425 protein-coding genes, 3 pseudogenes and 4 riboswitches (1 of these 432 cut by a window edge) are annotated in these 444,484 nt (G+C 64.5%); of the genes and pseudogenes, 204 read left to right on the forward strand and 224 right to left on the reverse strand.

Going from position 1 to position 444,484, the window contains the following annotated elements; all coding sequences use genetic code 11:
- Positions 1 to 662, reverse strand: a pseudogene (locus ACZ7GB_RS00005) (IS5 family transposase); the annotation flags it as partial.
- A gap of 139 nt (positions 663 to 801) precedes the next feature.
- Between ACZ7GB_RS00005 and ACZ7GB_RS00010 the strand changes: the two are divergent.
- From ACZ7GB_RS00010 to ACZ7GB_RS00045, 8 genes are all read left to right on the forward strand, one after another.
- Positions 802 to 1,143, forward strand: coding sequence for a cupredoxin domain-containing protein (locus tag ACZ7GB_RS00010; protein ID WP_078547144.1), 342 nt, complete (start codon positions 802 to 804; stop codon positions 1,141 to 1,143).
- A 27-nt stretch (positions 1,144 to 1,170) separates the two neighbouring features.
- Positions 1,171 to 2,001 carry an FTR1 family iron permease gene (locus ACZ7GB_RS00015; RefSeq protein WP_078547142.1) on the forward strand — a complete coding sequence of 277 codons (831 nt, stop codon included), beginning with the start codon at positions 1,171 to 1,173 and terminating at the stop codon, positions 1,999 to 2,001.
- 101 nt (positions 2,002 to 2,102) lie between these two features.
- Entirely contained in the window at positions 2,103 to 2,474 is a 372-nt protein-coding gene (locus ACZ7GB_RS00020) for a COG4315 family predicted lipoprotein (protein WP_078547140.1), read from the forward strand.
- Between the two features lie 56 nt (positions 2,475 to 2,530).
- Positions 2,531 to 3,055 carry an RNA polymerase sigma factor gene (locus ACZ7GB_RS00025; RefSeq protein ID WP_472157026.1) on the forward strand — a complete coding sequence of 175 codons (525 nt, stop codon included), beginning with the start codon at positions 2,531 to 2,533 and terminating at the stop codon, positions 3,053 to 3,055.
- Complete coding sequence (locus ACZ7GB_RS00030; RefSeq protein ID WP_472157028.1) at positions 3,052 to 3,828, forward strand: anti-sigma factor family protein; 777 nt, start codon at positions 3,052 to 3,054, stop codon at positions 3,826 to 3,828. The genes ACZ7GB_RS00025 and ACZ7GB_RS00030 overlap by 4 nt, the downstream gene beginning before the upstream one ends.
- A gap of 104 nt (positions 3,829 to 3,932) precedes the next feature.
- The gene (locus tag ACZ7GB_RS00035; protein ID WP_078519137.1) at positions 3,933 to 4,256 is read left to right on the forward strand and encodes an SHOCT domain-containing protein; all 324 of its coding nucleotides are present in this window, start codon (positions 3,933 to 3,935) and stop codon (positions 4,254 to 4,256) included.
- A 168-nt stretch (positions 4,257 to 4,424) separates the two neighbouring features.
- Positions 4,425 to 5,744, forward strand: coding sequence for an MFS transporter (locus tag ACZ7GB_RS00040; protein ID WP_472157030.1), 1,320 nt, complete (start codon positions 4,425 to 4,427; stop codon positions 5,742 to 5,744).
- A gap of 474 nt (positions 5,745 to 6,218) precedes the next feature.
- Positions 6,219 to 7,139 (forward strand): endonuclease/exonuclease/phosphatase family protein, encoded by a 921-nt coding sequence (locus ACZ7GB_RS00045; RefSeq protein WP_472157032.1) that lies wholly within the window; start codon positions 6,219 to 6,221, stop codon positions 7,137 to 7,139.
- A 7-nt stretch (positions 7,140 to 7,146) separates the two neighbouring features.
- Here the strand turns inward: ACZ7GB_RS00045 and ACZ7GB_RS00050 are convergent, their stop codons facing one another.
- The 9 genes from ACZ7GB_RS00050 to ACZ7GB_RS00090 all read right to left on the reverse strand — a co-directional run bounded on the left by ACZ7GB_RS00050 (position 7,147) and on the right by ACZ7GB_RS00090 (position 15,336).
- Complete coding sequence (locus ACZ7GB_RS00050) at positions 7,147 to 8,526, reverse strand: MBL fold metallo-hydrolase RNA specificity domain-containing protein (RefSeq protein ID WP_472157034.1); 1,380 nt, start codon at positions 8,524 to 8,526, stop codon at positions 7,147 to 7,149.
- Positions 8,495 to 9,493 carry an LOG family protein gene (locus ACZ7GB_RS00055; RefSeq protein WP_472157036.1) on the reverse strand — a complete coding sequence of 333 codons (999 nt, stop codon included), beginning with the start codon at positions 9,491 to 9,493 and terminating at the stop codon, positions 8,495 to 8,497. The genes ACZ7GB_RS00050 and ACZ7GB_RS00055 overlap by 32 nt, the downstream gene beginning before the upstream one ends.
- A 380-nt stretch (positions 9,494 to 9,873) precedes the next feature.
- Positions 9,874 to 10,425: a fused DSP-PTPase phosphatase/NAD kinase-like protein gene (locus ACZ7GB_RS00060; RefSeq protein WP_472157038.1), complete on the reverse strand. Its 552-nt coding sequence runs from the start codon at positions 10,423 to 10,425 to the stop codon at positions 9,874 to 9,876.
- Positions 10,426 to 10,483: 58 nt separating this feature from the next.
- The gene (locus ACZ7GB_RS00065) at positions 10,484 to 11,095 is read right to left on the reverse strand and encodes a hypothetical protein (protein WP_472157040.1); all 612 of its coding nucleotides are present in this window, start codon (positions 11,093 to 11,095) and stop codon (positions 10,484 to 10,486) included.
- A gap of 2 nt (positions 11,096 to 11,097) precedes the next feature.
- A complete protein-coding gene (locus ACZ7GB_RS00070) occupies positions 11,098 to 12,081 on the reverse strand; it encodes an ABC transporter permease (protein WP_472157042.1) in 984 nt (327 codons plus the stop codon).
- Positions 12,074 to 13,006, reverse strand: a complete 933-nt coding sequence (locus ACZ7GB_RS00075) for an ABC transporter permease (RefSeq protein WP_472157044.1) — start codon at positions 13,004 to 13,006, stop codon at positions 12,074 to 12,076. Before ACZ7GB_RS00075 ends, ACZ7GB_RS00070 begins: the two co-directional genes overlap by 8 nt.
- Positions 13,003 to 13,749, reverse strand: coding sequence for an ABC transporter ATP-binding protein (locus ACZ7GB_RS00080; protein WP_472157046.1), 747 nt, complete (start codon positions 13,747 to 13,749; stop codon positions 13,003 to 13,005). The genes ACZ7GB_RS00075 and ACZ7GB_RS00080 overlap by 4 nt, the downstream gene beginning before the upstream one ends.
- A 175-nt stretch (positions 13,750 to 13,924) precedes the next feature.
- A complete protein-coding gene (locus ACZ7GB_RS00085; protein WP_078570485.1) occupies positions 13,925 to 14,704 on the reverse strand; it encodes a COG4705 family protein in 780 nt (259 codons plus the stop codon).
- 8 nt (positions 14,705 to 14,712) lie between these two features.
- Complete coding sequence (locus ACZ7GB_RS00090) at positions 14,713 to 15,336, reverse strand: hypothetical protein (RefSeq protein ID WP_472157048.1); 624 nt, start codon at positions 15,334 to 15,336, stop codon at positions 14,713 to 14,715.
- Positions 15,337 to 15,495: 159 nt separating this feature from the next.
- Between ACZ7GB_RS00090 and ACZ7GB_RS00095 the strand changes: the two genes are divergently transcribed.
- The 3 genes from ACZ7GB_RS00095 (at position 15,496) to ACZ7GB_RS00105 (ending at position 18,402) form a co-directional block, all read left to right on the forward strand.
- Positions 15,496 to 16,170 (forward strand): response regulator transcription factor, encoded by a 675-nt coding sequence (locus ACZ7GB_RS00095; protein ID WP_075776632.1) that lies wholly within the window; start codon positions 15,496 to 15,498, stop codon positions 16,168 to 16,170.
- Positions 16,170 to 17,528: a sensor histidine kinase gene (locus tag ACZ7GB_RS00100; RefSeq protein ID WP_472157050.1), complete on the forward strand. Its 1,359-nt coding sequence runs from the start codon at positions 16,170 to 16,172 to the stop codon at positions 17,526 to 17,528. Before ACZ7GB_RS00095 ends, ACZ7GB_RS00100 begins: the two co-directional genes overlap by 1 nt.
- Positions 17,529 to 17,775: 247 nt before the next feature.
- Positions 17,776 to 18,402 carry a DedA family protein gene (locus ACZ7GB_RS00105; RefSeq protein ID WP_472157052.1) on the forward strand — a complete coding sequence of 209 codons (627 nt, stop codon included), beginning with the start codon at positions 17,776 to 17,778 and terminating at the stop codon, positions 18,400 to 18,402.
- Positions 18,403 to 18,599: 197 nt separating this feature from the next.
- On the opposite strand, the gene ACZ7GB_RS00110 is transcribed toward ACZ7GB_RS00105, so the two are convergent.
- The 3 genes from ACZ7GB_RS00110 to ACZ7GB_RS00120 form a co-directional block, all read right to left on the reverse strand.
- Entirely contained in the window at positions 18,600 to 19,616 is a 1,017-nt protein-coding gene (locus ACZ7GB_RS00110) for a LuxR C-terminal-related transcriptional regulator (protein ID WP_472157054.1), read from the reverse strand.
- Positions 19,617 to 19,894: 278 nt separating this feature from the next.
- The gene (locus ACZ7GB_RS00115) at positions 19,895 to 21,115 is read right to left on the reverse strand and encodes a surface lipoprotein assembly modifier (RefSeq protein ID WP_472157056.1); all 1,221 of its coding nucleotides are present in this window, start codon (positions 21,113 to 21,115) and stop codon (positions 19,895 to 19,897) included.
- A 79-nt stretch (positions 21,116 to 21,194) separates the two neighbouring features.
- Positions 21,195 to 21,779, reverse strand: a complete 585-nt coding sequence (locus ACZ7GB_RS00120) for a hypothetical protein (RefSeq protein ID WP_472157058.1) — start codon at positions 21,777 to 21,779, stop codon at positions 21,195 to 21,197.
- Between the two features lie 621 nt (positions 21,780 to 22,400).
- Here ACZ7GB_RS00120 and ACZ7GB_RS00125 point away from each other — a divergent pair.
- Complete coding sequence (locus ACZ7GB_RS00125) at positions 22,401 to 23,972, forward strand: oleate hydratase (RefSeq protein WP_472157060.1); 1,572 nt, start codon at positions 22,401 to 22,403, stop codon at positions 23,970 to 23,972.
- A gap of 85 nt (positions 23,973 to 24,057) precedes the next feature.
- Here ACZ7GB_RS00125 and ACZ7GB_RS00130 read toward each other — a convergent pair whose 3' ends face one another.
- The gene (locus ACZ7GB_RS00130) at positions 24,058 to 24,747 is read right to left on the reverse strand and encodes a winged helix-turn-helix transcriptional regulator (RefSeq protein ID WP_472157062.1); all 690 of its coding nucleotides are present in this window, start codon (positions 24,745 to 24,747) and stop codon (positions 24,058 to 24,060) included.
- 220 nt (positions 24,748 to 24,967) lie between these two features.
- Here ACZ7GB_RS00130 and ACZ7GB_RS00135 point away from each other — a divergent pair, with 220 nt between their 5' ends.
- A complete protein-coding gene (locus ACZ7GB_RS00135; RefSeq protein ID WP_472157064.1) occupies positions 24,968 to 26,413 on the forward strand; it encodes an FAD-binding oxidoreductase in 1,446 nt (481 codons plus the stop codon).
- Positions 26,414 to 26,490: 77 nt separating this feature from the next.
- Positions 26,491 to 26,865, forward strand: coding sequence for a group I truncated hemoglobin (locus ACZ7GB_RS00140; protein WP_078539282.1), 375 nt, complete (start codon positions 26,491 to 26,493; stop codon positions 26,863 to 26,865).
- Positions 26,866 to 27,428: 563 nt separating this feature from the next.
- Here the strand turns inward: ACZ7GB_RS00140 and ACZ7GB_RS00145 are convergent.
- The 6 genes from ACZ7GB_RS00145 to ACZ7GB_RS00170 form a co-directional block, all read right to left on the reverse strand.
- The gene (locus ACZ7GB_RS00145) at positions 27,429 to 27,863 is read right to left on the reverse strand and encodes a c-type cytochrome (protein ID WP_078519149.1); all 435 of its coding nucleotides are present in this window, start codon (positions 27,861 to 27,863) and stop codon (positions 27,429 to 27,431) included.
- 6 nt (positions 27,864 to 27,869) lie between these two features.
- Complete coding sequence (locus tag ACZ7GB_RS00150) at positions 27,870 to 28,307, reverse strand: c-type cytochrome (RefSeq protein ID WP_274961642.1); 438 nt, start codon at positions 28,305 to 28,307, stop codon at positions 27,870 to 27,872.
- 22 nt (positions 28,308 to 28,329) lie between these two features.
- The gene (locus ACZ7GB_RS00155) at positions 28,330 to 29,700 is read right to left on the reverse strand and encodes a multicopper oxidase family protein (RefSeq protein ID WP_472157067.1); all 1,371 of its coding nucleotides are present in this window, start codon (positions 29,698 to 29,700) and stop codon (positions 28,330 to 28,332) included.
- A 1-nt stretch (position 29,701) separates the two neighbouring features.
- Positions 29,702 to 30,136 carry a c-type cytochrome gene (locus tag ACZ7GB_RS00160; RefSeq protein ID WP_472157069.1) on the reverse strand — a complete coding sequence of 145 codons (435 nt, stop codon included), beginning with the start codon at positions 30,134 to 30,136 and terminating at the stop codon, positions 29,702 to 29,704.
- 80 nt (positions 30,137 to 30,216) lie between these two features.
- A complete protein-coding gene (locus tag ACZ7GB_RS00165) occupies positions 30,217 to 30,558 on the reverse strand; it encodes a hypothetical protein (RefSeq protein WP_472157071.1) in 342 nt (113 codons plus the stop codon).
- Positions 30,559 to 30,608: 50 nt separating this feature from the next.
- A complete protein-coding gene (locus ACZ7GB_RS00170) occupies positions 30,609 to 31,004 on the reverse strand; it encodes a MerR family transcriptional regulator (protein WP_472157073.1) in 396 nt (131 codons plus the stop codon).
- A 187-nt stretch (positions 31,005 to 31,191) separates the two neighbouring features.
- On the opposite strand from ACZ7GB_RS00170, the gene ACZ7GB_RS00175 reads away from it, so the two are divergent.
- The gene (locus ACZ7GB_RS00175; RefSeq protein ID WP_472157075.1) at positions 31,192 to 33,657 is read left to right on the forward strand and encodes a heavy metal translocating P-type ATPase; all 2,466 of its coding nucleotides are present in this window, start codon (positions 31,192 to 31,194) and stop codon (positions 33,655 to 33,657) included.
- Positions 33,658 to 33,704: 47 nt separating this feature from the next.
- Entirely contained in the window at positions 33,705 to 34,424 is a 720-nt protein-coding gene (locus ACZ7GB_RS00180; protein WP_472157077.1) for a hypothetical protein, read from the forward strand.
- 116 nt (positions 34,425 to 34,540) lie between these two features.
- Here the strand turns inward: ACZ7GB_RS00180 and cobA (ACZ7GB_RS00185) are convergent, their stop codons facing one another.
- From cobA (ACZ7GB_RS00185) to ACZ7GB_RS00240, 12 genes are all read right to left on the reverse strand, one after another.
- Positions 34,541 to 35,500, reverse strand: a complete 960-nt coding sequence (gene cobA / locus ACZ7GB_RS00185) for a uroporphyrinogen-III C-methyltransferase (protein ID WP_472157079.1) — start codon at positions 35,498 to 35,500, stop codon at positions 34,541 to 34,543.
- A gap of 13 nt (positions 35,501 to 35,513) precedes the next feature.
- The gene (locus tag ACZ7GB_RS00190; protein ID WP_472157081.1) at positions 35,514 to 36,485 is read right to left on the reverse strand and encodes a glycosyl transferase family protein; all 972 of its coding nucleotides are present in this window, start codon (positions 36,483 to 36,485) and stop codon (positions 35,514 to 35,516) included.
- On the reverse strand, positions 36,482 to 39,118 hold the full coding sequence (locus tag ACZ7GB_RS00195) for a molybdopterin-dependent oxidoreductase (protein WP_472157083.1): 2,637 nt from the start codon (positions 39,116 to 39,118) through the stop codon (positions 36,482 to 36,484). Before ACZ7GB_RS00195 ends, ACZ7GB_RS00190 begins: the two co-directional genes overlap by 4 nt.
- 13 nt (positions 39,119 to 39,131) lie before the next feature.
- Positions 39,132 to 39,464 carry a nitrite reductase small subunit NirD gene (gene nirD, locus ACZ7GB_RS00200; protein WP_078547080.1) on the reverse strand — a complete coding sequence of 111 codons (333 nt, stop codon included), beginning with the start codon at positions 39,462 to 39,464 and terminating at the stop codon, positions 39,132 to 39,134.
- A complete protein-coding gene (gene nirB, locus ACZ7GB_RS00205; protein WP_472157085.1) occupies positions 39,461 to 41,899 on the reverse strand; it encodes a nitrite reductase large subunit NirB in 2,439 nt (812 codons plus the stop codon). The genes nirD and nirB overlap by 4 nt, the downstream gene beginning before the upstream one ends.
- A 12-nt stretch (positions 41,900 to 41,911) precedes the next feature.
- The gene (locus tag ACZ7GB_RS00210; protein ID WP_472157087.1) at positions 41,912 to 42,847 is read right to left on the reverse strand and encodes a GAF domain-containing protein; all 936 of its coding nucleotides are present in this window, start codon (positions 42,845 to 42,847) and stop codon (positions 41,912 to 41,914) included.
- Positions 42,847 to 44,511: an ABC transporter ATP-binding protein gene (locus ACZ7GB_RS00215; protein ID WP_472157089.1), complete on the reverse strand. Its 1,665-nt coding sequence runs from the start codon at positions 44,509 to 44,511 to the stop codon at positions 42,847 to 42,849. The genes ACZ7GB_RS00210 and ACZ7GB_RS00215 overlap by 1 nt, the downstream gene beginning before the upstream one ends.
- Positions 44,512 to 44,516: 5 nt before the next feature.
- A complete protein-coding gene (locus ACZ7GB_RS00220) occupies positions 44,517 to 45,602 on the reverse strand; it encodes an ABC transporter permease (RefSeq protein ID WP_472157091.1) in 1,086 nt (361 codons plus the stop codon).
- A 77-nt stretch (positions 45,603 to 45,679) separates the two neighbouring features.
- Positions 45,680 to 47,041, reverse strand: coding sequence for a CmpA/NrtA family ABC transporter substrate-binding protein (locus ACZ7GB_RS00225; protein WP_472157093.1), 1,362 nt, complete (start codon positions 47,039 to 47,041; stop codon positions 45,680 to 45,682).
- Between the two features lie 283 nt (positions 47,042 to 47,324).
- Positions 47,325 to 48,503 carry an ABC transporter substrate-binding protein gene (locus tag ACZ7GB_RS00230; protein ID WP_472157095.1) on the reverse strand — a complete coding sequence of 393 codons (1,179 nt, stop codon included), beginning with the start codon at positions 48,501 to 48,503 and terminating at the stop codon, positions 47,325 to 47,327.
- Entirely contained in the window at positions 48,500 to 49,084 is a 585-nt protein-coding gene (locus ACZ7GB_RS00235; protein ID WP_274961627.1) for an ANTAR domain-containing response regulator, read from the reverse strand. Before ACZ7GB_RS00235 ends, ACZ7GB_RS00230 begins: the two co-directional genes overlap by 4 nt.
- A gap of 498 nt (positions 49,085 to 49,582) precedes the next feature.
- Positions 49,583 to 49,744 (reverse strand): hypothetical protein, encoded by a 162-nt coding sequence (locus tag ACZ7GB_RS00240; protein ID WP_472157097.1) that lies wholly within the window; start codon positions 49,742 to 49,744, stop codon positions 49,583 to 49,585.
- A gap of 49 nt (positions 49,745 to 49,793) precedes the next feature.
- On the opposite strand from ACZ7GB_RS00240, the gene ACZ7GB_RS00245 reads away from it, so the two are divergent.
- From ACZ7GB_RS00245 to ACZ7GB_RS00265, 5 genes are all read left to right on the forward strand, one after another.
- Positions 49,794 to 49,994: a hypothetical protein gene (locus tag ACZ7GB_RS00245; RefSeq protein WP_472157099.1), complete on the forward strand. Its 201-nt coding sequence runs from the start codon at positions 49,794 to 49,796 to the stop codon at positions 49,992 to 49,994.
- Positions 49,995 to 50,814: 820 nt separating this feature from the next.
- Entirely contained in the window at positions 50,815 to 51,084 is a 270-nt protein-coding gene (locus ACZ7GB_RS00250) for a DUF982 domain-containing protein (RefSeq protein ID WP_472157101.1), read from the forward strand.
- Between the two features lie 124 nt (positions 51,085 to 51,208).
- On the forward strand, positions 51,209 to 51,874 hold the full coding sequence (locus ACZ7GB_RS00255) for a lysophospholipid acyltransferase family protein (protein WP_472157103.1): 666 nt from the start codon (positions 51,209 to 51,211) through the stop codon (positions 51,872 to 51,874).
- A gap of 218 nt (positions 51,875 to 52,092) precedes the next feature.
- Positions 52,093 to 52,998 (forward strand): 23S rRNA (adenine(1618)-N(6))-methyltransferase RlmF, encoded by a 906-nt coding sequence (gene rlmF, locus ACZ7GB_RS00260; RefSeq protein WP_472157105.1) that lies wholly within the window; start codon positions 52,093 to 52,095, stop codon positions 52,996 to 52,998.
- Between the two features lie 69 nt (positions 52,999 to 53,067).
- Positions 53,068 to 53,307 carry an SIP domain-containing protein gene (locus ACZ7GB_RS00265; RefSeq protein WP_472157895.1) on the forward strand — a complete coding sequence of 80 codons (240 nt, stop codon included), beginning with the start codon at positions 53,068 to 53,070 and terminating at the stop codon, positions 53,305 to 53,307.
- A 76-nt stretch (positions 53,308 to 53,383) separates the two neighbouring features.
- Here the strand turns inward: ACZ7GB_RS00265 and tenA are convergent, their stop codons facing one another.
- Genes tenA through thiM form a run of 4 tightly spaced genes read right to left on the reverse strand, consistent with a single transcriptional unit; the run spans position 53,384 to position 56,248 of the window.
- Positions 53,384 to 54,055 carry a thiaminase II gene (gene tenA / locus ACZ7GB_RS00270; protein ID WP_472157107.1) on the reverse strand — a complete coding sequence of 224 codons (672 nt, stop codon included), beginning with the start codon at positions 54,053 to 54,055 and terminating at the stop codon, positions 53,384 to 53,386.
- The gene (gene thiD, locus ACZ7GB_RS00275; RefSeq protein WP_472157109.1) at positions 54,052 to 54,855 is read right to left on the reverse strand and encodes a bifunctional hydroxymethylpyrimidine kinase/phosphomethylpyrimidine kinase; all 804 of its coding nucleotides are present in this window, start codon (positions 54,853 to 54,855) and stop codon (positions 54,052 to 54,054) included. The genes tenA and thiD overlap by 4 nt, the downstream gene beginning before the upstream one ends.
- Positions 54,852 to 55,463 carry a thiamine phosphate synthase gene (gene thiE / locus ACZ7GB_RS00280; RefSeq protein WP_472157111.1) on the reverse strand — a complete coding sequence of 204 codons (612 nt, stop codon included), beginning with the start codon at positions 55,461 to 55,463 and terminating at the stop codon, positions 54,852 to 54,854. Before thiE ends, thiD begins: the two co-directional genes overlap by 4 nt.
- Positions 55,460 to 56,248, reverse strand: a complete 789-nt coding sequence (gene thiM, locus ACZ7GB_RS00285; protein ID WP_472157113.1) for a hydroxyethylthiazole kinase — start codon at positions 56,246 to 56,248, stop codon at positions 55,460 to 55,462. Before thiM ends, thiE begins: the two co-directional genes overlap by 4 nt.
- Positions 56,249 to 56,310: 62 nt before the next feature.
- A riboswitch (TPP riboswitch) is annotated at positions 56,311 to 56,405 on the reverse strand.
- 210 nt (positions 56,406 to 56,615) lie between these two features.
- Here thiM and queC point away from each other — a divergent pair.
- From queC to queE, 3 genes are read left to right on the forward strand one after another with little or no spacing between them, the layout of a single operon-like run.
- Complete coding sequence (gene queC, locus ACZ7GB_RS00290) at positions 56,616 to 57,317, forward strand: 7-cyano-7-deazaguanine synthase QueC (RefSeq protein ID WP_472157115.1); 702 nt, start codon at positions 56,616 to 56,618, stop codon at positions 57,315 to 57,317.
- Entirely contained in the window at positions 57,317 to 57,670 is a 354-nt protein-coding gene (queD, locus tag ACZ7GB_RS00295; protein WP_472157117.1) for a 6-carboxytetrahydropterin synthase QueD, read from the forward strand. Before queC ends, queD begins: the two co-directional genes overlap by 1 nt.
- The gene (queE, locus tag ACZ7GB_RS00300; protein WP_472157119.1) at positions 57,667 to 58,377 is read left to right on the forward strand and encodes a 7-carboxy-7-deazaguanine synthase QueE; all 711 of its coding nucleotides are present in this window, start codon (positions 57,667 to 57,669) and stop codon (positions 58,375 to 58,377) included. Before queD ends, queE begins: the two co-directional genes overlap by 4 nt.
- Before the next feature lie 48 nt (positions 58,378 to 58,425).
- Here queE and ACZ7GB_RS00305 read toward each other — a convergent pair whose 3' ends face one another.
- Positions 58,426 to 60,495, reverse strand: coding sequence for an ATP-binding protein (locus tag ACZ7GB_RS00305; protein ID WP_472157121.1), 2,070 nt, complete (start codon positions 60,493 to 60,495; stop codon positions 58,426 to 58,428).
- 131 nt (positions 60,496 to 60,626) lie between these two features.
- Here ACZ7GB_RS00305 and ACZ7GB_RS00310 point away from each other — a divergent pair, with 131 nt between their 5' ends.
- The 3 genes from ACZ7GB_RS00310 to bioB all read left to right on the forward strand — a co-directional run bounded on the left by ACZ7GB_RS00310 (position 60,627) and on the right by bioB (position 62,923).
- Positions 60,627 to 61,295, forward strand: coding sequence for a GntR family transcriptional regulator (locus ACZ7GB_RS00310; protein WP_472157123.1), 669 nt, complete (start codon positions 60,627 to 60,629; stop codon positions 61,293 to 61,295).
- Positions 61,296 to 61,379: 84 nt separating this feature from the next.
- A complete protein-coding gene (locus ACZ7GB_RS00315; RefSeq protein WP_472157125.1) occupies positions 61,380 to 61,934 on the forward strand; it encodes a biotin transporter BioY in 555 nt (184 codons plus the stop codon).
- Between the two features lie 2 nt (positions 61,935 to 61,936).
- The gene (gene bioB / locus ACZ7GB_RS00320; RefSeq protein ID WP_472157127.1) at positions 61,937 to 62,923 is read left to right on the forward strand and encodes a biotin synthase BioB; all 987 of its coding nucleotides are present in this window, start codon (positions 61,937 to 61,939) and stop codon (positions 62,921 to 62,923) included.
- A 74-nt stretch (positions 62,924 to 62,997) separates the two neighbouring features.
- Here bioB and ppsA read toward each other — a convergent pair whose 3' ends face one another.
- Positions 62,998 to 65,379: a phosphoenolpyruvate synthase gene (gene ppsA, locus ACZ7GB_RS00325; protein WP_472157129.1), complete on the reverse strand. Its 2,382-nt coding sequence runs from the start codon at positions 65,377 to 65,379 to the stop codon at positions 62,998 to 63,000.
- A gap of 128 nt (positions 65,380 to 65,507) precedes the next feature.
- Positions 65,508 to 65,710: riboswitch (cobalamin riboswitch) on the forward strand.
- A gap of 125 nt (positions 65,711 to 65,835) precedes the next feature.
- On the opposite strand from ppsA, the gene ACZ7GB_RS00330 reads away from it, so the two are divergent.
- The 6 genes from ACZ7GB_RS00330 (at position 65,836) to nrdF (ending at position 71,486) form a co-directional block, all read left to right on the forward strand.
- Positions 65,836 to 66,141: a hypothetical protein gene (locus tag ACZ7GB_RS00330; RefSeq protein ID WP_078570446.1), complete on the forward strand. Its 306-nt coding sequence runs from the start codon at positions 65,836 to 65,838 to the stop codon at positions 66,139 to 66,141.
- A gap of 129 nt (positions 66,142 to 66,270) precedes the next feature.
- Complete coding sequence (locus ACZ7GB_RS00335) at positions 66,271 to 67,320, forward strand: homocysteine S-methyltransferase family protein (RefSeq protein WP_472157131.1); 1,050 nt, start codon at positions 66,271 to 66,273, stop codon at positions 67,318 to 67,320.
- A 77-nt stretch (positions 67,321 to 67,397) separates the two neighbouring features.
- Positions 67,398 to 67,592: riboswitch (cobalamin riboswitch) on the forward strand.
- Between the two features lie 95 nt (positions 67,593 to 67,687).
- Positions 67,688 to 67,909, forward strand: coding sequence for a glutaredoxin-like protein NrdH (gene nrdH, locus ACZ7GB_RS00340; protein ID WP_472157133.1), 222 nt, complete (start codon positions 67,688 to 67,690; stop codon positions 67,907 to 67,909).
- A 15-nt stretch (positions 67,910 to 67,924) separates the two neighbouring features.
- Complete coding sequence (nrdI, locus tag ACZ7GB_RS00345; RefSeq protein ID WP_472157134.1) at positions 67,925 to 68,347, forward strand: class Ib ribonucleoside-diphosphate reductase assembly flavoprotein NrdI; 423 nt, start codon at positions 67,925 to 67,927, stop codon at positions 68,345 to 68,347.
- Positions 68,329 to 70,488, forward strand: a complete 2,160-nt coding sequence (gene nrdE / locus ACZ7GB_RS00350; protein WP_472157136.1) for a class 1b ribonucleoside-diphosphate reductase subunit alpha — start codon at positions 68,329 to 68,331, stop codon at positions 70,486 to 70,488. The genes nrdI and nrdE overlap by 19 nt, the downstream gene beginning before the upstream one ends.
- An 8-nt stretch (positions 70,489 to 70,496) precedes the next feature.
- Positions 70,497 to 71,486, forward strand: coding sequence for a class 1b ribonucleoside-diphosphate reductase subunit beta (gene nrdF, locus ACZ7GB_RS00355; protein WP_472157138.1), 990 nt, complete (start codon positions 70,497 to 70,499; stop codon positions 71,484 to 71,486).
- Between the two features lie 22 nt (positions 71,487 to 71,508).
- Here nrdF and ACZ7GB_RS00360 read toward each other — a convergent pair whose 3' ends face one another.
- The 7 genes from ACZ7GB_RS00360 to osmF all read right to left on the reverse strand — a co-directional run bounded on the left by ACZ7GB_RS00360 (position 71,509) and on the right by osmF (position 77,883).
- On the reverse strand, positions 71,509 to 72,294 hold the full coding sequence (locus tag ACZ7GB_RS00360; RefSeq protein WP_078603635.1) for an amino acid ABC transporter ATP-binding protein: 786 nt from the start codon (positions 72,292 to 72,294) through the stop codon (positions 71,509 to 71,511).
- Entirely contained in the window at positions 72,291 to 72,971 is a 681-nt protein-coding gene (locus tag ACZ7GB_RS00365; RefSeq protein ID WP_075774679.1) for an amino acid ABC transporter permease, read from the reverse strand. Before ACZ7GB_RS00365 ends, ACZ7GB_RS00360 begins: the two co-directional genes overlap by 4 nt.
- Positions 72,972 to 73,044: 73 nt before the next feature.
- Positions 73,045 to 73,815 carry an amino acid ABC transporter substrate-binding protein gene (locus tag ACZ7GB_RS00370; protein WP_472157140.1) on the reverse strand — a complete coding sequence of 257 codons (771 nt, stop codon included), beginning with the start codon at positions 73,813 to 73,815 and terminating at the stop codon, positions 73,045 to 73,047.
- A gap of 285 nt (positions 73,816 to 74,100) precedes the next feature.
- Positions 74,101 to 74,856: an ABC transporter permease gene (locus ACZ7GB_RS00375; protein WP_472157142.1), complete on the reverse strand. Its 756-nt coding sequence runs from the start codon at positions 74,854 to 74,856 to the stop codon at positions 74,101 to 74,103.
- Entirely contained in the window at positions 74,853 to 75,788 is a 936-nt protein-coding gene (locus ACZ7GB_RS00380) for an ABC transporter ATP-binding protein (RefSeq protein ID WP_078570438.1), read from the reverse strand. The genes ACZ7GB_RS00375 and ACZ7GB_RS00380 overlap by 4 nt, the downstream gene beginning before the upstream one ends.
- Positions 75,785 to 76,939: an ABC transporter permease gene (locus ACZ7GB_RS00385; RefSeq protein WP_472157144.1), complete on the reverse strand. Its 1,155-nt coding sequence runs from the start codon at positions 76,937 to 76,939 to the stop codon at positions 75,785 to 75,787. The genes ACZ7GB_RS00380 and ACZ7GB_RS00385 overlap by 4 nt, the downstream gene beginning before the upstream one ends.
- Positions 76,940 to 76,977: 38 nt before the next feature.
- Positions 76,978 to 77,883 (reverse strand): glycine betaine ABC transporter substrate-binding protein OsmF, encoded by a 906-nt coding sequence (gene osmF, locus ACZ7GB_RS00390; protein WP_472157145.1) that lies wholly within the window; start codon positions 77,881 to 77,883, stop codon positions 76,978 to 76,980.
- A 221-nt stretch (positions 77,884 to 78,104) separates the two neighbouring features.
- Between osmF and ACZ7GB_RS00395 the strand changes: the two genes are divergently transcribed.
- The 3 genes from ACZ7GB_RS00395 to ACZ7GB_RS00405 all read left to right on the forward strand — a co-directional run bounded on the left by ACZ7GB_RS00395 (position 78,105) and on the right by ACZ7GB_RS00405 (position 84,297).
- The gene (locus ACZ7GB_RS00395; RefSeq protein WP_472157147.1) at positions 78,105 to 79,496 is read left to right on the forward strand and encodes an efflux RND transporter periplasmic adaptor subunit; all 1,392 of its coding nucleotides are present in this window, start codon (positions 78,105 to 78,107) and stop codon (positions 79,494 to 79,496) included.
- Positions 79,493 to 82,636, forward strand: a complete 3,144-nt coding sequence (locus ACZ7GB_RS00400; protein WP_472157148.1) for an efflux RND transporter permease subunit — start codon at positions 79,493 to 79,495, stop codon at positions 82,634 to 82,636. The genes ACZ7GB_RS00395 and ACZ7GB_RS00400 overlap by 4 nt, the downstream gene beginning before the upstream one ends.
- Before the next feature lie 212 nt (positions 82,637 to 82,848).
- Positions 82,849 to 84,297, forward strand: a complete 1,449-nt coding sequence (locus tag ACZ7GB_RS00405; protein WP_472157150.1) for an aldehyde dehydrogenase — start codon at positions 82,849 to 82,851, stop codon at positions 84,295 to 84,297.
- A 90-nt stretch (positions 84,298 to 84,387) separates the two neighbouring features.
- On the opposite strand, the gene ACZ7GB_RS00410 is transcribed toward ACZ7GB_RS00405, so the two are convergent.
- On the reverse strand, positions 84,388 to 85,071 hold the full coding sequence (locus ACZ7GB_RS00410) for an SDR family oxidoreductase (RefSeq protein WP_472157152.1): 684 nt from the start codon (positions 85,069 to 85,071) through the stop codon (positions 84,388 to 84,390).
- Between the two features lie 64 nt (positions 85,072 to 85,135).
- Entirely contained in the window at positions 85,136 to 85,819 is a 684-nt protein-coding gene (locus ACZ7GB_RS00415; protein WP_472157154.1) for a type 1 glutamine amidotransferase domain-containing protein, read from the reverse strand.
- 143 nt (positions 85,820 to 85,962) lie between these two features.
- On the opposite strand from ACZ7GB_RS00415, the gene ACZ7GB_RS00420 reads away from it, so the two are divergent.
- Complete coding sequence (locus ACZ7GB_RS00420) at positions 85,963 to 86,871, forward strand: LysR family transcriptional regulator (protein ID WP_472157155.1); 909 nt, start codon at positions 85,963 to 85,965, stop codon at positions 86,869 to 86,871.
- Positions 86,872 to 86,892: 21 nt separating this feature from the next.
- Here ACZ7GB_RS00420 and kynU read toward each other — a convergent pair whose 3' ends face one another.
- The gene (gene kynU, locus ACZ7GB_RS00425; protein WP_472157157.1) at positions 86,893 to 88,083 is read right to left on the reverse strand and encodes a kynureninase; all 1,191 of its coding nucleotides are present in this window, start codon (positions 88,081 to 88,083) and stop codon (positions 86,893 to 86,895) included.
- Between the two features lie 174 nt (positions 88,084 to 88,257).
- Here kynU and ACZ7GB_RS00430 point away from each other — a divergent pair, with 174 nt between their 5' ends.
- The 4 genes from ACZ7GB_RS00430 to ACZ7GB_RS00445 all read left to right on the forward strand — a co-directional run bounded on the left by ACZ7GB_RS00430 (position 88,258) and on the right by ACZ7GB_RS00445 (position 94,027).
- On the forward strand, positions 88,258 to 89,070 hold the full coding sequence (locus ACZ7GB_RS00430) for an alpha/beta hydrolase (RefSeq protein WP_472157159.1): 813 nt from the start codon (positions 88,258 to 88,260) through the stop codon (positions 89,068 to 89,070).
- Positions 89,071 to 89,220: 150 nt separating this feature from the next.
- On the forward strand, positions 89,221 to 90,366 hold the full coding sequence (locus tag ACZ7GB_RS00435) for an alpha/beta fold hydrolase (protein WP_472157161.1): 1,146 nt from the start codon (positions 89,221 to 89,223) through the stop codon (positions 90,364 to 90,366).
- Complete coding sequence (locus ACZ7GB_RS00440; protein WP_472157163.1) at positions 90,347 to 92,755, forward strand: plasma-membrane proton-efflux P-type ATPase; 2,409 nt, start codon at positions 90,347 to 90,349, stop codon at positions 92,753 to 92,755. The genes ACZ7GB_RS00435 and ACZ7GB_RS00440 overlap by 20 nt, the downstream gene beginning before the upstream one ends.
- Before the next feature lie 27 nt (positions 92,756 to 92,782).
- Entirely contained in the window at positions 92,783 to 94,027 is a 1,245-nt protein-coding gene (locus ACZ7GB_RS00445) for an MFS transporter (RefSeq protein ID WP_472157165.1), read from the forward strand.
- A gap of 54 nt (positions 94,028 to 94,081) precedes the next feature.
- On the opposite strand, the gene ACZ7GB_RS00450 is transcribed toward ACZ7GB_RS00445, so the two are convergent.
- On the reverse strand, positions 94,082 to 95,815 hold the full coding sequence (locus ACZ7GB_RS00450; protein WP_472157167.1) for an AMP-binding protein: 1,734 nt from the start codon (positions 95,813 to 95,815) through the stop codon (positions 94,082 to 94,084).
- Positions 95,816 to 96,056: 241 nt separating this feature from the next.
- Between ACZ7GB_RS00450 and ACZ7GB_RS00455 the strand changes: the two genes are divergently transcribed.
- The 7 genes from ACZ7GB_RS00455 to ACZ7GB_RS00485 all read left to right on the forward strand — a co-directional run bounded on the left by ACZ7GB_RS00455 (position 96,057) and on the right by ACZ7GB_RS00485 (position 102,589).
- Positions 96,057 to 96,362 carry a hypothetical protein gene (locus ACZ7GB_RS00455; RefSeq protein WP_078539324.1) on the forward strand — a complete coding sequence of 102 codons (306 nt, stop codon included), beginning with the start codon at positions 96,057 to 96,059 and terminating at the stop codon, positions 96,360 to 96,362.
- A 188-nt stretch (positions 96,363 to 96,550) separates the two neighbouring features.
- A complete protein-coding gene (locus tag ACZ7GB_RS00460; protein ID WP_472157169.1) occupies positions 96,551 to 97,474 on the forward strand; it encodes a histone deacetylase family protein in 924 nt (307 codons plus the stop codon).
- 62 nt (positions 97,475 to 97,536) lie between these two features.
- On the forward strand, positions 97,537 to 98,526 hold the full coding sequence (locus ACZ7GB_RS00465) for an MBL fold metallo-hydrolase (protein WP_472157170.1): 990 nt from the start codon (positions 97,537 to 97,539) through the stop codon (positions 98,524 to 98,526).
- Positions 98,527 to 98,663: 137 nt separating this feature from the next.
- Positions 98,664 to 99,302, forward strand: coding sequence for a TetR/AcrR family transcriptional regulator (locus tag ACZ7GB_RS00470; RefSeq protein ID WP_472157172.1), 639 nt, complete (start codon positions 98,664 to 98,666; stop codon positions 99,300 to 99,302).
- Complete coding sequence (locus tag ACZ7GB_RS00475) at positions 99,299 to 100,603, forward strand: phenylacetate--CoA ligase family protein (protein WP_472157173.1); 1,305 nt, start codon at positions 99,299 to 99,301, stop codon at positions 100,601 to 100,603. Before ACZ7GB_RS00470 ends, ACZ7GB_RS00475 begins: the two co-directional genes overlap by 4 nt.
- Positions 100,600 to 101,361, forward strand: a complete 762-nt coding sequence (locus ACZ7GB_RS00480; protein WP_472157175.1) for an enoyl-CoA hydratase/isomerase family protein — start codon at positions 100,600 to 100,602, stop codon at positions 101,359 to 101,361. The genes ACZ7GB_RS00475 and ACZ7GB_RS00480 overlap by 4 nt, the downstream gene beginning before the upstream one ends.
- Before the next feature lie 151 nt (positions 101,362 to 101,512).
- Entirely contained in the window at positions 101,513 to 102,589 is a 1,077-nt protein-coding gene (locus ACZ7GB_RS00485; RefSeq protein WP_472157177.1) for a site-2 protease family protein, read from the forward strand.
- Between the two features lie 21 nt (positions 102,590 to 102,610).
- Here ACZ7GB_RS00485 and ACZ7GB_RS00490 read toward each other — a convergent pair whose 3' ends face one another.
- Positions 102,611 to 103,351 carry a sulfite exporter TauE/SafE family protein gene (locus ACZ7GB_RS00490; protein WP_472157179.1) on the reverse strand — a complete coding sequence of 247 codons (741 nt, stop codon included), beginning with the start codon at positions 103,349 to 103,351 and terminating at the stop codon, positions 102,611 to 102,613.
- 4 nt (positions 103,352 to 103,355) lie between these two features.
- A complete protein-coding gene (locus ACZ7GB_RS00495; protein ID WP_472157181.1) occupies positions 103,356 to 104,021 on the reverse strand; it encodes a TetR/AcrR family transcriptional regulator in 666 nt (221 codons plus the stop codon).
- A gap of 64 nt (positions 104,022 to 104,085) precedes the next feature.
- On the opposite strand from ACZ7GB_RS00495, the gene ACZ7GB_RS00500 reads away from it, so the two are divergent.
- From ACZ7GB_RS00500 to ACZ7GB_RS00530, 7 genes are all read left to right on the forward strand, one after another.
- Complete coding sequence (locus tag ACZ7GB_RS00500) at positions 104,086 to 105,405, forward strand: flavin-containing monooxygenase (protein WP_472157183.1); 1,320 nt, start codon at positions 104,086 to 104,088, stop codon at positions 105,403 to 105,405.
- The gene (locus tag ACZ7GB_RS00505) at positions 105,402 to 106,304 is read left to right on the forward strand and encodes a bile acid:sodium symporter family protein (RefSeq protein ID WP_472157185.1); all 903 of its coding nucleotides are present in this window, start codon (positions 105,402 to 105,404) and stop codon (positions 106,302 to 106,304) included. Before ACZ7GB_RS00500 ends, ACZ7GB_RS00505 begins: the two co-directional genes overlap by 4 nt.
- Positions 106,301 to 107,239: an SDR family oxidoreductase gene (locus ACZ7GB_RS00510; protein WP_472157187.1), complete on the forward strand. Its 939-nt coding sequence runs from the start codon at positions 106,301 to 106,303 to the stop codon at positions 107,237 to 107,239. Before ACZ7GB_RS00505 ends, ACZ7GB_RS00510 begins: the two co-directional genes overlap by 4 nt.
- Positions 107,236 to 108,006 carry an SDR family NAD(P)-dependent oxidoreductase gene (locus ACZ7GB_RS00515; RefSeq protein ID WP_472157188.1) on the forward strand — a complete coding sequence of 257 codons (771 nt, stop codon included), beginning with the start codon at positions 107,236 to 107,238 and terminating at the stop codon, positions 108,004 to 108,006. Before ACZ7GB_RS00510 ends, ACZ7GB_RS00515 begins: the two co-directional genes overlap by 4 nt.
- 251 nt (positions 108,007 to 108,257) lie before the next feature.
- A complete protein-coding gene (locus tag ACZ7GB_RS00520; RefSeq protein WP_472157190.1) occupies positions 108,258 to 108,548 on the forward strand; it encodes an ArsR/SmtB family transcription factor in 291 nt (96 codons plus the stop codon).
- Positions 108,545 to 109,606 (forward strand): permease, encoded by a 1,062-nt coding sequence (locus ACZ7GB_RS00525; RefSeq protein WP_198453270.1) that lies wholly within the window; start codon positions 108,545 to 108,547, stop codon positions 109,604 to 109,606. The genes ACZ7GB_RS00520 and ACZ7GB_RS00525 overlap by 4 nt, the downstream gene beginning before the upstream one ends.
- Positions 109,607 to 109,617: 11 nt before the next feature.
- Complete coding sequence (locus ACZ7GB_RS00530) at positions 109,618 to 109,854, forward strand: thioredoxin family protein (RefSeq protein ID WP_472157191.1); 237 nt, start codon at positions 109,618 to 109,620, stop codon at positions 109,852 to 109,854.
- A gap of 73 nt (positions 109,855 to 109,927) precedes the next feature.
- On the opposite strand, the gene ACZ7GB_RS00535 is transcribed toward ACZ7GB_RS00530, so the two are convergent.
- Entirely contained in the window at positions 109,928 to 110,818 is an 891-nt protein-coding gene (locus ACZ7GB_RS00535; RefSeq protein ID WP_472157192.1) for an aldo/keto reductase, read from the reverse strand.
- Positions 110,818 to 111,050, reverse strand: a pseudogene (locus tag ACZ7GB_RS00540) (LLM class flavin-dependent oxidoreductase); the annotation flags it as partial. The gene ACZ7GB_RS00535 and the pseudogene ACZ7GB_RS00540, both read right to left, overlap by 1 nt.
- 348 nt (positions 111,051 to 111,398) lie before the next feature.
- Between ACZ7GB_RS00540 and ACZ7GB_RS00545 the strand changes: the two are divergent.
- From ACZ7GB_RS00545 to ACZ7GB_RS00580, 8 genes are all read left to right on the forward strand, one after another.
- Entirely contained in the window at positions 111,399 to 111,914 is a 516-nt protein-coding gene (locus ACZ7GB_RS00545; RefSeq protein WP_472157194.1) for a DUF2946 family protein, read from the forward strand.
- Positions 111,915 to 112,025: 111 nt separating this feature from the next.
- Complete coding sequence (locus ACZ7GB_RS00550) at positions 112,026 to 112,640, forward strand: nitrous oxide reductase accessory protein NosL (protein WP_472157196.1); 615 nt, start codon at positions 112,026 to 112,028, stop codon at positions 112,638 to 112,640.
- A gap of 134 nt (positions 112,641 to 112,774) precedes the next feature.
- Positions 112,775 to 113,278 carry a nitrous oxide reductase accessory protein NosL gene (locus ACZ7GB_RS00555; protein WP_078547326.1) on the forward strand — a complete coding sequence of 168 codons (504 nt, stop codon included), beginning with the start codon at positions 112,775 to 112,777 and terminating at the stop codon, positions 113,276 to 113,278.
- Positions 113,278 to 113,601 carry a hypothetical protein gene (locus tag ACZ7GB_RS00560; protein ID WP_078546958.1) on the forward strand — a complete coding sequence of 108 codons (324 nt, stop codon included), beginning with the start codon at positions 113,278 to 113,280 and terminating at the stop codon, positions 113,599 to 113,601. The genes ACZ7GB_RS00555 and ACZ7GB_RS00560 overlap by 1 nt, the downstream gene beginning before the upstream one ends.
- Complete coding sequence (locus tag ACZ7GB_RS00565) at positions 113,598 to 114,740, forward strand: ABC transporter permease (protein WP_472157198.1); 1,143 nt, start codon at positions 113,598 to 113,600, stop codon at positions 114,738 to 114,740. Before ACZ7GB_RS00560 ends, ACZ7GB_RS00565 begins: the two co-directional genes overlap by 4 nt.
- A 10-nt stretch (positions 114,741 to 114,750) precedes the next feature.
- The gene (locus tag ACZ7GB_RS00570) at positions 114,751 to 115,449 is read left to right on the forward strand and encodes an ABC transporter ATP-binding protein (RefSeq protein WP_347429545.1); all 699 of its coding nucleotides are present in this window, start codon (positions 114,751 to 114,753) and stop codon (positions 115,447 to 115,449) included.
- Positions 115,446 to 116,444, forward strand: a complete 999-nt coding sequence (locus ACZ7GB_RS00575) for a hypothetical protein (protein ID WP_472157200.1) — start codon at positions 115,446 to 115,448, stop codon at positions 116,442 to 116,444. Before ACZ7GB_RS00570 ends, ACZ7GB_RS00575 begins: the two co-directional genes overlap by 4 nt.
- Before the next feature lie 99 nt (positions 116,445 to 116,543).
- On the forward strand, positions 116,544 to 117,239 hold the full coding sequence (locus ACZ7GB_RS00580) for an SDR family NAD(P)-dependent oxidoreductase (RefSeq protein ID WP_472157202.1): 696 nt from the start codon (positions 116,544 to 116,546) through the stop codon (positions 117,237 to 117,239).
- 12 nt (positions 117,240 to 117,251) lie between these two features.
- Here the strand turns inward: ACZ7GB_RS00580 and ACZ7GB_RS00585 are convergent, their stop codons facing one another.
- Positions 117,252 to 118,928 (reverse strand): thiamine pyrophosphate-binding protein, encoded by a 1,677-nt coding sequence (locus ACZ7GB_RS00585; RefSeq protein ID WP_472157203.1) that lies wholly within the window; start codon positions 118,926 to 118,928, stop codon positions 117,252 to 117,254.
- Positions 118,929 to 119,037: 109 nt separating this feature from the next.
- Positions 119,038 to 119,952, reverse strand: coding sequence for a YghX family hydrolase (gene yghX / locus ACZ7GB_RS00590; protein ID WP_472157205.1), 915 nt, complete (start codon positions 119,950 to 119,952; stop codon positions 119,038 to 119,040).
- 223 nt (positions 119,953 to 120,175) lie between these two features.
- Here yghX and ACZ7GB_RS00595 point away from each other — a divergent pair, with 223 nt between their 5' ends.
- Complete coding sequence (locus ACZ7GB_RS00595; RefSeq protein ID WP_472157206.1) at positions 120,176 to 121,309, forward strand: HlyD family secretion protein; 1,134 nt, start codon at positions 120,176 to 120,178, stop codon at positions 121,307 to 121,309.
- A 12-nt stretch (positions 121,310 to 121,321) separates the two neighbouring features.
- A complete protein-coding gene (locus ACZ7GB_RS00600) occupies positions 121,322 to 123,310 on the forward strand; it encodes a glycosyltransferase family 2 protein (RefSeq protein WP_472157208.1) in 1,989 nt (662 codons plus the stop codon).
- A 17-nt stretch (positions 123,311 to 123,327) separates the two neighbouring features.
- Here the strand turns inward: ACZ7GB_RS00600 and ACZ7GB_RS00605 are convergent, their stop codons facing one another.
- Positions 123,328 to 123,906 carry a hypothetical protein gene (locus tag ACZ7GB_RS00605; protein WP_472157210.1) on the reverse strand — a complete coding sequence of 193 codons (579 nt, stop codon included), beginning with the start codon at positions 123,904 to 123,906 and terminating at the stop codon, positions 123,328 to 123,330.
- 280 nt (positions 123,907 to 124,186) lie between these two features.
- Between ACZ7GB_RS00605 and ACZ7GB_RS00610 the strand changes: the two genes are divergently transcribed.
- A complete protein-coding gene (locus ACZ7GB_RS00610; protein WP_472157212.1) occupies positions 124,187 to 125,320 on the forward strand; it encodes a cache domain-containing protein in 1,134 nt (377 codons plus the stop codon).
- Between the two features lie 68 nt (positions 125,321 to 125,388).
- On the opposite strand, the gene ACZ7GB_RS00615 is transcribed toward ACZ7GB_RS00610, so the two are convergent.
- Positions 125,389 to 125,955 carry a PAS and helix-turn-helix domain-containing protein gene (locus ACZ7GB_RS00615; RefSeq protein WP_232621740.1) on the reverse strand — a complete coding sequence of 189 codons (567 nt, stop codon included), beginning with the start codon at positions 125,953 to 125,955 and terminating at the stop codon, positions 125,389 to 125,391.
- A gap of 94 nt (positions 125,956 to 126,049) precedes the next feature.
- Here ACZ7GB_RS00615 and ACZ7GB_RS00620 point away from each other — a divergent pair, with 94 nt between their 5' ends.
- From ACZ7GB_RS00620 to ACZ7GB_RS00630, 3 genes are read left to right on the forward strand one after another with little or no spacing between them, the layout of a single operon-like run.
- On the forward strand, positions 126,050 to 127,216 hold the full coding sequence (locus ACZ7GB_RS00620; protein ID WP_078603675.1) for an acetyl-CoA acetyltransferase: 1,167 nt from the start codon (positions 126,050 to 126,052) through the stop codon (positions 127,214 to 127,216).
- Positions 127,213 to 128,715, forward strand: coding sequence for a class I adenylate-forming enzyme family protein (locus ACZ7GB_RS00625; RefSeq protein ID WP_472157215.1), 1,503 nt, complete (start codon positions 127,213 to 127,215; stop codon positions 128,713 to 128,715). Before ACZ7GB_RS00620 ends, ACZ7GB_RS00625 begins: the two co-directional genes overlap by 4 nt.
- Complete coding sequence (locus ACZ7GB_RS00630) at positions 128,715 to 129,518, forward strand: 3-hydroxybutyrate dehydrogenase (RefSeq protein ID WP_472157217.1); 804 nt, start codon at positions 128,715 to 128,717, stop codon at positions 129,516 to 129,518. The genes ACZ7GB_RS00625 and ACZ7GB_RS00630 overlap by 1 nt, the downstream gene beginning before the upstream one ends.
- Before the next feature lie 107 nt (positions 129,519 to 129,625).
- On the opposite strand, the gene ACZ7GB_RS00635 is transcribed toward ACZ7GB_RS00630, so the two are convergent.
- The 3 genes from ACZ7GB_RS00635 to ACZ7GB_RS00645 form a co-directional block, all read right to left on the reverse strand.
- On the reverse strand, positions 129,626 to 131,164 hold the full coding sequence (locus ACZ7GB_RS00635) for a tripartite tricarboxylate transporter permease (protein ID WP_472157896.1): 1,539 nt from the start codon (positions 131,162 to 131,164) through the stop codon (positions 129,626 to 129,628).
- A gap of 9 nt (positions 131,165 to 131,173) precedes the next feature.
- Complete coding sequence (locus ACZ7GB_RS00640) at positions 131,174 to 131,605, reverse strand: tripartite tricarboxylate transporter TctB family protein (protein WP_078599173.1); 432 nt, start codon at positions 131,603 to 131,605, stop codon at positions 131,174 to 131,176.
- Positions 131,606 to 131,672: 67 nt separating this feature from the next.
- On the reverse strand, positions 131,673 to 132,638 hold the full coding sequence (locus tag ACZ7GB_RS00645) for a Bug family tripartite tricarboxylate transporter substrate binding protein (protein WP_472157219.1): 966 nt from the start codon (positions 132,636 to 132,638) through the stop codon (positions 131,673 to 131,675).
- Between the two features lie 114 nt (positions 132,639 to 132,752).
- On the opposite strand from ACZ7GB_RS00645, the gene ACZ7GB_RS00650 reads away from it, so the two are divergent.
- From ACZ7GB_RS00650 to ACZ7GB_RS00660, 3 genes are read left to right on the forward strand one after another with little or no spacing between them, the layout of a single operon-like run.
- Entirely contained in the window at positions 132,753 to 133,433 is a 681-nt protein-coding gene (locus ACZ7GB_RS00650; protein ID WP_472157221.1) for a response regulator transcription factor, read from the forward strand.
- Positions 133,426 to 134,838 carry a sensor histidine kinase gene (locus ACZ7GB_RS00655; protein ID WP_472157223.1) on the forward strand — a complete coding sequence of 471 codons (1,413 nt, stop codon included), beginning with the start codon at positions 133,426 to 133,428 and terminating at the stop codon, positions 134,836 to 134,838. The genes ACZ7GB_RS00650 and ACZ7GB_RS00655 overlap by 8 nt, the downstream gene beginning before the upstream one ends.
- Positions 134,835 to 135,887: an ABC transporter substrate-binding protein gene (locus ACZ7GB_RS00660; protein ID WP_347429529.1), complete on the forward strand. Its 1,053-nt coding sequence runs from the start codon at positions 134,835 to 134,837 to the stop codon at positions 135,885 to 135,887. The genes ACZ7GB_RS00655 and ACZ7GB_RS00660 overlap by 4 nt, the downstream gene beginning before the upstream one ends.
- A gap of 7 nt (positions 135,888 to 135,894) precedes the next feature.
- On the opposite strand, the gene ACZ7GB_RS00665 is transcribed toward ACZ7GB_RS00660, so the two are convergent.
- Genes ACZ7GB_RS00665 through ACZ7GB_RS00675 form a run of 3 tightly spaced genes read right to left on the reverse strand, consistent with a single transcriptional unit; the run spans position 135,895 to position 138,610 of the window.
- Positions 135,895 to 136,368: a flavin reductase family protein gene (locus ACZ7GB_RS00665; protein ID WP_078519234.1), complete on the reverse strand. Its 474-nt coding sequence runs from the start codon at positions 136,366 to 136,368 to the stop codon at positions 135,895 to 135,897.
- Positions 136,355 to 136,984, reverse strand: coding sequence for an FAD synthetase (locus ACZ7GB_RS00670; RefSeq protein WP_472157225.1), 630 nt, complete (start codon positions 136,982 to 136,984; stop codon positions 136,355 to 136,357). The genes ACZ7GB_RS00665 and ACZ7GB_RS00670 overlap by 14 nt, the downstream gene beginning before the upstream one ends.
- A 60-nt stretch (positions 136,985 to 137,044) precedes the next feature.
- Positions 137,045 to 138,610, reverse strand: coding sequence for a 4-hydroxyphenylacetate 3-hydroxylase N-terminal domain-containing protein (locus tag ACZ7GB_RS00675; RefSeq protein ID WP_078519236.1), 1,566 nt, complete (start codon positions 138,608 to 138,610; stop codon positions 137,045 to 137,047).
- Positions 138,611 to 138,769: 159 nt separating this feature from the next.
- On the opposite strand from ACZ7GB_RS00675, the gene ACZ7GB_RS00680 reads away from it, so the two are divergent.
- The 4 genes from ACZ7GB_RS00680 (at position 138,770) to ACZ7GB_RS00695 (ending at position 142,425) form a co-directional block, all read left to right on the forward strand.
- Entirely contained in the window at positions 138,770 to 139,516 is a 747-nt protein-coding gene (locus ACZ7GB_RS00680) for an IclR family transcriptional regulator (RefSeq protein WP_472157227.1), read from the forward strand.
- A 129-nt stretch (positions 139,517 to 139,645) separates the two neighbouring features.
- Positions 139,646 to 140,515 carry a dioxygenase family protein gene (locus ACZ7GB_RS00685; protein ID WP_472157229.1) on the forward strand — a complete coding sequence of 290 codons (870 nt, stop codon included), beginning with the start codon at positions 139,646 to 139,648 and terminating at the stop codon, positions 140,513 to 140,515.
- Between the two features lie 88 nt (positions 140,516 to 140,603).
- Positions 140,604 to 141,785 (forward strand): muconate/chloromuconate family cycloisomerase, encoded by a 1,182-nt coding sequence (locus ACZ7GB_RS00690; RefSeq protein ID WP_472157230.1) that lies wholly within the window; start codon positions 140,604 to 140,606, stop codon positions 141,783 to 141,785.
- Positions 141,786 to 141,789: 4 nt separating this feature from the next.
- Positions 141,790 to 142,425, forward strand: coding sequence for a glutathione S-transferase family protein (locus ACZ7GB_RS00695; RefSeq protein ID WP_472157232.1), 636 nt, complete (start codon positions 141,790 to 141,792; stop codon positions 142,423 to 142,425).
- A 27-nt stretch (positions 142,426 to 142,452) separates the two neighbouring features.
- Here ACZ7GB_RS00695 and ACZ7GB_RS00700 read toward each other — a convergent pair whose 3' ends face one another.
- The 6 genes from ACZ7GB_RS00700 to ACZ7GB_RS00725 all read right to left on the reverse strand — a co-directional run bounded on the left by ACZ7GB_RS00700 (position 142,453) and on the right by ACZ7GB_RS00725 (position 148,058).
- Positions 142,453 to 143,340: a LysR family transcriptional regulator gene (locus tag ACZ7GB_RS00700; RefSeq protein ID WP_078519240.1), complete on the reverse strand. Its 888-nt coding sequence runs from the start codon at positions 143,338 to 143,340 to the stop codon at positions 142,453 to 142,455.
- Between the two features lie 115 nt (positions 143,341 to 143,455).
- Complete coding sequence (locus tag ACZ7GB_RS00705) at positions 143,456 to 144,325, reverse strand: transporter (RefSeq protein WP_472157234.1); 870 nt, start codon at positions 144,323 to 144,325, stop codon at positions 143,456 to 143,458.
- A 116-nt stretch (positions 144,326 to 144,441) separates the two neighbouring features.
- Complete coding sequence (dmpG, locus tag ACZ7GB_RS00710) at positions 144,442 to 145,518, reverse strand: 4-hydroxy-2-oxovalerate aldolase (RefSeq protein WP_472157236.1); 1,077 nt, start codon at positions 145,516 to 145,518, stop codon at positions 144,442 to 144,444.
- Positions 145,515 to 146,432: an acetaldehyde dehydrogenase (acetylating) gene (locus tag ACZ7GB_RS00715; protein WP_472157238.1), complete on the reverse strand. Its 918-nt coding sequence runs from the start codon at positions 146,430 to 146,432 to the stop codon at positions 145,515 to 145,517. The genes dmpG and ACZ7GB_RS00715 overlap by 4 nt, the downstream gene beginning before the upstream one ends.
- A gap of 22 nt (positions 146,433 to 146,454) precedes the next feature.
- Positions 146,455 to 147,261, reverse strand: a complete 807-nt coding sequence (dmpH, locus tag ACZ7GB_RS00720) for a 2-oxo-3-hexenedioate decarboxylase (protein WP_472157240.1) — start codon at positions 147,259 to 147,261, stop codon at positions 146,455 to 146,457.
- Entirely contained in the window at positions 147,258 to 148,058 is an 801-nt protein-coding gene (locus ACZ7GB_RS00725) for a fumarylacetoacetate hydrolase family protein (RefSeq protein WP_472157242.1), read from the reverse strand. The genes dmpH and ACZ7GB_RS00725 overlap by 4 nt, the downstream gene beginning before the upstream one ends.
- A gap of 249 nt (positions 148,059 to 148,307) precedes the next feature.
- Between ACZ7GB_RS00725 and ACZ7GB_RS00730 the strand changes: the two genes are divergently transcribed.
- The 5 genes from ACZ7GB_RS00730 (at position 148,308) to pcaD (ending at position 153,411) form a co-directional block, all read left to right on the forward strand.
- On the forward strand, positions 148,308 to 149,774 hold the full coding sequence (locus tag ACZ7GB_RS00730; RefSeq protein ID WP_472157244.1) for a 2-hydroxymuconic semialdehyde dehydrogenase: 1,467 nt from the start codon (positions 148,308 to 148,310) through the stop codon (positions 149,772 to 149,774).
- Positions 149,775 to 149,863: 89 nt separating this feature from the next.
- Positions 149,864 to 150,751, forward strand: a complete 888-nt coding sequence (locus tag ACZ7GB_RS00735) for a LysR family transcriptional regulator (protein ID WP_078519246.1) — start codon at positions 149,864 to 149,866, stop codon at positions 150,749 to 150,751.
- 132 nt (positions 150,752 to 150,883) lie between these two features.
- Positions 150,884 to 151,243 carry a 2-hydroxymuconate tautomerase gene (locus tag ACZ7GB_RS00740; protein WP_472157246.1) on the forward strand — a complete coding sequence of 120 codons (360 nt, stop codon included), beginning with the start codon at positions 150,884 to 150,886 and terminating at the stop codon, positions 151,241 to 151,243.
- Between the two features lie 35 nt (positions 151,244 to 151,278).
- Positions 151,279 to 152,292, forward strand: a complete 1,014-nt coding sequence (locus tag ACZ7GB_RS00745; protein ID WP_472157248.1) for a VOC family protein — start codon at positions 151,279 to 151,281, stop codon at positions 152,290 to 152,292.
- Between the two features lie 336 nt (positions 152,293 to 152,628).
- Complete coding sequence (gene pcaD, locus ACZ7GB_RS00750) at positions 152,629 to 153,411, forward strand: 3-oxoadipate enol-lactonase (protein ID WP_472157250.1); 783 nt, start codon at positions 152,629 to 152,631, stop codon at positions 153,409 to 153,411.
- A 176-nt stretch (positions 153,412 to 153,587) separates the two neighbouring features.
- Here the strand turns inward: pcaD and pcaF are convergent, their stop codons facing one another.
- From pcaF to ACZ7GB_RS00765, 3 genes are read right to left on the reverse strand one after another with little or no spacing between them, the layout of a single operon-like run.
- Positions 153,588 to 154,793, reverse strand: a complete 1,206-nt coding sequence (gene pcaF, locus ACZ7GB_RS00755; RefSeq protein ID WP_472157252.1) for a 3-oxoadipyl-CoA thiolase — start codon at positions 154,791 to 154,793, stop codon at positions 153,588 to 153,590.
- A complete protein-coding gene (locus ACZ7GB_RS00760; RefSeq protein WP_472157253.1) occupies positions 154,786 to 155,469 on the reverse strand; it encodes a CoA transferase subunit B in 684 nt (227 codons plus the stop codon). Before ACZ7GB_RS00760 ends, pcaF begins: the two co-directional genes overlap by 8 nt.
- On the reverse strand, positions 155,466 to 156,188 hold the full coding sequence (locus ACZ7GB_RS00765) for a 3-oxoacid CoA-transferase subunit A (protein ID WP_078519252.1): 723 nt from the start codon (positions 156,186 to 156,188) through the stop codon (positions 155,466 to 155,468). Before ACZ7GB_RS00765 ends, ACZ7GB_RS00760 begins: the two co-directional genes overlap by 4 nt.
- Positions 156,189 to 156,292: 104 nt before the next feature.
- Between ACZ7GB_RS00765 and ACZ7GB_RS00770 the strand changes: the two genes are divergently transcribed.
- Positions 156,293 to 157,054: an IclR family transcriptional regulator domain-containing protein gene (locus ACZ7GB_RS00770; protein WP_472157255.1), complete on the forward strand. Its 762-nt coding sequence runs from the start codon at positions 156,293 to 156,295 to the stop codon at positions 157,052 to 157,054.
- Between the two features lie 3 nt (positions 157,055 to 157,057).
- Here the strand turns inward: ACZ7GB_RS00770 and ACZ7GB_RS00775 are convergent, their stop codons facing one another.
- From ACZ7GB_RS00775 to ACZ7GB_RS00795, 5 genes are all read right to left on the reverse strand, one after another.
- Positions 157,058 to 157,819: a DeoR/GlpR family DNA-binding transcription regulator gene (locus ACZ7GB_RS00775; RefSeq protein ID WP_472157257.1), complete on the reverse strand. Its 762-nt coding sequence runs from the start codon at positions 157,817 to 157,819 to the stop codon at positions 157,058 to 157,060.
- 97 nt (positions 157,820 to 157,916) lie between these two features.
- A complete protein-coding gene (locus ACZ7GB_RS00780) occupies positions 157,917 to 158,564 on the reverse strand; it encodes a DUF3047 domain-containing protein (RefSeq protein WP_472157258.1) in 648 nt (215 codons plus the stop codon).
- Between the two features lie 91 nt (positions 158,565 to 158,655).
- Complete coding sequence (locus ACZ7GB_RS00785; protein WP_078519256.1) at positions 158,656 to 158,910, reverse strand: hypothetical protein; 255 nt, start codon at positions 158,908 to 158,910, stop codon at positions 158,656 to 158,658.
- Between the two features lie 114 nt (positions 158,911 to 159,024).
- Positions 159,025 to 161,598, reverse strand: coding sequence for an HWE histidine kinase domain-containing protein (locus tag ACZ7GB_RS00790; protein ID WP_472157259.1), 2,574 nt, complete (start codon positions 161,596 to 161,598; stop codon positions 159,025 to 159,027).
- Positions 161,595 to 162,272 carry a heme oxygenase-like domain-containing protein gene (locus ACZ7GB_RS00795; RefSeq protein ID WP_472157261.1) on the reverse strand — a complete coding sequence of 226 codons (678 nt, stop codon included), beginning with the start codon at positions 162,270 to 162,272 and terminating at the stop codon, positions 161,595 to 161,597. Before ACZ7GB_RS00795 ends, ACZ7GB_RS00790 begins: the two co-directional genes overlap by 4 nt.
- A gap of 303 nt (positions 162,273 to 162,575) precedes the next feature.
- Between ACZ7GB_RS00795 and ACZ7GB_RS00800 the strand changes: the two genes are divergently transcribed.
- From ACZ7GB_RS00800 to ACZ7GB_RS00850, 11 genes are all read left to right on the forward strand, one after another.
- On the forward strand, positions 162,576 to 163,817 hold the full coding sequence (locus ACZ7GB_RS00800; protein WP_472157263.1) for a glycosyltransferase family 4 protein: 1,242 nt from the start codon (positions 162,576 to 162,578) through the stop codon (positions 163,815 to 163,817).
- Positions 163,807 to 164,988: a glycosyltransferase gene (locus tag ACZ7GB_RS00805; protein ID WP_472157265.1), complete on the forward strand. Its 1,182-nt coding sequence runs from the start codon at positions 163,807 to 163,809 to the stop codon at positions 164,986 to 164,988. Before ACZ7GB_RS00800 ends, ACZ7GB_RS00805 begins: the two co-directional genes overlap by 11 nt.
- Positions 164,985 to 166,301: an O-antigen ligase family protein gene (locus ACZ7GB_RS00810; RefSeq protein ID WP_472157267.1), complete on the forward strand. Its 1,317-nt coding sequence runs from the start codon at positions 164,985 to 164,987 to the stop codon at positions 166,299 to 166,301. The genes ACZ7GB_RS00805 and ACZ7GB_RS00810 overlap by 4 nt, the downstream gene beginning before the upstream one ends.
- Complete coding sequence (locus ACZ7GB_RS00815) at positions 166,294 to 166,911, forward strand: LbetaH domain-containing protein (RefSeq protein ID WP_472157268.1); 618 nt, start codon at positions 166,294 to 166,296, stop codon at positions 166,909 to 166,911. The genes ACZ7GB_RS00810 and ACZ7GB_RS00815 overlap by 8 nt, the downstream gene beginning before the upstream one ends.
- A gap of 65 nt (positions 166,912 to 166,976) precedes the next feature.
- Positions 166,977 to 168,473 carry a lipopolysaccharide biosynthesis protein gene (locus ACZ7GB_RS00820; protein ID WP_472157270.1) on the forward strand — a complete coding sequence of 499 codons (1,497 nt, stop codon included), beginning with the start codon at positions 166,977 to 166,979 and terminating at the stop codon, positions 168,471 to 168,473.
- Positions 168,470 to 169,621: a glycosyltransferase gene (locus ACZ7GB_RS00825; protein WP_472157272.1), complete on the forward strand. Its 1,152-nt coding sequence runs from the start codon at positions 168,470 to 168,472 to the stop codon at positions 169,619 to 169,621. The genes ACZ7GB_RS00820 and ACZ7GB_RS00825 overlap by 4 nt, the downstream gene beginning before the upstream one ends.
- Complete coding sequence (locus ACZ7GB_RS00830) at positions 169,602 to 170,819, forward strand: glycosyltransferase (RefSeq protein WP_472157273.1); 1,218 nt, start codon at positions 169,602 to 169,604, stop codon at positions 170,817 to 170,819. Before ACZ7GB_RS00825 ends, ACZ7GB_RS00830 begins: the two co-directional genes overlap by 20 nt.
- Entirely contained in the window at positions 170,816 to 171,706 is an 891-nt protein-coding gene (locus ACZ7GB_RS00835) for a polysaccharide pyruvyl transferase family protein (protein WP_472157274.1), read from the forward strand. Before ACZ7GB_RS00830 ends, ACZ7GB_RS00835 begins: the two co-directional genes overlap by 4 nt.
- Positions 171,703 to 172,710, forward strand: coding sequence for a glycosyltransferase family 2 protein (locus ACZ7GB_RS00840; RefSeq protein WP_472157275.1), 1,008 nt, complete (start codon positions 171,703 to 171,705; stop codon positions 172,708 to 172,710). Before ACZ7GB_RS00835 ends, ACZ7GB_RS00840 begins: the two co-directional genes overlap by 4 nt.
- The gene (locus ACZ7GB_RS00845) at positions 172,707 to 174,719 is read left to right on the forward strand and encodes an HAD-IIIC family phosphatase (protein ID WP_472157277.1); all 2,013 of its coding nucleotides are present in this window, start codon (positions 172,707 to 172,709) and stop codon (positions 174,717 to 174,719) included. The genes ACZ7GB_RS00840 and ACZ7GB_RS00845 overlap by 4 nt, the downstream gene beginning before the upstream one ends.
- Entirely contained in the window at positions 174,716 to 176,689 is a 1,974-nt protein-coding gene (locus ACZ7GB_RS00850; RefSeq protein ID WP_472157279.1) for an acyltransferase family protein, read from the forward strand. Before ACZ7GB_RS00845 ends, ACZ7GB_RS00850 begins: the two co-directional genes overlap by 4 nt.
- A 49-nt stretch (positions 176,690 to 176,738) precedes the next feature.
- Here the strand turns inward: ACZ7GB_RS00850 and lipA are convergent, their stop codons facing one another.
- Complete coding sequence (lipA, locus tag ACZ7GB_RS00855; RefSeq protein ID WP_078546861.1) at positions 176,739 to 177,689, reverse strand: lipoyl synthase; 951 nt, start codon at positions 177,687 to 177,689, stop codon at positions 176,739 to 176,741.
- Positions 177,690 to 177,986: 297 nt separating this feature from the next.
- Here lipA and ACZ7GB_RS00860 point away from each other — a divergent pair, with 297 nt between their 5' ends.
- Positions 177,987 to 178,535, forward strand: a complete 549-nt coding sequence (locus ACZ7GB_RS00860; RefSeq protein ID WP_472157281.1) for a redoxin family protein — start codon at positions 177,987 to 177,989, stop codon at positions 178,533 to 178,535.
- Between the two features lie 55 nt (positions 178,536 to 178,590).
- Here ACZ7GB_RS00860 and ACZ7GB_RS00865 read toward each other — a convergent pair whose 3' ends face one another.
- Entirely contained in the window at positions 178,591 to 179,484 is an 894-nt protein-coding gene (locus ACZ7GB_RS00865) for a LysR substrate-binding domain-containing protein (RefSeq protein ID WP_472157283.1), read from the reverse strand.
- Positions 179,485 to 179,771: 287 nt separating this feature from the next.
- Positions 179,772 to 180,896: a DUF6456 domain-containing protein gene (locus tag ACZ7GB_RS00870; RefSeq protein WP_472157284.1), complete on the reverse strand. Its 1,125-nt coding sequence runs from the start codon at positions 180,894 to 180,896 to the stop codon at positions 179,772 to 179,774.
- Positions 180,897 to 181,111: 215 nt separating this feature from the next.
- On the opposite strand from ACZ7GB_RS00870, the gene ACZ7GB_RS00875 reads away from it, so the two are divergent.
- Positions 181,112 to 181,528, forward strand: a complete 417-nt coding sequence (locus ACZ7GB_RS00875; RefSeq protein WP_472157285.1) for a DUF6477 family protein — start codon at positions 181,112 to 181,114, stop codon at positions 181,526 to 181,528.
- On the opposite strand, the gene ACZ7GB_RS00880 is transcribed toward ACZ7GB_RS00875, so the two are convergent.
- Complete coding sequence (locus tag ACZ7GB_RS00880; protein ID WP_472157287.1) at positions 181,515 to 183,095, reverse strand: helicase HerA-like domain-containing protein; 1,581 nt, start codon at positions 183,093 to 183,095, stop codon at positions 181,515 to 181,517. The genes ACZ7GB_RS00875 and ACZ7GB_RS00880 overlap by 14 nt on opposite strands.
- Positions 183,096 to 183,656: 561 nt before the next feature.
- Between ACZ7GB_RS00880 and ACZ7GB_RS00885 the strand changes: the two genes are divergently transcribed.
- Positions 183,657 to 184,400, forward strand: a complete 744-nt coding sequence (locus ACZ7GB_RS00885; RefSeq protein ID WP_146673482.1) for an invasion associated locus B family protein — start codon at positions 183,657 to 183,659, stop codon at positions 184,398 to 184,400.
- Positions 184,401 to 184,472: 72 nt separating this feature from the next.
- On the opposite strand, the gene ACZ7GB_RS00890 is transcribed toward ACZ7GB_RS00885, so the two are convergent.
- The 4 genes from ACZ7GB_RS00890 to ACZ7GB_RS00905 are packed head-to-tail and all read right to left on the reverse strand — an operon-like array spanning position 184,473 to position 188,766.
- Positions 184,473 to 185,678 (reverse strand): beta-ketoacyl-[acyl-carrier-protein] synthase family protein, encoded by a 1,206-nt coding sequence (locus tag ACZ7GB_RS00890; protein WP_472157289.1) that lies wholly within the window; start codon positions 185,676 to 185,678, stop codon positions 184,473 to 184,475.
- Positions 185,678 to 185,959, reverse strand: a complete 282-nt coding sequence (locus ACZ7GB_RS00895; protein WP_078546851.1) for an acyl carrier protein — start codon at positions 185,957 to 185,959, stop codon at positions 185,678 to 185,680. Before ACZ7GB_RS00895 ends, ACZ7GB_RS00890 begins: the two co-directional genes overlap by 1 nt.
- An 8-nt stretch (positions 185,960 to 185,967) precedes the next feature.
- Complete coding sequence (locus tag ACZ7GB_RS00900) at positions 185,968 to 187,068, reverse strand: UDP-3-O-(3-hydroxymyristoyl)glucosamine N-acyltransferase (protein ID WP_472157291.1); 1,101 nt, start codon at positions 187,066 to 187,068, stop codon at positions 185,968 to 185,970.
- A 57-nt stretch (positions 187,069 to 187,125) separates the two neighbouring features.
- Positions 187,126 to 188,766, reverse strand: a complete 1,641-nt coding sequence (locus ACZ7GB_RS00905; RefSeq protein WP_472157293.1) for a L,D-transpeptidase family protein — start codon at positions 188,764 to 188,766, stop codon at positions 187,126 to 187,128.
- 367 nt (positions 188,767 to 189,133) lie between these two features.
- Here ACZ7GB_RS00905 and mepK point away from each other — a divergent pair, with 367 nt between their 5' ends.
- Complete coding sequence (mepK, locus tag ACZ7GB_RS00910; protein WP_078546845.1) at positions 189,134 to 189,688, forward strand: peptidoglycan L,D-endopeptidase MepK; 555 nt, start codon at positions 189,134 to 189,136, stop codon at positions 189,686 to 189,688.
- 146 nt (positions 189,689 to 189,834) lie between these two features.
- On the opposite strand, the gene ACZ7GB_RS00915 is transcribed toward mepK, so the two are convergent.
- Positions 189,835 to 190,485: a cytochrome b/b6 domain-containing protein gene (locus ACZ7GB_RS00915; protein WP_472157295.1), complete on the reverse strand. Its 651-nt coding sequence runs from the start codon at positions 190,483 to 190,485 to the stop codon at positions 189,835 to 189,837.
- A complete protein-coding gene (locus ACZ7GB_RS00920; protein ID WP_472157297.1) occupies positions 190,478 to 192,199 on the reverse strand; it encodes a tetrathionate reductase family octaheme c-type cytochrome in 1,722 nt (573 codons plus the stop codon). Before ACZ7GB_RS00920 ends, ACZ7GB_RS00915 begins: the two co-directional genes overlap by 8 nt.
- A gap of 262 nt (positions 192,200 to 192,461) precedes the next feature.
- On the opposite strand from ACZ7GB_RS00920, the gene ACZ7GB_RS00925 reads away from it, so the two are divergent.
- Positions 192,462 to 193,037: a DsrE family protein gene (locus tag ACZ7GB_RS00925; protein ID WP_472157299.1), complete on the forward strand. Its 576-nt coding sequence runs from the start codon at positions 192,462 to 192,464 to the stop codon at positions 193,035 to 193,037.
- 100 nt (positions 193,038 to 193,137) lie between these two features.
- Here the strand turns inward: ACZ7GB_RS00925 and ACZ7GB_RS00930 are convergent, their stop codons facing one another.
- The 6 genes from ACZ7GB_RS00930 to ACZ7GB_RS00955 form a co-directional block, all read right to left on the reverse strand.
- Positions 193,138 to 193,491 carry a cytochrome o ubiquinol oxidase subunit IV gene (locus tag ACZ7GB_RS00930; RefSeq protein ID WP_078519282.1) on the reverse strand — a complete coding sequence of 118 codons (354 nt, stop codon included), beginning with the start codon at positions 193,489 to 193,491 and terminating at the stop codon, positions 193,138 to 193,140.
- Entirely contained in the window at positions 193,491 to 194,105 is a 615-nt protein-coding gene (locus tag ACZ7GB_RS00935; protein ID WP_165756923.1) for a cytochrome c oxidase subunit 3, read from the reverse strand. The genes ACZ7GB_RS00930 and ACZ7GB_RS00935 overlap by 1 nt, the downstream gene beginning before the upstream one ends.
- 8 nt (positions 194,106 to 194,113) lie before the next feature.
- Positions 194,114 to 196,177, reverse strand: a complete 2,064-nt coding sequence (locus ACZ7GB_RS00940; RefSeq protein ID WP_078539403.1) for a cbb3-type cytochrome c oxidase subunit I — start codon at positions 196,175 to 196,177, stop codon at positions 194,114 to 194,116.
- Complete coding sequence (locus tag ACZ7GB_RS00945; protein ID WP_472157302.1) at positions 196,174 to 197,031, reverse strand: cytochrome c oxidase subunit II; 858 nt, start codon at positions 197,029 to 197,031, stop codon at positions 196,174 to 196,176. Before ACZ7GB_RS00945 ends, ACZ7GB_RS00940 begins: the two co-directional genes overlap by 4 nt.
- A 602-nt stretch (positions 197,032 to 197,633) precedes the next feature.
- Entirely contained in the window at positions 197,634 to 198,281 is a 648-nt protein-coding gene (locus ACZ7GB_RS00950; RefSeq protein WP_158522062.1) for a Crp/Fnr family transcriptional regulator, read from the reverse strand.
- A 213-nt stretch (positions 198,282 to 198,494) separates the two neighbouring features.
- Positions 198,495 to 199,223: a Crp/Fnr family transcriptional regulator gene (locus tag ACZ7GB_RS00955; protein WP_472157304.1), complete on the reverse strand. Its 729-nt coding sequence runs from the start codon at positions 199,221 to 199,223 to the stop codon at positions 198,495 to 198,497.
- Positions 199,224 to 199,644: 421 nt separating this feature from the next.
- Here ACZ7GB_RS00955 and ACZ7GB_RS00960 point away from each other — a divergent pair, with 421 nt between their 5' ends.
- Both ACZ7GB_RS00960 and ACZ7GB_RS00965 read left to right on the forward strand, forming a co-directional pair.
- Positions 199,645 to 200,031, forward strand: a complete 387-nt coding sequence (locus ACZ7GB_RS00960) for a response regulator (protein WP_083075284.1) — start codon at positions 199,645 to 199,647, stop codon at positions 200,029 to 200,031.
- Between the two features lie 205 nt (positions 200,032 to 200,236).
- Positions 200,237 to 201,754: an acetyl-CoA hydrolase/transferase family protein gene (locus ACZ7GB_RS00965; RefSeq protein WP_078519289.1), complete on the forward strand. Its 1,518-nt coding sequence runs from the start codon at positions 200,237 to 200,239 to the stop codon at positions 201,752 to 201,754.
- Positions 201,755 to 202,026: 272 nt separating this feature from the next.
- Here ACZ7GB_RS00965 and ACZ7GB_RS00970 read toward each other — a convergent pair whose 3' ends face one another.
- On the reverse strand, positions 202,027 to 202,947 hold the full coding sequence (locus tag ACZ7GB_RS00970; protein WP_472157306.1) for a manganese-dependent inorganic pyrophosphatase: 921 nt from the start codon (positions 202,945 to 202,947) through the stop codon (positions 202,027 to 202,029).
- 141 nt (positions 202,948 to 203,088) lie between these two features.
- Positions 203,089 to 204,090 (reverse strand): TraB/GumN family protein, encoded by a 1,002-nt coding sequence (locus ACZ7GB_RS00975; RefSeq protein WP_472157308.1) that lies wholly within the window; start codon positions 204,088 to 204,090, stop codon positions 203,089 to 203,091.
- A gap of 198 nt (positions 204,091 to 204,288) precedes the next feature.
- Between ACZ7GB_RS00975 and groES the strand changes: the two genes are divergently transcribed.
- The 18 genes from groES (at position 204,289) to ACZ7GB_RS01065 (ending at position 221,037) form a co-directional block, all read left to right on the forward strand.
- On the forward strand, positions 204,289 to 204,576 hold the full coding sequence (gene groES, locus ACZ7GB_RS00980) for a co-chaperone GroES (protein ID WP_075774612.1): 288 nt from the start codon (positions 204,289 to 204,291) through the stop codon (positions 204,574 to 204,576).
- Between the two features lie 65 nt (positions 204,577 to 204,641).
- Positions 204,642 to 206,285 carry a chaperonin GroEL gene (gene groL / locus ACZ7GB_RS00985; RefSeq protein ID WP_078519292.1) on the forward strand — a complete coding sequence of 548 codons (1,644 nt, stop codon included), beginning with the start codon at positions 204,642 to 204,644 and terminating at the stop codon, positions 206,283 to 206,285.
- Between the two features lie 170 nt (positions 206,286 to 206,455).
- Entirely contained in the window at positions 206,456 to 207,595 is a 1,140-nt protein-coding gene (locus tag ACZ7GB_RS00990) for a DUF8173 domain-containing protein (RefSeq protein WP_472157310.1), read from the forward strand.
- A 71-nt stretch (positions 207,596 to 207,666) separates the two neighbouring features.
- Positions 207,667 to 208,335 (forward strand): HAD family hydrolase, encoded by a 669-nt coding sequence (locus ACZ7GB_RS00995; RefSeq protein WP_078546820.1) that lies wholly within the window; start codon positions 207,667 to 207,669, stop codon positions 208,333 to 208,335.
- 5 nt (positions 208,336 to 208,340) lie between these two features.
- Positions 208,341 to 209,288, forward strand: coding sequence for a sugar-binding transcriptional regulator (locus ACZ7GB_RS01000; protein ID WP_078570347.1), 948 nt, complete (start codon positions 208,341 to 208,343; stop codon positions 209,286 to 209,288).
- A 137-nt stretch (positions 209,289 to 209,425) separates the two neighbouring features.
- Complete coding sequence (locus ACZ7GB_RS01005; protein ID WP_472157312.1) at positions 209,426 to 210,745, forward strand: ABC transporter substrate-binding protein; 1,320 nt, start codon at positions 209,426 to 209,428, stop codon at positions 210,743 to 210,745.
- 88 nt (positions 210,746 to 210,833) lie between these two features.
- Positions 210,834 to 211,706, forward strand: coding sequence for a carbohydrate ABC transporter permease (locus ACZ7GB_RS01010; protein ID WP_078546814.1), 873 nt, complete (start codon positions 210,834 to 210,836; stop codon positions 211,704 to 211,706).
- Positions 211,707 to 211,710: 4 nt separating this feature from the next.
- Positions 211,711 to 212,541 carry a carbohydrate ABC transporter permease gene (locus ACZ7GB_RS01015; protein ID WP_078546811.1) on the forward strand — a complete coding sequence of 277 codons (831 nt, stop codon included), beginning with the start codon at positions 211,711 to 211,713 and terminating at the stop codon, positions 212,539 to 212,541.
- Positions 212,542 to 212,553: 12 nt separating this feature from the next.
- Positions 212,554 to 213,549 carry an ABC transporter ATP-binding protein gene (locus ACZ7GB_RS01020; RefSeq protein ID WP_472157314.1) on the forward strand — a complete coding sequence of 332 codons (996 nt, stop codon included), beginning with the start codon at positions 212,554 to 212,556 and terminating at the stop codon, positions 213,547 to 213,549.
- Positions 213,546 to 214,310, forward strand: a complete 765-nt coding sequence (locus ACZ7GB_RS01025; protein ID WP_472157897.1) for an L-iditol 2-dehydrogenase — start codon at positions 213,546 to 213,548, stop codon at positions 214,308 to 214,310. The genes ACZ7GB_RS01020 and ACZ7GB_RS01025 overlap by 4 nt, the downstream gene beginning before the upstream one ends.
- Before the next feature lies 1 nt (position 214,311).
- Positions 214,312 to 215,778, forward strand: a complete 1,467-nt coding sequence (locus ACZ7GB_RS01030; RefSeq protein WP_472157315.1) for a mannitol dehydrogenase family protein — start codon at positions 214,312 to 214,314, stop codon at positions 215,776 to 215,778.
- A gap of 127 nt (positions 215,779 to 215,905) precedes the next feature.
- Positions 215,906 to 217,051 carry an acyl-CoA dehydrogenase family protein gene (locus ACZ7GB_RS01035; protein ID WP_078570342.1) on the forward strand — a complete coding sequence of 382 codons (1,146 nt, stop codon included), beginning with the start codon at positions 215,906 to 215,908 and terminating at the stop codon, positions 217,049 to 217,051.
- Positions 217,048 to 218,094, forward strand: coding sequence for an enoyl-CoA hydratase/isomerase family protein (locus ACZ7GB_RS01040; protein ID WP_472157316.1), 1,047 nt, complete (start codon positions 217,048 to 217,050; stop codon positions 218,092 to 218,094). Before ACZ7GB_RS01035 ends, ACZ7GB_RS01040 begins: the two co-directional genes overlap by 4 nt.
- Entirely contained in the window at positions 218,091 to 218,963 is an 873-nt protein-coding gene (mmsB, locus tag ACZ7GB_RS01045) for a 3-hydroxyisobutyrate dehydrogenase (protein ID WP_078546801.1), read from the forward strand. The genes ACZ7GB_RS01040 and mmsB overlap by 4 nt, the downstream gene beginning before the upstream one ends.
- Before the next feature lie 101 nt (positions 218,964 to 219,064).
- Positions 219,065 to 219,262: a YgaP family membrane protein gene (locus ACZ7GB_RS01050; protein ID WP_078539421.1), complete on the forward strand. Its 198-nt coding sequence runs from the start codon at positions 219,065 to 219,067 to the stop codon at positions 219,260 to 219,262.
- A gap of 176 nt (positions 219,263 to 219,438) precedes the next feature.
- The gene (locus ACZ7GB_RS01055; protein ID WP_472157318.1) at positions 219,439 to 219,864 is read left to right on the forward strand and encodes an excinuclease ABC subunit A; all 426 of its coding nucleotides are present in this window, start codon (positions 219,439 to 219,441) and stop codon (positions 219,862 to 219,864) included.
- A gap of 244 nt (positions 219,865 to 220,108) precedes the next feature.
- Positions 220,109 to 220,456 carry a hypothetical protein gene (locus tag ACZ7GB_RS01060; protein ID WP_078519307.1) on the forward strand — a complete coding sequence of 116 codons (348 nt, stop codon included), beginning with the start codon at positions 220,109 to 220,111 and terminating at the stop codon, positions 220,454 to 220,456.
- Between the two features lie 149 nt (positions 220,457 to 220,605).
- Complete coding sequence (locus ACZ7GB_RS01065) at positions 220,606 to 221,037, forward strand: hypothetical protein (protein ID WP_472157320.1); 432 nt, start codon at positions 220,606 to 220,608, stop codon at positions 221,035 to 221,037.
- A 36-nt stretch (positions 221,038 to 221,073) separates the two neighbouring features.
- On the opposite strand, the gene uvrA is transcribed toward ACZ7GB_RS01065, so the two are convergent.
- On the reverse strand, positions 221,074 to 223,935 hold the full coding sequence (uvrA, locus tag ACZ7GB_RS01070; protein WP_472157322.1) for an excinuclease ABC subunit UvrA: 2,862 nt from the start codon (positions 223,933 to 223,935) through the stop codon (positions 221,074 to 221,076).
- A gap of 288 nt (positions 223,936 to 224,223) precedes the next feature.
- Here uvrA and ACZ7GB_RS01075 point away from each other — a divergent pair, with 288 nt between their 5' ends.
- Both ACZ7GB_RS01075 and htpX read left to right on the forward strand, forming a co-directional pair.
- Entirely contained in the window at positions 224,224 to 224,592 is a 369-nt protein-coding gene (locus ACZ7GB_RS01075; protein ID WP_078546795.1) for a rhodanese-like domain-containing protein, read from the forward strand.
- Between the two features lie 131 nt (positions 224,593 to 224,723).
- Positions 224,724 to 225,665, forward strand: a complete 942-nt coding sequence (htpX, locus tag ACZ7GB_RS01080; RefSeq protein WP_472157898.1) for a zinc metalloprotease HtpX — start codon at positions 224,724 to 224,726, stop codon at positions 225,663 to 225,665.
- A gap of 218 nt (positions 225,666 to 225,883) precedes the next feature.
- Here the strand turns inward: htpX and lpdA are convergent, their stop codons facing one another.
- The 5 genes from lpdA to ACZ7GB_RS01105 form a co-directional block, all read right to left on the reverse strand.
- Positions 225,884 to 227,278 carry a dihydrolipoyl dehydrogenase gene (gene lpdA / locus ACZ7GB_RS01085; protein ID WP_078603735.1) on the reverse strand — a complete coding sequence of 465 codons (1,395 nt, stop codon included), beginning with the start codon at positions 227,276 to 227,278 and terminating at the stop codon, positions 225,884 to 225,886.
- Positions 227,279 to 227,314: 36 nt separating this feature from the next.
- Positions 227,315 to 227,899 carry a DUF924 family protein gene (locus ACZ7GB_RS01090; RefSeq protein WP_152844062.1) on the reverse strand — a complete coding sequence of 195 codons (585 nt, stop codon included), beginning with the start codon at positions 227,897 to 227,899 and terminating at the stop codon, positions 227,315 to 227,317.
- Between the two features lie 87 nt (positions 227,900 to 227,986).
- Positions 227,987 to 229,300 (reverse strand): MFS transporter, encoded by a 1,314-nt coding sequence (locus tag ACZ7GB_RS01095; RefSeq protein WP_472157324.1) that lies wholly within the window; start codon positions 229,298 to 229,300, stop codon positions 227,987 to 227,989.
- Positions 229,301 to 229,388: 88 nt separating this feature from the next.
- A complete protein-coding gene (gene queA / locus ACZ7GB_RS01100; protein WP_078603738.1) occupies positions 229,389 to 230,450 on the reverse strand; it encodes a tRNA preQ1(34) S-adenosylmethionine ribosyltransferase-isomerase QueA in 1,062 nt (353 codons plus the stop codon).
- Positions 230,451 to 230,458: 8 nt separating this feature from the next.
- Positions 230,459 to 233,788 carry a YhdP family protein gene (locus ACZ7GB_RS01105; protein ID WP_472157325.1) on the reverse strand — a complete coding sequence of 1,110 codons (3,330 nt, stop codon included), beginning with the start codon at positions 233,786 to 233,788 and terminating at the stop codon, positions 230,459 to 230,461.
- A 245-nt stretch (positions 233,789 to 234,033) separates the two neighbouring features.
- Here ACZ7GB_RS01105 and ACZ7GB_RS01110 point away from each other — a divergent pair, with 245 nt between their 5' ends.
- The 3 genes from ACZ7GB_RS01110 to ACZ7GB_RS01120 all read left to right on the forward strand — a co-directional run bounded on the left by ACZ7GB_RS01110 (position 234,034) and on the right by ACZ7GB_RS01120 (position 236,753).
- Complete coding sequence (locus ACZ7GB_RS01110) at positions 234,034 to 234,537, forward strand: peroxiredoxin (protein WP_472157327.1); 504 nt, start codon at positions 234,034 to 234,036, stop codon at positions 234,535 to 234,537.
- A gap of 364 nt (positions 234,538 to 234,901) precedes the next feature.
- Complete coding sequence (locus tag ACZ7GB_RS01115; RefSeq protein WP_078570329.1) at positions 234,902 to 236,218, forward strand: M23 family metallopeptidase; 1,317 nt, start codon at positions 234,902 to 234,904, stop codon at positions 236,216 to 236,218.
- Positions 236,208 to 236,753: a bactofilin family protein gene (locus tag ACZ7GB_RS01120; protein WP_078570328.1), complete on the forward strand. Its 546-nt coding sequence runs from the start codon at positions 236,208 to 236,210 to the stop codon at positions 236,751 to 236,753. Before ACZ7GB_RS01115 ends, ACZ7GB_RS01120 begins: the two co-directional genes overlap by 11 nt.
- A 319-nt stretch (positions 236,754 to 237,072) precedes the next feature.
- On the opposite strand, the gene ACZ7GB_RS01125 is transcribed toward ACZ7GB_RS01120, so the two are convergent.
- The 5 genes from ACZ7GB_RS01125 to ACZ7GB_RS01145 form a co-directional block, all read right to left on the reverse strand.
- The gene (locus ACZ7GB_RS01125) at positions 237,073 to 238,461 is read right to left on the reverse strand and encodes a TRAP transporter large permease (protein WP_472157329.1); all 1,389 of its coding nucleotides are present in this window, start codon (positions 238,459 to 238,461) and stop codon (positions 237,073 to 237,075) included.
- 3 nt (positions 238,462 to 238,464) lie between these two features.
- Positions 238,465 to 239,148: a TRAP transporter small permease gene (locus ACZ7GB_RS01130; RefSeq protein ID WP_472157331.1), complete on the reverse strand. Its 684-nt coding sequence runs from the start codon at positions 239,146 to 239,148 to the stop codon at positions 238,465 to 238,467.
- Between the two features lie 114 nt (positions 239,149 to 239,262).
- On the reverse strand, positions 239,263 to 240,273 hold the full coding sequence (locus ACZ7GB_RS01135; protein WP_472157333.1) for a TRAP transporter substrate-binding protein: 1,011 nt from the start codon (positions 240,271 to 240,273) through the stop codon (positions 239,263 to 239,265).
- A 219-nt stretch (positions 240,274 to 240,492) separates the two neighbouring features.
- On the reverse strand, positions 240,493 to 241,719 hold the full coding sequence (locus tag ACZ7GB_RS01140) for a sigma-54-dependent transcriptional regulator (protein WP_078546775.1): 1,227 nt from the start codon (positions 241,717 to 241,719) through the stop codon (positions 240,493 to 240,495).
- Entirely contained in the window at positions 241,716 to 243,464 is a 1,749-nt protein-coding gene (locus ACZ7GB_RS01145) for an ATP-binding protein (RefSeq protein WP_472157335.1), read from the reverse strand. Before ACZ7GB_RS01145 ends, ACZ7GB_RS01140 begins: the two co-directional genes overlap by 4 nt.
- Positions 243,465 to 243,584: 120 nt before the next feature.
- Here ACZ7GB_RS01145 and ACZ7GB_RS01150 point away from each other — a divergent pair, with 120 nt between their 5' ends.
- The gene (locus tag ACZ7GB_RS01150; RefSeq protein WP_472157336.1) at positions 243,585 to 244,775 is read left to right on the forward strand and encodes a cytochrome P450; all 1,191 of its coding nucleotides are present in this window, start codon (positions 243,585 to 243,587) and stop codon (positions 244,773 to 244,775) included.
- Between the two features lie 4 nt (positions 244,776 to 244,779).
- Here ACZ7GB_RS01150 and ACZ7GB_RS01155 read toward each other — a convergent pair whose 3' ends face one another.
- Positions 244,780 to 245,241, reverse strand: a complete 462-nt coding sequence (locus tag ACZ7GB_RS01155; protein WP_078519325.1) for an Lrp/AsnC family transcriptional regulator — start codon at positions 245,239 to 245,241, stop codon at positions 244,780 to 244,782.
- Between the two features lie 141 nt (positions 245,242 to 245,382).
- On the opposite strand from ACZ7GB_RS01155, the gene cobA (ACZ7GB_RS01160) reads away from it, so the two are divergent.
- The 6 genes from cobA (ACZ7GB_RS01160) to ACZ7GB_RS01185 all read left to right on the forward strand — a co-directional run bounded on the left by cobA (ACZ7GB_RS01160) (position 245,383) and on the right by ACZ7GB_RS01185 (position 250,178).
- A complete protein-coding gene (cobA, locus tag ACZ7GB_RS01160; RefSeq protein ID WP_274963803.1) occupies positions 245,383 to 246,135 on the forward strand; it encodes a uroporphyrinogen-III C-methyltransferase in 753 nt (250 codons plus the stop codon).
- A complete protein-coding gene (locus ACZ7GB_RS01165; protein ID WP_078519327.1) occupies positions 246,132 to 246,419 on the forward strand; it encodes a DUF2849 domain-containing protein in 288 nt (95 codons plus the stop codon). Before cobA (ACZ7GB_RS01160) ends, ACZ7GB_RS01165 begins: the two co-directional genes overlap by 4 nt.
- 3 nt (positions 246,420 to 246,422) lie before the next feature.
- Complete coding sequence (locus ACZ7GB_RS01170) at positions 246,423 to 248,090, forward strand: nitrite/sulfite reductase (protein WP_472157338.1); 1,668 nt, start codon at positions 246,423 to 246,425, stop codon at positions 248,088 to 248,090.
- Positions 248,059 to 248,847, forward strand: a complete 789-nt coding sequence (locus ACZ7GB_RS01175) for a phosphoadenylyl-sulfate reductase (RefSeq protein ID WP_414717962.1) — start codon at positions 248,059 to 248,061, stop codon at positions 248,845 to 248,847. Before ACZ7GB_RS01170 ends, ACZ7GB_RS01175 begins: the two co-directional genes overlap by 32 nt.
- Complete coding sequence (locus tag ACZ7GB_RS01180) at positions 248,844 to 249,215, forward strand: DUF934 domain-containing protein (protein WP_078546761.1); 372 nt, start codon at positions 248,844 to 248,846, stop codon at positions 249,213 to 249,215. Before ACZ7GB_RS01175 ends, ACZ7GB_RS01180 begins: the two co-directional genes overlap by 4 nt.
- Positions 249,216 to 249,359: 144 nt before the next feature.
- On the forward strand, positions 249,360 to 250,178 hold the full coding sequence (locus ACZ7GB_RS01185; protein WP_078603746.1) for a ferredoxin--NADP reductase: 819 nt from the start codon (positions 249,360 to 249,362) through the stop codon (positions 250,176 to 250,178).
- 229 nt (positions 250,179 to 250,407) lie between these two features.
- Here the strand turns inward: ACZ7GB_RS01185 and ACZ7GB_RS01190 are convergent, their stop codons facing one another.
- The 4 genes and pseudogenes from ACZ7GB_RS01190 to ACZ7GB_RS01205 form a co-directional block, all read right to left on the reverse strand.
- Positions 250,408 to 250,704, reverse strand: coding sequence for a hypothetical protein (locus ACZ7GB_RS01190; protein WP_472157340.1), 297 nt, complete (start codon positions 250,702 to 250,704; stop codon positions 250,408 to 250,410).
- Positions 250,705 to 250,788: 84 nt separating this feature from the next.
- Entirely contained in the window at positions 250,789 to 252,114 is a 1,326-nt protein-coding gene (locus ACZ7GB_RS01195) for a plasmid recombination protein (protein WP_472157342.1), read from the reverse strand.
- Positions 252,115 to 252,489: 375 nt separating this feature from the next.
- Positions 252,490 to 252,942, reverse strand: a complete 453-nt coding sequence (locus ACZ7GB_RS01200; RefSeq protein WP_472157343.1) for a hypothetical protein — start codon at positions 252,940 to 252,942, stop codon at positions 252,490 to 252,492.
- Positions 252,943 to 253,173: 231 nt separating this feature from the next.
- Positions 253,174 to 253,897, reverse strand: a pseudogene (locus ACZ7GB_RS01205) (IS5 family transposase).
- Between the two features lie 690 nt (positions 253,898 to 254,587).
- Here ACZ7GB_RS01205 and ACZ7GB_RS01210 point away from each other — a divergent pair.
- The 4 genes from ACZ7GB_RS01210 (at position 254,588) to ACZ7GB_RS01225 (ending at position 258,245) form a co-directional block, all read left to right on the forward strand.
- On the forward strand, positions 254,588 to 255,076 hold the full coding sequence (locus tag ACZ7GB_RS01210; RefSeq protein WP_472157344.1) for a hypothetical protein: 489 nt from the start codon (positions 254,588 to 254,590) through the stop codon (positions 255,074 to 255,076).
- A 102-nt stretch (positions 255,077 to 255,178) separates the two neighbouring features.
- Complete coding sequence (locus ACZ7GB_RS01215) at positions 255,179 to 255,619, forward strand: DUF6634 family protein (protein WP_472157346.1); 441 nt, start codon at positions 255,179 to 255,181, stop codon at positions 255,617 to 255,619.
- Positions 255,620 to 255,783: 164 nt separating this feature from the next.
- Positions 255,784 to 256,137, forward strand: coding sequence for a hypothetical protein (locus ACZ7GB_RS01220; protein WP_472157348.1), 354 nt, complete (start codon positions 255,784 to 255,786; stop codon positions 256,135 to 256,137).
- Between the two features lie 410 nt (positions 256,138 to 256,547).
- A complete protein-coding gene (locus ACZ7GB_RS01225; protein WP_472157349.1) occupies positions 256,548 to 258,245 on the forward strand; it encodes an ATP-dependent nuclease in 1,698 nt (565 codons plus the stop codon).
- 145 nt (positions 258,246 to 258,390) lie between these two features.
- Here ACZ7GB_RS01225 and ACZ7GB_RS01230 read toward each other — a convergent pair whose 3' ends face one another.
- Positions 258,391 to 259,128: a hypothetical protein gene (locus ACZ7GB_RS01230; RefSeq protein ID WP_472157351.1), complete on the reverse strand. Its 738-nt coding sequence runs from the start codon at positions 259,126 to 259,128 to the stop codon at positions 258,391 to 258,393.
- 668 nt (positions 259,129 to 259,796) lie between these two features.
- On the opposite strand from ACZ7GB_RS01230, the gene ACZ7GB_RS01235 reads away from it, so the two are divergent.
- Positions 259,797 to 260,534 (forward strand): competence protein CoiA, encoded by a 738-nt coding sequence (locus ACZ7GB_RS01235; protein ID WP_472157352.1) that lies wholly within the window; start codon positions 259,797 to 259,799, stop codon positions 260,532 to 260,534.
- A gap of 239 nt (positions 260,535 to 260,773) precedes the next feature.
- Positions 260,774 to 261,709, forward strand: a complete 936-nt coding sequence (locus ACZ7GB_RS01240) for a hypothetical protein (RefSeq protein ID WP_472157353.1) — start codon at positions 260,774 to 260,776, stop codon at positions 261,707 to 261,709.
- Positions 261,710 to 261,942: 233 nt separating this feature from the next.
- Here the strand turns inward: ACZ7GB_RS01240 and ACZ7GB_RS01245 are convergent, their stop codons facing one another.
- Positions 261,943 to 262,686: a hypothetical protein gene (locus ACZ7GB_RS01245; RefSeq protein ID WP_472157355.1), complete on the reverse strand. Its 744-nt coding sequence runs from the start codon at positions 262,684 to 262,686 to the stop codon at positions 261,943 to 261,945.
- Positions 262,687 to 264,006, reverse strand: a complete 1,320-nt coding sequence (locus ACZ7GB_RS01250) for an AAA family ATPase (RefSeq protein ID WP_472157356.1) — start codon at positions 264,004 to 264,006, stop codon at positions 262,687 to 262,689. It lies immediately after the preceding gene.
- Positions 264,007 to 265,032: 1,026 nt separating this feature from the next.
- On the opposite strand from ACZ7GB_RS01250, the gene ACZ7GB_RS01255 reads away from it, so the two are divergent.
- From ACZ7GB_RS01255 to trhA, 5 genes are all read left to right on the forward strand, one after another.
- Entirely contained in the window at positions 265,033 to 265,560 is a 528-nt protein-coding gene (locus tag ACZ7GB_RS01255; RefSeq protein WP_472157358.1) for a hypothetical protein, read from the forward strand.
- Entirely contained in the window at positions 265,557 to 265,976 is a 420-nt protein-coding gene (locus ACZ7GB_RS01260; RefSeq protein ID WP_472157359.1) for a hypothetical protein, read from the forward strand. Before ACZ7GB_RS01255 ends, ACZ7GB_RS01260 begins: the two co-directional genes overlap by 4 nt.
- Before the next feature lie 189 nt (positions 265,977 to 266,165).
- Positions 266,166 to 266,339, forward strand: coding sequence for a hypothetical protein (locus ACZ7GB_RS01265; RefSeq protein WP_472157361.1), 174 nt, complete (start codon positions 266,166 to 266,168; stop codon positions 266,337 to 266,339).
- On the forward strand, positions 266,336 to 267,943 hold the full coding sequence (locus ACZ7GB_RS01270; RefSeq protein WP_472157362.1) for a recombinase family protein: 1,608 nt from the start codon (positions 266,336 to 266,338) through the stop codon (positions 267,941 to 267,943). Before ACZ7GB_RS01265 ends, ACZ7GB_RS01270 begins: the two co-directional genes overlap by 4 nt.
- 277 nt (positions 267,944 to 268,220) lie before the next feature.
- Entirely contained in the window at positions 268,221 to 268,883 is a 663-nt protein-coding gene (gene trhA, locus ACZ7GB_RS01275; RefSeq protein ID WP_472157363.1) for a PAQR family membrane homeostasis protein TrhA, read from the forward strand.
- Positions 268,884 to 268,890: 7 nt separating this feature from the next.
- Here the strand turns inward: trhA and tgt are convergent, their stop codons facing one another.
- Positions 268,891 to 270,018 (reverse strand): tRNA guanosine(34) transglycosylase Tgt, encoded by a 1,128-nt coding sequence (tgt, locus tag ACZ7GB_RS01280; RefSeq protein WP_472157364.1) that lies wholly within the window; start codon positions 270,016 to 270,018, stop codon positions 268,891 to 268,893.
- Between the two features lie 124 nt (positions 270,019 to 270,142).
- On the opposite strand from tgt, the gene ACZ7GB_RS01285 reads away from it, so the two are divergent.
- Entirely contained in the window at positions 270,143 to 270,958 is an 816-nt protein-coding gene (locus tag ACZ7GB_RS01285) for an MBL fold metallo-hydrolase (protein WP_078539444.1), read from the forward strand.
- Positions 270,959 to 270,965: 7 nt separating this feature from the next.
- On the opposite strand, the gene ACZ7GB_RS01290 is transcribed toward ACZ7GB_RS01285, so the two are convergent.
- Together ACZ7GB_RS01290 and ACZ7GB_RS01295 are read right to left on the reverse strand one after the other, a co-directional pair.
- A complete protein-coding gene (locus ACZ7GB_RS01290; RefSeq protein ID WP_472157365.1) occupies positions 270,966 to 271,424 on the reverse strand; it encodes a DNA polymerase III subunit chi in 459 nt (152 codons plus the stop codon).
- A gap of 1 nt (position 271,425) precedes the next feature.
- A complete protein-coding gene (locus tag ACZ7GB_RS01295; protein ID WP_472157367.1) occupies positions 271,426 to 272,895 on the reverse strand; it encodes a leucyl aminopeptidase in 1,470 nt (489 codons plus the stop codon).
- Between the two features lie 180 nt (positions 272,896 to 273,075).
- Between ACZ7GB_RS01295 and lptF the strand changes: the two genes are divergently transcribed.
- From lptF to ACZ7GB_RS01330, 7 genes are all read left to right on the forward strand, one after another.
- Complete coding sequence (gene lptF, locus ACZ7GB_RS01300) at positions 273,076 to 274,221, forward strand: LPS export ABC transporter permease LptF (protein ID WP_472157369.1); 1,146 nt, start codon at positions 273,076 to 273,078, stop codon at positions 274,219 to 274,221.
- Complete coding sequence (gene lptG, locus ACZ7GB_RS01305) at positions 274,218 to 275,336, forward strand: LPS export ABC transporter permease LptG (protein ID WP_472157370.1); 1,119 nt, start codon at positions 274,218 to 274,220, stop codon at positions 275,334 to 275,336. Before lptF ends, lptG begins: the two co-directional genes overlap by 4 nt.
- Positions 275,336 to 277,561, forward strand: a complete 2,226-nt coding sequence (locus tag ACZ7GB_RS01310; RefSeq protein ID WP_078519337.1) for an LPS-assembly protein LptD — start codon at positions 275,336 to 275,338, stop codon at positions 277,559 to 277,561. The genes lptG and ACZ7GB_RS01310 overlap by 1 nt, the downstream gene beginning before the upstream one ends.
- Before the next feature lie 92 nt (positions 277,562 to 277,653).
- Positions 277,654 to 278,883: a peptidylprolyl isomerase gene (locus ACZ7GB_RS01315; protein WP_472157371.1), complete on the forward strand. Its 1,230-nt coding sequence runs from the start codon at positions 277,654 to 277,656 to the stop codon at positions 278,881 to 278,883.
- A complete protein-coding gene (gene pdxA, locus ACZ7GB_RS01320) occupies positions 278,880 to 279,902 on the forward strand; it encodes a 4-hydroxythreonine-4-phosphate dehydrogenase PdxA (protein WP_078539451.1) in 1,023 nt (340 codons plus the stop codon). Before ACZ7GB_RS01315 ends, pdxA begins: the two co-directional genes overlap by 4 nt.
- A gap of 9 nt (positions 279,903 to 279,911) precedes the next feature.
- On the forward strand, positions 279,912 to 280,757 hold the full coding sequence (rsmA, locus tag ACZ7GB_RS01325; protein WP_472157373.1) for a 16S rRNA (adenine(1518)-N(6)/adenine(1519)-N(6))-dimethyltransferase RsmA: 846 nt from the start codon (positions 279,912 to 279,914) through the stop codon (positions 280,755 to 280,757).
- Entirely contained in the window at positions 280,754 to 281,203 is a 450-nt protein-coding gene (locus ACZ7GB_RS01330) for a GNAT family N-acetyltransferase (RefSeq protein ID WP_472157374.1), read from the forward strand. Before rsmA ends, ACZ7GB_RS01330 begins: the two co-directional genes overlap by 4 nt.
- 73 nt (positions 281,204 to 281,276) lie before the next feature.
- Here ACZ7GB_RS01330 and ACZ7GB_RS01335 read toward each other — a convergent pair whose 3' ends face one another.
- The 3 genes from ACZ7GB_RS01335 to prfA all read right to left on the reverse strand — a co-directional run bounded on the left by ACZ7GB_RS01335 (position 281,277) and on the right by prfA (position 284,224).
- A complete protein-coding gene (locus ACZ7GB_RS01335) occupies positions 281,277 to 282,044 on the reverse strand; it encodes a DUF4167 domain-containing protein (RefSeq protein WP_472157375.1) in 768 nt (255 codons plus the stop codon).
- Between the two features lie 270 nt (positions 282,045 to 282,314).
- On the reverse strand, positions 282,315 to 283,172 hold the full coding sequence (prmC, locus tag ACZ7GB_RS01340; protein ID WP_078599246.1) for a peptide chain release factor N(5)-glutamine methyltransferase: 858 nt from the start codon (positions 283,170 to 283,172) through the stop codon (positions 282,315 to 282,317).
- A complete protein-coding gene (gene prfA, locus ACZ7GB_RS01345; RefSeq protein ID WP_472157376.1) occupies positions 283,169 to 284,224 on the reverse strand; it encodes a peptide chain release factor 1 in 1,056 nt (351 codons plus the stop codon). Before prfA ends, prmC begins: the two co-directional genes overlap by 4 nt.
- 393 nt (positions 284,225 to 284,617) lie before the next feature.
- On the opposite strand from prfA, the gene ACZ7GB_RS01350 reads away from it, so the two are divergent.
- The 12 genes from ACZ7GB_RS01350 (at position 284,618) to ACZ7GB_RS01405 (ending at position 295,162) form a co-directional block, all read left to right on the forward strand.
- Positions 284,618 to 284,983, forward strand: a complete 366-nt coding sequence (locus tag ACZ7GB_RS01350) for a DUF59 domain-containing protein (RefSeq protein WP_472157378.1) — start codon at positions 284,618 to 284,620, stop codon at positions 284,981 to 284,983.
- Positions 284,984 to 285,190: 207 nt separating this feature from the next.
- The gene (locus ACZ7GB_RS01355; RefSeq protein ID WP_472157899.1) at positions 285,191 to 286,264 is read left to right on the forward strand and encodes an alkene reductase; all 1,074 of its coding nucleotides are present in this window, start codon (positions 285,191 to 285,193) and stop codon (positions 286,262 to 286,264) included.
- Positions 286,265 to 286,345: 81 nt separating this feature from the next.
- Positions 286,346 to 286,951 (forward strand): MarR family transcriptional regulator, encoded by a 606-nt coding sequence (locus tag ACZ7GB_RS01360; protein ID WP_472157379.1) that lies wholly within the window; start codon positions 286,346 to 286,348, stop codon positions 286,949 to 286,951.
- Entirely contained in the window at positions 286,948 to 287,691 is a 744-nt protein-coding gene (locus ACZ7GB_RS01365) for a DUF3307 domain-containing protein (protein WP_472157381.1), read from the forward strand. Before ACZ7GB_RS01360 ends, ACZ7GB_RS01365 begins: the two co-directional genes overlap by 4 nt.
- 24 nt (positions 287,692 to 287,715) lie before the next feature.
- Complete coding sequence (locus ACZ7GB_RS01370) at positions 287,716 to 288,087, forward strand: HesB/IscA family protein (protein WP_078519348.1); 372 nt, start codon at positions 287,716 to 287,718, stop codon at positions 288,085 to 288,087.
- A gap of 88 nt (positions 288,088 to 288,175) precedes the next feature.
- Complete coding sequence (gene tpiA / locus ACZ7GB_RS01375; RefSeq protein WP_078603758.1) at positions 288,176 to 288,919, forward strand: triose-phosphate isomerase; 744 nt, start codon at positions 288,176 to 288,178, stop codon at positions 288,917 to 288,919.
- Between the two features lie 150 nt (positions 288,920 to 289,069).
- Complete coding sequence (gene prfB / locus ACZ7GB_RS01380) at positions 289,070 to 290,194, forward strand: peptide chain release factor 2 (protein WP_078539462.1); 1,125 nt, start codon at positions 289,070 to 289,072, stop codon at positions 290,192 to 290,194.
- A 6-nt stretch (positions 290,195 to 290,200) separates the two neighbouring features.
- A complete protein-coding gene (locus ACZ7GB_RS01385; RefSeq protein WP_472157384.1) occupies positions 290,201 to 290,746 on the forward strand; it encodes an AAA family ATPase in 546 nt (181 codons plus the stop codon).
- Positions 290,747 to 290,782: 36 nt separating this feature from the next.
- Entirely contained in the window at positions 290,783 to 291,529 is a 747-nt protein-coding gene (locus ACZ7GB_RS01390; protein ID WP_472157386.1) for an SDR family NAD(P)-dependent oxidoreductase, read from the forward strand.
- Between the two features lie 106 nt (positions 291,530 to 291,635).
- Positions 291,636 to 292,409 (forward strand): DUF2189 domain-containing protein, encoded by a 774-nt coding sequence (locus ACZ7GB_RS01395; RefSeq protein WP_472157387.1) that lies wholly within the window; start codon positions 291,636 to 291,638, stop codon positions 292,407 to 292,409.
- Positions 292,410 to 292,502: 93 nt separating this feature from the next.
- Positions 292,503 to 293,738: a putative DNA modification/repair radical SAM protein gene (locus ACZ7GB_RS01400; protein ID WP_472157388.1), complete on the forward strand. Its 1,236-nt coding sequence runs from the start codon at positions 292,503 to 292,505 to the stop codon at positions 293,736 to 293,738.
- Complete coding sequence (locus ACZ7GB_RS01405; RefSeq protein WP_472157390.1) at positions 293,738 to 295,162, forward strand: UdgX family uracil-DNA binding protein; 1,425 nt, start codon at positions 293,738 to 293,740, stop codon at positions 295,160 to 295,162. The genes ACZ7GB_RS01400 and ACZ7GB_RS01405 overlap by 1 nt, the downstream gene beginning before the upstream one ends.
- Before the next feature lie 4 nt (positions 295,163 to 295,166).
- Here ACZ7GB_RS01405 and ACZ7GB_RS01410 read toward each other — a convergent pair whose 3' ends face one another.
- On the reverse strand, positions 295,167 to 295,910 hold the full coding sequence (locus ACZ7GB_RS01410; RefSeq protein ID WP_078599256.1) for a cytochrome c biogenesis CcdA family protein: 744 nt from the start codon (positions 295,908 to 295,910) through the stop codon (positions 295,167 to 295,169).
- 94 nt (positions 295,911 to 296,004) lie between these two features.
- Here ACZ7GB_RS01410 and ACZ7GB_RS01415 point away from each other — a divergent pair, with 94 nt between their 5' ends.
- Both ACZ7GB_RS01415 and ACZ7GB_RS01420 read left to right on the forward strand, forming a co-directional pair.
- The gene (locus ACZ7GB_RS01415; protein WP_083075169.1) at positions 296,005 to 296,232 is read left to right on the forward strand and encodes a sulfurtransferase TusA family protein; all 228 of its coding nucleotides are present in this window, start codon (positions 296,005 to 296,007) and stop codon (positions 296,230 to 296,232) included.
- Positions 296,233 to 296,297: 65 nt separating this feature from the next.
- Positions 296,298 to 296,444: riboswitch (FMN riboswitch) on the forward strand.
- A gap of 81 nt (positions 296,445 to 296,525) precedes the next feature.
- Positions 296,526 to 296,960, forward strand: coding sequence for a 6,7-dimethyl-8-ribityllumazine synthase (locus tag ACZ7GB_RS01420; RefSeq protein ID WP_347429447.1), 435 nt, complete (start codon positions 296,526 to 296,528; stop codon positions 296,958 to 296,960).
- 72 nt (positions 296,961 to 297,032) lie between these two features.
- Here the strand turns inward: ACZ7GB_RS01420 and ACZ7GB_RS01425 are convergent, their stop codons facing one another.
- The 6 genes from ACZ7GB_RS01425 to purC form a co-directional block, all read right to left on the reverse strand.
- Positions 297,033 to 299,984 carry an Rne/Rng family ribonuclease gene (locus tag ACZ7GB_RS01425; protein WP_472157393.1) on the reverse strand — a complete coding sequence of 984 codons (2,952 nt, stop codon included), beginning with the start codon at positions 299,982 to 299,984 and terminating at the stop codon, positions 297,033 to 297,035.
- Positions 299,985 to 300,581: 597 nt separating this feature from the next.
- Entirely contained in the window at positions 300,582 to 301,913 is a 1,332-nt protein-coding gene (locus tag ACZ7GB_RS01430) for a sigma-54-dependent transcriptional regulator (RefSeq protein WP_078539470.1), read from the reverse strand.
- Between the two features lie 3 nt (positions 301,914 to 301,916).
- Positions 301,917 to 303,659 (reverse strand): sensor histidine kinase, encoded by a 1,743-nt coding sequence (locus tag ACZ7GB_RS01435; protein WP_078539471.1) that lies wholly within the window; start codon positions 303,657 to 303,659, stop codon positions 301,917 to 301,919.
- 117 nt (positions 303,660 to 303,776) lie between these two features.
- Complete coding sequence (gene purQ, locus ACZ7GB_RS01440) at positions 303,777 to 304,445, reverse strand: phosphoribosylformylglycinamidine synthase subunit PurQ (protein ID WP_078519362.1); 669 nt, start codon at positions 304,443 to 304,445, stop codon at positions 303,777 to 303,779.
- 130 nt (positions 304,446 to 304,575) lie between these two features.
- Positions 304,576 to 304,815, reverse strand: coding sequence for a phosphoribosylformylglycinamidine synthase subunit PurS (purS, locus tag ACZ7GB_RS01445; RefSeq protein ID WP_078539473.1), 240 nt, complete (start codon positions 304,813 to 304,815; stop codon positions 304,576 to 304,578).
- Positions 304,816 to 304,829: 14 nt separating this feature from the next.
- Positions 304,830 to 305,591, reverse strand: a complete 762-nt coding sequence (purC, locus tag ACZ7GB_RS01450; protein ID WP_078539474.1) for a phosphoribosylaminoimidazolesuccinocarboxamide synthase — start codon at positions 305,589 to 305,591, stop codon at positions 304,830 to 304,832.
- Between the two features lie 270 nt (positions 305,592 to 305,861).
- Between purC and ACZ7GB_RS01455 the strand changes: the two genes are divergently transcribed.
- Both ACZ7GB_RS01455 and bmt read left to right on the forward strand, forming a co-directional pair.
- Entirely contained in the window at positions 305,862 to 306,179 is a 318-nt protein-coding gene (locus ACZ7GB_RS01455; protein WP_078519365.1) for a DUF1476 domain-containing protein, read from the forward strand.
- Between the two features lie 187 nt (positions 306,180 to 306,366).
- A complete protein-coding gene (bmt, locus tag ACZ7GB_RS01460; RefSeq protein ID WP_078519366.1) occupies positions 306,367 to 307,389 on the forward strand; it encodes a betaine--homocysteine S-methyltransferase in 1,023 nt (340 codons plus the stop codon).
- A gap of 119 nt (positions 307,390 to 307,508) precedes the next feature.
- Here bmt and ACZ7GB_RS01465 read toward each other — a convergent pair whose 3' ends face one another.
- Entirely contained in the window at positions 307,509 to 308,603 is a 1,095-nt protein-coding gene (locus tag ACZ7GB_RS01465) for a PA0069 family radical SAM protein (protein ID WP_472157396.1), read from the reverse strand.
- Between the two features lie 169 nt (positions 308,604 to 308,772).
- Here ACZ7GB_RS01465 and ACZ7GB_RS01470 point away from each other — a divergent pair, with 169 nt between their 5' ends.
- From ACZ7GB_RS01470 to ACZ7GB_RS01485, 4 genes are all read left to right on the forward strand, one after another.
- Entirely contained in the window at positions 308,773 to 309,474 is a 702-nt protein-coding gene (locus ACZ7GB_RS01470) for a corrinoid protein (protein ID WP_078599260.1), read from the forward strand.
- 117 nt (positions 309,475 to 309,591) lie between these two features.
- A complete protein-coding gene (locus ACZ7GB_RS01475) occupies positions 309,592 to 309,750 on the forward strand; it encodes a hypothetical protein (RefSeq protein WP_165756922.1) in 159 nt (52 codons plus the stop codon).
- Positions 309,747 to 310,424, forward strand: coding sequence for a DUF1638 domain-containing protein (locus tag ACZ7GB_RS01480; RefSeq protein ID WP_472157398.1), 678 nt, complete (start codon positions 309,747 to 309,749; stop codon positions 310,422 to 310,424). Before ACZ7GB_RS01475 ends, ACZ7GB_RS01480 begins: the two co-directional genes overlap by 4 nt.
- 139 nt (positions 310,425 to 310,563) lie before the next feature.
- A complete protein-coding gene (locus ACZ7GB_RS01485) occupies positions 310,564 to 312,042 on the forward strand; it encodes a SulP family inorganic anion transporter (RefSeq protein WP_078546703.1) in 1,479 nt (492 codons plus the stop codon).
- Positions 312,043 to 312,143: 101 nt separating this feature from the next.
- Here ACZ7GB_RS01485 and ACZ7GB_RS01490 read toward each other — a convergent pair whose 3' ends face one another.
- The 3 genes from ACZ7GB_RS01490 to ACZ7GB_RS01500 form a co-directional block, all read right to left on the reverse strand.
- Positions 312,144 to 312,743, reverse strand: a complete 600-nt coding sequence (locus ACZ7GB_RS01490; protein ID WP_078519371.1) for an HNH endonuclease — start codon at positions 312,741 to 312,743, stop codon at positions 312,144 to 312,146.
- 220 nt (positions 312,744 to 312,963) lie between these two features.
- Positions 312,964 to 313,626 (reverse strand): alpha/beta hydrolase, encoded by a 663-nt coding sequence (locus ACZ7GB_RS01495; protein WP_347429439.1) that lies wholly within the window; start codon positions 313,624 to 313,626, stop codon positions 312,964 to 312,966.
- Positions 313,623 to 314,255 carry a DNA-3-methyladenine glycosylase family protein gene (locus tag ACZ7GB_RS01500; RefSeq protein WP_472157401.1) on the reverse strand — a complete coding sequence of 211 codons (633 nt, stop codon included), beginning with the start codon at positions 314,253 to 314,255 and terminating at the stop codon, positions 313,623 to 313,625. Before ACZ7GB_RS01500 ends, ACZ7GB_RS01495 begins: the two co-directional genes overlap by 4 nt.
- A gap of 65 nt (positions 314,256 to 314,320) precedes the next feature.
- On the opposite strand from ACZ7GB_RS01500, the gene ACZ7GB_RS01505 reads away from it, so the two are divergent.
- Positions 314,321 to 315,544: an MFS transporter gene (locus tag ACZ7GB_RS01505; protein WP_472157403.1), complete on the forward strand. Its 1,224-nt coding sequence runs from the start codon at positions 314,321 to 314,323 to the stop codon at positions 315,542 to 315,544.
- Between the two features lie 112 nt (positions 315,545 to 315,656).
- On the opposite strand, the gene ACZ7GB_RS01510 is transcribed toward ACZ7GB_RS01505, so the two are convergent.
- A complete protein-coding gene (locus ACZ7GB_RS01510; protein WP_078519374.1) occupies positions 315,657 to 316,157 on the reverse strand; it encodes an Lrp/AsnC family transcriptional regulator in 501 nt (166 codons plus the stop codon).
- A 168-nt stretch (positions 316,158 to 316,325) separates the two neighbouring features.
- Here ACZ7GB_RS01510 and trxB point away from each other — a divergent pair, with 168 nt between their 5' ends.
- From trxB to ACZ7GB_RS01525, 3 genes are read left to right on the forward strand one after another with little or no spacing between them, the layout of a single operon-like run.
- Positions 316,326 to 317,276 (forward strand): thioredoxin-disulfide reductase, encoded by a 951-nt coding sequence (gene trxB / locus ACZ7GB_RS01515; protein ID WP_472157405.1) that lies wholly within the window; start codon positions 316,326 to 316,328, stop codon positions 317,274 to 317,276.
- Positions 317,273 to 317,752: an RES family NAD+ phosphorylase gene (locus ACZ7GB_RS01520; protein WP_472157406.1), complete on the forward strand. Its 480-nt coding sequence runs from the start codon at positions 317,273 to 317,275 to the stop codon at positions 317,750 to 317,752. The genes trxB and ACZ7GB_RS01520 overlap by 4 nt, the downstream gene beginning before the upstream one ends.
- 60 nt (positions 317,753 to 317,812) lie before the next feature.
- Positions 317,813 to 318,358: a VOC family protein gene (locus ACZ7GB_RS01525; RefSeq protein WP_472157408.1), complete on the forward strand. Its 546-nt coding sequence runs from the start codon at positions 317,813 to 317,815 to the stop codon at positions 318,356 to 318,358.
- 13 nt (positions 318,359 to 318,371) lie between these two features.
- On the opposite strand, the gene ACZ7GB_RS01530 is transcribed toward ACZ7GB_RS01525, so the two are convergent.
- The 8 genes from ACZ7GB_RS01530 to ACZ7GB_RS01565 form a co-directional block, all read right to left on the reverse strand.
- On the reverse strand, positions 318,372 to 319,421 hold the full coding sequence (locus ACZ7GB_RS01530; protein ID WP_078546692.1) for a threonine aldolase family protein: 1,050 nt from the start codon (positions 319,419 to 319,421) through the stop codon (positions 318,372 to 318,374).
- Positions 319,418 to 319,867: a YcgN family cysteine cluster protein gene (locus tag ACZ7GB_RS01535; protein WP_078599267.1), complete on the reverse strand. Its 450-nt coding sequence runs from the start codon at positions 319,865 to 319,867 to the stop codon at positions 319,418 to 319,420. The genes ACZ7GB_RS01530 and ACZ7GB_RS01535 overlap by 4 nt, the downstream gene beginning before the upstream one ends.
- Positions 319,868 to 320,125: 258 nt before the next feature.
- Entirely contained in the window at positions 320,126 to 321,064 is a 939-nt protein-coding gene (locus ACZ7GB_RS01540; protein WP_078539488.1) for a bifunctional riboflavin kinase/FAD synthetase, read from the reverse strand.
- A 29-nt stretch (positions 321,065 to 321,093) separates the two neighbouring features.
- Complete coding sequence (locus tag ACZ7GB_RS01545; protein WP_075774735.1) at positions 321,094 to 321,537, reverse strand: MaoC family dehydratase; 444 nt, start codon at positions 321,535 to 321,537, stop codon at positions 321,094 to 321,096.
- Between the two features lie 141 nt (positions 321,538 to 321,678).
- Positions 321,679 to 322,557, reverse strand: coding sequence for a TIGR01459 family HAD-type hydrolase (locus tag ACZ7GB_RS01550; protein ID WP_472157411.1), 879 nt, complete (start codon positions 322,555 to 322,557; stop codon positions 321,679 to 321,681).
- 113 nt (positions 322,558 to 322,670) lie between these two features.
- Positions 322,671 to 323,522 (reverse strand): CpsD/CapB family tyrosine-protein kinase, encoded by an 852-nt coding sequence (locus ACZ7GB_RS01555; RefSeq protein WP_472157413.1) that lies wholly within the window; start codon positions 323,520 to 323,522, stop codon positions 322,671 to 322,673.
- 16 nt (positions 323,523 to 323,538) lie between these two features.
- Complete coding sequence (locus tag ACZ7GB_RS01560; protein WP_472157415.1) at positions 323,539 to 325,047, reverse strand: GumC domain-containing protein; 1,509 nt, start codon at positions 325,045 to 325,047, stop codon at positions 323,539 to 323,541.
- The gene (locus ACZ7GB_RS01565) at positions 325,047 to 325,967 is read right to left on the reverse strand and encodes an ExeA family protein (protein WP_472157417.1); all 921 of its coding nucleotides are present in this window, start codon (positions 325,965 to 325,967) and stop codon (positions 325,047 to 325,049) included. Before ACZ7GB_RS01565 ends, ACZ7GB_RS01560 begins: the two co-directional genes overlap by 1 nt.
- Before the next feature lie 249 nt (positions 325,968 to 326,216).
- On the opposite strand from ACZ7GB_RS01565, the gene ACZ7GB_RS01570 reads away from it, so the two are divergent.
- Together ACZ7GB_RS01570 and xrtD are read left to right on the forward strand one after the other, a co-directional pair.
- Positions 326,217 to 328,733, forward strand: coding sequence for a tetratricopeptide repeat protein (locus tag ACZ7GB_RS01570; RefSeq protein WP_472157418.1), 2,517 nt, complete (start codon positions 326,217 to 326,219; stop codon positions 328,731 to 328,733).
- Positions 328,734 to 328,813: 80 nt separating this feature from the next.
- Positions 328,814 to 330,394, forward strand: coding sequence for a VPLPA-CTERM-specific exosortase XrtD (xrtD, locus tag ACZ7GB_RS01575; RefSeq protein ID WP_472157420.1), 1,581 nt, complete (start codon positions 328,814 to 328,816; stop codon positions 330,392 to 330,394).
- 6 nt (positions 330,395 to 330,400) lie between these two features.
- Here the strand turns inward: xrtD and ACZ7GB_RS01580 are convergent, their stop codons facing one another.
- The gene (locus ACZ7GB_RS01580; RefSeq protein WP_472157422.1) at positions 330,401 to 330,670 is read right to left on the reverse strand and encodes a hypothetical protein; all 270 of its coding nucleotides are present in this window, start codon (positions 330,668 to 330,670) and stop codon (positions 330,401 to 330,403) included.
- Positions 330,671 to 330,853: 183 nt separating this feature from the next.
- Positions 330,854 to 332,050 (reverse strand): glycosyltransferase family 4 protein, encoded by a 1,197-nt coding sequence (locus tag ACZ7GB_RS01585; protein ID WP_472157424.1) that lies wholly within the window; start codon positions 332,048 to 332,050, stop codon positions 330,854 to 330,856.
- A 226-nt stretch (positions 332,051 to 332,276) separates the two neighbouring features.
- Between ACZ7GB_RS01585 and ACZ7GB_RS01590 the strand changes: the two genes are divergently transcribed.
- Complete coding sequence (locus ACZ7GB_RS01590; protein WP_244176531.1) at positions 332,277 to 332,966, forward strand: metallophosphoesterase; 690 nt, start codon at positions 332,277 to 332,279, stop codon at positions 332,964 to 332,966.
- 75 nt (positions 332,967 to 333,041) lie between these two features.
- Here ACZ7GB_RS01590 and ACZ7GB_RS01595 read toward each other — a convergent pair whose 3' ends face one another.
- Positions 333,042 to 333,725, reverse strand: coding sequence for a sugar transferase (locus ACZ7GB_RS01595; protein ID WP_472157426.1), 684 nt, complete (start codon positions 333,723 to 333,725; stop codon positions 333,042 to 333,044).
- A gap of 398 nt (positions 333,726 to 334,123) precedes the next feature.
- Here ACZ7GB_RS01595 and ACZ7GB_RS01600 point away from each other — a divergent pair, with 398 nt between their 5' ends.
- Entirely contained in the window at positions 334,124 to 334,438 is a 315-nt protein-coding gene (locus ACZ7GB_RS01600; RefSeq protein WP_134332082.1) for a TM2 domain-containing protein, read from the forward strand.
- Here ACZ7GB_RS01600 and ACZ7GB_RS01605 read toward each other — a convergent pair.
- Complete coding sequence (locus ACZ7GB_RS01605) at positions 334,435 to 335,238, reverse strand: heme-dependent oxidative N-demethylase family protein (protein ID WP_472157428.1); 804 nt, start codon at positions 335,236 to 335,238, stop codon at positions 334,435 to 334,437. The genes ACZ7GB_RS01600 and ACZ7GB_RS01605 overlap by 4 nt on opposite strands.
- Positions 335,239 to 335,296: 58 nt before the next feature.
- On the reverse strand, positions 335,297 to 335,713 hold the full coding sequence (locus ACZ7GB_RS01610) for a DUF6314 family protein (RefSeq protein ID WP_472157430.1): 417 nt from the start codon (positions 335,711 to 335,713) through the stop codon (positions 335,297 to 335,299).
- A gap of 71 nt (positions 335,714 to 335,784) precedes the next feature.
- On the opposite strand from ACZ7GB_RS01610, the gene purB reads away from it, so the two are divergent.
- The 7 genes from purB (at position 335,785) to ACZ7GB_RS01645 (ending at position 342,023) form a co-directional block, all read left to right on the forward strand.
- Positions 335,785 to 337,089, forward strand: coding sequence for an adenylosuccinate lyase (gene purB, locus ACZ7GB_RS01615; RefSeq protein WP_078539499.1), 1,305 nt, complete (start codon positions 335,785 to 335,787; stop codon positions 337,087 to 337,089).
- A gap of 100 nt (positions 337,090 to 337,189) precedes the next feature.
- Positions 337,190 to 337,342, forward strand: coding sequence for a chitin-binding domain-containing protein (locus tag ACZ7GB_RS01620; protein WP_098410593.1), 153 nt, complete (start codon positions 337,190 to 337,192; stop codon positions 337,340 to 337,342).
- A gap of 135 nt (positions 337,343 to 337,477) precedes the next feature.
- The gene (locus ACZ7GB_RS01625; RefSeq protein WP_472157900.1) at positions 337,478 to 338,515 is read left to right on the forward strand and encodes a flagellar motor switch protein FliG; all 1,038 of its coding nucleotides are present in this window, start codon (positions 337,478 to 337,480) and stop codon (positions 338,513 to 338,515) included.
- 178 nt (positions 338,516 to 338,693) lie between these two features.
- Positions 338,694 to 339,695 (forward strand): type I glyceraldehyde-3-phosphate dehydrogenase, encoded by a 1,002-nt coding sequence (gene gap / locus ACZ7GB_RS01630; protein ID WP_078519392.1) that lies wholly within the window; start codon positions 338,694 to 338,696, stop codon positions 339,693 to 339,695.
- Positions 339,696 to 339,726: 31 nt separating this feature from the next.
- Entirely contained in the window at positions 339,727 to 339,870 is a 144-nt protein-coding gene (locus ACZ7GB_RS01635; RefSeq protein ID WP_078546665.1) for a glyceraldehyde-3-phosphate dehydrogenase, read from the forward strand.
- A 107-nt stretch (positions 339,871 to 339,977) separates the two neighbouring features.
- Complete coding sequence (gene gap, locus ACZ7GB_RS01640) at positions 339,978 to 340,979, forward strand: type I glyceraldehyde-3-phosphate dehydrogenase (RefSeq protein WP_078519393.1); 1,002 nt, start codon at positions 339,978 to 339,980, stop codon at positions 340,977 to 340,979.
- A 243-nt stretch (positions 340,980 to 341,222) separates the two neighbouring features.
- The gene (locus tag ACZ7GB_RS01645) at positions 341,223 to 342,023 is read left to right on the forward strand and encodes a YfdX family protein (RefSeq protein WP_168173946.1); all 801 of its coding nucleotides are present in this window, start codon (positions 341,223 to 341,225) and stop codon (positions 342,021 to 342,023) included.
- Here ACZ7GB_RS01645 and coaD read toward each other — a convergent pair whose 3' ends face one another.
- The 3 genes from coaD to ACZ7GB_RS01660 all read right to left on the reverse strand — a co-directional run bounded on the left by coaD (position 342,024) and on the right by ACZ7GB_RS01660 (position 344,036).
- Positions 342,024 to 342,521 (reverse strand): pantetheine-phosphate adenylyltransferase, encoded by a 498-nt coding sequence (coaD, locus tag ACZ7GB_RS01650; RefSeq protein WP_078519395.1) that lies wholly within the window; start codon positions 342,519 to 342,521, stop codon positions 342,024 to 342,026.
- 90 nt (positions 342,522 to 342,611) lie between these two features.
- Positions 342,612 to 343,046, reverse strand: coding sequence for a CBS domain-containing protein (locus ACZ7GB_RS01655; RefSeq protein WP_078539502.1), 435 nt, complete (start codon positions 343,044 to 343,046; stop codon positions 342,612 to 342,614).
- A 90-nt stretch (positions 343,047 to 343,136) separates the two neighbouring features.
- Positions 343,137 to 344,036, reverse strand: a complete 900-nt coding sequence (locus ACZ7GB_RS01660; protein ID WP_472157432.1) for a LysR family transcriptional regulator — start codon at positions 344,034 to 344,036, stop codon at positions 343,137 to 343,139.
- Between the two features lie 115 nt (positions 344,037 to 344,151).
- Between ACZ7GB_RS01660 and ACZ7GB_RS01665 the strand changes: the two genes are divergently transcribed.
- Positions 344,152 to 345,654 (forward strand): CoA-acylating methylmalonate-semialdehyde dehydrogenase, encoded by a 1,503-nt coding sequence (locus ACZ7GB_RS01665; RefSeq protein ID WP_078519398.1) that lies wholly within the window; start codon positions 344,152 to 344,154, stop codon positions 345,652 to 345,654.
- A 100-nt stretch (positions 345,655 to 345,754) separates the two neighbouring features.
- Here the strand turns inward: ACZ7GB_RS01665 and ACZ7GB_RS01670 are convergent, their stop codons facing one another.
- From ACZ7GB_RS01670 to ACZ7GB_RS01700, 7 genes are all read right to left on the reverse strand, one after another.
- Positions 345,755 to 346,105, reverse strand: coding sequence for an H-type lectin domain-containing protein (locus ACZ7GB_RS01670; RefSeq protein WP_078546656.1), 351 nt, complete (start codon positions 346,103 to 346,105; stop codon positions 345,755 to 345,757).
- A 106-nt stretch (positions 346,106 to 346,211) separates the two neighbouring features.
- The gene (locus tag ACZ7GB_RS01675) at positions 346,212 to 346,613 is read right to left on the reverse strand and encodes a F0F1 ATP synthase subunit epsilon (protein ID WP_078519400.1); all 402 of its coding nucleotides are present in this window, start codon (positions 346,611 to 346,613) and stop codon (positions 346,212 to 346,214) included.
- Between the two features lie 9 nt (positions 346,614 to 346,622).
- Positions 346,623 to 348,041 (reverse strand): F0F1 ATP synthase subunit beta, encoded by a 1,419-nt coding sequence (gene atpD / locus ACZ7GB_RS01680; protein WP_078546654.1) that lies wholly within the window; start codon positions 348,039 to 348,041, stop codon positions 346,623 to 346,625.
- 21 nt (positions 348,042 to 348,062) lie between these two features.
- Positions 348,063 to 348,941, reverse strand: coding sequence for a F0F1 ATP synthase subunit gamma (locus ACZ7GB_RS01685; RefSeq protein ID WP_078519402.1), 879 nt, complete (start codon positions 348,939 to 348,941; stop codon positions 348,063 to 348,065).
- A 21-nt stretch (positions 348,942 to 348,962) separates the two neighbouring features.
- Positions 348,963 to 350,492 (reverse strand): F0F1 ATP synthase subunit alpha, encoded by a 1,530-nt coding sequence (gene atpA / locus ACZ7GB_RS01690; protein WP_078539506.1) that lies wholly within the window; start codon positions 350,490 to 350,492, stop codon positions 348,963 to 348,965.
- The gene (locus ACZ7GB_RS01695) at positions 350,493 to 351,053 is read right to left on the reverse strand and encodes a F0F1 ATP synthase subunit delta (protein ID WP_078519403.1); all 561 of its coding nucleotides are present in this window, start codon (positions 351,051 to 351,053) and stop codon (positions 350,493 to 350,495) included. It lies immediately after the preceding gene.
- A gap of 401 nt (positions 351,054 to 351,454) precedes the next feature.
- Positions 351,455 to 352,213 (reverse strand): class I SAM-dependent methyltransferase, encoded by a 759-nt coding sequence (locus ACZ7GB_RS01700; protein ID WP_078519404.1) that lies wholly within the window; start codon positions 352,211 to 352,213, stop codon positions 351,455 to 351,457.
- A gap of 62 nt (positions 352,214 to 352,275) precedes the next feature.
- On the opposite strand from ACZ7GB_RS01700, the gene gloB reads away from it, so the two are divergent.
- Positions 352,276 to 353,046 (forward strand): hydroxyacylglutathione hydrolase, encoded by a 771-nt coding sequence (gloB, locus tag ACZ7GB_RS01705; protein WP_472157435.1) that lies wholly within the window; start codon positions 352,276 to 352,278, stop codon positions 353,044 to 353,046.
- 3 nt (positions 353,047 to 353,049) lie between these two features.
- On the opposite strand, the gene ACZ7GB_RS01710 is transcribed toward gloB, so the two are convergent.
- The 3 genes from ACZ7GB_RS01710 to ACZ7GB_RS01720 all read right to left on the reverse strand — a co-directional run bounded on the left by ACZ7GB_RS01710 (position 353,050) and on the right by ACZ7GB_RS01720 (position 357,475).
- On the reverse strand, positions 353,050 to 353,682 hold the full coding sequence (locus ACZ7GB_RS01710; RefSeq protein WP_472157436.1) for a LysE family translocator: 633 nt from the start codon (positions 353,680 to 353,682) through the stop codon (positions 353,050 to 353,052).
- A 63-nt stretch (positions 353,683 to 353,745) separates the two neighbouring features.
- Positions 353,746 to 355,545, reverse strand: a complete 1,800-nt coding sequence (locus ACZ7GB_RS01715; RefSeq protein ID WP_472157438.1) for a tetratricopeptide repeat-containing sulfotransferase family protein — start codon at positions 355,543 to 355,545, stop codon at positions 353,746 to 353,748.
- Between the two features lie 133 nt (positions 355,546 to 355,678).
- The gene (locus ACZ7GB_RS01720) at positions 355,679 to 357,475 is read right to left on the reverse strand and encodes a sulfotransferase (RefSeq protein WP_472157440.1); all 1,797 of its coding nucleotides are present in this window, start codon (positions 357,473 to 357,475) and stop codon (positions 355,679 to 355,681) included.
- 208 nt (positions 357,476 to 357,683) lie between these two features.
- Between ACZ7GB_RS01720 and ACZ7GB_RS01725 the strand changes: the two genes are divergently transcribed.
- From ACZ7GB_RS01725 to ACZ7GB_RS01735, 3 genes are all read left to right on the forward strand, one after another.
- Positions 357,684 to 359,051, forward strand: a complete 1,368-nt coding sequence (locus tag ACZ7GB_RS01725; RefSeq protein ID WP_472157441.1) for an HPP family protein — start codon at positions 357,684 to 357,686, stop codon at positions 359,049 to 359,051.
- Positions 359,052 to 359,312: 261 nt separating this feature from the next.
- Positions 359,313 to 361,631, forward strand: a complete 2,319-nt coding sequence (gene clpA / locus ACZ7GB_RS01730) for an ATP-dependent Clp protease ATP-binding subunit ClpA (protein WP_078519409.1) — start codon at positions 359,313 to 359,315, stop codon at positions 361,629 to 361,631.
- Positions 361,632 to 361,687: 56 nt separating this feature from the next.
- A complete protein-coding gene (locus ACZ7GB_RS01735; RefSeq protein WP_472157443.1) occupies positions 361,688 to 362,611 on the forward strand; it encodes a M23 family metallopeptidase in 924 nt (307 codons plus the stop codon).
- Between the two features lie 3 nt (positions 362,612 to 362,614).
- Here the strand turns inward: ACZ7GB_RS01735 and ACZ7GB_RS01740 are convergent, their stop codons facing one another.
- Positions 362,615 to 364,495 (reverse strand): cation:proton antiporter, encoded by a 1,881-nt coding sequence (locus ACZ7GB_RS01740; protein ID WP_472157445.1) that lies wholly within the window; start codon positions 364,493 to 364,495, stop codon positions 362,615 to 362,617.
- 284 nt (positions 364,496 to 364,779) lie between these two features.
- On the opposite strand from ACZ7GB_RS01740, the gene ACZ7GB_RS01745 reads away from it, so the two are divergent.
- Positions 364,780 to 366,363 carry a DEAD/DEAH box helicase gene (locus ACZ7GB_RS01745; protein ID WP_472157447.1) on the forward strand — a complete coding sequence of 528 codons (1,584 nt, stop codon included), beginning with the start codon at positions 364,780 to 364,782 and terminating at the stop codon, positions 366,361 to 366,363.
- A 134-nt stretch (positions 366,364 to 366,497) separates the two neighbouring features.
- Here the strand turns inward: ACZ7GB_RS01745 and ACZ7GB_RS01750 are convergent, their stop codons facing one another.
- The 33 genes from ACZ7GB_RS01750 to ACZ7GB_RS01910 form a co-directional block, all read right to left on the reverse strand.
- The gene (locus ACZ7GB_RS01750; protein WP_472157901.1) at positions 366,498 to 368,120 is read right to left on the reverse strand and encodes a ribonuclease J; all 1,623 of its coding nucleotides are present in this window, start codon (positions 368,118 to 368,120) and stop codon (positions 366,498 to 366,500) included.
- Positions 368,121 to 368,167: 47 nt separating this feature from the next.
- Complete coding sequence (locus ACZ7GB_RS01755; protein WP_078599292.1) at positions 368,168 to 368,944, reverse strand: type III pantothenate kinase; 777 nt, start codon at positions 368,942 to 368,944, stop codon at positions 368,168 to 368,170.
- A gap of 16 nt (positions 368,945 to 368,960) precedes the next feature.
- Complete coding sequence (locus tag ACZ7GB_RS01760) at positions 368,961 to 369,713, reverse strand: biotin--[acetyl-CoA-carboxylase] ligase (protein ID WP_281480088.1); 753 nt, start codon at positions 369,711 to 369,713, stop codon at positions 368,961 to 368,963.
- Complete coding sequence (gene nuoN / locus ACZ7GB_RS01765) at positions 369,703 to 371,142, reverse strand: NADH-quinone oxidoreductase subunit NuoN (protein WP_078519416.1); 1,440 nt, start codon at positions 371,140 to 371,142, stop codon at positions 369,703 to 369,705. The genes ACZ7GB_RS01760 and nuoN overlap by 11 nt, the downstream gene beginning before the upstream one ends.
- A gap of 11 nt (positions 371,143 to 371,153) precedes the next feature.
- Positions 371,154 to 372,692 carry an NADH-quinone oxidoreductase subunit M gene (locus tag ACZ7GB_RS01770; protein WP_472157449.1) on the reverse strand — a complete coding sequence of 513 codons (1,539 nt, stop codon included), beginning with the start codon at positions 372,690 to 372,692 and terminating at the stop codon, positions 371,154 to 371,156.
- Positions 372,692 to 374,881 carry an NADH-quinone oxidoreductase subunit L gene (nuoL, locus tag ACZ7GB_RS01775; protein WP_078546626.1) on the reverse strand — a complete coding sequence of 730 codons (2,190 nt, stop codon included), beginning with the start codon at positions 374,879 to 374,881 and terminating at the stop codon, positions 372,692 to 372,694. The genes ACZ7GB_RS01770 and nuoL overlap by 1 nt, the downstream gene beginning before the upstream one ends.
- Before the next feature lie 6 nt (positions 374,882 to 374,887).
- On the reverse strand, positions 374,888 to 375,193 hold the full coding sequence (gene nuoK, locus ACZ7GB_RS01780) for an NADH-quinone oxidoreductase subunit NuoK (RefSeq protein WP_075774485.1): 306 nt from the start codon (positions 375,191 to 375,193) through the stop codon (positions 374,888 to 374,890).
- 49 nt (positions 375,194 to 375,242) lie between these two features.
- Positions 375,243 to 375,851 carry an NADH-quinone oxidoreductase subunit J gene (locus ACZ7GB_RS01785; RefSeq protein ID WP_078519419.1) on the reverse strand — a complete coding sequence of 203 codons (609 nt, stop codon included), beginning with the start codon at positions 375,849 to 375,851 and terminating at the stop codon, positions 375,243 to 375,245.
- Positions 375,848 to 376,258: a carboxymuconolactone decarboxylase family protein gene (locus ACZ7GB_RS01790; protein ID WP_078519420.1), complete on the reverse strand. Its 411-nt coding sequence runs from the start codon at positions 376,256 to 376,258 to the stop codon at positions 375,848 to 375,850. Before ACZ7GB_RS01790 ends, ACZ7GB_RS01785 begins: the two co-directional genes overlap by 4 nt.
- The gene (gene nuoI, locus ACZ7GB_RS01795) at positions 376,255 to 376,746 is read right to left on the reverse strand and encodes an NADH-quinone oxidoreductase subunit NuoI (protein ID WP_075774482.1); all 492 of its coding nucleotides are present in this window, start codon (positions 376,744 to 376,746) and stop codon (positions 376,255 to 376,257) included. The genes ACZ7GB_RS01790 and nuoI overlap by 4 nt, the downstream gene beginning before the upstream one ends.
- Before the next feature lie 3 nt (positions 376,747 to 376,749).
- Positions 376,750 to 377,787: an NADH-quinone oxidoreductase subunit NuoH gene (gene nuoH / locus ACZ7GB_RS01800; protein WP_078599295.1), complete on the reverse strand. Its 1,038-nt coding sequence runs from the start codon at positions 377,785 to 377,787 to the stop codon at positions 376,750 to 376,752.
- Positions 377,788 to 377,802: 15 nt separating this feature from the next.
- Positions 377,803 to 378,213: a hypothetical protein gene (locus ACZ7GB_RS01805; protein WP_172976187.1), complete on the reverse strand. Its 411-nt coding sequence runs from the start codon at positions 378,211 to 378,213 to the stop codon at positions 377,803 to 377,805.
- A 14-nt stretch (positions 378,214 to 378,227) separates the two neighbouring features.
- A complete protein-coding gene (gene nuoG, locus ACZ7GB_RS01810; protein WP_472157452.1) occupies positions 378,228 to 380,261 on the reverse strand; it encodes an NADH-quinone oxidoreductase subunit NuoG in 2,034 nt (677 codons plus the stop codon).
- A gap of 53 nt (positions 380,262 to 380,314) precedes the next feature.
- A complete protein-coding gene (locus tag ACZ7GB_RS01815; protein WP_472157454.1) occupies positions 380,315 to 380,599 on the reverse strand; it encodes a hypothetical protein in 285 nt (94 codons plus the stop codon).
- A gap of 51 nt (positions 380,600 to 380,650) precedes the next feature.
- Complete coding sequence (locus tag ACZ7GB_RS01820; RefSeq protein ID WP_472157456.1) at positions 380,651 to 381,148, reverse strand: DUF5333 family protein; 498 nt, start codon at positions 381,146 to 381,148, stop codon at positions 380,651 to 380,653.
- On the reverse strand, positions 381,145 to 381,648 hold the full coding sequence (locus tag ACZ7GB_RS01825; RefSeq protein WP_472157458.1) for a DUF3291 domain-containing protein: 504 nt from the start codon (positions 381,646 to 381,648) through the stop codon (positions 381,145 to 381,147). The genes ACZ7GB_RS01820 and ACZ7GB_RS01825 overlap by 4 nt, the downstream gene beginning before the upstream one ends.
- Complete coding sequence (nuoF, locus tag ACZ7GB_RS01830; protein ID WP_078539526.1) at positions 381,645 to 382,940, reverse strand: NADH-quinone oxidoreductase subunit NuoF; 1,296 nt, start codon at positions 382,938 to 382,940, stop codon at positions 381,645 to 381,647. The genes ACZ7GB_RS01825 and nuoF overlap by 4 nt, the downstream gene beginning before the upstream one ends.
- A gap of 10 nt (positions 382,941 to 382,950) precedes the next feature.
- The gene (locus tag ACZ7GB_RS01835; protein ID WP_078570253.1) at positions 382,951 to 383,166 is read right to left on the reverse strand and encodes a DUF5337 family protein; all 216 of its coding nucleotides are present in this window, start codon (positions 383,164 to 383,166) and stop codon (positions 382,951 to 382,953) included.
- Positions 383,167 to 383,176: 10 nt separating this feature from the next.
- The gene (locus ACZ7GB_RS01840) at positions 383,177 to 384,085 is read right to left on the reverse strand and encodes a hypothetical protein (RefSeq protein ID WP_472157460.1); all 909 of its coding nucleotides are present in this window, start codon (positions 384,083 to 384,085) and stop codon (positions 383,177 to 383,179) included.
- Positions 384,086 to 384,135: 50 nt separating this feature from the next.
- The gene (locus tag ACZ7GB_RS01845; RefSeq protein ID WP_472157462.1) at positions 384,136 to 385,374 is read right to left on the reverse strand and encodes an NADH-quinone oxidoreductase subunit E; all 1,239 of its coding nucleotides are present in this window, start codon (positions 385,372 to 385,374) and stop codon (positions 384,136 to 384,138) included.
- On the reverse strand, positions 385,374 to 386,618 hold the full coding sequence (locus ACZ7GB_RS01850; protein WP_472157464.1) for an NADH-quinone oxidoreductase subunit D: 1,245 nt from the start codon (positions 386,616 to 386,618) through the stop codon (positions 385,374 to 385,376). Before ACZ7GB_RS01850 ends, ACZ7GB_RS01845 begins: the two co-directional genes overlap by 1 nt.
- Positions 386,615 to 387,226, reverse strand: coding sequence for an NADH-quinone oxidoreductase subunit C (locus tag ACZ7GB_RS01855; RefSeq protein ID WP_078519431.1), 612 nt, complete (start codon positions 387,224 to 387,226; stop codon positions 386,615 to 386,617). The genes ACZ7GB_RS01850 and ACZ7GB_RS01855 overlap by 4 nt, the downstream gene beginning before the upstream one ends.
- Positions 387,227 to 387,238: 12 nt before the next feature.
- Entirely contained in the window at positions 387,239 to 387,763 is a 525-nt protein-coding gene (locus ACZ7GB_RS01860; RefSeq protein WP_075774728.1) for a NuoB/complex I 20 kDa subunit family protein, read from the reverse strand.
- Positions 387,763 to 388,128 (reverse strand): NADH-quinone oxidoreductase subunit A, encoded by a 366-nt coding sequence (locus tag ACZ7GB_RS01865; RefSeq protein WP_078519432.1) that lies wholly within the window; start codon positions 388,126 to 388,128, stop codon positions 387,763 to 387,765. The genes ACZ7GB_RS01860 and ACZ7GB_RS01865 overlap by 1 nt, the downstream gene beginning before the upstream one ends.
- A 297-nt stretch (positions 388,129 to 388,425) precedes the next feature.
- Complete coding sequence (locus ACZ7GB_RS01870) at positions 388,426 to 389,208, reverse strand: crotonase/enoyl-CoA hydratase family protein (RefSeq protein WP_078539532.1); 783 nt, start codon at positions 389,206 to 389,208, stop codon at positions 388,426 to 388,428.
- Positions 389,201 to 390,064: a hydroxymethylglutaryl-CoA lyase gene (locus tag ACZ7GB_RS01875; RefSeq protein WP_472157465.1), complete on the reverse strand. Its 864-nt coding sequence runs from the start codon at positions 390,062 to 390,064 to the stop codon at positions 389,201 to 389,203. Before ACZ7GB_RS01875 ends, ACZ7GB_RS01870 begins: the two co-directional genes overlap by 8 nt.
- Positions 390,057 to 390,725 carry a glutathione S-transferase family protein gene (locus ACZ7GB_RS01880; RefSeq protein WP_472157466.1) on the reverse strand — a complete coding sequence of 223 codons (669 nt, stop codon included), beginning with the start codon at positions 390,723 to 390,725 and terminating at the stop codon, positions 390,057 to 390,059. Before ACZ7GB_RS01880 ends, ACZ7GB_RS01875 begins: the two co-directional genes overlap by 8 nt.
- Positions 390,722 to 392,638: an acetyl/propionyl/methylcrotonyl-CoA carboxylase subunit alpha gene (locus ACZ7GB_RS01885; protein WP_472157468.1), complete on the reverse strand. Its 1,917-nt coding sequence runs from the start codon at positions 392,636 to 392,638 to the stop codon at positions 390,722 to 390,724. The genes ACZ7GB_RS01880 and ACZ7GB_RS01885 overlap by 4 nt, the downstream gene beginning before the upstream one ends.
- Positions 392,639 to 392,768: 130 nt before the next feature.
- The gene (locus ACZ7GB_RS01890) at positions 392,769 to 394,373 is read right to left on the reverse strand and encodes a carboxyl transferase domain-containing protein (protein WP_472157470.1); all 1,605 of its coding nucleotides are present in this window, start codon (positions 394,371 to 394,373) and stop codon (positions 392,769 to 392,771) included.
- Positions 394,370 to 394,834 carry a lysozyme inhibitor LprI family protein gene (locus ACZ7GB_RS01895; RefSeq protein ID WP_078546598.1) on the reverse strand — a complete coding sequence of 155 codons (465 nt, stop codon included), beginning with the start codon at positions 394,832 to 394,834 and terminating at the stop codon, positions 394,370 to 394,372. The genes ACZ7GB_RS01890 and ACZ7GB_RS01895 overlap by 4 nt, the downstream gene beginning before the upstream one ends.
- Positions 394,831 to 395,358 carry a lysozyme inhibitor LprI family protein gene (locus tag ACZ7GB_RS01900; RefSeq protein WP_472157472.1) on the reverse strand — a complete coding sequence of 176 codons (528 nt, stop codon included), beginning with the start codon at positions 395,356 to 395,358 and terminating at the stop codon, positions 394,831 to 394,833. The genes ACZ7GB_RS01895 and ACZ7GB_RS01900 overlap by 4 nt, the downstream gene beginning before the upstream one ends.
- Positions 395,355 to 395,870: a lysozyme inhibitor LprI family protein gene (locus ACZ7GB_RS01905; RefSeq protein ID WP_472157473.1), complete on the reverse strand. Its 516-nt coding sequence runs from the start codon at positions 395,868 to 395,870 to the stop codon at positions 395,355 to 395,357. Before ACZ7GB_RS01905 ends, ACZ7GB_RS01900 begins: the two co-directional genes overlap by 4 nt.
- Positions 395,870 to 397,030, reverse strand: coding sequence for an isovaleryl-CoA dehydrogenase (locus tag ACZ7GB_RS01910; RefSeq protein WP_083075061.1), 1,161 nt, complete (start codon positions 397,028 to 397,030; stop codon positions 395,870 to 395,872). Before ACZ7GB_RS01910 ends, ACZ7GB_RS01905 begins: the two co-directional genes overlap by 1 nt.
- A 187-nt stretch (positions 397,031 to 397,217) precedes the next feature.
- Here ACZ7GB_RS01910 and ACZ7GB_RS01915 point away from each other — a divergent pair, with 187 nt between their 5' ends.
- Positions 397,218 to 398,459 (forward strand): FAD-dependent oxidoreductase, encoded by a 1,242-nt coding sequence (locus ACZ7GB_RS01915; protein ID WP_472157475.1) that lies wholly within the window; start codon positions 397,218 to 397,220, stop codon positions 398,457 to 398,459.
- A 25-nt stretch (positions 398,460 to 398,484) separates the two neighbouring features.
- Positions 398,485 to 399,408, forward strand: a complete 924-nt coding sequence (locus ACZ7GB_RS01920) for an ornithine cyclodeaminase family protein (RefSeq protein ID WP_472157477.1) — start codon at positions 398,485 to 398,487, stop codon at positions 399,406 to 399,408.
- 19 nt (positions 399,409 to 399,427) lie between these two features.
- On the opposite strand, the gene ACZ7GB_RS01925 is transcribed toward ACZ7GB_RS01920, so the two are convergent.
- Genes ACZ7GB_RS01925 through ACZ7GB_RS01935 form a run of 3 tightly spaced genes read right to left on the reverse strand, consistent with a single transcriptional unit; the run spans position 399,428 to position 402,560 of the window.
- The gene (locus ACZ7GB_RS01925) at positions 399,428 to 400,606 is read right to left on the reverse strand and encodes a DegT/DnrJ/EryC1/StrS family aminotransferase (RefSeq protein WP_472157478.1); all 1,179 of its coding nucleotides are present in this window, start codon (positions 400,604 to 400,606) and stop codon (positions 399,428 to 399,430) included.
- Positions 400,607 to 400,609: 3 nt separating this feature from the next.
- Positions 400,610 to 401,830 carry a TCR/Tet family MFS transporter gene (locus ACZ7GB_RS01930; RefSeq protein ID WP_078603812.1) on the reverse strand — a complete coding sequence of 407 codons (1,221 nt, stop codon included), beginning with the start codon at positions 401,828 to 401,830 and terminating at the stop codon, positions 400,610 to 400,612.
- Positions 401,831 to 401,888: 58 nt separating this feature from the next.
- Entirely contained in the window at positions 401,889 to 402,560 is a 672-nt protein-coding gene (locus ACZ7GB_RS01935) for an HAD-IA family hydrolase (RefSeq protein WP_083075051.1), read from the reverse strand.
- A gap of 107 nt (positions 402,561 to 402,667) precedes the next feature.
- Between ACZ7GB_RS01935 and glmU the strand changes: the two genes are divergently transcribed.
- Genes glmU through ACZ7GB_RS01950 form a run of 3 tightly spaced genes read left to right on the forward strand, consistent with a single transcriptional unit; the run spans position 402,668 to position 406,680 of the window.
- Entirely contained in the window at positions 402,668 to 404,014 is a 1,347-nt protein-coding gene (gene glmU / locus ACZ7GB_RS01940; protein WP_472157481.1) for a bifunctional UDP-N-acetylglucosamine diphosphorylase/glucosamine-1-phosphate N-acetyltransferase GlmU, read from the forward strand.
- A 3-nt stretch (positions 404,015 to 404,017) separates the two neighbouring features.
- Positions 404,018 to 405,832 (forward strand): glutamine--fructose-6-phosphate transaminase (isomerizing), encoded by a 1,815-nt coding sequence (gene glmS / locus ACZ7GB_RS01945; protein ID WP_472157482.1) that lies wholly within the window; start codon positions 404,018 to 404,020, stop codon positions 405,830 to 405,832.
- Positions 405,829 to 406,680 carry a DNA alkylation repair protein gene (locus ACZ7GB_RS01950; RefSeq protein WP_472157484.1) on the forward strand — a complete coding sequence of 284 codons (852 nt, stop codon included), beginning with the start codon at positions 405,829 to 405,831 and terminating at the stop codon, positions 406,678 to 406,680. The genes glmS and ACZ7GB_RS01950 overlap by 4 nt, the downstream gene beginning before the upstream one ends.
- Here the strand turns inward: ACZ7GB_RS01950 and ACZ7GB_RS01955 are convergent.
- The 3 genes from ACZ7GB_RS01955 to ACZ7GB_RS01965 form a co-directional block, all read right to left on the reverse strand.
- On the reverse strand, positions 406,675 to 407,364 hold the full coding sequence (locus ACZ7GB_RS01955; protein ID WP_472157486.1) for a D-lyxose/D-mannose family sugar isomerase: 690 nt from the start codon (positions 407,362 to 407,364) through the stop codon (positions 406,675 to 406,677). The two genes, ACZ7GB_RS01950 and ACZ7GB_RS01955, sit on opposite strands and share 6 nt — an antisense overlap.
- 26 nt (positions 407,365 to 407,390) lie before the next feature.
- Positions 407,391 to 408,164 carry a gamma-glutamyl-gamma-aminobutyrate hydrolase family protein gene (locus tag ACZ7GB_RS01960; RefSeq protein WP_078546578.1) on the reverse strand — a complete coding sequence of 258 codons (774 nt, stop codon included), beginning with the start codon at positions 408,162 to 408,164 and terminating at the stop codon, positions 407,391 to 407,393.
- 123 nt (positions 408,165 to 408,287) lie between these two features.
- On the reverse strand, positions 408,288 to 409,349 hold the full coding sequence (locus tag ACZ7GB_RS01965) for a Hint domain-containing protein (RefSeq protein ID WP_472157488.1): 1,062 nt from the start codon (positions 409,347 to 409,349) through the stop codon (positions 408,288 to 408,290).
- Positions 409,350 to 409,554: 205 nt separating this feature from the next.
- Between ACZ7GB_RS01965 and ACZ7GB_RS01970 the strand changes: the two genes are divergently transcribed.
- Both ACZ7GB_RS01970 and ACZ7GB_RS01975 read left to right on the forward strand, forming a co-directional pair.
- Positions 409,555 to 409,794 carry a hypothetical protein gene (locus tag ACZ7GB_RS01970; protein WP_472157489.1) on the forward strand — a complete coding sequence of 80 codons (240 nt, stop codon included), beginning with the start codon at positions 409,555 to 409,557 and terminating at the stop codon, positions 409,792 to 409,794.
- 11 nt (positions 409,795 to 409,805) lie between these two features.
- On the forward strand, positions 409,806 to 410,156 hold the full coding sequence (locus tag ACZ7GB_RS01975) for a hypothetical protein (protein ID WP_472157491.1): 351 nt from the start codon (positions 409,806 to 409,808) through the stop codon (positions 410,154 to 410,156).
- Positions 410,157 to 410,499: 343 nt separating this feature from the next.
- Here the strand turns inward: ACZ7GB_RS01975 and ACZ7GB_RS01980 are convergent, their stop codons facing one another.
- The 24 genes from ACZ7GB_RS01980 to ACZ7GB_RS02095 all read right to left on the reverse strand — a co-directional run bounded on the left by ACZ7GB_RS01980 (position 410,500) and on the right by ACZ7GB_RS02095 (position 436,324).
- Entirely contained in the window at positions 410,500 to 411,738 is a 1,239-nt protein-coding gene (locus ACZ7GB_RS01980; protein ID WP_472157492.1) for an aminopeptidase, read from the reverse strand.
- An 80-nt stretch (positions 411,739 to 411,818) separates the two neighbouring features.
- Positions 411,819 to 412,790, reverse strand: a complete 972-nt coding sequence (gene galE, locus ACZ7GB_RS01985; protein ID WP_472157494.1) for a UDP-glucose 4-epimerase GalE — start codon at positions 412,788 to 412,790, stop codon at positions 411,819 to 411,821.
- Positions 412,791 to 414,095 carry a tetratricopeptide repeat protein gene (locus ACZ7GB_RS01990; protein WP_472157496.1) on the reverse strand — a complete coding sequence of 435 codons (1,305 nt, stop codon included), beginning with the start codon at positions 414,093 to 414,095 and terminating at the stop codon, positions 412,791 to 412,793. It abuts the gene before it with no gap.
- A gap of 20 nt (positions 414,096 to 414,115) precedes the next feature.
- The gene (locus ACZ7GB_RS01995) at positions 414,116 to 414,595 is read right to left on the reverse strand and encodes an A24 family peptidase (RefSeq protein ID WP_472157498.1); all 480 of its coding nucleotides are present in this window, start codon (positions 414,593 to 414,595) and stop codon (positions 414,116 to 414,118) included.
- The gene (locus tag ACZ7GB_RS02000) at positions 414,592 to 415,317 is read right to left on the reverse strand and encodes a helix-turn-helix transcriptional regulator (RefSeq protein WP_168173942.1); all 726 of its coding nucleotides are present in this window, start codon (positions 415,315 to 415,317) and stop codon (positions 414,592 to 414,594) included. Before ACZ7GB_RS02000 ends, ACZ7GB_RS01995 begins: the two co-directional genes overlap by 4 nt.
- 378 nt (positions 415,318 to 415,695) lie before the next feature.
- On the reverse strand, positions 415,696 to 416,697 hold the full coding sequence (locus ACZ7GB_RS02005) for a type II secretion system F family protein (RefSeq protein WP_108722303.1): 1,002 nt from the start codon (positions 416,695 to 416,697) through the stop codon (positions 415,696 to 415,698).
- Between the two features lie 16 nt (positions 416,698 to 416,713).
- Positions 416,714 to 417,685 carry a type II secretion system F family protein gene (locus ACZ7GB_RS02010; RefSeq protein WP_472157500.1) on the reverse strand — a complete coding sequence of 324 codons (972 nt, stop codon included), beginning with the start codon at positions 417,683 to 417,685 and terminating at the stop codon, positions 416,714 to 416,716.
- 3 nt (positions 417,686 to 417,688) lie between these two features.
- A complete protein-coding gene (locus ACZ7GB_RS02015) occupies positions 417,689 to 419,119 on the reverse strand; it encodes a CpaF family protein (RefSeq protein ID WP_274963689.1) in 1,431 nt (476 codons plus the stop codon).
- Between the two features lie 13 nt (positions 419,120 to 419,132).
- Positions 419,133 to 420,032, reverse strand: coding sequence for an AAA family ATPase (locus ACZ7GB_RS02020; protein ID WP_472157501.1), 900 nt, complete (start codon positions 420,030 to 420,032; stop codon positions 419,133 to 419,135).
- A gap of 18 nt (positions 420,033 to 420,050) precedes the next feature.
- Positions 420,051 to 420,701, reverse strand: a complete 651-nt coding sequence (locus ACZ7GB_RS02025; protein WP_472157502.1) for a TadE/TadG family type IV pilus assembly protein — start codon at positions 420,699 to 420,701, stop codon at positions 420,051 to 420,053.
- Entirely contained in the window at positions 420,698 to 421,207 is a 510-nt protein-coding gene (locus tag ACZ7GB_RS02030) for a TadE/TadG family type IV pilus assembly protein (protein ID WP_472157503.1), read from the reverse strand. The genes ACZ7GB_RS02025 and ACZ7GB_RS02030 overlap by 4 nt, the downstream gene beginning before the upstream one ends.
- A gap of 5 nt (positions 421,208 to 421,212) precedes the next feature.
- A complete protein-coding gene (locus ACZ7GB_RS02035) occupies positions 421,213 to 422,742 on the reverse strand; it encodes a pilus assembly protein TadG-related protein (RefSeq protein WP_472157504.1) in 1,530 nt (509 codons plus the stop codon).
- Between the two features lie 12 nt (positions 422,743 to 422,754).
- Positions 422,755 to 423,561: a Flp pilus assembly protein CpaB gene (gene cpaB, locus ACZ7GB_RS02040; protein WP_472157505.1), complete on the reverse strand. Its 807-nt coding sequence runs from the start codon at positions 423,559 to 423,561 to the stop codon at positions 422,755 to 422,757.
- A gap of 70 nt (positions 423,562 to 423,631) precedes the next feature.
- Positions 423,632 to 423,814: a Flp family type IVb pilin gene (locus ACZ7GB_RS02045; RefSeq protein WP_078599334.1), complete on the reverse strand. Its 183-nt coding sequence runs from the start codon at positions 423,812 to 423,814 to the stop codon at positions 423,632 to 423,634.
- 431 nt (positions 423,815 to 424,245) lie between these two features.
- Entirely contained in the window at positions 424,246 to 425,643 is a 1,398-nt protein-coding gene (murD, locus tag ACZ7GB_RS02050) for a UDP-N-acetylmuramoyl-L-alanine--D-glutamate ligase (RefSeq protein ID WP_078570219.1), read from the reverse strand.
- Positions 425,644 to 425,872: 229 nt separating this feature from the next.
- Complete coding sequence (locus ACZ7GB_RS02055) at positions 425,873 to 426,463, reverse strand: hypothetical protein (RefSeq protein WP_472157506.1); 591 nt, start codon at positions 426,461 to 426,463, stop codon at positions 425,873 to 425,875.
- A gap of 191 nt (positions 426,464 to 426,654) precedes the next feature.
- The gene (gene mraY, locus ACZ7GB_RS02060) at positions 426,655 to 427,737 is read right to left on the reverse strand and encodes a phospho-N-acetylmuramoyl-pentapeptide-transferase (protein ID WP_078519467.1); all 1,083 of its coding nucleotides are present in this window, start codon (positions 427,735 to 427,737) and stop codon (positions 426,655 to 426,657) included.
- On the reverse strand, positions 427,737 to 429,185 hold the full coding sequence (locus ACZ7GB_RS02065; RefSeq protein ID WP_472157507.1) for a UDP-N-acetylmuramoyl-tripeptide--D-alanyl-D-alanine ligase: 1,449 nt from the start codon (positions 429,183 to 429,185) through the stop codon (positions 427,737 to 427,739). Before ACZ7GB_RS02065 ends, mraY begins: the two co-directional genes overlap by 1 nt.
- Positions 429,185 to 430,666 carry a UDP-N-acetylmuramoyl-L-alanyl-D-glutamate--2,6-diaminopimelate ligase gene (locus tag ACZ7GB_RS02070; RefSeq protein ID WP_078546540.1) on the reverse strand — a complete coding sequence of 494 codons (1,482 nt, stop codon included), beginning with the start codon at positions 430,664 to 430,666 and terminating at the stop codon, positions 429,185 to 429,187. Before ACZ7GB_RS02070 ends, ACZ7GB_RS02065 begins: the two co-directional genes overlap by 1 nt.
- Before the next feature lie 134 nt (positions 430,667 to 430,800).
- Positions 430,801 to 432,615 carry a peptidoglycan D,D-transpeptidase FtsI family protein gene (locus ACZ7GB_RS02075; protein WP_472157508.1) on the reverse strand — a complete coding sequence of 605 codons (1,815 nt, stop codon included), beginning with the start codon at positions 432,613 to 432,615 and terminating at the stop codon, positions 430,801 to 430,803.
- Complete coding sequence (gene ftsL / locus ACZ7GB_RS02080) at positions 432,615 to 432,992, reverse strand: cell division protein FtsL (RefSeq protein ID WP_078519471.1); 378 nt, start codon at positions 432,990 to 432,992, stop codon at positions 432,615 to 432,617. The genes ACZ7GB_RS02075 and ftsL overlap by 1 nt, the downstream gene beginning before the upstream one ends.
- Positions 432,989 to 433,996 carry a 16S rRNA (cytosine(1402)-N(4))-methyltransferase RsmH gene (gene rsmH / locus ACZ7GB_RS02085; RefSeq protein WP_472157509.1) on the reverse strand — a complete coding sequence of 336 codons (1,008 nt, stop codon included), beginning with the start codon at positions 433,994 to 433,996 and terminating at the stop codon, positions 432,989 to 432,991. The genes ftsL and rsmH overlap by 4 nt, the downstream gene beginning before the upstream one ends.
- A gap of 3 nt (positions 433,997 to 433,999) precedes the next feature.
- The gene (gene mraZ, locus ACZ7GB_RS02090; protein ID WP_078520010.1) at positions 434,000 to 434,485 is read right to left on the reverse strand and encodes a division/cell wall cluster transcriptional repressor MraZ; all 486 of its coding nucleotides are present in this window, start codon (positions 434,483 to 434,485) and stop codon (positions 434,000 to 434,002) included.
- 750 nt (positions 434,486 to 435,235) lie between these two features.
- On the reverse strand, positions 435,236 to 436,324 hold the full coding sequence (locus ACZ7GB_RS02095) for an Mrp/NBP35 family ATP-binding protein (RefSeq protein WP_472157510.1): 1,089 nt from the start codon (positions 436,322 to 436,324) through the stop codon (positions 435,236 to 435,238).
- A 339-nt stretch (positions 436,325 to 436,663) separates the two neighbouring features.
- On the opposite strand from ACZ7GB_RS02095, the gene ACZ7GB_RS02100 reads away from it, so the two are divergent.
- Together ACZ7GB_RS02100 and ACZ7GB_RS02105 are read left to right on the forward strand one after the other, a co-directional pair.
- Positions 436,664 to 436,867 (forward strand): DUF1127 domain-containing protein, encoded by a 204-nt coding sequence (locus ACZ7GB_RS02100; protein ID WP_472157511.1) that lies wholly within the window; start codon positions 436,664 to 436,666, stop codon positions 436,865 to 436,867.
- A gap of 685 nt (positions 436,868 to 437,552) precedes the next feature.
- Positions 437,553 to 438,335: a 23S rRNA (adenine(2030)-N(6))-methyltransferase RlmJ gene (locus ACZ7GB_RS02105; RefSeq protein ID WP_472157512.1), complete on the forward strand. Its 783-nt coding sequence runs from the start codon at positions 437,553 to 437,555 to the stop codon at positions 438,333 to 438,335.
- Here the strand turns inward: ACZ7GB_RS02105 and mntR are convergent.
- Positions 438,318 to 438,743: a manganese-binding transcriptional regulator MntR gene (mntR, locus tag ACZ7GB_RS02110; protein ID WP_098410516.1), complete on the reverse strand. Its 426-nt coding sequence runs from the start codon at positions 438,741 to 438,743 to the stop codon at positions 438,318 to 438,320. The two genes, ACZ7GB_RS02105 and mntR, sit on opposite strands and share 18 nt — an antisense overlap.
- Positions 438,744 to 438,945: 202 nt before the next feature.
- Between mntR and ACZ7GB_RS02115 the strand changes: the two genes are divergently transcribed.
- From ACZ7GB_RS02115 to ACZ7GB_RS02130, 4 genes are all read left to right on the forward strand, one after another.
- Complete coding sequence (locus ACZ7GB_RS02115) at positions 438,946 to 440,247, forward strand: Nramp family divalent metal transporter (RefSeq protein ID WP_472157513.1); 1,302 nt, start codon at positions 438,946 to 438,948, stop codon at positions 440,245 to 440,247.
- A 90-nt stretch (positions 440,248 to 440,337) separates the two neighbouring features.
- Positions 440,338 to 441,933, forward strand: coding sequence for a peptide chain release factor 3 (locus tag ACZ7GB_RS02120; protein WP_152844171.1), 1,596 nt, complete (start codon positions 440,338 to 440,340; stop codon positions 441,931 to 441,933).
- Positions 441,930 to 442,397 (forward strand): DUF6869 domain-containing protein, encoded by a 468-nt coding sequence (locus ACZ7GB_RS02125; protein WP_472157514.1) that lies wholly within the window; start codon positions 441,930 to 441,932, stop codon positions 442,395 to 442,397. Before ACZ7GB_RS02120 ends, ACZ7GB_RS02125 begins: the two co-directional genes overlap by 4 nt.
- Before the next feature lie 98 nt (positions 442,398 to 442,495).
- Positions 442,496 to 443,212, forward strand: a complete 717-nt coding sequence (locus tag ACZ7GB_RS02130; protein WP_347430513.1) for a C40 family peptidase — start codon at positions 442,496 to 442,498, stop codon at positions 443,210 to 443,212.
- An 88-nt stretch (positions 443,213 to 443,300) separates the two neighbouring features.
- Here ACZ7GB_RS02130 and ACZ7GB_RS02135 read toward each other — a convergent pair whose 3' ends face one another.
- A complete protein-coding gene (locus ACZ7GB_RS02135) occupies positions 443,301 to 443,630 on the reverse strand; it encodes a HesB/IscA family protein (protein WP_472157515.1) in 330 nt (109 codons plus the stop codon).
- A 93-nt stretch (positions 443,631 to 443,723) separates the two neighbouring features.
- Between ACZ7GB_RS02135 and ACZ7GB_RS02140 the strand changes: the two genes are divergently transcribed.
- On the forward strand, positions 443,724 to 444,484 hold the 5' portion of the coding sequence (locus ACZ7GB_RS02140) for a deoxyguanosinetriphosphate triphosphohydrolase (RefSeq protein WP_075774417.1). It continues 451 nt past the right edge of the window; the window shows 761 of its 1,212 coding nt (coding positions 1-761); the start codon lies at positions 443,724 to 443,726; its stop codon lies off the right edge, out of view.

Consider the following 444,484-nt stretch of genomic DNA (forward strand, 5'->3'; position numbering starts at 1 on the left):
GGGCTTGCCTCGGGACTTCCGGCCCGGGATGAAGGGCTTGATGCCCTTGTCCGGCAAGCCTTCACGATACCAGTCGGCGTCATAGCCCCGATCGGCCAACAGCCATTCGGCCTCGGGCAGGCTTGCTCAGCAGGGCCGCCGCACCGGTGTAGTCGCTGACCTGGCCGGCTGTCATGAAGAACTTGATCGGGCGGCCGTTCGCGTCCATGACGGCATGCAACTTGGTGTTCATGCCACCTGTTCTCCGGAAAACGATCCCCCGGATCGTTTTCTGATCTTCGAACTCCGCCCAATCAGCCGGCCACGCCCCCCTTATTCAACCGCAGGCTCGAAGCCGTGCGGTGCGCCTTGAGATACTTGCGCAGGCTCACTCGAACGCATGGCGTTCGCTTGCTCACATCGATCATCACTGTCTTCCGGTCGGCGGCCTCGGAAGCAAGCCCCTCCATCATCCGGGCGAAAATACCCCGTTCGTGGCTTTGGCTTCTCTCGGACCAGTGGCGTTCAGCCACTCACCTCCAGCGCTTCCATCGGTTTTAGAGGGTCTTCTGTGGACCATACTCTGGCGGCGCATCGGACCAACGCAAGCCATTACGATTGATGAAGATTATTCCGCTCACGACCCGCCGGTCATCGATCCGCGGTTTGCCATGGCTCTTTGGAAGTCAGGAAGGTCAGACTCGGCCCGTTCAGCGTCGAGCGCCTATTTGCGGGCGAAACAGCTTAGCATTTTTATCGGGAATTATTGACCCAAGTGTTTTTGTCGGTTATTCGACGGACGAACAGACAAGCAGGAACATCATGACCCGTATTTCACGCATCATTCCCGCGTTCATCGTGCTGGCCTGTGCGCCGGCCCTTGCCGTGGCAGATGAGGCCGTTCCCACGATCACCCTGACAGACGGGGTCATCGCTCCGCAAACGATCGACCTGCCAGCAGACACCGGGGTGACGCTCACCGTTTCCAATACCGGCAAGACAGCCGCCGAGTTCGAAAGCAAGCGCCTGCGTATCGAGAAGATCATCGCGCCGGGCCAGACCGAGACGATCGACCTTCCGGCGCTACCTGCTGGCAACTACCCCTTCGTCGAGGAATTCCATGAGGATCTCGACACCGCCAAGGGCACGATCGTCGTCAAGTAATCCATCTTCCACCCGCAGGAGAATGTCATGGACGGACAGATCATCTTCATCCTGTGGCGCGAGAGCGTCGAGGCGCTGCTCGTCATCGGCATTCTCGCGGGCTGGCTCGCGCATGAAGGCGCCGGACGTCGGGCGGCGCGCTTCCTTTGGGGGGGCGTGCTGACGGGCCTCGCGCTGGCGCTAACCTTCGCACTAACGCTGTTGGGCTTCTCGAAGCTTTTGTCGGCAGATGTCCGGCAGGACCTGATGACGGTGATGGTCTTCGTTGCGGCCGGGCTGATCGTGCAGATGGTGGTCTGGATGCGCGGCCATGGCCGCACGCTGAAACGCGACCTCGAGGCCGGGCTGAAAGCTGCCGCGATACGCCAAAGCTGGTGGGCGGTCTTCATCCTCGCGATGGCGGCGGTGGCGCGCGAAGGCTCGGAAACGGTGGTCTTCCTCTACGGCTCGCTCGCGGCTGCGAAGCAGAGCGAGATGGCGGGGGTTCTGGCCTCGATCGCCGTGGGCGTGGCAGCCGCTGGGGCAAGCTATGCGGCGCTGCGGGCCGGGGCGCGTTTCATGCCGTGGCGCGGCTTCTTCCGGGTGTCCGAGGTCATGCTGCTGCTTCTGGGCGCGGCGCTTTTCACCACCGGTGTGGATGATCTCGTCTCGGCAGGTATCCTGCCCTTCGGCGCGCCGCTCTGGGATATGAGCGCGGTGCTCGATGACGGCGGCCGTATTGGCGGGCTGATCTCGGCGCTGACCGGCTATCGCGCCGCGCCGGACGCCGCGACGCTGGGCGGCTGGATCGTCTACTGGGCAACGGTCGCAGGTATCCTGCGCTGGCAGAGCCGCAGCCTGCAGGCCCGTCTGGCCTGAGGCCCCTCCTTACAATTCAAATTTTTTTGCCCCGGCCGGGATTATTCCCGCGCCGGGGTCGTCTTCTTCCCTACAGGACCCAATTCCGAGAGGAGAGGAAGATGAAACGATTTCTGCTAACCACTGCCGTTTTGCTGGCCGCGAGCATTGCGCAAGCCGATCCCGCCAGTGTCACCGACACCGCCAAGGGGCCAACGCTGGTCGATTCCGCGGGCATGACGCTCTACACTTTCGCGAAGGACAGCGAGGGCATGTCCGCTTGCAACGGTCCTTGCGCCACCAACTGGCCGCCGCTGATGGCCACCGCCGAAGATCAGGCGATGGGCGACTGGAGCGTAATCACCCGCGACGACGGCACGAAGCAATGGGCATATAAGGGCCAACCGCTGTATACTTGGAAGAACGACATGAAACCGGGCGACGTGACCGGCGATGGCGTCGCCAATGGCGCCTGGAAGGTCGCCCAGCCCTGACGCAATCTCCGGGCGGCGTCCCATCGAGGCCGCCCGGTCGAACAAGGCCCGCCCATGTGACCCTTCGCACCCGCCATCTGATCGAGGCGCAGATCCCCGCGCTGCGCCGCTTCGCCTTCGCGCTGACCCGCGAGCGCGATGCGGCGGATGATCTGGTGCAGGACTGCCTCGCGCGGGCGCTGACGCGCTGGCACCTGCTGCGCTCGGAGGACAAGCTGCGGGCCTGGTTGTTTCGCATTTTGCGCAACCTCTACCACGACGCGCATCGTCATCGCGCGCGGCGCCCCGAGGCGGGCGCCGTCGATCCCGACGATCTCGCCGGGACGACGGCCGATGCCGAGACGGTCGTGTTTCTCGGCGATGTGCTGGGGGCCCTGGCGCGCCTCCCGATCGAGCAGCAGGAGGTATTGCTTTTGGTCGGTGTCGAGGATTTCAGCTATGAGGCAGTCGCCCGGATCCTCGGTCTGCCCAAGGGCACGGTGATGTCACGTCTTGCCCGAGGCCGAGAGGCGCTGCGCGAGATGACCGGCCATGACCGCCCCGACCGCCCGCGCCGTCTCCATCTGCGGAGGCTCAAATGACAGATCCCCATGCGGAAACCAACATGCTGAACGAGGCGGAGCTGCACGCCTATCTCGATGATCGGCTCCCGCCCGAGGCCCGCGCCCGGGTGCAGTCGAAGCTCGCGGCGGACCCCGCGCTGGCGCAGCGGCTCTCCGCGATGCGCGCCGATCGCGACGCCCTGCGCGCGGCCCTCTCCCCGATCCACGCTGCGCCTGTCCCGGCGCGGCTGCGTGTCGCCCCGCCGACCCGACCGGGCTGGACACGGATGGCGGCCGCTTTTGCGCTCTTTGCCGCAGGGCTTGGCGCCGGTTGGGGGCTGGCTCGTCAGGATGGGAGCGCCCCACCGACCGCCCCACTGAGAGAACTCGCCCGCGAGGCACAGGTCGCCCATGCGGTCTACACGGTGGAGGTCGTCCATCCGGTCGAAGTCGCCGCACGGGAGCGCGATCACCTGATGGCCTGGCTGACGAAGCGGCTCGACCGCAAGCTCGTCGCCCCGGACCTCTCGGCGCAGGGCTACAGCCTCGTGGGCGGGCGCCTGCTGCCCGCCGATCAAGGCCCCGCCGCGCAGCTGATGTATGAAACCCAAGCGGGGGCGCGGCTGACGCTCTATGTCACGGCGCTGTCCACCGGAGAGACCGCGTTTCGCCTGACCGAAGGGGCGGATGGAGTGGCGAGTCTGATCTGGGTTGATCGGGGCTACGGCTTCGCCCTGTCCGCACCTTTGAGCGGCACCGCGCTCTGGCCGATGGCCGAGGCGGCCTACCGGCAACTCGCCTTCAGCCAATGATTTTCCTACGCTGTGGCGTCCTTCGGAGCGCGCCGTTGATCTGGCTCAATGTCCGGCACTCATCAAAGGTGTATCGACGCCAAAACAAACGCGTGGAGGCGACTATGACCAAACTTTCTCTTTTCACTGCATGTCTCGCACCCCTCGCCCCGGCAGTCGCTTTCGCCGATGCTCCGGGCGGCTACGCAGAGGGCTATTACGGGCATCCGATGATGTGGGGCGAAGGCTACGGCTTCTTCGGTGTCGGCATGATGGTTGTGTTCTGGGGCGTGCTCATCGTCCTCGCCGTGCTTGCCGTACGCTGGTTGATGGAGCGCGGACCGGGACGGAGCCAGAGCACCGCCCTCGACATTCTCAAGGAACGCCTTGCGAAGGGAGAAATCGATCCCGAGGAATATCAGGCCCGCCGAAAAGCGCTCGAAGAATGATCGGGCTGCGCTCGGAGATCAGACTCGGGGAACATTCGAGAGCCGTCGGGCGCGATCTCCCGAGCGCCAAGCTGGCCCGGTCCCATGACCACTTGGGTGAGGGCCGCGACCCTAAGACCGAGATGGGTCGCTTGGACCGCAAGGCCATTTCAAGCTATTCATGAGCCCATGCTCGCCATCCTCGCAGACAGAACCTATCGCCATCTCTTCGCCGCGCAGATCGTAGCGCTCCTCGGCACCGGGCTCGCCACGGTGGCGCTCGGGCTGCTGGCCTATGATCTGGCGGGGGACAATGCGGGGATGGTGCTGGGCACGGTCTTCACGATCAAGATGGTCGCCTATGTCGGCATCGCGCCGGTGGCAGGCGCCTTCGCCGACCGGGTGAACCGGCGGGCGCTGCTCGTTACGCTCGACCTCGTCCGGGCCTGCGCAGCACTGGCGCTGCCTTTCGTAACCGAGGTCTGGCAAGTCTATGTGCTGATCTTCGTGCTGCAATCGGCCTCCGCCGCCTTCACCCCGACATTTCAGGCGACGCTGCCGGATGTGCTGCCGGAAGAAGAGCGCTACACCCGCGCGCTTTCCCTGTCCCGACTGGCCTATGACCTTGAGAATATCGTCAGTCCCACGCTCGCGGCGCTGCTGCTCGCGGTGATGAGCTATAACAGCCTGTTTCTCGGCACGGTCGCGGGGTTTGCGGGCTCGGCCATGCTTGTGGTGTCGGTGATCCTACCCAATCCGCAGATGGCAACCCGGCGCGGCATTTACGACCGGACCACGCGCGGTATCCGGATTTACCTCGCGACCCCCCGACTGCGGGGACTTCTGGCGGTGAACCTCGCCGCGGCGGCTGCAGGCGCGATGGTGCTGGTGAATTCGGTCGTGCTGGTGCGCGGCGGGCTCAACCTCTCGGACAGCGATCTGGCCTGGACGATGTTCGCCTTTGGGGCGGGGTCGATGCTGGCGGCGCTCGGCCTGCCGCGCCTCCTTGATCGTGTGGCGGATCGCCCTGTGATGCTGTCCGGCGCAGGAGTGATGATCGGCGCCCTGCTCGGCCTTGCCGTGGCGATCTCGGCGGTCGGGCTCAGCTGGCCTATGCTGCTCGCGGCATGGCTGACGACGGGCTTGGGGTATTCGGCAGTGCTGACACCGTCGGGTCGCTTGCTGCGACGGTCCTCGCATTCGGAGGATCGACCGGCCCTCTTCGCCGCGCAATTTGCCCTGAGCCATGCCTGCTGGCTGATAGCCTATCCACTCTCCGGCTGGCTGATGACTGAGTTTGGCGCGGTCACTGCGCTTCTCGGGCTCGCAGGGGTGGCGACGTTCGGCCTGATCGTGGCGCTGCGAGTCTGGCCCTCCGGCGATCCGGTCACGCTGGAACATAGCCACGACAACCTTTCGCCTGATCATCCGCATCTTCAGGGCCAACGCACGCATCGCCATCCGCTGGTGGTCGACGATCTTCACCCGTATTGGGGCACCCGCTTCTGAGGCTCAGGCGGTCGCGAGCGGCAGTCGCACGAGACCGCACCGACGACCAGACAGAGTCTTCGCGGCAGATCGAAAATTTCAGGGTAACATTTTCACCGTGCAGCAATCGGTCTTCTGCCGCAGGAATTATTAACGGCCACTTTGGGCCGTTCGCAGCACCTGAAGGGAAGGACGGAAAGCTGACATTCGCTGCGCTTCTGCCGAATGTCGGTTTTCTGCTGTTCAGCGACATCTCGTTCTTCTGGCTGCGACGCGGTCAAGCACCTCAACTTGCCGCGTGATCGGGGCGTGCGCGGCCCCACTGGGGCCACGGTCCCCTCACACCGTGACACTCTCTTCCGACTTGTGTCGCCTCGCAGCCATTCTGATCCTCCGTTTTCCTAAACATAACGGCGGATCCCTTGGTTGGGGGAGGATCGAAGGACGCATTCGCGCTGTTCCAAACCGCCCCGCCCATGCGATGCTGACGCCGAGATGCGGATCGCGAGCCTCAATACCCAGAACATGCGCCTGCTGCCGAACCGGGAGCTGGGGCGGCTGCATGGGGCTTGGGACAGCGACGACCCCGAGGACCCGCGCCTCGATCCGATCGACCGGCGGCTGACGGCGGAACTGCTCGCCGGGATCGACGCCGATCTGGTCGCGCTGCAGGAGGTGTTCGACCTCGCGACGCTGGAGCACTTTCACGCGCGCTACCTGCTGCCCACCGGCACACGGCCTTACCCCGAGCGGGTCTGCCTGCCGGGCAATGACGGGCGCGGGCTAGATTTGGCGGTGCTGTCGCGCCGCGCGCTGAGAGCGGTGCGCAGCCATGCCGCGCTGAGGCCGGGCGATCTGGGGCTGGAGTTGCCCGAGGGCGTCGATCCCGAGATGCCGGTCTTCCGGCGCGATTGCCTGATGGTCGAAGTGGGCGCGCTGACGATGTTCATCACGCATTTCAAATCGCCCTACCCCGACGAGGCCGCCGCCTGGCGCACCCGGCGCCTTGAGGCGCTGGCGACACGGGCGCTGATCGAGCGGCACTTCGACGTTCCGGCCGAAGCGCTCTGGCTGATCCTTGGCGATCTGAACGAGCCCGACGACCCCGAGCTACCCCTACCCCGCGCGACCGCGCCGCTTGAACACGGGTTCAGCGTGGATCTGATGGCGCGGATGCCGCGGCCCGAGCGCTGGACCTATTACGATCCGCATTCGGGGCGCTACCATTGCCCCGATGTGCTGCTCGCCTCGCCCGCGCTCGCCGCGCGTTACCCCGATGCGGCGCCGCGTATCCTGCACAAGGGCTTGGGCACCGAGGCCTCCCGCTATCAAGGCGAGCACCTGCCCGGCGTCGGCCGCCACCGCCCCCATGCAAGCGATCACGCGGCCGTCGCGATCGACCTGCCGGGGCTGTGAAGCGCGGCTAGAGCTCGAAGCTCTGGTGCAGCTCGGGCATCACGACCTTCGCCGGGTCGAGCCCTTTCGCGAAGGCCTCCATCGATTTTTTCTCGCCATGCACGAGGAAGATCTTCTGCGGGTGGCGGGTGCGGGCCAGCCAGCGTTTCAGATCGCTCTGGTCGGCATGGGCGGAGAAGCCGTTGATCGTGTGGATCTGCGCACGCACCGGGATCTCCTCGCCGAAAAGCTTAACATGTTTCGCCCCGTCCACGATGATCCGCGCGAGCGTCCCTTCGGCGGCATAGCCCACGAAGATCACTGCACTTTCGCTCCGCGCGAGGTGGTGGCGCAGGTGATGGCGCACCCGCCCGCCCGTGCACATCCCCGAGCCCGCCATGATGACCGCGCCCGAGCGGATCTCGTTGAGTGCGATCGAGTCCTGCGTCTCGCGGGTGAAATGCAGCTCGGGCAGCTGGAACGGGTCGCGCCCCTTGCGAATGATCTCGGCCAGTTCCGGGCGCAGCGCCTCGTCATGGCGCGCGAAGATCCGGGTCGCGGAGATTGCCATCGGGGAGTCGAGGAACACCAGCAGCGATTTCTCGATCTCGTCCGAGGCCATCCCCTCGCGCAGGAACCACAGCAGCTCCTGCGCGCGCTCCAGCGCGAAGGTCGGAATGATGACATTGCCGCCCCGCCCCGTGGTCGCGCGGATCGCGGCGAGAAATTCCGAGATTGAGGCCTCGAGCCCGCGATGGTCGCGCTCGCCATAAGTGGTTTCCATAACCACGACATCTGCATCCTCTGGCGGGTCGGCATCGTTGAGAAGCGGGCGATTGTCGGGGCCCAGATCGCCCGAGAACAGAACCTTTCGGGTGCGGCCATACTCGGTCAGGTCAAGCCGGATCGAAGCCGAGCCGAGGATATGACCCGCGTCGAAGAAAGTCGCCTCGATCCCGTCGAATAGCGAAAGCGTCTTGCGATAGGTGGCGTTGCGCCCGAACCGATCGACCGCGTCGAGCGCGTCCATCGTGTCGTAAAGCGCCTCACGCGACCCGCCGCGCCGCCCATGGCGGTGATGATGGCGCGCCTCTTCCTCTTGCAGATGGGCCGCGTCGAGCATCACCAGCCGCGCCAGATCGCGCGTGGCCGAGGTCGTGATGATCTCGCCCTTGAAGCCACGCTTGACCAGAAGCGGCAGCCGCCCGCAGTGATCGAGATGGGCATGGGTCAGCAGCACCATGTCGATCTCGGAGGGCTCGAAGCCGAATTTCGCGGCATTGTCCTCGGTCAGTTCCGAGCGCCCCTGGAACATGCCGCAATCGATCAGGATCTTGCGCCCCGCGCATTCGACGAGATGGCAGGACCCCGTCACCTCATGCGCGGCACCGTGAAATGAAATCTTCATCCTCTCCTCCCATTGGTTCGTCGATATTGCGACCGAACTGCGCATACCAACGCCCGATATCCTCCCAGATCTCGTCGGCGGTTTCGGCATACCAGAACAGGTCGCGGTCCTCGGGGTCGATCACCCCTTCCTCAACAAGGAAATCCGGATCGAAGACCCGGCTCCAATAGTCGCGCCCGACAAGGATCACCGGCAACGGGCGGATTTTGCGGGTCTGGATCAGCGTGAGCGTCTCGAACAACTCATCGAGCGTGCCATAGCCGCCCGGGAACACCACCAGCGCCCGCGCGCGCATCAGGAAATGCAGCTTGCGCAGGGCGAAATAGCGGAAGCGGAAGCACAGGCCCGGCGTGATATAGGGGTTGGGGAATTGCTCGTGCGGGAGCGTGATATTGAGCCCCACCGTGCGCGCACCCGCATCATGCGCACCGCGATTGGCGGCCTCCATCATCCCTGGCCCGCCCCCCGTGACGATCACCAGCCGGTTGCCATGCGCGCCCTCGCGCGCGCCCACGATCCGGCCGAAAGCGCGGGCGACCTCGTAATAGCGACTTTTCGCGACGATGCGCCTGGCGATCTCGACGCGGCGGGTCAGATCGTCATTGCTCGGATCGGCCGCGCTGCGGGCCTCCATATCGGCCAGCTTCTCGCGCGCGGCTTCCGGTTCGGGGATGCGGGTGCCGCCGAAGACCACGATGGAATGGGCGATGCCCTGTTCGCGCAGTAGCGTCTCGGCCTTCTGGTAATCGAGCTGCAGGCGCGGGCCGCGCATCTCGTCGCGGTTGAGGAAATCGACATCCTCATCGGCCTGCAGGTAGTTCGGATGCGCCATGATCTCGCGGATCAGATCGGGGGCGCGGACATCCTCGTGGCCGGGCTTGGGCTGGCACCACGGCAGATCGACCTCGCGCGCCACGTCATCGGCGGGCCGGGGCTTGGCACGCCCCTCTTCCATTGTCTCCGACATCGGCTCCTCCTCGATTACCGAACCGGCAGGCTTGCGGTGGCAAGCTTGACGATCTCCTCGGCGCAGGCAAGTCGAACCTTGCGAAACAAGTCCACGGTGAAAATCCTCGCACCCTCCGTGTCGCCAGAAAGTGGCAAAAGTGGACGGCTTCTACGCCGCCCGCGGCCGGAGCATCCCGCCGCTACCGTGGCCGACTATTGCTCCGCCGTTCTCACGCAGCGTTCTCACAAAAACAGATGTCAGCTTAGGGCCGACCGCTACCCGCTCGGTGGCCTGGGCGGAGAGCCGCCCTTCGCTGCGCGTCTCTCGAAAGTCCGCTCACGAGAAAAACGAGACTTTCCCACCATCATAAGACCTGCGACCAAGACGTTGAACATTCGTCAACCGTTCGCCGCGATCCATGTCTCGTCCATCGGCCAAGCTCTGGAAAGCCGGGGCAAAGCGATATGGCCGTAAAGCAGCGACAACTGCCAGCCTGCCTCGGACGGCGAGCGCTTTTTCTGATGCGCAAGATAAAGGGCCGCGGCCAATCCTGTGCGATCTGCGCCGGCTTTGCAGTGGACCAGCAAGGGTTTCGGCGCGTCGGCCATGGCGGCTTCTAACGCGGCGATGCGCGCGGGGCTCAGGACCTCGTGATCGGACATTTTAAAGTCGATCAGCGTCAGCCCCAGCCGCTGCGCCGCGGCCTTCTCTTCGTCATACCACGCCTGTCCCGGATGAGCTCCGCGCAGGTTGAGAACCGACCGGATGCCGTCCTTTTTCTTGTAGGATTTCAGCCGCTCGGCCGTTGGCTGGTTCGACCGATAGAACTCGCCAGCCACCACGGTGTGGAAATTTCCAGTCACCTGAAGATACCCGAAATAGAGCACCAGCGCCGCGAGCGTGCCGAGCAATACGGTGCCTACGATCTGCGCGATTTTACGGAGTTTCATTGCCTCTGCCTCCCTCTGCGACCCCGCGAAGCGGGGCCGCGATCCGATCGTGTCGGGATCAATCCGCCTGTTCGGCGCCGCCTGCGTCTTTCTTGACGCCCTGCGTCACCGCGGCAGAGCCCGGAAGCTGCAGGCTCACCTCGACCTGTTTCGCGGATTGCGCGGTGGTGTAGATCGAGTTCGGGTTCGCGCGCAGATGCCCCGGCTTGCCGCTGTCATCGACATGGATGCGGGCCGAGCCATTGGCGGGAACGGTCACGTCGGGGTGCAGGATATAGGCCTCCTTCGCGCCGCTATCGGCATCGGTGATCGTGTAGAAGAGGGTGAAGCCCTTCAGCGGTTTGGCGCTGTCATTGACCAGCTGAATCTCGAGGTGATCGGGCGCGTCCGTATGGGTCGCGGGGTCGACATTGTTCTCGACCAGCAGTTCTCCGATATGGAACGACGCCGCAGTGCCCCCGGGCTGGATCGGGCTTTGCGCCACCACCGGGTCCTTGTCGGCCAGATCGTTCTGCCCGTCGCCGTCGGTGTCGGGGTTCTGCGGATCGGTGTGCAGCAGCGGCTCTGCCATATCGGGCACACCATCCTTGTCGGTATCGGTCTGCGCGGCTTGGGCGCCGCCAGCGGCGAGCATCAGCAGCACGGTGAGGGTGGAAAGGGTCTTGTTCATCGTCAGGTCTCCTTGGTCAGACGATCGGCACGGATCGGACGCAGCAGGACGAGCCCGCCGAGGCCGAGGGTGAAGAGAATGAGGAACCAGGCATCGCCCTTCTTGTCGGCCCAGATCGGCCCGAGCACTTTACCGGTGTAGATGTCCTTGATTCCGAGCACCGCGAAGGTGAAGCGCTCGTAATGCTTGGTCACGGACGAGACCTCGATCCCGTTGCGGATGGTCTCGTAGGTAGCGAAGCCCTGCTTGATCTTGGTCTGCTCGGCCTTCGGGATCGAAAGCTGCGCAAAGACACCGCCCGCGACCTGATTGTCGGGGTCCATCGTGTCGCCGATTTGCGGCGCGACGAGCACCACCAGCAGCCACAGCGCGAAGGCGTAGAGCAGCCCGCTCGCAGGGCTTTTGAGCCAGAGACTGAGGCCGAAGCCCACCGCGAAGATCGCGCTGAGATAGAGCGTCGAGGCCCCCCAGGTGATCGCGAGGCGCATCAGGTCATTCGCCCCGATGCCGATGCCCGATCCAAGCGCGAGCACCACGGCGCAAAGCGCGAAGACGAAGGCCAGCGCGGTCGCCATCAGCCCCGCCCCGCCCAGCAGCTTCGCGGCGAGGAACTGCCAGTTTGAAAGCGGGCGCGTCAGGATCAGCGCCAGCGTCTGGCGCCCGCGCTCTTCGACGGCGGCGCGGTAGCCCGCGATCAGGGCGATCACAGCGCCCATGATCTCGATCTGCTCGATCGTGCCGCGCATCAGCTTGAGCGGGTAGAATTCGGGGGCCGCGATCGAACCGAGGCTTTTTCCAAGCGCCAGAAGCTGCTGTTTCGCGGCCATGTAGGTGGCGACATCGGTGCGCATCGCGACCGTCCCGGTGATCAGCGAGATCAGCGCGGCGGCGACGAGCGCCAGGGTCGCGGCGAGCAGGAAACGGTCGCGCAGCGCGATCCGCGCGTCCTTGAGCGCGATGGTGGGAATAGCGGACAGATCAGGCATTGGGGCCTCCCTTCGTCATGTCGAGCTTGAGGCAGCCGCGCAGCGCATAGAGGCCGGAGCCCGCTGCGAAGAGCATCATCACGACCAGCGGGGGAACGGGGCCGCGCGGCGGCAGGCCGCCGGGCAGATAGCCCATCAGCTCCGCGCCGAGATACTTGTAGGCTTCAGCCAGAGAGAACGGCCCGAGCAGCATCGCGGAGAGGTCGAAGATCGCGGATTGCGGCGCGGGTGCGAGCGCCGAGATCGGGTTGATCGCAGCGGTGGGCAGGATGTTCCCGGTCAGCGCAGGCCAGACGAAGGTCAGCACCAGCCACACGACCGTCGGAACCATCAGCCCCACGGTTTCGCTGCGCGCCCGCGCCGAAGCGCCGATCGCGATCAGCCCGAAGATCATCATGTAGAGCCAGCCCAGAGAGAAGAACGCAGCGAGCCGCGCCCAATCCCCGGGGCCGAGATGCACCGAAGGCAGGATGGCGAGGGTCGCAGCCCCCACCACACCCGCAAGCGCCGCGAGACCGCCGACGGCCAGGGCGAGTGCCGAGACCTTGCCCCGCGCGTAATCGAGCCGCTCCAGCGGACGTGCACCGATCAGCGGCAGCACCCCGGCCCGGCGGTCGGTCTCGACCATGCGGTAGCCGATCACGATGGCCGAGAAGGCGCCGATCAGGCTGATATAGATCGTGAGATTGCGCAGCAGCGCCAGCGGCGAACCCTGCGTGACCGGGTTCGGCGGCACCGGCTTGCCATTGGCTTCGAACCAATGCGTGGCGCTGGCATAGATCGCGTCGACCGTCGAGGTCGCGGACCAGCCCAGATAGGCCGAGACCAGCACCAGCGCGGCGAACAAAGCGGCCACCAGCGCGATCGTCCGCTCGCGCGCAAGCGCGGCGAGCGCGTGGCGGCGTAAGATCGTGGAGGGTGTCATGCCGCGACCTCGCGATCCGGCACCACCGAGAGGTAAAGCTCCTCGAGTGCCTCCTCCGAGCCGTAGCGCGCGTTTACCGTCTCGATCGTGTCGTGGAAGACCAGCTGGCCGTGCGAAAGGACGCCGATGGAGGAACAGGACCGCGCCACCTCGCTCAGCAGGTGGGTGTTCATGAAGATCGTCATGCCCTGCCCGTTCAACCGCTCGAGCACCTCGCGCAGTTGGCGTACCCCCATCGGATCGAGCCCCGAGGTCGGCTCGTCGAGGAACAGGACCTGCGGACGGTGGACGATGGCCTGCGCGAGCCCGACCCGCTGGCGCATCCCCTTGGAGAAGGTCGCGATCCGGCGGTCGGCGAGGTCCGTGATGCCGAGGAACTCCATCACCTCCTCGACGCGGTCGCGGGCGTCCTCGATCCGCGAGAGAGCCGCAAAGAAGCGCAGGTTCTCGCGCGTGGTGAGCGTATCGTAGAGGCGGACGTTCTCGGGCAGGTAGCCGATGGCGCGGCGCAGCGCGATGCGGTTATGCGCGAGGTCGCACCCGGCGACGCTCGCCGTGCCGCCGCTGGGCTCCATGAGCGTCGTCAAAAGCCGGATTGTCGTCGTCTTGCCCGCACCGTTATGGCCGAGAAATCCGAAGATCTCGCCACGGCCGATGTCGAGGTCGAGCGGCTGGAGCGCGGTAAAATCGCCATAGCGCAGGGTAAGCCCCCGCGTGCTGACGGCTGGTGTGTCTGTTTGCATCTCTGAGCACCTCCTTTTGATGTTGAAAGGAGCTTGCCCGCCGCGATCCGGATCGAATTCGCCCGTTTCTTACAAATCCGTGAGAAGCCGGGTTTCTGGCTTGGCCGGAACGAAAAACCCTCCGCCCCGGACGGTCGGGACGGAGGGCCACGCGGCGTACGATCTGGAAAGGGAGTCAGACGCGCCTGCGTTTCACAGTCATCGCGGCGACGGTGATCGCGATGACGGCAAGGAAACCGAGGCTGGTGGGAATGGTGCCGAAGCCAAGCCCGCCATACTCGGTGGGTTGCGAGAGAAGATCGCCGAAGGACGCGCCCAGCGGGCGGGTGAAGATATAGCACAGCCAGAACGCCCAGAGCCCGTCGAGCTTGAGCGCGGCATATCCCGAAGCGAGCGACGCGATGATCAGCCCGAAGAGGATGCCGGTCGCGAGATAGCCGATGCCGAACTGCTCCGAGATCAGATCGCCCACCGCCGTACCGAGCGCGAAGGTGAACAGGATCGCGAGCCAGTAGAACCCTTCGCGCCGGGCCGTGTAGACCTCGTGGATCGAAAGCGTGCGCTCGGAGGCGAACCACGCCGCGAAAGTCGCGCCCAGCAGGATCGTGAACCCGATCGTCGAGTCGATCAGCGGAATCCCGAGATTGTCGGTCATGTTGTCGGTGATCAGCGTCCCCACGATCGAGATCAGCACCACAGCCGACCAGTAGACCGCAGGCACGTAGCGGCGCTGCGCGAATTGCCAGCGGATCACGAGGGCGAGGATCGCGGTCATCAGGATTGTCGTCGCGGTCAGGCCGAGGCCCAGATTGACAGCCAGAAAGTCGGCTGCCGTCTCGCCCATCGTCACCGCCATCAGTTTGATGAGCCAGAAGCCCGGCGTGACCTCGGGAACGCGGCTGACCGGATTGGTCAACTCTTCGTCGGGGTAGATGAAAGTCTGTTGGTAACTCATGATGCGCCTCAGTTGTTCAGCATTGCCAGCGCCTGCGCCGAGAAGGCATCGGCGCGGGTGTCGTCATCCGCGTTGCAGCGCTCTAGCGCTTTCGCCTGAAGATCGGAGACCGCTTGCGGCGCGGTTTTGCCGCCGAGCGTATCTCGCACTTGCCCGATCATCGCCTCGCAGGGCAGCGCGTGGCCGGTCTTGTCGGTCACCGCGATGCCCGCGACTTTCTGCACGGCCCCGACTTCCGAGGGCACCGGATCGGCAAGCGCCGTCTGCAGCCCGTCAAGGCTCTGCATCACGCTCTTCGCGTCCGGCGACTTCGTTCGCAGGGCGGCGAAAGCCTTGTCCGCCGCCCCGTCGATCACGCCCCAGGCCGAAGGATCGGCCTTGCGCAGCTTGGCCGCGTTCTTGTCCCAAAGGGTCTCCAGATCAGTGATGCGTTTCTCTGCGGCGGTGAACTCGCCTTTCTTGGCAAGCGTCTGGGTATCGCTCACGATCGTCTCGTAAGGGCTCATATCGCCGAGGCTTGCAGCTTGCGGCGCGGAAGCGCCCGGCGCTCCCGTACTCATGGCCATTTCGACCATTGAAAATGACGCGACCGGCACCGCGATCAGCGCGGCGGAGAGAAGCAGGTTTCGCATAAGGTCCTCATTGCTTGCGATGCATCCACATCGATGCCGCCAGCAATCCCCTGCAGAAGGACGAAGCGTTTTGCTCCCGTCTTACGAATTTGTAAGAAATCGCACAGACCTTGCGGAGCCGTCCGTGACAATCCCGGTCCGTTATCGAAGGATGGTGCGATGAAAATCCTGATTGCCGAAGACGATGCCGAAACCGGAGACTACCTTCGCAAGGGGCTGACCGGCGAAGGTCATGCCGTCGACCTGCTCCGCGACGGGCGCGAAGCGCTGACCCAAGCGACCGCGCAGAGCTACGATCTGTTCATCTTCGACCGGATGATGCCGGGGCTCGACGGGCTGGCCCTGCTCAAGGCGTTGCGCGCGGCGCAGATCGCCACGCCCGCCATTCTGCTGACCGCGATGGGCAGCGTCGAGGATCGCGTCGCCGGGCTGCGTGCGGGGGCCGACGACTACATGGTCAAGCCCTTCGCCTTCGTGGAACTGCTCGCGCGGATCGACACGATCGCGCGCCGCCCTGCCCTCAAGGCCGAGGTGACCGAACTGGTGCAGGGCGACCTGCGGCTCGACCTTCTCGCCCGCGAGGCGTGGCGCGAAGGCCAGTGCATCGAATTGCAGCCGCGTGAATTCATGCTTCTGAAGCACTTCATGGAACGTCCCGGCCGGGTGCAGACCAAGACGATCCTGCTGGAAGCGATCTGGGACATCCATTTCGACCCGAAAAGCAGCGTCGTCGAGACCCATATCAGCCGTCTGCGCGGCAAGATCGACAAGCCTTTCGCCACCCCCTACCTGACCACGCTGCACGGGATCGGCTACGTGTTCGAGGCCTCGTGATGCGTGCATTCACTTGGTCGATGCGCTTCGCCATCGCGATTTCCACGGTCTTCGCGTTCGCGGCACTTGTCGCGGGCGGCGTGTCCTACGCTCTGCAATCCAAGGAAATGAGCCTCCGCCTCGAGGGCGAGGTGCGCGCCGATACCGAGGCGCTCGCCCTCTCCGCCCGTGGCGCCGACATGCAGGACCTGAGCGAGCAGATCACAGCGCGGATGACGACGAGTCGCGACGGCGCGAATATCGTGACCTTCGTGCCAGCCGATGGCTCTGACGCACTTGGCAATGTCCGCGTCGCCGCCACGTTCGAAGGTACGCGACACCTCGAACCGGGGTCCGGCCTGACACTGCTCGACCCACCCAGTGCGAATGTCCCCGAAGGTTACGTCACCTTCGGGATGCAGCTTCCGTCAGGCTGGCTGATGACGGGGCGCGACGATGCGTGGCTGCGCGAACAGGGCGAAATCCTCGCCACAAGCTTCGGCTGGGGGCTCGGGCTCGCGCTTCTGCTGTCGATCAGTTTTGCGGTCTTCATCGCGCGGCGAAACGAGGCGCGCATCGACCGGATGGAGCAGGTCCTCCACGCGGTGGGCGAAGGCCGCCACGGGTTGCGCATCCGCGACGAAGGCGATGACGACGTGGCGCGTCTGGCGCAAAGCGTGGATGAGGCGCTCGACCAACTGGAGGCGGGGATCGCGTCGATCCGGCAGGTCTCGACCGATGTCGCCCATGACCTGCGTGCGCCGCTCGCCCGACTGCGGCTGCGGCTCGAACCGGTGGCATTGGATGCGTCCCTGCCGTTGGCGCAGCGCGGCGAGATCGGGAAAGCGCTGAACGATCTCGATCAGGTCTCGGAGACCTTCGACGCGATCCTGCGCCTGTCCCGCATGCAGGCCGGAATGGTCGAGATCACGCGCGTGCCCGTCAATCTCACGCAGCTCTGCCAGGATGTTGCGGAGATGCTCGGCGCGGGGGCGGAGGATGCAGGGCAGGAATTGGCGCTCGATCTGCCGGAGGACATTTCTATCGAGGGCGACCGCGAGCTTCTGTTTCAGGCGCTCGTGAACCTCGTGGACAACGCGCTTCGCTACAGCCCGTCCCCGGCGCGGGTCTCGATAGGCGTGCATGTGGAAAGCCAGCATGTCGTGCTGAGCGTGACAGATAACGGCCCCGGTATCCCGGACCGCGATCTGGCGCGGGTGCGCGAACGTTTCGTCCGCCTCGACCAGAGCCGCAACACCCAAGGCAGCGGTTTGGGCCTGAGCCTCGTCGACGCCATCGCGCAGATACACGGGGGCGAGCTGCGCCTGCAAAACCTCGAACGCGGCCTGCGGGTGGAGATGCGCTTTCCGACGTTGTGATGGGTGAAATGTGCCACGCAAATGAGGCTCTACCAGCGTAGGGACAAACGCGGGTGTCATGCACGCATTCACGCGTTTCACGGTGAGTCCGCCCGACCCATGACTTGTGCGGCTGGGACACGGTTTCGCGAGCTTTCTTTCCCGCCTTCATCGCCGCCACACCTTCAGATTGCCCCACGACCGCAAGGCTGTGTCTTTGCCGGAAACCTCAGGGGAAGCACAGGGCCAGATGCGGGAGGAATGAGACATGATTTCAGGACTGATGGGAGCCATCGCGGGCTTTATAACCCATGCGATCAGTTCCATGGGCTATGCCGGGATCGCTGCGCTGATGGCGATTGAGTCCGCCTGTATCCCGCTCCCATCGGAAGTGATCATGCCCTTCTCGGGCTATCTCGCCTCGAAAGGTCAGTTCTCGCTGTTACTCGTCGCCACCGTTGGCGCAATCGGCTGCAATATCGGGTCGACCCTCGCCTATTTCGTTGGTGCTTACGGCGGTCGACGCGCCGTCGAACGTTGGGGGCGATACATTTTGCTCAGCCAATCGGATCTGGACCGGGCCGATCGCTGGTTCTCCCGCTATGGCAGCGCCGCGGTCTTCGTCTCGAGGCTCTTGCCGCTGGTGCGGACCTTCATCTCCCTCCCGGCCGGCATCGCTCGGATGCCGTTCTGGAAGTTCCAGATTTACACGTTCATCAGATCTTGGCCCTGGTGCCTCGTCCTCGCCTATGTCGGCCTCAAGCTCGGCCAAGCGTGGGACAAAAGCCCGGCCCTGCGCAACACGATGCACGCCCTGAATGGCGTGGTGCTCGTTGCGGTCCTGATCGGGGTCGGCTTCTACGTCCGACGCTTTTTCAAAAGTCGTGAGGCGTAACTGTTCGGTGCAGCCGCGTAGTCCAGCGAACTGACGCGATGCCCGCAGGACCGACCGAGGGTGTCGCAGCCACAGTTATCGTAGCCTTCTGAACCTGTCCTCCAGCGCCAATCATGCCGAACCCCATGGGCGGCATTTGACCCGGATCGTCCATTGAATTGTCGCCCTTGTCCCAGAGCGACACCTTCACGCAGGACCTACATCAGTCCAAACTGCAAGGCGATGGCAACGGCCTCCGCGATGGTCCGTGCCCCGAGTTTGCGGCGAAGATTGGCACTGTGCAGATCGACTGTCGGAATGGCGATTTCGAGATCATTGGCGAGTTGGTCCCGCCTGCGGCCCCGGATAATTCCCTGAAGAACGTCCCGCTCGCGTGGCGTGAGCCGCATCTTCTCACGTGGGGCCGCGACCAGATCTCGTATTCCATCCTCTTCCTCGCTCGTCGCGATAACCCAGACCTTCCGGCCCCCGTCAGTTCGCGGCAGGAGGTTCAGCCTCAGTTTCGGTATAATTCGCCCGTCAGTCGCGCGCATTTGAGGTAGGTCGAGCGCGCCTGCCTGGCTCTTCACCGCATCTGTCGACCGTCCGATGGCTTGGCGCAAAACCCCGTGCATCGGCCCGCGTGACCGTAATTTCCGTTCGAAGTCGAGCACCAACAGCGGATGAAGATCGAGCAGCAGCTCGGCTTTCCCGTTCATCCGCACGAGCCGTCCTTCGTGGTCGAGCTCGAAGATCGGGGCGTCATCAAGCAGGCTGCGGTCGGGCGCGGTGACCTGCTGGATACTGGCGCGATGCAGCTCCCGACGGATCTTGTGCAGCCGTCCCAGATCCTGAACATGCAAACCGAGAGTCTCCACCTCGGGATCGGTGAAATCGCCCCCGCGCTTGCCCTTGTGGAAGGCCGTGGCGACCAGACCGTCGCGGGTGCTCTGCATCATCGCGAGACACCAGTAGCGATCGACACCGTTCTTCACGATGAAATCGTTATACATTTCGCTGCGCTCGAACTCCTGAGCGCTCACGTGGTTCGACAAACGAAACAGGCCTGTGCCGCACTTCTCCGGCGTACCGTGGGCCAACCACGGATCGTGACCTTCGAAAGAATTGTAATCGAGATTGGCATCCGCCTGCGTTCCGGCGGTAACTTCCCGATAATCGCCGGGATGGAGCCAGATGAAGACAGCGGACGGGATGCCGATCACCTGCGCGAGCATGTTTGGCAGCGCGGTGAACAGCTCATCATCGAGCGCGGCATCATAAATTTCGTGATGCGATATGAAACGTGGCATCGTGTCAGGTCAGCCGGCGCGGTCGGGTCAAATCTAAAATTGCGTGCGTTTCTCGGAAAACGACGCACCGCGGATCGAAACTCGGCATGCCCCCCCCAAAACTCTTCAAATCAAAGCCAACCGGACCGCCGAGCAATGCGCCGAAAAAACACCGAAGCTAAAATGCTCACCGATTAACATGCGACATAGATGCCGAATTTCGCTCAAAAATCAAGCTTTAGGGACAAAGCGCAATCAACGGAGTTCGTCGTGTAGAGCGCGACATTCGACCGGGTGCGCCGCGCGCTGCAGGTGATCCGGGGCGTTTGACCAAGGATTTTCGCTCGATTCAATTCGAGGCTCAGCCCGAGGCTCGCGGTCCGGTCCCGACGGTGCACCCCGACGATCGGAAAGGCGGCGTCATAGCGGCGCTCTCCGTAACTGAGCGACAGCCCCCCACGAACTCCGTCGAAAAGCGGTCGGTCGAAGCCCACGCGCAACTCAGCGCCGGAATAGCGGTGGTAATCCTTTCGCGGCAAGGCGCGTTCCAGCCGCAGGCCATAGCTCAGGGCACTACGTTGCCCCAATCTCGTTCGGCGCGCGAGGTCCACGAAATATCTCGGGCCCGTCAGGTAGGGCTTCTCGCTGTAGCTGGCATACTCCCCGTCCAGCCGGAAAACCGTGCGCCCGCCCCCTACGGACCGCCACGCTTTCGCGAACCGCACTCCGCGCGTGAGGTTGTCCGACGTGATATCCTGCGACCCGCCGCCATAGTGCCTGTCGCGCAAAAACGCCTCGACCGACCAAGGCGCACCCCCGCCGAGATGCTCGTAGCGCAGGGCGAGCCCGGGCTCCGAATAGCGCAAAATCGCGGTGTGATACCACGCCCCCGCATAGGAGGCGCGCAACCGGATGCGATGGCCCGGGCGCGGCTGAACGAACCAGTCGAGGTTCGCGCCATAGCCGAGCCCGACCCCGGAAGTCTCGTTGCCGCCATCATTTATCAGAAACGTGCCGAAATCGGTCACCAGATACCGTTCGGAGGCGACGTGATCGATATTGCTGCTCGGCAGGATCGAGGCCGTGGCGGAAAAGCGAAACGGGTGGGCTCGATCCAACGCCCGCCATGCCGCGAGAAGCGCCGCTTCGTGCTTTGGATCCTTGACGAGCGCGTAACGCAGGAACGCTTCGTTGCGGCGAACGGAGCCAAGCTTGGTGAAGCTCTGCTCCAACCCGGTCTGCGCCGGGGTAAATTCCGGATGGCGCGCCGCGATTTCTCCGAAAATCAGAAGCGCCCGCCCCGGTTTGCCCTGCGCGAGCTGCGCATTCGCCACGCCGAGCCAATCCGAAACCGTCTGTTCCGCAAAGCTGCGTGACGGTGAGAGCAGACAGACGACAAGCGCGAAGGCGAGCCAGATCAGGAGGAAGAAAGAACGGTATCGCATCGCGCTTGTCGTTTGCCTCTCGGCGAGACGGAAAGAGACCGGGCGCAGAACGCCCGGCCTGTGCAGGAAAAGCCCCGCCTCAATTCTCGGTAGCGTAATAATTGCCGTCGACGTTCTGGACGTCAGAGCCGTCGGTCATCGTCCCGGAGATATCGCCCACCGCAGTCAGCGTGCCCGCGTCGTCATAGAAACTGCCGGTCATATCCAGAGCGAAGTCGGCGCCCGCAGAGGAGCCATCCGACATCGTACCGGTCGCGGTCGCGGTCATGTCCGAGCTCGATACCGTGCCCGCAACGTCGAGCGAGCCTGTCACGTCTGCTTCCTTGGTCAGGACGTCGCCGCTATAGATGCCGAAATTGGACCCTTTGCCGGTCAGCGTCCCCGCGTCGAAATCGACATCCATCGCCAGTTCCCCCATCACGGTCGTGGTCGGGTCGTCGGGATTGACGTTGCTCACGCCCATATAGCCCGACATCGACGCCTGCCCCGTCGGCACGGTCGTTGTCAGGTCGCCCGTACCGATCCTGTCCGCGTAGTCGGAATAGGTTGCTTCGACGTTTTGCGCCTCTGCCGAGGTCAGCGCCGCAGAGGACCCGTTGCTGCTGTTACATGCGGCCAACGCAAGACAGGCGGCTGACGCCGCGAGCGCGAATTTCAATGTCATGAGAATACCCCGATTTATTGGTGTTTTGTCACGGCCCAAACACACGAACCGATCACGCGCATTTCACGTCACAGCCCCCCGCGCGCGCAATCTATGAGAAACTATAGGGTTCAGCGCGATCTTGGCTTGGCCGCCGCGAAATCGTTCAACGTAATGCAGCAAGCTGCGCCAATGCTTCAGGAACAGACAAACGCGAAAGAGCCTTTTGACAGCCTCAATCTCCGCAATAGTCATGCAGTGATCCAACTGTTAATGGGACCGAAGCATCATCCAAAGTCGACGAGAACATCCGGAAGCCGAACCGAGATAGACAATTCGAAGCTGACCTTCGCCGCTCAGGCCATAGATGTCCGCTAAGGGCCGAGATTTCCCCTCTCGCCAAAGGGGGAGCATGGATATTAGCTGCACCCGGCGCAAATGGCCGGTTCCATGCTCAGACGGTCTGGGCAGTCCGCCGCATGACGTGCCTTCCCTGATCACCATGCAAGCAGGGCGGAACAGGCGCAAACTCGGAGAGCAATCTTCTTCGTCCGTTTCTCATAAAATGCTAGAATTCGCCGTGCCACCAAGGATTTCGGCGGCGGCGAGGAACGTCTGGACTGCAGAGAGCGAGGCTCGGCGATGGAAGCGACAACGGAACGGCATCACATCGTCGGCGGCGGCATCGCGGGTCTTGCCACGGCGGTCTTTCTACTACGCGACGCGGGCGTGGATGGCGCGGCGATCAATGTCTACGAACAACTCGGCACGGCGGGCGGTTCGCTGGACGGATCGGGCGATGGCGAGGACGGGTATCTCGTCCGCGGCGGCCGGATGTTCGAGGAGCATTTCGCCTGCACGTTCGATCTGCTCGGCTCGATCCCCTCGGCGGATGATCCCGCCACCTCGGCAGCACAGGACATCTTCGCCTTCAACCGCATGGTGCCCGGCTCGGCCAATTGCCGCATCGTGCGCGACGGTAAACCGGCAGAGGACCGCTTTGACCTAACGCTCACGGCGCAGGACATCGTCGATATCAACCGCCTGATCCTGCATCGCGAAAGCACGCTCGGAGCTCAGACGATCGAGGACTGGTTCCAGCCGACCTTTCTGGACAGCAACTTCTGGCTGATGTGGTCGACGATGTTCTCCTTCCAACCATGGCATTCCGTGGTCGAGATGCGGCGCTACCTGCGACGGTTCATCCATCTCTTTCCCGGTTTCACCCGGATCGCCGGCATCCTGCGCACCCGCTACAATCAGTATGACTCCCTGATCGCGCCAATCGTGAGCTGGCTGCGCGACCGAGGCGTGCAAATCGTCACCGGCAGGCAGGTCGTCGACGTGCGGATCGAGGGCACGCGGCAGGACCGCCGCGTCAGCGCGCTGGCCTTTGCCAGCGGCGAGGAGATACCGGTCGCCGAGACCGACAAGGTCTATCTCACGCTCGGCTCGATGACCGATGGCTCGGTGACGGGGGCGAACGATCGCGCGCCCAGCCGCGATGACCACGAGGGCGGTGCCTGGATGCTGTGGCGAAAGCTGGCGGCGGAACATGAGGGCTTCGGCCGCCCGGAGGCGTTCTGCGGCGAGACTGACAAAACCGCGTGGCATTCCTTCACGGTCACGCTCGACGGCCCCGATTTCTTCGAGTTCATGGAGGATTTCACCGGCAACCGCACGGGCACAGGCGGGCTGGTGACCTTCGCGGATTCGGGCTGGACGCTCTCGATCGTACTCTTCCACCAACCCCATTTCCGCGGCCAGAAACACGGCACCTATGTCTTCTGGGGATATGGCCTGCGCGGAGATCGTCCCGGCGATTTCACCACAAAACCGATGTGGGAGGCGACCGGCGACGAGATCTTAACCGAGCTGTTCGGCCATATGGGCCTGACGCCCAAACAGCAGGGCTGGTTCAAGACCGCCCGCGTGATCCCCTGCCGGATGCCATTCATCACCAGCCAGTTCATGCCGCGTCAGCCCGGGGATCGCCCCGACACCCGACCCAGCGGCGCCAGCAACTTCGCGATCATCGGGCAATTCTGCGAACTCCCGCGCGACTGCGTCTTCACGGTGGAATATTCCGTCCGCTCGGCCCGGGCCGCGGTGGCGAGCCTGACGGGACGGATCACACCTCCCCCGCCGGTTGCACGCACGGACCTCGACCCCAAAGTGCTCTTCAACGCCGCGCGGGTGCTGATGGGCATGTAGCCCTTCAGAACGTGCGGCCTGTGGCCGATGCCGGCTCGGTCTGCCACAGCCTTCGACGACGCGCGGACCGGGACGGCGACGCGGCTCAGGAGGCCAGCTTTTTCTCGGCAGCGAAGGGGCTGAGGCCCAGCCATTTCTGCATCGAGTCCACCACGTCTCGGGACCCGATAAGGTCGAGCTTGCGGGCGGCCTTCGACACGGTCGTGAGGCCCATCCAGATCTCTGTCATCGTGCGCAAATCCGTCGTGACAAAGAGGTCGACATCGAACCCCGGATCGACCTGACACAGATCGACATCGCCGCTCGCCTCCACGATCAGCCACCACGAGGATTTTGACGCCGCGAGTTCAGGGAAGTGGAAATTCAGGACCGTCCGGCCCGGAGGAAGCGGGGAAGGATCGAAATTGCGGCGCATGTCCCACATCAGCAGCGACACATCGAGCCGCTCCAGAGACGGCTCGGATTCCACCCATTTCTGCCCCCAGATCCCGAAGGCCTCGACGAGCGGCAGCAGGTCCTTTCCCGCATCGGTGAGAAGGTAATCGACGGCTTGCGTGCCCTCGACCGGGTGTCTCTCGACGATCCCGGCCGCCTCCAGCTCCCGCAGGCGCTGCGCAAGCAGTGTGCGCGACATACGCGGGACACCTCGCCTGATATCGTTGAAGCGGGTCGATCCGGCCACGAGTTCGCGCACGAGGACCATCGTCCACCGGGTGCAGAGGATTTCGGCGGCCATCGCGACCGGACAGAACTGGAAATAGCTGGCGTTGGACATCGGAGATCTCCTCCATGGCTTTTCCCAGCATAGCGCAAATTGCGCTTCTTGTATCCAACTCCGTGCCCACACCCTGTGCCCGTGCAGGCCGGTCCAGTTTCGCCACTGGTTTGAGACCCGCGGCGCGCTCATCCTTTCAGAACCGCAAACAATCGAACGCGGCAGACGCGCGAGGGGTGGATCGCGTCGCTGTGCGCCATGATCTCACAGGGAGGAAGACATGTCGGATATCATTGAAATGAACGGGCTGGACGGCACGCGCAAGAAGATCACCGGCGCGGACCGGGAGGCCCTTGGAGCCGCTCTGCGCGGCAAGGCCCTGATCGAGGGAGATGAGGGCTATGACACCGCGCGATCGATCTGGAACGGGATGATCGATCGCAAACCGGGGCTCGTCGTGCATGCGATGGGAGCCAGCGACATTCAGGCTGCGGTCGCCTTTGCCAAGGATAAAGGGCTTCGGATGGCCGTTCGGTCCGGCGGCCACCAGATTGCCGGTCTCGCAGTCGAGGACGGCTCGCTGATGCTGGACCTGTCGGGCATGCGCTCGGTTCACGTCGATCCTGAGGCCGGAACCGTCCGGGCCGAGCCGGGCGCGACACTGGGCGATGTCGATCGCGAGTCGCAGGTGCATGGGCTTGCCGTGCCTGTCGGCGTGAACTCGACAACCGGGATCGCGGGGCTGACACTTGGCGGCGGCTTCGGCTGGATCACCCGGAAATACGGGATGACGGTCGACAACCTCTTGTCGGCCGACGTGGTGCTGGCCGATGGGCGCTGCGTCAAGGCGTCGAAGACGGAGCATCCGGACCTTTTCTGGGCGCTGTGCGGCGGGGGCGGGAATTTCGGGGTGGTGTCCTCCTTCGAATTCCAGGGCCACGCCATCGGCACCGAGGTTCTGTCCGGTCTCGTCATCCATCCCTTCGCGGAGGCGGCCACTCTGCTGCCGAAATTCCAGGAGATATGCGACAAGGCGCCGGACGAGCTGACGGTCTGGTCGGTCCTGCGCAAGGCGCCGCCCCTGCCCTTCCTGCCGGAAGACTGGCATGGACGAGAGGTGCTGATCTTCGCGGCCTGTTACGTCGGCGACATGGCCAAGGGCGAAGAGGCGATGCGCGAGCTGCGCGCCCTCGGCACGCCTATTGTCGATGTGATCGGCCCGCATCCCTTCACCGGCTGGCAGGCGGCCTTCGATCCGCTGCTGACGCCCGGCGCGCGCAATTACTGGAAGAGCCGGGACTTCCTGAAGCTCGGCCCCGGCACGATGAAGGCGATCCTGGGCGCGGTCGAGGAGCTTCCCGATCCGCAATGCGAGATCTTCATCGCCCATGTCGGCGGCGCGATGGCCCGCGTCCCATCGGACGCGACCGCTTATCCGCAGCGCGACAGCCACTTCACCATGAACGTTCACACCCGCTGGGACGACGCGGCGAAGGACAAGGCCTGCATCGCATGGGCGCGCGATCTGTTCAACGCAACGGCAGCGGATGCGGCGCCCAGCGTTTACGTGAACTTCCTGCCAGCGGATGACGCGGATCGCCTTGCCGAGGCCTATGGCGGCAACCTCAACCGGCTGCAGGAGATCAAGGCGCGCTACGACCCGACGAACCTCTTCCGGGTCAATCACAACATCCAGCCGCAGCAGGTGCGGCAGGCCGCGCAATGAGCCCCCACCCCGGGCGCAACCCAGCGCCCGGGGTCCAAGCAGCAAACACTTCGGATAGCGAACAAGGAGCAAGAGCGATGGAACAGACCCTCTACGACCGGCTGGGCGGAAAGCCCGGGATCAAGGCGCTCGTCGACGATGTCCTCGAGGCGCATATGGTAAACCCCGCAATCAGCGCCCGTTTCCTGCCATACCGCGAAAGACCGGACGACCTGAACGACGCCAAGGCCCAACTCTGCGCTTTCTTCGGCGCAGGCAGTGGCGGCCCCGAGCAATATACCGGGCGTGACATGGTGGCGGCGCATCGCGGCATGAATATCAGCACCGGCGAATACATGGCCGCAATCGACGACATCATGTCGGTCCTCGCCGCGCATGAGATCGACGAGATGACCCGCAAGGACGTGCTGATGATCGGCTATTCTCTCAAGGGCGACATTACGAACCAATGAACGTGTCGGACGGGGTGGCTGTGTCGTCAATATTCGGACGCAGCTATGGGAACCTCGCTGCCTTTTATGCTCCGGTTAGTCGGCACTGACACTCGGCGTGCCAAGCTCAGGCGACCAATACCTCGAAGTATTGGTATTTCGACTCCAATTCGACTGGCACCTTCTGGCTGGCCGGAGCTAATCTCGAGATGAGCCAAGAACACTTGGTGAACGCAGCTAAGCCAACCCTTCTGTCAAGCCGAGCGATTTTTCGGCTCGATAGCGTGATCGGACTACCGAAAATACCTTGCCGCGCCGAAATCGAACACCTATCCGCAGGACATCCAACTGTGGCAACAACCACGGGACCACGCAGAAAATCCTTAACGTTTTCAAACAATTAAGACTGAAGTCAAGACAACTCTGACCCCTACCACCGGGGCCAAATATCTCGCAAGAGACTGATTTCGAAGAGAAAAGCCCAGAGTTCGCTCCGGGCTTTCTTTTTTCACTTCCCGAAGGCACAAACGCGGCACGCTCCGAGGCACATTTGCGGCACGGACCGACGGAGCCGCGACGGGGGCTTACTGCGCGTCGCGCGCCGCCTGCACCGCTTGCATCCGCTCGGGCCATGTCGATCGGATGAAGCCGAGGATATCGAGGATCTGCGCGTCATCGAGCGTTCCGCCGAAACCCGGCATCCCGCTTGGGAAATCGGCAACCCCGCGCGCGGCCAGCGCCTCTGCCCCACCCTGCTTGACGTAATCGAACAGCAGCGCGGTCTCGTGGTGCCATGTGTGGCCGGTTTCGTCATGCGGCGGGGCGGGCAGGACGCCATCGGGCCCCGCCTCGCGCCAGTCCGGCTGACCTTCGAGATTGGCACCGTGGCAGCTCGCGCAGTTCTGCGTATAGAGTTCCTTGCCCGCCGCGATATCGCGCCCGTCGAGCAGGCTGGCGGCGTGCGCGCCCCCTGCCCCGAGCAAGACCACGGCAACCAGACCTACGGCTTCAATTCGCATCGCCGCTTACTCCCGATACTCGTCGTGGCACTCCTTACAGGTCACCCCGAGCTTGACGAGAGCAGGTCCAAGCGCCTGACGGGACTCGATCGGCTCCGAGAGCGAATTGGCCGCTTCCTCCAGCGCCTGCGCCTGACCGCGGAAGTCATGGAATTCGTCCCAGATCGACGGATGGGCTTCGGATTTCGGGTCCTGCGCCTCGGGCTCGAAAAGCACCGGAATCTGTCCCGCTTCCGCCTCGATCCGGGTGATCGCGCGACGGACCTTCTCGGCTTCGAAGTCTCTCTCGCCCTTCGCCATCGTGCTCAGAAGTTTCATCTCGGTCCCGAGCCGCTTCATGCCTTCCATCCGTGCGAGAACCTGCGGGTCCTCCACCCCGCCATGCGCGAACGCCATCGGCGCCCAGCCGAGCAGGAACAGGGTCGTCATCAGGGGTTGTTTCATCTTCACTCCTTTCATCGGAAACTCAGGTCACGTCGATCCAGGACGACATGCCGGCCGTCGCATGCGCGAGCATGTGGCAGTGCAAAAGCCATTTGCCCGGATTGTCGGCAGTGAACGCGACCTCGTGGCTGCGTCCGGCAAAGGTCAGCACCGTGTCGCGCATCGGACCGAGGCTTCCATCCTCAAGCACCTCGCGGAAATGCATCCCGTGCAGGTGCATCGCATGCGGGAAGGCTGTGTCGTTGACGAAGCGCAGCCGCACCGGCTCGCCCCGTGACAGCCGCGCAAACGGCGCATCCCCCGGCCCCGCCTTGCCGGCGAGCGTCCAGAAATTGCCGCTCTGCATCAGCCCCTGCATCTGGTTGCGCGACATTCGTCCCATCGCGCCGCCTTCGATCTTCATCTCCAGCGGGCGGGCCTGCGTCAGATCGGGCGGGGCCATGTTCGGATTGGGCGGCAGAGGCGCAGGCGCGCCGCGCCGCGTGCGGCTTGCCTCCCCGGAAATCTCGAACGCGATCTGGCTGTGCCACTGCTCGTCATTGCCCAACCGTTCGATCGCTGCTTGAGCCCCATCGCCGGTTACATCGACGATCAGATCGACGCGCTGCGCGGGCGCGAGGACCAGTTCCTCGGGAATGGGTTCCGGCGCGGGCAGCGGCATCCCGTCCAGCGCCACCTGCCAGCCCGAGAGCCCGGTCAGTCGCAGCACGAAAATCCGCGCATTGGCGGCGTTGATCAGGCGCAGCCGCAAGCGCTCGTGGCGCTTGGCCTTCAGGGTCAGGGCATAGTGCCCGTTGGTCCCGACCAGATTGCCGAAGCGCCCACCGTGGCTGAGGTCCATTGGATGGGTGAAATCTGGCTCCAGCTGCGCGGTCTCGGGATCGAGCAGCCAATCGTCGAGCAGCAACACCTCGTCGCGATCGACATCCGGCGCGTCGGGCTCCTCGATGATCAGCGCACCCGAGAGGCCGCGCGCGACCTGCTCCATCGAATTCGTATGCGCGTGATACCAATAGGTGCCCGCATCCGGCACAACGAAATCATAGTCGAAGGTCTGGCCGGGCGGCACGGCGTCCTGCGTCAGCCCCGCCACGCCATCCATCGCGTTGTCGATGCGAATGCCGTGCCAATGCACCGAGCTTGGGACGTCGAGTTTGTTGACGAAGCGGCGTTGCAGCCGCGCGCCCTGCGGCACCCGCAGCTGCGGCCCCGGCAGCGTGCCGTCATAGGACCAGACCTCGGTCTGCGGATAGCCCTCGGGGGCGATCTGGGCCATGGCGCGCTGCGCGGTCAGCGGAGTCGGGGCGGTTGCCGCCCTCCCCATGCGCGCCGTCAGCGCCGTGGCCCCCATTCCGGCAAGGACTGCGCGGCGGGTCAGTTGGAAGTTCTGCATCTCACTCGATCCCGTTCGCGCGCTGCAATTCGCGCACGTAAGTGACGATATTGGCGACATCGCCACGGGTCAGACCCTCCTGCGGGGGCATGTTGCCGAACTTCCAGTGATGCGCGCGCACGCCTGCCTGCACGGCCGCCTGGAACGCCATGTCGCCATGATGGGACGGCTCGTAGATCTGGTGCACGAGGGGCGGGCCGAAGCCCATTTTTCCGGTGGCATTCGCGCCGTGACAGGCCGCACAGGTCGCGTCGAAAGCGCGTTTGCCCATCTGAGCCTGTTCGGAGAGCGTATTCGGCAAGGTGACAGCGACGAGCGGATCGCCTTTTGCAGGCGTGGCCGCCTCCGCTTCGCTCGCGGTGTCGGGTTGCATCACGAGCCAACCGCCCGCAGCGAGGGCCGCGACGACCGCGGCAGAAAGAATATAGCTTTTCATGGAGTATCCTGTTCGATCATGCGCCCAGACTTGGGACGCGAGAGACGAGCCCCCTCAGGGGCCAGTGACGGTGTGATCGATCAGATACGTGGTGGCGGAAGGTCGAGCTGCGGCTCATGAGCCAATGGCGCGGGCGTCTCCGCAGGCAGGAGTGTCACGGACAGGTCCGCCCGGCTCAGAGAGAATTCCGGCGCGAAGTCCAGCGTGGCCGAGACCATCATCTGCGCATGGGGGCAGGATTGGTCCTGCGTCGAGCCCGCATCGTGATGGCTGTCGGGACAGGCCGAACAGTCGCTGACGGCGATTGCGTCCATCGCATCCATCGCACGCGCATGGGTCATCGCGGCAGCGGGCGCGCCCAACTGCGAAAGACCGATCAAACAGACCAGCCCGACGATGACGATATGCAGCGCTTTGCGCATGGCTCTCCCGGTTCTCCCTGCCCTCTATCTGGTGGGCTCTGGCGCGGCTGTCAATTCCCGCGCTGCCCCATCAGGTCGTCGAGGATCGCGCAATCGGGGGCATCGTCGCCATGACATTGCGCGATCAGACGTTGGAGTTGCGCCTCCAATGTGGTGAGAGAGGCTATCTTTTCGCGCACCGCTTCGAGGTTTTGCTGCGCGAGCGCGCGCACATCGCGGCTCGCCCGCCCCTCATCGGCGCTCAAGCTGAGCAGGCGACGGCATTCCTCGAGCGAGAACCCCAAATGCCGCGCCTGCGCCAGAAGCCGCAGCTGCTCCACGCAAGCCTCCGAGAAATCGCGATAGCCATTCGCGCGCCTGTCCGGCGTGACGAGGCCGATCTCCTCGTAATAGCGGATCGTCTTGACCGGCAGCCCGGTCTGCGTCGCGGCGGTTCCGATATTCATCTGCATAGGCCTCCTGCGCTTGGTATATAAACCTTCCAGTCACTGGAAGCAAAAGTCACACTCACGTGAGGGCTGCTGGAACATAGGGACGCGGGACCGGGTTTAGAAAAAAGATCGGTTATACTCTTGACCCTCCAGCAGCTGGAAGCCCTATCTGATCGGGCGAAGTTGCCGAAAGGATGAACGGATGACATCGCAGCACGCCCACCACGAGACCCACGACACGCAGGAAACGACGGACGCGATCACCCGCGATCCGGTATGCGGAATGACCGTGGACCCGAATGCCGACAAGCCCAGTGCCGAGCATGACGGGCATCGCTACCACTTCTGCTCGCAAGGCTGTCACGACAAGTTCGTGGCCAAGCCCAATGACTACATCAAGGCGACCGACCCGGTCTGCGGGATGTCGGTCGAGCGCGCGACGGCGAAATATATGGCCAAGCTCGACGGCGAGCGGTTCTATTTCTGTTCCGAAGGCTGCCAGCACAAGTTCGAAGCCCGGCCTGAGGATTATCTGGGCGTTCGCCCCGCCGCCAAGGCGATGCCCGAAGGCACGCAATATACCTGCCCGATGCATCCCGAGATCGTCGAGGACAAGCCCGGCGACTGCCCGAAATGCGGCATGGCGCTGGAGCCGATGAGCCCCAGTGCCGATAGCGGCCCGAACCCCGAGCTCGTCGATTTCCGGCGCAGGCTCTGGATCATGGGGCCGCTGGCGGCTGCGGTCTTCGTGCTGGAGATGGGCGCGCATATCGGGCTGCCCTTCGCGGAGTGGATCGGGCCGAAAGCCTTCCTCTGGCTGCAATTCGCGCTGGCGACCCCGGTTCTGTGGTTCGCGCGGCCCTTCTTCGTGCGCGGCTGGAAATCGGTGGTGAATGTCTCGCCCAACATGTGGACGCTGATCGCCCTCGGCACCCTCGCGGCCTATCTGTTCTCGCTCGCGGGGCTTCTGGTGCCGGGTATCTTTCCCGCCGAAATGCTCAATGAACACGGCCTGCCGCCGGTCTATTTCGAAGCCTCAGCGGTGATCCTCGTGCTGGTGCTGATCGGGCAGATCATGGAGCTGTCCGCGCGCGAGAAAACCGGCGACGCGATCCGCGCGCTGATGGACCTCGCGCCGAAAACCGCGCGCCGCGTGGGGGAAAACGGCGAGGAAGACGTGCCGCTCGATCAAGTGCAGACGGGCGACAAGCTCCGCGTGCGCCCGGGCGAGACCGTGCCGGTGGATGGTGTGGTCTCGGAAGGTTCCTCTGCCATCGACGAGAGCATGATCACCGGCGAGCCGGTCCCGGTCGAGAAAACCCAGGGCGACGCGGTCACCGGCGGCACGCTGAACAAGCAGGGCAGCTTCGTGATGGAAGCGCAGGCCGTGGGTTCGGAAACCACGCTTTCGCGCATCGTCGAGATGGTCGGCAAGGCGCAACGCTCGCGCGCGCCGATCCAAGGGCTGGCCGATCGCGTCGCGCTTTACTTCGTGCCCGCCGTGGTGGCCTGTTCGATCCTCGCCTTCATCGCATGGCTCGCCTTCGGCCCCTCGCCCGCACTGGGCTATGCGACCGTGGCCGCCGTCTCCGTCCTGATCATCGCCTGCCCCTGCGCGCTGGGTCTCGCCACGCCGATGTCGGTGATGGTCGGCACCGGGCGCGGTGCCAGCGCAGGCGTGCTGATCCGCGACGCCGAGGCGCTGGAACGCTTCGCCAAGGTCGACACGCTGATCGTCGACAAGACCGGCACCCTGACCGAGGGCAAGCCCGCGCTGACCGATGTGATCGCGGACGGGGTCTCGGAGGAAGAGGTCAAATCCCTCGCCGCCGCATTGGAACGCGGCTCGGAGCACCCGCTGGCCGAGGCTATCGTGCAGGGGGCCGAGGATGCGCCCAAACTGGACGCCGAAGACTTCGAGGCGGTGACCGGCAAGGGCGTCACGGGTCGTGTCGACGGTGCGCAGGTCGCACTCGGCAACGCGGCGCTGATGGAGCAGATCGGCGCGGATCTCTCCGCTCAGTCCGAGACGGTCGAGCGTCTGCAATCGGATGGCAAGACTGCGATGTATCTCGCCCGCGACGGCAAGGTGATCGGGGTGATCGCGGTGGCCGACCGGATCAAGGAGACCACGGCGGACGCCATTCGCGCGCTCCACGAGGAAGGCCTGCGGATCGTCATGGCCACGGGCGACAGCGAGGGCACCGCAAGGGCCGTCGCGCGCGAGCTGGGCATCGACGAGATCCATGCCGGGGTCTCGCCCGAGGACAAGGCGGCGCTGGTCGAGAAACTGCGCAAGGACGGTGCCTCCATCGCGATGGCGGGCGATGGGGTGAACGACGCACCTGCGCTCGCCGCTGCCGGTGTCGGCATCGCCATGGGCACCGGCGCGGATGTCGCGGTGGAGAGCGCAGGGCTCACGCTGGTCAAGGGCGACCTGACCGGCATCGTGCGCGCGCGCCGTCTGGCCGAGGGCGTGATGCGCAACATCCGCCAGAACCTGTTCTTCGCCTTCGCCTATAACACCGCAGGCGTGCCGATCGCGGCGGGTGTGCTCTACCCCGTCTTCGGCGTGCTGCTCTCGCCGGTGATCGCGGCGCTCGCGATGAGCTTCTCCTCGGTCTCGGTGATCGGTAACGCCTTGCGCCTGCGGAGGCTGAAGCTGTGACATCCCAGATGAAAGATGGCAGGGTAACGCAAAACTCCGGAGGACCTATGACTCGTTTTCTCAGCATTCTCGCCCTCGTGGCGTTGCCCACCGTCAGCTACGCGCACGGAGATGGCAGCGCGGATGGGAACGCGCATGACATGATGTCGGGCGATCACATGATGATGGACGACGAGGACATGGGCGACCATGAGCATATGGGCGACGACGAGGACATGCCCGCACATGACAACCACATGATGTCCGACGACGCCCATGCCGACGGGCAGATGCCCATGACCTCGAGCGCGCAGATGCCCGGCATGCAATCCGGGGACACGGGCGCGATAACCGAGCCGGGCCAGTCCGCCTTCGCGGCCATTCAGGAGATCGTCGCCTATCTGCTCGCCGATCCCGACACGGATTGGAACCGCGTCAATATCGAGGGTCTGCGCCAGCATCTGATCGACATGAACAACGTCACCCTGCGCGCCAAGGTCAAAGAGAGTGACATCGAAGGTGGCGCACGCTTCGAGGCGACTTCCGACGACCCCGAGGTCACCGCCTCGATCCGCGCGATGGTGCCCGCCCATGTCGCGACGATGAACGGCGTCGAGGGCTGGAAGATGAGCGCCGAGGAAATTCCCGGCGGCAGCGCGCTGACCGTGACCGGGGCAGATGCGCAGAAGATCCGCGCGCTCGGCTTCATCGGCATCCTGACGGTCGGCGCGCACCATCAGCCGCACCATCTGGCGATGGCGAAGGGTGAGATGATGATGGGGCATTGAGGCCCCGATTTGCCTCGAATAACCCCATTCGCGAAGGGCCGAAAAGCAGGGGCTCGCCGGTGAAACTCGGCGGCTCCGACCTTCCGTTTGCGCTTTGGGTTGTGACAGCTTCGGCGTCAGAAATCGGCGAGCAGCGTCGCTTTTCCGGCTTTTCCTACGTCCCGAGACTGTAGGTCCGCCGTGCCGCCAAGGCGCGCGGCTCCCTTGTCGTGACGGATCAGGATGATCGCCGGGTTGCCGATCGCTTCCGCCCGGATCGTCGCGGCGAGCGCGCCAAGCTGGCAGGTCGCGATCCTCTGACGGTCGGTCGAAATGTCCGAGACGATCTCGACCTCGGAGACAGCCGGGACACCCGCCGCGATAAGGTTCGCCTCGATCACGGGCGCCTGCCGCACGCCCATATAAAGCGCGAGCGTCGTGCCCGGGCGTGTGGATGCCCCCCAATCGGGCGTGTCGTCGCCCGCGCGACACATGCCGGTAGCGAAGACCACGCGGTCGGTGGCGCCGCGTTCCGTCAGCGACCGGCCAAGGGCGGCCCCGGCGGCGGAAGCCGCGGTAACCCCGGGCACGATTTCGACCGGGATTCCGTTCGCGCGCGCGGCGGCAAGCTCTTCGGTGGCCCGCCCGAACATGCACGGATCACCGCTTTTCAGCCGCACGACCCGCTTGCCCTGCAGCGCCGCCGCCACGATCACCGCGTCGATCCGTTCCTGCGGCCAGGCGCAAGCGCCGACGGCCTTTCCGACATAGACGAGCTCGGCATCCCGGCGCGCCAGCTCCAGAACCTCCGGATCGACGAGGCGATCGTAGAAGACGATATCGGCTTGGCTCAGGCGCTGAGCCGCCCGAAGCGTCAGTAGATCCCGCGCACCGGGGCCTGCGCCGACAAGTGCGATCGCGCCCGGTTTCGCGCGATCGGGCGCGGATCGGGTCGGGGTCGCGGCCTTAGAGGAGACGCCTGCCAGAGCCAGCCGCCAGTCGTGGAAAACCTCACTCATGAAGGCCAGAAACCCCGGCTTGCGGGCGCGAAGCGCGGCGTCGCTCGGGGCAAAGGGGGATGCAGCGGAGAGCTTCATGATCATCTTCCTTTCAAGCGGCGCGCGCGCTGTGTCGGCGCATCCAGAGATCAGCGGCGCGCGCGCGGGGCTGTGCGATTCCGGCGGTGTCGAGCGCCAGCTCCGCCGTGCCGAGAACGATTTCGGTCGCGAAGGGATCGTCGATCTCGCCCGACCAGAGGCGGCCCAGATCGGCGGGATCGGGGGCTGCATCGGCAAGGCGACGGGTCGCATCGCAGCTTGCCGCGCCCTGCCCGGTCCATGCCTCCCCCGCCCGCAGCCCGAAGAGCGCGATATCCTTGCCCGGATGGCGCTCGAACTCGCCGCCCCCGCCCTTGATTACCGTCATCGCCTCCAGTCCCAGAAGCGCGCAGGCATCGGATTGCAGCTCGCGATACGGCGGATGGAACACGCCTTGCACCGAGGCCCGCGCGCCGCCGGGATTGAGCACCCGCAGCACGGTATTGATCGCCGAGCGCAGCCCCAGAACCTCGCGCAGCCGCAGCAGATCGAGCGCGCGCGGAGCGAAACTCTCCAGCGGCAGATAGGCTATCTTGTCACGCGCCAGCAGCGCGGCGGCGTCTGCCATATCCGTCGCAACGGCAATCCCTGCGCCTGCGAGCGCGTCGCGGACGGAAGCCACGGGCGACTGATGCGAGTTCCAGCCGTGGAGCAGAACCGGTTCTCCCGCCAATGCGACCAGCCGCGCGGACAGCAGAAACCACGGCAAGCCCCGCGAACGCCCCGCCGCATAGCTCGGCCAGTCCAGCGAAGGCGCGGGGCCGGTCCAATCCGGCAGCGTCTCGCGAATGGCTTCGGCAAAGCCCGCGATCTCGGCGGCACTTTCTCCGCGATAGCGCATCAACATCAAAAGCGCGCCGACGGCTTCGGGGGCCGCCTCGCCGCGCAGGATCTGGCCCATCGCGTCGCGGGCCTCGTCGCGGTTCAGCGACCGCGCGCGCCCCGGACCGCGGCCCATCGCGTGGATATAGGGCGCGAGGCTCATTCGGCGGCCTCGCGGGGTTGGGCGCTCGCCAGCAGCGCCGCGAGTTCCGGTCGGCAGGAGCCGCAATTGGTGCCCGCCTGCAGGGCCGCGCCGATCGCCTCGACAGAGGCCAGCCCCTGATCGGCAATCGCGGCAAGGATCGTGTTCACGCCGACATCGAAACAGGCGCAGACGATCGCGCCCGGATCGGGCTGATCGGCACCGGCGCGCCCGGCCAGAAGGCTCGGTTGATCGGTCGCGCCCAGCAACGCCGCGACATGGCCGCGCGACACCGCGACCGGCTCGGGGGCTGCAAAAAGAACCGCCGAGACGCGGCCCTCGACCATCAGCGCGATCCGCGCGAGCCCCCGGCCCGCGTCGATCATCGTGACGCCTTCCGCGTCGGGCAGAGCGAAGAGGTCGCGCGCGAACGCCTCCCAATCCGCAGGTGCCTCGCGCCCGGCCAGCTCGATCCGCCAGCCGCTCTTGCTGCGTGCCTTCGCCCAGTAACCGGTGCGCGGGGTGACGTCACGCGCGCTCACCGCAAAGCCGAACCATGCGGCTTGATAGGGGGCGATCTGGACCGCGCAGCCCTTGCTCTCGGGCTGGCCCGAGACGGGATCGACATGCGCCGCGACCAGCGCGTCGATGCGGCCATCCGAGGCGGTTTGACCCGTCCAATGCATCGGCGCGAAGACCGAGCCAGGCTGCATCCGCGTGCTTTCCAGAACGCGCAAAACGGCGAGACCATTGGCATTCGACACCTCGGCCAACCCCGCCGCGCGCAGCCCCAGTTTGGCCGCGTCCGAGGGGTGAATTTCCAGATAAGGCTCGGCCATATGCAGGCTCAGGCGCGGCGATTTCGCGGTGCGCGTCATCGTGTGCCAATGATCGCGTACGCGGCCCGTATTGAAGCGGAAGGGCGCTTCCGGGCTCAGCACGGTTTTCGGCGCGCGCGGCGTGATCGGCAGCATCCGCCCCTTGCGGTCGGGCGTGTAGAACCCGCCCTCGGCGAAAAAGCGGCCGCCTTTCTTGGCAGGACCTTGGGGCCAGACAAACGGCGCGAGCGCCTCATAGTCCGCATTCGTGATCGACTTGTAATCAGAGATGTCGAAATCAAGCCCAAACCGTCCTGCGACCTCGGACAGCGCGGCATATTCGCGGAAGATCGCCGCCGGGCCGTCATAGGCGAACTCCTCTGCCCAGCCCATTTTCGCGGCCACGTCGCAGATGATCTTCCAATCGTGGCGCGCCTGACCGGGCGCGGGCAAAATGGGACGCTGACGCGAGATGCAGCGCTCGGAATTGGTGACGGTCCCGTCCTTCTCGCCCCATCCGGTCGCGGGCAGGATCACATCGGCCAGCTGCGCGGTATCGGTGTCGGCGGTGATATCCGAGATCACGACGAAATCGCAGCCCGAGATCGCGGCGCGCACACGGTCGGCCTCGGGCATCGAAACGGCGGGGTTGGTGCAGCTAATCCAGAGCGCCTTGATCCGACCCTCGCCCACCGCGCGGAACATGTCGACGGCTTTGAGGCCCGGACCCGGCGCCATCGTCGGGCTCGCCCAGAAACCCTGCACCGCGTCGCGATGGTCCGCGTTCTCGATATCGAGGTGACAGGCGAGCATATTCGCCAAGCCCCCCACCTCACGCCCGCCCATCGCATTGGGCTGACCCGTGACCGAGAACGGCCCCGCGCCGGGTTTGCCGATGCGGCCCGTTGCGAGGTGGCAATTGATGATCGCGTTGACCTTGTCGGTGCCGGAGCTGGATTGGTTCACGCCTTGGCTGTAGATCGTGACGACCTTCTCGGAGCCAATCCAGAGCCGCGTGAACTCGGCCAGATCGGCGGCGCTGAGACCGGTCGCGGACGGATCGCTTTCCTGCGCCGCCACGAGCGCGTCGTCAAACCCGTTGACGTGGGCCGCGACGTAAGCCCGATCCACCGCGCCCTGCGCCGCGATCTCGGCCAGCAGCGCGTTGAACAGCACCGCATCGGCCCCCGACGCCACGGCCAGATGCAGATCGGCGATGTCGCAAGTCGCGGTACGGCGCGGATCGACGACCACGACCCGCATCTCGGGCCGCGCTTTTTTCGCCGCCGCGATGCGCTGGAAAAGCACCGGATGACACCAGGCGAGGTTCGACCCCACGAGCACGATGACGTCGGCCTGATCGAAATCCTCGTATTGGCCGGGCACGGTATCGGTGCCGAAGGCGCGCTTGTGCCCCGCCACCGACGAGGCCATGCACAGCCGCGAGTTCGTGTCGATATTGCCCGAGCCGATGAAGCCCTTCATCAGCTTGTTGGCGACATAGTAATCCTCGGTCAGAAGCTGACCCGAGACGTAGAACGCCACGCTATCGGGACCGTGTTCGGCGATGCTCGCGCGGAACTTCTCGGCCACCAGATCGAGCGTTGCGTCCCAATCCGTCTCCAGTCCGTTCACGATCGGGGCCAGAAGGCGCCCCTCCAGATCGACCGTCTCCCCCAGTGCCGAGCCTTTCGAGCACAGCTTGCCCGCATTGGCGGGATGGGCCTTGTCGCCCCGGATTTCCATGCCGCCCGCGCCGTCGGGCGAAGCGAGAACGCCACAGCCGACGCCGCAATAGGGGCAAGTGGTGCAAATGGTCGGAGCAGCGCGCGTCATCGTTCCACTCCGGTCAGGCGGCGCTTTGCGCAGCGAGCTTGCTTGCGTCGATCAGCAAACGCCCCGCATCGACGCGCAGGTCATAGGTCGGCACCTGCCCCTCGTCGGCACCCTGCGCTTCACCCGTCTCGAGGCTGAACACCCAGTTATGCAGCGGGCAGGTCACCTTGTGGCCATGCACGATCCCCTCGGACAGCGGCCCGCCCTTGTGCGGGCAGCGATCCGAGAGGGCGAAAACGGCATCATCGGCGGTGCGGAACACCGCGACACAGCCCATTTTGGTCTTGATGACGCGCGCGCCCTGCACCGGAATGTCGTCGAGGGCTCCGATATCGATCCAGCTCATTCCGCAGCCTCCTTCGTGAGATCGGCGAGCGGGCTCCAGGCGCGCTCGTAGTGAGGGGTCGCGCGTTCGGCCCATGGGTCTTTCTGATAGACGGATTGGGAGATATCGAAGCGCTCGATCAGCGCCGCGCGATTTTCGAGATCGTCCACGACCTGCGCGATGATCCACTCCAACCCGCCGGTCTTGGCGATCCATTTATAGGGCCGGTCGAGGTAATTCGCGCTCTCGCGATAGAGCTGCAGGAAGGCCACCGAGATATCGATTACCTCCTGTTCGGTCGCGACCTTGGCCAGCGGCTCGGTCTCTTTCAGCTCCATCCCGGCCGCGCCGCCGACGCTGATCTCGAAGCCCGAGTCCACACAGACCACGCCCAGATCCTTGCAGGTAGCTTCGGCGCAATTGCGCGGGCAACCCGTCACCGCCATCTTGAACTTGTGCGGCGTCCACGAGCCCCAGAGCCGCTTCTCCAGCTTGATCCCGAGCCCGGTCGAATCCTGCGTCCCGAACCGACACCAATCTGTGCCCACGCAGGTCTTCACCGTGCGCAGACCCTTCGTGTAGGCATGCCCCGAAACCATTCCGGCGGCATTCAGATCGGCCCAGATATGCGGCAGATCCTCTTTCTTGATGCCCAGAAGGTCGATGCGCTGACCGCCCGTGACCTTGACCGTCGCGTCGTATTTCTTCGCGGCTTCGGCAATCGCGAGCAGTTCCTCGGGGGTGGTCATCCCGCCCCACATGCGCGGCATCACCGAATAGGTGCCGTCCTTTTGGATGTTCGCGTGGTTGCGCTCGTTCACGAAGCGGCTTTGCGGATCGTCTTGATATTCCAGCGGCCAATCGGCCAGCAGGTAATAGTTCAGCGCCGGGCGGCAGACATGGCAGCCATTGGGCGTCTTCCAGCCCAGCTCCTGCATCACCGCCGGTTGCGATTTCAACTCTTTAGCCTTGATTAGACGGCGCACATCCTCATGCGGGTGATCGGTGCAGGCGCAGATCGGTTTCGCGGTGGGCAGGACGAAATCATCGCCCAACGTGACCGCCAGAACTTGCTCCACCAGCCCCGAACAGGTGCCGCACGACGCGCTGGCTTTGGTGGTGGCCTTGATCGCGTCGAGCGAAGTCGCGCCCGCTTCGATCGCGGCCACGATCTGACCTTTGCATACGCCGTTGCAGCCGCAGATTTCTGCGTCAGCCGGTAAGGCTGCAACGGCCGCCATAGGGTCCACCGAGGCGCCCCCTTGGAAGGCCGGGCCGAAGATTAGCGTCTCGCGCATCTCCGAGATGTCGGTGCCGTCCTTGATCAGACCGTAGAACCAGTTGCCGTCGGCCACGTCGCCATACATCACCGCGCCAATGACGCGGTCGCCCTCCAGCACGAGGCGCTTGTAGACGCCGCGCGCGGGATCGCGGAAGACGATGTCTTCGCGGCCTTCCCCTTCGGCGAAATCGCCTGCCGAGAACAGGTCGCACCCGGTGACTTTCAGCTTGGTCGAAACTTCGCGGGGGATGTATTCGCTGGCCTCCCCGGTCAGGGTCTGCGCAGCGACCTTCGCCTGATCGTAGAGCGGCGCGACAAGACCGAAGATCTGCCCGTCGAACTCCACGCATTCGCCAAGCGACAGGATATCGGGGTCGGAGGTCAACATCTGCGCGTCGACCTGAATGCCGCGCCCGGTCTCGAGGCCTGCCTCCTTGGCCAGCGCGACCGAGGGACGAATGCCCACGGCCATGACCAGCAGGTCGCAGGGCAGCTCGGTGCCGTCATCCAGCTTCAGCGCCCGCAGCTTGCCATCTTCACCCAAAATCTCCTTGGAATTCGCCGAGCAGCAGACTTCGATCCCGCGATCGGTGAGCGCACGGCGCAGGAGGTAACCCGCCGCCTCGTCGAGCTGACGCTCCATCAGGTGGCCCATGATATGCACCACGGTCACGTCCATGCCGCGCAGACGCAGACCCGCCGCGGCCTCGAGCCCCAACAGACCGCCGCCGATCACCACGGCGCGCGCGCCGGGGCGCGCCGCCTCGATCATCCGGTTGGTGTCATCCAGATCACGATAGGCGATCACGCCGTCCAGATCATGGCCCGGCAGCGGGATGATGAACGGGTTCGAGCCGGTGGCGATGACCAGCTTGTCGTAAGCGACCTCACCCTGCTCGCCGATGACGACCTTGCGGTCGCGGTCGATCCCCACGACCTTTTCGCCGAAGCGGCAGGTCACGCCGTGGGCGTCATACCAAGCCTCGCCATGGGTAACGATTTCCGCGTAGCTCTTCTCGCCCGAAAGCACCGGCGAGAGCATGATGCGGTTGTAGTTGCCCCGCGGCTCCGCGTTGAAGAGCGTGACATCCCATGCGCCGGGAGCGGCTTCGAACAGATGCTCGAGCATCCGACCCGAGGCCATGCCAGCACCGATAACGACCAGTTTCTGCATCTTGGTCACTCCTCAAAGATACCAGGCGACGATATGCGCGATCTCGCCATCGCGATGGATGGGCAGCGCGACCATCGAGCTGTAGCCGGCCGCGATCTGCGCCCCGCCGATCACCAGCGGCAGGCCTGTGCCCAGCACCTTGCCGATCGGGCCCTGCCAGTCCTGCGCCCGCTTGGGGTTGTCCTCGTTCCAAAGCGCGCCTTCTCGCTCGCACAGGCCATCCACCAGAACCGCGCCGCCGTCGCGACCCACACGGGCCTCGCGGGCGTCCCAAATTTCGAAACGGCGTGCGATCGGCGTCCCGCGTGCCGACAGCAGCGTTGCCACATAGTTCTGATCGCCCGGCACCGGGATCGGCAGGCCGAGGCCCGTGGTCAGCCCGGCCGCGCCTGCGCTTTCCGAGCGGATGAAGCGATAGCCCGACCCCAGATCGCGCATCAGCATCGGGGTCTGCGCGGCCCAGACACCGCCCGGCAGGCCCTGCCCTTTCGGGAAATGCGTGTGCTTCGAGACCCATTCGAAATGCTTGGCCGCGCCATAATATCCGTCGTCGAGCATCAAAAGCCCGTCTCGCTCGGCCCAGACTTCGATCGCGCCGGTGGTCATTTCGTCATCGCCACACAGCACGACCAGAACGGCCTTGAGCGTGTCGCCATCGAAAACCGGCAGAGCCACGGCCGATGTCAGCCCCGCCTCTTTCGCGGCCTCGGTGCGCTGGAAATAGGAGCCATCGAAGCCCTTCAGGACGACCGGGCGCCCTTCGGCCCAGGCTTTGCCCGGCAGGCCCTCGCCCTTACCGAAACTGGTGCGGACCGAGGCTTCCTCGAACGCCGTGTGCGCGCCGTAATCGCCCGCGGCATGGACCAGACGGTCGCCTTCGGGCACCCAGACTTCGCTGACGCCGATGAAGGCGCGTGCGGGGGTTGCGGTTGCAGTTGCAGCGTCCATCACGCGGCCTCCGATTTCTTGGGCGTGTGGCCCTGTTCATATTCTTCGAGGAAGTTCAGAACCTGCTCGCGGTAGAGGTAGTAGTCCGGGTGTTCGAGCAGCGCCTTGCGGGTGCGCGGGCGCGGCAGGTCGACTTCCATCACCTTGCCGATCGTGGCGCGCGGACCGTTGGTCATCATCACCACGCGGTCGGCCAGCAGGATCGCCTCGTCCACGTCATGGGTGACGCAGACGGCGGTGACCTTGGTGCGGCTCCACACCTCCATCAGCACTTCCTGCAGCTCCCAGCGGGTGAGGCTGTCGAGCATCCCGAAGGGCTCGTCGAGCAGCAGCAATTTCGGCGAAAGCGCGAAGGCCCGCGCGATACCCACGCGCTGGCGCATCCCGTTCGACATGTCCGAGGCGGGCTTGTCCATCGCATCGCCCAGCCCCACGCGCTCGAGGTAATAGTCGATCACGTCCTGACGTTCGGCGCGGGATGCCTTGGGATAGACCTTGTCCACGCCCACGGCGACGTTTTCGCGCGCCGAGAGCCACGGGAACAGCGAGGGCGCCTGGAAGACCACGGCGCGCTCGGGATCGGCGCCCTTCACCTCGAAACCGTCGAGCTTGATGCCGCCTTTGGACACATCGTTGAGCCCCGCGGTCATCGTCAGCACGGTCGATTTCCCGCAGCCCGAATGGCCGATCAGCGAGACGAATTCGCCCTTCTTCAGGGTGAGGTTGAAATCCTCGACGACGGTGAGCGGCCCTTTCGGGGTCGGGTAGATCTTGTGAAGCTGCGAATACTCCAGATACTTCCCTTCTAGCGCCGAACGGGCAGCCTCGGACACCGCCTTGGGCAGCGCGTGCAGCGGGGTGACATCGGGCAGCATCCGCGTGCCTTCGGCCTTGGCCTGCATGCCGACATCCATCAGGTAGTTCGTGACGGCGGCGCGCAGGCGCTTGAAGCCCTCGTCATGGTTCATCGCACCGCGATCGCGCGGACGCGGGATGGTGACCTTGAACTCCTCGCCCAGCGTGCCATCGGGGTTCAGCGCGATGATACGGTCGGCCAGAACGATCGCCTCGTCCACGTCATTGGTGATCAGCACGCAGGTCTTCTTGTCCTGCTCCCAGATATGCTCGATCTCGTCAGCAAGGTTGCCCCGCGTGAGCGCATCGAGCGCCGAGAGCGGCTCGTCGAGCAGCAGCACCTCGGGGTTCATCGCGAGCGCGCGGGCCACGTTGACCCGCTGGCGCATGCCCCCCGACAGCTCCGCCGGGCGGCGGCTCGCGGCGTGGCTGAGGCCCACCATCTTCACGTAGTGATCGACTTTCGCCTGACGCTCTTTCTTCGACAGGCCCGGGAAGATCGTCTCAACCGCGAGAGCCACGTTCTGATCCACCGTCAGCCACGGCATCAGCGAGTAGTTCTGGAAGATCACGCCGCGCTCCGGACCGGGGCCGGTGACCGGCGCGCCCTTGAACAGGACCTCGCCCTTGGAGGGCATCTCAAGCCCCGCCATCAGGTTGATCAGGGTGGTCTTGCCGGTGCCGGAGAAGCCCAAGAGCACGAGGAACTCGCCCTCTTTCACGCTCAGGTCGATGCCGTTGAGCACGTCGCTGCGCGCGGTGCCTTCGCCGAAGCTTTTCGAGACGGATTTGAATTCGAGGATGCTCATGAGGATCACCGGTTGTTCGAGAAGGTGAACATCGACTGGATCGCGAACATCAGCCGGTCGAGGATGAAGCCGATGATGCCGATGGTGAACACCGCCACCATGATCCGCGCGAGGCTGTCCGAGGAGCCGTTCTGGAACTCGTCCCAGACGAATTTGCCCAAGCCCGGGTTCTGCGCGAGCATTTCCGCTGCGATCAGCACCATCCAGCCCACGCCGAGCGACAGGCGCAGACCGGTGAAGATCAGCGGCAGCGCCGAGGGCAGCACCAGCTTGGTGATCTTGGTCCAGGTGCCCATCTTCAGCACTTTCGAGACGTTCACGAGGTCCTTGTCGATCGACGCCACGCCAAGGGCCGTGTTGATGATCGTGGGCCAGAGCGAGCACAGCGTCACCGTGATCGCCGAGATCAGGAAGGACTTGGAGAACATGCCGTCATTGGTCACGTAGACGGCAGAGACGATCATCGTCACGATCGGCAGCCACGCGAGCGGCGAGACCGGCTTGAAGATCTGGATCAGCGGGTTCATCGCGGCATTGGCGGTCTTCGACAGGCCCGCCATGATGCCCAGCGGCACCGCGACGATGGTGCCGAGCGCGAACCCAAAGAACACCGTCTTGATCGAGGTCCAGATCTGGTCGAGATAGGTCGGCTTGCCGGTGTAGTCGCGCCATTTCACGCGGTCTTCCTTGCCGTCAGCCACGAGTTTCGCGTTGCGCGCGTCCTGTCGCTCGTAGAAGGCGGCGGCCTTGTCGCGCTCGCGCAGGTGATCGGCATAGAGGACTTCGGTCTGCTCCCAGACCTGTGCGGGCCCGGGAATGGCGCCGAGCGAGGTCTGCACCTTCGGGGCCAGCACCGCCCAGACGGCGAGGAAGGCGATGATCGCGACGACCGGCACGCCCAGAAGCTGCCAGATCTCTTTCATCTGGGCCTTGGGATTATCACCGGCCGCGGCGCGCAGAACCGGGGTGACCCAGCTCAGGCCGAGCACCTTGAACCAGCCATCGGCCTTGTTGATGCGGGTGAAAAGGCGTTCGCGGCGGGCCTCGCGGGCCTGCTGTGCAGTCAGGGCGTCAGGATCGATGGCGGTCATGGCTTGGCGTCCTTGGGGGAATGTAGAGAGGAAAGGACGGGCGGGACCTCGGTGGCCCCGCCCGCAAGTCAGGGGAGTTACCCTTCGACCTTGTTGCCGACGACTTTCTGGCCCGATTTCAGACCGATCGGCAGGCTGTCGATATAGGCGTTGGGGGTGCGGCCGTTATACTCGACACCGTCGATGATGTCGGAGGTGGGCTCACGATACCCATCGGTATCCCAAGGGAAATCCGCCTTGTCCGCGATACCTTCATCGACCAGCATCTGGGCGGCCTGCAGGTAGATCTCGGGCTTGTAGACGGACTTTGCGACCTCGTCATACCAGTCGTCGCTCTGGCTCTCGGGGATCTGGCCCCAGCGGCGCATCTGGCTGAGATACCAGACCGCATCCGAGTAGTAGGGATAGGTCGCGTAGTAGCGGAAGAACACGTTGAAGTCCGGAACGTCGCGCTTGTCGCCCTTCTCATACTCAAAGGTGCCGGTCATCGAGTTCGCGATCACCTCGGCATCCGCGCCCACATATTCCGAGCGGGCCAGAATCTCGACCGCCTCGGGGCGGTTGGCGTTGTCGTTCTCATCGAGCCACATCGCCGCGCGGATCAGCGCCTTGGTCAGTGCGAGCGTGGTGTTCGGGTTTTCCTTGGCGAATTCGGCGGTGATGCCGAAGACCTTCTCCGGGTTGTTCTTCCAGATCTCGTAATCGGTGATCACCGGAACGCCGATGCCCTTGAAGACGGCCTGCTGGTTCCACGGCTCGCCCACGCAATAGCCGTAGATGGTGCCGGCCTCGAGGGTCGCGGGCATCTGCGGCGGGGGCGTCACGGACAGCAGCACATCGGCGCCGATCTGGCCCGACACGTCGTCGGGCGAGTAATAGCCCGGCTCCAGACCGCCCGCGGCCAGCCAGTAGCGCAGCTCGTAATTGTGGGTCGAGACCGGGAACACCATGCCCATGTTGAAGGGCTTGCCTTCGGCGCGGTAGCTCTCGACGACCGGCTTGAGCGCCGAGGCCGAGATCGGGTGCACGGGCTTGCCCGCGTCATCGACGGGGATGTTCTTCTTCATCTCTGCCCAGACTTCGTTCGACACGGTGATGCCGTTGCCGTTCAGGTCCATCGAGAAGGGTGTGATGACATGCGCCTTGGTGCCGAAGCCGATGGTCGCTGCCAGCGGCTGACCGGCCAGCATATGCGCCCCGTCCAGTTCGCCGTCGATCACGCGGTCGAGCAGAACCTTCCAGTTCGCCTGCGGCTCGAGCGTGACGAAGAGGCCCTCATCCTCGAAATAGCCCTTCTCATAGGCCACCGCGAGCGGCGCCATATCGGTGAGTTTGATGAAGCCGAATTTCAGCTCGTCCTTCTCGACATCGAGCATTTCCGCCAGCGCGGGGCTGACAAGGCAGGTGGTGGTGGCAATGGCTGCCAGAAGCTTTTTCATCGTTACGGTCCCTGTTGCATCGTCATGTGCGTCGAAAACGAAAAAGCCGCCCGACCCGAGCGCGCCACTTCCAAGGGAGGAGGAAGATCGGCGATCAGGGTCGAACGGCTTTGTTCGGAGCCTCACAGCGATGCGAGGCGGAATATGTTGGAAATCGAAACGCCCTTGCTTCGATAGGACCAGAAAACGACCTTTGCACCCGCAGCGTCAACAATTGGGTTTCATGCTGCGCCTGCGAAGAGACGATTTTCTGCAGCGCGCTTAGAAAATGCTCACGAAACCGTCATGAATTCGCGAAAGGATCAAAAATCCAGCCGTCGAAGAACGCATCGCTCGGCAGAATCACCTGCCCCTGAATGGCCGGGATGGCGCCCGGAGCGGTCAGCGCGCCTTCGATCTTGTCGCGCGCCTCGGGCAGATCCGCGCCCAGATCGGCGAGATTGCGGGTGTAGAGATCGGTCCGGCAAATCGCTCGGGCCGAGGCCATCGCCTCCTCGCGCGACAGCCCCAGTCTTGTCGCGAGCCTTGCGGCCACGAGGGCACCCTGCGAGGCCCAGGGGTAGCCCGCCGCGCCGGTCTGGAAGCTCATATAGCCCGGCACGCTGCGCATCTCGCCCCGCGGCGAGATCACGAGATTGCCGGTCAACGTCCGTTCTATCAGTTCCGGCGGCAGGTCGAGATAGTCGCGCCGGGCAAGCAGCTCGGCCGCCGTCAGAAGGTTGCGCTCATGTCCAAGCCATCGCCCGGCCTGCCACACCGCCCGCATCAACCGCCGCGTCAGCCCCGGCTCGGCTTCGGCCCAGTCGTGGCGCACGGCCAGAACCTTCTCCGGCGCGTTGGCGCGGATCGCCGTGCCGGGCAGCAGCATTTCACCGACCCGGTTCTCCACCGCGATAGAGCCCCAGGGCGCCCCCACGCAGAACACATCGATCTCGTCCGCCGCCAAGGCCTCCGCCATCAAAGGCGGCGGGACGGTGTGAACGTCGAGATTCTGTGGCGCGCTCAACCCGATCGCACCCAGCCAGTGATAGAGCAACTCCGCATGCATCGAGAACGGAAACGGCACGCCGATGCGCAGACGGCCCGACGCGCCCGCGATCAGAGCCTCGCCCGCCGCGCGCGCATCCGCGAAATCGAACCCGTAGCCCTGCGCCCGCATTCGATCGGCCAGCGCACGCGACACGCCGATCGAATTGCCGTTATGCGACAGGATCTGCAGGATATCGATGCGCGTGTTGAACCCGCCCAGCCCCAAAGCGGCGGCAATCGGCATCGGAAACAGCATATGGGCGGCTTCGATCCGCCCCAGCATCAGCTGATCGCGCAAGGTCGACCAGCTCGGCGCGGCATTGAGCGTCAGCGCGAGCCCCTCTTCCTCGGCGAAACCAATCTCGCGCGCGATGATCAGCGGCGCCGCATCGACGAGCGGGATATATCCGACCGAAATCGGCACACCGCTCATGACAGGAGCCCCGCGGCCGTCACCAGCGCATGGGCGACATCCGCGACCCGCCTGCCCTGATCCATCGCCGTCCTGCGCAGCAGCGCATAGGCCGCGTCCTCGTCGATCCCGCGCGCCTTCATCAACAGACCCTTTGCGCGGTCGATCACCTTGCGCTCTTCCAGCGCGCGCCGGGTGGTCTCCAGCTCGGTCCGCATCCGCTGCACCATGTTGAACCGCGCAATCGCGGCATCCATGATCGGCTTGATGCGATCCGCGCGCAGCCCGTCGACCACATAGGCGGAGACGCCCGCATCGATCGCGGCCTTCGTCGCCCCGTCATCCGAGCGATCGACGAACATCGCCACCGGACGCTCCAGCGGCCCCGAGGCCAGCGTCAGCTCTTCGAGCATGTCCCGCGAGGGGCTCGCCATATCGACCAGAACTATATCAGGATTCATTTCTGAAATCCGCCGCGCGAGACCTGTCGTCTCCGGGATCACGGTGATCTCGTAAGACCCCGCTTCGCGCAGACTGTCCTCGATGAGCCCCGCGCGCTCCGGGTCTGTTTCAATCACAATGATGGAGAGAGCTTCGGGCATCGATCACATTCGTTTTCCGTTGCGACCGGCATAGAGCCAGCGGACGCACATACGAAGTGCGGACGCAGATCGGACAAGCTCTAATTCACGGCTGACGGATTGGCGGTCAGCTTTCGAGCTCGATGCCTGATTTTTGTGCAATTCGCGGTGTGTCTCTGGTCACTCCAACAGCAAGAGATCCAGGCGGCCCGGTTCGGGAATTTGACCCCAGGCCATTCGCCTCGTCACACTGTGGAGACGTATCTTCGTTGTCGGCGCGAAGTCTGGAAACCGAATGCTCCGAGCAGTTGACCTTATCGGCTCTGCGAAAAGTTTGCTGACCTAGTCGCTTGTTCAACCACCCGACTGACCCGCCTTGCAAAAAAGCGAAGCGGCAGGAGTTTCCCCCTGCCGCTCCACGTCCCGGCACGTCGTGTGGCGAGCATCGGCCGGTTCGCGTAGAACCTCACATCGCTCAGCCTTCATGCCGGGAATTCCGATCCTGATCTTCGCGAAGACCTATTTCTGCGCGCTGCGCGGCGCGGTGCTTTCCGCGTTCGCAGCTTTCTCTTCGGACAGTGTCCGGAAGAAATGAGGCCAGGCGAGGGCGGCATGGCCCTTGTTGCTCGCGATGTCATTCGTCTGGGGCGTCTTACCCTTGGGCAGTTTTTCGATAGCCATGTTCGGCCCTCCATTTTACCCGCGAGGGATACTCGCGGAATTCCTCTGGATGACCGAAAGCTTCGGTCAGTTTCGCTCGTGTCGCGGCGGCGCCTCCAAGGATGAGGCGCGATGCGGTGTCCGTCCGGTCCCGAGCCGTCGGGGCTTTCGGGGGCAGATCACGGAAGACGCCGTCGAAGTCGTGTTTGCGGGCCATAGTCCCGCTCTGGTCGCGAAATCCGGTCTGAAGACCGGCTACGGAACCGCATAAGCTGGTGCCAGATTGCAGGCGGTCTTACGACCGTCGCGCCCGGTTCCGAATTCTCAGGTAACGGCCTGTCCGTCTTCGCGCAGAGAGAGACATGCGCGCGCAAGGGCCGAGATGTGGACGAAGATATCCCGTCTGTAGAACAGATCAGCCAAGCTCAGTCATTTCAGTAGGAAGACCGGAGCCGGCAGAGAAGAGAAATTACAGATGAGACGAGCGTAGTCCGGTATACCTAAGTGACCGCGGCCCCTTTTGCAAAGGAAATCAGCAGCGAGCGAACGGCACGCACGGCCACGTCTTTCCGAGCGCGCAATTTATATCTCGTACAATCAAGCCGTTGCGCGAAAATTCCGGTGCCGAAACGCAATTTCCTCGTAATTTGGGCGCAAATCCCTTATGTCTGCACTCGCATATCTTAATTCTCGGACCCTGTTCCTCCCGGCTCAGCGACGATCTTGAGCTTTGTCGGGCCGCAGCTTTTCAAAGGCGGCAGTAAGGAAAAGGAGCTTCCCATCGGCCCATGGTGCCGTGACGCCGTTCGAGCAGACCAACCCATTCAGCCCTCCTACCGGGATGAACTTGGTCGATACCGCAATTTCTGCCCCTCGCGACCTCCACGAGAGCTTCGCATGTCAGAGGGGCCGGACCGCGATCCGCGCGCATTGACGCTGACGCCTCGCGATCCGCTCGGGATACCAAACCGGCGCGCCCTCGCGCGCAGACCCAATTCACCGCATAGAAACGGCTTAGCCCGCACTATGCCTCCGTGATCGCGCGACCGTTCAAATCGGAGCCGTCACGACCGCTTAGAAAGATACGAACCTTGATCGAAATTTACTGGGGCAAACCCATCTCCCTCGTCGTGTCGCCGGACGGCGACGTCAAAACCTTCAGCACCATCGAACAGGTGCATTACTGGCTGCGCGAGAAATGGCCGGTCAGTGATACCGCACAGATCCGTGCAATTGACCGCGTCGAAGCTGCCATGGAATGTCTGGGCACCGTGGGCGACGCGCGCAGCGCGTTCCTCGGGGCCGCGACCACCGCCGGCTTTTCGCCTTTCGAAACGATGGATCACTCGATTGCAGCCTGATCACACAGCACATACGGCGTCGCGCGCGCGACGCGGACGGGCCCGGTCGGCGCCGCGGTTCGAAGGCCTGCGCTCAAAGCTCTTCGACGTAGCCTTCGGGGCGTGGACGGCACTGCAAGCGCCGATGATTCCGGTCCTCGCGCTGGCGCGGCGCCCCCGGCTCGTGCGCGCCGCCGTGCGGGTCTGGACAGGCGGGGTTTTCGCGCTCGCACGCGGGATCCTGCGGTTGCGCGTGCGCGAGCAAGGGCTCGAGAACAAACATCTCGACAGCCCCTGCATCTATGTCTGCAACCACCAATCCACATGGGAGACGCTGGCCTTCAACCAGCTTGTCCCCGATGTCTGCATCATCGCGAAACGCGAATTGCGGCGTATCCCGATCTTCGGCTGGTTCCTCGAACATTCGCCGATGATCCTGATCGACCGCAGCGGCGGCGGGCGCGCCCTTGCCGGGATGATCACCCAGGCGCGCGAAGAGGCTGCCAAAGGCCGCTCGATCCTGATCTTCCCCGAAGGCACACGGGTCGGCGTGACTGATCGCTGCGAATTCCAGCCGGGCCTGATCGCGCTTTATCGCAAGCTCGGCCTGCCGATCGTGCCGGTCGCCCATAACGCGGGCCATGTCTGGCGCAGGGACGTGAAGACCGGTGGCACAATCACCGTCGCCTATTTCCCAGCAATCCCGCCCGGGCTTCCGGGCGCCGAGGTGAGCGCGCAGGTCGAAGAACTTCTCAATGTCGAGAAAGACCGCCTGCCCCCCTGCACAGCTCTGAGCGACAACGCAAAATAGGTGGCGCCCTTTTGGCAGTGGGCCGCCCTCGCCTCTTGTGGTGCGGGCCCGCTGGCCCCGTCCCTATCGAGCTTAGGCATTCCGACCGCGACACATCCCAGACATATTGATATCGGTGACACGCGGGCCGATCAGGCATTTCTCATGCCTCGATGAAGATCTAAGGTCGACATCCTGTTGGACACGCTGCCTCCACCGCTATGCATGAAGGTTTTTCCATGGCCACCAAACCGATGTTGCACCCGCGCAATCAACACCGGGCGGGGTACGACTTTGAGCGCCTGATCGTGGAAACTCCTGAGCTGGAAGCATTTGCCACGAGAAACCCGCGCGGTCGGATGACGATCGATTTTGCGGACGTGGATGCGGTTCGCATGCTCAACCGTGCACTCTTGCGGACGCATTACGACATTGATTTCTGGGATATTCCGGCCACTTATCTATGCCCTCCGATCCCCGGCCGTGTCGATTACATCCACTATCTCGCGGATCTTCTGGCCGAGTGTAACGACCATGAGATCCCGCACGGGCGCGAGATCAAGGCGCTCGACATAGGGACCGGCGCCAGCCTCGTCTACCCGCTGACCGGTCAGCATGAATATGGCTGGGAGTTCACAGGCGTCGATATCGATCCGGTGTCGATCAAGTCGGCGGCGGAGATTTGCGACCGCAACGGTCTGGACATCGGGCTCAGACGCCAGCCTGATCCCGAGGATATCTTCGAAGGCGTGATCGGTCCCGACGATATCTTCCATGTCACCCTGTGCAATCCGCCGTTTCATGCGTCCATTGAGCAGGCGGACAAAGGCACCCGGCGCAAGTGGCGGAATTTGGGGAAAGGTCACTCGAAGAAACTCAATTTCGGCGGCCAGAACGCCGAACTCTGGTGCCCCGGTGGCGAAATCGGCTTCATCGCCAGAATGATCGAGCAGAGCATGGACGTCGCCGATCAATGCCTGTGGTTTACCTCTCTGGTGTCGAAGAAAGACAACCTTCAGCCCATTTCCAAGCTGCTGCGCAAGGCGAGGGTTGCCGAGTCCAGGGTCGTCGAAATGGCGCAGGGGCAGAAGACAAGCCGGTTCATAGCCTGGACCTATTATCCCAAAGCACAGCGATCCCTGTAGGGGGATCGGGTTCATCGACAGGACGCAAGGGGTGGCGCCTGCTCAAGAGCGACGGGCGCATTCGAAAGGATTTCGGATCACGTCGCGCTCTGGACGCATCTAGCGGATCCGGCAGATGGCAATGCGCTCCGCCGGTTGCTGGACCGCATTGCCCTGCCGCCGCGGACATTTGTCTGGATCGCGGCCGAAGCCAGCGTCGCAAGCGCCCTGCGCGACGATCTGATCGCACGCGGTCATCCGAAGGAATGGCTGAAGGCTTCAGGATACTGGATTGCCGGACAGGTCGACGGTTCGGCCAAGGACCTTTGAGAGGCGCAGGCCCGCGCGGAGAATTCCGTCGCGGGCTTGGAACCGGTCCACCGAGAGAGTCAGGTGCGCGCGACATTCATGCGGCAGGCCGCCGCCAGCTCTCGCGGTGATAAGCGCTGTCCCAGAACCGCCATTCATGCCAGCAACTGCGGGCGAAGGCGCGGTGCATCCGCTGGCGGGCGGCCTCATCGGCCTTCGCGCCCAGCCTGTCGGTCAGCGCCAGCATCCGTTCCACGCTCTGATCGAAAGTCTCGCCCGAATAGGTCGCGATCCAGGCGGCATAAGGGTTCGCGTCCCCGCTGACCTGCGCAATTTCCCGGCCGATATCGCGATAAATCCAGAAGCAGGGCAACAGGGCCGCCACCGCTTCGGGGAAATCGCCCGTCGTGGCACTGCGCAGAAGGAAGGACACGTAGTGATCACAGGCGGCAGAGGGCTCGATCTTCGCGAAATCGTCGGCCGAGACGCCGAACAGCCCCATGTAATGCGCGTGCAATTCCCGCTCGACCGCGATCGCCCCCGCCGCCGAACCCGAGAGCTGCGCGACGGTCGGTGCATCGGGGGCTTTCGCGGCGGCGAGTGCGAGGGCCCGGGCGAAGCCTTCGAGATAATGCGCGTCCTGAATGATGTAGCCTTGGAACGTTTCCGGATCGAGGCGGCCCTCCGCCAATTCGCGATTGAAGGGCATGTCGTGGATCTGGCGGCGCAGCGGCGCGGTTGCCTGCGCGAGGTCTTGGGTGAAGCTCATCGGCCTACCTCCTGAAATGTGTGGAAATGGTGCACCGGGCCGTGGCCCGAGCCGACGGACAGCCGATCGGCCCCAGCAATCGCGGCGCTCAGATAGGCTTTCGCGCGGCGGGTGGCGTCCGGAAGCGGACGCCCCGCCCCGAGCCATGTCGCCAGCGCAGAGGACAGGGTGCAGCCGGTGCCGTGAGTGTTGCGCGTCGCGATGCGCGGCGCGTCGAGGCGGAGTTCCTCTTGCTCGGTGACCAGCAGATCCGGGCTTTGATCGTCCTGCAGGTGCCCACCCTTCAGCAGCACCGCACGCGGCCCGAGCGCGCGCAGCGCATGGGCCTGATCACGCATCTCATCAAGTGTCGTCGCCTCGGCGCAGCCCAGGAGATCGGCGGCCTCAGGCAGGTTCGGCGTGATCAGATCAGCGCGCGGCAGCAGGTTGCGCAGCGCTGTCACCGCCGCCTCTGCCAGTAGCCGATCCCCGCCTTTTGCAACCATCACCGGGTCGAGCACCACCGGACACTCAAGCCCCGCCAGCCCCTCGGCCACTGTCTCGATGATCGCGGCATCGCCCAGCATCCCGATCTTGATCGCGTCGATCCGAATGTCATCGCGCAGCGACGCCATCTGCGCCGCGATCAGCCCGGTTTCGCACAGGCTGACCGCCTGCACGCCGCAGGTATTCTGCGCAGTCAGCGCGGTGATCACGCTCATCGCGTAGCCGCCATTGGCGGAGATGGCCTTGATATCGGCCTGAATGCCCGCCCCGCCCGATGGATCGGAGCCGGCGATGGTGAGAATATTCGGGATCATTGGTCGCTCCATGCGCTGCGCAGGGTTCGGGTGGCGCGCGCCATGTCAGGGGCGCGCGAGATGGCGGAAATCACGGCAAGACCGGCACCGCCCGCCGCGCGGATTGCGGGTGCATCGGTGGCGGTGATCCCGCCGATCGCGAGGCAAGGAAGGCGCGTGCGCGAGACGATCTTGGCAAAACCGGCATGGCCGATCGGGGCCGCGTGATCGGGCTTCGAGCCGGTCGCATGGATCGGGCCGACGCCGAGATAATCGACGCCGGCAGGCACGGTGGCGATCTGCGCCTCGGTCTCGATGGAGAGGCCAAGGAGCATGTCGGGCCCGATCCTGCGACGGATCGCGGCGGGATCGCCATCGCTCTGTCCGATATGCAGACCGGCGGCGCCGATCTCGATGGCCACGGCGACCCGGTCATTCACGATCAGCGGGACGTCATAGGGGGCGAGCGCCGAGATCAGCACCCGGGCGAGTGCTGCGAACTCCGGATCGGGGAGCGTCTTGTCGCGCAGCTGCACCCAGCCCGCGCCGCCCTCAGCCGCAGCGATAGCCTGCGCGATCACGGGCTGCGGAGCGTCCGGGTCGGTGACGAAACAGATGGGCGGGATCATGCGGTCTCGATCCGAGCGCCAGCGCTCAGCGCCTCGGCGTCGATGGCATGGAGCGCATCGAGGAAGGCGACCTGAAAGCTGCCCGGACCTTGGGCGGTCACGCCAGCGCGCTCTCCCGCAAGCCCGAAATAGGCCAGCGCCGCGACCACTGCCTCGAACCGGGGCTGGCCTGCCAGAAAGGCGGCGACCACACCGGTCAGCGAACAGCCCAAAGCGGTCACGCGGGGCATCATCGCATGGCCATTCGCAACCCGCGCGGCGCGCTCCCCATCTGTCACGAAATCCACCGCGCCGGTCACTGCGACCACGGCCCCGCTATGGCGCGCCAAGGCCCGCGCGGCGTCTTCAGCCGTCTCGACGCTCTCGGTGGAATCCGCCCCTTTCCCCGCGCCGGCCTCGCCCGCAAGCGCAAGGATCTCCGACGCGTTGCCGCGGATTACCGTCGGACGCAGCTCCACCAGCCGCGCCCCGAGAGCGCGCCGATAACCCGTCGCGCCGACCGCGACCGGGTCGAGCACCCACGGAATATCCTTGGCGCGCGCGACCGTGGCCGCCGCCTCCATCGCCTCCGCCCATGGCGGCGACACCGTGCCGATATTGATACTCAGCGCCTGCGCGATCCCGGCGAACTCGGCCGCCTCCTCGCGCGCATGGACCATCGCGGGCGAAGCGCCGGACGCGAGCAGCACATTCGCCATCACGTTCATCGCGACGTAATTGGTGATGTTGTGAACGAGCGGCGCGGTCTGCCGCATTGTTGCGAGATATTGTCCGGGGTCTTCCATCGCACTCTCCTTGGCTGCGGGCAGCAAGAGGAGTGCGAGGGGGGCAAAGGCGGGACTGCGCCTGACCGTCTCACGCGCCTCCCTCCGCCGGCATTATCCGGTTCAGGTTCTAAGGGTTCGTCTCAGCCCGGTTTCCCGAGCGCCCCTGTCGCTTCGCCCAAAGAGGTGACACCGTCGGAGCCCCCCGTCAAGCGGTGTGACGACAAGCGGTGGGACGACAAGCGGGGGCCTCGATGGTTCGCGTCTGTCCAATCGCGCGATCGTTGCAATCTATCCGGCGCGCCGCCCTTGCAGAGCCCTGCCCCATCCTTTAGAGGCCCGCTCAACCGGTCGCAGCCTACCCGGTCATCAAAACAAGGGTTCAAATATGAAGACTCTCGTCATCTGCTCGGGCGGACTCGATTCCGTGTCGCTCGCCCATATCGTCGCCGCTGAGGGTAATCTCACGCGGCTTGTTTCCTTCGATTACGGCCAACGGCACCGCAAGGAGCTTGATTACGCCGCCGCCGCCGCGCGGCGTCTTGGCGTCCCGCATCATCTCATCGACATGCGCCCCATCGGTGCCGCGCTGACCGGATCGGCGCTGACCGACGATATCGACGTGCCCGACGGGCATTACGCCGAAGAGACGATGCGCATCACCGTCGTCCCGAACCGCAACGCGATCATGCTCGCCATCGGCTTTGGCGTGGCCGCCGCGAATGGCGACGAGGCCGTGGCGACTGCGGTGCATGGGGGCGATCACTTCATCTATCCCGATTGCCGACCCGCCTTCACCGAGGCCTTCGATGCGATGCAGCGCATGGCGCTCGACGGCTATGCCGATGTGCGACTTGAGACGCCTTTCGTTCATCGCTCCAAGGCCGACATCGTGGCCGAAGGGGCCAAACACGACACGCCCTTTGCCGAGACGTGGTCGTGCTACAAAGGTGGCGATGTGCATTGCGGGCGCTGCGGCACCTGCGTCGAGCGGCGCGAGGCGTTCCATCTTGCGGGCGTCGAAGACCCGACCGTCTATGCCGATCCTGATTTCTGGGCCAAGGCCGTCGCCGAGAAGGAGGCCCGCTGATGTTCCGTATCCGCAAGGAATTTCACTTTTCCGCCTCGCATCAGCTTGCACATCTGCCCGAAGATCACCAATGCGCGCGCCTGCATGGGCATAATTACATCGTGGTGGTCGAGCTGGCCGCCGCGACGCTCGATGAAAACGGGTTCGTGCGCGACTATCACGATCTGAAACCGCTCAAGACCTATATCGACGACACTTTCGATCACCGGCACCTGAACGACGTGATGGACGTGCCCTCGACCGCCGAGAATATGGCCAAGCATTTCTACGACTGGTGCAAGGCGCGGTGGCCCGAGACCAGTGCGGCGCTGGTCAGCGAGACGCCCAAGACCTGGGCCGAGTATCGTCCATGACGACCCTGCGCATCGCCGAGATTTTCGGCCCGACCATTCAGGGCGAAGGCGCGCTGATCGGCGAGCCCACGCTTTTCGTGCGCGCGGGCGGCTGCGATTACCGCTGTTCGTGGTGCGACAGCCTCCACGCGGTCGACAGCGCCTATCGCCACACATGGGCACCGATGAGTTCCGAGGAAGTCTGGGCGGAGCTGCGCCGCCTGTCGGGCGACCGGCCACTGACGATCTCGCTCAGCGGAGGCAACCCGGCCATTCAGGATTTCGGACCGCTGATCGCGCTCGGGCGGGCTGCCGGCTACCGTTTCGCCTGCGAGACGCAGGGCTCTGTCGCGCGGCCGTGGTTCGGCGACCTCGACACGCTGGTGCTGTCGCCCAAGCCGCCCTCGAGCGGGGAGCAGGTCGATTGGGGCGCTTTTGCCGCGTGCGTGGCAGCCGGAGAAACGGCCCGCAGCACCGTGATGAAGATCGTGATCTTCGACAGGGCGGATTACGATTGGGCGAAGGACGCCCATGTCCGCCACCCGGATCTGCCGCTCTATCTTCAGCCGGGCAATCCCGAGGTCGATCCCGAGGTTCCGGTCGATCCGCAGGGTCTGGCCGACCGGCTTGGCTGGCTGACGGACACCGCTATGGCGGATAACTGGTTTGCGCCCCGCATCCTGCCGCAGCTGCATGTTCTGATCTGGGGCAACAAGCGCGGCGTTTGATCCACAAAAGCGGCGAAGCGCCAAAACATCACTCGGGCGCGACCCGCGTCACGCAGGACTGCGGTTTGCGAAACTGGTGACGCGACGCACCATTTCGTCGAAATCGAACGGCTTCAGCAAGACTTCAGTATCCGTAAGCGTCGTGGCCGTTGCCGCTTCCTCATCATATCCGGTCATGAACATCACTCTCAGATCTTCTCGCGCTTCGCGCGCCCGGGCTGCGAGTTCTCGGCCCGTCATGCCGCCCGGCAAGCCGATATCCGTCAGGAGAAGCGTCACCTCGGGCTGGTCCTGCAGCACCTGAAGCCCGGCCGCCGCATGGGCCGCCTGATAAACCGTGAAGCCTGCCTCTTCCAAGGCCTCCACGACGACGAAACGCACGATCGCCTCATCGTCGACGACAAGGATCGTGTGTCCGCCCCCTGTGGCGGGCTCCTCACTTGCAGGCAGGTCCACCTCGGCGCGCGCGACCATCGCGACCGAGCGCGGGAGGAAAATGTTCACGGTCGTCCCCTTCCCCAGTTCGGAGTCGATCGTCGCGCATCCGCCGCTTTGGCGCGCGAACCCGTAGACCATCGAAAGCCCGAGGCCGGTGCCCTTCTCGCTGGGCTTCGTCGTGAAATAGGGATCGAAGGCTTTCGAGATTTCGTCCGAAGTCATCCCCGTTCCGGTGTCGTGCACGGACAGCCGCAGGTAGTCGCCGGGCGGAAGCTCCGAGTTCTCGGTCTCGATGGCCTCGTTGGTCGTGCTGATCGTGATCGTGCCACCATCGGGCATCGCATCGCGCGAATTGATGCACAGATTGAGAAGCGCGCTCTCAAGCTGGTTCGGGTCGACCATCGCGGGCCAAGCCTCCGCGTCGTCCTCCGCCCTTACCAGAATATGCGGCCCGATGGTGTGCCGCATCAGGTCTTCCATGCTGCGGACCAGTTGCGTCACATCGGTGGGCTTGGGCATCAGCGACTGCTGACGCGAGAAGGCGAGCAAACGCTGTGTGACGCTGGCGGCCCGTTCGGTCGACGCTTGCGCGGCTTCGAGATAGCGCAGAATTTCCTCGCGACGCCCGTCTTCGAGCCGCTTTGCGACGAAGTCGAGCGACCCGGAAATCGCCGTGAGGAGATTGTTGAAATCGTGGGCGAGCCCCCCGGTCAACTGCCCGACGGCCTCCATTTTCTGGGCCTGACGGAGCTCTCCCTCCCGCTGCATGAGTTTCGCGGTCTGCTCTTCGACGCGTTGCTCAAGGGTTTCATTCAGCTTGGACAGCTCGGCCGCCGCCTTGTCGCGCTCTTCGAGAATGGCGCGCCGGTCATCGAGATCCATCAGAACGCCTGCGAAGATGCGCGGCGTTTCGGCCTCCATGCGGCCATTGGCTTCGACCCAGTGATACAGCCCGTCGGCCCGCTTGACGCGAAACTGATATGCATACGGCGTCGTCTGCTGCGTGGCGCGATCGATCGCCGCCATCAGCCCCGGTTTGTCGTCCTCATGAACGTTCACGACAATCTGGTCGATCGTCAGACCTGCAGCGCCCTGCGCGGGATCGAGCCCCATGCTGCGCGAGAATTCTTCATCGAGATCGAAGGTTTCGCTGTCGAGATACCAAACCCAGGTGCCCAGAATTGCCCCGGCCGAGAGCGCGCGTGCGACGTGACGTGCACTTTTTTCCGCGCGGCGCTGGCTTTCGCGTAGCTCGCGCTCCTTCCGTTTGCGTTCGGTGATATCGCGAAACAGAACCGCGACCTGCGCTTTCGCGGCGGGCTCCACCCGCGTCGCGGAAACCTCGACGTGGCGCCCAACCTCGACAAATTCGCGCTCGAACCTCAGAGGCTCCCCGGTTCTGAGCACTTCGCCATAGATTTTGACCCACTCGGCCCCGTCTAGCGGTGCGACATCGAACACGGTCTTGCCGACGATACCATCGATCCCGGTATGTCTTTCGTAACCGGAATTGGCTTCGATATGGACATAGTCGCTGAGGGGCCCTCTGGGCCCGTCGATGAACTGGATGACGCAGAATCCGTCATCGATCAGCTCCATCAGGGCCTTGTAGCCGGCATCGGGAGCCGCGTCGTCCTCAGTTCCGCGCGCATCACGCCGGAAAGCTTCTTGCCAGGTCACATAAGATCCAATGCAGGTTAATGCGTCTCCACCACTGCCCAGAGATATATCTTTTCCTTAATCTTACAAACATGTTTCCGGTACATGAATGGGGGTGGACGAATTGCCGCCAGAATAATTATCTATAAATCATGACAGAGACGCCCCATGAAACACACTCACAGCGCATCGCGCGGATACTTTCAGATCGCATCATTTCCGGTGAGATTCCGCCCGGCGCCCGGCTGAGACAGGACCATATCGCGAGCGAGTTCGGCGCGAGCCACGTCCCGGTTCGGGAAGCCTTTCGCGAATTGCAGGCGCGCGGATTGGCCGAGAGCGAAGCGCGCCGCGGCTTTCGTGTGACCGAGTTCGACGTGGCCGAACTGCGCGAAGTGGCGGAGATGCGCGCCAGCCTCGAACCCTTGGCGCTGCGCCATGCAGCCCCGAACATGACACGCGCAATTCTCCAGAAAGCAGAACAGGTTACGCGTATCGGAGACAGTGCCAGAACAGTCCGTGATTGGGAGGCCGCGAACCGTCAATTCCACCAGTTGATCCTGACACCCTGCGGGATGCCACGACTTCTGGAGACGATCGACAATCTGCAGACGACCAGCGCACGCTTCCTTTTTGCTGCCTGGCGTCGCGACTGGGAAGCCCGCTCGGACCATGACCACCGGATCATCATCACCGCCCTCCACAAGGGGCAAACAGACCTGGCCTGCGCAACCTTGGCACGCCATGTCGGCTGGATCGGCAAACGCAAGTCATCGATAAAAAATGCCGACTCACACGAGACTTACGTGATTTCTGGATAATTATCTATAACTTCAATTGATAGCCCCGGATGTGCCTGCATAGTCATAGATAGAAATTCCAACTATCGACTGAGGACAGGTTCAATGACGGTTTTCGACACTTCCCAGAAACTCACTCACACTCTCTGGCGCGGCCTTGGCCTCGCGCTTTGCGGCGCTGCCCTGATCACACTCGGCGCGAAGCTTCAGGTGCCTTTCTGGCCCGTGCCGATGACTTTGCACACGCTTGCGGTCTTCTTCATCGCAGCGAGCGTCGGCCCCAGAATGGCGGCTGCAGCAATGGCCACCTATCTCATGATGGGCGCTATGGGAGCGCCGGTCTTCTCGGGCACACCCGAGCGCGGCATCGGGCTGGCCTACATGATGGGACCGACCGGGGGCTACCTGCTGGGCTTTCTGCTCGCGGCGCCCCTGATCAGCATGCTCGCACATGGTCGCGGCTGGCTCGGCAAGGCGCTGGCGATGCTCGCCGGGCTGATCGTGGTCTATGCCGCGGGCCTCGCCTGGCTCGCCAATTTCGTGCCCGCGTCGAAACTTCTCGCAACCGGCGTCGCACCTTTCGTTCCCGGGGATCTGGTCAAGATCGCAATCGCCAGCGGTCTCGCGACGGGCCTCACCCGCCTGAAGGAGCGCGCGTAATCATGGCGGGAGGCATCAGAAACGACTGGAGCATGGCGCAGGCGAAAGCGATCCACGACCTGCCCTTCCCCGAGCTTCTTCACCGGGCGCAAACGGTTCACCGCACCCATTTCGACCCGAGCGCGCTCGAGACGGCGAGCTTGCTGTCGATCAAGACCGGCGGCTGCCCGGAAGATTGCGGATACTGCTCGCAATCCGCGCATTACGAGACCGGCGTGAAAGCCACCAAGCTGATGAAGACAGACGAGGTTCTGAGCGCGGCACGACGCGCGAAGGCCTCAGGCGCGCAACGGTTCTGCATGGGCGCGGCGTGGCGCAGCCCGAAGGATCGCGACATGGATGCGCTGTGCGATATGGTGCGCGGCGTCTCCGAGCTGGGGCTGGAGACCTGCATGACGCTGGGCATGCTCTCGCCGCAGCAGGTCGAGAAGCTGAAGGCGGCGGGGCTGGATTTCTACAACCACAACATCGACACGTCGCCGGACTATTACCGGGAGATCGCGACGACCCGCACCATGGAGGATCGGCTCAATACGGTCGAAAACGTGCGCAAAGGCGGCATTCGGGTCTGTTGCGGCGGGATCCTGGGCATGGGCGAGGCCGAGGAGGATCGGATCGCCATGCTGGTGACGCTCGCCACCCTGCCCGCGCACCCGGACAGCGTGCCGATCAACCTCTGGAACGAGATCGACGGCGTGCCGGTGCAAAAGAATGCCGAGCCGGTCGACCCTTTCGCGCTGGTTCGGATCGTCGCGCTTGCACGGATTCTGATGCCCGCGTCGGTGGTGCGGCTCTCGGCAGGCCGCACCGGGATGAGCGACGCGTGGCAGGCGCTGTGCTTCCTCGCGGGCGCGAACTCGATTTTCGTGGGAGATCAGCTTCTGACCACGGATAACCCCGCAGCCTGGAAAGATCAGGATCTGTTGGCGCGGCTGGGCATGCATGTGGCCCCCGCGAAGCCGCGTGTCGAGCCGGCACCCGTGGCTTGAGCGCGCGACCGTCTCGGGCAACTTGCCCGAGACGGTTAACGGACGCGTCCCGCGGGCTCACGCTCAGATCAGCGCTAACCTTCCGCCTCCGCGACGTGACCTTTGACCTTCAGGAAACTGTCCGGCGTCACCGAGATCGAGTCGATCCCGAACTCCACCAACCTGCGGGCGAATTCCGGGTAGTTCGACGGCGCCTGACCGCAGAGCCCGACCTTCGCGCCGACACCATGCGCTCTTTCGATGACGCTCCGGATCATCCACTGAACCGCGGCATGCCGTTCGTCGAAGAGCGGCGCGAGCCGGTCGCTGTCGCGGTCGATGCCCAAGGTCAGCTGCGTCAGATCGTTCGACCCGATGGAGAAACCGTCGAAGCGCTTGGCGAACTCCTCGGCGAGGATGACGTTCGAGGGCACTTCGCACATCACGTAGATCTGCAGCCCGTTGGCGCCGCGCACCAGCCCTTCCTCGGCCATCACCGCCAAGACGCGGTCGGCCTCTTCGGGCGTGCGGCAGAACGGCACCATCACCAGCACATTGTCGAACCCGGCCTCTTCGCGCAGTCGCCGGATCGCCCGGCATTCGAGCCGGAACCCCTCGACATAGGCGGGATCGTAATAGCGCGAGGCGCCGCGCCAGCCGATCATTGGGTTGGATTCCACCGGCTCGAATTGCCGCCCGCCGAGGAGATCGGCATATTCGTTCGTCTTGAAATCGCTCAGCCGCAGGATCATCGGGTTCGGATAGGCCACGGCGGCGATCCGGGAGAGCCCCAGCGCCAATTGATCGACGAAATACTCGGCCTTGTCCTCGTATCCCCTTGTGAGCGTTTCGATTTCCTCCCGCACCTCCGCCTCCCGGATGTCGGAGAAATGCAGCAGCGCCATCGGATGGACCCGGATCGTGTTCGAGATCACGAATTCCATCCGCGCCAGACCGACACCGTCGATCGGCAACCGCCACCAGCGCGCCGCGATGGCCGGGTTGGCGAGATTGAGCATGACCTTGGTCTTGGTTTCCGGCACCGCGTCGAGGTTCAGATCTTCGACCGTGAACTCGGCAAATCCGTCATAGACCCGGCCCTCGTCGCCTTCTGCGCAGCAGACAGTCACCTCTTGCTCGTCATGCAGCACATGGGTCGCATCGCCACAGCCGACGATGGCGGGCACGCCCAATTCGCGGCTGACGATGGCGGCGTGGCTGGTTCTGCCCCCGTGATCGGTAATGATGGCCGAGGCCCGTTTCATCACGGGCACCCAGTCGGGGTCCGTTGTCGAGGTGACGAGGACCGAGCCGTCCACGAAATCGTCGATATCCTTGACGTCTTCGATCAGGCAGACCCGCCCGGTCGCGACCTGCTCGCCCACCGACAGCCCGCTGACGACGACCGGACCGTGCGCGCCGATGGTGTAGCGCCGCAAGGACCCCGCAGAGACCCGCGACTGCACCGTTTCAGGGCGCGCCTGAACGATGAACAGCTTACCGGTGACGCCATCCTTGGCCCATTCCATATCCATCGGCTGGCCGTAATGCGCTTCGATGGTGGCCGCTTGTTGCGCGAGGTCGAGAACCTCGTCATCCGACAGGACGAACTTCCCGCGCTCGGCTTTCGATGTCGGCACGTTGCGCACCGGGTTCGGGGCGTCCGGCCCGGCATAGATCATCTTGATCTCTTTCGCCCCGAGCTTCTTCTCGATGATCGGCTTGATCCCAGCCCTCCCGAGGAACGGCTTGTAGACCTGAAACTCGTCCGGCGTCACCGCGCCCTGCACGACATTTTCGCCCAAGCCCCAGGCCGCGCTGATCAGCACGACCTTGTCGAAGCCGGTTTCCGTGTCGATCGAGAACATCACCCCCGACCCACCGATATCGGAGCGCACCATCTGCTGGACGCCCACGGAAAGCGCGACATCGAGGTGATTGAACCCTCTGAGCTTGCGATAGGTGATCGCCCGGTCGGTGAAGAGCGAGGCATAGCACTTGCGACACGCGGTCAGAAGCTCTTCTTCGCCCGCCACGTTGAGATAGGTCTCCTGCTGACCGGCAAAGCTGGCATCGGGGAGGTCTTCGGCCGTGGCGCTCGAGCGCACGGCGACGGAGACCTCAGGCACCCCTGCCCGCTTCGACAGATCGCGGTAAGCCTCCCGGATCGCGGCTTCGGTCGAGGCTGGCCAATCTCCGGCCACGATCGTGTCGCGAATGCTCTGACCCGCAACGTGAAGGCTGATCTTGTCGGCATCGTAATCGGCGAGATAGCTCGCGATGGCCTCGGTCAGATTGTTTTCCTCGAGAAACATCCGATAGGCGTCGGAGGTGGTGGCGAAGCCCGGCGGGACCTGAATTCCCTTGGCGCCAAGTTCCTGCACCATCTCGCCAAGCGAAGAGTTCTTGCCGCCCACAAGCGCGACATCCTCGCGGCGTAAGCTATCGAAAGGAATGACTTCTTTCTTCGTGGCCATGAGCTCGCCTCCCCTGTTTGCACCTGCCGGCACTTTATCGCAGAGGCGCATTTTGACCTTGATCTTTGTCAACGCGGGCCCGCTTGTCCCACATCCCCCAATCTGTTCTGGACAGCACCGAATTTTCCTGCGATCAAATCCGGGATGGTGTCCGGCCCCAAAGGGTCGGCTGAAAAGGGAACACGGTGCGGGCGATGCCCAACTCCGTGACTGCCCCCGCAACTGTAAGCGGCGAGCGCCACCGGAAACGCCACTGACCTGCAAAGGTTGGGAAGGTCCGGTGAAGCTACGACCCGCGAGTCAGGAGACCTGCCATCTCGGATGCGCGCCTAGCGCATCTCGGTCACCTTAAACCCGGGCGGGGTGCCCTGGGACGGAGAGACGAGAGATGGACCAGATCGGACCTCGCATATCGCCGTGCCGCGACCACTCCCGCCCTTTTGCGCGGAGGGCGCGATGCTTTTGGAACGAACGCTTTCACTGCTACAACTCGATATAGGACCGATCTCGCCGCTGCGTGCGCGTGAGCTGGGCACGCTCGGCTACATGGAATGGCTCGGCGGGCTACCGGGCGACATGCCCTATGCGAAGGCGGCGATCATCGCCCATACGCAGGCCTATCCGTTCGGCGCAACCTCGCCTGCCGTCGCGGTGTTCTGCGAGTTGCTGCTGGACTCGCTGAGCCCGCAGCCTTTCGCCCTGCCGATCGAGCTGCCGCCCCCGCTCCGGCGCGGCGGCGCTCGCGCCCGACGCGGCCTCTGACCCGTTTTCGTCTTGCGGTCGCATGCTGCGGCCCGGCCGAGGACCATTGCAGCAGGAAACGGCACTCCGTTTCCTGTGAGGCTCGGCTTTTCCAAACGATGGTCATGGATGAACTGAGAGGATCTCTCCATGAATGATAACAATCTGACCCGTCTGCTCGACGCGCGCCCGGTAATCTGCGCCGAGGGCTTCCTGTTCGAACTGGAACGGCGCGGCTATCTGACCGCCGGGGAATTCGTGCCCGAGGTGGCGCTCGAATACCCGCAGGCGCTGCGCAATCTACATGTCGATTTCCAGCGCGCCGGCAGCGATATCGTCGAGGCCTTCACCTATAACGGCCACCGCGAGAAGATGCGCGTGATCGGCAAGGAAGACCTTCTGGAGCCGCTCAACCGCGCGGCGCTGAAGATCGCGCGCGAGGTCGCCAATGCGAAGACCGGCAACCTGATGGCGGGCAATATCTCGAACACGAATATCTGGGACCCGACCGATCCGGCACGGCAGGCCGAGGTGCGCGCGATGTTCGACGAGATGATCGGCTGGGCGGTCGAGGAAGGCGCTGACATTATCATCGGCGAGACCTTCTACTACGCGGGCGAGGCGCTGTGCGCGCTGGAGGCGGCGAAGGCGTCGGGGCTGCCGGTGGTACTAACGCTGGCGCCGATGGCGGGCAACGAGATGATGGACGGAGTCGGCATCGTCGAGACCTGCCAGCAGCTCGAACAGGTGGGCGCCGATGTCGTCGGGCTGAACTGCTTCCGCGGGCCGCAGACAATGATGCCGTGGCTGCGCAAGGTGCGCGCGGCGGTAAGCTGCCATGTCGGCGCCCTGCCCGTGCCCTACCGGACCACGAAGGCGGAGCCGACCTTCTTCAACCTCTCCGATCACAACGGCTGCACCTGCCCCTCGCCGCATGGCCGGACCTTCCCGACCGCGCTCGATCCGCTGGCCTGCAACCGCTACGAGATCGGCGCCTTCGCGCGTGAGGCGCAGGCGATCGGGGTGAATTACCTCGGCGTGTGCTGCGGGGCGAGCCCGATGCATATCCGCGAAATGGCCGAAGCCGTGGGCCGCGAGACCGAGGCCAGCCGCTTCTCGGAGCGGATGGAAAACCACTTCATGTATGGCCAGAGCGCCCGCCTTCCGGCGCATATCCGTGCGCTTGGCGACGGGGCCTGAGGCTTAACGCTGCCCTGTCGCGCGCGCATTTCGCGCGGCAGGGAAATCTATATATTGACAGCCGCCACCGCATTAACCCAATATGATGTTGCTTTGGTTCCTGCGAGTCACTCCGCAGGCGAAGAGGGAAGCCGGTGAAATTCCGGCGCTGCCCCCGCAACTGTAAGCGGCGAGCCTCAAGTCCGAATGTCACTGGTGCGATGCGCCGGGAAGACGGACCAAGAGGCGCTCGAGCCGCGAGCCAGGAGACCTGCCAGAGCAGATAGACGACGACCGCGGCGGAGGGCCCGGGCGCGTGGCAGTGCGCTGTTCCGCCCTGCCCACGAGCCTTGTCCCGCGCTGCCGACAGCAAACAAAGGGACAGAACATGACCATCACCGTCTATTCGAAACCGGCCTGCGTGCAATGCACCGCGACGACCCGAGCGCTCGATGCCAAGGGGATCTCCTATGACGTGATCGACCTCACCGAGGACGCCGCCGCGATGGAAATGGTGCAGGACCTCGGCTACCGGCAGGCGCCGGTCGTGATCGCGGGCGAGGATCACTGGGCGGGCTTCCGGCCCGACATGATCGGACAGCTCAGCTGAGCGCCGGCCCGGATCATGGGACAGGCACGGCTGATCTATTACTCCTCGGCATCGGGGAACACGCAGCGCTTCGTGGAGCGGCTGGGCCTGCCCGCGCAGCGCCTGCCCCTCTCGGCGGAAGCAGAGATGCCAAGCCCGCCCGGCCCCTACGTCCTGATCTGCCCGAGCTATGCCGACGGCAAGGGGCGCGGCGCGGTCGCGAAACCGGTCATCGCCTTTCTCAACGATCCCACCCGCCGCGCGGGCCTGCGCGGCGTCATCGCCAGCGGCAATCGCAACTTCGGCGCGCTCTTCGCCTGCGCGGGCGATCTGCTGGCGCGCAAATGCAATATCCCCGTGCTCTACCGGTTCGAGCTGGCAGGCACGGACAGTGACATCGCCCGCGTGCGCGCGGGTCTCGAAACCTTCTGGAGGCAGGAATGCTCGACAGCGACGTGACACCGAGCGGGGCTGCGGCCTCGGAATTCGCGGGGCTTGATCACCACGCGCTCAACGCGATGCTCAATCTCTATGACGCGGAAGGAAATATCCGCTTCGACGCCGACCGGATGGCGGCGCGGCAATATTTCCTGCGCCATGTGAACCAGAACACGGTGTTCTTCCATTCGCTGGATGAAAAGCTCGGCTATCTGGTGGAGGAAGGCTATTACGACGCCGCCGTGCTCGATCAGTATTCGCGCAACTTCCAGCGCGCGATTTGGGAGGCGGCCTTCGCGGCCAAGTTCCGCTTTCCGACCTTCCTCGGCGCGTTCAAATATTACACCTCTTACACACTGAAGACCCGTGACGGGCAGAGGTATCTCGAACGCTACGAGGACCGGGTAGTGATGGTCGCGCTGACGCTCGCGCGTGGCGACGAGGCGCTGGCGATGCGGCTGATGGAGGAGATGCTGGCGGGCCGTTTCCAGCCCGCGACGCCGACCTTCCTCAATGCGGGCAAAAAGGCGCGGGGAGAATTCGTGTCGTGTTTCCTGCTGCGACTGGAAGACAACATGGAAAGCATCGGGCGCGGCATCAACTCGGCGCTGCAACTGTCGAAACGCGGCGGCGGCGTGGCCCTGATGCTGACCAATATCCGCGAATATGGCGCGCCGATCAAAGGGATCGAGAACCAGTCCTCCGGCGTGATCCCGGTGATGAAGCTGCTCGAAGACAGTTTCAGCTACGCCAACCAGCTGGGCGCGCGTCAGGGCGCGGGCGCGGTCTATCTGCACGCCCATCACCCCGATATCCTGCGCTTCCTCGACACCAAGCGCGAGAATGCCGACGAGAAGATCCGGATCAAGACGCTGAGCCTCGGCGTGGTCATCCCCGATATCACCTTCGAGCTCGCGAAGAAAAACGAGGAGATGTATCTCTTCTCGCCCCATGACGTGGAGCGGGTCTATGGCTGCGCCTTCTCGGAGATTTCCGTGACCGAGAAATATCACGAGATGGTCGACGACGCGCGCATCCGCAAACGCAAGATCAACGCCCGCGCCTTCTTCCAGACACTGGCCGAGATCCAGTTCGAGAGCGGTTATCCCTACATCATGTTCGAGGACACGGTGAACCGCGCCAACCCGATCGCGGGGCGCATCACCATGTCGAACCTGTGTTCGGAGATTCTGCAGGTGGCCGAGCCTTCGGAATTCGATGAGGATCTGGGCTATGCGCAGATGGGCACCGATATCTCGTGCAATCTGGGCTCGCTCAACATCGCGAAGGTGATGGATGGCGGCGATCTCGGCGCGAGCGTCGGCGCCGCGATCCGGGCGCTCTCGGCGGTGTCGGAGATGAGCGCGATCAACGCGGTGCCTTCGATCCGCAGGGGCAATGAGGAAAGCCACGCTATCGGTCTGGGCCAGATGAACCTGCACGGCTTCCTCGCCCGCGAACGCATCCATTACGGCAGCCCCGAGGGGATCGAGTTCACCTCGGTCTATTTCGCCGCCGTGGCCTATCACGCGCTGGCGGAATCGAACCGGCTGGCGGTGGAGCACGGGCGCAGTTTCAAGGGGTTCGAGGCCTCTGCCTATGCCGATGGCAGCTTCTTCGAGACATACGTGACCCGCGACTGGCTGCCTGAGAGTGACACCGTCGTGGCCCTGTTCGACCGCTTCGGGATCACCCTGCCCTCGCGCGACGACTGGGCCGCCCTGCGCGAGCGCGTGATGGAAACCGGCCTGTGGAACCGCAACCTGCAGGCCGTGCCGCCCACCGGGTCGATCAGCTATATCAACAACGCCACCGCCTCAATCCACCCGATCACCGCGAAGATCGAGATCCGCAAGGAAGGCAAGATCGGCCGGGTCTATTACCCTGCGCCCTACATGACGAACGACAATCTGGAGTTCTACCGCGACGCCTATCAGATCGGTCCCGAGGCGATCATCGACACCTACGCGGCGGCGACCGAGCATGTCGATCAGGGCCTGTCGCTGACGCTGTTCTTCCCCGCCGAGGCCACGACCCGCGACATCAACCGCGCCCAGATCTACGCATGGCGGCGCGGCATCAAGACCATCTACTACATCCGCCTGCGCCAAGCGGCCCTTGAGGGGACCGAGGTGCAGGGCTGCGTATCCTGTTCCCTGTGAGGCCCGCCATGAAAGATCTGCACACGCCCCGCCCCGTTCCGCGCCCCGTTCCGCGTGCCGTCAACTGGAACCGCCTTCAGGACGACAAGGACCTCGAAGTCTGGAACCGGCTCACGTCGAATTTCTGGCTGCCCGAGAAGGTACCGCTGTCGAATGACATTCAAAGCTGGTCGCAGCTGACTGAGGATGAGCAGGCCCTGACGATCCGGGTCTTCACCGGGCTGACGCTGCTGGACACGATCCAGAACACGGTCGGCGCGCCCGCGCTGATGGCGGATGCCGCGACGCCTCACGAGGAAGCCGTGCTGTCCAACATCGCCTTCATGGAGGCGGTGCACGCGCGCAGCTATTCCTCGGTCTTCTCGACTTTGTGCAATACGGCCGAGGTCGACGAGGCCTTCCGCTGGTCGCAGGAGAACCCGCATCTGCAGGCGAAGTCGCGGCTGATCCTTGACGAATATGACGCGACCGCCAGCCTGCTCAAACGTAAGGTGGCGAGCGTCTTTCTGGAAAGCTTCCTGTTCTATTCGGGCTTCTACCTGCCGATGCACTGGTCGAGCCGCGCGCGCCTGACCAACACCGCCGACCTGATCCGCCTGATCATCCGCGACGAGGCGATCCACGGCTATTACATCGGCTACAAGTTCCAGCGCGCGCTGGAGCATGTGACCGAGGCCGAGCGTGCCGAGATCAAGGATTTCGCCTTCTCGCTGATGTTCGACCTCTATGACATCGAGGGCCGCTATACCGAGCAACTCTACGACGGTCTGGGCCTGACTGAGGATGTGAAGCATTTCCTGCATTACAACGCCAACAAGGCGCTGCAGAACCTCGGCTACGAGGCGCTGTTCCCCGACGAGGCCACCCGCGTGAACCCCGCGATCCTCGCCGCGCTTTCGCCCGGATCGGACGAGAACCACGATTTCTTCTCGGGCTCGGGATCGAGCTATGTGATCGGTAAGGCGGTCGCGACCGAGGACGAGGACTGGGCGTTCTGAAGCCCTGCCGGCGGACCGCGCCTCAGACGGGGCGCGGGTCGGTATCAGACGGCGCTGTCTCGCCGCCCGATTTCAGCGTGGCGATGAACCGCTTGGTGCGCTCGCGCTCGGGCGCATCGAAGACCTGCCGCGCCGGGCCGGTCTCGACCACACCGCCGCTTTCCAGCACCACCACGGTCTCGGCGATTTGCGAGGCCAGCCGCAGGTCGTGCGTCGCCATCACCATCGTTGTGCCCTCGCGGGCAAGCTGCGCCAGAACGTCCACGACTTCGGCGGCCAGTTCCGGATCGAGCGCCGAGGTCGGCTCGTCGCAGAGCAGCACCTTGGGCGACGGCGCCAGCGCGCGCGCAATCGCGATCCGCTGCTGCTGACCGCCCGAAAGCGTCGCGGGCCAGGCATCGGCCTTATGCGCCATGCCGACCTTCTCGAGCAGCGACATCGCCCGCTCGCGGGCTTTCGCGGCAGGCCAGTTTTGCACGGTCACAAGGCTTTCCATCACGTTCTCAATCGCCGTGCGATGCGGGAACAGCTGGAAATTCTGGAACACCATGCCGGTCTGTTGCCGGATGCTCTGGATCTGGGCGCGCGACAGCTTGCCGCCTTCGGTCAGCGTCACCGAGGCGTCGCCGATGGCGAGAGTTCCGCTCGTGGGCACCTCCAGCAGGTTGATCGTGCGCAAGAGCGTGCTCTTGCCGCCGCCCGAGGGGCCGATCAACGCGGTCACGGAGCCCTCTGGCAGAGACAGCGAAATCCCCGACAGGACCTCGTTCTCGCCGAACCGCTTGGTGATGTTGGACAGCTCGATCATGTGCGTTCCTCCAGAAAGCCGCCATATTGGCCGAGGCGCCGTTCGAGCCGCCCCTGCAGCGCCGACAGGACAGAGCAGAGCGCGAGATAGATCAGCGCCGCCTCGACATAGAGGACGAGAGGTTCATAGGTGGTCGCCACGATCCGTTGCGCCGCTTGAAACAGTTCCGGCACGGTGATCGCGGCGGCGAGCGACGTATCCTTCACCAGCGAGATGAAGCTGTTGGACAGAGGCGGCACCGCGACCCGCGAGGCCTGCGGCACGATGGTGCGGGTCATCGTCTGCCGCCAGTTCATGCCGATGGAATAGGACGCTTCCCACTGGCCTTTGGAGACCGAAGACAGCGCCGCGCGCAGGATCTCGGACGTGTAGGCGCCGACATTCAGCGTGAAGCCGATCAGCCCCGCCACGAAAGCATCGAGCGTGATCCCGAGGCTCGGCAGCCCGTAGAAGATCAGGAACAGCTGCACCAGAAGCGGCGTGCCCCGGATCACCCAGACATAGAACCGCACGATCCACACCAGCGGGCGCGGACCGAAGAGACGGATCACCGCGCAGAGCAGCCCGAGCGCAAGGCCCAGCGTGAAGGTGATAAGCGTCAGCGGGATCGTGAAGGTCACCGTCGCCTGCAAAAGCGGCACGAGCGACGACCACATCAGGGGCAACCAGTCAGCCATAGCGGATCCTTTCTGCAAGCCTCACGCGCGCCTCCGGGCCGAACCCCGAGGCGCGCGCGGCTCTACATGCGCCTTACTTCGAGACGTCCTCGCCGAAATATTCCTGCGAGATCTTCTGATACGTGCCGTCAGCCTTCATCTCGTCGAGCGCCTTGTTGATCGCAGCGAGCAGCTCGGGCTGCTCCTTGGCGATGATCACGCCGGAATAGTTCGCATCCGGCTGCGTCGCGGCCAGTTTCACCGGGGCATCCGGCTTGTGCTTCTTGAAATCGAGGAAGGACAGGCTGTCATTCACCGTCGCATCCGCGCGGTTCTGCAAGACGAGCGCGATCGACTGATCGAACCCGTTGGTTCCGATCAGCTCGGCGCCGTGATCGGAAGCGATCTTGCCGAAATTGCTCGACAGGGTCTGCGCCGCGGTCTTGCCTTTTAGATCGTCGAAGCTGGTGATGTCGGTCTCGCCTTCGCGCACGATCAGCGCCGCTTTCGACGCGATATAAGGCTGGGAGAAATCGTATTTCTTCTTGCGCGCATCGGTGATGCCTACCTCGTTGAGCACCGCGTCGTAGCGGTCGGCGTCGAGGCCAGCGATCAGACCGTCCCAGCGGCCTTCGAGGAACTTCACCTTCACGCCCAGCTTCTCACCGATGGCGCGGGCGATGGCGACGTCAAAGCCGGTCAGCTTGCCGGACTCGTCGTGAAAGGTGAAGGGCGGATAGGTTCCTTCGGTGCCGACGCGGAAGACGCCGTCTTTCTGGATGTCGGCAAGGCTCGCGGCCTGGGCTGCGGGAGCCACGATCCCAGCAAGGGCTGCGATGGCGATGAGGGTGCGAATGGGTTTCATGCGAGATACCTCCGATAGGTCGAAGACGCCGCCCTGTGGCGGGTCGGAATAACAGGCGCCTTACCTAGTAATGCGGCAAGGCGAAGTCGATGCGGCAGGCAAACATATGATAAAATTAGTCTTTTATTCCCTCTCGCATGGCGGGAGCGGAACGAAATCCAGCACCGTGTCGCGCGGTGGAAAGCCTGTTCCACGGCGTGCGGGCGCGGCGAAACACTGTCATCCGACATAGGGTTGCGCGCCTCCCCGATCTTGCGAAAAGGCGCGCTCTGCCCCGGCATCGCGCTACGCTTCCGCCCCGGCGGGTTGCCTGCCCAATCGCCGCGTCAGCGCGGCCTCCAACAGGCTCAGCGCGTCGTAGACGAGCACCGCGAACAGCCCCACGATCACGCCGCCTTGCAACACGAAGGCGGTGTTGCTGGTCAGAAGCCCCGCGATGATCACCTCGCCCAAAGTGCGCGCGGCCACCGTGGAGCCGACGGTCGCCGTGCCGAAGGCAATCACGACGGACAGCCGGATGCCCGTCAGGATCACCGGCAGCGCCAGCGGAAGCTCCACCCGGATCAGACGTTGCCAGCGGGTCAGGCCGATGCCGCGGGCGGCCTCCATCGTCGCGGGCGGCAGGGTCGAGAGCCCCGCGATGGCCGTCTCGAAGATCGGCAGCAACCCGTAGAGGAACAGCGCCACCAGCGTCGGCCCCGCCCCGAAGCCGAGCGCAGGCACCGCCAGCGCCAGCACCGCGACGGGCGGGAAAGTCTGGCCGATATTGGTGATCGTGCGCGACAGCGGCAGGAAGGCCGCGCCCGCAGGCCGCGTCACCAGAATGGCAAGGCCCACCGCGACCAGCGTCGCCAGCCCGGAGGCCAGCGCCACCAGCCCCAGATGGCTCAGCGAGAGCGACAGGATCGAGGCGCGCTCGTAGATCACCGGACCGCCCGCCGGGGCGAAGGGCGCAAAGACCGGCGCGAACCAATGCGGGCGCAGCACCAGCGCCAGCAAGAGCGCCACGCAGGCGGCCCGGATCACGCCGCTACGGCTCATGCCAGCTCCGCCGCGCGGGCGCGGATCGTTGCCAGCGTCACCCGGCCAAGCGGGGTATCGCCATCGGCCACCGGCAGCGCCTCGCAGCCGCGCCAGAGGCACAGGGACAGCGCATCGCGCAGGCTGGTCTCGGGCGCGATCGGTTCACCGTCAGCAGTGCCGTCTTCCAGAACCTCCGAGACCGGGATCAGCGACAACAGCCGCAGCGGACGGTCCACGCCGCCCACCATCTGCGCCACGAAATCGGTGGCGGGCGCGGCGATGATCTCGGCGGGCGTGCCATGTTGCAGCAGCTTGCCGCCATCCATCACCGCTACCCGGTCGCCCAGATGGATCGCCTCTTCCATGTCATGCGTCACGAGCACGATGGTCGAGCCGAGCTGCCGCTGGATATGCCGCAGATCGGCTTGCGCCCGGGCCCGGATGATCGGGTCGAGCGCGCCGAAGGGCTCGTCCATCAGCAGCAGATCGGGCCGCGAGGCCAGGGCGCGGGCCACGCCGACGCGCTGTTGCTGACCGCCCGACAGCTCCGCCGGGTAGCGGTCGCGAAACTGCGCGGGCTCCATCGAGAACAGGTCCAGCAACTCGTCGACACGCGCGCGCGTCTTGTCTCTGGACCAGCCGAGCAGCTTGGGCACCGCGCCGATATTGCCCGCGATCGTGTAATGCGGAAACAGCCCGTCGCCCTGAATGACGTAACCGATCCGGCGGCGCAGCTCGTGCTTGGGCAGCGCGCTAGTGGCCTCGCCATTGATCCGCACCTCGCCCGAGCTGGGTTCGATCAGCCGGTTGATCATCCGCAGTAGCGTGGTCTTGCCCGAGCCGGACGTACCCACGATCACCGTGATCGTGCCGGTCTCAACCGTCATCGAGACGTGGTCGACCGCTGCGGTGTCCTCATAGAGCTTCGTGATCTCGTCGATTTCGATCATTCTTCACGCTCCGTTCGAGGGGTCGTCAGTTCGACGAGGATGTCCATCGCGATGGCCGAGATCAGCGCCAGCGCGACAGTGGGCAATGCGCCCAACAAGATCAGGTCACCCGCCGTCTGGTTCAGACCCTGAAAGACGAATGTGCCATAGCCGCCGCCGCCGATCAGCCCGGCGATCACCGCCAGCCCGATATTCTGCACCAGCACGATGCGCAGCCCCGCCAGCACCACCGGCAGGCCCAGCGGCAGTTCCACCCGGGTCAGGCGCTGGCGCCATGTCATGCCCATCCCGCGCGCGGCCTCGAGCGTGGCGGCGGGCGCGGTTCGCAGCCCGGCCAGCACATTGGCGACCACGGGCAGCAGCGAATAGAGGGTGAGCGCGAGGAAGGCCGGCGCGAAGCCGATCCCGGCGATGCCGATCGCGCGGGCGCCGGGGATGACACCGCTCAGCCAGCTCAGCACCGGGATCATGATCCCGAACATCGCGAGCGAGGGGATCGTCTGCAAGAAGCTCAGCACCGGCAGCAATGCGCGGCGCAGCCCGGCGTTGCGGTGGGACATCACGCCGAGCGGCAGGCCGATCACCGCCGCCGCCAGCAGCGAGCCGAAGGCAAGGCCCAGATGGCGCAGGCTCGCGGTGTAGAACGCGTCCTTCCGGCTCGCGAATTCCTGTGCGATCGACAGATCGCTCAGCGCCCCCGACCACAGCAGCGCCCCGACCAACGCGATCACCAGAACCAGCAGCCCGGCCCGCGCGGCTGGCCCCGGCGACAGCGCGGAAAGCGCATCGGCCATCATCAGCGCGAACACCACCAGCAGGAACCAGAAGCCCGCCGCAGGCGAAACGCGGGCATAGTCACCCGCCTCCGCAAGCAGGGAAGACGCGCCGAGAACCAGCAGCCAGACCAGCCCCGCAAGGCCAAGCGCAGCCCCCGCGATGCGCAGATACGGCCGCGCGGAGGGCAGCCCCAAGACAAGCCCCAGCAGCATCAGCGCCATGCCCGGCCCCGTGATCTGCGGCGCGGCGAGGGTCCAGAGCGCCCTGCCCTCACCGGCGACGATCCGGTTCGCCGCCAAGGTCATGAAGGGCGCGAAGATCGCGGCCAGACCCAGCACCGCGAACAGCACGCCGGGCGGCGACAGCCCCGCCATCGCGGAGCCTGTGCCCGCCCGTTTGCGCGCAGCCGCAGTCAGTTCAGCACTCCGATCTGCGTCAGGTAGTCCTTCGCGACCGCCTCGGCGGGCTCACCGCCGACCTGAATACGACCGTTGAGCTTTTGCAGCGTCTGCATGTCGAGCTTGTCGAAGATCGGGTTCAGCACCTCGGGGATCTTCGGGTATTCCTTCAGCACCGCGTCGCGCACGATCGGGGTGGGCTCGTAGACCGGCTGCACGCCCTTGTCGTCTTCCATCACGACGAGCCCCGCCGCGCCGACACCGCCATCGGTGCCATAGGCCATCGCCGCGTTCACGCCCGAGGTGCCGCGCGCCGCTGCCTGAATGGTCGCCGCCGTGTCACCGCCCGACAGAACCACGGTCTGATCGGGGCTCAGCTTGAACCCGTAGGCCTTCTGCATCGCGGGCAGCACGGCGGGGGACGAGACGAACTCGGTCGAGGCGGCGAGCTTCACATCGCCGCCCTTCGACACCCATTTGCCGAAATCGGACATGGTGGTGAGGTCGTTCTCCTTGGCCAGCGCGCCCGTCACCGCAATCGCCCAGGTGTTGTTGGCCGGCGCGGAGTCGAGCCAGGTGATATCGTTCTGCTTGTCCAGTTCGGCGGCGCGGTCATGGGCCTTGGCGGCATCCTTCCAGATGTCGCTATCGGCCTCGTTGAAGAAATAGGCCGCGTTGCCGGTATATTCGGGGTAGATGTCGATCTGGCCCGCGAGGATCGCCTTGCGCACGACCTGCGTGCCGCCCAGTTGCAGCCGCCGTTCCACCGGCATCCCGGCATTTTCCAGCGATAGCGCGATGATGTTGCCCAAGAGACCGCCTTCGGTGTCGATCTTGGAGGAGACGGTGATATCGGCCTGCGCGGCGGAGGCGAGCGCGCCCCCGAAGACCGCAGCGGCCACGATGAGAGAATATTTCATGGCTGGTCTGGCTCCCTGACTGATGTCTGTGCGTGTCTCGAGACGTGATCCTGCCTGAGGTAGGGCCCGACCCGCGCCCGCCAAGCCTCCCCCGACCCACCAGCCGCATGCGACGCCCCGCCCCGGCCATGGGGCCTTTCAGGGGGTGCGTCACATTTGCGCTAGCCCGGCGCGCCAAGGTTTGCATAAGTAGTCAAAAGACATGCGCGAAGAGGGACGTCATGGTTGGAATTGGAACGGGCCTCGCACGGCTCGCGATGGTGGCGGTGCCGAGCGCACTTGGTGTGGCGGCGATTGTTTTTGCGGGCGATCTGAAATCTCTACCCAGCCCGAGCGAGGCGAACCGACCGGCGACGCTGGTGCGGGTGATCACGCTCGCCCCGATCGAGATGATCCCGCGGGTCACCGGCTATGGCACGGTCGCGCCGGTGCGCGAATGGCGCGCCGTCGCCCGGATCGAGGGGGAAATCCGCGACATCGCCAAGCCGCTCGCGCCGGGCGATATCGTGGCCAAGGACACGCCGCTTTTCACCATCGACGACAGCGATCTGAAGCTGCAGCGCGCCAGTCTCGAGGCGCAGGTCGCGGCCTCCAAGGTCAAGGATGAGACGGTGCGCACGAGCCTCGAGCTGGCGAGCTCCGACCTTGCGCTCGCCCAGGACGAGCTCGACCGCCAGAAGACGCTGCACGATCTGGGCCGGATCACCCAGCCCCAACTCGACGCGGCGCGCCGCCAGCAGCTGACCGCGCAGACCAAGGTGACCGATCTTGAGAGCCAGCTGAAGCTGAATGAGGCCGAACGCGAGGTGCTCGATACGCAGGCGGCGACGATCGACCGGTCCATCGGGTTTTCGACGATCACCGCGCCTTTCGAGCTGCGGGTGAACGCGCTAGACGCGGATCTGGGACAATACGTCAATCGCGGTCAGGTTCTGCTGAGCGGCGAAGGCGTGGCGGCCGTCGATATCTCGGCGCAATTCCCGATCGGGCGGATGGGGCCCCTGCTCCGGCTCGCGGGCGATGGCACCAAGGTCACCGATCTAAAGGCGCGCGTCACCCTGCCCGAACCCGAGCATCCCATTGTCTGGAAGGCCCGGGTCGAGCGGATGGGCGAAGCGATCGACGAGACCACGCAAAGCGCGCCCGTCGTGGTGCGCGTCGACGATCCGCTGGGTCAGGCGCAGGCGGGCGAGCGCCCGCCCCTGCGGCGCAACATGGTGGTGGCGGTGGAACTCGCCGCGCCGAAGCAGAGCCTGCTCGTCGTGCCCGCCGAGGCGGTCGCGGGCGGGAGTGCGATGGTGGTGTCGGAAGATGGCACGCTGGAGAAGCGCGCGGTGAAGACCAGCTTCGTCTCGGGCGATCTGGCGGTGATCGCGCAGGGGCTCAAGGCGGGCGACAAGCTGGTCGTCACCGACCCTTCGATCGCCGTGCCGGGCATGACGGTCAAGGCGACCGAGGATGAGGCGCGCAAGGCCGAGATTGCCGCCGAGGCGCTTGGCCAGACGGCCACCAGCCCGCAACCGGGCAGCGGTGGCGGTGGCGGCGGAGGTGGCGGGGGCAAAGGAGCCGCGCCCGAAGGCGACGCCGCCAAGCCTGCGGGAGATGCGCAATGATCGCGCTTTTCGCTGGTCATCGCACGGCGGCCAATATCGCGATGATCGCGATTGCGGGCCTCGGGCTGATGGCGCTGCCGAGCCTGCAGCGCGACACTTTCCCGGCCACGCCACCCTCGGATGTCTCGGTCCGCATCACCTATCCCGGCGCCGCGCCTTCGGAGGTCGAGACCGGCATCTGCACCGTGACCGATCCGGTTCTGACTCGGGTCGAGAACCTTGCGAAACTGACCTGCCTCGCGCGCGACAACAGCGCCCAGATCACCGCCGAGATGATCGAGGGCGCGGACATGACGCGCTTCTACAACGACATCAAGGATGCGGTGGACGGGATCAATTCCTTCCCCGACAAAGCCGACGATCCGGTGGTGCAGATCGTCGAGCGCACCGCCTCGGTCTCGTCCGTGGCGGTGACCGGGCCGGACGATCCGGCGGTGCTATACGCCTATGCCCAGAGCTTCGCCGATCAACTGCGCGCCGATCCGGCAATCTCGCTGGTCTCGGTGAACGGCTTCTCTGACCGTGAAATCGCGATCGAGTTCGACCGCGCCGCGCTGGAGCGCTTCGGGCTCGACATGGGCTCCGTGGGTGCGACGCTGGCGCGCTACAGCCTCGACATGCCCGCGGGCTCGCTCGAGGGGCGCTCGGGCGAAGTCGCGATCCGCTTTCTCGGCGAGAGGCGCACGCCCGCCGAGCTGGCGCAGATCCCGATTGCGGGAAGTGCTGCGGGCGGCGAGGTGCGCTTGGGCGATGTCGCGACGATCCGCGAAGGCTTCGCCGATCCCTCGCAGGCCACCTATTTCGACGGCAAGCGCGCCGCCATCGTCTCGGTCCAGAAGACCGCCTCGCAGGATGCGCTGCGGGTGCGGGCCGCACTCGATCGCGAGATGGCACAGGCGCAGGCCGAGGCGCCGGGCAATATTCAGCTCGCGATCTCGGCGGATTCCACGCGCAACATCGTCGAACGCCTGCGCATCATCGGGGTCAACGGGCTGCAGGGCCTGATCCTCGTACTCGTCGCGATGTGGCTGTTCTTCGGGCTGCGCATGTCCTTCTGGGTCGCGATGGGCCTGCCGATCAGCTTCCTCGGCGCGATCTTCGCGATGCAGATGCTGGGCTATACGATCAACATGATGACGATGGTGGCGCTGTTGGTCGCCACGGGTCTGTTGATGGACGATGCCATCGTGATCTCGGAAAACATCGTGCGCCGGCGACAAACGGGAGAGCCCGCCCGTGTCGCCGCCGTCAAAGGCACGATGCAGGTCTTTCCCGGCGTTCTGGCGTCTTTCCTGACCACGGCGATGGTGATCGGGCCGCTCAGCTTCCTGACGGGCAATATCGGCGCGCTGCTGAAATACATCCCGATCGTGCTGCTGATCACGCTGACGGTCAGCCTGATCGAAGCCTTCCTGATCCTGCCCGCCCATATGCGCCACTCGCTGAAACACGACATGCGCCCCGGCCCCGTCCAGCGCGCGGTCAACGGCGTCTTCGAGCGGCTGCGCGACCGTGTCATCGTGCCGCTGGCCGGGGTCGCGCTGCGCTGGCGCTATCTGACGCTTGGGCTTGCGATCTTGCTCGTGTCGCTCTCGGTCGCGCCCTTCACCGGGGGCTTCCTGAAATACCAGAGCTTCCCGACGCTGGAGAGCGACACGGTCGAGGCGCGGCTTTTGCTGCCCGCGGGCGCGCCGCTCTCGCTGACCGAGGCGCGGGTGAGCAAGGTCGTCAAGGCGCTCAAGGAGATGGATGCCGAGCTGAGCCCCGCTCAGCCGGACGGCCAGCCCCTCGTGCAAAGCTACACCATCACCTATGGCAGCAATGCCGACAGCCCGACCACGGGGCCGAACATGGCCACGGTGAGCGCCTCGCTGCTGCCCGCAGGGACGCGCACCACCGATGTCGGCACGGTGCTCGACCGCTGGAAGCAGCTGGTCGGCAAGATGCCCGACATGGCCGCCTTCCGGATCACCGACAAGGAACGCGGTGCGGGTGGCAAACCGATCGACCTGCTGGTGACCGGCCCCGATCTCGCTGATCTGGCGACCACCGCACGCGAGCTGCGTCGCTTCTTCCGCGGCTTCGACGGGGTGCGCGATGTGACCTTCGATCTGCAGCCGGGCAAGCCCGAGCTGGTGGTGCGGATGAAACCGGCAGTGGCCAACCTGCTGGGCGTGACGCCTGCCGCGCTGGCGGGGGAGCTGCGCGCGGCCTTCCGTGGCGACAGCGCGGTCAGCTTCGCCGATGCGCGCGGTCAGGTCGATATCGTCGCCCGGCTCGCACCCTCCGAGCGGCGCGCTATCGGCGATGTTCTGGCGCTGCGGGTGCCCGGCAAGAACGGCGCGCTGGTGCCGCTGTCGGCCGTGGCCACGGTCAGCGAGACGCGCGGCTACACCACGATCACCCATGTGAACGGGCAGCGCGCGGTCTCGGTACAGGGCACGATCGATCCGACGCGGGCCAATTCGCGCGAGCTGATGGCCGCGATGCGGGCCGATTACCTACCCGAACTGGCGCAAAAGCGTCCCGACGTGAAAGTGCAGGTTCTGGGCGAGGAACAGGACACCGCGACCACCGGCGCGTCGCTCGTGCGTTTCATGACGGCGGGGGCGATCGGGGTCTATCTGTTGCTGGCCTTCTACATGGGCAGCTTCATCCGCCCCATCGCGGTGATCGCGACGATCCCGCTCAGCCTGATCGGCGTGATGTGGGGGCATGTGCTCTTGGGCCTGCCGCTCTCGCTGCCGAGCCTCGTGGGGCTGGCGACGCTGGCGGGCGTGGTGGTGAACGACGCGATCCTGCTCGACGCCTTCATCGGCGAGCGGCGCGCGACCGGTACCCCGATGCTCGAGGCCGGGAAGGAGGCCGTGCGCGACCGCTTCCGCGCGATCTTCCTGACCTCGCTGACGACGGTGGTCGGGCTTGGCCCGCTTTTGCTGGAGACCTCGACGCAGGCGCAATTCCTGCGCCCGATCGTGGCGAGCCTCGCCTTCGGTCTGAGCGCGGCGACGGTGCTGTCGCTCTTCGTGACCCCTGCGATCCTCGCGGTGCTGGAGGATTTCGGCATCCGTACCGCCGATCCCGAGCCCGAGGAGACGGCCCCCTCGGTCGAGCACCCCGCCGACGCGCTGCGCGTCTGACCGAGGTCTTCGCCCGATCTGGTTCGGAGAGCGTCGGCCTGACGCTCTCCACCTGGAGGCTACCCCCGCCGCTTCGGCTTTGTGACGTCCCCCCCCTTGCAATCCGCACCTCGGTGCCCGGACTATCGCTGTGATTGCCGCGGAAGACGCGACACCCGACGGGCGCGCGCGGTACTCCGCAAATGCGACAGAAATCGAGGAGGAGAATACCCATGAAAGAGATCGGAATGCTGCTGGACGGGGCCTCCGCCCCTGCCGCTTCGGGCGCAAGTTTCGACCGGATCGATCCCGTCACCGGCGCGGTCGCCACCCGCGCCGCCGCGGCGGGGCGTGACGATGTCAAGACTGTCGTGGCCTCTGCCGCGCGCGCCTTTCCCGGCTGGTCCGCGACCGGGCCGAACGGGCGACGCAAGATCCTGTCGAAAGCCGCTGACGTGATGGAGGCTAGAGCCGACGAGTTCATCCAGGCGATGATCACCGAGACCGGCGCGACCGGGCCCTGGGCCGGGTTCAACGTCCATCTCGCGGCAGGCATGATCCGCGAGGCTGCGGCGATGACCACCCAGATCGGCGGCGAGATCATCCCCTCCGACAAGCCCGGCACGATGGCGATGGGCGTTGCGCGCGCCAAGGGCGTCTGCCTCGGTATCGCGCCGTGGAACGCGCCGGTCATCCTCGGCACGCGGGCGGTCGCGATGGCGCTTGCCTGCGGCAATACCGTGGTGCTGAAGGCGTCCGAGATGTGCCCCGCGACGCATCGCCTGATCGGGGAATGTTTCGCCGAAGCCGGACTGCCCGAGGGCGCGCTCAACGTGGTGACCAACGCCCCCGAGGACGCGGCCGATGTGGTCGAGGCGCTGATCGCGCATCCCGCGGTCAAGCACGTGAATTTCACCGGCTCCTCCGCCGTCGGTCGGATCATCGGGCGGCTTGCGGGCGAGCATCTGAAGCCCTCGCTGCTGGAGCTGGGCGGCAAGGCGCCTCTGATCGTGCTCGACGATGCCGATCTCGACGGGGCGGTGAATGCCGCGATTTTTGGGGCCTTCATGAACCAGGGCCAGATCTGCATGTCGACCGAGCGGATCATCGTCGACGAGAAAGTCGCCGACGCTTTCGTCGAAAAGCTCGCCGCACGCGCCAGCGCCCTGCCCGCGGGCGATCCCCGCGGCGAGGTGGCGCTGGGGGCGCTTGTCTCTGAAGCGGCGGCCGAGAAGATGGACGCGCTGATCGCCGACGCGACCGGCAAAGGCGCGAAGCTGGTCGCCGGTGGCTCTCGCGAGGGAACGATCGTCGCGGCCACGCTGCTCGACGGGGTGTCGGAAGGCATGCGCATCTATGCCGAGGAGAGCTTCGGCCCGGTCAAATCGATCATCCGCGTGAAGGGCGACGAAGAGGCGCTGAAAGTGGCCAATGACACCGAATACGGGCTGTCGAGCGCGATCTTCAGCGCCGATGTCTCGCGCGCGATGGCGCTGGCGAACCGGCTCGAAACCGGGATCTGCCATATCAACGGTCCGACGGTGGGCGACGAGCCGCAGATGCCCTTCGGCGGGGTCAAGGCCTCGGGCTACGGGCGGTTCGGCGGACGCGCGGCCATTGCCGAATTTACCGATCTGCGTTGGATCACCGTCGAGGACCCCAAGCAGCATTACCCGATCTGAGCCGGGCTCTCAGAGGGTCGAAACAGCAAGGAGCCGGCCCCCGACACGGGCCGGCGTCACTCATACGAGATCGGGCGCGCCCCGACTCGATCAATCCGCCTTCGGCTTCGGATAGACCGGCAGATGCGGGATCAGAACGTGATCGGGCTGGTCGATCGCAAAGAGGAAGGCCCGCGCGACATCGTCGGGGCGCAGCGCATCCGGTTTCGCCTCGTCGAAGAACGGCGTGTCCACCATGCCCGGATGCAGGCAAGTGACGCGACCGCCCGCCGCGCCAAGCTCCTCGCCGAGATTGTCGGCATAGCCGCGGATGAACCACTTCGTCGCCGAATAGACCGAGCCGAACATCGCGCCCTGCGACGCCTTCGAGCCGGTCAGCACCATATGCCCCTTCGAGGCGCGCAGATGCGGCAGGGTGAATTTCGCGGTGTAGGTCACGGCGAGGCAGTTCACCTCGATCATCTTCTGGAAGCTCTCGACCGATCCGGCCTCGGTCCCGCGCGCCGAAGCGCCAACGCCCGCATTGGCCAGCACCACATCGAGACGCCCGTAATGCTCGACCGCGCGCGCGACCATGCGTTCCTGAGCGTCGGGGTCGGTGACGTCGGTCGGCAGTGCGAGCGCGTTGTCTTCACCCAGATCCTTGACGAGCGCTTCGAGCTTGTCCTCGGAGCGCGCGGCCAGAGCCACTTTGTGACCCGCTTCGACCGCATGGCGCGCGCAGCTCTCGCCGATCCCGGTGGAGGCGCCGGTGATGAGAATGATTTTCGACATGTCAGCCTCTCTGAATTGTGGGAACGAAGAAGGCGCCACCCGGGCCGGGTGGCGCCTCTCGGTATCAGCCCAGCAGGGCCAGCACTTCTTTCGCAGCCGCGTCGGACGACGCCGGGTTCTGGCCGGTCACCAGACGCCCATCGGCCACCGCATGGGGCTGCCAGTCGTCGACGCTCTCGAACTTCGCGCCAAGCTCGCGCAGGCGGGTTTCCAGCAGGAAGGGCACCGCGTCTGCAAGACCCACGCCGCGTTCCTCGCTATCGGTGAAGGCCGAAACCTTGCGGCCTTTCACGATGGAGTCGCCGTTTTTGTCCTTCACCTTGTCGAAGGCTGCCGGGCCGTGGCAGACCGAAGCAACGATCTTGCCGCCATCCCAAGCGGTGCTGATCGCCTTCGCGGAGATATCGCTCTCGGCGAGGTCATACATCGCGCCGTGGCCGCCGGGGATGTAGAGCGCATCATAGGAAGTGATGTCCTCGTCCTCGATCCGCGACGGGTTTTCCAGAACCGCCTTGGCGTCGGCGTCATCCCGGAAGCGCGTCACCGAGGCCGGGGCGTCGTCGCCGGTCACGTCGGAATTCGGGTCGATCGGGATCGAACGACCGCCGATCGTGGCCACTTTCACCTCGTGGCCTGCATCGAGAAAGGCGTAATAGGGCGTCGCCAATTCCTCGTACCAGACGCCGGTCTTTTTGCCGGTGTCGCCAAGGGCATCAGCTGCGGTCGAAAGAATAAGAATACGTGCCATGGGTTTGGCCTCCTTCGTTGTGCGTTTCAGGGCATTTCCGGTCCTGTTCGTCTCGGGCCGTCAACGCGTCCCAGCAGAGATAGGTTGCGTTCACTGATCGAGAAATTGATGCAGACAACGTCAGAAATCGATATTCCGGAGACATGACACCCGACGTATCGCTTTTGCGCGTGTTCCATGCGGTCATGGAAGAACGCAATGTCACCGCCGCCGCCCAGCGGCTCGGCCAATCCCAGAGCACCGTGAGCGCGGCGCTGTCACGTCTGCGTGCGGCGCTGGGTGACGAGCTGTTCCTGCGCGCCCGCTACGGCGTGGAGCCGACTGAAAAGGCCCTCGAGATCGCGCCCGACATCGCCGCCGGGCTAGAGCGGCTGGAGCAGGCCTTCCGCGCCGCCGAGCCTTTCGATCCTGCGCGCACCACGCGCCGCTTCCGGCTGTTGCTGGGGCCCTATGCCGAGATCGTTCTCGCGCCGGAACTTGCGGCGGCCTTTGCGGACAGGGCACCGTCGGCGCGTCTCGAAATCTCGCCCATCGGTCCCGATCTGGACCCCCGCGCGCTTGCCGGGCGGGCTTTCGATCTGGCGGTCGGGCGGTTCGACTCCCCACCCGAGGATCTCGTGGTCTCCGACCTGTTCGAGGACGGGTTCCGCTGTATCGTGGCCCCACAGGCTTTACCCGAGGGCGCGTCGCTCGACCGGAACCTCTATGAGACGTTGCCGCATGTCGTCGTCGCCCCGCCCGGCAAGTGGCGCACCGGAGTTCACAAACGCACCGAGGCGACAGGTTTGCACCGGAACACGGCTGTCGTGGTCACGCATTTCCTGACCGCCGCACCTGCGGTGGCTCGGCTGGGCGGGATTGCCACGGTGCCTGCGCGGGTCGCCGCGATGACCGCCGGACCTTATGGCTTGCGCGATGTTCCCGTGCCGATAGACCTCGGCACCTTCCCCAGCCAGATCGCGTGGCACCCGCATCTACGCCGGGATCAGGGCCATGTCTGGCTGCGCGAGCTGATCCGCGAATTGGTCGCCGAGTTCACGACGCCGGGCTGACGATCGCGCAAAGGCGAACGGTTAGGTGACCCGTCCGCGCGCCTTGAACGCAGGGGTATCCCAGGCCCGCTGCGCCATCACTTCACCGAGGATTCCAGCGGCGCGGGTCACATCGTCTTCATCAAGATAAAGCGGCGTGAAGCCGAAGCGCATCGCGTCGGGCGCGCGGAAATCGCCGATCACCCCGCGCGCGATCAGCGCCTGAACGACCGCGTAGCTGTCAGCGAAACCGAACGACACCTGACTGCCGCGCGCCTCCGGGTCGCGCGGGCTGAGAAGCGTCAGCTCGGGACAGCGCGCCTCGACCTCGCGGATGAAGAGCTCCGACAGCTCGACGGAGCGCTTAAGTACCTCCTCCATCGTCAGCCCGTCCCAGACCTTGAGCGCCTCTTCGAGCGCGGTCATCTGCAGTACCGGCGGCGTGCCGACGCGCATCCGCTCGACCGCGCGGCCGGGGCGGTAGTCGAGATCGAAGGCGAAGGGCGCCTCATGGCCGAGCCAACCGCTCAGCGCGGGGCGCACCGTGTCGGCGATATCGGGGCGGACATAGATGAAGGCCGGGGAACCGGGGCCACCGTTGAGATATTTATAGGTGCAGCCGACCGCGAATTCGGCCCCGTTCGCGGTCATGTCCACCGGCACCGCGCCCGCGCTATGGGCGAGATCCCAGATCATCACCGCCCCGACCGCGTGAGCCTTGCGGGTGATCGCCTCGAAATCATGCATCCGTCCGGTGCGGTAATCGACCTGCGTCAGCATCACCACCGCGACATCTTCGGTGATGGCGTCGACCACATCTTCCGGGGCCGGCGTGCGCAGCTCGTGCCCGCGAGCCAGCGAGCGGATCAGCCCGTCCGCCATGTAGAGATCGGTCGGGAAATTGCCCTTGTCCGACAGGATCACCTTGCGGTCGGGCCGCATTTCCAGCGCCGAGGCCAGTGCCTGATAGAGTTTGATCGAAAGCGTATCGCCCAACACGACCGAGCCCTCCGGCGCGCCGATCAGCCGACCGATCCTGTTGCCGACGCGGGCGGGCTGATCCATCCAATGCGCCTCGTTCCAGCCCCGGATGAGCATCTGTCCCCATTCGTCGCGTGCGCAGCTCTCCAGCCGCTCCGCCACGCCGCGCGGCAGCGGCCCGAGCGAATTCCCGTCGAGATAGATCACCCCCTCGGGCAGATCGAAAAGGTGCTTTCTCGGCAGGTTCGGCATGGTCGTCTTCCTCTTGTTCTCACGGCCCGAAAGCGCGTCTCGAAACCCGGCAATCGGCTGATGGATCACGAAAGTTTCGGCTCCGGCGCACGCTACCCGCGCAACCATGCCCTCGCAATATCCCGCGCTATATGCTCTGTCTCCAAATGGGACGCGAAACGAGCGGGAGGGAACATGGAAGACCTGAGCGGGATCGACTGGGAAGACGCTTTCGAGAACGGCGGCTATATCGAGAATGGCAGCAGCTTCCCCGATCTCTGGGCCAAGCGCGCCGCCGAGTTCCGGTCGCGCCATGCCGATCGGATGAGCGAGGTGGCCTATGGCGATGCGCCCCGAGAAAAGATCGACATCTTCCGCCCCGAAGGCGCGTCCAAGGGGCTCGTGGTCTTCGTCCATGGCGGCTACTGGCTGAAATTCAGCAAGGACATGTGGTCCCATCTGGCAGAGGGCGCGCTGTCGCAGGGCTGGACCGTCGCCCTGCCCGGCTACACGCTCGCCCCCGAGAATAGCATTCCCGGCATCGCGCAGCAGGTCGCGCGCGCCATCGATCACGCAGCAGAGCTGGTGGAGGGCCCGATCCATCTCGTCGGCCATTCTGCGGGCGGGCATCTGGTAACGCGGTCGGTATCCGAGGGCAGCGCGCTGTCAGACGAAACCGCAGCGCGCATCCGGCGAGTGATCTCGGTGAGCGGCGTGCATGATCTGCGCCCGCTGCAGATGCATTCGATGAACGCGCGGCTGGGGATCACGCCCGAGATCGCCGCTAGCGAGAGCCCCGCCCTGCTGAAGCTGCGCCCCGGCGTGCAGGTCACCGTCTGGGTCGGCGCGGCGGAGCGTCCGGAATTCCTGCGCCAGTCGTCCCTGCTCGCCGAGCACTGGCCGGAAGCCGATCTGGTCGCGGCCTACGGGCGGCACCATTTCGACGTGATCGAGGAGCTGTCCGACCCGTCCAGCGCGCTGGTCACGGCGCTTCTGAGCACGGATTAAGAAAGCGTCACCCGCCGCCAAAACCGCCTCACCGTTCCACACATAAGCTTCACGTTCGCGCGCTCGGGCTTTGCTGCGCTTGCATTCTAACCGGCCTTGGGGTCTCAAAAGAGTGCATCTGTGCACCAAAGCGTCTTGCGAGTGTCGAACATGAGCGATGCCAAGAACACCTACGAACACAGCGTTCCCTTCTTCTGGCCGATGGCGGCGGCCATGGAGTGGCAGAAGATCGGGCTCGACGCGGTCGAGAAAGGGCTGACCTATCTCGACGAGGCGGCGAAGATCACGCACCCGCCCGATCCGAAATGGGCCACGAAGAACGCCGTTCTGCTCGATCTCGACACGATGCGGCTGCGCGATTTCGGCGGCACGGGCGGCGGCATTCCGGTGATTGTGGATGCGCCCTATGCCGGGCATTCCTCGACCATCGCGGATTATGCCAAGGGCCAGAGCCTGATCGAGACGCTGCTGGATGCAGGTCTCGGCCGCGTCCTGTGCACCGACTGGAAAAGCGCGACGCCCGAGATGCGCGATTTCGACATCGACAAATACCTCGCCGAGATCAATGTCGCGGTCGATGAGCTCGGCGGGCGGGTGATGCTGGTGGGGCTGTGTCAGGGTGGCTGGATGTCGGCGATGTATGCCGCGCGCTTCCCCGAGAAGGTCGCGGGTCTCGTGCTGGCGGGCTCGCCCATCGACACCGATGCCGGGCACGGTCCGATCCGCAAGCTCGCCCATGAGATGCCGCTCTCGGCCTATCAGGAGATGGTCGAGGCCGGTGAGGGCCGGATGCCGGGGCGGTTCATGCTCACCGGCTGGAAGAACATGCATGCCGATCAGCAGTATTTCGGCAAGTTCGTCGATCTCTACGAGCATATCGATGACCGCAATTTCATGAAGCGCACCGAGCGGTTCGAGAGCTGGTATGAAAACCCCATCGACCTGCCGGGGCGCTATTACCTGCAGGCGATCGACCTGCTGTTCAAACAGAACCTGTTCGCCAAGGGGGAATTCGTGGGCCTCGGGCGCAAGCTCGATCTGAGCGCGATCACCTGCCCGGCCTTCCTGCTTGCGGGCAAGGCGGACGACATCACCACGCGCGAACAGGTCTTCGCGGCCGAGACGCTGCTCGGCACGCCGCGCAAGGATATCGTGCGCCGCCTCGTCGAGGGCGGGCATATCGGCCTCTTCATGGGCAGCCATACCCTCTCGAATGTCTGGCCGGAAATCGGCCAGTGGCTCGGCAAACTCGGGGCCAAAGCTGGAGACACGAACAATGGATCAGACCGTCGCTGAACCGATGACGCAGGATGTGCCGCAAACGGACCGCAAGACAGGTCTGAGCGCGACAGAGGCGGCACAGAGGCTCGAGCGATATGGTCCCAACGCGCTCCAAAGCGACGAGAAAACCCTGCTGCAACGGATCGCGGGCTATTTCTGGGGGCCGATCCCGTGGTTGATCGAATTGGCGGCGCTGTTGTCGCTCGTGCTGCGCGACTGGTCCGATTTCGCGGTGATCTTCGTGATGCTGCTGCTCAACGCCGCCGTGGGCTTCAAGGAAGAGAGCAAGGCGAGTTCGGCCATCGCGGCGCTCAAGGCGCAGCTGGCCCCGAGCGCCCGCGTGAAACGCGACGGGCAATGGCAGGAGATCGCCGCGCGTGACCTGGTGCCGGGCGATATCGTGCGCCTGTCGATCGGTCAGATCGTCCCGGCTGATCTGACGCTATTCGAGGGCAAATATCTCTCCATCGACGAGGCGGCGCTGACGGGCGAGTCGCTGCCCGTCGACAAGGCGGTCGGTGACAGCGCCTATTCCGGCTCGGTGGTGAAGCTGGGCGAGATGACCGGCGAAGTCACGGCGACCGGGATGGAGACCTATTTCGGCCACACCGCCTCGCTCGTGCAGACCACGAACGGCAAATCGCATTTCCAGAAAGCCGTGATGCAGATCGGGAATTTCCTGATCGCGGCGGCGCTGGTTCTGGTGGCGATGATCGTGATCGTCTCGTTCCAGCGCAACAACCCGCCGCTCGAGGTGATCCAGTTCGCGCTGATCCTGACGGTCGCGGCGATCCCGGTCGCGCTGCCCACGGTTCTGTCCGTGACGATGGCGGTGGGCGCGGAACGGCTTGCGCGGATGAAGGCGATCGTCTCGCGGCTGGTCTCGATCGAGGAGCTGGCGGGCGTCGATGTGCTGTGCTCCGACAAGACCGGAACCCTGACGCTGAACGAGCTGACGGTCGAGGACCCGCGCCCGGCAGAGGGCATCGCGGTCGACGACCTGCTGCGCGCATCGGCGCTTGCCTGCGACCGCGACGCGCCCGATGCGATCGACAAGGCGGTGCTGGCGGCGGCGGAGGGCATTGCGCTCGACGCTATCGAGACGCTCAGCTTCACCCCCTTCGATCCGGTCAGCAAACGCAGCGAGGCGGAGGTCCGGCACGAGGCAGATCGCTGGCAGGTCGCGAAAGGTGCGCCGCAGGTGATCGTGGAGCTTGCAGCCCTCGCAGATGAGGCGCGCAAGGCGGTGGAGGACGAGGTCGAAACCCTTGCGCAGCAGGGCTATCGCGCGCTCGGGGCCGCACAGAAGCGCGCCGGGCAGGATTGGGAATTCCTCGGTCTGCTGCCGATCATCGACCCGCCGCGCCCGGATGCGGCCAGCACCATCGCTGAGGCCCGCAACATGGGGATCGACGTCAAGATTATCACCGGCGACCACGAGGCCATTGCGCGTCAAATCGCGGGCAAGCTCGATCTCGGGCAGAAAATCTACCCGGCGGGCCAGTTGCTCGATGGCGACCCGGCGACGGTGGAGGCCAATGTCCGCGCCGCCGACGGCTTCGCGCGCGTCCTGCCCGAGCACAAGTTCCGCATCGTCGAGGTGTTGCAGGCCGGGCATTCCATCGTCGCGATGACCGGGGACGGGGTGAACGACGCCCCTGCCCTGCGCAAGGCCGATGCCGGGATTGCGGTGAGCGGGGCCACCGATGCCGCGCGCGCCGCCGCCGATCTGGTGCTGACCGACAAGGGCCTGTCGATCATCACCACGGCCATCGAGGAAGCGCGGCGGATCTTCGAGCGGATGACGAGCTACGCCACCTTCCGCGTGGCCGAGACGATCCGTGTGCTCTTGTTCATGACGCTCTCGATCCTGATCTTCGATTTCTACCCCGTCACCGCGATCATGATCGTGCTGCTGGCGGTGCTCAACGATTTCCCGATCATGATGATCGCCTATGACAATGTCTCGGTCTCCCCACGCCCGGTGCGCTGGGACATGCGACGCGTGCTGACGGTGGCAGCGACACTTGGCGTGACCGGGGTGATCGAGACCTTCGTGCTGTTCTGGTTCGTCGATGCCTATCTCGGCCTGCCGCGCGAGCAGATCCAGACGATCATCTTCCTCAAGCTTCTCGTCTCGGGGCATATGACGCTGTTCGTGACGCGCCATCAAAGCTGGTTCTGGCGGCGGCCCTTCCCGGCGCTGCGGCTGTTTGCGACGACCGAGGCCACGCAATTGCTGGGCACGCTGATCGCGGTTTACGGGCTTTTCGTGACGCCGATCGGCTGGGGTCCCGCGCTGCTGGTCTGGCTCTATTGCCTCGTCTGGCTGCCGCTTGAGGGGGCGATGGCCTTGCTCATACGCGCGCTTTATGATCGCAGGGCACAGGCGCGCGGGCACTAAGCCCCTCACGGCGCTTGCAGGAGGCACATGACGGACGACGCGCAAGAGGCACAGGACACGCCAGCGGGCAAGTTTGGACGCGGATTGCCGGTGGGCATCTGGGCGCTGGGGTTCGTGTCGCTCTTCATGGATATCTCCTCCGAGATGATCCACGCGCTGCTGCCGGTCTATCTGATGACCGGGCTTGGCGCGACGGCGCTGGCGGTGGGCGTGATCGAAGGGATCGCCGAGGCCACCGCCGCGATCACCAAGGTCTTCTCGGGCGCGCTGTCGGACCGGATCGGGCGGCGCAAGGAGCTGGCCGCGCTCGGCTACGGGCTGGCGGCTGTGACGAAACCGATCTTTCCGCTCGCGCCGACCTTCGACTGGCTGGTGGCCGCGCGCTTCATCGACCGGGTGGGCAAAGGCATCCGGGGCGCACCGCGCGACGCGCTGATCGCCGACCTCGCGCCAGGCAAAATGCGCGGTGCGGCTTTCGGGTTGCGGCAATCGCTCGACACGGTGGGTGCGTTCCTCGGGCCGCTCGCCGCGATCGGGCTGATGTGGCTGTTCTCGGACGATTTCCGCTCGGTCTTCTGGGTCGCGGTGATCCCGGCCTTCCTGTCGCTCGGGCTGATCCTGTTCGTGGTGAAAGAGCCTGTCCATCCCCGCACGCAACGCCGCGTGCGCAATCCCCTCGCCCGTTCGGAACTCAAGCTCCTGGGCCCTATGTTCTGGTGGGTCGTGGTGGTCGCGACGCTCTTCACCCTCGCCCGGTTCAGCGAGGCCTTCCTGATCCTGCGCGCCAATGACGACGGCATTCCGGTGATGCTGGTACCGCTGGTTCTGGTGGGCATGAACGCGGTCTATGCGCTGATCGCCTATCCGGTGGGTGCGCTTTCCGACCGGGTCGGGCGCGTGGGGCTGCTGCTGGTCGGGCTGGGGCTGTTGATCGCGGCGGACCTGACGCTGGCGCTGGTCGGCGGGATCGGCGGGCTTGCGGTCGGCGTGCTGCTCTGGGGGATGCATATGGGCTTCACCCAGGGGCTGCTGGCCGCGCTGGTAGCCGAAGCGGTCCCGGCAGAGCTGCGCGGCACCGCCTTTGGCATGTTCAACCTCGTGACCGGCGTGGGGCTTCTGATTGCAAGCGTGCTGGCCGGGGCGCTCTGGGAAATCGGCGGCGCCCAATGGACCTTCTTGGCCGGCGCAGGCTTTGCGACGACGGCGGCGCTGAGCCTGTTGCCGCTGCGCGCGCGGTTCAATGGCACGCATAAACCCAAGGAGGCAGCCTGACGCAGAGAGCGCCGCGCGGAGACCCCGCGCGACGCTCGCAACACTTGAAACAGCTCAGGCGGTCGCCTCGACCTCCAGTTCCAGCTCCTCGATCATCGCATCGCGCATGACGAATTTCTGCGGCTTGCCCGAGACCGTCAGCGGCAGGCTCTCCTTGAAGCGGATCACCGCCGGGACTTTGAAATGCGCGATCTCATCGCGGCAGAACGCGCGGATAGCGTCTTCGGTCAGCTCGGCCCCGTTGCGCGGGACGATCCATGCGGCGACGATCTCGCCGAACTTGTGATCCGGGATGCCGAAGACCTGCGCCTGACTGATATCGGGATGGGTGTAGAGGAACTCCTCGACCTCGCGCGGATAGACGTTCTCGCCGCCGCGCACGATCATGTCCTTCACCCGGCCCGTAATGTTGCAATAGCCCTCGCTGTCGATCCGGGCGAGATCGCCCGTATGCATCCAGCCGTCGGCATCGAGCGCCTCATCCGTGCGCTCGGGCTCGCCCCAATAGCCGCACATGACCGAGTAGCCGCGCGTCAGCAGCTCGCCCTGCTCGCCCACATTGGCAAGCGAGCCATCCTCGCGCACGATCTTCACCTCGAGATGCGGCTGCACCAGCCCGACCGAGGAGACGCGTTTCTCCAAAGGCGTATCGGTGGCCGACTGGAACGAGACCGGCGCCGTCTCGGTCATCCCGTAGGCAATGGTCACTTCCGACATGTGCATCTTCGACTGCACCTGCTTCATCACCTCGATCGGACAGGGCGCGCCCGCCATGATGCCGGTGCGCAGCGAGGACAGATCGTGGTTCGCGAAATCGGGATGCTCCAGGATCGCGACGAACATGGTCGGCACCCCGTAAAGCGCGGTGCAGCGCTCGGCGGCGACGCATTCCAGCACGCTCTGGGGATCGAAGCCTTCGCTCGGCACGACGATGGTCGCGCCCTTGGTGACACAGCCCAGCGTGCCCATCACCATGCCGAAACAGTGGTAGAACGGCACCGGGATGCAGACGCGGTCCTGCTCGGTCGCCAACATCGCGTGGGTCACGAAATGCGCGTTGTTGACGATGTTGCGATGGGTCAGCGTCGCGCCTTTCGGCGACCCGGTCGTGCCGGAGGTGAACTGGATGTTGATCGGCTCGTTCGGGTCGAGCCGAGCGGTGATCGGATCGAGCGCGGCCCGGTCCTGCGCCTCGCCCAGCGCCTCCACATCCGAGAAGCGATGACATCCGGGATGCTGGGTCTCGCCAATCGTGATGATATCGCGCAGGTCGGGCAGTTTGCGCGTCTCGAGCTGTCCGGGCTCACTCTTCGCAAGCTCCGGCAGCAGGCGCTGGATCATCGACAGGTAATCCGAGCTCTTGAAGGTCTCCGCCAGCACCAGCCCCCGGCAACCTGTCTTGCGCAGCGCGAATTCCAGCTCGTGCAGGCGATAGGCCGGGTTGATGTTCACGAGGATCACCCCGATCCGCGCCGTCGCGAATTGCGTCAGCAGCCATTCCGAGCGGTTGGGCGACCAGATGCCGAGCCGGTCGCCATGGCGAAGACCGAGTGCAAGCAGACCCGAGGCCAGCCGATCGACCCGTGCCGCGAATTCCGCCCAGGTCCAGCGGATGCCTTCCGAGGTGAAGATGGCAGCCTCGCGATCAGGCCAACGCGCGGCGCTGCGCTTCAGCACGGCCGGGATCGTGTCCTCGATCAGCGGGGTATCGGTCGGCCCGGCGACATGGGCCAGACCGCGTTTCGGGGCCACACCGAGTTCAGGGTGCGGGTTCGTCTCGCTATGCATGATTTCCTCCTCTGACACCCCATCGCCGGCACATCGGGCCAACGATCCTCCATGGGGGCGCTCATATTAAATGAACGATGGTTCATTTAATGCAACCCCAAAGCGTCAAGACAAGGAATTCCTGCCCTGCTCGCGAAACCGTGTTCGAGACGGTGATCGCCGCGGAGCCCAGCAAAATCTGACGACTCGCCGCGTTTCTGCTATAATTGGAGAATGTCGAATCTTCTGGGGAGGAGAGAGAATGCGACCGGAACTCACGACGCGCCGCCGCGCTTTGCGTCTTGCGTTCGAGCGTTACATCGAGGCGGACAGAGCGTGGCGAGACGCGCTTGTGGCCTTGAACGACTGGTTTCCGCCAAGCGCGGACCGTCGTCCGGGAATGATCGGAAATCCGGGTTCACCGATACGACGGCTCTATGACGCGCGCAGCCGGGCGCTGGTGCGCCTCGAGGTCACGCAGGTCAAGCTGGCCACCGCGAAACGACGGCTGGCAGAGCGCCGCGCGCGCGAACTGCCGCCCGTGTTTCTGATCGGGCCACCCTGCTGACAGCAATGCGCCGCGTTTAGGCGACGTCCCTTCAAAGTCACGGCGGAAGCGCGTTTCCGTCCTTGGGGGTGCTTGTCATTTCCCCAAGGCTGACGCAGCTTCGCAACGGGCAGCACCGGACGAGTAACGGTGCGGCGGGGTCCGACTCGCGCCTATAGCCCCGATACGCCCCTTCTCTGGAGAGCTTCATGAGCAGTTTCGTCACGATCACCCACGAGGATTGCCTCGGTCACGATACCGGGCCTCATCATCGCGAGCGTCCGTGGCGGCTCGAGACGGTGCGCGGACTGATCGACGAGATGGAGCTGCCCGTCATCGAGGCGCGTGAGGCGAGCGACGAGGATCTCCGGCTGGGCCATGATCCGGCCTATCTCGAAGCGCTCGAAGAGGTCTTCGCGCGGCAAGAGCATGCCGATCTCGACTCGGACACCCATGTCTCGCCCGGGTCGCGCCGTGCGAGCCGTCTGGGCGCGGGCGGTGCCTTGCAGGCGGTCGATCTTGTTCTTTCGGGCGAGGCCAAGCGCGTCTTCGTGGCGACCCGCCCTCCGGGGCACCATGCGACGCGGACGCGGGCGATGGGGTTCTGCATCTATGGCAATACCGGGCTTGCGGCGCTTCATGCGCTCGAACGGCATGGCCTGTCGCGTGTTGCGGTGCTCGATTTCGACGTGCATCACGGCAATGGCACGCAGGATATCCTCTGGGACGAGCCGCGCAGCCTGTTCATCTCGTCGCATCAGGAGCCCAAGTCTCTCTGGCCGGGCACCGGGGCACGCTCGGAGACCGGGGCGCATGACAACGTGCTCAACCTACCGCTCGCCAGCGGAAGCGGCGCCTCCGAGATGAAGGTCGCCTGGGAAGACGGGCTGGCCCGGCTCGAGGCCTTCAAACCGGAGCTGATCATCGTCTCCGCCGGGTTCGACGCGCATCGCGAGGACGATATCTCCGGGCTGCTCTGGACCGCGGGCGATTACTGGTGGCTGACCAATGCGATCCGGGGCGTCGCGCGCCGCTGTTGCGAGGGGCGTATCGTCTCCTGTCTGGAGGGCGGCTATAACCCGACCGCGCTCGCGGAAGGGGCTGCGGCCCATCTCGAGGCCTTGGCGCGCTGATATCCGAGACGCGACAGGCCGGGTCCGGTTCGCTCCCCCCTAAAGACAAAGACAGGCACGAGATGGCACGTAACCGCTACTATTCCGGCCCGGTCACGGACCATTTCGACGGCGAGCGGTTTCACCCGCATGGACAGCCCTCTACCGATCGCTCCCTGCGCGATATTCTCAAATGGCATCGCGAAGGGCAGCGGGCGCGCTGGCCCAAACATGTCCCCGTCGCGCCGAGCGTGCCGCCCGCGCGTAGCGACGCGGCGCGGCTGACCATGGTCGGCCATGCCTCGGTGCTCATTCAGGTCGCGGGGCTAAACCTGCTGACCGATCCGGTCTGGTCGGAGCGCGCGAGCCCGCTGCGCTTTGCCGGGCCCCGGCGCGTCACCGCGCCCGGTGTCGCCTTCGACACTCTCCCGCCGATCGACGCGGTTCTGATCAGCCATAACCATTACGACCATCTCGACACCGTCACTTTGCGCAAGCTGCATGCGCGCCACCGCCCGAAGATGATTATGCCGCTGGGCACGGATGCGACGGTGCGAAAAGCGGTGCGCGACGCGCAGATCGAAACCGGGGATTGGCACGACCGGATCGCGCTGGCCCCCGGCATCTCGGTTGCGCTGACGCCTGCGAACCACTGGTCGGCGCGCGGTCTCGGCGACCGACGCATGGCGCTCTGGAGCGGGTTCTGGATCGACACGCCGCAGAGCCGGATCTGGTTCGCGGGCGATACCGGTTATGGCGACGGGGCGCTTTTTCGCGATATCCGCGCCCGGCACGGCGCGCCGGACATCGCGGTGATCCCGATCGGCGCCTATGAACCGCGCTGGTTCATGCAGCCCCAGCATGTCGCGCCCGAGGAGGCCGTGCGCATCTTCACCGATATCGGCCCCACGCAGGCGCTTGGCTGTCATTGGGGGACGTTCCAGCTGACCGACGAGCCGCGCGAGGAACCGCCCGCCCTGCTGGGTCGTAGCCTCGCAGCCTCGGGGATCGCGGCGGAGCGCTTCCTCCCCTTCGCCCCGGGCGAGGTCTATCTGGCACCTTCCACGACCTGAGCGCATTGCCCTGACGTGACGCAGGGTCACGTCAGCGTTGACGGAGTCTCGCTCCCTAAATATAAAACTGACGTCAGTTTCATATTTGGAGCGGAAACGTGAAGCCCTCTCTCGCAAATGCGTCACAGGACGCCGCCGTGTTCTCTTTCCCGGAGCATCTTGCCACGACCAGCGCCGGACGCCCGAAGGGAGAGCGCACCCGCGCCCAGCTTCAGATCGCCGCCTGTAAGGTTTTGCAAGACGGCGGGCCGCAGGGCCTGACCGTGGCGGAAATCTGCAAGGAAGCCGGCGTCTCGAACGGCACGTTTTACCTTTACTTCAAGGATCGTAACGCCCTGCTCGACAGCCTGTTGCGCGACTTCGTGGCCTTCCTCCAACTGGCGATGCGCGCGGCGAGCGAGCGCGAAGGCCATGATGCGCCGCGCGCGGCGACCCGCGCCTATCTCCGTCTGTTCGAGCGAAATAGCGGGTTGATGCGCAGCTTGATCCACCCGACCGACGGCTTCCCCGAGGCGCAGGCGGCGTTTCAGACGCTGAACCGGGAGTGGATCGAGGCGGTGGTCGCCTCCGTGGAACGCAGGCAGCGGCATGAGGGCAAGACGGCGCCCCCACGCGACGAATTGCTGCGCCGCGCCTATGCGCTGGGGGGCATGGTCGATCAATACCTCTCCAATCTTCTTCTGGCGAAGGACCCCGCGCTGATCGAGATATCGCAGGATCGCGATGCGGTGCTGGAGACGCTCTCGCTGCTCTGGGACCGGGGGATGACGGCATGAGCACCATTCCTGGCGCCGAAAAACTCTCCCGCGCGGAGCTGCAGCCCGAGATCGAACGCCGCTGGCAGGCGCAGCGCGCCCATGTCACCGCGCATTCTGCCTTCTACCAAAGGCTCTGGCAGGGACGCAGGCCGCCCGAAGATCTGCGCGACCTGCCCGAATTGCCTCTCTCCGACAAATCGCAACTGCGGATCTCGCAGGCCGAGCATCCGCCCTTCGGCGACTACCTCGCCGCCACGCGCAGCACCGCCAATCGCCTGCATCGAACCTCGGGCACCACGGGTCAGGCGATGAACCTCGCGCTCTCGGCCCGCGACGCGTTGGTGACGCAGGAGGTCGGCGGGCGCTGTCACCGCTCTGCGGGGCTGACGGCGGAGCATACGGTGGTGCATTGCCTGAACTACCAGATGTGGATGGGCGGGCTGACCGATCACATGACGCTGGAGGCCACGTGCGCGCTGGTCGTGCCTTTCGGCGTCGGCTCGACCGAGCTTCTGATCCAGACGATCCGCGAGGTCGGCATCACCGCGATTTCCTGCACGCCCTCCTACCCGTCCGTCCTCGAACGGGTCATCGCCGAGAAACACCCCGGACTGACGCCGCGCGATCTGGGCCTCAAGCTGGGTCTGTTCGGGGGCGAGCCGGGGCTCGACGACCCCGCCTTCCGCGCCCGCCTGCGCGTGACCTGGGGGATGGAGCCGCGCAACGCGAATTACGGCGTCTCGGACGTCTTCTCGAACTTCGCGGCGGAATGTCCGCATGACACGAAGCTGCATTTCATGGCCGCCGACGTGCTGCATCCCGAACTGATCGACCCCGATACCGACGCGCCGATCCCGCTGGAGGCCGGGGCGCGCGGCGAATTGGTTCTGACCCACCTCGTGCGCGACTGCCAGCCGCTGGTGCGGTTCCGCACGGGCGACATCATCACCATCGGCGAGACCGAGCCCTGCGCTTGCGGCTGCACCGGGTTTCGTTTCTCGGTCGTCGGGCGCTCCGATGACATGGTGGTCGTGCGAGGCCTGAACATGTTCCCTTCGATGGTCGCCGCGGTGCTCAACGAAATCCCCGAGCTGTCAGGCGACTACCGCATCACCCTCGACACGCCGCCGCCCTATGACACCCTGCCAGTCAGCGCGGAACTGGCGGAAGGCGTCCACGCCACGCCCGATCTTGCGCGCAAGGTGGAGCAGCGGATCAAGTCGAAACTGGGTGCGACGGCGAGCGTCACCCTCCTGCCCGCCCACAGCTTCCCGCGCACCGAGGGCAAGACCAAACGCGTCATCCGGAGTTTCCAATGAGCCATTTCAGCTACGACACCGTCCTGAGCCAGCTTGGCGCCAAGGGCGTGCGCACCATCACCCTCAACCGCCCCGAACGCCTCAACGCGATGAACCGTCAGCTGGTCGCCGATGTCGCGCGCGCCTTTGAGGACGCCAATGCCGACCCGGCCACCAAGGCGATCATCTTCACCGGGGCGGGCAAGGCCTTCTGCGCGGGCGATGACCGCAAGGCCCATACCCATCCCGAAACCGAGACCGAGGCCCGCGAGATCGTGCACGCGATCCAGCGCGCGACCCATGCGATTGCGCTGGGGGAGAAACCCGTGGTCGGCGCGATCAACGGCTGGGCCGTCGGCGGCGGCTTGGAATGGGCGATCAATTGCGACTTCCCGATCTGGGCCGAAAGCGCCAAGGGCTTCTTCCCCGAGGTCTCGCTGAACCTTTTCGTCACCGGGGCCGTCACCTCGCTCCTGCCCGCGCTGGTCGGGCTGAACAAGGCGCGCGAGATGCTGATCTTCGGCGACCGGTATTCGGCGCAGGACATGGGCGAGATCGGACTGGCGTGGAAGGTGGTTGACGACGCCGCGCTGATCGCGGTGGCTGTCCAGACCGCCGAACGGCTCGCCGACCTCCCCGTCCTGTCGGTCCGCGCGATGAAACGCGTTCTCAATCACGCCGCGGTGCCGGACCTGCACCGGGCGCTGCAGCTCGAGACCGATGCCACGGTCGCGGGTTTCCTCGACCCGGAGACGACGCGGCGCGTGACCGAGTTCTGATCTGCGCGGGCAGAAGCTTTTTCAAACTCCGTCACTTATTGGGATTGCTTGCTTGTGGTGACCGGAACGAAGGGTCAGATTGAGGTCGGCGGACATCCGTGTGCCGCGCCCCGGTTGCGGGGCAACCGCACGGCGGAAAGAGAGGGATGACATGAGCTGGTCCTATTCAATCGGCAAGATCGGCGGCACGGTTCTCAGGGTGCATGTCACCTTCGTTCTGCTGATCATCTGGATCACCGCCTCGGCCTGGGCGGCGGACGGACCGCAGGCCGCACTGGTGAACATGCTCTTCATCCTGTCGGTCTTCGCCTGTGTCGTGCTGCACGAATTCGGCCATGCGACGATGGCGGCCCGGTTCGGCGTGCGCACCCCCGACATCACCCTTCTGCCGATCGGCGGACTGGCGCGGCTGGAGCGGATTCCGGAAAACCCCAAGCAGGAAATCCTGATCGCGGTGGCGGGCCCTGCGGTCAATGTGGTGATCTTCCTGATCCTGACGATCTTTCTTGGCGGTAGCGGCTGGCTGAGCGACCTGCAATCGCTCGACAATCCGGCGCAAAGCTTCTGGGGCCGGCTCGCGCTGGTGAACGCGCTTCTCGTGGCGTTCAACCTGATCCCGGCCTTCCCGATGGATGGCGGGCGGGTGTTTCGCGCCGTGCTTGCGCTCTTCATGGACCGGGTGAAAGCCACGCAGGTCGCGGCGCGCACCGGGCAAGTCATCGCCGTGCTCTTTGCCTATTGGGGGCTGACGAGCGGCAACCCGATCCTCGTGCTGATCGCGGCGTTCATCTTCTTCGCGGCCGGGGCGGAAAGCTCGGATGCGGCGATGCGTGGCCTCGCCCATCGTTCGGCCGCGCGGGACGCGGTGATCACCTCCTTCGTGTCGCTCACGCCCGACGACACGCTCGACACCGCCGCTCAGGCGATCCTGCACAGCTCGCAATCGGAATTCCCCGTTCTCACGCCGGACGGGCAGTTCGTCGGCTTCGTTACCCGCGAGAGCGTGCTGGCCCGGCCCGACCCCGAATTCCGCCAGCGCGCCGTTTCCGAGATCATGTTCGACAACGTGCCCGTCGTGTCGCTGAAAACCGGGATGGACGATGTGCTCGACGCGTTCGCGAAAGGGCGTATTCCCGCGGTGGCGGTGATCGGCAAGACCGGGAATTTCGTGGGCTTCATCAATCGCGAAAATATCGGCGAGTGGTTCATCCTCGCCCGCGGCAGCTAAGAGGGGCGCTCGCTCCCGGCCCTAGAGATAGACCGACAGCCCCCGCCAGCCTGCCAGCACCGCCGAAATTGCCATGACCACGATGGCGAGAGAGCGATACTGCGTATTGTCAAGCCGCGCGAAGGCCGCGGTCCCCGCCCATGTCCCCAGCGCAAGCGCAGGCACCGAGACCAGCGTCAGCCAGAGCGCATCGCCATTCACAGCACCCGCCCAGATCAGCCCCGGCGTGGCCAGCAGCGAGGCCACGAAGAAGAACAACAACAACGAGGCCCGCGTCTGCACCGCCGTGGTGCCCGCGCCGAGATAATAGGCCACCGCAGGCGGGCCCGGCATCGCGGCCAGTCCGGAAAACGCCCCCGAGGCGACGCCCGCCAGCAGCGCGAGCCCGCCATGGGGATGCGGGCGCGCAGGCTTGTAGCGCAACAGCAGCGCCAGCCCCGCCAGCACGGCGAGCGCGATCATCACCCGCGCGGCATCGGCGCTGACGGCGGTGAGCGCGAATATCCCGACCGGCGTGCCGAGCACTGCGCCCAGCGACAGCCGCGCGAGCGAGGGTTTGTCCACATGCCCGTGCAGGGTGAAAAGATCGCGGCACCCGACCACGACCTGCAGCAGCACCGCCAGCGTCACAGCCTCGATCGGCGGCACCATCAGTGAGACGATCGGCACCGCGGCCAGCGCGAAACCGAACCCCGCGATGCCGCGCAGGAAAGCCGAGAAGAACACGGCGGTGATGACCAGCAGGGTCGTTGTGCTCAGCATCCGGTCACGTCTCGGCGAGCGCGATGCGCGCCGCACAGCCTGCCGCGCAGAAGGCGACCAGCCCCTCGACCGAGGCTTGCGCATCTGACTGCGAGGCCAGCGCCGCGATCCGCCATTCCGAGGTCAGGAAGGCCAGAAGGGCTGCGACCGAATAGACGAACCCTTCGGCCACGACCGCCCGGCTGACCTTGGGATGCAGCGCGCAGATCTCGTCCATGAAGCGCTGCGCGGTCGGGTCGAACAGATCGGTCGAGATATCCGCCCAGGCCGGATCGGCCGAGACCATCGCCACAAGCCGCGCATAGGCCAACCATTGCGGATCGCTGCCCGCCGCCTTCGCCAGATAGGGCCGGAAGAAGCAGCCGAGGATCGCCGTCAGATCGAGCGCCCCCTGCCCCTTCGCCTGCGCCAGAGCCTCCAGACGCAGACGCGCCAGCTCTTCGGCGCGCCGCTCTACCACTTCGCGAAACAGCGCCTCTTTCGAGCCCCCGTGATGGTTCACCAGACCCAGCGGCACCTCGGCCAGCGCGGCGATGTCGCGCACTTTCGCGCCCTCGAATCCGTCCCGCGCGAAGACCGTTTCCGCCGCATCGAGAATCCGTGAACGACTCGCGAGAGAGCGCTTCGACGGCGCCCTAAGCCTTTGTTTCTCGGTCGTCTTTTTCGTCATCAGATCGGGGCTTGCTTATTTTGAACAATGGTTCAATTTAAGAATGTCTGGGAGGAGACGCAACATGACAAATACGAGGGGCACGTTCGCCCTGATCGGTGCGGGCCCGATGGGTCTGGCCGCGGCCAAGGTGCTGGGCGAACAGGGCGTGGACTATCAGGGCTTCGAGCTGCACAGCGATGTGGGCGGGCTCTGGGATATCGAGGGCGCGCATTCGACGATGTATGAAAGCGCGCATCTGATTTCCTCGAAGCGGATGACGGAATTCACCGATTTTCCGATGCGCGAGGAGGTGGCGGAATATCCGAGCCACCGCGAGATGGCGCAGTATTTCCGCGATTTCGCCGATCACTTCGACATTCGCCGCCATTACCGTTTCGGTGCGGAGGTGACGAAGCTGGAGCCGCTGGGCGGCGATGGCGAAGGCTGGCGGGTCAGTTGGCGCGATAGCGAGGGCGAGCATTCCGAGATCTATGCAGGCGTGCTGATCGCCAATGGCACGCTTTCCGAGCCGAACATGCCGGACTTCCCCGGCCAGTTCGACGGCGAGCTGATCCATTCCTCGGCCTATCGCGATCCGTCGCAATTCAAAGGCAAGCGCGTGCTCGTCGTGGGTGCGGGCAATTCCGGCTGCGACATCGCGGTCGATGCGATCCACCACGGCAAAAGCTGCGATCTGTCGATGCGGCGCGGCTATTACTTCGTGCCGAAATACGTCTTCGGCAAACCCGCCGACACGCTGGGCGGCGCGATCAAGCTGCCGATGTGGCTCAAGCGCAAGATCGACGGCGCGCTGCTGAAATGGTTCGTGGGCGATCCGCAGAAATACGGGTTTCCCAAGCCCGATTACAAACTCTACGAGAGCCATCCGATCGTGAACTCGCTGGTGCTGTTCCACGCAGGCCACGGCGATCTGAAAGTGCGCGCCGATATCGAGCGGCTCGACGGCAAAACGGTGCATTTCAAGGATGGCACGCAGGCCGAGTATGACATGATCCTCGCGGCCACCGGCTACAAGCTGCACTACCCGTTCATCGCGCCCGAGCTGCTGAACTGGCAAGGCGATGCGCCGCATCTGTACCTGAACGCGATGCATCCCAAACGCGATGATCTCTTCGTGCTGGGAATGCTGGAGGCGAGCGGGCTTGGCTGGCAGGGCCGCCACGAGCAGGCCGAGATGGTGGCGCGCTACATTCGCGGGCTGCGCGACGGCGCCGAGGCCGCGAAGCGCCTGCAGGCGAAGAAGGCCGAAGGGTTCGAGCGAGCGACCGGCGGCATGGCCTATCTCAAGCTCGCGCGGATGGCCTACTACGTGGACAAGGCGACCTATCGCAAGGCGGTCACCGGCTGGATCAAGGCGCTCGGCGGGAAGGCCACGGCATGACGGGGCTCGACGCGGTTCGGCTCAATTTCAGCCCCGGCGCCCTGCATCTGCTCAACGCGATCCTCGGCATCGTCATGTTCTCGGTCGCGATCGATCTATCCCCACGCGATTTTCGCCCGCTGGTGCGCAGGCCCTGGGCGCTGATCGTGGGGTTCACGTCGCAATTTCTGGTGCTGCCCGCGCTGACCTTCGGGCTGGTGCTGGCGCTGAAGCCCAGCCCCTCGATTGCGCTGGGGCTGATCCTCGTGGCGGCCTGCCCGGGCGGGAATGTCTCGAACTTCTTCACCCATCGGGCGGGCGGGAACACGGCGCTGTCGGTCTCGCTGACCGCCTTCGCCACGGTAGCGGCAATCGTGCTGACGCCGCTCAATATCGCGTTCTGGGGCAGCCTTTACGCGCCGACGCGCGCGCTGCTGCACGAGACCCATATCGACCCGGTGAGCGTGGCGATCACCGTCGGCGTCATGCTTCTGCTGCCGCTGATCGCCGGGATTGCGCTGAACCATTACCGCTATGACCTCACGACGCGCATCCGCGATCCGCTGAAATGGATCTCGATGGCAATTTTCGTGGCCTTCGTGGCGCTCTCGCTGAGTGCCAACTGGCAGTATTTCGTGCAATTCGTCGGGTTGATCGCGGGGATGGTCGTGATGCACAACGCACTGGCCTTCGCGGGCGGCTATGGCACCGCGACGCTAGCGCGGCTGTCGCCCTTCGACCGGCGCGCGATCACCATCGAGACGGGCATCCAGAATTCCGGCCTCGGCCTCGTGCTGATCTTCGCCTTCTTCGGCGGCTTGGGCGGCATGGCGATCGTCGCGGCCTTCTGGGGCATCTGGCACATCATCGCGGGCTTCGCGATCTCGACACTCATGAGACGAAAGGAGGCCGCGCGATGACCCGGATCCTGATTACCGGTGCAGGCGGCATGATCGGTCGCGTGCTGACAACTGAGCTGTCTGAGAGCGGCCATGAGGTCATCGCGACCGATCTGGCGGCCCCCGAGACCCTGCCCGAAGCCGTGCGCTTCGTGGCGATGGATGTGACCACCGATGCCCCCGGCAAGGTCATCGCGCGCGAACGGCCGGAGGTGATCGTGCATCTCGCCTCCATCGTGACGCCGGGCCCCGGCATGGGGCGCGAGCTAGCCTATAAGGTCGATGTGGAGGGCACGCGGAAGGTGCTGGAGGCGGCACTTGCGGTCGGGGTTCGGCGGCTCGTCGTGACCTCCTCGGGCGCGGCCTATGGCTATCACGCCGACAACCCCGTGCCGCTGCGCGAAAGCGACCCTGTGCGCGGCAATCCCGAGTTCGCCTATGCCGATCACAAGCGGCAGGTCGAGGAGATGCTGGCCGAGGCGCGCGACACCCACCCTGCCCTCGAGCAGGTCGTGCTGCGGGTGGGTACGGTTCTGGGCAAGGGCACCGACAACCAGATCACCGCGCTTTTCCGCAAGCCGCGCCTGCTCGCGCTGAGAGGCTGCGAGAGCCCCTTCGTCTTCATCTGGACCCGCGATCTCGCGCGCATCCTGATCCGCGCCGCGACCGATGGCCCGCCGGGCATCTTCAACGTGGCGGGCGACGGCGCTTTGGGCGTCAGCGATCTGGCGCGGCGTCTGGGCAAACCGGTGCGCCGCCTGCCCGCGCTTGGCATCAAGGCCGCGCTCGCCCTCGCCCATCCGCTGGGGCTGAGCCGCTACGGGCCCGAGCAGGTGCGCTTCCTGCAATACCGCCCCGTGCTGGCCAATGACGCGCTGAAAGAGGTCTTCGGCTACACGCCCGAGCTGACCAGCGCGGAAGTCTTCGATCTTTGGGCGCGCGAGGCTGGGCTATGAGCACGCGGGTTGCGGTAATCTCGGGCGGCGCCGGGGGGCTTGGGCAGGCGCTCTCGGCGGGGCTGCGCGCCGAGGGCTGGCAGGTCGTGCTGCTCGACCGGGATATCTCAAGTCTGACGGCCAAGCCGAACGAGGAGGCCATCTCCTGCGATCTGACCGACGCGGATCAGCTTGCCAGCGCCTGCGCCGATATCCGCGCGCGCTATCCCCGGATCGATCTGGTGATCTACAATGCAGGTGTCACCCAGATCGGGCCGTTCTCCGAGCTGACCGAGGCCGCGCATCGCAAGGTCTTCGAGATTAACTATTTCGCGGCGACCGCGATGGCGCGGCAGTTCCTCGAACCCGTGCGGGAAAGCCACGGCACGCATCTGGCGATTTCCTCGGTCGCGGGGTTCTCGCCGCTTTACCACCGCACGGCCTATGCAGCGTCGAAACATGCGTTGGAAGGGTTCTTCAAATCGTTGCGTTCGGAGGAGGCCCCTCACGGCGTGCGCGTGCAGATCGCGGCACCCTCCTTCGTGGCGACCAATATCGACAGGGCCGAGCGGCAATCGGACGGCATCGCGCGCCCCGGTGCGGCTGCGGACGGGGTGGATTACATGACGCCCGAGGCTGCCGCACGGGTGATCCTCGCCGGACTGAAGCGCGGCCGCCCGATGATCCCGGTGGGCCGCGTCGCGCGGCTCGCGTGGTGGATCAACCGCGCCTCGCCCCGGCTGTTCCAGCGGCTTATGGAGCGCAACATCGCGAAGGGCCAATCCTGAGGCCGAACACAGTGACCTTTCGCTAGAGATCGAGAAAAATCGCGCCCGACTTGATCGAGCGCATTGAAGCGACGCACCCCCTCAGCGCTAATCTAGCCCCGGTCCTGTGAAGGTCGGAGGCCCGTGATGCGCTCACTCTCTTCGATAGATTCCCGCACCCCGGTGGATGGGTGCGACCGAATGCTCCACCTCGGGCGCGTTGACTCCATTTGCGCGAATGCGCATATGCGAATGTAGAAATGGAGGCACCGATGATCGTGACTGTTCTTTCCGCGCTTGCCGAACCCACCCGGCTGGGGGCGATGCAGCTTTTGCATGACGGGGGCGAGCATTGCGCCTGCGAATTGATGGCGCGTCTCGATGCCACCCAGTCGCGCATGTCGCGCCATATGGGCGTGCTGAAAGCCGCCGGGCTGGTGGTCGACCGGCGCGATGCGCAATGGGTCCGGTATCGGGTGAACCCCGACCTCTCCCCGGAAATCCAGCAAATCCTGAGCGCGGTCATGAAAGCCAGCGCCAACACGGAAAGGACCGCGGCATGAGTGTGACACAGCATGAAACCCCGCATGGCGGGATGCCCGGCTGGGCATGGAGCGTGGTCGTCGCGGCAGGCCTCGTCGCTTGGTGGGTGGTCTACCATCAACTCCCGGCCCTCTCCGAATGGATCGTCTCGCTGCTGCCGGTCGCCCGCGACACCCATACCGGCGAGGCGCTGGCCTTCTTCTTCTACGACGTGCCGAAAGTGATGATGCTGCTCACCCTGATCGTCTTCGCGATGGGGGTCGTGCGTAGCTTCTTCAGCCCGGAAAAGACCCGCGCGCTTCTGTCGGGCAAGCGCGAGGGCGTCGGCAACGTGATGGCGGCGGGCCTGGGCGTGTTGACCCCGTTCTGCTCCTGCTCGGCGGTGCCGCTTTTCATCGGCTTCGTCTCCGCGGGCATCCCGCTGGGCGTCACCTTCTCCTTCCTGATCGCCGCCCCGATGGTCAACGAAGTGGCGCTGATCCTGCTGGTCGGCCTCGTCGGCTGGCCCGTGGCGCTGGTCTATCTCGGCTTCGGCCTCGCCATCGCGATCGTCGCGGGCTGGGTGATCGGCAGGCTCCATGTCGAGGGCTGGCTGCAGGACTGGGTGCGCGACATCCATTCCGGCGCGACCACGCCGGGCGCAGTCGAGAGCGACGATCTGAGCATGACCGACCGCTATCGTCTGGGCCTCGAGGCGGTGCGCGAGATCTTCGCCAAGGTCTGGATCTGGATCATCGTCGGGATCGCCATGGGCGCGCTGATCCACGGCTATGTGCCGCAGGATCTGATGGTGCGCATCATGGGCTCGGGCACGTGGTGGTCGGTGCCGGCCGCCGTACTGATGGGCGTGCCGATGTACACCAACGCCGCCGGGGTCATCCCGATCGTCGAGGCGCTTCTGGGCAAGGGCGCGGCGCTCGGCACGGTTCTGGCCTTCATGATGTCGGTGATCGCGCTTTCCATGCCCGAGATGATCATCCTGCGTCAGGTCCTGAAACTGCGCCTGATCGCTGTGTTCATCGGGGTCGTCGCCAGCGGCATCCTCGCCGTCGGCTTCCTGTTCAACGCATTGTTCTAAGGAGAAAAGAGATGAAGGACGTCAAGGTTTACGGCCCCGGCTGCAAGCGCTGCGAAAAGACCGAGGAGATGGTCAAGGAAGCGGCCGCGAAGCTCGGCATCAAAGTGTCGGTCGAGAAGGTGACCGATCCCCGCGCCATCGCCATGGCGGGCGTGATGTCGACCCCCGGTGTCTCCGTCGACGGGAAGCTGGTCCACACGGGCGGCCTGCCCGACAGCGGCAAGCTCGAGGGCTGGCTGTCGGCCTAAGCGACCGCTCGACCGTCCCGAAAAAGAAAACCCCGCGCCGGGTGGCGCGGGGTGAATTAGTGGGTGGCGTTCATCATGGGACCGGCTGACCGAGCCCGGCCTCATAGAGGCGGAACCACGTCTCCCTGTCGATCTGCACCTTCATCGCATCGGAAAGCTTCGCGATCCGCTCGAGATTGTTCGTCCCCATCACCGGGATGATCCGTGCCGGATGGGCGAGCAGGAAAGCCGTTGCGACGGCTGCGCGATCCACGCCCTGCGCCTGCGCGATCTCGTCGAGAACGCTCTGCACCCGGCCCTCGCCCGTCATCAGCGCACCGCCGCCCAGCGGCGACCACGCCATCGGGGGTTGGGACTGACGCTGGTGGAAGGCCAGATCGCCGTTGGTGAAGGGCTGCAGACAGCCAAGGCTGATTTCGATCTGGTTCGTCACCAGCGGCGTCTTCATCCCCGATTGCAGCAGCTCCCAATCCCACGGGCGGAAGTTCGATACGCCCACCGCGCGCACCTTGCCCGAGGCGACCAGATCATCGAGCGTGGCCCCTGTCTCGTGATGGTCCATCAGCGGATCGGGGCGGTGGATCAGCAGCAGGTCGATCCGGTCGGTGGCCAATTCCCGCAGCGAAGCCTCGACCGAGGCTTCGATATGCGCGCGCGAGGTGTCGTAATGCTTCACCTTGCGATGCGCATGACGGCCCGCCGAGACGATGATGTCGCATTTCGTGACGATCTCCATCTGATCGCGCAGCGACGGGTCCTCGCGCATCGCCGCGCCGAAGACCCCCTCCGCCGTGTAGCCGCCATAGATGTCGGCATGATCGAACGTGGTGATCCCCTGCGCCAGACAGGCGTCGATCTTGGCGCGCACATGGGCGGGCGAAGTGTCGGCATCATCGGCGAGCCGCCACATGCCATAGACGATCCGGCTGAGTGCCACGTCGGATGTGAGGTCGATCTTTTCCATTAGCGGCGTTTCCCTTCTGCGAGCAGTGTTGCGGGCGGTTCCATAGTTTTCGGGCAGCGAGACCGTGTCGAAATGCGGATAGTCCTACAAGATGAAGGCCCGAATGCCCATCTCGCGGCAGTCCTCTAGCTTCGAGAGCACCTGATCGGGTGAGCCCACCAGCGCCGCGCGGACAGCCCGCGCGCCCCACCCCGGTCCAAAGGTTCGGCGCGACATAGCCGTTCTCATCCGCACTGCAGTCATGCGTCTCTCCCTCGCGATTTCTCTTCGACTTAGCTTAGGTAAACAACCTACTTGATAGCGCACCGGCCTGCCGATCTATCATCAGGTTTCCGAGTTGCTGTGTCGAGATATCGCAGCGGAACCCGAAGGGCCCGGTGCAGCGCTCGATCGAGACCGGCGAGGCAGTGCACTTCCCCGCGCAGCCTTGGCGGCGCGTCGCCTGAGGGCATAGGGTCAGACCGGGCCATGGCCCGACCGCCTGCGCTCTGGGCGCGCAGGACTGCGACGCTGAGTCACCCCTCAAGCGTTTGACGCGGATCAATTCTCGGCTCACCCTCGTGTGATACGAGCTTGAGTAATGACCCGACCCCAACGCGCCTCCAGAGCCTTTGACGGCAAGATCGAACGCGGCCCGCGCCTGCACGCGCCGCGCTTCGCTGGATTGCGCCGCGCGCAATCGGCGCTGCTGACCGCGCTCGTCGCGATCCTGCTGCAGGTTGTCCTGCTGACCGATCATCTGGGCGCGGCCGCCATCGCCGCCACCGGCCGGGCCGCGCCCGGCGCGCAGATGGGGTTGCTGCAGATCTGTACCGGCGAGGGGATCGTCTACATGACCCCGCAGGGCGAAACGGTCGCCGCGCCGGATGGGGCCGCGCCCCTGCCCGGCCAGACCGCGCCCACCGGTCAGGTCCACAGCCAATGCGCAGTCTGCGGCTCGGCCTCAGTCTGCGCGTTTGAAGCCCCCGACACGATCGTCACCCCGGCACGTCTCGACCGCGAGATCGCCCCGCTCCATGCGTCCCTTGAGCGGCTCTCTCTCCCGGTGCAGAGCGCGCCCCGTTTCCGGCACGCCCGCGCCCCTCCTGTCGTCTAAGTGCGTCCCTGCACGTCGATCCGGACGTGCCTTTTTGCAAACCAGATACATGGCTCGCGACTGCGCCCGTCTCTCGATGGCGGTGCGTTGCGATATGACAGGATGTTCCCAATGAAACGACGCGACTTTCTTCTGACCTCTTCGACCGGCCTCGCACTGGTGGCCACCAGCGCCGCTGCCGAGGATATGAAACCGATGGACGGCATGCCGATGTCGCCGATGGACTGGACCGACCAGAACGGGCTGACCCGCTTTCTCAAGACCGACACCGCACCGCTCGAGAACGAGTTCGAGAAATACCCCCGCTGCCCCTATTGCGGCATGATGCGGCAGATGTTCAGCCAGACGCGCCACCTGATCGTCTATGACAACGACACGGTCGACGGCACCTGCTCGCTGCATTGCGCGGCGATCAGCCTCGCGCTGAACATGGATGCGGGTCCGAAGACGATCTACGCGGGCGATGCGGGGGCCACCGCCAAGGTCAAGCCGCTCGCGGTGGTCGATGACATGACCTACGTGATCGACACGAAAAAGCCCGGCACGATGACGGGCACGTCGAAATACGCCTATGCCGATCCGGCCAAGGCGGACGCGGCGGCCAAGGACGGGGGCAAGCTGGCGAGCTTCGACGAGGCGCTGGTCATGGCCTATGCCGATATGGCGCGCGACACGATCAACATTCGCAAACGCCGCGCCGAGCGCCGCGCCCGCGCCGGTCAGTGATCGCCTCAAGGCGGGGCCCGCGCGGCCCCGTCCTTTCCGAATACGTTTCAAGGAGTTGCAAGACGATGTGCAACCATCCCTGCCATCACGGGGGCACGCCCGCACGCCCCCCGTCGCGCCCGACGCGGCGCCAGATGCTCCAACGCGCGGCGGGCCTCGCCGCTGCCCTCTCGCTCGGCCCGGGGCTGAGTGCTGCGCGTGCCGATGCGCCCACACTCGACCTGCCCCCGCCCGGCCCCGGCGACACCTGCCCGGTCTGCGGCATGTTCGTCTACAAATACCCCGAATGGGTCACCACGGTGCTCTACGCGGATGGCTATGCCGATCATTTCGACGGTGCCAAGGACTACTTCAAATACATGTTCGACATGGAGAAATACGCCCTTGGCCGCAAAGCCGACCAGATCACCGGCATGGGCGTGACCGAGTATTACGGGCTCAAGCTGATCGACGCGCGCGAGGCGCTTTATGTCGTGGGTTCGGACGTTCTGGGCCCGATGGGGCACGAGCTGGTGCCGCTGATGAACGCGGTCGATGCGCAGGATTTCATGCGCGACCACAAGGGCCAGAAGCTGTTGCGCCATGACGAGGTCACACCGGAGCTGATCGACGCGCTCGATCAGGGCGGCCCGTTCTGATGCGACGCTCGAGCTATGTTTTTGCGGCGCTCGGTTGCCTGACGCTGCTACTGGCGGTGGAGCTATATTACCCCGTCTTCGCGCGCCCCCATCGTGATGGGCGTCTGCTCGAAGAGCGCACACTGGTCGCGCGGCTGGGGCTGACCGATCCGGCACTGTTTACCGAGGCGCGCTATACCCGGAACCCCAGCCTCGCCGATCTGAACACGCCGTTTCAGGACCACCCGGGCAGCTTCGACCACTTCCCCTCCGGCACCTTCGTGCCGCCCCCCGCCACGCCCGGCAAGGGCTGGCTCCTGTTCCAACCCGAGGCCGCGAAATGACCCCATTCCTGCGCCGCCAGCGCGCGCTGGCCGATTTCACCCTCGCCGCTCTCGCCCGCCGCAAAGGCAAGAATATCGCCCTGATCGCGGTCTATTCCGTGGTGGTCTTCGTGCTCGCCTCGGCGATGTTCTTCGCCGCAAGCCTGCGGTTCGAGACCACGACCGTGCTCGAAGGCGCGCCTGAGATCACCGTGCAGAAGATCACGCTGGGCCGTCAGGATCTGATAGACGGATCGGTCGCGGACGAGATCGCGGCGATCCGCGGTGTGACCGAGGCCCATCCCCGGCTCTGGGGTTATTACTACGACCGGATCAATGGCGCGAATTACACCGTCATGGTGCCCGACGATCCCGTGATGATGCCCGACCCCGGTCAGATCGCGATTGGCGAGGGCATCCCCCGCGCACGCGGCCTCGAATGGGCGGGCGCGCCGGTTTTCCTGTCGCGCTACGAGGGCGATCTGAAGAAATTCGACGTCGCCGAGACCTTCAGCCGCGACTCCGCGCTGATGACCTCGGATCTGATGCTGATGAATGAGGCAGATTTCCGCGACTTCTTCGACATTCCCGAAGGCCGCTACACTGATGTCGTGGCCCGCGTGCGCAACCCCAACGAGGTCGCCACAATCGTCCAGAAAGGCTCGAACGCGCTGCCGCAGATGCGCTTCGTCACCCGCGCCGATATCGCGCGCACCTATCAGAAACTGTTCGACTGGCGCGAGGGGCTGCTGACGGCGCTGGCCTTCGCGGGCATCCTCGCCTTCGTCATCTTCGCCGCCGAAAAAGCCAGCGGGCTCTCGGCCGAGGAAGCGCGCGAGATCGGCATCCTCAAGGCGGTGGGCTGGAATACGCGCGACGTGATCGCGATGAAGATGTGGGAAGGCGGGCTGATCTCGCTCGCGGCTTTCCTGATCGGCACCGTCGCGGGCTTCGCCCATGTGTTCTTCTTCGGCGCCCCGCTCTTTGCACCGATCCTGAAGGGCTGGGCGGTGATCTATCCCGATTTCCCGCTGAGCCCGCATGTGGACGGGGTGCAATTGCTGACGCTCGCGCTGCTGACCACCCTGCCCTATATCGCCGCGACCGTGGTGCCGATCTGGCGCACGGCCTCGGCCGATCCCGATGCCGTGATGCGCTGAGGAGGCCCCCATGATCACTCTGCAATCCGTGACCAAGACCTATAATGCGGGCCGCCCCAATGCCGTGACCGCGCTGGACGGGATCGACCTGACCATCGAGGGGCGCGCCGTCACCGTGCTCAAGGGACCGTCGGGCTCGGGAAAATCCTCGCTCCTGTCGGTCGTGGCCTGTATGGCGCGCCCCTCCACGGGCCGTGTCAGCCTCGACGGCGAGGTCGTCTCGGGCCTGCCCGAGCACTTCCAGACCGAACTGCGCCGCGAGCGGTTCGGCTTCATCTTCCAGCGGTTCAACCTCGTGCGCGGCCTGACCGTGCTGGAAAACGTGATGCTGCCCGCCGCGCCGCTGGGTCAGCCCTTCGGAGAGCTGCGCGCGCGGGCGATGGACCGGATCGAGGCGCTGGGTCTGGGGCCGCGCGCCCAGACCCGGATCGAGCTGCTCTCGGGCGGCGAGGCGCAGCGCGCAGCGATTGCGCGCGCGCTGATCAACGATCCGCCGATCCTGATCGCGGACGAGCCCACGGCCAATCTCGACAGCGCGCTTTCCGAGACCTTCCTGCAGATCGTCGCCGAGGAGAAAGCGCGCGGGCGCACCGTCATCATGTCGAGCCACGACCCCCGCGTCTGGGGCGCGGATTGCGTCGACCGGGTGGTTTCGATGCGCGACGGGCGGATCGAGGATGCCCCTGCCCAGCAGGAGCCGCAGCCATGATCTTTCAAACGCCGATCATGGCGCTCTTGCTGGTGGCGGGTCTGGCCGCGCTGACCGCGCTCTGGGCGGGCGGTTTCGCAGTCACCGTGCTGCGCCGCTGGGACCTGACGGATATGGGCGCGCGCCAGCTGCGCATGGAGCGGATGACCGAGCTGGTCTCGACCCTCTTCGCCGCCGTCATGCTGGCCGAGCTCGCCGCGCTTTTGCTGTTTGTCTTCAATGCCGACCGGATGTCGTCGCTATTCGTCGGCGCGATGTGCGCCGTCGGCACGCTCAACGTGAACGATTACGGCTTCCCCGCGCTCTATCTCAAGATCGGCGTGTTCTTCGCCGCCGTGATCTGGCTGATCCTCGACCGGGCCGACAGGCTGGGACGGGACTACCCGCTGACCCGCGTGAAATACGCAGCCCTTTTGGCGATCACGCCGCTGATCCTTGCCGATGGCGCGGTCGAGCTGAGTTATTTCCTCGACATGCAGACCGATGTGATCACCTCGTGCTGCTCGAAACTGTTCACGCCGAACAACCCCAATCTCGCGAACCAGATGGCGGGCGTCGGCGAGGCGCAGGCGCTCTGGCTGCTTGGGGTCAGCGCGCTGATCGCCCTGGCGGCGGGGGTCGCGGCGCTGATCCGCAAGCGCGGCTACGGGCTTTACGCGTTGGCCTCGGCGCTGATGTTCGGGATGGGGCTGACCGCGATCGTCGCCACGATCTCGCTCTATATCTATGAAAACCCCAACCATCATTGCCCGTTCTGCATCCTCAAGCCCGAATACGGCTATGTCGGCTACGCGCTGTATGTGCCGCTGTTTCTGGCCACCGCAGCCGGGCTTGGGGCGGGCGCGCTCAGCCCGTTTCAAAAGCGCGACTCGCTGGCGGGGCCGCTGCCGGGTTTGATGCGGCGGCTGCTGATCTGGTCGATGGCCGGGTTCGCCACCTTCGGGATCGTCTGCCTGATCGTGATCTGGCGCTCGCATCTGATCCTCTTCGGCTAAGCTGTCCGCGACGCGGGCAGCCCCGATTTGGGCCAGTGTCGCGCCGGGCTATGTCGTAGGGCAACCGCGCCGGGCGCGGGAACTGGAGGAGGACAGACCATGAGCAAGGCACAGGCGGTGATTATCGGAGTGGGCGACGGGCTTTCAGCCGCAGTGGCGCGGGAGCTTGCGCCCGATTATGACCTGACGCTGGCGGCTCGCAGCGCCGAGAAGATGCAGGCGCTGGCCGAGGAGACCGGCGCGCGCATGGTGCAGCTGGATGCGACCGACGAGACGGCGATTGCCGATCTGTTCGACGCCTTGCCCGCGCCGCCGCGCGTCGTCGTCTACAACCCCTCGGGACGCGTGCGTGGCCCGGTGGCGGAACTCGATGCCGACGAGGTTCGCGCCGCCGTCGAAATCACCGCAATCGGGGCGTTTCTGACCGGCAAGCACGCCGCGCGGCGGATGCTCGAAGCCGAGCCCGCCGAGGGCACACGTGGCACGATCCTGTTCACCGGGGCCTCCGCCGGGGTGAAAGGGTTCGCGCGCTCGGCCCCTTTCGCGATGGGCAAATTCGCGCAGCGCGGACTGGCCGAGAGCATGGCGCGCGAATTGCACCCGCAAGGCATCCATGTGGCTTGGGTGAATATCGACGGAATGATCCTCAATCCGGGCCGCAGCGAGGCGCCCGACAAGCCCGGCTCGATGCTGCGCCCCGCGGCGATCGCGAAGACCTATCGCCAGCTGATCGAGCAGGACCGCAGCGCCTGGACGAGCGAGATCACGCTGCGCCCCTGGGTGGAGACGTTCTGAGGCGACGGGCACTCAGCGCCCCTTGCCCGCCTCCAGCGCCGCAGCCCGCATCGCCGACAGCGACTGGCGCGGAGTGAGCGCCTCGGGCGAGATCACGAGATCCAGCACCGCGCCGGTCTCGGACGCCCGCGCACGTTCGAATGCGGCGGCGAAATCCTCCGTCCGCTCGACCCGCTCGCCGTGGAAGCCATAGGCCTTCGCCAGCGCCGCGAAATCCGGGTTCACCGCCATCGAAGTGCCCGACACGCGGGACGGATAATTGCGCTCCTGATGGGCGCGGATCGTGCCGTAAATCCCGTTATTGAGGATCAGAATGATCGGCTGCGCGCCCGCCTGCGCGGCGGTGGCCAGTTCCTGCGAGGTCATCTGGAAATCGCCGTCGCCCGCGAAACAGACCACCGTCTTCTCGGGCTGCGCCACCTTGGCCGCGATGGCCGCCGGCACCCCGTAGCCCATCGCGCCCGACTGCGGCGCAAGCAGCGTGGCGTTCGGCCCGAAGCGGAAGAACCGCCCCGGCCAGACCGCAAAATTGCCCGCCCCGTTGGTCAGGATCATGTCCTCGGGGAGTTGCTCGCGCAGATAGGTGCAGACCTTGCCCATATCGACCGGCGAGGGCAGATCGGGCAGATCGAAGCCAGCCTCATAGGCCGCGCGGCCCTCGGCCCGCCAGTCGGCCCAGTCACCCTTGACCGGTTCCAGCGCGCCAAGAGCGGCGGCGAAGGCGTTCGGCCCGGCATGGATGCCGAGTTCGGGACGGTAGATCTTGCCGATCTCCAGATCCGAGCCATGAACATGGATCAGCCGCTGCGCCGGCTGCGGCACGTCCAGCAGCGTATAGCCATCGGTCGTGTTCTCGCCAAAGCGCGCATTGATCGCGAGAATCACGTCGGCCTCGCGCATCAAACGCTTCACATGCGGGGCCATTCCGACCCCCGCATCGCCGCAGAAAACGGGCGAATTATTGTCGAACTGGTCCTGATAGCGAAAGACCGAAAGCACAGGGATATCAGAAACTTCCGCGAAGGACTTAATGTGAGAAGTGCCGTCCCCGCGCCAGTTGCACCCACCATAGAGGATCAGCGGACGCTTGGCGCCGGCCAGCATCTCGCGCAGTTCGCCCATCGCCGCCGGATCGGGCTGCGGTTCGGTCACTCGAACGGGCGCACCAAGCGGCGCGGCGTCGGTCATGGAGGTCAGCATATCCTCGGGCAGCGCGACCACGACCGGGCCGGGCCGCCCGCTGACAGCCATCGTCCAGGCGCGCGAGAGGATTTCGGGGATGCGCTCGACACGGTCGATCTCGACGGCCCATTTCGCCATCGTGCCGAAGACCGCCTTGTAATCGAGCTCCTGAAACGCCTCGCGGCCCTTCATATCGGTGCCGACCTGCCCCACGAACAGGATCATCGGCGCGGAGTCCTGCATCGCGGTATGCACCCCGATCGCGGCATTGGTGGCCCCGGGGCCGCGCGTGACCATGCAGATGCCGGGCTCCCCGGTCAGCTTGCCGTAAGCGGCGGCCATGAAGCTCGCCCCGCCTTCCTGCCGACACAGCATGAAATCCAGCGTGCCCTGCGTGTCGTGAAGCGCGTCGAGCACCGCGAGATAGCTCTCGCCCGGCACTCCGAACGCCTTGCGCGCACCAAGCCCCACGAGGCTTTCGACCAGAACCTGACCACCATTTCTCATGCGCGCGCCTCTCTCCCGTTTGCGGCTCCGCGCGATGACGCGGATCTTGCGAGAGGCGTAGCACGCGCCAAATCGGAGCGCACCCCCGGCAGGTCGCGAGCGCGCCAGATCACCCGGCGAGATAGGTCCGGAACCACGCGATCATGCGTTCCTCGGCCAGCTTGGCGGCGGCCTCGTCGTAGCGCGGCGTCGTGTCGTTGTGGAACCCGTGGTTCACGCCCGGATAGATATAGGCCTCGTAGCGCTTGTCGTTTTCCTCGAGCGCCTTTTGATACTCCGGCCACATCGCATTGATCCGCTGGTCGAGCGCTGCCAGCTGGATCATCAGCGGCGCCTCAATCATCGCGACTTGCGCGCTGTCTGGCGCAGCCCCGTAGAACGGCACGCCCGCGCCCATCTCGGGATAGGCGACGGCGAGCTTGTTCACCACGCCCCCGCCATAGCAGAACCCGGTCGCGCCGACCTTGCCATTCGTGCCGTCGAGTGTCTGGAGATACTCGAACCCGGCGAAGAAATCGTTGAGCAGCGCGCCCTGATCGAGGCTGCGCTGCATCGTGCGTCCCTCGTCGTCATTGCCCGGATATCCGCCGAGCGAGGACAGCCCATCGGGGCCCATCGCCACGAAGCCCGCCTTGGCCAGCCTGCGCACCACGTCGCGGATATAGGGGTTCAGGCCGCGGTTCTCATGCACGACGAGGATAGCCGCGGGCGGATTGTCCGGGTCGATCTGCGTCGGGCGCACCAGATAGGCGGTGATCTCGCCGGTGCCGTTCGGGCTCGGATAGGTGATGTCTTCGCCCAGAATGTCGGGATCGTCCTCGGCCACCTGCTGAGCCAGCGCATAATCGGGGGCAAGCGCCCCGAGGATCGCCAGCGCGGTCACGCCGCCCACCGCCCATTTCCCCGCCCGATCGAGAAATTCCCGTTTCGAGATCTTGCCATGGACATAGTAATCGTAGAGATCGAGAAGTTCCTGGTCGAAATCGGCCGCTGTCAAGCGGCGCGCATTGGCTGAGTCGGTCATCGTGAATCCTCCTCCTGAAGTGGAGGAGTGTATCATGGACGCGCGCGTTTCCTTCGCGTTATCGACGGAGTGCACAAGGCCCGCGCCGCCAGTGCCGCTTCGCATCACAAAGCAAATATTCGGCCAATCGCCTCCGGTTGTATCTTGCAATTACGTTACGTTTATAGGTTGTTAAACCTGTTGGCCCCGCCGCCCAGATACGAGCAATTTCGAGGAGCCCAAATTGAAAACTTTTCGCCCTGTCATCGGTATCGTTTTAGTCGCGGGCGCGCTTTGGGTGATCGTCGGAGAGCAGATGTCGGGCGTGAGCGCCGATGCCGTCGTCAATGCGCCCGTGGTCACGGTGCGCAGCAGCACCGCCGGTAAACTCTCGATGCCGAAACGACCGCTCGGCGCCCATGTCGACAAGGGCGAGCGGCTGGCCACCGTCGATGATATCCTCTCAGACACGACGCGGCTCGAAGATTTGCGAATGGAGCTGGCGAATGCCGAGGCGAATGTCGCGCGGATCAAAAGCGACCTCGCCGCCAAACGCACGCAACGCGAGGCCTATAGCGCGCGCAGCAAGCTCTATCGCACGCATCGCATCGCCGAGATCGAGACGAAGCTGAAATTTGCCCGCGCGCGGCTCGACCGGCTGCAGCCCAATGCGCAAAGCTCGGAGACGAGTGCCACGAAAGTGGCGCAGACCGCCCCTGCCGCAGAGGCTGGGCCGGTGACGCAGGCGCGCGAGGACGTGGCGCTGCTCGAAAACGCGCTCGATGCCGCCAAGTCCGGCGTTTATCTGGGCGACGGCTATAACGACGCCCCGAGCTCCGAACAGCGCGGCGCGCTTCTCGACGAGGAGATCGCCTCGCTCGACGCGGACCTCACCGAGGCCGAGGCCCGCGTCAAGACGCTCGACGCGCGCCGGGCGAAGGAACAGACGCGGGTGAACACACTGAGCTCGAGCCAGGTGACATCGCCCGCGAACGGGATTTACTGGGAAACCCTGCAGGCGGATGGCGTGACGGTGCAGCGGGGCGACCCCATCATGTCGCTCGTCGATTGCGACGTCTCGCTGGTGACCGCCTCGGTGAGCGAAGGCGTCTACAACAACCTCAAGGTGGGCGATTCCGCGACCTTCAAGCTGGCCTCGCGCGACAAGATCTACGACGCGACGATTGCGCGGCTCGCCGGCAGCGGCGCGGCGCGCGTCTACCAGCACCTCGCCATCGCGCCGAGCCAGAAACATCTCGAGCGCTACGATGTGACGCTTCTCGTTCCGGACCTGAAATCCGATCCCGACCTCGACTGTCCCGTGGGGCGGACCGGGCGCGTGTTCTTCGAGCACCGCCCCCTCGACTTCCTGCGCTGAGGGCGGGGCGGCATGTTCTTCTATCCGCAACTGGGAGAGCTTGGCTCGGCGGCGATGCAGCTCATCCTCGTGGTGGGTATCACAGCCATTCTGCCGAGCTTCGTCAAACCGCGGCGCAATTGGCACCGGGCGGTCTTGCTGGGGATCAGCGCGGTGCTCGCGCTGCGCTATATCTGGTGGCGCGGAACCGAGACCCTCGCCCCGCCGGGCCTGACGCTGGATGTACTGGCAAGCTGGTCTCTCTACGCGCTCGAAGTCTTCACCATGATCGGCTCGCTCAGCGCCTTTCTGGTCCTGTCGCGGATCAAGTTGCGCAGCGAGGAAGCGGACAAATACGCCAATCTCCCGACGGAGAAAGAGCCGCTCGTCGCGATCCTGATCGCCACCTATAACGAGGATCGCGACGTTCTCGAACGCACTATCGTGGGCGCGAAATTCCTGCGCCATCGCAACAAGATGATTATGGTCTGCGACGACAGCCGCCGCGACTGGCTGCGCGATTTCTGCGAGACCAAGGGCGTGCGCTACATGCGTCGGCCCGATAACGAGGGGCAGAAGGCGGGCAATATCAACCACGCGCTGGACCGGCTGGCCGAGGAAGAGGTGCAGCCCGATTTCGTGGCAATCCTCGATGCGGATTTCGTGCCCCATCGCGGCTTCATCTCGCGCACGCTGGCGCTGTTTCACGACCCCGAGGTGGGCCTCGTGCAAACGCCGCAGCATTTCTTCAACTCCGACCCGATCCAGCACAATTTCCGGCTCGACAGCTCCTACCCCGACGAGCAGCGCTTCTTCTTCGACCAGATGCAGCCCGCGCGCGACGGCTGGGGGATCGCCTTTTGCTGTGGCACCTCCTCGGTCTGTCGTTGGACCGCGCTGCGCGAGATCGGCGGCTTCAACACCGAGAGCGTGACCGAGGATTTCATGCTGACGCTGGCGTTGCAGAACGCAGGCTGGCGTACCGTCTATCTGGCCGAGCCGCTGACCGAAGGCCTCGCACCCGAAGGTCTCAAGGAATACATCACCCAGCGCGCCCGCTGGTGCCTCGGCCTGATGCAGATCGCACGATCCTCGCTCGGCCCGTTCTCGAAAAGCAATCTACGCCTGCGCGACCGGTGGAGCGTCATCGACTCGATCTTCTACTGGACCACGACCTTCCCCTTCCGGATCGCGGCGATCTGCTATCCTCTGCTCTACTGGTATTTCAACATCACGGTGGTGAATGCGGGCCTTGCGGATGTGCTGAGCTATTTCGGGGTCTATTACCTGTGGAGCCTGATGATACTGAACATGCTCAGCCGAGGCATGGTCGTGCCGCTCCTGAACGACGTGAGCCAGCTGATCGGCGCGATCCCGATCGCCCGCGCCGCCTTCACCGGCTTGCTGCGGCCCCATGGCCACCCGTTCTCGGTGACCGCGAAAGGCGGGGATCGGTCGAAGGTCGTCGTGCAATGGCGGATCATGATGCCGTTCCTGATCCTGTTTTTCCTGACGCTGGGCGGCCTTCTGATCGGGATCGTCTGGGATCGCTTCGCCTATTACGACGCGGGCGACGGCAAATGGGTGATCCTGTTCTGGACGGTCTATAACCTGTTCCTACTGGCCGCGACCTGCCGTGCCTGCGTAGAGCTGCCCCGGCGCGAAATCCATGTGGCCGACAAGCCCGAGCGGATTTCCTTCGTCTCCGACGGCACGGAATACTGGGTCTGGATGACCTCGTTCACGATGGACACCGTGCGCCTGCGCGGCCTGACCCTGCCGGAACAGACTCGCGGGATGCTGACGATCGACCAGATCACCGACCCGATCGAATGCTACGTCATCGCGAAGACCCGCGACGGCGCGCGGCTACAGCTTCTGCCGACGGAGGAGCAGCGCGAGGAGCTGTTCGTGCGCTTCTATGCCGAAGGGGACGAGCCGGGCGTCAGCCATGTTCGCCCGAGCGCGCTTCTGCACGACATCTACCGCCGTTTCTTGCCGAAATTCTCCTCGGACGAGTGAGCCCGCGGGGCGCGCGATTAATAGGTATTGATGGAGATGCCGACGAAGGCTTCCTTGGCCAACGCGCGCCACCCCGCCCGGATCGAGACCGGCCCGCCGTCGATTTTCTGGGTCACCGCGATGGTACGCTCGGAATAGGTGTCGCTCCCGCCAGCCGAGAGCTCTAGCCCCAGCCCGGAGCGGTTCCCGGCCTGAAACACCGCAAACCAGTCCTGATCGATCGTGTTGTATTGCGCCAGCATGAAGACATGCCCGAAGCTGGTCGGCGTATACCGCTCCAGCCCCACGCGCGCGCCGAGTCGCCAGTTATCATCGTCCAGCGTGCGCCCGATGCTGGGGCCGAGTTTCAGCGTGCCGATTCCCTCGAGCGCGAAGTCCCGCGTCACGGTCGCGCCAGTCGACCATCCGCCATCGTAGTCAGAGAAATTCGCGCTGAAGCTCACCTTCCCGCGCGACATTGAAAAGACCGTGTCGGAGGTATTCTGCGCCGCGTCGAACTGCACAAACGTGCCATCCGCGCGGGCTTGCGAGCCCGCCCCCAGTGACAGTGCCAGATAGGTCGCGATCGCGACGCTTACTCCTTGAATCTTTTGCATCTTACGTGTCCTGTAAGCCTGTGCCCGAGACCTTTACGGCCCCTCGATCTGCTATTTGGTTTTTTTGCGGAAAGACCCGTCGATCGAGCCCTCGCAGCCCCGTGCCCCGGGAGCTTGTTCCTTCGAGTGTTTGGCATCGCTTTGCGCTTTGCAAGCCATCCTTCCGGTCCGCGAAAAAATTTACCTTGAAATGGGCCCGCACCACTTTCTCGCCGTATTTACTCAGTAACCATGATTTAAATCGGACCCCTTCTACAATTAACGTAGGATTGAAGCGAAGATGACCATTCGTCGACATCATAATCTCGGGGGCATTTTCCTACGCACCGCTCTGGCGATGGTGCTCGTCGTGGCAGCGACGGCCGTCTTCGTCGCCAAGGTCGTGTCGGATCAGGCCCATGAATTTCAGACAACCATTGAACACAAGCTGGTTCTGAGAGGCTCCGACGCGATCGCGCTCAGCTTCAACACCGCGCTGATGCGCGAATGGGACAGTATGCATGCCGTTGCGCGAAGCATCGGCACCGCGTCGAAAGACGACATCAACAAGTTCATGGACGCCGTCGCCCGCACCGGGGGTCAGGTCGCCTGGGCAGGCTTCGCCGCGCCCGATGGCACCATCATCTCCGGCTCGAACGGCTATGATGTCGGCAAGAATGTCAGCTCCAAGCGGTGGTTCCGCGATGGCATCCGCGTGCCGTCGGTCGATTCCATCACCGAGACGGCCACCAATGCGCTGACCGGCAAGATGGAGTATTTCCTGAACCTCTCGACCCCCGTGAAGGGCCCGGACGGCCAGAAGATCGGCGTGCTCGTCTACCGCGTGCGGATCGCATGGGTGCGCAGCTTCCTGTTCGAGGCGAGCAAGGAGCTTGGCATCGACGTGGTCGTGCAGGACATCAACGGCGATACGGTCATCGACACCCGTCACGAAAGCACGCCCCTGCCCAAAAGCCTGACCTCGAGCGCGAGCCTGCGCAGCAAGTCTTCCGGCGTCTTCCACCTTGTCGACGGCAAGGACGGCGGAACCTATGCCTTTGCGCCGGATTTCGTCTGGAACAAACTGCCCAACTTCGGCTGGCGCGTCTTCGCGGTTCTACGCCGCGACAACATCTCGAACGATCTGCCGGTTTTGACGCAGGTGACGCTGGCGACGGTCGCAGCCGCGGCGCTGTGCCTGCTCGGCGTGACGCTGGTGTTCCTCAAGCTGCTGCTGCGCCCGGTCGAGCGGCTGGCAGAGGATGCCAAGAGCATCGCGAACGGCAAATACGTCTTCCCCGAAGAAGCGACGAGCTCTCAGGAAGCCGCCTCGTTGTCGAGCGCACTCGCGATCATCCAGAGCAAGCTCACCCCGCAGCGTAGCGAACGGCCATACCGCCCGACACCTGAGCCAGAACCTGAACCGCACTCCTGACTTAGGTCTGCTATGTGACCAAACCGAAAGGGGCGCATCGGCGCCCCTTTTTCCTTGGGGCGACGCGTCTAGAGCGGCAGCCCCGTCAGCCGCGCCACCAGTTCGGCGGTGTTGCGCGCGCCGAGTTTCGCCTGCAGTCGCGCGCGATGGGCCTCTGCCGTGCGCGGAGACAGCTCCAGCACCCGCGCAATTTCCTTGTTGGTCTGCCCCTCGGCCAGAAGGGCCGCCACCTGCCGCTCGCGCGCGGTCAGATCGACGACGGGCCGCAATTCCGACAGATCGGCAAAGCTCCACACTGCGCGGGCGAAGGGATCGTGGGGCGTCAGCGACTGCCCCCGCACCCGGCACCAGAAGAGCGACCCGTCGCGACGTTGCATGATCCGCTCATCGGCATAGCGCCCGGTCTCGCGCATCCGCCGCAACCCGATCTCCCCGATGCGCAGAAACTCCTCCTGCGACGGGTAAAGCACCGCGAGCGAGCGCTGCGGCAACTCGTCTTCCCGATAGCCGAAACTCTCGCAAAACCGCGCGTTGCACCGCTCGATCACCCGGTCGCGGGTGACCGCCAGCCCGACCGGCGCATGCTCGAACGCCAGCAGCGCCATCTCATCGCTGTCCAGCAGGTCCTGCTCCATCCTCTTCTCCCGATAGCGTAGTTCTACGAATAGAGGTCGTGCCGCCCCTGCGCTAGTCTCCCCCGCAACGGAGGATCATTGGGAGGAGACCCGCATGGACGCGAAGATCGTCGGCTGGGGCCATACGAAATTCGGCAAGCTGGAGGGGCGCACGCTCGAGGATCTGGTTCTCGAAGCGGGCGGCGGCGCGCTGGAGCACGCAGGGATCGACCCGGCGGAGATCGACGGCATCTGGCTGGGGCATTTCAATTCCGGGCTGGTGCCGGACGGGTTCGCAAGCTCGCTGGCGCTGGGGATCGACGACAGGCTGCGCTTCACGCCCGCGACCCGTGTGGAGAACGCCTGCGCGTCGGGCTCGGCTGCGATCTATGCCGCGCGCGATGCGATCCGCTCGGGTCGGGTGAAGGCCGCGCTCGTGATCGGGGCGGAGAAGATGACTGCGAAGGACACCGCAGGCGTCACCGAGGCGCTGGCCGGGGCGTCCTACCAGATGGAGGAAGCGGGTGTCTCCTTCCCGCAGATTTTCGCGCGTTTCGCGCAGGCCTATTATCAAGCGCATGGCGACCGTTCCGCCGCACTCGCCCGGATCGCGGCGAAGAACCACCACAACGCGCTCGCCAATCCGCTCGCGCAGATGCGCAAGGATTTGGGGTTCGAGTTCTGCAACACGGTGAGCGACAAGAACCCAATGATCGCCCCGCCCCTGCGGATGACCGATTGCTCGCTGATTTCCGACGGGGCGGCCGCGCTGGTCATGGTCGCCGACGACCGCGCGGGCAATTTCGCCAATTCCATCGGTTTCCGCGCCGCCGAGCAAGTCAATGACTACCTGCCGATGTCGCGCCGCGATCTGCTGGCTTTCGAGGGCCCGGCAGAGGCCTTTCGCCGCGCCTATGCTTCGGCGGGCGTGCGGGTCGACGATCTCTCCTTCGCGGAGGTCCATGACTGTTTCACCATCGCGGAATTGCTCGTCTACGAGGCGATGGGGCTGGTGCCGCAAGGCTCCGGTGCGCGGGCCATCGACGACGGGTTGGTACTGCGCGACGGTAAGCTGCCGGTGAACCTCTCGGGCGGGCTGAAGGCGAAGGGCCATCCCGTAGGCGCGACCGGCGTGTCGATGCATGTGCTGGCTGCGATGCAGCTCACCGGTCAGGCGGGCGAGATGCAACTGCCCGGCGCGGAGCTGGGCTGCGTCTTCAACATGGGCGGCTCGGGCGTCGCGAATTACTGCTCGATCCTCGAAGCGGAGCGCGCGGCATGAACCCGGCGGAGTGGCTGATCCGCAGTGCGGTCCGCACCCCCGACGCCCCCGCGCTGCTGCAGGGCGAGGAGCTGCGCGCCACCTATGCGGAATTCGCCGACCGTGCCGCCCGCATCGGGGCTGGGCTGGTGGCGTGTGGGATCGCTCCGGGCGACCGCGTGGCACTGTTCGCCAAGAACTGCCCCGAATATCTCGAGGCGATCTATGGCATCTGGTTCGCAGGCGCGGTGGCGGTGCCGATCAACGGCAAGCTGCACCCGCGCGAGGCCGCATGGATCATCGAGGCGTCCGAGGCGAAGCTGGCCTTCACCGGCGATCCGGGGACCGATCTGGGCGTCGAGACGGTGGACCTCAAAGGCCCGGCCTATGCCGATCTTCTGCGCCAAGCCCCGATGCCCGCCCCGGTCGAAATCGCCGCGAACGAGACGGTCTGGCTGTTCTACACCTCCGGCACGACCGGGCGGCCCAAGGGCGTGTGCATCACCTCGGCCAATGTGCAGGCGATGTGTCTGGGCTATTTCTCGGATGTCGACAGCGTCGAACCGCAGGACGCGATCCTCTACGCCGCACCGATGTCGCATGGCGCGGGGCTTTACAACTTCGTCCATGTGATGCGCGGCGCGCGCCATGTGGTGCCGCGTTCGGGCGGGTTCGAGGCCGACGAAATCCTCGATCTCGCGCCGAAGCTGCAACATGTCTCGATGTTCGCCGCCCCCACGATGATCCGCCGTCTGGTGGACCGCGCCCGCGCCACGGGCCAGACCGGCGAGGGCATCAAGACGATCGTCTATGGCGGCGGGCCGATGTATGTCGCGGATATCATCGAGGCGGTCGAGGTGATGGGGCCGCGTTTCGTGCAGATTTACGGTCAGGGCGAGAGCCCGATGACGATCACCGCCCTCTCGCGCAAATTGGTGGCGGACCGGGCCCATCCGCGCTGGCGCGCGCGGCTTGCTTCGGTCGGGCTGGCGCATAGCCCGGTCTCCGTGCGCATCGCCGATCCCGAAGGCCGCGCCCTGCCCGCTGGCGAAACCGGCGAGATTCTCGTGAGCGGCGCGGCGGTGATGGCGGGCTACTGGCAGAACCCCGAGGCGAGCGCGAAGGCGCTGCGCGACGGCTGGCTCTGGACCGGCGATCTGGGCACGATGGATGCGGACGGCTTCGTCACGCTGCAGGACCGCTCGAAGGACGTGATCATCTCGGGCGGCACGAATATCTACCCCCGCGAGGTCGAGGAGGCGCTGCTCCTGCACCCTTCCGTCCACGAGGTCGCGGTGGTCGGCAAGCCCGACCCGGAATGGGGCGAGAGCGTCGTGGCCTTCGTCACGCCCGCGCCGGGGGCCGAGTTCGACCCCGCCGCCCTCGATCAACATTGCTGCGAACAGATCGCGCGGTTCAAGCGCCCCAAGGCGTATCGCGTGGTGACGCAGCTTCCCAAGAACAATTACGGCAAGGTTCTGAAAACCGAGCTGCGCAAAATGGTGACGGAGGAGGACTAATGTCGCGACTGGATGGAAAGACGGCTCTGGTAACGGGTTCGGTGCAGGGCATCGGGCTGGCTATCGCAAAATCGCTCGCCGAGGCGGGCGCGCGCATCGCGTTGCACGGTCTGGCCGATGCGGCGCAGGTCGCCGAGGCGACAGCGGTGCTGGAGGCGGCGGGCGCGCCGGAGGTGAAGTTCTTCGACGCCGATATGGCCGATCCGGCGCAGATCGACGCGATGATGGATGCGGTCGAGGCGTGGGGCGGCGCGGACATCCTCGTGAACAATGCAGGCATCCAGCGCACGGCGAGCCTTGCCGAAGCCACCCCCGAAATCTGGAACACCATTCTCGCGGTGAACCTGTCGGGCGCGTTCCACACGATGCGCCGCGCGCTGCCGGACATGGCCGAGCGCGGTTATGGCCGTGTCGTGAACATCGCCTCGGTGCATGGGCTCGTGGCCTCGGCCAACAAGGCGCCCTATGTCGCCTCGAAATTCGGCCTCGTCGGCATGAGCCGGGTCGCCGCGCTGGAATATGCGCAGGCGGGCACGCGCGAAGCGGGCGGCGTGACGGTGAACTGCATCTGCCCGGGCTGGACCGAGACCGACATTCTCGGCCCCCAGATCGCGGAACGCGCGGCGGCGCATGGCGGTGACCGGGCGGCGGGGATCGCGGATCTTCTCGCGGAAAAGCAACCCACCCGGCGCCTCTCGGACCCGTCCGAGATCGGGGCGCTCGCGCTGTGGCTCTGTGCGCCAATTGCGCATAACGTGACCGGCACCTCGATCCCCGTCGATGGGGGCTGGACCACGCAATAAGGCTCGGAGGTGAGAAAGGGGCGGCGGGTTGACCACCGCCGCCCCTTCCTTCGAACCGGCGCAGGCACCTCGGGGGAGGTGTGATGCCTGCGCTAGGGGGTGCGGTCTCAGTCCGAGATCGCACCCTCGTCATCGCCACGCTCGTGCATCCGCGCTTTCACGAAGCGGCTCAGGAACAGCGGCAGGATGAAGCCCACGATCGCCACGGTCCACAGACCGATCGCCAGCGGGCTGCCGACCAGCGTCCAGTAATCGCCGTTCGAGATCGTGACGGCCCGGCGCAGGTTGTTCTCCATCGTGTTGCCGAGAAGCGTCCCGAGAATGATCGGCACCAGCGGCACGTCGAGCTTGCGCAGCAGCCAGCCCATCACACCGAAGCCGATCATCACCAGCAGATCGAAGCTGGAGCCGGAGATGCCGTAGATTCCCACGAAGGACACCATCGCGACGATCGGCATCAGGATGCGCGGCGGGATCATCAGCACGCGGGTGAAGATGCCCACCATCGGGATATTCATCGCGAGCAGCATGAAGTTGGCGATGAAGAGCGCCGCGATCAGACCCCAGACCACATCGGGGTTGTTCTGGAACAGCAAGGGGCCGGGCGTGATGTTGAGCGACAGAAGCACCGCCAGCAGCACCGCCGTCGTCCCCGAGCCCGGCACGCCAAGCGCCAGCATCGGCACCAGCGCGCCACCGGCTGCCGCGTTGTTGCCTGCCTCAGGAGCGGCCACACCGCGCGGATCGCCCGTGCCGAAGGTGTTCTTGCGGTCGACCAGCTTCTTCTCCATCGAGTAGGAGATGAAGGAGCCCAGCGACGCCCCTGCCCCCGGCAGCACGCCCGCGACGAAGCCCAGCAGCGACGAACGCAGCATGGTTGGCGTCGTCTCTTTCACCATCTTCCACGGCGGCGTGATGCGCCCGACCGAGACCTTGTGGCCCGCGCCAGTGGCCGAGCCATGGCGGTGCTCGAGGAAGATGAACACTTCCGACAGCGCGAAGAGGCCGACGATGGCGACGAGGAAATCGAGCCCGTCATAGAGGTGCACCTCGCCAAAGGTCAGACGCGGCACGCCGGTCTGCGTGTCCACCCCGATCACCGACAGGCCGAGGCCCAGCATCGCGGCGAAAGCCGATTTCGCCTGATTGGTCGAGGAAACCCCGCCCAGCGTCGCGAAGGCGAGCGCGAAGAGCGCGAAATATTCCGCCGGTCCGAACAGCAGCGCGAATTTCACCAGCTGCGGTGCCAGCAGGATCAGACCCCAGGTGGCGATGAAAGCGCCGACGAAGCTTGCGATGCCCGAGAGCGACAGCGCCTCTCCCGCAAGACCTTTCTTGGCCATCGGATAGCCGTCGAGACAGGTCATCATCGCGGGCTCGTCGCCCGGAATGTTCAGCAGGATCGAACTGATCCGCCCGCCATACATCGCCCCGTAATACACGCTCGTCAGAAGGATCAGCGACGGCGTGGCCCCCAGCCCCAGCGTGAAGGCAAGCGGGATCAGGATCGCGACGCCGTTGGAGGGCCCGAGGCCGGGCAGAGCGCCCATCATGGTGCCGAGGAACGTGCCCAAGAGCGCGAGCGCGAGGTTCTCGAAGGTCAGAGCGGTATGAAAACCGTCTGCGAGTGACATTAAGGTGTCCATCATTTCACCTCAGAAGCCGAAGGGGCCGCTGGCGAGCGAGAGGCCCAGAACCAGCTTGAAAATTACGTAGATACCGATCGAGGTAGCGACACCCACGACGACGGATTGCAGCGGTCCCGTGCCCAGCCGCCATGTCAGGTAGGCGCTGGCAAAAGCGGTCGCGATCAGGAAGCCCACGACGGGCAGAAACTCGGCATAGAGGATCATCACCACAACGGCGGCGAGGATTTCGGCAAGCCGGGCGAGGCTCGGCCAGACCGGGTCGGGATCGGGGCGCAGCAAGATCACGAGCGAAGCCAGCCCGAGGATCACCGCGATCACCAGCGGGAAGGTTTTCGGCCCCACCGCATCCGACAGGAAACTTTCTTGGATTTGCAGCGTCGCCCAGCCGTAGAACAGCGCAAGGCACAGGCCGACGGCGCCGAAGATGCGATCACTCATGATCCCCTCCCTTGGTATGAAGGCGCGGCGGCACTCGAAAGCCCGCCGCGCACATGGGTTGTCTTGCTTACTTGATGATGCCGATCTGACGCGAGATATCCTGGATCTGCTGGACCGAATTCTGCACGAAGCTCTCGAATTCAGCGCCCTGCAGGTCGAGCGGGGCCAGACCGTTGGCCGCCATCACCTGCTTCCACTCGTCGGAGGCATAGAGCTGGCCGACCTTGTCGACCCAAGCCTGGTAAGCCTCGTCGGACATGCCGCCCGGAGCGTAGAAGCCGCGCCAGTTCGCGCCGATCGCGTCAACGCCCTGCTCTTTCGCGGTCGGGAATTCCGAGAATTCGCCGTCCAGACGCTCGGGCGCCAGCACCGCGATCACGCGGATATCGCCGGAGTCGACGAAGCCCTTGGCTTCCGAAAGATCGCCGGTGAAGGCCTGAACCGAACCCGCCAGAAGCTGGGTGACCGCTTCGCCGCCGCCGTCGAAGGCGATGTATTTGACCTTGCGCACATCGTCGATGCCATAGGCGTCGGCTGCGATCAGCACCTTGAGGTGATCCCAGCCACCCACTGCCGAGCCGCCCGCGACGGAGACCGAATTCGGATCGGCCTTGATCTTGTCGAGCAGTTCCGGAAGCGTTTGGATGTCGCTGTCGGCTGCCACGGCGATCACGCCGTAATCCGCGCCGATCGAGCCGACCCAGCGGACCTGATCCATCGAGTTGCCCGGATAGGCGCCTTGCGCCAGACGGGTCGCGGTGGCCGAGGAAGCCGCGACGATCAGGTTGTCGTCGTCATTGCGCTTGTTGACCACTTCGGTGAAGGCCACGCCACCGCCGCCACCGGCGAGGTTCACGACCTGCATGGTCGAGTCGATGAGGCCCAGATCCTGCATGGTTTTGCCGACCTGACGGCAGGTGAAGTCCCAGCCGCCGCCGGGGTTCGCGGGCGCAATGCATTCCTGCGCCGAAGCGCCGGTCGCAACGGTGAGTGCCGCAACGGCAATCGCCGCGCGCATGAGTTTAAAAGCCATGGTATATCCTCCACTGTCCGCCCGTTGCCTCCCGCAGCGGGCTATGGACCGGGTTTTACCGCTTGAACCTGTCACGAACCTGTCACAGGTTCAGAGGCGCATGAGGGAGGAAGAATGCGGCTCTTGCTAGTGGAGGATGCCGAGGAGCTGGCCGAGGCCACGCAACGTCGGCTTGCGCGCTCGGGTATGGCCTGCGATCTCGCCGCCTCCGTGGGCGAGGCGCGCGATTTTCTGGCGGTGCAGGCCTATGACGCGGTGATCCTCGACATCAACCTGCCCGATGGCAGCGGCACGGACCTTCTGCGCGAGATGCGCGCGCAGGCCGCCACGATGCCGGTGCTGATGCTGACCGCGCAATTCTCGGTCGATGACAAGATTTCCGCCTTTGAACTCGGGGCGGACGACTATCTCGTAAAACCCTTTGATCACCGTGAGTTGGAGGCAAGACTTCATGCGATCGGGCGACGGCAGACGGCGGATCGTTCCGCCGATCTGGAGCTTGGCCATCTGCGCTATAACGCGACGGCGGGCAGCGCCACGGTCGGGGATCAGGCGCTGAAACTGACGGGCCGCGAATTCGCGCTGCTGGGGATTCTGATGCGCAATGCGGGGCAAGTGATGTCGAAGGATCGGCTGCACGAGGGGCTCTACGCCTTCGACGATGCGGTGCCGGGCGACAATGCGATCGAGCTTTATATCGCGCGGCTGCGCAAGAAGCTGACCGGCAGCGGGGTCGAGATCGAAACCCTGCGCGGACGCGGCTATCGTCTGGCGGCACGGGATGGCGATGTCTGACGGCGCTCTCCCCCGCGAAACCGGCCTTTCCGCCACGCGCTCGCTGACCGCGCGGCTTGTCACCGGGCTGTCGGGGCTGATGATCGTCGGCGGGTTGATCCTCGCATTGGCCGCCTTCGCCTATGGGCGCGCGGCGGCGCGCGACGCTTTCGACCGGCTGCTGGTCGGCGCCGCCAATGACATCGCCGCCTCGATCTCGATCCGCGACGGCGCGCCGGTCGTCGATCTGCCGGTCTCGGCCTTCGAGCTCTTGGCCCTCGCCCCCGATGACCGCATCGCCTATCAGGTGAGCGGCCCGAAAGGCGCGGTGCTCACGGGCTATGAAGACCTGCCCCGCCCTGACACGACCGCACAGGATTCCGAGCTTTACGACGCGCGCTTCAAGGGAGAGCCCGCGCGCTACATCCGGGTCACGCGCCGCTTCGCGGAACGCCAGTTCTCCGGCACGGTGGAGGTGATCGTGGGGCAAACCCTGCGGGCGCGCACCCAGCTTGCGCTCAGCATCACCCGAAACGCGCTTGGCGGGCTGGCGGTCGGCGGCATCGCGATGCTCGCCTTCGCGATCATCATCGTGCATAGCGCGCTGCGCCCGCTGGAGCGGCTGGCCCATCGCATCTCGGAACGCGATCCGCAGGACCTCACCCCGATCCGCGCCGCCGTGCCGCGCGAGGTCGATGTGATGGTGCAGGCGACGAACGGGTTCATGGGGCGGCTGGACCGGCAATTCGCCACGATGAAAAGCCTGATCTCGGACACCGCACATCAGCTGCGCACGCCCGTTGCGGCCCTGCGCGCGCAATCCGACCTCGCCGCCGAGGAAGACGATCCCGCCCGGCGCGACCAGATCGTCGCGAAGATGCATTCCGGTACGGTGCGGCTGAGCCGTCTGCTCGATCAGATGCTGTCGCGGGCGCTCGTGATCCACCGCGCCGACAGTGCGCGGCGCGAGCGGGTCGATCTGCGCAACATCGCCTTGGATATCTTCGAGGAAGGCGATCATGCGGCCCTCGCGCCGGGGAGCGAAATCCGGCTGGAGATCGCCGAGGCGGAGGTGCCCGTGCTGGCCGATGAGCTCTCGCTGTCGGAGGCCGCGAAGAACCTGCTGGGCAATGCGCTGTCGCATGGCGAAGCCCCGGTCACCATCGGTGCGGAGCTGCGCGACGGGCGCGCCCGGCTGTGGGTGCGCGACGCAGGCCCCGGCCCCACGCCCGAGCTGCGCGCGCGTCTGGGCGAGCGTTTCGCGCCGGGGCATTCGGACACGCGTCGGCGCGGTGCGAGCAGCGGGCTGGGCCTCGCCATCGCGCAATCGGTTGCGGAAACCTATGGCGGCACGCTGGAAATGGAGAGCGATACGGCAGGTTTCACCATCGCGATCACCCTGCCCCAGGCCGAGGAAACCACATGATCCGCGCGCTCCTGTCCCTGACACTCTGGCTGGGCCTGAGCTCCGCCGTCGCGGCCGCTGAGCCCGAGGCCATCCGCACCTTCGGCCCGGATCAGCCCGCACGCAAGATCACCCTGCGCACCACGACCGACGTCAACATCCTCGCCCCCGCGATCGAGGCGTTTCTCGACACCCAGCCCGGCCTCGCGATCCGGTTCGAGCAATGGGGCTCGAACGACCTCTACGATATTTCCGAGGCCGACTGCGCGTCCGGCAAACCCGGGGCCGATCTTGTCATCAGTTCCGGCGTGCAGCATGTGGTGAAGCTGGTAAACGACAATTGCGCGGCCACATGGGTCTCGCCCGAGACCACGGCGCTGCCGAAGGACCTGCGTTGGCGCGATCAGGTCTGGGGCATCTCGCGCGAGCCTGCGGTGATGATCTACAACCGCGCGCTGGTCCCGCCTGAGGATGTGCCGCGCACGCGCTTCGATCTGGTGGACCTGCTGCGGCCCGCGCAATCGCCCTACACCGGCAAGGTCGCGACCTATGACATCGCGGATTCCGGGCTCGGGTTCCTGTTCGCTTTCCTCGACAGTCAGGAGGCCAGCACCTTCGGCGCACTGACCGAGGCCTTCGCGCGCTCCGGCGCGGTCGCCACCTGCTGCTCGGCCGAGATCATCGATGGCGTCGCGGGCGGGCGCTACCTGATCGCCTATAATATCCTCGGCTCCTATGCGGCGCAGGCCGCGCGCGACAATCCCGATCTGGGGATCATCGCGCCCGCCGATTACACGCTGGTTCTGTCGCGCGCAGCCTATCTGCCGGGGCGCGAGCCCAACCCGACCGCCGCGAAGCTGCTGGATTTCCTGCTCTCGCCAGCGGGTCAGAGGGCGCTGGCGAAGACCAAGCTGATCGACCCGATCACGCGCGACGGTGGCGGCAGCGACAGCGACGAGACGCTGGCCCTGCAACGCCTCATCGCGCTTGGCCCGGCGCTATTGGTTGCGACTGATACGATGAAAACCGCGCGCTTCCTCGAACGCTGGCGCGATATCTTCGCGCAATAGCGTTGGTCTAGCTCGCCAGCGCGCCGAACTTGCCACCGCAAAACAGAAGCGGCCGGGCCTCCAGATCGCGCTCGATTTCGACGACCTTGCCGATGAAGAGCGTGTGATCGCCCGCCTCCACCTCCTGCGCGACCTCGGTCACGAAAACGCAGGCAGCCCCCGGCACGACGGGCATTCCCGCGCGCTCGATGAAGGGGTCGTTATGCGCCGGATCGTGGCGGCCCGCGAAATGCATCGCCAGCCCTTCCATCTCGTGATTGAGCACCGAGACCGCGTAGCGCCCGGAAGCCCGCACCTTCTCGCGCAGCTTGCAATTGTGATCGAGCGAGATGGTGATCAGCGGCGGGTCGAGCGAAACCGACATGAACGCATTCGCCGTCATCCCGTGATCGCCATCTTCGGTGCGCGTCGAAATCACCGTCACGCCGGTTGCGAAACTGCCGCAAGCGTCGCGCAGATCGCGCGGATCAATTCCGGACATCGAATTCCTCCCCAAATCTCATATCCTGTGTCAGAAGCGCGCCGGACATCAGCGCGGCGGCATCGGTCGAGCCCTGAAGCGCCACGGCCTCGCGCGACCGGCCTTCGGCGCGCAGGCCCCGGATGCGCGTGGACGAGATCACCTCGCCCCCCTCGCACAGCACCGCAGGCGCCAGCGTCACGTCGAAGCGCTCAGCCAGTGTCGTCACGCAACCCGCCTGTTTCGCGCCGAAGCGGAAATCCGCGCCGACATGGATGCGGGCCGGGTTGATCCGTGCCAGATCGTCCAGAAAGGCCTGCGGGCTGCGCGCCGCGTAACTTTTGCAAAACGACGCCAGCACGATGTAATCCGGCCCGAGCCGCGCGATCCGCGCGAGTTTCTCCGACACCGGCGACAATTGCTTGGCGCGCCCGAAGAACACTTTCGGCGGCGGATCGAAGGTCCAGACGACCGACGCCACGCCTGCCGCCCGCGCCTCGGCCACGGCGCGCGAGATCAGCGCCTGATGGCCGCGATGGACGCCGTCGAACGCGCCGATGGTGAGGACGCTCGCGGGCAGCGCGATCTGATCGTCGCGCAGCACCTGCGTCTTCATCCCTGTGAAATCCAAACTCATGGGGCTCCTCCTTCCCCGGGGTCGTGGGCCGCGCGAGCATCCCGCGCAGCCCCTTCAGTCTCAGGCCTGGAAGCCGCCCTTGAGGCGGTTCACGTCCCAAGGGTTCACGAGGTCCTTCGACACCCAGCCGTCGAGGTCGTATTCGCTCATGAAATTGTCGACGAGGCCGCGCATCATATCCAGCTCGCCCGTGGCCTGAGCGGTGAACATCGTCTCCATGCGGATCGCTTCGTAATTGCCCGCATAGTTGCTCTCGTAGAGCTCGTGACGGCCGCCGAATTCCGAGCCGATCGCGTCCCAAAGAAGCTTCAGCAGTTTCACCCGGTCCACCGCGACCATCCCGTTCGAGCCGCGCACGAAGCGGTCGAGATAGGGGCGCACGTCTTCCGATTGGAAATCGAGCGTCGAGGACGGCAGGTAGATCAGGCCCGAGGCCACGTGGCGCTCGATCAGTTCCTTGATCCGGGAATAGGCCATCGGCGCGAAGACGCGATACGCCATCGCCGAGGACGATTTCGGCGCGAGATAGCCATCGGTGCCGACCCAGTCGTCGGGGTTCATGACCATCGCGTCGCTGAGGCCCCAGAACAGGTTGCGCCAGCCGATCACCTCGCCCACCGCGGTTTGCGGGCCGCGGAAGCCGCCTGCCCCGGTCGCATCCAGCGCCTTCGAGAACAGACCCGCGATGAAGTCGAGCTTCACCGCCAGACGGGTGCAGCCATGCAGCGTGAAGCGCGGCGCGAAGCCGGACGCCGGGAAGAAGCCGTTCACCTTCTCGATGTCGCCATAGAGGAACAGGTTCTCCCACGGCACGAGCACCTTGTCGAAAACGAGGATCGCGTCGTTCTCATCGAGGCGCGAGGAGAGCGGATAGTCGAAAGGCGTGCCCATGACGGCGGCGTTCAACTCGTAGGACGCGCGGGAGATCAGCTTCACGCCGGGGCTGTCCATCGGCGCGGTGAAGGTCAGCGCGAACTTCTTGTCTTTGATCGGGACGCCGTAATAGCCGATGAAGTTGTAATGCGTCAGCGCCGAGCCAGTCGCGACCACTTTCGCGCCCGAGACCACGATCCCCGCGTCGGTTTCCTTCTCGACCTGCATGAACACGTCGCCGGTCTCCTCAGCCGGCAGGTGACGGTCGATCGGCGGGTTGATGATCGCGTGGTTCCAGTAGTCGAGACGCTCCTGCGACTTGGCATACCAGTTTTTCGCGTTCTGCTCGTATTCTCCGTAATAGCCGGAATTCGCACCCAGCGTGCCAAGGAAAGCCGCCTTGTAGTCCGGCGCACGGCCCATCCAGCCATTGGCGACGCGCTGCGTCTCGGCGATGGCGTCGCGGCCTGCGATCAGGTCTTCCTTCGTCTTCGCGCCCTTGAAGAACGGGTGCGTCCAGCCGCCCGAGCCGGTATCGGTGGGCCGCCCGATCGTGTCCTTCTCGGCATGGAGCTTGTCGTACCAGCGCGCCACCATGCGCGACGAGTTGCGAAATGCCGGGTGCTTGGTGACATCCTTGACGCGCTCGCCATGGACATAGACTTCGCGGGCGTCCTGCAGGCTCTCGAGATATTCGTCACCGGTATAGGGGGTCGTGACGCCGCTCTGGGCGTCTTTCACTTGGTCTTTCATGGTTCCTCCTCCATCAGGTCGGATGAACGAGAGACATGTCCGACCTGTCCCCTTCACGGTGCCGGAGCCGGGCTGATACCGAAAGGTATCGACAAATACCGCGACTTTTTCCGGCAATACCGGAATTCTGAGGCCCGAAATCACCGCGGGAGGGTCCAGATGAAGACATTACGCAAGGTCGGGGAGCTTTTGCGCCAGTTCACCGCCGCTCAGCCGGAGCATTCGGTCACGGACCTGTCACGCGCGATCGGCAATTCCGTGAGCGGCACGCATGACCTCGTGAATGGTCTGGCCCGAATCGGATTGCTGCGAAAGGTCGAGCGGGGGCGCTATCGGCTGGGTCCGCTGGTCGCGACGCTGAACCGCGCGTTGGAGGATAGTTCCGCGCTGACGGAGGCCGCGCGGCCCGTGCTGGCGGCGCTCTGGCGCGACTATGGCGAGACGCTGCACCTGACCTTGCACGATCACGGGCGGCTTCTGGTGCTCGACGCACTGGAGGGCACGCAGGCGCTGCGGGTCTCGCGCGAGGCGCTGGGGTCTTGGATCGCGCTGCATGACAGCCCGCCGGGGATGCTGCATCTGGCGCAGTTCTCCCCGGCCCAGCTCGACGAATATCTCGACCGGCACACAAGGCCCGGTTCGCGGCTGGAGGATCGCACCCGCCTGCGCGCCGAGCTGGACGCGCTCGCACGCGACGGGTTCAACGCGGGCGCGCCGAAGGACGAGGCGGATGTGATCTGCGTCTCGGCGCTGATCCGCGACCACATCGCCCAGCCCGTCGCGGTGCTGGTCATCTCGGTCCCCCGCTCGCGCCACGAGGTCCAGCCGCGCGCCTTCCGCAATATCGCCCTGGGCGCCGCGCGGACGATTTCCGAACGCCTAGGGTATGAACTTCGTCCAAACTGAACCTTTGAGGTATTACAGGATACCGCGCACCCATCTGGCCCAAGCCGCGTGCGCCATGCAAATCTCCCCTTATCGAATTGAAGGCGCTGCCCGGAGGAGGGCCGCCCGCCGCATCCGAGGAGGAGACTTATGCGCAACGTAACCGTGGATAATGTGACCGATGTGGTCATCGACTCGCTGGGCCAGCACGCCACGCTCGAGCCGCGCCAGCGCGAGATCATGGAAAGCCTGATCAAGCATCTGCACGGGTTCTGCAAAGACGTGAACCTGACCCATGAAGAATTCCTTTATGCCTGCGACTATCTCGGCCGCGCCGGTGCGCTTTGCTCGGACAAGCGTCAGGAATTCATCCTTCTGGGCGACATTCTCGGCGTCGAAGTTCTCGTCGACATGCTCTCGAACCCGATCTCGGGCGACGAGACGGTCTCGACCGTGCTCGGGCCGTTCTTCCGCGAGAACGCTCCGGTGATGCCGAAAGGCGCCTCGACCGTTCAGAAGAACTTCGAGGGTCAGGAAACCGTCTATGTCGAGGGCCATATCCGCGACAACAAGGGCAACCCGATCCCCGGCGCGATCATCGACGTCTGGGAAGACGCGCCGAACGGTCTTTACGAGAACCACGACCCCGATCAGCCCGAATACAACCTGCGCGGCCGCTTCGAGAGCGACGAGAACGGGCATTACGCCTTCGTTGCGATCCGCCCCGTGCCCTACCCGATCCCCGGCGACGAGACCGCGGGCGAGCTGATCCGTTACATGGGCCACCACTGCATGCGCCCGGGCCATATCCACATGATGGTCACGCGCGAGGGCTACCGCCCGCTGATCTCGCAGATCTACGACGCCGATAGCGACTATCTCGACAGCGACTCGGTCTTCGCCGTGAAAGAGGACCTGATCGGCAAGTTCGAGAAGGCGCCCGAAGGTTCGGACACCGATCTGGTTCTGCGCTTCGACTTCACGCTGGGCAATCAGGCTCAGGCGATGGCCGCGGAATGATCCGAGTGGCGTAAAGAGTTCCCGGCGCCGCACGCGTGGCGCCGGATTTACCTTGAAGACCAATGACATATTTCGAAGGACAGAGCCGATGACTACGCCCGGCGTTGCGAAACTCGCAGATCATTTTCAGGGCGCGGACGCCCATGCGGGTCGCCAGATCGCGAAGATCGAGACTATGATCGTCGATTGCCCGACGACCCGGCGTCACAAGCTGTCCAACACGGAAATCAACTTCCAGTCCTATGTGATCGTGCGCGCCGAACTGGCCGACGGATCGGTCGGTTGGGGCGAGGCTTCGACGCTGGGCGGCCCCCGCTGGGCCGAGGAAAGCGTCGAGGCGATGAAGGCCAATATCGACACGTATCTGGCCCCGGCACTGGCGGGCGCGAACGCGCTCGAGTTCGAGCTGAACGCCGCCAAGATGGCCAAGGCCGCGAGCCGTAACAACGCCGCGCGCGCCGCCGTGGATGCCGCGCTCTACGACGCCGCCGGGCACTCGCTCGATCTGCCGGTCTCGGTCCTGATGGGGGGCGCGGTGCGCGACCGGATCGAGGTGATCTGGGCGCTCGCCTCGGGCGATGCCGATCAGGAGATCGAGGAAGCCGACCGCAAATTCGACGCGCGCGAGCATCGCCGCTTCAAGATCAAGCTGGGCTTCAACACGCCCGATCAGGACATGATCCGCCTGCGCAAGATCGTCTCGGCGCTGGAGGGCAAAGCCACCGAGATCATCGTCGACGTCAATCAGGGCTGGACCGAAGCGGTCGCGATCCGCTACCTGCCGCAGCTGGCCGAGATGGGCGTGTCGCTGATCGAACAGCCGCTGCGTCCCGGTCTGATTGCGGCCACCGCGCGCGTGGCCGCCCGCGCCGCGATCCCGATCATGGTCGACGAGGCCGCTTTCACCGGCCCCGATATTATCGCCAACGGCATCGCTGCAGCCGGTTCCGTCTATTCGCTGAAACTTGTGAAATCGGGCGGTCTGAACGAGATCAAGCGCGCCGCCGGGATCGCGCAGGCCTGCGGGATGGAGCTGTATGGCGGCTGCCTGATCGAAAGCGGCATCGGCGCTGCGGCGCATCTGGCCGTGTTCTCGACCCTGCCCCGGCTCGAATGGGGCTGCGAGCATTTCGGCCCGAAGATCCTGAAAACGGACCTCACCGGCGGCGAGATCCGCTTTGCCGATTTCCACGTCCATTGCCCGACCGGCCCCGGCCTCGGGATCACGGTGAACGAGGACGTGCTGGCCTCCGTCGCGCGGAAAGGCTAAGCCGATGCCGATCCTGCACTGGTCCCCGCGCTCGCCTTACGTCCGCAAAGCGATGGTCGCGCTGCATGAGAAAGGTCTGGCCGATCAGGTCGAGACCGTGCGCACCCATGCCGATCCGATGATCCCGCATGAGGGGCTGATGGCGATCAACCCGCTGTCCAAGATCCCGACGCTGGAGCTGGAGGACGGCCGCGTGCTGTTCGACAGCCATGTGGTTTGCGAATGGGCCGATCTGGAAAGCGCAGACGGCCCGCAGCTTTTCCCCGCCGCCCCCGCCGCGCGGCTCGAGGCCGAGCGCGACGAGGCGCTGGGAACGGGGCTTCTGGATGTCGCGCTGCCGTGGCTGGTGGAGCTGAAGATGCGGCCCGAGAAACAGCGGTCCGAGCAGATGCTCGCCGTCTACCGCACCAAGATGAACCGGGTTGCGGATTGGCTGGAAGGTCATGCCGCGCGCCTGACCGAGCGGCCTTTCGATATCGGACATCTGAGCATCGGCGTCGCGCTGTGCTACCTCGATTTCCGCTTCGACGGTGAGGGCTGGCGCGAGGGCCGTCCGGCGCTGGCGGAATGGCACGTGGGCTTTGCCGAACGCCCCTCCGTGCAGGCCACGACCTTCCGAGACGACCCGCGACCGGCTTAATGCATCGCTTTAACTTCGCGCCACAAACTACTGTTTGCGCGCGAATTTTCGCGTAACTTCCAAAAAGTGCATCACCTGCGGCGCGCGATTATCGAGCCGCGCATGCACGGTCAGACCGGTCCCCGGATTATAGCCCTTATAAGGCCGGAAGATCACGCCGGGGCGCTGCGTGCGCGACACCGATTGCGGAACCACCGCGATCCCCACGCCCACCGACACGAGGCTGATCGCAGATTGAAAATCCTGCGCCAGATCGACCGCCTTCGGCTTGAACCCTTCCCGCGCACAGATATCGAGCACGACATCGGCATAGCTGGGCCGGGGCTTGCGCGGATAGAGCACGAAGGTCTTATCGGCGAGGTCAGCGAAATGGATCTCGGCGCGGGTGCCGAGGTCGGAATTGTCGGGCAGCGCGAGGATCAACGGCTCGGTGCAGAGCGGCTCGCGGCGGAACTCCTCGTCGTCGAGGATCGGGCGCGCCACCGCGATGTCGATCTCCCGGCTGACCAACGCGGTGTGCAGCTCGGCATTGTTCATCGCCGAGAGCTGCAGCTCGACCTCCGGATAGAAGGATCGGTAGGATTTGATCAGCGTCGGCAGCACGCCGTGCGAAGCCGAGCCGACAAAGGCGATCCGCAGCCGCCCGCCCGCACCGGAGCCCACCATCTTCGTCTCGCGATAGGCCGCATCCAGCCGTTCGAGCAATTGCCGCGCGTGATCCTGCAACACCTCGCCCGCCTGCGTCAGCCGGATCTGGCTGCGCGAGCGGTCGAAGAGCTGCACCTCCAGCTCGGCCTCCAGCGCCGCGATCTGGCGCGACAGCGGCGGCTGCGCGATATCGAGCCGGTTCGCCGCGCGGCCGAAATGCAATTCCTCGGCCACCGCGAGGAAATATTTGAGCCGCTTGAAGTCCATTCCCACGCCTCCTCCCGTTGATACCATATAGGTCATAACGGAACCCTCCTCACTATCGCAAAAGGTATTGGATAATGCCGGGCACGAATGAGGGCTCGCGCCCGGCCGGGGAGGATCAGAAGACCTTCAGGAAACGCAGCTCCGCGACCACGTCGTTGCGGAACCCGCCATCGCTGTTCACGTCCTTGGCCAGCATCCCCTGCACCTGGACGGTCGGGGTGACGAAGGTGTTGGCATAGAGGCGGAGCTGATCGCGCTCGGTGCGCTGGCCGGTATCGGCGCCGCCCACCTTGATCTTGCCGCCGCGCTGTGAGGACAGACCGAAAGACACGGAGGTCTTCTGGCCGAATTGTTTGCGCAGATAGGCCTGCACCTGCGTGGCGGGGCTGCGCTCGATCTTCTGGCCGCTCTCCGTGTGGTCCATCGTGAAGGCCACATCGGCCATCGCGTCGAAATAGAGCCCCTGCCCGAGCCCCTGAATGAACCCGATCTGCGGCGTCAGCGTCCACGTCCCAGAGCCCGCGCTGACCTTCGCCGCTTCATACTGGCCCGTCGGGGCGGTCACGAAGGCGGTCACGCCCAGCGTTGTCCCTGTCTCTGGGTTCGACGGCTGCACCGGCCAGACCGAGAAGCCCAGCGTCAGATCGCCCACGCCCGATTTGGTCGGCTGATCGCCACCGCCGATGCGCGCAGTTTCGAAATTCACGATCGGCAGCACCGCCTGATAGAGCGCAGGCATCCCGAAGGCTTCGGAATAATGCAGCCCGCGCAGGACCATCACGTTCACCTTGGCCTTGCTGTCGGGCACTTTCGTCCCGCCGAGCTCGAACGTATCGGCGCTTTGATGCTGCAGATAAAGCAGCCCGATATTCGTGCCGGGCGGCAGGATGTTGTAATCCCCCGGAGCCACGTCGATGGCATGGGCCGGCAATGCGGCAAGCGACATCAGCGCGCTCAAAGCGAGCGCGGCGCGTTTCAGTTTCATGGATTTCCTCCCTTCGCGTTTCTCTGGTCCGGTCGCTCCGGGAGTCAGGGCTCCTCTTCCCCTACCCGGTCCGGCTTTCCGCGCGCCGTTGGGACCGACGCGCGGAAAGGATCTCGTCAGGCGCTCTCCTTCAGCAGGCCGCGTTCGCGGGCCATGGTCATCGCCGTGTCCTGGATCATGTCTTCCTGACCGCCGATCATCTTCTTGCGGCCCAGTTCGACAAGGATGTCGCGCGCCGGGATGCCGAAGCGCTCGCCTGCGCGTTTCGCGGGCAGCAGGAAGGTCGAATAGACCCCGGCAAAGCCCAGCGTCAGCGCCTCGCGGTCGGCACGCACGACGTGATCCATGAACGGGACCACGACATCCTCGGCCAGATCCATCAGCGCGAAGGTGTCCGAGCCGGTCTCGATCTCCATCCGGTCGCAGACGGCGGCCAGCACCTCGATCGGCGCATTGCCTGCGCCCGCGCCCAGCCCCGCCAGCGAAGCGTCGATGCGGGTCGCGCCCGCACCGATGGCTGCGATGGAATTCGCGATGCCGAGGCCGAGATTGTGGTGGCCGTGGAAGCCGATCTCGGTTTCGGGTTTCAGCGCATCGCGCATCATCGAGATCGCATGGGTGACCTCATGGGTCAGCATCGCACCCGCCGAGTCCGTGACATAGACGGTGTTGGCGCCATAGCTCTCCATCAGGAGCGCCTGTTCGGTCAGCCCCTCGGCCGAGTTCAGGTGCGACATCATCAGGAAGCCCGACGCATCCATCCCGAGCTTGCGCGCGAAGGCGATATGCTGCGGCGAGGTGTCGGCCTCGGTGCAGTGGGTCGCCACATGGACCGAGCGCGCGCCGCACTGATAGGCCTCTTCCAGCTCTTTCATCGTGCCGAGACCGGGGATCAGCAGCACCGAAATTGTGGCCTGTGTCACCACCTCGGCCACCGCCGAGATATATTCCGCGTTCGACGCCGGCGCGCGGCCATGCTGGATCGAATTGCCGCCCAGACCCGCGCCATGGGTGACCTGCATGTAAGGCACGCCCGCCGCGTCGAGACCCTTGGCGATCTTGACCATCATCTCGACCGGGATCTGCTCGCGCTTGGCATGCATCCCGTCGCGCAGGGACATGTCGTGCAGTTTGACCTTGCGGCCCTCGAGGCCGGATTTCACTTTCTGTTGGATCACGCTCTCTGAGGTCATTGTGCCGGCTCCAGTTTCTTGAGTTTCATCGACCCGTCGAGGATCCGTTCGGCGAACATCTCGGCGGTGCGTGCCGCCGCCGCCGTCATGATGTCGAGATTGCCCGCATAGGTCGGCAGGTAGTCGCCAAGCCCTGCGACCTCCATGAAGACCGCGACGCGATTGCCGTCGAAATCGGGGCCGTTCACCAGCTTGTAGCCGGGCACGTAGCGCTGAACCTGCGCGATCATCTCCTTGACGGATTTGGTGATCGCCGCCTGGTCCGGCTCGCCCTCGACCTCGCAATAGATCGTGTTGCGCATGATCATCGGCGGATCGGCGGGGTTGATGATCGCGAGGGCCTTGCCCTTCTTTGCGCCGCCCACCTTCTCGATCGCGTTCGAGGTGGTGAAAGTGAACTCGTCGAGGTTCGCCCGCGTGCCCGGCCCGATGGATTTCGACGACAGCGAGGCGATGATCTCGGCATATTCGACGCTCTGCACCGCGCCCACGGCCGAGACGATCGGGATCGTCGCCTGACCCGCGCAGGAGATCATGTTGACGTTCATCGGCGTCGCCTTGGCCAGATCGCCGAGGTTCACCGGCGGCACACATAAGGGGCCGATCGCGGCAGGCGTCAGGTCGACCATGAACACGCCCATCTCATTGAGCTTGCGCGAGTTCTCGGCATGGACATAGGCCGAGGTCGCGTCAAAAGCGATCTGGATACCGTCTGCCTCGACATGGGGCAGCAGCCCGTCGACACCCTCATGGGTGACCTTCAGCCCCTTGTCCTTGGCCCGCTTGAGTCCGTCAGAATTGGGGTCGATCCCAACCATCCAGACGGGCTCCAGCACCTCGGAGCGCAGCAGCTTGAACATCAGATCGGTTCCGATATTGCCCGATCCGATCAGGGCACATTTGATCTTGCGCATCTTCATCCTCCTTGGCTCGGGATCACTCGGTGAAGGTCACCGTGATCGAGCCCATCTCGTAAAATCTCGCGGTGATGGAATCGCCGGGTTTGACGGCCACGGCGGCGGTGATCGCGCCAGCCATCACGAAACTGCCCGCGGGCAGCACCTCGCCCATGTCACCCAGCACACCGACCAGCATCGCGATCGCCTCGGCGGGATGGCCCAGCACCTCGGCGCCCGCGCCGATCTGCGCGATCTCGCCGTTATGCTCCAACACGACGCCCACGGTCCGCAGGTCGAGCGCATCGGGCCGGATCATCCGCCCGCCCGGCACGAAGCGCGCCGAGCTGGAATTGTCGGCCAGCACCGATTCCAGATCAAACTTGAACCCGGTGAAGCGCGAGTCGATCACCTCCAGCGCGGGCTGGACGTAATCGGTGGCCGCCAGCACCTCGTCGCGCGTGACCTTGCCCGACAGTTCGGCATGGGTGACAAAAGCGATCTCGGCCTCGACGCGCGGGTGGATCATGTCGCTGACGGCAATCTTGGAATTCGCCGGACGCTCCATCGCGTCGGTCAGAAAGCCCACGCCGGGGGTCGAGACCCCCATCTGCGCCATCTTCGGCCTCGAAGTCAGACCCGCTTTCCAACCGATCACGCGCTCGCCCTTCTTCTCCAGATTGCGCCGCAGCGCGGTCTGGACGCGATAGGCGTCGGCGATGCTCAGATCGGGGTAATCCTCGGTCAGCTTGCGGATCGGCACCGCGTAGCGCTGCGCGGTCTCGACGCGCTCGGCCATGCGGATGATCGCTTCCTCATCGACGGTCTTCGGTTGATCGAGACTCATACCATCGCCCTCCCGGCAAAACGCATCTCGCAGGTGCCGATGCCCGCGATCTCGCAAGTGAAATGATCGCCATCCGTGACAGCCAGTAGCGGCGCCTGCGCGCCCGACAAGATGATCTCACCGGCCATCAGCGGGATCCCCAGACGCCCGAGCGTATTGGCGAGCCATGCGACCGCCATCACCGGCGAGCCTTGCACGGCCGCCCCGGCCCCTGTCGCAACCACTTCGCCGTTCTTCTCGATCACCATGCCTGCGAGGCTCAGGTCCAGATCGCGCGGATCGGCCTTGGCCTCGCCCAGCACGAACACGCCGCAGGAGGCATTGTCCGCCACGGTGTCCTGGATCTTGATCTGCCAATCTTGATACCGGGTATCGACGATCTCGAAGCACGGCGTCACATAGTCGGTCGCGCGGATCACATCCGTCACCGTCACGCCCGGCCCGATCAGGTCTTCCTTGAGCCGGAAGGCCAGCTCGCCCTCGAGGCGCGGCTGCATCAGTTTCGACAGGTCGATCGTCGCGCCGTCCTCGAACAGCATCCGCTTCGTCACCTGCCCGAAATCGGGTTGGTAGACGCCAAGCGCGTCCTGAATGGCGCGGCTGGTCAGGCCGATCTTCTTGCCGACGACCTCGTCGCCCGCCTCCAGACGCCGCTCCAGCATTCGCAACTGGATGCGATAGGCGTCCTCGATATCGCTCTCGGGTTCGAGCGCGCTGATTTTCTGGGTCGGTCGGCCCGAGCGCAGCGCGTCATAGAGCGCATCGCCCAAGCTCTCGATCTTGGTGCTGTCCAGCATATGTCCTCCGTCGCGGCCCTCATCTGCGTCGGTCTCGTGAAACCGATACGGGCTGCCTCCGGATCAAGGCTAAGACGGCGGCGCGATACGCTCCAATACTTTGACGGGCCGGGCTTGATACGGGTTTTGCATCGCGCCCCGATGCGGCATCATGCAAAAACGGTATCGCGTGCGGGATAGAAAAGCATTGGAGCGTATCGGCCGGGTTGCCTAGCTTGTCGCCCAAGAGGTGGCTCACGGGAGGACGATATGACCACGCATAAGCTCTTCATCGACGGCGAATACCGCGCCGCGCAATCGGGCAAGACCTTCGACAAGATTTCCCCCTCGACCGGCGAGAAGATCGCCGATGTGCACGAGGCGCTGGCCGAGGATGTGAATGACGCGGTGGAGGCGGCACAGGCGGCGCTGAAAGGCCCCTGGGGCAAGATGCCGAAGGCGCAACGCTGCGATCTGTTGATGAAGCTCGCCGACGCGATCGACGCGCGCAAGGCCGATTTCATGGAAGCGGAAGTGCAAGATACCGGCCACACGCGCGGCTTCGCCGAGAAGGTCGAGATTCCGCGCGGGGCGGCGAATTTCCGGATCTTCGCGGAGATGCTCAAGAACACGGGCGGCGAGTATTTCCACATGGATACGCCCGACGGCACGGGCGCGGCCAATCTCGAATTGCACCGCCCGAAAGGCGTGATCGGGGTGATCTCGCCCTGGAACGCACCCTTCCTGCTGATGACATGGAAAGTTGGCCCCGCGCTGGCCTGCGGCAACACGGTAGTCGTGAAACCGTCCGAGGAAAGCCCCGCCACCGCGACCCTGCTGGGCGAGATGATGAACGAGGTGGGCATCCCGAAAGGCGTCTATAACGTCATCCACGGCTTCGGGCCGGAAAGCGCGGGCGAATTGCTGACCCAGCATCCGGGCGTCAACGGCATCACCTTCACCGGCGAGACCCGCACCGGCGAGGCGATCATGAAACAGGCCGCGGTGGGTCTGCGCGATGTGTCGTTTGAACTCGGCGGCAAGAACCCCGCCATCGTCTTTGCCGATGCGGATATGGACAAGGCGATCGAGGTCACGATGCGCTCGTGTTTCGCCAATACCGGGCAGGTCTGTCTGGGCACCGAGCGGATTTATGTCGAACGCCCCGTCTTCGAGGAATTCGTCAGCCGTCTGAAAGCGGGGGCGGAAGCTCTGATCCAAGGCGGCCCGGATACCGACGGCGCGACCATCGGCCCGCTGATCTCCGCCGAACATCGCGAAAAGGTGCTGAGCTATTACAAAAAGGCCGCCGATCTGGGCGCGCAGATCATCACCGGCGGCGGCGTGCCGGACTTCGCGCAGGGCGATTATCGCCAAGGGGGCTTTTTCGTCGAACCGACCATCTGGACCGGACTGCCCGAGGACAGCCCCATCGTGCGCGAGGAAATCTTCGGCCCCTGCTGCCACATCCAGCCCTTCGACAGCGAGGACGAGGTGATCGCGATGGCCAATGACACCAATTACGGGCTGTCGGCCACGATCCTCACCGAAAACCTCAGCCGCGCGCATCGCGTCGGCGGGCAGATGGAGGCGGGCCTCGTCTGGGTCAATTCGTGGTTCCTGCGCGACCTGCGCACGGCCTTCGGTGGCTCGAAATCCTCCGGGATCGGGCGCGAAGGCGGGGTGCATTCGCTCGAATTCTACACCGAGCGGACGAACCTCTGCCTCAAGCTGTGAGCGTCCTCCCTCGTCTCAAGGCTTGTGCGCGCGTCCCGGCTTGCCCGGGGCGCGCGTTCGCGTAACTGTGGACGCGGAAAGGGAATGTCATGAACCTGCGCCAGCTTCGCTATTTCATCGCCGTGGCCGAGGAGCTGCATTTCGGTCGCGCGGCCGAGCGGCTGCATGTCTCCCAGCCGCCGATCACCCGCCAAATCCAGGCGCTGGAGGAACAGCTCGGCGCGCAGCTTTTCAACCGTACGCCCCGCGGTGTGGAGCTGACGCAAGCGGGGGCGTTGTTTCTCGATGAGGCGCGCAATATCGCGGCGCTGCTCGATCAGGCGGCGGACCGGGTGCATCGGGCATCCGAGGGCGGGCTTGGCCGGATCGACATCGCGATCTTCGGCACCGCGATCCTCAGCTTCATCCCGCGCATCATCCTCGAATTCAAACGCCGCTACCCGGATGTGAAAGTGGTGATGCATGCGCTCGACAAGCTGGCGCAGATCGAGGGGCTGCAGAACCGCTCGATCGATCTGGGCTTCAACCGGATGCTGACGCCGGTGCCGGGTCTGGCGATCGAGGAGCTGGCCTCGGAGCCGCTCTATATCGTCGTGCCCGATCCGGGGCCTTTCGCGGATCGCGAGAGCGTCGCGCTGTCGGAACTGGCGCGCGAACCGATGATGCTGTTTCCCGCCAGCCGCGCGCAGGGGTTCGTCGAGAAGGTCACGGGGCTCTGCCACGAGGCGGGGTTCGCGCCCAATGTCGCGCAGGTCGTGGGCGACGGCTTTACCGCGATGGCGCTGGTGGCGGCGGGGTTCGGCGTCTCGGTCGTTCCGCAATCGATCACATCGGTCATCATGGAAGGCGTGAAATGCCTGCCTATCAGCGATGTGAGCGAGACCGCGCGGGTCGATATCTCCTGCATCTCGCGAGAGGGTGACACGTCCCCGATCGTCGCGAACTTCCTCGAAGTCGCACGTAGTTTAAGTCAATAAATTCCGTCACTTGAGAAACGTTTCTCATGTGACAGACCGGACGCGATCCGGGTGCTGCATCATGCCATATGACGGGTTTCCTCTTACCCGGAGCGATGCGCCTTCGGTATCGCAACCCGGACTAAATGGTATTTGATCGTATCGCCTTTTCTGCCCCAATCTCGGTCCACGGACACGCCGAGGAGGCCCCGACACGCGGGGAATGAGGGCGCGTCCCGAGACAGAGGAGCCGTCATGCCGGTAATCCAGATCAACCTTATGGAAGGCCGCACCGAGGCGCAGAAAGAAGCGCTGATGCGCGAGGTCACGCGCGCGACGGTCGAGACGCTGGGCGTCAAGCCGCAGGCCGTTCGGATCATGCTCAACGAGCTGCGCTCGGGCCATTACGCGGTCGCGGGCGAGCCGAAATATGCCGAAGCGAGCGAGCAACCCGCCGCCGCCTCGAACGGCACAGCCCCGACCAACGGCCACGAGAAGGCCCCCGCAAACTGACCGCATTCACCTTATCGAGCTTTAGGGAGGACACCATGAGCTTTCAGGAACAGATCCACGATATCGCGCAGCTTGCCTGCATCGAACTTTTCACCCCCAAATTCGAGGAAAGCTTCTGGTTCTTCCACGACGTTCTGGGCATGACGCCGACCGAGGATGACGGCAAATCCTGCTATCTGCGCGGCTACGAGGACCGCTATCACCACTCGCTGAAGCTGACCCGCTCGGACAAGGCCGGGATTGGCATGGTGGGCTGGCGCGCCTCCTCGCCGCAGGCGCTGGAGCGCCGCGTGGCCGTGCTCGAGGCCTCGGGCAATCCGGGCAAATGGGTCGAGGGCCACAAGGGTTACGGCCGCGCCTATGAATTCACGACGCCGGACGGCCACAAGCAGCACCTGTTCTGGGAGGTCGAGTATTACGAGGCCCCGGCAGAGCTGAAATCGAAGCTGCTCTCGCGCGCCCAGAAGCGTCCTCTGCGCGGGGTGCCGGTGCGTCGTCTCGATCACGTCAACCTGCTCTGCTCGGACGTGACCAAGAACGGCAAGTTCCTGCAGGACAATCTCGGCTTCCTCAAGCGTGAGAACGTGGTCTTCGGCGGCTCGGACGAGCTGGCCGCGTGGTTCTCGGTCAACCCGCTCGTGCATGAGGTCGCCTTCACCAAGGATCAGGCTGGCCCCGGCAACCGTCTGCACCATGTCGCTTTCTGGTATGGCAATCAGGGCCAGATGCTCGACCTCGCCGACATCCTGCAGGAATACGATGTCACGATCGAGGCGGGCCCGGCGAAGCACGGCGTCTCGCAGGCCTATTTCATGTATGTCTACGAGCCCGGCGGCAACCGTATCGAGCTGTTCGGCGACACCGGTTACCTGATCTTCGATCCGGACTGGAAAACCCTGACCTGGGACGAAAGCAACTTCTTCAACGGGGGCGGCGTCTGGTTCGGCGGCGAGCTTCCGCAGGACTTCTTCGTCTATGGCACGCCCATCGTCGAGGCCGCGATGGCCGAGGCGGAGACCAAGGACGAAGTGGCCGAGCCGGCCGAGTAATTCCTCTCCGCAGTTTCGGAGGCTGGCCATCCCCTCGGGGGTGGCCTTTTTCGTTTTGGGGCGGAAAGGGCCGCGCCCGACCTCGGGTGGGCGCTGTACGCGCTCTGTGGCTTGGCGCTTTATCTCGCAAGCCCGTAGACTGGTTATACCCGCGACGCCCTCGCCAATGCGCCCTCCCGGGGGGAGGTCGGGCGCGGCCCGGGGCTGGTCGCCCCGCGCCAAGGAGATCCCGCCACCTCCGCATAAGGTATCACCGAGGTAACCCCCGATACCTCCGCGGTATGTTTTCCTTCCCCCGTCCCGTGCGCTACAACCTCCCGCAAAGAGGAGGCTTTCATGCACGCACTGACCCATGACGGGGTGACGCTCCACATTCTCGACCAGGGCCCGCGCGACGGCCGTGTGGTGATGTTCGGCAATTCGCTCGGCAGCGATCTGCGGCTCTGGGAGGCGCTGATCCCGCATCTGCCCGAGGGTCTGCGGCTGATCCGCTTCGACAAGCGCGGGCATGGGCTGAGCGATTGCCCGCCCGGCCCCTACAGCATCGAGGACCTCTCGGACGATGCCGCCGCGATCTGCGATGCGCTCGGGCTGCGCGATGTGACCTTTATCGGCCTCTCGATCGGCGGGCTGATCGGACAGAGCCTCGCCGCGCGCCGCCCCGATCTTCTGCGCGCGCTGGTCCTGATGGACACCGCCGCCAAGATCGGCACGCCCGAGATGTGGAACGAGCGGATCGCTAATGTGCGCCGCGACGGCATCGCAAGCATCTCCGACGCGATCCTCGCACGCTGGTTCGCGCCCGGTTTCGCCGAGTCCCACCCGGCGGAGTTCACGCTTTGCCGCAACATGCTCGAACGTGGGCCCGACGAGGGCTATGCGGGCTGCTGCGCGGCGATTGCCGGGGCCGATCAGACCGAGGCGACGCGGGCGCTGACGCTGCCAGTGATGGCGATGACGGGTGCGGATGACGCCTCGACCCCGCCCGATCTGGTGCGCGGCACGGCGGAGCTGTGCGGCGCCGAGTTCCACGAGATCGCGAAAGCGGGCCACCTGCCCTGTTACGAGCAGCCCGAGGCCGTCGCGGCGCTGTTGAAGGCGTTCTTGGACAAGACCTGAGCCAAGCAGGGCGCGCGCCGATCCGTGGGATGGCGCGCGCCCCTTGTCCGCTAAAGCGATTGATGCCCGCCACGCCCCTCCATCATTGAGGCGGCGTGCCCGGCTGCAGATGCGCCAGCCCGTCGGGACGGACCGGCGCGCGCCCTGCGCCTTCGGCGCGTACCGGGCGCAGCTCTCTACACCGCTTCCAGCGCCACGGCGATGCCCTGCCCCACGCCGATGCACATCGTGGCGAGCGCCCGTTGGCCCTTGCGGCGCACCAGCTCCAGCGCCGCCGTGCCGGTGATCCGCGCGCCCGACATGCCCAGAGGATGCCCCAGAGCGATCGCGCCGCCATTGGGGTTCACACGGGCATCGTCATCCGCAATACCGAGATCGCGCAGCGTGGCCAGACCTTGGCTGGCGAAGGCCTCGTTCAGCTCGATCACGTCGAAGGCGTCCTGAGACAGCCCCAGCCGCGCCATTAGCTTCTTGGACGCAGGCGCAGGCCCGAAGCCCATGATCCGCGGCGGCACGCCAGCTGCGGCCCCGCCGGAGATTTTCACCAGCGGCGTCAGCCCGTGTTTGCGCACGGCGTCCTCGGAGGCGATGATCAGCGCCGCAGCCCCGTCATTCACGCCCGACGCGTTGCCCGCCGTGACCGTGCCGTCAGGCCGCACGATGGGACGCAGTTTGGTCAAAGCCTCCAGCGTGGTGCCGGGGCGCGGATGTTCGTCACTGTCGACCACGACCGGATCGCCCTTGCGCTGCGGGATCGTGACCGGGGTGATCTCCTCGGCCAGACGGCCCTCTTCCATCGCCTTGGCCGCAGCCTCCTGCGAGCGCAGCGCGAAGGCGTCCTGATCTTCGCGGCTCACGCCGAAATCATCGGCCACGTTCTCCGCCGTCTCGGGCATCGAGTCGACGCCATGAGCGTCTTTCATCAGCTTGTTCACGAAGCGCCAGCCGATGGTCGTGTCATAGACCGCATTGGCGCGGCTATAGGCGGCCTCGGCCTTGGGCATCACGAAGGGCGCGCGCGACATGCTCTCGACGCCGCCCGCGATCATCAGATCGGCCTCGCCCGCCTTGATCGCGCGGGCGGCGGTGACGATGGCATCCATGCCCGAACCGCAAAGCCGGTTGATCGTGGTCCCCGGCACGTTCACCGGGAGACCCGCGAGCAGCGCCGACATGCGGGCCACGTTGCGGTTGTCCTCGCCCGCCTGATTGGCGCAGCCAAATATCACATCCTCGACCGCCTCCCAATCGACGCCGGTGTTGCGCGCCATCAGGGCTTTCAAGGGGATCGCCCCCAGATCGTCGGCACGGACAGGCGCCAGCGCGCCGCCGAAACGGCCGATCGGGGTTCGGATATAGTCGCAGATATAAGCGTCACGCATCGGCCAACTCCTCGGGACAGATCAGGTCACCCACCTCGCCCTCGACATGGAGGGTCGCGCCGGTGACGGCTTGCAGCTCCTCCATCGATATCGCGGGGAGCTTTTCGCGCAGGACGAAGCGGCCATCCACCACGTCCACCACGGCGAGCGACGTATAGACGCGGGTCACGCAGCCCACACCGGTCAGCGGGAAGGTGCAGGCCTCGACCAGCTTCGGCTGGCCCTTCTTGGTGACGTGGTCGGTGATGATGGCCACGCGCTTGGCCCCGTGCACGAGGTCCATCGCCCCGCCCACGGCCGGCACGCCTTTCGGCCCGGTCGACCAGTTCGCCAGATCGCCCGTTTCGGCCACCTGATAGGCGCCGAGGATCGCCACGTCGAGATGCCCGCCGCGCACCATCGCGAAGCTGTCGGCATGGTGGAAGAAGGCGGTGCCGGGCTTCAGCGTGATCGCCTTTTTCCCGGCATTGATCAGGTCCCAGTCTTCCTGACCGGGCTCGGGTGCGCGGCCAAAGCCCAGCACGCCGTTTTCCGTGTGGAAGATCGCCTCGCGGCCTTCGGGCTGGAACCGCGCGACCATCTCAGGAAAGCCGATCCCTAGGTTCACATAGGCGCCGTCCTCGATGTCCTGGGCGGCGCGCCAGGCGATCTGTGCATTGCTCAGTTTCTGGGTCATGGGTGATGGGCTCCGGCGCGGTTCAACTCTTCTTCCTGGGCGGGGTTGGCGACCTCGATGATCGCATCCACGAAGATCCCCGGGGTGACGATGACTTCCGGGTCGATCTCGCCCGGCTCCACCGCTTTCGTGACCTGCACGACGACCTTTTCTGCCGCCGTCGCCATCAGCGGCGAGAAGTTCCGCGCGGCCATCCGGTAGGTCAGGTTGCCAAGCGCGTCGCCCTGCTCGGCCTTGATCAGCGCGTGATCGGCCTTGAGCCAGCGCTCCATCACGTAGTCGCGGCCATCGAATTGCTGCACCGGCTTGCCCTCGGCCAGATCGGTGCCGACGGAGGTCGGCGTGAAGAAGCCGGGGATGCCCGCGCCGCCTGCGCGGATACGTTCGGCCAGCGTGCCTTGGGGCACCAGTTCCAGCTCGATCTCGCCCGCAAGGTAGCGTTCCGTAAACACCGTCGGATCGGCCGAGCGCGGGAAGGAGCAGATCATCTTCTTGACCATGCCCTGCTCGATCATCGCCGCGATGCCGACATGGCCGTTGCCCGCGTTGTTGTTGATCACGGTCAGCCCCTTGGGCGAGCCGGTTTCGAGAAAGCGGTCGATCAGGGCGTGGATCAGTTCGATCGGGGCCCCCGAGCCGCCAAAGCCGCCGATCATCACCGTGGCGCCGTCTTGAATATCGGCCACGGCCTCGGTCAGCGAGGAAAGTCTCTTGTCCATTTGCGGTCCTCCTGAGGCCTCGGATTTAGACCTGCGTGGAGCGGCTTTCCACGGATTTCGTGCGCATCTTGACATTTGTTCGCATCGCGAGAAAACCTGTTCGCATGTTGAACAAACCGACCGATTTCATCGCCTCTTTCGCGAAAGGCCTGCGCGTCATCGAATGTTTCGGAGCGGAGACGCCACGGCTCTCGATTGCCGAGGTGGCGCAGGCCACCGGCTTCGACCGGGCCACCGCGCGGCGCTGCCTGCTGACGCTGAACGCGGATGGTTACGCGGAATACGACGGCAAGTTCTTCACGCTCACGCCGAAGGTCTTGCGGCTCGGGATGGGGGCGCTGGCCTCGCTGCCGCTGCCGCAGATCGTGCAGCCGTGGCTCGATCAGCTGACGGATCGGATCGGGCAAAGCTGCTCGGTCTCGATCCTCGACGGCACCGAGATCGTCTATCTCGCGCGGGCGGCGCAGCGGCGGGTGATGTCGATCGGGTTGATGCCGGGGTCGCGGCTGCCCGCGCATTGCACCTCTATGGGGCGCGTGCTGCTCGCCGCTCTTCCCCCGGAGGAGGCGCGCGCCGCGGTGGAGGCGTCGGACCTGACGCCGCGTACGGCTTACAGCCTCACCGATCCGGGCGAAATCCTCGCGCGCATAGATCAGGTGCGCCGCGAGGGTTACGCGGTGATCGATCAGGAGGTGGAGATCGGGCTGCGCTCCATCGCGGTGCCGCTTTACGACATGCACGGGCGGGTCGTGGCCGCGCTCAACACCGGGATGGCCGCGAGCGCCGATCCGGCGGAGAGCCTGATCGAGACCTATCTGCCGGAACTCACGCGGGTGCAGACGGGGCTGAGGCGGGTGCTGCGCTGAGCTTCACTCCGCGACGGTGATCTCGGTGTCCCATTGCGCGCAAAGCGCCATGAGCGCGTCCGGCAAGGGCTTGTCGATGAAAACCCGGTCGATATCGGAGAGCGAGGCAAGCCGCACCGGCGCGGAGCGTTCCAGCTTCGACGCGTCGGTCACCAGAAAGCTCTGCCGCGCCTGCCGCAAGATCCGGCGGCTCACGCGGACCTCGGCCAGATCGTAATCGAGCATGTCGCCGTCGGAATCGAGCGCCGACGTCCCGATCACCGCGAAATCGGCTTTGAACTCGCCCATGAAATCCGCCGTCAGGTCGCCGACCAGCCCGCCATCCGAGCGGCGCAGGTTGCCACCCGCCACGAGGATATCGCAGCTCTCATTGGCCAGCAGGATATTGGCGACGTTGATGTTATTCGTGACCACGGTGATGTTGCGATGATGCAGAAGCTCGCGCGCCACCGCCTCGGTCGTGGTGCCCAGCGTCAGCACGATGGAGCTGTTATCCGGGATCGCCTGCGCGCAGGCCCGCCCGATCGCCGCTTTCGCCGCCTCGTTCATCCGGCGGCGCTCTTCATAGGCGAAATTCACCACGCCGGTGCGGATCACCGCGCCGCCATGCACGCGCTCCAGATGGCCCGCTTCGGAGAGCTCCGTCAGGTCGCGCCGGATCGTCTGGACCGAGACATTGAAGCGTTCGGCCAAGGCTTCGACCACGACACGCCCCTCGTCGCGCGCGATCTCGAGAATTTCGGACTGTCGGAAATTGAGCGCCATCCTGCCCCCCCTTTTGGGTCTTGCTGCCACAGGTTACCGGCAAAGTCATGTCTTGGCAGTGTTTTTGTGTGAAATCACCGGAGGCAAGGCCGCGCGGTCAGTTCAGGCTCAGCCCCTCGATCCGGGCGCGGATCGCGCTGTCGGTGTCGTCGCTGTCGCCCGACAGCGCCAGCCCCACAAGCTGCGTCGGCTGCCCTCCGAAAGCGCGCTGGTAGTCGCGCGCCAGATCGACGCTCTCGGAATGCGTGCCGGTGCCCGCCGGGCGTAGCACCACAGTCTTGCCGCGCGCGCCCAGATAGGGCGAAGGCAGCAGCGCCCCGCGCCCATGCTTGCCGCCCCAGACATACATCAGCACGCGCGCCTCCTTTACCGCCAGAAGCTTGCGGATGCTGGCCCCTTCATTGGCGCGGGCGACGGCCTCGGGCATGAAGACGAAATAGAGCGACAGATCGCGATCATCCCCGCCCTTGCGGTCGAGCGGCGTCGGCGGAACGCTCTGGCTGACCGACCACTGCCACGCGGCCTTGCGCGTGCCCCAATCTGCGCGCGGCAACGCCCGCCAGATCAGCGAAACCGAGCCGTCCGAGCGCATCGCGACGCCATCGCGCGATTGCTGCCAGTCGTTGGAGGAGAACAGCGAAAACCGCTGTTCGGTCCAGCCGCCGAAGATCGACGCCGGGGCGAGGCTCGGCATCAGCGCAGCGCAAAGGTTTGATACGAGAAAGGCGATCGACAGGCGGCGCATGGCGCTCTCCTCTTGCTTGGGTGACAGGGCTACGCAAAGGACCGCCGCGCCGGATCACTCGGCCCGGGCCGCGCGCATAGACCCACGACCGTCACTGAAGGCTGTCGAGGCGCAGTACCGCTTTCAGATCCTCCATCGTGGCACGGACGATGTCGGCATTCTCGCTCAGCCCATCGCAAATCCCGAGTGCCGCCTGATCCTCGCAAAATCGCGGCAGGAGGCGGGCGCTGGAGGCGCAGACGCTGGCGACATTCCCGAGCGTGTGCAGCGCCGCGCGGAGCTTCGCGATTTCGTCCTCGGTAAAATCGGCCCGGCTGCCGCCGACCGTGTTGGCACTCACATTCATGGCGACCCCCGTTTGCCCAGTCCCGCGGGGTCAGAATTATCACGGAAACTTACATGCCAGATACGTCAAATCGTTATTGGACCGTCAGATATGATCGAAGTTCTGTGCGTAGGGTCACGCAATTGCGTTTTGCAAAGCCTCTCTGAGCGAGTCGGAGGAGAAGGGTTTCTGGACGACCGTGCAGGGCGGGTAGATTGCCAGCAGGTCAGGCGCAGACCCGTAGCCCGTGGCCAGCACGAAGGGCACGCCCATCTTGTGCAACCGTTCGGCAACCGGCACGGATTGCTCGTCCCCGAGATTGACGTCGAGCACGGCGAAATCGGGTCGCGCGCCGTCCAGCCATGTCAGCGCGCCTTCCACCGAGGAGGTGATCTTGACGTCGCGCGCGCCCAGATCCTCCAGCACGCCGGCGGCATCCATCGCGATGATGAGCGTGTCTTCCAGCACCAGCCCCTGCCCCGACAGGCGGAATGCGGCGCCGGTCTGCGCGGCGGGTGCGGCCGCAACGTCTCCCTCCGTGCCGGGCTGATCGATCAGCTCCGCGATCGTGGTCGGCGGGATGCGGAATTGCGCCTCCACCCCGGTCATCTTGTAGGAAATCTCGGCATCGCCGCGCAGCTCGTGCGGGATCGAGTTCTCGATGATGATCGACCCGAAGCCGCGCCGTTTCGGCGGGGTGACGGGCGGACCGCCGCGCTCTTTCCAGTCGATCAGCAGACCGCCGCTGTGATCGGTGGAGAGCGCGATCTCGACGCGCCCGCCACTGTCGCACAGCCCGCCATATTTGATCGAATTCGTCGCCATCTCGTGCAGCACGAGCGCCAGCGTCGTATAGGCCTGCGGCGAGATCAGCGCATCGGGCCCGGTGATGATCACGCGCTCGGCCTTGCGGTCGGCATAGGCCGCGAATTCGCATGAGATCAGCCCATGCAGCGAGGCGGGCTCCCAATGCTCGGCCGTCAGCTGGTCATGCGCCCGCGCCAGCGCCTGAATGCGCCCGTCGAGATTGTCGGTGAACTCTTCGAGCGAGCGCGCCGAGCTGCGCGACTGCGCCAGCAGCCCGCGCATCAGGTTGAGGATATTGCGCACCCGGTGGTTCAGCTCCGAGATCAACAGTTCCTGATGCTCCTGCGCGCGCTTGCGCTCGGCCGAGGTCGCGTCGGTGATCTTGAGGAAGATCTCCAGCAGCACCGTGCGCAGCAGTTCCGCTGCGTGGCATTGCTGGTTCGTCCAGGGGGCCGAGCGCCCGGTGACCGTCTCGCGCCAGACCTCGAAGCTCTTGCGCGGCGTGAGCCGCACGCCGTTCGGGCCAAGCTGCGCGGGTTTCGTCGGATCGCCCGCCCATTCGACCGTATCCGCGATCTGGCGGCGGAAAAGCACGAGATAGTCGCGCGGCCGTTTCGAGATCGGAATCGCAAGCAGCCCCGCCGCACGTTCCGGGAAGTCGCGGGCCGGTTCATGAGCGCGGCCCAGCTGATCGGTCGCGAAGGTCGAGGACCCGATTGACCGGTCCAACATCCGCGCGATCCCCGCGAATTCCTCCTTGGTCGGCGTCGTACCGGTCGCGCTGAATTCCTCGTTCTCATAAAGGACGAGCCCGTCATGCGGGATCACCAGACGGATCTCGTCGGAGACGGCCATCAGGCTTTCCGACAGCGCCTTGCCATCGGCCATATGCCCCATCAGCGTGCGTTGCAGGCTGGCCGTATCGGATTGCGCCTGCTTGCGCTCCCCATCCTCGAACTTGCTGAGTTCATAGGAAAACATATGGGCATACATTTCGATCGCGGTGCGCAGCTCGTAGTCGATGTAGCGCGGTTGACTATGGTGGCAGGCGAACAGCCCCCACAGCTCACCATCGCGCATGATCGAGACCGACATCGAGGCCCCGACGCCCATGTTGCGCAGGTATTCGATATGGATCAGTGAGACCGCCCGCGTCACCGCCAGCGACATATCGAGCGGCTGCCCGTTCAGATCGACCCCGGGCAGCACCGGCGCACCGGGATCGTCCACATCCGCGATCAACCGCAGCAGCGCGCGTTTATACAGCGCGCGCGCCTGCACCGGGATATCGCTGGCCGGGAAGCGCAGCCCGTCATAGAGGCGCTGCTGGTCCTTGCGGGTCTCGGCGATGACCTTGCCCGATTGATCGGGCTGAAACTGGTAGATCATCACGCTGTCGAAGCCCGAGAGCGCCTGCAGTCCCATCGCCGCATCGCGCGCAAGCCGCTCCAGCCCCCGGTCGCGACGCAGGCGCGCGATCTGCGGGTAGACATCGGTCATCACATCGCGTCCGCGCGCCTCCAGCTTCGGCTCGAATTCGACAACGAGATACGGCCCCGACGCATGCAGCGAGACGTCGAAACTCTTCCCATTCGCTTTCAGTACCACACCGAACAGCCGCACCGCCGTCTCGCCGCCCTCTGCCGTGCGCAGGCTCGCGCGGATCCGGTCGAACCCATCCGAGACGATCAGATCGGCCAGTGGGCGGCCAAGCGCCTCCTCACAGGCCATGCCGAGGATCTCCTCGAGATTGCTCGAGGCATGTTGCACGATCCAGTCGCTCGAGAGCGCCAGAAGCGCTCCGTAGCTCTGGACCCGACCAAGCTGGTGGATCGGCTCGCGGTCGCAATCGGTCAGATCGACGGGGCGCTGGCTGGGGGCGGGGCTGGTATCGGACGTCACGTCGGCTCCTTGGGCGTCAAATCGGTGTCTGTCGCGATCCTGCCGGGCCGCGGATGGTCACTGGAATTGGAGGCAAGCGCTGGTGCGAGAGCGTCGGACGTTGTGCCCGCCCCCTGCGCCTGCACAGCCTGCGCGAAAAGATGGAAGCCCCGTATCGCATCGGCGACGATACGGGCTGCGCGCGGGTCTGCGGGGCTGAGCGCGTCGAGCGTCGCGCAATGCCGTTTCCATAGCGCCCCGGCGGCAGGTGCCTGAAAATAAAGCGGTTTGGCCTCGGCCGGGGTCTCGGCGAAGACCTTACGGTCGATCACCTGCGTGCCGAGCCGCGAGCCCAGTACGAGATAGTCGACCGCCAGCGGGTCGAGCAGGCCCTGCCTGGAAATCATGTCCGGCACCGGGCGCACAGGACGGCCCAGCCGCGCCAGATCCCGGTCGAGCCGGTCGAGCAGATCGCTCAGCAATCCAGCGCAGATCGCGCCAGGGGCCGCATGGCGCGCCAACACGCCAAGTCCTGCGGCCTGCGCTGCGAGGAACCAACCCAGCTTCTGCGCCGGGGCCGCGAAGAACTGGGAGAATTGCGCCTCCCCCGCCTCATGCGCGGCGGAGGTCTCGTGTCTCAGGATTTGTCGAAAGGACACCGCATGCGAAGGCGCGGGCCTGTGAATCTTGGTCATTACAAACCCGTCTGCGGCGTGTCGTAGAAGCTGGAATATCTTCAACGCCGGAGCTCGGCAAAGGTTTCTTTGCGGGAACCAGAATTGCAGCTGCGCGGTTCGCGCGCGCGAGAAATCACAGCGCGCAGGGCCACGCGGGCCGCTCTCCGATGCGCCCTCTGCGGCCTTCTGGCCGCCCCTACAGGCCATGCTTTTGACCATTAACCTCAAATTAACCTCGCTTGCGCGACGGTTAACGCGAGGTCAACCAAGCGCGCGCCCCGTCGCCTCCCGACCTCGCGAACCGAGTGAAGGAGTGGGATTGTGATCATCAGCAACGCATCGCTCGACATCCTGATGCTGACCCCTTGGTTTCCGAACCGCCCCGACGGCTGGCCGAGCCGCTTCGTCGCCGATAGTGCACGGGCGCTGGCACGGCAGGGCCACCGCGTCCGGGTCGGCGTGCTGCGCGGGCTGACGCCTGTGGGCACGGGGCGGCTCGCCTCGCCCGAGCATCGTGGAGAGATCGACGCGGCGCGCTTCCCCGAGATCGAGGAGATCCGGCTCGCGCGCTACCCGACCTTGCCGGGCGGGCTCATGCGCAAGCTGACCAATCGCACGCTCGACCGGGCGCTTACGGATCTGGCGGGCGAGATGATCGCCGCGCGCCGTCCCGATGTGATCCTCGTGCAGACAGAGACGCTCGCCCCTGCGGCGCAGGCGTTGGCCGCGCGGATGGGCCTGCCCGTGGTCGGCGTGCTGCATGGCGAGAACAGCAATTGGCGGTATCTTTGGACCAACGGGCAGGCCGAGCGGTTTCGCGACGCCTTGGGCGGGCTCGACCGGCTTGTCGTCGTGGGCGAGCCGCTGCGCCGTTTCGCGACCGATCTGTCCGGGCGTGGGGATCATATCGAGGTGGTCTGGAACGGGGTCGATCCCGCGCCCGACCGTCCGCCCCCGCAGCTACCGGACGAGGCTCCCCTGCGGCTGGTGAGCGTCGCCAATCTGCATCCCGCCAAGGGGCTGAACCTGCTGATCGCGGCGCTCGGACGGCTTGCACGCGAGGGGGACGCGCCATGGCATCTGACAATCATCGGCGACGGGCCCGAGCGTGCCAATCTCGCCGCCCAGATCGCGCGGCAGGGGCTCGGGGATAGGATCACACTCGCCGGTCAGAAACCACATGAAGATGTGCTCGCAACGCTCGGACAAAGCGACATTTTCGTATTGCCCTCATGGCGAGAGGCTTTCGGGATCGTCTATCTCGAGGCGATGGCGGCCGGCGCGCTCTGCATCGGGGTCGAGGGCCAGGGCCCCGGGCAATTCCTGCGCAACGGCGAGACCGGTTTTCTGGTCGCGCCGCGCTCGGTCGGGGCGCTGGTCGAGACGTTGCGCCCACTGCTGACCGGACCGCGCAACGCTTGGCGCGAGATCGCGCAGTCTGGCCCCCGGTTCGCCCGCGATCATGCCAGTTGGGACGCCCATGCCCGCGCGCTGTCGGAGGTGCTGCACGTCGCCTGCGCCCGCGTCGCCCCTTACCCGCAGGAGGCACGCCTTGCCGGTTAAGCCTCCCTGCCCCGAAGCCCGTCCCGGCCCCGCGCTCGCGGTGCTGATCGAGCCCGCGCCCTACATGGTCGCGATGACCGCCGCGCTGGCCGCGCGCTGGCCTGCGGGCCTTACCGTGCGCTATGTCTCCGCGGCAGCGACGCAGCGATGGGCGAACACCGCGCCCGAAACCGTCCTGCCGGCGAGGCGCCTACCTGCCCTCGTCACGCTCTGGCGCGAGATCCGCAGCACGCGACCCGACGTCATTTTCGTCGCCGGTTGGGCGCATGTCCTCGTGCTGGCCGCGATCGTTCTCGGCAAGCCCTCGGGCGCGCGGATCATCGCGCTGAGCGACACATGGATCAGCCCCGCCCGCGGGATACACGCAGCCCTCAAGCGTCGGATTCTCGCGATGATCGACGGGTTCAGCCCGGCGGGCCAGCGCGCTGCCGACTATCTTCGCGACCAAGGCGTGCCGCCCGCGAAGATCGTAACCGGGCGGATGAGTTCGGACACCGCCGCCATCGCGCGCCACGTTCGCACCCTCGGCCCTGACGGGCGGCAGAAGATGCGCGCGCGGCTCGGGATCGCAGCCGATGCGCCGGTTCTGATGTTCCTCGGAAGGCTCGCCTCAGAGAAAGGGCTGGACCTGCTGCTGGACGCTTTCGCGCAGCTCAACGCCGTTCAGGCGCGTTTGATCGTGGCGGGCGACGGGCCGCTTGGCGAGACACTGGCGAAGGCGGCGGCACGCGATCCCCGTATCCTGTGGCGCGGGCGCCTCGAGGGAACGGCGCTGCGCGATCACCTCGCCGCCGCGGATTGCCTTGTCCTGCCAAGCCGCGCCGAACCTTTCGGGCTGGTGATCGGCGAGGCGCTCGCCGCCGGCTGCGGTGTCGTGGCAAGCGGGGCCTGCGGCGCGGTGCCCGACCTGCTGGGCGGGCGCGAGGCCGGGCTGATCGTGCCGCCGGGCGACGCCGGCGCATTGCACGCCGCGCTGGCCCGCGTCTGCGCCGATCCCTATCTGCGCGCCCGGATGCAGGCCGATGCACCTGCGGCCATCGCAGGCTGGTCGAGCGCGGATTGGGCAGACCAGCTTTGCACGCTGGCCGAGCGGGTGACGCACGACGCGCCCGAAACCGAGCGCGAAGCCAGCTCCGCGCCCGCGCCCAACCGCAAGGCGGAACGCGCGTGAGGCTCGCGATCCGCAAACGCGGCCTGTTGTTGGGCCTAGGCATCGCCGCAACCGCCGCGCCGAGCGTCATCTATGTCAACATGATCTTCGGACCCGGCGCGCGTTGGGCGGCGATGGGGGTTCTGGTCCTCGCACTTCTCCTCAATGGGCGGTTGTGGCGCAAGATCCCGGGCGACGGGATGTATTGCAGGCTGGCGCTGCTGGGCTTGGCGGCGCTGTCTGCGCTGTGGTCGAGCGTGCCGCATCTGAGCGGGCCGAAAGCCGCGACCTACGCGTTGACCGCGCTGGCCTTCGCCTCGGCGGGCGCTGCCTGGGCACAGCACACGCGGCGGCGCGATCTCTTCGCGATCCTCTGGCCGCTGCTGGCGCTGGTGCTGTTCGCCGGGATCGGCGGGCTGCGCTCCGGCTTCGGCACGGTCGAGATGAACGCGGATATCTCGCTCTATCGGGGGCTGAGCGCCAATTCCAACTTTCTCGCCCTGATGATCCTCACCGTCGCGCCACTGCCGCTCTGGCGGCTCGCCCAGCGCCGGATCGGGCGACAGAGACGGCTGTTCTGGCGGGCCGTGGCACTGATCCTGACGGTGCTGGTGCTGATGAGCCTGTCGCGGGCGAGCCTGCTGTCGCTCACGGTACTCATCGCGGCTTTTCTTCTGGGACGCGGCTTCAAACGGCTGGCGATTGCGGCGGCAACGCTTGGGGCCGTGCTGTCGCTTCTGTGGCTCTATTTCCCGGACCGGGCGGAGGCGCTGACGCAGCGCTATCTCTTCAAGGCGTCCGCACAGACCGAGCCCCTGATCGCCTCGCGCGCAGAGACATGGGCCGCCACGCTCGAGGGTGCGCGCGCGGGCGGAACGTTCGGGCTGGGCTTCGGCGTCTCGTATGGGTTCGACGACTACGCACTGTCGGCGAGTGCGTCGCACTATGGGCGCGAGAAGACCAATTCGGCGCTGGCGCTGATCGAAGAGGTCGGGCTTGCGGGGGCCGCGCTCTTCACCGGAATGCTGCTCCTGATCACGCGCGGCGCGGTTCTCGCGGTCCGGCATGCGCGCCACCGCAGTGACCGGGTGCTGATGGCGCTGTTGCTGGGCTACCTCGCGGCGCTCTTCACCCATGCGCAGTTCGAGGCATGGCTGCTCTCGCCCGGAGGCGCCGCCACCCCCGCCTTCTGGACCGCGCTGGGGATGACGACCGCACTGGCCAAGCGCATTCGCACCCGGCTCAAGCCCGCTCGGCTCAGCCCGAGCGTGTCAGGCGCGATCGAAGCGGCCCGGGCACGCTTCCCCCAAGCTGCGGTGCGCTCCAATGCGTGACGCCATGCCCCTCCCTGTCTCGCCGCAACCGGGCCCCTCCTCCCGGCAAGGTCCCTTCCGGCCCATCGCCACGCAGGACCTGTCTCGCTTCCCCCGCCCGGTAATCGCGGGCAATCGCAGCTTCGGCTGGCGCGTGGCGTGGTATCTGGTCAATGCGCTCTTCTTCCAATCGGCGCTTCTCGCCCTGATCCCCTCGCGCGCGAAAGCCGCGATCCTGCGCGGGTTCGGGGCGAAAGTCGGCCCCGGCCTCGTCTGCAAGCCACGCGTCACGATCAAATACCCGTGGCTTCTGGAGATCGGCGCGCATGTCTGGCTGGGCGAGCGCGTATGGATCGACAATCCCGGCCCGGTGCGCATCGGCGCGCATGTCTGCATCAGCCAAGGGGTGCGCATCGTCACCGGAAGCCATGACTGGGCGCGCGGCGATTTCCGCTTCTTTGCGCGGCCCATCGAGATCGGCGACAGCGCATGGGTCACGGCGCATCGCGTCTTGCGCCCCGGAGCGATCGTGCCGCCGCGTGTCGTCGTTCTGGGCGATGTCAGCGCCGGAGACGGGCGCGGCCCGCGCGCGGCATCGGATGGCGCATCGTCGGAGGGCGGTATCCGATGAGCGTCTCCGTATCGTCCCCCCGGCCTTTGCCTTCCTCCTCACCACAATCACCTCCGTCACGCGCGATGCGCAATGGGGCGATCGCATGGGGCCAGATCGGAGGCGGGCTGGTTGCGCGGTTCCTGAGCACCCGCTTCGCGCTCGCCGCTTTGGGGATCGAGGCGATGGGGGCCTATCTTGCGGCCCTCGCGCTGGCGCTGATCGCAAGCATTGTGACCGGCGCGCTGCAAAGCACGACGCTGCGGGCGCTCTCTCTTGCGCCGCTGGTAGAACGCCCGCGCCTCTTCAACGCGCTGATCGGGCTGCATCTGCGGGTCGCGCTCGGCGTGGCGGGGATCGGTGCGCTTCTGGGCCCGCCCGCGCTGGCGCGGCTGTTCGATCTGCCCCCCGCGCTGGCGGATCAGGCCCGGGTCGCCTTCTTTTGCGTTCTGGCGGCGAGCGTCGTCGCGATCGCGCTCGCGCCCTATGAGGCCGCATTGCAGGCCCGTGAACGGTTCGGCCTGTTCGCAGCGCTCGATCTGGCGCGGGCGGTGGCTCTGTTCCCGGTGGCCTATCTTCTGATCGGGCAGCCGACCCCGCCGCTTGCCGCTTTCGCCGCGCTGTCCGCCGGGCTGAGCCTGAGCGTAACCCTTGCGGGGGCGTGGCAGGCGCGCAAATCCCTGCCCGAGACGCGGCTGCATCTGCGCTGGATCCTGAACATCCGCCCCGCCCGCGGCCAGACCGCGCTCCTGTCGTGGTCGGTTCTCGGCGGGTTGGCGGCGAGTGCGCGGGCGCAGGGCATGGTTCTTCTGATGGCGGCGCTTGGCGGTTCGGTCGCGAGCGCGGCCTATGGGCTGGGCAATCAACTCCCCGCCGCTTTGCGCCAATTCGCCGAGGCCACACGTCAGGCTCTGGCCCCGCGCCTCTATGCCGATCATGCCGCAAGAGGCTCTGACGGCAGCGTCACCGGCGCGCTGGTCGCCAGCCGGATCGCTGCGCTTATCACGTTCGGGGCGGCGATCCCGATGGCGGTGAACGCCCCGGCGCTGCTGTCGCTCTGGCTGGGCCGCAGCAACCCCGAGATGGTGATGGTGGTGCGGCTGATGCTGGCGGCACTCGCGCTCGATCAGTTGAGCGCGGGCTTGGGGCTGGCCTTTCTCGCACGCGGTCGCATCGCGTGGATGCAAGGCTGGGGCGCGGCGCTGGCGGTTATGAGCCTGCCTGCGGCCTATCTCGCAGGTCGGGCCAGTGGCGAGATCGGCGCGGCCCTCTGGGTGGCGCTTGCCGCCACCACCGCGATCGCCGCGCTTCGCATCGTGCTTCTGACCCGCCTCTCCCCCGGCACCGCAACACGCTGGGCGCGCGAGACGTTGATACCGGTGGTGGCGAGCACGCTGCCCGTGGCGCTTGGCGCGGCGCTGGTGCAGGGAACGCTGCCCGAGGGCGCGCCACGGCTGGGGCTGAGCCTCGGGCTCTGCGCGGCACTCTGGCTTGGGGCAAGCTGGCGGCTAGGGCTGAGCGCGCCGGAACGTGCGCGGCTGACCGCACTCCTGCGACGCCGCCCGGCGGAGGGACCGGCATGAGCGCGCCATCCAAAAAACCGCGCGCCGTGCTCGCCCATGGGATCTGGGGGCGCGGCGGGGCCGAGGCGGTGGCCGCCTGGGCCCTCGTGGCGCTGCGCGAGCGGTTCGATCTGACCGTCGTCACGCGTGGCGGCTTCGACTGCGACGCGCTCAACGCGCTGGCGGGCACCGATCTCTCTCCCGGCGACCTGCGGGTGCTCACCCTTCCCGCGCGAAGCCCTATCGGCACGTTTGAGGCCGCGCGGTTCAACCGGGCGCTGGCGGCGCTCGGGCGGGACTACGATCTGCGGGTCTCGCTGTCAGGCGTCCGCCGCTGGAACGCGCCCGCGCTGCATCTGCTCTCTGCCCGCGATTGGCATCCCGCGCTGGAAGGGCAAACGGGCCCACGCGCCAAGATCCTGCGCCGCGTGATCGACGGCCCCGTGCTGCGCCCGCGCCCCGATGACATGGTGATCGCCAATTCGCGCTGGCTGGCTGCGGCGAGTGCCCCGCTTTGCCCCGGCCAAGTCCGCGTGATCCCCCCGCCGGTGGCGCTGGCCGCCTCCGGCTCGCTCCCCGACTGGGCGGCACGGCGCGAAGATGTGCTGATTTTCGGCCGGATCGCACCGGAAAAACGGATCGAGCGGGCCATCGCCATCGTCGCGCGCGCCCGTGCCCAAGGGTTTCGCGGCAGGCTCGTGATCGCCGGGCCGGACGGGCCGCCCGATTACATGACCCGGATCCGCGCGCTGATCGCTGGGCAGAATTGGATCGAACGGCTGCCCCCTCAGAGCGGTGCCGCGAAAACCGCGCTTCTGGGATCGCTGCGCTACGGGCTCAATTGCTGCGAGGTGGAGGCCTTCGGCATCGCCACCGCCGAGATGGCCGCGAGCGGGATGATCCCTCTGGTGCCGCGCGGGACCGGGCAGGACGAGATCGTCTCCGCCCCGGACTGCAGCTTTTCGGACGCGGCGGAGGCCGCGCGCCGACTGCTGGCCCTGTCGCGCGACCCGGACCTGCAAGCCCGCCTCAGCGCCGCACTGCGGGCCGACATCGCACGTTTCGCCCCTGCCCGGTTCACCGCCGCCCTCGCGACCGCGGCTATGGACCATCTCTCTGCCGACCCGACGCCTCAACCGGAGTTCTCCCATGACCTCTCCCCCGCCTGAGATCACCGTTATGCACATCGTGCCGGACCTGCGCCGTTGCGCCGGTGGGATCGCAGCCAATACGCCCGCTCTGGCGGAGGCGCTTGCGGCGCAGGGCATCGCGAGCCGCTTTCTGACCCGCGCCTTCGACCCGGACGCGGAGATCGCTGAGCACTGTCTGCGCGTCGCGCCCACGCATGGCCTGAACGTCGCCCAGCTCGCGCGGGCGATGGCCGGGATGCGCGCGCAAGTGCGGGCCGGCGCGCGGATCGTGGTGCATAGCCATGGGCTGTGGGATCCGCTGAACCATGCGGGGCTGCGCCTTGCGATCGATCTGGGGCTGGGCCGGATCGTCAGCCCGCACGGGATGCTGCTGCCGTGGGCGCGGGCGCATAAGCGGCGCAAGAAAGACCTCGCGTGGCACCTGTATCAGCGCCGCGATCTGGCGCGGGCGGAGCTGTTGCACGTCACCTCGCAGGCCGAGGCGGAGGCGGTCGCGCACCATTGCCCGGTCGCGCGGATCGCGCAGGTTCCGCTGGGGATCGCCTTGCCGCCGGAGGGTGCACCAACCCGGACGCGCAGCCCGAATGGGCGCAAACGGCTCGTGTTTCTCGGGCGGCTGCACCGGGTGAAGAACCTCGACACGCTGATCCGCGCCTTCGCCGCCTGCGCGCCGCGCGATTGGGAGCTGCGGATCGCTGGCCCCGACGAGGACGGCCTGACCCCGGCGCTTAGCGCGCGCGCCGCCGAGCGGGGTGCAGCAGAACGCATCACCCTCGCAGGACCGGTCTGGGGTGCTGCGAAACAGGCGGAAATCGCGGCGGCGGATGCGCTGATCCTGCCGAGCCACACCGAGAATTTCGGCACTGTGGTGGCCGAAGCGCTGGCCGCCGCGCGCCCCGTGATCGCGACGACCGGAAGCCCTTGGGGTGAATTGAGCGCGTCGGGCTGCGGCTGGTGGGTCGCGCCCGATCTGGCGGGGTTGGGCGGCGCAATTGCCGCGCTTGGTGCAACGACTGCGCCCGAGCGGGCGGCGATGGGCGCGCGCGGGCGGGCGCTTGTGGCCCGGGACTATCTCTGGCCGCAGGTCGGGGCGCAGATGGCGGCGCTTTATCGGCAGGCCGCGGCCCTGCGTGCGGAGGCTGCACGGAGCGGCCAAGGTGCTGCGGCACAAGACCCCAAGCGTATCGCAAACCTCATCGGGAGGGCGGGCGAATGAGCCTCATGCTGCGCCACCGGATCGACCGGCTGATGAGCTATCACCTCGCCGAGCGGCTGCCCCAGCAGGGCCTTGCACTCGCGCGGGGCAACGGGCTCAGCGCCTATTGGTTTCGCGAGACGCTGAATTTCGGCGATCTGCTGACGCCCGCGATCCTTCGCCATCACGGTTTCACCCCGGTCCATGCCTATCCCGACCGCGCGCAGCTGACCGCGACCGGATCGGTGCTCGAACACCTGAGCGAGCAATATCGCGGCACGATCCTCGGCTCCGGGTTCATCGATGCGCGCAGCACACGGCGCTTCACCGGGGCGCGGATTGTGGGGCTGCGCGGCGCGCTGAGCCGGGACCGGATCGAAGGGCTGGGCCATAGCGCGACCCTCGGCGATCCCGGACTTTACGCGACGCGGCTTCTCGTTGGAGGGACCGAGAAACGGACCTCCCTGCCCGCGCCGACCCATGCCTTCGGGCTGGTGGCCCATCACGCCCACATCGACGCGGCGGAATTCGCGGCGCTGAAGGCGCGGCATGGGGCGGCGATCCGGGTGATCTCGCCCGGAGCCCCGCCCGCGCATGTGATCGCGCAGATCGCCACATGCGAACGCATCGCCTCGGCCTCGCTGCACGGGCTGATCGCGGCGGATGCGCTTGGCCTGCCCGCAATCTGGCTGGCTGCGCCGGGGCTGATCGGCGGGCGGTTCAAATTCGACGATTACGCCAGCGCGGTGGCCCGGCACGTCTGGACCCCCGTCGCGCTTACAGGCTCGGAAAGCCTCGCCGATCTGTGCGCCCTCGCGAGCTGCGCCCCGCAAGACGCCATCGACGGCGTGATCGCCGGGCTGGCCCGCGCCTTCACCGAATTCGCCGAAGAGGTCGCCCTCGCATGACCGCGCTTTCGCCAAGGATGGACCGCACGCCCCGCCTCTGTACGCCCAGCGCCGGGCCCGACCGCTGCGCCGATCTGAGCGTGGTCATCCCACTGCATGACAAGGCGCCCTTCATCGCGCGCACGCTCGCCTCGATCGAGGCGCAACAGCCTGCGCCTGCCGAGGTGGTGGTGATCGACGACGGTTCCCGCGACGAGAGCGCCGCACTCGTGGAGCGGATCGCCGCGCGTTCGCCGCTTACCATCCGTCTGATCCGGCAGGACAATCGCGGTGTGAGTGCCGCGCGCAATGCCGGGATGCGGGCCGCGCGGCGCGACTGGATCGCCTTTCTCGACGCCGATGACGCCTATCTGCCGGGCGCGCTGGCCGCGTTCGAGCGCGCAAGACGGGCGGTGCCGGGGGCGGAGGTGATCTTCGGCGAGGTGTGCCATGCGGGGCAGGATAGTCTGACCGCGCCGGAGCTGGCCGAGACCCCTATTCTCTCTCTGACCGATTACTTCGCGCATCTGGTTCGGGGCGGGCCGGAAATCACCGCCTCCGCGGTGATGATCCGCCGCGGCGCGCTGATCCGCGCGGGCGGATTTCCCGAAGGCGTCACGGTCGGCGAGGACAGCGACACATGGTTTCGGCTGGGCTGCGAGGCGCGGTTTGCCTATCTCCCCGCCCCCGTCGCCCGCTATAACATCGAAGACGGCGCGAGCGGCTGGCGCGCGTATCAAGGCGAGGTGCCGCACTGGCATCAGACCTTCGCGGACTGGACCGCGAGCGGACGTATCGCTTTGCCGCGACGGCGGAGCGCGGCGCGGTTTCACGCCTATTCCTGCCTGCATGCGGCGATCTGGCAGGCGAATGTGGGTCATCGGAATGTGGCGCTCGCGCGGCTGGCGCAGGTGGATTGGCAGGTTGCGCCGAAAGCGCTTTGGGCAAAGGCGCTTATGATCGCGATTGCACCTTCGCTGCTGAGGACGTGGCTACGACTGAAACCCCGGAGGGCCGCGCGATGAACGGGGGGGAGCTGGAGCTGTCCCGCGCGATCCGTGCGCAAATCGACGCCCTTGCCGGGGATTTGCAAAGGCTGGCGGAGGTGCCGGGCCCTGCGGCACTGCAGCAGGCGCGCACGGGCTGTGCCTTGCTCGCGCATCACCTCGCGCAGGGAGAGGCCGCGCAGGGCTTCACGGCTTTGGCGGGATGGCTGAAGCTGACATATGGTGCCGCGCGGCTGTCCGAAACCGGGGACGACGGGACTACGCTCGCCGCTCTCTGGCACGACAGGCTCAGCCCGGAGCTGTCGGAGGCTGCCCGCACCACGCTCATGGAAGGCTTGACGCGGCTGACCGAGACGCTGGCCCGACCGCCCGGTCGTGCGCTGCGGGTTTTGTTCATCGGGGATTGCCTGATCTGGGATATCGCGACGCAGCTCCAGATCGCGGCGGCGGCGGAGGGCATCGTGATCACGCCGCATCTCTGCGCCCAGCGCGACGGGGCGGAGTTGCGCCGCGCGCTGGAGCGGGCTGGCCCGGTCGATCTGGTCTTCTACGCACCCTTCGGTTTCGGCTTCGCGCAAAGCTATACGCGCGCCCTTGCGCCCAGTGCCCTCCTGCGCCCGATGGCGCGCGACCTGCCCGGCTTGCGCGCCGCATTGGATGAGGTTGAGGCGACGCTATCCCACCTCCTCGCTGGGACCGATGCCCCGATTTACCTGCACGACGTCTCGGGCACGCGTCAGGCTTCGGGTTGGCGCGGTGCGGTGACGGATCGCATCGGCGCGCGGAGGCGGGCCCGCGTGGCGGCGTGGCTGAACGCAAGGCTCGACGCGCTGGCGCAGCGGGCGGCGCGCCCGGTTCTGCGCATCCCGGAGGCTGCAGAGGCGCATCGTCTGGGAGCGGCGGCGGGGCGCGTGCTCTTCGAGGCGGACGATCTGCACCCGACGGCGCTTGCTGCGGGCCTTGCATCCGGCCCCTATCTGCGCGCCTGCCGTGCGGCGCATCTGTTCTCCCGGCGCAAGCTCGTGGTGAGTGATCTCGACAATACGCTTTGGGCGGGCGAAATCGGCGAAGGTCCGATCACGCATCACCGCGAGCGTCAGACCCTGTTGCTGCGACTGAAGGCGCGCGGGGTGCTGCTTGCGGTGGCCTCGAAGAACGATCCGGCGAATGTCAGTTGGCAGAGTGCCGCACTGCGGGCGTTAGATTTCGTGGCACGCGAGATCGACTGGGCGCCGAAAGCGGGCAATATCGCCAAGATCGCGGCGCAACTGAACCTCGCGCCCGAGAGCTTTGTCTTTCTCGACGATCGCGCCGATGAGCGCGCGCTGGCCGAAGCCGGGTGTCCGGGGCTGCTGGCGCTTGACCCGAATGCGCCGGAGACGTGGCAGTTGCTGGACGACTGGGCCGATCAGCGCGCCGCATTTGCGGGTTCCGACCGCACCACGCTCTATCAGGCGCGGGCGGCGCGGCAGGCCTGTGTCGCCACGCCTTCCGAAGACCCCGGTGCCGCCTATCGCCAGCTTGGATTGCGGGTCGCGATCCGCACCGCCAAACGGCGCGATCTGCCCCGGGTGGGTGAGTTGATCGCGCGCACCAATCAGTTCAACACGACACAAGTGCCGATCTCGGCCAAGGAGCTCTCCGATCCCTCCCGCCATGTGCTGATTGCCGAGGCGGGCGACAGGTTCGGATCGATGGGGATCGTGAGCGCGCTTGTGATCGCGGATGGGGCCGAGGTGGGTGAAATCACGCAATTCGTGTTGAGTTGCCGGGCCTTCGGCTACGGGATCGAGACGGCGCTGTTGCAGACTGCGCTGGCGGCACGCCCGGGACGCCGTCCCTTGCACGGACGGATCAACGAGAGCCCCCTCAACGCGCCGTGCCGCGACGTCTATGCCGCGAACGGCTTCACGCTGCGGGACGGGATCTGGACGGCACAGGAGCCACGGCCCGATCTGATCCCCGACTGGCTGAGTCTCGACATCGCGCCTGGCCTGCGCGCGACCCCCGCACAGGCCTCGGCATGAGCGCGGGTCTGCCCCATCGGCGCGACATTCAGGTGCTGCGCGCGCTCGCCGTGGGGATGGTGGTGCTCTATCACGCCGAGCTGCCCCTCGCGGGCGGCTATCTCGGGGTCGACATCTTCTTCGTGATCTCGGGCTACCTGATCACCGGGATGATCGCGCGCGCGCTGGCCGAGGGGCGGTTTTCCTTGCGCGCGTTCTATCTGTCGCGCGCCAAGCGGCTGCTGCCTGCGGCCTTTGCCGTCTATCTGGCGACCGCCGTGGCCGCGCTCTGGCTGCTGTCTCAGGCCGAGATGGCGCGATTCCTCGACACGCTCGGGGCGGCGCTGAGCTTCACCTCGAATATCGCGCTATGGCGGAGCGTGAATTACTTCACCGCAGGCGCGCAGTTGAACCCGCTTCTGCATAGCTGGTCGCTGTCGCTGGAGGAGCAGTTCTACCTCGTCACGCCCCTCGCCATGCTGATTACGCCGCGCAGGCATTGGCCGAAGCTACTGATCGGCGCACTGACGGTCAGCCTCGTCGCCTGCCTCGTTTTGGCCCCGCGCAGCCCGGTTGCGAGCTTTTTCCTGCTGCCGACGCGGGCGTGGGAGCTGATGTCCGGGGCTGTGGTGATGCTGTTCGAGCCGCAGATCGCAAGGCGTGCCGGACGCTGGCTGCGCCTGCTCAGCCCCTTGGCGCTGGCCGTATTGCTGGCGGTCTGCGCCATCGCGCCGGCTGCGGGCTGGGGCTCGGTACATCCGGGGCTGGATGCGGTGATCGTGGTCGGGGCCACGGCGCTTGTGATCGCGGCGCGACCGCCTTGGATGAATGGCAGCCATTGGGTGATGCGACCGCTCCTCTGGCTCGGCGGGATTTCCTATGCGCTCTATCTCGTGCATTGGCCGCTTTTCGCGCTGACGCGTAATGCGTGGCTGGATGCGCCTTTGCCGCTCTGGCTGCGACTGAGCCTGATCGCTGTTTCGCTGGGGCTCGCCCATCTGCTGCATATCGGGATCGAACGGCCGCTGCACTGCGCGCCGCTGCCCTCATGGCCGCGCGCGGCGGGGCTGGCGCTTGGCGGGACGGTGGCGCTGTGGCTGATCGCCCTCGCCCTGCCCGGCTTGCGCACGCCTCCGCGCGACTACCTCGCGCTCGGGTCCGCCAATACCGGGATCGCGCCGGGATGCGACTTCACCGGGGCGTTCGACCCGGAGGCCCTGTGCACGACAGGCCCGCACCCGACCACGTTCCTCTGGGGCGACAGCTACGCGATGCATCTGGCCGCGACCCTACCGCCCGAGATCGGCCCCATCGCGCAGGCCACGAAATCCGCCTGCGCGCCGGCGCTCGGCCTGTCCCAGATACAGCCGGAGGTTGGTCAGGATGCCATCTGGGGCGAAGGCTGCATCCGCTCGAACGCCGCAATCATCGCCTATCTGCAGGCCCATCCCGAGATCACCCGCGTCGTCATTTCCAGCCCCGTCGCACAGATCCTCGGCTCTGAATCGCGGGGCCTCGCGATGGAGCGCGGTCGGATCGTGCCCGTCGCAATGAGTTTCGCCCGAGGCCGCGCCGCCTTGCACGCGGCTGTGCAGGCCATCGCGCGCCCCGACCGTCAGATCGTCTTGGTGAGCCCGCCCCCGTCCGTCGGCACGAATTTCTTCGCCTGCCGCGGACGGGCGGAGAGCGGGCTTCTCAGCTTCGGCCCCCGCGCGCGTTGCGAGATGCGGAAGACGGAGGCGCGGGCTTATCGCGCGCAGGCCTTCGCCGCGCTCGACGGGCTAGAAAAGATCGAGGGCGTGCGCGTATTGGATCTGATCCGCGTCCTTTGTCCGGATGAGACCTGCCCGCTGGAGGAGGCTGGCACGCCGCTTTACCGCGATGCGGGTCACCTGAGCATCCAAGGCGCGCAGGCCTTGGGCGCGCGCGACGCGTTGGGGTTTCGCGCGCTGTTCGGTCTGGACGAAAAACTCACGCGGCTGGAGAAATGAAAAACCCGGCCATGTGGGGCCGGGTTCGTTCAAATCGCTTGGGACGCGCTCAGCTGAGACCGAGTTTCTTCAGCCGGTTCTCGCGGAGCCGCGCGAAATCGTCGCCCGCGTGATAGCTCGAGCGGGTCAGCGGCGTGGCGGACACCATCAGGAAGCCCTTGCCGTAAGCCGCTTTCTCGTAATCGCGGAACTCGTCCGGGGTCACGAAACGCATCACCGCGTGGTGCTTCGGCGTCGGCTGCAGATACTGACCGATGGTCAGGAAATCGACATCGGCCGAGCGCATGTCATCCATCACCTGACGGACCTGCGGCGCCTCTTCACCGAGACCCACCATGATGCCCGATTTGGTGAACATCGACGGGTCCAGCTCTTTCACGCGCTGCAGCAGGCGCAGCGAGTGGAAGTAACGCGCGCCGGGGCGCACGCCGGGATAGAGGCCCGGCACGGTTTCCAGATTGTGGTTGAAGACATCGGGGCGCGCCTCGACGACTTTCTCCAGCGCGGCGGGCTCGCATTTCAGGAAGTCCGGCGTCAGGATTTCGATCGTGGTGTCGGGCGAGCGGTGACGGATCGCGCGGATCGTCTGGGCGAAATGCTCCGCCCCGCCATCGTCCAGATCGTCGCGGTCGACCGAGGTGATCACGACGTGGTTCAGGCCCAGCGTCTCGACCGCATGGGCGACGCGGCCCGGCTCGAACACGTCGAGCGCGTCGGGGCGACCCGTGGCCACGTTGCAGAAGGAACAGCCACGGGTACAGATCTCGCCCATGATCATCATGGTGGCGTGACCCTGGCTCCAGCATTCGCCGACATTCGGGCAGCCTGCCTCTTCGCAGACGGTGACCAGCTTGTTGGTCTTCAGAATGTCGCGCGTCTTCTTGTAGCCTTCCGAGACCGGCGCTTTCACGCGGATCCAATCGGGTTTCTTGGGCTGGGCATTGTCGGCGCGATGCGCCTTTTCGGGGTGGCGTTCACCGGGCATCTTGAGATCGCGCATGATCCATCCTTTCGGAGTGCGGTTGATCGTCACATAAGCCGATTGCGTGTCGGATGCAAATGCGCAAGCCCGAAGGCAGCCTTGCACATCGCGCGCGGCTGACCTGCGCGGAAGCGGCGGTCAGGACCACCACAAGGCTAACGAATTCAAAGAGGCCGAACATCTCCGCGCATCCGAAAGGGTCTCGCACAGCGAATGCCGCAACTGCAAAGTCAGCGATTGTGACCGAAAGGGACATCCGCTAGTCAGGACACTCTCCAAAACGCAACCTCCCCAACCGATAAAGGAGACCTCCCCATGCTTTCCGGTTCGAAACTGCCTGAAGTGACCTTCCACACCCGCGTGCGCGATGACAGCATCGAGGGGCCGAACCCCTTCCGTTGGGAGGACAAGACCACCTCGGATTACTTCGCGGGCAAGCGCGTGGTGCTGTTTGCACTGCCCGGCGCCTTCACCCCCACCTGCTCGACCTATCAGCTGCCCGGCTTCGAGAAGGGCTTCGACGATTTCGCCGAGCAGGGAATCGACGAGATCTACTGCCTGTCGGTCAACGACGCCTTCGTGATGAACCAGTGGGCCAAGGCGCAGGGCCTCGAGAACGTCAAGGTGATCCCCGATGGCTCGGGCGAGTTCACCCGCCGCGTCGGCATGCTGGTGCGCAAGGACAATCTGGGCTTCGGTCTGCGCTCGTGGCGCTATGCGGCCGTCGTCAATGACGGCGTGATCGAAGCCTGGTTCGAAGAGCCGGGCCTTGAAGACAACCACGGCGAAGACCCCTATGGCGTGTCCTCGCCCGAGACCGTCATGAACTGGCTGGTCGACGCCAAGGCCGAAGCGGCGGCGTGACCCTATGCCGGCCCGTTTATCGGGCCGGCTACCAACGGATCGGGGCGCACGGCGATCAGAAGCGTCTGCGCGCCTGCGCGACCAGCCCCTCTCCCGCTTTTTGCAAGACCTGCGCGAGCGGGTCGAACCACGCCTCGGCATCGGACACTTCGCGGGCACGGACCAGCCTTACGGTCCGTGCCGGCTCCTCGTCGAACCGGCTGAGCGCGAGCGTCGGGAACGCGCGAGTTTCCTGCAGACTCGCGATCTCGGGTACCAGCGTCAGCCCCATCGCCTGTCCGGCCAGCGCGCAAAGCGTGGTCAGCGAGGACGCCCCCAGATCGATGCGCTGCGCCGCCCGCGTCAGCCCACACAGCGCCAGCGCCTGATCGGCAAGGCAATGACCTTCTTCGAGCAGCAAGAGCTGATCCGGATCGATCGCCTGCGGGCTGAGGCCGCGCACCATGGTCAACTGATCCGGCGTCCCGGCCAGCAGGAAGCGATCTTCGAACAGCGGTGTCTCGAACAGTTCGGGCGCAGGCGTCGCGATGATCGCGGCATCGAGGCGCCCTTCGGCGATCTCGGCCAGCAACGACTCGGTCGTGGCCTCGCGCAGCCGCAGCCCCCCTTGCGCGCGCAGCCCCGCCAGAGACGCGGGCAGCAGATAGGGCGCGATGGTCGGGATCACACCGAGATTGACCTGCCCCAGCCCGCGCCGCGCCTCGGACTGCAGATCGCGCAACTCGCCCGCGACCCGCTCGGCGGTCTCCAGCACCCGCCGCCCGGCCCGCGTCAGCCGCACATCGCGCGGGCGGCGCTCGACCAGCGGCTGACCCACCTGCTCCTCCAGTTCGCGGATTTGGACCGAGAGCGCGGGCTGGCTGACATGGACGATCTCAGCGGCGCGCGAGAAAGAGCGTGCCTGACCGAGCGCCCGTAGATAGGTGAGTTGACGAAGCGTGATATTCATAATCTTCGATTATCGACATGCGAAAAACTTTACAACTTTGTATTATATCATTTCCACATGGATGGCTCATGCCACGAAGAGAACTCGTGAGGGCGCGCGCCATGGCCGGCAGGACGCGGACCAGCGAAAAAAGGGCGCGAGAAAATCTCACGCCCTTTCTTGCGTTTTATCAGAGTCTTGCGAAGAAAAACTAAGGTAGCACCTTAACTTTAACGGACTGTTAGGCATTGAGGATTTGGCCGCGTGAGAGCGTCCGGATAGCTCTAGCAGAACGCCCGGACCGCCGCTCACCCAATCATCGGACTGGCACCGCCATAGGTGTCGTCGTAATGCCGCTTGAGACGCTGCAGCGCGATGCGCAGGACGATCTTGCCCGAGCGTGCCGACCAGCCCAGCCGCTTCTCCGCCGTCTCCAGCCCTTCGAGGAAGCAGCAGCAGCGCAGCGCCATGTCGCCCAGTCCCGGCCCCAGATCGCGCAGCGCCAGCGCCACCCGCTCGCGCGCGGTGTCGGAGCCGCCGCCCATCGCCAGCTCGGGGCGATACTGCCCGCGCCCGCCCCCCCCGGTCAGGAACCGTTCCCAGTTCTGACCGACGCGCGGGCCCATCTGCGCCAGTTCGAAATCCTCGCGCAGACGCTCCCCTGCGGCGACGAGATCGGCGCCGAGGAACGGCCGCCCCTGTTTGTCACGCCGCCGCGCCAGCACCGCGAGCGGGCTTTCTGCCAGATTGGCGCGCACCCGGCGCTGATGCCCGTCCGCGTCGGCACGCGTCTCGTGGACGAACTCGCCATGCTGGGCGGCGAAGGGATTGGCGACGGTCTCGCCGCGCGCCGCGGCCTCTTCCTCCAGCACGCGTTTCAGCGCCGCGCGCCCCGCCTGCGTGATCTCGTAGCTGGTGACGCGCCCCGCATGGGCGACCTCGATCCAGTCCTTGAGCGCGAAAGCCTGCGCCACCGCGCGCTCCAACACGGCCGTGCGCACGGTACCGCGCAGCACCACGGCCTTGTCCATCTCGCGTCCCACGATCAGGAGCGCGCCCGGTTCGGCCAGGCGGCGCAGAATGCGGCGCGTCTCGCGGCGCAGCTGGTCTTCATCGGCGGGCGTCTCGGAGGGGCGGAAAGCAGCGGTCATGGGCGTGTCCTTTTGGAGCACGGTCGTCATCGGAGCCTCGGGATAATTGGCGGCGCCCGGCCCGGCCGCGCGGCCAAGACGTTCGAGCGCCTCATCGACCAGCGGATCGTCCCGCCGCGCCTCGATCCGGCGCACGCGGCGCAGGATGGTCGAGGCCGCGCACCCTTCCGCCCGTGCCAGTGCCCGTATCGGAACGCCTTCTTCGACATGGCGCAGATAGAGTCGGGCATGTTCGGGCAGCCAGGCGGGAAGCGCCGCCGGGGCCGGTGCGATCGAAGTCATATTGTCCCCCAGATTGCGCCGCGAAACGCGCGACGAGTCCGTCCGGTAACAACCGTGAGTTGCTTTGGTTACCCGTTCGTTAATAAACGGGACGCCAGCAAGAATTCCTTAAACTTCCTAAACAAAGCTTTGCGGGGCGCGCGCTTGAGGGCGAATTTGCGCAACACCGCCTGAGGCTGGGTAACGCTCGGGATCTCACCTCAAGGGAGTTTCCGATGACCTTCGCATTTCGCCCAAAAACTACGCCCGCCGTCCGCGCCCCGTCGCCCTTGCGCCTCGTCGAACCGGCCGAAGCCGACAGCGTCGCCCCTGATCCCGATCCTGTCACCGCCGTGGCGAAACTGCGCCGCCCGCGCCTGTTGATCCGCGCGGCGCGGCACGGGCTGAGCGATTACAGCCGCAAGCGCGACCTCAAGCGGGTGATGCGGATGAGCGAGCTGCCGCGCCCGGGAACGGCCCTGCGCGCGTTGATGGCCGAGGAAGCGGCGCTCGATCAGGCGCGGCGCGCGGGCGAGGCGACCTATTCGGTCGCCCGCCATATCGAGCTGCTGATCGCGCTTCTGGCGGAGGCGCGGCTGGCGCCGCAGCCCTCTGAGGAGCGCGCTGGCGCCCCGTCGCTCAGCGCGACTTGAAGAGCGAGCCGAGAACCCCGCGCACGATCGTCTGACCCGTCTTGGTGCCCAGCTGACGCGCAAGGCTCTTGCCGAAGGTCTCGAGGATCGTATCGGACCGGCGCGAGGATTTGCGCGCCGGTTTCGACTTCGCCGTCGGATCGTAGCGCCGTGCATTGTTGAAATTATCGAAACGCTCATCGAGCTCGGAGCGGCCCGCGGCGGTCTTGGCCGCTTTCTCGCGCGCCTCGGCCTCTGCGGCCTCGCGCGCGGCCAGTTCGGCACGCTTGGCGAGAATCTCCTGCGCCGACTCGCGATCCACGGGCGTATCGTATTTGTCGCCCAAACCGCTTCCCGCGATCACCGCGGCGCGCTCGGTATCGCTGAGCGGGCCGAGGCGCGACTGCGGCGGGCGGATGAGCGTGCGCTCGACCATGCCCGGCACGCCTTTCTTCTCAAGGAAGGAGGTCACCGCCTCTCCTGTGCCGACTTCCTTGATCGCGATCTCGGTGTCGAAGCTCGGATTGGCGCGGTAGTTCTCGGCCGCGCGGTGCAGGTCGCGCTGATCCTTTGCGGTGAAGGCGCGCAGCGCATGTTGGACGCGGTTGCCAAGCTGGCTGAGAATGCCGTCGGGCACGTCGCCGGGGTTCTGCGTGATGAAGAACACCCCCACCCCTTTCGAGCGGATCAGCCGCGCCACCTGCTCCACCTTGTCGACCAGCGCCTTGGGCGCGTCGTCGAACAGCAGATGCGCCTCGTCGAAGAAGAAGACCAGCTTGGGCTTGTCCGGATTGCCGACCTCGGGCAGTTCCTCGAACAGTTCCGAGAGCAGCCACAGCAGGAAAGTCGCGTAAAGCTGCGGACTGCCCATAAGCTTGTCGGCGGCGAGGATGTTGATCTGGCCCATGCCGTTTTCGTCGGTCTGGATCAGATCGCCAAGGTCCAGCGCGGGTTCGCCGAAGAACTGCGCCCCGCCCTGGTTTTCCAGCACCAGCAGGTCGCGCTGGATCGCGCCGATCGTCGCGGTGCCGACATTGCCGTATTCCAGCGCGATTTCGTCCGCGCGCTCGCCGATATGGCGCAGCATGGCGCGCAGGTCGTCGAGGTCGAGCAGCGCCAGCCCCTCCTTGTCGGCGATGTGGAAGGCGATGTTGAGCGCGCCTTCCTGTGCCTCGGTCAGCCCCAAAAGGCGGCTCAGCAGCAGCGGCCCCATCTCGGAGACGGTCGTGCGCACCGGGTGGCCCTTCTCGCCGAACATGTCCCAGAAGACCGTCGGATAGGATCGGTATTGCAGATCGAAACCGATGGTCTGCGAACGCTCCATGAAGGCGTTGTGCAGCTTGGCCTCAGCCGAGCCAGTCGCCGCGATGCCCGACAGATCGCCCTTCACATCGGCCATGAAGACCGGCACGCCCGCCTGCGAGAAGCCTTCCGCGAGGATCTGCAGCGTCACCGTCTTGCCGGTGCCGGTCGCGCCCGCAACCAGCCCGTGACGGTTGCCGTATTGGAGCTTCAATTCCTGCGGGCTTGCGTAGCCTTCACCACCGCCCCCAACGAACACACCCTCTTCGGTCAGAACACCGGTCATCTTGCCCTCGCCAAACAAATTTCGGCTCCGACAATACTACCTTAACCCTTTTGCGCCAGTGTGATCCTGCCCCCGGAGTGCGCTTTTGCGCGGATGGGGGCGCTTCCTCCCTGTTGAACTGGCCGCGCCACGCTTGGCGCGGTCTTTTTCTTCTGTGCCAAGGGATTGCGTCCCGGAGTTCATCGCCTCACCGCTTGTCACACTTCCTCAACTTTGCCTGTTGACCTGTGAAAAATTACGGCCTAGCGTGTCGGCAATGACGAAGTCGGCCAGTCCGACAGGGGGAAAAGGAAGGGGTCCTGAACGGGCCCCTTTCGCTTGGAAAGCCCAGTTTTCGCGCCCCCGGAACACCCGATCCAGCCTGCGCGAGAGGCGACTGAATCGCCCCCGCTCTTTCCACGAAATCCCCCGCCTGGCCCGGCTCTTATGCAGGCCGTCGAACCGCTCACGAAACTGTGGCAGTTTGCCGCCGATCCGTGAGCGCCGCTGCGGAATTCGCGACTGACAGGGGCGCAGCCCCGTGTTAAGCCTTCGCCCAATACGTTTCAGGAGAAGAGTAATATGTCTCAACTGACGAAACCGCTCGCCCTCGCTCTGGCCCTCGGCCTTGCAAGCGGGGCGTGGGCGCAAGATACCACCTCGAGCGACACGACCACGACCCCCTCGGCGGATGCGACCGCGGGTGCGACCACCGATGGCGCGGCAACCCCGGCGGCGGATGCGGGCGCAGACGCGACCAGCACCGATCAGGCGCCCGACGCCACCGCGAACGGTGCTGACGCCACGCCGACGATGCCCGGCGCCGATCAGCAGGCACAAAAGCCGCAGGAGCCGCAGACCTACATCAAGGCCACCTATGAAGACTGGCAGCTGCAATGCGCCAAGTCGCCCGACGGCAAGGATCCCTGCCAGATGTATCAGGTGATCAAGGACCAGAATGGCGGCAACGTGGCCGACATCTCGGTGATCGGCCTGCCCGATGGCAGCCAGGCCGCAGCCGGTCTGACCGTGATGGTGCCGATGCAGACCCTGCTGTCGCAGAACCTCGTGATGCAGGTCGATGGCGGCAAGGCAATGGTCTACCCCTATTCCTTCTGCGACCCGCGCATGATGGGTTGCTTCGCGCGCTTCGGCGTCGGCAAGGCCGAACTCGAGTCGCTCAAGAAGGGCAGCAAGGCAACGATCACGATCACGCCGCTGGCCAACCCGCAGCAGAAGGTGAAAGCGGATATCTCGCTCAAGGGCTTCACCAAAGCCTTCGACGAAACCGTGAAAACCAACAAGGAAAACGGCGTTCAGCAGTAAGCTGAATGGATGAACTTCGGCTCGCAACCGTTTGAAATCAAAGACGCCGCGCCCCAACCGGGCGCGGCGTTTTCATATCGCGCGTAGGGCCACGACTGCGTTGAGCCCCCCGAAGGCGAAGGCATTCGAGAGCGCCGCGCCGACCTGCGCCTTGCGGGCGGTGTTGGGCACATAATCCAGATCGCAGTCGGGATCGGGGTTGGCGTAATTCGCCGTCGGCGCGATGACCCCATCGCCAAGCGCCATCAGGCAGGCGATCAGCTCCACCGCGCCGGTACCGCCGATGCAGTGGCCGTGCAGCGCCTTGGTCGAAGACACAGCGACCTGATCGGCCGCTTTGCCCAACGCCGCGCGGATCGCGCCCGTCTCGATCCGGTCGTTGGCCGCCGTCCCGGTGCCGTGGGCGTTGATATAGCCGACCTCTTCAGGCGCCATGCCCGCATCGCTCAACGCGCCGGTGATCGCCGCGGAGGCCCCGTCGAGCGAGGGCATCACGATATCGCTCGCATCGGAATTCATCGCGAAGCCCGCAATCTCGGCCAAGGGCTGCGCGCCACGCGCCTCGGCGCTCTCCAGCGTCTCGATCACGAAGACGCCTGCGCCCTCGCCCTGCACCATGCCGTTGCGATCCGCCGAGAACGGGCGGCAGCCATCGGGCGACATCACTCGCAGCCCCTCCCATGCTTTCAGCCCGCCGAAATTGAGCATCGCCTCAGAGCCGCCCGCGAGCATCCCCTCGGCCATGCCGGACCGCACCATCTGGAACGCGAGGCCGATGGCGTGGTTGGAACTGGCGCAGGCAGTGGCGACGGCAAAGCTCGGCCCCTGAAGCCCGTAGCGGATCGAGAGATGCGAGGGCGCGGCGTTGGCCATCAGCTTGGGCACCGTCAGCGGATGCACGCGGTTCTTTTGATCCGCGAAAACCGCGCGATAGGCGTTATTCGCGGTCGTGTGCCCGCCACCTGCGGACCCGACGATGCAGCCCCAGCGGGCCGGATCAGGGGCTGCCTCCAGCCCCGCCTGCGCCATCGCCTCCGCGCCGGAGATCAGCGCAAATTGGGTAAAGGGATCGTATTGCGCGAGCTGCGCTGAAGTGAAGCGGGCAGAGGCGTCATAGTCGCGGATCTGACCGCCGATGCGGATGCTCAACCGTTCTACATCCTGGAAGCTGAGCGGCCCGATGCCGCTGCGCCCCTCCGCCATGGCCGCCTTGGTTGCCGCAACGCCCTCGCCGAGCGCGTTGATCGTGCCCGCGCCCGTGATGACGACGCGCCGCATCAGGCGACGGCGGTCGAAGGCTTGCCGCCCGAGACGAGACGCTCCACCGCGCCGACGATCGCGCCGACCGAAGACATGTCAAATTGCGAGGCGGCGGGTTCGTTGGCGTTGAACGGCACCGAAACGTCGAAGGCTTCTTCGATGGCGAAGATCACTTCGACGAGGCCGAGGCTATCGAGCCCCAACTCGTCGAGCGTCATCTCGGGCGAAAGTTCGGAGGGCTCGCGAAGGGCTTCGCGGGCGATGATCGAGAAAACCTGGTCTTGCACGTCTGGCCTCATATCTGGGGTTACTCCGTGCCGCCTTTTTGCGTGAGTTTCGTAACAGTTTCTCGAAGCTCGGCCATTTGCGCAAACAATCTCGGCAATCTGCGGACAGATTTGTTGATCTCGAGCTGCGTTTCCATCTTCACCGCTGGGCTCCCCCAGATCGTACGGCCTTTGGGAACGTTGGTATAGATATTGGTGCCGCCCGCCGCGATCACGTCGTCGCCCACGGTGATGTTGTCCGACACGCCGCATTGCCCGGCCAGCACCACGCGGTGCCCGATCCGGGTCGAGCCCGCGATGCCGACCTGACCGCAAAGCAGGCAATCCTCGCCCACCTGCACGTTATGGCCGATATGGACCATGTTATCGAGCTTGCTGCCCGAACCGATCGCAGTCGCGCGCACCGTGCCGCGGTCGATACAGGCATTCGCGCCGATCTCGACATCGTCGCCAATCTCGACCGTGCCGAGCGAATGGATGCGGAACCATTTCTGCTCGGTGATCTCTTCGCGTTGCTCCAGCGTGTGGCGGATTTCCTCGACACCCGAAGTATCAGGCGTGACGAAGGAAAACCCGTCCGAGCCGATCACCGCGCCGGGCTGACAGACCAGACGGTCGCCGATCAGAACCCGTGCGCCGATCCGCGCGCCGGGATAGATCAGCGCGTCAGAGCCGATCTGCGCGCCTTCCGCGATGGTCACCTGCCCCACGATCCGCGCATTCGGACCGATCTTTGCCTCCTTGCCGATCACGGTGAAGGGGCCGATAGCGGCATCCTTTCCGATGATGGCGGTCGGGTCGATCACACAGGTCGGGTGGATGCCGGGCTCGACATTGGGGCCGGGATCGAAGGCTTTCGACAGCCCCGCCATGGCGAGACGCGGGCGGGTCACGAAGACCGCCGCCTCCAGCCCGAGCGCGCGCCAGTCGGCACCTTCCCACAGAAGCGCCGCGCGGGCCTCACCCTCGCGCAGCCCTTCGGCGTATTTCTCGCTCATCGCGAGGGCGATCTGGTCCGGCCCCGCCGTCGCAGGCTCGGACGCGCCGGTCACCTCGATCGACAGGTCGCCTTCGGCGCGGGCGTCCAGCGCCTGCGCGATATGCTCGATTGTCTGGGACATGGCCGATCCTCTCATGGTCGCATGAGGGCGCGCTTAACCGCCCCCTTTGCCAGAGATTTAGCTGTCCTGCGTGCCCAATTCCACCCCGGCCTTTTGCAAGGCGTTGAAGAGGATCGCGTCACGCCCATAGACGTCGCGGCGATACTCGACTTGCCCCGACGCGGTCGGCCAGGCGGTGAAGTAAGTCAGATGGACCGGGACGTGCTTTTCTAGCGGCACGACGGTTTCGCGCCCCGAATTGAGGATGCGCTTGAACTCGCCTTCCGGATCGGAGCTTTGCGCGCCCAGAAGCGTGTAGGCCAGATCGAAGGGGTCGCCGACGCGCACACAGCCATGGCTGAACGCCCGCGTCTCTTTCTTGAAGAGCGATTTCGAGGGCGTGTCGTGCAGGTAGATGTTCCAGCGGTTCGGGAACAGGAATTTCACCAGCCCGAGCGCGTTGCGGTTCGACGGCGGCTGCTTCATCGCGAAGGGGAAGTTGCTCGCATTATAAGCGGCGAAATTTACCGCCGAGCGCGGCACCACCCGGCCCCGGCTGTCGATCAGCTGAAGCTGGCTCGCCGCGTTCGGATTGCGCTTCATCTGCGGCAGGTATTCCTTGGTCACGATCGAGCGCGGCACATGCCAGGCCGGGTTGATGACCATCCGCTCCATCTCGTCGGAAAATTCCGGCGTGCGGCGGTCCGAGCTGTTTTGGCCCACCACCGTCACCGAGCGGAACGTGGTCTTGCCATTGTCGACCACGCGCACCGAGAAATCGGTGATGTTGACCCAGACGTAGCGGCCCGAGAAATCGATGCCGTTCATCCAGCGAAGACGCTCCATCGCGACGAGGATGGCTTTCATCCGCGCCTCGGGGCTCTTGTTGATCTCACCCAACGTGCTGGGCCCGGCGACGCCATCGGTCGCGAGCCCCTGATCGGTCTGGTAGGCCTGCACCGCCTTTTGCATCTCGGCGTCGTAGGTCGCGCTGGCAGAGCGGCCCAGATAGCCCATCCGCTGCAGCCGGTCGCGCAGCGCCACGATATCCGGCCCGCTATCACCGGGCTCGAGCTTGGTGCCGGGCACCGTCGGCCCCCAGCCGCCCGCTTCGATCTGATGCTCCAGATCGAGGCGCGCTTTCACCAGCTGCGCATATTGCGGCATCTGAGGCGCCAGCTCGCGCAGGAACAGCGCCGGGTTGGTCGCGGCGGCGAAGGCCGTCATCCGGGCTTCGGGATCGGCACGTTTGGGTTCGCGCTTGATATCGGAGATGACGCTATGCGGGTCGAGCACGCCATGCGACAGGTCATGGGCGTAATCGAGGAAAATCTGGCTCATCTTCACTTCGAGCAGCCCGCGCTGACGCTCGGACTGGACGGCGGCGAAGGCGACACGCAGCCCCTCGGGGTCGTAATGCGAAGTGGGCAGCCCCTGCATTGCCGACAGATCGAGCGCGCGCATGAAAGCCGCGCGGCGGCCCGCATCCTCGGCGGCGGTCCAAATAGGCCGGTAATCGCGGGCGGCGTAGAAGGCGGCCAGAGCGGGATTGTCAGCGGCAGCCTCAGCCACGGCCTGGGTGAAGCCCGAAAGCTCGACGCCAGCCAGCGGCGACATGGCCCCTTGGGCAGCAATCTGGGCAGTGCCTTGCGCCTGAGCGCCGGCGGCGAGCGTAGCTAGCGCGAAGGCCAGCCCTATCTTACGGAAATTGCGCGTCATAGCGTCTAAACCCCTGCCCGGACCCATCGTTCCAGATGTTCCAAACTTACCTGCATCTGTCCAGCGAAGCGTTGCCTGCGCGCAACGAACTGCGCGGACCCGCGCGGAACGATGCAGGGGCGCAACAGCGCCTTTCCGCCGCCTCTCACCCCGCACGCACACCGCTCCCACAAGGACATGAGCGTATTTTTACTACCGGCAGGCGAATTTTTGCCGACATGCCCCAACATGGCAAAGATGCATCAGTTCCGTTCTTTATCGATTAATCTGTCTATGCCATAAGGAGTAAGAAGTTTGGGTCTACCATCCCTCAACCGCCCGAAACAGGGCGGGAAAATCGAGAGACAGGCGAACACAGGAACTTGCTATGACGACGATTTCCCGGCGCGGCCTTCTGGGCGCATTTGCTGCGACCATGGTGACGGCAGCCCCCACCATGAGTAACGCTTTCGGTCTACTCAAGGGCGCAGGGGACATCCGACGGATCAAGATGTATAACGGTCGTACCGGCGAGACGCTCGACACCGTTTACTGGATCGAAGGCGAGTATATCCCCGACGCGCTGAAGGAAATCACCTACTTCGCCCGCGACTGGCGCACCAACCAGCTGAAAAACATCGACGCGCGCACCGTGGACATCGCGGCGGCAGCGCACAACCTGATGGACTCGCGCGAACCCTACATGCTGCTGTCGGGCTACCGCTCGCCCAAGACCAACGCCATGCTGCGCTCCCGCTCGAAAGGCGTCGCAAAGAACTCGCTGCATATGCAGGGTCTGGCGATGGACCTGCGGCTGAAGTCGCGCTCGGTCAGCCAGATGTACAAGGCGGCCGCCGCCTGCCACGCCGGCGGCGTTGGCAAATACTCGCGCTCGAACTTCGTGCACATGGATTGCGGCCCGGTGCGGCACTGGGGCTCCTGAGCCCCGCGCACCTCGTCTGACCGACCCGAACGCCGCTTTCCCGAGCGGCGTTTTTCTTTGCCTGCCCTACCGGGGGGGGGGCGCCAAACCGCAGACAGAAAAAGGCCCCCGCATGGGGGGCCTCGATCAGTCGTGCGTAGCGATGCTCAGTCGAGCACCCGGCCCTGCTGGCGGAAATAGGCCTCTGCCTCGGGGGTCAGATCGACCTTCTCGTAGCCCGAGACCATGGGCCGCACATGCTGGCGGAAGCCGTGACCGATGGTTAGCAGGTAGACATGGACCACCACGAAGCTCGCAATGGCGAAAGCCGCGAGGACGTGGAAATTCGCGATGATCTCCAGCCAGAACGAGCCGCCGTCGAGGTGATCCCAGAAGCCGTAGCTGAGATAGGCCAGCCCCGATATCCAGATCGCCGGGAAGAGCATCATCTTAAGCGCGAAATAGGCGGCCGCCTGCAGCGGGTTGTGCCGCCGCTCGTAGCTCTTCACATAAGGATGCTCCTCGCCCTTGAAGACGCCATAGGCGTAGAAGCGGCTAACCTCCCACATGCCCTGCATGCGGGGGATGAACTGCTTGTAGCCGCCCGTTGTGAACAGCCAGAAGGTCGCGAATGCCCAGAGCAGCAGGAGCGCCAGCGCGACGATCGTGTGGATCAGCACCGCCGCCCCGAACGGCAGGATCGGATGCAGCCCCAGAAGCCGCGCGCCGGTGAAGAACAGCAGCAGGATCGAGCCAACCTGGCTCCAGTGCCAGAGCCGGTTGAAGCGCGAATAGACCTTTACGCAATGCTCAGCCATGGTGGCCTCCCTCCTTCTTGCCGCGGTTGATCAGGCGCAGCGCGCCATGGCCCAAGGCCCCCAGAAGCGCCATCAGGAACATCGCGAGCCCCAGCTTGCCACCGAGATTGATTTCCGAGCCGGGAACGTAGATCCCCGCCAGATCGGCCATCCGACCGCCCTGCGTGTGGCAGCTCTCGCATTGCAGCGCATCGTCGGCGGGCGCGACCATGTGGGTGATCGGCCAGTACATGTAGGTATGGACGAAATCGAACTCGCCCGAATACTCCACACCGGCATAGTCCATGCCCGCCTTGAGCGATTTCTCCCAGTCGTAATAGGACCAGAGCGCGGTGCCGTTGCCGGGGCCATATACGTTGTTATAGGCCAGCACATTGCGCTGCGTGTCATAGGCCTGCGTGCCGACCATCCGCTTGAACGGGAAGATGCGACTGTCGGGCTGACCGGGATTGCCACCGATCTTGTTGATCGCGACCACCTGCGTCGGGTCGATCTCTTCCTCCGGCAGGGTGAAGGTCATCTCGCCGTTGGACCATGCGTAATAGGGCGTGACGTTCTCGCCCCATTCGAAATTACCCTTCTTCGACATGTAGGTGTGCAGGTGCTTGCCGTCGGATTGAGTGAAACCCTCTTCGGTGATCGGCTTGCCGTCCGCGTCGAGCTTGCCCGCCGTGGACCAGTCCCAGACGGTTTTCGTCGCCACCCCGCCCCGCGCGAAGCTGGGGATGTGGCAGGTCTGACAGGCCACCGTGTCGGTGTGATCGTTGAGCTTCGCCGCGATCAGCGGGTTCGGCCCTTCATGCGGGCTGTCGGTGTGGCACGACTGGCAGGCGGCCGCATCATGGGCGGTGCCCGCCATGCGATCGGGATGCGGGTCGATCACGTCGGTCTCGTAGCGCGAGCCCTCGAAGACGTGCTTGTCCGAGACGTGGCAGGTCTCGCAGGTGAAGTTCTGACCGTCGGGCGACATATGGACATCGACGTCGCGCGGCGGGTTGAACAGCGCCGAGCTGAGATCGCCATGCTTCACGTTATCGCCGCCACCGCCGTAGAAGTGGCAGTTGCCGCAATTGTCGCGACCGGGCGGTGCGCCCACCGATCGCGCGGCCTCGGCCAGATCGACGGGCCAGGCGGCCGCGCCGGTGATGGTCTTCGCGCCCGCGGCCACCGGATCCAGCGGCGGCTCGCCCGCGAGGTTATCCTGTTTGGTATATTGGCCGGATTTGTCGTGACAGACGAGGCAGTCGACCTTGGTCGGATCGTCGGGCATCGGCTCGCGCACATCCGTCCAGCCATAGCCCGTGTGGCATGAGGTACAGCGCACCTCGTTCGAGGCGACATTGCCGCAAAACGCATTCATCTCATGCGCCTTGCCGAGCGTCTGGCCGGTGGCCTCGTTCTGGTATTCCCAGGTCCAGTGGACCGAATGCATCACCTGATTGGAGGCCTCAGTATGGCACGACAGGCAAGCCTCGGTCACCTCGGAGCCCGACGCGAACGGCCCCTTGAGCTGATCGAATTTCGAGTGGTCAGCGGTGAGCTCTTTTACCGGATCGCTCATATGGGCGGCCTTCGATGCGCCCTGTGCGACGGGTGTCGATTGCGCGCCGATTGCGGGCGTCTCCTCCCCGACCGCGTCCTGCGCGTAGGCGGGAAGCTGGCCCAAAATCACGGCTGAGACGAATGCCGTGATCCGCAATGCACTCTGTGTCATCGATGCTCCGACTGGCTCACTACTGGTTACTCACATTGCTTAGCGCGATCGCGTCGATCACGGGGATGCGACATTTCGTGAGTTTTGCGTGACTTACTGTCGCATCGGTTTTGGCACGCGCGGAGGCGCGGCACGCATCACGCAGCCCTGATCTGCCGTGAGCGGTGCGGCGAGGAACGAAGCGCTGCCGCCCCGCGCTGAGCCTCACCGGGCGCGGACATCCGTGTTCCCGGCCCTCAAATCGATTTCACAGGAGAGTTTCATGCAGCGCGCAACCCGCTTCGTTCTTCCCGCCGCCCTCGCCCTTGCCCTCGGTTCGGGCGCGGCTTTCGCCGCCTCTTCGAGCAACGACGGCTCGAAAACCGAATGGATCAACCCGGTCGTGAAGGACTACGGCAAGATGCACCCCGTGCCCGATGGCGCGCTCAGCCCCGATCCGAACAAGGACTGGAAGATCGTCTTCGATGTCGGAATGGGCGAGACGATGGACGGCGGCGTGAACGCAGCGCTCTGGCATGTCGCGCGCGCGGTGAACGTCTACGGCAATGCGGGCGTCGACAAGGAACATCGCAAATTCGCGGTGGTGCTGCATGGCGCGGCGACCCCGCTCGCGCTTTCGCCCGAGGCGTATAAGAAGAAATTCGGCAAGGACGATCCCGACACCAAGCTGAAGCAGGAACTCGCGGATGCGGGCGTCACGCTTTACGTCTGCGGGCAGGCACTGGCCGATCACGGCTTCACCGAGGATCAGGTCGGGCCGAATGTCGATGTGGCGCTGTCGGCACTGGCGGCTGTCCCGGTGCTGGAGAGCCAAGGCTATCAGCTCTTCCCGATGTAATCGCGCCTCTCAGGTGGACATGAAAAAACGCGGGCAGTTTGCGCTGCCCGCGTTTCTATTTGCTTGGCGGAGCGAGGCCCTAAGGCCCCTGCCCCTCGGCTTACATGCTGCCAGCGCCCATACCCATCCGGCTTGCCAGATCGGCCAGCACCCAGACGGTGCCCGCAGCCATCAGGATGATGAGCAGGAAGGTGAAGAGCACCAGATACAGGTCCGGACGCGCCTCTTTCGAGAAGTCGAGGTGCATGAAGGCCCAGAACTGGATGATCAGCTGCGCGATGCCGAGGATGCCCACGATGGACCATGCGAGGCCCGTCGAGAACACGCCACCCGCGACGATCACAACGCCTGCGAGCGTCAGGACCACCGAGAGCGCGAAGCCCCAGACATAGCGCGCCATGTCGTGCTTGTACTCAGCCGAGTCCATGCCGACGTCGGAGTTGATATAATCCATCACAGCACCCCCATCAGGTAGACTTTCGTGAACAGCGCGATCCAGACGATGTCCAGCATGTGCCAGAACAGGCCCAGACGCACGAGACGCGACTTGATCAGGTCGTTCATCCCGAAGGTCTTCATCTGAACCATCAGCAGGATGCCCCAGATGATACCCGAGGTGACGTGCAGACCGTGCAGACCCACCAGCGAGTAATAGGCGGTCAGGAAGCCCGACACTTGCGGCGTGTTGCCCTCGGTCCAGAACTCGTGGAATTCGTAGAGTTCGATCCCGAGGAAGATCGCGCCAAGCGCCAGCGTCACGACGAGCCAGCCCACCGTGCGCTTCATCGACGCGCCGTATTTCATCCCCAGCGTGCAGATGCCGAAGGTGAAGGTGGAGATCAGCAGCGCCATCGTCTCGATGGTCGGCAGGCCGAGGCTGAACAGCTCATGCGGGCTCGGCCCGTTCGCGATGCCGTGCCATTCGGCATCGGCGTAGTTGGCGATCATCAGCGAGAAGGCGATGAGGTCCGACATCAGGAAGATCCAGAAGCCGAAGATCACCGTGCCCGTCTTGTCGTGATGGCCGTGATCGTGGGAGGCAGCGTGCGCTGCCCCCGTGTTGCTCATAGTTGCACTCATACCTGCGTCTCCATGATCAGGCCGCGGTTCTTGGTGGTGAACTCATCGTCGAGCCGGATTTGCGGCGTGGTTTCGACGAGGCGCTTGTGGGCTTCATAGCCCTCACGCAGTTCTTCCGCGGTGACGGTTTCTTCCCAGTCGGTGTCGTAGGAGCGGATCAGCACCAGCACCCACATGGCCACGAAGCCCACCGCCGCGATCAGCCACATCTGGAAGATCATGGCGAAAGCGAAGAGGGTCGCGACGAGGCCCACCAGGAACGGCATACCGGTCGGTTTCGGCAGGTGGATGTCGACGAACTCGGTCGGATCCATGACCCGCTTGCCCGCTTCCTTCGCATCAACCCACGGCTCGCGCGAGGTCATCGCCGGGATGGTGGAGAAGTCGTATTCCGGCACCGGGCAGCCCAGCGACCATTCGATACCACGACCGTCCCAGGGATCGCCCGCCGGCACCATCAGGCTCTCACGGTTCTTGACCGAGACCCAGACCTGAATGATCTGCGCGGTCAGACCCGCCAGCACGCACAGCGCGCCGAGCATCGCGATCACCAGCCACGGGAAGTAGGCCGGCTCGGTGAAGAAGGCCATACGGCGCGGTGCGCCCATCAGACCGATCGCATAGAGCGGCATGAAGGCCCCGTAGAAGCCGATCATCCACAGCCAGAAGCTGCGACGGCCCCATTTCTCGTCCAGGCGGAAGCCGAAGCAAAGCGGGAACCAGTAGTTCACGGCCGCGAACATACCGAACAGCAGGCCCGGGATGAGCATGTTGTGGAAGTGCGCCACCAGGAACAGCGAGTTGTGGGTCGCGAAGTCGATCGTCGGGTTGGCGAGCATGACGCCCGTGATCCCGCCGATCACGAAGGTGAAGATGAAGCCGGTGGAGAACAGCATCGCGGTCGAGAACCGCAGCTTGCCGCGCCACATGGTCAGCATCCAGTTGAAGACCTTCACACCGGTCGGCACACCGATCGTCATCGTCGCGATGCCGAAGATGGCGTTAAGGTGGGCGGTCTGACCCATGGTGAAGAAGTGGTGCACCCAGACGGTGAAGGACAGCACTGCGATGGCAATGGTGGCCCAGACGAGCGAGGTGTAGCCGTAAATCTTCTTGCCCGAGAAGGTCGGGATGACTTCCGAGAACACGCCGAAGGCCGGCAGGATCAGGATGTAGACTTCCGGGTGGCCGAACAGCCAGAACATGTTGGCGAAGTTCATCATGTTCCCGCCTTGGGTGGCGGTGAAGAAGTGGAAGCCCGCCTGACGGTCAAGCGCCAGCATCAGCGAAGCTACGGTCAGCGGCATCATCGCGAAGATCATCAGGATCGCCGTGCAGAGCGTCGCCCAGGCGAAGATCGACATGTCGAACAGCTTCATGCCGGGGGCACGCTGCTTGTAGATCGTCACGAGGAAGTTGATGCCCGAAAGCGTCGAGCCCACCGAAGTCAGGCCCAGCGACCAGATCCAGTAATCCACGCCCTCGTTCGGCGACAGCTTGATGCCCGTATAAGGCGGGTAAGCGGTCCAACCGCCGGTCTCGAAGTGACCAACAACGAGCGAGGCCATCACGAGCGCCGCGCCGCCGATCGACAGCCAGAGCGAGACCGCGTTCATGAAGGGGAACTCCATGTCGCGCGCACCGATCTGGAGCGGCATGACGACGTTGATGACGCCAGTCAGGAAAGGCATCGCCACGAAGAAGATCATGATCGTGCCGTGGGTCGAGAACAGCTCGGCGTGGTGTTCGACCGACAGGAAGCCCGGTGCGGGCGAAACCTGCTGGGCGCGCATCACGACCGCCTCGAGAACGCCGCGGATCAGCATGATCAGCGCCAGAACAATATAGATGACACCGATCTTCTTGTGATCGAGCGTGGTGATCCAGTTCGACCAGAGCGGTTTCCACCAACCTTTGACGGTCAGCAGAACCATGACCGCGAGCGCGCCGAGGACGACGATGCCGCCCGCGCCTGCTGCGATCCCGGTGGACAGAGACGGATCCGTGAAGAAGGGAACGATGAAGATATCGTTCCAGTCGAGACTACCAAGAATACTCATTGAGCGTCCCCTTGATGTTGGTTTTGCGAGACATGCAGTTCTTCGCGGATCGCGTCGTCGATCTTCTTCTGCTCGGGCGCGTGGTCGGGCAGGATCGCTGCGCCGCCATCGGACAGCATGTCAGGGTTCATCATTACTTTGCCCCAGTAGCCTTTCTCCGGCGGCTCGAAGAGCTCAGGCCCCGACCAGGTCGCGGTCTTCTTGAACGCCTTCTCGAGCTGGGCGAAGGGGTGCTTGGGTTCTTGCAGGAACGCATCGAACTGCTCTTGGCTCACCACGTCGACCTCAAACTTGTTGAGCGGGAAAGCCGCGCCGTTGAACTGGCTGTTGAAGCCATAGGTCTGCGACGGATCTTCCGAGGTGGTCAGGTTCATCTTCGTGCCCATGCCGGGCATTGCGTAGATCTGGCCGGCAAGACGCGGGATCCAGAAGCTCTGCATCGCGCCGGTTGCAGTCAGGTCGAACTCGACGGGGGTGTTCTCGGGCAGGACCAGCCGGTTCACGGCGGCGACCTTGCCGGGATAGATGAACATCCATTTCCATTCGGACCCGATGACCTTCACATGCATCGGCTCTTTGCCCGTTGCCTTGTAGGGGTCTTCGCCCATCACGTGGCCCCAGGTGAGCCAGCCGACGATAAGGAAGGTGAGCGTGGCACCACCCCAGATCACGACTTCGGCGGCAACCGAGTGCGACCAGGTCGGGTCATATTTACCTTTCCCACCCTGACGGCGATAGCGCATCGCGATCCACGGCGTGCCGATCAGGATCGGCAGGGAAATGGGCAGCATCCAAAGGAAGAAGCTGATCAGGTGAGCGCGTTCTCCGGCCGCCACCGGGCCGAGCGGGGTCATCACCCCGTTCTCCGCGCAACCTGACAGCCATGCAGCCGCAACGGTCAACAGGACCGGGGCAGCGAGGCGGCTGGGCCGCTTGTAGATTTTTTCAAACAACACGGAAATACCTTTCCTATTCCCTCTTCTTGGCGCGGGGGCATAGGGGTCTCTCGGGGGAGGCCGCGAGGGCTCCCGTCCCGCGCGATGCCTCCCACTCTAGGGCAGCGCCCGCGAGGTCAATCGGTGTTGACAAATTGTCGCAGGAACGAGCGTAACCGACTGAAAATCATGCACAAATGTCATCACACACCTGCGACGCACGAAAAAATAACCAATAAATAAAGGGGGTTGGTCTTGAACGGGCGCACCCGAATACAGGGGTAAACGGGCTCATCTCTCGCGCTTGTGATGGGGCGGTGAGCGATCCGTGAGCAAAATGAGCAACTTAGCCGATCACGGACGCTTGAGGTCACGCGGTGCGTGAGGGGTGTTATCCGCTCAGGCTCCCGCCTCGCCCCCGCGTTGACGGGAACGGGCAGCGCCCTCCCCCGGCACATGACAAACCAACGCCGCGGAAACCCCGCGGCGCGCTGTCAGAGAGGCTTATCAGAAAGGAGCAGTCAGAGCGCCGCGGCCCGGCGCAGCGCCGGGAGCGACGAGATCCGCACACGCCCGCCGGCAATCCGGAACAGCCCCTGATCGCGCAGGCGGCGGATCGTCTTGTTCGTATGCACCAGCGACAGCCCGAGCGAGTCCGCCACGACCTGCTGGGCGAAGGGGAACGGCGCGCTGTCCTTCTCGATCAGCCCGACCGCCTCGGCACGCTCCCATGCGTGCATCACGAACCACGCGATCCCCTCATTGGCGTTGCGCTGCCCGACCGAGGCCAGCCAGCCCGACAGCCGCGTCAGTTCACGCGTCATCAGCCACACGAGCGTCGTGGTGCGGTCGGGACCATCTGGCAGAGGCTGATGCAGATCGGCCGGATCGAAGCTCGACAGCATCATCGGCGTGAGCGCCTCGTAATAGCTCGCCCCCGGACCGTAGAGTACGCTCGTCAGCCCGCAGAGATCGCCCGGATAGACCAGCGCTTCGACTTGCCTGCGCCCGTCTTCGAGCAGCGTATAGCGCATGGCGATCCCGCGCTCGACCCGCACGATCAATGGCGTGGACTCGGGCAAAAGCGCCGCCCCCGCGGGAATGGCGCGTTGCGATTGGGACAGCTCCGCCAGATAGGCGAGGTCAGGTTTTCGAGACAGGTTTTCCAAGCTTGCTCGGTTCCGTTTTGTTGATTTCTGCGAAGAAACCAGCATCTGCCGCGAAAGCGCTGAGCGCGCTACGTCATAGGACATTGATGCAGGTTTTTTTGGATATTCCTCGGCGTCACCCGGCGGAAAAACGCTTTTCGCGTATGTGAAAAGCTTTAGGAATCACTGTCAGACGACAGCGTTACTGAGGAATTCCGCCACTCTCCTGCGCGACTATAAATAGTAGCGCGGTGGCCCGGCCCCGAGTTCGACGACTCCTATATCAGCGAGCTTTTGGAGATCGGGCAATTCGAGAATCCCCTGCGCCCATCTGACGAGCCCTTCGGACCTCAGACGGGCAAGCGTCTTGTTGGTGTGAACGAGCGATAGCCCGAGCGCATCCGCGAGATCCTGCTGCCGAACCGGGAACGGCATCTTGCCGTCGCGCACCAGCCCGGTCTGCGATCCGCGCTCATAAAGAGTGACGAAGGCCCATGCGAGCGCTTCACGTGCAGAGCGCTGCCCGACCGTCACCAGCGCCTCGCTCAGGAAATGCTCCTCGCGCGCGACCTGCCATGTCAGCATCATCGCACGCTGCGGCATCTTCGAGAAAAGCTCCCACACTTGTTTACGGTCGAAAACGCTGAGCTTTACCGGGGTCAGCGCCTCGGTCGTATGCGAAGCCATCCCCATCATGATAGCGTCGAGGCCGATCAGATCGCCGGGGAAGAGGAAATTGAGCACTTGGCGCCGCCCGTCTTCCAGCATCCGGTAGCGCATCGCCTGGCCTTCGATCAACGTGAAGAAGCGTTGCGGCTCGTTGCCTTCCATCACGACGGTCTGCCCTGCGGGCATCCGTAGCTCGCCCGCGCGGGCGGCCTCGGCGATTGCTTCCTCGTGCGCATCGGGCGCCATGAAGGCGGGATTATCGACGAAGGGACAATTTCTAAAGTTGCGTGTCATGCCTTGGCTCACTTTTACGTCATAAGGCAACGCGAAGGACCGTGGCAGGTTCCTTTCAAATTTCGTGGGTGGATTCCGTATTTCCCCTTATTTCCCTCACTATCTGCGCCCCGCATGTTCACGATCGCTTGTGTAACAGGCAGCCCTGTGGGATTCATGCCAGCTAGACGCTTTGCAGCAGTATGTCATAGTTAAATGACCCCGGAGATTACGAGGTGCACTAAGGTCCAAGAGGCCTCTCAGCGCACCGACAATCGGGCTGAAGCCTAAAAGCGTTATACTGACGTCGGATCGATCCCGATCCTATCCCCCCTCCAAATGCAGTAATCTGCAAGGACAGGAAGCTGATGCCCCGGATTTTCCAACACGAACGAAGCGAGATCCGCGTAAGCGGTGCCCGCCTCGCGGCTAGGCGGTCCTCGTGACTCTTTGTTCCCCCCCTCGGATCGACGGCACCGCGCTGGTGCTCGAAGACGCGATGATCGTGGCCTATGATGCGGCCGCGATGCTGAGCGAATTCGGCGCGCGCGATGTGGTCATCTTCGGCACTGTCGAAGAAGCATTGCTCCATATCGCTGGCGGCAATGACATCTCGATGGCACTGCTCGACATCAATCTTGGCGACGAAACCTCGCTGGAAGCCGCCAAGGCGCTGCGCGAACGTGCGGTGCCGATCCTCTACTCGACCGGATATGATGAACAATCTGTGATGATGGACGGGTTTCCCGAAGGCAAGATGCTGATCAAGCCCTTCACCAATGACGATTTCGCCAATGCCCTGATTTCGATGGGTTTTGCCGAAGCCTGATCTCTGCGCCACTGGCGCTGAGATCGATATGCCATGCGCCCCGCGACATTTGTTATGCACTCGGCGCATATCTGCCAAACATGGACATCCCGCGCAACCTCGCGTTCCTCGTCACCGGAACACCAGGTCGCGCGGCCATGCGGGGCAGAGAGGAGCCCCGTTCCGCGCCATCGCGACCGAACCATCGCGAAGGAGGCGCTTGCTCATGAACCATACGATCCGCAAAGCCCATGCCGGGCTCGCCGCCAAGGTGATGTCGGCCGAAGAGGCTGCAGAGCTGATCGACAATGGCGCGACCATCGGCATGTCGGGCTTCACCGGCTCGGGCTATCCCAAGGCGGTGCCGATGGCGCTGGCTGCGCGGATCGAAGCTGAGCACGCGGCGGGCCGACCGTTCAAGGTCAAGATCTGGTCGGGCGCCTCGACGGGTCCCGAGCTGGACGGCGCCCTGGCGAAGGCCGACGGGATCGAATTCCGCCTGCCCTACAATTCCGACCCGATCGCGCGCGAGCGGATCAATGCGGGTCAGATGAAATATTTCGACATGCACCTGAGCCAGGTCGCGCCGATGGCGTGGATGGGGTTCATGGGCAAGCTCGACACGGCGGTGATCGAGATCTCCGGCATCACCGAGGACGGCAAGCTGATCCCGTCGAGCTCGGTCGGCAACAACAAGACCTGGCTCGATTGTGCCGACAAGATCATCCTCGAAGTGAACCGCTGGCAATCGCCGCTTCTGGAGGGGATGCATGACATTTATTACGGCACCGCCCTGCCCCCGAACCGCGTGCCGATCCCGCTGGTGAAACCCGACGACCGGATCGGGCAGACCTATTTCGAGGTCGATCCCGAGAAAGTCGTGGCCGTGGTCGAGACCGACGCGCCCGACCGCAACGCACCCTTCAGCCCGCCCGATGCGGTGGCCGAGGCGATTGCGGGCCATATCCTCGATTTCCTCGGCAACGAGGTGAAACAGGGCCGCCTGCCGCGCGGGCTTCTGCCGCTGCAATCGGGCGTGGGCAATGTGCCCAATGCCGTGATGGCCGGGCTGATCGAGGCGCCCTTCGACCAGATGACCGCCTTCACCGAGGTCATTCAGGACGGGATGCTCGACATGATCGAGGCGGGCAAGCTGCGCATGGCCTCGGCCACGGCGTTTTCGCTCTCGCCCGAGAAGGCGCAGTATTTCAACGACAACGCCGCCTATTTCCGAGACAAGCTGATCCTGCGTCCGCAGGAGATCTCGAACCACCCCGAGCTTGTGCGCCGTCTGGGCTGTATCGCGATGAACGGGCTGATCGAGGCGGATATCTACGGCAACGTGAACTCGACCCACGTGATGGGCTCGAAGATCCAGAACGGCATCGGCGGTTCAGGAGATTTCGCGCGCAACGGCTATGTGTCGATTTTCATGACGCCGTCGGTCGCGAAGGGCGGCAAGATTTCCGCGATCGTGCCGATGGCCGCCCATGTCGATCACATCGCGCAGGATGTGCAGGTGATCGTGACCGAGCAGGGTCTGGCGGATCTGCGGGGGCTGTCTCCGAAGCAGCGCGCCGAGACGATCATCGAGACCTGCGCCCATCCCGCCTATCGCCCGATGCTGCGCGACTATTTCGAGCGCGCGAAGAAAGGCAGCTTCGCTAATCACGCCCCGAACCTGCTGGGCGAGGCGCTGAGCTGGCACCAGCGGTTTGTGGAAACGGGGACCATGGAGGCGTGAGGGGCTGAGGGCAGCGCCCGAGCCTCGGGGGCTTTGCGATGGCGCGCGGAACGCGCCGAAGGCGCAGGGCGCGCGCCGGTCCGTCCCGACGGGCTGGCGCATTGCCACCCGCACACATCGTTCATACTGTGGGAGGCTTGGCAGGCATAAAGCGCCTTCGTTCAAAACTCAGGCCACGCCACCCCACGGACCGGCGAGCGCCCTTCTACCCGACCAAACGAAAAAGGGGCGTCCGACCAGACGCCCCTTACCCAATTCCAATCCCGAAAGGCTCAGACCTTGAGCGACGGAATGATCTGCTTTTTCCGGCTCATCACGCCCGGCAGCACCACCGTGTCGCCCTCGACCGTGGTGTCGAAGCTCTTCTCAGCCACGCCCTTCACCAGATCGTTCGGCACCAGCAGCGTCGCCTCTTCCTTCAGGATGTCGATCACGAACAGCAGCACCTGATCGACGCCGTCTTCCTTCGCGACCTCTTCCATCGAGGACATCAACGAGGCCTTCCGGTCCAGCACCATCTTCGGCGCGGTGGTCTCCAGCACGGAGACGCGGAAGCTCGTGCCGTCGACCGGGTATTCCTTGGAATCCATCCGCAGCAGTTCCGCATCGGAGAAGGCGGAGACGTCCGATTTCGCTTCGAACATCTTCTCGGCCAGCTCGTGCATGTCGATGCCCAGATCCGATGCCAGCGCGTCGCAGACGGCGCGGTCGTGATCGGTCGTGGTGGGCGAGCGGAATTCCAGCGTGTCCGACAGAATGCAGCTGAGCATCGCGCCCTTGATGCCGCGCGGCGCTTTCGCCACGTCGTCGCCCATCAGATCGTAGAGGATGGTCGCGGTGCAGGCGAGCGGGCGCATCGTGATGTCGATCGGGCCCTTGGTCTCGATCCCGCCGGTCAGCTTATGGTGGTCGATGATCTGAATGACGTTGGCCGCGTTGATGCCACTCGGCAGCTCGGCGGGGTTGTTGGTGTCGACGACGACCACGTCCTCGCCTTCTTCCACGTCGGAGATGATCTCGGGCTTGTCGAGACCCCAATGTTCGATGACGAAAGCGGCCTCGGTGTTGGGCTCGCCCAGCAAGCAGGGCTTGGCCGGAGTGCCTTTGACATCATTGAGATACCACGCCCAGGCGATGGGCGAGCCGGTGGAGTCGGTGTCGGGAGCCTTATGGCCAAAAACCTTAATCGTCATGGGGAGATCCTCTCGGATAATCATCTGTCGGCGCAGGTTATAGGCGCTGTGTCTGGGCTTGTCACCTAGGGGTCTGGCAATGCGGAAAGGGGCGCGGCCGAACCTTGGGCGGGCGCCCCGCAAAGGCGGCATTTCAACTGATCAGCTATCGAGCCGCTTGATCGTCCAGCCGTCCTTTTCGAGCAGACGCAACAGCCCCTCTTCGCCGGACAGATGCAGCGCGCCCACCGCCACGACGACCGGGCCATCCTCTGCCGCTGCCTCGATCTCGGGCAGCCAGTTCTGGTTGCGCGCCACCATCAAAAGGTCCTCGGAAAGCTTCATCTGGCGCTCGACCTCGTCGGCATCCATGCCCGCCGCGACCGCCTGATAGCGCGCCAGTTCCCAGATCAGACGCGGCTCGCCCCGGAAATAGAGATCGCCCATCGTCACGCCCATATCGTCGGCCAGGGGCGCGCCGATCACCGCCGCGCGCAGCATCTCCAGCGCTTCGGCCTCGGTGATCCCGTTGAAGAGCTTGAAGACGGTATCCCACGGCTCGAGCGCCTCGACCGGCACGCCATCGGCCTCGGCCGCGGTCATCACCTGCAGGTCCAGACCACCCTGCCCCTTCGCAAGCTCGGCCGTCGCACAAGGCGGAAGCGAGAGCGTCATCGCCACGAAAGCGGGCCGCATCTTGGCCGCGAGGAAGGCGGGCATCCCGTGGGCCGCCAGCGCCGCCTTGGTCATGTTCCAGTCCTGCTCCGACATCATCTGCGGCAGCGTCTTGCCGGTCGAGAACATCAGCGTCGGGTCGGTCTTGATCGCATGTTCCAGCTTCCCCTGCTCGTCCGGACCGGCCTCCACCAGAAGCCGCGACGCATCGTCGAGCGCCTTCGAGAGCGTGCCGACAAGCTTGTCATGGCGCGGATCGGGAAGGTGGTAAGTGCCAGCCAGCGTGATCTTTTCCTCGCCTTTGGTTGCAGAGAACAGCAATCCGCGAGAGAAGGGCGCGGAATCGGCCTCGGCGGTGAGCGCCTCCTGCTCGGCTGCGGGCAGCGCATCGAAAATATTCTTGCCGCGGCACTCGGCCCAAGCGGGCAGTGCAAGGCAGAGCGAGAGCGCGGGGGCCAGCAGCGGCCGAAGGAACGTGGCGAGTTTCATGACGGCGAGAGTGCCACGCGATCTGCATTCCGCATAGAGGCGAAATCGCCGCGCCCGGATCGCTCGAATTGACGCAAAAAATTCGTCATCCGGTTATTGACACCCGCCCACCCCAATGACTAACTCCGCCATCGTTAGCACTCACCAGTGACGAGTGCTAAAAGTTTTCGAACCTGGAACCTTTAGGGAGTGACCCAGATGGCATTCAAACCGCTTCATGACCGTGTGCTGGTCAAGCGCGTGGAGAGCGAAGAAAAAACCAAGGGTGGCCTGATCATCCCCGACAGCGCGAAAGAAAAGCCCGCAGAGGGTGAAGTTGTCGCAGTGGGTGACGGCGCGCGCAAGGAATCGGGCGAGCTGATCGCACCGGGCGTCAAAGCAGGCGACCGCGTTCTCTTCGGCAAGTGGTCGGGCACGGAAGTGACCCTCGACGGCGAAGAGCTGCTCATCATGAAAGAAAGCGACATCATGGGCATCATCTCGTAAGGCGCCCTGCCTTTACCGAGACCCCCTGATATCCCAAGAACAACTCAGTCAAGGAGCCAACAAACATGGCAGCCAAGGACGTGAAATTCTCCACCGACGCCCGCGATCGTATGCTCGACGGCGTCAACATCCTCGCCGACGCGGTGAAGGTCACGCTGGGCCCGAAAGGCCGCAACGTCGTGATCGAAAAGTCGTTCGGCTCGCCGCGCATCACCAAGGACGGTGTGTCGGTCGCCAAAGAGATCGAACTTTCGGACAAGTTCGAGAACATGGGCGCGCAAATGGTGAAAGAAGTCGCCTCGCGCACCAATGACGAGGCTGGCGACGGCACCACCACCGCCACCGTGCTCGCTCAGGCGATCGTCAAGGACGGCCTGAAAGCCGTGGCCGCTGGCATGAACCCGATGGACCTCAAGCGCGGCATCGATCTCGCGACCTCGAAAGTCGTCGACGCGATCAAGAGCGCTGCTCGCCCGGTCAAGGACTCGGACGAAGTCGCTCAGGTCGGCACCATCTCGGCGAACGGCGAAGAAGCCATCGGCAAAATGATCGCCAACGCGATGCAGAAAGTCGGCAATGACGGCGTCATCACCGTGGAAGAAGCCCGCGGCATGGAGACCGAAGTCGAAGTCGTCGAAGGCATGCAGTTCGACCGTGGCTACCTGTCGCCCTACTTCGTGACCAACCCCGACAAGATGGTCGCGGAACTCGAAGACTGCTACATCCTGCTCCACGAGAAGAAGCTCTCGTCGCTGCAGCCGATGGTCCCGCTCCTCGAGCAGGTCATCCAGTCGCAAAAGCCGCTCCTCATCATCGGTGAAGACGTCGAAGGCGAAGCGCTCGCGACCCTCGTGGTCAACAAGCTGCGCGGCGGCCTGAAGATCGCAGCCGTGAAAGCACCGGGCTTCGGCGACCGCCGCAAGGCCATGCTGCAGGACATCGCTGTCCTCACCGGCGGCCAGGTGATCTCGGAAGACCTCGGCATGAAGCTCGAGAACGTCGGCATGGACATGCTGGGCACCGCCAAGAAGGTGACCATCACCAAGGACGACACCACCATCGTCGAAGGCGCTGGTGACAAGGCCGAGATCGAAGCGCGCGTCAGCCAGATCCGCACCCAGATCGAGGAAACCACCTCGGACTACGACCGCGAGAAGCTGCAAGAGCGCGTCGCGAAACTGGCCGGTGGCGTTGCTGTCATCCGCGTCGGCGGCATGACCGAAGTCGAAGTGAAAGAGCGCAAGGACCGTGTGGACGACGCTCTGAACGCGACCCGTGCGGCCGTTCAGGAAGGCATCGTCGTCGGCGGTGGCGTCAGCCTCGTGCAGGGCGCGAAAGTGCTCGCCGGTCTCACCGGTGCGAACTCCGACCAGGAAGCCGGCATCGCGATCGTCAAGCGCGCTCTCGAAGCGCCGCTGCGTCAGATCGCCGAGAACGCCGGTGTGGACGGTGCTGTCGTGGCCGGTAAGGTCCGCGAGAGCGACGACCTGAACTTCGGCTTCAACGCGCAGACCGAAGAATATGGCAACATGTTCGAGTTCGGCGTGATCGACCCGGCGAAAGTGACCCGCACCGCGCTCGAAGACGCGGCCTCGGTTGCTGGCCTGCTGATCACCACCGAAGCGATGATCGCCGAGAAGCCGGAGCCGAAAGGCGCTGGCGGTGCTCCCGACATGGGCGGCATGGGCGGCATGGGCGGCATGATGTAATCAGCCGTTCCCGCTTCAGGGATCTATTGGGAAGGGGCGCTCCGAAAGGGGCGCCCCTTTTCACATGCGTAAATCGCAGGTTTTCATGCGCGCATTGAGCTATGTCACGGGGCCGCGAACGAATGGCGCTATACTTCCCCCAACGTCAATTTCGCTGGAGGGCCCCGGTCATGTTGCGCAATTTCCTCGTCAAATCCCTCGCCTGCCTCGCTGTCGCGCTGGCCGCCTCGGTCGCGGCGGCTGAGGAAACTCAAGACTGGCGCTTCGGCGGCGACGCCTATCTCGCAGGCCGCACCGTGAGTGCGACGGGCGAGAACACCCACGATCTTTTCGCCGCCGGTCAGCACGTAACCTTGGGCAGCCCGATCACCGGCGCAGCGCATCTGGCGGGCCAGAATATCGTGATTGGCGCGCGGGTGGGCGGCAATCTCTACGCGGCGGGACAGGATATCGACCTCGACGCCCCGGTGGCGGGCGCGGCCACGCTTGCGGGTCAGGCGCTCACCATCAAGGGGCCGATCTCGGGCAACCTGCGCGCGATGGGCCAGCAGGTCCGGCTAGAGGCGCCGGTCGCGGGCAGCGTGATCATCGGCGCCGACGACGCGCAGATCGACACCGAGATCTCGGGCGATCTGGTGCTGGGGACAAAGACCGTCACCTGGGGCGATGGCGCGACGGTCACCGGCAAGGTCCAAGTCTACACCGACACGCCCGGCGAGGTGAGCGTGCCCACCAGCGTCGCCCCGGCCGATCAGGTCAGCATCCATGAGGCGAAGGAGTTCGAGCAGGCGAAGTCGCGCGTAGCCCCGGAGCGCAATTACCTCATCGAGACCCGCGACTGGCTGGGCGGCGTGCTCGTGGTCGGGATCGTGGCCACGCTTCTTGCGGTCTTCGCACCGGGCTTCATGGACCGGATGCGCCAACGCAGCCTCGCCCATCCGTTGCGCGCAGGGCTTGCAGGCTTCATCGGGCTTTCGGCGCTGGTTGGGTCGATCCTGCTGCTCGCGATGACGGTGATCGGCATCGTGCTTATTCCCTTCTCGCTGTTCGGGGTGCTGGTGCTGGGCTTCGGCGGCTATATCGTGGGCATCTGGGTTATCGGCGCCTGGGCGCATGATCTGATCGGGCGCGGCCATCCCGTCACCAATGGAGAATGCGCGCTCGCCGCCTTCGGCGGCGCCGTGATCGGGGCGCTCATCTGCATGATCCCCTGGGTCGGGTGGCTCGGCATGATGGCGATCTTCCTGTTCGGCGCGGGCGCAATCGTGCTGCGCGTGACCGGGATCGGCGCGCAAGGCGCCGCAGCCTGACCGTCCCTCCCCGCCTCTGGCCATCCCTGCTTTCGCGCGCTATCGCTGCGCGAAGGACAGGGGGAGGAACCATGACCGAGCTGGTGATTTTCGACTGCGACGGGGTGCTGATCGATTCCGAGATCATCTCGGCGCAGATGCTGATCGACGAGCTGGCCAAGCTGCGAGTGTCGATCGACCTCGACTATGTCGCGCGGCATTTCCTCGGACGGTCCTACCCCACCGTGATGAAGCAGATCCGCTACGAATTCGGGCTCGATCTGCCGGAGGAATTCGAGGCGCAGTATCGCGCGCGGCTTCTGGACGCGTTCGAGCGCGAGTTGCAGGTCATGCCGGGCGTGGCCGATGTGATGGAGAGGCTGGACGTGCCGTGGTGCGTGGCCACCTCGTCGAGCCAGCCGCGCGCGGAACGCTCGCTGGAAATCGCGGGGCTGCGCAAGCTGGTGGGCGACCGGTTGTTCACGGCAAGCGAGGTCGCGCATGGCAAACCCGCCCCCGATCTGTTCCTCCATGCGGCCAAGACGATGGGCGCGGCCCCTGCCCGCACGCTGGTAATCGAGGACAGCCTCAACGGCATCCGCGCCGGGCTTGCGGCGGGAATGGAAGTGTGGCGCTTCACCGGCGGCAGCCATCTGGCCGGGCGCGATCTGACCCCGCCCGAGGACGCGCAGCCGCATCGCGAATTTGCGCATTTCACCGAGTTCTTCCAGAATGAGCCGACTAGGGAGAAAGATTCGTGAACCGTATGAGTGACGCCGAAACCTCGCGCGATGACGAGGCGGCACGGGCCGGATGGCTCTATTATGTCGGCGGAATGACGCAGGACCAGATCGCCGCCGAACTGGGCGTCTCGCGCCAGCGCGCGCAGCGGCTGGTGAGCCGCGCGGTCTCCGAGGGGCTGGTGCGGGTGCGCATCGAGCACAAGATCGGGGCCTGTCTGGAACTGGAAGCCGCGCTGATCCGGCGCTTCGGGCTGCAGACAGCGCGCGTCGCACCCTCGCTGGGCGAACGGGGCGATCCCTCTGCGGCCACTGCGGCCTTCGCGGCCACGCTTCTCGAACGCATCCTCGCACGCTCCGAGCCGCAGGTGATCGCCTTCGGCACCGGGCGCTCGCTCTCGGCGATGGTGAACGAGGTGATGCAGCGCCCCGCGACCGCGCATAAGATCGTCTCGCTGATCGGCAACATCGCCCCGGACGGCTCCGCCTCGTTCTACGACGTCATCATGCGGATGGCCGACAAGCTGCGCCTGCCGCATTACCCGATGCTGGTGCCGGTGATCTCGGAAACTGTGGAAGAGCGCGCGATGTTCGACAAGCTCAAGCCGGTTCAGGCGGTGCAGCGGCTTGCGGCGGCGGCGGATGCGACCTTCGTGGGCGTCGGTCAGTTGGGCGAGGACGCGCCGGTCTACAAGGATGGCTTCGTCACCCTTGCCGAGCTGGAGGAATTGCGTGCCGCAGGCGGCGTGGGCGAGCTCGTGGGCTCTTTCTACGATGCGCAGGGCAATTACATCGCCACCCCCACCACGGCGCGCTTCGGCTCGTTCCGGATCGAGCCCAAGCGCGAGGCCCCGGTGATCGGCATCGCAGCCGGCCCATCGAAACTGGTCGCGATTCGTGCAGCCCTCGCAGGCGGGCTTCTCAACGGGCTCGTGACCGATGAGCCGACGGCCCAGGCCCTGTTGGAAGACTGACGCCGAAACAAGGCGTTACTGTCAGCGTTAACAATTAATCAAGACATCGCAGTAATTCTGGATTGACAGTTTAGGTCGCGTTTGTGAATATTTTCTCACAGTTTGGGCATATGCTCAAAACTCAAGGGAGGAAATCTATGACTTACACGATCCGGGCGCTCATGGGCGCCTGTGCTCTTGGCGCGCTTGCGACTGCCGCGGCTGCCGAGACCACCATCACCGTCGCAACCGTGAACAACGGCGACATGGTCCGCATGCAGGGCCTGATGGACGACTTCTACGCCGAGCATCCCGACATCAAAGTCGAATGGGTCACGCTGGAAGAAAACGTTCTGCGCCAGAAGGTCACCACCGACATCGCGACCAAGGGCGGTCAGTTCGACGTGCTGACCATCGGCACCTACGAGGTTCCGATCTGGGGCAAGCAAGGCTGGCTCGTGCCGCTCGACGGCATGCCCGACAGCTATGACGTGAACGACCTGCTGCCCGCGATCCGCTCGGGCCTGACGGTCGACGGCAAGCTCTATGCCGCGCCCTTCTACGGCGAAAGCTCCTTCGTGATGTATCGCAAGGACCTGATGGAAAAGGCCGGGATGGAAATGCCCGAGAAGCCGACCTGGGCCGACATCGAAAAAGCCGCCAAGGCGATGACCGACAAGGACAACGAAGTCTACGGCATCTGTCTGCGCGGCAAGGCCGGCTGGGGCGAGAACATGGCCTTCCTGAGCGCCATGAATAACTCGATGGGCGGTCAGTGGTTCGACATGGACTGGAAACCGCAATTCGACGGCGAAGCGTGGAAAGAGACCCTGACCACCTATCTCGACCTGATGAACAACTACGGCCCGCCCGGCGCTTCGTCGAACGGCTTCAACGAGAACCTGGCGCTGTTCCAGCAGGGCAAATGCGGCATGTGGATGGATGCGACCGTTGCAGCCTCCTTCGTGACCAACCCGCAGGACTCGACCGTGGCAGACAAGGTCGGCTTCGCGATGGCTCCGCACAAGGAAGGCGTCGACAAGAACGCGAACTGGCTCTGGGCTTGGTCGCTGGCGATCCCGGCTGGTACCCAGAAGGAAGACGCCGCCAAGACCTTCATCGAATGGGCTACCTCGAAGCACTACACCGAGCTCGTGGCGGAGAAAGAGGGCTGGGCGAACGTTCCCCCGGGCACCCGTACTTCGCTCTACGACAACCCGAAGTATCAAGAAGCGGCCCCCTTCGCCGATCTGACCATCAAGTCGATCGACGCGGCTGACCCGCAGCATCCTTCGGTGAACGAGGTGCCTTACACCGGCGTCCAGTTCGTCGCGATCCCCGAATTCCAAGCCCTCGGCACCGCTGTCGGCCAGCAGTTCTCGGCGGCTCTCGCAGGGCAAGTCTCGGCCGATCAGGCGCTGCAAAACGCACAAAGCCTGACCGAGCGTGAGATGAAGAAGGCCGGTTACATCAAGTAACCTGCCCCCTCCCTGGCCGGGGCGGTCATATTGGGTCTGACCGCCCCGTGCCTCTTTTTTGCAACTCCCGATAACCGGAGCCGGACCGATGTCCACGCAAGCCTCGCGCTCTGCCGCGCGCCTTATGATTTCGCCATCCGTCATCTTGCTGTTTCTTTGGATGGCAGTGCCATTGGGCATGACGATCTGGTTCTCGTTCCAGCGCTACAACCTGTTGATGCCCGGTCAGGGCGGCTTCGTTGGCTGGGACAATTACTATTACTTCCTGACCGATCCTGCCTTCTTCACCGCGTTGATCAATACGCTGGTACTGGTGGGGGGTGTCCTTCTGATCACCGTGTTCGGTGGCATCCTGCTGGCGCTGCTGCTCGATCAGCCGATCTTCGGCCAAGGCATCGTGCGAGTCCTCGTGATCGCGCCGTTCTTCGTGATGCCGACCGTGTCTGCGCTGGTCTGGAAGAATATGCTCTATAATCCGGTGAACGGCATTTTTGCCTATCTCGCCAAGGCCATAGGGCTGCAACCTTACGACTTTCTCGCCCATGCGCCGATGCTCTCGATCACCATTATCGTGGCATGGCAGTGGCTGCCCTTCGCGACGCTGATCCTGCTGACCGCGCTGCAATCGCTCGATAGCGAGCAGCTAGAGGCCGCCGAGATGGACGGTGCCGGTGCGCTGTCGCGGTTCTTCTACATCATGCTGCCGCATCTGGCGCGTGCCGCGACCGTCGTGATCCTCATTCAAACGATCTTCCTGCTGTCCACCTTCGCGGAAATCCTCGTGACCACGAATGGCGGCCCGGGCAACGCGTCCACCACCCTCACCTACCTCGTCTATGTCCAGTCGCTGCTGCAATTCGACGTGGGCGGAGGCGCCGCGGGCGGTGTGGTCGCCGTGATCCTCGCAAATATTGTCGCGATCTTCCTGATGCGGATGATCGGCAAGAACCTGGAGGCGTAATCCAATGGCGCGCAAAATCTCCAACCGCCGCCGCGTGATCATGACAGTGATCGCATGGGCGCTGGCCTTCGTGATCTTCTTCCCGATCCTCTGGACGATCATCCTGTCGTTCAAGACCGAGGGCAACGCGATCAAGGCCCCGTGGGACGTGCTGACCTCGGCCTGGACCTTCGACAGCTACAATGTCGTGCAGGAACGCTCGAACTACTTCCGCCACTTCATGAACTCGGTGGTGATCTCGTTCGGCTCCACCCTGCTGGCGCTGGTCATCGCAATCCCCTCGGCTTGGGCCATGGCCTTCGTCCCGGGCAAGCGCACCAAGGACGTGCTGATGTGGATGCTGTCCACGAAGATGATGCCCGCGGTGGGCGTGCTCGTCCCGATCTACCTGATGTTCCGCGACTGGGGCCTTCTGGATACGCGGACCGGTCTGGTCATCGTGCTGTGCCTGATGAACCTGCCGATCGTGATCTGGATGCTCTTCACCTACTTCAAGGAAATCCCGAAGGACATCCTCGAAGCCGCGCGCATGGACGGGGCGACGCTGGGGGGCGAGATCCTCTACGTGCTCACCCCGATGGCTGTGCCCGGTATCGCCTCGACGCTTCTGCTCAACGTGATCCTCGCCTGGAACGAAGCGTTCTGGACCCTGAACCTGACTGCGGCGAAAGCCGCCCCCCTCACCGCTTTCATTGCCGCCTATTCCAGCCCCGAAGGGCTGTTTTACGCGAAACTCTCTGCCGCCTCGACGCTCGCTATCGCACCGATCCTGATCCTCGGCTGGTTCAGCCAGAAACAGTTGGTACGTGGCCTGACCTTCGGCGCCGTGAAATAAGGAGCTAAACCCATGGGACAAATAACCCTCAAGGGCGTCCGCAAGGCCTTCGGCGATGTCGAGGTGATCCCGCCGCTCGATCTGGAAATCAACGATGGCGAGTTCGTCGTCTTCGTCGGCCCCTCGGGCTGCGGCAAATCCACCCTTCTGCGCCTGATCGCGGGCCTAGAAGATGTCTCCGGCGGTGAGATCGAGATCAACGGTCAACCTTCGGCCGAACTTCCCCCCGCCAAGCGCGGTCTGGCGATGGTGTTCCAAAGCTACGCGCTCTACCCGCATATGTCGGTGCGCAAGAACATCGCCTTCCCGCTGAAGATGGCGAAGCTCGATCAGGCGGCGGCGAAGGAGAAGGTCGACAATGCCGCGCGCATTCTCAACCTCACCGATTATCTCGACCGCCGTCCCGGCCAGCTCTCGGGCGGTCAGCGTCAGCGGGTCGCGATCGGTCGTGCCATCGTGCGTGAACCGGCGGCGTTCCTGTTCGACGAACCGCTGTCGAACCTCGATGCGGCGCTGCGCGTGAACATGCGTCTCGAAATCTCGGAACTGCACCAGAAGCTGAAGACCACGATGGTCTATGTGACGCACGATCAGGTCGAGGCGATGACCATGGCCGACAAGATCGTCGTGCTGCAGGCTGGCCGGATCGAACAGGTCGGCTCGCCGCTCGAGCTCTATCGCACCCCGCGCAACAAGTTCGTCGCGGGCTTCATCGGCTCGCCGAAGATGAACTTCATCGAAGGCGACGAGGCCGCGAAATACGGGGCCGACAGCATCGGCATCCGCCCCGAGCATATCGAGGTCTCGACCACGGAAGGCGCGTGGGAAGGCACCGTCGGCGTCTCCGAGCATCTGGGCTCCGACACGTTCCTGCATGTCGACACCAAGTTTGGCCTGATCAACGTGCGCGGCGGTGGCGAGATCGGTCTGCATTCGGGCGACAAGGTCTACCTGACGCCCGATCTGAGCCAGCTTCACAAATTCGACGCGCAAGGACAGGCAATCTGATGCGACTGAGTGGTAAACGCGCCCTGATCACCGGGGCTGCCCGCGGGATCGGGCGCGCCTTCGCGGAGAAATATATCGCGGAAGGCGCGGAGGTCGTGATCGGCGATATCGACATCGCGCGGGCCGAGGACACCGCAGCCGAGATCGGCGCGGTCGCACTGAAGCTCGACGTGACCGACGCGGCCAGCATCGACGCCGCGATGGAGAAGATGCGCGCCTCGGGCGGGATCGACATCCTGATCAACAACGCAGCGATCTTCACCGCGGCCCCACTCGTGGAGATCACCCACGAAGACTACGCCCGCGTCTTCAAGATCAATGTCGAAGGCACGCTGTTCATGATGCAGGCGGCGGCGAAAGAGATGATCGCGCAAGCCCGTGGCGGCAAGATCATCAACATGGCGTCTCAGGCCGGGCGGCGTGGCGAGGCTCTGGTGGCGGTCTATTGCGCCTCGAAGGCCGCTGTCATCAGCCTCACCCAATCGGCGGGTCTGAACCTGATCGAACACGGCATCAACGTGAACGCAATCGCACCCGGAGTGGTCGACGGCGAGCATTGGGACGGCGTCGACGCCTTCTTCGCGAAATACGAGAACAAACCCTTGGGCCAGAAGAAAAAAGAGGTGGGCGAGTCCGTTCCCTTTGGTCGCATGGGCACGGCTGCCGACCTGACCGGCATGGCCGTTTTCCTCGCCTCGGACGAGGCCGAATACATCGTCGCCCAGACCTACAATGTCGACGGCGGAAACTGGATGAGCTGACATGACACTTTCCAACGACACCCTCTCCGAGCTTCCCGCAGACGTGGCGCGCCCCGGTTACGACCGTGCGGCGCTCACCCCCGGCATCGTTCATATCGGCTGCGGCAATTTCCACCGGGCGCATCAGGCGGTCTATCTCGACGATCTGTTCAACCTGGGCGAAGGCCATGACTGGGCGCTCATGGGCGCGGGCGTGCGCGCGGGCGATGCGAAGATGCGCGAGGCGGTTCTAGCGCAGGACTGTCTGTATAGTGTGATCGAGCTGGACCCGGCGGCAAAATCGGCCCGCGTGATCGGCGCGATGGTCGGTTTCGCCGAGGTCGCCTCGGGCAACGCCCCGCTGATCGCCGCGATGTCGCAGCCCAGCGTGCGGATCGTGTCGCTCACAGTGACCGAGGGCGGCTATTACATCGACCCCAAGACCGGGACGTTCAGCCCGACCCATCCCGACATTCAGGCCGATGCGGCCAATCCCGACGCCCCCGAGACCGCCTTCGGCGCGATCATCGCGGCGCTGAAAGCACGCCGTGCTTCGGGCGTGCCGCCCTTCACCGTGATGTGCTGCGACAACGTCCCCCATAACGGCCATGTCACGCGCGACGCGGTCTGCGGGCTGGCGGAACTGTCGGACCCGGAATTGAGCGCGTGGATCAAGGCCAATGTCGCCTTCCCGAACTCGATGGTGGACCGGATCACCCCCGCCACCGGCCCGCGCGAGCGTGCGCTGGCCCAAAGCTTCGGGATCGAAGACGCCGCCCCCGTCACCTGCGAGCCCTTCCGCCAATGGGTGATGGAGGACATTTTCCCCGCAGGCCGTCCGGCGCTGGAGAAGGTCGGCGTGACCTTCACCGATGCGGTCGACCGGTTTGAGACGATGAAAATCCGCATCCTCAACGGCGGGCACGCGATCATCGCCTATGCCGCCGGGCTGCGCGACATCGAATACGCGCATGAGGCCATGGCCGACGATCAGATTCGCGCCTATCTCGACAAGATCGAGACGACCGAGATCCTGCCCATCGTGCCGCCGGTGCCAGAGACAGATCTCAATGATTACAAGCAGCTGATCCTCGATCGCTTCTCGAACCCGGAAGTGGCCGACACGATCCGCCGCCTCTGCCTCGATGGTTCGAACCGGCAGCCGAAGTTCATCATCACTTCGATCAACGACTGCGTCGCACAAGGTCGCGATTGCACCGGGCTGATCCTCGAAAGCGCGCTGTGGTGCCGCTATTGCTACGGCACCAGCGAGACCGGGGCGGAGATCGCGCCGAACGATCCGAACTGGGATCACCTCGTCGCGCAGTCGAAGCTGGCGAAGGAACGTCCCGCCGCGTGGCTGGAAATGTCGGAAATCTACGGCGATCTGGCCGAGAATACCGAGGTGGTGGCGAAATTCACCGCCCTTCTGAACGACGTCTGGGCGCGCGGCTCGCACTCGGTGATCGCGGATTATCTGGCGGGCTGACAGCCCGCCCCCTTCCCTCGATGCTCCCCCCTTGCAAAACTCTCGCAAGGATTCGAAATTAAACGGGTGTTCAATTCATCCGGTTGAGGTCGAGCCTTTGCCGAAAGTGAGCTCGGGGAGGAGTTTCATGGATTACGCGCTCAGCGAGGAACAGCAGGCCATTTTCGATATGGCTTACGCCTTCGGGCAAGACGAGATCGCCCCCCATGCCGAGGCGTGGGAAGAGGCCGGCACGATCCCGAAAGAGCTCTGGCCGAAAGTGGCCGAGCTGGGTCTGGGCGGCATTTACGTCTCCGAAGACTATGGCGGATCGGGCCTGTCGCGCCTCGATGCCACGCTCGTCTTCGAGGCCCTGGCGATGTCCTGCCCCGCCGTTGGGTCTTTCCTGTCGATCCACAACATGTGCGGCGGCATGATCGACAAGTTCGGCTCGGACGAGGACAAGGCGCGCTGGCTGCCCGATCTGGTCAGCATGAAGAAAGTCTTCTCCTACTGCCTGACCGAGCCGGGCTCGGGCTCCGACGCGGCGGCATTGCGCACCAAGGCCGAGCGTTCGAACGAGGGCTGGGTGCTCAACGGCACCAAGGCGTTCATCTCGGGCGGCGGCTATTCGGATGTCTACGTGACGATGGTCCGCACCGGCGATCCGGGGCCCAAGGGCATCTCCACCGTGGTCGTCGAGGACGGCGCAAAGGGTCTCAGCTTCGGCGGGTTGGAGCGCAAAATGGGCTGGAAAGCCCAGCCGACCGCGCAGGTGCAATTCGACGATTGCCACATTCCGGCGGAGAATCTGCTGGGCGAAGAGGGCAAAGGTTTCAGTTATGCGATGGCAGGCCTCGATGGCGGGCGTCTCAACATCGCGGCCTCTGCCTTGGGCGGCGCGCAGGCCGCGCTGACCAAGACGCTGGCCTATATGGGCGAGCGCAAGGCCTTCGGCAAATCGCTCGATCAGTTCCAGGCGCTGCAATTCCGCCTCGCCGAAATGGAGGTGAAACTCGAATCCGCGCGCACCTTCCTGCGTCAGGCGGCATGGAAGCTCGACAACAAGACCCATGATGCAACGAAGTTCTGCGCCATGGCTAAACTCTATGTGACGGATGCCTCATTCGATGTGGCAAACCAATGCCTGCAATTGCATGGTGGTTACGGCTATCTTGCCGATTACGGGATCGAGAAGCTCGTACGCGACCTGCGAGTGCACCAGATCCTTGAAGGCACGAATGAAATCATGCGGCTGATCATCAGTCGCGCGATGCTGGCGGAGCGTGGATGACCGAAGAAACGATGATCGCACGGAAAGAAGGTCGCGCCGGACGGCTGACCTTCAATCGACCCAAGGCGCTCAACGCGCTCGATCACGACATGGCCATGGCGATCGAGGCGGCGCTCGACGCGTGGCGCGACGACCCGGAGGTCGATCTTGTCATAATCGACGCGGTGGGTGATCGCGCCTTCTGCTCGGGCGGCGATATCGCCGCCGTCTATCGGGCCGGGATTGCGGGCGACTATGCGCCGGGGCGCGATTTCTGGCGCGACGAATACCGGATGAACGCCAAGATCGCGGAATATCCCAAACCCGTCGTCGCCTTCATGCAGGGCTTCGTGATGGGCGGCGGCGTCGGCGTCGGCGGCCATGCCAGCCACCGGATCGTGGGCGAGAGCACGCAAGTGGCGATGCCCGAAAGCGGAATCGGGCTGATCCCGGACGTGGGCGGCACGCTGTTACTGGCGCGCGCGCCCGGCCATGTGGGCGAATATCTCGGCCTGACCGGGGCGCGGATGAACGCGACAGACGCGCTGTACGCGGGGTTCGCCGATATGTTCGTGCCCGAGGCCGATTGGGACGATCTGAAGACCCGGCTCATCGAGACCGGCAATATCGACATCCTGCCCCATCCGCGCACCTCGCCCGAGCCCGGCAAGCTGGAGGCCCTACGCCCCGAGATCGACCGGATTTTCTGGGCCGAAAACCTCGCCGCGATCGTCGCCAAGCTCGAGACTTCGGGCAGCGAGTTCGCCGAGAAGACCTACAAGACGGTGCTGCGCAACTCCGCGCTCTCGATGGAAGCGACGCTGCGCCTGATCCGCATGACCCGCGCCGAGAACACCATCCGCGCCGCCCTCACCCATGAGTTCCGCTTTACCTGGCGTGCGGCGGAACTAGGTGATTTTCTCGAGGGCGTGCGGGCGCAGATCATCGACAAGGATCGCAATCCGCAATGGAAATACGCTCTGGATGCGCTGCCGGAAGAGGCGGTCGCGCAGATGCTGGAGCCGCTCGGCCCCGAATGGGCCATCTGGGAGGAGACACCATGAAAATCGCATTTATCGGGCTTGGAAACATGGGTGGGCCGATGGCGGCCAATCTGGTCGCCGCGGGGCACAAAGTGATCGGCTTCGACCTCACCGCCCCGCCGCCCGAGGGCGTGGGTCAGGCGACGACCGCAGCCGCGGCGGCGCAGGAGGCCGAGGTCGTCATCACCATGCTGCCCAATGGCCAGATCCTGCGCGACGTCGCCAAGGAAGTGATCCCGGCGATGCAGGAAGATGCGGTGCTGTGCGATTGCTCGACCGTCGATGTCGATAGCGCGAAAGCGGTCGCGGCGATGGCGGCGGATCGCGGCCTCGGTGCGCTCGACGCGCCGGTCTCCGGCGGCGTGGGTGGCGCGACCAACGGCACGCTGACCTTCATGGTGGGCGGTGACGCGAAAAGCTTCGAGATCGTGAAGCCGCTCTTCGACGTGATGGGCCAGAAGGCCGTGCATTGCGGTGAAGCGGGCGCGGGCCAGTCGGCCAAGATCTGCAACAACATGATCCTCGGCGTGACGATGATCGCGACCTGCGAAGCCTTCGCGCTGGCCGACAAGCTGGGCCTCGACCGCGAGAAGATGTTCGACGTGGTCTCGACCTCTTCCGGTCAGAGCTGGTCGATGAACACCTATTGCCCCGCGCCGGGGGTTGGGCCGCAATCGCCTGCCGACAACGACTACAAGCCGGGCTTCGCGGCCGAACTGATGCTCAAGGACCTGCGGCTGAGCCAGCAGGCTGCCGAGAGCGCCGATGCCGACACGCCGATGGGCAAGCTCGCCTCCGCGCTCTACGCAGCTTTCGTGGAAGCCGAAGGCGGCAAGGGGCGCGATTTCTCGGCCATGCTGCCGCGGTTCGAGAAGCGCTCGCGCAGCTGAGCGGGGGCGCGTCACCGCGCCTCCAGCAGTTAATCCTTGCCGCTTGAGCTTGCGTAACAGTATCAAGATCAAAGGAAACTGCGCCACCGAAAGGGCTTTGCATGTTCAAGAACAATGTCGGCGGCATCGACCGCACTCTGCGCATCGTGATCGGGCTGGCCCTGATCATCGGCTTCTTCGTCACCCCGCCCAGCCCCTATCACTGGCTGTACTGGATCGGGTTGATCCCGCTTGCGACCGGGTTGCTGGGCACCTGCCCGCTTTATTCGATGCTGGGCGTCAACACCTGCAAGAAGTAACCCCTACGACCTCAGTTCGCCCTTGGGCGAGCCGGACCCCGCCGAAGGACTGTGTGTCTTCGGCGGGGTCTTGCTTGTGAGAAGGTATGTTTCGATTCCGCAATGGAACGGCTCGGCAGGTATGGTCATTTATATCCCGAGACGCGCCTGAGGCGCTTATGGAAAGGAGAGGTCACATGAAACGCCTGACCCAGCTTACCCTCGCCGCCGCCCTCGGGGCGAGCCTTCTGCCCGGTGCGGCCCTTGCCGACGGGCATGGCCACGGCAAGTGGAAGAAGGACCGCGGCCACGCGGAGCGCAATTACAAGGGCTGCCCGCCGGGGCTGGCCAAGAAGAACAATGGCTGCCGCCCGCCGGGCCTCGCCAAGAAGAGCTATCGCCATGACGACGAGCGCGATGACGCATGGCGAGACGCCGACCACCGCTGGCGTCGCGGCGACCGGATCATTGGTGACTACGTCCTGATCCGCGACCCGAATCGCTACGGTTTAAACGACAATCGGACCTACTGGCGTTCGAACGGATACGTCTATCAGGTCGACCGTCAGACCGGCGAAGTGCTCGCATTGATCGGACTCGCGCGTTCGATCCTCGGGAACTGACCGCGCAAACGCAGAAACGACGTTCAAAATGACGTTACGAAAAGTGAAGACCCGCGCGTGTTTGCGCGGGTCTTTCATATTTTCTGAAACCACCATTAGAATTTCTTTAAGTATTTTCAGCGCCCTAGCAAAACCGCCGGCACACAATCGCACACAAACGCGTGCATAGCGGTAATGCGGAATCTGCAATGGACCTTTTCGCCGCAATGCGGCATTTGGTCCACCAAGACGAAAGGAAACGCGCATGACTTATCTTCCCCGTATCGCGCTGATCGCGGTGATCGGTGCAGCCCTTACCCCGATGGCAGCTCTCGCAGATGGTCCGATGAGCGCCGCAGGTTCGAAACTCGCATCGAGCGTCTCGGTCGCGAACCAGGCAAATGCTGAAAAGCCCTCGGTTCGTAACGACCTTCTGTGGCAGGTTGGCCAGCAGATCACCGAGAGCCACGTTCGCCTCCGTCAGCCCGACGCATTCGGCCTGAAGGCTGACGCGACCTACTGGCGCTCGTTTGGCTACATCTACGAAGTCAGCCCCGAGAACGGCGAAGTGATCGCCCAGATCGGCAAAGCTTCGGACGTCGTCGGCTTCTGAGCCACAGTCCAGACGGAAAGTTACGAACGGGCGGAACTACTCCGCCCGTTTTTTCTTGTCCTCAAAAGCTTGGAGGACAGAAACATGCGTCGATTCTCAATTTCATTGCCCGATGGCATCTGCGTGGCTAGGCTTTCGTGATGAGGATCGTGACACGCCCGCTCGCCCTGATCGCGCTGTTCTGCGCCCTGCCCGCCCTCGCCTCCGCCGAAGGATCGGCGCAAGGGGTCCAAGTGATGCGCGGCGGCAAGATCGACATGGGCAATGCCACAGCCGAGACCAAGACCGCTGCAAAAGCCGCGCCGGAGTGCAAGACGCTCACGACGGGGGACACGTTCTGCAAGGTCGCCACGACCAACGGAACGGCGCGCTGGGTGCTGCAAGGGCAGATGGAGCCCGAGTTCAGCGTCGGCGACGACTTCCCGGTCTATCAGCATTCGATGATCCTGAACCTGCGCCGCTACGACCTGCCGATCGTGACCGGCGCCTGGCGCTACTACAGAGTACGCGGCGTGATCTACAAAGTGGGTGCGGAAGACCACAAGGTCATGGAAATCATCGGTCGCACCGCGCGGCGCTGAGCCCGCGGTCACGGTCGAAGTCATCGGCGCGGCGGATCACTCCGCCGCGACTTTCACTCCCAGCATCTGCGCGAGGTAATGGCCGGTATGGCTGCGCGGATTTTCGGCCACCTGCTCCGGGGTGCCGACCGCCACGATCTCACCGCCGCCATCGCCGCCCTCAGGACCGATATCGATGATATGGTCGGCGGTCTTGATGACGTCGAGATTGTGCTCGATCACCACGACAGTGTTGCCCTGCTCCACGAGGCTGTGCAGCACCTCTAGCAGTTTTCGAACATCTTCGAAGTGCAGACCGGTCGTCGGCTCGTCCAGAATGTACAAAGTGCGACCTGTGGCGCGTTTCGACAGTTCCTTGGACAGCTTCACCCGCTGCGCCTCGCCGCCCGAAAGGGTCGTCGCCTGCTGGCCGACCTTGATGTAGCCAAGGCCCACCTCCATCAGCGCATCCATCTTCTCGCGGATCGAGGGCACCGCCTTGAAGAACTCCTGCGCATCCTCGACCGTCATGTCGAGCACATCCGCGATGGACTTGCCCTTGTACTGGATCTCCAGCGTCTCGCGGTTGTAGCGCTTGCCCTTGCAGGTCTCACATTCGACATAGACGTCGGGCAGGAAGTGCATCTCGATCTTGATCACGCCATCGCCCTGACAGGCCTCGCAGCGCCCGCCCTTCACGTTGAAGGAGAAGCGCCCCGGCTTGTAGCCGCGCGCCTTCGCCTCCGGCAGACCGGCGAACCAGTCGCGGATCGGAGTGAAGGCCCCGGTATAGGTCGCCGGGTTCGAGCGCGGCGTGCGCCCGATCGGGCGCTGGTCGATATCGATGACCTTATCGAGGTGCTCCAGCCCCTTGATCGTGTCGCAGGGCGCGGGCGTCTGACGCGCGCCGTTGAGCCGCATCGAGGCAGTTTTGAACAGCGTCTCGATAGTGAGCGTAGACTTGCCCCCGCCCGAGACGCCGGTGACGCAGACGAACTTGCCCAGCGGGAACTCGGCCGTGACGTTCTTGAGGTTGTTGCCGGTCGCGCCAACCACCTTGAGCTTCTTCTTGTTGCCCTTGCGCCGTTCCGTCGGCACCGCGATCTCGCGCTTGCCGGACAGATATTGCCCCGTCAGCGAGGCCGCATCGGCGGCGATCTCGTCGGGCGTGCCGCGCGCGATGACCTGACCGCCATGGACGCCCGCGCCGGGGCCGATATCGAAGACGTAATCGGCATGGCGGATCGCATCCTCGTCATGCTCGACCACGATCACGGTATTTCCCTGATCGCGCAGGTTTTTCAGCGTTTGCAGCAGCCGGTCATTGTCGCGCTGGTGCAGGCCGATCGAGGGCTCGTCGAGCACATAGAGCACGCCCGTCAGCCCCGAGCCGATCTGCGACGCCAGTCGGATCCGCTGGCTCTCGCCGCCCGAAAGCGTCCCTGCCGCGCGGCTCATCGTCAGATAATCGAGGCCCACGTTCACGAGGAAACCGAGGCGTTCGCGGATTTCCTTGAGGATCGCCGTCGCGATCTCGTTCTTCTGGTTCGACAAGCTGCCCGGCACGGTGGCGACCCAGTCATGGGCCTCCTTGATCGACATCTCGACCACATGCCCCACATGTTTGCCGCCGATCTTCACGGCGAGCGCTTCGGGCCGCAGTCGATAGCCGCCGCAGGCGTGGCAGGGGCGGTTGTTCTGATACCGCTCCATCTCTTCGCGCGACCAGGCGGAGTCGGTCTCGCGGTAGCGGCGCTCCATATTGGGGATGATCCCCTCGAAGGTGCGGCTGACCTCGTAGACGCGGCCGCCCTCGTCGAAGCGGAACTTGATCTCCTGATCGCCCGAGCCGCGCAGGAACAGCTCCTGCACAGTCTCCGGCAGGTCCTTCCACGGCTTCTTCGGATCGAAGCCGTAATGTTTCGAGAGCGCCTCGATCGTCTGGGTGTAATAGGGCGACTTCGTCCGCGCCCAAGGCGCCAGCGCCCCGCCCTGCACCGAGAGCGTCACATCGGGCACCATCAGGCGCTCGTCGAAGAACAGCTCGACGCCGAGGCCGTCACAGACCGGACAGGCCCCGAAGGGCGCGTTGAACGAGAACAGGCGCGGTTCGATCTCGGGGATAGTGAAGCCCGACACCGGACAGGCGAAGTTTTCCGAGAACGTCGTGCGTTCGGGGTCGCCCTCGCCTTCGCGGGGCGCGCTCTCGAAGATCGCGATGCCGTCGGCGAGGTCGAGCGCGGTGCGGAAGCTGTCCGCCAGCCGCGTCTCCATCCCTTCGCGCACGACGACACGGTCCACGACCACGTCGATGTTGTGGCGGAATTTCTTATCGAGCGTCGGCGGCTCTTCCAGCTCGTAGAACTCGCCATTGACCTTTACGCGCTGGAAGCCCTGCTTGCGCAGTTCGATGAATTCCTTGCGATATTCGCCTTTGCGGTCGCGCACGATGGGGGCGAGCAGATAGCCGCGCGTGCCCTCCTCCATCTGCATCACGATATCGACCATGTCCTGCACCTGCTGCGCCTCGATCGGCTCGCCGGTGGCAGGCGAATAGGGCGTGCCCGCGCGGGCATAGAGCAGGCGCAGGTAGTCGTAGATTTCGGTCACGGTGCCGACGGTGGAGCGCGGGTTCTTCGACGTGGTCTTCTGCTCGATCGAGATCGCGGGCGACAGGCCCGAGATGTGATCGACATCCGGCTTGCCCATCATGTCGAGGAACTGGCGCGCATAGGCGCTCAGACTTTCGACATAGCGGCGCTGCCCTTCGGCATAGATCGTATCGAAGGCCAGCGAGGATTTCCCGGAGCCGGATAGCCCCGTAATCACCACGAACTGGTCGCGCGGAATATCGACATCCACGCCCTTGAGATTGTGCTCGCGCGCGCCGCGCACTTCGATGAACTTCAGTTCAGCCATCCACGCCCCCTTTATCACCAGCCCTAGATAGGTGTTTCCGTGCGAGTCTCCAATCCAAATCTGCGAACGAAATGTGAACTTTTGACTCTGCGCGGATGTCACGCGCTTTCCGCGCGCCGCCTGCCCGCCTCGCAGCACGATCAAAATCGTGGCAGATCGGCATTAAATTCCATTTCTTGAATGTATTTTCGCTCCGTTCCGCGCTAATACTCTTGAAAGCCTCGCGTCATTTGCCACATGAGGCGGGAAACGGATCTTTCGGGTCCAGCGAACGCAAGAGGTATTGAGATGCTGAACTTCCTTCGTCCGTCCGGCGGTGGCCGCGTGGAAAAAATCTCGGCGAAAGACGCCGTGGCCAAGGCGAAAGCCGGCGAACTGACCGTCGTCGACGTGCGCGAGGGCATGGAAGTCAAAAGCTCGGGCAAGGCCAAGGGCGCGCTGCATATCCCGCTGGCGACGATCCGCATGAAGGCCGACCCGTCGAGCCCCGAGAAGCATCCCAAGCTGGACACGTCGAAGCCGGTCGCCCTCTATTGCGCCTCGGGCGCGCGTTCGGCCGGTGCGGCGCAGATGCTCGCCCAGCTGGGCTACGAGCATGTCTACAACATCGGCGGTCTAGGCGACTGGCACGCAGGCGGCGGCGAGATCGAACGCTGATCGCGCGCTGCATCGCATGATTTTGAAGGGGTCCCGCCGGGGCCCCTTTTGTTTTGCACGCCCCGCGGAATTGCGTGAGCGCGGCGCGTGCCTATATCGAGACCGAGTGTTTTCGCGTGGAGATGATCACGATGGGATATGCCAAGACTGCGATGCTGATGGCGGCGATGACGGCGCTGTTCATGGGGTTGGGCTACCTGATGGGGGGCGCCACCGGCATGGTGATCGCGCTGATCTTCGCCGCCGGGATGAATGTCTATTCGTGGTGGAATTCGGACAAGATGGTCCTGCGGATGCATAACGCGCATCTGGTGGCGCCGGGCGACCGCGCGGGGCTGAACGCGCTGGTGGGCCAACTGGCGAAGAATGCCGATCTGCCGATGCCCGCCGTCTACCTGATCGACACCCCGCAGCCCAACGCTTTCGCCACAGGCCGCAACCCCGAGAATGCCGCCGTGGCGGTGACCGCAGGGTTGATGCAAAGCCTGTCGCGCGAAGAGCTGTCGGGCGTGATCGCCCACGAGCTAGCCCATATCAAGCACCGCGACACCGCGATCATGACGGTGACGGCGAGCTTCGCCGGTGCGATTTCGATGCTGGCGAATTTCGCGCTGTTCTTCGGCGGCTCGCGCGAGCGGATGGGGATCATGGGCACGCTGGCGATGATGTTCCTCGCCCCGATGGCGGCGGCGCTGGTGCAGATGGCGATCTCCCGCACCCGCGAATATGCGGCCGACAAGGAAGGCGCTGCGATCTGCGGCAATCCGCTCTGGCTCGCCTCGGCGCTACAGCGGATCGAGGCAGGCGCGCGCCGGGTCGAGAATGTCGCCGCCGAGCGCAATCCCGCGACCGCGCATATGTTCATCATCAACCCGCTGAGCGGGCATGGTGCGGATAACCTGTTCGCCACCCACCCCTCGACCGAGAACCGCGTGGCCGCGCTGCGCCAGCTTGCGGGCGGCGGTGGTGCGCGGCGGGAACGTGTGGCCCCCGCGCCCGAGGCGGGCGACTGGAGCGGCGCGCGCTCGATGCCGAAGGTGCGGCGGAAGGGCAAGAACGGGCCTTGGTCATAACCGGCACGGGGCGACCAGCCCCGGTCCGCGCCCGACCCTCCCCCCGGGAGGGCGCATTGGCGGTGGCAGCGCGGGCACATCCGACTTGCGGGCTTGCGGGATAAACCGCCCGGCCACAGGCGACGCGCAGCGCCCGCCCGAGGCTCGGGCGCGTCCCTTATCACCAAAACAAAAGGCCGAGGTCACCCCCGGCCTTTCGCATCTCTCGGCACATCCGATCAGAAGTGGATCGCGCGCCCGTAAGCGTCGAGCACCGACTCGTGCATCATCTCCGACAGGGTCGGGTGCGGGAAGACGGTGTTCATCAGGTCTTCCTCGGTCGTCTCGAGCTGACGACCCACGACATAGCCCTGGATCAGCTCGGTCACTTCCGCGCCAACCATATGCGCGCCCAGCAATTCGCCGGTCTTCGCGTCGAACACGGTCTTCACCAGACCTTCGCTCTCGCCCAAGGCAATCGCCTTGCCGTTGCCGATGAAGGGGAAGCGGCCGACCTTGATGTCGTAGCCCGCCTCTTTCGCCTTCGCTTCGGTCATGCCGACCGAGGCGACCTGCGGCTGGCAATAGGTGCAGCCCGCGATCGAGCCCGGCTTGACCGGATGGGCGTGCTTGCCCGCGATCAGCTCGGCCACCATCACGCCCTCATGGCTCGCCTTGTGCGCAAGCCACGGTGCGCCCGCGATATCGCCGATGGCATAGAGCCCGTCGACGCCGGTGCGGCAGTATTCGTCGGTCACGACATGGGTGCGGTCGACCTTCACGCCCGCTTCTTCAAGGCCCAGATCCTCGACATTGCCGACGATTCCGACTGCGGAGATCACCGTGTCGACCTCCAGCGTCTCGGTCTTGCCGCCCTTGTCGAGCGTCGCGATGACCTTGTCGGCCTTGCGGTCGAGCTTGGTCACGGTGGTCTTCTCACGGATCGTCATGCCCTGCTTCTCGAACTGCTTCTTGGCGAATTTCGAGATTTCCTCGTCTTCGACGGGCAGCACGCGATCCATCACCTCGACGACGGTCGTCTCGGCGCCCAGCGTATTGAAGAAGCTGGCGAATTCGATGCCGATCGCGCCGGAGCCGATGACCAGCAGCTTCTTCGGCTCATGCGGCGGGTTGAGCGCGTGCTTGTAGGACCAGACCCGCTTGCCGTCTGCCTCGAGCCCCGGCAGGTTACGCGCCCGCGCGCCGGTGGCCAGCACGATGTTCTTGGCGGTGAGTTCCTCGGTGCCCTTGTCGGTTTTCACCGAAACCTTGCCCTTGCCGGCAAGTTTCGCGGTGCCCATCACGACATCGACCTTGTTCTTCTTGAGCAGATGGCCGACGCCGGAAGCGAGCTGCTTTGCCACCCCGCGCGAGCGTTTCACCACCGCGTCGAGGTCATAGCCGAACTTCTCGGCGCTGAGACCGAAATCCTTCGCGCGCTCCATCAGGTGGAACACCTCGGCCGAGCGCAAGAGCGCTTTCGTGGGGATACAGCCCCAGTTGAGGCAGATGCCGCCCAGATGCTCGCGCTCAACGATCGCGACCTTGAGGCCCAGCTGTGCGCCCCGGATGGCGCTGACATAGCCCCCCGGCCCTGCCCCGATCACAATCATGTCGTAGCTTTTCGATGCCATGTCTTCCCTCCGGTCAGAAACTGGTTTGGCATTAAACTATTTTACGGACAGCTTCAACTCATCCGCATCCGCAAGCGCTTTGCGGTAGCCGCCCTGTTCCATAAATGCCTGTTCCTCGGGCGTCGTTTCGCGATCTAGCGCGGAATTGCGCCAAGGGAAGCGCCCGAACCGTTCGATCACTGAACGATGTGCGCGCGCATGGCGCAGGTTATCCTCCGAGCGCCATCGCTCGGCGAACAGCGACACAGCACGATCCTGATCCGCAAGTTCCTCGGAATGCATGAAAGGCAGGTAGAAGAATTGCTGCAGCGGCGGGCCGATCTGCAAGTCGAACCCTTCTGCGATCGCGCGATCGGCATGGCGGCGCGCCATTGGGTCGGTCTGAAAGGCGCGCGGGTCTTCGCGAAACATGTTGCGCGGGAACTGGTCGAGCAGCAGCAAAAGCGCCAGCGCACCCTCGGCGTTCCGCTCCCATTCGCTCAGCGCACCTTGCGCGCCCACCTGCCAGAGCGGCGCATAGCGGCGCCGGATCGCGGCGTCGATCTGCTCGCTCGACTGATACCAGTATTTCTCGCCGACCTCGATACGCCAGAAGCGTATAATCTCGTTGATGCGATCCATGGTGACGGCCCTCCCCTGCCGTGCCTGCCCCGCCTGATCTTCAGATCATGGTAGGGCAAGCGCAGGGGCAGGCAAAGGGGGCTTGCGTCAGCCGGTGGTCTCGGTGCGCTTGTCGGCCTCGGACGGCTCTTCCGCCTCGGCCTCGGCTTCCGCTTCAGCTTCGGCTTCCGCTTCCTCCTGAGCGACTTCGAGACGCGCCTCGACCGCCACTGCGGTCGCCGTCGGCGAGAGCAGCGTGTAGGAGCCGGTCTCGTCCGCCGAAGGCGCTTCGCGGCGCGTCATCCGCCATGCGGCATAGCCCGCGATCCCGGCACAGAGCACCCCGATATAGAGGAAGAACCCGCCCGGTCCCATGACGCTCATGAGCCAACCGGTCACCAGCGGCCCAGCCACCGCACCAAGCCCGTTGATGAACATCAGCCCCGCCGAAGCGGACGCCATATCGGAATAATCGAGATAGTCGTTCGTGTAGGCGATCAGCAGCGAATAGAGCGGGTTGGCCACACCGCCGATCAGCGCAGCCCCGATCAGCAGCACCCAGAAGGGCGGGTTCGTCGCGAAGATCGCGAAGGTCACTACCGCACCTACAAGCGCCGCGCCCATGATCACGCGGCGCCGGTCCATCCGGTCGGAGGCCCAGCCAATCGGATATTGCAGAAAGAGGCCGCCCACGTAGATCGCCGCCACGAAGGCCGAAATCTGCTTCACGTTGAGCCCTTCGGCGGTGCCCCAGACCGAGGCCATGCCGAACATCGCCGAGATGATGCCGCCCAGCAGGAAGATCCCCACCATGCCCAGCGGCGAGGCTTCCCAGAGCCGCCTGAAGGTCATGCGCTGGATCGTCTCGAAGCTGGGTGCGGGCGAAGCCGCAAGCAGGATCGGCGTGAAGGACAGCGACACCAGCACCGAGGGGATCACGAAGAGGAGATACCCCGCTGGGTCGCCCACGTTCAGCAGCGCCTGCGCCGTCACGATGCCGAACATCTGCATGATCATGTAGAGCGACAGCGCCTGCCCGCGCGTCTCATTGGTCGAGCCCGCGTTCAGCCAGCTTTCCGCCGTGATATACACGCCCGAGAAGGAGAAGCCGATCAGCACGCGCAACGCCACCCAGGAGGGCCAATTCGGAAAGGCGGCATAAAGGACGAGGATCGCCGAGATCAGCGAGCCGAGCGCCGCGAAGACCCGCACGTGACCGACGCGCGCGATCATCTCCGGCACCATGCGCGACCCGAACAGGAAGCCCGCGAAATAGGCCGACATGACGAGCGACATGTAGAAAGTGTCGATACCCTCGATCTTGCCGCGGATACCAAGCAGCGTGCCCTGCATCCCGTTGCCGACCATCAAGAGCATGATGCCCAGCAATAGCGGCCATGTCTGGCGCAGCACTAACAACATGTCTTGGACTCCCGGGGACTGATTTGGATTGCGTCGTGTCGCGGCATCTAGTCCGCGGCGAAGACATTTCCAAGCCCTGAAAGCGACTCTACGGAATTAGAAGCGACGCATCGCCGTAAGAGAAGAAACGATAGCCCGTCTTAACCGCATGATCGTAAATTTCGCGTATACGGTCCTGGCCCATCAAAGCCGAGACCAGCATCAGCAGCGTCGATTTCGGAAGGTGGAAATTCGTCATCAGCGCGTCGGTGATGCGGAACTCGAAGCCGGGATAGATGAAGATGTCGGTGGCGTCACGGAAGGGCACGATATGGCCTTTCGCCCCGCCCTCGGCACGCGCGGCGCTTTCGATCAGGCGCAGTGCGGTGGTGCCGACGGGAATGACGCGGCCGCCCGCCTGTTTGGTCGCGTTGATCTCGGCCGCCGCCTGTTCGCTCACCTCGCCCCATTCGGCATGCATCTTGTGCGTGGTGACGTCCTCGACCTTGACCGGCAGGAAGGTGCCCGCGCCGACATGGAGGGTGACTTCGGTGAACTCCACGCCCTTGGCGGCCAGCGCCTCGAGCAGTTCGCGGGTGAAATGCAGGCTGGCGGTCGGGGCCGCGACCGCACCGGAATGGCGTGCGAAGACGGTCTGGTAATCGCGCTTGTCCTCGTCATCGGGGGCACGCAGCGCCGCGATATAGGGCGGCAGCGGCATCGCTCCGGCCTCAGCCAGAGCGGCGTCGAAATCCTCGCCCGACAGATTGAAGCTGAGCCGCAGCTGGCCGTTCTCGATCGCCTCGACCCTGGCCGAGAGCGCATCGGAGAAGACGATCTCCTCACCCTCCTTCACCTTGCGCAAAGGCTTGGCGAGCGCCGACCATTCGCCGCCCGGTGCGGGCTCCAGAAGCGTCACCTCGACCTTCGCGACCACCTCGCCCTGCGCGCTCTGCCGGGTCCGCGTGCCCGCAAGCCGCGCCGGGATCACCTTGGTGTTGTTGAGCACCAGCCGGTCGCCGGGGCGGAAGATGTCGATCAGGTCGCGCACATGGCGGTCATGGATCGCATCGCCCTCGGCCAGCAGCAGCCGCGCCGCATCGCGCGGGCGCGCAGGCCGCGTCGCAATCAGCCCCTCGGGGAGCTCGAAATCGAAATCGTCTAGCTTCATCGTCAGCCTTATTCGCTCAGCACCTTGGGCGGCCCCGCCCGGAACAACTCGCGCAGACCGCCCGGCGCGAGCACCGAGAGCGGATTGATCGAAACCTTCGGCGCATCGGAGCTTCCGCGCAGCGAGTAGTTGAACCCGAAGAGCCCCTCGCCTTGCTTGGAGATGACCTGACCGATCCCGTTCACGAGATAGAAAGGCGAGATCACGCCCTTCATGTTCAGTGTCTTCGATTGCGGGTAATAGTTGCCCGTCATCGTCACCCCCATAGAGGCCCCCACGGCGGCGCCCCGTGTGACACTCACCCCGTTGGGCGTCAAGCGGAAGGCGCCATCGACCGAGCTGAACAGGATGCCATCGCCGCTGAGCTGTTCCAGCAGACCGACACCCGAGGCCGCCGACAGGAGCGAGGCCAGAACCGGCGCGTCCTTCACCCGCAGGTTCGCAACCGTGAGCTTGCCGTCATAGCTTTTCTGCCCAAGCGGGGTCAGCACCAGCGCGCCCTGCCCGCCGCGGGCCTTGGTGAAGATCCCGGTCGCCGCCAGCGCGCGGCCTGCGTCGCGGGTTTGCGCGCGCACCGAGACGCGCCCGCCCGCCGCCGGGATCACCGTGCCGTCGATCGGCGCGCTACCGTTGAGCTGCCCCTGGAACCGGCCCGAGAGACCGCCGCGCGTGTTGAAATCGCCCCGGAACCCGGTGAGCGCGATACCGTCCGTGATCTGAACCCGGTCGAGCGACGCGCTGATCGCCGTGCCGGCACCGCTCGCGCTGGCACCCGCACCGCCACCGAGATCGGCCTTAGCGAGGTCCAGCCTGCCCGAGGTGACATTCACTTTCGGCGGGCGCGCCTTGCCCTGACCGATGAGATCGACGCTGCCGGAGAACCAGTTGCCGACGCTCAGGCTCGAGAACCGCGCCCGGTTCAGCCCACCGCCCTTGTTCAAGGTGATGTCGCCCTGCGTCTTCAGCCCCGCAGCACTCAGCGACAGGCTGTCGACCTGCGGCGGCGCGCCGAGCGTCCCGGACATTTTCAGATCGCCCGCGCTGCCCGCCGATTTACTCCAGCCGATTTCCGGGATCGACAGGCGGATCCCCTGCAACGCGCTCGCGAAGGTGAACCGCGTCGGTTGATCCTTGCGCAGATCGAGCGCGATACGCCCCTTACCCGCGCCGCGCACCATACCGTTGGGCAGCGCGATCCCCAGCCGGTCAAGCCCATCGGCGCTGACATCGACCGTGCCCGCGACCTCCGAGCGCCCCTTGTTCTCCGGCCCGAATTTCTGCGTCCAGGCGGCATCGAACCCGACACCGGACAGAGTGCCCTTGCCCGAGATCGTCATCCCTTGGGGATCGGCCTTCAGCGTCAACAAATCGGACCGCAGCGGCCGGTCGGGCACCAGCGTGTCGCTCTTCACTTCGGTCAGCCGGGCGGTCACGTCGAAATCGATCTCGTCCTGCGGCACATTGGGCTTCAGCGGTAACCGGATCACCGAGCGCGCCTCGGCCCAACCCTGAGCCACATCGGTGCTCATGCCCGCCTTGCTGAGGAATTCGAATGGCGGCTGGTCGAGCAGCGACAGAGCCGCCGGGATTGGCGAGCGCGTCATCAGCGTGACCTTCGCCGGGGCAGGTTTGATGCGGATATCGGGCACGATGAGCGACGAGCCTGTCACCTCGATCCGCCCGCCCGAAGGCGCGGTCACATGCCCCTCCTCGACCTTGAGCGCCTGCCGCGTGTCGATGATCGTGGCAAAACCTCGCCCCTGCTGCACGGGCGGCAACGTCTTGATGATCCGCACATCCGCGCCTCGGAACTCATAGCCGAGCGCCAGTTTAGGCTGCGCGCCCGGCACCAGCCGCAGCGCCACGCGGGCATTGCGCAGCTGGCCCGTGGTCACGTTCTTCTCGAGCCACTCGCGGGTCTTCGGCACGACCGCAGGCGGCCAGAGCGCGAGCAGCTTGGTCTGGTCGATCTGGTCGATCCCGGCATCGAGCGCGACTTTCCAGCCGTCCTTCTCGGCACTGACCTTGCCGCGCGCCGAGATCGTCGTGTCGCCCTGATCGTTGAGTTCCAGCTGGCCGATATCGATGCGGAACGGATCGAGGTTCAGCCGGAAATCGACCGCGCCTTGTGCGAATTGCACCGGGCTCTCGAACAGGCCCGCCGGATCGAGCTGCAGATCAGAAATCGCGATCTGGCCGACGATCTTCTGCGGCACCCCGCCTTCGAGATCGCGCAGATAGGTGTGGCCCGCCGCTTTCAGGCGCAGCGCCCGGCTGTTGAGCGAAAGCGTCGAGACCTCGACGCGCTGCCGTTTCGGATCGTAGTTGAGATAAAGCTTGCCGTTCTCGATCGGGATCGGGTTCACGCCCTCGTTGGGCCGGATCGCGCCGCGCCCGATCTCGAGCATCGCGTTCATCCCGGTCAGCTCGCCCTTGTCGTTGAGCCCCGAACGCAGTGCCCCTGAGATCGGCGCATCGAGCACGCCGAGCGCCGCGAGCGCCGGGGCCTGCACCGCCAGATCGCGCGCCGGAAGCGCGGTCACGGCAGCCCCGAAACTGGCTTCGCGGCTGGCTTTCTGCGTGGTCATCGACAGCGCGACCTGCGCCGGTTTCGTCTGCCCGCTGCCCAAATCGAACCCCAGCGCGACCGAGATTTCACTGTCGCTTTGAGTCAGCTTGAAGCGGCCATCGGTGACCTTCCAGAGCCGGTCGAGCCGCTCGTCCATCAGCCGGATTTGCAGGTCTTCCGCGCTGATCTGCTGCAGCCGGGACAGCGCCGGAACTTCCAGGGTTTTCTCAAATGTCTCAATGAGATCGGAGGCGTTATTCAAGTCGATATTGGCGAAGCGATTGCCGCCGCCGAAATCGAGATCCAGATTGCCGTCGGGCAGACGATGCAGCGACAGGCTCGCCCCGCGCAACCGAAACGAGCGCGGCTCTATCCGCCCGCGCAGCAAAGGCTCCGCCCAGAGCGTCATGCGCAATTCCGGCAGGACCGCGATCGGCAGACCCGAGGGCCGCTCCAGCCGCACAGTGTTCAGCCGGATCCGGGGACGGATGCCATCGTCGATGTAAAGATCGATCCCGCCGGACAGCCGGACCCGCATCTGGCCTTGCAAGGCGTCATTGGCGCGGGTCTCGATGCGCGCGACGATCCATTGCGGCACGGCGACCGCGCGATGCGTGATGACAAGAAAGGCGCCAGCAGCCACGACCCCAAGAAACAGGAAACTGAGAACGAGGAGCAGACCGGTGCGGGCACGACGACCGCGGCTCACCGGGGGCGCTGCTCCGGGCTGGGTCTCGGCTTCGGATTTGGGCGTCTCGGCATCGCTCAACGACGCATCGCTCGCCCTTTTGGGCGCGCCGGACGTTTCGCGACTATCGGGACGCTGTCTCTCCATACCGTTCGTCTTGCGCCCGTTGGATCGGGGCTTTTTCTCCCTCGGCGGCGGCGCGTGCCGACCCCGTCTCTTATGCCGGGCCCACCGCGCGCGGTCTTGCCCGGGTCTCCTGCCTCGTGGTTAAGTCTCGCGCAAGCGGGCGTGGAAAGTAAGCCCCGAAACTGCAAGGAGGTTCCCCAATGATCGAGACAGGCGAAAAAGCGCCGGAGTTCACCCTTCCCGCTACGGGCGGCAAGAGCTTCGAAACGCTCGGAAATCCGATCACGGAAGACGGAAATCTGACGCTGTCGGCCTTTGCGGGCCGTCCGGTCGTGCTGTATTTCTACCCCAAGGACAACACGCCCGGCTGCACCACCGAGGCGCTCGATTTCACCCGCCTCGCTCCGGACTTCGCCGAGGCCGGCGCCGTCGTCATCGGCATCTCGAAGGACAGCCTGAAGAAGCACGAGAATTTCTGCGCCAAGCATGATCTGGGCATCTACCTCGCCTCGGACGATGGTGGCGAGACCTGTGAGAGCTATGGGGTCTGGGCCGAAAAATCGATGTATGGCAAAACCTTCTGGGGCATTGTTCGCGCGACATTCCTGATCGGTGCGGACGGCAAGGTGGCTAAGGTCTGGCCGAAGGTGAAAGTCAAAGGCCACGCCGAAGAGGTGCTCGAAGCCGCCCGCGACCTGAGCTGACCCGCCCCTCGGGCGCAGCGCCCCGCATGGCACCCCGGCGGGCGACAGATTTCGCGCCGCGGGGGCGTCGTGCGGCGCGCGCCCATCGGCAAGTGCGGATCACACCAACGTGACGCCCAGATGACCAGCTGGGACGAAACCGCCGGGCCGCCCTCCCTTTTGGGCAGAAAACCGCTCATACCGCGCGCGCGAGGGAACCGTGACCAAATGCGAGGGGGAAAGAGGTTGCCGGGACCTGCCCCCCTTGGTAATCCCTTTGGCCAAGGGCGGAGGACTTATCCACAAGCAGGACGGGTGCGCCGCCGCAAGTGACGTGCGGCCCCGTGGCCGCGCTTGATCCGCAACAAACACAGGACCGACCGGCTTGCCTAGACGCATTCTCGACCGCCTGAACACCCGTCTCGAGCGCATCCTGCCCGAACAGCGGCTGTTTCTGAAATCAGACAGCGCCACGCGGTTCGTCCGACTGCGCCCCCTCACCCAAGCGAGTGTACTGGCGATCGGCGCAGGCGTATTCGTGTGGTCGATGGCCGCGACCTCGATGCTCTTCATCGACGGAATTTCCTCCGGCGGGGCCGAGCAGAACGACAAGGTCGCGAAACTCGCCTTCGAGCGCCGCCTCGACGCGCTCTCGCAAGAGCGCGACGCCCGCGCCGCCGAAGCCCTTGCCGCACAGGACCGTTTCCAGACCGCCCTCGAGCAGGTCTCGAAGATGCAGTCCACTCTGCTCGCCTCGGAAGAACGCAAGCGCGAGCTGGAAACCGGGATCGGCGTGATTCAGGCGACCCTGCGCCGCACCATGGACGAGCGCGACACCGCCCGACTGGCGTTGGCCAAAGCCGAGGGCAAAGGCCCAGACGCGGGTCCGACGCCGATCGCCCGCGCCGAGGACATGGAGAAGACGGTCGACATGCTGTCCACCGCGCTCGGCGAGACCGCGAAGGAACGCGACACCGCAAATGCCGACGCCAAGACCGCGCAACTGCAGATGGACAAGATCGCGCTGCAGAAGCGTCTCCTCGAACAGCGCAACGACGAAATCTTCACCACGCTCGAAGGGGCGGTGAAAATCTCGATGGAGCCGCTCGACAAGGTCTTCAAACAGGCCGGCATGGACCCCGATCACGTGCTCAAGGAAATCAAACGGGGCTATTCGGGCACCGGCGGGCCGCTCTCGCCGATCTCGCTCTCGACCAAGGGCACGGCCGATCTCGATGGCGACACCGCGCGCGCCGAGAACATCCTGCGCAAGCTCGACGAGATGAACATGTATCGCATCGCCGTCGACAAGCTGCCCTTCTCGATGCCCGTGAAGGCGCATTTCCGCTTCTCGTCGCCCTTCGGCTGGCGCTGGGGCCGGATGCATGAGGGCGTCGATATGGCCGCCCCGATCGGCACCAAGGTCTATGCTCCTGCCGATGGCGTCGTGATCGCCGCCGAGCACGAGCGTGGCTACGGCAATATCGTCAAGATCCGCCACGAGTTCGGCATCACCACCCGCTACGGCCACCTCAACAAATTCCACGTGAAAGTCGGGCAAAAAGTGTCGCAAGGCGAGTGGATTGCTGATATGGGCAATACCGGACACTCCACGGGACCGCATCTGCACTACGAGATCCGGCTCGGAGGCAAGCCAATTAACCCGATGACCTTCATCAAGGCTGGTAAGAATGTTTTCTAAATCGAAAATCCATGAACCGGGCCCCAAGGCCGACGGCGACAAGCCCAAAACCGGTGAGAGCTCGACCACTCCGAGCCGCCCGACGTCCAGCTCGAGCGACTACACGCCGAGCGCCGCGCCGCGCTCGAAGCCCGCACCCTCGGTTCTCTCCTCGGATCTGACCATCACCGGCAACGTCAAGACGACCGGCGACATCCAGATCGAAGGCACCGTCGAAGGCGACATCCGCGCCCATCTGCTGACCGTCGGCGAAAGCGCCACGATCAAGGGTGAGATCATGGCGGACGACGTCGTGGTCAACGGCCGCGTCGTGGGCCGTGTGCGCGGCCTGAAGGTGCGCCTGACCTCGACCGCACGCGTCGAAGGCGACATCATCCACAAGACCATCGCGATCGAGAGCGGCGCGCATTTCGAAGGTTCGGTGCAGCGTCAGGACGACCCGCTGCAGACCGGTCAGGGCACGCGGAAACTCGCGCCCCCGGCCTCCGAGACCGCCGCCGCAGCACCGGCGCCGACGGGGTCGGAACAGAAATAAAATCAGGCGATAGCCAGAGCAGGGGGGGCGGCCGATCGGGTCGCCCTTTTATTTTGCGCCGGTACATGCGGCGAGTCGGGCAGCAGGGGCGCTACCCCTCTTCGCTTGCGCGAATTCACCCCGGGGTATTTCGGCCAAGGCGAAAGAATATCCTGCGTTTTCGCCTTGGCGACAATATCCCGGGGGGGGGGGCGCAGCACGGGGGGCAGAGCCCCCCAGACCTGCCCGCATAGAAAAGCGCGCCGCGTGGGAGTGCCACGGGCGCGCCAGGTCAGAATGGCGGGGCATGAGACCGGGTTCGGTCCCTGCCCCGCTCGGCTTATTTCACGACCGTCTCCGGCCCCATCGCCATCGTCGGCAGCCATGTCGACAGGAATGGCACATAGGTGACCAGGATCAGGAAGACGAAGAGCACGGCGAGGAAGGGCGCGGCCGCCTTCACGACCCGCATGATCGGCATCCCCGCCACCCCGGAGGTCACGAAGAGGTTCAGCCCCACCGGTGGCGTGATCATCCCGATCTCCATGTTCACCACCATAATGATGCCGAGATGGATCGGATCGACGCCCAGCTCGATCGCGATCGGGAAGACCAGCGGCGCGACGATCAGGATCAGGCCCGAGGGTTCCATGAACTGGCCGCCGATCAGCAGGATGATGTTGACGATCACGAGGAACATGATCTTGCCCAGACCCGCGCCGAGCAGGGCCTCGGTGATCTTCTGCGGGATCTGCTCGTCGGTCAGCACGTGCTTGAGGATCAGCGCGTTGGCGATGATGAACATCAGCGTGATCGTCAGCTTGCCCGCCTCGAACAGCGTGTCGCGCGTGCCCTTGTGCCAGATCGCGGTGAAGATTGCCTGCGGCTTCTTCAGAAGCGAAGTTTTCTGCTCGCCCTCATCGAGCGGGCCCATGTCGCGATAGATGAAGTTCGCAACGAACCACGCATAGACAGCGGCGACGGCGGCGGCTTCGGTGGGGGTGAAGATGCCGCCCGTGATGCCGGGGATGCCGTAGAGGCCGACCATGATGATCGCGATCAGCATCAAGCCCCAGAACGCGTCGACGAAGCTCGCGGCGACCTCGCCCCAGCCCTGCCACTCGCCTTTCGGCAGGTTGCGTCTGATCGCGATGAACAGGATCGTCGCCATCAGCATCACACCCGCGAGAATGCCCGGAATGACGCCCGCAAGGAACATCCGGCCGACCGACACATCGGTCGCCGAGGCGTAGACCACCATCACGATCGACGGCGGGATCAGGATGCCGAGCGTGCCCGCGTTACAGATCACGCCAGCGGCGAAATCCTTCGAATAGCCCACCTGACGCATCGCCGCGATGACGATGGAGCCGATGGCGACCACGGTGGCGGGCGACGAGCCCGAGAGTGCCGCGAACAGCATACAGGCGAAGACGCCCGCGATGGCCAGACCGCCCGGCAGATGGCCCACCACGGCGATGGCGAAGCGGATGATGCGCTGCGCCACCCCGCCCGTCGACATGAAGCTCGAGGCGAGGATGAAGAACGGGATCGCCAGCAGCGTCGCGTGGTTGTCCATCGCGTCGTAGAGCGACTGGGCGATGGAGGCGAGCGAGGCGTCCGAGAAGATCAGCAGGAACAGCGTCGACGCGAGACCCAGAGAGACCGCGATCGGCACGCCGATCAGCATGAAGCCGATCACCATCACGAAAAGGAACAGGATATCCATGCCTCAGTCACCCTTGTTGATATGGGCCACGTCGGCCACTTGGTCTTCGGCTTCGTGGCTCACGATCAGCGCCGCGCGGCTGCCCACGGCGACCCCGATTGCCGCCTGCACGAAGCGGATCAGCAGAAGCGTCACGCCGATCGGCAGGATCAGGTAAGGGATGAAGCGCGGCAGTTTGTCATAGGCCTCGCCCATGTTGAACCGATCCCCCAGCCAGACGGCGAGCCAATCCGCGATCGGCACCTGATCGGTCTCGTAGAAGGCGCGATCGCGGGTGTCCTGAAAGCCCGTCGGGAACCAGCGGCCCGAGGTCTGATCGAAGCCCGCGAAGGGGGCCCAGTAATCCCATGCGCCTTTCAGCAGCAGCACCGCGTAGAGAATGCACAGGCCCGCCGCGACGAGGCTCATGGCCTTGCGCGGCCCTGGGCGCAGCATGTTGATGATCGCGTCGACGCCGAGATGCGCGGTCACTTTCACCGCGTAGCTCATGCCCAGCAGAACCAGCCAGGCGAAGAGGATTAACGTCGTCTCCAGCCCCCAGATCAGCGAGGAGTTGAAGACGTAGCGCAGCACGACATTGACGAAGGTGATCACGGTCATCGTGCCGAGGATCAACGCGATCAGCGTCTCCTCCAGATGATGGATCGTCCGCGAAAACCCGTTGCGCGGCTCATAGCGCTGGCTCATGGCTCACTCCTGCCTCAGGTCGAGAGGTGAAAGGGGCGCGCGCGGGTGATGTAGGGGGCCGCGCGCGCCGAGAGATCGGGCGACAGGTGGGGTCCGTCGCCCGTCCGTTCCGGATCAGTGCTTGGCGTTGATCGCCTGCGCTGCGTCGATGTTTTCCTGACCGACGTCATCCTTGAACTGGTCCCAGACCGGCTTCATCGCATCGACCCATTGCTGGCGCTGCTCGGGCGTCAGTTCGCGGATTTCCGCACCGGCATCGAGGATCGCCTGACGGTTCTCTTCGTTCACCTGATTGATCGCGGCGTTACGCTCTTTGGTGACCTCGTCGAGGATCGACTTGATCTGGTCGCGCATCGCCGGGTCGAGGCTGTCCCACCAGTCGACCGAGGTCACGACCATGTAGTCGAGCAGGCCGTGGTTGGTCTCGGTGATGCCGTCCTGAACTTCGTAGAACTTCTGACCGTAGATGTTCGACCAGGTGTTTTCCTGCCCGTCGACAACGCCGGTCTGCAGCGCGCCATAGACTTCCGAGAAGGCCATCGGCTGCGGCGAAGCGTCGAGCGCTTCCATCTGCGCGATCAGCACGTCGGAGGGCTGCACGCGGAACTTCAGACCCTTGGCGTCGCCCGGCACGAGCAGCGGCTTGTTGGCCGAGAACTGCTTGAGGCCGTTATGCCAGAAATCGAGGCCCAGCAGACCGCGACGCACCATCGCCTCTTTCATATTCTGACCGATGTCGGAATTCTGGAATTCGTCCACGGCGTCCATGTTCTTGAACATGAAGGGCAGATCGAAGATGCGGTACTTCTTGGTGAAGGTCTCGAATTTCGAGAGGCTCGGCGCGGCCATCTGCACGTCGCCCTGAAGCATCGCTTCCAGCACCTGGTCATCGTTGTAGAGGGTCGAGTTCGGGTAGACCTCGACGCAGGCCTTGCCGTCCATCTCTTCGTTCACGCGCTTGGCGAACAGCGCCGCCGCGATCCCTTTCGGGTGCTTGTCGGTATTGGTGACGTGGCTGAACTTGATGACCATCTCGCCTTCGTCGCAGCCCGTCGGATCGGCCATTGCGACCGAGGCCGAAGCCATGAGAGCGAGCGCCGAAACGGCGGCGGTAAATTTCTTCATAGTGTCCTCCCGGAATTCATGTCACGCCGGTCCTCCCCGGCATTGGGGTCAGCAAAAAGCCGCCGAGAGATCCGATCAACTGTTTCGTGAAGCTCTTGTGAAAAAGGCATTATCTACGAAAGATCAGTATCTTAGGAGGAAAGCCGCATTAGGACGCGCGGAGGTGTGTGCGAAATCTCGCACAGATAGATGCGGCTTCGTGCGAATCCTCGCCCGCCGCTAGTCCCGATACTCCTCGGGCCGCAGCCCGTGGCGCGCGAGCTTGTCGTAGAAGGTCTTGCGCGGCAATTTCAGCGCAGAGGCCGCCTCGGTCGCATTGCCGCCCGCGCGGGTCAGCGCCTCGGCCAGCAGCGACTTCTCGACCGCCGCCATGCGCTCTGACAGGCCCAGCTCCTCCGGCGGCTCCCCCGCCTCCAGCCCCATCGCGAAGCGCATCGCCTCGGACATCAGCGCGCGGGCATTGCCGGGCCAGTCGCGCGCCATCAACTGCGCGGTCATCTCGGGCGGGATTTCGGGGGCGCGCAGGTTGGCCTGTTCGCAGGCGGTAGCGACGTAATGTCGAAACAGCGCGGGGATATCCTCGGGGCGCTCGGACAGCGAGGGGATGCGCACTTTCAACGCCTCCAGCCGCCAGTAGAGATCGGGGTGGAAGCGCCCTGCCCGCGCCTCGCCCGGCAGGTCGCGATAGGTGCCCGCGATCAGGCGCGTGGCGGGCCGTGTCTCCAGGAGTTCGATCAGCGCGAACTGCGCGGGGCGCGGCAGGTCGGCCACCTCATCAAGATAAAGCGTCCCGCCCTCGGCCTGTGCGAAGCCCGCCTCCAACGCCGCGACGTCGAGGCCCGCCGCGGCGAGCTTCACGAAGGGCCGCCGCGCATTGGTCGAGAGCAGATGGATCACCTCGGCGAGCTTGGAGTTGCCCGCCCCCGGCGCGCCGGTGATCAGCACCTCGGCGCCCGAGCGCGCGGCGCGACGGGCGGCTTCGCGCAAGCCCTCCGCCACCGGAGAGCTACCCACCAAAATCCGCGCCGCCGCGTCGCCGCGCTTGCCCGCAGCCCGCGAGAAGCGCGCCTCCATCACCCGCGCGCGGGTCTCCAGCGCTTTCTCAACAACGGCCAGCAAGTCTTTCCCCGTGCAGGGTTTTTCCAGAAAATCGAAGGCGCCCGCCGCCATCGCACGCACCGCCATGGGCACATCGGCCTCACCGGTCAGCAGGACCACGGGCAGTTCCGCATCGGCCTTCTGCACGAGGTCCAGCAGCGCGAACCCGTCCTTGCCCGGCATGCGGATATCGGTGACCACGATCCCCTCGAACTCGGTCGAGATATGGTCCTTCGCCTCGATATAGCTGCCCGCGAGCGTCGGCTTCAGCCCCGCCAGTTCCAGCGTCTGGCCCAGCGCCTCGCGCACCGCACGGTCATCATCGACAAAGAGAACCCGGCGCATCATGTCTCCACCTCGATCGGTTTGGGTTGGGCCGTGGCTTCGCGCAGCTCGATGGTGAAACGCGCCCCGCCGCCGGGCACATTCTCGCCCCGCAGGTTGCCGCCGAACCCTTGCACCAGCCCGTAAGAGATCGAGAGGCCGAGGCCAAGCCCCTCCGCCGATCCCGCCTCCTTTGTCGAGTAGAACGGATCGAAGATGCGGTCCGGATCGGCGATACCCGGCCCGGTGTCGCGCAGGCTGAGGCGGATCATCCCGTCCGCGCGCGCCATGCGGATCGTCAGGCGGCGCTCGGGCTGCCCTTCCATCGCCTCGATCGCGTTCGAGATCAGGTTGATGACGACCTGGCTCAGCCGCACCTCGCCGCCCATCACGATGGCGGGGAAGTCGGGGCGCTGCCAGTCCACGGTGACGCCCGCGCGCCGCAGCCGTTCGTCGAGCATCTCCAGCGCGCTCTCCACCACCGCAGCCAGCCCGACGCGGGTCGCGGGTTCGCTTTCCTGCCGCGCGAATGCGCGCAGGTTGCGGATGATGCGCGCCATGCGATGCGCCATCGCCCCGATCTTGCCCAGAGTCTCGCCCGCCTCCTCGGTCCGACCGCGATCGAGCAGCAATTCGGCATTCTCGGCATAAGACGAGATCGCCATCAGTGGCTGGTTCAACTCGTGACTGATCCCCGCCGACATCTGCCCCAGCGCCGAGAGCTTCCCCGCCTGCACGAGTTCGGCCTGCGTGCGGCGCAGCTCCTCGTTCGCGGCCGACAGTTCCGCCGTGCGTTCGGCGACGCGGACCTCGAGCGCGGCATTGGCCTCGGAGAGCGCCTGCCTGCGCTCCCACAGGGCGAACATCACCGCCCCCACGGCCAGAAACCCGGCCGCAGTCGAAAGCGCCGCAAGTCGCGCCGCTCGCAGTACCGGATCGGCGGCAGCGAGGGCATGGCCCTCCATTTCGATCACCGGCAAGGCGCGCGAGACGTCCAAGGCGGGCCCGGAGAGCGAGCCATCCCCCGATACCAGACGATGCCCCGCAAGGTTACGTTCGCGCAGGTGCAGCACCCCGGCGAGCGACCCCGCCGGATAGGTCGCGGGATCGGGCTTTGCACCGGGCTCGGACAGCAGCACAAGATCGGTGCGGTTGGTCAGGAAACTCACGCCGCTATCATCGGTGAACCAGACCGGCACCGGGTTGCCGCGCCCCTCGGCCTCGACATCCTCGGCATTCAGCCGCAGCAGCACGATCCCCGCAACATTGCCGCCCGAAGCAAAGACCGGGGCTGCGAAGACGAACAGCCGATCGCCGGTATCGGGATCCACGAAATGCTCGGAGCCGGTTGCACCCTGCGCCGCCCGCGAAAGCGCCCGGTTCATTGTGACCCTGTCAGGGCTATCCGCCGGGCCTGCGAGCACCGTGCCCCCCGGCGCGATCAGCCAGATGTCGCGCGCGCCCGCATGATCGGCGAGGCGCTGCAGGGTCAGGCTCACCGCCGCATCGCGCCATGTGCCGACCGCCTTGCCCCCTTCGGCGAACCGCGCCGCCAGCGCGACCACGTCGGGATGATCGGCCGCCAGCACCGCCACCTCGCGAAACTGCAACAGCGCGGCCACCAGACGATCCGAGGCCAGCCGAAGGTCGGACTGTCCCTGCGCTTCGATCCGCGCCAGACCCTCGCGCGCCGAGACCCGCCACACCCCGATAGAGGCGGCGAGCGTCAGCGCGATCCAGATCAGCAATATGGCGACACGGCCCAGCATCAGCACTCTCCCGCCCCTTTCCTTGCGGCCTACCGCGCGGCAATGCAAGGCGGAGCGTTCGCTTGGTCTTGCATCCCCGGGCGCGTTGCGGCCAATCTGGCCCGAGTAACTGGAGCGCCGATGCAGACCCTTTCCCAATCCCCGCTCGATCCCGATTTCGTCCAGAACCCCTACCCGTTCTATGACCGGGTGCGGCAAGGCGGGCCCTTCGTGCAATGGCCCGAATACGGGTTTCGCGTCACCGCGCGGGCCGCGATTGTCGGCATGGCGCTGCGCGACCGGCGTTTGGGGCGCGAGGCCCCGCCCGAGCAGGCGGTGGACATCCCGAAACATCTCGAACCCTTCTACGCAATCGAGCGCCATTCGATGCTGGAACTGGAAGCCCCGACCCACACCCGGCTGCGCAAGCTGGTGACGAAGGCCTTCACCCCGCGCCGGATCGCAGGGATGCAAGACGAGATCGCCGCGCTCTGCCACCGGCTGATCGACGAGATGCCCGAGGGCGGCTGCGATCTGTTAGAGCATTTCGCCAAGCCCCTGCCGGTGATCGTGATCGCACGGCTTCTGGGCGTGCCCGAAAGCGATGCGGACAAGCTCTTGGCGTGGTCGAACGCGATGGTGCAGATGTATCAGGCGCGCCGCGACATCAGCCTTGAGGAAGACGCGGCGCGCGCTTCGGCGGACTTCGCGGCCTATCTGGGCGATCTGATCGAGACCCGCCGCAAAGCGCCCGGGGAAGATCTGATCTCGGAGCTGATCGCGGTCGAGGAAGAAGGCACCCATCTGACCCGCGATGAGCTGATCTCCACCGTGATCCTGCTGTTGAACGCGGGCCATGAGGCGACCGTCCACCAGATCGGCAACAGCGTGAAAACCCTGATCGAGCAGACCGTCGCACCGCATTGGCTGGAGCCCGCGCGGATCGACGGCACCATCGAGGAGCTACTGCGCTTCGATCCTCCGCTGCATCTGTTCACGCGCTGGCTCTATGAGGACATGGAGTTTCAGGGACAGGTGCTGCGCAAGGGCGAGCGGATCGGGCTGTTGCTCGCCGGTGCGAACCGCGATCCGTCGGCCTGGGACGATGCGAGCGTCTTCGACCCGTCGCGCCCCGTGCGTACCAATTTCAGCTTCGGCGCAGGGGCGCATTTCTGCATCGGCGCACCGCTGGCGCGTCTGGAGCTGAAGCTTGCCCTGCCGATGCTGATGGAGCGGCTACAGGGGCTCGATCTGCCGCGCCGCCCCTATTACGCCGATCTCTATCATTTCCACGGGCTGGAGAAGCTGCAGGTCACCTACACCAAGCGCTAAAGGCTTACAGCGGCAGCGCGGTGGTGGATTTCAGCTCCTCCATCGACAGAAGCGCGGTCACGTTGTGGATTTTCACTTCCGAGATCAGCGCCTGATAGAAGCGGTCATAGGCGCGGGCATTCTCGACCCGCACCTTCAGAATGTAGTCGATATCGCCCGCCAGACGGTGCGCCTCCATCACTTCGGGGCGCGCGCGCAGGGTGGCGAGAAACTTGTCCTGCCACTCGGCCTCATGCTCCGACGTGCGGATCAGCACGAAGAAGCACGCATCGAAGCCAAGCGCCTCGGGATCGAGGATCGCGGTCTGCTTTCCGATCACCCCCGCCGCGCGCAATTTGCGAATCCGGTTCCAGACCGGGGTCTTGGAAGACCCTGTTTTCCGCGCGATTTCGTCGAGCGACTGGCTCGCATCGTCCTGAAGCTCCGCAAGGATTTTCCGATCCAGCTCGTCGATCTGCACCGCCATTCCGATTTCCCTCCGCTTGTTAGGAGATTGTCACTCCTCCCAAATCCATAAGGAACGAACGTCCTTATTGGCAAGGGTATATGGTCACAAACCGGAATAATTTCCTATATTCACGCTCAAGACGCAGACGAGGAGCGTGACATGGAAACTCTCGAAACTCAGACCCGGGTGACCCTTGCCGGGGCCGGTCCGGGCGACCCGGACCTGCTGACCGTGGCGGTGCTGCGCGAGATGATGTGCGCCGACGTCATCCTGCACGACACGCTGGTGAGCGCCGAGGTGCTCGCGCTCGCGGGTCCGCAGGCGCAGCTGATCGAGACCGGCAAGACCGGCTTCGGCCCCTCGATGAAGCAAGGCGACATCTCGTCCCTGATCGTCCGCCTCGCGCAGGAAGGCCAGCGCGTGCTGCGCCTGAAATCGGGCGATCCGGGCGTGTTCGGGCGGCTGGGCGAGGAACTGGACGCGCTCGACGCGGCCGGGATCGCCTATCGCGTACTGCCGGGCATCACCGCAGCTTCCGCTGCCGCTGCCTCGCTCGGCCAGAGCCTAACCGAACGTGGCCGCAATCGCGAGCTGCGCCTGCTCACCGGTCATGACGCCGACGGGCTGGCCGAACAGGATTGGGCGGCGCTGGCCCGTCCCGGCGCGGTCGCCGCGATCTACATGGGCAAGCGTGCTGCGCGCTACGTGCAAGGACGCCTGATGATGCACGGCGCCTCGCCCGCGACCCCCGCCTGTGTGGTCGAGAACGCCTCGCGCGCCGATCAGGTAATCCGCCCCGCGACGCTTGCCACCCTGCCCACCGTGACCGCCGAGGCCAAAGGCCCCGCCGTGATCCTTCTCGGGCTCGCCCCGCGCGACGCCCGCACCGCCCTCAAGGAGGCCGTGCTATGAGCAAGAAATTCATCCCCGGCGTGATCAGCGCCAATGACCTGCGCGAAGGCCATGTCGTTTACATGAACGACGCGGGCCAATGGGTGCTGCGCCTCAAGGATGCAGCCTTCCTCGACGATCCGGTGATCGCGGACATGTGGCTCGATCTGGCCAATGCCCAGCCCGAGAAAGTCGTCGGCGCCTATCTCGCGCCTGCCACGCTCGGTCCGAACGGTCCCGAGCCCGCGCATTTCCGTGAGGCCTTCCGCGCCTCCGGCCCCTCCATCGAGCTACCCGGGAGCTGATCCATGTTCCAACCCAGCGATTTCGACCGCGCCGCCGTCCGCGCGCGCGCCGAGCAGTTTCGCCATCAGGTCGCGCGCCGCCTCGACGGCAGCTTGACCGAGGACGAGTTCAAGCCGCTGCGCCTGATGAACGGGCTCTATCTGCAGCTGCACGCGTATATGCTGCGCGTGGCGATCCCCTATGGCACGATCGAAGCCCGGCAGATGCGCCAGCTTGCCAAGATCGCCGATGCCTGGGATCGCGGCTACGGGCACTTCACCACGCGCCAGAACATCCAGTTCAACTGGCCGAAGCTGATCGATGTGCCGGATATGATCGACGCGCTCGCCGATGTGGGCATGCATGCGATCCAGACCTCGGGCAACGCGATCCGCAACACGACGACGGATGCCTTCGCGGGCGCTGCCGCCGACGAGATCGCCGATCCCCGCCCTTACGCGGAACTGATCCGTCAATGGTCCACCGACCATCCGGAATTCCAGTTCCTGCCGCGCAAGTTCAAGATCGCGATCAACGGCGCCGAGGCCGACCGCGCCGCGATCCGCGCCCATGACGTGGGTCTGCAACTGGTCGAGCGCGATGGCGAGATCGGGTTCCAGGTCTTCGTGGGCGGCGGTCTGGGCCGCACCCCGATGATCGGCAAGGAAATCCGCAGCTTCCTGCCCGCGGTCGATCTGCTGCCTTATCTGGAATCGATCGTCGCCGCATGGAACCTCGCGGGACGGCGCGACAACAAGTATAAGGCGCGCATCAAGATCACCGTGCACGAGCTTGGAATCGATACGTTTTCCGAGATGGTCGAAGCTGAATTCCCGGCCCGGCGCGCGGCGTTCAAGGGCGCGGACCAAGCGATCCTCGCCGATCTCAAGGCACAATTCGCGCCGCCCGTCCTACCTGCGCGCGAGAGCGAAAGCTTTGACACCGCGCTCAATGTCGACGCGCTTCTGCGTGACTGGGCCGCGCGCTCGGTCTCGCCCCATCACAACCCCGACTACGGGGTCGTCACGGTCAGCCTGAAGGATCACGGCGCGCCTCCGGGCGACGCCACGTCTGACCAGATGCGCCTTCTGGCGGAGCTTGCCGAACGCTACGGCCAGTCGGAGCTGCGCATCAGCCACGAGCAGAACGTGATCCTGCCGCATATCGCGAAGGCCGATCTGCCCGCGCTGTTCGAGGCCCTGCGCAAGGGCGGCCTCGCCACGGCGAATATCGGGCTGACCTCGGATATCATCGCCTGCCCCGGCATGGATTACTGCGCGCTGGCCACGGCCCGCTCGATCCCGCTGGCGCAGCAGATTTCGACCCATTTCCGCGATCTCGGACTGGAGCAGGAGATCGGTGCGCTCAAGATCAAGATCTCGGGCTGCATCAACGCTTGCGGTCACCACCATCTGGGCCATATCGGCATTCTCGGTCTCGACCGTGCCGGCGTGGAGAACTACCAGATCACGCTGGGCGGCGACGCGACCGAGACGATGGCACTGGGTGAGCGGGCCGGCCCGGGCTTTGCCTACACCGAGGTGATCCCCGCGCTGGAGCGTCTGCTGCGCGCCTATCTCGAGCTGCGTGAAAGCGCCACCGAGAGCTTCCTCGATGCGCTGCGCCGCCTTGGCCCGGACCCGTTCAAGGAAGCGCTCTATGCAGAGGCTCAACGCCATGCCGCTCAGTGATGGAACGGATATCGCCCCCCGCGTCGCCGGGCTGAACGAACGCTACCGCCACCACGCCGCAACCGCGGTGATGGAGCGGGCGTTGCGGGACCCCGATGTGGGCAATGTCGCGCTGGTTTCGTCCTTCGGGGCGGAATCGGTGGTGTTGCTGCATATGGTCTCGGTGATCGCGCCCGGCACGCCGGTGCTGTTCATCGACACGCAGATGCTGTTTCCCGAGACGCTCGCCTATCAGCGCGACGTCGCGGCCAAGCTGGGCCTGACCAATGTGCAGGTGATCCAGGCCGATGAGGCCGCGATTGCCCGCGACGACCCGGACGGCACGCTGCACCAGTACAGCACCGACGCCTGCTGCACCCTGCGCAAGACGGTGCCGCTGGAAAATGCGCTGTCGGGCTATGACGCGTGGATCACCGGGCGCAAACGCTTTCAGGGCGGCCAGCGCGCGGCGCTCGATTTCTTCGAGATCGAGACCGACAGCCGGATGAAGATCAACCCGCTCGCCCATTGGGACAAGCAGGACGTGCAGGATTACATGGTCGAGAACCGCCTGCCTCGCCATCCGCTGGTGGCGCAAGGCTACCCTTCGATCGGCTGCGCACCCTGCACCTCGCCTGTGAAACCGGGCGAAGACGAACGTGCGGGCCGCTGGCGCGGCGCTGCCAAGACCGAATGCGGCATCCACTTCATCGGCGGCAAGGCCGTCCGTGTGAACAGTGAAGGCCAAGTGATTGAGAACAAGGAGAATGTGGCATGAGCGTGATCGTTCGCGACGACGGCTTCCACAATGACGACTTCACCGGGGCGAGCCTCGACATCGCGCCGGAGACCGATGCGGGCTACCTGCCTGCGCTGATCGAAGGCGCCGAGATGATCCGCGTCCTGTTCCCGACCTTCTCGGACGGGCGCGGCTTCTCGCTGGCGCGCCGCATCCGCGCGCTCGGCTATACAGGGCGTCTGCGCGCGGCGGGCCCGCTGATCGCGGATCAATATGCGATGGCGCGGCGCGTGGGCTTCGACGAGGTCGAGATTCCGCCGGAACTGGCCGAGCGCCAGCCGCAGGCGCAATGGCTCTTCCGCGCCGACTGGGCCGCGCATGACTACCGCGCGCGGCTCGCCGGCTGAGGCTTTCACCCGTCCGCGATATCCGATAGACCATAACGAAACCGGCAATTGAGCCAGATCAAGGGCCAGCGCTCACGCAAGCTGTATCCGATCTGTATATTTGCCAGACCGAGGCGCCTGCCCCGGCCCGAGAGAGATGTGACAATGAACGAGAGCGCCGTGACCGACATCCCCAAGGTGAAGACCCTGCCCGACGCGCAGACCGTGACCGAAGTGACCCATTGGACGGACCGGCTGTTTTCCTTCCGCGTGAGCCGCCCGCAGTCCCTGCGTTTCCGCTCGGGCGAGTTCGTGATGATCGGGCTAATGGGCGACAATGGTAAACCGCTGTTGCGCGCCTATTCCATTGCCTCGCCGAACTGGGATGAGGAGCTGGAATTCTACTCGATCAAGGTGCCCGACGGCCCGCTGACCTCGAAGCTCCAGCATATCAATGTCGGCGACCAGATCATCCTGCGCCCGAAGCCCGTGGGCACGCTGGTCCATGACGCGCTGCTGCCGGGCAAGCGGGTGTGGTTCCTCGCCACCGGCACCGGCATCGCGCCCTTCGCCTCGCTGATGCGCGACCCCGAGACCTACGACAAGTTCGACGAGGTCATCATGATGCATACCTGCCGGACGGTCGAGGAACTGGAATATGGCCGCCAGCTGGTCGAGAACCTGATCAACGATCCGCTGATCGGCGAGATGGTCGACGGCAAGCTGAAATACTACCCGACCACGACCCGTGAGGAATTCCATCACATGGGCCGGATCACCGACAACCTCGAGAACGGCAAGGTGTTCAAGGATCTCGGCCTCGAGCCGATGAACCCCGAGACCGACCGCGCGATGGTCTGCGGCTCGCTCGCCTTCAACAAGGACGTGATGGCGGTGCTCGAAGGCTTCGGGCTGCGCGAAGGCGCGAATTCCGAGCCGCGCGAATATGTGGTCGAGAAGGCCTTCGTCGGCGACGGTATCTAATCTGGGTCAGGGGGCGCTGCTTCGCCGCTGATTGCACATCATTTGGCTGGTTTGCGGCAACGCTTTCGGTACAATCGAAGAACATTGGCCCTGAGGCGATAAAGCGTAGCGGTAATGTGGGCGCTGCCAACTTCTTACAGTACGCCCTGCTAAAAAAGCATTCGCCCGGCGCCTCATAGGAGACGCCGGGCGTTGTTTGGAAGGTCCGCTTGGCCTGAGGCCTGAACAGTTATGCTGTAGGTGTCTGCGGATGTGGCTCTGCTTTTGCACGTTTGGCCACGATGTCGTCGGTGGTTTCGGGTCGGAGGTCATGTCGACGAATAAGCTTCGCCGCACTTGCCGGCGCGACCGCCTCGATGTCTGCAAACAGCTCCGCAGCGCGCCTCTCAGGCATTCCTCCGAGTAGCGTCTCAAACGCCTTCATTAGAGCTGCACGGATCTTAGCCTGCTCCTTAGACGTTTTTTCGTAGTCTTGGCGCGCAGAAGCCTGAAGGGCCTCATATAAACGTTCAGTTTTTTTGCTCATCGAATACTCCTGTTTGAGCTAAGGTTTGGTGTGACCTCGGTCACAAAGAGGAGGTGGGATCGGTTCTTTGCGGGCGGAAAGAAATCAGTCGTGATCAGGAAGATTCTTTTCGTCATGGTCGATCGGATCGTATCGGCGGAGGGCAACAAGGCTTCGCGTTACCGCTTTCAGTGCATTTTTTCCGGAGGTGGAAGCTTCCCCCGACAGGCGCGCGACTACTTCGCTAAGTGCATCTCGGGCTTTACCGATCTCCTTGAAATCGCGGCTGACAGCGTGCTCTGCATCCGCTCGGGCGCGACGTTTTAAGGTTCCGAACAAGCGAGCGAGAAGCGACGCTGCGCGCGCTTTTCCTCGCGGGGATTTTGTCAGACGCCCCATTAGATTGAGGGTATCGGACATCTGCTCGGCCTCGGGCCCTGCAGGGCACAACTTCGGCGTCTCTTCTTGTTCATCGAGCGTGAGTGCACCAGTCTCAATGCCGGTTATCGCGGCGTCGATCGCATCGATTTCATCTTCGCGCTGACCGATAGCTGTCTCGCGCGCGGCGATCGCGTCGCTCTGAGCTTCGATCTCCTTTCCGCGCTCGGTCAGTTCCGCGTCGCGCGCTTCCAGCGCCAATTCACGTTCGACACGCCACTCGGACGTCCGAGCATGATAGCGGGCTTTCGGTAGCGGTTGGCCCGCCGCGCGCGCCTGCCTGATCGCGGCTGCGCGCCGTTCGCCTCGCTGAAGGTTTACAACGCTAAAAGCCGCTCCGACGCTGTCTTGCGCCTTTTCGTAGTCTCTTACGATGTCATGCTTTGACGGTTGCAGCATGTGTCGAATGGCGATGACTTTCTTTTCGCCGGTCTTCTTGTCTGTGCGGGTCATCTCGACCCGCTGGATCGGCAGCAGAACGGCATGAATGTGGAATGCTTGTTCGTCTCGATCGACACGCGCATGAACGATGTCGCCCTCAAACGCGCTCTTGAGCCACTTTTCCGCACAAGCCAAAAAATCTGCCTCGCGGTTTTCTCCGAGGAATTTTGCCATGTCGTCGTCGAAGTACTTGCGATTGGCGGACAAGATGACTTCACGAAGGGGACCGTGGCGCGTCGCTCGCCATGGGTCTTTCGGCCCCTCGGCAAGCCGTCGCTCGGCGTCCTTCTTGCGCTTTCGTTCGCGCAGAGCCGTCACTTCGTCAAGGAAGTTCTCAAGACGGATTTCTTTGATTTTCTCCAGGGCCTCGGCGGCCCAGTTTTCGCTTCCGATTATGCGCTTGTTAAGATGACTGCGCGTCTTGTCGACATTGCTTATGTCGCCACCCTTACGGAGGCGATGCGCTTCGTACCCAGCAAGGTCTGCTGGGAACATTCCGCGCATTCTGAGGACAACGCGGTACTGGTCGGGGTTCTGGGGTGACGATGTCATCGGCTGATCTCCTGCTATTAGGTGAACAGGAAGTCGGTCGATGAATGGAGGCGCGGAAACGTCGGTTTGGCGCGCGTTGCTAATCGGAGTATGCACACTCAGAAAATAGTCAATCGTAAGAGCCGGTGGGAGCTTCCTGTGCTCTCGGCAACCCTTAATTCTTACGGAGCGAGTTGGAAGAAATACACGGGACGGATAGAAGTGTCGTTCGCTGCGCATGTCATGAACGGCAGGTATGCGCAGCGAGGCGGACATTCGGCCTCGGGATCGCGATGACAACTGACTAACGCGAGCGATGCGGCGCACGCGCACGCGCACGTTAAAAAAGAGATGCGCCCAATTGCAACCTTTCTTGCGTAGCCTGTGACGCGAGTGCTACTTCGACTTATTTTTCTTCACGCTGCGCACAACAAAGTACACAAAGCCAATGAACAAAAGAGATGGGAGAGCTACGAAATTTACAAAACTGCGTGCCACATCAGCTAGCGCCGCACTCGCCGAAATTGTGACATGCGTGACAAGGTTGGCAATGTCGGGAAAATTGAAAAAGGTGATAGCTATTGTCGATAGGAGCAGGGACATAAAAACTATTGTATCTTTTATACCAGCGGCGAAGAACTTGACTGTGTTCGCGGACCACATGTCACACAGAGAAACTTTACCCCACGAGAAAACCTGCACAAAGCAGGAAGCGGACAAAACAAAAACGCCAAGTGAGACGCCTGCGTTTGCCGCATCCAAGCCTTCAAACACCTTCTGTGCAGCTGTAAGAATCGCAAGCGCGCCAAAGCGCGTTGCCCATGAGTCAAAAATTTCGGCTCTTTTCAAAATTACTTCCTTTTCTTCCTGTAGTTAACGGCTGTGTTGGACACTTCGAGAGTCTACTTCAGTCAAAAATGTTTTTTCCACGATACCTGTTCTTCTCTCTCCGCATCCGCTGATGAAATCAATGCACCGTCCGTAAATACTTGCATTGTTGCGAAGTAGATACTTAGCTCATTCCAACCGAACGACCGTTGCACCAGTGGAAGCCGTTTACAGGGCTTCTAGGGTCAGGATTCATAACCAGTAGATGCCGAGAACCGCTAGGGCGATGGCGGAGAGGAAGACCTTCGGAGATCGGTCATAGCGGGTTGCCACACGCCTCCAGTATTTGAGCCTGCCGAACATTATCTCGATCCGGTTACAGCGCTTGTAGCCGCGTTTTCATATTTGATGGGCGTCTTGCGTTGCTTCCGGCCCGGGATGCAGGGGCGTGCCCCTTTGTCCTGCAACGCGTCTCGGAAGCAGTCGGCGTCATAGTCGCGGCCCCCGAGCAACCAGTCGACCTTGGGTAGGCTGTTCAGTAGCGCCCACGCACCGATGTAGTCTCTGACCTGCCCAGCGGTAAGGAACAGGCTGAGCGGTCGCCCTTGGCTGTCGCAGATGGCATGCAGTTTGGTATTCATGCCGTCCTTGGTTCGCCCGATCAGGCGACCGCGCCCCCCTTTTCCGCGGCCAGGCTGGTCGCGGTGGGGTGTGCCTTCAGGTAGGTCGCGTCGATCATCACGGTCTTTTTCTCTCCGTGTTCGGTAGCCATACCGACTATCATCTGGGCGAAGATGCCTTTCTCGCTCCAACGCTTCCACCGGCTGTAGGGCGTCTTATGTGGGCCATAGGCGGCAGGAGCATCGCGCCAACGCGAGCTATTGAGATTGATAAAGATAATCCCGCTCAGCACCCGTCTGTCATCGACCCGTGGCTTGCCGTGTTACTTTGGAAAGAAAGGGGAAAGCTTGGCCATCTGCGAGTCGGTCAGCCAGAAAAGATCGCTGACGTCACCGCTCCATTTTCGGAGCCGTGAATCACGCGACGCACTAGAAATCAATGCATCCTGACCCTAGGGGATCCGGCTCGACAAGTCCGCTCGCAATCCGCCCTTCATGACCGAGCTTGGCAATGCTGCATCTTGCATGAAGGTCGCGGAAGGGCACCGTTTGGCGCTTCGCTGCGATTACATCGAAGGACTGCTCAGGCACAAAATCAATGCGCTGTGAAATTTCGCGTCGCCTCGCGGGTACATCTTCCCCCGGAACGAACAAAGCACATCGCAGGCGCAAAACCTTCTTCGCATTCATGGGGCGCCATTGCGCGTCGGCGGATTTTTAGCCCCTGTAAGCTCGCTGAGGTGCAAGGCTGATGCCGTTCTCGGCAAGCCGCGCCCGCAAAATTCCTAAACCTCCCGTTGGGTTAAAGAAATCTTCATGTCTCTACGATGAGCCGAAAGAGGGATGCCGCTTCGGACGCACTGCCCGCCTGACGGCCGGTCAGAAAGCATATGACCCAGGAGCGAAGTGGCCAAAGAGCTTTCAGAGCATGTCTTGCTTGCGTGCTGCGTCCTTTGACGCACGCAAGCAAGACATGCCCCGAAACTGAGAATTGGAGGTAGTGAGACAGCTGCGTGTGTCGTTTTTCACAACGACACGAGGCTTTAATGCTCAACAATCGACATCTTCATCTCCTTCCCGGCGGGCAGCTCAAACCCGGTGACATCTTCCTGATGCGCTTTCCTTACGGATCCGACTGTAAGGCCGACGGCGAATTCGTGATTCCGCCCGGCGCTCGGCCGTGCCTCCTGCTCTCGCGCGGTCGCATTGGCGATGATCCAATGAATGTCGTCGCGCCGGGCGTCAGCCCCCAAGGGCGACTGCTCCGAGCGGACGACATCGTCATCAATGAGCAAGCACAAGCAGAAGCTTGCGGTCTCTACCGCCCCACGATGTTCCGTGCCTCACATCGCCTTTTCATTTCGCCCGGCTCGGACCTTTTCGAACGGGACGTATGCGTCGGGCGTCTTGGGCCGGAACAGCGTGAACAATTCAAGCAGGTCACACAAATGCTTGCAGCGCCGCGACTCGAGGTTCGTTCCCGGCTCAAGCCCCGCCCCGAAATCTATCGCCCCAGGCGCCTCCTGGCGCCGTAACGCCATGTCCCCCAGGGCTGCAGCGTCCGTCCGCATTGCGTCGCGAAGCGGAGAGATCTTGCAGCTCTGCTTTTCACCAAAAACTCATCTTAAGGATCAAGAATGACGCATCATTATCACCCATCGGAAATGTCCCCCGAAGAACTCCGCGAAGAGCGAAATGCGCTTACGACACTGGTGAATGGCGCTACGGCGACACCGTCCGAGCGCGACCTCAAGAACGCCCCGATTATCGATGATTGGATGCTTTTCACGGCGCTTGGAGATCTTTCACTCTTCGGGCGCATTACTGACGCGAGCGGGCACGCTCGTATACAGGTCTCGAGCGCTCTGGTCGCAATCGATGATGAGCTCAACTGGGCGTTTCTCGAAGACGGCTGGATGCGGCTCGGACCGCGCTTCATGTTCGAACCCGTTGCCGAGAACATCGTGTTGCAAGCTGTGCCGACAGATCGGGAGCATCTCAAGTTGCAGCTCGAAGGACAAGCGTTCTGGGCCAGGAAGGCGCTCAATGCGCTCGGAAAGCTCGGCTGTGATAGCTGACCCACTAATGCAACGGCGGCCCCCTTCTACGGGGGCCGTGGTATCTTCGACTTTTCGACCCCGCCGAGCTGTCGGAAGCGAAAAGCAGTGCAAATTCGAGCTGGCATCATCAATGATCTAAAATGACCGAAGATGATCTCAGTGTCAGCGACGCGGAGGGCAGAATGAGCCTCATCAACGAATGCCGAAGAGGTCGTCAGCTTGATCCCGATCTGATCGCGGCAAAGTTCCAAACTACAAAGGAAGATATTGCGGTGGCCGCAGGCTTGGGGCTCGATGTCATCAATTCGCCCGAGCGCTTCAGTACGCCGGACAGCCAGCGCTCTCTGCGTGAAATGCTCGAAGTGCTGAACCTCGTAGTTTCGCGGTTCGATAGCCCCATTGCGGCGTATATCTGGTATCGCTCTGAGGCGTTGTCGGGCTTTTCAGGGCTCACCGCAGCAAAGTTGGTCGCCCAAGGGCGAGCAGTCGACGTGATTGCATATTTGGATGCTATAGATGCGGGTGTGTACTTCTGACCCCGTTCTGTCGCGAACGTAGGTCCCTGCAGTGTAAAGTTGCGCTGCAGGCGCGGCGCCCGAAGTTGACGAACTGGGATAGTGCGCGCCAAGCATCGTGAAAGCTCGACGGCAGCCCTTCCACGACATTCGCGCGGCGCGCAGCATTCGCCAAGCTCAGACGCCGAGGGGCCATTCGCTGCAGGCGCATAGTGAATTTAGGCGATACTGCGAAGTAGACGTTTAAGGCGCAAACAATTCTCAATCGGAAACCTCATCCGGTCGGTCAGTGTCACTGGCGCCTTCCGGCGACGATCATTGCACTGGGGTTTCTAACCGAGAACATATTTCCTCATTCGCTTGTCGGCTTGATCGTGATCTCACAGTTTCTTTGCACCAAGCTGTATGATCTAATGCCAAGAAGTGCGCCAATGCTAACTGAATACAGGGACATCCACGTTTTGCCAAAACCTAGCGCTTCGATTTCTTCCATCACTTTTTCCGACGGTCAAAAATTTAACCTTGAACCCCATGAAAAATTGATGCTGGTTGGCCCCAACAACAGTGGTAAATCCTTGTCTCTTAGGGAAATTATAACGTCCACGAAAAGCCAAACTGGTGATTTTCATCGAAACAAAGCCGTAAAAGGCATGACACTCGCGAAGACGGGCACGACGGAAACGTTCCGCGCGTTCTTAGAGCAAAATGGAACCTACAACAATCAGAACCAGACCTACCAAGTGCAAGACTGGAGCATGAATGAAGGTTTTGTGAACCATTGGGAAAATCAGCCGATGCTTTGGAATAGCGCCGCAGGATTCATCAAGAATATCGTCGCCGAAACCCGCCTCAGCATAACGGGGCTTCAGAAGAGTGTGTCAGTGGGCGAGCAACGTTCGAAGCCACAACAGGTGCTGTATGATGACCAACATCTGATGGAACGGATCAGCCAACTCTTTCGTAGGGCTTTTGGTGACGATTTGTTCTTCAACTTTCGCGGCGGCGCAAGCCTACCGATACACGTTGGGAGACGTCCGACTGTGGCAGAAGGTGAAGATCGCGTCTCGGATAGCTATGTTGCCAAAGTGAGCGCATTCCCCTTGCTCCACGAGCAAGGGGATGGGGTCAAGAGCTTCGCTGGAATTTTGTTTGAAGCGGTTGCGACAGAAAGAGATATTACCCTAATCGATGAGCCGGAAGCTTTTCTTCACCCCCCCCAAATGAGACGGCTTGGCGAAATACTTGCCGAAGAAGTCAGCGGCCAACTTGTCGTTGCGACCCACAGCAGCGATATCATGCGGGGCTTTTTGGCAGGAACCAGCGGGTCGATCCGCATCTTGCGAATGCAGCGCAACGGGGATGTGAACAAAGTGACCGAAGCATCGGTTGATACGATCAAGACACTGTGGCAGCAGCCTGATCTCCGATATTCAAATGCCCTCGAGGGAATATTTCATGAGCAAACTGTTATCTGTGAAGATGACAGTGACTGTCGGTTGTTCAACTCCTTAGCCGACCACATGGAACGCGAGGCAGGAGAAAACTGGAAAGATACCTGTTACGTTCCCGCTGGCGGCAAACATGCCATTCACAAGATCGCCCGTGTTCTTCGCCAGATAGGCGTCCCAGTTATTGGTGTCTTCGATATCGACTTCCTTTCAGACGCTGCACTCGTCAAAGCCACTGTCGAAGGCTTTGGTGGGGATTGGTCGGTAATTGAAACGCTCTGGAACAGAGTGAATGCGGCGGTCACTGGGGGCATCACTCCAGCAACCAATCCGGAGATCAAGAAATTGATCATTGAGCGCCTTTCTGAAGGTGACGCTAATGATCTGCCAAAAGGCGATATTCATGAGTTATTAAAGAGAGGCAAGCCGTGGGCGGAAGTGAAGAATTTCGGTACACGTGCTATTCCGAATGGACAGGCGCAAACCGACTACGCATCTTTGATCACGAAATTAAATGATCTATCAATTTTCGTTGTGCCCGTCGGTGAGGTAGAAAACTACTGCCCAGAAGTTGGTCTTCATGGACCAAAGTTTGTCACCAAATTGCTTCAGGAAATCCCGTTGGATGATGCGAGGCTGGCGGACCTGCGTGGCTTCGTAAGGCAGGTGCATAAACATTAGGCATGACTGCGTCGGTAGCGGTTTTCTGAACCACGCATGGATGTTCGATTTTTGGAAGCTTCAGTGTGGCATCGCAATAGTCGGTCAAAGTCCGGATCGGGTCGTTCAAGCCGATCTATTTATCCAAGGCTTCGAGCTATCAGCACTACTGGGCACGGTAAAGCTTTCTGATTTGCGACACCAGATCGCTGTTTTCAACAAGCCTCTCGACCGCGTCGTTTGTCTGGTTGAGAACATCTCGCAAGTAGTCTTGATGTGCTTGAAAAACGATATTTCGGTTCTTTCGGCCCTTGTGATCGACTTTGTCGCTAACAAACTCTCTTCGATCATTCCTCGAAATCCGGAACTCTCTAAGTTCAGGAATTTCTTTCAGGACAACCGGGAATGCAAATGAACGCAGTTTTATGTCGTACTTCTCGCCTTCGCGATGGAATACTAGGAAACTGTCTTTGTATCCTCCAAATTCTCTTAGGCCCTGAGTATCCGACATGGAGGTAGGTGTCGTACGATCTGGGTGCTCCGCAGTATCCCAAGCTGCCGTAATTTTAGCAATGGGCTTGTCGCTGGAAATTATTTGAAACACATCTAATAATGTTCGGGTTAACTTAATCGTAGCCACGCTTGGAACATCGACCTTTTTCATTTCATCGTAGAGGCTGTATGGAACCGAGAATGTCTTCACGTGACTATCACGCAAGCGGACGCCTCGGACTTCCAGGAAAGAAGTCTCATCTTCGTCAAGGTATTTTGTATTTGGCCAAGCGAAAAGATTCTTAAATTTCGAACCCGAAGGTAGAGGGTAGTTTTCTACACATCTAATTTTGGTCAGTTGTGTGAGCGTTCCCGAAGCGTCTTTGATCATCTTTGCGAGTGTGTTTGTCACCAGTGACTCCGAATTTTTTTTTAAAATATGTAGAGCTCTATGAAAGCTTTCATTCGTTGAATGGGGTGACAGCACGAGGAATTCAAGAACTATTTTTACGCCCTGAGAACGGGGGCGGTCTTTCGTGGCCATACTTTGGGATAATGCGCCGCCAACAGCTGATACGAGCGTATGCTAAACAAAACTCTCCCCGCCCTAGCGCTCGCGGCGTGCCTCCAGAACTTCCAGCCATGCAGCCGACCACCGACCCCGCAAATGCAATGAATGGTCGGTTCGGTGATGTTGCAGAGGGGAAGCTGTGAGGTGATGAACGCCCGCTCAGGGCTGGTTTTGACGGGCACGCGCACGCTGCAACTGCCGTCTCACCCGAGATCGAAGCGGTCAAATTGGGCCCTGAGCGGCTTTGCTGCGGCGCAGCGCGGCAGGACCTGGGGTGCCAGGGCTGGGCTGCCAATTGTGGCCCGTAGCGGACATGCGCTTAGATCGTTGCTTCCGTGCTATGGTTTCACTTCAATTGACACCTCCTCACCATAAGACATGCAAGGACTTGCTGTCGCCTTGGCAATACCGTGCTAACCTTAATTTGAGAACTTCCTGTAGCAGTTCGTGCTGGCCACACCCCTTGGTGCGGGTCGCCGTTCCCAACCTCAAAAACGAGAAACAGGCAAATGCTAACAGCAACAGTAAATGGTGCCCGAAGTAGACCGATCCCTGAAACCGTTGGGCTATGCCCGTTTTGTAATTCCGAAATGATTCCGCGTTGCGGTGAAGTTAGAGTGCATCATTGGGCACACAAAAGCAAAGTGGATTGTGATGCTTGGTGGGAGCCGGAAACAGATTGGCATCGAAACTGGAAAAACGAGTTCCCTCTAAGTTGGCAAGAAAAGGTGTTTGAGGATCAAATCACTGGTGAGCGACATATTGCTGATGTGCATACGCTGGCGGGTCTTACTCTTGAGATCCAACATTCTCATCTCGACCCGAATGAGCGACGGGCTCGGGAACGATTTTATAAAAACATGATTTGGGTGGTCGATGGATCCAGGCTAAAAGGCAACCGGAAAAAAATATTGAGGTGGCAAGAAGCACTTACAGAGATTTTGCAAGGCGGTCAGCGCACGAACCTTTTTTTGACAGGGGAGGCTACCAGTCTCTTTCCAAGTGACTGGTTGGACAGCGCGGCGCCAATTTGCTTTGACTACAGGGGCCCAAATGCCGAAGCTGCGTCTGCCCCCTCGATGCTATTCCTTTTGTATCCTGACAAAGTGCAAGGTGGTCGCTTGGTGGAGCCCTTGACGCGGGATGGTCTCTTGAGGGCGATCTACTCTGAGCGTGTCAGTTTGCCTGCGGTTCGAAGCGTCCTCCAAAACGTATCGCGACTAAGGTTGTCGAGAACGCGGCGATAAGAGTGTGAAACAGAACCTGATGTGGCCGGTGGCGGCCCCTTTCGTTTGCTCTGCTGGAAGCGGCCCAAACCTGTCGTTCGCTAGGCTGCGCCTTTCTGTGGTGCAGCTTCCCCGAACCGGTCACCTGGAGACTGGAGTAGCTGGCTCTCGCCAGCCACCGCCTGGAATGAGGGACGAAGCGGACCTCGAAAATGATTGTACGAATAGCTCCTTAAGGTACTTTCGTCCGAGAGCTCGCTTTGAGCGCTCCTGATATTCTGAGGGCCGTCATGGGAATTGCTAAAAGGATGATGATGGAAATGGGGGAGGCCCAATGGGAAGATGCTGACGTGAGCTTCCATTGCCCGCATTGTCGGAGAATGGTAGACGGAACCACTGAGCTACCAATTGTCTATGACAATGGAGATCATCTCGACTTCCCTATCTCGATTTTGTGCAGTGAGTGCGGCGATGGATATGATGCCTGGGTTTCAACCGATTGGGATGCCTGTGAGATAGAACTAGATGACTATCCAAATACCTCAGTTGAGGCGAATCCGGCGCGGGGGTATTTCAACGACTATGATGACTACGATCATGATTATTACGAATGGCTTGAACGGCAAGAGCGGCCCCACAGGGAGATTTTCCGCACGCTTTGCCAAACACTCGACAATATTGAAGAGCTCTGCCAACTGAAGGTTCATGAACAACAGTCCGGGATGTTGAAAAGAATGCTGCTTGCTCAAAGCATCACTGCAATGGAGATCTTCTTTTCTGACACGCTGATACCCGCGGCCGCAGCAAGCATGGAAGTGCAAGAGCGGTTACTGAAATCGAGAGCAATAGGGATTGGCGAGACGCAATTCAGATTGTCAGATGCGGCCGGAAAAGCGGATTTTGCGAAGGAGAAACTGGTCAACTATCTGCGCGCAGTTTCTTTTCATGACATCGCAAAGGTTGCCAAACTCTTTCAGGTCGGGTTGGGTGTCGACATACTTCCTGAAGGCGCGGAGTTGAAGAAAGTGGAAACTGCAATCAAACAACGTCACGATTGCGTCCATCGGAATGGAAAAGATCGCGAAACCGGCAACGAACTGGAGATTTCAAACACCTACCTGCTTGCTCTAACTGCAAGTTTGCGGAATATGCTTAGAGCCGTGGACGAAAAGATCGAAGCTAGAGTTGCACAATGAAAGGCGTCTGTTTCCATAGCAGACGTTCACGCAGCCATTTATCAGAATTGCAGCTTCCAAGTGCATGAGATCGGAGCAGGTCCGTGGCGGCGCGGCGTGGTCCGAGCCCAGAGTGACTGGGTCTGGTTGGCAAAGACAGCCCTAAGCGGCCGTTCGCGCTTGGAGCTGCGTATGAACGATCCCAGCAAAGAGGAAGATCAGCACGGCGATAACCATCGCCAAGCCTGTTTTAGCTAGTGAAACTTGGCTACACAGGCCTCCCATATATCTTGTCTGGCCGCTCTGAGATCTGACATCGGCGAAATGTCCTGTGCGGCGTCCGAAAAACACCAGCCTGCGAGGCCGCAATCATCTTCACTTTCCAACCAAGTGGCAGCATGCTCCGCCTCGATCTCCATACCAATTAAATCGACAATGACTCTGGTTAGGCGTCGATACGCCCGCTTATAAACTGACTGAAGCGCCTCCCTTCTGTCCAGTCTAATAGCGTTGACAGTCTCCACCCCTTTTGGGTCGAAGCCTCCCAAGGCGACACTATAGGCGGCTGTAATTATTCCAAGATCAGGGTCGAAATCCAGAAAAAGCCAAGGATCCTCCTCCATAGGATTAACTAGCAAGATGCCGCGTTCGTCGACTGGTAAATCGCTACCCTTTAAACGACCGCACTCCGTACAGCACAACAGCATATTCTCCCAGAGATATGTCACGCCGTAATAATCTGATTTTGGGATGAAGTGTTCGATGTCACAGCCGTGAGAATCCATGCAATACATGCAGCGCTCAAACTCACCTGTTAAAGCCTTGAGTTTATCAAATACTCGCCCGACGGTTTTCGTCTTCCGGGAACTAGCCCAATGTCTGTCGATCAGTTTTGACTTATCTACTGGCTCTGCGAATTTATGCTTTAGATCATCCGCACGCTTTCTGAGGTATGCACTTTCCCGGCCGTTAATATCGTCCCTGTGGTAGCGCTTCAATTATGGCTCCTCATCCGCTGGGTCAAACAATTCCAATTGAGAAATCTCTAGTTGCTCGTTAGCGCTCAGCTTGGCCCCCGATCGCTTCTTGGCTCTAATAGCGGCGAGCCGAGATCTTCTATCGACTGCCACGTCAGATCGGGTGTTCTTCAATCCAAATGCGGGCGTCAGCAAGATGGTGTCAGGGCGAGACGCAACGATTTTTCTATACTCGTCGATTGTTAACTTCCTGGGCTCTCCATCACCACCTGGCGCCGGCAGTACAAACAATCCTCCTTTGTCGGCGGCCTGGCACACCAAAGGACTATGGCTTGTGACAATGAACTGCATGAGCGGGAAGCGTTCTTTAAGCCAAAACCCAATTTTTCGCTGCCATTCGGGGTGTAAGTGGGCGTCAATTTCATCAATAAGAACCACGCCAGGAAGCATGATGCGTAATGGTGAGCTTTCCCCCTCAAACACAAATCTGGAAATCCCGTATGTGTTCAGAAGATGCCGGAGGATGTCCGCGACTAAAGCTAGCGCAGCACGATAGCCATCACTCATTTCATCCCAAGACAGCACGGCACCGCTTTTGTCGCGCAACCACAGACCTTCAGAGTCGACGTGATCAATGGTCATGCCATTAGGGAGAAACCCATCATTCAATAGTCGCTTCACCAATTCCAGTGTAGCGGCTTCGTCGGTTCTGTTTTCGAGCTCCTTGTGTTTTAATGCCTTTAGCCACTGATCGACCTCTGCCAGAGACGCTGCCTCCTGAAACATCGTGACAAATCGCTCTGTTGCCGGGGCAACCATTTGGCGCATTGCTTCTGGAGATGCGCCAAACACACGCCTAAATGGGCCATACCCACAACAGAACCAACCACGCGCGGAGGGTGTCCAAATCGTCCGATGGGGTAGCAAATGTTTTCGCTTCCCACGAAAGTCATGGTACTCTGGAGCAGTTTCTCTCCCTGCCCCGGAAAACCTAATTGTCGCTGGGAATTGCCCGCTTCCGGGAGGGCCGCCTGACCCCAAGAAGTCAAACTCCTCGGAGCGCACTATCTCCAAAGAAATTTCCGAAATATCTTTTTCACTAATGCCGTGAGTTCGCCAGCCTGAATAGCTGAATTGAAGCGACCTCGCTGCTTCTGCTCCAGATAGCGCAAGGGCTATTGATTTTAGAAGCGCACTTTTGCCTGAGCCATTGTCACCAGTTAGAACAGTCCAGCCAGCCAGACTCGCATCAGAACCTCTGGAGAAGTCAAATTTTAAAGACCGAAACCCTTTTATGTTTCTCAGACTGACAGATCGGATATACACTAAGGCCTCCTGCACGGCTTGTGGCCTATCACCATACAGAGAAAGATTTTTTTCGCCAGAGCCCGTGTGCTTAGCTCAGTCCTCTGTCAACTCTCGTCACCAAACGTTCAACTACGAACTTTGCTCAACCTTCTGACCATGAGGATGAACCTCACATCAATATCATGAAAATATGAGACTGTAGCGGATGCGCGCCGTTTGTTTAACTGTGCGGTACGCTGCATCTACTCCCTATGGTGGTCCGCGACCAGCACTGGCTGTCCATTCTGGTGGTTCGCTAGACCGTCCGGTTCCTGCGCATCTCTGGCGGTCGTCCAGGGCGCAGCGAACTTCCGGAAACCGCCCGTTTGTGCCACAAGCCTAGTGCCGCGGCGAGCACGGACGGCGGCTTCAGACTGTGTTCGTGGCGGCGCGCACGGGTGGTTGCGATCCTGCGTGGATGCAGCGAACTGTTATTCGCCTCCAGTTTCGTCCTCCATCTGCGGCACTGGCTTCATGCTCTGACCCTACTATCAGCTGACGCGAGTTTTGCTTCGACAAGCGCCACGCTCGTTTCTTGTCTCGACAGAGCTAACCAAGGTGTGGAGCTCATTACTCACTAATTAGCTGGCACTTCGGTCGCTTCGCGCCCTTCGTTCCAGCTATCGTTCGCCGGGGGCAAGCCCCCGGACCCCGGCGCCGCTGACGCGCCGCTCGGGAGGTGCGCCGCCCTCCCGAACCCTCCTGGGGCCTTCAGCCGGAGCAAGGGTCATCGTTCCGCACTCCCCCTTGCATCCCCCTGCTCGGAAGGCTCGCTCGCCGCGTCCCTCCACCCTCAGGCAGCCGTCGGCTCGACGAAGGGGTATGCCATCCCCCTCGACCCCCAGGGCAGGGACGCTCGAAGCCGCTCCCTGCACCCGAGGCTAAGATTACGCACTGCAAAGATGTCTGATCTGCCCGAGGGCTGTTTTTCTCCGCACGAGTCCTTTTTGCGCGCGGAGGGAAAAAAACCCCAGGATTTGAGTGCCCCGCGTCATTTCCCCAAAACCGATGGAGGGCATGATGCTCGATCACTCCAGACAACCGCACTGGCAGAACAGCCTGCAGCGCGGCGACGTTGTTCTATTCCGTTTTCCCGTTTGGGGCGAGGCCGGCGCACCGCGGCCAAAGGCACGACCGTGCCTCGTCCTTGAATGCTCAGTTCAGCGAGGCACCACCCTGCTGAAGCTAGCATACGGCACATCCGCGATGACACGGGCCAACCGTGGGCATGAAGTGCGCGTCAACAGAGCGGACAGCATGCGCGCGGCTGGCTTGCAGTTGCCCACTCGTTTCGTCGCGGCCCGCGCAATCGTCGTTTCGACCGATCATACCGGCTTCGATATCGGCCCAATCGGCTCCCCCCTGATCGGTCGGCTCGATCCGAATTTGTTCGAACGAATGAACTGCATTCGCCTGAGCCTCGCAAGCAAAGGTCTCACTTGGTGCAACACGCGGGCTACGCGGAACGGGACCGTCGAGGCCTGCGGTTTTCCGGATCGGAACCGCATCTCTCGCGGCACCCGTACCGGGAAAGGAAATATCAAATGACCAAGCTCTCTCAATCCGTCACGGACCTTGCTTTCCAAGCGTTGGACGCCTCTTGGGCCGCGTTGACCGCTTTGGAAAACGACGTCACTCCGGAGGTTGATGGTGATACATACAGCGTTGTGGAGGAGCTGATCGAGGCGATCGAAACCCGCGACATTTTTCGCGTGTATCTGCTCGGCATCGTCGAACAACTGGTAGATGATCTTGCTCTGCCGATCCTTCAGGGCACGACCCGAACGACCCACATCGACGCTCACACATCAAGCGGGGCGTGGGTGGAGACGAGCCGAAACGAGAGCGCAGAGAGCCTCGTGCGCGCTACCGCTGTCTTGCTCGATCTCCAACAAGCACTGCGCGCATTTCATGACCGAGTAGAAGCCGAGCGCGCCGTAGCGCGCCTGTTCGCTAAGGCCTGACGAGACACGCGAAAGGGAGAGGAACATCCTTTTGCGAAGGGCGCGGCGGCACCTCCTGCTGCTTGTGGCTGCCGCGCCCGAATTTTTCCAACTTTCACCTGCTCGCAGTTTCCGCGTTCGACGAAACGCACCCCCATTCTTCCAGAGCCTCGGTGCTCACCCCACACCTTTGGAAAGAGAACCTTTTTCATGACCCAGATCACTCACCTCGTGGCCGCAAACGACAATTCCACCAGCGGCTTTGCTGAAGCGCAGGGCGCTTTCAAATCACTTGTAACCCTGCTCGCGCGGGCCGAGCTTCGCGCGCAATCCCGTAGCGCCGCAAACACGAATGCCGCCCCACTCGAAGGGGCGCAGAAGTGAACCGTAAGCACGTAGGCTCTGTGCGCGCAGCTATTTACGCGCGCTACAGCTCGACACAGCAGGAAGATACCTCGATCGAAGATCAGCTGCGCATGACGCGTGAGCACTGTGAACGGCAGGGATATGACGTCGTCGAGGTCTATACTGATCATGCGATGACCGGTCGGAAGAAAGATCGACCTGGCTTCTTGAAGCTTCTCGCGGACGCCGAAGTCGGGGCCTTCGATATCATCGTCATTGAGGCCGTCGACCGGCTTAGTCGTAACCTGACGCACACGCTCGAAGCCTGGGACTTGCTGAAGTACCAAGGTATTCAGCTCTCTTCAGTGACCGAAGGCCCGCAAAGTTTCGTGACGGTGCTCCTGCAAGGCTACGGCGCGCAGATGTTCTCCGAGATGATTGGGGCGCACACGCGGCGCGGTATGCAAGGCGCATTGGCCCGCAATCGCACGCATTCTTCGGCCTATGGGTATGACATCGTCGAAGACCCGCAGCCGGGTCAGCCCAATCGCCGCGTTAACATTGATCAGGCAACGATCATCCGCCGGATATTCGAGGAAACGGCCGAGGGTAGATCTGCCATTGCCATCGCGAGGGGGTTGAACTCTGACCGTGTGTCGGCACCGCGGGGCGGATCTTGGGATGCCACGACCATTCGAGGCCACGCTGCAAGGGGTCAAGGCATCCTCCATAACACGCTCTATCTCGGGCGTGCCGTAACTTGCGCGACGACACGACACTATCACCCGAAGACCGGCGTGAAGCGCACGGAGCAAACCCCTCTCGAGAAACGCGAGCAGGAAATTCCTGAGTTGCGCATTATCTCTGACGATCTCTGGGCGCAGACCCGGACCCAAATCTCTCGCGCAGCGCGTCGCGTCTCCAACAAGCCTGGCGGCGCGAACCCTCAGGCTGCGCGCCGCAATCGCTATCTGCTCTCCGGCTTGATGGTCTGCGGGTGCTGCGGCGCGAATTATGTGAAAGTGAGTAAGACGAGCTTTCAGTGCAATGAGGCGCGCAAGCACGTCTGCTCGAACAAAGTGAGCATCTCACGCAAGCGTATCGAGGGGCGGGTCTTCGACCGCATTCGGGATGCATTTCGCTCGCCGGAAATGCTTGAAGCTTTCACGCATGCGCTTGAGGTCGAGCGTCGCAAAATCGAAGACGCAAACCCTCGGCGCGATCTCGAGAATTTGCATCGCCGCCTCGCGAAGGCCGAGACGGCACGGAAGAGCGTCCTCGAGGCCATTGAAGCAGGTGCACCCTTTGAGCTCTACAAATCGCGTTCCGAAGAGATCGAAGCGGAGATTGCCGATCTCGAGCAGGCGATGAGCAGGCTGCAAGCGAAGGCAGAAGTGGCCACACTCGCGATGCCCGATCCAGCTGCTCTGTTCAATGCAGCCGTCGAGCGCATGGAACACCTTCTCAGCGATCCGGACTTGGTCGATCAAGCGAGCCAGTTCCTGCGCCAGATTATCCGCAGGATTGTGCTCGTCCCGGCCCCCGGATCCCAACACGGTCTCTCGGTGAAACTGGAGACCGACTTCGCGGCACTCTTGTCGCACGAGATCGACGGCATCCCGCCCACGTTTCTGACCTGCTGAAAGCCTTGCAAAACAATGTCGGCAGCGCCAATTTGGCGCTGCCGAATGCTTTCCAGGAAAATTACAAATAACGGCAAAGCAAGGGGCTCTGCCCCCTCGGGCTTCGCCCTCACCCCCGGGATATTTCTCAAGAGCGAAGATGGGCGTCTGTCCTGTCTTCGCTCTTTTCAAATATCCCGGGGGCGCGCGGCAGCGCCCGGGGGCAGAGCCCCCTTGTGACCCAGCGTTTTTTCCGCCGCGACTTGGGAGATCGCCTCATCGTTGCTATCTTAAAGGCATGACTGAGGGGATCACCACGATGACGCGCCACCAATTGAGCCATAGCTTTCGCGAACATGTCGCCGATGGCGTCGTCCATGTGCTGGGCGTCGTTTTCGCCGTGGCAGGCGTCAGCGCGCTGATCGTCTGGGCATCGTTGGCGGCTCCGGAAGGCCGGGTCTGGCCCCTTGCGGTCTATTCGGTGGGGCTGATCGCCTCTTTCTCGCTCTCGGCCGCCTATAACCTCACCCTGCATGCGCCGACGCGCGCGGTGCTGCGGCGTTTTGATCACGCGGCGATTTATCTTCTGATTGCGGGCACTTACACGCCGATGGCGCTGATCGGCCTTGGTGGCGTCGCTGGCTGGGCGCTGACCGCGACGGTCTGGGCGCTCGCGACCTTCGGCATCGTGATGAAGCTCGGCTTCTTCCACCGCTCGGAGCGCACGGGGTTCTGGCTCTATCTGGCGATGGGCTGGCTCGGGATGATCGCGATGTGGCCGCTGATCGCGGCCCTGCCCCTGCCCGCGCTGATCCTGCTGGTCGTGGGCGGGCTGACCTATACGGTCGGCGTGATCTTCTACCAGACCGAGCGCATCCCGTTCTCGCGCGCGATCTGGCACGGTCATGTGCTGGCAGCGGCCGCGACGCATTACGCGGCCGTCATCGTGATCTCGCACTGAGCGGGGTTCAGAGAGGCTCGATATCGCCCATTGCGCGGGTCTCGTGGAATTCCGAGACGAAGCGCGCCAGCGCCCCCTCGTCGATCGCCGCGCGCAGGCCTGCCATCAGTTCCTGATAGTAATGCAGGTTGTGCCAGGTCAGCAGCATCCCCGAGATCATCTCGCCGGAGCGGAAGACGTGGTGCAGATAGGCGCGCGAATAATTTTGGCAGGCCGGGCAGGTGCAGGCCTCGTCCAGCGGGCGCGGGTCGTCGGCATGGCGGGCGTTCTTGATGTTCACCTGACCGCGGCGGGTCCAGGCTTGACCGGTGCGCCCCGAGCGCGATGGCAGCACGCAGTCCATCATGTCGATGCCGCGCTCGACCGCGCCCACGATATCGTCGGGCTTGCCGACGCCCATCAGGTAGCGGGGTTTGTCCTGCGGCAGCATGCCCGGCGCATAGTCGAGCACGCCGAACATCGCCTCTTGCCCCTCGCCCACGGCGAGTCCGCCGACCGCATAGCCCTCGAAGCCGATTTCCTTGAGTTTCTCGGCACTTTCCTCGCGAAGCTCACGCGTCACGCCGCCCTGCTGGATGCCGAACAGCGCATGGCCCGGACGGTCGCCGAAGGCGTCGCGCGAGCGCTGCGCCCACCGCATCGAGAGGCGCATGGACTTCGCCACTTCTTCCTCGGTCGCGGGCAGCGCGGGGCACTCGTCGAAACACATCACGATATCCGAACCGAGCAGCTTCTGGATCTGCATCGAGCGTTCGGGCGAGAGCATATGTTTCGAGCCGTCGACATGGGAGGCAAAGGTCACGCCGTCCTCGGTCAGCTTGCGCAGAGACGCGAGGCTCATCACCTGAAACCCGCCCGAGTCGGTCAGGATCGGCTTGTCCCAGTTCATGAATTTGTGGAGCCCGCCCAGACGCGCGACCCGCTCCGCACCGGGGCGCAGCATCAGGTGGTAAGTATTGCCCAGCAGAATATCCGCGCCGGTCGCGGCGACGCTTTCGGGCATCATCGCCTTCACGGTCGCGGCGGTGCCCACGGGCATGAAGGCCGGCGTGCGGATTTCGCCGCGGGGCGTCGAGATCGTCCCGGTGCGCGCGGCGCCATCGGTGGCCTTGAGGGTGAAGCTGAACTTGGTCATCTGGGGCTCTCCTTCGGCCCCGGCTGATAGACCCAAAGCGGCGCGAAGGGAAGGCCGCGTGGGGCGCAAGGGCATGGACCGGAATCGCATTTTGGCCTTACGCTAGGGCAAAAGGAGGCTCGCCATGTTTCGTTCCATCCTTCTAACCCTCTGCGCCACGCTCGCGCCGTTCGCCGCGGCTGCGCAAAACCAGCGCATCAGCCATTGCATCGCGATCGCCGATGCCGCGCCGGGGATCGAGTATCTGCACAAGGCCAGCTGGTCCGATCCGGTGCCGGAGCAATCGGTGCGGTTGCATTACATCGACCATTCGATGGTTCTGTTGCAGACTGAGGGCGGACTGTCGGTCGTCACCGATTTCAACGGCTGGACCGGCGGGGCGCGCTTTGCCCCTGACTACGTCACGATGAACCATGCCCATTCTAGCCACATGACCGATATGATCCCCGAAGGCACGGTGGCCCTGAAAGGCTGGTCAGATCAGTTCGGCATCGCGGCAGAGCACCACCTAGACCTCGGCGAGATGCTGATCCGCAATGTGCCCACCGCGATCCGCAGCTTTGGCGGGGTCGAGGAGAACGGCAACTCGATCTTCGTCTTCGAAGTGGCGGGGTTGTGCATCGGCCATCTGGGCCATCTGCATCACGAGCCCGATCCCGCGCAATATGCGGCGCTGGGGCGGCTTGATGTGGTGATGGCGGCGGTGGATGGCTCTATGACGGTCGACCAGCCCACGATGATCCGCATCCTGAACCGGCTGCGCTCGCGCATCGTGATCCCGGTCCATTGGTTCGGCGAACCGACGCTGCAGAGCTTTCTCGACGGGATGGAAGGCGTCTTCGCGGTCGAGCGACCCGGCGTGAGCGAAGTGATCGTCTCGCTCAGGACCCTGCCGCGCGAGCCGACCGTGATGGTGCTGGAGCCGGAGCGACTGCAATAAGCTCCTCTCAACTCTCCGCCTTCTTCTCCCAGCGGCCGCCCTCTTCCGACCAGTAGATCGCCTTCGCCCCCGCGCCGGTCAGGGTCTTCCATTGCCCGCGCGCATGTTGCACCGCCTGCGGGTCGTTGCCGTCGAACAGGATCCAGACGCGTTTATGGGCGTCGGTTTCCTCCGCCGCGACCTCGGCGCCGTCGACGGCCATCATCGCCTCGCGCCCATCGCCTGCGGGCGCGGTGCCCAGCAGGATCGGCTGCAGCGCGTCATGCGGCCCGCCTGCGAGCCCGTGCGGCAGGAAGCTCGCCTCGGTTCCCATCAGCCAGAGCCTCTGGTCGAGCCAGTCGAGCCGCGCAGAATCGGTCCCGCGCAATTCCACCTTCCAACCCTGCTCCATCGCCCGGGAGGCGAGGTTCAGCACCACCTCCTCGAGGCTGGAGCGGGTCAGATGGTAGAAATTGACCTGCCCCATCTCAGGCTTCGAACTTGTCGCGGATCAGACGGTCGAGCATACGAACGCCCCAGCCGGTCGGCCCTTTCGGGGCCAACGTGGTCTCGTTCGGCGGCAGAGCCACGCCCGCGATGTCGATATGGCACCACGGCACCTCGTCCTTCACGAAGCGCTTGAGGAAAGCGGCCGCGGTGATCGCGCCGCCCCAGCGGTTGCCGACATTGCGCATATCGGCCAGCCGCGATTTCAGCGCCTTGTCATAGGCGGGCTGCAGCGGCATGTGCCACGCGCCCTCCCCCTCGGTCTTCGCCGCTTTAAGAATGTCGGCTACGAACTTGTCATCATTGGCGAAAAGTCCCGCGTTATCGTGGCCGAGGGCGACGATCACGGCCCCGGTCAGCGTGGCGAGATTGACCATCGCCTTGGGCTGGAACCGATCCTGCGCATACCAGAGCACATCGGCCAGAACGAGGCGGCCTTCGGCATCGGTATTGATCACTTCGATCGTGTCGCCCTTCATCGAGGTCACGATATCGCCGGGACGTTGCGCGCGCCCGTCGGGCATGTTCTCGACCAGCCCCACGAGGCCCACGACATTCGCCTTGGCCTTTCGCAGCGCCAGCGTGCGCATCACGCCCGAGACGACGCCTGCGCCGCCCATATCCATCGTCATCTCTTCCATGCCCGCGCCGGGCTTGAGCGAGATGCCGCCCGCATCGAAGACGACACCCTTGCCGACGAGCGCGAAGGGCGCCTCGCCCTCCTCGCCACCCTTCCATTGCATAACGACCAGCTTGGAGGGCATTTCCGAGCCCATGCCGACGCCCAGAAGCGCGCCCATGCCGAGCTTCTTCATGTCTTCTTCTTCGAGGATTTCGACATCGAGGCCCAGCTCCTGCATAGCGGCGAGGCGGGCTGCAAAATCGTCGGTGGTGAGGATATTGGCGGGCTCGTTGACCAGATCGCGGGTGAAGAACACACCCTCGGCCAGTGCTGCATGCGGGGCAGCGGCGGCGGCGACCTCTTCGGGCTTGTCGACCATGATCGTCACCGGCCCGTAGGCCTTCTTGTCCTCGCCGGTGTGATAGTCGAAGCGATAGGCGCGCAGCGCGAGGCCCAGCGACAGATCGGCCGCGCGCGGATGGTTCTGCGCCACCACGAGCGCGCCCGCCTCACCCAGTTTGGCGCCGATCGCAGCCCCCGCCTTGCGGGCCTCGTCGGCGCTGGCCTTGCGGTCGAGCCGCACCAGCTGCACCGCTTCGGCGGCGATCGCGGCGGGCCAGCTCAGCTCCATCGCCTCGCCCGCACCGAGCCCCGCGAAGGCCTCCGAGTCCACCGCGCGCTTGATCGCACCCTTCATCGCCCGATCCAGCTTGCGCCCGGCCTGACCCAGCTTGCCGTCACCGCCCACGACCAGCGCGATCCGCCCGCTTTGGGTGGCGAAGACCTCCGGATCGGTTTCCTTGAAGGCGATAGCAACAGGTTGGGTCATGTGGGGTTCTCCGAAGATGAGACCGGCGCGCGCGTCGGCGGCGCTCGGTCGCGATTGGCATCAAATTGCGCGCGAGCCTAGCCCTGCCTCCGGAAAATGAAAAGCACCCCCGCTGCGCCCTTCCCTCACTTCGCCCGACAGGCTAGAGAAAGGGAAATATTCGGGGGTATTGAGAGGGTCGTGACGCAACTGGACAGATATGTTTTGTCCAAATTGATGGCGCTGTTCGGGTTTTTCGCGCTCGTGCTGGTCTCCGTCTATTGGGTCAACCGGGCTGTGATCATGTTCGACAGCCTGATTTCGGATGGCCAGACCGCAACGGTGGTGCTGGAATTCACCGCGCTGACCTTGCCTTACGTCATCCGCATCGTGCTGCCGGTCGCCGCCTTCGCCGCCACGATCTACGCGTTCAACCGGCTCGATCAGGACAGCGAATTGGTGGTGATGCGCGCCACCGGCACCTCGAACTGGCGGCTCGCGCGTCCGGTGCTGGTCTTCGGGCTGATCGCTTCGGTGATGATGGCTTTGCTGGTGAATTTCCTCGTCCCCGCCGCGAAAGCCCGGCTGGCCGAGCGCCAGCAGGAGGTCGCGCAGAACCTGACCGCGAAATTCCTGACCGAAGGCACGTTCCAGCATCCCGCGCCGGGCATCTCGATCTATATCCGGCGCATTTCCGATCTGGGGGAGTTGCAGGATATCTTCGTTTCCGACAGCCGCTCGGCGCAGACGAGCACGATCTATACCGCCGACAAGGGTGTGATTGTGAAGACCGAGACGGGGCCGAAACTGATCATGTTCTCGGGCATGGCCCAGACCCTGCGCAAAACCTCGGATCGCCTGTCGGTCACGCGGTTCAGCAATTTCACCTATGATATCGGCTCTTTCCTGAAGGCCGGTAAGGCGCGGGCGCCGAAGATCGACGAGATGACGACGCCGCGCCTCGCTGCGATGATGGCCGGGGCCGGTCTGGACGCGACACCGGGCGCAGAGAACGCCAAGGCCGCCCGCGACGCGCTGCGGCTGGAGCTTGCCCGGCGGATCACCCAGCCCCTGCTGGCGCCGATCGCGGCGCTGATCGGCTTCTCGGCGCTGATGATGGGCACGTTTTCACGCTTTGGCATGTGGCGGCAGATGTCGCTCGCCATCGGCGGGCTGATCGTGGTGCAGGTGCTACAAAACGCCGCCGAGACCAGTTCCGGGCGCGATCCCTCGCTTTGGCCGAGCCTGATTGCGCCGACGCTGGGCGGGATCGTGATGGTGCTGTTCATGCTGTGGTGGTCGGGGCGTCCGCGCCGTATCCGGCCCAAACGGGAGGCTGCCGCGTGACGCTTGCCCTCTATCTTGCGAAACGGTTTCTCCGCAGCTTCCTGATCGTCGCGGCGAGCTTCTGGGGCATCCTGTTCCTGATCGACGTGGTCGAGGAAATCCGCCGCTTCTCCGATCAGGGGCTGAGCCTGCTGCAGCTCTCGGTGCTCTCTGCGCTCAACATCCCCGAGACGATTTACACCATCCTGCCGTTGATCGTGATGCTGTCGGCGGTCGCGCTGTTCGTCGCGCTGGCGCGCAGCTCGGAACTGGTGGTGATCCGGGCGGCGGGCCGGTCCGCGCTGCGGATGCTGGCAGCCCCGATCGCGGCGGCGCTGGTGCTGGGCCTGCTGGCGCTTTTGGTGGGCAACCCGCTCGTTTCCGCCACCTCGAAGCGTTACGAGACACTCGTCGATCACTACACCTCCGATGGCGGCTCGACCGTCTCGATCGGGCGCGAGGGCGTGTGGATGCGGCAAAGCGCGGGCCTTGCCTCGGACGGCAAGTCGCTGGCGCAGGCGGTGATCCATTCCGAGCGCGCCAATGGCGATGCCACGACCCTGCACGGCGTGACCTTCCTGATCTTCGACCCTAATCGCGGCCCGGTGCGCCGGATCGACGCGAAGACCGCGACGCTGGTGCCGGGCGCATGGCAGTTGCAGGACGTGAAGGACTGGCCGCTGGGCGAATCCACCAACCCCGAGCGCGACGCCACCACTCAGGACAGCCTCTCGCTGCCCTCGGACCTGACGGTCGCCAGCATCCGCGACAGTTTCGGCAAGCCCTCCGCCGTGCCGATCTGGCAATTGCCGAGCTTCATCGCGTCGCTCGAGGATGCGGGCTTCTCGGCGCGGCGCCATATCGTGTGGTTCCAGATGGAGCTCGCGCTGCCGGTGCTGCTGGCGGCGATGGTGCTGATCGCGGCGAGCTTCACGATGGACCATGTGCGCTTCGGCGGCATCGGCGCGAAGGTTCTTTTGGCCTTGGCGGCGGGTCTGGGCTTGTTCTTCCTGCGCAATATCGCGCAAGTTCTGGGCGATAACGGACAGATTCCCGTTCTGCTCGCGGCCTGGGCGCCGCCGGTGATCGGGTTAATGCTGCCGCTGGCGCGGCTACTGCACCGGGAGGATGGGTGATGCGGCGGCAATTCGGCGCCTTGGCAGGACGGGCGAGCGCCTTGGCGCTGATCGTCGCGCTTGGCGTGGCGGGACCGCAGACGGTGCGCGCACAAGACGCCACCGCGACAGCCTCCACCACGACACAGGACGCGGCGATCCCCTCTTCGGACGAACTGGCGACGCTGCTGGCCGACCGGGTCTCGATCCGCAATCAGAACGAGCTGGTCGCCGAGGGCAATGTCGAGGTCTTCTACAAGTCGAACCGGCTTTCCGCCAAGCGCGTGATCTATGACCAAAAGGCGGACAAGCTCTACCTTGAAGGTCCGATCCGGCTGGTGCAGCCCGGTCAGTCGCAGGCGGTGATCCTCGCCTCGCAGGCGGAGCTGTCCTCTGATTTGCAGAACGGCATCCTGCTCAGCGCCCGCATGGTGATGGCGCGCGAATTGCAGCTCGCCGCCGCCCGGATCGAGCGGCGCGACGGCGCGATCACGATCATGAACAAGGTCGTGGCCTCGTCCTGCGAGGTCTGCCGGACCAATCCGACGCCGCTTTGGGAAATCCGCGCGAGCCGCGTCGTGCATAACGCGACCACGCGGCAGATCGTCTTCGAGGATGCGCAGTTCCGCGCGGCGGGCGTGCCGATCGCCTATCTGCCGCGGCTGCGCCTGCCTGCGCCGGGCGTGCGACGGATGACGGGCTTCCTCGCCCCGCAATTCCGCACCACGAGCGGTCTCGGGCCGGGGCTTCTGGTGCCTTATTTCATCGCGCTCGGGCCCAGCCGCGACCTGACGGTGACGCCCTATTTCGCGACCTCGCGCACCGAGACGCTGAACCTGCGCTACCGGCAGGCCTTCAACTGGGGCAAGATGGAATGGTCGGGCGCGCTGAGCAATGACGACATTCGCAGCGGCACGCGCGGCTATCTCTTCGGCGATCTCGAGGCGCAGCTGCCCCGCGAATTCCGCCTGACCGCACAGCTTCGGCTGGTCAGCGACGACAGCTACCTGCTCAATTACGGGCTCGGCGACGACGACCGGCTGTGGTCGGGTGTCGAGCTCGAACGGGTGCGCCGCGACGAGATGATCTGGACCCGCGTCGGCAATATTCACTCGCTGCGCGCGGATGAGAACAACTCCACCGAACCGATGCTGAGCGGCACCGGCGAATGGATCCGCACCTTCCGCCCCGCTGGGATCGGCGGACAGGGCAGCCTGCGGTTTTCTACCTTGGCGACGCGGCGCGCTTCGAGTTCGACGCTCGATCTCAACGGCGACGGCCGCCCCGACGGGCGCGACATGGTGCGTGGCTCGCTCACCGCCGACTGGCGCCGCAACTGGCTGTTCGGGCCGGGTATGCTGGGCTCGCTCGAGGCGCAATTCGCGGGCGACATCATCGAGACCAACCAGGATCCCGCCTTCAGCGACACGATCCTGCGCGGCCAACCCACCGTCGCCGCGGAAATCCGCTGGCCCTGGGTGAAGACGAGCGGCCGCGCCGCCTATGTGATCGAGCCGGTGGCGCAGATCGTCTGGGCGCCCGATCATCTGGCCGACGCCCCGAACGAGGACAGCCAGCTGCCCGAATTCGACGGCGGCAACCTGTTCTCGCTGACCCGCTATCCGGGCGAGGATGCGCGCGAGACCGGCCTGCGCGCCAATGTCGGGCTCGGCTGGACGCGCTATGACAGCTCCGGCTGGTCGCTGGGCGTCGCGGCGGGCCGCGTCTTCCGCCAGCGCGATCTGAGCCAGTTCTCGCAGGGCACGGGGCTATCGGGGACGAAATCCGACTGGCTCCTCGCAACCCATCTGGCCACCGCGAACGGGCTGACGCTGTCGAACCGCGCGCTGTTTGACGATAACTTCTCCGTGTCGCGCGACGAGTTGCGGCTGTCGCGGGCCGGCGACGACTTCAACGTCTCGGCAGGCTATCTCTGGCTCGAGAAGAACCCCGCCGAAGGGCGCGACGACAACATGTCGGAACTTATGCTCGACACGGGATGGCGTTGGGGCAACGGCTGGTCGGGCACGCTCAGCACACGTTACGATTTCACCGCCGAGCGTGCCGCACGCGCCAAGCTCGGCCTGCGCTACCAGACCGAATGCATCGCGGTTGATCTTTCCCTCTCGCGCCGCTTCACGTCATCCACTAGTGTAGCCCCGGAGACCGATTTCGGCCTTTCCGTCCAACTCGTCGGCTTCGGCGCGAGTGGCGGTGCGCCCGCGCGGCGAACCTGCGGAGGGTGAGGCTGAGGATCGCAAAGCGGCCCAGCGGGCCCAGAGGATCAACGAGGCCCAAAGGGCCAAGACTGAACGAGACGAAACGGACAGGCACGCTCATGACGATGATGACCCGACTGCTCACCCTTCTGGCGCTGATGCTCGCCCTGCCTTTCGCCGCAGGGACGGCGCAGGCGCAATCGGGCGGCAGCTTCGCGCCCGTCGTTACCGTCAACGGGATGGGCGTGACCGATTACGAGATCAGCCAGCGCCAGCGCTTCATGCAGCTGCTCAATGCCGGCTCGAACTCCCGTGAGGATGCCGAGAAGGCGCTGATCGAAGATCGCCTGCGCGTCTGGGCCGGCAATCGCATCGGCATCAAGCTCGACGAAGCCGCGATCCAGCAGGGCATGGACGAATTCGCGGGCCGCGCGAACATGACCGGCGAGCAATTCGTGCAGGCGCTTCAGAAGGAAGGCGTCGATCCGAACACCTTCCGCAACTTCACCGAGGCCGGTCTCGTCTGGCGTCAGGTGGTCCGGGCGCGCTTCGGGCCGCAGGTGAACATCACGAAAGCGGACATCGACCGCGCGATGAAGCCCGAAAGCCAGACCGGCAAGGGCGTGAAAGTGCTGATCTCCGAGGCGATCGTGCCCGCCCCGCCGGGCCGCGAGCGCGCGGCGATGGGTCAGGCGCGGCAACTGTCGGCCGCGCAGGGCGAAGGCGCATTCGCAGCACTCGCACGTCAATATTCGGCCGCTCCCTCGCGGGATCGCGGCGGGCGTCTGGACTGGATGCCGATCGACAAGCTGCCGCCGCAACTGCGCGGCGTGGTGCTCAAGCTCAAGCCCGGCACGGCGACCCAGCCGATCGAACTCAAGGGCGCGGTCGCGGTTTTCATGCTGCGCGCGATCGGTGACGGCGACGCGCCGTCGGGCCCGCAGTCGCTGAGCTACATGACCTTCGCGATCGGCCAGACCGGCTCGCAGCAATCGGCCAAGATCCAGAGCCAGGTGGCCGCGGCGCGCCAATGCAACCAGCTCTACACCATCGGCAAGGGCTTCCCGGCGAGCGCGCTCACCATGCATGAGGACGTGGCGCAGGCGCAGGTGCCGACCAATGTCGGTCTCGCGCTGTCGCATCTCGACGTGGGCGAAAGCGAAGTGATCCCGCAGGGCGCGAACGATCTTCTGGTGATGCTCTGCGATCGCAAGGTAGCCCCCGAGGGCGACCAGTCGGCCCCCGACCGCGATCAGGTCCGCGCGGCGCTGGAGAGCAAGGCGCTCGAAGCCTTTGCCAACGGCTACATGGCCGATCTGGAAGCCGACGCGGTGATCGTGCGCAAATGAGCGCCCAGCCGACCGATCGCACCGCGGCCCGTGCGCCCGACCGCCCCGTGATCCTCAGCTGCGGCGATCCCTCGGGGGTTGGCCCCGAGATTGCCGCCCGCGCCTGGGAACATTGCGGCGCGAAGCTGCCCTTCGTCTGGATCGGCGATCCTGCGCATCTGCCGCGCGGCACAAAGATCCGCGAGATCGACCGGCCCTCCGATGCGCTGCGCCATGCCAGCGCCGGGCTGCCGGTGCTGCCCCATCAATTCCCCGCCGCTGCCCTGCCGGGCGAGCCCGACCCGGCCAATGCGAAAGCCGTGATCGACGTGATCGCGCGCGGCGTCGATCTGGTGATGCGCGGCGAAGGCACCGGGCTGACCACCGCGCCGATCAACAAGAAGGCGCTGAAGGACGGGGCAAAGTTCACCTTCCCCGGCCATACAGAATATCTGGCCCATCTCGCGGGCGTCGAGCGGGTGGTGATGATGCTCGCCTCGTCGCGTGTCGACCCGCCGCTGCGCGTGGTGCCCGCCACGATCCATGTCGCGCTGTCAGAGGTGCCGAAACTCCTGACCCCGCAGCTTCTGCGCGAGACGGTGCGGATCACCTATGAAGGGCTGCGGCGCGATTTCGGCTTCTCTGCCCCGCGGATCGCCGTGGCGGGGCTGAACCCCCATGCGGGCGAAGGCGGCGCGATGGGCTCCGAGGAAGGCGACTGGATCGCCGACACGCTCGACGGTCTGCGCGAAGAGGGCTACGCGGTAGCGGGCCCGATGCCAGCCGATACGATGTTCCACGCCCGCGCCCGTCAGACTTACGACGCAGCGATCTGCGCCTATCACGATCAGGCGCTTATCCCGATCAAGACGCTCGATTTCGACGGCGGGGTGAACATCACGCTCGGCCTGCCCTTCGTGCGGACCTCGCCCGATCACGGCACCGCCTATGACATCGCGGGCCAGGGCCGCGCCAACCCCGCCTCGCTGATCGCGGCGCTGGAGATGGCGGCCCGGATGGGAGCCGCGCGTCATGACTGAGGCTGCGTGATGGCGACGATCGATGGGCTGCCGCCGCTGCGCGAGGTTCTGCAGACGCATGACCTCGTCGCAAAGAAGAGTCTTGGGCAGAACTTCCTGCTGGACCTGAACCTGACCGCGAAGATCGCGCGCTCTGCGGGCGATCTGACGGGCGCGGATGTGCTGGAGGTCGGCCCCGGCCCCGGCGGTCTGACCCGCGGGCTTCTGGCCGAAGGGGCGCGCAAGGTGCTCGCGATCGAGAAGGACACGCGCTGTCTGCCTGCCTTGGCCGAGATTGCCGAGGCCTATCCGGGACGGCTCGAAGTCATCAATGGCGATGCGCTGCAGATCGACCCGCTCGCGCATCTGACGCCGCCGATCAAGATCGCCGCGAACCTGCCTTACAACGTGGGCACCGAATTGCTGGTGCGCTGGCTGACGCCGAAAGAGTGGCCGCCCTTCTGGGAAAGCCTGACGCTGATGTTCCAGCGCGAGGTGGCCGAGCGAATCGTGGCGAAGCCTGGGAGCAAGCGCTACGGGCGGCTCGCGATCCTCGCGCAATGGCGTGCCGAGGCGAAAATCGTGATGAGCCTGCCGCCCGAGGCCTTCACCCCCGCGCCGAAGGTGCATTCCGCGGTGGTGCATCTGCGCGCCCTGCCTGAGCCGCGCTATCCGGCCGACGCGGCGACGCTCAGCCGGGTCGTCGCTGCGGGTTTCAACCAGCGCCGCAAGATGCTGCGCGCCTCGCTGAAGGGCGTGGCCCCCGATATAGAGGCGAAGCTGGAGCAGGCCGGGATCGCGCCCACCGAACGCGCCGAACGCGTGACGCTGGAGCAATTCTGTCGGCTTGCGCGCATCGTCGCGGGTCAGGAATGATCCGCCCGGCTCGCGAGGACGACCTGCCGCGCATCGCCGAGATCGCCGAGGCGGCCTTCTCCCCCTACATTCCCCGGATCGGTCGCCCACCCGCGCCGATGCTCGCCGATCATGCCGCCGAGCTGCCGCATCTCTGGGTCTGCGAGGGGAGAAACGGGGTCGCGGGCTATATCGGGCTCTTTGCGGATGACGGCCCGCCGCCCCGGTTGCAGATCGAGCCCGTCGCCGTCGAACCGGCCGCGCAGGGCCAGGGGATCGGGCGGCAGTTGATGGCGTTCGCCGAGGCGCGCGCCCGCGAGATCGGCGCGGAAAAGCTGTGGCTTTACGCCAATGCCGCGATGGAGGAGAGCCGCGCGGTCTATGCGCGGCTCGGTTTTGTCGAGCGCGACCGCCGGATGGATGGCGGCTATGACCGGGTGTTTCTGGACAAAGACCTGACCGCCTGAGCGCCGCCCCTGCCCCATCATGCAAAAAGGCCCGCCGATCTGGCGGGCCTTTTGCTAACTCTTGTCCGAGGCGTTACTCGCCCGAGGCTTTGGGCAGCTCGGCGCTCGCCTCTGCCTTTTCAGCCTTGTCGGCTTTCGGGGCGCGCGGCTTGCGCGGGGCGCGCGGACGCTTGGGCTTTTCGGCCTTTTCCGCTCTCTCCGCCTTCTCAGGCTGTTCCGCGGCTTTCGGCGCCTCTTCACTGCTGCGGCTTTCCGGCGTCTCGACGAGGGTGGAATCCTCTTCGAGCTCCAGCTGCGGCATCGGCGGCATCATCTCGGGGCTTTCGGCGCGCTTGTTGCGACCGGAGGATTTCGCCTCGCTGCGCTCTTCGCGACGCTCGGACGTATTGTTGTCCTGAGCTTCACCCTTCGACTGGGCCTCGTTCTGGCCCTCGTCCTGCTGAGCGTGGTTCTGGCCGTTATTCTGACCGTTGCCACCGTTGTTCTGGCCGCCGCTGTTGTGACCACCGTTATTCTGGCCACCATTGTTCTGGTTGCCATTGTTCTGGTTGTTTTGCTGGCGCTGCTGGTTGCGGGCCTCTTGCTCGCGGGCCTGTTCTTTCTGCGCCTCGCCCAGCATTCGCGTGTAATGCTCTGCGTGCTGCAGGAAGTTCTGTTCGGCCACGCGATCGTTGCCGAGCTGCGCATCGCGCGCAAGCTGAAGATATTTGTCGATGATCTGCTGCGGCGTACCGCGCACCTTGCCTTCGGGGCCGGAGCTGTCGAAGACGCGGTTAACGATATTGCCCATCGACCGTTGACGGTTCGACTTATTGCGCGAACGGGATTTCGAAGATCTCATGGCTTTCGTTTTCTTGGCCCGTTGTCACGGGCTTTTCGGAAATGGCCGCTAATGCGTGGCCTGCGGGCTGAACTGTCACGCTGGGCATACTTGCCCGGTTTCGTTCCTAACACCCGCGCTGTGAAGCTGAGCCGTGCGGTGGATCAATATCCGCCCTGCACAGGCTTGACTAAACATGCGGGGGGCCACCTTTCAAGTCAGAAAATCGGTCAAATCCGCGATTTCCGCCGATTCGCGGGGTTTTCCCCAAGTTTTTGCGCGATTTCGCGCTCAGGAAGCGCCGCAATCCGCCGTATCCCCGGATTTATGCGCCAAAACGACGCGGTCGCGCCCATCGAGATCCTGGCGCGTCTCGATCCGCTCGAAACCTTGGGCCGCGAAGAGGTCACTGACCGCCTGCGCCTGCGTCGGGCCGATCTCCACCGCAAGACGCCCACCTGCCAGCAACCGCGCCCCTGCCCCGCGTGCAATCGCACGATAGGCGTCGAGCCCATCGCCGCCGGGGGTCAGCGCCGAGAGCGGCTCCCAGTCGCGCACATCCTGCGAGAGCCCCGCCATTTCGTCTTGGGCGATATAGGGCGGGTTCGAGACGATGAGGTCGTAGCGCCCCGGCACATTGGCAAACCAGTCTGAAATCAGGAACTTGGCGCGTTTGGCCACACCGAGCGCCTCGGCATTGGATTTCGCGACCTCCAGCGCGGCGTCCGACAGATCGGTCCCCGTTCCCGCCGCGAAGGGCATGGATTTCAGCAGCGAGATCAGGATGCAGCCGGTGCCGGTGCCAAGGTCGAGCGCGTGGACGAAGGGGCGTTCCAGCGCCACCTCGACCAGCAGTTCCGTCTCCGGGCGCGGGTCGAGCGTGTCGCGGGTGACGCGGAATTCGTGCCCCCAGAACAGGCGTTTGCCGGTGATCTGAGCGACGGGCTGACGGGCTTCGCGGGCAGTCAGCGCCACCTCGAACCGGGCGGCTGCGTCCTCTGGCAGCGGGTCTTGCAGCGCGAGCGTCAGCCGGTCGGGCGCCACCTGCAACGCATGGGCCAAAAGCCTGCGCGCATCGGTCTGCGCGCCCTCGATCCCGGCCTCGCGTAATCTCCGGGTGGCTGCGACCAGCGCGTCCTGCGCCCTCACGCCTCCATCTCCGCGAGCTTGGCCGCCTGATCGTCGGCGATCAGCGCGTCGACCACCTGGTCGATCTCGCCTTCCATAACCTTATCAAGGGAATAGAGCGTAAGATTGATGCGGTGATCGGTCAGCCGCCCTTGCGGGAAATTATAGGTTCGGATGCGCTCCGAACGGTCGCCGGAGCCCACCTGCGACTTCCGCGTCTCGGCACGCTCGGAGGCTGCGCGGTCGCGTTCGGCCTCGAACAGCCGCGCCCGCAGAACGGCCATCGCATTGGCGCGGTTCTGGTGCTGGGATTTCTCCGACGATGTGACGACGATCCCGGTCGGGATATGGGTGATGCGCACCGCCGAGTCCGTCGTGTTGACGTGCTGGCCGCCCGCCCCGGAGGCCCGCATCGTGTCGATCCGGATGTCATTGGCGGGAATGTCGATATCGACCGCCTCGACCTCGGGCAGAACGGCCACGGTAGCGGCAGAGGTGTGGATGCGCCCGCCGGCCTCAGTTTCCGGCACGCGCTGCACGCGGTGAACGCCGGATTCGTATTTCAGGCGTGCAAAGACGCCCTCGCCCTCGATCCGGGCTACGGCTTCCTTGACGCCGCCCAGCTCGGTCTCGGTCAGCTCCATCATCTCGAACCGCCAGCCATGTTTCTCGGCGTATTTCTGATACATCCGCAGCAGGTTGCCCGCGAAAAGCGCCGCTTCCTCGCCCCCCGTACCGGGGCGGATCTCCAAGATCGCAGGCCGCGCGTCAGCGGCGTCCTTGGGCAGAAGCGCCACGCGCAAAGCCTGCTCCATCTCGGGAATGCGGGATTTGAGGCGCGGCAATTCCTCCTCGGCCAGATCGCGCATTTCCGGGTCGGTGAGCCAGCCTTCTGCCTCGTCCAGATCGGCGCGCGCCTGACGCCAGGCTTCGATCTGGGTCACGACCGGCTTCAATTCGGAATATTCGCGGCTGATTTCGGCGATCTTGGCGGGCTCCGCACCAGCATTGAGCAGCGCCTCGAGGTACTCGAAGCGCGCGAGGATCTGGTCGAGTTTCTCTTCGGGCAACATGGGATCGGTTTGGCGCGAAGCGCGAGGGGCGTCAAGGCAGGAGCGTTGGGAGGGGAGTGTGTTCATGAGGCGGAGGGCCGCGCCCGACCCTTGGGTGGGCGCTTTGCATCCTCGATGGCTGGGCCCTTTATCGCGAAAGCCCGCAAGGCAGTCGTACCCGCGATGACGTCGCCAATGCGCCCTCCCGGGGGGAGGGTCGGGCGCGGCCCCGGGGCTGGTCGCCCCGCGCGGCATCTTACATCTCGGCGCACCGCATCGAAGGGCCGCCCGTCGCCATCACATATCAGCAGACAGCCCACGCCTCCCTTTACGGCTCGGGTCCTATCACCTAGATAAACAGTCGAGTAATTCGATAGGCGCCCGCGCGCGCCCCCGCCGATGAAAGAGGCTTCCATGACCGCCACGCCCGAAGAGCCGCTTGAAGGCACGCCGCTGATCAAGCCCTCGACGACCGATCACCCGCTCTACGAAAATATCGTGGAAGCGTGCCGCACCGTCTATGACCCGGAAATTCCGGTGAACATCTACGATCTCGGCCTCGTCTACACGATCGAGATCAGCCCCGAGAATGACGCGAAGGTGATCATGACGCTCACCGCGCCGGGCTGCCCCGTGGCGGGCGAGATGCCGGGCTGGGTTCACGATGCCGTGGCCTGCGTGGGTGGTCTGCGCGATGTCGATGTCGAGATGACCTTCGATCCGCAATGGGGCATGGACATGATGTCGGACGAGGCACGGCTGGAACTGGGCTTCATGTGAGGTCCGGAGGGGGCTCTGCCCCCGCACCCTGCGGGTGCTCCCCGGGATATTTCGACCAAGAGGAAGGGAGCCACGCGGCTCCCTTTTTGCTTCCTCGCATTTGCGCACAGGGGCGTTGCGCGTAGCTCACCTTGCCCATCGCGCTGCAAGACCCATCTCATGGCGCCGAATGTCAAACCCGATGAGAGGCCCGACTAGATGACCGACATGGCTGATACGCTATTCTCCCCCACGAAGCTCGGCGCGATCGAGATCGCCAACCGTTTCGTGATGGCACCGCTGACCCGCAACCGCGCGCCCGACCTGCATCCGACCGACATGACGGTGGAATATTACCGCCAGCGCGCGGGCGCAGGCCTGATTATCACCGAAGGCACGCAGATCTCGCCGATGGGTCAGGGTTATGCCTGGACGCCCGGTATCTATAACGACGCGCAGGTCGCGGGCTGGAAGAAGGTCACCGAGGCCGTTCATGGCGCGGGCGGCAAGATCGTCGCGCAGATCTGGCATGTCGGCCGGATTTCGGTGCCGCAGCTTCTGGATGGGCGCGACCCGGTCGGCCCCTCGGCGATTTCGGCGGAAGCGAAAACCTTCGACGGTGAAGGCTTCGTCGCGACCACCACGCCCCATGCGCTGACGGTCGAAGAGATCGCCGCCACGGTCGAGGATTACCGCAACGCGGCGCGCAACGCGAAAGCTGCGGGCTTCGATGGCGTCGAGATCCATGCCGCGAATGGCTACCTGATCGACCAGTTCCTGCGCGACACTTCGAACAAGCGCGAGGACGCCTATGGCGGCTCGATTGAGAACCGCACCCGCTTCCTGCGCGAAGTCGTGGACGCGGTGACCGAAATCCTCGGCGCCGAGCGCGTGGGGATCCGCCTCTCGCCCTGGTCGAACGCGAATAACGTGGGCATCGACAGCAACACGACGGAGCTGTTCGGCGCGGTGGTCGAGTTCCTCAACACCAAGCCGATGGCCTATGTCCACTTCGTGGAAGGTCAGACCGGCGGTCCGCGCGAATGGCCCGAGGACGGGATCGAGACGCTGCGCGCGAAGTCGAAAGCGCCCTACATCGCGAATAACGGTTACGACAAGGCGATGGCCGAAGCAGCGCTGAAAGAGGGCGCGGCGGCGGTGGCCTTCGGCAAGCTGTTCATCGCGAACCCGGACCTTCCGACCCGCTTCGAGAAGGACGCGCCGCTCAATGAGCCGAACCCGGACACGTTCTACGGCGGCGGTGCTGAGGGCTATACGGATTATCCGTTCCTCGATGGGTAACGCAGGCCAATTTGCCTGCTAAATATAAATTGCAGGCATTTTTACTTGCATATGGCCATGCGCAAGCCTTATAACCTGCGCATGGCTTATTTTTGTGTCCTCACTGGCGATATCGTCGCCTCGACCCGGCTCTCGGCGTCGGAGCTGAGCGCGGCGCTCGATGCGATCGAGGGGGCGGCGGCAGTACTCCAGCCCGCACTGGGCGACACTGCTTTCGCCCGAAATCGCGGGGATGGCTGGCAATTCGCAATCCCCAGCTCCCGCCTCCATTCTAGGCTCGCGCTGCAGATCCGGGCCGAGTTGCGCGCTCTGGGCGAGGCATTCGCGACCCGGATCGCGATTGCCGAGGGCGACGGCACACTGCCGCCCGATGGCGACCTGAACGGGGCGTCGGGGCCGGTCTTCACTGCCTCGGGGCAGCTGCTCGATAGCCTCGAAGGTCCGCGCATCGCCCATGCGGCGGGGGGGGCGCTTGGCGCGGCACTGCGGCTGTTCGATCACATCTCGGAGGAATGGACGCCGGCGCAGGCGCGCGCGATTGCGCCGATGCTGCGCATCAAACCTCCGACCCAGACCGCCGCCGCCTCCGAGATCGGCATCACCCGGCAATCGCTGGCACAGGCCTTGGCAAGCGCGGCTTACCCGGCCATCGTGGAGGCTCTAGCGATGATCGAGGAGACCCCATGATCGAGACTTTCGCGGCGCTTCTCTTCGCCCATGCCTTCACCGATTTCGTGTTTCAAAGCAGTGACATGGCGGCAAAAAAGGCCGGACGGAACTGGGCTGCGCTGGCCAAGCACATCGCGATCCTCGCGGGGCTGACGCTGCTGGTCGGGCTGCAGCTCTCCTGGGCGCTGATCGGGATGCTGGCGCTAGTCGCGCTCAGCCATCTTGTGATCGACATCGTTAAAAGCTTCGCCCCGCGCGAGCAGGCCCTCGCCGCCTTCCTCGGCGATCAAGCCGCTCATCTGGCTGCGACCGCGCTGATCGCCGCCGCCTTCCCGACGTTCTGGGCCAACTCGCTCTGGGGGAACCTCACTTGGCTCCCCGGTGCCCTGACGCTCGCCACCGGGCTACTGATCACCACCCGCGCGGGCGGTTTCGCGGTGGGGATGCTGATGGCGCAATATGAAAACGACGCCCCGCCCGAAGGCCTGCCCCAAGGCGGGCGGATGATCGGGCTGCTCGAACGCGGGCTGATTTTTCTGCTGGTACTCGCCGGTCAACCCTCCGGCATCGGCTTCCTGATCGCGGCGAAGTCGATCCTGCGCTTCGAGGCGGTGTCCAAGGACGGGGCGAATCCGAAATCCGAATATGTGATCATCGGTACGCTGGCCTCTTTCGGCTGGGCGCTCGCCGCCTCTTACGCCACGCTCGCGCTTTTGGGACAGCTTCCGCCCCTTGGAATCCTGCCCGTCCCCGACTAAATTACTCGGTGAAGGAGAGCCCCCATGTTCAACGTCCCCGGACAAGATCCCGTCACCCTGACCGACGCCGCCGTCGCGCAGATTGCCAAGCTGATGTCGCGCGAGGATGCGGCCGGCTTCCGCATCGGCGTGAAGAAAGGGGGCTGCGCGGGCATGGAATACACGATGGAGGTCGCGGCCGAGGCCGGGCCGATGGATATCGTCGTCGAGAAGGGCCCCGCCCGTGTGCTGATCGCGCCGATGGCGCAGATGTTCATGCTGGGCACCGAGATCGACTACGAGACCGGCCTTCTGGAATCGGGCTTCAAGTTCCGCAATCCGAACGTGGTCGACGAATGCGGCTGCGGCGAGTCGATCAAGTTCGCCGATATGGAAGCCCCCCAAAGCAACGGCTAAGTCGCCTCCCCGCGCCAATTTGCCCTTTGCGAGCCTGCGCCCCCTGCCCTAATGTCAGGCCCAACGACATCAGGGAGAATAATCGCACATGCGCAAGAAACTGGCCGCCGGCAATTGGAAGATGAACGGGCTCAAGAGCAATCTGGGCGAGGTCTCGGCGCTGACCCAAGCGCACCCGTCGCCCGCCTGTGACGTGCTCCTGTGCCCGCCCGCGACGCTGATCGGCGCGATGGCCGAGGCGGCAGGCGGCAAGCTCGCGGTCGGCGGGCAGGATTGCCACATGAACGAGAGCGGCGCGCATACGGGCGACATCTCGGCGCAGATGATTGCAGATGCGGGCGGCTCTTACGTCATCGTCGGCCATTCGGAGCGTCGTGCGGACCACCATGAAAGCGATCTGATCGTGCGCGCCAAGGCCGAGGCGGCGATTGGCGCAGGTCTGATCGCGGTGATCTGCGTGGGCGAGACAGAGGCGCAGCGCGACGGCGAACAGACGCTCGACGTGATCGGCGAGCAGCTTGCGGGCTCGGTGCCCGACGGTGCGACCGCCGCCAATTGCGTGATCGCCTATGAACCCGTCTGGGCGATCGGCACGGGCCGCACGCCGACGCTGGAGCAGATCGCCGAGGTGCATGACTTCATGCGCAACACGCTGGTCGCGCGCTTCGCCGATGAGGGCAACGGGATGCGCCTGCTCTATGGCGGCTCGGTCAAACCCTCCAACGCGGAAGAGATTTTCGCGACCTCCAACGTCGATGGCGCGCTGGTGGGCGGGGCCTCGCTCAAGGCCAGCGATTTCGGCGCGATCATCGCCGCGCTGGACGCCAGCTGAGCCACATCCCGCTCCGGCCCACGGAGGCCACAGACACAAGGACCGCGCCGCTTTTCAACGCCGCGCGGCCCACGCAATTTGCCCCGCGCCGCCTTGCGGGCGCCGCCCCGATCTCGTATCACGCGGGCCAAGCTTTCAAGAGGATGACAGATGCGCGCCGAGACGCAGAACACCGTCGAACAGATCCGCAAGTCCCTGACCTTGCTGGGCCAGCGGATGGACCTCGAGACCGCGCCGCACCGGATCGAGGAATTCAACGCGATGATCGAAGACCCCACCCTGTGGGACGATCAGGCGCGCGCGCAGAAACTGATGCGCGACCGGCAGCAACTGATGGACAAGTTCGAGACCTATAACCGGATCAAGCAGGATCTGGAGGACAATGTCGAACTGATCGAGATGGGCGAGATGGAAGACGACGAGGAAGTCGTCTCCGAGGCCGAGGCCTCGCTGGCCGCGCTAAAAGAAACCGCCGCATCGAAAGAGCTCGAAGCGCTGCTCGATGGTGAGGCGGATGCGAATGACACCTTCCTCGAGATCAATGCGGGCGCAGGTGGCACGGAGGCCTGCGACTGGGCTTCGATGCTGCAGCGGATGTATGTCCGCTGGGCCGAGAAACGCGGCTACGAGGTCGAGTTGCAATCCGAAGAACCGGGTGCAGAGGCCGGGATCAAATCCTGCGCCTACAAGATTTCCGGCCCCAATGCCTATGGCTGGCTGAAATCGGAATCGGGCGTGCACCGCCTCGTGCGAATTTCGCCCTTCGGCAAGGGCACGCGCGAGACCTCGTTTGCGTCGGTCTGGGTCTATCCGGTGGTCGACGACAATATCGAGATCGAGGTGAACCCCGCCGATATCCGCATCGACACGTTCCGCTCCTCGGGCGCGGGCGGTCAGCACGTCAACACGACCGACTCGGCGGTGCGGATCACCCACCATCCGACCGGCATCGTGGTCACCTCGTCGGAGAAGTCGCAGCACCAGAACCGCGATATCGCGATGAAGGCGCTGAAATCGCGCCTCTATCAGATGGAGCTGGAAAAGCGCACCGCGGCGATCAACGAGGCCCACGAGAACAAAGGCTCGGCCGGCTGGGGCAACCAGATCCGGTCTTACGTGCTTCAGCCTTACCAGATGGTGAAGGACCTGCGCACGCAACACGAGACCTCGGATACGCAGGGCGTGCTCGACGGCGATCTCGACGGGTTCATGGCGGCGACGCTGGCGCTTGGCCTCGAAGGCAAGTCCCGCGCTGACGCGCAAGCGGAGAGCTGATCGCGAATGGCGGCGCGGGTTCATATTACCGGCGCCGCGGGTTCGGGCACATCTTCGCTGGGGGAACGCCTGGCCGACCGGCTGGGCGTCACCCATCTCGACACCGATCAGTTCTATTGGGCCGAGAGCGACCCGCCCTACACCGTCAAACGCCGCCCCGCTGAACGACTGGCGATGATGGAGGCGGCAAAGGAGCCGGACGGCTGGGTGATCTCCGGCTCGCTCGACGGCTGGGGGGAGCCCGCAATCGCAGGCGCCGACCTGATCGTCTTTCTCACCGCCCCCACACCGATCCGCCTTGCGCGCCTGCGCAAGCGCGAGGCGGCGCGCTTCGGCACGCGCATCCGCAAGGGCGGCGATATGGAGGCCAATCACGGCTCCTTCCTGACCTGGGCTGCGGGCTATGACGATCCCTATTTCTCTGGGCGCTCGCTCAGCCGACATCACGAATGGCTGGCGGGCCGGTCCGAGCCGGTGCTGGAGCTGTCGGGCACGCGACCGCTCGACGAGCTGCTGGCCGAGTGCGTTTCCGCGCTCGGAATGAAACCCTGAACGGTTTTGGCGCGTATCCTCTCCAGTAGCGAGAGGATGAGCACCGTGGACTTCAAGGACAAACGCATCTGGATCATGGGCGCGAGCTCGGGCATCGGGCAGGCGCTGGCGCGCGAACTGGCCGCGCGCGGGGCGCGGCTGGTGCTGTCGGCCCGCTCGGTCGAACCGCTGGATGCGTTGAAGGCGGAACTGGGTCAGGGCGAGGTCGTCCCCTGCGACGTCTCCGACCCCGAAAGCCTTGACGATGCGCGCGGCGAGATCCTCACCCACGGGCCGCTGGACGCGATGATCATCACCGCAGCGCTTTACGATCCCGGCCGCGTCGATGAAATCGAACGCGATGCGGCGCGCAAGCTCGTGGAGGTGAACCTACTCGGCACGCTGTGGTTCGCGCAGGCCGCGCCGGGGCTGCTGCGCGAGGGCGGGCAACTAGTGATTTTCGGCTCGGTCGCGGGCATCTTCGGGCTGCCGAAGGGGCAGCTCTATTCCGCCTCGAAAGCCGCCGTGATCAACCTCGTCGAGAGCCTGCGCGTGGAATATGCGCCCGCGATCGACGTGCGCCTGATTTCTCCCGGTTTCGTGAAGACTCGTCTGACCGAGAAGAACGATTTCGCCATGCCCTTCGTGATCGAAGCCGATGAGGCCGCCCGCCGCATTGCCGACGGGCTGGCCAAGGACCGCTTCGAGACCCACTTCCCCCGTCGCCTCACATGGCAGCTCAAGCTATTGAAACGACTGCCTTATGCGCTTTCGCTGCGACTGACGAAACGGATGGGCGGCTGAGCCTCGCGGCGACGCAGCGCGCAATTCTCTGGACAGATCACGCCCGCGTGACGCAACGTGAAGTTGCGGGCCTTGGGGAGAGGGCCCTCAGTCAGGGAGAATACACATGCAAACGATCGCGTCGCCGCCCTCCGAGGTGCCGCATATCCGCGACCTTCAGGTCTCGGAAATACCCGAAATCCTGAAAGCAGGATGGAACGATTTCAAACGCGCCCCGGCCTTCGGACTGATGTTTTCAGGCTTCTATGTGCTCGGCGGCATCGTACTCTGGACCGTGTTCGCAGCCCAGGGCGAGGAATGGTGGCTGATCCCCTTCGCGCTCGGCTTTCCGCTGCTCGCGCCCTTTGCCGCGATGGGGCTTTATACCGTCAGTCGCAGGCTGGAAGCTCAAGAGCCGCTGGTCTGGCGTGAGGTGATCGCCTGCTGCGTTTCCGAGAAGGACCGCCAGACGCCTTCGATGGCGATGCTGATCCTGATGATGTTCATGTTCTGGGTCTTCGTCGCCCACACGACCTTCGCGCTGTTCATGGGGCTGTCGGCCTTCACCAATGTCTCCAGCTCGCCCGAGATCCTGTTCACCGGCAACGGGCTGACGATGCTGGCGATCGGCTCCGCGATCGGGGCGGCCTTCGCGGCGATCCTGTTTTCCTTCACCGTGGTCGGCCTGCCGCTGATCATGGACCGTGAGATCGACATCATCACCGCCATCCTCACCTCGATGCGGGCGGTCGCGGCCAACCCGGTCTCGATGGCGATCTGGGGCATGGTGATCGCGGCGAGCCTGTTCATCGGGATGCTGCCGGTCTTCCTTGGCCTGTTCATTGTGTTGCCGGTTCTGGGCCATGCCAGCTGGCACATGTATCGCCGCCTGACGGCCTGAAACCGAAGCGACGTTTTCCGAAGGGGCGCGATTTTCGCGCCCCTTTGTCATGGATTTATTGCAAGGCGGCATATGTGAACATATAGTGAACACATGGCAAGAATGACCCTCGATCAGAAACTGGCGATCCTTTCGGATGCGGCGAAATACGATGCCTCCTGCGCCTCGAGCGGGGGGCAGCGGCGCGACTCCAAGGATGGCAAAGGGATCGGCTCGGTCACAGGCTCCGGCATCTGTCACGCCTACACGCCGGACGGGCGCTGCATCAGCCTGCTGAAAATCCTGATGACGAATTTCTGCATCTACGATTGCGCCTATTGCGTGAACCGGGTCAGTTCGATCACCCCCCGCGCGCGGTTCTCGCCCGAGGAGGTCGTGACCCTCACGCTGGAATTCTACCGCCGCAACTATATCGAGGGGCTGTTCCTCTCCTCCGGCATCATCCGCTCGCCCGATGACACGATGACCGACATGGTGCGGATCGCGAAACTCTTGCGGGTGGAGCATAATTTCCGCGGCTATATCCATCTGAAAACCATCCCCGATGCCGCCCCCGAGCTGATCGAGGAGGCCGGGCTTTACGCCGACCGCCTCTCGATCAATGTCGAGCTGCCGACCGACCGCGCGGTGCAGGACTACGCCCCCGAGAAGGATCCCGCCCAGATCCGCCGCGCGATGGGCGATGTGCGGCTGCTGCGCGACGCCCGCAAGGAGCGCAGCTTCACCGGCAAGCGCCCCCCGAAATTCGCGCCCGCCGGCCAATCGACGCAGATGATCGTCGGCGCGGACGGGGCGAATGACACGACGATCCTGAAGACCTCGACCCGGCTCTATTCAAGCTATGCGCTCAAGCGCGTCTATTACTCCGCCTTCTCGCCGATCCCGGACAGCTCTGCCGCCCTGCCCCTGATCAAGCCGCCCTTGATGCGCGAGCATCGGCTCTATCAGGCGGATTGGCTGCTGCGCTTCTACGGCTTCGACGTGGACGAGATTTCGCAAGGCACCACCGATGGCAATCTCGATCTGACGGTCGATCCCAAGCTTGCCTGGGCGCTGGCGAACCGGCATCTGTTTCCGCTCGACGTGAACCGGGCCGAGCGCGAGATGCTGCTGCGCGTGCCGGGGCTGGGGGTAAAGACGGTGGGTCGGGTGCTGGCGACGCGCCGCCACCGGACGCTGCGCTACGAGGACCTGCGACGGATGGGGGCGAACCTGAAGCAGGCCAAGCCTTTCATCACGCTGTTGGATTGGCATCCGCGCGCGCTGACCGATGCGGCAGACCTGCGCGCCCGTTTCGCTCCGCCGCCTCAGCAGTTGCAGCTGTTCTGATGCGCACGATCACCCTGCCCGAGATCGGCACGTTCGAGGCGTGGCGAGATGAGGCCCGCGCAGCCTTGGGCGCAGACATCCCGCCTGAGGAGCTTCTGTGGCATCGCGGGGCGGCGGAGGCCGATCTCTTCGCCCAGGACGCCCCTGCCCCCACAGGCGGCGCTGTGAGCGTACCGAAGGGCTTCGTCGACCTCGCCCGGCTGGTGATCTGCCATCGTGACCCTGAGCGTTTTGCGCGGGCTTACTCGGTGCTCTGGGCGCTGCGATCCGACAAGCGCCTGCTGGAAGACCGCGCCGATCCGCGCATCGACCGGGTGAACCGCATGGCGAAGGAGGTCTCGCGCGACCGCCACAAGATGACCGCCTTCGTGCGCTTCCGCGAGATCGGCGAGCCCGACGCCCCCCGCCGCCGCTTTGCCGCGTGGTTCGAACCAACACATTACATCTGCGAGCTGACCGCGCCGTTCTTCGTCAAACGCTTCGGCGATATGGACTGGTCGATCTTCACCCCCGATCTGACCGCGCATTTCGAAGCGGGCAAGCTGCGCTTCTCCGAGGGTCAGCCGTGTCCTGACCTGCCCGAGGATGGCGCGGAAGACCTTTGGCGTACCTATTTCCGCAACATCTTCAACCCGGCGCGGCTGAAGGTCGGCGCGATGCAATCCGAGATGCCGCGCAAGTATTGGCATAACTTGCCCGAGGCCGGGTTGATCCCCGAGATGATCGCGACCGCGCAGGCGCGCGCCGAAGAGATGGCGGCCAACGCACCCACACTCGCCCCTGCCCGCGCTGGCAAGATCACCGAGCGGCTGGCAAGCGACCGCGCCACCCCGCCGCCCGTGGGCGACCGCGCGGAGCTGCTCGCCGGGCTGAATGGCTGCCGCCGCTGCCCGCTTTGGGAGAACGCCACGCAGCCAGTGCCGGGCGAAGGGCCGCTCGATGCGCCACTGATGATCGTGGGCGAGCAGCCGGGAGATTTCGAGGATCTTGAGGGACGCCCCTTCGTCGGCCCCGCCGGGCAGCTCTTCGACGAGGTGGCAGCACGTGCAGGCCTGTCCCGCGAGCGCGCCTTCCTCACCAACGCGGTGAAGCATTTCAAATTCACTCCGCGCGGCAAGCGGCGCATCCACCAGTCGCCCGACCGGCAGGAAATCCATCACTGTCGCTGGTGGCTCGACCAAGAACGCAGCTTGGTGAAGCCGAAGGCAATCCTCGCGATGGGAGCGACCGCGCTGGAGAGCCTCACCGGGGATCGGCGTGGCCTTCTCAAACGGCGCGGCACGGTGGAGGTGCTCGAGGACGGCACGCCGATGCTGATCACCGTCCATCCATCCTATCTGCTGCGCCTACCCGACATGGAAAAGCCCGCGATGATGCGGGCTTTCGAGGCAGATCTGGCCCGTGCGGCGCAGATGGTGGCCTGAGGGCTCAGCCCAGCACGGCAAGGCTCGGGAAGGTTTCCAACAGCCAGAAACTGATCGCCGAGAACGCATTCGTCAGCAGCAAGATCCCCACGACGACCAGCAGCGCGCCCATCGTCTTCTCGATGATGCCCATATAGGCCTTGAGCCGGTTCATCACGCCGATCGCGCGCTGGATGAACAGCGCAGCCAGCAGGAACGGAATGCCCAGCCCCAGCGCATAGACCGCCAGCAGAGCCGTCCCGCGCGCCTGATCGCCGCCTTGGGCGGCCAGCGACAGGATCGCGCCCAGCTGCGGGCCGATGCAGGGCGTCCAGCCGAAGGCGAATGCGAGGCCCAACACGTAAGCACCAAGCGAGGAGCCGCCCCGGTCGCCCGCATCCAGCCGCGCCTCGCGGTCGAGGATCGGGATGCGGAAAACCCCGAGGAAATGCAGGCCGAGGATCACGATCACCCCGCCTGCGATCCGTCCGAACAGCACCTGATTGGTCAGGAAGAACCGCCCGAAGGTCGAGGCGGCAAACCCCATGAACAGGAACACCGTCGACAGGCCCAGCACGAAGAACAGCGCCGGCACAACGGCCGAGCGCTTGCCCTCGCGCAGATCGCCCATGCTCACCCCGCCCATATAGGCGAGATAGGGCGGCACGATCGGCAGCACGCAGGGGCTGAGGAATGACAACAGACCCGCAAAGAGCGCCACGAAGGCGGCGGGCAGGAACGCAGCGGAGACGAGATCGATTCCAAACATGTTCTTCCTCTACCCCATTCCTCGCGCGCGGTCACCGGGTCGTGAGATAACAACAGCGTGGACAAATCAGCGCGGGCGCGCGAGAACCTCCGCCATGACGCCCGATATCGAAATCGATGCGAAGGGGCTGCTCTGCCCCCTGCCCGTTCTGCGCCTGCGCAAAGCGCTCGAGTCGGCCGCGCCCGGCGCGCTGGTCCAGCTGGTCGCGACAGATGGGGCAAGCTGGATCGACGTGCCGCATTTCTGCGCTCAGACCGGACACGAACTGGTCGAGGCAGAGGATTGGGAAGGCGTGAAAGTTTATCTGGTGCGCAAGAGCTGATGACCCTCGCATCCAGACCGAGCAACTAAGCCCCTTGCCGAGCGCAAGAACGCGTGCCAATCTCCGGCCATTCTCAGGGCGGGGCGAAATTCCCCACCGGCGGTATGCGGCGAAATCCGCGAGCCCGCGAGCGCCTCGCCGTCGTGCGAGGGTCAGCAGATCAGGTGCGAGGCCTGAGCCGACGGTTACAGTCCGGATGGAAGAGAATATGCAGCCGACCCCGTGCCTTGGCGCGTGGGCGCGGGTTGCATGTGATCGCCTTGGGTGACGTGTCGCTATGCAAGGAGATTACGATGACACACACCCGTTACGCCTTCATTAAAGCCAATTGGCACGCCGATATCGTCAACCGTGCGCTCGAGGGGTTTCTCGAAGAGATCCCGGAGGCGCAGGTCGATGTCTTCGACGTGCCCGGCGCGTTCGAGCTGCCGATGAAGGCGCAGCAACTGGCCCGCACGGGCCGCTACGGCGCCATCGCGGCGGCGGCGCTGGTCGTCGATGGCGGGATCTATCGGCATGATTTCGTGGCGCAGGCCGTGGTGAATGGCCTGATGCAGGTGGGGCTGGAGACGGGCGTGCCCGTGCTGTCGGTCTCGCTAACCCCGCATCAGTTTCAGGAGACCGATCACCACCGGGCGATCTTTGGCAGCCATTTCGTCGAGAAGGGCCGCGAGGCGGCGCGGGCGGCGCTGCAACTGACCCGCCCGGCTCAGGACCTGGCCGCCTGAGCGCGGAAAACCAAAGAGGAAAACGAAAAAGGCCGGGCGCTCTGCCCGGCCTTTCTCAAATCTGAAGGTGCCTCAGCGGCTCCACCAACCCCGTTTCTTGGGCTTGGGCGCCTCCTCGGTCATGGTCTCGCCCTCCGTCTCGGTCTCGGCGAAGGCCGGACCACCGGGCAGTTCGACCGGCGCATCAGGCTGCGGCGTTTCCGGCGGCTGCTCGAACGGAGTTTCCGGTTCGGGCGCGGGCGGCGCTTCCGGCGGCACGTCGACAGGGGTTTCCTGCGGCGTGGGCTCGGGCGTCTCGACCGGTGCGTCGGGCTGCGGCGTCTCCTGCGGCTCGGTCGGCGCGTCAGGCTGCGGGGTTTCCGGCGGCTCGGGCGTGTCCGGCGTTTCTGCGACGGGTTCCTCGACCTTCTTACGCGCACGGGAGCGACGCTTCGGCTTGGGCGCCTCCTCGGCTGCCTCTGCGGCGTCGGCCTTGACCTCTGCAGCGCTGCCTTCGACGGCGGCTTGCGCATCGGCCTCCGGGTCCACCTTCTTGCGCGACCGCGTGCGACGCTTCGGCTTGGGCGCTTCTTCCTCGGCTTTGGCCTCGGTGCCCTCAGCGGTGGCGTCCGCGGTCTCGGCTTCGGCTTTCGGCTCTTCCACCTTCTTGCGGGCGCGCGAGCGGCGCTTCGGCTTCGGCGCTTCTTCCTCGGGCTGAGCCTCAGTCTTCGCGTCGGTTTGCGCCTCGGTCTTGGCCTCGTCCGCCGGAGCTTCTGCCGCCTGCGCGGGTTCAGCCTTGGCGGGCGTCTCCTGGCCTTCGGCCGGCTCGGACTTCTGATCGTCGGACTTCTGGTCATCCGACGACTGATCGCCGTTCTCCGAGGAGTCGTTATTCTCCCCGTTCTCGCCATTCGACTTCCGGCGACGACGACGGCGACGGCGTTTTTTCTTCGGCTGTTCTTCGGCGTCGGTCTCGACCTTCTGGGTCTGCTCCTCGGCCTCCGCCTCGGCTTCAACTTCGATCTCCGCCTCGTCCTCGGCGTCGTCGATCTCGGCCATCAGGCTGGCCGAAGCAGACACCACGGGGCTGTCCACTTCCGCGACATTGCGCGTCGCAGTCTTGAACTTCTCGATGGTGAAATCGGGCGAGACGAGTTCCGGCGCGGCTTCGATGCGCACGGACATGCCGTAACGCGCCTCGATCACCGCCACATGCTCGCGCTTGGCGTTCATCAGGTAATTGGCGACCGCGACGGGCGCACGCACCAGAACCTCGCGGGTCCGTTTGCGAGTGCCCTCTTCCTCGATCGCGCGCAGGACGCTCAGCGCGAGGCTGTCATCGGAGCGGATCAGGCCGGTGCCGTGGCAATGCGCGCAGGGCTGCGTCGTGGATTCGATCATGCCAGGACGCAGACGCTGGCGGCTCATCTCGAGCAGGCCGAAGCCGGAGATACGGCCGACCTGAATGCGCGCGCGGTCGGTCTTCAGACGCTCCTTCATGCGCTTCTCGACGGCGTTGTTGTTCTTACGCTCGTCCATGTCGATGAAGTCGATCACGATCAGACCGGCGAGGTCGCGCAGGCGCAGCTGGCGGGCCACTTCGTCGGCGGCTTCCAGGTTGGTCTTGAGCGCGGTTTCCTCGATCGAGCCTTCCTTCGTCGCCCGACCCGAGTTCACGTCGATGGCGACGAGCGCCTCAGTGACGCCGATCACGATGTAGCCGCCGGACTTGAGCTGCACGGTCGGGTTGAACATCGATGCGAGGTAGCTCTCCACCTGATGGCGCGCGAACAGCGGCAGCGACTCGGCGTAGTGCTTCACGTTCTTGGCGTGGCTCGGCATGATCATCTTCATGAACGCCTTCGCCGCGCGGTAGCCGCGCTCGCCCTCGACGAGCACCTCGTCGATATCCTTGTTGTAGAGGTCGCGGATCGACCGCTTGATCAGATCGCCTTCTTCGTAGATCGGCGCCGGCGCGACGGATTTCATCGTCAGGTCGCGGATCTGCTCCCACAGGCGCATCAGGTATTCGTAGTCGCGCTTGATCTCGGTCTTGGTGCGCTGCGCGCCCGCCGTGCGCACGATCAGGCCCGCACCTTTCGGCACGTCCAGTTCGCCCGCGATTTCCTTGAGCTTCTTGCGGTCGGCGGCGTTGGTGATCTTGCGCGAGATGCCACCACCGCGCGCGGTGTTGGGCATGAGCACGCAGTAGCGGCCTGCCAGCGAGAGATAGGTGGTCAGCGCCGCGCCCTTGTTGCCGCGCTCTTCCTTGACGACCTGCACCAGCATGATCTGGCGCACCTTGATCACTTCCTGGATTTTATAGCGGCGCGGACGCGGCTTGCGAGCCGGACGGATTTCTTCTTCGACATCCTCGTCGGCGACGGATTCGATGCCGCTATCGGCCTCGGCAGCGTCATCGCCCGCGTCGTCGTCATCCTCGTCGGAGTCGTCGCTGTCATCCTCGTCGGACGCGGTCTCAGCCGCAGCGGCGGGCTTTTCATCAGCCTCCTGAGCGGGCGCGTCCTCGGAGGTGTCCGTCTGCGCTTCGGCTTTGGTCTCGTCGCTGGAGGCGTCGGCAGCTTCGCCAGAGGTCTCGCCTTCCGCCTCGGGATCGACAACGCCCATGCCCGGGATCTCGTCCGAGCTGATCACCGCTTCGTCCTGCTTGGCCTTCTCCGCCTTGTTCGACGACCGGCGCGAGCGGCGGCGGCGCGAGGATTTCGGCTTTTCCTCTTCCGCAGCCGCGGCTTCGGCGAGCTGGCGTTCTTCTTCCAGCAGCGCTTCGCGGTCGGCGACCGGGATCTGGTAGTAATCGGGGTGGATTTCCGCGAAGGCGAGGAAGCCGTGCCGGTTTCCGCCGTAGTCGACGAAGGCCGCCTGCAGGGACGGTTCGACGCGCGTTACTTTCGCGAGATAGATATTTCCGGCGAGCTGCCGTTTGTTGATGGTCTCAAAGTCGAATTCTTCAACCTTGTTGCCGTCCACCACCACGACGCGGGTCTCTTCCGCGTGGGTGGCATCGATAAGCATCTTCTTTGCCATGTAAATCCAATAGGTCAGCCCTTTGCGACCTGCCCGGGGGCGCGGCGCTGTCTTGGGCTGAAACTGTCCTTGAGGCGAGGTTGCGGACATGCGTGCAGACGGCGGTGGCGTCGAGCCTGCCCGTCCTCATCTGCGATATCCCGTCACGCATCATCGCGGTTCTTTCCAAGGCGCGGTCGGCTTAGCCGCTTGGCGCCCAATTAACGGCCTCCGTCCCGGCAAATGCGGAAGAGGGAGACAAACTTGCGGCCTTTCGGCCAATCGGTTGAGCCGGGGCCCCTTGCGCATCATCTGCGCCGGATCGGCCAAGGCATCAGCGAATTTCGGTGGGTCCACACTTATGGCGTGAAACCGACTGGTTCTGACCATAGCGGCACAGCCTACGGGAACACAATCGAATTTTCGTAAGGGAAGGGTTAATCGCACCCCGGATTCTCGCGATGTTCAGCGATTGGGCAGGCCCGTTCCGGGGTTTTGCCGCCGCAGGCCGGAAAATGCCGCGGCGCGGTGCCATTCAGGCCCGCGCCGCTCACGTCGTATTGTTCGAAGGCCGCCCTCATGCCCCACCTAGAGGCGAAGATGCGGGCACGCGTTCCTTTAAAGGTAATCCGCGCGGGCGAGGCCGTATTTGGCCATCTTCTCGTTCAGCGTCCGGCGCGGCAGGCACAGCTCTTCCATCACGGCAGAGATCGAGCCCTTGTGGCGCCGCATCGTATTGTCGATCAGCATCTTTTCGAAGCTCTCGACATATTCCTTGAGCGGCTTGCCCTCGGTGGTGATCGCCGCCGGCCCCGTCTCCTCGTCATCGGTCATCAGAAGCGACGCGATCGAGCCCGAGCCTCGGCGCGATTGCAGCACCGCGCGTTCGGCCACGTTGATCAGCTGGCGCACATTGCCCGGCCACGGGGCCTGCAGCAGTTGCGCGGCTTCCTGCGCGGTCACCTCCGGCACGTCGCAGCCATATTCGTCGGCGAATTGCTCGGACATGCGGTTGAACAGCGTCAGGATATCTTCGCCGCGCGCCCGCAGCGGAGGCAGGGTGATCTTCAGCGCGGCCAGGCGGTAATAAAGATCGGGGCGCAGCGCGTCCTCGACCGTCTTGCCCTCGCCATGGGTGTTACAGATCGCGACGATGCGCGTTTCCGCAGGTGCGCCCTGATCGTTGATGAATTGCAAAAGCCGCGCCTGCAGCGACTGGCTCAGCGCCTCGACATCCTCGAGGCACAGCGTGCCGCCGCGCGCCTCTTCCATCAGCGGCAGGCCGCCCTCTTCGACCGGGCCGAACAGCTTGGCCGAGAGCGCCTCTTCGGTCAGAGCGGCGCAGCTGACCACCACGAATTTCTTGCCCGCGCGCGGGCCTGTTGCGTGCAGCGCATGGGCCACCAGCGTCTTGCCGGTGCCGGTCTCGCCATCGATCAGCACGTGGCCATCCGCCTGGGACAGATCGAGAATATCCTCGCGCAGACGCTCCATCGGCTCGGATGTGCCGATCAGCTTGCCCATCACCTTCTCGCCCTCGGCCAGATCGCGGCGCAGCGCCCGGTTATCCAGCGTCGTGCGGCGCGCCTGCGTCGCGCGCTTGGCCAGTTCGGTCATCCGATCCGGCGAGAACGGCTTTTCCATGAAGTCCATCGCGCCGAGACGCATCGCCTCGACCGCCATCGGCACATCGCCGTGGCCGGTGATCATGATGACCGGCAGACCGCTATCGATGCCCATCAGCCGCTTGAGAAAGGCCATCCCGTCCATGCCGGGCATCCGGATGTCGGTGATCACCACGCCCGGCCAATCGGGGCCGATCACTTTCAGCGCGTCTTCGGCGCTGGCATAGGTCTCGGCGTCGAAGCCCGACAGCGCCAGCCATTGGCTGACGGACTGCCGCATATCTTCCTCGTCATCGACGATCGCTACCTTCATTAGTCTTGCCATGTCTTACTCCGCGGCCTTTATGGCCCTGTTCTTGTCCGCCAGGAGGGGCAGCTGAACTTCGAACACTGCACCCCCGCTTTCGGAATTATGGGCGGTCAGACGACCCCCGAAATCACTGATGATGGAGGACGAGATCGCGAGGCCCAGCCCCGTCCCTTCCCCCGGTTTCTTCGTGGTCCAGAACGGCTCGAACAGCTTGTCGAGATCCGAAATACCGGGACCGTTATCACGCACGCTCAGCACGGCCGTCTCACCCGAGGTAAGCAACAACTCCACTTGAGGTTCCTCAACCGACTTGGTGGCGTCGAGTGCATTTCGCAACAGGTTGATGATCACCTGCTCCAGCCGGATGCGGTCCGCCATGACCATAACAGGACTGCGCGGCATGGTGCGCGAAATGTGCAATTTGCGAATTTTCAGCTGCGGCTCCATCATCGAGAGCGCCTCCGACAGCGCCACCCGCAGGTCCACCGGCTCGAAGGCCTCGCCGCCCTTGCGGGCGTAGGATTTGAGCTGCCGTGTGATCGCGCCCATGCGGCCGATCAGGTCGTCGATGCGCTGGAAGGACGACAGCGCCTCCTCGACCCGGGCGCGCTGCAGCAGCAGCTTCGCACCCGCCAGATAGGTCTTCATCGCGGCCAAGGGCTGGTTCAATTCGTGGCTGACCGCCGCCGACATCTCGCCCAAAGCCGCGAGTTTCGAGCTTTGCGCGATGGTCTGTTCGGCCACGGCCAGATCCTGCTGCGCTTTCTCGCGCTCGGCGATCTCGCGGCTCAACCGGGTGTTGAGCTGGCGCAGCTCCGCCGATTCCGCGCGCAATTCCTGGCTTTGCCGCCGCGCGCGCCGCGACAGCGCATAGAAGACCAACGCCAGCAGGATCGCGAAGCCCATGATCTCGAGCGCGAGCACCGCATTCACCCGCTCACGCACGGAATCGTAGCTGGTGAAGGCGATCATCTTCCAGCCGCGGAAGGGAATGCGCGCCTCGGTGCGCATCACCGCGCGGCCCTTGAGATAGGCGTCGGGCGCGTCATTGGCCCAATCGGCAGTCGCCTGCAGCGCGCGCTCGATCGCGGAAGGGGCCGAGCGCGCGGCCAGCGCCTCCGACATCGTCACCCCGCGCCAGCGCGGCTCGGTTGTCAGGATGATCTTGCCCTCGCTGTCGACCACGGCCAGCGCATCGGAAATCCCGGCCCAGGCGCGTTCGAATTTCGACAGATCCGCCTCGACCACGATCACGCCGACGGGCTTGTTGTTCTGGATGACGGCGCGCGAATAATCGAATTCGGTGCCACCCGCCTCGGGCTCGTTGAGCGAGAAGATCGTCCCCCGCGAGCGGGTCGCATCGACGAAGAAGGGCGCATTCGGGAAGGGCGTGCCGATCTGCGTGCGATTGGTCGACGCCACCACCCGGCCCTGCATGTCCAACAGCCGGATCGAGGCCACAGCGACCTCTTTCTTGGCCGTGATCAGCTGCGCCGAGGCGGTGGAATAATCCGTTGTATCAAGGGCTTGCGTCAGCTCCGGATCGCGCGCAAGCAACAGCGGCACAACGGATGTCCGCTGCAGTTCCGACATGATGTTGCCGGTGTAAAGCGCAAGCCGCAGCTCGGTGCGCACGCGCGTCGTCTCTGTGAAACGCTGGGTCAGCCATTGGTTGGTGATCCACATCACCGCCCCCGCCAGCGCGAGGATCAACACCACGGCGACACGCAGCAGCCAACGGGCGCGTGGCGAGCGCGCCATGACGCCGAGCCCGCCCTCACCTTCGGGCGGCTCTTCAGGTAAAATCGTCGAACGTGTCTGCACGTGCGTCATGCGCGAAGTCTAAGCCAAGGCCCAGAGCGCAACAAGCGCGCGAGATCAGGCGGTTGCCAGCATCCCGCTCAACGCGCGGAAAAGCGCCGCCCCATCGGCGCCACCCTGCGCAGCCTCGATCGCGCGCTCGGGGTGAGGCATCATGCCCAGCACCCGGCGGTTCTCGCTCAGCACGCCCGCGATGTCGTCGACGGAGCCGTTGGGGTTCTCGACATAGCGGAACGCCACGCGGTCCTCGCCCTCGATGCGGGCAAGGCCTTCGGGATCGATCTGGTAATTGCCGTCATGGTGGGCGACCGGGATCACGATCTCCTGCCCCGCCTCATAGCCCGAGGTATAGGCGCTGTCGGTCGTCGCGACGCGCAGAGCCAGCGGTTTCGAGACGAATTTCAGCCCTGCATTGCGCATCAGCGCGCCCGGCAGCAGCCGCATCTCGGTCAGCACCTGAAAACCGTTGCAGATGCCGATGACATAGCCGCCCTTGCCTGCGAAGTCGGCCACCGCCTGCCCGATGGGCGAGCGCGAGGCGATCGCGCCGCAGCGCAGATAATCGCCATAGGAGAACCCGCCCGGCACACCGATGATATCGATGCCTTCGGGCAATGCGGTTTCCTTGTGCCAGACCTTGACGACATCCGCCCCGGCTGCGGCGAAGGCCATGCTCAGGTCGCGGTCGCAATTCGATCCGGGGAAGGTGATGACGGCGGCTTTCATGGGTGCAAACTCCTGGCCTTGAGGGTCGAACCTGTCGGGTAAGGCCTGTACGGCCTTCGGCTTGGTACAAATATCCCGGGGGGAATTGGCCGGCAGGCCAAGGGGGGCAGCGCCCCCCACCCGACCCGGATCAAGCGATCTCGATGGTGTATTTCTCGATCACAGTATTGGCGAGGAGCTTCTCGCACATTTCCTTCACCTCGGCCTCGGCAGAGGCTGCATCGGTAGCGCTCAGGTCCAGTTCGATCACCTTCCCCTGACGCACGCCTTCGACGCCGCCGAACCCCATATGGCCCAATGCATGACGGACAGCCTCGCCCTGCGGGTCGAGCACCCCATCCTTCAGCATGACATGAACGCGGGCTTTCATCACGAGCGGTCCTTTCAGTTGATCAGCGTCGGTTTGATCGGCTGGGTATTGGTCGGCAGCACGCCAAGGCGCTTGGCGACTTCGGTATAGGCATCGGTCAGGCTGCCCAGATCGCGGCGGAACACGTCCTTGTCGAGCTTCTGGCCCGTCTTGACGTCCCACAGGCGGCAGCTGTCGGGGCTGATCTCGTCAGCCACGATCAGGCGCATGAAATCGCCATCCCAGACGCGACCGATCTCGATCTTGAAATCGACCAGCTTGATGCCGACGCCGTAGAACACGCCGGTCAGGAAGTCGTTCACGCGCAGCGCCAGCGCCACGATGTCATCGAGGTCCTGCTGGCTCGCCCAACCGAAGGCGATGATATATTCCTCGGGCACGAGCGGATCGCCCAGCTCGTCGTTCTTGTAGCTGTATTCAACGATCGGACGCGGCAGCGGCGTGCCCTCTTCCATGCCCAGACGCTTCGCGATCGAACCGGCGGCGAAGTTGCGCACGATCACCTCGAGCGGCACGATCTCCACCTGACGGATCAACTGCTCGCGCATGTTGAGCCGTTTGATGAAGTGGTTCGGCACGCCGATATTGGTCAGGCCGGTCATGAAATACTCGGACAGGCGGTTGTTGAGCACGCCCTTGCCCTCGATCACGTCCTTCTTCTGCGCGTTGAAGGCGGTCGCGTCGTCCTTGAAATACTGGACCAGCGTTCCGGGCTCGGGGCCTTCATACAGAACCTTCGCCTTGCCTTCGTAGATCTTCTTGCGCCGGGGTGCCATCGCGTCTCCGTTCTCACTTGGCGCGGCGGTGCCAGGGCCTGCGCCGCATACCGTCGGGAATGCCGCGCCCGCCCCTGCGCGCCGTCCGCGAAAGGGTGTTGCCCGCCCTATAGGACAAGCCCGCGAGTCTCGCAAGGTAAAGCGCACGCCACTTCACGCAGATGCACAGCCCCGTCAAACCCGCCAAAACGCGGCCCTTTCCTCTTGCGGCGCACGCCGTGCATGTGCATATCGGAGGTAACGGAGACTTTACCGGGAGGGACGTGGGCCATGACCACCTTCGACGATCGCGAAAACGCCTATGAGAACAAGTTCGCGCATGATGCCGAGCTGCAGTTCAAGGCCGATGCCCGCTGCAACAAGATGCTGGGCCAATGGGCCGCAGAGCTTCTGGGCAAAACCGGCCCCGAGGCCGATGCCTATGTCCGCGAGGTCGTGACCTCCGATTTCGAGGAAGCGGGCCACGAAGACGTGTACCGCAAGCTCTCGGGCGATCTTGGCGACAAGGCCGATGAACAGACGATCCGCGCGAAGATGGCCGAATGCATGGCCGAGGCGCGCCGTCAGGTGGTCGACGAGGCCGAGTGAGCCCTCGCCGATGACGTAGATTGAAAGGCCGGATGCCAAGCGCGTCCGGCCTTTTGCATTTCCGCCCGAGATTGCAGCGCCTTCATCAAGAACATGAAGGAAACGAATTTGCCAATTCCCGCCTGTCATGGCAGGACAAACCCAACCGCCGCGCCCGACGCGGCCCTTTGCATTTGACGAGGCCCTTATGACCGCCCCGAAAACCGACGCGCTGAGCCGCCTTCTGGAAACCCGCGATTGGCTGATGGCCGATGGCGCGACCGGCACCAACCTGTTCAACATGGGGCTGGCCTCGGGCGATGCGCCGGAACTGTGGAATGCCGACGAGCCCGCGAAGATCGCGAAGCTTTATTCGCTGGCCGTCGAAGCGGGCTCGGACCTGTTTCTCACCAACAGCTTCGGCGGCAATGCCTCGCGGCTGAAACTGCACAACGCGCAGAACCGCGTGCGCGAGCTCAACCGCCTCGCCGCCGAGATCGGCCGGGATGTGGCCGACAAGCAGTCGCGTCCCGTGATCGTTGCGGGCTCGATGGGCCCGACCGGCGAGATTTTCGCGCCGATGGGCACTCTGACGCATGAGTTGGCGGTCGAGATGTTCCACGAACAGGCCGAGGGCTTGAAAGAAGGCGGCGCGGATATCCTCTGGGTCGAGACGATCTCGGCGCAGGAAGAATACAAGGCCGCCGCCGAAGCCTGCCATCTGGCGGGCATGCCTTGGTGCGGCACGATGAGCTTCGACACGGCAGGCCGCACGATGATGGGCCTGACCTCGCAGGCGATGGTCTCGATGGTCGAAAAGCTGGCTCACCCGCCGCTGGCCTTCGGCGCGAATTGCGGCGTCGGCGCGTCCGACCTGCTGCGTACCGTTCTGGGCTTTGCCGCCACCGGGACCGAGCGCCCGATCATCGCCAAGGGCAATGCGGGCATCCCGAAATATGTCGACGGTCACATCCATTACGACGGCACGCCCGAGCTGATGGCGGAATATGCGGTGATGGCGCGCGATTGCGGCGCGACGATCATCGGCGGCTGCTGCGGCACGATGGCCGAGCATCTGGTGGCGATGCGCGAGGCGCTGGAGACGCGTCCGCGCGGCGAGCGCCCGACGCTCGATCAGATTTCCTCGGTACTCGGCGGGTTCTCGTCGGAGGATGACGGGCTGAGCGGGGATGCGCCCAAGCGTGAACGTCGGGGCCGTCGCCGCAGCTAAGCGCGGTGTGAGGGGCTCTGCCCCTCGGCCTTGCGGCCTCACCCCGGGATATTTGAACCAACACGAAGGAAGGGCCGGGGTTTCCCGGCGGATGGAGCATGCACGCGTCTCAGACGAGATCAGAACAGTTCGAGCTGATCGCCCGGCCGGGGCGGTACGCGGAACTGCGTCACGTCGAGATCGGGCAGATGACGCGAGAAGCCCAGCCGCTTGCAGCTCAGTTTGAACCGCTGCTGCAACAGTTCCGCCATCTCGCCCTCGCCTTTCATCCGCTCGCCGAAGCGCGGATCGTTGAGCTTGCCGCCGCGCATGTCGCGGATCCGGCCCAGCACCTTCTCGACCTTGCCGGGGTGATGCCGCTCCATCCAGTCGGCGAAAAGCGGCGCCACCTCATGCGGCAGCCGCACCGGCATCATCGAGGCGGCTTTAGCCCCTGCCCTGCGCGCCTCGGTCAGGATCGCTTCCAGCTCGTGATCGGTGAGCCCCGGGATCATCGGGGCGGCCATGACGCGCACCGGGACACCGGCGCGCGAGAGTTCGCGGATCATGCGGATGCGGGTCGGCGGGCTGGGTGCGCGCGGCTCCAGATCGCGGGCGAGTTTGGCGTCGAGCGTCGTGACCGACACGCCGACCTGCGCCAATCCGGCCTCGGCCATCGGCGCGAGGATGTCGAGATCGCGCAGAATGGTCGAGCCGCGGGTGACGATGGAGACCGGGTGGCGATAGGCCTGCAGCACTTCCAGCACGGCGCGCATGATCTCCATCTTGCGCTCGAGCGGCTGGTAGGGATCGGTATTCGTGCCGATGGCGAGCACGTTCGGACGGTAGCTTTTCTTGCGCAGCTCGTCTTCGAGTACTTGCGGCGCCTCCGGCCGTGCGATCAGCCGGGTCTCGAAATCCAAGCCCGCCGAGAGGCCGAGATAGCCGTGGCTGGGCCGCGCGAAGCAGTAGATGCAGCCATGCTCGCAGCCGCGATAGGGATTGAGCGAGCGCTCGAAGGGCACATCGGGCGACTGGTTGCGGGTGATGACGGAGCGCGGACGCTCCACCGAGACCTCGGTGCGGGTCAGGCGCTCCTCTTCGGGGATGTCCCAGCCGTCATGCTCGGGCGCACGGGCGAAGGGCTCGAACCGGCCCACGGGGCGCGCCGCAGCACCGCGCGCGCGCAGACGCTCGGACGGGGGCGCGGGGGGAAGATCGAATGGCAGACTCATGCCCGGAATTTAGAACGAAATGGGAACATTTGCCAAGTAGAGTCCGGATGCGGACCCACCAACACCATGCGAGGTCGGACAAAACACCGCGCATGTCGCAAATCGCCAAGACTTGACGGGGCCACGGCCTCACCACAGGGTAACACCGGCTAGCAGGAGACTATTGGACATGGCCGAAGACGACGACGATATCATCCTCTCGGAACTCGACGACGACGAGCTCACCGCGCAGATGATGGATGACCTCTATGACGGTCTCAAGGAAGAGATCGAAGAGGCTACCCACATCCTGCTCGATCGCGGCTGGACGCCGTATGACATCCTGACCAAGGCCCTCGTCGCGGGCATGACCATCGTGGGCAACGACTTCCGCGACGGTATCCTGTTCGTGCCGGAAGTGCTGCTGGCGGCGAATGCGATGAAGGGCGGCATGGCCATCCTCAAGCCGCTGCTAGTCGAGACCGGCGCACCGCGCATGGGCAAGATGGTCATCGGGACGGTGAAGGGCGATATCCACGATATCGGCAAGAACCTCGTTGCGATGATGATGGAAGGCGCAGGCTTCGAGATCGTCGATCTGGGGATCAACAACCCGGTCGAGAACTACCTCGAAGCGATCGCGCGCGAAGAGGCCGACATCCTCGGCATGTCCGCGCTGCTGACCACCACGATGCCCTATATGAAGGTCGTGATCGACACGATGAAGGAACAGGGCATCCGCGACGATTACATCGTTCTGGTGGGCGGTGCGCCGCTCAACGAGGAATTCGGCAAGGCGATCGGCGCCGACGCCTATTGCCGCGATGCCGCCGTGGCGGTTGAGACGGCGAAAGATTTCATCGCTCGCAAGCACAACCAGATGAGCGCCTGATCGCCGTTCGCGCGCGCAACTTGGCTGATATGCATGGAGAAGGCCCCGATTTTTTCATCGGGGCCTTTTCATGTGCGCTTCCCCGCCCCATACTTGAAGAGAAGGGGGAAACGCGAAATGCCGCTGCCACATTTTCTGCTGCTGATCCTGTTTGTGATCGTTCTGGCGGGCTTGACGATCTGGGCCTTTGCCGCTTCGGGCGTGCCGATGGCGATGCTCGGGCTGATGGTTCTCGTCGCAGCAGGCGTTGCCCGGATGATGGCACGGGTGGAATGACCGCCCAGAGAGGTGCCTCGCTTCCCGGCGACACGACCTTATCCGAAAATGGTTTAGCTCCCGAGGGCTCGGGGCGTCTTCTGCTGATCGCCTGCGGGGCGCTGGCGCGGGAGATTCTCGCGCTCAAGCGGATCAATGGCTGGGATCACATCGACCTGACCTGCCTGCCCGCCAATCTGCACCTATACCCCGAGAAGATCACCGCCGCCGTCGAAGAGGCGGTGCTGCGCTATCGCGACCAATATGACGATATCTTCGTGGTCTATGCCGATTGCGGCACGGGCGGGAAATTGTTGGAAAAGTGCAAGTCTTTGGGGGTCGAGATGGTCGAAGGCCCCCATTGTTATTCGTTTTTTGAAGGCAACGCCGCTTTCGCTGAAACTGCGGAAGACGAAATCACGGCCTTCTATCTCACCGATTTCCTGACCCGTCAGTTCGACGCTTTCGTCTGGAAGCCGATGGGCTTCGACCGTCACCCGGAGCTGATCCCGATGATGTTCGGCAATTACGACCGGCTGATCTATCAGGCCCAGACCGACGATCCCGCGCTCGACGCGAAGGCGCGTGAGGCCGCGGAGCGGCTCGGCCTGCGCTATGAGCGGCGTTTTACGGGCTATGGCGATCTGGCCACCAGTCTCGCCAAATTTGCCACGAAATCGGGCAATCCGGCTTAATCCTCTTTGAATTTTTCTTAAAACCCGACCTGCGGGGCTTGGCATCGCTACGTCACCCGGGTATTGGCTTCGCCAAATCTCACATCCCTCCGGCCCGCCCCTCCCCGGTCGCGGGCCTTTCTAATTGCAGGACAACCGTATGACCTTGTCGCAATGGCGCAGCCAGTGGACTGGCAACTACCGCGCTGACATTCTCTCCGGTCTCGTGGTGGCGCTCGCGCTGATCCCCGAGGCCATCGCTTTCTCGATCATCGCGGGCGTGGACCCGAAAGTGGGCCTCTACGCCTCCTTCATGATCGCCACGATCACCGCTTTCTTCGGTGGCCGCCCGGGTATGATCTCGGCCGCAACCGCCGCAACCGCCGTGCTGATGGGCACCTTGGTGCGCAGCTACGGGCTCGATTACCTGCTGGCCGCGACGGTGCTGGCGGGCGTGCTTCAGGTGATTGCCGGGGCGCTGAACCTCGGGACGGTGATGCGCTTCGTGTCGAAATCGGTGATGACGGGCTTCGTGAACGCGCTCGCCATCCTGATCTTCATGGCGCAATGGCCCGAGCTGAACCCGGCCAATGTGCCGGTCGTGGCGACCTATGCGCTGGTGGCACTTGGCCTTGCGATTATCTACCTGCTGCCGCGCTTCTTCCGCGCCATTCCCTCGCCGCTGATCGCGATCCTCGTTCTCAGCGCGGTCTCGATGGGGCTGGGGCTCAACGACGTGCACACGGTGTCCGACATGGGCGCCCTGCCCGATCAGCTGCCCTCGCTGCTGATCCCCAACGTGCCGTTCACCTTCGAGACGCTGCAGATCATCCTGCCCTATTCGGTGGGCGTGGCGGTCGTCGGCCTTCTGGAAAGCCTGATGACGCAGAACATCGTCGACGAGATGACCGACACCCGCTCGGACCGTCGTCAGGAATGCTTCGGTCAGGGCATCGCCAATTTCTGCACCGGCTTCATCGGCGGCATGGCGGGTTGCGCGATGATCGGCCAGTCGGTGATCAACGTCACCTCGGGCGGGCGCACGCGCCTTTCGACCCTCACCGCGGGGATCGCGCTTTTGATCTTCTGCGTGGTGCTGGGCGAATGGGTGGGCCGCATCCCGATGCCCGCGCTGGTGGCGATCATGATCATGGTGTCGATCGGCACGTTCAGCTGGGCCTCGCTGGGTCAGCTGCGCACGATGCCGATGTCGTCCAACGTGGTGATGCTGGCCACCGTCGCTTTTGTCGTCGCAACGCATAACCTCGCGATCGGGGTGCTCGTGGGCGTGCTGCTCTCGGGGATCTTCTTCGCGGGCAAGATCGCGCGGATGACCGAGATCACCTCGCGCTACAACGAGGCGCATCACCTGCGGACCTATTACATCAAGGGCCAGATCTTCTTCGCGACCGTGGAAGAGTTCAACCGCGCTTTCGACTTCCAGGAGAAGCTCGACCGCGTGGTGATCGACCTGACCCATGCCCATATCTGGGATATCTCTTCGGTCTCGGCGCTCGACCGGGCGGTGGGCAAGTTCCGGATGTCCGGCACGGATGTGAAGGTCGTGGGCATGAACCACGCGACCGAGACGATCATCGACAAGCTGTCGAATGGCGGTCAGGTCGCGGCGGGACACTGAGGCATTCGGAGGGGGCTCTGCCCCCGCTTGCTGCGCAAGCCCCCCCGGGATATTTTCACCAATACGAAGACGGGCGTGCCGGAGACGGCGCGCCCTTTTGCTTAGGCTTCCAGCTCGGTGTCCCAGTAGAGGAAGTCCATCCAGCTTTCATGCAGATAGCCCGGCGGGAAGCGACGCCCGATGCGCAGCATATCCTCGGGCTGAGGCTGGCGCGCGGGCTTGAGAAGATGCATCCCGGAGCGTTCCAGCGGCTTGTTGGCCTTGCGCAGGTTGCACGGCGCGCAGGCGGCCACGACATTCTCCCAGCTGGTGATTCCACCACGCGAGCGCGGGATCACATGGTCGAAGGTCAGATCGCCCCGCTTGCCGCAATACTGGCACTTGAATTCGTCCCTCAGAAAAAGATTGAAGCGCGTGAAAGCCACGCGCTTCTGGGGTCGGACATATTCTTTGAGGACGACGACGGAGGGGATTTTGAAGGCCTGCCTCTGGCTGCGCACCACCTCTTCGTATTCGGCGAGGATCGTCACCCTGTCGAGGAAGACCGCTTTTATCGCCTCCTGCCAAGGCCATAGCGAGAGCGGGTAATAGGAGAGCGGCCGGAAATCGGCGTTGAGCACCAGTGCCGGGTGCTGTCTCAGCGCCGCCGGTTCGCGGGTGAATTGGGTTCGAAAATTCGTCCTGTCGCACTCGTCCAGCATGGGTGACTCCGTCCTCGCCCTGTCGCCTGCCTCGGCTCAGGGGCGGGGTCCGCCCCTGCCTTATCCATGACTATATATGGCGTTCGCGATCTGGCAAGCCTCTTGATCTCGCGATTGCTGCCATGCGGCATGGGTAGCAAACAGCCATGACAAAGAAATGACGCTGCGCGAGCGTTTGGCAAGGTTGCAGGTGCCGCGGCGATCGGCGGCCGCGGGCATCTCAGCCCGGCAGTTTGTCTTGCAGGAAGGACAGAGCGACCGACAGCCCGTCGGGCGCGATCCCGTGGCCAGTGCCCTTCATCACATGGGCATAGGTATCGAACCCCGCCGAGACCAGCGCATCGCCTGCCTTGCCCATATCGGCGAAGGGCACGACCGGATCCTGATCGCCATGGATCAGCAGAACCGGCGGCTTGGAGATCGCCTCAGTGCCCAAGGCTTCCGGGCGCAGAAGACGGCCCGAGAAGGCCACCAGCCCCGCGACAGGCTCGGCCCGGCGCGGCAACACTTCGAGCGCGGTCATCGTGCCTTGCGAGAAGCCGATCACGGCGAGCTGCGCGGGCGTCAGCCCCTGCTCTTCCAGCACGGAATCGAGGAAGGCATCCACGTCCGCGGCAGCGTCCTTGAGACCTTGGGCGGATTCCGCTTCGCTGGAATTGTCGATCCAGGGAATCGGGAACCATTGCCGCCCGTAAGGCGCCGCGCGGCAGGGCTCGGGCGCGTCGGGCGCGAGAAACAACGTGTCGGGCATGTGCTGGCCTAGCGGATCGGCGAGGCCCAGAAGGTCCGCCCCGTCGGCACCATAGCCGTGCAGGAACACCACGGCGGATTTCACCACCCCCGATTGCGGCTCTTTGCGTCCGGCTTCCAGCTTGCGGGTCATGGGGCAACTCCTTCACGATCTTTACAGGCCGCGTAATAGGCCCAGAGGCCGCGCGCCGCAACCGCGCGCCACGGCGACCAGGCTGCCGATAGCTCATTGAATTGCTTGCGCTTGGGCCGCTCGGCCAAATCGAACAGGAGCCGCGCCCCCTCGGCCAGCGCCAGATCGTCCACCGCGAAGACATCGGCGCGGCCGAGCGCGAAGATGAGATACATCTCCACCGTCCAGCGCCCGATGCCGGGGATCGGCAGAAGCTGGGCGACCACCTCCTCGTCGGGCATGGCGCGCAGACCCTCGAAATCGACGCCGGAATTGGAGAGCGCCTGCAGGTAGCGCACTTTCTGGCGCGAGAGGCCACAGGCGCGCAGGTCCTCTTCCGAGGCGCCCGCGATGGAGACCGGATCGCCATAGCCCGCGCCGATCACCTTGTTGCGGATCGAGTTGGCGGCGGCGACGGAGACCTGCTGGCCGATGATCGCATCGCGCAGCGCCTCGAACCCGTCCTCGCGGCGGCGTAGAGGCCACGGCCCCGTCAGCGCGCAAACCTCGGCAAAACGCGGCTCTGTGCGGCAGAGAAATTCGGTGCCCTCGGCGATATCGTCTTCGCAGGTAATGATACGTCCAACCATGCGCGACACCCTGCCTCATGCCGCGCCCGCTTGCCAGCCCCCAATCGCCACGCTAGCAAGCTGTCATGAGTGACATGACCGCCCCTCCCGCCTCTCGCGAAAAGCGCAATACGATCGTGCTGGTTCTGGCCCAGGCGCTTCTGGGCGCGCAGATGCCGATGATCTTCACGGTGGGCGGTCTTGCGGGCCAGATGCTCTCGCCCAATCCCTGCCTCGCGACGCTGCCCTTGTCGCTGATCATTCTGGGCTCGGTCCTCTCGGCGCAGCCGATGTCGGAATTCATGGCCGCGAAAGGGCGTCGCGCAGGCTTCATCCTCGCCAACGCGATGGGGGCGCTGGGGGCGGCGACCGCGGCCTATGCGCTCTATCATGGGTCATTTGCGCTGTTCATGCTGGGGTCGTTCTTCACCGGCACCTATATGTCGGCGCAGGGGTTTTACCGGTTCGCGGCGACCGATACCGCCAGCACGGAGTTCCAGCCCAAGGCGATCTCCTATGTGATGGCGGGCGGGCTTGTGGCCGCGATCATCGGCCCACAGCTGGTGAAGGTCACGAGCGAGGCGATGGTCGTGCCATTCATGGCGACATATCTCGCGATCATCGGGATCAATGCGCTCGGGCCGATCCTGTTTTCCTTCCTCGACATCCCGGCTCCGGGGCGGCGCAAGAAGCACGAACATCACGAGGGCCGCACCCGGCGCGAGCTGCTGAAAGACCCGGTGATCCTCGTCGCGATGATCTGCGCCATGGTCTCTTATGCGCTGATGAACCTCGTGATGACTTCGACACCGCTGGCCGTGGTCGGCTGCGGGTTCGAGCAAGGCGACGCGGCCAATATCGTCTCGGCCCACGTGCTGGCGATGTATCTGCCGAGCTTCTTCACCGGCCACCTGATCGCGCGCTTCGGCAAAGAGGTGATCGTGGGCACCGGCCTCGTGATTCTCGCGGCCTCCGGCGCTGTGGCGCTGACCGGGGTCGATCTGGACCAGTTCTACATCTCCCTGATGCTGCTGGGGCTGGGTTGGAACTTCGGCTTCATCGGCGCGACCTCGATGCTCGCCTCCGCCCATAGCCCCGAAGAGCGCGGCCATGTGCAGGGGATGAACGATTTCGTCGTCTTCGGTGGCGTCTTCCTCGCCTCGCTCGCCTCGGGCGGGCTGATGAACTGCACCCAGAGCGGTAGTGCCCAAGCGGGCTGGCAGGCGGTCAACCTCGCGATGATCCCCTTCCTGACGCTGGCGGGCGCCGCGCTGATCTGGCTGGTGCTGCGCCCGAAAGAGACCCGCTAAAGGGGGCGCCGCGCGCCCCTTCGGCTTGGCGAAAATATCCCGGGGTGGGAATTCGCGGCAGCGAATGGAGAGGCGGCGCCCCTCCGACAACGGTTCAATTCAGAGTAAGGCTTCAAGCCAGCTTGGCGATGCGCTCTTCGAGCACGTCGAAGGGCACGCCCGGCTCGTCCTTGGCGCAGCGGATCACCAGCGAGGTCTTCACGCTAGCCACGTTCTCGGCGGCGGTGAGTTGGCCGGTCAGGAAGCTCTGGAAGCTCGAGAGGTCCGGCGCCACGCATTTCAGCACGAAATCGATCTCGCCATTGAGCATGTGGCACTCGCGCACGAGCGGCCATTCGCGACAGCGCGACTCGAAGTTCGACAGGTCCGCTTCGGCCTGGCTGTGCAGGCGCACCATCGCGAAGACCTGCACTTCGAAACCCAGCTCGCGCGGGTTCACGTCGGCATGGTAGCCACGGATGTAGCCCGCCTCTTCGAGCGTGCGCACGCGGCGCAGGCAGGGCGGGGCCGAAATGCCCACACGCTTGGCCAGTTCGACATTCGTCATCCGCCCGTCCGCCTGCAGTTCGGCAAGGATTTTACGGTCGATGTCGTCGAGCCGGGAGGTGGGCATGTTGAAATAATCCTTCGTGGGTTGCGGCAGAACTTACCGCTGGAAGAGAGGATGCGCAATAATATTTCGCGGACTGCTCCGCAAGTGCTATTTGTCGCGGAAAGCGGGGGCTTTTCGGCGGGCCTCGCTCCGACTATATCCGTCGGGCAGAATTCCAAGGAGGCAGGCATGTCCGAGACGAAGAAAACCAAGGTTCTGATCATCGGCTCCGGCCCTGCGGGCTACACGGCGGCGGTCTACGCGTCGCGTGCGATGCTCGAGCCGGTTCTGGTGCAAGGCATGCAGCCGGGCGGCCAGCTGACCATCACGACCGAGGTCGAGAACTGGCCCGGCGAGAGCGAGATTCAGGGCCCCGACCTGATGGTGAAGATGGAAGAGCATGCCCGCGCGATGGGCACCGAGATCATCATGGACATGATCACCGAGCTCGACACCTCGAAGCGTCCCTTCGTGGCGAAAGGCGATTCGGGCACGACCTACGAGGCCGCGGCGGTGATCCTCGCCACCGGGGCGCAGGCGAAATGGCTTGGCCTGCCCTCGGAAGAGAAGTTCAAGGGCTTCGGCGTCTCGGCCTGCGCGACCTGTGACGGGTTCTTCTATCGCGGCAAGGAAGTCGTGGTGATCGGCGGCGGCAACACCGCCGTGGAAGAGGCGCTGTTTCTGACCAATTTCGCCTCCAAGGTGACACTGATCCACCGCCGCGACACGCTGCGCTCGGAGAAGATCCTGCAGGATCGGCTGTTCAAGAACCCCAAGGTCGAGATCGAGTGGAATCACACGGTCGAGGAAATCCTCGGCGACGAAAATCCGCTCGGCGTGACCGGTGTGCGGGTGAAATCCACCACCGATGGGTCTGAGAAGGTCATCCCCTGCGATGGGTTCTTCGTGGCGATCGGGCACGCGCCCTCGTCCGAACTCGTGAAGGACAGCCTGAAGATGCAATCGGGCGGCTATGTCTGGGTGGAGCCGGGTTCGACCCGCACGTCCACCCCCGGCATCTTCGCGGCCGGTGATCTCACCGATCACACCTATCGTCAGGCGGTCACCTCCGCCGGTATGGGCTGCATGGCCGCGCTCGACGCCGAGAAGTTCCTCGCCGAGCAGGGCGAAGCTGAGTGATCCCTTTCCACGGCACGGTCTGGCGGATCCTCTCTGCCGACCGTGCCGAGGAGGCTTGCGAACCGGCCCGCCATCCGGAGGGCCGGTTTCATTATTCCGGGCAGGTCGCACTTTATGCCTCGCTGAGTGCGGAGGGGGCTGCCGTGGCGCTCCGGCGCTATGTGCGGACCGCTGACCCGCCGCGGGTGATCGTGCCGCTAGAGATCATGACAGAGGCGATGGACGACCTGCGCGGCACGCCCGATCAGGCGGCGGCGTCCGTGGTCTGGCAAGATAACCGGGCAAGCGGCGCGCCCTCGCCCACTTGGCGCTTCTCGGATCGGGCACGCGAGGGTGGCGCACAGGGGCTGCTCTACGCCTCGCGCTCACGCCCCGATCTGAGCCACCTGGTCCTGTTCGAGGTCTCGTCCGCAACAGTGCGGCAGGCGGGCCCTGCGCAACCGTGGCACCCGCCCTACCCCATCCCATCTGCGTGAGACGTCATTGCACCGTCGCGCGCCCCCTCTAGGGTAAAGTCAAACAGGAGGAGGCCGCTCATGCGCTGGCGCGGGGTCAATCACGTCGAATTTTCGGTGCTCGACTATGAAAGATCGATCGCCTTCTACGATGCGATGTTCGGATGGCTTGGATATAAAAGCTTCTGGACGCTCGATATCGGCTATCGGTCGACCTATTACATGGCGCGCTTCCCGATGCCGCATTCCTATATCGGCATTCAGCCCGCACATTCGGGCGAGAAACTGGATCACGAAGCGCGGGCCGTGGGCATCCATCACATTGCGCTCTGGGCGAAGTCACGCGCCGAGGTGGATGCGTTTCACCGCGATTTCCTGATCCCGCGCGGGCTGTCGGTCACGGACGCCCCGCAGGAATATTCCGTTTATGCGCCGGGCTATTACGCGGTCTTCTTCGACGATCCGATCAACGGCATTCACTGGGAACTGGCGCATATCCCGCGCATTCCGGGCCTTGGGGCGATCGCTAGGTTCCGCGCGGCCTTGAGAGCCGCGCAGAAAGAACATTCGGAATGGAACGGCCCGCCCGAGAAGATCGCGTTTCGCGACCTGCCCGGACGGCGCTGAACTTCGGCGCTGATTACGCCAGATGACCGAGGAAGGCGTCGATTTCCTCGGGCGTCGTGGCCCAGGAACAGACCAGTCGCGCGGCCAGAAGCTCGTCCTCGGGCCCTTCCAGCGACTGGTCGAACGGCCAGAGGTAGTAATAGGCCCCCGCCGCATTCGCGCGCTTATGCGCCCCGCGCGGCAGGGCTGCGAAGACCGCGTTGGCCTGCGTCGGGTGAATCAGTTTCGCGCCCTCGATCTGGCCGATGCCTTCCGAGAGTTTGCGTGCCATTTCATTGGCATGCCGCGCGGTCTTCAACCAAAGATCATCGGCCAGATAGGCCTGCATCTGGGCCCCCAGGAAGCGGTGTTTCGAGAAGAGATGGCCGCCGCGCTTGCGGCGCAACTCGAATTCCCAGGCACGTTTGGGATCGAAAATCACCACCGCTTCGACGCCCATGCAGCCGTTCTTCGTGCCGCCGAAGCTGAGCACGTCGACGCCCGCCTTCCACGTCATCTCCGCCGGCGTGCAGCCCGCGGAAACCAGCGCATTGGCAAAACGTGCGCCGTCCATATGCACAGGCAGATGGAAGCGGCGGGCGACATCGCTCAGGGCTTTCACATCCTCGGGCGAATAGACCGCGCCCGCCTCGGTCGAGTTGGTGATCGAGACCATGCCGCGCTGCACGTTATGGATGCCGCCGCGCCCGGTATGCGCGATGGTGCGCGCGAGCGCGTCGGGGTCCATCTTGGCATCCGGCCCGTCGACCAGAACCAGCTTCGAGCCGCCGGTGTAGAATTCGGGCGCGCCGCATTCGTCTTCCTCGATATGGGCGTTGCGATGGCAGAAGATCGCGCCCCAGGGCTGGGTCAGCACCGCGCAGGAGAGCGCATTGGCCGCCGTCCCGGTCGCGACGAGATAGACACGCGCTTCGGGCGCCTCGAAGATCTCGCGAATCTTCGCCTGCACGCCTTCGGTGATCGGGTCGTCGCCATAGGAATGCACATGCCCTTCATTCGCGGCCATGAGGCCCTCGAGAATGGCGGGATGGGCACCGGACGTGTTGTCGGAGGCAAAATTCATGAGAGATCCTCGATCGTGTATTCGTCCCATTCTTCTTCGGGCACTTCGAATTCGGGCACGGTCCAGCCGCGCACGCTTTCTCCGGCCTCATGGACCGTCTCGCGCGAGCCCGAGATCAGGTAGTGCCAGTCATGCAGAGGCTTGTCTTCGAAGCGCAGCCGGTAGGCGCAGGTCGCGGGCATCCAATAGGCGATCTTGTGGATCGTCTTGGGGCTGAGCGTGACGCATTCGGGAACGAACTGGTGGCGAATGTCATATTGCGTGCAGCTGCAGCTCTCGCCATCGAGAAGCCTGCAGGCGACGCGGGTGAAGACGACCTCGCCCGTATCCTCGTATTCGAGCTTGTTCAGGCAGCATTTGCCGCAGCCATCGCACAGCGCCTCCCATTCGGGGGCGGTGAGCTTTTTCAGCGGCAGTTTCCAGAACTCGGGGCGCAGTTTGGTCATGGCGCGGAAAATGGGGCAGCGGCGGGCAAATGGAAAGGGCAGATCGGCGGATCGTGAGCGGATCTGCGATTTGGACATGGCGGGACGGGCAGACCGACGACTTTTGGCGCGGGGCGACCAGCCCCGGGCCGCGCCCGACCTCCCCCCGGGAGGGCGCATTGGCGATGGTGTCGCGGGTTCAAGCGTCATCCGGGCTTGCGAGATAAAGCGCCCAGCCACTGGCGACATAAAGCGCCCGCCCGAGGTCGGGCGCGACCCTCAGCGCTCGGCCAGTATCTCCCGCGCGCGGGCGCAATCGGCATCCATCTGCGCGACCAGCGCCTCGACGCCGTCGAACTTCATCTCGGGGCGCAGGAATTCGACCAGCGCGACCGAGACATGCTCGTCGTAGAGATCGCCTTTGAAATCGAAGACGAAGGTTTCGAGGTTCGGGGTGTTCTCGCCGAACATCGGGCGCACGCCGAGGCTCGCAGCGCCGGTATAGCTGCCCTTATGCGGCCCGGTCAGCACGTCGAACTTCACCGCATAGACGCCGAGCTTGGGCAGATGCAGCCCGGCCATCGACATATTCGCGGTCGGATAGCCCAGATCGCGGCCGCGCTTGTCGCCATGCAGCACCGCGCCCTCGATCCGGTGCAAGTGGCCCAGCATCGCCGCGGCGTCCTCGGGGCGGCCTTCGGCCAGTGCGGTGCGGATCGCGGTCGAGGACGCCTCCACCCCCTCGACATGCAGAAGCGGCGCGACGGTGACCTCGAAGCCGTATTTCGCGCCCAGCTCCGTCAGCATGGCCGTGTCGCCCTCGCGCCCCTTGCCGAAGCGGAAATCGCCACCCACCGCGACATGGGTCACGCCCAGACCTTCAGCCAGCACTTCGCGGGCGAAAGCGTCGGCGCTCATATCGGCCAGTTCTTCGTTGAAGGGCAGCTCATAGAGCCGCTCGACCCCGAGCTTGGCGAGCCGGTTGGCGCGCGCCTCGGGGTTCATCAGCCGGAAGGGCGGCAGGGTCTTGCCCGCCCGGGCTGCGAAGAATTCGCGGGGATGCGGCTCGAAGGTGATGACGCCCAGCGGCGCATCTTTCCCGCGCGCCTGATCGATCACCGATTGATGGCCGAGATGGATGCCGTCGAAATTGCCCATCGCGACGGAGGCCCCGCGCGCGGATTTCTCCAGCGATTTCCAAGTGGTCAAGCGTTTCATCCACCCCGCCCTCCGGCGAGGTCGCCGGGTCAGTCGAACTTGCGCGAGGGCGCCAGAACCAGCGCCTCGCCTTTCACGACCACCGTATCGCCCACCGCGCAGTGGGTTTCAAGCGTGACACGGCGACGCGAATGGTCGATCGCCGTCACCTTCACCTCGGCATAGACCACATCGCCGGGACGCACGGGGGCCATGAATTTCAGCGACTGGCCCAGATAGACCGTGCCGTGACCGGGAAGCTGCTCGCCGATCACCGCCGAGATCAGCCCCGCGGTCAGCATGCCATGCGCGATTCGACCCTCGAAAATGGTGTCTTGCGCATAGGCATCGTCCAGATGGACGGGATTATGGTCGGTGGAGACCTCCGCGAACATCTCGATGTCGCGGTCGGTGACCTCCTTGCGGAGGTAGCGCACCATGCCGATTTCCAGATCTTCGATGCAGATCGTGCCACGGGGCAGGTTGTCGAGCATATCCATAGGTCCCAGCCGGAAGTTCATGTTGCACTGCGGCATAGCACATGCGGCAGAGCACAGGCAAGACGCCTGCGCAACTTTTTTACCCTACCGCAACAAAAGGCGCAACAAAGTTACCGCCTGAATTTTGCGCTCCGCTCAGGTCAGCTGACCCATCGTGTAGAGCGGGTCGCGCTGACGCGCCTCCAGCCAGGTGCGCAGCAATTCGGGATTGGGGTTCTGCGGATCGGCCCCGAACTGGTCATGCGCCAGACCGCTGGAGATGAAGAGGCAATCGATCCCCTCGCCCGCAGCGCCGGCCACATCGGTATTGATCCCGTCTCCGATGGCGAGGATGCGCGCATCCTCCGCGCCGCCCAGACGGCTCAGCTTGCGCCGCGCGAGATCGTAGATCGGCGGATGGGGCTTGCCAAAATACATCGCCTCGCCGCCCATTTCCTCATAGAGCGCAGCCAGCGCGCCCGCGCAGTAGATGCGCTTGTCGCCCAGATCGACGACGATATCGGGGTTCGCGCAGAGCATCGGCAGTTCCCGCATCTTCGCGAGCAGGAACTTCGGGCGGTAATCCTCGGGGACTTCATTCACCTCGTCGAAGGGGCCGGTGCAGACGATGCCCTCGGCCTCGTCGAAATCGACACGGGTGATCTCGGCCTGCCCCTGCCATTCCTCGGGCACCTCGGTGAAGAACCCGTCATCCTTGGACGGGCCCAGATGCCAGACCTTCTTGCCCACGGCGCCCGCGAACATCGCATCCTGTGCGGCATCGCCGGAGGAGACGACGAGATCATAGGCGTCACGCGGACAGCCCAGCCGATCGAGCGACTCCATCACGAATTTCGCGGGCCGCGGAGCGTTGGTCAGAAGCACGACCTTGCCGCCCTTCGCACGAAACGCCTGCAGCGCCTCGACCGCTTCGGGAAACGCCTTAACTCCGTTATGAAGGCAGCCCCAGAGGTCGCAGAACAGCGCGTCATAGGGATCGGAAATCTCGGACAGCGAAGAGATGATGCGGGTCATGGCGGCCTTTCGTCAGCAGGGTTTGGCGCGGACGGAGCCCCCCGCAGGCGGGGGCCGCGCGCTTACCGAAGCTATATGGCACGGGCGTGACCGAAGGCAAAGCGGTCGGCCGCTCAGTCCTCCTCCGTCGCGGCACCGTAACCGTAGCCATAGGCGTAGCCGTATTCGGGGGCGGCGAAGCGGAATTTGTTGACCACGACGCCCATGACATTGGTGCGTTCGGCCAGCTCACGCTCGCAGATGTCGATTTCCTGAATCGTGGTCTCTTCGGTCGCGGCGATGATCAGCACGCAATCGACATGGGCGGCGAGCGAGAGCGTATCGTCGCTGACCAGCACCGGCGCGGTGTCGAAGATCATCAGGTCGGGGGCGTAGATCGTCTCGATCCGCTCGAGCGCCTCGGCAGCGCGGCGCGACTGGATCAGTTCGGCCGGGGTCTCCACCGGCTTGCTATTCGCGCCAATCGCGAGGTTGCCGCCCAGCCGCAACGCGTGATCGGCAAACTCGGCCGTACCTGCGAGCACTTCGGAGATCTGCGGCCCGCGCGGCGCGTCGAGCAGCTTCAACAGCGAGGGCTTGCGGAAATCGGCCTCGATGAGCAGCGTGTGCCGTTCTTCCTGCCGTGCGAGGCTGAGCGCAAGATTGAGCGCGACGGTCGATTTCCCGCAGCCCGCCGAGGGCGAGGTGATCGCCAGCCGCCGCCAGCCATTGGCCCGCATCTGCTGCACGATCTTGGTGCGCATCAGGTCGATCGGGGCGCTCTCGGCGCTGCCATCGGGGCTGACGATGCGCTTGCCGCGCAGCCGCCCCAAATTCGGGGCGATCGGTGTCAGCGCCTGCCACGCGCCCGCCGCGATGCCGTCGCTGCCGGGGGCGACCTGCGCCCGGACCGAAGGCTCGGACGCCGCGCGGCCCGTGCGGGCGGCGCGCGCCTTGGCAATCGCGTCTCGCAATCTTTCCGCCATCTCTCGCCTCCTTGCCTCAGAACAGCCGGTCGAGCGGCATGTAGAACGCGCCGAACAGCACCACGACCGCAACGAAAGCCGCGCCGACCATCGAGCCGGAGACCAGCACCTTGCGGCGACGGCGGCGCGCGTCTTCGGGCGTGCTCAGATAGGGCAGCGTCGCGAAAGCCGAGATTCCCAGATGGCGCTGCAGATCCTCGGGGCGGCGGATTCCGGTGCTGAGCAATTCGCGCAGCGCAATCGCCACGAGACCAAGCAACAGCCCCACCCCGACGCCTGCCAGCGCGAGCGTCTTGCGATTGGGTTTTACCGGCTCTCCCGGCGCGACCGCCTGATCGATCACGGTCAGCTTCTCGCCCTTGGCCAGCGACTCGATCGTATCGCCCGTCTCGGCAACGGCGCGCGCTTTCACGGCGCTGTCGTATTGATCGGCGAGATTGTCGTGATCGCGGCGCAGCGCCTCGAGCGCCGATGCGTTAGCGGGCACTTTCGCAATCGCCTCGCGGAGTTGCGCGATTTTCAGATCGGCGGCATCCCCGGCGGCCTGCGCCACGAAAAGCGTATCGGTCAATTCGCGCAGACGGCCCTCGAAGGCGGAGTTGGCTTTCGGCAGCGGCAGCGCCACCTGCTGCGCCAATTCCTGAATCTGCGCGCCCAGCGCCGCAAGGCGGGCGTCATCGGCGGGCAGTAGCGGTTTGAGCGCGTCTCGCTGCGCCTCGAGCCGGGACAGTTCGCGCGCGGAGGGCGGATAGATCGCGTCGCGGTCCACCACACGCCCCGCCGCTTCGCGCAGCCGCACCAGCCGGTCGATCTCCGTCTCGGTCTCGTTCACTTGCGCGAGCCGGGTCTCCGCGCCCGCCTGCACGGCGGCGAGACGGTCGCGCAGCAGCGGAAGTTCTTCGGGCAGCGCGTCGCCGTTCTCCTGCTTGAACTGCAACATCGCGCTGGAGGATTTCGCGAGTTCACCTTCCAGCCGATCCACCTCGCGCGAGAAGAAATCAAGCGTGTCGCGCGCGGCCTTGGTGCGGATATCGCTGTCTTCCTTGAGGATGCGCGTCACCAGTTCGTTCGCGACCCGCGCGGCGCGGGCGGGAGCGCCAGCGCGGAAGGACACCGTCATGAAGGTCGCGTCTTTCGGGGCGGAGCGCGACTTGCTCTGCTCGGAGATCTCGATCTCGACCGAGTTCTGCAGCGCCTCGAAAACCGCATCGGCATTGCGCGCGCCGGACTCGGTGCGCAGATCGGGGAACAGTGCCATTCGCCGCGCCATGTCGAGCAGGCTTTCGCGCGAGAGAACCCGCTTGCGGATCACCTGCAGCTTGGCATTGGTGTCGGTGCGCACGGTCGAGGCCGCCAGACCGTCCGGGATGCGGTCCCCTTCGACGACGAGAAGCGCCTTGGCCTCGTAGATCGGCGTGATCATCCGCCCCGCCGCCAGACCGACAAGCGCGCCCAGCAGCACCGCCAGCAAAAGCCAGTGGATCCGCCGGGCGAACAAAGCAGCGTAGAAGCGGAGCTCCCGCATCAGCGCCCTCCCCTGTGGAGGAAGGCGGGCGCTGCCTCAGCAGTCGCTGCAGTGTCAGGCGCGGGCGCGATCACGCGCGGCTTCGCGCGCTGGGTCTCGACCGGCAGATAGAAGACGTTGTCCTCGATCACCCTGTCGATGATCTCGCCGGTGACGATCTCCGAACGCGCCGAGTAGGCATAAACCATGCCCAGATCGGCCAGCTGGTTCATCAGCCGCGGAAGGCCACCGCAATGGGCGTGCAGTTTCTGTGCGGCTTCGGGGGTGAAGATTTCGCGCGTCGCGCCTGCGACCTGCAGGCGATGGGCGATATAGGGCTGCGCGCAATCGGCGGGCATCGGCCCGAGATGGAAGCCGGAAGACACACGCTGCGCGAACTGGCGCAGCTCTGGCCGTGCGATCAGGTCGCGCAGTTCCGGCTGCCCCATCAGGATCAGCTGCACCAGCTCGTCCTTGTCGGCGTTTATATTGGTGATCATGCGCAGCTCTTCGAGCACGCCCGTATCGAGGTTCTGCGCTTCGTCGATCACCACCACCACGCGCCGCCCGGCAGCATATTCCTGGATCAGAAGCTGCTGGAAGCGGTCATAGATCAGGACGTAATCCTCGCCCGCCTCCACCCGCTGGCCGAGCGAGAGCATGATCCAACGGATCACGTCATCGCGCGAGCCGCGCGCGTTCGACACGAGCGCGATGGTCACATCCTCGGAAATCGTCGCCATCAGGTGACGCAGCAGCGTCGTCTTGCCCGCCCCCACCTCGCCAGTGATCAGCGTGATCGGCGCGCGCGAGAACAGCCCGTATTCGAGCATCGTCGCCGCGTGCTTGTGCTCTGGAGACCAGAACAGGAAATCGGGATCGGGCAGCAACGAAAAGGGACGCTCTGCCAACCCGAAGAATTCGGTGTAGATTTCGTTCATGCCTGTACCGGGCCTTTGGCCTCTGGGATTTGTTTGCGCCAGTAAGCTGCATCTCCCCACCTTACGCAAGAATTCGTGAGCAATTCGCGAGTGGCTGAGGCGAAACTGTCGCAAAAACGCGTCTATTCCTAGGAAAACTGGCCATTTAGACAGGGGGGCGCTGTTCAAATCTCTTTATAGATGACGTCGGAGCAGCTAGCCTTTCTGCCAAGCGCCAGTCAGAGCGCAGTAGCAGAGCAGGCAAGACAGATGCCCCGATACCAGTATGCGCGCGCGAGCTTTTTCGCGCTTTGCGCGGCACTCGCATTGAGCGGCTGCAAGAGTGACGCAGACAAGGCCGAAGCCCATTACCAATCGGCCCAGACCCTTCTGGCCGAGGGCGATCCCGTCCGCGCGATGGTCGAGCTGCGCAACGTCTTCGAATATGACGGCACCCATAAGGCCGCGCGGCGCGCCTATGCCGATCTGCTGCTGGCGCAGGGACGGCTGCAGGAAGCCTTCAGCCAATATCTGCGTCTGCTCGAACAATATCCCGAGACGGTCGAGGTGCATCGCATCCTTGCGGAGCTGTCGCTGCGCACGGGCAACCTGCCACGCGCGCAAAAACAGGTCGACGCGGTGCTGGAACTCGCGCCCGACGATCCCGGCGCGCAGGCGGTGCAGCTTGCGCTCGACCTGCGAGAGGCCAGCCTGTCGCGCGACACGGGCCGCCAGTCCGAAATCGCGGCGCAAGCCAAGGCGCTGACCGCGGCGCATCCCGAGATCCTGACCGGCTGGCATGTGCTGATCGACGCGCGCAACGCCCAAGGCGACGACGCCGCGACGCTGGCCGCGCTCGATGCGGCGCTGACCCGCGATCCTGCGCAATACCGGCTGCAGGTTCTCAAGCTGGAACTGATCTCGAAGCGCGGCGCGAACGCGGAGATCGGCGCGCAGCTCGAAGGGATGCAGGGGCTGTTCCCCGAAGACCCGAAAACGCGCACGGCGCTCATCGCGTGGTATGTGCTGCGCGACGATCCGGCGGGGGCGGCGCGCTTCCTACGCAAGCTCGCGACAGATCGAGACCAGCAGACGGGCGGCTATCTGGAACTCGTGCGCTTTCTGGCCCGCGCGAAAGGCGTCGAGGCCGCGCGGGCCGAACTCGACTCGCTCATCAGGCAGTCGAAGGGCCAGTCGAATGAGGCGATCTTCACCGCGATGCGGGCCGATCTGGATTTTCAGGCCGGAGACCGGGCGGCCGCTTTGACGCGGATGCAGGCGCTGATCGAAAGCCAACCGGACAGCGAGGAAATGCGCCAGCTGCGCAGCGCTTACGCCCGGATGCTCGACCATGACGGGCAGCGCGAAAAGGCGAAAGCCGAGATCGCGGCCATCCTGAAGACCGATGCGACCAACGTCCCTGCCCTGCAGCAGCGCGCGGCGTGGCGGATCGAGGAGGATCGCCTCGATCTGGCGATCACCGATCTGCGCAGCGCGCTGCAGCAAGCCCCCGACAATCCGCAGACCCTGACCCTGCTGGGCGAGGCCGATCTGCGAGAAGGCGCGCCCGATCTGGCGATGGGGCGCTTCAGCCAGGCCTATGATGCGGCGGGGCGCGCCGCGCCCGAGGCGATCCGCTATGTCGATTTCCTCTTCGCGCATGACCGCGCCAGCGCCGCGCGGACGGTTCTGGCCGAGGCCGTGGCGGTAACCCCCAACAGCCCCGGACTGCTCAAGCGGCAGGCCGATCTGGCGCTTGCCGATCGCGACTGGATGCTTGCCCATCGCATCGCGGACCGCCTTGCCGCATCGTCGGCCCCGGGCACGGAGGCGCTGGCGCAGTCGATCCGCGCCGCGATCCTGATGGGGCGCGGCCGCAGCGAGAGCGCGATCGAGACGCTGAAAACCCTGGTGCAGATGCCCCCGACCGGCGAAGACGGCGTCACCACGGCCCCTGCGGTCTCGGCGGCGGCGGTCTCGGCCGTGGTGCAGGCGCAACTGGCCTCCGGGCGGGGCGGCGAGGCGCGCGCCTATCTCGAGGCGCAACTGAACGAACAACCCGGCAATCGCGGCTTGCGGCTGCTGGAGGCCAACCTCTGTGCGATTCAGGGCGACACCGACCGGGCCGAGACCGGGCTGCGCACGCTGATGTATGAAGACCCGGCGGATCCGCGCCCGGCCCGCCAGCTCTATCGCCTGCTCGCGGCCCAAGGACGCGAGGGCGATGCGCTCGCGGTGATCCAGACGGCGCTGGAAAAGGAGCCGCAGGCCGATCCGCTGCTGCTGCTCTACCGGGCGCGCTCGGAGGAGAAATCGGGCCGGTTCGACGCGGCGATCGCGACCTATGACGATCTCTACACGCGCGACAGCGGTGATCTGATCGTGGCGAATAACCTCGCGAGCCTGCTGAGCACCCATCGCGACGACCGGCCCAGCCTCGAGCGTGCGGCGCAGATCGCGAAACGCTTCCGCGAGCGGCCCGAACCCGCCTTCAAGGACACCTACGGCTGGGCGGAATACCGGCTGGGCAATTACGGAGCCGCGCGCCCCCTGCTCGCCGCTGCCGCCGCCGGATTGCCGGAGAACGCCCTCGCGCAATATCACTACGCCGCCGTGCTGATCGCGCTGGAAGAGACTGATCTGGCCGAAGCCGCCCTGCGCGATGCGCTGCGTCTGGCCGGTGAGCCCTTGCCGCCCGCGATGCAAGGCGCGCAGGCGCAGCTTGCGGCGCTGACCGGAGAGGGCTCGTCGGGCAACACCCCGCGCCCGGCTCCGGCCCAGCGCTGATTTTGTCTTTGGATCAAAGCTCTCGCAGGGTAAGCTCATGTTAAGCGCCGCGTCAGACGGCCTATGAGCGAGCAGTCGAGATGATCACCACGAGCCCCCCTCTGCGCGAGGTGCGTGCCCTGCCATGGGGCGCGCTCGGCCTGCTGTCGCTGGCCGTCCTCTCCTATCCGTTCTTCGCATTGGGGCTCGCGAGCCTCGGGGCCGCTTGGTCCACGCCGGAATACAGCCACGGGCCGCTGATCCCGCTGATTTCGCTCTATCTTTTCGCGCGCGAATTGCATCACGCACCGCTCACGCTGGAGGCCCGCCCGCAGCGCTGGCAAGGCGTCGCGGTGATCGCACTCGCCCTCGCTCTCGCCGTCTTCGGCACCCGCGCGCAAATCGCCGATTTCGTGACCTATGCGCTGATCGTCTGGATGATGGGCGCGGTGCTCTTGAGCATGGGCTGGCAGGCGGGCAAACGCCATTGGAAGCCGGTGCTGCATCTGATCTTCATGCTGCCGCTGCCGCAGATCCTCTACTGGAAACTCACGATCGCGCTGCAACTCGTCTCGTCGGAATTGGGCGTGATGCTGGTGCGCGCCGCTGACATCCCGGTGCATCTGAGCGGCAATGTGATCGACCTCGGCGTCTACAAGCTGCAGGTGGCCGATGCCTGTTCGGGACTGCGCTATCTCTTTCCGATCCTCAGCTTTTCCTATCTGTTCGGCATCCTCTATCGCGGCCCGTTCTGGCACAAGGCGGTGCTCTTCGCGATGGCCGCACCGCTGACGGTGCTTCTGAATTCGCTGCGCATCGGCATGGTCGCGATCCTTGTCGACGCTTACGGCATCGAGCAGGCCGAGGGCTTCCTGCATGTCTTCGAGGGCTGGGTGATCTTTGGGGCGGCGATCGCGATCCTCAGCCTCACCGCAATCGGGCTGCAGCGGCTGGTGGCCGAGCCGAAACCGCTCTCGGAGGCGCTCGATCTGGACTATCGCCGCTTCGCGCCGGAAGCGCGGCGCTTGCGCAACCTCGCGCCGTCGCGCGATCTGGGGCTGGCGGTCATCCTGACGGGGGTCGCGCTGGCGCTCTGGTCGGGCCTGCCGCAGATGACGACGTTCCCGCCTGAGCGCGCGCCGTTGTCGTCCTTCCCGACGCAGATCGATGGCTGGCAGGGCACGCGCCGCCCGCTGGAGCCTGCGACCGAGCAAGTCCTGGCAGCCAGCGATTATCTCAACGCGGTTTATACAAATCCCGCTCAGGATGCCCCGGTGAACCTGTTCGTCGCGTGGTATGCCGATCAGAGCCAAGGCGACGGTATCCATTCGCCCGAGGTGTGCCTGCCCGTCGGCGGCTGGGAGGTCAGCACCTTCCGCCCGCATCGTATCGCCCTGCCCCACCGCGCCCCCTTTGCGGTCAACCGCGCGATCATCACCAAGGGGCTCAACCGGCAACTGGTCTATTACTGGTTCGACGAGCGTGGCCGCGCGATGACGAGCGACTGGCGCGCGAAGCTGTCGGTGATAGTCGATGGCATCACGCGCGGACGGACCGACGGCGCGCTGGTGCGCTATGTCACGCCGATCCGCCGCGACGAGGATATCCGCGCAGCCGACCGCCGCCTGACGCGCTTCATCGGGCAGTCTCTGCCCCGGCTGAGTGCCTCGATTCCGGATTGAGCGGGCTTACGAGCCCAGCGCGACGGTCCCGCCCCAGCAGCCCGGGATCGGGTTGCGCGTATCGAACACAAGCGGGCAGGTCTCCACGGCTTTGATCGCACGATCCACGCGCGCATCGGCCATCGCTGGCGTCAGCCCGATCGCGAGCGCATGGGCCACCGGATCGTAGATCGCACGGCCTGACAGATCAGCGGTCGCATGAGGCGTGGCTTCGCGCAGATCACCCGCGAAGGCAGAGCTGGCGACACCGGTCACAACCAGTGCGGTAAACGCCACCGCCGATGTCCTCCAATGCGCCATACAAGTTCCAAGCTGAATGCTTAACGATATGGGGCGAACCATCTCGCTGTCCGCCCCTTGAGTTTGTGGCGCAAATGGGGCGGCGTGCAACTGGAATCTTGGCGAAAATTGAGCGAAAAGAACTATTTACAAGAAACAATTCCGCTCGATCTGCAGGCTTTATTTCCCCAGCTTGGAGAATATCCGATCATAGGCCGCAAGGAGCTGTCGGGCCGAGAAATCCCAGGAAAGCGCATCGAGCACCCGCGCCCGGCCCAGTCGCCCCATCGAACGCGCGCGTTCGGGCGCCTCGATCAGGGCCGCGATCCGGGCGGCGAAGTCCTTCGGATCATTGGCGCGGGCATAAAGCGCGGCCTCGCCCGCAGAGGCCCGCCCTTCGGTCAGTTCGAACTGCACCAAGGGCTTCTCGAGCGTCATGTATTCCATGACCTTGTTCATCGTGGAGATGTCGTTCATCGCGTTTTTCGGATCGGGTGCCACGCCAATATCGATCACGTTCATCGCCGCCAGCATATCCTTGCCGTAGAGCGGGCCGGTGAAGGTGAAATACTCGCTCAGGCCCCGGGCCGCGACGTCGGCCTCCACGGTCGGCAGTTCGGGCCCGAAGCCCACGATCACCACATGCAGATCGCTGTAGCCGAGCTTGCGCACCAGATGCTCGACCGCCTGAACCAGCAGGTCCATCCCCTCCTGCTGCCCGATCACGCCGATATAGCCGAGCACAGTCTTCGCGCCCTTGCGATAGGCGGGATCGCCGGGCCCGGGCAGGAAGGTCTCGACGCGCGGGGCGGAGCGGACGACGAAGACATCCTCGGGTGCCATGCCGCCGCGGGTGATCGCGATCTTGCGGAAGCTCTCGTTCGTGGCCATCGACACCGAGGCGCTGGCGAAGGTGATCCGCTCCCAGATGCGCATCACGCCCCAGAGGAGCCCCTTCTTGCCGAACTTGGCCTCGAACAGCTCCGGGCAGACGTCGTGATGATCGAACATGTAGCGCACGCCCGACAGCCGGTAGCGCCAGGCCAGAAGCCAGATCAGGTCGGGCGGGTTGCAGCCCTGGATCACGTCGAAGCCGCGCTCGCGCCTCACCTGTTTCGCCAACCGGAACCACGCCTTGATCGCGTGCCAATATTCGCGTGCATAGGCCACCGCGCCGGAATGGGCTTCGGGCGGTGCGGGGTGGCGGTAGATATGGATGCCCTCGATTTCCTCGTAAGCCGCGTCCCAGCCGCGCCCCATCGGACAGATCACCGAGACCTCGTAGCCCGCCGCGCGCAATGTCGTGGCCTCCAGCCAGACCCTGCGATCCAGCGGCACCGGCAGGTTCTCCACCACGATCAGAATGCGTCTCGCCATGCCCCTTACGACCCGCCCTTGCCACGGGGGCGGTTTGCCGCCCATTTTTATGTGAGCCCCTTTCGCTCACTTCTTACGACGGTTATGTCGCAGCCACGCGTTGGTTTCCACCCCGCATAACTCCGGATTTCCCCATATGTTGCGCTCTCTACTCTCCCGTCTCAAACCAGAGACCGCTCCCTCCTCGGCACCCAATGGTCTGCCCCGTCCGGAGGCGCCGATCTGCGTGATCGGGGACCTTCACGGCCGCGCCGATCTCTTGGGCAAGATGTTCGAGCGGATCGGGCAGGAACCGGAAGGCGCAAAGGCCCGCATCATTACGCTGGGCGACATGATCGACCGCGGCCCGAATTCGGCGCGGGTGCTGGCGACGCTCCATGCCGCGCAGCTTGCCAATCCCTCGCGGATGATCTGCCTGATGGGCAATCACGAGCGGATGATGCTCGACTTCCTGCTGTCCCCCGATGCGCGCACCGCCGGCTGGCTGCGCGTGGGCGGATTACAGACGCTGCAAAGCTACGGCATCGCGCCGCCCGATCCGCGCGAGACGGATCCGGAGGTGCTGGACGCGCTGCGCATGGATCTCGCTCGCGCGCTTGGGCCGGACCTGCTGGCATGGCTCGATGCGCGCCCCGCGATGTGGCGCGAGGGTCGCTTCGCCGCGACCCATGCGGGAGCCGATCCCTATCACCCGATGGAACGCCAAAGCCGCGATGCGCTGCTCTGGGGTCATCCCCGGTTCGGGCAGATGACCCGGCGCGATGGGGTCTGGATCGCCTTCGGCCATTGGGTCGTGGAGCAACCTGTCGCCGATCAAGGCCGCATCGCGGTCGATACCGGCGCCTATGAGACCGGGCTCCTGAGTGCTGCCTGGCTCGACAAGGGCGGACTGCGCTTCCTGCAAGTCGAAGGCTGAAAGAGGATGGGCGCCCCCCGAAGGGAGCGCCCGTTGGCAGGTTACAAGCCGTCTCTCTCGCAACCGGTGTTGGAATTACTTGCCCGTCTGGCGCAGCACCACGGCGACGGTCATCACGCAGAGCCACAGATCGTTCAGCAGCGACAGCCGCGCGTAATAGCGCTCGTCGAAACGCACGCGATCCACGAAGGCGGTGGTCGAACGCCCGGCGACCTGCCACAGCCCGGTGATGCCGGGGCGCATCTTGTAATAAGCCAGGCCCATCGCGCCTTTGTAGCTGGCCTCCTGGTCGAGCATGAAGGGGCGCGGCCCCACGAGGCTCATCGTACCGAACAGCACGTTGAAGAACTGCGGCAGCTCGTCGAGGCTGGTGCGTCGCAGGAAGCGGCCGATGCGGGTGATCCGCGGATCGTCGTCGAGTTTCTGGTTCACTGACCATTCCAGCGCGAGCGCGGGGTTCTCGTTGCACAGGCGCACGAGCTGCGCCTCGGCATCGACATGCATGGTGCGCAGCTTGTAGCAGCGGAACCGCTTGCCGCCCTGCCCGACGCGGATCTGCGAATAGAAGGCAGGACCACCATCGGCGCGCACCGCCAGCGCCAGAAGCGCGATCAGCGGCAGCAGAACCGGAAGGATCGCGAGCACGGCGAGAATGTCGAACAGACGCTTGCCCATGCCCTCGTAGCACAGAATACGCGACCGTTCTTGGGTGGTACTCGTTACACTTGCAAGCTCGAAATTGGTCGAGAGATCCGACATTTTCGCCCCTATTACCCTACCTCAGAGTGCGAACCTTCAAGCCCGCTTTTCTTTAACCCGGTTTTCATCTTTGATTCGTCCATAATTGTGACGAAAGCCGACAATTGTTGCGGCTCTGGGCTACAAAGAGATCACGGCCAAAAATCACAAGTCGTTGATCACTGTTATTTATCTTGTTGTTTTATATGTCACATTTTTTCAGTACTGCGGAAATCCGCAGCCTCGCGGAACTCGCGCATAAGGCGATTAGCGTCAAAACTTCCCTAAGGTCACTTTTGGTTAAAAGGTTATGAAACCGGACGCCCGCGCAGACCCGCCGACAGGGTGGATTTACCGGCCCCTCTTGATCGCGCGGCGCAACTGCCCATATCGGCTGGGAAGATGTTATGGAGATTAACATGACCCGAGACGATGCCCGCGCCCTCTATATCGAGCAGCGCGTCGCGAATGAGAAGAAGTCCGCCCTGCTTGGCTATGTGCTGTGGTTCCTGCTGCCGATGCTTGGCGTGCACCGGATGTATATGGGGCGCGTCTTCTCCGGCGTGGTGATGCTGGCGCTGACCGGGATCGGCACGCTTCTGTCGCCAATCCTGATCGGCTTCATCCCGCTCGGCCTCGCAGGCCTGTGGTGGCTGATCGACGCGCTTCTGATCCCCGGCATGGTCTCGCAGGATATGGCCGAGACGCGCTGGCGGCTGATGCAGGAAGCTTAATCCGCCTGCCGGATCGGGTGCTCGGCCAAGGCCTGCGCCTGATCCGGGCTCAGGCTTTCGGGCCGCACCACCTGGGTGTGGATCGAGAAGACCACGGCATTCGTGCGCGGAAGCCGGAACAGGCATTGCCGCTCCACCCGTATATAAGGGGCGTCGGCGGGCGCGTGGGCGAATTCGTATTCCGAGCGCGGATCATGCAGATGTGCCGCCGAACGCGAGGCAGTTCCACGCATCAGCCCCCTGCCCTCACGCACGCCATCGAGCAAACGCTGCACCCGTTTGCCGAGATCGTCGGTGTAGATCTCGATCGGCTCATGAATGCGCATCATCGGGCGCATGAACTTTTCGCGTAGCGTCCAGCCCGACGGGAAACACAGAACACCGCCGGTCAGAACATGCTCGGCATGACCGAACGCGGCCTCATCGGCTTCCATCAGGCAGAGATCGCATTGCAGCAGCCGCCCGAGCGTGGCGAGCGGGTCCGTGCGATCCAGCGCAACCGTCGCCCCATCGGGCCGCGTGACCGTCTCCGCACTGCAGGCAAAGCCCAGCGCCGGAAGCATCGGCAGGATCAGATCGTAGAGTTCCTCCGCCGCAGGCCGTCCGTGATCCGACAGGCCCAGCACCAGATCGCGCGCCTCCCCGATCAGCCGGTCGCGCAGGCCCATCTGGGCGGCGTAGGCATCGTCGACCTCGAGCCAATCCTCATAGGTGACCGGGATCACCCCCGGCAGCCGCCGCGTGCGCGGGTCGGCCCAGGGCGCGAAGCTCAGGCGATTTTGCAGGATCGGTGTGGCCACAAGGTCTTTCATCCCCGCAGATTGCCGCGCGTCCCCGCCTGCGGCAAGAGCGTCCGCGTCAGGGCTGCCCCGCGCTGCGCACATAGTCCGAGATCATCTCGTAATCCTTGCGCGGTCCCTGCACCCGCCAGATCGCCCGCCAGCGGGGCCACGCGTCGAAGTCATAGCTCACCCGGTAATCGTCGGGATCGCACCAATGGCTCGCGGCGGGGCTCAGCGGGTCGAAACTGTGAAAGGGGCGCCCATCCTCGAAGGCCACGGCGATCTGCCCGCCCTCGGCCCGCCAGAAATAGCTGCGCTCGGCGTGAAAGCTCTGACCGCCCGGCATCACCAGCTCGCCACTCTCGCGATAATGCAGACCGACCCCTTCGGGCGCGAAGCAGGCGTGACCATCAAAACGGGCCTTATTGCCGTCGCCATGCAGGATTTGGCGCGTCAGCACCCAGTTCCCCTCGAAATCCGACAGCTGCGGCATTGGCTCTCCCTTGCCCCAAAGGCAGGTGCAGTCTAACAAGCGCGCAACCACACGCAATCAAGAGGCCGCCGATGATCCCGCGTTATGCCCGCAAAGAGATGGTCGACATCTGGGAACCCGCCACCAAGTTCAAAATCTGGTACGAGATCGAGGCGCATGCCTGCGACGCTCAGGCCGAGCTGGGCGTGATCCCGAAAGAGAATGCCGAGGCCGTCTGGAAGGCCAAGGATGTCGAGTTCGACGTCGACCGCATCGACGAGATCGAAGCCGTCACCAAGCATGACGTGATCGCCTTCCTGACGCACCTTGCCGAACATGTGGGTTCGGAAGAGGCCCGTTTCGTCCATCAAGGCATGACCTCGTCGGATGTGCTCGACACCTGCCTCAACGTGCAGCTCGTGCGCGCCGCCGACATCCTGCTGACCGATCTCGATAAGGTTCTGGCCGCGCTGAAGAAGCGCGCCTACGAGCACAAGGACACGGTTCGCGTGGGCCGCTCGCACGGCATCCATGCCGAGCCCACCACGATGGGCCTGACCTTCGCGCGCTTCTACGCCGAGATGGACCGCAACAAGGCGCGACTGCAGGCCGCCAAGGAAGAAGTCGCGACCGGTGCGATCTCGGGCGCTGTCGGCACCTTCGCCAATATCGATCCGCGCGTGGAAGAGCATGTCTGCAAGATGCTCGGCCTCAAGCCGGAGCCGATCTCGACGCAGGTGATCCCGCGCGACCGTCACGCGATGTTCTTCGCCACGCTGGGCGTGATCGCGTCGTCGATTGAAAACGTCGCGATCGAGATTCGCCACATGCAGCGCACCGAAGTGCTCGAAGGCGCGGAATTCTTCTCGATGGGCCAGAAAGGCTCGTCGGCGATGCCGCACAAGAAGAACCCCGTCCTGACCGAGAACCTCACCGGCCTTGCCCGCCTCGTGCGGATGACCGTGATCCCGGCGATGGAGAACGTGGCCCTCTGGCACGAGCGCGACATTTCGCACAGCTCGGTCGAGCGTGGCATCGGCCCCGACGCGACCGTGACGCTCGATTTCGCGCTGAACCGTCTGGCCGGCGTCGTCGACAAGATGATCATCTACCCCGAGAACATGCTCGCGAATATGAACAAGTTCCCCGGTCTGGTGATGAGCCAGCGCGTTCTGCTGGCGCTGACGCAAGCCGGCGTGTCGCGCGAAGACGCCTATGCGATGGTGCAGCGCAACGCGCTCAAGGTCTGGGAAGACCGCGTCGATTTCCGCGAACAGCTGCTCGCCGACAAGGATGTCGTGGCCGCTCTTGGCGTCGACGGCATCAACGAAAAGTTCGACATGGGCTACCATACCAAGCATGTCGACACGATTTTCGCCCGCGTTTTCGGCGAATAATCGAGAAACAAGCCCGTTCCGCGCCGCCTATGTCAGCCGACTATAGGCGGCGCGTGCGATTCGGGCTTACCCTAGGGCATCTAGCAAAGGGAGATTGCAGATGACCCGAACCATCCTTGCAGCCGCCGTGCTGATCCTCGCCCCGCTCGCCGCGTCGGCCGAGTGCTTTAGCGGCCACCAAGCTTCCATGTCCTGCCCGCAGGGCCAGGTCTGGGACAAGGACGCGAGTGCCTGCGTCCTGCAGTCCAGCTAACCGCTGAGACGGTAATCCCGTCTTAACGGCCTCCGTGCAAAGCTGACCGCGAAACCGCATTGGCCGCCCGCGCGGCCGATGCCCGGCACGGAGGTTCTCGCGGTGAATGCGATCGCGCCCATGGCGCTCGGTCATATGGCCGGGTCCGACTCTGCTGGCGACAAGTCCGCCCGGCCGGGACCGCTTACGCGGCGCCAGAAAGCTGCGATCATCGTGCAGCTGCTCGCCTCCGAAGGGCTGAAACTGCCGCTGACGGAGCTGAGCGACGATCATCAGACCGAACTGACCGAGGCTGTGGCACAGCTGCGTCTGGTCGACCGCGCCACCATAGCGAGCGTGGTGGAAGAGTTCTGCGAAGAACTGGAGACTGTCGGCATCGCCTTTCCTGGCGGGCTGGAAGGCGCGCTGTCGCTGCTCGACGGACAGCTCTCGCCCTCGGCCTCGAACCGGTTGCGCAGGTTGGCCTCCGGCTCCTCGCGCGCCGACCCGTGGCAGCGGATCGCGGGCCTCACCGCGGAGGTGCTTCTGCCCGTGCTGGAAGGCGAAAGCGTCGAAGTGGGCGCGGTGATGCTGTCGAAGCTGTCGGTCGCGAAATCTGCCGAACTGCTCGGGCTGCTGCCCGGAGAGAAAGCGCGGCGGATCGCTTATGCGGTCTCGCTGACCGGGAATGTCGCGCCCGAAACCGTGCTGCGGATCGGGCAGGCGCTCGCAGCGCAACTGGATGCCACCCCGCCCAAAGCCTTCGATTCCGGGCCGGTGGAGCGGGTGGGCGCAATCCTGAACTACTCGGCTTCGGCCACCCGCGACGCGGTGCTCAAGGGGCTGGAGGAAGAGGACAAGACCTTCGCCGACGAGGTGAAGAAGGCGATCTTCACCTTCGCCAATATCCCCGCCCGCATCGATACACGCGACATCCCGAAAGTGCTGCGCGTGGTCGACCAGGCGCAGCTGACCGTCGCGCTTGCCGGGGCGACCGGCCCGTTGCAGCCCGCGGCGGAGTTCATCCTCACCAACATGTCCCAGCGCATGGCGCAAAGCTTGCGCGACGAGATGGCGAATCTGGGAAAGGTGAAAGAGAAAGACGCCGAAGAGGCGATGAGCGCGGTCGTCGCCGCAATCCGCGAGATGGAAGCCGCGGGAGAGATCTTCCTCGTCGCGGAGGACGACGATTGAGCGAAAGATTCTGTCGCCGCGCCCCGTTTGGCGCCACTCTTCGCGCCAAAGCCGCACCCTGCCCCGCAATGTTATCGCAAACACCGCGTGTTTACGCTAACATACTGTTTCAAAACCTTTTCCCGAATTGCATGCAATGGTATCCAGCGCCGAAATCACGCGCTTCGGAGAGATCATCATGACCGTCACCATCGGGATCAACGGCTTCGGCCGCATCGGGCGCTGCACGCTCGCGCACATCGCGGAAGCCGCGCGCAATGACGTGCAGGTCGTCAAGATCAACGCCACCGGCCCGATCGAGACCAACGCGCATCTCCTGAAATACGACTCCGTCCACGGCCGGTTCGGCGGGCAGGTGAAAGTGGCGGGCAACACGCTCGACCTCGGGCGCGGCCCGATCGACGTGATGTCGACCTACGACCCGGAAGAACTCGACTGGGACGGCGTCGATGTCGTTCTCGAATGCACCGGCAAGTTCAACGCCCGCGACAAGGCCGCCGTCCATCTGGGCCGCGGCGCGAAGCGGGTTCTGGTCTCCGCCCCTGCGACCGATGCCGACAAAACCGTCGTTTACGGCGTGAACCATCGCGAGCTGACGCCCGCGCATCACGTCGTCTCGAACGGGTCGTGCACCACGAACTGCCTCGCGCCGCTCGCCAAAGTGCTCAATGACACGATCGGCATCGAATCGGGCGTGATGACGACGATCCATTCCTATACCGGCGATCAGCCCACGCTCGACCGTCGCCACAAGGATCTCTATCGCGCCCGCGCCGCCGCGATGGCGATGATCCCGACCTCCACCGGCGCCGCGAAAGCCCTGGGCGAGGTGCTGCCCGAGCTGCAAGGCCGCCTCGACGGCACCGCGCTGCGCGTCCCGACCCCCAATGTTTCCGCGGTCGATCTGACCTTCGAGGCGCGCAAGACCGTCACCCGCGACGAGGTGAACGAGATCGTCCGCGAGGCCGCCGCCGGCTACATGGGCATGGTGCTGGGCTACGACCCCGAACCGAAAGTCTCGATCGACTTCAACCACACGCAGCAATCCTCTATCTTCGCGCCGGACCAGACCAAGGTCGTGGGCAAACTTGTCCGCGTGCTGGCCTGGTACGATAACGAATGGGGGTTCTCCTGCCGCATGGCCGATGTGGCCGGGGCGATGGGGCGACTCGTGCACTGACGCGCCAAACAAGGGCGCGCGAAGGGGATAGATGACCAATCGGATCGCGCTCTGGCTTGGGGCCCTCCTCATTTTGCTCATTTTGGCGGATGTGTTTGCCGATGACGGCCGCATCCTGCTGTTTCTGGCGAAAAAAACTGCCGATCTCGTTCAATATGTCGCTTTCTGGCGCTAGCATCGGGCTGCACCCCGTTGACCTTTGGCGCTGAACGCGCTTGTTAGCGTTAACGGAAGACCTGCCCGTGCAACTCCCTGCCGGGCAGCCAGCCAGAGGAGACGGATATGACGGTTAAAGTTGCCATCAACGGGTTCGGTCGCATCGGCCGCAACGTGCTGCGCGGGATCATCGAGTCGGGGCGCACCGACATCGAAGTGATCGCCATCAACGATCTCGGCCCGGTCGAGACGAACGCGCATCTGCTGCAATTCGACTCCGTGCACGGCAAATTCCCCCATGAGGTCACGACCGGCGAAGACTGGATCGATGCCGGCCGCGGCAAGATCAAGGTCACCGCAATCCGTGACCCGAAAGAACTGCCCTGGGGCGATGTCGATGTCGCGCTGGAATGCACCGGCATCTTCACCGCGCGCGACAAGGCGGCCTTCCACCTCGAGAACGGCTCGAAGCGCGTTCTGGTCTCGGCCCCCGCCAGCGGCGCCGACAAGACCATCGTCTTCGGTGTGAACGACGGTGCGCTGACCGCGGACGACCTCGTCGTCTCGAACGCGTCCTGCACCACGAACTGCCTCTCGCCCGTCGCCAAGGCGCTGAACGACGCGATCGGGATCGAGAAGGGCTTCATGACCACGATCCACAGCTATACCGGCGACCAGCCGACGCTGGACACGATGCACAAGGATCTCTACCGCGCCCGTGCCGCCGCGCTGTCGATGATCCCGACCTCGACCGGCGCTGCGAAAGCCGTGGGTCTGGTGCTGCCGGAGCTCAATGGCAAGCTGGACGGCGTCGCGATCCGCGTGCCGACCCCGAATGTCTCGGTCGTCGATCTGGTCTTCGAGGCCGGCAAGGACACCAGCGTCGAAGAGATCAATGCCGCGATCAAAGCCGCCGCTGACGGCCCGATGAAAGGCATCCTCGGCTATACCGACAAGCCCAACGTCTCGAGCGACTTCAACCACGACCCGCATTCGTCGATCTTCCACATGGACCAGACCAAGGTCATGGAAGGCCGCATGGTCCGTATCCTGAGCTGGTACGACAACGAATGGGGCTTCTCGAACCGCATGGCGGACACCGCCGTCGCGATGGGCAAGCTGATCTGAGCGTGATCGGGGCTCTGCCTCGGGACATCGCGAAAAAGTCGAAGGGGCGGTCCATCTTGGGCCGCCCTTTTTCGTTCACCCTTCACACACGGCTCGCAGAGCATGCACGCACCCTCTCACCCGCGCCGCGAGCCTTGATGCATGGTGATAGAACCCTTTGAAATCCGGGACGTTTTGGGGCCATGGAGCGCGCCGCCCGGCGCCTCCGCCTTAGCTGAACCCCGTCACGAAAGGGAATATCCCATGGAACGCAGCAAGAAATTCCTCGCCCTCGCCCTCTCCTCCGCGCTGATCGCGGGCCCCGCGAGCTTTGAGATGGCCAATGCCGCCACGACCAACGCCAGCAGCAATTCGAGCGGCACCGCGATGCAGAGCGCGCAGAGCCAAGGCAATGACGCGGTCTCGCAGACCACGGCAAGTTCGACCGACAAGGACTTGCTGACTACGGTAAATGACGCCTACACGGCGATGCGCGAAGTGCGCGCGGCGCGTCTGGCGATCTTCGATGGCAATACCGACATGGCGACCAAGATGACCAAGGACGCCACTGCGAAAATGCAGTCCGCCGAGAAGGCCGAGAGCAAATGGGGCGTGCCCTCGAAAGCGGGCAAGAAAGGCGTGACCTACCTGCCCTTCGACAGCTCCATCGCGCTTGGCGAAAGCTTCACGGTCACGCCGGATAACCAGAAAGCGGTCGGCAAGGCCAATCAGCAGATGGCGCAGGGCAACGCGAAAGCCGCGGCCAAAACGCTGAAGGACAACGATATCGACGTGTCGATTTCGGCGGCGATGGTGCCCGCGAAAGCGTCGCTCGCCCATCTGCAGGACGCCTCCAAGCTCATCAAATCGGGCAATTACTACGAGGCGAACCTTGCGTTGAAAGGCGTCGAGGACTCCGTTGTGATCGACCAATGGGGTCTCGATAACCTGCCGCAGCAGGCGGGCAACGCCACGAAATCCTCGGCAAATGCGAGCGGCAGCACTCAGATGCAGCAGAAATCGCAGCAGAGCGGCACGTCGGGCAACGCCGCCTCGAACGGCTGATCAGCGGTTGGCGTAAGCCTTGACCAAGGCATCGCGCACGGCGGGGGTGACGAATTTCGAGACATCCCCGTCGAGCCGCGCGATCTCCTTCACCAGCTTCGAGGCGATCGCCTGACGCCGTGCATCGGCCATCAGGAACACCGTCTCGACCGATGCGTCGAGCGCGCGGTTCATCCCGACCATCTGGAATTCATATTCGAAATCGGCCACCGCGCGCAGGCCGCGCACGATCACGCTCGCGCCGACATCCTTGGCGCAGTCGATCAGCAGGTTTTCGAAGGGGTGGACCACGATCTCGCCGCCGCGGCGGTCGGTGATCTTCGCGCATTCGTCCTGAAGCATGGCGACGCGTTCCTCGAGCGAGAAAAGCGGCCCCTTGTCCCGGTTGATCGCGACCCCGATCACGAGCCGGTCCACCAGAGCCATCGCGCGCTCGATGATATCGAGGTGGCCCAGCGTGACCGGATCGAAAGTTCCGGGGTAAAGACCGATCCGCATGGCATCCTCCCTCGTCGCCCGCCAAAAAGCTCAGCGCACGCAACTATATTGCGTGGCTAAATGCAAGCGGGAAGGTGCCGCAATGCGGCATCAGTTGCCCATGATCATGCCCTGAAGCGACTCTTTCTCCATATGGAGCTCGTTCAGACGCGCCTTGACCACGTCCCCGATCGAGATCACGCCGACCATCTTGCCGTTCTCACGCACGGGCATGTGGCGGAAGCGGCCCTCGGTCATCAGGCTCATCACCTCTTCGGTGCTGTCCATCGGGGCACAATGCTTGACGTCACGGGTCATGACATCACTGGCGGTCATCACCAGACAATCCGCACCGCGCCGCGCGATTTCACGCACGACATCGCGTTCCGACACGATCCCGTCGACGGTTTCCCCGTCCTGCGAGACGATCACCGCACCGATGCGTTTGGAAGAAAGCGTGGCAATCACCTCGCTCAGCTTCATGTCGGGGGCGACGGTGAAAACTTCCATCTCGCCCTTGTTCTTGAGAATCTGCATAACCTGCATCGGCGTCTCCTTGAAAAACGTCGTCTAAACCCAAGCGTCCCACTGCTTTCATAGATTTGTCAACGGCTTTGCGGTTCACGGGGCCGCCAGTTATATTTCAACCGCAGCGTGTTCGAGCCGCGCAACCTCGTCGCGAAGCCCCTGCCCCAGCGCTTCGGCGAAGCGCGTCAGGCGCTCGGATCGGCGGTCATCGGCGTGGCGGATCAACCAAAAGGCGCGGTTGAGCCGGATCTCGTCGCCCAGCACCCGTTGAACGCCCGGCGCAAAGGGGATCGCAAAGTCATGGACGATGCCAACGCCCGCGCCCGCCTCGATCATCCGGGTTTGCACGGCCGCTGAATTCGACGCCAGCCCCATCACCTCGGCCTCGGTCTCGGCGAAGTAATCCAGCTCCTTGTCGAAAATCATGTCGGGGATGTAACCGATCATCCGGTGATGGCGCAGATCCTCCTTGCAGGTGATCGGCGGCGCCTTCGCGAGATAGTCGCGATGCGCGGCGAGGCTGAGGTGATAGTCGCTCAGCTTCTGCACGGTCAGGCGCCCCGCGGTCGGGCGCGACACCGCGATCGCCATATCCGCCTCGCGTTTCGAGAGGTTGAAGACCCGCGGCAGGGCGACGACCTGGATCTCCAGCCCGGGATTGTCCTCGGCGATCTTCGCGCAGACCTGGGGCAGAAGGTAATTCGCGCAGCCATCGGGCGCGCCGATCCGCAACTGCCCCGTCAACTGGCCCGCGATGCCGGAGAGTTCCTCATCGGCGCCCGCGAAGACCTGCTCCGCCGCCTCGGCATGGGGAAGGAGACGGTCGCCCGACTCGGAGAGCGCATAGCCCTGTGGCGATTTCACGAAGAGTTTCGCGCCCCCCCCCTCTTCGAGCCGCGCGATGCGCCGCCCCACGGTGGCCGCGTCCAGCTTCAACCGCCGTCCTGCGCCCGACAGGCTCTCGGCCCGTGCGACGGCAAGGAAAATCCGCAGGTCGTCCCAGTCCATATCGCGCTCCTCTTTGCAAAAATGCAAAACGCTTTTGAGCTACTTCCTCTTTTATGCTCAATTTCGCAAGGCTAGAGTGCGCCCAAGCCAAGATTATCTGTAGGAGGAGCGTCTCATGGAAGAAATCGGTCACTGGATCAACGGCAAGCGCGTTGCGGGCACGTCCGGCCGCTTCGGCGAAGTCTTCAACCCCGCCACCGGCGAGCAGATCGCCAAGGTTGCGCTGGCCACCCCGGCCGAGCTGGATGCGGCAATCGCGGACGCCGCGAAAGCGCAGCTGGAATGGCAGAAGGTCAACCCGCAGCGCCGCGCCCGCGTGATGATGAAATTCGGTCAGCTGATCGAGCGCGACATGGACAAGCTCGCCGAGGCTCTGTCGAAAGAGCACGGCAAGACCATCCCCGACGCGAAGGGCGACGTGCAGCGTGGCCTCGAAGTGATCGAGGTCTGCATGGGCGCACCGGCGATGCTCAAGGGCGAGTACACGGGCGACGCGGGCCCCGGTATCGACCTCTACTCGATGCGCCAGCCGCTGGGCGTCGTGGCCGGCATCACGCCGTTCAACTTCCCCGCCATGATCCCGCTGTGGAAAATGGGCCCGGCGCTTTCGGCCGGTAACGCGATGATCCTCAAGCCGTCCGAGCGCGTGCCGACCACCGCGATCATGCTTGCGGAACTGGCGCAGGAAGCCGGTCTTCCCGACGGCGTGCTGCAGGTCGTCAACGGCGACAAGGAAGCCGTGGACACGATCCTCGACCACGAGACGATCCAGGGCGTGGGCTTCGTGGGTTCGACCCCGATCGCGCAATACATCTACGGTCGTGCGGCCACCAACGGCAAGCGCGCGCAGTGCTTTGGTGGTGCGAAGAACCACATGATCATCATGCCCGACGCGGACATGGACAAGGCCGCCGACGCGCTGATCGGCGCGGGCTACGGCGCCGCTGGCGAGCGCTGCATGGCGATCTCGGTTGCGGTCCCGGTGGGCGACGGCACGGCGGATGCGCTGGTCGAGCGTCTCGTGCCGAAGATCGAGAAGCTGAAAGTCGGCCCCTATACCGGTGGCGACGACGTGGATTACGGCCCCGTCATCACCAAGCAGGCGCAGGAGCGGATCAAGTCGCTCATCAATTCGGGTGTCGATCAGGGTGCGAACCTTGTCGTCGACGGCCGCGACTTCTCGCTGCAGGGCTATGAGGACGGCTTCTTTGTCGGCCCGTCGCTCTTCGACAACGTCACTCCCGACATGGACATCTACAAAGAGGAAATCTTTGGCCCGGTCCTGTCGATGGTGCGCACGAAGTCCTATGACGAAGCGCTCGATCTGGTCATCGACAGCCCCTACGGCAACGGCACCGCGATCTACACCGCCGATGGCGATGTGGCACGCGACTTCGCGGCGAACGTCAATGTCGGCATGGTCGGCATCAACTTCCCGATCCCCGTTCCGCTGAGCTACTACACCTTCGGCGGCTGGAAGAAGTCGGCCTTCGGCGACCTTAACCAGTACGGTCCCGACGCCTTCCGCTTCTACACCAAGACCAAGACCGTTACGGCGCGCTGGTTCTCGGGCATCAAGGACGAAGGCGCGGCGCTGAACTTCAAGGCGCTCGACTGATCTTTCGGCGGGGCGATTTGCGAACCGCCCTCCCCCAGACAACACGAAAACGCCCCGCCAATTCGGCGGGGCGTTTTTTCATGCGCCGTCTCGGTGCGGATCAATCGATGTCCCAGTCATCCTCATGCGAGACGCCGCCCAGTGCCAGCCAGTCCGCACGCACCCGCGCCACACGGCTGTCGCCCCAAGTGCGGAAGACGATCACGAAGCCTTCGGGCGTGACGCCGTCGCTGGAGATATCCATCCGCGAATTGTGTTTGCCGTCCACGTCCCACATCGAAAGAGAGACCTGCACCATCGGCGTCGCGCGGAACGGCTCGGGGAAGGCAACCTTCTTGCGCAACTCGCGCGGCCCCTCGCCCGTCCACATGGCGCCGCCATCCTGATAGTCGGAGAACAGCACGAGCGAGCCGCGTTGCATCCCCAGACGGTGGCTTTCGATCGTGATCATCGCGAGAGGGCCTCTTTCTTTCAACCTGAGGCAGAGCTTACCGCAACTGCGGACAATAAAAAGCCCCGGAAAATCCGGGGCTTCCTAAATCTTTTCTCGAGAGGTCTCAGCTCAGCATATGCGAGCCGAGGGCCTCCATGTCAGCCAGCAGCTTCGCGGTCATGTCGGCCACCGAAGGATGCGCCTCGTCATGGACGCGGCGGGCTTCCTCGATCAGGCGATCGTGGACTTCCTTGGTGAACTCTTCCGCGGGCAGCGAACGCTCGGCCAGAACCGTGATCCCCTCGGGGGTGATCTCGGCGAAGCCACCCGTCACCGCGTAGCTCTGGGTTTCCGACCGCGTCACCATCGTCAGCTTGCCGGGACGCAGCGTGGTCAGCATCGGCGCGTGGCCGGGCATGACCGTAAGGTCACCATCCGCACCAGGCACCATGACCTCGACCGCCGCCTCTTCCGAGGCCAGCTTGCGCTCGGGCGCAACGAGATCGAATTGCATCGTGTCGGCCATAATGCCTCCTTACGCCGCAGCGGCGAGTTTCTCGGCTTTCGCTTTCACGTCCTCGATGCCGCCAACCATGTAGAAGGCTGCTTCGGGCAGGTGATCGTATTCGCCTGCAACAACCGCCTTGAACGACTCGATGGTGTCTTCGAGCGGAACCTGAACGCCGTCCGAACCGGTGAACACTTTCGCAACGTCGAAGGGCTGCGAGAGGAAACGCTGGATCTTACGAGCACGTGCCACGGTCAGCTTATCCTCTTCGGACAGTTCGTCCATGCCGAGGATGGCGATGATGTCCTGCAGAGCCTTGTAGCGCTGGAGGATCTCCTGCACCTGACGGGCGACCTTGTAGTGCTCTTCGCCGACGATGCCCGGATCGAGGATACGCGAGGACGAGTCCAGCGGGTCCACAGCCGGGTAGATGCCGAGTTCCGAGATCGCACGCGACAGAACGGTCGTGGCGTCAAGGTGGGCGAAGGTGGTGGCCGGAGCCGGGTCGGTAAGGTCATCCGCGGGCACGTAGACGGCCTGGATCGAGGTGATCGAGCCGGCTTTCGTCGAGGTGATGCGTTCCTGCATCGCGCCCATGTCGGTGGCCAGCGTCGGCTGGTAGCCCACTGCCGAGGGGATACGGCCCAGAAGTGCGGACACCTCGGAACCCGCCTGCGTGAAGCGGAAGATGTTGTCCACGAAGAACAGAACGTCGGTGCCCGACTGGTCACGGAACTGCTCGGCCAGGGTCAGGCCGGTCAGAGCGACACGCGCACGCGCACCCGGAGGCTCGTTCATCTGGCCGTAGACCAGAGCCACCTGCGAGCTCGACAGATCGTCGGGCTTGATGACGTTGGATTCGATCATCTCGTGGTAGAGGTCGTTCCCTTCACGGGTCCGCTCGCCCACACCGGCGAACACGGAGTAGCCCGAGTGCACCTTCGCGATGTTGTTGATCAGTTCCATGATCAGAACGGTCTTGCCGACGCCAGCGCCGCCGAACAGGCCGATCTTACCACCCTTGGAGTAGGGTGCGAGCAGGTCGATGACCTTGATGCCGGTCACGAGGATTTCCGAGGCGGTCGCCTGGCTCTCGAAGTTAGGCGCGGGCTGGTGGATGGCGCGGGTTTCTTCCGCTTCCACGGGGCCCTTCTCGTCCACGGGCTCGCCGATCACGTTCAGGATGCGGCCGAGGGTCGCGTTGCCGACCGGCACCGAGATCGGCTTGCCGGTGTCTTTCACGCCGGCGCCGCGCACGAGACCTTCGGTCGCGTCCATTGCGATGGTACGCACCGAGTTTTCGCCGAGGTGCTGAGCCACTTCGAGAACGAGGCGCTTGCCGTTGTTCTCGGTTTCCAGCGCGTTGAGGATCGCAGGCAGCTCGCCGTCGAACTGCACGTCGACGACGGCGCCGATGACCTGGGTCACTTTACCATTGCTTGCCATGTCTGTCTTTCTCCGGTTCCGTCAGAGCGCCTCGGCGCCCGAAATGATTTCGATGAGTTCCTTGGTGATCGCGGCCTGGCGCGTGCGGTTGTATTCGATCGTCAGCTTATCGATCATATCGCCCGCATTGCGCGTCGCAGAGTCCATCGCTGACATCCGCGCACCTTGTTCCGAGGCACCGTTTTCCAGCAGAGCCGTGAAGATCTGCGTGGCGACCCCGCGCGGCAGCAGATCCTCGAGGATTTGCGTCTCGCTGGGTTCGTAGTCGTAATTGACGCTCGGCGTTTCTTCGCCCTCTTCCGGTTCATAGGAAGCGGGGATGATCTGCTTCGCGGTCGGGCGCTGCGCGATCACGCTCTCGAAGATCGAGAAGAAGATCGTCGCGACGTCGAACTCGCCATTGTCGAAGCGACCGATCAGGTCGCGGGCGATCTTCTGCGCGTCGTCATAGCTCAGGCGTTTGACGTCGCTCAGATCGACGTGGCCGATGAAGTACTGACCGTATTCACGGCGCAGCGCATCGCGGCCTTTCTTGCCGACGGTGAGGATCTTCACCTCTTTGCCCTCGGCCAGCAGCTTTTCAGCCGTCTGGCGCGCGAGCTTCGCAATATTGGCGTTGAAGCCACCGCACAGGCCGCGTTCGGCGGTCATGACCACCAAAAGCTGCACCTTGTCCGAACCGGTGCCCGAAAGCAGGCGCGGCGCGTTGTCCCGGCCCTGGACCGAACTTGCGAGCCCCGCCATCACGGAGTGCATCCGCTCGGCATAGGGGCGCGCAGCTTCGGCCGCTTCTTGAGCGCGGCGCAACTTTGCGGCGGCGACCATTTGCATCGCCTTCGTGATCTTCCGCGTGTTCTTGACGCTTCCGATCCGGTTTTTAAGGTCCTTAAGGCTGGGCATGTCCCTGTCCTTTCAGGCCAATCACGCGTAGGTCTTGGCGAATTCGTCGATAGCGGCTTTCAGCTTGTCGGCCGCGTCACCCTTGATCTTTGGATCCTCGTTCGTGAGCCAGTCGAGGATGTCCTTGCGCGAGTTGCGCAGGTAATCCAGCAGACCCTGTTCGAACTTGCCGACCTCGGAGACCGGGATGCTATCGAGGAAGCCGTTGGTGCCGGCGAAGATGACGGCCACGATTTCCGCGTTGGTGAGCGGCGAATACTGCGGCTGTTTCATCAGCTCGGTCAGACGCGCACCACGGTTCAGCAGCTTCTGAGTTGCGGCGTCGAGATCCGAGCCGAACTGAGCGAAGGCCGCCATTTCGCGATACTGTGCCAGTTCCAGCTTAACCGGGCCTGCCACGGTCTTCATCGAGTTCGTCTGAGCCGACGAACCAACACGCGACACCGACAGACCGGTGTTCACGGCGGGACGGATACCTTGGTAGAACAGTTCCGTCTCGAGGAAGATCTGACCGTCGGTGATCGAGATCACGTTGGTCGGGATGAAGGCCGACACGTCGCCGCCCTGGGTTTCGATGACCGGCAGAGCGGTCAGCGAACCTGCGCCGAAGTCTTCGTTCAGCTTCGCCGAACGCTCCAGCAGGCGGGAGTGCAGGTAGAACACGTCACCCGGATATGCTTCGCGGCCCGGCGGGCGACGCAGCAGCAGCGACATCTGACGATAGGCGACAGCCTGCTTCGAGAGGTCATCATAGATGATCAGCGCGTGCATGCCGTTGTCGCGGAAGTATTCCGCCATCGCGGTCGCGGTGTAGGGCGCGAGGTACTGCATCGGCGCGGGGTCCGAAGCGGTCGCGGCGATCACGGTGGTGTATTCGATCGCACCGGTCTCTTCGAGCTTCTTAACCAGCTGCGCCACGGTCGAGCGCTTCTGGCCGATCGCGACGTAGAAGCAGTGCAGCTTGTTGGACGGATCAGCGTCGTTATACGACTTCTGGTTCAGAATGGTGTCGAGCGCGATTGCGGTCTTACCGGTCTGACGGTCGCCAATGATCAGCTCGCGCTGGCCACGGCCGATCGGGATCATCGCGTCAACCGACTTGAGGCCGGTCGCCATCGGCTCGTGAACCGATTTACGCGGGATGATGCCCGGAGCTTTCACGTCGGCGACGCGACGCTCTTTCGCTTCGATGGCGCCTTTGCCGTCGAGCGCGTTGCCGAGACCGTCGACCACGCGGCCGAGCAGCGCTTCACCGACCGGCACGTCCACGATGGAGTTCGTGCGCTTGACGGTGTCGCCTTCTTTAATGTCTTGGTCCGAACCGAAGATCACGACACCGACGTTGTCGGTCTCGAGGTTCAGTGCCATCCCGCGGATACCACCGGGGAATTCAACCATCTCACCGGCCTGGACGTTGTCGAGCCCGTAGACGCGCGCGATACCGTCGCCAACCGACAGCACGCGACCGACTTCGGCCACTTGGGCGTCCTGCCCGAAATTCTTGATCTGCTCCTTGAGGATCGCAGAAATCTCAGCTGCTTGGATGCCCATTTATCCGACCTCTTTCATGGCGTTCTTGAGAGAAGCGAGCTTCGAACGGATCGACGTGTCGACCATGCGCGAGCCCAGCTTTACGATCATGCCACCGATGAGGCTTTCATCGACGGCGGTGTTCAGTTTGACGGTCTTGCCCGTCTGGTTTTTCAGCACTTCGGCGAGCTTCTTGGCCTGTGCGGCGCTGAGCTTGCTGGCCGAGGTGACATCTGCGGTCACTTCGCCCTTCTCGTCCGCGATCAGGTCCGACAGCGCCTTGAGCAGCTGCGGCAGCACGAAGAGACGACGCTTGGCGCCCATCAGCTGCAGACCGTTCTTCATCGGGTCCGACAGGCCCATCTTGCCTGCCAGAGCGCCGATTGCGGCGGCCTGCTGGTCGCGCGTGTAGACCGGCGATGCAATCACCTCACGCAGCTCGTCAGAGCCAGCCAGCGCCTCCGACAGCGCGGAGACATCGGCTTCGAGCGCGGCGAGGGCATTTGCTTCGCGCGAGAGTTCAAAAATGGCCAGCGCATAGCGGCCGGCGATGCTTGCGGAAATCGAAGCTGGTTCGGACACGTCCACCCTTCCGATGCGTTTTGCCCCGACCCGGAACAGGCCATGGGGCGCTCCCCCGGCGCGCTTGAGACATGCCCTCCGCGCCGCTTATCGGGGAGGTCACTAGCAGAGCAATCCCCCCCTCGCAACCATCTTGAGCACGAGAATGTGAGCAGAAGCACTCCAATCTGCCCTTCGTCGCGGGAAGGTGACAGGGACGGGAGGATTTTGTGGGCGCTAACAGGAATTTGGACCGGTTGGTCACGGAACGCCGTGCGGGGGTGATTCACCTCAATACGCGTTGGCAGTTCGATAATTATCCGCCTCCCGCGACGGAACACATGAGAGTTGCGCGACGGGCAGTACGCGAACGTGATTGTTGCGTCTCGACTGTTTTTCCCGCGGGAGGCATTAACTCCGTGTCAGGCCGGGTCCGTCGCCGGTTTTACCGCCCCTTCGAGAATCGACAGCGGTTTGCGGACCCGCGCACCGAGGCCGGAATCATGGCGCGCATGGACCTGCTTGGAGACTTCGAGCATCACCACGCCCGCCGCCAGCACGCCCGCCGCCTTGGTGCCCAGCCGTTCCCACATCGCAGCAGAGCGCAACCAGAAGCGGCGATGGCTCGGCGGGATATAGAGCGCACCGGTATGCCGCTCGGGCACGAAGCCGGACCGGCGCGCGAGCTGATCGAGCTGCCCCAGCGTGTAGGGCTTGCCGAAGCCGAAGGGCGTGGTCTCGCGCGGGGCCCAGAGCCCGGCTCGGTTCGGCACGATGAATAGCGCCCTGCCCCCCGGCCCCAGCACCCGCCAGCATTCCTGCATCAAGGCTTCGGAATTGTCGGAGGTCTCGAGCCCATGCATCACGATCAGCCGGTCCACCCGGCCCGTCTCGAGCGGCCAGCGCGCCTCGTCGCACAGGACCGAGACATTGGGCATCCCCGCAGGCCACGGCATCACGCCCTGCTCGGCCGGCATCAACCCGATCACCCGGCGCGCAGGCTCCAGATAGGGACGCAGCAGCGGCACCGCGAAGCCGTAGCCCGCCACCGTCTGCCCCGCCATCTGCGGCCCCGTCGCGGGCCACATGGAAACAACCCGATCTCGGATTGCCCGCTGCGCCGCACGGCCTAGCTGAGTTCGGTAGTAGAAATTCCGCAGGTCGAGTACGTCGAGATGCATTGCGCCTTTCGCTTCCTTCGGCTTAGCTATGTGCCAAGATAATCAAAGCGGTAGAAAACACCATGGCCGTTGAGCTTCTCATCATTCCCTGTCTCGCCGACAACTATGCTTATGTCGTGCACGAGGCGGCGACGGACACAACCACCGTGATCGACGTCCCCGAAGCGCCGCCCGTTCTGAAGGCGCTGAACGAACGGGGCTGGAAAGCGAATCTGATCCTGCTGACGCATCATCACGCCGATCACATCGATGGCGTTCAGGCGCTGTCGGCGGCGACAGGGGCGAAAATCGTGGGGGCCAAGGCGGATGCGCATCGTCTGCCCAAGCTCGATCAGGAGGTCAGCCCCGGCGAAAAGCTCGCGATCGGGATGGAGCATGTCGAGGTTCTGCCCGCCGATGGGCATACGGTCGGCCATATCGCCTATTACTTCCCCGAGGGCGGTCTGCTGTTTTCCGGCGACAGTCTGATGAGCTGGGGCTGCGGACGTCTCTTCGAGGGCTCGGCGCAGCAGATGTACGATACGCTGACGCGGTTTAGCGAGTTGCCCGACGAGACGTTGGTCTGTTCGGGGCATGAATATACTGAGGCAAATGGTCGCTTCGCGCTCTCGATCGAACCGGAGAACCCGAACCTCATCGACCGGATGGAGAATGTCCGCGCCATTCGCGCTCAGGCCCGCCCCACCGTTCCGGTCGAACTGGGTCTGGAGAAAGCGACCAACCCGTTCCTGCGCGGCGACGATCCGAAACTGCGCGCAGCACTCGGCCTGCCCGAAAGCGCAACGCCGGTCGAGGTCTTCACCGAAGCGCGCGCCCGCAAGGACCGGTTCTAGGCCTCACCGCCGCGCGTCGCGCAAGACGCTCAGCGCCAACGCGGCGAGAACCGTCCCCATCGCCCAGCGTTGCACCCGCATCCAGAGCGGGCGTGCCGCGAGGAATTGCGCCATTGCGCCTGCGCCCATCACGATTGCAGCATTCACGCCCACCGAGATCACGATCTGCACCGCGCCCAGCGCCAGTGACTGCGCCAGCACCGATCCCGCCGCGGGCTCGATGAATTGCGGCAGCAGCGACAGATACATCACCGCGATCTTCGGATTGAGGAGGTTGGTGACGAAGCCCATCACGAACAGTTTGCGCGGCCCGTCGACCGGCAACTCGCGCATCACGAAGGCCGAGCGCCCGCCCGGTCGCACCGCCTGCCATGCCAGCCAGAGCAGATAGAGCGCCCCGGCAATCCGCAGCGCGTCATAGGCATAAGGCACGGCGAGCACGATCGCAGTGATCCCGAAGGCCGCACAGAGCATGTAGAAGACGAAACCCAGCGCCACCCCACCCAGTGAGATCATTCCCGCGCCCCGCCCCTGACAGATCGTGCGCGAGACCAGATAGATCATGTTCGGACCGGGGCTCAGCACCATGGCAAGCGCCACGGCACCGAAGGCGAGAATATGGGACAGGTCGGGCATCGCATGTCTCTCCTATGGACGCGGATCAGCTTAGCGCGCGTCCATCGCGCCGCAAGCCAGCGCTTAGTCGAGCTTCGCGAAAGCCGCCTCGAGATGGGGCGCATATTTCTCCCATGCCTGCGAACTGCCCTTATAGATCGGCTTGCGCACCTGCGTGTTCGACGTGGTCGCAACCGTGCGGGCGTTGTCCTGAGGGCGCAGGCAGGCATCCTCCCAAGGCAGCCCGAGCGCCTCGATCAACGCACGGCTGCGCGCCTCAGGGTCTTCCGTCAGCGCCTCGTAGTCGCAATCGACGATCGTGCCGCGCTGCGTCGCCCAATGCGCCATCAGATCGCGATAGAGCCCGTGATAGGCTACGAGATCGTCCAGATCATGCGCGTAGCCATTCCCCGCGCTGGAAAAGAAGTTGCGATAGATCGACCAGAGCGTCGCGCGCGGATCACGATGGACATGCACTATGAGCGCGCGCGGAAACAGCGCCCGGATCGCGCCGATCCAGCGGAAGTTGAGCGGCATCTTGTCGGTCACGAAGGGCTTGCCATCGGCCAGCCCGGCAAGCGTCTCGTAATAGGCGGCGCGAATGCGCCCCGCCTCTCGGGTCAGAGCCTCCGCGTCGCTCCAGTCGAGCGCGCTCATCTCGCGATCGAGCGTGGCGATCTCATCGCCCGGCGCAACCTGACTGTGCTGGGTGACGATCTGCTCGACCAGCGTCGTGCCCGAACGCGGGAGGCCCAGCAGGAAGATCGGCACCGGGGCAGCTCGGTCGGCCTCGGTCTCGGGGATCCGCGGATGGGGCGTGTCAAAACGCCTGCGCAGCTGCGAAAAGAGCTTGCGGTCCTGCGCGATGTCATAGCCCAGCTCGGCCTTGCGCCGCGCATTGGCCGAGTGCCAGAGCGCGAAGGCCCGGTCCGTGCTGCCCACATCATGCAGCGCCTTGGCCAGCGCGAATTCGAGCAGCATCCGGTCATGCTCCGAATGCCCTTCCGTCGCAACCTGCGTCTCGAGTTGCGAAAGCAGCGGGTCGTCCGGCACGAAGCGATGCAGGGGCGAGAGGTTCCACCAGGCCTCGGCATAACTCGGGTCAGCGGCCAGCGCCGCCTCGAACCGTGCCTGCGCCCCCGCGATGTCGCCCTGTGCGAGAAGTATGATCCCAAGATTGTTCAACAGCAACACGTGGCGCGGATCGAGCGACAGCCCCTTTTCCAACCGGAGCCGCCCCCCGGTGAAATCCCCCTCGTTCAGCAGCAGATTGCCCAGATTATTCAGCATATGCACATCGTTCGGCGCGACCTCGAGCGCGGCCTCGAACCGTGTGCGCGCCTCAGCCTCGCGCCCGAGCGCGAGCAGCGCATTGCCCAGATTGTTGAGCGCGACCGGATCGCGCGGGCGCAGCGTCAACACGCGCTCGAACTGAACGATCGCGTCTTCGTGCTGGCCCAGCTCCATCAGCTCATTGCCCAGATTGCCGTGGGTGTCGGCATGATCGGGGCGCAAGGCGATCAGGCGGCGATAGGTCTCGGCCGCCCCGGCATGGTCGCCCAGCGCCCCCTGCCCCGCCGCGCGGAATTCGAGCAGCAGTATGGTGTCAGGATGGATCCGCAGCGCGCGGTTCGCCTGCTCGACCAGCTCGCGATTGCGCCCCGTCTGCATCAGCCCCATCAACTGCTGCACCAGCGCGCGCGGCGGCCCCGCGGCGGGTTTCGCCTTGCTGGCCTGTCCCAGTGCCTCAAGCCCCGCCTTCGCGCGTTTGTTGCCGGGAAACCGCCCGAGTACCTCGCGGTAAAGCGCCTCGGCCTGCGCGATTTCCCCACGCTTTGCATGACCACGCGCGGCAAGCAGAATCTTGTCAACGGACCCGGCCATTGGCTCTCCTTCGCAAAATCGTCCTGACCATAGCGAGCACCCAGACGATGACAAGCGCGGCTAAGGGCCGGTCGCGGCGACATGGCAGAACGCCCGCCTGAATTGGCGGGGCCTTCAGAGAACAAGCCCAGACTTAATCGAGCTTGGCGAAAGCTGCCTCCAGATGGGGCGCGAATTTCTCCCACGCCTGCGAGCTGCCCTTGTAGATCGGTTTCGTAACCTGATCGCGCGACGCGGTGCGCGCGATGCGCGTATTGTCCTGCGGGCGCAGACACGCCTCGTCGAAAGGCAGTTCGAGATAGGCCAGCATGTCGCGGATCACCGGCTCCGGCGTCGCGGTCAGCTGTTCGTAATCGAGATCGTAAAGCGTCGCGCCGAACAGCGTGCGCCAATGCGCCATCAGGTCGCGATAGAGGCCATGATAGGCAACGAGATCGTCCAGATCATAGGCGTAATCATTGCCGTCGGAGCTGAAATTGAGCCGGAAGATCGACCAGATCACCGCACGCGGATCGCGGTTGGTGTGGACGATCTTCGCCTGCGGGAAAAGCGCCCGGATCGCGCCCAGCCAGCGGAAATTGAGCGGCATCTTGTCGGTCACGAAGGGCGCGCCCTGCCCGAGCTTGCGCAGTTTCTCGCGATACTCGGCGCGGATCTCGGGTGCTTTCTGCGCCAGCAGATCGGGGGCGGTCCAGTCGAACTCGTTGAACTGTTGGCTCAGCTCGGTCAGCTCTCCGCCCGGTGCGACCTGCGGATGCGCCGAGATGATCTGCTCGGTCAGGGTCGTGCCCGAGCGCGGCAGCCCGACGATGAAGATCGGCTCGGGGCCATCAGGCGCGGTTTCGGGAATTTCGGCGGGCGGAGCGGGAAACGCCTGTTTGATCTGAGCGAAACGCTCGACGTCGCGCGCAATGGTGTAGCCCTGAGCCTCTTTGCGCAGCGCATTGCCGCGCGTGTAATGACCGAAAGCGGCCTCGGTCTCGCCCGACTCCTCGCGCAGCTTGCCAAGCGCGAATTCGAGCCCCGCGCGTTGCTTCGCGCTGTGGCCCGGCTGCGCGAGCGAAGCCGTGAGCGCATCGAAAAGCGGATCGTCCGGTGTGGCGCGCTGGATATGGGCGAGCCCGGCGAGCGCATCCGGGAAGCCGGGCCGGTAGTGCAAAGCGCGCTCGTAACTCTCGCGCGCCGATTGCTTGTCGCCTTTTGCGAGATAGAGATCGCCCAGCGACGACAGGGTCAGATAGTGATCGGGCACTTTGTGCAAGAAGGCCTTGAGGTGGAATTCCGCCTCCTCCAGCTCTCCATCTTTCGCCAGCATATTCCCCAGATTCAGCTGTGCTTCGGCGAAATCGGGCGCAGCCTCATGGGCGGCGTGATAGAGTTTGCGCGCGGTCTTGTCGTCACCCGCCCGGCGTTTCGCATTGCCGATGTTGTTGAGCGAAACCGGATCGCCGGGCCGTAATTCCAACACGCGCTCGAACTCGGCCACGGCCTCGTCGTCGCGGTTCAGCGCCATTAGTTCGTTGCCGTAGCTGCCATGCGCGTCGGGCGCGTCAGGGAACATCCCCACCAATTCGCGATAGAGCGCAGCCGCGCCCTCGTGATCGTCCAGCGCCGAGAGTGCCGCGGCACGGACTTCCATCGCAGCCGGCGCACGCGGGAATTGCTTGAGAACGCGGGCGGCGGCCTCGGCGGCCTCGCGGTCACGGCCCGACTTCTTAAGGCCGAAGAGCTGGTCGATCACCGGGCGCGGCGGGTTCATCGGACGGGTGGAGGCGCGGGTCTGCGCGATCTCGGCCAGCCCGGCTTGCGCGCGCTTGTTGCCGGGAAACCTTGTCAGCACCTCACGATAAAGCGCCTCGGCCTCGGCAAAGGCCCCGCTTTTCGCATGGCTCTTCGCCGTGCGCAGCGTCTTGTCTATCGGTCCGGCCATTGCGCTGTCTCCGTCTTCTGTCCCGCCTGTAAAGTCGCGCCGCACCATAGAGGCACCGCGCATGATGGCAAGGTGCCAGACGCCCTTGCAGTCGTCACCCAGCCCCGAACCGGCGACGCCGCGCCGCTGCGCCCTCGCCGCCCCCGCGCTTGCATCCGCGCGTGGCAGGCGCGATACCTGTTTCACCTTTTCCGACCCTAGCGAACCGATGCCGATCTCACACCTGCCCAAGAATGTCCGCCGCCAGTTGCGCCGCTTCGGCCCCTCCATGGGGCGCAGGCCCGCGGTCGACATTCTGCGCGGCGCGGTCGGTGCGGGGGTAGCGATCCTCGTCGTGACCTTCATCGTGGCCACCCTGCCCCATTCGCGTCAGGCCGGGATTTACCTCGTCTCCAGCTTCGCCTCGATGGCGGTGCTGTTGTTCGTTTTGCCGAATTCGCCTCTGGCGCAGCCATGGTCCGCGATGATGGGGATGATGATCTCCGCCGTGGTGCCGGTCGCGGTGCTGATGGTGACGCCGCCGCCCTATGCGGACGGGCTGGCGGTCGGCGGGTCGATCGCGGCGATGATGGCCGCGCGCGCTCTGCACCCGCCAGCGGCCGGGATCGCGCTGCTGGTGGTGCTGGAACATGAGGCCGGGCGACGGCTCGGCTTCGATTTCGCAATTTTCCCGATCGCGGTGATGACCGTGCTGATGATCGGTTTCGCAATGCTCTGGAACCGGCTGTTCGGCATTTCCTACCCGACGCGTCCGCTTGCTTATTCCCCGGCCCATGTCGGACGCGCCCGCGGCCCCGCCCGCTCGCTCAGCCAGCGCGACCTGTCGAACCTTCTGGTCGAGTTCAACCAATCGGCCAATATGGACCCGGCCGATCTGGCGCGGCTGATGGCGGTGGCCGAACACCGCGCCGCCGAGTCGCTTCTCGCCGATACGCATGTGCGCGATCTGATGACGCAGAACCCCGTCACCGTCAGCCCCGAAGCGCCGCTGTCGGAGATCGTGCGCAAGATGACCGCGCTCAACGTGCACACGCTGCCGGTGGTCGACAATTCCGGCTATTACCTCGGCGTGGTCGATCAGCACGACGCGCTGGAGGAACTGTTCAAGGAATTCGACATCCTGCGCCGCCCGCTGCGCTTTCGCGCGGCGCCCCCTGAGGCCGAGGTCCGCGCGATCTTCCATACCGATATCGAGACGGTCGAGGGCGACACGCCGGTGGGCGAATTGCTCGAACGGCTGGCCCGGCGCGAGGCGCGCGTCGTGCCGGTGACCGAAAGCGGACGGCTCGTCGGGATCCTGACCCGGACCGACATCATGGCGCTGCTGCTGGAACATTCGCCTGCCGCCCATACCGAGGCGGAGCTCGACGAGGAAGTCTACGACGACGAAGAGGAGCCCTCGTCCAAATCGACACCCGCCGCGAGCGCCGAAGACACCCCTGAGCGCGCGGGCAACACTGACCCCGAAGAGGCCGAACTGGCCGCGGAATTGCACCAGAGCACCGCGCGCCGTCCGCCGGTCTATGAGGACACGCAATACGACACCGCTGAAAGCCGCGGCGAGTCGCCCAAGTAACCGGCAATACGCTTGAACGCGCGAAAACCCTCCCCATATGGGAGAGGTCACACGCAACCCCCCAAGATATTGCGCGCCTCATCGGTATCCCTGCACCGTCGCGCCCGTTAAATGACCGTTTTTTCCGCACGAATCGGAGTCCGGTCGGATTTTGGGCATGAAAAGACTTGAAGCGCGGCGATTTCCACCGAACTTTAATCTTATAGGGCAACACTAGGCTGGGTATCCTCCCGCGCCGCCCTCCGAGGAAAGGAGCAGATAATGCCGTCGTTTTCCAATACGCTCGAACAGGCAATCCACGGGGCGCTGGCGCTCGCCAATGCCCGAAAGCATGAACTCGCGACGCTAGAACACCTGCTCCTCGCCTTGATCGACGAGCCGGACGCCGCGCGGGTGATGAAGGCCTGCGCCGTCGATACCGACGAATTGCGCCAGACCTTGGTGGAGTTCATCGACGATGAGCTGTCCACCCTCGTGACCGAAATCGAAGGCTCGGAAGCTGTGCCGACCGCCGCCTTCCAGCGCGTGATCCAGCGCGCGGCCATCCATGTCCAAAGCTCGGGCCGCTCGGAAGTGACCGGGGCCAATGTGCTCGTCGCGATCTTCGCGGAGCGCGAAAGCAACGCCGCCTATTTCCTGCAAGAGCAGGATATGACCCGCTACGACGCGGTGAACTTCATCGCGCATGGCGTGGCGAAGGACCCCGAGTTCGGCGAAACGCGCCCGGTGTCGGGTGCCGAGGAAGAGGCCAAAGCCGAAGGTGCGACCCAGGCCGAAGCCAAGGATTCCGCGCTCGAGAAATACTGCGTGAACCTCAACGCGAAATCCGAGAAGGGCGATGTCGACCCGCTGATCGGGCGCGAGCACGAGGTGGAGCGCTGCATTCAGGTGCTTTGCCGCCGTCGCAAGAACAACCCGCTTCTGGTGGGCGATCCCGGCGTGGGCAAGACCGCGATCGCGGAAGGCCTCGCGCTGAAGATCACGCGCGGCGAAACCCCGGAGATCCTCGCCAATTCGACGATCTACTCGCTCGATATGGGCGCGCTGCTCGCGGGCACCCGTTATCGCGGCGACTTCGAGGAGCGTCTGAAGGCTGTCGTGAAGGAGCTCGAAGAGCATCCCGACGCGATCCTCTTCATCGACGAAATCCATACCGTGATCGGTGCTGGCGCGACCTCGGGTGGCGCGATGGATGCGTCCAACCTCCTGAAGCCCGCGCTTCAGGGCGGCAAGCTGCGCACCATGGGCTCCACCACCTACAAGGAGTTCCGCCAGCACTTCGAGAAGGACCGCGCGCTGAGCCGCCGGTTCCAGAAGATCGACGTGAACGAGCCGTCGGTGCCGGATTCCATCAAGATCCTGATGGGTCTGAAGCCCTATTTCGAGAAGCACCACGACATCCGCTACACCAATGACGCCATCAAGACGGCGGTGGAACTGTCGGCGCGCTATGTCCATGACCGCAAGCTGCCTGACAAGGCGATCGACGTGATCGACGAGGCGGGCGCGGCCCAGCATCTCGTGGCCGAAAGCAAGCGGCGCAAGACCATCGGCCCGAAAGAGATCGAGGCGGTCGTCGCCAAGATCGCGCGGATCCCGCCGAAATCGGTCTCGAAGGACGATGCCGAGGTGCTCAAGGATCTCGAGAAGTCCCTCAAGCGCGTCGTGTTCGGTCAGGACAAGGCGATCGAAACGCTCTCCTCCGCGATCAAGCTGGCCCGTGCGGGTCTGCGCGAGCCGGAGAAGCCGATCGGCAACTACCTCTTCGCGGGTCCGACCGGCGTCGGCAAGACCGAGGTCGCCAAGCAGCTCGCCGATACGCTCGGCGTGGAACTGATGCGCTTCGACATGTCGGAATACATGGAGAAGCACGCGGTCTCGCGTCTGATCGGTGCGCCTCCAGGCTATGTCGGCTTCGATCAGGGCGGCATGCTGACCGACAGCGTCGACCAGCACCCGCATTGCGTGCTGCTCTTGGACGAGATCGAAAAGGCGCACCCGGATGTCTACAACATCCTGCTGCAGGTGATGGATCACGGGAAGCTCACCGACCATAACGGCCGGACCGTCGACTTCCGCAATGTGATCCTGATCATGACCTCGAATGCGGGCGCCGCCGAACAGGCGAAGACCGCAATCGGCTTCGGGCGCGATCGGCGCGAGGGCGAGGATACGGCCGCGATCGAGCGGACCTTCACGCCCGAGTTCCGCAACCGTCTGGACGCGGTGGTCAGCTTCGCGCCGCTGCCGCGCGAGGTGATCTTGCAGGTGGTCGACAAGTTCGTGCTGCAACTCGAAGCGCAGCTGATCGACCGCAACGTCCACATCGAGCTCACCCCGGCCGCCGCGAACTGGCTCGCCGAGAAGGGCTACGACGACAAGATGGGCGCGCGTCCGCTGGGCCGGGTCATTCAGGAGCATATCAAGAAGCCGCTCGCCGAAGAGCTGCTCTTCGGGAAGCTCACCAAGGGCGGCGTCGCCAAGGTCTCGATCAAGGACGACAAGATCGTCATCAAGGTCGAGGAACCGGGCAAGAAGCGGATTTCCGGCTCCAAGCCGCGCCTGCTGACCGCCGAATGATCTAGACCGTGCTCCGCGCGGTGTTGATAAGCCTTCTCGTCCCGGCCATGCCCTGCATGGCCGGGACTTTTCTATCCGACGCGCCGAAGCTGCAGATGCCGGTCGACTGCACGCTTGGCCAAGACTGCTACATCCAGAACTACGTCGACCGCGACCCCGGCTCCGGTGTGCGCGATGCGGGTTGCGGCGGACTGTCCTATGACGGCCACAAGGGCACCGATTTCGCGCTGCTGACCGAAGCGCAGATGAAAGCGGGCGTGCAGGTGATGGCCGCCGCCCCGGGCCGTGTCGTCGCCACCCGAGACGGAGAGCCCGACGGGGCTTATGCCAGCGGAAAGACAGTCGCGGGCAAGGAATGCGGAAACGGGATCATCATCGATCTCGGCAATGGCTGGCAGTCCCAATATTGCCATCTGCGCGAAGGCTCCATTGCCGTGAATCGGGGCAACCGGATCAAGGCGGGCGCCCCGCTCGGCCTCGTCGGACAATCGGGCCAAGCGGAATTCCCGCATCTGCATCTCTCGCTGCGCCACGAGGACACCGTAGTTGACCCGTTCGACCCTGACATGCAGGACGCCTGCGCCAGCGATGCGACGCAAACGCTCTGGACCGCCCCGATCACCTATCGGCCGAGCGGTTGGCTCGAGGCCGGGCTCACCGCCACCGTGCCACGCTTCGAGACAATCCTAGCTGGCGCGCCCCTGCCCCCGCCCAGCGACACCGCACCCGCGCTTATCTTGTGGGGCTACGGCTTCGGCCTGCGAACTGGGGACACGATCGGGTTCGAGATCACCGGCCCGGACGGGATCAGCATCAGGACGACCAGCGAGGTCGACGCGTCAAAAGCCCGGTTCTTCCGCTATGTCGGCAAGAAAGCCCCGCCGGGCGGATGGCCGAAGGGGCGCTACGACGGCCAGATCACGCTCAGCCGCGACGGCGCGGTGATCGCCCGTCGAACCCTCACCGCCCGGATCGACTAGCCCTCACGGAATCCGCGCGGCAGGCCCCGGCTGACCCGAGGGCTTCTCCCCGGCCTTGGCCTTCTGCGTGGTCTCTTCCTCGAAGGCCTCGGGCGGCAGGAGCGAAATCAACCGCCCGCCCGGCTCGACCTTCATTTCGGCCGGATCGATCACGAAGCGCAGATCCCCGCTTTTCGCCACGACCATCACGGGCTTCGCCTTGGGCCGTTTCTCACGCCACTGGGTCAGCGTGTATTCCTCGGTGATCCGGGTGACGCGGAAACGCCATCCCTCGGACAGCAGCTTCTCCCAATTCTCCAGCGTCCGCCCCTCGCCAAAGCGCCGCCCGCCCAGTTGCGTCGGCAGCGCGTGACGCTCGCGGTCGTCCTTCTGGCGCGGCACCTGCCAGACCTTGTCGCGGCCCAGCTCGGGCGCGAGATCGGTCGCGACGAGCGTGTTGTAGGCGTCGTTATCTGTGGCGGCGAGCAGGGTCGAATAGGCCATCAGCTCGACCTTGTCCTCCGCCGCCTCGCCCAGAATGTCGCCGTAGAAGGTCTTGAGCCCATTGGCGCGCGGGCGGATCAAATGGGCGTGGTTCGGGTCGGTGATCAGCACCGGCACCTCGGCCTTGTTCAGCGTCTCGGCCAGCGCCGTGGTGAAGCGCGAGCCGCCCACGATCAGCAGGCCCGGCTTGTCGGCATTGGCGAGCCCCAGCTTCCGCGCGAGCGGCGCCAGCGTGAAGCCGTGCACGATCACCGTCACCAGCACCAGCACGAAGGCCAGCGGCCCGATCCGCAACCCGTCCGCGACGCCGATCTCGGCCAGACGCTGCCCGAAGAGGCCCGCCACCGCGACCAGCACCACCCCGCGCGGGCCGGTAAAGGCGATCAGCAACCGCTCGTTGCGCGGCAGTGCTGTCCCGATCAGCGAAATCAGCACCGTCAGCGGCCGCGCCACCAGCACCACGAGAATAATGAAGAGGAGCGCGTGCCAGTCGAGCGCGGCGAGCTGGTCGATCTCGATATTCGCGGCGAGCAGGATGAACACGCCCGAGACCAGCAAGACCGTCGCATGTTCCTTGAAACGGCGCAGTTCCTCGTAGGACGGCAGGTCGGCATTGCCGATCACCAGCCCCATCACGGTGACCGCCAGCAGCCCGCTTTCATGCAGCACGTGATCCGTCACCGCGAAGGTACCCAGAAGCGTCGCGAAGAGCACCGGCACCTTCATGAATTCCGGCACCCAGCCGCGCGAGAAGCTGCGCGCGATGCCCCAGCCGACAGCGCCACCGATCGCGGCCGCAAACCCGATACCGAGCGCGAGATGCCACACCGCCTCGCCCATCGGCAGATTGGAGCGCAGCGTGAACACCACCTCGAAGGCCAGAACCGCCGCCAGCGCGCCGATCGGATCGTTCACGATCGCTTCCCATTGCAGCAGCCGTGCGGGGCGGCGGGCGAGTTTCGCCGTGCGCAGAAGCGGCGCGATCACCGTGGGGCCGGTGACGACCATGATGCCGCCGAAAACAGCCGCGCTTTCCCAGCTGAGCCCCGCGCCCCAAACGAGCGCGAGCACCGATAGGAACCAACCCAGAGGTGCGCCGATGAAGACCAGCCGCCGTACGCCGGTTTTCGCGTCGCCCAAGCGGTGGAAATCGAGAGAAAAGCCCCCCTCGAACAGGATCACCGCCACGGCGAGCGCGATCAGAGGGCTCAGCAAGTCGCCAAAATCCCGGCTCGGGTTCAAAAGCCCCGTCGCGGGCCCCGCGATGAGCCCTGCGACCAGCATGATCACGATGGCGGGCAGGCGCAGGCGCCAGGCCAGCCATTGCGCCCCAACACCGCACACACCCACCAGCGCAAAGGCCAATACCGGGCCGAGACCCGCCGATTCCGCGATTGCCATACCTGTCCCTCGTCACGCTTCGGGATCAAACCCCGTTCAGGAGGTCAGGTTCCGTGCCCTTTTGCAAGAGGCCGAATATCGCGCAGGACCGCGCTATGTTCCGCGCGCAGCCCCGGGTCACCCCCTGAAAAGATTGACCTTTGCGTCGCAATCCGGTAGGGCGCAGTCAAGCTCCGTAATCCGGCGGAGCTTCTCCTGGGCGCCCGGTTCCTAAAGCGCCCGATAGCGGCCCCGCCCGATGCGGGTCGCGACAGGACGCGATCAAAGGTAAACCAAGGAAACCCATGACTAAATTCACCGATCTGAAGCTGGACCCGAAAGTCCTTTCCGCCGTTGTCGACGCTGGCTACGAAGAGCCCACGCCCATTCAGGCTGGCGCCATTCCGCCCGCGCTCGAAGGCAAGGACGTGCTCGGCATCGCGCAGACCGGGACCGGCAAAACCGCCAGCTTCACCCTGCCGATGCTGACGCTGCTGCGCCGGGGCCGCGCCCGCGCCCGGATGCCGCGCTCGCTCGTGCTCTGCCCGACGCGCGAACTGGCAGCCCAGGTCGCCGAGAACTTCGACCTCTACGCCAAGAACACCAAGCTGACCCGCGCGCTGCTGATCGGCGGCGTGTCGTTCGGCGAGCAGGACAAGCTGATCGACAAGGGCGTCGACGTGCTGATCGCGACGCCGGGCCGCCTGCTCGACCATTTCGAGCGTGGCAAGCTGATCCTGACCGACGTGAAGGTCATGGTCGTCGACGAGGCCGACCGGATGCTCGACATGGGCTTCATCCCGGATATCGAGCGCATCTTCCAGCTGACGCCCTTCACGCGCCAGACGCTGTTCTTCTCGGCCACGATGGCCCCTGAGATCGAGCGGATCACCAACACCTTCCTGCATGCGCCGACGCGGGTCGAAGTTGCGCGTCAGGCGACCACCGGTGCGAACATCACCCAGAAGCTGATCCAGATCGAACCGGCGCGCCGCGACCAGACGGCCAAGGCCAAGCGCGAATTGCTGCGCGCGGTGATCTCGGCCGAGGGCGAGGCCTGCACCAACGCGATCGTCTTCTGTAACCGCAAGGTCGATGTCGATATCGTCGCCAAGAGCCTGCAGAAATACGGCTTCGACGCCGCCCCGATCCATGGCGATCTCGACCAGAGCCAGCGCACGCGCACGCTCGAGAATTTCCGCGATGGCAAGCTCAAGCTGCTGATCGCCTCCGACGTGGCCGCGCGCGGTCTCGACGTGCCCTCGGTGAGCCATGTCTTCAACTACGACCTGCCGATGCATGCCGAGGATTACGTCCACCGGATCGGCCGCACGGGTCGCGCGGGCCGCAAGGGCACGGCGATCTCGATCGCTGTGCCGTCGGACGAGAAGTTCCTCGGTCAGATCGAAAGCCTCGTCGAACAGGAAATCCCGCGCGCCGAGCCGCCGGAAGATTTCGAGCTGTCCGAAGGTGCGAAGCAACCGGCGCGCAAGCGCGAAGACGCCAAGGGCGGTCGTTCGCGCGGCGGACGCAGCCGGGATCGTGGCGGGCGTGGGTCGAAACGCGAACATCACAGCGAAGAGGCGCAGCAGCCGCAAAGCGCCGCACCGCAGGAGCAGCAGGAGCAAGAGCAGGCACCCAAGAAGGTCGAGGCTCAGCCCGAAGAGGTCCGCGGCGAGGCCCCCGAGGCCACGAGCGCTCCGAAGCCGCAATCGCGCAGCCAATCTTCCGACGAGGGCGGCAATGCCCGCCGGTCGCGCGGTGGCCGCAACCGCCGCGAGCGCGACAACGAAGTCGTGGGCATGGGCGATCACGTTCCGGACTTCCTCACCGTCTCCTTCCGCCCCGGCGCGGTTGAGGAGACCGCCGAGGACAAAGCGGACAGCTGACGCTTTCGTATTGGTAAAAATATCCCCGCCGGAGGCTTCCTCCGGCGGGGTTTTCTTTGTCTTTAGGGATGGCGCGCGCCCCTGCCCGCCTGCGCCTAGGGCGATCCGCGCCCTTCAGGGGCGCGGAGCCGCGCTCACTCGGACAGGCGGCTGGTGACGACGATCACTTCGGGCTTCTTGCCGATCTCTTCCATCGAGACCTGACGCGCGATGCGACGCAGGCCCTCGTCGATCTTGTCGTCATTTTTGAGGATTTTGATCGAAGCGCGTTCGAGATATTGCGTCATCTCGTCTTCGATCGTCTCGGCCAGCGGCGCGCCCGAGCGGCCCAGTTTCGGCAGGCCGTTCAGCTCGACCCAGGGCTCGCCCAGCGGCTGGTCTTCCTCGTCGAGGATCAGGGTCACGAGGCACAGCCCGTTCAGCGCCATACGCATCCGGTCCCGCACCACGCCATCCATCGCGCCGATCTGCACCGAACCGTCGAGGTAAGTGCGGCCCGCTTCGATATATTCGACGACTTTCGGCGTCTTGCCGGTCAGGTCGATCATCGTGCCGTTCGTCGCGACTTCTGACGCGATGCCCTTATCCGAAGCCAGCTTCGCGTGCTCGCGCAGGTGACGGTGCTCGCCATGCATCGGGATCAGCATCTTCGGCGCGAGCAGTTCATGGACGGCTTCCAGATCGGGGCGGTTCGCGTGGCCCGAGACGTGATAGAGCCCGCCGTGATCGTCCACCACATCGACGCCCATCTCGGAGAACGCATTCATGATGCGGATCACGCCGCGCTCGTTGCCCGGAATGGTCTTCGAGGAGAACAGGAATGTGTCGCCCTCTTTCAGCTCGAGACCCAGATATTTGCCACGGCTCAGCTGGGCCGAGGCCGCGCGGCGCTCGCCCTGAGAGCCGGTCACGATCAGCATCAGGTTCTGACGCGGCACGTCACTCGCCTCTTCCGCCGAGATCGTGCCGGGCATGCCCTTGAGCACCCCGGTTTCCTCGGCGACCGAGACCATACGCTTCATCGCACGGCCCAGCAGGCAGACGGAGCGCCCCGCGGCCTTGCCCGCCTCGGCGAGCGTCTTCAGGCGCGCGACGTTCGAGGCGAAGGTTGTCGCGACGACCATGCCGGTCTGTGCGCGGATCAGTTCCGAGATCGGCTCGGCCAGCGTGGCCTCCGACCGGCCCGGCAGCGGCGAGAAGACATTCGTGGAATCGCTCACCAGAACCTTCACACCGTCGCCCTCTTTGGCGATGGCATGCCACATCTCGGGCTCGAAGGGCTCGCCCACGATTGGATTGCCGTCGAGCTTGAAATCGCCCGTATGGACGACGCGGCCCGCGGGCGTGTCGATGATGAGGCCGGAGCTCTCGGGGATCGAGTGCGAGATCGGCACGAACTGCACCTTGAAGGGACCGGCTTCGATCACCTTCGGGCGCGGCTCGACGATCTGGATCGTCTCGGGCGGGATCCCCGCCTCTTCCAGCTTCAGCTGACCGATGCGGCCGGTGAAGGCCCGCGCATAGACCGGCTTGCGCAGCTTGTTCCAGACATGGGGCAGCGCGCCGATATGGTCTTCATGGGCGTGGGTGATAAAGATCGCGTCGATCCGGTCGGCATTCGCTTCCAGCCATTCGAGATCGGCGAAGATCAGATCGACGCCGGGCGTGCCGTCCATATCCGGGAAAGTCACGCCCAGATCGACAACGATCAGCCGCTCTTTCCCCTCTGGGCCGTAGCCGTACACATAGGCGTTCATGCCAATTTCGCCGGCACCGCCGAGGGGGAGGTAGATCAGTCTGTCACTCACGCGGGAAGATCCTTGTTATAGTCGTTGAGGAGGCGAAGGCCGTGCATGGTAAGGTCGTAATCCACACTGTCAAAGAGGTCAAAGCCCTGCGAGAACAGTTCGGCCAGACCGCCGGTCGCGATGACTTTCATCGGCCGGTCGCGTTCGAGCCGGATTTGGCGCACGACGCCTTCGACGAGGCCGATATAGCCCCAGAAAACGCCCGATTGGATACAGGCGACGGTATTCGTGCCGATGGCCTTTTCGGGCATCGTCACATCGACATGAGGTAGGGCGGCGGCGGAGGCGTGCAACGCCTCCAGCGAGAGGTTCACGCCGGGCGCGATCACGCCGCCGATATAGGCCCCGTCGGAGGCCACCACGTCGAAGGTGGTCGCAGTGCCGAAATCGACGACGACGATATCGCCGCCATGCCGGTCATAGCCCGCCACCGTGTTCACGAGGCGATCCGGCCCCACGGTCGTGCCCGGATCGACGCGCGGCTCGACCGGGAGACGGCATTCGGGCTTGCCCACCACCAGCGGGCGGCAGTTGAAATACCGGTTCGACAGGACCCGCAGGTTGAACACGACGCGCGGCACGGTCGACGAGATGATCACCTCGGTGATCTCGCCGGCGATCTCCTGCACGCGCATCATGCCCGACAGCCAGAGGAAATATTCGTCCGCCGTGCGCTGGTGATTGGTCTCCATCCGCCATGTGGCGACGAAATCCGTCCCGTCCCAGACCGAAAAGACCGTATTGGTGTTACCGCAGTCGATGCAGAGAAGCATGGCTCCCCCTTTCCGCTCAGAAAAAGATATCCGCTGCCGAGATGGCGCGACGGCCCTCGGGCGTGGTCAGGATAAGCGCCCCGGTCTCGTCGATGGTCTCGAAGGTGCCACGATAGGTCTCGTTGCCGACCCGGGCGGTGATCTCCTCGCCCAGACGCGCCGCGCGGGCGAGCCACGCATTGCGGATCGCGTCGAAGCCGTAATCGCGGAATTGCCGGTCGTAGTGATCGAAGGCCTGCGCCAGCATCGGCAGGAAGTCGACCGGGGCGATCTGCATCCCGGTCTCGCCAATCAGGCTGACCGGGGCCATCGCCTCGGGCTCGACCTCGCTGCGGTCGGGCGCCTGCGCGAGGTTCACCCCGATGCCGATCGCGATCTGCTCTCCGCCCCGCAGGCTCTCCAGCAGGATACCCGCGATCTTGCCACCGCTCAGCAGCACGTCATTGGGCCATTTGATCGTGAGCCGTGCATGCGGGCCCCCGACATGGGCGAGCGCCGCCTCGAGCGCCAGAGCCGCGACGAAGGAATAGAGCGCCGCCTGCCCCAGTCCGCCCTCGGGCCGCATCACCAGCGTCGCCGAGAAATTGCCCGTGGGCGCGCGCCAGGCACGCCCGCGCCGACCGCGGGCCGCGGTCTGCTCATGCGCGAAGATCCACGCTGAACCGGAGAGGCCCGGCGCTAGCCGGGCCGCTTCATCCATGGTGCTATCGACCGAGGGCAGGACGTGTCGCGCCACACCCTCGGGCCAGTCATCGCGCTCAGTTGACAAGAGCCGCCGCCGCAGCCTGGGCCGCGCCCTCGATGCCGAAGAGGTTGAAGATACCGAGCAGCATTGCCAGCGCGGAGACCATCAGAAGCCCCCATTGAATCGCGGGCATCCGGTTGTCCAGCGGGTCCGTCTCCTTGCCGAAATACATGTAAAACACGATCCGCAGGTAGTAGAAGGCCGCCACGACCGAGGCGATCACGCCCAGCAGCACGAGCCAGATATAGCCCGCATGCAGCGCCGCCTGCAGCACCGCGAACTTGGCGAAGAAGCCCAGGAACGGCGGCACGCCCGCGAGCGAGAACAGCAGTACCAGCATCGCCAGCGCCTTGGTCGGATCCTGACGGGCATATTGGTTCAGCGACTTGATATCGGTCACCGGCTGGCCGTCACGCTCCATCGAGAGCATGAAGGCGAAGACGCCGACATTCATCGTCACGTAGATCGCCATATAGGTCAGCATCGCCTGCACGCCCTCGGCAGTGCCCGCCGAGAGGCCCAGCAGCACGAAGCCCATATGGGTGATCGAGGAATAGGCCATCAGGCGTTTGATGTTGGTCTGACCGATCGCCGCGACCGAGCCCCAGACCATCGACAGGCCCGCAAGCAGCGCGAGGATCTGGCCCCATTCCGCCGGCACCTGACCGAAGGCGTCGAAGACGAGCCGTGCGATCAGCGCCATCGCGGCGATTTTCGGCGCGGTGGCGAAGAACGCGGTGACCGGCGTGGGCGAGCCTTCATAGACGTCGGGCGTCCACATGTGGAACGGCACCGCCGAGACCTTGAAGGCGAGACCGGCGATCAGGAAAACCATGCCGAACAGCAGGCCGATCGGCAGGTGACCTTCTTGAACCACCCCGATGATACCCGCGAATTGCGTGGTGCCCGCGAAGCCGTAGGTCAGCGAGGCGCCGTAGAGCAGAATGCCCGAGGACAGCGCGCCGAGCACGAAGTACTTCAGACCCGCTTCCGAGCTTTTCTCGCTCTCGCGGCGCAGCGCGGCCACGATGTAGAGCGCGAGCGATTGCAGCTCGAGGCCCATATAGAGCGACATCAGGTTGCCCGCCGAGACCATCATCATCATACCGATGACGGCCAGCGTCGCGAGGATCGGGTATTCGAAGCGCAGCAACCCGCGGCGCTGCATGTAATCGGTGCCCATCGCGAGAACCAGCGCAGCCGAGACAAGGATCATCACCTTGGTGAAGCGCGAGAACGCATCGTCGATGAAGAGGCCGCCGAAGGCCTCATGCGACCCTACCTCGGCCAGACCGATCCAGGCCGCGATCACCAGCATGACGCCGGAGGTGATCCACAGCAGGGTCGGCGCAAGCTTGTCCTTGCCGAACCACACACCCGCGAGCAGCGCCACCATCGCGTAGACGGCGAGCAAAAACTCCGGAAGGACGATCGAGAAATCCGCAGAAGTCATCCCTCAGCTCCTCAGTGTTCGACCAGGTCGGACAGAAGGTTGTCCGGCAAGGCATCGTGATAGTTCTGGACGAGTTGCGTCACCGACGGCCCGATGATGTTGGTCACCAGATCAGGATAGACCCCGAGCAACAGTGTCATCGCGACCAGCGGCGCGAAGATCCACTTCTCGCGCGTGCTCAGGTCGGTGATCGAGCGCAGGCTCTCTTTGATCAGATCGCCGAAGACGACCCGGCGATAGAGCCAGAGCGCATAGGCCGCCGACAGGATCACGCTCGTCGTGGCGAAGAGCGCAACCCACGTATTCACCTGGAAGACGCCCACGAGGATCAGGAACTCGCCGACGAAATTGGCGGTGCCGGGAAGGCCGACATTGGCCATCGTGAAGAACATGAAGATCGTCGCATAGGCGGGCATGCGCTTCACAAGGCCGCCATAGGCCGAGATCTCACGCGTATGCATCCGGTCGTAGACCACACCCACCGCGAGGAACAGCGCCGCCGAGGTGAAACCGTGCGCGACAACCATGAAGATACCGCCCTCGATGCCCTGCTGCGTGCCCGAGAAGATCCCGAGCAGCACGACGGCCATGTGCGCGACCGAGCTATAGGCGATGACGCGCTTGATATCGGTCTGCACCAGCGCCACCAGCGAGGTCCAGATGATCGCGATCACCGCGAGCCACATCGCCCAGGGGCCGACCACGAGGTTGCCCACCGGGAACATCGGCAGCGAGAAGCGCAGGAAACCGTAATCGGCGAGCTTCAGCAGCACCGCGGCGAGCACGACCGAACCGGCCGTCGGCGCCTGCACGTGCGCAGCAGGCAGCCAGGTGTGCACCGGCCAGAGCGGCATCTTGATCGCGAAGGAGATGAAGAAGCCGAGCCAGAGCAGCGTTTGCACCCCGCCGGGGATCGTTATCCCGAGTATGTGCACCGGTGTGTATGGGAACTCGTAGACGAGCAGCCCCGGCATGTCCGTCGTTCCGGTGTGGAAGTAGATGTAGATGATCGACACCAGCATGAAGACCGAGCCGAAGAAGGTGTAGAGGAAGAACTTGAACGCGGCGTAGACGCGCTGCTTGCCCCCCCAGATCCCGATGATCAGGAACATCGGGATCAGGCCCGCTTCGAAGAACAGGTAGAACAGCACCAGATCGAGCGTGACGAAGGTGCCCACCATCAGCGTCTCGAGGACGAGGAAGGCGATCATGTATTCCTTCACGCGGTCGGTGACGTTCCAGCTCCCGACGATCACCAGCGGCATCATGAAGGTGGTCAGCATCACGAAGAGGATCGACAGGCCGTCGACACCCACGCGGTACTGGAACCCCATGATCCAAGTGTATTTCTCCATGAACTGGAAGCCGGTGTTGGACGGGTCGAACCCGGCCAGCAGGAACAGCGAGATCAGGAAGGTGACCGACGTCGCGGTCAGCGCCACCCATTTCGCGTTCCGGTCCGCCTCGGGCGAGCCGCCGCGCAGAACCAGCGCGAGGATCAGCGCCGCCACGGCGGGCGTGAAGATGACGATGGAAAGCAGGTGTTGCATCAGTTCGCCCCCCCGTTGAGGACGACCCAGAGCATGAGACCGACAATCCCGATCACCATGGCGAAGGCGTAGTGGAACAGATAGCCCGATTGCATCCTGTTAAGGAACCTCGTGAATGTCGGGACGATGCCGACGGCCATGCCGTCGATAACTCGGTCAATCGAGCCCTCGTCCCCTTTCTTCCAGAATTGATAGCCGAACCAGAGCGCCGGGCGCACGAAGATGCGCTCGTACAGCTCGTCGAAATACCACTTGTTGAGCAGGAAGCGGTACAGGCCAGGCTGCGCCTCGGCGAACCGCTTCGGCAGGCTGGTGTCCTTGATGTAGAACAGCCATGCCACGAGAAGCCCTGCAAGCATCGCCACGAAGGGCGAAACCTTGACCCAGGCCGGCGCGTGGTGCGCCTTGTCGATGACCTCGTTTTCCTGACCCATATAGATCGCGCCCTGAGGTGCGACGCCCGGATACTTGATCACCGCGGTAGAGACGCCGACATCCGGCGAGGTCTTGGCCTCGTCCATCAGCTCGGCCTCGGCCTGATCTTCGGACATGGTCGCATCCGGCACCGGCGGCGTTGCGCCATGGGTGCCCTCGCCGGTCTGCGCAGCCTCGCCATTCGTCGCGTGACCCGCATCCGCCGTCTGCTCGGCATGGGCGGGAAGCCCGAAGAACTTCACCAGCTTCGCGTGATCGCCAAAGAAGACGTTGTACCAGATCATCCCGGCGAAGATCGCGCCGAAGGACAGCACCACGAGCGGCACCGTCATGACCCAGGGGCTTTCCTTCGCGTGATCATGCGCATGATGATCGCCGCGCGGCTTGCCGAAGAAGGTCATGAAGATCAGGCGCCACGAGTAGAAGGACGTGAAGGCCGCCGCGATGACCAGAAGCCAGAAGGCATAGCCCGCGCCGGAGCCGCCCCAGACGCTCTCGATGATCGCGTCTTTCGACAGGAAGCCTGCGAAGCCGATCGGCGTGAAGGGAATACCGACCCCGGTGATCGCCAGCGTGCCGAAGATCATCGCCCAGAAGGTCAGCGGCACCTTTTTGCGAAGGCCGCCATAGTTCCGCATGTCCTGCTCGTGGTGCATCGCGGTGATGACCGAGCCCGCCGAAAGGAACAGCAGCGCTTTGAAGAACGCGTGGGTCAGCAGGTGGAACATCGCCACCGAATAGACGCCGACACCGGCCGCGGCGAACATGTAGCCCAGCTGCGAACAGGTCGAATAAGCGATGACGCGCTTGATGTCGTTCTGCACCAGACCCACGGTCGCGGCGAAGAAGGCGGTCGAGGCGCCGATCACGACGATGAAGGTCTGCGCATGCGGAGCGTATTCATAGACCGGCGACATGCGGCAGACGAGGAACACGCCTGCGGTCACCATGGTCGCGGCGTGGATCAGCGCCGACACAGGCGTCGGGCCTTCCATCGCGTCCGGCAACCATGTGTGCAGGAAGAGCTGCGCCGATTTACCCATTGCACCCACGAAGAGCAGGAAGGCGCACAGCTCGACCGCGTTCCAGGACCCCCAGAGGAAGTCCAGATTGGTCTCTGACAAGGCCGGCGCCGCCGAGAAGACGTCGTCCAGCTGCAGCGAGCCGGTCATGTAGAACAGACCGAACATCCCCAGCAGGAAGCCGAAATCGCCGACACGGTTGACGATGAAGGCCTTCATCGCCGCCGCGTTGGCCGAGGGTTTCTTGTAGTAGAAACCGATCAGCAGGTAGGAGGCGACACCGACGCCTTCCCAGCCGAAGAACATCTGCAGCAGGTTGTCCGAGGTCACCAGCATCAACATGGTGAAGGTGAAGAAGGACAGGTAGGCGAAGAAGCGCGCCTTGTAGTTCTCGCCCTTGCCTTCGTCGAAATTCTCATCATGGGCCATGTAGCCCCACGAGTAGAGATGCACGAGCGAGGAGACCGTCGTCACCACGATCAGCATGATCGCGGTCAGTCGGTCCATCCGGATCGCCCACGAGACGTCCAGCTCCCCCGAGGTGATCCAGTTCAGGACGTGAATGTGCTGCGTCTGATCGCCCAGCGTGAGAAAGACGATCCAGCTGAGCAGAGCGGCGAGGAACAGAAGGCCCGTGGTCAGGACCATCGCGCCCTTTTCGCCGATCACCCGCCAGCCGAAGCCACCAAGGATCGCACCGACCAGCGGCGCAAAGAGAATGATCGTTTCCATCGTCCCTTATCCCTTCATCACGTTGACGTCTTCGACCTCGATCGAGCCGCGGTTGCGGAAGAAGACCACGAGGATCGCAAGGCCGATCGCGGCCTCGGCTGCCGCAACGGTCAGCACGAAGAGGGTGAAGATCTGTCCGACGAGGTCATCCAGATAGGCCGCGAAGGCCACCAGGTTGATATTCACCGCCAACAGCATGAGTTCGATCGACATCATGATGACGATCACGTTCTTGCGGTTCACGAAGATCCCGAAAATGCCGATCACGAACAGCGCGGCAGCCACGCCAAGGTAATGTTCCAATCCGATCATGCGTTCACCCTCGTTTCCGAACTCGCGTTTTTCGCTTGCTTTTGTTCGCTCACAGCCCCTGCCCCGGTTTGACGTCCACCATTTCCATCGTCTTGGACGGATCGCGATGCATCTGCGCGATGACGTTCTGGCGCTTGACGTTGGTGCGATGGCGCAGCGTCAGAAGGATCGCCCCGATCATCGCGACCAGCAGGATCAGGCCCGCCGTCTGGAAGAGGTAGAGGTATTTGTCATAAACGAGCAGGCCGATCGCCTGCGCGTTGGTCATGCCCTCGGGCACCGGATCGGCACGCAGGCTTTCCGCCATGCCGGAGGTCTGCCATGCGCCGAAAGCGATACCCAGCTGCACGAGCATCACGACCCCGATCAGCAGGCCCAGCGGCATGTAGCGCGCCAGCTCGCCTTTCAGCGCGGCGAAGTCGACATCGAGCATCATCACCACGAAGAGGAAGAGCACCGCGACCGCGCCGACATAGACGATGATCAAGAGCATCGCGACGAATTCCGAGCCCAGCAGCACGAAAAGCCCCGCCGCCGACAGGAAGGTGAGGATCAGCCAGAGCACCGAATGGACCGGGTTCTTGGAAATCACCACCATGAAGCCCGCGACCACCGCCGTAATGGCGAAAAGGTAGAAGGCGAAAGCAAACACCGTCATTCGTTCTCTCCCGAATTCTCGTCGAAGACCGATTGCGCGATCTCGAGCGCGCGGGTCATGGCGGGCACCCCGCCGAACATGCTCATCTGAAAGATCACCTCGGCGATCTCGCGTTGCGTGGCCCCGGCCTCGAGCGCGTGGCGGATCGTCAGGCGCAGCTGCGAGTCCGCCTGCGCGCCCAGCACCGTGAGCGCGGCGATCGTCACCAGAAGCCGCGTCCGGCTGTCGAGCCCTTCGCGGTTGAAGGTCTTGCCGAACCACATCTCCATCATGTCCTTCGACATGGTGGGGAAGAGTTTCTCCATCGCAGCCGGATTGAAACTTTCCAGCGCCGGATTGAACAGCCGCGCCATCTCGGCCGACTGCTCCATCATGTTGCTAAAGAGTTTCGAAAAATCGTCGGTCATCTGTAAGGCGCATCCAGTTCGAGGTTGCGGGCAATCTCGGCTTCCCAGCGGGCCCCGTTCTCAAGGAGCTTCTGCTTGTCGTAGAACAGCTCCTCGCGGGTCTCGGTCGAGAATTCGAAATTCGGACCTTCGACGATCGCATCCACCGGGCAGGCTTCCTGACAGAAGCCGCAATAGATGCATTTCGTCATATCGATATCGTAGCGCGTCGTGCGGCGCGAGCCGTCGGCGCGGGGTTCCGCGTCGATCGTGATCGCCTGCGCCGGGCAGATCGCCTCGCACAGTTTGCACGCGATGCAGCGCTCTTCCCCGTTGGGGTAGCGGCGCAGGGCGTGCTCGCCACGGAAGCGCGGCGACAGCGGCCCTTTCTCGTGCGGGTAGTTCAGCGTGGGTTTCGGCGCGAAGAAGTAGCGCATCCCCAGACCGAAGCCTTTGATGAAGTCCACCAGCAGGAAATACTTGGCAGCGCGGTTATAGTCGAAAGCCATCTATCAGCTCCCCATCGCCCAGCGGGCCCAGAAGTGCCCGAAGATTTCGAATTTCGCGAGGAAGGAGATGATCACCACCCACGCCAGCGACAGCGGCAGGAAGACTTTCCAGCCAATCCGCATGAGCTGGTCGTAGCGGTAGCGCGGCACGATCGCCTTCACCATCGCGAACATGAAGAAGAAGAACACCATCTTGGCGAACATCCACAGCACCCCGTCGGGCAGACCCGGGATCGGGGACAGCCAGCCGCCGAAGAACAGGATCGACATCAGCGCGCACATCAGCCAGATCGCGATATATTCGCCGGCCATGAACAGCAGATACGGGGTCGAGCTGTATTCCACCATGAAGCCCGCGACGAGTTCGGATTCCGCTTCGGGAAGGTCGAAGGGCGGGCGATTGGTCTCGGCCAGCGCCGAGATGAAGAACAGCGCCACCATCGGCAGATGGGGCAGCCAGTACCAGCCCAGAAGGCCCCAGCCGGTATCCTGCGCGCGCACGATGGTCGACAGGTTCATCGAGCCGGTCGAGATGATCACCCCGATGATGATCAGGCCGATCGAGACCTCGTAGGAGATCATCTGCGCGGCCGAGCGGAGCGAGCCGAGGAACGGGTATTTCGAGTTCGACGCCCAGCCGCCCATGATCACGCCATACACCTCGAGCGAGGAGGCCGCGAAGACGAACAGAAGGGCCACGTTGATATCGGCCAGCACCCAACCGTCGGCGAAGGGGATCACCGCGAAGGTCAGCATCGCCAGCACGAAGCTCAGGATCGGGGCGAGGAAATAGACGAACTTGTCGGCGCCCGCCGGCACGACGATTTCCTTGACCACATATTTCAGCGCATCCGCGAAGGTCTGCATCAGGCCCCAGGGCCCGACGACGTTCGGCCCGCGACGCATCTGCACGGCAGCCCAGATCTTACGGTCGCCATAGACCAGCCAGATCATCGAAAGCATCACGAAGGCGATAACCGCCAAGCTCTGCAGCACGATCAGCAGGAAGATCCCGAAAGGTGTCGCGAAGAATTCAGCCATGATGTCCCACTCTCTTCATACGGTCGGAATGCCGCGATCCTTGCAATCGGCGACGGTCACTTCCGCGTCGATCGTCTTGAGTCCCTGCGGCAAGGCGGGCGAGATGGTGTAGACCGCATCTGCCCGCCAGATGCCACCCTCTTCAGTCACATTCGTGCGCACATGGCGCGCAAATCCATAGCCGCGCACCAGCGCATATTGCGCGGCTGCGCATTGGGCATAATCGGTCGCCGCTTTCTCGCCAGCGCCCTCGCCCGAGACACGCGCGCGGATCTCCACCAGATCGCTGTCGAGGAGCCGTGTCTCGGTGCCCCGATAGTCCGGTTTGACCGCGCTATCCCCCTGCGCCCCGCCAGTCGGCGTGCACGCCGCCAGACCGGCCAGAAGGCCGGGGGCGAGCGGTGCGATATTGGGCAGGGTCTGCATCATCCGTCTCAACCTCACTCGGCGGCGACCGGCGCTTCGGCCCGCGCTTTCGCGAGGCTGGCGCATTCGCCCATCACGACGGAGGCCCGTGCGATCGGGTTGGTCAGGTAGAATTCGTGGATCGGCAGACGGAAGGTCGCCTTGCCCATGTCGCGCGGCTCGATCGCCTGCACTTCGTTCTCCACAACCTCATCGACCTGCGCGAGATGCGGCACCTCTGCCACCATCGCGCGGCGCAGACCGGCCAGCGTGTCCCAAGGCTGCTTGGCGTCCAGCTCGGCCGAGAGCGCGCGCAGGATCGCCCAGTTCTCTTTCGCCTCGCCCGGCGGGAAGGCCGCGCGGAAGGCAAGCTGCGGACGCCCTTCGGTGTTCACGAAGAGCCCGTTTTCTTCCGTATAGGCCGCGCCCGGCAGGATCACGTCGGCGCGGTTGGCCCCGCGGTCGCCGTGGCTGCCCTGATAGATCACGAAGGGGCCACCCTCGGCGCGCGGGGTGATCTCCACCTCGTCGGCGCCCATGTTGTAGATCACTTCGGCGCCGTCGATGGCCGCGAGCAGACCGCCCTCGGTCACAGCGCCCACATCCATCGCGCCGACACGGGCCGCAGCGGTGTGCAGCACCATGAACTTGGCGTTGGAGTTCTCGGCCAGCTTCATCGCATGGGCCAAAACCGCCTCGCCATCGGCTTCGTTCAGAGCGCCCTGCCCGATGATGACGACGGTGTTCTTCGCCTTGGTCTCGTCCGAGATCGTCTTGCCCGACAGCTCGGCCAGCGCGGCGCGGTCGGTGCCGACATGGACGTAGTCATAGGTCAGATCGCAGGCTTCGCCGACGAGGCCCACATTCGCGCCCTTGGCCCAGGCCTTGCGGATGCGGGCGTTCAGAACGGGCGCTTCCACCGCCGGGTTCGCGCCGATGATCTGCACCATCTCCGCGTTATCCAGATCGGCGATCGTCGCGTTGCCGACATAGCCGTAGCGGTTACCGATCGGCAGACGCGCGCCATCGGTGCGGCATTCGACGGTGCCACCCAGACCTTCGATCAGCTGCTTGAGCGAGAAGGCCGCTTCGGTCGAGACCAGATCGCCCACCAGACCGGCGACTTTCTTACCCTTCATCGCCTCGGCGGCGGCGCTCAGCGCCTCGCCCCAGCTTGCAGGCTTCAGCTTGCCGTCTACGCGGACGTAAGGCTTGTCGAGACGCTGGCGGCGCAGACCGTCCCAGACGAAGCGGGTCTTGTCGGAGATCCACTCCTCGTTCACGTCGTCATTGTTGCGCGGCAGGATGCGCATCACTTCGCGCCCCTTGGTGTCGACGCGGATGTTCGAGCCCACGGCGTCCATCACGTCGACGGTCTCGGTCTTGGTCAGTTCCCACGGACGCGCGGTGAAGGCATAGGGCTTCGAGACCAGCGCGCCCACGGGGCACAGGTCGATGATGTTGCCCTGCATGTTGGAGTCGAGCGTCATGTTGAGGTAGTTCGCGATTTCCGCATCCTCACCCCGGCCCGTCTGGCCCATCTGGGTGATGCCAGCGACTTCGGTGGTGAAGCGCACGCAGCGGGTGCAGGAGATGCAGCGCGTCATATGGGTCTCGACCAGCGGGCCGAGGTTCAGCTCGGTCGCGGCGCGCTTGGGCTCGCGGTAACGGCTGAAGTCCACCCCGTAAGCCATTGCCTGGTCTTGCAAATCGCATTCGCCGCCCTGGTCGCAGATCGGGCAGTCGAGCGGGTGGTTGATGAGCAGGAACTCCATCACCCCCTCGCGGGCCTTCTTGACCATCGGCGAGTTGGTCTTGATCACCGGCGGTGCCCCTTCGGGACCGGGGCGCATATCGCGCACCTGCATCGCGCAGGAGGCGGCAGGCTTCGGCGGACCGCCCACGACTTCCACCAGACACATCCGGCAGTTGCCCGCAATCGACAGACGCTCGTGGTAGCAGAAGCGCGGGATCTCGATCCCCGCCTGTTCGCACGCCTGGATCAGCGTGAGGTTCGGATCGACCTCGACCTCGTTCCCGTCGATGATGATCTTTCTCAGGTCAGCCATGGCTATCCGTCTCGTCTCTTCGGGCGCGAGGTTGCCCCCGCGCGGGTTTTAGGTCAGGCCGCGTATCCGCAGCCCATCGGGAAGACCCAAGCGCCGTCCCGGTATGTGTCGTCAATCGACGAGGCCACGGCCCCGCCGCAGATGGCGTTCCCGGCCCGCTTGGCCTCGGCGCCCTCGTAATTCGCAAAGGGCGCGGCCTGCCGCATCACGACAAGCGCGCCGTTTGCGTCATAGGCCGCCGTGTAGCCCTCGACCGCCGCCAGACGGCGCGGCCCTTTCGAGGCCTCGTTGCCGCCCGGAGTGCCCATGCAGCCTGCCAAAAGCGTTGGCAAGATCATGGCAACAGCGCCTTTCGCCAGTCCGGCTGTCATCCTGTCGTTTGCCATGCCCTATTTCCCCCCCGGTTTCGGGATGGTCACGCCCAGCTCTTCGCGTGTTTTGCCATGGATATCGCGGATATAGAGGTAAGATCCGATCTGGCTTTTCATCGCGATTTCTTTTTCGCCCGCTTCACAGAAGGTCAGCGGTTCGCCGAACACGAGTTTACGCGACTTGATGTAATTCATGAGATCGTTCTGAAGCGTGGCATGGTCGAGCTTGGACGCCCATTTCGACAGATCGCGCCGTGTGTATCCCTGCGCCTTTGCCTTTTCCGTCAGGGCAATGCGCATGTCGGTGTCGCGAAACTCATTATAGCCAAGCGTGATCAAAGACATGCGCCGACAATTCTCCGAAAGCATCCTGGCTTTCTTCATCGCAACCATCTCGCTCAGGGCTTCCTCGCGCACGTCACCCTTTTCCGACAATTTGATGGTACCGCTCGGCACGCAGCCTGAGAGAACTGTCGCGACCAGTGCTAGCGAGAAGAGTTTGATCGAGAGGTTCATGCCGCCGCCTCCGCCGTGCAGGCGCGTGTCTTCCACAGCGTGGCTTGCGGCAAGTCTTTCCAGCCGAAAGCACGCTCGGACGCGCCATTCGCGCGCAGGTCTTCGAGCCGTTCCAGCGCCTCGTCGAGCGTGGGCTGATGGCCCGCGGGCACCCACCACATGACGAAATGCTGCTGGCCGAGAAGTTCGAACCACTCCGCGCGGCGCTCGTAGAAGGCGCGATGCACGGTGTTCCAGACGAATTTCTCGAGGCTTTCGACGTCTTCCCAGACCGTCAGGTTCGACACGAAGCACGGGTCGCCGCCGATCTTGACCTCGGTATTGCCGGTGCCGGGCTCGCCCGAACCTTCCATCATCCAGACGAACCCGTCCGACCGCTTGCCAATGCCGTTCACCGCGTCGAGGGCTTTCATGAAAGCCTCCACACGCGGGTCGCCCGGTTCGGCAACCAGTCGGCCGATATTCAGTTCGGCCAGGTGATATCCGGCGGGTTGCTTCATTCGGCAGCCATCGCGCCCATGCGGCCCGTCTTGCGGGCCTTGATGCGGTCTTCGATCTCTTCGCGGAAGTGCCGGATCAGACCCTGGATCGGCCAGGCGGCTGCGTCACCGAGCGCGCAGATCGTGTGGCCCTCGACCTGTTTGGTCACGTCGAACAGCATGTCGATCTCTTCGATCTCGGCCTCGCCGCGCACCAGACGGTCCATCACGCGCATCATCCAGCCGGTGCCTTCGCGACACGGCGTACACTGGCCGCAGCTTTCGTGCTTGAAGAATTTGGACAGGCGCCAGACCGCTTTGATCACGTCGGTGTTCTGATCCATGACGATCATGCAGGCGGTGCCAAAGCTGGATTTCAGCTCGCGCATGCCGTCGTAATCCATGATCGCGTCTTCGCATTGATCGGCGGGCAGGATCGGACAGGACGCACCGCCCGGGATCACCGCCTTGAGGTTCTTCCAGCCGCCACGGACGCCGCCGCCATGCTTCTCGATCAGTTCCTTCATCGAGATCGACATGGTCTCTTCGATGACGCAGGGCGTGTTGACGTGGCCCGACATCGCAAAGAGCTTCACGCCGGTGTTGTTCGGACGACCGAAGCCCGCATACCACTCCGCGCCGCGACGCAGGATAGTCGGGACAACGGCGATGGATTCCACGTTGTTCACCGTGGTCGGGCAACCGTAGAGACCCGCGCCCGCCGGGAACGGCGGTTTCATCCGGGGCATGCCCTTCTTGCCTTCGAGGCTTTCCAGCAGCGCGGTTTCCTCGCCGCAGATATAGGCCCCCGCGCCGTGCGACAGGTAGACGTCGTAATCGTAGCCGGAGCCGCAGGCGTTCTTGCCGATCAGCCCGTCTTCATAGGCCTCGTCGATCGCGCGCTGCAGCGCCTCTTTCTCGCGGACATATTCGCCGCGGATGTAGATGTAGGCCGCAGCCGCGCCCATCGCGAAACCGGCGATCAGCGCGCCTTCGATCAGCGTATGCGGATCGTGGCGCATGATTTCGCGGTCCTTGCAGGTCGCGGGCTCGGATTCGTCGGCATTGATCGCGAGGAAGGCCGGACGCCCGTCGCTTTCCTTCGGCATGAAGGACCACTTGAGACCCGTCGGGAAGCCTGCCCCACCGCGCCCGCGCAGGCCGGAAGCCTTCACTTGCTCGATGATCCAATCCTTGCCTTTCGACAGGATCTCGCCAGTGCCGTCCCAATGCCCGCGCATCTTCGCGCCCTGCAGAGAGCGGTCATGCATCCCGTAGAGATTGGTGAAGATCCGGTCTTGATCCTTCAGCATATCGCTTCCCTCACTTGCCGGATTTCCGGCGCCAGATGCGCCAGACGAGTGCCAGCGCGTAGATATAGGCGGCTATCGCCGCGAGATCGCCGATCAGCGCGACCTGCGCCGACCAGCCCTGTTGTTGTCCGATCCATTGCAGGAGGAGCCAGAGGATCGTGGCGACGGCGATGATAAGGGCGGCTTTACGCCCCAACGCCCTGTCGTGCTCGTCGATCTGGCTCATTCACCCCCGCTCAGTAATCGTTCGTCTTCGCCCGTTCGAGGAACGCATCCATGCCTTCCTCGACGATGATCTTCGCCTGGCTGACCCACTTGTCGCGGGTGCAGCGGCCCTTGAAACGCGGCACGTTCTGGTCCGCATAGGCAATTTCTTCGGGGCCCCATTTCGCGATCTGGTCGTAATGGTAGATGCCCCAGCCGTTCAGAGTTTCCTCGAGCTTCGGCCCGACGCCTTCGATCTTCTTGAGATCGTCCGCGCCCGCCTTGCGCGGCTGCTTGAGGCCGCGCGGCTTCTTGCCGTCACCCTCGGCGGCCTCGGGTTGGCCTGCCGCACCTTTGGCGGCGGGCTTGTCCGCGACCTGCGCCGACATGGCAGAGAGCGGGTTCGTGTCGTCGCTCTCGGGCTTGGCCTTGGGCGCCGCTTTCGGCTCTTCGGCTTTAGGCTCTTCCGCCTTCGGCTCGGCCTTGGGCTCCTCGGCCTCGGGCTCTTCCGTCGCAGGCTTGGTGGTCGGGCCGGGCTCGGGCTTGTCAGCCTCGGGCGTGGCCTCTTCGTCCTTGGGCGTCATGGTATCGGCACGCGCCACCTCGCGCTCGGCTGCGGGCGTCGGTGCCGCCGCTGCAGCCTGCGCTTGGGCTGCCACCCCTTCCGGAGACGAGGCGTTGAAGGTTTCGACCGGGCTTTCGGGAATTGCGGAGTCGTCGGAGGATGCGCCGGTGCCGTCAGCCGCGCCCGGCGCGCCATGTTCGGAGCAGAATGCCCAGATCAGGAAGGCGCCGAACAGGAGGAAGGTCATCAAACCGAGGAAAAGAGCCACGAGGAAGGGCTCATGCGCCACGACCATCAGGAATACGGTGACCACAAGCCCCGTAATACCTGCCCAGATACCCGCCTTGCCGCGGCACCCTTGTGTCTGATCACCCATTCCCGTCTCTCCATTCACTCCGCCGAACGGCGGTCTCTACCCTGTTGCGATTACTCGTAAATGCCATCTTTCTTTGCGCGCGACGAGAATTCGGTCTCCGCCCCGCTGGCCAGTTTCTCTGCCTGACCTTTCCAGTCGTCACGCGTCGCGCGACCTTTGAACCCTTCGAGATTGCTGTCGACCCAAGCGAGTTCCGCGTCGGTCCAGCCAGCGATCTGGTCGAAATGATAAATGCCCATCGAATGCAGAAGCGTCTCGAGCTTCGGCCCGACACCCTTGATCATCTTCAGGTCATCCGCCCCACCGTCGCGCGGTGCGTCGAGCAGCTTGGGCTTCTCGCCCGTCTCTGCCTGCGCGGTCTCGGGTTTCGCGTCGGCCTCGGTGCCTTCGGGCTCACGCTTGGACTCCGGGCGGGCCTTCGAGGTGGCCTGCGCTTCGGATTTCGTCACGCCGGTCTTGTCGGCGGGCGTGTCCTTGGCGGGCTCGGCCTCGGTTTTCTTGGCGGCCTTGCGCGCCTCGTCCTGTTGCGCGGCAGAGCGCGGACGCTCCTGCCCCATGGTGCCGATCGGGCCGCGCTGGCCCGAGCTTTGCCACGGTGCGGCGAGCGGAACTTCGGTGCCATCGATGCGCTTGATCGTGTCGCCGATGCCGACCGCGAGATCGACCGAGGCGTTGTAATCTTCCTTGTCGCCCTTGGACTCGGTGAGCGCGGTCAGGCCCGAGGCGGGCTCGGACGAGAAGCGGCCGGTCTGCGAGCCGGGCTTCGGCACGTCGCCCTTGCCCATTTCGTCGATCAGCTTCGCGAGGCTCTCTTCGGTCAGGTCTTCGTAGTAATCCTTGCCGACCTGCATCATCGGGGCGTTCGCACAGGCGCCGAGGCATTCGACCTCTTCCCACGAGAACTTGCCATCGTCCGAGAGCTGGAACGGCTCGGCGGCGATCTTTTCCTTGCAGACCTTCATCAGGTCTTCCGCGCCGCAGATCATGCACGAGGTGGTGCCGCAAATCTGCAGGTGCGCGACCGAGCCGACCGGGGCTAGTTGGAACATGAAGTAGAAGGTCGCGACCTCGAGCGCCCGCATATAGGGCATGTCAAGCATTTCGGCGACGGTTTCGATTGCCGGACGGCTCAGCCAGCCTTCCTGTTCCTGCGCGCGGAACAGCAGCGGGATGATCGCCGAGGCCTGACGGCCGACCGGGAACTTGGTCATCTGGGCCTTGGCCCATGCGAGGTTCTCGGGCGTGAACTCGAAACTATCGGGTTGTTCCGGGTAAAGACGGCGAAGCATTAGCGGTCAACCTCCCCGAACACGATGTCCATCGTGCCGATGATTGCAGACACGTCGGCGAGCATGTGCCCCTTGGCGACGTGATCCATGGATTGCAGGTGCAGGTAACCCGGAGCGCGGATCTTCGCGCGATACGGCTTGTTCGTGCCGTCGGCCACCAGATAGACGCCGAACTCGCCCTTGGGCGCTTCGACGGCGGCATAAACCTCGCCCGCGGGGACGTGGAAGCCTTCGGTATAAAGCTTGAAGTGGTGGATCAGCGCTTCCATCGAGCGCTTCATTTCCGACCGCTTCGGCGGGGTCACCTTGCCGCGGGCAAGCACGTCGCCCTGATTTTCCGGCATCCGCAGCTTCTCGATCGCCTGAAGCACGATCTTGGTCGACTCGCGCATTTCCGCCATCCGGCAGAGGTAGCGGTCGTAGCAATCGCCGTTCTTGCCGATCGGAATCTGGAAGTCGAACTCGTCATAGCATTCGTAGGGCTGCGCGCGGCGCAGGTCCCATGCAAGGCCGGAGCCACGCACCATCACGCCGGAATAGCCCCATTGCTGGATCTCTTCCTCGGAGATGACGCAGATATCGACGTTGCGCTGCTTGAAGATGCGGTTCTCGGTCAGCAGCCCTTCGATATCGTCGAGCACTTTCGGGAACTCATGCGCCCATGCCTCGATATCGTCGAGCAGCTTCGGCGGCAGGTCCTGGTGGACGCCGCCGGGCCGGAAATAGGCCGAGTGCAGACGTGCGCCGCAGGCCCGCTCGTAGAAGACCATCAGCTTCTCGCGCTCTTCGAAACCCCAGAGCGGCGGCGTCAGCGCGCCCACGTCCATCGCCTGCGTCGTCACGTTGAGCAGGTGGTTCAGGATGCGCCCGATTTCCGAGTAGAGCACGCGGATCAGCGAGCCGCGACGCGGCACTTCCACGCCGGTCAGCTTCTCGATGGCGAGGCACCATGCATGTTCCTGGTTCATCGGCGCGACATAGTCGAGGCGATTGAAGTAAGGCAGGTTCTGCAGATAGGTGCGGCTTTCCATCAGCTTCTCGGTGCCACGGTGCAGCAGCCCGATATGCGGGTCGGCACGTTCCACGACCTCGCCGTCCAGCTCCAGCACCATGCGCAGCACGCCGTGTGCGGCCGGGTGTTGTGGACCGAAGTTGATGTTGAAATTGCGGACACGCTGCTCGTCGGTCAGCGTGTCCCTCGAGCCGTCATCATAGACATTGTTGCGGATATCGCCGTCCATCATTTCGCCTCCTCGCCCTTCTCGTCACCGGGAAGGATGTATTTCGCACCTTCCCATGGCGAGAGGAAATCGAACTGCCGGTATTCCTGCGTCAGTTTCACCGGCTCATAGACGACGCGCTTGAGCACTTCGTCGTAACGCACTTCGACATAGCCCGTCGTCGGGAAATCCTTGCGCAGCGGATGGCCGCGGAACCCGTAATCGGTCAGCAGACGGCGCAGGTCCGGATGGCCCGAGAACAGGATGCCGAACATGTCGAAAATCTCGCGCTCGAACCAATCGGCACAGGGGTGCAGCTTGGTGATCGAGGGCACCATGTCCTCTTCGCGGACCGCCGCCTTAATGCGGATGCGCTGGTTGCGATACATCGACAGGTAATGCCAGACGACATCGAAGCGCTGCGGGCGTTCGGGCCAGTCGATGGCCGTGATGTCCACGAGGTTGGTGAAGCGGCAATTCGGATCGTCGCGCAGGAACTCGGTGAAACCGGGAACGGATTGCGCGGTGATCGTGACCGTCAGCTCGTCGAAGGCGATCTCGGTGGAGACCACGTCATCGGGGCGCTTCAGCTCGATATGGCCGGCCAGTTCGCGAAGGGCAGTATCGTCCATCTCTCGCTCTCCTCAGCGCACCAGCGTGCCGGTGCGGCGGATTTTGCGTTGCAGCTGAAGGATGCCGTAAAGCAGCGCCTCCGCCGTGGGCGGGCAGCCCGGAACGTAGATATCGACCGGCACGACACGGTCGCAGCCGCGCACCACCGAATAGCTATAGTGGTAATAGCCACCGCCATTCGCGCAGGAGCCCATCGAGATCACGTAGCGCGGCTCGGGCATCTGGTCGTAGACCTTGCGCAGAGCGGGCGCCATCTTGTTGGTCAGGGTGCCGGCGACAATCATCAGGTCGGACTGACGCGGGCTTGCGCGCGGCGCGGTGCCGAAGCGCTCGAGGTCGTAGCGCGGCATCGACACCTGCATCATCTCGACGGCGCAGCAGGCAAGGCCGAAGGTCATCCAGTGCAGCGAGCCGTTGCGCGCCCAGTTGATGATGTCTTCGGTGGAGGTCAGCAGGAAGCCTTTGTCCTGCAGTTCCTTGTTCAGCGTCTGCGTCGCGACTTCGCGATCCGCACCGGCGGTATTGGCAGAGGTCATCACGCCCATTCCAGCGCCCCTTTCTTCCACTCATATGCGAATCCTACGGTCAGGACCGTCAGGAAGACCATCATCGACCAGAATCCGACCATGGAAAGCTGACCGAAGGCCACCGCCCAAGGGAAGAGGAAGGCCACTTCGAGATCGAAAATGATGAAGAGGATGGAAACGAGGTAGAAACGAACGTCGAACTTCATCCGGGCATCGTCGAAGGCGTTGAAGCCGCATTCGTAGGCCGACACCTTCTCAGGGTCGGGATTGCGGACCGCCACCACTGCCGCAGCGAGCATGAGCACAAGGCCCAACACGATCGCCATGGCGAGAAAGATGAGGATGGGAAGATATTCGCGCAGCATGTCATGCATGGGCTTGGCTCCCTAACATCGCGACGACTTGTCGCGCAGGTTCTGGCTAGGCGAGCAATAGCCTTGCGCCCCATTGGGGTCAACCGAGAGCAGGCCGGAAAATCATGCAAATGCGGGCCACAGATGCTTTTTGCATACGAATGTATGCGAATTTTTTGCGCTTCGAGCGCCGCTCAGAGCCTGCCCGCGTTGGACTGCGCCGCTTTTGCGGCAGCGCAGCCTTCGATCAAACTTAACGGCGCTTTGAATTTTCGGAATATTCGACCTGCGCGCCGCAGGGTGCCGCTTAAGGCTGCCTTAAGCTTTCCACGCCGCATCGCGCTTCTCGAAAAACGCGGTGATTCCTTCATCCGACTCGGCGGATTCCCAGCGAGTCACCAGCGCCTCGATCGTCATGTCGATCACGCTCTCGTCGATCCGCGGCCCCAGCGCGCGGACCAAGGCCTTGGCCTCGCCCACCGCGCCCGGCGCGCAGGCGAGATAGGGCTCGGCCTCGGCCATCACGGCGCGCTCCAGCACCTCGGGCAAGACCACCTTGGCCAGCAAACCCAGATCACGCGCCTCGGCGGCCTCGAAGATCCGCGAGGACATGAAGACGCGGCGCGCCCGCGCCTCGCCCATGCGCGCGACGACATAAGGAGAGATCGTCGCGGGCGTCAGGCCCAGCCGCGTTTCGGTCAGCCCGAATTTCGCGCCCTCGACGCCGATGGCCACGTCACAGACCGACATCATGCCAATGCCGCCGCCGAAGGCGTTGCCCTGCACCGCGCCGATCACCGGTTTCGGGCAGGTGTTGAGCGCCTGCAGCATCCCCGCGAGCTTGCGCGCCGCCGCCGCGCGCTCTTTCGCGCCCGCCGCGATCTGGCTCTGCATCCATTTCAGATCGCCACCCGCGCAGAAGCTGCGTCCTTCGGCAGCGAGGATCACCACGCGCACGGCGTCGTCCGAGCCAAGCTGGCCGATGGCCGCGGTGATCTCTTCCATCATCTGCTCGGAGAGCGCGTTATGCTTCTCCGAACGCGCCAGCGTGAGCCGCGCGATGCCGCGCGCATCGGTCTCGGTCTTGATCGTCTCAAACATCGCCCTGCCCTTTCATCTTCTTCGCCATCGCGGCCGCCTCGGCCAGAACGGCCGTATCCAGCCCGGTCTCGTAGCCCAAAGCGTCGAGACGCGCCTGCACCGCCTCCGTCGCTACATTGCCAGCCGCGCCGGGTGCATAGGGGCAGCCGCCCAGACCGCCGACGCAGGCGTCGAACACCCGCAGGCCCATCGCCAGCGAGGCTTCGATATTCTCCAACGCCCGCCCGGAGGTGTCGTGGAAATGCCCGGCGAGTTTCTCAGCCGGAACTTCCTCCAACACCGCGCGCAGCATGGCCGTCACGCTCTCGGGCGTGCCCTGCCCGATCGTGTCGCCGAGGCTGATCTCGTAACAGCCCATGTCGCGCAGCTGCGCCGCGACCCGGGCCACGTTCTCCGGCGGCGTTTTCCCGTCAAAAGGGCAATCCGTGACGACAGAGATGTAGCCTCGGACTTTCATATTATCGACTTTCGCGGCCTCCATGATGGGCGCAAACCGCTCCAAGCTTTCACTTACCGAACAATTGAGGTTCGCGCGCGAAAACCCCTCGGAGGCAGAGGCGAAGATCGAAACCTCATCGACTTCGGCCGCTTTCGCCGCCTCATAGCCTTTCATGTTCGGCGTCAGCGCCGCGTAGGAAATACCGGGGCGGCGCGTGATCCCGGCGAAGACCGCCGCCGAGTCGGCCATTTGCGGCACCCATTTCGGGCTGACGAACGACCCCACCTCGATGCGCCGGAACCCGGCCCGGCTCAGGCAATCGACCAGCGCGATCTTGTCGGAAAGCGCGATCTGGCGCTTTTCGTTCTGCAGCCCATCCCGCGGGGCCATCTCGAAGATTTCGACGCTCTCAGCCATTGGTTTGCTCCATCGGGGGCAGCTCGTAGAAATCCTGCGCATACATGCTCGCCCCGCCCTTCGCGACGGCGCGCTGATAGGCAGGCCGCGCCTCGATCCGGTCGCGATAGGCGGAGATGTTCGGGAAACCCTCGCGCGGCACGAAGCGGAACATCGCGTCGATATTGAACCCCATCATGCAATCGGCTGCCGAGAACGCCCCGATCAGCCAGTCGCGCCCTGCCAGATGCGCCTCGAGCGCCTTCATCGTCACGCCGAGCCGCTTCGTCTCGAGCGCCATCATCGCGGGCGAGCGCGCCTCGGGCGGACGCAGGAAGATATGCTGAATGTTGAGGCTTTGCAGGATGTTGCCCTGCGTCTCCGAGAAATGTACCCATTCGAGGAAATCCGCGCGGGTGGGCTCGCCCGTGACCGGGGCCAGCCCCGCTTCGGGCCGCGTCTCGGTCAGGTATTCGATGATCGCGCCGCTCTCGAAGATCGACCGCCCGTCGACCTCCAGCGCCGGGATGCGCCCGGCAGGCGAGAGTTCGCGAAACTCGGGACTACGCAGCGAGCCATCGGTGAGCGACCATGTCTGAAGCTCGTAATCGAGTCCCATCTCCTCCAGCAGCCACAGCACCCGCATCGAGCGCGCGCCGGGGATGTGATGCAGTCGGATCATGCCTCGTCCTCCAGCCGAATGAGCGCCGCGCCCGCTTCGACCTGCGCGCCCTCAGTCACCAGAACCTCGGCCACCACACCGTCGCGGGCCGCGCGCATCGTGTGTTCCATCTTCATCGCTTCCATAATGGCAAGCCGGTCCCCCGCCGCCACCGTGTCGCCGACAGAGACGAAGACCGCCTTCACCAGCCCCGGCATCGGTGCCAGCGTCAGGTCGGAGGCGTCGGCATCCGCGCCGCGCGCCAGCGGGTCGGGGATGTCGAAGCGATGCGCGCCATGCAGGAAGATGGTGATCGCACCGTCCGACTGCGCCATCCGCGCCCCGGTCTTAGCACCATTCACCCGCCAGCCATCCTCGGCCAGCTCGCACGCATGGGCCTCCTCGCCCAGCTCGACCGTGACTTGGCCCGGCCCGTTCACGCGGATCGCGGCCTCTTCCTCGAATGGTACGGCGCGGCGCGGCGATTGCCAGAGGCTGAAGCCGCTCGCATCGCCGTCCCAAAGCCCGGCCGCCGCGATCACGGCCAGCGCTTTTGCGGCACCCGGCGTCTCGGTCGGGGCGGCGAGCGCGTCGATCTCGCGCCCGATCAGCCCGGTATCGACCTTGCCCTGCGCGAAGCCCTCGTGCCGCGCAAGCCGCGCGAGGAAGGCGAGGTTCGTCACCGTGCCCGCCACTTCCGTCTCTTCCAAGGCGCGCGCAAGTTGCCCCAGCGCGGTCGCCCGCGTCGGACCATGGGTGATGACCTTCGCGATCATCGGGTCGTACCACGGGCTGATCGTGTCGCCGGTGCGCACCCCGGTATCGGCACGGCACCCGTCGGCAAAGCGCAGATGCGAGAGCGTCCCCGTCGCGGGCAGGAACCCTGCGGGCACGTCTTCTGCGTAAAGACGCGCCTCGAACGCATGGCCGGTGATCGTCAGATCGTCCTGCGCACAGGGCAGCGGCTCGCCGCTCGCCACCCGCAATTGCCATTCGACTAGATCGACCCCCGTGATCGCCTCGGTCACGGGATGCTCGACCTGCAGGCGGGTGTTCATCTCCATGAACCAGAACCGATCCGGGCGCAGCCCGTCTGAGCCGTCCACGATGAACTCCACCGTGCCCGCGCCCTTATAGCCGATCGCTTCCGCCGCGCGCGTCGCCGCCTGCCCCATCGCCTCGCGCATCTCGGACGTCATGCCCGGTGCGGGGGCCTCCTCGATCACCTTCTGGTGGCGGCGCTGGAGCGAGCAGTCGCGCTCGAAGAGATGCACCGCGTCCGCGCCATCGCCGAAGACCTGCACTTCGATATGGCGCGGCGAGCCGATGAATTTCTCGATCAGCACGGCGGGGTTGCCGAAGGCGGTCTGCGCCTCTCCTTGCGCCGAGGCCAGCGCATCCGCGAATTCGGACGGTGCCTCGACCAGACGCATCCCTTTGCCGCCGCCGCCCGCGACCGCCTTGATCAGCACCGGGTAGCCGATCGTGTCGGCCGCGCCCGCGAGATGCTCGGGGTCCTGATTGTCGCCGTGATAGCCCGGAACGACAGGCACGCCCGCCTTTTCCATCAGCGCCTTGGCGGCGTCCTTGAGCCCCATCGCGCGGATCGCCTTGGCCGAGGGGCCGATGAAGACCAGCCCCGCCGCCTCGACGGCATCGACGAAATCGGGGTTCTCCGAGAGGAACCCGTAGCCCGGATGGATCGCCTGCGCGCCGGTCTGTTTGGCGGCGTCGATGATCGCATCACCGCGCAGATAGCTGTCTTTCGGTGCGGGGCCGCCAATGGCCACCGCCTCATCGGCCATCGCCACATGGCGCGCTTCGCTATCGGCCTCGGAATAGACGGCGACGGTCGCCACGCCCAGTTTGCGTGCGGTCTCGATCACGCGGCAGGCGATCTCCCCGCGATTGGCGATCAGGATCTTGGAAAACATGTCGGTCTCCCCTTTGAGAGCGTCGGAGGGGGCGCTGCCCCCGCTCCTGCGGAGCCTCCCGGGATATTTCGGCCAAGTCGAAGATTTGCACTTCCTCTTGGTCCAAATATCCCCGCCGGAGGCATGAAAGTTACATCCGGAACAGGCCGAAGCGGGTCGGCTCGATCGGAGCGTTGAGCGCGGCGGAGAGCGAGAGCGCCAGCACGTCGCGCGATTTGCGCGGGTCGATGATGCCGTCATCCCAGAGCCGCGCCGAGGCGTAGAGCGGGTGCGACTGGCGCTCGAACATCTCGATGGTGGGGCGCTTGAACTCGGCCTCTTCTTCCGCCGACCACTGGCCACCCTTGCGCTCGATCCCGTCGCGTTTGACGGTGGCGAGCACGCCGGCCGCCTGTTCGCCGCCCATCACGGAGATCCGCGAGTTGGGCCAGGTCCAGAGGAAGCGCGGGGAATAGGCCCGGCCCGCCATGCCGTAATTGCCAGCCCCGAAGGAGCCGCCGACCAGCATTGTGATCTTCGGCACCGAGGTGGTGGCGACGGCGGTGACCATCTTCGCGCCATGACGCGCGATGCCCTCGTTCTCATATTTCCGGCCGACCATGAAGCCGGTGATGTTTTGCAGGAAGACCAGCGGGATCGAGCGTTGCGAGCACAGTTCGATGAAATGCGCGGCCTTCTGGGCGGCTTCCGAGAACAGCACGCCGTTATTGGCGACGATGCCGACGGGACAGCCTTTCACATGTGCGAAGCCGGTGACGATCGTCTCGCCGAAGCGCGGTTTGAACTCGTCGAAGCGCGAGCCGTCCACCAGACGCGCGATCACCTCGCGGATGTCATAGGGGGTGCGCAGGTCCGCCGGGACGACGCCGAGGATTTCCTTGGGGTCGTAGGCGGGTTCCTCGGGCGACTGCCAGTTCACCGTCGAAGGTTTCGTGTAGTTGAGATTGCCGACCGCGCGGCGCGCCAGCGCCAAAGCATGGGCATCGTCTTCGGCGAGGTAATCGGCCACGCCGGAGAGGCGCGTATGCACGTCGCCGCCGCCGAGGTCCTCGGCGGTGACCACTTCGCCCGTCGCGGCCTTCACCAGAGGCGGGCCTGCGAGGAAGATCGTGCCCTGCTCTTTCACGATGATCGTCACATCCGACATCGCGGGCACATAGGCACCGCCCGCCGTGCAGGACCCCATCACCACCGCGATCTGCGCGATGCCCTTCGCGGACATCCGGGCCTGATTGTAGAAGATGCGCCCGAAATGGTCGCGATCGGGGAAGACTTCGTCCTGATTGGGCAGGTTCGCGCCGCCCGAGTCGACGAGGTAGATGCAGGGGAGATGGTTTTCCTCTGCGATTTCCTGTGCGCGCAGGTGTTTCTTCACCGTCAGCGGGTAATAGGTGCCGCCCTTTACGGTGGCGTCGTTGGCGACCACCATGACCTCCTGGCCCTGCACCCGACCGATGCCGGCGATCACGCCTGCGCAGGGCGCGGCATTGCCATACATGTCATGCGCCGCCGTCGCGCCGATTTCCAGAAACGGCGAGCCGGGGTCCAAGAGCCCCGCCACCCGTTCGCGCGGCGCCATCTTGCCGCGCGACAGGTGCCGCTCCAGCGCGGCGGGGCCGCCGCCTGCCGCTGCCTGTGCAGCCGCGTTTTCGATCTGCGAGAGCGCGTCGAGATGCGCCTTGCGATTGGCCTGAAAGTCCTCCGACGAGGTCAGGGCCTGCGATAACAGTTTCATTCCATCCTCCCCAAATCGCGCAGTTCCAGCGCGCGTTGCGCCGTACGCTCGAGGTAGCATTGCGACGCCACGACCGTCCGGATCGTGCCATCCTTCCAAATCTCGTAGAGCAGCCCGCAATCGGCGTCGCGATACTGCCCCCACGCGCTTTGCGCATCGAGCAGCTTGTTGGCGAGTTCGGTGCCGCCCTGCTCCAGCAGACGGGCGCGCGCCGCCTTGTATTGCGACTTCGCGATATCGTCCCAGACCTGCGCCTCGCCTTGCAGGCAAGCCGAGATGCCGAGGGTCGTATCGCCGCCCGGCTGATCCTGACAGGCGGCGGCCGCCTCGCCGATACAGGCGGGATGGGTATCCTTCGCCCCGTCGAAACAGGCGCGTACTGCGTTCGTGTCGACGCTCGGCTCCTGCGCCAAGGCGGGCGTGGCACAGATCAGTGCCGCGACGATTGATAGCCCTTTCATTGGGTATCTCCTTCAAGCTGCTCGGCCCGCGCGATCAGACGTAGTGCCTGCGCTCCAGTCAGTTGCATTTCGCATTGCGATCCGGCCGGGCCTGCGCCCGAGCCGCCGCCCCAAGTCGACATTTCATACGAGCAGGACGCATCGCGATAGGCGATCCATGCGCGCTGCATCTCTTTCAGCGCAGGCACCTGCGGTGGCGCGGCGGAGCCAAGCTCTTGCAGTTCCGCATCCATCTTGCCGTCCTGTGCGACGATCGTCTGATAGGCTGCATTCAGGCGGCTGTCCCAATCGTCGCGTTCTGCGCCGAAACAAAAGCCCATGCCCGCATTGCTCGAGCCGGCATTGTCGACGGTCATGCAATGTGCAGCCCCGAGCCCGATACAGGCGCTGCGCGCGGGTCCGCTCTTTGCCGCAAGACAGGCCGTGATCACCTGCGGATCATAGGTGACGGGAATGTCCTCGGCCCACGCGGCAGTGGCCGATAGGCCCAGCATGGCGACAGCGATCATCCAAAGCGACTTCATTGCGCCCCTCCCTTGCCTTGAGCGGACAGCGTCTCGGCCCAATCGCGCAGTTCCAGCGCATGTTCGGCAGTCTTGCGCATCAGGCAGCGTGCCTCGTCCGCCTCCGCACCCTCGCCCTGCAGCGCGGCTCCATAGGCACAGGCGCCATCGCGGTAGCGCGCCCAGGCGGCTTCCGCCTCACCCAGCTGCGCGCCTTGCAATCCCGACGGTGACTTGCCCGCCAAGATTTGCGCCGCGTCGCTTGCCGCTGCCGCCCGCCGCAAGCTGTCGAGGGCTGTCGCCGCCCGGTCCGACCAGAAGGCGCGCTCGGCATCATAGCAGGCGCGGCGGTCGGGGACGCTCGCATCACCGCCGATGCAGTGGTCCGCCGCTTTGCCGATGCAGGACGCAGGGTCTTCGGCGCCCGACAGGCAGCTCTCCAACGGGGCCGGATCGAAATCCGCCCCTGCCCCTTGGGCCTGAGCCGCCAGTGGCGCTGCAAACCCGATCAGGAGGAGAGCGCCCGCTCGCATCAGACGGCTCCCATGATCTCGCGACCGATGAGCATCCGGCGGATTTCCGAGGTGCCCGCGCCGATCTCCATCAGCTTCGCGTCCCGGAACAGGCGCGAGACGTTGGAGTCGTTGAGGAACCCAGCCCCGCCAAGCGCTTGCACCGCCTGATGCGCCTGCACCATCGCCTGCTCGGACGCATAAAGCACGGTGGCAGCCGCATCCTGACGCGTCACGGCGCCACGATCACAGGCCTTCGCGACCTCGTAGGTGTAGGCGCGCGCGGTGTTCATCGCGACATACATATCGGCGATCTTGCCCTGCATGAGCTGGAAATTCCCGATCGGCTGGCCGAACTGCTCGCGCTCCTTGCAATAGGGCACGACCTCGTCGAGGCAGGCCATCATGATGCCGGTGCCGATGCCCGAAAGCACCACGCGCTCGTAATCGAGCCCCGACATCAGGACGCGCACGCCGCGCCCCTCTTCGCCCAGCACGTTCTCGAAGGGCACTTCGCAATCCTCGAAGAACAGCTGCGCCGTGTTCGAGCCGCGCATGCCGAGCTTGTCGAAATGCTTGGAGGTGGAGAAGCCCTTGAAATCCTTCTCGACGATGAAGGCGGTGATGCCCTTGGAGCCCGCTTCCGGGTCGGTCTTGGCATAGACCACGAGCGTATCGGCATCGGGGCCGTTGGTGATCCAGTATTTATGGCCGTTCAGGACGTAGTAGCCGTTTCGCTTCTCGGCCTTGAGCTTCATGCCCACCACGTCCGACCCCGCGCCGGATTCCGACATCGCAAGCGCGCCGACCGATTGGCCCGAGATCAGGCCGGGCAGGTATTTCTTCTTCTGCGCGTCAGAACCGTTCAGCTTGATCTGGTTCACGCAGAGGTTGGAATGCGCGCCGTAGCTGAGCGCGATCGAGGCCGAGGCCCGCGCGATTTCCTCGGTGGCCACGACATGAGCGAGATAGCCCATCCCCGCCCCGCCATATTCTTCCGACACGGTGATCCCGAGCAGGCCGAGCTCGCCCATCTCGGTCCAAAGCTCGTTCGGAAACTCATTATCCAGATCGGTTTTGGCCGCGATCGGGGCCACACGCTCGGACGCCCAACGGCGCACCATATCGCGCAGTGCGGCGATATCCTCGCCCAGATCGAACTCCATCGAACCTGCGAACATCGGATCTCCTCCCCCGGTTTATTGAACGCACGTTCATTTATGCGCAATTGCCGAGTCGGGTCAAGGCCCGTGGGCTGGTGCGCGGGCAAAGGACGCAGCGGCACGAGCCACTGGCACAGGGGCTGGTCACTTGCAGTGATTGCCGCCACAAAGAGACCTGAGAGCTTGGAAACCAACGGGAGCGCAGATGGGCCAGCCACGTCATATCGTGATCGGAGCGGGGATCGTCGGCACGATGACCGCATGGGCGCTGGCTCGCCGGGGGGTGCCGGTGACGGTGATCGACCGCCTGCCCGGCCCGGCGGAACTGTGCTCGCGCGCGAATGCCGGGATCGTCTCGATCGGCCATGCGAGCGCTTGGGCGGGGCCGGATGCCTTGCCGCAACTGCTGCGCGCGATGGCGGGGCGCAATCCCGGCGTGAAGCTGACCGCGCCCTTCGATCCGGCGCTGTGGCGCTGGGGGACGACCTTCCTGCGCAACTGCACCGGGGCCGCGCAGGCACGCAACACCGCGCGAATGATGCGGCTGGCCGAGACCGCCCGCGCCGCCCTGCCCGACATGGCGCAGGAGCTGGGGCTGGACGCACTGATCCGCTTCGAGGGCGGGCTCTACCTGCACAACTCCACCGCCGAGATCGACGCGCATGACGACGGGCGGCTGACGCGGATCGACCCGGACTGGCTGGCCGAGAACGATCCGCTCTTGGCAGAGGCGGGTTTTGCAGGCGGGTTCCTCTCGCCGATGGATGCTGCCGGCAATTGCCACGAGGTGACCCGCGCCGCCGCCAAGGCCCTTACCGCCAAGCACGGCGTGCAGTTTCGCTACAACAGCGCGGTGACCGGCTTCACGCAGGCTCATGGCAAGATCACCGGGGTCAACCTCGCCGACGAGACGCTGCCCGCCGCGCAGGTGATCCTCGCCGCCGGAATCGAGACACCCGATCTGGCGCGCCCTCTGGGCTTTGCGCCGGATATCTACCCGGTGAAGGGTTATTCGGGGACGTGGGAGGTGCGCGACCCCAACCGCCTGCCCCGCCACCCCTATATCGACGAGGCGGCGATGCTGGCCGTGGCGTCTTATGGTGGGGTTCTACGTGTGACCGCGATCGCCGAATTCGCCGGACGCGACCGGACGCTGCGCGAGGATCGCACAAAGGTGCTGACCGATTACGTCGCCGCACGTTTCGGCGATGCGGTGAGCGATGCGCCGCCTGTGCTGTGGACCGGGCTGCGACCCTCGACCCCGCATGGCCCGCCCTTCCTTGGCCGGGTGAAAGCTTACGACAATCTGTGGGTCAATGCGGGCCACGGTCAGCTGGGCTGGACGCTTTCGGCGGGCTGCGGTGCGCTTCTGGCCGATGCGATCACCGGCGCCGCCAACGGGCCGCGCGAGGTGTCGGCCCCGGCGCGCTGGCTGGCGCCTCTGTGAGACCCGTGACTTTGAAGGAGACGACATGAGCCCGAAGATTATCCCCTATGACATCGCCGAGAAGCTGGATTGGCCGGGCGCAATCGCGGCGCTGCGCGCGGGCCATACGCGCCCGAAGGCGGAGCTGGGCGATACGTTTCTCGGGCCCTCTGACGCGGTCTTGCTGAGCCGCGCCGCCTATATTCCGGGGCTGGGCTACGGGGTGAAATCCTTCACCGTTTGCGACGGCAATGCGCAGGCAGGGCTGCCGACAGTGCAAGGCGCGATGGTGGTGTTCGAGCCCGAGCACGGCCAGCCCACCGCGATCGTCGATTGCCCGCTGGTGACCGAGTTCAAGACGGCCGCCGATTCTGTCTTGGGCGCGCAGCTTCTCGCGCGCCCCGACAGCCGTCGTTTGCTGATCGTGGGGGGCGGCCGGGTCGCGCGCTCGCTGATCGCGGCCTATGAGGCGGGCTTTCCGGGGCTGACGGAGATCACGCTCTGGACGCGCCGTCCCGAGCAGGCGCAGGAGTTGGCCGCCGGCCCCGCGCCCGAGGGCATCAGCCTGCGCGCGGTGACCGATCTGGCCGAGGCGGTAGCAGAGGCCGATATCGTCAGCAGCGCCACGATGGCGCGCGCGCCGATCCTGCAGGGTGCATGGGTAAAGCCCGGCACCCATGTCGATCTGATCGGAGCCTATAAGGCCGATATGCGCGAGGCAGACGATGCGCTGATCTCGACGGCGAGCCTCTTTGTCGACAGCCGCGACACCACACTGGGCCATATCGGCGAGTTGCTGATCCCGATCCGCGAAGGGGTGATCACGCCCGAGGCGGTGAAGGCCGATCTCTACGACCTCATCGGCGGCGCGCGCGGGCGGGAAAGCGCCGAGGAGATCACGCTTTACAAGAATGGTGGCGGCGCGCATCTCGACCTGATGATCGCCGACTGGATCTCGCGCGCCGGGTGAAGGTCAGCGCGCCACCTCTTCAGGTCTCGGCCTCTTCGCGCAGGATACGCGCGATCTGGGCAGCGTCATCTGTCGAGAAAGTCAGCGGCAGGCGCAGATCCAGCAGCGTCGCCAGCACCGCATCGGTGCGCGGCAGGTTCTGCGCCTCGGCGTAACGCCAGCTGTCATGGCGCGAGGTGAAGCCCGCAGGCTCATCCGCGCCGAACCATTTCAACTCGACCCCGCGAGCCGCAGCCCGGGCGACGAAATCCAGCATCTCGGGGGCGGAGCGTCCCGGCAGGCGGAACTGGAAGGACGAGCCGACATAGTTCTCGGCCTCGGGGCGCTCGATCAGCGCGACGCCCTCCGCCCCGGCAAGCCCGGCTTCGACCTCACGATAAAGCGCATTCCAGCGCGCCACCCGATCCGCCAGCGTCGACAGTTGCGGACGCAGGATCGCGGCGCGCAGATGGTCCATCCGGCCCGAGACATTGGGCGTGTCGTATTTCAGCCCCTCGAACACCTCCGGGCCGGGCGCAGCGCGGTGGCGCTCATAGAGCATGTAGCTGCCCGAGAGCAGGATCATCCGCGCCGCCAGCTCGGCATCGTCGGTCACGATCAGCCCGCCCTCGCCCGAATTCATGTGCTTGTAAGTCTGGGTCGAATAGCAGCCGATCGCGCCATGCCGCCCCGAGTGAACCCCGGCCCATGTCGCCCCCATCGTATGGGCGCAATCCTCGATCACCGTTAGATCATGGTCGCGCGCGATCTCCATCAGCGCATCCATGTCGCAGATATGGCCGCGCATATGCGACAGCATCAGCACCCGCGCCTGCGGGGCTTTCGCCGCCAGATCGTCAAGGTCGATGGTCAGCTGGTCGGTAACCTCAACCAGCACGGGCTTGCCACCGACCGCCGCGATCGCGCCGGGCACGGGGGCGAGCGTGAAGGCATTGGTCAGCACCGGATCGCCCGGCCCCACGCCCACGGCGCGCAGCGCGCAGCCCAAGGCATAGCCACCCGAGGCCACCGCAAGGCAATAGGGCGCGCCGGTCAATCCGGCGAATTCCTCCTCCAGCAGCGCCACCTCGCCCGGCTCTCCGGGCAGGGTGTTGTAGCGATGAAGGCGACCCGAGCGCATCACCTCGACGGCGCGCTCGATCGCGTCTTCGGGGATCGGCTCCTGCTGGGTGAAGTTGCCTTTGAAGACCTCGGACATCGCTCAGACCTTTCTTGCGCGGATGAACAGCGCCAATGCCACCAGCAGGATCACGGAAGCCACGTAAAAGGCCATATCCGGCGTGCGGATCGGAGCGTTCTCGGCGAGGAATATCCCGAAGACTTGGGTGAAGAACAAGGTGCCCGCCAGCATTGCGAGGTTCATCAGCGCGGATATGCCACCCTGCAGCGCGCCCTGCGCATCCTCGGGCACCGCGTTGGACATCAGCGAGGCGATCATCGGATGCACCAGCCCCTCGATCCCGGTGATCAAGAGGACGATCAGGACCATTGCAAGCGAGGTCGACAGACCCAGTGCGATGGTCATGCCGATCCCGACAATCAGCCCGATCACCACCACCCTCGCCTCGCCCAGACGAGACGCGAGCGGACCGGCCAGCCCGCCCTGAAAGATCGCCGCGACAACGCCATAGCCTGCAAGCGTCAGCCCCACCGTCCCCTCGGACCAGCCGAATTTCGCCATCCCCCAATAGGGCCAGATCGCGGGATAGACGGCGGAGGCGAACAGATAGACGCCAAGGGCGGTGCCCATTGGCAGCACGCCAGGATACCGTGCGAAGACTTTCAACGTTCCCAGCGGGTTGCAAGCGCGCCAGTTCACCGGACGGCGCAGGCCCTGGGGCAGGCTTTCGGGCAGCACGATCAGCCCGTAGATCAGGTTCAGCCCCGAGAGTGCAGCAGCCACGAAGAAGGGAATGCGGGGGCCAAGCTCGCCGAGAAACCCGCCAAGCGCGGGCCCTGCGATGAAGCCGAAGCCGAAGGCCGCGCCGATCAGACCGAAGGCGCGGGCACGCTCGGCCGGTGGGGTGATGTCGGCGAGATAGGCGTTCGCGATGACGTAGGACGCGCCGCAGATGCCCGCGACGATCCGGCCCACGAAGAGCCAGAGCAGCGTCGGCGCGAAGGCGTGAAACAGGTAATCGACGCCCAGACCGCCGATGGCGAGCAGCAAAAGCGGGCGCCGTCCGAACCGGTCCGAGAGGTTGCCCATCAGCGGCGCGAACAGGAACTGCGCGAGGCTGAAGGCCGCGAACATCCAGCCACCGATCCGGCTCGCTTGCGCCAGATCGACATGGCCCACATCCGCGATCAGGGACGGCAGCACGGGGATGATCAGGCCGAAGCCCACCATGTCGAGAAACACCGCGATCAGAACGAAGGCGGTGGCGTGAAAGCGCGAAGGACCGATGGGTGCTGCGGTCATGGCCGTCGGAGGCCGCGTCTGAGGGGTGGTTTGGGGCGGCACAGCCCCGCCGAGGCGCTCACCCGAGCATCCGCGCGGCAAGCGCGGGCAGATCGTCGAAATGATCGAGAAGCGCCTCGGGGGCGAGCCGTTCGATGCCGCGCCCCTCCGGTCCGAAGGTCACCAGAACGCAAGGCACGCCGACTGCGCGGGCGGTCTCACGATCGGTATTGGTGTCGCCCACCAGCAGCGAGGTTTCCAGCTTGCCCCCGGCCCGCTCGACCGCCGCGAGATAGGGATCTGGCGAAGGTTTGCGCAGCGGCAGCGTATCGGCGCCGATCAGCGCGTCAAAAAGCGCGGCGATCCCGAGCCGGTCGATCAGATCGCGCGCAAGACCTTCGGGCTTGTTCGTGCAGACGGCCGTCGCAAAACCCTGATCGCGCAACGTTTTCACCGCCGACTCCGCGCCGGGATAAAGCTGCGTATGGCGGTCGATATTCTCGCCGTAATGCGCAAGCAGCGGGTGATAATCGGCCTCGACCAGCTCGGCGATCTCCGCCTCCGGCAGCCCCAGCCGCCCATAGCCGGCCTTGAGCATCGCACGGCCACCATGGAAGGCGGTCAGCGCGTCCCCCGCCGGATCGAGAAGCGGCGCATGGCCGCGCGCCGTAAAGCAGGAATTTGCCGCTGCGATCAGGTCGGCGGAGGTATCCGCCAAAGTCCCGTCGAGGTCGAAAACCACTGTGCGCATTGCCTTTTGCTCCTTCCGTAACACCGCGAAAGGAAGCGTGAAGACGCACCACTTGCGGCAAGCAAGCCAATGGTTAAAACGGGGCCGAGCAGAAGAAAAGGTTTCTAATGGCGATTGCATTGATCACCCTCGCGGCGGGACAGGGCACCCGCATGAAATCCGACTTGCCGAAGGTGCTGCATCAGGTGGGCCGCGCGCCGCTGGTGGCGCATGCGCTGGCTGCCGGACGTACCCTCGAACCCGAGACTGTGATCGTGGTCGCGGGCCACGGTGCCGACAAGGTGAAGAAAGCCGTCGCGAAGGTCGATCCCGAGGCGCAGATCGTGCTGCAGGAAGAACAGCTCGGCACCGGCCACGCCGTGGCGCAGGCCCTGCCCGCGCTCGACGGGTTCGACGGCCGTGTGATCGTGCTTTACGGCGACACCCCCTTCATCCGGCCAGAGACGCTGGAGCGGCTGGCCGCGTCCGATGCGGCGGTGACCGTGCTCGGCTTCGAGGCGGCCGATCCGGGCCGCTATGGGCGCTTGGTGGCGCAGGGCGACACGCTGGATCGGATCGTGGAATTCAAGGATGCCACGGATGAAGAACGCGGCATAACCCTTTGCAACTCTGGCGTTATCGCCTGTGACGCAGTGCTTCTGACCGAACTGGTCGCGGGGCTGTCGAACGAGAACGCGTCGGGCGAATACTACCTCACCGATATCGTCGAAGCCGCGCGCAAGAAGGGTCTGACCGCGCAGGTCGTGACCTGTGACGAGGCCGAAACGCTGGGCATCAACACCCGCGCCGAGCTTGCCCGCGCCGAGGCCCTGTTCCAGGAGCGGATGCGCGCCGAGGCGATGGAAAACGGCGTGACCATGGTGGAGCCCACCAGCGTCTGGTTCGCGCTCGACACCTATATCAGCCGCGATGTCGTGCTCGGCCCGAACGTCGTGTTCGGCCCCGATGTGACCATCGAATCCGGTGCGGTGATCGAGGCCTTCTGCCATCTCGAAGGCTGCCACATATCGCGTGGGGCCACGATCGGCCCCTTCGCCCGTCTGCGCCCCGGCGCGGAACTCGCCGAGGACGTGCATATCGGCAATTTCGTCGAGGTGAAGAACGCGATCCTCGCGGAGGGTGTGAAAGTCGGCCATCTGACCTATCTGGGCGATGCCGATATCGGGGAGCATACGAATATCGGCGCGGGCACGGTGACCTGCAATTACGACGGAGTGATGAAGCATCGCACCACCATCGGTGCGAATGCCTTCATCGGCTCCGATACGATGCTGGTGGCCCCGGTGACGGTGGGCGACGGTGCGCTGACGGGCTCGGGATCGGTGATCTCGAAAGACGTCCCTGCCGAGGCGATCGCGATCGAGCGTTCCGAGCAGGTGAACCGTCCGGGCCTCGCTACGAAGCTATTTGCGAAACTGCGCGCGGAGAAAGCGCGTCGCATGAAGAAAGATTGATAAATGTGCGGAATTATTGGCATTTTGGGGAAGCACGAGGTTTCCCCCTGGCTCGTTGAGAGCCTCAAGCGATTGGAATATCGCGGCTATGACAGTGCCGGGATCGCGACGGTAAATGCAGGCAAGCTGGACCGCCGCCGGGCGGTGGGCAAGCTGTGGAACCTGTCCGATCTGCTGGTGCATGAGCCGCTGCCGGGCAAGTCGGGCATCGGCCATACCCGCTGGGCGACCCATGGGGCCGCGACCCAAGGCAATGCGCATCCGCATCGCTCCGGCCCCGTCGCGGTCGTGCATAACGGCATCATCGAGAACTTCCGCGAGCTGCGCGCCGAACTGGCCGAGGCCGGGATCACCCCGGAGACGCAGACGGATACCGAAACCGTCGCGCTGCTGACGCGGATGTTCATGGATCGCGGCATGGATGCGCGCGAGGCCGCCGTCGCGACGCTTGGCAAACTCGAAGGCGCGTTCGCGCTGCTGTGGCTCTTCGACGGTGAGGACGATCTGCTGATCGCGGCGCGCAAGGGCTCGCCGCTCGCGATCGGGCATGGCGATGGCGAGATGTTCGTGGGGTCGGACGCGATTGCGCTCGCGCCGATGACCGACCGGATCACCTATCTCGAAGAGGGCGATTACGCCTTCGTCACCCGCGCGGGTGCCGAGATTTTCGACGCCGAGGGCCGCCGTGCGAACCGCGACGAAAGCCGCATCGATCTGGGTCAGGCGCAGGTCGAAAAGGGTGGCTACAAGCACTTCATGGCGAAGGAAATCGCCGAGCAGCCCGTCGTACTGGCTGACGCTTTGCGACATTATCTGCCCGAAACCGGGCTGAATCTGCCGGAAGAGTTGGACTTTTCCAACATCGACCGGATTGTCCTGATCGCCTGCGGCACGGCGCATTACGCCTGCGCGGTGGCGAAATACTGGTTCGAGACCTTCGCCCGGATCCCGGTCGAGATCGACGTGGCGTCCGAATTCCGCTACCGCGAGCCGCCCCTGTCCGAGCGCAGCCTCGCCGTCTTCGTCAGCCAATCCGGCGAGACCGCCGATACGCTGGCCGCGCTGCGCTATTGCTCCGAGCGCGTTGCGAAAACCGTTGCCGTGGTCAACGTGCCCACCTCTTCCATCGCGCGCGAAGCCGACATCATGCTGCCGATCTTCGCAGGCGTCGAGGTCGGCGTGGCCTCGACCAAGGCGTTCACCGCGCAGCTGCTGGTTCTGGCCGTCATGGCGCTGAAAGCGGGCCGTGATCGGGACGTCACCGACGGGCCCACGCTTAGCGCCCATGCCGATACGTTGCGCGCCCTGCCCGGCCTGCTCAATCAGGCCCTGTCGATCTCCGAGCCGATCGCGCATCTGGCCGAGCAACTCGCCGAGGCGCAGGACATTCTCTTCCTCGGGCGCGGCGCGATGTATCCGCTGGCACTGGAAGGGGCGCTGAAGCTCAAGGAAATCAGCTATATCCATGCCGAAGGCTATGCCTCGGGCGAGCTGAAACACGGGCCGATCGCGCTGATCGATCGCACCGTGCCGGTGATCGTGATGGCGCCTTATGACAAGCTCTTCGACAAGACCGTATCGAACATGCAGGAGGTGATGGCGCGCCACGGGATGGTGCTGCTGGTCTCCGATGCCAAGGGCATCAGCGCGGCGCAGGACGGCACTTGGGGCACACTACAAATGCCTGACATTGCAGAACCTTTCGCGCCGATCCTTTATGCGGTTCCGGCGCAGCTGCTGGCCTATCACACCGCGGTCGCGAAAGGCACCGACGTGGACCAGCCGCGCAACCTCGCCAAATCGGTGACGGTCGAATGAGCCGCAAGCGGGGCAAGAAACGCGTCGCGCGGCCGCGCGCGGCGGATTACGCGCCGCTCGACCCGGCGGAAGACGCGAGACTGCGCGCCGAGGCCGAGGCCTATGCGGCCTCGGATGCGGAGTACGAGGCCTTCGCCGAGGAAGAGGACGCCGACGCGCCGCTCGGGCCCCCGCCCACGTTGGAAGACGCGCTTTTCGTGCTGGAAAGCTGGGCGGATGCCGAGAAGGCCGCCGAGATGGCCGCCTATCACAAGGCGGAGCGGCGCTATCTGGGCGTTTCCGTTCCGGCGATCGAGGACATGGTCGCGCTGTGGCGCGGCCAGCTTGATGTTCCGGGGCGGGTCGAACTCGCCCGCGGGCTTTGGGACAGCGACATTCACGAGGCGCGGATCGCGGCAGCCAAGCTACTGACGCAGGCGCGGCTGCGCCCCGATGATGCCGCATGGGAATTGATCGCGAGCTGGGTGCCGCAATTCGACGCCTGGGCGATTGCCGATCACGCGGCAAAAGCGGGGTCGAAACGGCTTCAGGCCGAGCCCGCGCGGCTCGACGAGGTGGCGGACTGGGTGCGCTCGGATCACATGTGGACGCGTCGTGCGGCCTTCGTCTTCACCCTGCCCTGGACCAAGCAGCGCAATCTCAAGCCCGAGGACGAGGCGGTACGCGACGAGGTTCTGGGCTGGGCCGCGCAACTGGTCGAGGATCGCAACTGGTTCATCCAGAAGGCCATCGCGTGGTGGCTGCGCGAGCTGAGCAAGAAAGACCCCGCCCGCGCACAGGCCTGGCTGACCGAGCATGGCGAAAGGCTGAAGCCTTTCGCCCGCAAGGAAGCCAGTAAATACTTATGAATACAAGAACTTGTCGTAGTCGCTGACGAGCAGGTGACGCGGCGCTTCGTCTTCCTCGATCTCGGAGAACCGCCCGATATCTTCGCGGAAGATATTGTCGGTATTGTCGTCGTTGACGGTCGAGACCTCGCCGATCAGAACGTCGCCGCCCTCGCCCCAGAAGGCATGCCAGTCACCGGGCCGCAGGGTCACGCTCTCGCCGGGGCGCAGGATCAGCACCTCGCCGGGCTCGTAATTGCGCGGGACGCCGTCGCACATCACCTGCCCGCCTGCGGTCTCGTCGAATTTGCCATCCGCGTCAGAGCCATAGAGCTCGATCGCGAGGTCTGCGCCGCCGCGATTGATGATGTCCTCGGCCTTGATGATATGGGTATGCATCGGGCTGATCTGGTCCTTGCGCGAGATCAGCAGCTTCTCGGCATAGGCCATGCCGTGGCCCGCCTGAAGATCGCGCAGGTCGCCGTTGCGCAGGGTGAAGAGAAACAGGCCCAGCTTGTCGAAATCGCCCTGCCCGTAATCGGTGATGTCCCAGCCCATCGCGGCTTCCACGATGCGCTGTGCCTGTGGCAGGCGCGCCTTGAACTCGGCTGGGCTCCACCACGCGAAGGGCGGCAGGCGGAAGCCGAATTCCTGGATCATGTCTTCGGCCGCGGCCATGATTTCGTTCACGCGCGAGCGTTTCATCTGTCTCTCCGTTTTGTCTTAGCGGCTCAGGCGACGCAGGCGGCGGGCCGTTCGCCGCGCGCCCAAGCACGCACCGCATCGCCGAATGCCTCGAACAGAGGGCGCGAGACCGGATCTTCCGCCGCACGCCATTCGGGATGCCATTGCACCGATAGGGTAAACCCCGGCGCGTCCTTAACATAGATCGCCTCGGGCGTACCATCGGGGGCGCGCCCTTCGATCACAATCCGGGTACCAGCGGTGCAAACGCCCTGCCCGTGCAGCGTGTTGGTCTCGACCTCATCCGCGCCGAAGAGACGCGCGAACCGGCCGCCGGGGGTGAGCGTGACCATGTGGCGGTTGGAGAACCCTTCTTCGAGCGTTCCCTCCGGCGGCATCCGGTGGTTCAACCGCCCCGGAAGCTCGCGGATCTCGGGATGCAGCGTGCCGCCCATCGCGACGTTGACCTCCTGAAAACCGCGGCAAATGCCGAGGAAAGGCTGCCCGCTTTCGACACAGGCGCGCACCAGCGGCAGGGTGATCGCGTCGCGGGCGCGGTCGAAAGTGCCGTGCTTCTCGGTCGGCTCTTCGCCATATTCATGCGGATGGACGTTCGGGCGCCCACCGGTCAGCAGGAAGCCGTCGCAGACCTCCATCAACTCCTGAACGGAGACATATTCGGGATCGGCGGGGATCAGCAGCGGGATGCAATCGGAGACCTTGCTCACCGCTTCCGAGTTGAGCTGCCCGCCTTCATGGACGGGGTAGCGGTCACCTACGAGGCCTCTATTGCCGATGATGCCGACGACGGGTCTGGTCATTGATATCTCCTTTGTCCCGAAGCTAAGGCGACGTTCGGGCAGAGAAAAGGCGCAAAATGCGCACGAAGCCGTGCATCTGACGCACAGCCCAAGCCTGCAGCGATTTCCAGCGGATTTGCTCGTTCAGGCGGCCAGATCGTGGCGCAGGATCGCGGCCTCGGAGGGCTTGAGCGCACGGCGCGCGAAGGCACCGTAGCTGAGCGGATTTTCCTCGACCTCGGGCACCAGCGCCTCGAGCCCGGCGCGCTGGTCGCGGGCGATCATCTCGAGCCGGGTGGAGGCCGGATGGAAGCTTTCGGTTTCCAGCCCGTTCGCGGTCAGCACCTGATGGCGCTCGAACATCAGGTGGATGTAGCTCAGGCCCCGCAGCGCGCCCTCGAAGCGGATTTGACGGCCATTCACCAGATCGCAGGCGCGCACCAGCACCTCGTCTTCGGCAAACAGCGCCTGCGCCGCGCGTCCGCGCACCAGCATCCGGTGCTGCGGCGATACGATCAGATCGCGGTCGGGCCGGGCAATGCCGAAAGCCCCTGCCGAAATCCGCACCGGGCGCAGATGCGGCATCGCATGGAGCCGCGCGCCCGAGATGTCGCGCCGACCGATCCAGCAGATCGGCTGCGCCCCGTCATCGCGGGTCAGAACGCGGTCGCCTTCGCGCAGCGCCTCGACCGGGCGGCGGCCCTGGTCGGTCTCGATCAGCGTGCCGGGGGTAAAACAGATGACGCCCGCAGGCCCCTGCCGCGCCACTTTCGGGCGCAGATCGAGCGCCCGGTCGACCACCCAGAGATCGCTGTCCACTGGCGGCATCCGACCGGCGAACATCAGGATACGTGTGCCGCTTTCGGGCAGCTCGATCAGGGTGACGACATAGGCGTGATAGCCATCGGTCACGGTAAAGCTTTGATTGGGCGTCTCGGTCTCGTCGGGATTGTCGAGCGTTCGCGGATGTCCCACGGCCTCGCCCAGCAGGCGACGCACCGCGCGGGCGGCTTTCGTGCGCCGCTCCGCCTCGCCGCGCGCATTGTGCAAGATGAGCCGATCATTGGGCCCGTCCACGCAAATCGCCTGCCCCGTCCATCGCCAACATGCGCCCACGGTCACGACCTCAAGCGGCGGCACCGGTGTGCCGTCGATTTCCGTCTGCGCCCATGAAATGACGAAGGTGCCCTGATAGCCCGCCTTCATTGCCTCGATCCTGCCCGTATTTCGCGAGAGCTTATGTCTGCCCTCTGCTTGTTAATAGTTACGGTATCATGATGAATTCGCGATGTGAATCCCCATCTTGACGCATAGGGCAAGCGACCTTCACCGAAACTTGCGCGCGACCACGCTTGTCCCACGCGCGCGCAACTGCATTTTCGTTGGGAAGAGCACCCTGAGGAGACTCATGATGAAATCGATCGCCCTGATCGCCGCCCTCGCCTGCACCGCGCTGCCGTCGCTAGCCGCCGCGCAGCAGCAGCAGCCGCTCAATGCGCTGGAGATCCAACGCGTGCATTTCCTCGTCGGCAATGTCGACCTGTCCAACCTGACTGACCGCCAGATCGTGCAGATCAAGGAAGCGCTGGTTCAGAATGTCGACCGCACGGCGAAGGAAACGCTGATCCGTATGGCCCTGAAGAAGAAATGAGGAAACTGCCTATGACGACCCGTTTTACCGCCGCTACTTTCGGATGCAGCCTTGCAGTGGCGCTTGGCCTTGGGGCCGGTATCGCGCAAGCCGGTGTCACGTCGCAGCCGCCCGGTGACCTTGGGCCGCAATCGCAGTCGCCCAAGCAGAGCTCGAGCGGCCCCAACCCGGCCTATTTCATGCCCGCCGATCCGCATCTCAGCATGCTCGACCAAGCCCGGGCTGCGGAATTCGCTAAGGGTAGAAAGCTCAACAGTATCGGCTTCACGCAGGTCGCCGCTATCGAGAACGCGCTGATCCATCCCTCTCTCGCCAAGAGCCGCGAGAAACTGATCTCGAAGAGCCTCGATACCGGGAACTAAGCGGGCGGAAATCTCGATGTCTTTCTGGTCAGGCTGGGCACCGCCCGGCCTGAACGCGTTTTCGGGGAGGAGGATCGAAAACCTGCGTCGGCCGGGCGGCCCTTCACACAGCGCAAGGGTGCGCGAGTTGCCCAAGAGGGTCGGCCAAGCCCGACCCGTATGTTCAGAGTTCGCCCAGTTTCCGTTTCCGTCAAGCAGCGCCCGCGTTCAGCGGCGCCATCCTACGCCGGGTGCATCGAACTGCGCGAGATGAAGCGGAATTCCTCACGTCCGCACAAAAAATAAGCGCCCGACACACCAATCGGCGTGCCGGGCGCTATACTTAGTCAGGTTCAGCGGCCTATCAGGCCCATTCGCCCTTGCGGAAGACCGGGACGCGCGTGCCATCGGGCTTGATGCCGTCGATATCGGTCTCGGGGCCGCCGATCATCCAATCGACATGGATCATCGAGCTGTTGCCACCCTTGGCCGCGACCTCGTCCTCGCTCAGCTCGCCGCCATTGATGAAGCATTTCGAATAGCACTGCCCCATCGCAATATGGCAGGCCGCGTTCTCGTCGTAGAGCGTGTTGTAGAACAACAGCCCCGAGGCCGAGATCGGCGAGCCGTTCGGTACCAGCGCGACCTCGCCCAGACGGCGCGCGCCCTCGTCCGTGTCGATCAGCTTCTGCAGCACCGCCTCGCCGCGGCTGGCCTTTGCCTCGACCACTTTACCACCCTCGAAGCGCATCTCGATATTCTCGATCAGGCTGCCCTGGTGCGACAGCGGCTTCGTCGCGCGGACCACGCCGTCGACGCGCTCGGCATGGGGCGTGGTGAAGACCTCTTCGGTCGGGATGTTCGGGTTGCAGACGACGCCGTTATTGGCCTCGGACGCGCCACCGCTCCATTCGTGATCGTCGGCGAGGCCCACGGTCAGGTCGGTGCCGCCACCGGTGAAATGCAGCGCCGAGAAGCGCTGCTCGTTCAGCCAGTCACGGCGCTTGCGCAGGGCTGCGTTATGCGCCTCCCATGCGGCGACAGGATCGGGTTGATCGGCGCGCGAGGCGGCGAAGATCGCGTCAGCCAGTTTGCCCACGGCCTCGTCTTCGGGAAGATCGGGGAAAACGCGCTTGGCCCAGGCCACGGTCGGATAGGAGACGATCGACCAGTTGATCTCGAAATTCGAGATTTTCTCCAGCGCCGGCTTATAGGCGATGGAATTGGCCTTACCGGCGCGCGAGACTTTCCCCGGGTCCTGTTCGGACAGCAGCATCGGGTCTTCGCCGACGATCGCCATGCGGGCCGCGCCGCTCTCGTAAGCCTTCGCCATGCCCTGATAGAGCCAGTCGGGCGCGCGGTCGAAGCTTTCGTCTTTCGCGTTCTCGAAGCGGGCCAGCGTGATCTGACCATCGCTGAGGATCGGGGTGAAGGTGCCCGCGCCCGCGCGATAGGCTTCGGCGGCGATCCGGCGCACCAGCGGCAGCGCCTCGACGGGCGCGGTCAACACCAGATCCTGACCGTCTTGCAGGTTCAGCCCCACCTGCACGGCAACTTCGGCCAGCCGGTCGAGAAGTTGCGGATCGATTGCGTCGCTTGCCATGAGAGCCTCCTGAATTGCGTTGAGGCGCAAGATAGATGGCTGGGCGGCAGGCTCAACCCCGGCAGAGCGGGAACCCGAGGTCAGAGGCCGAACCACGGGGCGGCATGGGACACGATCTCGTCAAGTTCACGGTAGCGCGCGCCAAAGCCCAGAGCGTCGCGCGCCCGCGATGGGTCGGCCACCAGTTCCGCCGGATCGCCGGGGCGGCGTTGGGCGTCCTCGAAGGGCACCTTGCGCCCCGTCACCCGCTCGACCGAGGCGATCACCTCGCGGATCGACGCGCCCCGCCCGGTCCCGAGATTGAGCTTCAGGCTGTCGCCGCCGCCCTGCAGGTGATCGAGCGCCAGAAGATGCGCGCGGGCCAGATCGTCGACATGGATGTAGTCGCGGATGCAGGTGCCGTCAGGCGTGGGATAATCCGTGCCGAAGACCTTCACCGCCGGGCCCTGCCCCGAGGCCGCGCGCAGCACCAGCGGGATCAGATGGGTCTCGGGATCATGCCGCTCGCCGACTTCGCCGCCAGGGTCGGCGCCGCTCGCATTGAAATAGCGCAGGGCCGCGAAGCGCAGATCGGTCGCGGCCGCGGCATCTTCCAGCATCCATTCGCAGATCAGCTTGCTGCGGCCATAGGGGTTGATCGGGTGTTGCGGCGTGTCCTCGGAGATCGGCAGCGTCTCGGGCGTGCCATAGGTGGCGCAGCTCGACGAGAAGACGATCTTGTCCAGCCCTACCGCCTGCATCGCGCTCAGAAGGGCGGTCATCCCACCCAGATTGACGTCGTAATAGCGGGTCGGCTCGGCCACGCTCTCGCCGACATAGGCCAGTGCCGCGAAATGGATCACGGCGTCGATCCGGTGCTCCTTGAGCGCCGTCTCGACCAGATCCCGGTCGCGCAGATCGCCCTCGACCAGAGGCCCCCAGCGCACCGCATCGGCATGGCCGCGCGACAGATCGTCGAAGACGACGGGGGCGTGCCCCGCCGCAGCCAGCGCCTTACAGCAATGCGAGCCTATGAAGCCCGCGCCGCCGGTGACCAGAACCTTCGATGTCACTTACGAGCCCCACCCTTCGCGCAGCATCGCGCCGACGATCTCGGGCGCCAGAACTCCGTCACGGCAAGCCATATCGCCCGACAATCCGCCGCAGGCGCGTTCCATCGCACGAAGTGTGCCGCGCCCGGCGAACCCGTCGAGCGGGCCGCGATACAGCCCCTTATCGGCGAGGTCTTTCTGGATCAGATAGACCGCGAGCCTCGGGTTGGCCTTGAACAGATCACGCGCCTGCGCGGCATTCATCTTCCCCCGGGCGGGCGCGATCTCTCCTGCGAGCGGCGCGAAATCGACATCGTGCCGATGCCTCGCCACACGGATCGTCATCGCGTAATTCGCACGTTCTTCGGGCGTGAACAGATCGCTATGCGCTTCAAGGAAGTCCGCCGCCCCTTTGGGATCGCGCCGGACGTTATAGGAGTTGCCGTCGCGCAAAAGGCCGACCAGATAGCGCGCTGCGGTCTTGTTGCCCGCCTCGGCAGCCTCGCGCAGTTGCGCCACCGCCTGTTTGCCATCGCCGCGCATCGAGATACCCCAGATGCGGCGCGTGGCGTCGAGCACTTCGATCCGCTCGTTTCCCGCCGCGCGGGCGGCCTTGGCATAGCCGTCGAACTTCGCCCGCGAAACCTTGCCGCCACCGAGATAGCCATACATCGCGCCCTCGGCCAGCGTCGCATAAGCGCCATCTACACCCGCCGCGCCTGCGCGTTCGAGAACCGCCTGCGCTGTCTTCGGATCACGCTGCGACCACATCAGCGTCTCGCCGTATTTCCACAATCCGGTCGCGTCGCCCGCCTCTGCTGCGGTCTCGAACAGGTCGCGCGCCTTGGCATAATCGCGCGGCAGTCCCGTTCCGTAGAGATAGGCCTCGCCCAAGATCAGCGCCGCTTTCGCATCGCCCTTTGCGATCTGCGTCTCGAGCAGGTCGACCCCGCGCGCAGTGTCGCGTGGCAAAGCCCAGCCACCGATCAGCTGCTTGCCCAACAGACGGTGCGCATCCCAGCTGCCCGCTTCGACCGCCTGTTCGAGATAGCCTACGGCGCGATCACGATCCGCAGCGACAGGACCGCCCCAGAGGAGCAGGTCACCTGCGGCCAAAGCCGCTTCGGGATCGCCCTGCGCCGCGGCGTCCTCCAACATCGAAAGCCCGGCCTGTGGATCAGGTTTCACATCGCCAGAGCCCCAGACGAGCGCCTGCGCGCGTTCGGTGACGTCGGGCTTCGTTTCGTCCGCGAGGAGCGGTGCGCTGACCGTGCACAAAGCCAGAGCGACCACTCCGAGCGACTTGGTCCAAATCTTGCGTGACATAGGTCCTCCCTTGGCGGGGCCTACCCGCCGACCAGATAAGGCAAAGCCAGACCCGCAAGCGCGATCGAGACGCCCATCGGGAGCTTTCCCCGTGCGTAACAACTTTTCCAACCCAAGCGGGGCCCAAGCCGCGTCGCCACCGGCGCGCTTTGCAGCCCCATCGTCAGCGCCGAGCCCGCAAAAAGCGCGACGGAAAAGGCGATCAGAAACTCCTCCATCGCCGCAGAGGGTACGAATAGCATCAGGGCCGCGAGAAATTTCACATCCCCTCCCCCGAAGGCGCGCAGCACGAAAAAGACGTAGCCGACGAGGAAGGTGATCGCGCCCGCGGCAAGCCGCAGGCTCAGCTCGTGCAGACCCAGGAACGGGGCGCAGAGCGCAAAGAAGCCAAGCGTGATCAACACGATCCTGTTCGGGATGCGCATCTCGCGCAGATCGCTGAGCGCGACCCAGATCAATATCGGGGCCAGCGCCGCCAGCGGCAGGAGCTGCCCGGTCATGCGACCCGTCCGGCTCTGGCGCCGGCGAGCTCGAAAGGCAATTCGGAGACAAGCTGGAAGGTCAGTTCCGCTAGATTGCGCGCGCCGGTTTTGGCGTAGAGATTGCTCAGATGGGTGCGCAGGGTGGATTCCTTGATCCCCAGCTCTGCAAGCATCTGATCGGGCGACTGGCCGTGGCGCAGCAGCAGGCAGACGCGATATTCCGAACGGCTCAGACGCGCCGGGTTATCCGCGCTCAGGATCGGCGAGCCGATGAGCGGCGCGGCCTGCTTGGCGGCCGATTTAAGCAAGGTCTCGGTGAACATGCCCCGCGCGCGGTTGTGCCAGGTGCGGCTCAGCGTATCGCCGAGCGTGGTCAGCACCGCTTGCTGATACTGGCGCAGCTTTTCGGTGAAATGCAGCTCCAGCGTATCGACCCAGCGGTCGCTGATCTCGAGCGGGATGACGACCATTTCGACGAGGTTGCGCCGGGCCAATGCCGAGGCGACCGCCTGCGGCACATCCTCGTCCTGCATCGAGCGATACCAGGTCGAGCCCCGTTTCGCCTTGTCGAGATAATCGCCCAGCAGATCGCCCGCGAAGCTTTGCTCCAGCGGGATCCGGCAGCCGGATCGCGCCCTGTCATGGACCAACGCCCGTGCCGATGCGCCCGCATCCCGCGGATAGCGCGCCAATATGACGGCTTCGGCCCCGATACTGTCGGTCAGATATCTTAGCGCCATGCGCAGCGGGTTCGTCCCGTGCAGACATTCACACCACTGTGCAACGGCCCCAATCATGCCCGCTTCGATAGCGCGCTCTTGCCCGGGCGAAGCCCCGGCTGTCCCATAGTCCCGCATGGTCCCCACCATCCCCAGAAACTATTATATGTGGCCCACTTATGTGCGTGACAGCGCGTAGACCATCTCTAAGCGTAACCCCTAAATGCGTTAATTCCTAAGCTAGCCATTTGGACTATATCCACAGCCCCCTGTGGATGATTCTATTGATACCCACTGCAATCAAGGGTTGCATATTCGGCATTTAAGTCGACATTTCGGCCTAAAAAATTGTCCGTAAACAATGCCTTGGAAAAAGTGCGTATTTGGAAACGATTCGATTTACTGGGCGTAATTCACGAAATAGCGAATCACCACCGGGCCAACGGCGATCAGAATGAGCGCCGGGAGCATCAGCGAGGCCAGAACTCCGGACATCTGCACCGGCAGGCGATTGGCCTTTTCCTGCGCGCGCATCTCGCGAATGCCGCGCAGATCGGCGGCATAGGTGGTCAACGCCTGCGCCATCGAGGCTCCGAAGCGCAGCGACTGGCTCGCGACATTGGCGAAGGCGCGCACGGTCTCGACCCCGGTCCGGTCGGCCATGTCGCGCAGTGCCGCCTCGCGCTCGCGCCCGGCCTGGACCTGACGCTGCACCGAGAGGAACTCGAAGGAAATCTCCGGCGAGGTCTCCGCAAGCTCGTTGCCCACGCGGGTCATCGCCGCATCGAACCCCATGCCGCTCTCGATCGCGACCTGCATCAGATCGAGCGCATTCGGGAAGCTCTCTTCGATCCGCAGCCGCCGCTCGCGCATCCGGCTGTTGAGCCACATCAGCGGCAGCAGATAGCCGCCTGCGACGAGCCCGGTCAGGATCTGATAGGTCGCCATGCCGCTCAGGCTGCCGAGACGGGCATCCAGGCCCATCGGCAGGCCGATTTCGGGGCTGCGTGCGGCAAACAGAAGCCCCATGAAAATACCCGGCAGGCAGACGCCCAGCGCGATCCGGACCAGGGTGAAGCGGCGCAATGCGCTGGCCCCGGACAGCCCGGCCTGCGCAAGTTTGCGTTCCAGCTTGGAGCGGGTCTGGCGGTCGGCGGGCACGAAGGCCTTCAGGATCTGGCCTGGACGTGCCTCCGGCGCCTTGAGATAGCCATGCTCGGCGCGCCCCCCCGTTTTCGGCCCGCCGATGGCCGCGATGCGCTCGGCGGCGCGGTCGCGCTGGAAGGCGGCCTGAAGCCCGACGATCAGAAGCAGCAGGCCGAAGCCGATCCCAGCGGCCAGAAGCGTCTCGGGCGCGATGCCCATCCGAAGCGCGAAATCCTCGATCCGTGTCATCAACATGGTCTCTCTCCCCGGCTCAGATCCGGAACTGCACCAGACGGCGCAGCACCACGGCATTCAGGATGATCAGCGTGACGACGATGATCGCCATCGTGCGGAACATCGGGTGATCGGCGACTTCGCCGTAGTAATTGGGTGAAATCAACGATGTGAAGCCGAACATGATGAAGGGCAGCGCGGTCAGGAACCACGCCGAGGCGCGCCCCTCCGCCGAGATCGCGCGGATCTTGCGCCGCATCGAGATCCGGCCCCGCGTCGTCGCCGCCAGCACCTCGAGCACGCGGGCAAGATCGCCGCCCGTGCCGTGCTGGATACCGATGCTGGCCGCGAGATAGTCGGCGTCTTCCAGCCCCACCCGCTCAGCGAATTCCAGCACCGCGTCGGGCAGGTCTTCGCCATAGGTCACCTGATCGAAGATGATGCCGAATTCGGTGCCGATCGGATCGGGCATCTCCTCGGCCACGGCGCCGATCGACATATTCAGCGGATGGCCGATCTTCAGACCCCGCGCGAGCATGTCGAGTGCATCAGGCAGCTGGCTCGTCAGCACTTTCATCCGTTGCGTCGCCCGCGAGCGCAGAACCATGAAGGGCAGCACCAGCCCGATTGTCACAGCCGCAGAGGCCGCCCGCAGCGGGCCGAGCGGAGCAAGCGCCAGCACGAAACTCCCGATCGCAAGCGCGGCGCAGATCAGCAGGAACTTGTCCGGCCCGATCCGGAAGCCCGCGCGATGCAGCAGACGCGGCAGATCGAACCGCTTCGGCAGCCGGGCGATCCAGCCCTTGCGCGGGTTGGGCTTGAGCAGCGCGAGCATCTCCTCGGTGTCGCGCCCCTTCGCGATCATCTTCATCCGGCGGCTTTTCGCCTCACCGCTGGTCTCGGTGCGGTTGAGCAGGTGCAGGCCGCCCGTCAGCGCCAGCAGAACGCCAAGCGCGATGCCGCTATAGGCGACATAGGCGGCGAGGTCCTTTTCGATGATCTCCCACATGGCTCAGTTCCCCCGCATCTTGAAATCGGACGGATCGACCGCGACACCCGCCGCGATCAGGTCTTCGAGGCAACGCGGGCGCAGGCCGGTCGCGGTGAACTCGCCCTCGATCACGCCATCGGCGGAGGTGCCGGTTTTGCGGAAGGTGAAGATGTCCTGCATCATCACGATATTGCCCTCCTGCCCGGTGATCTCGGAGATCGAGAGCACCCGGCGGCGACCGTCGGACATGCGCGCGATCTGCACGACGATGTCGAGGCCGGAGGCGATCTGCGAACGGATCGCGTTGAGCGGCATGTCGAGGCCGATCATCGTCACCATCTGCTCGATCCGCCCCAGAGCGTCGCGTGCGGAATTGGCGTGGACCGTGGTCATCGAGCCGTCATGGCCCGTGTTCATCGCCTGCAACATGTCGAAGGCTTCCGAGCCGCGCACCTCGCCGACGATAATCCGGTCGGGGCGCATCCGCAGCGCGTTCTTCACCAGATCGCGCTGGATCACCGCGCCCTGCCCGTTCGGATTGGACGCGCGGGTTTCCAGCCGCACCACATGCTCCTGTTGCAGCTGCAATTCGGCGGCGTCCTCGATCGTCACGATCCGCGTACGCGGGTCGATGGCGGCCGAGATTGCGTTCAGAAGCGTCGTCTTGCCCGAGCCGGTGCCGCCAGAGATCAGGATATTCTTGCGGGCATGCACCAGCCCGTGCAGGAACCGCGACGCAGCCCCCGTCATCATCCCGGTCTCGACAAGCCGCTCCATCGTGTAGGGTTGGCGCGCGAATTTGCGGATCGACAGGCTCGGCCCGTCAATCGCACAGGGCCGGATGATCGCGTTCACGCGGCTGCCGTCTTCGAGACGCGCATCGACCCAAGGGTTGCTCTCGTCGATCCGGCGGCCCACCCGCGAGACGATCTTGTCGATGATCCGCAGCAGGTGGCGTTCGTCGCGGAAGCGTACCGCCGTGCGCTCCAGCACGCCGTGACGCTCGACGAAGACGCGGTTGCAGCCATTGACGAGAATGTCGTTGATCGACGGATCGGCCAGCAGCGGCTCCAGCGGGCCGAGCCCCAGCACCTCGTTGAGAAGTTCGTCGACCAGCGTCTTGAATTCCTCCGCGCGCAGCGGGGTTTTCGCGTCGCGCAGCTCTTCGCTCACCAGTGCCGCCACTTCGCGGCGCAGCTCCTCGGGCACGACCTTGTCGAGCATCGACAGGTTGAGCCGATCCAGAAGCGCATCATGCAGGCGGCTTTTCAGCTCCAGCGCGCGCCGCTGCGCGTCTTCGTCGACCTCGGGCGCGGACGGTTTGGGCGTAACCTGCTGTGCGGCCATCTCGCGCGCGTCTTTCGGCGGGCTGCCCGCGTAGGGCTTGCCGAGCGGGATCACCTTTTCGGTCTCGGTCGGTTTCGACCCGCGATCCGTGAAATTGCGAAACATCTCGTGCTCCCCCTCAATTCATCCGGGCCGCGCTCTGTGCGAGCCGCCCCTTCGCCAGACCGGCAATCGCTTTCGACAGCGCAGAGCGCCGCCCGATCCGCGCAAGAGGCACGCCGCGATCGGCAGCCTCCTTGGCGGCACGCGGGTCATCGGGCAACCAGTGGCTCAGATCGCGATCGAGCGCCTTCGCCGCCTCCTGCTGCACCCGCGAGCGCATCAGCGGACGGCTTTGATGGTTCACGACCACCTCGATCTCCAGCGCGAGGTTCTCCTCGTGATAGGCGTCGATCAGGCGGCGGGCCTGCTGCAGCGAAGGCACCGCGAGATCGGTCACCAGATACATCAGCGACGCGCGCGCCAGCACCGGCGAGACCCAGTCGATCAGCGCATGCGGCAGATCGACGACGACGTAATCGCAGCGCGCCTGCATCAGGGTGATGAGTTCGGTGACCTGATCGGCCCCGAGCGCACCGAGCGGCGCGAAAGCGGCGGGGGCGCAAAGCACTTCCAGCCCGTCTTTCGTATGCTGGAGCGACTGATCGAGGAAGGTCTCGTCCGGCACCGCCCCACTGCGCGCCATGTCGTAGAGCGCCGGGCTCGGATCGAGATCGAGGAAACCCGCGACCATGCCGAATTGCAGATCGAGGTCGATCAGCCCGACGCGGCGCGGTGCCTGGCCTTTCTTCACCCCTTGGGCGGCCAGTTGATGGGCGAGATTCACCGCCAGCATCGTGGCCCCGATCCCGCCGCGGCTGCGCGCGACCGCGATGACCTGGCCCTCTTCGTCGGGCGCTCGCGCATGCGTCAGACGCTCGGCCTCGGCAGAGAAGGTCAGTCGACGTTTGGCGGGCGCGGCAAGGTCGCGCGCGCTCGGCTCGGGCACCAGGAATATCGGTTTGGTTCTACGGGTCATTTCATGTCTCCCCTTGCTTTAGCTTCCCGCGCCCTGCGCGAGATCCTCGCCCGGCATCGACGTGCTCATGCTCGGGAAGGCGATATCTGCATCAAGATCTTCATTGGCGGTGCCGGTCACGAGCCCCACCAGCGCGCCCAGCGGCGTCGCGAACTGGAAGCTCACATTCTGCAATTCGACGGTGACCATCGGCACATAGGGCCCGCCGAGAAATCCAAGCTCGGAATCGTAGGAATAGCTGAAGGACAGGTTCGCGGCGGTCGAGCCGTTGGGCAGCGCCGGGGCGACGATCGGCCAGATCTCGGCCACGGTCGCATTCGTCGTCGCACCCGAGCAGCTCACCGTGGTGGGCGCCGCGCAGACCCAGCTCTTGGCGCTGCAATTCGTGCCGAATTGCGGCTCGGTCTCGTCTTTCGGCGTCACGCCGCGCTCGTTCGTCTCCGGCACGCCGGCACATGCAGCCGGACGCACCGCTGCCAGCCGCGCCGCGACCTGCAACCCGCGCTGCATGTTCACGTAGTGAAAGGCCAGACGCCCGAAATCGAGGAGCCCGAAGAACACCAGAAGGTAAAGGCCGAACACCAGCGTGAACTCGACAAGGGTCGCGCCCTCCTCGTCGCGCAGGAAGCGGCGCAGTGCGCGCGCGTGATATGCGAGAGGCCCGGTCATGAGCCGAAGACCCGATTCTGGTCGGCGATCGTCGTGGTGACGGTGCCGAGCGTCGTGGGTGTAATGAGGGTGAAGAGACCGGCGAAGGGGAAGGTGATCGTGACATTCGCCGCCACTTCGACGATCGGCGCATCGCCGAAACGATAGCTGCCTTCGATGCAATCGAGGCTCGGCACGACCGTCGTGACGGTGATCCCGCCCCCCAGAACGCTGCCGCCGGTGATCGCGTTGCCGACGATATTCGCGAGCGTCGCCGCCTGACCATCGACGCTGCCGCCGGTTTCGCAGATGCTGCGCGGGGTGATCCGGGCGAGGTAGCGGCTTGCATCGCGCACGCCGCCGATCACCGTCTGATAGGCAAGAAACATCCGCCCGCTCTCGATGATCGCCGCGAAAAGGATGAGCATCAGCGGCAGCACCAGCGCGAATTCCACCAGCTGCGCGCCCTCATCGTCGCGCCAGATCCGGCGCGGGGAGCGGAGGCGATATGCGCGAAACCACCGCATCGCGCTCACCGGTAAAGCTGGACGACGTCGCGGACCATGCCGCCCGTGCCCAGCTCCTCTTGGTCGCCATTGCTGGCGGATCCGATCACTTCGCCCCAGATATCCATCGTCGGCGGGCTCGATCCGTCCTCGCCCACCGGTTCGGTCAGGAAGACTTTGACGAATTCCTTGACCGGCACGTTCGTCGCCGCGCCCTTGATAACCGTGCCCGTCTCCGCGCTGCAATCGATGCCCGCGACGATCAGCACGCGGCGGTCGGCATTGGGGGCGGCCGCGGGCGCGCAGCTCGGCAGGCCCGTCTCGGCGCGTCCCGAGAGGATGTCGCCGCCAGCTGCAGCCGCGATCTCGGCAAGATAGAGGTCATAGCGGGTGTCGGCATCCGCGAAAGGATCCGTGGCACCCTCCGCCGTGATGTCGATGCCATAATTCTTCTGCATGTAGGTGATGCGGCCTTGCGACCAGTCACCATCGCCGAAGCGACCGCAGGGCTCAGCGGCCCCCTCCAGGAAGCAATCGTCACGCGGCAGGCCGACCGTATCGGGCGAAAGCTCTTCATTTTCCTTGATGCAGGTGTTTTTTCCGCCGCCATTCGACGTGGTGCCATCCTTCCCGCTCGGATTGGCGGCGACGATCCCCTTGATGACATTAGGCGCAGGCGCATAATCGGGATCGTTGCTCAGCCCGTTCATGATCGACTGATACATGTCGAAGCGCACGTTGAAGATCGCCGCATTGCGCCCTTCCTTCTGGCCCGGTTCAAGATCGACGCCGCGCTGGTTGAAACATTGGGTGATCTTGCTGACGGCGCCGAGCAGGCAGGCGTCGAGCTGTGCGCCGGATTTCTTGGCGCAAGGCCCCTCGTCATCGATTTTCGCGCCGTTCGGATCGAGGAACCCGAAATCGCCCGGCCCCCAAGCGGCGTCGCCGCCCCCGCCCGAGCGCAGCAGGATCATCTGTCCGACATCCTTCTCGGCATCGAAGCCGGGCGGGACGCAGAACATCAAGGGCGTGACGTCACAGGCCAGGATTTCGAGCCCCGCGACCGCCTGAGCCGCGGCCGAGCCGTCGAACGCGTCATAGCCGCCCATTGTCGTGAAGGCGGCTGCGAAAACGCCCTGAACTTCGCGCTCATCAACATCGACGCGCACGAAGGCGGCCTTCGCCGGATCGGTGGTCACCGCGTTTGTCGCGTCGTTATCGCTGTCCGGCAGGGCGCTGAGATAGGTCAGGGTCACATCGTTCGCAGCCCCCAGCACCTGCGAGCCAGTCGCGAAAGTCTGGCTGTCGACGATGAGTTGCGCGGCCGCATTTGCGCGGGTGATCGCGTCGGAATTGCCGTCAAGTTCGCCCGCCGCCGCCAGCGCCACCGAATCCGCGAAGGATTGCAGCTCCGAGCGGGTGCTGCCGAGCCGCCCCAGATCGAAGGAGAGCGCGACCAGACCGAGCACCACCACGAGGCTCATCCCGAAGAAGACGAGGATCGTCCCGTCTTCCTCTCGGGCGAAACGCCGGATGCTGTTCTGGATGCGCCCCATCGACCCCGCGCCTCACTTGATCGTCGTATGGGTGACTTCCGTGCCGCGCCGGATCGTCACCGTGCGCACGGGCGTGGGTTCGAGCTTGTTCGCGGACCGCTCGCTGAGAATATCGGCCAGCCCGATCGAGGGCAGCGGATCGCTCTCGGCCTCGTCGAGCGTGCGCAGCGTCAGGCTGAGCGTGCCCGCTTTCTGCGCCAGTGCGAGGCGTTGTCCCTGATCGGGCGAGACCTCGACGGTGACAGTGCGCGCTACGCCGGGGGTTTTCACCTTCTCATCGGCTTCCTGATCGACCCCGATGACGCGGACGTCCTGAAGGATCGTCACGGTCTTGAGCGACTCGTTCTTGCCGCGCGTCATCATCACGTCGACGCGGTCGCCCGGTGTCACGAAACCACCCACCCCGCTCGTGGCGTTGACCTCGATCGCCATGGCGCGGCTGTTCGGTCCGAGGGTCTGAACGATGGTGACCTTCTCGCCGTAATTCGAGACCTTGGAGGCGAGGATCAGCTCGCCCTGCGCGATCTCGGCACGGGCGCGGCGCGGCTCTCCGCCCGTTTCGGGCAGGAGGGCTGCGTAATCGGTGAAGACCCCCGGCGGCAGCGCCTCTTTCGGCCAGGAGATCGAGGTCAGCTTCTGCGCCTCGATGGTCTGGCCGAAGGGAATGTTCTGTGCAGCGGCGAGTACCTCGACGAGGCCTTCGCGCTCGGCGGCGAGGTCGCGTTTGTATTTCGCCTCGAAGAAATCGCGCGCCAGGTAAGCCGAGCCACCTGCCACGGCGAGTCCTGCGGTGAAGGTCAGCAAAGATGCGATACGCATGGCACTCTCCGTTTCGTGGAATGGAAAAGATATTGGCGGCCCGCCCCCAATCGCGAACCGCCAGATAAGTTTAGCCGCCAGTCATGATGGTCGTGGCGCTGGTCATTTGAGTTTCCACGGCATCGCCAAGGGCAGTGTAGACGGTGCCCGCGATTGCCAAAGCGATGGCCAGCGCGAGACCGTATTCGACGACGGTGACGCCCTCTTCGTCCTTCTTCAGACGACGCAGCGAAGCGAGTTTGAACAGTTTCATGGTCTTTCTCCGTTTCTGAAATGCCGGCCCACCCCGGCGTTTAAATCTGGCCCCGTGTCCCCTGTTGAGCCGGGCAGCCAAGATTCAGATTGCGCGCGTTTTGACGTGGCGGCATCGGTTCAACGTCGCGAAATCACAACCATGGATTGTATTTCTTGGCAGCGATGCCGAAATCTGGACGCCAGATACGCCGTTTGGAGGAGCGACCACCCAGCAGCGCCGCTCTCGCGACTCGGCTTGAGGCGCGCGATTTTCGTCTTGTTTCGGAGGTTTGACGCGTGCGGCGGAACGATGCCGTTCAGGACGCTACACCGTTCGAGCTACAGGCCGCGCACGGTTTCGGTGACAGAGGCACCGGAATCTTCGGCAGCCCCGAAGCGGGACTGCCGTTTTCGCGAGATGTGAGAGCGGACGGCTTGGACGCCCAAACCTCAGCCGGGCAGCGCGTCCACGAGCTGCGCGAAGTGATCGCCGCGTTTCTCGAAATTCGGATATTGGTCGAAGCTGGCCGCTGCAGGCGCCAGCAGGACCGTATCGCCCTCTTCGGCATCGCGGGCGCAGGCGGCGACGGCGGCTTCCATCGTCTCGCAAATCTCATGCTCGACCGCCAGTTCCAGCGCGAAATCGCGCGCGGAATGGCCGATGAAATAGGCCTTCTTCACCGCGCCAAGATGTTCGGACAGCGAGGCCACCCCGCCCTCCTTGCCCAGACCGCCCGCGATCCAGCGGATGTTCGGGAAGGCTTCGAGCGCCTTCGCGGCGCTGTCGGTGTTGGTCGCCTTGGAGTCGTTGACCCAGCGCACCCCACGCTTCTCGGCGACGGTCTGGCTGCGATGCGGAAGCCCGGCGAAAGAATGGAACGCCTGTTCGATCACGCGTGGCGCAATCCCCAGCGCGCGCACGGCAGCATAGGCCGCGCAGGCGTTCTGGTGGTTATGCGCACCGGGGAGCCCCGTGACATCACGCAGGTCGATCGAGGCCACCTGCTTGCCCTTGCGCCATTCGCTGAGGAACCCTTTGCGCGCATAGACCGACCACCCCCAATCCCCGAGCTTGCGCGCCGAGGAGACCCGGATCAGCCGGTCATCGTTGCGACCCATCATGATCTGATTGGCGAGATAGACGCCCTCGGGCTCGTCGACGCCGATCACCGCGCGATCCGGGCCGCCTTCCGCGAAAAGACGACGCTTTGCCGCGAAATAGCCGCCCATGCCCGCGTGACGGTCGAGATGGTCAGGCGAGAGATTGGTGAAGACCGCGATGTCCGGCGTCAGCGCGCGCGCCAGGTCGGTCTGATAGGAGGACAGCTCCAGCACCACGACCTCGCCATTCTCGGCGGGTTCCAGATCGAGCACGCCGCGCCCGATATTGCCCGCCATCTGCGTCGGGCGCCCGGCCTCTTCCAGAATGTGATGGATCAGCGCCGTCGTCGTGGATTTCCCGTTCGAGCCTGTGACGCAAATCGTGCGCGGGGCCTGATCGTAGCGCATGAAATCATCGGTCGCCCAGGAGGCGAAGAACAGGCCGATATCGTTATCGACGGGCACGCCCGCCTCCATCGCCGCCGAAATCACCTGGTTGGGCTTGGGATAGAGATGCGGAATGCCGGGAGAGACGATCAGGGCCGCGACCTCCTCGAAAGCGCCGTGGCGCGTCAGGTCACGGCAGCTATAGCCCGCTTCCTCGGCGCGGGCGCGGCCCTCAGGGCTGTCGTCCCAGCACAGCGGCTCGGCCCCGCCTGCGCGCAACGCGGCCGCCGTCGCCAGACCCGAGCGCCCGAGCCCGAGCACCGCCACCTTCTGTCCGTCAAAGCCCTGCACCGGGATCATCGGTCTCTCCTGTCGCCTCGCGCAAGGGCAGCGGGGCCGCCTCGCGTCTTCGTCGTTCTATCACGTCGTCCTATCACGGGGGCCAGCCCCCGTACCCCCGGGATATTTGAACCAATACGAAGGGGAAAGGGGGAACGCAGCGCGCAAGTCGCCGGACATGCAAAAACGGCGCGCACGGAGGGGAGGATCCGTGCGCGCCGCAAAGGGTCTTCTAGCGAAGATCGTTAGATTACGACTTCTGGTCTTGCTGCTTTTCGAGCGTCGAGAGAATGTCCGACAGGCTCGCATTGAGCATCAGCTTGCCCGAGCCGACTTCAGAGGCCGGAACGGTGATCTTGAACATCGAAACGGTCGTGTCGAGCGTCTCGTCGGTGCGGACATAGACTTCGTCGCTGTCGCCCATGTTCATGACTTTCTCGATCGTACCGACCGCGGCGCCGTCCGAGGACACGACGGCATCGTTAACGCCGGTCTGGACCTTGTTGCCGACGATGCCAGCATCTTTGTTCAGCTGGTTCTCGGCGGGAATCGACTCTTCGCCATTCGAGGTCTGGTCGGTCATGGCAGCGCCGACCTTTTCGTCTGCGACGCCAGCGGTGTTGTTGACATCACCGCCCGAGGTTACGTTGACCGCGGGTGCGGTGCCGTCGGAGCTCTGGTCATTCGGAACGATCTGCATCTTGTAGTCGACCAAGCCATATTGGCCATTTTCGGACGAGCCACCGGTGGTCACGCCGTCTTCAGCGCTGGCAACAGTGCCCAGCGACAGCGTGGCAGCGAGAGCAGTCGTCGACAGAATAATGTTGAACTTGCGGGTCATCGGGTTCTCCTCGTTAAAACTTTTACGACGTCTCGCGTCGCGGTTCGGGGAGACAACCAGTGGATTTCGCTTTGGTTCGCTCAAATAAAGGTGACGTAAACCAAGGGCGCCGCGGTGGAACCGCGACGCCCTTTTGCGACTTCGCGCGCACCCGCATACGCGCTAAATAAGAGGTATACGGGAAGGAATTCTCAGCGAATTTTCAGCGTCGCCAGACCGATCAGCGCGAGGATCAGCGAGATGATCCAGAAGCGGATGACGATCTGCGGCTCCGACCAGCCCTTCTTTTCGAAATGGTGGTGGATCGGAGCCATCAGGAACACCCGTTTCCCGGTGCGTTTGAAATAAGCGACCTGGATGATCACCGACAGCGCCTCGACCACGAAGAGGCCGCCCACGATACCGAGGACAATCTCGTGCTGGGTGCAGACCGCGATCGCGCCGATCGCGCCGCCAAGCGCAAGGCTGCCGGTATCGCCCATGAAGACCGCAGCCGGCGGGGCGTTGTACCACAGGAAGCCCAGACCGCCGCCCATCAGCGCCGCGGTGAAGATCACTAATTCGCCCGAACCGGGCACGAATTGCACGCCCAGATATTCGGTGAAGTCGGTGCGGCCCACGACATAGGCGATCGCGCCCAGCGTGCCCGCGGCGATCATCACCGGCATGATCGCGAGCCCGTCGAGCCCGTCGGTGAGGTTCACCGCATTGGCCGCGCCGACGATCACGATCATCGCGAAGGGGATGTAGAAATAGCCGAGGTTCAGCACGAGGTCCTTGAAGAACGGGATCGACAGACGCCCTTCCAGATCGGAGGGGTGCAGATACCATGTCAGGAGCGACGCGAGCAGCGCGAGCAGGAAGCCGAGCGCGAGCCGCGCCTTGCTGCTGACGCCTTTGGTGTTCTGCTTGGACACCTTGGCGTAGTCATCGGCGAACCCGATCGCGGCATAGCCGTAGGTGACCATCAGCACGACCCAGATATAGCCGTTGTCGAGCCGCGCCCAGAGAAGCGTCGACACCAAAAGGGCCGTCAGGATCAGGATGCCGCCCATCGTGGGCGTCCCGGCCTTGGAGATATGCCCCTCCGGGCCGTCGTCGCGGATCGGCTGCCCCTTGCCTTGGGTGCGCCGCAGGATGCCGATCAGCCAGGGGCCGAAGATGAACCCCACCAGAAGCGCCGTGAAGAAGGCCCCGCCCGCGCGGAAGGTGATGTAGCGGAACAGGTTGAAGACGCCCCCGCCATCCGAGAGGTCAGTCAGCCAATACAACATTAGTCTTTTCCCTTATGGGCCTCGGCCGCGCCGGGCTGGCCGAGTTTTTTCAATACGCTCACGACGACGCTCACCTTGGAGCCTTTGGATCCTTTGACCAGAACGACGTCGCCGGGGTCGATCAGGTGGCGGGCGCGCTCTGCCAGCTTGTCCGCCTTTTCATACCATTCGCCGCGTTTGGCGCGCGGAAGCGCTTCACGGAGCGCCGCCATGCGCGGTCCCGCGAGATGCACGAGGTCTATCTTCGCCATGGCGGGGTGATCGGCGATGGCCGCGTGCAGCGCCGCCTCGTCGTCGCCCAGCTCCAGCATGTCGCCGAGGATCGCGATGCGGCGCCCTTTCGCGGTGCGCCCCACCCCGTCGCGCGGCTTGGCGCCTGCCAGAACCTCGAGCGCTGCCGACATCGAGGCCGGGTTCGCGTTGAACGCGTCGTCGAAGAGATCGAAGCTCTCGGCCTCGTCCACCACATCCATATAGACCCGCTCGCGCTGGCCACGCCCGGCGGGGGGCTGCCAGTTGCCCAGATCCATCGCGGCAATGGTCGGATCGCAGCCCGCAGCTTCGGCCAAGGCAAGCACGCCGAGCGCGTTATTCGCGAAATGCCGCCCCGGGGTCATCACCTTGAACAGGATCGACGTGCCGTGGTGATCGGCCTGAACGACGGTCGCGTCGCCCGCGATGCGGGCGTCGATCAGACGGTAATCCGAGCCCGGCTCGGGACCGAAGCTGACCATGGTTCCGGCCTGCTGGGCGGCCTTGCGCAGAATGTCGGACACCTCAAGGCCGGACGGCACAATCGCAGTGCCGCCGTCGATGAGCCCCTCGAAGATCGATGCTTTCTCACGCGCGATGCCCTCGATGCTGTCGAAAGCGGCCAGATGGGCCGGCGCGACGGTGGTGATCATCGCAGCATGGGGCTGCGCCATTTTCGCCAGTGGCGCGATCTCGCCCGGGTTGCTCATGCCGATCTCGATCACGGCAAAATCGGCATCCTGCGGCAGGCGCGCCAGCGTGATCGGGACGCCCCAGTGATTGTTGAAGCTCGCCTCGGCGGCGTGAACCGTGCCTTGGGCGGAGAGGACGGCGCGCAGCATCTCTTTGCTCGACGTCTTGCCGACGGAACCGGTCACGGCGAGCACGCGGGCCCGCGCCCTCGCGCGCCCTGCCCGTCCCAAAGCCTCTAGGCCTGCGAGGACGTCATCCACGATCAGCAGCGGATCGTCCTTCGAGCAGCCCTCGGGGATGCGGCTGACCAGCGCCGCCGCTGCGCCCTTGTCGAGGGCCTGACGCACGAAGTCATGGCCGTCGCGCACATCCTTGAGCGCCACGAAAAGATCGCCGGGGTGGATCGTCCGGGTGTCGATGGAAATCCCGGTCGCGGCGAAGGGTTGCGTGGCTTCGCCACCGGTCGCGGCGGCCGCGTCACTCGAGGTCCAGAGAACGGCCATCAGATTTTTCCGTCCAGCGCGGCGACGGCGACCGAGGCCTGCTCGGCATCGTCGAAGGGATAGGTGTCAGAGCCGATGATCTGACCGCTCTCGTGGCCCTTGCCCATCACCAGCAGTGCATCGCCCGGCTGCAGCAGATCGACACCGCGCAGGATCGCCTCGGCCCGGTCGCCCACTTCCATCGCCTTGGGCGCGCCTTCCAGCACGGCGGCGCGGATCGTTGCGGGGTCTTCCGAACGCGGGTTGTCGTCGGTGACGATGACGATATCGGCGTTCTCAGCCGCCGCCTGCCCCATCAGCGGGCGCTTGGTCGCGTCACGGTCCCCGCCCGCGCCGACGATGGCGATCAGGCGGCCCATCACATGCGGGCGCAGCGCCTTGAGCGCGGTCTGCACCGCGTCGGGCGTATGGGCGTAATCGACGAAAACCGTCGCGCCATTGTCGCGGGTGGCGGCCAGTTGCATCCGCCCGCGCACGGTGGAGAGCTTCGGCAGCGTCGCGAAGACGTCCTCGGGGTCTGCGCCACAGGCGATGGCGAGCGCCGCCGCCGTGAGCACGTTCATCGCCTGGAATCCGCCGATCAGCGGCAGGCGGGTCATCTGCGTCCAGCCTTCCCACGAGAAACGCACATCCTGCCCGGTCGCGTCAAACCGCTGGCCGAGGATCTGCATCTCGCATTGCTCGGTATGGCCGATCCCGATCAGCTCCTGACCCCGCGCGGTGATATAGCGCGCCAGTTCCTCACCCTTGGGATCGTCGAGATTGATCACCGCCGCCCCGTCTTCGGGCAGGACCCGGGTGAAGAGCCCGGCCTTGGCGGCGAAATACTCCTCGAAGCTCGCATGATAATCGAGGTGATCTTGCGTGAAATTCGTAAACGCGGCCGCCGAGAGCGTCACGCCATCCAGCCGGCGCTGCGCCAGCCCGTGGGACGAGGCCTCCATCGCGGCATGGGTCACGCCGACGGCCGCCATATCCGAGAGCAGGCGATGCAGGGTGATCGGTTCCGGCGTGGTATGCGGCGACGGGGCGGAATAGCTGCCTTCCACGCCGGTCGTGCCGATATTCGCGGCCTCGAACCCCATGAGCTGCCAGATCTGGCGGGTGAAGGTGGCCACCGAGGTCTTGCCGTTGGTGCCGGTCACCGCGATCAGGGTCTCGGGCTGGCGCTCGAACCACAGCGCCGCCGCGAAGGCCAGCGCCTGACGCGGATCTTGCGTGATGACGATGGCGGTGTCGGTGCCTTCAAGCGCCTCGCGCGCGGCCTTCTCGCCCGCGCGATCGGTCAGAACGGCGGCCGCGCCCATGCGCAATGCGTAGGGGATAAACTCGGCCCCGTGGATCTGCGTGCCCGGCAGCGCCGCGAAAAGATGGCCCGGCTTGACCTGCCGACTGTCGACCGACAGCCCCGAGATCGCGCAGTCTGCGCCTTGCAGCGGCGTCAGCCCCAATTCGCTCAGCATTTTGGTGCCCGCAGCCATCGTATCCGTCCTTCATTCAGCTTGCCGCACTTATCCGGCGACGCGTCTGCGAGGTCAAGGCGACAGGCCCTGCCTCCGGTCTCTTTGCGCGAGTTCATGCGCGTGGCGTGAGACCCGCTGCCAGCCCGGAAAGGTCAGTCTTTCTTGACGAGGCTGATGCCGTCGAGCGTGTCGGGCGTGGTCGGTTCGGGGCGCAGGCCCAGAAGCGGCGCGACACGGCGGATCGTCTCGGCTGCGACCGGCACGGCGGTCCAGCCTGCGGTGCGGCGCGGCGTGTCGCCTGAGGTATCCGTCGGCTCGTCCAGCGTGAGAACCAGCACATATTCGGGATTGGTCACCGGGAAGACGCCCGCGAAGGTCGAGATCACCTTCTTGTCGTAATAGCCGCCCTGCGGATCGGGCTTGTCGGCGGTGCCGGTCTTGCCCGCGACCTGATAGCCCGCGACATTGCCGTAGCTCGCCGTACCGCGCGTCACCACGGCGCGCATCATCGCAAGCGCCTTGCGGGCCACCGCCGGAGACACGACCTGCGCGCCTTCGGGGGCCCCGAATTCCTGTTTATGCGGCTTGCGCGGGCCGCCGTTGGCGATCAGCGTCGGCAGCACGCGCCGCCCATCATTGGCGATCGTCGCATAGGCCGTTGCGAGCTGCAGCGGGCTGTCGGAGAGACCGTGGCCGTAGCCGATGGTCATCGCGGACAGCTCCGACCAGTTTTTCGGCAGAATCGGTCGGCCCGTCGGCGCCTCGATCAGCTCCACCGGCGAGGGCTCCAGAAGGCCCAGCTTGCCGAGGAACTCGCGCTGCTTCTCGGGACCGATCTTCTGAACGATCCGCGCAGTGCCGATATTCGAGCTGTGCACGATCACATCCGTGACCGACAACTGCTTGCCGTAATTGTGGAAATCGTGGATGCGGAACTTGCCCCAGCGCAGCGGGCCCTTGGTGTCGATCATCGTCTCGGGCGTGACCAGACCATCCTGCATCGCTTGGCTGACCGCGAAAATCTTGAAGGTGGAGCCCAGCTCATACATCCCCTGAACCGCCCGGTTGAACAGCGGGCTGTCGGAGGGATCGCCCTTCAGAAGCGGCGCGGGGCGGTCGTTCGGGTCGAAATCAGGCAGGCTCGCCATGGCGACGATCTCGCCGGTCTGAACCTTCATCAGCACCGCCGTTGCGCCCTTGGCATTCATCAGCTTCATGCCGCCCGAGAGCACGTCTTCGAGCGCCGTCTGCACCGTCAGGTCCAGCGAGAGCTTCAGCGGCTGCCCACCATTGGCCGGATCGCGCAGCCACTTGTCATATTCCTTCTCGATCCCGGCCACGCCGAGGATCTCGGCCGAGTTCACGCCCTCGGTGCCGTAGCGCGCGCCGCCAAGGATATGCGAGGCGAGATGGCCGTTGGGATAAAGCCGCATCTCGCGCGGGCCAAACAGAAGACCGGGATCGCCGATATCATGGACCGCCTGCATCTGCTCGGGGCTGATGCGGCGCTTGATCCAGACGAATTTGCGATGACCGGTGAAATCCTTCTTCAGCCGGTCGCGGTCGAGATCGGGGAAGATCTTCACCAGCTTGTCCACGGTGCCCAGCGGGTCGATCATCATCGGCGGCTGCGCATAGAGCGAGTGGGTCAGCAGGTTGGTCGCGAGCACCCTGCCCTTGCGGTCGACGATGTCGGCGCGTTGGGCGTGGATCTGCTCGGTCGTGGAATCGGTCTGCGGCTCTTCGGGGCGCGCGGCGGCGAAGGAGCCCATGCGCAGCCCCACCGTCAGGAAGGCCGCGAGGAAGATCACCGACATGACCAGCAGGCGGCCTTCGGCGCTTTGACGCGCCTTGTCACGGGTGGCCTCGCCGCGCAGGCGGCGGTTTTCGCGCTCGATCGCGTCGGGGTTTTCACCCTTTTCGCGGGCGTCGAGTATACGAGCAAGCGGACGAAGGGGCGTGCGCATCAGTTCCCTCCCTCAGGATCGGCCTTGACCTCGATCGGGTCGGACAGGCCGGACAAATCGGCGTTCGACGCGTCGGCATCATCAGCCTGCGGCGTCGGATAGGCGATCTGCGCCACGGTCCCGAACTGCTCGGGCGTCATCGGCAGGAGACGCAGCGAGGTGAAGTTGAGATTGACCAGTTCGCGCAGGCGCTGCGGGCGGTTGAGATAGGCCCATTCGGCGTTCAGCACGGACAGCCCCTCGTTGAGCGAGGCGATTTCGCGGTTGAGGTCGCGCAGTTCGTCGATCCGGTCCTGCGTGTCGTAGTTGACGTGATAGGCCCAGAAGGCGAGCGCGAGGACACAGGCGGAGGCGGCAAGATAGGCAAGCAGTCTCAACGGCGTTTCCCCTTCTTTTCCCCGGTGACGAGCTTCGGAAGCCCCAGCTGCGTGCGATCGGCCTTGCCGGCGGGCGTATTCGTGCGCCGTCCCACCCGAAGCCGGGCCGAACGTGCGCGCGGGTTTTCCGCCAGTTCCTCTTCGTCGGGCCCGTCGCCCTTCACTGTAATTTCGAACGCGGGATCAAGGGTTTGCTGAACCGGCGCATGACGCGAACCGCCGCCGCCCGTCGACGAGCGCGCCGCAAAGAAGCGCTTCACCACCCGGTCTTCGAGCGAATGAAAGCTGACCACCGCCAGAAGCCCGCCGGGTTTCAGCGCGCGCTCCGCAGCTTCCAACCCCTCGATGAGCTGGCCGAATTCGTCGTTCACCGCGATGCGCAGCCCCTGGAAGCTGCGCGTGGCGGGATGGCTCTGCCCCGGCTTCGGGCGCGGCAGGCAGCGCTCGATCACTTTGACCAGCTGCTGCGTGGTCTCGAAAGGCTGGGTCTTGCGCGCTTCGACAATAGCCTTGGCGATCCGGCGCGAGGCGCGCTCCTCGCCATATTGATAAAGGATATCCGCGAGTTCGGCTTCGTCCGTCTCATTCACCAGATCGGCCGCCGAAGGCCCTTCCTGCGACATCCGCATATCGAGCGGCCCGTCGCGCATGAAGGAAAAGCCGCGATCCGCCTGATCGAGCTGCATCGAGGAGACGCCGAGATCCAGCACCACCCCGTCGAGCAATTGGTCGCTATAAGTATCGAGTTCGGAGAACGTGCCTTCGACCAGTTCCAGCCGGTCGCCATACTCGCCGCGCCACGCTTCGGCCATCTCGAACACGGCCGGGTCGCGGTCGACGCCGATCACCTTGTCGGCGCCCGCCTCCAGCAATCCGCGCGCATAGCCGCCCGCGCCGAAGGTTCCGTCAAGCCAAGTTCCAGAGACAGGCGCGACCGCCCGAAGGAGCGGCCGCAGCAATACCGGGACGTGGGGGGCGTCTGGCAGGGCGTCCCGATCCGTCATGGCTCACCCCTGCGACAATAGGCTGAGCGGGTCGAAATCTTCGCCCTGCTCCTCGATCCACTGATCGATATTGGCTTCATCGGCAGCTGCGAAGGTCTCGGGGTTCCATATCTCGAAGGTCTCGCCCACGCCGGAGAAATAGGCCTCCTTGTCGAGACCGATCTTCGTGCGCAAAGCCGCCGGGAGAACCAGGCGGCCATCGGGATCGACTTCGGTCGGGTGCGATTTGGACAAAACCATCCGCTGCAGGATCGTGCGCTGCTTCGAGCCGCGCGGCAGCGCCGCGATATCGGCGGCCAGCGCCTCGAAGGCGGCCTGCGTGTAGATCTGGAGCATTTTCTGGGTGTCGGCGCCGTAGACGATGACCATGCGGGGGCGATCTTTGTTCGGGCGCTCGGGGTCGCCCTCTTCCAGCTCACGACGAAACAGTGCGGGGATCGACACGCGACCCTTACTGTCCACCTTGAAGGTGTATTCGCCTATGAACATGCCCGCCAAAGCGCGCTCCTATCACCTGTCCCGCCGGGCGGGGCCCGAAATGAAAACAGCGGATTGGGCTGCTGCCACTGCCCAATCCGCCGCCCTCGTTCCCATTACTGGGTATGTCCGACTGCGCGCGCCACCTGGGGGGATGGGGATATCTGCTCGCTCGCGCGCCGGATCTCTTTGTTTTCGTGAAGCGATGGCCTGTATGAAACCTGCATTTCGCCGTGAGGTCTTAGTGCCTCTATTTGTCTTCGCTTCCGATGAATTAGGGATGCCATGGGAATTCATGGCACGCAAGAAAAAAGTTGCCGAATACTGGGCATATGTTGTTCGCGAGGAAACTTCATTACAAGGTGTTGTGCCGAGATCGGACCACACCTAGCGAAAGCATGACGTAGATTTACTATATATGGTAGAAAAACCGGAGCCGTCAGAGCTTCCCGTAAAATCCCAAAAAATTTCGCCCAATGCGGAACCTGTGGTTTTTGAGCCGCAATTTGAACCCGCGGCACCACTGATTTCAGCGCTCACTACAGGGTGATTTTGCGCGAGGGCGCGTGAAGCACGCGTGATTCCGCCCAGTATCACGGCGAATCTCCGCTCACATGCCTTCTACGCTCCCGTGAAGTTCCATGAAAGGTGCCATGATTTCCCATAACGCCCCTGTGACCAGAAAAAAGGCGCCCGGATCGGGCGCCTTTCTTAGCAAGAGTATTACCTGAAGCTCAGATCAGATCGCGGTCGACCTGAAGCTCAGATCAGATCGCGGTCGACCAGCCCCTGCGCAAGAGCGGCATAGCCCTCGGCCGCCGGCCCCTCGCCCGCCGCGACCGGAGTACCCGCATCGCCGGCGAGCCGCACATCCAGATCGACCGGCAGCGCCCCGAGGAAGGGCAGCCCCAGCGCCTTGGCTTCCGCGGCGACTCCGCCATGACCGAAGAGATGCGCCTCGTGGCCGCAATTGGGGCACACATAAGAAGACATGTTCTCGACCAGCCCGTGGATCGTGGTTTTCAGCCGCTGGAACATGTCGATCGCCTTCTTCGCATCGAGCAGCGCAACATCCTGCGGGGTCGAGACGATGATCGCCCCGTCCAGCTCGGTTTTCTGGCACAGCGTGAGCTGCACATCCCCCGTCCCCGGCGGCAGATCGATCAAAAGCACGTCGAGCGGGCCATATTCGTCCCATTTCACCTGGAACAGCATCTGCTGCATCGCCCCCATCAGCATCGGGCCACGCCAGATCACCGCCTCGCTCTCTTTGAGCATGAGGCCGACCGACATCAGCGTGACGCCATGCGCCTGCAGCGGCAGAATCGTCTGGCCGTCCGGCGAGGCGGGCCGCTTGCTCGCCCCCATCATGCGCGGCAGCGAGGGACCATAGATATCCGCGTCGAGCAGACCGACCTTCTTGCCCGCGCGAGTCAGCGCCACGGCGAGGTTCGAGGCGACGGTGGATTTGCCTACGCCGCCCTTGCCAGACCCCACGGCGATGATCTTTTTCACGCCCGGCACCTTTTGCGGGCCTTGCTGGGGCTTGGGGTGACCGCCGATTGCGGGGCCACGTTGTTGCGACTGCTGCGCGGAGCCGCCAAGACCGCGCGGAGGCCCCGAAGGCACGACCACCGTCACGCTCGTCACCTCGGGGAGCGCCTTGACCGCCGCTTCCAGCGTCGGGCGCATCGCTTCCAGTTCGGGCTGCGGCGCGCCTTCGAGCACGAAGCGCACCACGCCGTCTTGCACTGCAAGCGCGCGCACGAGATCGCGGCTGATCGCGGTCCCGCCGCCCGGCACTTCTACCGATTGCAACGTCGCGAGAACCGTTTCCTTGCTCAGAGCCATGCAGATTCCTCCATTCCCGGGTCCGTCATCGGCCCGACTGCTCGTGATTTGGCCGGAACTGTGGCGTTTTTGCCGCGCAGTTCAAGTCGAGAACTGCCCAAATGGTCAGGAATCCCCCAAACGCCCCAAGGCAAGCGCACATATCTTGCGTCTGCGTCTCGAAAATGGGTCAGAATCATTCATGCATTTTCTGCATGGCGGCAATGAGGCTTCCCGGCATTGTGCAGTCGCAGCATTAGCGCCATCTTTAGCCCAACGACGGAACACGAAGTAACGAATTCGGGCCGACAAGCTGGAACCGGCAGCGGCCCTCGCAAGTAGATAGATGAGGCTAAAACGATGGCACTCGTACAAGACATCCAACTGAACGAAAGCGGCTTCGCCGCGCTGAAATCGAAACTGACCGAAGCCCTGGCCCGCCGCAAGGTGTATCGCCAGACGCTCAACGAACTGCGCTCGCTCAACAGCCGCGAGCTGAACGACCTCGGGCTGCACAGCTCGATGATCACCCGCGTGGCCTACGAGGCCGCATACGGCAAGTAATTCGCTTCCCGAGCCCCTCTCCTCCTCCCTGGGGCTCAGGACTGCGGCGGCGCTCTCTCTCCTCCTCCCTGAGAGCGCCGCCACACCAAACATACCGGCCCCAAGCGGCGCGACGCCGCGATGCCGGATCCGAGCTGCCCGGATCTCTCTCTCCTCCTCCCTGAGAGATCCGCGCCGAGCAGGCGGCGACCTCTCTCCTCCTCCCTGAGGTCGCCGCCTATCACCGGCGGAAAGCTGCGACAGGCTGTCGCATGCTGCAGTGCAGCACTTGATATCCGGGCCGACAGGCCCAAACTGTTACGAAAGGCCCTCTCCTCCTCCCTGGGCCGATCGTTTCGGCGGCACTCTCCTCCTCCTCCCTGAGGGTGCCGCCACAAAATACCGAGGGTCCTCTCCTCCTCCCTGGACCCGAGGGTGTGACGCCGCTTCCTCCTCCTCCCTGAAGCGGTGTCGACAGTGCCGAAGGGTCTCTCTCCTCCTCCCTGAGACCTGACGGCAGAAAAGAGACGGCGGCGCCCCTCCTCCTCCCTGGGCGCCGCCGTTTTCTTTTACTCTCAGACAGGCTGACCCGAAGGAGGGGCGCTGCCCCGCGCGCTTAGCGCGCCCCCGGGATGTTTCTCTCGAGAAGAAGAGCATTGCCCTCGCGCGCGCCGACCGGCAGGAAGGGCGCAAGGAGACCGAACCGATGCTGTCTTACCAACACGCCTATCACGCCGGAAATCTGGCCGATGTGCACAAGCACGCGCTGCTTGCCTCCGCGCTCGATTACCTGACGCGCAAGGACAAGCCGCTGAGCTATCTCGAAACCCATGCCGGGCGCGGGCTTTATGCGCTTGACGGTGCGGAGGCCGCGAAGACCGGCGAGGCAGCGGCCGGGATTGCACGGGTGGAAGGCTTGGGCTGGTTCGCACCCAATCATCCCTATATGCGCGCGCTGGCCGCTGTGCGGGCGCAGCACGGCGCGCAGGCCTATCCGGGTTCGCCTTTGGTGGCACAGGCGCTGTTGCGGCCGATGGACACGATTCAGCTATGTGAATTGCACCCGCAGGAGTTTTCCGCCCTGCGCAGCGCCACGCGGCGAAGCGGCGCGGTCCTGCACAAGGCCGACGGGCGCGAGATGGCGCTGGCGCTGACGCCCCCCACCCCGCGTCGCGGGATGATGCTGATCGATCCGAGTTTCGAGGAGAAGGCCGATTACACGGTGATGCCGAAGCTGATCGGCCATATCGCGAAGAAATGGAACGTCGGCATCATCGCGCTTTGGTATCCGATGCTCGCCTCGGGCGCACACGAGGCGATGGTGCGCACCCTGCGCCGCGACTTCCCCGACGCGCTGAGCCATGAGGTGCGATTCCCGCCCGCGCGCGAGGGACACGGCATGATCGGCTCGGGGATGTTCATCGTGAACCCGCCCTGGGGTCTTGCCGGCGAGGCCGAGCGGCTGTCGGAGCTATTTGCCAGCCTTTGAGGCGAGGAAAGCCTCGAACGCCTCCAGCGTGCGGGACGAGACATGGTGCTCGATCCCTTCGGCGTCGATCTCCGCGACCTCTTCCGGCACGCCCACGGCGCGCAACAGGGCCACAACGGTCCGGTGGCGTTCGCGCACCTGAGCGGCCAGCGCCTCCCCCGTCTCCGTCAGGAACACCCCGCGATAGGGCCGCGACACGGCCAGCCCTTCGCGTTTGAGCCGCGCCACGGCTTTCGTCGCGGTCGGATGGGCCACCCCGAGTCGCGCGGCAATCTCGGTGATCCGCGCCTCGCCGAATTCCGCCGTCAGATCGGCGATCATCTCGACATAGTCTTCCAGAAGCGCGCGCGCCGCACGCTCACGGGCCCGGTTGAACCCCTTGATCTGGGAGGGATCGGTGTCAGTCATTCGCCTGCCTTGACGGTCTTTGTCTCAATACCGGTCGGGGGCCTGTCGGGCGCCATTTCCGGAGCGGACCGGATAACGTGTCGCGCTCAATATGCCAAGCAAAGCTTCGCGCGGCGCGCGTTGTGCTGTCAACGAAAATTAGCCACTTGCGAATCTTGTAGCCAAGGCTACATTTCGCAGGAGCAGCATAAACGAGGGCCCAATGACTGAACTAACCCGCAAGGAAAACATGACGAGCCGCACCCGCACGGCGATGGAGGCCGTGCTGTCGGGCAACCGGCGCGGAGGGTATCTGTTGTTCTTCGGGCCAGCCGTCATCGCCTCGGTCGCCTATATGGACCCGGGCAATTACGCGACGAATATTCAGGCGGGCGCGGGCTATGGCTATGCGCTTTTGTGGGTCGTGCTGGGGGCGAACCTGATTGCGATGCTGTTTCAGGCGATCTCGGCGCGCGTGGGCATCGTCACCGGCAAGAACCTCGCGGAACTCTCGCGCGAGAATTTCTCGAAACCCGTGACGATCGCGATGTGGATCGTCTCGGAGATCGCCGCGATGGCGACCGATCTGGCGGAGTTTCTGGGCGGTGCCCTTGGCTTATCGCTCCTGTTCGGCTGGCCGCTGATCTGGGGGATGGGCGTCACCGCCGTCGTCACCTATGCGATCTTGATGTTCGAGCGCGGCGGCTTCCGCCCGATGGAGATCGTGATCGGTGCGCTCGTGGCGCTGATCGGGGCCTGCTACCTCGCCGAGATGTTCGTGGCGCCGGTCGATTGGTCCGGAGCCGTGGCGGGGATGTTCGCGCCCTCGATGCCCGATGCGACGGCGCTGACGATCTCGGTGGGCATCATCGGCGCGACTGTGATGCCGCATGCGATCTTCCTCCATTCCGGCCTGACGCAGAACCGCGCCCTGACGCGTGATCCGGTGCAGAAGGCGCGGCTAGTGAAGTTCTCCAACCGCGAGGTGATCATCGCGCTCGCGATCGCGGGGATGGTTAATATGGCGATGGTGATCATGGCGGCTTCCGCCTTCCATAGCGGCCATTCCGAAGTGGCCGAGATCGAGACCGCCTATCACACGCTGACGCCGCTCTTGGGCGGGTTCGCGGCGGCCGCCTTCCTGACCTCGCTGATCGCCTCGGGGGTTTCCTCCTCGGTCGTCGGCACGATGGCGGGGCAGATGATCATGCAAGGCTTCATCCGCCGTCGCATCCCGGTCTGGCTGCGCCGGGTCATCACGATGGCGCCCGCCTTCGTCGTCGTGTGGCTGGGGGTGAACACGACCGACGCGCTGGTGATGAGTCAGGTGGTGCTGTCGATCGCCCTGCCCGTCCCGATGGTCGCACTGCTGATCTTCGCACGGCGCAGCGACATCATGGGCAAATTCGCCCTGCGCGGGCCGGTTCTGTGGCTCGCGGTGCTGGGCGCGCTCATGGTGCTGGGGCTGAATTTCGTGCTGCTCTGGCAATCGGCCGGGCTGCCGGTGCCGGGTCTGGTAAGCTAAGGTTCAAGGTGCGAGGGGCCGGAGCCCCCATCGCTGCGCCCCCCATCGCCGCGATTGCAAGGCGCGCGCGGGCAGGCTAAACGAGCGCGCATGATGAACCGTCCCGCGCTCCCGCCCGAAATCGCCCGTCGCCGCACCTTCGCGATCATTTCGCACCCGGATGCGGGCAAGACCACCTTGACCGAGAAGTTTCTGCTTTTCGGTGGCGCCATTCAGATGGCGGGGCAGGTGCGTGCCAAGGGCGAGGCGCGGCGGACGCGTTCGGACTTCATGAAGATGGAACAGGATCGCGGGATTTCGGTCTCGGCCTCGGCCATGTCCTTCGAGTATCGCGAGTTTCGCTACAACCTCGTCGACACGCCCGGCCACTCGGATTTCTCGGAAGATACCTACCGGACGCTGACGGCGGTCGATGCGGCGATCATGGTGATCGACGGCGCGAAGGGCGTGGAAAGTCAGACCCGGAAGCTTTTCGAGGTCTGCCGTCTGCGCGACCTGCCGATCCTGACCTTCTGTAACAAGATGGACCGCGAGAGCCGGGATACGTTCGAGATCATCGACGAAATTCAGGAAAACCTCGCGATCGACGTGGCGCCTGCCAGCTGGCCGATCGGGATGGGCCGCGATTTTCTCGGCTGCTACGACATGCTGCATGACCGGCTGGAACTGATGGACCGCGCCGACCGCAACAAGGTTGCGGAATCGATCAAGATCAGCGGCTTGGACGACCCGAAACTGGCCGAGCATGTGCCCGCCGACCAGCTCGAAAAGCTGAAAGAGGAAGTCGAGATGGCGCGCGAGTTGCTGCCCGCTTTCGACCGCCAGAGCTTCCTTGAGGGGCATCTGACGCCGATCTGGTTCGGCTCGGCGATCAACAGCTTCGGCGTGAAGGAGCTGATGGACGGGATCGGCGAATTCGGGCCCGAGCCGGAGGTCTTCAAATCCGCTGAGCGCGATGTGGCCCCCGAGGAGAAGAAAGTCGCGGGTTTCGTCTTCAAGGTGCAAGCGAACATGGACCCCAAGCACCGCGACCGCGTGGCCTTCGTACGCCTCGTCTCGGGTCATTTCACCCGCGGACAAAAGCTGCTGCATGTGCGCTCGAAAAAGCAGATGGCCGTGTCGAACCCGGTTCTGTTCCTTGCCGCCGACCGCGAACTGGCGGAAGAGGCCTGGGGCGGCGATATCATCGGTATTCCGAACCACGGCCAGCTGCGCATCGGCGACGCGCTGACCGAGGGCGAGGCGCTGCGCTTCACCGGCATCCCGAGCTTCGCGCCGGAACTGCTGCAATCGGTGCGCGCGACCGACCCGATGAAGGGCAAGCATCTGGAAAAGGCGCTGATGCAATTCGCCGAAGAGGGCGCCGCGAAAGTGTTCAAGCCCGCGATCGGCTCCGGCTTCATCGTGGGCGTCGTCGGCGCGCTGCAATTCGAGGTGCTGGCCAGCCGGATCGAGCAGGAATACGGCATCCCCGTACGGTTCGAGGCCTCGCAATTCACCTCGGCCCGTTGGGTGTTGGGCGACAAAGCGGCGGTCGAGAAGCTGGTCAACGCCAACAAACAGCACATCTCCTATGATCATGACGGCGACGTGGTGTTCCTCACGCGCCTGCAATGGGACATCGACCGGGTCGAGCGCGACTATGAAGGCGTGACGCTGTCGGCGACCAAGGAAATGATGCAATGACCACGTCCCTCCCCCCCGAACTCGTTTCGATCCTGTGCAATGAGGCCAGTGCTCCGGAAGACGTCCGGACGGTCGAGGCGCTGGTCGATCTGTGGCTGGCCGACAATGCCGAGGAGCCCGAGGGCGAGGAATTCCCGTGGTCGGTGCTCTGTGTGTTCGAGCTGCGCGAATATCCCGAGGTGCTCTGGAACTTCATCCGCAAGGCGCTGACCGGGGCCACGACGATCTGGCAGGTAGTGATGCTCGCCGCCGGGCCGCTGGAAGATCTGGTGGCGGAACATGGCGCGGAGTTCATCGATCGGATCGAGCGTGAGGCGCGCCATTCCGCGCGCTTCCGCTTTGCGCTGACGGGCGTCTGGCCGCAAGGCGAGGAAGACCCCACCCTTTGGGCGCGGATCGAGAAGGCGCGCGCGGCGGCAATGGATACCGGGCTCGATATGGGCGGTCCGCTGCCGCCGAAATAAGCGCAGGCGCATCGCGCACCAATTAACGAAAATCACATCTCTGCGCCTGAGCTGTGCGGCAGCGCGCGCCGGACCTACCTCTGAGCAAGGAGGAGATCATGGCGCAGCTGTCTCGGATGTCCGGCAAGAGAATGGCGCGGTTTCTGCAAAAGCAGACCCGTTTTTACCAGCCCTTCGGCGTGATCCCGACCCGCGCGCTGCGCGCCACGCTGCGGCCGGGCGATGTGCTGTTGGTCGAGGGTGATCGGCGGATATCGGCGGCGATCAAGTATCTCACCCATTCCACATGGTCCCATGCGGCTTTCTATTCCGGTGGTCCGCCCGGTGGCGAGCTGATCGAGGCCGATCTGGAGGCAGGTGTGCAAATCGCGGGGCTTGCGGCCTATGCGCATCTCAACACCCGCATCTGCCGCCCCGTGGGGCTTGGGCATGATCGGCTGGAAGAAGTGATCGACTACATGCAGAGCGCGGTCGGGCGGCAGTATGATCTGAAGAACGTGATCGACCTCGTGCGGTATCTGCTACCGCGCCCGCCTGTGCCGCATCGGTTTCGGCGGCGGATGCTGGCTTTGGGATCAGGCGACCCGACGCGGGCGATTTGCTCGACCGTGATCGCCGAGGCGTTTCATTCGGTCCATTACCCGATCCTGCCTGATATCGAGATGGGCAGCGCCGACAGTCAGGGCGAGATCCTGCATATCCGGCACTCGTCGCTGTTTACGCCGCGCGATTTTGATCTCTCGCCCTATTTCGACGTGATCAAGCCGACACTGGAAGACGGGTTCGATTTTCGCAAATTGCCACTGGAGGAATGACGCCGAAGGAGGGGAGCCTCCGGCGGGGATATTTATATCAAGAGGAAGCGAGGACGCGCCTTTCAGATAAGGCGCATCGCCTGCATCGTTACATCGCGAAGGAGACGCCGCAGCCGCAGGAGCTGGATGCGTTCGGGTTCTCGATCACGAAACGCGCGCCGATCAGTTCTTCGGTGAAGTCGATCGTGGCGTTCTCGAGGAAGGGCAGCGAGACCGGGTCGATCAGCACCTTCTGGCCCGCGCCTTCAAGCACGATGTCGTCGCCTGCAGCCGTCTCTTCGAGCTTGATATCATACTGAAAACCGGAACAGCCGCCGCCCTCGACGGCCACGCGCAGCGCTTGCGGCGCCTCGCGACCTTCATTGATTTCCGCCAGACGCGCAAAGGCGCGCTCGGTCACTTTCGGAGGGAGTTGCATCGGATTGGCCTTCCTGACCCCACGGGGCCTGTATTTCCGTCACATCCGAGATATAGGAGGGCCGAAGCGTGCCGACAAGACGAGGTTTTACCAGTGCTCAAGCCCTATGCCTGCCAGCCCGGCGAGAGCCGCGGGCGGCTTCACCCCGAAAGCATGTCCACTTTCCGCTCGCCGTTCCAGCGCGATCGGGACCGGATTATCCATTCTTCGGCCTTCCGACGGCTCAAGCACAAGACGCAGGTTTTCGTCGAGCACGAGGGCGATTACTACCGCACGCGCCTGACCCACACGATCGAAGTGGCGCAGGTCGCGCGCACCATCGCGGGCACGCTGGGGCTGAACACCGATTTGGCCGAGGCGGTGGCGCTGGCGCATGATCTGGGCCATCCGCCCTTCGGGCATACCGGCGAGGACGCGCTGGCCGAGCTGATGAAGCCCTATGGGGGCTTCGATCACAATGCGCAGGCGCTTCGGATCGTGACCAAGCTGGAGAAGCATTACGCGGGCTTCGACGGGCTGAACCTGACTTGGGAGACGCTGGAAGGCATCGCCAAGCACAACGGGCCCGCAATTTCCGACAAGGGCGGCTCGCACAGCTTCCCGAGCCGTGAGGAGTTGCCCTATGCGCTGGCCGAGGTCGATGCGGCCTGGGATCTGGAGCTGGAGACCAATGCCTCCGCCGAGGCGCAGGTGGCAGCGGTCGCCGATGACGTGGCCTATAACCACCACGATCTGCACGATGGCCTGCGTGCGGGGCTCTTCGACGAGGACGATCTGTGCGAATTGCCGGTGATCGGGGCCTGTTTCGCCGAGGTGGACAAGCTGCATCCCGGTCTCGACCGCACCCGCCGCCA

The sequence above is a fragment of the Thioclava sp. PTB-PU3-1 genome (assembly GCF_055666785.1).

Bases quoted from the DNA above. Each gene is read 5' to 3' on its own strand.
- ACZ7GB_RS00685 (WP_472157229.1), top strand. From the start codon at position 139,646: ATGCGCAACGTAACCGTGGATAATGTGACCGATGTGGTCATCGACTCG.
- ACZ7GB_RS00970 (WP_472157306.1), bottom strand. From the start codon at position 202,947: ATGACGATTAAGGTTTTTGGCCATAAGGCTCCCGACACCGACTCCACC.
- ACZ7GB_RS00560 (WP_078546958.1), top strand. From the start codon at position 113,278: ATGCGACGCTCGAGCTATGTTTTTGCGGCGCTCGGTTGCCTGACGCTG.
- ACZ7GB_RS00640 (WP_078599173.1), bottom strand. From the start codon at position 131,605: ATGAGTGATCGCATCTTCGGCGCCGTCGGCCTGTGCCTTGCGCTGTTC.
- ACZ7GB_RS00680 (WP_472157227.1), top strand. From the start codon at position 138,770: ATGAAGACATTACGCAAGGTCGGGGAGCTTTTGCGCCAGTTCACCGCC.
- ACZ7GB_RS00175 (WP_472157075.1), top strand. From the start codon at position 31,192: ATGACATCGCAGCACGCCCACCACGAGACCCACGACACGCAGGAAACG.
- ACZ7GB_RS00835 (WP_472157274.1), top strand. From the start codon at position 170,816: ATGAGCCTCATGCTGCGCCACCGGATCGACCGGCTGATGAGCTATCAC.
- dmpH (WP_472157240.1), bottom strand. From the start codon at position 147,261: ATGAGTCTCGATCAACCGAAGACCGTCGATGAGGAAGCGATCATCCGC.
- ACZ7GB_RS00040 (WP_472157030.1), top strand. From the start codon at position 4,425: ATGCTCGCCATCCTCGCAGACAGAACCTATCGCCATCTCTTCGCCGCG.
- rsmH (WP_472157509.1), bottom strand. From the start codon at position 433,996: ATGACGGATCGGGACGCCCTGCCAGACGCCCCCCACGTCCCGGTATTG.
- ACZ7GB_RS01535 (WP_078599267.1), bottom strand. From the start codon at position 319,867: ATGACCAAACTGCGCCCCGAGTTCTGGAAACTGCCGCTGAAAAAGCTC.
- ACZ7GB_RS00600 (WP_472157208.1), top strand. From the start codon at position 121,322: ATGTTCTTCTATCCGCAACTGGGAGAGCTTGGCTCGGCGGCGATGCAG.
- ACZ7GB_RS01415 (WP_083075169.1), top strand. From the start codon at position 296,005: ATGACGCCCGATATCGAAATCGATGCGAAGGGGCTGCTCTGCCCCCTG.
- ACZ7GB_RS01720 (WP_472157440.1), bottom strand. From the start codon at position 357,475: ATGGCCGGACCGATAGACAAGACGCTGCGCACGGCGAAGAGCCATGCG.
- ACZ7GB_RS01335 (WP_472157375.1), bottom strand. From the start codon at position 282,044: ATGAGATCTTCGAAATCCCGTTCGCGCAATAAGTCGAACCGTCAACGG.
- ACZ7GB_RS01505 (WP_472157403.1), top strand. From the start codon at position 314,321: ATGAGTGACATGACCGCCCCTCCCGCCTCTCGCGAAAAGCGCAATACG.
- ACZ7GB_RS00905 (WP_472157293.1), bottom strand. From the start codon at position 188,766: ATGACGCGCAATTTCCGTAAGATAGGGCTGGCCTTCGCGCTAGCTACG.
- ACZ7GB_RS00615 (WP_232621740.1), bottom strand. From the start codon at position 125,955: ATGGAGCAGGACCTGCTGGACAGCGATGAGATGGCGCTGCTGGCGTTC.
- ACZ7GB_RS00130 (WP_472157062.1), bottom strand. From the start codon at position 24,747: ATGTCCAACGCCAGCTATTTCCAGTTCTGTCCGGTCGCGATGGCCGCC.
- ACZ7GB_RS00370 (WP_472157140.1), bottom strand. From the start codon at position 73,815: ATGAAACCCATTCGCACCCTCATCGCCATCGCAGCCCTTGCTGGGATC.
- ACZ7GB_RS00930 (WP_078519282.1), bottom strand. From the start codon at position 193,491: ATGGATTATATCAACTCCGACGTCGGCATGGACTCGGCTGAGTACAAG.
- ACZ7GB_RS00660 (WP_347429529.1), top strand. From the start codon at position 134,835: ATGATCCGCGCGCTCCTGTCCCTGACACTCTGGCTGGGCCTGAGCTCC.
- ACZ7GB_RS00825 (WP_472157272.1), top strand. From the start codon at position 168,470: ATGAGCGCGCCATCCAAAAAACCGCGCGCCGTGCTCGCCCATGGGATC.
- ACZ7GB_RS00030 (WP_472157028.1), top strand. From the start codon at position 3,052: ATGACAGATCCCCATGCGGAAACCAACATGCTGAACGAGGCGGAGCTG.
- ACZ7GB_RS01995 (WP_472157498.1), bottom strand. From the start codon at position 414,595: ATGACCGGGCAGCTCCTGCCGCTGGCGGCGCTGGCCCCGATATTGATC.
- ACZ7GB_RS01435 (WP_078539471.1), bottom strand. From the start codon at position 303,659: ATGGCGCGCTCGCCACGCGCCCGTTGGCTGCTGCGTGTCGCCGTGGTG.
- uvrA (WP_472157322.1), bottom strand. From the start codon at position 223,935: ATGGCTGAACTGAAGTTCATCGAAGTGCGCGGCGCGCGCGAGCACAAT.
- ACZ7GB_RS00055 (WP_472157036.1), bottom strand. From the start codon at position 9,493: ATGTCGGAGACAATGGAAGAGGGGCGTGCCAAGCCCCGGCCCGCCGAT.
- ACZ7GB_RS00880 (WP_472157287.1), bottom strand. From the start codon at position 183,095: ATGACCGGTGTTCTGACCGAAGAGGGTGTGTTCGTTGGGGGCGGTGGT.
- ACZ7GB_RS00535 (WP_472157192.1), bottom strand. From the start codon at position 110,818: ATGGAAAAGATCGACCTCACATCCGACGTGGCACTCAGCCGGATCGTC.
- ACZ7GB_RS01770 (WP_472157449.1), bottom strand. From the start codon at position 372,692: ATGCAACACCTGCTTTCCATCGTCATCTTCACGCCCGCCGTGGCGGCG.
- ACZ7GB_RS01330 (WP_472157374.1), top strand. From the start codon at position 280,754: ATGATCCGCCCGGCTCGCGAGGACGACCTGCCGCGCATCGCCGAGATC.
- ACZ7GB_RS00875 (WP_472157285.1), top strand. From the start codon at position 181,112: ATGACCTTCGCATTTCGCCCAAAAACTACGCCCGCCGTCCGCGCCCCG.
- ACZ7GB_RS01745 (WP_472157447.1), top strand. From the start codon at position 364,780: ATGACTAAATTCACCGATCTGAAGCTGGACCCGAAAGTCCTTTCCGCC.
- ACZ7GB_RS00525 (WP_198453270.1), top strand. From the start codon at position 108,545: ATGAGTGTGACACAGCATGAAACCCCGCATGGCGGGATGCCCGGCTGG.
- ACZ7GB_RS00965 (WP_078519289.1), top strand. From the start codon at position 200,237: ATGAACCATACGATCCGCAAAGCCCATGCCGGGCTCGCCGCCAAGGTG.
- gap (WP_078519393.1), top strand. From the start codon at position 339,978: ATGACGGTTAAAGTTGCCATCAACGGGTTCGGTCGCATCGGCCGCAAC.
- ACZ7GB_RS00700 (WP_078519240.1), bottom strand. From the start codon at position 143,340: ATGGACTTCAAGCGGCTCAAATATTTCCTCGCGGTGGCCGAGGAATTG.
- ACZ7GB_RS00625 (WP_472157215.1), top strand. From the start codon at position 127,213: ATGAACCCGGCGGAGTGGCTGATCCGCAGTGCGGTCCGCACCCCCGAC.
- ACZ7GB_RS00145 (WP_078519149.1), bottom strand. From the start codon at position 27,863: ATGCGAATTGAAGCCGTAGGTCTGGTTGCCGTGGTCTTGCTCGGGGCA.
- ACZ7GB_RS01805 (WP_172976187.1), bottom strand. From the start codon at position 378,213: ATGCAGACCCTGCCCAATATCGCACCGCTCGCCCCCGGCCTTCTGGCC.
- ACZ7GB_RS01315 (WP_472157371.1), top strand. From the start codon at position 277,654: ATGACGATGATGACCCGACTGCTCACCCTTCTGGCGCTGATGCTCGCC.
- ACZ7GB_RS00090 (WP_472157048.1), bottom strand. From the start codon at position 15,336: ATGCGAAACCTGCTTCTCTCCGCCGCGCTGATCGCGGTGCCGGTCGCG.
- ACZ7GB_RS00620 (WP_078603675.1), top strand. From the start codon at position 126,050: ATGGACGCGAAGATCGTCGGCTGGGGCCATACGAAATTCGGCAAGCTG.
- ACZ7GB_RS00045 (WP_472157032.1), top strand. From the start codon at position 6,219: ATGCGGATCGCGAGCCTCAATACCCAGAACATGCGCCTGCTGCCGAAC.
- ACZ7GB_RS01120 (WP_078570328.1), top strand. From the start codon at position 236,208: ATGTTTTCTAAATCGAAAATCCATGAACCGGGCCCCAAGGCCGACGGC.
- ACZ7GB_RS01860 (WP_075774728.1), bottom strand. From the start codon at position 387,763: ATGACCTCTGCCAATACCGCCGGTGCGGATCGCGAAGTCGCGACGCAG.
- ACZ7GB_RS00450 (WP_472157167.1), bottom strand. From the start codon at position 95,815: ATGCATAGCGAGACGAACCCGCACCCTGAACTCGGTGTGGCCCCGAAA.
- ACZ7GB_RS00235 (WP_274961627.1), bottom strand. From the start codon at position 49,084: ATGCCCGAAGCTCTCTCCATCATTGTGATTGAAACAGACCCGGAGCGC.
- ACZ7GB_RS00555 (WP_078547326.1), top strand. From the start codon at position 112,775: ATGCTCCAACGCGCGGCGGGCCTCGCCGCTGCCCTCTCGCTCGGCCCG.
- ACZ7GB_RS01310 (WP_078519337.1), top strand. From the start codon at position 275,336: ATGCGGCGGCAATTCGGCGCCTTGGCAGGACGGGCGAGCGCCTTGGCG.
- gap (WP_078519392.1), top strand. From the start codon at position 338,694: ATGACCGTCACCATCGGGATCAACGGCTTCGGCCGCATCGGGCGCTGC.
- ACZ7GB_RS01265 (WP_472157361.1), top strand. From the start codon at position 266,166: ATGACCCAGATCACTCACCTCGTGGCCGCAAACGACAATTCCACCAGC.
- trxB (WP_472157405.1), top strand. From the start codon at position 316,326: ATGTCCGAGACGAAGAAAACCAAGGTTCTGATCATCGGCTCCGGCCCT.
- ACZ7GB_RS00405 (WP_472157150.1), top strand. From the start codon at position 82,849: ATGAAAGAGATCGGAATGCTGCTGGACGGGGCCTCCGCCCCTGCCGCT.
- ACZ7GB_RS00500 (WP_472157183.1), top strand. From the start codon at position 104,086: ATGACAAATACGAGGGGCACGTTCGCCCTGATCGGTGCGGGCCCGATG.
- ACZ7GB_RS01700 (WP_078519404.1), bottom strand. From the start codon at position 352,213: ATGCATCTCGACGTACTCGACCTGCGGAATTTCTACTACCGAACTCAG.
- ACZ7GB_RS02135 (WP_472157515.1), bottom strand. From the start codon at position 443,630: ATGCAACTCCCTCCGAAAGTGACCGAGCGCGCCTTTGCGCGTCTGGCG.
- ACZ7GB_RS00545 (WP_472157194.1), top strand. From the start codon at position 111,399: ATGACCCGACCCCAACGCGCCTCCAGAGCCTTTGACGGCAAGATCGAA.
- tgt (WP_472157364.1), bottom strand. From the start codon at position 270,018: ATGACCAAGTTCAGCTTCACCCTCAAGGCCACCGATGGCGCCGCGCGC.
- ACZ7GB_RS00110 (WP_472157054.1), bottom strand. From the start codon at position 19,616: ATGCTCGCGCAGGTGATCGGCATCCCGTCCGCTGTCTTCATCTGGCTC.
- ACZ7GB_RS01565 (WP_472157417.1), bottom strand. From the start codon at position 325,967: ATGAACGAAATCTACACCGAATTCTTCGGGTTGGCAGAGCGTCCCTTT.
- ACZ7GB_RS00695 (WP_472157232.1), top strand. From the start codon at position 141,790: ATGCCGATCCTGCACTGGTCCCCGCGCTCGCCTTACGTCCGCAAAGCG.
- bmt (WP_078519366.1), top strand. From the start codon at position 306,367: ATGACCGCCCCGAAAACCGACGCGCTGAGCCGCCTTCTGGAAACCCGC.
- coaD (WP_078519395.1), bottom strand. From the start codon at position 342,521: ATGCGGATCGGTCTTTACCCCGGAACTTTCGATCCGGTCACGCTGGGC.
- ACZ7GB_RS01530 (WP_078546692.1), bottom strand. From the start codon at position 319,421: ATGAATTTTGCCTCCGACAACACGTCCGGTGCCCATCCCGCCATTCTC.
- ACZ7GB_RS01040 (WP_472157316.1), top strand. From the start codon at position 217,048: ATGACCGAAGAAACGATGATCGCACGGAAAGAAGGTCGCGCCGGACGG.
- ACZ7GB_RS00630 (WP_472157217.1), top strand. From the start codon at position 128,715: ATGTCGCGACTGGATGGAAAGACGGCTCTGGTAACGGGTTCGGTGCAG.
- ACZ7GB_RS01950 (WP_472157484.1), top strand. From the start codon at position 405,829: ATGAGCCGCAAGCGGGGCAAGAAACGCGTCGCGCGGCCGCGCGCGGCG.
- ACZ7GB_RS01595 (WP_472157426.1), bottom strand. From the start codon at position 333,725: ATGTCGGATCTCTCGACCAATTTCGAGCTTGCAAGTGTAACGAGTACC.
- ACZ7GB_RS01470 (WP_078599260.1), top strand. From the start codon at position 308,773: ATGGCCGAAGACGACGACGATATCATCCTCTCGGAACTCGACGACGAC.
- groL (WP_078519292.1), top strand. From the start codon at position 204,642: ATGGCAGCCAAGGACGTGAAATTCTCCACCGACGCCCGCGATCGTATG.
- ACZ7GB_RS01485 (WP_078546703.1), top strand. From the start codon at position 310,564: ATGACCTTGTCGCAATGGCGCAGCCAGTGGACTGGCAACTACCGCGCT.
- clpA (WP_078519409.1), top strand. From the start codon at position 359,313: ATGCCGTCGTTTTCCAATACGCTCGAACAGGCAATCCACGGGGCGCTG.
- ACZ7GB_RS00460 (WP_472157169.1), top strand. From the start codon at position 96,551: ATGAGCAGTTTCGTCACGATCACCCACGAGGATTGCCTCGGTCACGAT.
- ACZ7GB_RS00160 (WP_472157069.1), bottom strand. From the start codon at position 30,136: ATGAAAAGCTATATTCTTTCTGCCGCGGTCGTCGCGGCCCTCGCTGCG.
- ACZ7GB_RS01050 (WP_078539421.1), top strand. From the start codon at position 219,065: ATGTTCAAGAACAATGTCGGCGGCATCGACCGCACTCTGCGCATCGTG.
- ACZ7GB_RS01150 (WP_472157336.1), top strand. From the start codon at position 243,585: ATGCAGACCCTTTCCCAATCCCCGCTCGATCCCGATTTCGTCCAGAAC.
- nirB (WP_472157085.1), bottom strand. From the start codon at position 41,899: ATGCAGAAACTGGTCGTTATCGGTGCTGGCATGGCCTCGGGTCGGATG.
- dmpG (WP_472157236.1), bottom strand. From the start codon at position 145,518: ATGACCTCAGAGAGCGTGATCCAACAGAAAGTGAAATCCGGCCTCGAG.
- ACZ7GB_RS00815 (WP_472157268.1), top strand. From the start codon at position 166,294: ATGCGTGACGCCATGCCCCTCCCTGTCTCGCCGCAACCGGGCCCCTCC.
- ACZ7GB_RS00645 (WP_472157219.1), bottom strand. From the start codon at position 132,638: ATGGCTTTTAAACTCATGCGCGCGGCGATTGCCGTTGCGGCACTCACC.
- ACZ7GB_RS00215 (WP_472157089.1), bottom strand. From the start codon at position 44,511: ATGAGCATCCTCGAATTCAAATCCGTCTCGAAAAGCTTCGGCGAAGGC.
- ACZ7GB_RS00995 (WP_078546820.1), top strand. From the start codon at position 207,667: ATGACCGAGCTGGTGATTTTCGACTGCGACGGGGTGCTGATCGATTCC.
- ACZ7GB_RS00375 (WP_472157142.1), bottom strand. From the start codon at position 74,856: ATGAGCCGTAGCGGCGTGATCCGGGCCGCCTGCGTGGCGCTCTTGCTG.
- ACZ7GB_RS00210 (WP_472157087.1), bottom strand. From the start codon at position 42,847: ATGGACGCTGCAACTGCAACCGCAACCCCCGCACGCGCCTTCATCGGC.
- ACZ7GB_RS01900 (WP_472157472.1), bottom strand. From the start codon at position 395,358: ATGAAGTCGCTTTGGATGATCGCTGTCGCCATGCTGGGCCTATCGGCC.
- purC (WP_078539474.1), bottom strand. From the start codon at position 305,591: ATGGCACCCCGGCGCAAGAAGATCTACGAAGGCAAGGCGAAGGTTCTG.
- ACZ7GB_RS01005 (WP_472157312.1), top strand. From the start codon at position 209,426: ATGACTTACACGATCCGGGCGCTCATGGGCGCCTGTGCTCTTGGCGCG.
- ACZ7GB_RS01170 (WP_472157338.1), top strand. From the start codon at position 246,423: ATGTTCCAACCCAGCGATTTCGACCGCGCCGCCGTCCGCGCGCGCGCC.
- ACZ7GB_RS00085 (WP_078570485.1), bottom strand. From the start codon at position 14,704: ATGAGTTACCAACAGACTTTCATCTACCCCGACGAAGAGTTGACCAAT.
- ACZ7GB_RS00865 (WP_472157283.1), bottom strand. From the start codon at position 179,484: ATGAATATCACGCTTCGTCAACTCACCTATCTACGGGCGCTCGGTCAG.
- ACZ7GB_RS01385 (WP_472157384.1), top strand. From the start codon at position 290,201: ATGGCGGCGCGGGTTCATATTACCGGCGCCGCGGGTTCGGGCACATCT.
- ACZ7GB_RS00455 (WP_078539324.1), top strand. From the start codon at position 96,057: ATGCGACCGGAACTCACGACGCGCCGCCGCGCTTTGCGTCTTGCGTTC.
- ACZ7GB_RS00945 (WP_472157302.1), bottom strand. From the start codon at position 197,031: ATGACCCCGCTCGGCCCGGTGGCGGCCGGAGAACGCGCTCACCTGATC.
- ACZ7GB_RS01545 (WP_075774735.1), bottom strand. From the start codon at position 321,537: ATGCTCGACAACCTGCCCCGTGGCACGATCTGCATCGAAGATCTGGAA.
- nirD (WP_078547080.1), bottom strand. From the start codon at position 39,464: ATGAGCTGGATCGATATCGGAGCCCTCGACGACATTCCGGTGCAGGGC.
- thiE (WP_472157111.1), bottom strand. From the start codon at position 55,463: ATGATCCCGCCCATCTGTTTCGTCACCGACCCGGACGCTCCGCAGCCC.
- ACZ7GB_RS00775 (WP_472157257.1), bottom strand. From the start codon at position 157,819: ATGGCGCTCAATTTCCGACAGTCCGAAATTCTCGAGATCGCGCGCGAC.
- pdxA (WP_078539451.1), top strand. From the start codon at position 278,880: ATGAGCGCCCAGCCGACCGATCGCACCGCGGCCCGTGCGCCCGACCGC.
- ACZ7GB_RS00520 (WP_472157190.1), top strand. From the start codon at position 108,258: ATGATCGTGACTGTTCTTTCCGCGCTTGCCGAACCCACCCGGCTGGGG.
- ACZ7GB_RS01850 (WP_472157464.1), bottom strand. From the start codon at position 386,618: ATGATGGACGGCGATATCCGCAACAATGTCTATGATGACGGCTCGAGG.
- ACZ7GB_RS00100 (WP_472157050.1), top strand. From the start codon at position 16,170: ATGCGTGCATTCACTTGGTCGATGCGCTTCGCCATCGCGATTTCCACG.
- ACZ7GB_RS00225 (WP_472157093.1), bottom strand. From the start codon at position 47,041: ATGAAAAAGCTTCTGGCAGCCATTGCCACCACCACCTGCCTTGTCAGC.
- ACZ7GB_RS01645 (WP_168173946.1), top strand. From the start codon at position 341,223: ATGGAACGCAGCAAGAAATTCCTCGCCCTCGCCCTCTCCTCCGCGCTG.
- ACZ7GB_RS00430 (WP_472157159.1), top strand. From the start codon at position 88,258: ATGGAAGACCTGAGCGGGATCGACTGGGAAGACGCTTTCGAGAACGGC.
- ACZ7GB_RS01185 (WP_078603746.1), top strand. From the start codon at position 249,360: ATGAACGAGAGCGCCGTGACCGACATCCCCAAGGTGAAGACCCTGCCC.
- ACZ7GB_RS02115 (WP_472157513.1), top strand. From the start codon at position 438,946: ATGACTGAACTAACCCGCAAGGAAAACATGACGAGCCGCACCCGCACG.
- ACZ7GB_RS01620 (WP_098410593.1), top strand. From the start codon at position 337,190: ATGACCCGAACCATCCTTGCAGCCGCCGTGCTGATCCTCGCCCCGCTC.
- ACZ7GB_RS00795 (WP_472157261.1), bottom strand. From the start codon at position 162,272: ATGACCAAGATTCACAGGCCCGCGCCTTCGCATGCGGTGTCCTTTCGA.
- ACZ7GB_RS02035 (WP_472157504.1), bottom strand. From the start codon at position 422,742: ATGGGGCGCATCCAGAACAGCATCCGGCGTTTCGCCCGAGAGGAAGAC.
- ACZ7GB_RS00975 (WP_472157308.1), bottom strand. From the start codon at position 204,090: ATGAAACTCGCCACGTTCCTTCGGCCGCTGCTGGCCCCCGCGCTCTCG.
- ACZ7GB_RS02010 (WP_472157500.1), bottom strand. From the start codon at position 417,685: ATGTGGGAGATCATCGAAAAGGACCTCGCCGCCTATGTCGCCTATAGC.
- ACZ7GB_RS02125 (WP_472157514.1), top strand. From the start codon at position 441,930: ATGACCACGTCCCTCCCCCCCGAACTCGTTTCGATCCTGTGCAATGAG.
- mraY (WP_078519467.1), bottom strand. From the start codon at position 427,737: ATGTTGTATTGGCTGACTGACCTCTCGGATGGCGGGGGCGTCTTCAAC.
- ACZ7GB_RS00675 (WP_078519236.1), bottom strand. From the start codon at position 138,610: ATGAAAGACCAAGTGAAAGACGCCCAGAGCGGCGTCACGACCCCCTAT.
- ACZ7GB_RS00495 (WP_472157181.1), bottom strand. From the start codon at position 104,021: ATGACGAAAAAGACGACCGAGAAACAAAGGCTTAGGGCGCCGTCGAAG.
- cobA (WP_274963803.1), top strand. From the start codon at position 245,383: ATGGAAACTCTCGAAACTCAGACCCGGGTGACCCTTGCCGGGGCCGGT.
- ACZ7GB_RS01585 (WP_472157424.1), bottom strand. From the start codon at position 332,050: ATGGCGAGACGCATTCTGATCGTGGTGGAGAACCTGCCGGTGCCGCTG.
- ACZ7GB_RS00480 (WP_472157175.1), top strand. From the start codon at position 100,600: ATGAGCCATTTCAGCTACGACACCGTCCTGAGCCAGCTTGGCGCCAAG.
- ACZ7GB_RS00400 (WP_472157148.1), top strand. From the start codon at position 79,493: ATGATCGCGCTTTTCGCTGGTCATCGCACGGCGGCCAATATCGCGATG.
- rlmF (WP_472157105.1), top strand. From the start codon at position 52,093: ATGGCCACCAAACCGATGTTGCACCCGCGCAATCAACACCGGGCGGGG.
- ACZ7GB_RS01895 (WP_078546598.1), bottom strand. From the start codon at position 394,834: ATGAAAGGGCTATCAATCGTCGCGGCACTGATCTGTGCCACGCCCGCC.
- ACZ7GB_RS01500 (WP_472157401.1), bottom strand. From the start codon at position 314,255: ATGGTTGGACGTATCATTACCTGCGAAGACGATATCGCCGAGGGCACC.
- nuoK (WP_075774485.1), bottom strand. From the start codon at position 375,193: ATGATCGGATTGGAACATTACCTTGGCGTGGCTGCCGCGCTGTTCGTG.
- ACZ7GB_RS00860 (WP_472157281.1), top strand. From the start codon at position 177,987: ATGCTTTCCGGTTCGAAACTGCCTGAAGTGACCTTCCACACCCGCGTG.
- ACZ7GB_RS01395 (WP_472157387.1), top strand. From the start codon at position 291,636: ATGCAAACGATCGCGTCGCCGCCCTCCGAGGTGCCGCATATCCGCGAC.
- ACZ7GB_RS01725 (WP_472157441.1), top strand. From the start codon at position 357,684: ATGCCGATCTCACACCTGCCCAAGAATGTCCGCCGCCAGTTGCGCCGC.
- ACZ7GB_RS00785 (WP_078519256.1), bottom strand. From the start codon at position 158,910: ATGAATGTGAGTGCCAACACGGTCGGCGGCAGCCGGGCCGATTTTACC.
- tenA (WP_472157107.1), bottom strand. From the start codon at position 54,055: ATGAGCTTCACCCAAGACCTCGCGCAGGCAACCGCGCCGCTGCGCCGC.
- ACZ7GB_RS01155 (WP_078519325.1), bottom strand. From the start codon at position 245,241: ATGGCGGTGCAGATCGACGAGCTGGATCGGAAAATCCTTGCGGAGCTT.
- ACZ7GB_RS00230 (WP_472157095.1), bottom strand. From the start codon at position 48,503: ATGAGCGGTGTGCCGATTTCGGTCGGATATATCCCGCTCGTCGATGCG.
- ACZ7GB_RS01110 (WP_472157327.1), top strand. From the start codon at position 234,034: ATGATCGAGACAGGCGAAAAAGCGCCGGAGTTCACCCTTCCCGCTACG.
- queE (WP_472157119.1), top strand. From the start codon at position 57,667: ATGACGACCCTGCGCATCGCCGAGATTTTCGGCCCGACCATTCAGGGC.
- nuoN (WP_078519416.1), bottom strand. From the start codon at position 371,142: ATGACTTCTGCGGATTTCTCGATCGTCCTTCCGGAGTTTTTGCTCGCC.
- ACZ7GB_RS01935 (WP_083075051.1), bottom strand. From the start codon at position 402,560: ATGCGCACAGTGGTTTTCGACCTCGACGGGACTTTGGCGGATACCTCC.
- kynU (WP_472157157.1), bottom strand. From the start codon at position 88,083: ATGCCGAACCTGCCGAGAAAGCACCTTTTCGATCTGCCCGAGGGGGTG.
- ACZ7GB_RS01140 (WP_078546775.1), bottom strand. From the start codon at position 241,719: ATGATGCGCCGGGTTCTCTTTGTCGATGATGACCGTGCGGTGCGCGAG.
- nuoL (WP_078546626.1), bottom strand. From the start codon at position 374,881: ATGGAAACGATCATTCTCTTTGCGCCGCTGGTCGGTGCGATCCTTGGT.
- queC (WP_472157115.1), top strand. From the start codon at position 56,616: ATGAAGACTCTCGTCATCTGCTCGGGCGGACTCGATTCCGTGTCGCTC.
- htpX (WP_472157898.1), top strand. From the start codon at position 224,724: ATGGGATATGCCAAGACTGCGATGCTGATGGCGGCGATGACGGCGCTG.
- ACZ7GB_RS02005 (WP_108722303.1), bottom strand. From the start codon at position 416,697: ATGTTGATGACACGGATCGAGGATTTCGCGCTTCGGATGGGCATCGCG.
- nuoF (WP_078539526.1), bottom strand. From the start codon at position 382,940: ATGCTGAAGGATCAAGACCGGATCTTCACCAATCTCTACGGGATGCAT.
- nuoI (WP_075774482.1), bottom strand. From the start codon at position 376,746: ATGGCTTTCGACTATAACCGCGCTGCCAAGTATTTCCTGCTGGTGGAC.
- ACZ7GB_RS02130 (WP_347430513.1), top strand. From the start codon at position 442,496: ATGGCGCAGCTGTCTCGGATGTCCGGCAAGAGAATGGCGCGGTTTCTG.
- ACZ7GB_RS01010 (WP_078546814.1), top strand. From the start codon at position 210,834: ATGTCCACGCAAGCCTCGCGCTCTGCCGCGCGCCTTATGATTTCGCCA.
- xrtD (WP_472157420.1), top strand. From the start codon at position 328,814: ATGATCACCACGAGCCCCCCTCTGCGCGAGGTGCGTGCCCTGCCATGG.
- ACZ7GB_RS01030 (WP_472157315.1), top strand. From the start codon at position 214,312: ATGACACTTTCCAACGACACCCTCTCCGAGCTTCCCGCAGACGTGGCG.
- ACZ7GB_RS01815 (WP_472157454.1), bottom strand. From the start codon at position 380,599: ATGATCTTGCCAACGCTTTTGGCAGGCTGCATGGGCACTCCGGGCGGC.
- ACZ7GB_RS01885 (WP_472157468.1), bottom strand. From the start codon at position 392,638: ATGTTTTCCAAGATCCTGATCGCCAATCGCGGGGAGATCGCCTGCCGC.
- purB (WP_078539499.1), top strand. From the start codon at position 335,785: ATGATCCCGCGTTATGCCCGCAAAGAGATGGTCGACATCTGGGAACCC.
- ACZ7GB_RS00330 (WP_078570446.1), top strand. From the start codon at position 65,836: ATGCTTTTGGAACGAACGCTTTCACTGCTACAACTCGATATAGGACCG.
- ACZ7GB_RS00360 (WP_078603635.1), bottom strand. From the start codon at position 72,294: ATGATCGAGCTGTCCAACATCACCAAGCGGTTCGGCGAGAACGAGGTC.
- ACZ7GB_RS01635 (WP_078546665.1), top strand. From the start codon at position 339,727: ATGACCAATCGGATCGCGCTCTGGCTTGGGGCCCTCCTCATTTTGCTC.
- ACZ7GB_RS00925 (WP_472157299.1), top strand. From the start codon at position 192,462: ATGCAGCGCGCAACCCGCTTCGTTCTTCCCGCCGCCCTCGCCCTTGCC.
- ACZ7GB_RS01525 (WP_472157408.1), top strand. From the start codon at position 317,813: ATGCGCTGGCGCGGGGTCAATCACGTCGAATTTTCGGTGCTCGACTAT.
- ACZ7GB_RS01255 (WP_472157358.1), top strand. From the start codon at position 265,033: ATGCTCGATCACTCCAGACAACCGCACTGGCAGAACAGCCTGCAGCGC.
- ACZ7GB_RS00635 (WP_472157896.1), bottom strand. From the start codon at position 131,164: ATGGACACCTTAATGTCACTCGCAGACGGTTTTCATACCGCTCTGACC.
- ACZ7GB_RS01665 (WP_078519398.1), top strand. From the start codon at position 344,152: ATGGAAGAAATCGGTCACTGGATCAACGGCAAGCGCGTTGCGGGCACG.
- ACZ7GB_RS00575 (WP_472157200.1), top strand. From the start codon at position 115,446: ATGATCTTTCAAACGCCGATCATGGCGCTCTTGCTGGTGGCGGGTCTG.
- ACZ7GB_RS00475 (WP_472157173.1), top strand. From the start codon at position 99,299: ATGAGCACCATTCCTGGCGCCGAAAAACTCTCCCGCGCGGAGCTGCAG.
- ACZ7GB_RS00115 (WP_472157056.1), bottom strand. From the start codon at position 21,115: ATGCGATACCGTTCTTTCTTCCTCCTGATCTGGCTCGCCTTCGCGCTT.
- ACZ7GB_RS01845 (WP_472157462.1), bottom strand. From the start codon at position 385,374: ATGCTTCGCCGTCTTTACCCGGAACAACCCGATAGTTTCGAGTTCACG.
- ACZ7GB_RS01135 (WP_472157333.1), bottom strand. From the start codon at position 240,273: ATGAAGAAATTTACCGCCGCCGTTTCGGCGCTCGCTCTCATGGCTTCG.
- glmU (WP_472157481.1), top strand. From the start codon at position 402,668: ATGGCGATTGCATTGATCACCCTCGCGGCGGGACAGGGCACCCGCATG.
- glmS (WP_472157482.1), top strand. From the start codon at position 404,018: ATGTGCGGAATTATTGGCATTTTGGGGAAGCACGAGGTTTCCCCCTGG.
- ACZ7GB_RS00095 (WP_075776632.1), top strand. From the start codon at position 15,496: ATGAAAATCCTGATTGCCGAAGACGATGCCGAAACCGGAGACTACCTT.
- bioB (WP_472157127.1), top strand. From the start codon at position 61,937: ATGGCGGGAGGCATCAGAAACGACTGGAGCATGGCGCAGGCGAAAGCG.
- ACZ7GB_RS01495 (WP_347429439.1), bottom strand. From the start codon at position 313,626: ATGACCCGCAAGCTGGAAGCCGGACGCAAAGAGCCGCAATCGGGGGTG.
- ACZ7GB_RS01180 (WP_078546761.1), top strand. From the start codon at position 248,844: ATGAGCGTGATCGTTCGCGACGACGGCTTCCACAATGACGACTTCACC.
- ACZ7GB_RS01890 (WP_472157470.1), bottom strand. From the start codon at position 394,373: ATGAAACTGTTATCGCAGGCCCTGACCTCGTCGGAGGACTTTCAGGCC.
- ACZ7GB_RS00990 (WP_472157310.1), top strand. From the start codon at position 206,456: ATGTTGCGCAATTTCCTCGTCAAATCCCTCGCCTGCCTCGCTGTCGCG.
- ACZ7GB_RS00705 (WP_472157234.1), bottom strand. From the start codon at position 144,325: ATGAAACTGAAACGCGCCGCGCTCGCTTTGAGCGCGCTGATGTCGCTT.
- lpdA (WP_078603735.1), bottom strand. From the start codon at position 227,278: ATGGCATCGAAAAGCTACGACATGATTGTGATCGGGGCAGGGCCGGGG.
- ACZ7GB_RS00690 (WP_472157230.1), top strand. From the start codon at position 140,604: ATGACTACGCCCGGCGTTGCGAAACTCGCAGATCATTTTCAGGGCGCG.
- ACZ7GB_RS00125 (WP_472157060.1), top strand. From the start codon at position 22,401: ATGGAAGCGACAACGGAACGGCATCACATCGTCGGCGGCGGCATCGCG.
- ACZ7GB_RS02095 (WP_472157510.1), bottom strand. From the start codon at position 436,324: ATGGCTCTGAGCAAGGAAACGGTTCTCGCGACGTTGCAATCGGTAGAA.
- ACZ7GB_RS01980 (WP_472157492.1), bottom strand. From the start codon at position 411,738: ATGGCAAGCGACGCAATCGATCCGCAACTTCTCGACCGGCTGGCCGAA.
- atpA (WP_078539506.1), bottom strand. From the start codon at position 350,492: ATGGGCATCCAAGCAGCTGAGATTTCTGCGATCCTCAAGGAGCAGATC.
- ACZ7GB_RS01785 (WP_078519419.1), bottom strand. From the start codon at position 375,851: ATGACGGTGTTTGCTTTCGCCTTCTACCTTTTCGCCATTACGGCGGTG.
- ACZ7GB_RS00570 (WP_347429545.1), top strand. From the start codon at position 114,751: ATGATCACTCTGCAATCCGTGACCAAGACCTATAATGCGGGCCGCCCC.
- ACZ7GB_RS00150 (WP_274961642.1), bottom strand. From the start codon at position 28,307: ATGAAACAACCCCTGATGACGACCCTGTTCCTGCTCGGCTGGGCGCCG.
- ACZ7GB_RS00870 (WP_472157284.1), bottom strand. From the start codon at position 180,896: ATGACTTCGATCGCACCGGCCCCGGCGGCGCTTCCCGCCTGGCTGCCC.
- ACZ7GB_RS01090 (WP_152844062.1), bottom strand. From the start codon at position 227,899: ATGGATCGCATCAACGAGATTATACGCTTCTGGCGTATCGAGGTCGGC.
- ACZ7GB_RS00915 (WP_472157295.1), bottom strand. From the start codon at position 190,485: ATGGCTGAGCATTGCGTAAAGGTCTATTCGCGCTTCAACCGGCTCTGG.
- ACZ7GB_RS00845 (WP_472157277.1), top strand. From the start codon at position 172,707: ATGAACGGGGGGGAGCTGGAGCTGTCCCGCGCGATCCGTGCGCAAATC.
- ACZ7GB_RS00840 (WP_472157275.1), top strand. From the start codon at position 171,703: ATGACCGCGCTTTCGCCAAGGATGGACCGCACGCCCCGCCTCTGTACG.
- queA (WP_078603738.1), bottom strand. From the start codon at position 230,450: ATGAAGCTAGACGATTTCGATTTCGAGCTCCCCGAGGGGCTGATTGCG.
- ACZ7GB_RS01035 (WP_078570342.1), top strand. From the start codon at position 215,906: ATGGATTACGCGCTCAGCGAGGAACAGCAGGCCATTTTCGATATGGCT.
- ACZ7GB_RS01235 (WP_472157352.1), top strand. From the start codon at position 259,797: ATGCTAACAGCAACAGTAAATGGTGCCCGAAGTAGACCGATCCCTGAA.
- ACZ7GB_RS01555 (WP_472157413.1), bottom strand. From the start codon at position 323,522: ATGGCGGAAAGATTGCGAGACGCGATTGCCAAGGCGCGCGCCGCCCGC.
- ACZ7GB_RS00365 (WP_075774679.1), bottom strand. From the start codon at position 72,971: ATGGCTGACTGGTTGCCCCTGATGTGGTCGTCGCTCGTGCCGCTTTTG.
- ACZ7GB_RS01990 (WP_472157496.1), bottom strand. From the start codon at position 414,095: ATGTCACGCAAGATTTGGACCAAGTCGCTCGGAGTGGTCGCTCTGGCT.
- ACZ7GB_RS02015 (WP_274963689.1), bottom strand. From the start codon at position 419,119: ATGTTTCGCAATTTCACGGATCGCGGGTCGAAACCGACCGAGACCGAA.
- ACZ7GB_RS01710 (WP_472157436.1), bottom strand. From the start codon at position 353,682: ATGCCCGACCTGTCCCATATTCTCGCCTTCGGTGCCGTGGCGCTTGCC.
- ACZ7GB_RS00120 (WP_472157058.1), bottom strand. From the start codon at position 21,779: ATGACATTGAAATTCGCGCTCGCGGCGTCAGCCGCCTGTCTTGCGTTG.
- ACZ7GB_RS00060 (WP_472157038.1), bottom strand. From the start codon at position 10,425: ATGAAACTCCGTAAAATCGCGCAGATCGTAGGCACCGTATTGCTCGGC.
- ACZ7GB_RS01755 (WP_078599292.1), bottom strand. From the start codon at position 368,944: ATGCTTCTCTGCATCGACTGCGGTAACACCAATACGGTCTTTTCGGTC.
- ACZ7GB_RS00415 (WP_472157154.1), bottom strand. From the start codon at position 85,819: ATGGCACGTATTCTTATTCTTTCGACCGCAGCTGATGCCCTTGGCGAC.
- ACZ7GB_RS01220 (WP_472157348.1), top strand. From the start codon at position 255,784: ATGAGCCTCATCAACGAATGCCGAAGAGGTCGTCAGCTTGATCCCGAT.
- ACZ7GB_RS01015 (WP_078546811.1), top strand. From the start codon at position 211,711: ATGGCGCGCAAAATCTCCAACCGCCGCCGCGTGATCATGACAGTGATC.
- ACZ7GB_RS01410 (WP_078599256.1), bottom strand. From the start codon at position 295,910: ATGTTTGGAATCGATCTCGTCTCCGCTGCGTTCCTGCCCGCCGCCTTC.
- ACZ7GB_RS01420 (WP_347429447.1), top strand. From the start codon at position 296,526: ATGACACACACCCGTTACGCCTTCATTAAAGCCAATTGGCACGCCGAT.
- ACZ7GB_RS01835 (WP_078570253.1), bottom strand. From the start codon at position 383,166: ATGAGCCAGATCGACGAGCACGACAGGGCGTTGGGGCGTAAAGCCGCC.
- gloB (WP_472157435.1), top strand. From the start codon at position 352,276: ATGGCCGTTGAGCTTCTCATCATTCCCTGTCTCGCCGACAACTATGCT.
- ACZ7GB_RS01430 (WP_078539470.1), bottom strand. From the start codon at position 301,913: ATGGCAAGACTAATGAAGGTAGCGATCGTCGATGACGAGGAAGATATG.
- ACZ7GB_RS00765 (WP_078519252.1), bottom strand. From the start codon at position 156,188: ATGGACAAGAGACTTTCCTCGCTGACCGAGGCCGTGGCCGATATTCAA.
- ACZ7GB_RS00505 (WP_472157185.1), top strand. From the start codon at position 105,402: ATGACGGGGCTCGACGCGGTTCGGCTCAATTTCAGCCCCGGCGCCCTG.
- ACZ7GB_RS00435 (WP_472157161.1), top strand. From the start codon at position 89,221: ATGAGCGATGCCAAGAACACCTACGAACACAGCGTTCCCTTCTTCTGG.
- ACZ7GB_RS00155 (WP_472157067.1), bottom strand. From the start codon at position 29,700: ATGCAGAACTTCCAACTGACCCGCCGCGCAGTCCTTGCCGGAATGGGG.
- ACZ7GB_RS01870 (WP_078539532.1), bottom strand. From the start codon at position 389,208: ATGTTTGAGACGATCAAGACCGAGACCGATGCGCGCGGCATCGCGCGG.
- ACZ7GB_RS01130 (WP_472157331.1), bottom strand. From the start codon at position 239,148: ATGAGCCAGCGCTATGAGCCGCGCAACGGGTTTTCGCGGACGATCCAT.
- ACZ7GB_RS00080 (WP_472157046.1), bottom strand. From the start codon at position 13,749: ATGCAAACAGACACACCAGCCGTCAGCACGCGGGGGCTTACCCTGCGC.
- ACZ7GB_RS00410 (WP_472157152.1), bottom strand. From the start codon at position 85,071: ATGTCGAAAATCATTCTCATCACCGGCGCCTCCACCGGGATCGGCGAG.
- ACZ7GB_RS01145 (WP_472157335.1), bottom strand. From the start codon at position 243,464: ATGCTGGGCCGTGTCGCCATATTGCTGATCTGGATCGCGCTGACGCTC.
- prfA (WP_472157376.1), bottom strand. From the start codon at position 284,224: ATGTTGCCCGAAGAGAAACTCGACCAGATCCTCGCGCGCTTCGAGTAC.
- murD (WP_078570219.1), bottom strand. From the start codon at position 425,643: ATGATCCCGGTGCAGGGCTTTGACGGACAGAAGGTGGCGGTGCTCGGG.
- ACZ7GB_RS01165 (WP_078519327.1), top strand. From the start codon at position 246,132: ATGAGCAAGAAATTCATCCCCGGCGTGATCAGCGCCAATGACCTGCGC.
- ACZ7GB_RS01865 (WP_078519432.1), bottom strand. From the start codon at position 388,128: ATGCATGACATGCTGCGCGAATATCTTCCCATCCTCATCTTTCTCGCC.
- nrdF (WP_472157138.1), top strand. From the start codon at position 70,497: ATGAAAGATCTGCACACGCCCCGCCCCGTTCCGCGCCCCGTTCCGCGT.
- ACZ7GB_RS00885 (WP_146673482.1), top strand. From the start codon at position 183,657: ATGTCTCAACTGACGAAACCGCTCGCCCTCGCTCTGGCCCTCGGCCTT.
- atpD (WP_078546654.1), bottom strand. From the start codon at position 348,041: ATGGCAAGCAATGGTAAAGTGACCCAGGTCATCGGCGCCGTCGTCGAC.
- ACZ7GB_RS00195 (WP_472157083.1), bottom strand. From the start codon at position 39,118: ATGACGCGCGCTGCTCCGACCATTTGCACCACTTGCCCCTATTGCGGC.
- ACZ7GB_RS01740 (WP_472157445.1), bottom strand. From the start codon at position 364,495: ATGGCAATCGCGGAATCGGCGGGTCTCGGCCCGGTATTGGCCTTTGCG.
- ACZ7GB_RS00075 (WP_472157044.1), bottom strand. From the start codon at position 13,006: ATGACACCCTCCACGATCTTACGCCGCCACGCGCTCGCCGCGCTTGCG.
- ACZ7GB_RS00935 (WP_165756923.1), bottom strand. From the start codon at position 194,105: ATGAGCAACACGGGGGCAGCGCACGCTGCCTCCCACGATCACGGCCAT.
- thiD (WP_472157109.1), bottom strand. From the start codon at position 54,855: ATGATCCCGAATATTCTCACCATCGCCGGCTCCGATCCATCGGGCGGG.
- ACZ7GB_RS01190 (WP_472157340.1), bottom strand. From the start codon at position 250,704: ATGAGCAAAAAAACTGAACGTTTATATGAGGCCCTTCAGGCTTCTGCG.
- ACZ7GB_RS00065 (WP_472157040.1), bottom strand. From the start codon at position 11,095: ATGAACAAGACCCTTTCCACCCTCACCGTGCTGCTGATGCTCGCCGCT.
- nuoH (WP_078599295.1), bottom strand. From the start codon at position 377,787: ATGGCTGAATTCTTCGCGACACCTTTCGGGATCTTCCTGCTGATCGTG.
- ACZ7GB_RS01955 (WP_472157486.1), bottom strand. From the start codon at position 407,364: ATGAAACGCTCGCGCGTGAACGAAATCATGGCCGCGGCCGAAGACATG.
- ACZ7GB_RS01975 (WP_472157491.1), top strand. From the start codon at position 409,806: ATGACGACCCGTTTTACCGCCGCTACTTTCGGATGCAGCCTTGCAGTG.
- ACZ7GB_RS01360 (WP_472157379.1), top strand. From the start codon at position 286,346: ATGGCTTATTTTTGTGTCCTCACTGGCGATATCGTCGCCTCGACCCGG.
- ACZ7GB_RS00715 (WP_472157238.1), bottom strand. From the start codon at position 146,432: ATGCGCAAGATCAAATGTGCCCTGATCGGATCGGGCAATATCGGAACC.
- osmF (WP_472157145.1), bottom strand. From the start codon at position 77,883: ATGAAATATTCTCTCATCGTGGCCGCTGCGGTCTTCGGGGGCGCGCTC.
- ACZ7GB_RS01625 (WP_472157900.1), top strand. From the start codon at position 337,478: ATGGCCGGGTCCGACTCTGCTGGCGACAAGTCCGCCCGGCCGGGACCG.
- ACZ7GB_RS00770 (WP_472157255.1), top strand. From the start codon at position 156,293: ATGTTGAACAAACCGACCGATTTCATCGCCTCTTTCGCGAAAGGCCTG.
- ACZ7GB_RS01490 (WP_078519371.1), bottom strand. From the start codon at position 312,743: ATGCTGGACGAGTGCGACAGGACGAATTTTCGAACCCAATTCACCCGC.
- ACZ7GB_RS00485 (WP_472157177.1), top strand. From the start codon at position 101,513: ATGAGCTGGTCCTATTCAATCGGCAAGATCGGCGGCACGGTTCTCAGG.
- ACZ7GB_RS00940 (WP_078539403.1), bottom strand. From the start codon at position 196,177: ATGAGTATTCTTGGTAGTCTCGACTGGAACGATATCTTCATCGTTCCC.
- queD (WP_472157117.1), top strand. From the start codon at position 57,317: ATGTTCCGTATCCGCAAGGAATTTCACTTTTCCGCCTCGCATCAGCTT.
- purQ (WP_078519362.1), bottom strand. From the start codon at position 304,445: ATGAAAGCCGCCGTCATCACCTTCCCCGGATCGAATTGCGACCGCGAC.
- nrdE (WP_472157136.1), top strand. From the start codon at position 68,329: ATGCTCGACAGCGACGTGACACCGAGCGGGGCTGCGGCCTCGGAATTC.
- ACZ7GB_RS00335 (WP_472157131.1), top strand. From the start codon at position 66,271: ATGAATGATAACAATCTGACCCGTCTGCTCGACGCGCGCCCGGTAATC.
- ACZ7GB_RS00445 (WP_472157165.1), top strand. From the start codon at position 92,783: ATGACGGACGACGCGCAAGAGGCACAGGACACGCCAGCGGGCAAGTTT.
- ACZ7GB_RS01350 (WP_472157378.1), top strand. From the start codon at position 284,618: ATGACCGCCACGCCCGAAGAGCCGCTTGAAGGCACGCCGCTGATCAAG.
- ACZ7GB_RS01370 (WP_078519348.1), top strand. From the start codon at position 287,716: ATGTTCAACGTCCCCGGACAAGATCCCGTCACCCTGACCGACGCCGCC.
- ACZ7GB_RS00240 (WP_472157097.1), bottom strand. From the start codon at position 49,744: ATGGCTATCGAAAAACTGCCCAAGGGTAAGACGCCCCAGACGAATGAC.
- ACZ7GB_RS00440 (WP_472157163.1), top strand. From the start codon at position 90,347: ATGGATCAGACCGTCGCTGAACCGATGACGCAGGATGTGCCGCAAACG.
- ACZ7GB_RS02070 (WP_078546540.1), bottom strand. From the start codon at position 430,666: ATGGCTGCGGGCACCAAAATGCTGAGCGAATTGGGGCTGACGCCGCTG.
- ACZ7GB_RS01475 (WP_165756922.1), top strand. From the start codon at position 309,592: ATGCCGCTGCCACATTTTCTGCTGCTGATCCTGTTTGTGATCGTTCTG.
- tpiA (WP_078603758.1), top strand. From the start codon at position 288,176: ATGCGCAAGAAACTGGCCGCCGGCAATTGGAAGATGAACGGGCTCAAG.
- ACZ7GB_RS00180 (WP_472157077.1), top strand. From the start codon at position 33,705: ATGACTCGTTTTCTCAGCATTCTCGCCCTCGTGGCGTTGCCCACCGTC.
- ACZ7GB_RS00670 (WP_472157225.1), bottom strand. From the start codon at position 136,984: ATGAGTTTGGATTTCACAGGGATGAAGACGCAGGTGCTGCGCGACGAT.
- ACZ7GB_RS00465 (WP_472157170.1), top strand. From the start codon at position 97,537: ATGGCACGTAACCGCTACTATTCCGGCCCGGTCACGGACCATTTCGAC.
- ACZ7GB_RS00730 (WP_472157244.1), top strand. From the start codon at position 148,308: ATGACCACGCATAAGCTCTTCATCGACGGCGAATACCGCGCCGCGCAA.
- ACZ7GB_RS01510 (WP_078519374.1), bottom strand. From the start codon at position 316,157: ATGCCCACCTCCCGGCTCGACGACATCGACCGTAAAATCCTTGCCGAA.
- ACZ7GB_RS02075 (WP_472157508.1), bottom strand. From the start codon at position 432,615: ATGCGCACGCCCCTTCGTCCGCTTGCTCGTATACTCGACGCCCGCGAA.
- ACZ7GB_RS01355 (WP_472157899.1), top strand. From the start codon at position 285,191: ATGGCTGATACGCTATTCTCCCCCACGAAGCTCGGCGCGATCGAGATC.
- ACZ7GB_RS00895 (WP_078546851.1), bottom strand. From the start codon at position 185,959: ATGAGGCCAGACGTGCAAGACCAGGTTTTCTCGATCATCGCCCGCGAA.
- ACZ7GB_RS02105 (WP_472157512.1), top strand. From the start codon at position 437,553: ATGCTGTCTTACCAACACGCCTATCACGCCGGAAATCTGGCCGATGTG.
- mepK (WP_078546845.1), top strand. From the start codon at position 189,134: ATGACGACGATTTCCCGGCGCGGCCTTCTGGGCGCATTTGCTGCGACC.
- ACZ7GB_RS01560 (WP_472157415.1), bottom strand. From the start codon at position 325,047: ATGCGGGAGCTCCGCTTCTACGCTGCTTTGTTCGCCCGGCGGATCCAC.
- ACZ7GB_RS02000 (WP_168173942.1), bottom strand. From the start codon at position 415,317: ATGGCGCTAAGATATCTGACCGACAGTATCGGGGCCGAAGCCGTCATA.
- mntR (WP_098410516.1), bottom strand. From the start codon at position 438,743: ATGACTGACACCGATCCCTCCCAGATCAAGGGGTTCAACCGGGCCCGT.
- yghX (WP_472157205.1), bottom strand. From the start codon at position 119,952: ATGACCGACTCAGCCAATGCGCGCCGCTTGACAGCGGCCGATTTCGAC.
- ACZ7GB_RS01715 (WP_472157438.1), bottom strand. From the start codon at position 355,545: ATGGCCGGGTCCGTTGACAAGATTCTGCTTGCCGCGCGTGGTCATGCA.
- ACZ7GB_RS02045 (WP_078599334.1), bottom strand. From the start codon at position 423,814: ATGAAACTGTTCAAACTCGCTTCGCTGCGTCGTCTGAAGAAGGACGAA.
- ACZ7GB_RS01455 (WP_078519365.1), top strand. From the start codon at position 305,862: ATGACCACCTTCGACGATCGCGAAAACGCCTATGAGAACAAGTTCGCG.
- ACZ7GB_RS00010 (WP_078547144.1), top strand. From the start codon at position 802: ATGACCCGTATTTCACGCATCATTCCCGCGTTCATCGTGCTGGCCTGT.
- ACZ7GB_RS00220 (WP_472157091.1), bottom strand. From the start codon at position 45,602: ATGACCGCCATCGATCCTGACGCCCTGACTGCACAGCAGGCCCGCGAG.
- ACZ7GB_RS00580 (WP_472157202.1), top strand. From the start codon at position 116,544: ATGAGCAAGGCACAGGCGGTGATTATCGGAGTGGGCGACGGGCTTTCA.
- ACZ7GB_RS00140 (WP_078539282.1), top strand. From the start codon at position 26,491: ATGGAACAGACCCTCTACGACCGGCTGGGCGGAAAGCCCGGGATCAAG.
- ACZ7GB_RS00135 (WP_472157064.1), top strand. From the start codon at position 24,968: ATGTCGGATATCATTGAAATGAACGGGCTGGACGGCACGCGCAAGAAG.
- ACZ7GB_RS02120 (WP_152844171.1), top strand. From the start codon at position 440,338: ATGATGAACCGTCCCGCGCTCCCGCCCGAAATCGCCCGTCGCCGCACC.
- ACZ7GB_RS01260 (WP_472157359.1), top strand. From the start codon at position 265,557: ATGACCAAGCTCTCTCAATCCGTCACGGACCTTGCTTTCCAAGCGTTG.
- ACZ7GB_RS00780 (WP_472157258.1), bottom strand. From the start codon at position 158,564: ATGCGCCGCCTGTCGATCGCCTTTCTCGTATCAAACCTTTGCGCTGCG.
- ACZ7GB_RS00020 (WP_078547140.1), top strand. From the start codon at position 2,103: ATGAAACGATTTCTGCTAACCACTGCCGTTTTGCTGGCCGCGAGCATT.
- ACZ7GB_RS02055 (WP_472157506.1), bottom strand. From the start codon at position 426,463: ATGACCCGCAAGTTCAACATTATTCTGTCGACGACTGCTCTCGCTGCC.
- ppsA (WP_472157129.1), bottom strand. From the start codon at position 65,379: ATGGCCACGAAGAAAGAAGTCATTCCTTTCGATAGCTTACGCCGCGAG.
- ACZ7GB_RS00380 (WP_078570438.1), bottom strand. From the start codon at position 75,788: ATGATCGAAATCGACGAGATCACGAAGCTCTATGAGGACACCGCAGCG.
- ACZ7GB_RS01970 (WP_472157489.1), top strand. From the start codon at position 409,555: ATGAAATCGATCGCCCTGATCGCCGCCCTCGCCTGCACCGCGCTGCCG.
- ACZ7GB_RS01735 (WP_472157443.1), top strand. From the start codon at position 361,688: ATGGCCGGGACTTTTCTATCCGACGCGCCGAAGCTGCAGATGCCGGTC.
- ACZ7GB_RS01215 (WP_472157346.1), top strand. From the start codon at position 255,179: ATGACGCATCATTATCACCCATCGGAAATGTCCCCCGAAGAACTCCGC.
- ACZ7GB_RS01905 (WP_472157473.1), bottom strand. From the start codon at position 395,870: ATGCGAGCGGGCGCTCTCCTCCTGATCGGGTTTGCAGCGCCACTGGCG.
- ACZ7GB_RS00605 (WP_472157210.1), bottom strand. From the start codon at position 123,906: ATGCAAAAGATTCAAGGAGTAAGCGTCGCGATCGCGACCTATCTGGCA.
- ACZ7GB_RS00395 (WP_472157147.1), top strand. From the start codon at position 78,105: ATGGTTGGAATTGGAACGGGCCTCGCACGGCTCGCGATGGTGGCGGTG.
- ACZ7GB_RS01195 (WP_472157342.1), bottom strand. From the start codon at position 252,114: ATGACATCGTCACCCCAGAACCCCGACCAGTACCGCGTTGTCCTCAGA.
- ACZ7GB_RS00830 (WP_472157273.1), top strand. From the start codon at position 169,602: ATGACCTCTCCCCCGCCTGAGATCACCGTTATGCACATCGTGCCGGAC.
- ACZ7GB_RS00245 (WP_472157099.1), top strand. From the start codon at position 49,794: ATGACCGAAAGCTTCGGTCAGTTTCGCTCGTGTCGCGGCGGCGCCTCC.
- ACZ7GB_RS01670 (WP_078546656.1), bottom strand. From the start codon at position 346,105: ATGATCACGATCGAAAGCCACCGTCTGGGGATGCAACGCGGCTCGCTC.
- ACZ7GB_RS00920 (WP_472157297.1), bottom strand. From the start codon at position 192,199: ATGACACAGAGTGCATTGCGGATCACGGCATTCGTCTCAGCCGTGATT.
- ACZ7GB_RS00745 (WP_472157248.1), top strand. From the start codon at position 151,279: ATGAGCTTTCAGGAACAGATCCACGATATCGCGCAGCTTGCCTGCATC.
- nrdH (WP_472157133.1), top strand. From the start codon at position 67,688: ATGACCATCACCGTCTATTCGAAACCGGCCTGCGTGCAATGCACCGCG.
- ACZ7GB_RS00105 (WP_472157052.1), top strand. From the start codon at position 17,776: ATGATTTCAGGACTGATGGGAGCCATCGCGGGCTTTATAACCCATGCG.
- ACZ7GB_RS01855 (WP_078519431.1), bottom strand. From the start codon at position 387,226: ATGGACGATACTGCCCTTCGCGAACTGGCCGGCCATATCGAGCTGAAG.
- ACZ7GB_RS01125 (WP_472157329.1), bottom strand. From the start codon at position 238,461: ATGGATATCCTGTTCCTTTTCGTGATGGTGATCGGCTTCATGCTGATC.
- lipA (WP_078546861.1), bottom strand. From the start codon at position 177,689: ATGCGCGATCTCAAGATGCCCGGTGAACGCCACCCCGAAAAGGCGCAT.
- ACZ7GB_RS01965 (WP_472157488.1), bottom strand. From the start codon at position 409,349: ATGAAGGCGGGCTATCAGGGCACCTTCGTCATTTCATGGGCGCAGACG.
- ACZ7GB_RS02025 (WP_472157502.1), bottom strand. From the start codon at position 420,701: ATGACCGGGCCTCTCGCATATCACGCGCGCGCACTGCGCCGCTTCCTG.
- ACZ7GB_RS00170 (WP_472157073.1), bottom strand. From the start codon at position 31,004: ATGAATATCGGAACCGCCGCGACGCAGACCGGGCTGCCGGTCAAGACG.
- thiM (WP_472157113.1), bottom strand. From the start codon at position 56,248: ATGGAAGACCCCGGACAATATCTCGCAACAATGCGGCAGACCGCGCCG.
- ACZ7GB_RS01790 (WP_078519420.1), bottom strand. From the start codon at position 376,258: ATGACCGACGATTTTTCGAAACTCTTTAGCAACATGATGGAGCAGTCG.
- cpaB (WP_472157505.1), bottom strand. From the start codon at position 423,561: ATGCGTATCGCATCTTTGCTGACCTTCACCGCAGGACTCGCCGTGGCA.
- ACZ7GB_RS01465 (WP_472157396.1), bottom strand. From the start codon at position 308,603: ATGAGTCTGCCATTCGATCTTCCCCCCGCGCCCCCGTCCGAGCGTCTG.
- ACZ7GB_RS02020 (WP_472157501.1), bottom strand. From the start codon at position 420,032: ATGACCCGTAGAACCAAACCGATATTCCTGGTGCCCGAGCCGAGCGCG.
- ACZ7GB_RS01660 (WP_472157432.1), bottom strand. From the start codon at position 344,036: ATGGACTGGGACGACCTGCGGATTTTCCTTGCCGTCGCACGGGCCGAG.
- ACZ7GB_RS01390 (WP_472157386.1), top strand. From the start codon at position 290,783: ATGAGCACCGTGGACTTCAAGGACAAACGCATCTGGATCATGGGCGCG.
- ACZ7GB_RS00955 (WP_472157304.1), bottom strand. From the start codon at position 199,223: ATGACACGCAACTTTAGAAATTGTCCCTTCGTCGATAATCCCGCCTTC.
- purS (WP_078539473.1), bottom strand. From the start codon at position 304,815: ATGAAAGCCCGCGTTCATGTCATGCTGAAGGATGGGGTGCTCGACCCG.
- ACZ7GB_RS00510 (WP_472157187.1), top strand. From the start codon at position 106,301: ATGACCCGGATCCTGATTACCGGTGCAGGCGGCATGATCGGTCGCGTG.
- prfB (WP_078539462.1), top strand. From the start codon at position 289,070: ATGCGCGCCGAGACGCAGAACACCGTCGAACAGATCCGCAAGTCCCTG.
- ACZ7GB_RS00315 (WP_472157125.1), top strand. From the start codon at position 61,380: ATGACGGTTTTCGACACTTCCCAGAAACTCACTCACACTCTCTGGCGC.
- trhA (WP_472157363.1), top strand. From the start codon at position 268,221: ATGACTGAGGGGATCACCACGATGACGCGCCACCAATTGAGCCATAGC.
- ACZ7GB_RS01840 (WP_472157460.1), bottom strand. From the start codon at position 384,085: ATGGGTGATCAGACACAAGGGTGCCGCGGCAAGGCGGGTATCTGGGCA.
- ACZ7GB_RS01365 (WP_472157381.1), top strand. From the start codon at position 286,948: ATGATCGAGACTTTCGCGGCGCTTCTCTTCGCCCATGCCTTCACCGAT.
- ACZ7GB_RS01020 (WP_472157314.1), top strand. From the start codon at position 212,554: ATGGGACAAATAACCCTCAAGGGCGTCCGCAAGGCCTTCGGCGATGTC.
- ACZ7GB_RS00070 (WP_472157042.1), bottom strand. From the start codon at position 12,081: ATGCCTGATCTGTCCGCTATTCCCACCATCGCGCTCAAGGACGCGCGG.
- ACZ7GB_RS01880 (WP_472157466.1), bottom strand. From the start codon at position 390,725: ATGATCCGACTGCATCACATCCCCGGCGCGCGCTCGATGCGGGTGCTG.
- ACZ7GB_RS00850 (WP_472157279.1), top strand. From the start codon at position 174,716: ATGAGCGCGGGTCTGCCCCATCGGCGCGACATTCAGGTGCTGCGCGCG.
- ACZ7GB_RS01055 (WP_472157318.1), top strand. From the start codon at position 219,439: ATGAAACGCCTGACCCAGCTTACCCTCGCCGCCGCCCTCGGGGCGAGC.
- ACZ7GB_RS00725 (WP_472157242.1), bottom strand. From the start codon at position 148,058: ATGCTGGACAGCACCAAGATCGAGAGCTTGGGCGATGCGCTCTATGAC.
- ACZ7GB_RS02100 (WP_472157511.1), top strand. From the start codon at position 436,664: ATGGCACTCGTACAAGACATCCAACTGAACGAAAGCGGCTTCGCCGCG.
- ACZ7GB_RS01655 (WP_078539502.1), bottom strand. From the start codon at position 343,046: ATGCAGGTTATGCAGATTCTCAAGAACAAGGGCGAGATGGAAGTTTTC.
- ACZ7GB_RS01875 (WP_472157465.1), bottom strand. From the start codon at position 390,064: ATGGCTGAGAGCGTCGAAATCTTCGAGATGGCCCCGCGGGATGGGCTG.
- ACZ7GB_RS00015 (WP_078547142.1), top strand. From the start codon at position 1,171: ATGGACGGACAGATCATCTTCATCCTGTGGCGCGAGAGCGTCGAGGCG.
- ACZ7GB_RS00050 (WP_472157034.1), bottom strand. From the start codon at position 8,526: ATGAAGATTTCATTTCACGGTGCCGCGCATGAGGTGACGGGGTCCTGC.
- ACZ7GB_RS01425 (WP_472157393.1), bottom strand. From the start codon at position 299,984: ATGGCAAAGAAGATGCTTATCGATGCCACCCACGCGGAAGAGACCCGC.
- ACZ7GB_RS01295 (WP_472157367.1), bottom strand. From the start codon at position 272,895: ATGACCCAACCTGTTGCTATCGCCTTCAAGGAAACCGATCCGGAGGTC.
- ACZ7GB_RS01820 (WP_472157456.1), bottom strand. From the start codon at position 381,148: ATGAACCTCTCGATCAAACTCTTCTCGCTAGCACTGGTCGCGACAGTT.
- ACZ7GB_RS01540 (WP_078539488.1), bottom strand. From the start codon at position 321,064: ATGAAACGCTTGACCACTTGGAAATCGCTGGAGAAATCCGCGCGCGGG.
- ACZ7GB_RS01000 (WP_078570347.1), top strand. From the start codon at position 208,341: ATGAGTGACGCCGAAACCTCGCGCGATGACGAGGCGGCACGGGCCGGA.
- ACZ7GB_RS00650 (WP_472157221.1), top strand. From the start codon at position 132,753: ATGCGGCTCTTGCTAGTGGAGGATGCCGAGGAGCTGGCCGAGGCCACG.
- ACZ7GB_RS01910 (WP_083075061.1), bottom strand. From the start codon at position 397,030: ATGTTCGCAGGTTCGATGGAGTTCGATCTGGGCGAGGATATCGCCGCA.
- ACZ7GB_RS00900 (WP_472157291.1), bottom strand. From the start codon at position 187,068: ATGTCCCAGACAATCGAGCATATCGCGCAGGCGCTGGACGCCCGCGCC.
- ACZ7GB_RS01915 (WP_472157475.1), top strand. From the start codon at position 397,218: ATGGGCCAGCCACGTCATATCGTGATCGGAGCGGGGATCGTCGGCACG.
- ACZ7GB_RS01825 (WP_472157458.1), bottom strand. From the start codon at position 381,648: ATGAAGCAACCCGCCGGATATCACCTGGCCGAACTGAATATCGGCCGA.
- rsmA (WP_472157373.1), top strand. From the start codon at position 279,912: ATGGCGACGATCGATGGGCTGCCGCCGCTGCGCGAGGTTCTGCAGACG.
- cobA (WP_472157079.1), bottom strand. From the start codon at position 35,500: ATGAAGCTCTCCGCTGCATCCCCCTTTGCCCCGAGCGACGCCGCGCTT.
- groES (WP_075774612.1), top strand. From the start codon at position 204,289: ATGGCATTCAAACCGCTTCATGACCGTGTGCTGGTCAAGCGCGTGGAG.
- ACZ7GB_RS00310 (WP_472157123.1), top strand. From the start codon at position 60,627: ATGACAGAGACGCCCCATGAAACACACTCACAGCGCATCGCGCGGATA.
- ACZ7GB_RS00665 (WP_078519234.1), bottom strand. From the start codon at position 136,368: ATGTCCGGAATTGATCCGCGCGATCTGCGCGACGCTTGCGGCAGTTTC.
- ACZ7GB_RS01225 (WP_472157349.1), top strand. From the start codon at position 256,548: ATGCTAACTGAATACAGGGACATCCACGTTTTGCCAAAACCTAGCGCT.
- ACZ7GB_RS00255 (WP_472157103.1), top strand. From the start codon at position 51,209: ATGATTCCGGTCCTCGCGCTGGCGCGGCGCCCCCGGCTCGTGCGCGCC.
- pcaD (WP_472157250.1), top strand. From the start codon at position 152,629: ATGCACGCACTGACCCATGACGGGGTGACGCTCCACATTCTCGACCAG.
- ACZ7GB_RS01060 (WP_078519307.1), top strand. From the start codon at position 220,109: ATGACTTATCTTCCCCGTATCGCGCTGATCGCGGTGATCGGTGCAGCC.
- ACZ7GB_RS01960 (WP_078546578.1), bottom strand. From the start codon at position 408,164: ATGACCAGACCCGTCGTCGGCATCATCGGCAATAGAGGCCTCGTAGGT.
- ACZ7GB_RS00165 (WP_472157071.1), bottom strand. From the start codon at position 30,558: ATGCGCAAAGCGCTGCATATCGTCATCGTCGGGCTGGTCTGTTTGATC.
- ACZ7GB_RS00550 (WP_472157196.1), top strand. From the start codon at position 112,026: ATGAAACGACGCGACTTTCTTCTGACCTCTTCGACCGGCCTCGCACTG.
- ACZ7GB_RS00530 (WP_472157191.1), top strand. From the start codon at position 109,618: ATGAAGGACGTCAAGGTTTACGGCCCCGGCTGCAAGCGCTGCGAAAAG.
- ACZ7GB_RS02065 (WP_472157507.1), bottom strand. From the start codon at position 429,185: ATGGCCGTTCTCTGGACCTCGAGTGACGCGGCCGCCGCGACCGGTGGC.
- ACZ7GB_RS01210 (WP_472157344.1), top strand. From the start codon at position 254,588: ATGCTCAACAATCGACATCTTCATCTCCTTCCCGGCGGGCAGCTCAAA.
- nrdI (WP_472157134.1), top strand. From the start codon at position 67,925: ATGGGACAGGCACGGCTGATCTATTACTCCTCGGCATCGGGGAACACG.
- ACZ7GB_RS00585 (WP_472157203.1), bottom strand. From the start codon at position 118,928: ATGAGAAATGGTGGTCAGGTTCTGGTCGAAAGCCTCGTGGGGCTTGGT.
- ACZ7GB_RS01400 (WP_472157388.1), top strand. From the start codon at position 292,503: ATGGCAAGAATGACCCTCGATCAGAAACTGGCGATCCTTTCGGATGCG.
- ACZ7GB_RS01175 (WP_414717962.1), top strand. From the start codon at position 248,059: ATGCAGAGGCTCAACGCCATGCCGCTCAGTGATGGAACGGATATCGCC.
- ACZ7GB_RS00515 (WP_472157188.1), top strand. From the start codon at position 107,236: ATGAGCACGCGGGTTGCGGTAATCTCGGGCGGCGCCGGGGGGCTTGGG.
- ACZ7GB_RS00820 (WP_472157270.1), top strand. From the start codon at position 166,977: ATGCGCAATGGGGCGATCGCATGGGGCCAGATCGGAGGCGGGCTGGTT.
- ACZ7GB_RS00565 (WP_472157198.1), top strand. From the start codon at position 113,598: ATGACCCCATTCCTGCGCCGCCAGCGCGCGCTGGCCGATTTCACCCTC.
- ACZ7GB_RS00490 (WP_472157179.1), bottom strand. From the start codon at position 103,351: ATGCTGAGCACAACGACCCTGCTGGTCATCACCGCCGTGTTCTTCTCG.
- ACZ7GB_RS00735 (WP_078519246.1), top strand. From the start codon at position 149,864: ATGAACCTGCGCCAGCTTCGCTATTTCATCGCCGTGGCCGAGGAGCTG.
- ACZ7GB_RS01285 (WP_078539444.1), top strand. From the start codon at position 270,143: ATGTTTCGTTCCATCCTTCTAACCCTCTGCGCCACGCTCGCGCCGTTC.
- ACZ7GB_RS00655 (WP_472157223.1), top strand. From the start codon at position 133,426: ATGTCTGACGGCGCTCTCCCCCGCGAAACCGGCCTTTCCGCCACGCGC.
- ACZ7GB_RS01610 (WP_472157430.1), bottom strand. From the start codon at position 335,713: ATGCCGCAGCTGTCGGATTTCGAGGGGAACTGGGTGCTGACGCGCCAA.
- ACZ7GB_RS01675 (WP_078519400.1), bottom strand. From the start codon at position 346,613: ATGGCCGACACGATGCAATTCGATCTCGTTGCGCCCGAGCGCAAGCTG.
- ACZ7GB_RS00760 (WP_472157253.1), bottom strand. From the start codon at position 155,469: ATGACCCAGAAACTGAGCAATGCACAGATCGCCTGGCGCGCCGCCCAG.
- ACZ7GB_RS01480 (WP_472157398.1), top strand. From the start codon at position 309,747: ATGACCGCCCAGAGAGGTGCCTCGCTTCCCGGCGACACGACCTTATCC.
- ACZ7GB_RS01930 (WP_078603812.1), bottom strand. From the start codon at position 401,830: ATGACCGCAGCACCCATCGGTCCTTCGCGCTTTCACGCCACCGCCTTC.
- ACZ7GB_RS01290 (WP_472157365.1), bottom strand. From the start codon at position 271,424: ATGGGGCAGGTCAATTTCTACCATCTGACCCGCTCCAGCCTCGAGGAG.
- ACZ7GB_RS01075 (WP_078546795.1), top strand. From the start codon at position 224,224: ATGCTGAACTTCCTTCGTCCGTCCGGCGGTGGCCGCGTGGAAAAAATC.
- ACZ7GB_RS01750 (WP_472157901.1), bottom strand. From the start codon at position 368,120: ATGAACGCCTATGTGTACGGCTACGGCCCAGAGGGGAAAGAGCGGCTG.
- ACZ7GB_RS00035 (WP_078519137.1), top strand. From the start codon at position 3,933: ATGACCAAACTTTCTCTTTTCACTGCATGTCTCGCACCCCTCGCCCCG.
- ACZ7GB_RS00890 (WP_472157289.1), bottom strand. From the start codon at position 185,678: ATGCGGCGCGTCGTCATCACGGGCGCGGGCACGATCAACGCGCTCGGC.
- ACZ7GB_RS01550 (WP_472157411.1), bottom strand. From the start codon at position 322,557: ATGACCCGCATCATCTCTTCGCTGTCCGAGATTTCCGATCCCTATGAC.
- ACZ7GB_RS00190 (WP_472157081.1), bottom strand. From the start codon at position 36,485: ATGAGCCTCGCGCCCTATATCCACGCGATGGGCCGCGGTCCGGGGCGC.
- ACZ7GB_RS00610 (WP_472157212.1), top strand. From the start codon at position 124,187: ATGACCATTCGTCGACATCATAATCTCGGGGGCATTTTCCTACGCACC.
- ACZ7GB_RS01920 (WP_472157477.1), top strand. From the start codon at position 398,485: ATGAGCCCGAAGATTATCCCCTATGACATCGCCGAGAAGCTGGATTGG.
- ACZ7GB_RS01570 (WP_472157418.1), top strand. From the start codon at position 326,217: ATGCCCCGATACCAGTATGCGCGCGCGAGCTTTTTCGCGCTTTGCGCG.
- ACZ7GB_RS00420 (WP_472157155.1), top strand. From the start codon at position 85,963: ATGACACCCGACGTATCGCTTTTGCGCGTGTTCCATGCGGTCATGGAA.
- ACZ7GB_RS02030 (WP_472157503.1), bottom strand. From the start codon at position 421,207: ATGCGGTGGTTTCGCGCATATCGCCTCCGCTCCCCGCGCCGGATCTGG.
- ACZ7GB_RS01925 (WP_472157478.1), bottom strand. From the start codon at position 400,606: ATGTCCGAGGTCTTCAAAGGCAACTTCACCCAGCAGGAGCCGATCCCC.
- pcaF (WP_472157252.1), bottom strand. From the start codon at position 154,793: ATGCGTGACGCTTATATCTGCGACTATATCCGAACCCCGATCGGCCGT.
- ACZ7GB_RS01685 (WP_078519402.1), bottom strand. From the start codon at position 348,941: ATGCCCAGCCTTAAGGACCTTAAAAACCGGATCGGAAGCGTCAAGAAC.
- nuoG (WP_472157452.1), bottom strand. From the start codon at position 380,261: ATGGCTGACCTGAGAAAGATCATCATCGACGGGAACGAGGTCGAGGTC.
- ACZ7GB_RS00385 (WP_472157144.1), bottom strand. From the start codon at position 76,939: ATGGCGGGGCTGTCGCCGCCCGGCGTGCTGTTCGCGGTGCTGGGTCTG.
- ACZ7GB_RS01600 (WP_134332082.1), top strand. From the start codon at position 334,124: ATGACCCGAGACGATGCCCGCGCCCTCTATATCGAGCAGCGCGTCGCG.
- ACZ7GB_RS01405 (WP_472157390.1), top strand. From the start codon at position 293,738: ATGCGCACGATCACCCTGCCCGAGATCGGCACGTTCGAGGCGTGGCGA.
- mraZ (WP_078520010.1), bottom strand. From the start codon at position 434,485: ATGTTCATAGGCGAATACACCTTCAAGGTGGACAGTAAGGGTCGCGTG.
- ACZ7GB_RS01095 (WP_472157324.1), bottom strand. From the start codon at position 229,300: ATGTTGTTAGTGCTGCGCCAGACATGGCCGCTATTGCTGGGCATCATG.
- mmsB (WP_078546801.1), top strand. From the start codon at position 218,091: ATGAAAATCGCATTTATCGGGCTTGGAAACATGGGTGGGCCGATGGCG.